Raw genomic sequence first — 328875 nt, 5'->3', positions numbered from 1 at the left:
GTGGTCAACGCGTGGATGGCCAGCCCGGGCCACCGCGCCAACATCCTCAACTGCAAGGCGATCGCGGTCGGCGTCGGCGTCGCTTACGCGTCCAACGGCCTGCCGTACTTCACCCAGAACTTCGGTTACTGAGTTCCCGCACCACGCGGCGATACGACAGCAGGGCCTCACCCTCACCGGTGAGGCCCTCGGTCGTTTCCAGCCACGGACCGACGGCCTCGGGCGTGCCGCGCAGAAAGACCCGCGCCACCGCGGCCAACCGGCTCACAAGCAGGTCCCTGTCCGGCTTGCCGACCGGTCCGCCGACGACGAGCAAACCGATGTCGTGCACGCCGGCCAGCGCCTCCGATGACACCGTCCCCACCCGCACCTCGGCCACCTCGCCCAGCTGATGAGTGGCGAGCGCGGCCCGGGTCCGCTCCACCCGGGACGCGTCCGGATCGAGAGAGACCAGCCGGCCGCCGGATTCCTCGACCGCGTACGCCATCCAGACCGTGGCAGCGCCGGCGCCGAGCTCCAGCACCAGGCGCGGGCGCCGGGTGCGGATCAGGTGCAACACGTCGAGCAGCTCGGCGGCCCCGCCCGAGGGGGGCATCGGCGCCCGCGGCGTGATCTGCTGGAAGAGCTGGACCGTGGCCTCGACCTGGCGGGTCTGCGCGCCCATCCGGTCGGCCAGTTCCTCGTGCCGGTCCCCCGAGTGCAGCAGCAACTCCTCCAGCGCGGAGAGCAGGCGGCGCTGGGTGTGGTCGAGCACCGTGCGCGCGTCGGTCTGCTGCCGCCGTTGCAGGCGCTGCAACCCGGAGAGCCGCCGAGCCAGCAGCAACAGCCCGGCGAAGAGAATCGTGAAGAAGACGGCGAGCAGCGTCAGCGCCAAGCCGACGTTCCCGGTGAGCGCGGCGGCGGCCACCGCCACACACAGCACACAGGCCCCGGACGCAGACACGACCTGACGGCGGGTCAGGCTCCGCAACCGGCGCATTGAATCTCCTCCAGCTTCTGCTCCCCGATCAGGAGAAACGCGGGCGGCGTCAGCCGGTTACGCCCGGGCAGAAGGCCACGCCGGCGCGTTGGCGGGACGCGATCTCGAGTGATTCGTCGAAGCGGCGCACCGAGAAGGGCGAGCCGGCGTGCAGCTTCACGAATTCGGCGCGCAGTTCGCAGCGCCGGGCGGCGCCGCCTGCGCCCGGATCGAAGTCGGCCATCTCGACGGCGATCCGGTCAGCGAGCCGGGCCGCCGGGTTGGTCATGGCGATGTCGCGCTGGCGCTTGTTGACCGCCGCCGACACGGACGCGGCAGCCGCGCAAAGCACGATCGCCGCGACGAGAACGCCTGTTGCCGAACGAGTTCGGACGAGGTGGATCAGAGCCACCAGCAGCAGGGCCCCTGCCGTCGTGGTCACCGCGGAGTCGCGCCAGCCGTAACCCCACCGCTCCGAGGCCACGAGCTGCTGCACATCGGCGTTGAGCGACCCCATCCCCGCCCCCAGCAGCACCAACGTCCCTGCCGTCACCGCCAGCGCCGACGCCGCCCGCCGCCCCACCTGCGACAACCGCGGCAGGTCCCGAACGGCCAGCCACGCCAGCCACCCGATGATCAACACAGCGGCGATCAGCACGAGGCCACCCAGCCACGATCCACGGGGAGACGCCGCACGCCACATCAGCGGCGGCAGCCAGGCGATGGCACGGACCGGAAAGGCCTCCAACGTCGCCGCCCCGAACTGGACGTCCGAGCCCCGGTAGCAGTTCCCGGTCGCGCAATACCGCTGAATCACCACTCGCACGGCCAGGAAGACCGGCAAGAATCCGACCCACAGCAAGCCGACAGCCTGCGCCGGCGCCCCGGTGAACAACCGTCCAGGGCGCAACACGAGCACCAGCCATCCCCGCGCCGTCACGGCCACGGTGGCGAGCGGCAGAGTCAGATACGCGATCTCGTTGAACGCGGCCAACGCCGCCCCACCGACCAACAAGAGCGGCATCATCCACAGCCGCAGCGGCTTCTCGGGATCGACCCGGCACAACGCCGCGGTCACCCCGAGCACGAGGGCGGCCGACGCCAGATACAGACCGCCGAAGAGCACGATCGGACTGGATCCCCCGGCGGCCACGAATCCGGCCGCCACCGCGAACGGCACCACAGCGGCCACAGTGGACGGAACCCGGCGGAACAGCCGCCCCCGGGCCACGACGCTCTCGGCCAGGAGCACGGCGACCACGCACAACACCAGCGCCGACACGAACGAGACGAGCCGCAGACCGACGTTCACCGGCAGGCCGAGCACCTCACTCAGCGCGTACGCGGCCGTGTCGAGGGCCTTCTCCAGCATCCGGCCGAGGAGGCGGAAGTTGCCGAGGCGCAGATAGCCGGGCAGCGAGTCGACCGTGTGCGGCACGATCCGCAGCGGGTCGTCGCGGAAGAGGCCGCCGTGCCAGTAGAGGTTGAAGCGGTGGTCGCGGCTCGGCGCCAGCGCGACCAGCGGCGCGAGCACCGGCAGCGGCACCAGCACGGCCCGGGTCAGCGCGCGCCGCCAGAGCGTTCCGACCGGCGGCCCCTCGACGACGAAGCGCATCCCGGCACGCGGGGCGGCGGGGGCATCGATCGTCGAGGCGCTCATGCCGAGGCCAACGACCCCACCCTTCGATCGGTGACGAGCAGGCGGGCGAGGGTGGGCGGGTCGCGGGGGTCGATCACGACGGCGTGGGCGGCCCGATGGTCGCGGCACAACTGGGCCACACGGTCGGCCAGCAGCGCCTCCCAGTCCGAGTCGGGCTCGTGCCGCGACCAGGTGGCCGGGTCGGGCAGATACTCGAGCACGACGCCCGGCACCTGCAGGTGGCGCAGCGACGGCTGGTCGGTCACCACCACCGGCAGATGGTCGGCCTCGACGAGCACGCGCTGGCGCAGTGCCCGGATCAACCCGTGGGCCCCGGCCCGCGACAGCCCCACCGCCACGTAGATCCGGGCCGGTGGCGGGGCTGCCTGGGCTCGGGCGGGCGGGGCCGGCGACCGCCGCAGATGCCGGGCCATGGCCGGGGCGCTCCGCACCGGGTCGCGAGCCAGGTCGACCAGGGCCCGGCCGAGCCGGTAGGAGCGGCTGCGCCGCAGGGCCAGCACGATCTCGCGGTTGCGGTCCCGGTCGCGTACGGCCGCGTCGCGCTCGTCCTCGACGCAGCGCAACCGCCCGGTCAGCGTGGCCACCTCCCAACGGGCGACCGCCAGGTCGGCCGCGTCCGGTTCATCGAGCACTTCCGGCCTCCACTTCGGATCGTCGCTGACAGTGCCCGGCCAGCCAGGCTGCGGCGTCGGCGGCGCCGTTGCCGAACGCCACCTCGGCGCAGCGACGGCTGAGCGCCTCCCGGGCCGCCGGGTCGGCCAGCCGTTCGAGCGCGGCGGCGGCCGCTTCGTCGTCGGTGGCGCAGATCGCCACCCCGGCCGCCGCCGCGAAGCGGGCCCGGGTCAGCTCGTCGTCGGCGCCGTCCGGATCGGGGACGAAGACCGTCGGCACCCGGGCGCCGAGCAGCTCGTGGAAGCTCGTGTAGCCGGCCCGCGAGACGGCGAGCGCCACCACGCCCAGGTCACCCGGCCCGGCCTCGACCACGGTGAACCCGGGCAGGGTGGCCTCGACGCCGCGGCAGAGCAGGGTCGGGCGCGACGGGCGGCGGGGGCGCGGGGCGGGCAGTTCGGTGATCGGGTCGACCGTGGTCACGCCGGCCCGGGCCGCGGTGGTCCAGCCCTCGTCCCCGGCCGCGGCGAACTCGCCCGGTTCCAGGATGCCGTCGAACAGCGAGCCACGGGCCGCCCATTGGCCGCCGGTGCCCCGCCGCCACATCGCCGGGCGCAGCCACAGCCAGCGCGGGCCGGAGTGCTCGGCGACGGCGGCGGCGATGCCGTCGTGCGGCACCCCGCCGACGAGGACGGCGCGCGGACCGTAAAGGCGGATCAGGTGCCGCAGACGGTCGCGCACGAAGCCGGTCCAGCGGTCGTCGGCCACGCCCAGCTCGGCCGCGGCGGGCAGGTATTCGGTGAGCAGCCCGGCGGCGTGGGCGGCCGGCAGCCCGTCCGAACCGGCGACCACCACGGCTTCGAGGTCACCGGGCAGGTGGCGGGCGATGGCCCGGAAGCGGGCGATGTCGTCGCCGATCAGCAGCACGTGCCGAGTCGGCCGGGTCACAGCAATGCGCGGCGCCGGAAGAAGGCCGCGCGTGAGCACGCCCAGCGAGGCCAGCCGCGCGATGTGGGAGCCGATCTCGTGCCAGTCGGTTCCGTGCAGCGGCGCGCCGGGCAGCCGTTCGCGCACCCCGGCGTTGGCCGGAGCCCACACCACGTCCGGGCCGAACTGCCGCTCGATGCGCTCCCGAACCTCGGCGAAGTCGGCCGGCGGCTCGTCGAGCACGACGATGGTGTGCGCGGCCCGCACCGGCGGCGCGTCGGCCACGGCCTCGGGGCGGCGGATCAGCAGCACTCTCGCGGCGAGTCCGGTGTCGTCGTCGTGGGCCAGGTCGGCCCGGCCGTCGCGCAGGCAGGCGACGATCCGGCGGTCGAAGGGACGGGCGTGCGCCCGGCCCGGCTCCGGCACGTGGATCAGCACCGTGGTCAGCCCGGCCGCCGCCTGCGCCTCGACCTCGGCGACCAGGCCGGCCGCGCTGCCGCCGGTGTGCCGCAGGTCGGACAGGATGGCGACGTCGTACACGGGAGGGACAACGACCCTCCCAACCGGGCGATACGGACAATTCACCCGAGTCGTTGATCACCTCGGAATTGCTCTCACCGAGGGGGACCATGCGCGACACCGGACCTCACCCGCTCGCCGCCGCGGCTCTGGCGGCCCGGTCGACCGCGGCCCGGGAGCCGCTCGCCCGGGCGGGCGACGACCCGTGGACCGTGGGCGAACTGGCCCGCGTGATCGCGCTGCAGAACCTGCGGCCGGAGGATCGGGGTGAGGCGCTGACCCTGCTCGGCGGGCTGCGCGAGCGCGGGCAGATCGCCGGGGTCCATCAGGGACTGCACTGCCAGCTGGCGTACGCCGCCGGTGACCCGGACACGGCCGAGGCGCTGATGGCCGAGTACCGGGACGTGCCCGAGCCGGTCCGGGCCGCCCTGGCCGTCGACCTCGGCCACGCGAGCCTGGCCACCCTGCTGCCGGCGCCGAAGGTGCAGGTGGCCGACGGGCCGGGCAGGCGGTTCGACCGGATCACCACCGGGCCGGTGCAGCGCCGGGGCCACGAGCGCCGGATCACCTCGATCGTCACCACCTGGCAGCCCGGCCCGGAACTGCTCACCGCGGTGCGGTCGCTGACCCGCCAGACCTGGACCAACCACGAGATCCTGGTCGTCGACGACGGCTCCTCCACCGAGTTCGGGCCGGCGCTGCGGGCGGCGGCCGGCCTCGACCCCCGGGTGCGGGTGATCCGCATGGTCGCTCCCGGCGGCCCGTTCGTCGCCCGCAACGCCGGCCTGGACGCGGCGACCGGGGACTTCGTGACCTTCCAGGACGCGGCCGGCTGGTCCCATCCACTCCGGTTGGAACGCCAGGTGGCGCCGCTGCTGGCCGACGAGCGGCTCTTCTCGACGACGTCCGCCGCCCTGGCCGTCACGCCCGGCCTCGTGGTGACCCGGCCCGGTCTGAGCACCCTGGGCGAGCCGAACCCCTGGTCCCTGATGGTGCGACGGGCGGTCGCGCTGAGCCGGGTCGGTCACTTCGATCCCGTACGGGCGGGCGCCGACCTCGAGTACGCCGAGCGCGCCCACGCGGTGCTCGGCCCGGCCGCCACGATGCCGGTCAACGGCCTGCCGCTGGCCCTGACCCGGCCCGCCCCGGACGACATCGGCGCCCTGCGGTCGTACATCTCGGCGTTCCGCCGCTGGCACACGCACGTCCGTGAGGGCCGTGAGCCGGCCATCCGCCCGCGAGCCTTCGCCGTCCCCCGCCGGCTCCGCGGCGAGACCGGGGCCCGGGCCTACGACGTGGTGCTGGCCGGCGACTGGACCACCGCCGGCGGCGCCGGCCGGGCCGGGATCGGGCAGTTGCGAGCCCTGGCCGCCCGCCGTCAGCGCGCGGCCCTGCTGCACCTGGACTCGCCGGCCAACCTGCGCGAGGGCCCCCGCGACCTCGACCCGGCCGTCCAGGATCTGATCAACAACGGGGAGCTGACCGAGGTCGGGCTGGCCGACGACGCCCGGGCCCGGCTGGTGGTGGCCCGCTCGGCCCAGGTGCTGCAGTACGCCCCCGACCGGCCCAGCGGCATCCGGGCGCAGCGCGTGCTGATCGAGGACGCGGTCGCCGTGCCGGCCGCCGCCGCCGCGGCCAAGCGCCTGTTCGGCCAGTGGCCGGTCTGGACCCCGGCCGGCCCGGACGGCCGCCGGCTGCTCTCCGCCGACACGAGCGTCACCGTGGCCCGGCTCGACCTGCCCAGCACGCTCGACGCCGCGCAGTGGCGGCTCGACCGGCGCGGACCGCGGGCCGACCGGCCGGTGGTGGGCCGGCACTGCCGCGGCGGCCCGGCCGAGTGGCGCCGGTTGCGCGACGAGGTGCCCGAGACCGCTCGCCTGGACGTCCGGCTGCTCGATGCGGCCGGCAGCGCAGACCGCTCGTTCGGGCGCTTCGGCCCGCCGCGCAGCTGGCTGGTCTACGGCCCGGGCGACGTCAGCCTGCGCTCGTTCCTCGGACAGATCGACTTCTACCTGCACCTGCCGCCCGACGACGAACCCGCCGACCCGGAGCCCGACCTGCTCACCGCCCTGGCCGCGGGCTGTGTGGCCGTGCTGCCCTACCGCTACGCGGCCACCTTCGGCGACGCCGCGGTCTACTGCACGCCCGAGGAGGTGCCGGAGACCGTACGCCTGCTGCACGCCAACCGCCGGGCCCTGCGTGACCAGTCGGACCGCGGCGCCGCGTACGTCCGCCGGCACCACACCCACGCCCTGTACGCCGAACGGGTCGCCCACCTCGCCCATCCCACCGCCGCGACCGCCGCCTCGGAACCGAACTGAAGGCCACCCATTCGGTGACCAATTGGCACCGCACGAATCGTCAACCCGCCCCCGGCGCGACCGATTCGTAAGGGCACAAGACACACAGACAGACTCGGAGCGGCCCCCGCCGCTCCGTAAGCGGGACGCTTCATCTCCCCCACCCCGCGAACCGCTGCCCCGTCGTCCCCCGCGACGGGGCAGCGGTCTTTCTACACCTTGGACGAGGCGGCCGCGGCCTGCGGATGGGTCAATGCTGTCCAGCGGCCCGGCAGGCGGCGCCGGACGGTCAGGCCGAAACCGCCGCCCTGGCGGGGCGCGACCCGGGCCGGCTCGTCGTCGACCACCACGGCTGCGGCCGGGGCCAGGCGGCGGCCCAGCACGTGCAGGGCCGGGGCCAGCGGGTCGGGCGCGGCCGGCGTCAGCGACCCGTCCACCACCAGCAGGTCGATGTCGGTCAGACCGTCCAGGGCGTCCACGTCGTACCAGTCGGCCGTCCGGCCGTCGACCGACAGCTCGGCCAGCGGCACGTGCCGCACCTCGACCGCGGCCAGCCCGTGCTCGGCCACCCGCGTACGCACCCGGGCGGCCCGGCTCTCGTCGTGTTCCACGGCGACCAGCCGCCCACCGCCGGCGCCCACCGCGTATCCCAGCCAGACCGTCGACGGCCCGCACCCCAGCGCCACCGTCAGCCCGGGACGGCGCTCGCGCGCTATGTGCACCAGCCCCAGCAGGTCGGTCGGGTGCAGAACGCCACCGGCCGGCATCGGCGCCCGCGGGCTGACCGCGCGGAAGAGCTGGAACATCGCCTCGATCTCGCGGCTCTGCTCGTGCAGCAGCACCTCGGCGCCGCGCGCGGTGAGGCGCTCGGTCCGCGCCAGCGCCTCCATCAGCTCCAGGTGGCGGTCGCCGGCGGCCAGCCGTTCCTTCTCGACCGCCGCGATCACCCGCCGCTGCAACTGATCGACCGTGCCGCGCAGTTCGCGCACGGCGTCCTGGGTCGAGCGGCTGAACCGGACCAGGCGCCGCGACAGGTGGATCACGCCCGCCGGCACGGCCACCAGCAGCGACGCGAGCAGGCAGGTGGCCACGGAGGACAGCCCGATCACCGACGAGACGGCGACCCCCACGGCCACCGCCAACCCGATCGCCAGGCCGGCCAGCTGACGGCGGGACGCGCCGCGCAGCCGCCGGACGACGGTGCGGGCGATCCTCAGAAGCCTGGTCATGCGCACACCGATCTCAACGCCGGGCCGACCCGGCCCGTTACGGGATCGTCAGCAACGCCGGCAGCATCCCCATGATTCGCAGCACGAACCGGGCCGGGTCGTGCGCCGCCGCGACCGCCTCCCGCGCCCGCCGGCTCTGCCCGGCGAACAGCGCCGGGTCGGCCCGGTAACGCGCGATCAGCGCGGACGCCTCGCTCCGGGTGCAGTAGACGGCAGCGTCGCCGTAGAACGGCCGGTAGCGCGGCGGCATCACCACGACGCACCCCATCGCCGCCGCCTCGAGCGCCGGGCGCGAATACCATTCGGCCGACTCCCGCGGCGGGAAGTGGAGATAGAAGTCGAGCTGGTGCAGGAACGGCCGCGGCCCCAGATCGGCGGCCTGGTAGGCGAGCCAGGCCGGTCCGATCGCGACGGGGGACGAGCCGGCCGGGCGATCGGGCAGCCGCACCCGGACGTCGGCCTCGGGCAGCCGCCGGCACACGGCCAGGCTGTCGGCCACGTCCGGGGGCCAGTTCGCCGCGTCGCACAGGTCGGTGCCCACGATGGCTGTGCCGGCCTTGCGGTCGGCGACCCAGCCGGCGGTCGTGAGGGTGACCGGCAGGTCGTCCGGGTCCAGGTTCTCCACCGTACGCAGGGAGGCCCGCACCCCGGCGTCGCCGGGAACCCACACCGGCTCCGCCCCGAACAGCCGCCGCACCGCCGCCGCACACGCCGTCGGCTCGTAGCGGTGGTCGCTGCCGTCGGACCGGACGGGCGCGCGGTCGGCCACGACGACGGCGCGGGTGGCCCGCACGCGGCTCGACAGCCCTCCGGTGAACTGCACGACCGCTGCCTGCCGCACCACCAGCAGCGCCGCCTCGACCGGATCGTCCAGCCCGACCCGGTCCACCGCACCGCTGTTGACCAGGTCCTGCACCACGCCGGCGAACGGCACCCGGCGCACTTCCAGAGCCCGGTACGAGTCGAGTTGCAGCACCGCGACCCGCAGTCCGGCCGAGCTCAGCGCCCGCAACTCGTCCACCGCCGTGCGCTGCGTGCTCTCCAGGAACCGCCAGTCGGCCACCATCACCACGTCGTAGGCCCGGTCCGGGGCAGCGCCGAGCAGGTGGCCGGGCGCCGGGAAGGGCCGGTCGGCCCCGTCCGCGGGCCGGTAGGCGCCGGCCTGCCGGGCCGCGATCACCTGGTGGTGCCGCTGATAAGCCGACATGTAGGCGGTCCGGGCCGGGTGCATCCAGTGCGCCCGGATCTCGGCCCGCGACAGCGAACCGGCCGACAGCCGGATCAGCGCGAGCGGCGGCGAGTCGAGGTGCCGGACCCGCCCGGTTCCGAACGCGGCCTGGATCCGTCCGATGTACTCGGAGTCGGCCGCCTTGCGCAGCCGGTCGAAGTAGCCGACCGTCCGCAGCACCGTGCTGCGCCGCAGGAGCAGCGACGACGGGTTGAACCGGCTGCTGCGCACTCCGGGCCGGGTGCACAGCAGCTGGTCGGTGACGGCCAGCCCGTCGGACGTGGTGGCCACCAGCCGCCGGTCGTCGATCAGCGGCCGCACCTGGGACTCGATGCGGCGCGGGTGGGACCAGTCGTCGGAGTCCTGGAACGTCGCGAACTCGCCGCCCGCCGCGTCCAGACCCGCGTTGCGGGCGGCGTAGGTGCCCACGTTGACGGGCAGCCGGATCAGCTTGATCCGGTCGCCGAGCGCCACCGCCTCGCGCAGCACCGGCTCGAACTCCGGCGGCGAGGCATCGTCCACGATGATCACCTCGGTGTTGGCCCAGCTCTGCGCGAGGATCGAGCGCACCGCGGTGAGCAGCCCCCGGTCCGGGCGGTAGGCGGTCACGATCACCGAGACCCGGTGCGAGTCGTCCACCCGCTCGGGCGCCTCGGCGGTCAGCCGGTCGAACGGCGCCCCGTCGCCCTCGGTCACGTCCAGTCCGGGCACCAGCGCCCGCACGGCGGTCCGCCAGGGGCCGGCCGGCCGCGGACCGGTGAAGGGGTTGAGCAGATCGGCGCGCAGCCCGGCGCGGACGGCCTCGCCGATCCGCAGGTAGCGGCGCATCAGCTTCCGGGCCCGGGCCGGGCCCTCGACGGCCAGCGCGAGTTGTGCGTGCAGGGCCTGGTTGGCCGGTGACAGCGCCCGGGCCCCGCAGGCCCGCCGGGTGAGTTCGAAGAGCGCGAGCGCGTCGTCCGGCTCCTCCTGCAACGCAAGGGTGTGTGCCAGCGCGGCGACCAGCCCGGGGTCGATCCGGCGGCGCCGGCTTCGCAGCCACCGCCGGTCCCCGGAGCGGGCCGCCTCGAGCAGGCCGTCGAGGGTGCCGTGCTCGCCGAGAGCGGCCCGCGCCAGCAGCGCGCGGGCATCGGACGAGCGGGTGCGGGCGGCGGTGGCGGTCAACGCGAGGCGGAAGCGGGACCCGGCCGCCGCGACATGATCATCCAGCAGGCCGGAGGAAGGGGCGGGCATGCCCCGGTCAACGGGCCCGCGGGCCCGGCGGTGACGTCGATCTTCAGACCGCGGCCAGCACGGCGGCCGCCACCCGATCCCGTTCGTCGGCCTGGGCCCACGACCCGACCAGGTAGAACGCGTCCACGACGTCGCCGCCCAGGGTCGAGATGCGGGCCGCGCGCACCTCGGCGCCGGCCTCGTCGAGCGCGGTCGCCACCCGGTAGAGCAGGCCCGGCGAGTCGGCCGCCCGCAGTTCGAGGACGGCTGCGTCGGTCGCCACGTCGCGCTGCCACATGACCCGCGGCGAGGCGGTGCCGCCGCGCGCGCTCATCGCCCGGGCCCGTACGCGCTGGGTCACCGAGACGTCCCCGGCGGCCACCCGTCGCAGATCGGCAGCCAGCGCCACCGGGTCGTAGGGGGTGCCGTAGCGCGGCTGGGTGAAGAACTCGACGATGGCGCGTCCGTCCACCGTGCTCGCGTTCGCGCCCACCACGTCGAGACGATGCATGGCCAGGCAGGCGGCGACGGCGCCGAGCAGGCCCCGGCGGTCGGCCGCGGCCACGGCCAGCCGGTCGCCGTCCAGGTGCACGGCGGGCAGGCCACCCTCGAGCAGCTCGGGGTCGGGGGCCGGCGGCTCGGGCAGCTCACCCGTGTCGAGCGCGGTGTGCACGCGGCTGACCAGCTCGCTCATGAGCCGGCCCTTCCAATCCGACCAGGCGGCCGGGCCGGTGGCATGCGAGTCGGCGCGGGCCAGGGCGTGCAGCAGGTCGAGGGTGGTGCTGTCGCCGACCTCCCCGGCCACGCTCGAGATGGTCATCGGGTCGCTCAGGTCGCGCCGGGTGGCGACGTCGGGCAGCAGCAGGTGCAGCCGCACCATCTTCTCGATGGTGGCCACGTCGGCCGGGGGCAGGCCGATCCGGGTGGCGATGGCGGCGGCGATCGGGGCGCCGACCACGCTGTGGTCGCCGGGCAGGCCCTTGCCCACGTCGTGCAGGAAGGCGCCGATCAGCAGCAGGTCGGGCCGCTCGACCTCGCGGGCGTAGGCGGTGGCCTCGTACGCCGCCTGCACCAGGTGGCGGTCGAGCGTGAACCGGTGGATGGGGTGGTGCTGGGGCAGGCTGCGCATCCGGGCCCACTCCGGCAGCCAGGCGTCGATCAGCCCGTACCGGTCGCAGGTCTCCCACGTCGGCAGCAGGCCGGCGCCCGAACCGAGCAGCGATACCAGCGCGGCCCGAGCGGCCGGCGGCCACGGGTTGGGCAGCGGCGGGCTGAACGAGGCCAGCCACTCGCTGGTGGCGCGGGCGATCGGAAGCTGCACGACGGCGGCCGCGGCGGCGACCCGCAGCGACAGGCTGGGGTCCGGGACGGGACCGATGGCCGTGCGGGCGAGCACAAGTTCGCCGTCCTGTTCGACGACATCGCGGGCGACCGGGCGGCGGGACGGCGTACCGGCCGGCACACCCCGGCGTCGGCCGTTGCGCAGCCGGTCGGCGGCCCGCCAGGCGTCGTCGAGAGCGTGGGCCACCGTACGGGCGTCGCCCGCGACCCGGCGCAGCAGCGCGTCGCCGTCGTCGAGGTCGAGCAGTTCGGCCACCGCCGCGCGTTCCTGCGCCACGAGCCGGTCGATCCGGCGCCCGACGGCCAGGTGCAGCGCGTCGCGGGTGTCGAGCTGCCGCAGGTTGGCCGCGCGCACCGCCGGGCGCATCGTGTCGGCCACCCCGGCCCGGCCGATGGCGCGCAGCAGGGTCACGTCGCGCAGCCCGCCGGCCGCCTCCTTGAGGTCGCCCTCGAGCAGAAAGGCCAGCTCGCCGTTGGCCGCCCAGCGGGCCGAGGTCAGTTCTCTGAGCTGGGGCAGCAGCCGCACCGCGGTGCGCCGCCACTGGTCGGCCGCCGCCGCCACGAGCTCGCCGGTCAGGGCCGCGTCGCCGGCCACGTGGCGGGCGTCGAGCAGGCCGAGGGAGACCTTGACGTCGTCGTGCGCGACCGACAGCGCCTCCGGCAGCGTGCGCACGGAGTGGTCGAGGCCGAGCCGGGCGTCCCAGATCGGGTACCAGAGGGCGGCGGCGATCCGGTCGATGCCGGCCGCGCCGTTGTGCAGCAGCACGAGGTCGAGATCGCTGTACGGCGCGCACTCCCGCCGGCCCAGGCCGCCCACCGCCACCAGGCTGACGCCGGGGACGTGGCGGGGAAACATCTCCCGCAACCACACGTCGAGCGCCGCTGCCCGTTCCTGCCGGGCGGCGGCGCCGATGTGCTCGCGGAGCTTGTCCAGCGAACCGCCGACCGGCACCTGGGGTGGGGCCGGCGGTTCGCTGGGCATGCGTGTCATCCGATTCAGATCAGAGCGCGTCGAGGCCGCGCTCGCCGGTACGGACCCGGATGACGTCGTCGACCGACGTGACCCAGACCTTGCCGTCTCCGATCTTGCCGGTCTTGGCGGCCGTGACGACGGCGTCGACGATCTTGTCGACGTCGATCTCGTCGGTGACCACCTCGACCTTGATCTTCGGCAGGAACTCCACCGTGTACTCGGCGCCCCGGTACACCTCGGTGTGGCCCTTCTGCCGCCCGTAGCCCTGTACCTCGCTCACGGTCAGGCCGCTGACGCCGAGGGCGTGCAGAGCCTCCTTCACCGCGTCGAGCTGGTACGGCTTGATGACCGCGGTCACCAGCTTCATGCTCAGTCCTTCCATCGGTGCAGTCATGGAGCTATCTAACCGGCGACTTTCTGGCTGACGTCGGCCTTACCGTCAGCGTCCACCGCGGCGCCGGGCTTGAGGCCGGCCATGGCGAACCCGCCACCGCCGCCGGAACCGCCGGCCGGGGTGATGTCATAGCCCGACTCACCGTGGTCGGCGATGTCGATGCCACCGACCTCGGACTCCTCGCTGACCCGGCCGAGCTTGACGGCCTTGAGGATCAGCGCGAGCACCAGGGCGATCACGAACGAGTAGACCGTGACGGCCAGGCTGCCGACGAACTGGCGGCCCAGCTGGGTCGCGCCGCCGCCGTAGAACAGGCCCTCGGAGGCGCCGAGCACGTCGGTGATCGCGCCGTTGACGTCGGTGGTGGCGAAGAGGCCGATGAACAGCGAGCCGATCCAGCCGCCGACGAAGTGCACGCCGACGACGTCGAGCGAGTCGTCGTAGCCGAATCTGTACTTCAGGCCCACGGCCAGGGCGCAGACCACACCGGCGATGAGGCCGAGCAGCACGGCCGGCAGCGGGGCGATGAAGCCACAGGCCGGGGTGATCGCGACCAGACCGGCGATGGCGCCGGAGGAGCCGCCGACCAGGGTGGGCTTGCGGTCCCGGATCCACTCGACCACGAGCCAGCCGACGACCGCGGCCGCGGTGGCGAGCTGGGTGTTGACGAAGGCGACCGCGGTGGTGCTGTCGACGGTCAGCTCGGAGCCGGCGTTGAAGCCGAACCAGCCGAACCACAGGATGCCGGCGCCGAGGGCGACGAACGGCACGTTGTGCGGGCGCATGTTCTCGCGCGGCCAGCCGATGCGCTTGCCGAGCACCAGGGCCAGGGCCAGGGCCGCGGCGCCGGCGTTGATGTGCACCGCCGTGCCACCGGCGAAGTCGAGCGCCTTGACCTGCGCGCCGATCCAGCCACCGCCCCAGACCCAGTGGGCCACGGGCACGTAGACGAGCGTGAACCAGCCGAACGCGAAGAGGATCCAGCCGCCGAACTTGAAGCGGTCGGAGACAGCACCGCTGATCAGCGCCACCGTGATGATGGCGAACATCATCTGGAAGGCCATGAAGACGTACGTGGGGATGCCGGTCTCGCCCCACATGTCACCGACCCAGCTGGTGCTGGTTCCGGCGTAACCCCAGTTGCCGATGATGTTGTTGAGGCCCTCGGAGCCGTTCGCGCTGAACGCGAGCGAGAACCCGTAGAGGGCCCAGAGGATGGAGATGAGGCCGATGGCCGAGAAGCTCATCAGCATCATGTTCAGTACGCCCTTGGACCGGTTGAGGCCACCGTAGAACAGCGCCAGACCCGGAGTCATGAGCAAAACGAGCGCAGACGACAGGAGCAACCAGGCGGTATTGCCGGTGTCGATCTCCACGCTGCCTCCTCTCGGAATGAAGGTGTCTCACAAACAGCCAAGGGCGGCGTCGCCGGTCGGCCGGTTTCGTGACGAGAGACTTCCGGTCCGAGGTTTCACGCACGGTCTACGCGCGATTTCCAGCGCGTGACGGACTGTTTCGTACGTGTGAAGAAAACCTCACAGACACGCTCATGAAACGGGATGAACTGGGATAACCGGCGCAACGATCTCGCGGCCAATTGTCAACAGCCGATCACCGAAGCGCGTATTCGAGGGTGTGTCGCTCGTAATCGAGCAGCCGCAGATCACGCATCGGGCGGCGCAGGTGGCCCTTGTGCACGATGCGGACGAAGGCCGGATCGCCGGCCGCCGCCATGCGCCGGATGCCCTCGACGTGGTCGACGATGCGCTTGCGGATCGTGCGCACCAGGCGGTGCCGATCGCGCGGGATCAGGCCGTAGGCGTCGGCGAACAGCCGCAGGCGGCGCGGCCGGTTCGGCCTCTTCCAGCCCAGGGTGTACGAGTCACGGTCGCTGAACAGCGGCACCCAGGTCCACGCGGCGTAGGCCACGTCGTAGATGCGCGCGCCCGGCGAGGCCAGATCGAAGTCGATCAGCGCCAGCGTGCCGTCGGGCCGCCAGACCACGTTGTGCGGCGCGGCGTCGTGGTGGCAGATCACCTCGGTGTCGGGCGGCGGCGGGCCGAACGAGCGCCACACCGCGCCCGGCGGGGGCACGAAACCGTACTGGGCGTCGTGGAACATCCGCAGCATGGTGGCCACCGTGACCAGGGCCTCCTCGGTCACCCAGTGCGGGGCCAGCGGATACTCGCCGCACTCGCCGTCGAGGTAGGAGAGGACCTCGCGGCCCTTCTCGTCCATGCCCAGGGCGTGCGGCGAGCCGGTGAAGCCCACCCGCTCCAGGTGGTTGAGCAGACTGTGCACAGCCGGCGTCCACGGCCCGGCGTTGCGCCGCACGGTGTCGCCGACCTTGGAGACGGTGCTGACGTTGCCGCCGTGCAGCGGGATTTCCCGCTCCTGCGTCACCAGCACCCCTCCCCCCGCTGAGACCCCTGTTCGAACGAGACTACGCGGCGCTGCCAAGCAGCGCCTCGACGAAGGCGGCCGGCTCGAACGGCGCCAGGTCGTCCGGGCCCTCGCCCAGCCCCACCAGCTTGACGGGAATGCCCAGCTTGCGCTGTACAGCGATGACGATTCCCCCCTTGGCGGTGCCGTCGAGCTTGGTCAGCACCACACCGGTCACGTCCACCACCTCGGTGAACACCCGGGCCTGCTCGAGGCCGTTCTGGCCGGTGGTGGCGTCCAGGATGAGCAGCGTCTCGTCGACCGGCCCGTGCTTCTCGACCACCCGCTTGACCTTGCCCAGCTCGTCCATCAGGCCCACCTTGTTCTGCAGGCGGCCGGCCGTGTCGATGATCACGGTGTCGATGCCGGTGTCGACGCCTCGCTTGACCGCGTCGAACGCGACGCTGGCCGGGTCGCCGCCCTCGGGGCCGCGGACGGTCTCGGCGCCGACCCGCTCGCCCCAGGTCTGGATCTGGTCGGCGGCGGCGGCGCGGAAGGTGTCGGCCGCGCCGAAGAGGACCGTACGGCCGTCCGCGATCAGCACCCGGCCGATCTTCCCGCAGGTGGTGGTCTTGCCGGCGCCGTTCACGCCGACCACCAGCATCACCGCGGGCCGGCCGTCGTGCGGGGTCGTCTTCAGCGTGCGGTCGAAGTCGGGCTCGAGCGCGGCGACCAGCTCCTCGGCGAGCTGCTCGCGCACCTCGGCCACGGTGCGGGAGCCGAGGACGCGGACCCGCTCACGCAGCCGGGCGACGATCGCCTGTGTCGCCTCGACGCCGACGTCGGCGCTGATCAGGCTGTCCTCGATCTCCTCCCAGGCGTCCTCGTCGAGGTGGTCGCGGGAGAGCACGCTGAGCAGGCCCTTGCCGAAGACGTTCTGCGAGCGCGACAGCCGGGCCCGCAGGCGCACCAGCCGGCCGGCCGTGGGCTCGGGCTTGTCGAGGACCGGAGCCGCCGGCTCCTCGACGATCAGGGGCGGCAGGCCCTCGTCGGCCTCGGCCGGAACGACCAGGGGCGGCGTCTCGACCCCGGGCTCCGCCGCGGACGGCCGCTCCAGGGTCGCCGTGTCGCCACCGGTCGACGACGGCGGCAGCTCACGGCGGCGCATGCGCGGAACCACCAGGCCGATCGCGCCGGCCAGCAGGACGACGAGCAGGATGACTGCGGCGACGACGTATTCCATAGCCGAAATCCTGACAGATGCCTGCTCCGGACGTGGCGTCGGCCGTGGACTGGCGACTTGCACCACCGTGACGGAGGATGGAGCGCCCCTCAGACGAGAAAGCGTGGAGGCTCTCCCATGCGCCCGACCCCTGCCCCCTCCCGGTGACCGCTCAGCTGCTCATCGGCCCGCTCCTGCGACGGGTCGACGGCGATCGCGCCACGATCTGGGTCGAGACCTCCGAGCCGGCCTACGTGCACGTCGAGGCCGAGGGCGGGGGCGCGGGCTCGGCGCCCACCTTCACGGCGTACGGGCATCACTACGCCCTCGTCGTGGTCGAGGGCCTGCGGCTGGGCGCCTCGAGCGCCTACAAGGTGCTGCTCGACGACCGTCTGGCCTGGCCGAGCACCGAATCGCCCTATCCGCCGCCGGCGATACACACCCGCCCGGCCGCGGACGCCGGGACGCCCGTACGCATGATCTTCGGCTCCTGCCGTGAGGCGACCCCGAGCGCGACCACGCGCAGGCTGCCGCCGGACGCCCTCGACGCCTACGCCCGGCGGCTGATGGCCGACCCGCAGGACCCCGAGGTGCGACCCGACGTGATCGTGCTGCTGGGCGACCAGGTCTACGCCGACAACACCTCGGCCAAGGTGCGCCGCTTCCTGCGCCGCCGCCGCGCCGCCGGCCACGACGGCCCGGACGACCAGGTGGTGACGTTCGAGGAGTACACGAAGCTCTACCTGGAGTCGTGGCGCGACCCCGAGGTGCGCTGGCTGTTCGCCACCGTGCCGACCGCCATGATCTTCGACGACCACGAGATGATCGACGACTGGAACACCTCCGAGTCGTGGCGGCGGGACATGAACACCCAGAGCTGGTGGGAGGAACGCATCACCGGCGGCCTGGCGTCGTACTGGGTCTATCAGCACCTGGGCAACATGGGCCCGGACGAACTGGCCACCGACCCGCTGTTCCAGAAGGTCACCACGGTCGACGACGCCACCGACCTGCTGCACGAGTTCGGCCGCACGGTCGACACGGCCGAGGCGACCTACCAGTGGAGCTACGCGCTCGACATCGGCCGCACCCGCCTGGTGATGCTCGACAACCGATGCAGCCGCGTGCTGACCCCCGACCGCCGCGAGATGCTGCCCGCCGCCGAGTGGAACTGGTTCGTCGACCAGGCCCACGGCGACTACGACCACCTGGTCGTCGGCAGTTCCCTGCCGTGGCTGATGCCGCCCGCCATCCACTACCTCGAGGCGTGGAACGAGCGCACCGCCGCCTCCCGCCGCCCGTGGGTGGCCCAGGCGGCCGAGAAGCTGCGCCGCGCGGTCGACCTGGAACACTGGGCCGCGTTCGGCCGCTCGTTCAACGCCCTGGGCGAGCTGTTCCGCCGCCTCGGCGAGGGTGGCACCGGCTCCCCCGGCCACCGGGTCGGCGCGGGCGGCGCCTACGCGGCCCCCGCCTCGATCAGCGTCCTTTCCGGGGACGTCCACCACTCGTACGTGGCCGAGGCCGACTTCGGCACCGACATGGCCACTCCCGTCATGCAGCTGACCTGCTCGCCGGTCCACAACCAGGTGCCCGCGTTCATGCGGCCCCTGATGCGCTTCAGCTGGTCCCGCGCGGCCGCCCGCGGCGTACAGGCAGTCGCCCGCTCGGCCGGTGTCCGCCGTCCCGCCTGGAGCTGGAAACGCCTGGCCGGCCCCTATTTCGGCAACGCCATCAGCACCCTGGTCCTCGACGGCCGCCGGGCCACCGCCCGCGTCGAGGGCACCGACAAGGACGGCAACCTGTTCGAGGTGGCCGTGGTCCCCTACCCCCAGGACGGCGCCTGAGACGTCAATCGGCCAGGGTGGACGGGCCCATGTCGACGAAGTACCAGCTGGTGCCGGGCTCGACCGTCATCGCCGGACTGCTGCCGGGGCGGAGGTCCCAGGTCAGCCAACGGTTCGACGCGACGCCGACGATGCCGTACGAGTCGTCGGGGCCGAGCCGGAGGTAGAAGCGCTGGTTCGCGTTCGCCGGGCCGCAGCGGGCCACACCGAGCGCGCCGTCGCCCTGGACCGCGAGGCACCGTGAGCCGCCCTTCTCGTCCAGCCGAATGATCCACTGCTCCGAGCCGCGCAGGTCGGGGCCGACGTCCGCGACCGTGAACCGGCTCCCCTCGCCCGAGGCGGGCACGGCGAATCGCCCGTCGGCGCCCAGCACCATTCCGGGCTGGTCCGGTGTGGTCCTCGGCGCCAGAAGGTAGGCACGCTGACGGGCCACGCCGGTCATGTTCTTCGTCAGGCCCCGCGCCCCGAACGACAAGGAGGGCGAGGGCGAAGGCGTGGTCGCTCCGGGGAGCGGCGCCGGGCGGGCCCGGTCGGGCTGGGCGACCGCGATGCCGACGCCGAGCACCACGACAGCCACCGCGCCGGCCGCCGCAGCGGTGGCATACCGCCGGCGACGTCGGCGGTCCGAGCGCAGACGCACGCTCGCGGCCGGATCGAGGCGGCCGGTGCGGGCCGCGTGCCCGGCCAGGGCGGCGAGCCCCTCGTCGAGGTCAGGCATCGCGCACCTCCAGGGAGTCGGAGAGATGGCCGGCCATCGCGCGGCGGCCCCGGGACAGCCACGCCTTCACCGTGCCCGAGGGGGCGCCGACCTCGGCCGCGATCTCGTCGACGGTCAGCCCGACCAGGTGGTGCAGGACGATGACCCGCCGGTGGTCGGCCGGGATCTGCCGCAGCGCGTGCACCAGCGCCACGTGGTCGGGGCTGAGCCCGTCGACCTCGGTCTCCGGGGCGTCGCGGCGGTGGGCCCGCAGCCGGTTGACGGCCTTACGCCAACTGCTCACCGCGTGCCGCGACGCGACCCGCCGCACCCACGCCTCGGGGCTGGCGCAGACGCGCACCGACGACCACCGGTCCCACGCCTTCAGATACGCCTCGGCCACGGCGTCCTCCGCCTCCGACCGATTGCCCGTCATGGCGTACACATGACCGAGCACGCGCCGGGACGACGCCGCGTAGAAGGCGTCGAACTCCTCGACGTCCCGCATCGATGGCCCCCTTCGTCGAGGGGATGACGCCCAGCCCGCCGAGCCGGTTGCAGCTACTCAAATATTCAGTGCCTTGCGCAGGTAGTCGAGGTGCTGGGGGCCGGACCAGCGGTAGGCCGACAGGCCGGCGGCGCGGGCTCCGCGTACGACGCGGTCGTCGTCGTCGATGAACAGCACCAGTTTCGGGGGGAAACCGATCAGGTCGCAGGCCTTCGCGAAGAACTCGGGGGCCGGCTTGTGGGCCTTGATCTCCCACGAGCTGATCACCACGTCGACCTCGCCGGCCAGGCCCAGGGTCTCGAGGTCACCGCGCAGACGGTCGGTCGCGTTCGTGGCCAGGCCCACCTTGCGCCCGGCGGCGCGGACCTCGCGGACGAACGCCAGCACCTCGGGGTCGGGCTCGCCGCGGTAGGTCTGCCACTGGGCGACCGCGGCCCGCGCGGCCTCGATGTCCAGCGGGAGGCGGGAGGCGACCAGTTCCATCCACTCGGCGTCGGTGATCTCGCCCGCCATCGCCGGGCGGTAGATGTCCCATGACATCGCCGTCTCCAGCAGGGCGGCCGGCTTCAGGTCGTTCTCGACCTCGACGGCGATCATCGGGGCCGGGTCCCAGCGGCGCAGCACGCCGTCCAGGTCGATGAGCAGGGCCTGGGCGCGGTCGCGCGTCATGCTGGTCAATCCTCCGGATCGTGCTTCAATCGCTGGCTGATCACCTGGGTGACACCGGCGCGCATGGTGACGCCGTAGAGGGCGTCGGCGACCTCCATGGTGCGCTTCTGGTGCGTGATGATCAAAAGCTGGCTTTTCTCCCGCAGCTGCGCGAAGAGCGTAATCAACCGGCCCAGGTTGACGTCGTCGAGGGCGGCCTCGACCTCGTCCATGATGTAGAACGGCGAGGGGCGGGCCCGGAAGATGGCGCACAGCATGGCCACCGCGGTCAGCGAGCGCTCACCACCCGAGAGCAGCGACAGCCGCTTGATCTTCTTGCCCGGCGGCCGCGCCTCGACCTCGACCCCGGTGGTCAGCATGTCCTCCGGGTCGGTCAGCACCAGCCGGCCCTCGCCGCCCGGGAACAGCACCTGGAAGACGAGCTCGAACTCGCGTGCCGTGTCCTCGAACGCCGAGGCGAACACCTCGAGGATTCGGTCGTCCACGTCCTTGACCACGGTCAACAGGTCCTTGCGGGTGGCCTTGAGGTCTTCCAGCTGGTCGGAGAGGAACTTGAAACGCTCCTCGAGCGCGGCGAACTCCTCCAGCGCGAGCGGGTTGACCTTGCCCAGCAGGGCCAGGTCGCGTTCCGCCTTGTTGGCCCGCTTCTCCTGGGTCGGCCGGTGGAACGCCACCGGCTCGGGCACCGGCTTGCCGTCCTTCTCGGCCAGCGCCACCTCGGCCTGCGTGGGCGGCACCGGTTGCTCGGGCCCGTACTCGGTGATCAGCGTGTCGACGTCGAGCGAGAAGTCCTCGGCCGCCTTGGCCTCGAGCTGCTCGATGCGCATCCGCTGCTCGGCCCGGGCCACCTCGTCCCGGTGCACCTCGTTGGTGAGCCGCTCCAGCTCGCTGACCAGGCGCTTCGCGCCCGCGCGGACCTCTTGCAGCTCGGCTTCGCGCAGCGTACGAGCCTGGGCCAGTTCGTCGCGGACCTCGACCGCCCCCGCCAGCGACACCCGCACGCGGGCCAGCGCGGCGGCGGCGCCCAGGGCGACCGCCCGGGCGATCTCGGCGCCCCGGGCCCGCGCCTCACGACGGGCGGCGGCCCTTTCCCGGGCCTGCCGTTCGGCGTTGGCCTGTCGCAGCAGCGAGTCGGCCCGCCCGGCGATCGAGGCGACCCGTTCCTCGGCCGTGCGGACGGCGAGCCGGACCTCCATCTCGTTCTGCCGGGCCTGCGGCACGAGCGCGGCCAGCGTGTCCCGCTCCTCGGTGGACGGTTCCTCGTCGATCGGGGTGGCCTCGGCCAGGCGCAACCGCTCCTCGAGCTCGGCCACCCGCATCAGGTCGGCCTCCCGGGCTGATTCCGCCTTCTGCCGCGCGGCGCCCAGGCGTTCGGTCTCGGCCTTGGCCGACCGGGCGGCCGCGCCCAGCTCGGCCAGGCGGCGGGCGGCCGCGTTGCGCTCGCCCTCGGCGGCCCGCTTGGCGCCGGCCGCGACGTTCACGGCTTCCTTGTGCCGGGCCACCTCGGCCCGGGCCTGGGCCAGCTGTTCCTTGAGCTCGCCGATCGACTGCTCGGCGGTGGTGCGGCGCGCCTTGGCCTCGTCGACCGCGGCCTGCACCTCGATGTAGCTCGTGGCCTTGCCCGAGCCACCCGCGGCGGCGTACGCGCCCAGCACGTCCCCGTCCGGGGTGACCGCGCGCAGCTCCGCGTTCGTCCCGACCAGCGCCACGGCCGCCGCGTGATCCGGCACGAGCACGACGTCCCGCAGCGCCCGGTTGAGCGCCGGGCGCACGTCGTCGGGGCAGCCGATCACGTCGGGCGCCCACACGGCGCCCTCGGGCAGGGCAGGGCGCAGCGCGTCCAGCGACCCCTGCATGCCCGGGCCGGCCGGCGAGGCCACGACCAGCGCGGCCCGCCCGGCATCGGCGATCTTCAGCGTGCGCATCGCCTCGACGGCCTCGTCCACCCCGGACAGCGCGACCGCGTCGGCCAGCGAACCCAGCGCCGCGGCCAGGGCCGCCTCGTGCCCGGGCTGGACGGTGAGCATCGAGGCCAGGCTGCCCAGCAGTCCGGGCACCTCGCCCGCCCGGGCCAGCAGCGCCCCGGCGCCGTCCTTGCGCTTGAGGCCGAGCGCGAGCGCCTCCTCGCGGGCCTTCCAGCTGGCGGCGTCCTTCTCGGCAGCGCGCTCGGCGTCCGACAGCTCCTTGACGACCGCGGCCGCCCGGTCGTGCGCCTCGACGGCCTCGGCGTGCCGCTCGTCGAGTTCGGCGTTGCCCCGGTCCGCCTCGGACGACTCGGCCGCGACGGCGTCCACCTCGGCCTGCGCCGCCTCGGCGCGCATCATCGCGTCGGTGTGGGCGGCGGCCAGGCGCTCGATCTCGTCGGTGGCGCCCTCGGTGCGGGCCCGGGCCGCGTTGACGTTGCCGGTCAGCTTGGCCAGGCCCTCACGGCGGTCGGCGATCGCTTTCGCCGCCGTACGCAGGGCGCCCTCGGCCGCGGCGAGCTGACGCTCCAGCTCCTGGCGGTGCTCGATCGCCTCGGCCAGGCGCATCTGGTCGTCGGTGAGCGCCTCGCGGAGCTCGTCCTCCTGCTCGCGCACCCGTTCCGACTCGGCCACCAGCTGGTCGGGGTCGCGGCCGGGCCGCTCCTCGTCAGGAGTGGCCGCCAGGTGCCGCAGCCGCTCGGTGGCCAGCTGCTCGGTCGACCGGAAGCGCTCCTGCAGGGCGGACAGCTTGTACCAGGTGTCCTGGGCGGCCTGGAGCAGCGGAGCGTCCTCGGCGTGGGCCAGCTCGAGGTCGGCCAGGTGCCGCTGGACCTCACGGTTCTCGTCCTCGACCTGGCCACGGCGGTCCCGCATGGCCGATTCGTCGGCGATTTCCTTGTCCAGGGTCGTACGCAGCGTGTGCAGGTCGTCGGCGAGCAGCCGCAGCCGGGCGTCGCGCAGGTCGGCCTGGATGCCGGCCGCGCGCCGGGCCACCTCGGCCTGCTTGCCGAGCGGCTTGAGCTGGCGCCGCAGCTCGGCCGTGAGGTCGGTCAGCCGGTTGAGGTTGACCTGCATCGCGTCCAGCTTGCGGATCGCCTTTTCTTTCCGCTTGCGATGCTTCAGTACGCCCGCCGCCTCCTCGATGAAGGCGCGGCGGTCCTCCGGCTTGGCGTGCAGCATCGCGTCGAGCCGTCCCTGGCCCACGATGATGTGCATCTCGCGGCCGATGCCGGAGTCGCTCAGCAGCTCCTGGATGTCGAGCAGCCGGCACGCGTTCCCGTTGATCTCGTACTCACTGGCGCCGTCCCGGAACATGCGGCGGGTGATCGACACCTCGGTGTACTCGATCGGCAGGGCGCCGTCGTTGTTGTCGATCGTGAGCGTCACCTCGGCCCGGCCCAGCGGCGCCCGCCCGGACGTGCCGGCGAAGATGACGTCCTCCATCTTGCCGCCGCGCAGCGCCTTGGCGCCCTGCTCGCCGAGAACCCAGGCGATGGCGTCGACGACGTTGGACTTGCCGGAGCCGTTGGGGCCCACCACACAGGTGATGCCCGGCTCCAGCCGCAGCGTCGTAGCGGAGGCGAAGGACTTGAAGCCCTTGACCGTCAGGCTCTTGAGGTGCACGGATCTCCGGGGGTCGGTCGTCTTCTGCTTCGGCGCAGACTACCCCCGGCATGCGCCGGCGGCCGTAATCGCCGCTCCGCGTGGCCCCGAAACCGGACAAAAAGATGCGCGCCGCCACGGAGTGGAGGCGCGCGATTTCGGGGTGCGTCTTTGGTTCAAGGGGGATGTCAGTGGCCGCCGGTGAAGCGGGGCGGCCGGATGGAACTCAGGTCAGCGCGGGCTCGGTCAGCCGCGCGAAATCGTCTGCCTCGGCGGCGGCCGCCGCCAGACGATCATTTTCCGCCCGCAGGCGGGTGACCTCGAACTCCAGGGACTGCACCCTGGAACGCAGACGGGTGACCTCGTCGAGCAGACGCCGATCGGGCGCCGCACCTACGTGGCCAAAGAGGGCCTTCGCCATGGTGACTCCTTGAGAAGCACTGCTTCTTCTTTATGGAAAGCGTTGACGGAGAGGCCGACCAACGCGCGCTCAGCAGCACCACAGAGCTGTGCTCAAGGGCACGCTTGGGCACAGAATCATGCACCCTAGGAAAGTAAACTCAAGGTGCTGATTGCTCGAACCCAACTGGAACCGGGCACGAGTAGGCGCGACTGGCGACTCCTCCATAGTCCGCCGATACCCAGTTTCCGTCAAGCGCTGCGGAGGCGTCCAGTCGTAGCGAAGCAGTGAATCATGCCACCCTCAGGGCCGTCAGCAGGCCAAACAGCCTCTTGACAGCGGGCCCGAGCGGTAGCCGGGGCCGACCGGAGATCACCAAGACCGGCCGAAGTTGGCATGCCCGACCGGATCACCACCCTTCCGGCGGGCGACACCTGACCCACCCTTCATGGGAGGGGGAGGCGGTGGCGACCCTAACCCCGCAAGCAAGATCCACCCCGACTTGTCCACAGGCACACCCTCCCCAGCACTGACCGAGCAGCAGCACAGGATCTGCATTTAACGGACAAATAGGGTGGCAAATCGGGTAAATGTCGCGTAAATCTGTCGCCTACCCGACACGCTCCCCTGCCTGTGGGGCGCTGTTTCGTTGCCCCCATCGTGAATCCGACCCCGCCGCGAGAGCGCATCTGCATGCTGACCGGCGGCGGGTACCCGTACCGGCGGGACGCCCTCAGCGGATGGTGCCGCACCCTCGTCGAGGGGCTGCGCCGTTTCCGCTTCGAGCTGCTCACCGTCACCGATCGGGAACCGCCGTCGGCCCCCGCCTACCCGCTGCCGCTCAACGTCGGCTCGTCGCGCGCCGTCGCCATCGGCGGCCGGGACGTGGCCAAGAACGACCGGAGCGAGAGCCGCAACGAACGCAACGAACGCCGCCGCACCGAGGCTGAGCTGGGCAAAGAGGCCGCCGGGCTGATCTGCCGAGGGCTCGTCGGCGGGATGGACGACGCCGAGCAGACCTTCGCCGACGGGCTGCGGCGGGTGGCCGGGCATCCGCCGGTGCTGTCCTCGCTGCCGCTGGCCGACGCGTTGCTCGAGGCCTGGCGTACGGGCGACTCCCTGCCCCGGCTGAGCATGCGCGACGCTCGCACCGCGGCCACCCTGCTGCGGCACGCGCTCGGCGCGGTAGCGGTCGACGTGCCCGAGGCCGACCTCGTGCACTGCATCGGCGGCACCACTCCGCTGCTCACGGCCCTGGGCGGGCGCTGGCGGCAGGGCGTGCCGCTGCTGCTCACCGAGGCCCGGGCGCCCGTGGCCCGGCACAAGCCGCACGAGGAGCGGCTCTCGCCGGCCGTGCGGACGGTGCTGCGGCGGTTCCGGGGCTCGGTCGCCCGCACCGGGTACGCCGAGGCCGGACTGATCGCGCCGCTCAGCGCCTACCACCACGGCTGGGCGCTGCGGCACGGCGCCCAGGCGGACAAGCTCGTGCAGGTGCCGGCCGGGGTCGACCCGTCCGAGTATCCGGGCGCGGCCGAGGCCGGACCGGAGCCGGCCGTGGTCTGGGCCGGCAGCGGTGGGCCCGACAGCGGGCTGTCCGCGCTGCTCGCCTCGTTCGAGCAGGTCGTCGCCGCGCTGCCCGGCACAGTGCTGCACCTGGTCGGGGTGACGGCGGCCCACGAGGACCACTGCGCCGAGCAGATCGAGCGCACCGGGCTGGGCCGGGCCGTACGCCTGCATCCGCTGCCGGCCGACCCGAGCGACCGGTACACCCGGGGTCACGTGGTGGCCCATGTGCCCGGCCCGGCCGATCCGCCCTACCGGCTGGTCGAGGCGATGATGTCCGGTCGCGCAGTGGTCGGGGTCGACGTGGGCCCGGCCGCCGAGACGCTCGGGGACGCCGGCGTGCTGGTGCAGGCGGACGACCCGGCCGAGCTGGCAATCGCCGTGGTCGATCTGCTGCGGGCGCCGAGCCGCCGCCGGGCACTGGGCGAGGCCGCGCGGCAGCGGGCCCTCAACCACTTCACCACCGACCGGGTGGTCCGGGTCTACGGCGAGCTCTACACCGATCTCGCGGCGCCACCCCCGCCGCCCTCGTTCGAGCTGGCGCTGGCCGTCCCCGCCCCGCGGGCCGAGCCGCCGGTCACCGTGCGCTGGCTGATCAGCGAAAGGCAGGACGGATGACGATCACGCCCGGACGGACGCGCACGGCTTCCCGGCGCACGCGTCGTCGCGGCCCCGCTGTTCCCCGGCACAGCCTGCCGCCCGCGGTGATCACCGCCGAACCGGCGTACACCCCGGCGCCGCCGCCCCGGGAACCGGCCGAACAGGCGCCGCCCACCCGCTCGCACCGGGCCCCGGCCCGCCGCTCCTACCTGCGCGCCGCGTTCGTGCGCTGCGCCCTCTACCTGGGCCCGCTCAGCGTCGCCGCAGCCGCCGCGGAACCACTGGCCGAGGTTCCCTGGCCGGTGCCGCTGGCCACCCTGTTGCTGGGCTGGGCCGCCGCGCAGGCCCTGACCTGCACCGGCGTCTCGGTCGCGCGCCGATCCGGCCCGGCCGCCGCCGCACGCCTGGTCGGGGGCGGCTTCGCGGCCGTGGCCGGGCTGTGGTGCGCGCTGGTCTGGATCGCGCCGGACACGCTGGTCGGCCCCTACCGTGGGCTGGCCCTGGTCGTCGGGCTGGGCGGCCTGGGCACGCTCGCCACGGTCACCGCCGCCCTGGTGACGCGGGCCGAGGCGGCCATCGTCGTGTGGAGTCTGCCCTGCTGGCTGCTGGCCGCGTCGGCGCTGGCCGAGCCGTTGATCGGCCGGACCGCGGAGGTCGGCCTGCTGCTCCCGGCGGCCATCGTGGTGGCCCTGGTGCGCGCGTTCCAACCTGTCCTGTTGCCGGGCATCAGCGGGCGCCGGCCCCGGCTCAGCCCGGCCGAGCTGCGCCGCGGCGGCGGCTACCTGGTGATCGGCGCGTCCCAGGCGGTGCTGGTGGGACTGGTCTGGCAGGCCGGTCCCTCCGGCTCGACGGCGCCGTTCTGGCTGCCGCTGCTGCTGGCCGTGCCGATCCTGGAAGCGCTGATCGGCTGGCACACCGGCCAGGTCGAGGCCGGGCTGGACTCGGCCGAGAACGGCGCCGACTACCGCCGGCACGTCCGCAGCGTCACCTTGATCACGATCGCGGGGCTGCTGCCGCCGTTCGCCGTGGGCGTCGCGCTGGCGCTGGCCGCGTACCAGCTGCCGGCGGCCACCTCCGCGGCGGTGGTGCTGGGGCTGGCCGGCGGCACCCTGCTCGGCGGGGTCTTCGCCATCACCTACCTGCTGGCCGCGCGTTCCCGTACGGGAATCGCCGCCACTCTGGCCGCCGCGCCCCCGCTGGTCACCCTGGTCCTGCCGCTGCTCCCGCTGCCCTCCTCCGGCCCCCTGCCGGACGCCGTCGCCGTGCTCGCCGCCACCCACCTGGCCGGCCTGCTCGTCGTGGCCCTGACCGCCCAGCCCGCACCGACCGCTGACGACCCCCGGAGAACATCGTGAAGACACTGTTCCCCCCGTACGCCCACCCGTCGCCCGAGCTGCCGCTGGACGGCGACACCTGGATCGTCCGTGAACTGCCCGGTGATCGACGCTCCCTGCACCAGTCGCTGGGCCGCATCGACCTCGACTGGGGCAGCCGCTCGCTGGCCGACGTGCTGGCCGATGTGGACGCCTGGCGCGCCGACGGCGCCGAGGGCCTGTTCCTCGACCGGGCGCCGGCCGGGTCGGGCGGGGTCGGCCCGGTCGCGCTGACCGTGCGGCTGGCGGCCCGCCGCGGCCTGCACCGGGTCGTGCTCAACCCGGGCGTGCCCACCCATCCGCTCTATCGCGACCTGGGCGTCCGCATCTGCACGTTCGAGGGGCCGTGGTCGGCCTATCAGAGCTGGGACGGCGACGGGTCGAAGCCGGGCGACGGCCACATCGTCCACGGCGTGCCGTCGGCGCTGCTCACCGCCGCGCGCCGGTTGATGGGCCGGCGCGGGGCGGGCTTCGGCCTGGCCACCGACGCCAGCCCGTACGTCAGTGCCGGATCGCTCGCGGGCGGGGCTGGCAGCGGGGACAGCTGAACGAGGAGCGGTTCATGAACTGCTCGCGACGGATCGGCGTGCCGCACCGGTGGCACGGCTGGCCCTCCCGCCCGTACGCGTTGAGGGAGCGGTCGAAGTAGCCGCTCTCCCCGTTCACGTTGACGTAGAGCTCGTCGAAGCTGGTGCCGCCGGCCACGATGGCCTCGCCGAGCACGTCCCGGATGTGCGCGAGCAGACGTCGTACGGCGGGCCGGGTCAGCTGATCCGTGAGCCGGGCGCCGTGCAGCTGCGCCCGCCAGAGCGCCTCGTCGGCGTAGATGTTGCCCACGCCGGAGATCAGCGTCTGGTCGAGCACGGCCCGCTTGATCTCGGTGTGCTTGCCCCGCAGCCGGGCGACGAACGCCTCGTCGTCGAAGAGCGGGTCCATCGGGTCACGGGCGATGTGCGCGATCTCGTCGGGCAGTTCGGCGCCACCTTCCGAGACGGACAGTCCGCCGAAGGTGCGCTGGTCGACGAAGCGCAGCTCGGGGCCGCCGTCGGTGAACGTGAACCGGATGCGCAGATGTTTCTCGTCCTCGGCGTCGGACGGCTGCATGAGCAACTGGCCGCTCATGCCCAGGTGGCCGATGATCGCGTCCCCCGAGTCGAGCGGGAACCAGAGGTACTTGCCGCGGCGGGACACGTCGGTGATGGTCCGGCCGGCCAGCAGGGCGATGAAGTGCGCGTCGCCGGTCAGGTGGCGGCGGATCGCGCGGGGGTGGCGCACCTCGACGGTCCTGATCGTGCGGCCGGCCACCCACTTGGCCAAGCCCTGGCGCACGGTCTCGACCTCGGGCAGCTCGGGCACTGCGACTCCTTCTCACTCACAAGGTGTAGGGCCAGACGGTGACGAGATAGGCGCCGTACCACAGACCGAACAGGGCCCACGCCACAATCGATGCCACGGCGACGCGCGGGCGGGCCCGGGCGGCGGCCACCGCGGCCGGCAACAGCGTCAACAGTACGGGGACCAGCAGCCGAGGCTTCGAGTGGTAGAACCCGGCCTGGCCGTAGACGAGCACCATCGCGATCACGCCGTAGACGGCGAGCGGCAGCCACGGCCGCTGGGCCAGCGCGACCCCGGCCGCGGCCAGAGCGGCCAGCAGGATGAGGGCGACGCTGACCGGCACCCAGCCGTCGCCCGTGCTCAGCGTCGAGGCCACGAAGGACACCGTGCTCGACCCGTAGTCGAAGGCGGTGCCCCAGCCCGCGGCCTGGATGCGGAACCACGCCGCCGGGTCGCCGACCCGCCAGCCCACCCAGGCGAGGAAGAGCGGCACCCCGGCCAGCGCGACGACCGCGGCCGTGATCGGCTGCCACGCCTTCGCGCGGGACTCGCGAACCGCCATCAGGGCGGCCACGGCCAGGGCGACGGCCGCGGCGGCGCCGGTCGGACGGGTCAACGCGGTGAGCAGCCCCAGCAGTCCGGCCGCCCACCACACGCGCCGGTGCGCGACGACCAGCATTCCGGCCACAAGGGCGAGAAAGATCCCCTCGGAGTACGCCATGGAGAAGACGATCGAGACGGGCGCGCTGAAGCAGATGGCGACCAGCGCCCACCCGGTCCGCTTGTTGTGCAGCGAGGTGCCAAGCAGGTGCACCGCGACCGCGGCGCCGATCGACGCCAGCCAGCTGACCACCAGCGCGGCCGTGTGCGCCTCGAAGCCGAGCCCCGCCACGAGCCGGATGAGCATCGGGTAGACCGGGAAGAAGGCCAGCTCGTTGCCCTGCAGCACGCCCGCTTCGTACGTGTAGCCGTGCGGATAGCCGTCGACGGCGACCCGCAGGAACCAGCCCGCGTCCCAGACCAGCAGGCGCTGCCGGATCCCGACCGGGTCGTCGTCGGCGGCGTCCAACCAGCCCAGGATGATGAGCTGCGCGATCCGGGTCAGCGCGAAGATGCCGACCGCGAGGCCGACCCCGCGCCAGGCGCCCGCCAGATCCCAGAGCCGGGGGCGCTGGGTCTGTTCGGCGTCCTGTTCCACGGTGCGGCTCACTGGCCGTTGTCGTCCTCGGACTTGTCCAGCAGGCTGCCGTCGGGTTCGCTGGTGCGCTCGGTCAGGATGCGCCAGGCGGCCGCGGCGGCCCGCTGCTCGGCCTGCTTCTTGCTGCGCCCCTCGGAACCGCCGTAGCGCTCGCCGGCCACCACCACCCAGGCCGTGAACGTCTTGGCGTGGTCGGGGCCGGAGTCCTCGATCACATAGTCGGGCACGCCGAGGCCGAGGGCCGCGGTGAGCTCCTGCAGGCTGGTCTTCCAGTCGAGCGCGGCCCCGCGGCCGGCCGACTCGGCCATCAGCGGGTCGAACAGCCGGTGGATCACCTCGGCCGCCACGTCCAGGCCGTGCTCCAGATAGATCGCGCCCAGCAGCGCCTCGAGCGTGTCGGCCAGGATGCTCGCCTTGTCGCGCCCGCCGGTCGTCTCCTCGCCCTTGCCCAGCAGCAGGTACCGGCCGAGTCCTTCCGGCCCGAGGCCACGGGCCACGTCGGCCAGCGCGTGCATGTTGACCACGCTGGCCCGCAGCTTGGCCAGCTGGCCCTCGGGCAGGTCGGGGTGGTTGTGGAAGAGCGCCGACGTGATCACGACGCCGAGCACGGAGTCGCCCAGGAACTCGAGGCGCTCGTTGGTCGGCAGGCCGCCGTTCTCGTACGCGTAGGAACGGTGGGTGAGGGCGCGCTCCAGCAGGTCGGGCTCGACGGGGACGCCGAAGGACTCCTCCAGCGGCAGGGTCGACGGCCGGCGACGCTTGTCACTCATGGAACACCTCATTGTGTTTCGATCATCTCGGCCATCGCCGCGATCGCGGCTCGGCGGTGAAGCTGGGCGGCGAAAGCGATGCCGGCGGCGAGATCCGGGCCGGAGGCGGCGCCGTGACAGACGACCACGGTGCCCCGGACGCCGAGCAGCAGCGCGGCGCGGGGCGGGCTGTCGCCGTCGGGCGGGCGCCCGTGGTGGTGGGGTGGGCCCAGTTCGGCGTACGCCGTCTCGAGCCCCTTGAGCAGCACGTTGCCGGTGAAACCGTCGGTTACGACCACGTCGGCGACCGTGCCGGTGACCACGTCGTTGCCCTCGACGAGACCGATGTAGCGCCCGCCGCCGGGCAGCTCGAGGCCGGCCAGCAGGGCGGGAAGGGCGCGGCGCAGGCGGTCGCCCTTGCCGCGCTCGGTGCCGATGGTCAGCAGCCCGACGCGGGGCTCGGACACCCCGTGGACCACCGATGCGTACGCGGAACCGAGCCGGGCGTGCATGACGACCGTCTCTTCGTCGGGATCGACGGAGGAACCCACGTCGAGCAGCACCAGCCGGCCGGCGGCGGTGGGCAGGACGGCGGCCAGCGGCGGGCGGCGCACGCCGGGACGGCGGCCCAGGCCGAGCGCGGCCGAGGTCACGGTGGCACCGGTGTTGCCGGCCGAGAGGACAGCGTCGGCGGTGCCTTGGGCGACGGCGAGCACGGCCGACCGCACTCCGGACTCGACCCAGCTCTCCACACGATCGCCGGGAGCTATGGGCAGCGTGCTGATCCGGGCGCGATCGCCCGGCGGCAGGGCGCCAAGAACCTCGCCGGCAGCTTCGAGCGGGCCGACGAGAAGCAGGTGTAGGGCCGGATCGGCCTGACAAGCGAGCAGAGCGCCGTCAACCACGACGGCGGGAGCGTGGTCCCCGCCGAGGAGGTCGACGGCGATCCGCGCGGTGCCCGGCTCCCCGACAGTCAGCTGTCCGGAAGCCGCGGCACCGATCGGTCGCCGTAGCTCAGGCGCGACCCGCCCGGAATTCGGGCGCGTCACTTAAGCGCGGCTCAGACCTCGAGGACCTGACGGCCGTTGTAGGTGCCACAGACCGAGCAGGCGGTGTGCGGCAGCTTCGGCGACTTGCACTGGGGGCAGGCCACGGTCTGGACCGCGGTCGCCTTCCAGTTCGCCCGGCGGGACCGGGTGTTGCTGCGCGACATCTTGCGCTTGGGGACGGCCACGGTACCTACTCCTCAGAATCTTGCTGCGGCGAAGCCGTCTTGGACGGCTCAGTCGAAATGGTGCGCAAAGCGGCCCAGCGGGCGTCCACGGCCTCGTGGCTGTGATCGGCCGGAAGGTCGTCGAAGTGCACCCCGCACTCGGGGCACAGACCGGGACAGTCCGGCCGGCACAGCGGGTTGGTCGGCAGCATCAGCACTACCGCGTCCCGCAACGCCGGTTCCAGGTCGAGCAGGTCGCCCTGCATCCGGCCCACCTCGTCCTCGTCCGTCGTCTCCTCGGTGGTGCTGTCCGCGTAGGCGAACAGCTCCGCGATCTTGACGACGAAGGACTCGTTGATCTCGTTGAGGCAGCGGCCGCACTCGCCGGTGAGCGAGCCGCGGACGTTGCCGCTGACATAGACCCCTTCGGAGACCGACGTGAGCGTCAGATCGAGCTCGACGTCCGACCCCTCGGGGACCGAGACCAGCTCCAGACCGAGGTCCTTCGGTGCCGGGATCACCCTTTTCAGGGCACGCGTCGCGCCAGGCTGCCGTGGAAGTTTCGTCGTGTCGACGACGAGCGGCTGCCTGGGGTCCAGGTGTGACTGTGGTGACTTGGGCATCGTTATTCCTCAGCCATGGGTAGGCCGACAGGAAAGGTTACCTGAGCTGCCGCCGTACCGTCGAATCAGGGGTTCTCGCACCCCTCTAGAACGGCAGAGGGCGCTCCGCGTCTTCCCCTTGGAAGGTCCCGATCTCGCGCAGCGCGTGCATTTTGTCACGGCCGCGCTCTATCGACGCCAGGGCCCGGGTCAGGAACTGCTCGAAGTTGGCGAGCGCGGTGTCGACGTAGTCGTCGACCTCGTCGCGCAGGCGCTGGGCCTCGGTGCGGGCCTCGGCCACGATCCGGGCGCCCTCGTGCTCGGACGAGACCGTGATCTCGTTGACCGAGACCAGCCGGGCGTGTTCCGTCTCACCCTCGCTGATGATCCGGTCGGCCTCGCGGCGACCGGCCTCGATGATGCGGTCGCGCTCGTCGAGCACGGCGGCCGCCTTGCGCAGCTCGGACGGGAGCTCGGCGCGCAGGTCCTCGAGGCGCTCGATCATCTCGTTCCGGTCGTACATGAAATTGGTCCGTGACATGGGCACGGAGCGCGATTCCTGCACGAGCTCGATGATCTCGTCGATGCGGTCGAGCGGATCCACCGGTACTCACTCCTCCATCCAGCCGCCCCGCCCGCAACCCTGAACCGGACTGAAGGCGTTCCGACACGCCACTCAGCGTGGTGCGATCACGTTACTGCGTCACCGCCGTCGCCGCGCCGTTCCGGCACCGGCGCGTCGATCCGCCCCGGCGCCGTCAGTTCTGCTTGAGACGGGTCAGCAGGCGCTCGCCGACGAAGTCCGGAACGTACGCCGAGGCGTCGCCGCCCCACTTCACGACGTCCTTGACGAGGCTCGACGAGAGGAAAGAGTAGAGCGGGTTGGTCGGCATGAAGAGCGTCTCCACGCCGGACAACCCGATGTTCATCTGCGCCATCTGCAACTCGTAGTCGAAGTCGCTGACCGCCCGGAGGCCCTTGATCACCACGGCCGCGCCCTGGGACCGGCAGAAATCGACGAGCAGGCCGTGGAACGAGGCGACCCGGACGTTCTCGTACGAGGCGGTGGCCTCGCCGAGCATCTCGATCCGCTCCTCGATCGTGAAGAGGCCCGTCTTCGACTGGTTGATCAGCACCCCGATGATCACCTCGTCGAACAGCCGGCTGGCCCGGCCGACGATGTCGAGGTGGCCGTTGGTGACCGGGTCGAAGGAGCCGGGACACACCGCTCGTCTCATGATCGGCGACCGTACCAAAGCGTGGTCTCCCCGTAACGCCGACTGCGGTCGGCAGTGATGCCGTCCACCCAGGTCACCGCGCCCCCACGGGTGGCCCGCTCGAGCACCACCACGGCGTCCGGGGCCAGCCACCCGAAGTCGATCAGAGATTGCTGCACGTCGATGAGGTCGCGGTCACTCACCTCGTACGGCGGATCGGCGAACACGACGTCGTACGGCCCCCCGTCGGGCGGGCCGGCGACGACCTGGGCGACCTTGCCCGTGACCAGCCGAGCGGCGCTGCCGACGCGCAGCGTCACGATGTTGTCGCGGATCGTGCGCGCAGCCCGGGCGTCCCCCTCGACCAGAAGGGCATGCGCGGCCCCGCGCGAGAGTGCCTCCAGCCCGACCGCTCCGGAACCGGCGTAAAAGTCGGCGAACCGGGCGTCGGTCAGGTCGATCATGGAGTCGAGGGCGCTGAAGAACGCCTCACGGACGCGATCCGTGGTGGGCCGGGTCAGCGCACCGGCCGGAGCGGACAGTCGGCGGCCGCCGTGCGCGCCCGCGATGATCCTGGTCATGAGCGCTCGCGCGGCTCTGCGGTGAACACGACTCGAAGCTACTTCACCACTTACCGAACGCACCGAAAGAGTGAACAAATCCGCAGCCGGTGCACACGGAGAGCGTCGATACGTGAGCGATCCGTCGATGCAAAATCACGGATGCGCATCAACACCTTTAAGCGGCTCTGAGGGATTTCCCAGATTTCCATAAGTCGCTATGGTCAGGCGCTGTTGCCGACATTCCACCGATTGTCGGCCGCGACGTGGGGAGGCGTCGCCGCAGGCCATCGCCCCTTTACCGCCGGCGATCGGCCCGCCCGCCTCCTTGCGCCGTACCCCTGATTTCCCCAGACAGGAGTAGGCGTGAACCTGCTGAAGTCCAAGCTGCGGCGTGCGACTGCCGTAGCCGCGGGAACGCTCATCGGCCTCGCCGGTGTCGCGTTCTTCGCCTCGCCCGCCAGTGCGCACCACAGCACCGTCAAGGGCACCGCCACGTGTGACACCGCCACCGGTGAATGGGTTGTCGACTGGTCGGTCGATGCCACCTCCGAGGGCCACGCCAAGGCCTTCCGCTTCGTGCGCGTCGAGTCCACCCCCGAGGGTCACCCGGTCGACGGCATCGCCCACACCCCGGACGACGCCGACCCGGCCTTCCCCTACAAGGACGAAGAGACGCTCAAGGGCAGCCAGCGGGTTCCGGGCGACGCCGAGTCGGCCTCGCTCACCGTCCAGGCCAAGTGGGACAACGAGTACACCGAGTGGGAGCCGCAGACCGGCACGGTCGAGTTCGACGGCGTCTGCTCGAAGGACGCCCCGAAGCCGGACGCCAAGCTCGTCTCCAACTGTGACGGCGTGACGGTCACCCTGTCGAACGGCGCCGAGGCCAAGGCCGACGCGAAGTTCACGATCGAGGGCTCCGAGGGCTTCAAGAAGGACGTGACGGTCGCGGCCGGCGGCGAGCCGGCGACGGTCGAGGTTCCGGCCAAGAACGCCAAGAAGATCGTCGTCACCGAGGCCAACAGCGACAAGCCGGTGGCCGAGGGCGAGTGGAAGCAGCCCGAGGACTGCAAGGAGGACAACGCCTCCCGCTACTTCGAGGCCACCTGTGACGAGCTGATCTTCACGATCGACAACACCAAGGGCGACGAGACGATCACCGCCACCTTCACCCCGAACAAGGGCGAGCCCAAGTCGCTGACCGTCAAGGCGGGCGACAAGGGTTCGGTCGCCTTCAAGGGCGAGAAGGGCTTGAAGGTCGTCCCGTCCGAGAACGGCGAGTCCGGCGAGGCGATCGACTGGGATGCCCAGAAGCCCGAGGACTGCGACGCCACCCCGACGCCGACTCCGACCGAGTCGTCCCCGGGTGAGGGTGGCGGCCTGCCCGTCACCGGTCCGGTCGCCGGCAGCATCGCCGGTGGCGCGGCCATCCTGCTGGTCGCCGGGGCCGTGCTCTTCATCCTGGCCCGTCGCCGCAAGGTGAAGTTCACCGCCTGACAGCAAGCATGAGAAGGGCGCGCCGACCGAGGTCGGCGCGCCCTTTCTTGTGTGCCCGGAATGCAGCTTGCCCGGAGTGCGGTGTGCCGGGGATGCGGCCGATCAGAGCTCCGGCTGCGCTCCGAGCTGCGGCGGCTCGAAGGCGCCGTCCGGCCCGGGGCGGTATTCCTCGACCGCGACCACCGCGTCGAGCGGCAGGGCCGCGTACAGATGCGGGAAGGGGCTGCCGTCGGCGGCCGGCGGGTCGCCCTGCTCCCAGGTGATCGGGACGGGGAGGCGGGACTCGTCGATCACCAGCAGCAGCAGGTCGTCGCGGCCGCGGAACAGCGCGGTGGCGGGAATGTGGACCTGTTGCTCGGTGGAGCAGTGGATGAAGCCCTGGGTGGCCAGGGTGTCGCCCTCGTAGACGCCCGCCGTCTGCGCCGACTCCCAGGCGGCGCGCGGCACGATGTGCAGGATCATCACTGCTCCCCTCAGCCCGGACGGCCTCCGCCGCACGGTGTAGTCAACGGCCGGCCGGTGGCGTCGGTGCCGCCAACCGGCCTCACCCCTTCTCGAGGTATTCGGCCCGGTCCTCGTCGACCAGCGCGGCCACCGAGGCCGCCAGCGCCGGGTATTTCGTCAGGTCGGGGTCGTCACCGACCAGCTCGGAGGCTTCGGCGCGGGCCTCCGTGATCAGTTTCGCGTCGCTGATCAGTGACAGCAGGCGCAGGTGGGAGTGCTTGCCGGACTGGGAGGCGCCCAGCACGTCGCCCTCGCGGCGTTGTTCCAGGTCGATCTCGCTGAGCTTGAAGCCGTCGGTGGTGGAGGCCACGGCGGCGAGGCGCTCACGGGCCGCGGTGCCCTCGACCGACTCGGTGACCAGCAGGCAGATGCCGGCCGCGGAGCCCCGGCCGACCCGGCCCCGCAGCTGGTGCAGCTGGGAGACGCCGAACCGGTCGGCGTCCATGATGACCATGACTGTGGAGTTGGGCACGTCGACGCCGACCTCGATCACCGTGGTCGCCACCAGCACGTCGAGGTCGCCCGCGGCGAACTTGCGCATCACCGCGTCCTTCTCGTCGGCCGGCAGCCTGCCGTGCAGCACCCCGATGCGCAGGCCGTGCAGCGGACCCTCCTCGAGGATCGGCGCGACCTCGAGCACGGCCAGGGGCGGACGGCGGGCCGGCTCGTTGTCGCCGGGCGGCTCTTCCTCGTCGCCCTCGGCCGTGCCGATGCGCGGGCAGACCACGTACGCCTGATGGCCCGCCTGGACCTCTTCGCGCAACCGGCGCCAGGCGCGGTCGAGGAAGGCCGGCTTCTCGGGCGGCACGACGTGCGACGCGATCGGCGAGCGGCCCCGCGGGAGCTGCGACAGCACGGAAGTCTCGAGGTCGCCGTAGACGGTCATGGCGACCGTACGGGGAATCGGGGTGGCCGTCATGACCAGCACGTGCGGCGGTTTGGCGGCCTTGGCGCGCAGGGCGTCCCGCTGCTCGACGCCGAACCGGTGCTGCTCGTCGACGACCACCAGGCCCAGGTCGTGGAAGTCGACCCCCTCGTAGAGCAGGGCGTGCGTGCCGATCACGATGCCGGCCGTGCCGTCGGCCACCTTGGCCAGCGCGGCGCGGCGGGCGGCGGCGCCGAGCGAGCCGGTGATCAGGGTGAGCTGGGTGCCCGCGGGGTCGCCGTCGATCTCGCCGGCCCGGCCCAGGGCGCCCAGCTGCGCGCCGATGCTGCGGTAGTGCTGGGTGGCCAGCACCTCGGTCGGCGCGAGCAGGGCGGCCTGGCCACCGGAGTCGACGACCTGGAGCATCGCGCGCACCGAGACGAGGGTCTTGCCCGAGCCGACCTCGCCCTGCAGCAGCCGGTGCATGGGGTGGGGACGGGCCAGGTCGGCCGCGATCTCCTCGCCCACCGCGGCCTGGCCCTCGGTCAGCTCGTACGGAAGGCTCGCGTCGAACTTGGCCAGGATGCCGCCCTCGATGCGCGGGCGGGCGCGGCCGGGCGCGGCGGCGGCCCGGGCCCGGCGCTGCACCAGGGTGAGCTGGACGGCGAAGGCTTCATCCCACTTGAGGCGGTATTTCGCGGCGTACAGGGCCTCTTTGGAACTCGGTCGGTGGATCTCGCGGAGGGCGTTGCCGATGGACCCCAGGTTGCGTTTCGCCCGCACGGTGGCCGGCAGCGGGTCGGCGGGCGGCTCGAACGTCTCGAGCAGGGTGCGGACGCAGCGGGCGATGACCCAGGTGGGCACGGCCTGGGCCGCCGGATAGACCGGGATCAGGGCGCCCGCGAACTCCTCGATCTCTTCGGCCGCCTCGTCGTGCGTGGCGTCGGCGGCGAGCAGTTGGTATGCCGGGCTGACCAGCTGGCGCTTGCCGCGAAAGTCGGAGACCTTGCCCGCGAACAGCCCCCAGCGGCCCCGCTTGAGTTCGCGCTCGCGCCACGCCTGACCGAAGAAGGTGCAGGTGAGGGTGGCGCCGGACTCGTCGCCGATGGTCAGTTCGAGGATGTTGCCGCGGCGCTGGCGCATCGGCTTGACCGCCACCGACTGGATCTGGGCGAGCACGGTGGCCTGCTCGCCGATCTGCAGCCCGTGGATGGCGGTCTCTTCGCCGCGCTCGTCGTAGCGGCGCGGGAAGTGATAGATCAGGTCGCCCGCGGTGTGCAGGTCGAGGTGGGTGGCCAGCGCCTTGGCGTCGTTCTTCTTCAGCACCTGCTCGAGCGGGGTGTCGGTGGTGGTTCTCGTGTCGCTCATTCCACTCCAACCAGCAGGTGGTAGCGGGGTTGCCCGCCCGTGTAGCACTGCAGTTCGGCGAAGGGCCAGACGCGTCCGGCGTGCGCCCGCAGAGTCCCCTCGAGCGCGGCCGGGGCGTCGGCCCCGAGGACGAGGGTGACCAGCTCACCGCCGCCGCCCAGCATCCGGTCGAGCAGGCGGGCGCTGACCTCGGCCAGGTCGTCGCCGATGACGTGCACCTCGCCGTCGACCAGGCCGAGCAGGTCGCCCGCCCGGCACGGACCGGCGACGGTCAGGGAGTCGCGCCGGGCGGTGCAGACCTCGCCGTACCGGCAGGCGCCGGCCGCCTCGGCCATGGCGATGACGTCGTCGGCGAAGGGCCGCCGGGGATCACGGACGGCCAGCGCGGCCAGCGCCTGCACCGGGGAGCGGGTGGGGACGACGCTGACCCGCAGACCGGCCGCCTCGGCCTCGCGCGCGGCGGAGAGTGCGACGGCCTGAGTGTTGGCGTCGTTGGGCAGGAGCACGACGCAGCGGGCCCGGGAGGCCTGGACGGCGGCCAGCATCTCGCGCGTCGACGGGTTGCGGCCGACGACGGTGGCCCCCTCGGCCTCGAAGAGCGCGGTCAGACCGTCGCCCGCGGCCACCACGACGGCGGCGCGCTCGGCCGCCTCACCGAGGGTGTGGGCGTGCTGGTGCTCGTCGAGCGGGGTGACCGTGATGCCGTGGGGCCGCCCGGCCCGGACGCCGGCCTCGATGGCGGGCCCGATGCCGGCCGCGGGCACGTGGACGTGCACGTTCCAGGTGGCGATGCCCGGGTCACCGGAGCCGACCACCACGAGCGAGTCGCCGAGAGCCCCCAGCTCGAGCCGGAGCCCGTCGACCGCCGCCGCCTCGGCGTCGAGCAGATATTGCACCTCGTAGCCCCACGAGCCCTCACGCCGGGCATCTCCACGCCCGTCTGCGTCGGCGACACCGCCCCCGTATGCGTGAGATGCGCCGTGCCTGTCATCGACGATGGCTGCGGGCGGCAGCGGCGGCTCGTTACCACGCTCTTGGCCGGCGGACGTGGACGAAGAGCGGGTGGCCGGCGACAGCGCCTCTACCAGGGCCTCGAGCAGGACGACCAGGCCGCGGCCGCCAGCATCGACCACGCCGGCCCGGGCCAGGGCGGGAAGCTGCTGGGGGGTGCGGGCCAGCGCCTCAGCCGCGGCCCGGGCGGCGGCGCGGGCCACGGCGAGCAGGTCGTCGGACTTGAGGCGGGACGCGGCGTCGGCGGCCGCCGCGGCCACGGTGAGCACCGTGCCCTCGACCGGACGGGCGACGGCGGCGTAGGCGGCCTCGGAGGCGGACCGCAGCGCCCGGGCCAGCCCGGCGCCGCGGACGGCAGCGCCGCCGGCGCCGCGGACGGCAGCGCCGGCGGCGACGCTGTCGGCCATGCCGCGCAGGATCTGCGAGACGATCACGCCGGAGTTGCCCCGCGCGCCCAGCAGCGCGCCCCGGGCCATGCGGCGCAGGGCGCCGCCCGGGGCCGCCGCCTCGGGCGTGGCCGGTTCGAGCGCCTCCAGCGCCTCTTGGGCCGAGGTGAGGGTGAGCACCAGGTTGGTGCCCGTGTCGCCGTCGGGCACGGGATAGACGTTCAGCTCGTCGATCTCGCGCTGGTGGGCCCGCAGCGCCCTCAGGCCGCCGCCGCACCAGCGGCGGACGGCTGCGGCGTCCAGCGTCTCGAGCACGCCAAAATCGTACTGACCACCACTGACAACTTCTCGTCGCGACCGTCCGTGCCTGTGGACAACTCGGCCCGCTGGGCCCGCCGAGGCGTACGGTCGGGCCCGCCCCCTGGTCGGGCGGGGTGGGTTGGTTGGGGGCGATTCGCTGTTCGGGGCAGGCATCGGGTAACCTTGCCGGGTTGCCTGCGCGGCGGTGTTCGCTGGGCGCCCTCAAGTTCTCTTTTTCGACTCAGGAGTTACCCGTGGCTAGCGTGTGCGACGTCTGTGGCAAGGGACCGGGCTTCGGCCACAACGTGTCCCACTCGCACCGGCGGACCAACCGCCGCTGGAACCCGAACATCCAGTCGGTGCGCACCCCCGCCGGTGGTGGCACGACCAAGAAGCTCAAGGTGTGCACCTCGTGCATCAAGGCCGGCAAGGTCGTCCGCGCCTGATCCAGTCTTGCGATGAACCCCTCGGCCCGCGTGGGCCGAGGGGTTATTCGTCTTTCTACAGCTTCTTCGCGTACGAGAGCACGCCGTCCTGGCCTCGGTAATACCCGAAATCCTCGATGCGCTCGTAGCCGGCCGACTCGTAGAGGGCGATCGCCTCGGGCTGCCGGTCGCCGGTCTCCAGGATCACGCGGCGGCAGCCGGCCACGCGGGCCGACGCCTCGATCGCCGCGAGCATGCGGCGGCCGAGGCCACGGCCGCGGGCTGACCTGGCGGTGAACATGCGCTTGAGCTCGGCGTCGTCACCGTGGCGGCGCCAGGCGGCACAGGCCACCAGGCGCTCACCGTCGTCGGCCACGTAGAACGCGCCGTTGGGCGGGGCGAAATCCTCGTCGGCGATGGGTGTGTCGTCGCCGGAGCCCCCGTACCGCTCGGAGAGCTCGGCGATCACGTCGACGAGCAGCGCCCGGACGGACGGCTCGGTGTAGTCGGCCTGCCTGATCTTGATTTCGTGCACAACGGGCCAGCGTAATCAGCGGAAGTGGTCCCAGCCCAGCGGGCCGCTCCACGGTTTGCGGTCGACGGTGATGCCGGTGCCCTCGTGCACCACGCCGATCGCCTGCCAGCCGGGCGGAAGCTCGGCGCCGGGCGGGAACGTCGCGGCCAGGGCGTGATCGTCGCCACCACCCAGGATCCACTGCAACGGGTCGACGCCGAGCGCGGTCGCGGCGTCGAGCATCTGGCCCGAGACCTCGAACGACTCGGTGCGCACGTCGACCCCGACCACGCTGGCCCGGGCGATGTGGCCGAGGTCCTGGAGCAGGCCGTCGGAGACGTCGATCATCGAGGTGGCGCCGGCCCGGGCCGCGGCCGGGCCCGCCGCGTACGGCACGTCGGGACGCCGGTAGGCCTCGACCAGGGCTTTCGGCGTACGGAATCCCCGCGAGAGCACCGTGTAGCCCGCCGCCGCGTAGCCGATCCGACCGGCCAGCGCGATGACGTCGCCGGGCTGGGCCCCGCTGCGCAGCACGGGCGCCTGCCCGCCCAGGTCGCCCAGGGCGGTCACCGCGATGGTCAGCGTCGGGCTGGACGACGTATCCCCGCCCACCACCGCCGCACCGACCTTGGCGGCCTCGTCGGAGAGCCCACCGGCCAACTCCTCGGCCCAGCTCACCTCGAGATCCGTGGGCGCGCACAAACCGACCAACAGGGCTGTCGGCACCGCTCCCATGGCCGCTATGTCGGCCAGATTGGCGGCGGCCGCCCGGTGGCCCACGTCGGCCCCGGAGGACCAGTCGCGGCGGAAATGACGGCCCTCGACCAGGACATCGGTGGAGGCCACGATCCGTCCGTCGGGGGCGGCGACGATGGCGCTGTCGTCGCCGGGACCGAGCAGTGTCGTCGGACCGTTCTCGAGCCGGGCGACTACCCGGGCGATGAGCCCGAACTCCCCGGCCTCGGCGATGCTCACTTGAGTGGCCTTTCGTTCCTGATGCGGCCCGCTGTCGCGCGGATCCTTACGGTAGTTTTCACGTTCGGGTTACGGCGGAGGCGGAATGGAGTCGGAGCGTGGTACAGGCATACATCCTGATCCAGACCGAGGTCGGAAGGGCCCATGACGTGGCCGCCGCGATCGGCAAAATTCCTGGTGTCGTGCGCGTCGACGCGGTCACCGGCCCGTACGACGTGGTGGTTCTGGCCGAGGCGCACACGGTTGACGACCTCGGCGGCCTCATTGTGAGCAAAGTCCAGTACGTACCCGGCATCATGCGAACCCTTACCTGCTCCGTGGTAAACCTCTGACCATGGTCGACGTGGAGACTCCCCCGGCGAAATCGAAGAAAACGGACCCGGCGACGCGGGGTGCGGCCCTGTGGGCCACGGTGATCGCCGTTCCCGTCGCCGTGCTCGTCGGCCTGGTGGCCTTCTGGCAGATCACGCCGCAGGACGGCGGGACGGCCGCGGCGCCGTCCGCCTCGGCGCCGGTCGCGGTGCCGTCCACCCCGGTGAAGCTGGCCGCACCCGAGCTCGACGCCCGTACGACCCAGGTCTGCCTGGCCGTGACCTCCCAGCTGCCCACCGAGCTCCGGGGCCTGCCCGGCCGCAAGGTGACCGCCGGCCCCGAGCAGAACGCGGCCTGGGGTGAGCCGCCGGTCACCCTGCAGTGCGGGGTGACCCAGCCGACCATGTGCGAGCGGGTCGACGGCGGCCATGCCGGCTGCGTGCCGCTCGACGCGACGATGCTCGCGATGGACGGGGTCTGCTGGTGGGCCGAGGACGGCCCGGCCACCGACGTCTTCACCACGATGGACCGTGAGGTCGCCGTGCAGGTGAGCGTGCCCGGCAGCTACAACCAGACCGGCCAGTGGGCCAACGAGTTCTCCGAGCCGGTGGTGAAGACGGTCAAGTCGACGACCAAGGGCGTGCCCAGCGGCTGCAAGGGCTAGTGCAGGCCGGATCCGCGGCGCAGGGCGGTGCGGATCAGCCGGTCGACGACCTTGGGGTATTCGAGGCCGGTGGCCGCCCACATCAGCGGGAACATCGACGTCGGCGTCATGCCGGGCATCGTGTTGATCTCGTTGAGGTAGACCTGGTGGTCGGCCGTGACGAAGAAGTCGACCCGGGCCAGGCCGGCGCAGTCGAGGGCGGTGAAGGTGCGGCGGGCGTACTCCTGCACCTGGCGGGTCACCTCGGCCGGCAGGTCGGCCGGGATGTCGTACCGGCCGCCGTCGATGTACTTGGTCTCGAAGTCGTACCAGTCGGCGTCGCCGACGTGGATCTCGGCCAGCAGGGACGCCTCGGGGGCGCCGCCGGCCTCACTCTCGAGCACGCCGCACTCGATCTCGCGGCCCACGATCGCGGCCTCGACGAGCACCTTGGGGTCGATCTCGCGGGCGACGGCGACGGCCTTGTCGAGCTCGGCCCAGTCGGTGACCTTGGTGATGCCGTGCGAGGAGCCGGCCCGGGCCGGCTTCACGAAAACCGGCAGGCCCAAGCGCTCCTTGTCTCCCTCGCTGAGGGAGACACCGGCGCGCAGAACCGCGTACGGGCCGACCGGGATGCCCTCGGCCAGCGCGAGCTTCTTGGTGAATTCCTTGTCCATGGCCGCGGCCGAGGCGAAGACGTTGGCGCCCACGTAGGGCAGGCCGGCCATCTCGAGCATGCCCTGGATGGTGCCGTCCTCGCCGTACGCGCCGTGCAGCACCGGGAAGACCACGTCGACGCCGGCCAGCGACGAGATGCCGTCGGTGGGCTCGCGCACGATGAGCTCGGTGGCTGTCGGGTCGGCCGCCAGCACGACCGCGCTGCCGCTGGCCGCGGTGATCTCGGGCAGCGTCCGGTCGGCGATGGCGAACGTGGACGGGTCGTCACCGGCGACCACCCAGCGGCCCGCACGGGTGATGCCGACCGGGAGCACCTCGTACTGGTCCGGGTCGAGCGCGCGCAGGATGCTGCCGGCGCTCACGCACGAGATCCCGTGTTCGCTGCTGCGACCGCCGAAGACGATCGCGACACGGGTTTTCCGAGGGGTCGTCACTTTCTTTGGGCCTCTCGCTAGCGGGCATGCCGGGGGGAACCCTACTCTGCGTTAGCCACTCGCGGGATCACCCGGCCTCGGGGCCGGGACAGGGGAACGGGCAGTTCATGAGAGCAGCACTCCACGTGATCGCCGGGCCGGGGCCCGGGCAACTCGCGACCATCGCGCACCCGCGCGCTGACGCCTGGCCGGTCGAACAACTCGGCGCGCTCGCCCGCGCCGGGGTGAACGTCGTCGTCTCGGCCCTGACCACCACCGAACAGCACCGGCTGGGCTTCGGCGACACCGCGTCGGCGGCCGCGGCGTACGGGCTGGAGTTCCTGTCGTTCCCGGTGCCGGACGGCGGCGTCCCGCGCGACGAGGCCGTCCAGGTCGTCGCGCTGGCGACGAAGCTGGCCGGCCAGGTGCGCTCCGGCCGCTTCGTCGTGACCCAGTGCTTCGGCGGCATCGGCCGCTCGACGCTGCTGGCCTGCACGACGCTGGTGCTGCTGGGCATCGCCCCCGGCGAGGCGCTGAGCCGGGTGACCGGCGGCACCGAGATGCCGATCACCCAGGACTGGCTGTACGACTTCGCGGCCTCGCATCCGTCGCGGCGTACGGCCTGATCGCCGCTACGTCGCCGATCGCTTGACGGCGACGTCGCGGAGCAGCCGGTGCGTCGCGACACAGCCCAGCACGACCGCGACAGCGACCACGGTCAGCGCGACCGCGTAGGGAAGCCGGGCGGTCAGCTGACCGGAGTCGTCGACCTCGATCAGCCCGTTGCCGGCCAGCCCCGGTAGCGAGCCGGGCGCGATCAACAGCACGCCGATCCACGGCCGGAACCGGTAGAACCCGGCCGTGATCAGGATGCCTGACGTGACGAAGCCCGCCGTGGCCGGCAGCAGATGGAAGTACTCGGCCGCTGCCTCGCCGAACCGGAAAACGGGGTAGCTCTCGGCCCGGTGGCCGGCCAGGCCGAGGACGACGCTCTCGACGGCGTGCCCGACGACGACCACGGCCGGGAACACGACCGTGACGCCCAGGGCGAACAGGGCCATCCCGCGCAGGAACTCGTGCCGGGTCATCCCGTTGGCCATGAAGATCCGGAAGAACATGCTGACCAGCAGGATGCCGGCGACCAGCGGCCAGTAGAGGGCGGCCGCGCCCGCGACGACCAACCAGAAGCTGAACCGCACCGGGCCCGCGGCCGAGATCGCGGCCACCGCGACCACCTCGACCGCGACCAGGATGGCGGCGAACCAGAGGATCATCGGCCGCCAGAGCCGGAGCAGGGACGTGACGACACTCATCGGGAAGCCTCCAGCCGCTGCGAGGTGAGGTGCACGAACAGGTCCTGGAGCCCGAGCGGTCCGAACGTCAGGCCCGCCTGTTCGCCCCGGGCGATCTCGCCGGGCTCGAGCCGGCCGTCCAGGGTCAGGGCGCGTACGCCGCCGAGGCTCTGCTCCCCCAGCACCGTGTGCCCGGCGGCGAAGGCGGTGACCCGCTCGGCCGGTCCGGTGACGGTGACCCCGCGCCCGCGCAGCGCGTCGGTCTCGTCGTGCAGCAGGATCCGGCCGCGGTCGATGATGACGACGCGCTCGAAGAGATCGGCCACCTCCTCGATGAGGTGGGTGGAGAGGATGACCGTGCGCGGGTGGGACAGGTAGTCGGCCAGGAGCTCACGGTAGAACAGGGTGCGGGCCACCGCGTCCATGCCCAGATAGGACTCGTCGAGGATGGTCAGCGGCGCCCGCGCGGCCAGCCCGAGCACCACCCCGACAACCGAGCGCTGGCCCCGGGAAAGGGCCGAGACGCGCTTGCGGCTGTCGAGCTCGAAGATGTCGAGCAGCTTGAGCGCGTACTCCGCGTCCCAGGTCGGCCGCAGCCAGCCCGCGACGTCGAGCGCCGTGCGCACCCGGTCCGAGTCGTTCAGGTCGAGCGTGTCGCGGACGAACACCGTGCTCCGCATGACCCGCGGATTCTCGAACGCCTCGACCCCGTCGACCAGAACCGTGCCCCGGTTCGGGCGCCGGTAGGAGGCCAGCGCGCTGAGCAAGCTGGTCTTGCCCGACCCGTTGCGCCCCAGCAACCCGTAGATCTTGCCGGTCGGCAGCGTGAGATGCACGTCGTCGACGGCCACGGTGTCGCCGTAGCGGATGGTCACACCCCGCATCTCGATCATCGCCGGCTCCCCAGGTAGTGCGTGATCTCGTCGATGCTGATGCCGACCCGATCCGCCTCGTCGAGCACCGGCTCGAGCGCCTCGGCGAAGAAGCGTTCCCGCCGGGCCGCGCGCAGCTTGCCGGGTGCGTCCGGGCTGACGAACATGCCGATCCCCCGCTTCTTGTAGAGAACCCCCTCGTCGACCAGCTGGGCGAAGCCCTTGGCCGCGGTGGCCGGGTTGATGCGATAGAAGGCCGCGTACTGGTTGGTGGACATGACCTGCTCGTCCTCCCGGAGGGAACCACTGAGGATGTCGTTCTTGATGCCGTCGGCGATCTGCAGGTAGATCGGGCTGCGGTCGTTGAACACGCGACCCTCCCTACGTTGGTTCATTACTCATGTAATGAACCATAGAAGCGTGGAAGATCGAAATCAATACGTACGCGGCGTGGATCAGCACCCGCCTATCGAGCGGGCTTCGCGCCGTCCTCGGTCGCGGCCGAGCCCGGCCGCCGGCTCATGAGATCGGTCGCCGACCTGCAAAATGCGGAATCCAAGCCTGCAAGTCCGACCTGGCCGGCATCAGAGCGCTGCGCGCCCGGCTCGGTGAGCGGCTCGCCGCGGCTGTGGTGTTGTACACCGGGGCGTTGGCATTTCGATCCGACGACGGCACGTCGGTGCTCCCCTTGGACGCACTCTGGTCCAAGACGTCCTGACCGACTTCAGGCGGCGAAGGTCTGGGGCAGGGTGCCGTTGTCCCAGAGGGTGTCGAGGTGGTCGAGGAAGCCGACCAGGCTGCGCTCCAGTTCGCGGCGCTCGGTGGACGGCAGAGCGGCCAGCGGGTCGCTGAAGACGAGCCCCTCGGGGTGCTTGGCCCGGGTGCCGACGAACTTGCGGCACGACGAGCACCAGACGTAGCTCACGAGGGTGGGGCGGCGGGCGTTCTCGGGCGCGGTGACATAAGCGCGGAGACTCTTGTCCCCGCACGAGGGGCACTCGCGCTCCCCCGGGGCGGCGAAGAAGCTCTCGCCCTGGGTCATGGCGGCTACCTGGTCACCGGAGAAGCTGTCCCAACTCACCCGGGCACGGTATCCCGTCCGCCCCCGGCCAGTGGATCACCGGGGGCCGTGGCGGGTCAGGCCTCGTCGAGGGCGGCGGTCAGGTCGGCCAGCAGGTCGACCGTGTCCTCGATGCCGCACGACAGGCGGATGAAGCCGGCGGGCGTGTCGTCGCCCCACTGAGCGCGGCGGTCGGCTGTGGTGTGGACGCCGCCGAACGACGTGGCCGCGAAGACCAGCTCGGCTGCCGTCAGGAAGCGGGCCACCCGCTGCGCGTCGCCCAGGTCGAACGAGACCACGCCGGGGATGCGCCGCATCTGGCGGGACGCCACGGCGTACGACGGGTCGGAGTTCAGACCCGGCCAGCGCACCCCGGTCACGTCGGCCCGGCCACTCAGCAGGGCCGCCACCGCCGCCGCGTTCTGGCTCTGGCGGGCCAGGCGCAGGTCGAGCGTGGCGATCGAGCGGTGGGCCAGCCACGCGTCGAAGGCGCCGGGAACCGCGCCGGTGTGCTTGCGCCACGTCTCGACCTTGTCGAACAGCGCCGGGTCGTTGGTGGCGACGTAGCCCAGGAGCACGTCGGAATGGCCGGTCAGCGCCTTCGTGCCGGACGCGACGACCACGTCGGCTCCGAGCGCCAGCGGGTTCTGGCCGAGCGGCGTGGCGGTGGTGTTGTCGACGGCCACCAGCGCGCCGGTGGCGTGCGCGGCCGCGGCGACCTCGGCGATGTCGCAGACGTCGAGGCCGGGGTTGGCCGGGGTCTCCAGCAACACCAGGCGTACGCCGGCGAAGTCGGGGAACGGACCGGCGGTCGGCGCCAGCACCGTCGTCACACCCAGGTCGCGAAGGGTGCTCTCGGCGAAGCTGCGGACCGTGAAGTAGCCGTCGGAGGGCAGGACCACCGTGTCGCCGCTGCGGAGCACAGAGAGCAGCAGAGCGGTGATCGCCGCCTGACCGCTGGCGAACGTCAGCGTCCGGCCGCCCTCGAGCTGGCCGATCGCCGACTCGAGCAGGCGCCGGGTCGGGTTGTCGGGCCGCCCGTAGCCGTTGTCGCCGACCTGCCCCTGCTCCGGGTCGAGGTGGTAGGGCGCGGCGAAGACCGGGCCGGGCAGGAACGGGTCGCCCGCCTCGGCCTCGGGCAGTCCCGCGTGCACAACCCTGGTTCCGTCGCTGTAGCTCAGCTCGCTCACTCCGGCTTCATCTCCCGACCCATCAGCAGTTTCACCGCGACCCGCGGGTCCACACCCTCGTGGCACACCCGCTCGACCTGCTCGGTGATCGGCATCTCGACCCCGTGCGCGCGGGCCAGGTCGCGGATCGCCAGGCAGCTCTTGACGCCCTCGGCCGTCTGCCGGGCGGCCGCCTGCGCCTGCTCCAGAGTCTTGCCCAGGCCCAGTTGCTCGCCGAAGGTGCGGTTGCGTGACAGTGGCGACGAACACGTCGCCACCAGGTCGCCCAGCCCGGCCAGGCCGGCGAAGGTGAGCGGGTCGGCGCCCAGCGCCACCCCCAGCCGGGCCGTCTCGGCCAGGCCGCGGGTGATCAGCGACGCCTTGGTGTTGTCGCCCAGCTTCATCGCCGCCGCCATGCCGTAGGCCAGGGCGATCACGTTCTTGACGGCCCCGCCCAGCTCGCAGCCGACCACGTCCTCGCTCGTGTAGGGACGCATGTAGGGCAGCGCGATCGCGTGCTGCACGGCCCGGCACCGGTCGGCGTCGGCGCCGGCCACCACCGTGGCGGCCGGCTGCTCGGCGGCGATCTCGGGCGCCAGGTTGGGCCCGGAGACGACCACCACCCGGGACGCGTCGACCCGGGCCGTCTCGACGATGACCTGGCTCATCCGTTTGGTCGTGCCGAGCTCGATGCCCTTCATCAGCGAGACGATCGTCGAGTCGGCTTCGAACGCGCTTGCCCACTCGGCGAGGTTGCCGCGCAGCGTCTGCGACGGCACGGCGATCGCCACTATTCCGGCGCCGGACACGGCCTCGGCCAGGTCGCCGGTGGCGGTGATGCGCTCGGGCAGCTTGAGCCCGGGCAGCGCGCTCTCGTTGAGGTGGTGGTCGCGGATCGAGGTGACGACCGCCTCGCGGCGGGCCCACATGGTGACGTCGGCGCCGGCCTCGGCCAGCATCTTGGCGAAGGCCGTGCCCCAGGCGCCGGCCCCGATCACCGCGGCCCGGCTCATCCGGCGTCACCGGCGCTGGGCGCCTGGCGGCGCGGGCGGTCGTAGAGGGCGGCCGGCGGCTGCTCGCCGCGCAGCTCGCCGACGAGCAGGCTGATGTCGTGCATGATCGCGTCGGTCATCTGCTCGAGCACCTGCCGGGTCGGGGTCGTGCCGTGCCACCGGCTCAGGTCGACCGGCGGACCGGCGGTCACCGTGACCGGCGTACGCCGGAATCGCAGTTTGCTGGTGCGGGGATCGAAGATGCGCTCGGCCCCCCAGTTGGCCACCGGGACCACCGGCGCGCCGGTGACCAGGGCCAGCCGGGCCGCGCCGGTCTTGCCCCGCATCGGCCACAGGTCGGGCTCGCGGGTGGTCGTGCCCTCGGGATAGATCACCACGACGCCGCCCTGCTGGAGCGCGTCGACCAGCACGTCGAGGGACTTCACGGCCTCGACACTGCCGCGTTCCACCGGGATCTGCTGGACCTTGCGGAGAAAGCCGCCGAGCAACGGCACCTTCCACAGACTGGCCTTGCCCAGGAAACGGGGCCACCGGCCGGCGCTGAAGATGTAGTAGCCGACGATGACCGGATCGAAATGCGACACATGGTTCGGGGCGATGATCACGCCGCCGGACCGCGGGATGTGTTCCGTGCCGAGCCAGGTCCGGCTGGTCCAGACCTTGAGCACAGGAATCACCAGTGCCGCCGCGAAACTCCGCCAGAATCCGAGCCTGCGGTGTGCCACGGCTCCTCCTGCCCTGCTCGGGCAACGGTTCCCCGTCGCCCTGGTCGTCGTGCCTGCGTCGAAATCATGCCTGCTCGAAGCCTGCGGTACCAGGTAGGGGTCCTTACCGGCCCGCTGGCACACTGGTGACGATGACTACGGGCGACTGGGTGGCGGTCATGCCGGTGAAGCGGCTGACGGCCGCGAAGAGCCGGCTGCGCGGCGCCGTGCCCGCCGCCCGGCACGGCGATCTCGCGCTGGCCATGGTGCGCGACACGGCGGCCGCCGTCCTGGCCGCTCCGGCCGTGGCCGAGCTGCTGGTGGTGACCGACGACCCGGTGACGGCCGCGGCCGTCACCGCCCTGGGCGCCCGCGTCGTGCCCGACCGACCGGCCGCCGGGCTCAACGAGGCCATGCGTTACGGCGCCGACGAAATCGCCGGGCTCGGCGCCCACCGCGCCGTGCTGGCCGGCGATCTGCCCGCGCTGCGCTCCGCAGAGCTCGACGCGGCGCTGGCTGCCGCCCGGCCCGGCCGCGCGTTCGTGGCCGACGCCGCCGGCAGCGGGACGGTCCTGCTGGCAGTGCCGCCCGGCGAGCCGCTCGACCCGCGGTTCGGCGTCGGTTCGGCGGCCGCCCACGCCGGCTCGGGCGCGCGCCCGCTCGGGGGCGACTGGCCCGGCCTGCGGCAGGACGTCGACACCCCGGGCGACCTGCGCACCGTCCTCGGCCTGGGCGCCGGCGAGCACACCTGTGCCCTGCTGCGTGACGTGGGACTCAAGGTGGCCTGCGTCTCCGCCGCCTGACCGGTAGCGTCAAGGCCATGCAGGGCACCGTCGCGACCTTCGACCCCACCTCCCGCAGCGGCACTCTGCTGCTCGACGACGGCACTGAGCTGGCTTTCGACGCGCCCGCCTTCGACGCCTCCGGGCTGCGGAAACTGCGTCTGGGACAGCGGGTCGCCATCGAGGCCGGGGCGGACGGCCACGTCCGCCAGGTGAGAATTCCCGGGGTCGACTGAAACGGTGCAGCTGTGTCCGTTTCACGTTCCGGCGAAACCGGCGATGATGGTGCGATGCACACCTCGCCCCGGACCCCCACCAGCCGCCGGCGTGGCCCGGACGGCCGCTTCCTTCCCCGCACGGCCAAGACCGAAACGGCAGATCCGGCGCCCGTGTGCGAGACCGCGGACGCCGATCCGACAATGACGGAGCGAGTGGTGACCACCAGTATCGAGCCCGACGACCTGACCGAGCGCGGCAGCCCCGAGCTGCCCGAGCTGCCGGAGGACAGGTTCCTCAACCGGGAGCTCTCCTGGCTCGACTTCAACGCCCGGGTGCTGGCGCTGGCCGAGGACCCGGAGACCCCGCTGCTCGAACGGGCCAAGTTCCTGGCCATCTTCGCCAGCAACCTCGACGAGTTCTACATGGTGCGGGTCGCGGGCCTGAAGCGCCGGCTCAAGGCCGGTCTGCCGATGCGCGGTGGCGACCGCTCCTCGTTGCGCAACCAGCTCGACACGATCTCGCAGCGCACGGCCGACCTGGTGACCCGGCAGGCGGCCTGCTTCGGCGACGAGGTGCGTCCCAAGCTGTCGGCCGAGGGCATCGAGGTGGTCGCCTGGGCCGAGCTGGACGCCCCCGAGCGGGAACGCCAGCGCACGTACTTCCGCGAGCAGGTGTTCCCCGTGCTGACGCCGCTCGCGGTCGACCCGGCGCACCCGTTCCCGTACATCTCGAACCGGTCGCTGAACCTCGCGGTCGTGCTGCGGGATCCTGACGGCAGCGGGAACGAGCTGTTCGCCCGCATAAAGGTTCCGAACAACGTGCCGCGCTTCGTGACGGTGCAGAACGACAGCCGGGCCGTGCGTTTCCTGCCCGTCGAGGAGCTCATCGCCGTCCACCTCGACCAGCTCTTCCCGGGCATGCAACTGCAGGAATGGCACCTGTTCCGGGTCACCCGCAACGCCGAGCTCGAGGTCGACGAGGACCGCGACGAGGATCTGCTGCAGGCGCTCGAGCGCGAGCTGGCCCAGCGCCGCTTCGGCCCGCCGGTGCGCCTCGAGGTCGCCGCCTCGATCAGCGACCACGTGCTCGACCTGCTGGTCCGCGAGCTCGACGTGGTCAGCTCGGACGTGCAGCGGGTGCCCGGCCTGCTCGACCTCTCGTCCCTGTGGCAGGTCTTCGGGGAGTGCGACCGCGACGATCTGAAGGACCGTCCTTTCGTGCCGTCGACGCATCCCCAGCTGGCCGACGGCGAGGTGCCGCGGAGCGTCTTCAACCGGCTGCGCGAGAGCGACATCCTGGTCCACCACCCCTACCACTCGTTCTCGACGAGCGTTCAGCGCTTCATCGAGCAGGCCGCAGCCGACCCCAACGTGCTGGCCATCAAGCAGACCCTCTACCGCACCTCGGGTGACTCGCCGATAGTGGACGCGCTGGTCGACGCGGCCGCCGCCGGCAAGCAGGTGGTGGTGCTGGTCGAGGTGAAGGCACGCTTCGACGAGGTGGCCAACATCGCCTGGGCCCGCACGCTCGAGCGGGCCGGCTGCCATGTCGTCTACGGCCTGGTGGGGCTCAAGACCCACTGCAAGACCGCATTGGTCGTACGCCAGGAAGGCCACCAGATCCGGCGGTACTGCCACATCGGCACCGGCAACTACCACCCGAAGACCGCGCGGCTCTACGAGGACTTCGGCATGCTGACCGCCGACCCCGAGGTCGGCGCCGACGTCACCGACCTGTTCAACGTGCTCACCGGCTACAGCCGCCAGCGGTCGTACCGCCGCCTGCTGGTGGCGCCGCACGGCGTCCGCTCCGGCCTGATCGAGCGGATCGAGGAGCAGGCCCGCATCGCCCGCGCGGGCGGCGAGGCGCTGGTGCAGATCAAGGTGAACTCGCTCGTCGACGAGGAGACCATCGACGCGCTCTACCGGGCCTCGCAGGACGGCGTGCGGTCCGATCTGATCATCCGTGGCATGTGCGCGCTGCGGCCCGGCGTCCCCGGCCTGTCCGACAACATCCGGGTCCGCTCGATCGTCGGCCGCTTCCTGGAGCACTCGCGCGTGTTCCGGTTCGGCGCCGGCGACGACGCCGAATACTGGATCGGCTCGGCCGACATGATGCACCGCAACCTCGACCGCCGGGTCGAGGCGCTGGTGCGGGTCACCCTGCCGACCGCCCGCGAAGAGCTGCGCTACGTGCTCGACCTGTCGATGAGCGACACCACCGAGGGCTTCGACCTGGCCGGCGACGGCACCTGGCACCGGCACCCGGCCAGCCCCACCGACCCGCACGTCCACCTGCAGGAGGCGTTGCTGCGCCGGGTCATCGGCAAGGCGGTCAAGTGAACGAGGCGACCGCGGTCCGCGCCGCCGGCGGCGTTCTCGTGCGCGACGGCCGGGTCTGTCTCGTGCATCGCCCCCGCTACGACGACTGGGCGCTGCCCAAGGGCAAGCTCGACAACGACGAGCCGCCGATCCTCGGCGCCGCTCGCGAGGTGCTGGAAGAGACCGGCCAGACGGCCCGGGTCCGGGCCGCCCTGCCGGTGGTTTCCTACACGCTGCCCGACGGCCGCCCCAAGACGGTCGACTACTGGCTGATGGAGACGGTGGGTGACGGCGGCCCGGTGCAGGACACCGACGAGGTCGACGAGGTCGCGTGGCTGCCGTTCGACGAGGCCGCGACCCGGCTCACCTACGCCGACGAGCGGGCCGTGCTCGAGCACGCCGCCGCCCTGCCTCCGATCACGTCGGTGCTCGTGCTGGTGCGGCACGCGCACGCCGGCGAGCGCAAGAAGTGGTCGGGCAACGACGCCCTGCGCCCGATCGACGCCCAGGGTCAGGCCGAAGCCGAGCGGTTCGCCGCGATCTGCGGCCCGATCGGTCCGGAAAGGCTGATCACGGCGACGCCGTTGCGGTGCAAGCAGACCCTGGAGCCGGTGTCGGCCGCGCACGGCGGTCTGCCGATCGTCGTCGACGGCGCGTTCGCCGAACCGGCCGACGCCGACGAGGCGCCGGCCAAGGCCAAGCTGGCCGCGCAGCGCCTGCTCGATGTGCGTTCCGGCGGCCGCACGGTGATCTGCAGCCAGGGCAAGATAATCCCGCACCTGCTGGCCACCCTGCTCGACGAGGCCGACAGCGAGCCCTACAAGACCGCCAAGGGCGATGCCTGGCTGCTCACCTGGACCGGCGACCGCCTGCTCGAACCGGCTCGGCTCTAGCCCGTACCGGGTCGGCGCGCCAGAAGCCGATCAGGTCGCCGGTCAGCCACCGGGCGCGCCACAACTCGTCCTCGCGCGGCTCCCAGTCGCGCAGGGGCAGCAGCGAGACCCGCCAGCCGAGCACACAGACCAGATACCAGTTGTAGAGCGGGATCAGGCCCAGCCACGCGTCACGGGGCCGGTACGAGGCCCACGGAGCCAGCACGCGCACGACGAGCGCGGCCCAGGCCCCCGTGACGAGCCAGTCCAGCAGCCCCGAGCCGGTGTACCGCTCGGCCAGTCCGCCGAGCGTCCAGCCCGGCACCACGGCGGCCGTGAACACCAGCGCGGCGATGAGCGACCGGCCGAACAGTCCCCGCGGCGACACATCACGCCCCATGCCCGCAGACGGTAGGCGCGCTGCCGTTCCCCCGACCCGGACACACGAAAGGCGTCCACCGTTCGGGTGGACGCCTTTTCGCGCGGAACTAGCGGGTCTTGCGGGCCGTGCCCGTGGCGCGGGCGCGAGCCGGAGTCGCCGCGGTGGCCGCGGTCGTGGTCTTGCGAGCGGTCGTCTTCTTGGCGGCCGCCGTCTTGGTCGCCGGAGCGGCCTTGGTGGCGGCGGTCTTGGTGGCGGCCGTCTTCTTGGCTGCCGTCGCCTTGGTGGCGGTGCTCTTGGCCGGAGCAGCCTTGGTCGCGGCCGTCTTCTTCGCCGCCGCCGTCTTGGTCGCCGGAGCGGCCTTGGCGGCAGTGGTCTTGGTGGCGGCCGTCTTCTTGGCTGCCGTCGCCTTGGTGGCGGTGCTCTTGGCCGGAGCAGCCTTGGTCGCGGCCGTCTTCTTCGCCGCCGCCGTCTTGGTCGCCGGAGCGGCCTTCGTGGCGGTGGCCTTGGTGGCGGTGGCCTTGGTGGCCGTCGCCTTGGTGGCGGTGCTCTTGGCCGGGGCGGCAGCCTTGGTCGTGGCCGCCTTCCGGGCCGTCGTCGCCTTGGTGGCGGCAGTTGCCTTGGTGGCCGCGGCCGTAGCCGTGGTCTTGGTGGCCGTGGCCTTCTTGGCCGGGGTGGCGGCCTTGGCCACCTTGCCGCTGGCGACCATCTCGCGGAAGGCCGTGCCGGGCTTGAAGGCCGGCACAGACGTTTTCTTCACTTTCACCGGCTCGCCTGTGCGCGGATTACGAGCCGTCCGCGCATTGCGTGCCCGCTTCTCGAAGACGCCGAAGCCGGTGATGGCAACCCGGTCGCCCTTGGTGACTGCGTTCTCCACCTCGCTGATGACCGCTTCAAGAGCGGCCGTAGCCGTCTTGCGGTCACCCAGTCGGGCTGCGAGCGCCTCGATGAGCTCGGCCTTGTTCACGATTTTCCTCCCGAACGTGAGAACTGAGGCTCGTAGGGGTCTACTCCGTCGTTTCGAGCCTCACTGGCCCAATGCGAGCCATTCTGCGCGCACCGTATGCCCTCTGACCAGCGGACACAAACATTCGTGTCAAAAAACCCCTTGTGTTGCAACGAATTCGCCCCCACCGGGGAACCGATGGGGGCGAAAAAGCGTGTTCCGACTAGGGTTTTCGCCTCAGGCGACGACCGGCTTGAAGGACGGACGAGATTTTTCGTACTCCGTGATGGCGCTCTCATGGCGCAGCGTCAGTCCGATGTCGTCGAGGCCCTCCATGAGGCGCCACCGGCTGAAATCGTCGATCGGGAACGACCAGGAAGCGTCGTCGGCGATGACCCGGCGTCCCTCGAGGTCCACCGTGATCTGCTTTTCGGGCTCGCTTTCGGCCAGATCCCAGAGCGCCTCGACGGCCTTCTGGTCGAGCTGGACCGGCAGCAGCCCCTCCTTGAGGGCGTTGCCCCGGAAGATATCGCCGAAGCGGGCCGCGATGACCACCTTGAAACCCCAGTCGCGCAGCGCCCAGACGGCGTGCTGGCGCGACGATCCGGTGCCGAAATTGGGCCCGGCGACCAGGATTGTGGAGCCCGCGTGGGCCGGGTTGTGGAGCACGAATCCGGGATCCTCGCGCCACGCGCTGAACAGACCGTCCTCGAATCCGGTGCGGGTGACCCGCTTCAGATAGACGGCCGGAATGATCTGATCGGTGTCCACATCAGAACGGCGCAGCGGCATGACTTTGCCGCTGTGGGTGACGAACTTGTCCATCTCTCGTCCCTCTCTCAGAGGTCGGCCGGGGCGGCGAGCTTGCCCACCACGGCGGTGGCCGCGGCGACCTGGGGCGAGACCAGGTGCGTACGCCCGCCCTTGCCCTGCCGGCCCTCGAAGTTGCGGTTGGAGGTCGAGGCAGCGCGCTGACCAGGGCTGAGAGTGTCGGGGTTCATGCCCAGACACATGGAACAGCCCGCGAAACGCCACTCGGCGCCCGCCTCGGTGAAGACCTTGTCGAGTCCCTCGGCCTCGGCCGCCTCGCGCACCTTGTACGACCCCGGGACGATCATCATGCGGACGTCGTCGTGCACCTTGTGGCCGCGCAGCACGTCGGCCGCGGCCCGCAGGTCCTCCAGGCGCCCGTTGGTGCACGAGCCCACGAAGACCACGTCGACCGGAACCTCCTTGAACGGGGTGCCGGGCTCGAGGGCCATGTAGTCGAGCGCACGACGGGCGGCGCTGCGGTCGGTCTCCTCGATGAACTCGTCGGGGTCGGGCACCACGCTGTCGAGCGGCGCGCCCTGACCCGGGTTGGTGCCCCAGGTGATGAACGGGCTGATCGACGCGGCGTCGAGGATGATCTCGGTGTCGTACTCGGCGCCCTCGTCGGTGACGAGCGTCTTCCAGTACGCCACGGCGGCGTCCCAGTCCGCGCCCTTGGGCGCGTGCTCGCGGCCCTCGAGGTAGGCGAACGTGGTCTCGTCGGGCGCGATCATGCCGGCCTTGGCGCCCCACTCGATGCTCATGTTGCAGATGGTCATCCGGCCCTCCATGGAGAGCTTGCGGATGGCCTCGCCGCGGTACTCCACGATGTGGCCGTTGCCGCCGCCGGTGCCGGTCTGCGTGATGAGCGCCAGGATCAGGTCTTTGGCGCTGATGCCGGGGCGCAGCTCGCCCACCACGGTGACCGCCATCGTCTTCGGCTTCGACTGCGGCAGCGTCTGGGTCGCCAGCACGTGTTCGACCTCGCTGGTGCCGATGCCGAAGGCGAGCGCACCGAACGCGCCGTGGGTCGCGGTGTGCGAGTCGCCGCAGACGATCGTCATGCCGGGCTGGGTGAGCCCCAGCTGCGGGCCGATCACGTGCACGATGCCCTGATTGACGTCGCCCAGCGGGCGGATCTGGACACCGAACTCCGCGCAGTTCTTCCGCAGGGTCTCGATCTGCGTCCGCGAGGTCGTGTCGGCGATCGTGAAGAGCTCGCCGCGCTTGGTGTTGAAGGCCGGGTCGGCGTAGCCGGTCGGCGTGTTGTGATCCTCGGTCGCGAGCGTGAGATCCGTGCGGCGCACCGGGCGCCCGGCCAGGCGCAGACCGTCGAAGGCCTGCGGACTGGTCACCTCGTGCAGCAGGTGCAGGTCGATGTAGAGCAGATCAGGCTCACCCTCGGCAGCACGCACGACGTGGTCGTCCCAGACCTTTTCGGCCAGGGTCCTCGGAGTGACTCCCACCATCTGGACATCCTAAATTCTGGGAGGTATGTTTCGGCTTGTGGGACACAGTATGAGCGGTGTCGGCGTTCTCGACAAGGCGGTCGTCATCTTGGCGGCCTGTGTCGACGGCGCCAGCCTGGCCGAACTCGTCGACCGTACGAAGCTGCCACGGGCGACCGCACATCGCCTGGCCCAGGCCTTGGAGATCCACCGGATGCTGGTGCGCGACACCCAGGGCCGCTGGCGCCCGGGGCCCCGCCTGGGCGAGCTGGCCAACGCCGCGCCGGACGTGCTGCTGACCGCGGCCGAACCCCTGCTTTCCGCATTGCGGGACGCGACCGGGGAAAGCGCCCAGCTCTATCTGCGCCGGGCCGACGAGCGCATCTGCGTGGCCGCGGCCGAGCGCGCGAGCGGTCTGCGCGACACCGTCCCGGTCGGTTCGGTCCTGCCGATGGTGGCCGGCTCGGCCGCCCAGATCCTGCTCGCCTGGGAACCGCCCGAGGCTGTCATGCCGCTGCTCCCGCGCTGCAAGTTCACCGGCCGCACGTTGGCCGAGGTGCGCCGCCGCGGCTGGGCCCAGAGCGTGGCCGAACGCGAGCCCGGTGTGGCCAGTGTCTCCGCCCCCATCCGCGACCGCACGGGCCGGGTCATCGCCTCCATCTCGATAAGCGGACCGATAGAGCGTCTCGGCCGGCGCCCGGGTGAGCGCCACGCGATGGCCGTGGTGCGCGCGGGGCAGCGTCTCTCCGGCCTCTGAGGCGTGGTCCCGCCTTTCCGCGGGCATTCGCGTACGCGAGCCGGCTCTTCGCTTTGCGGGGGCGGCATCTGTGCACTCGGGACGGCTCTTCGCGCACGTCGATCGGCCCTCTGTGCACACGGATCGGCCCTGGGTGCACGCCGGGCTCCGACCTGATGACCGGCCGTTCCGGCGCCGATAGGGTCGCCTCGTGCGGTTGTTCGGTCGGGAGAGCGAATGCGCCACGCTCGACGCCATGCTGGCGGCGGCGCGACGCGGTCGCAGCGCGAGCCTGGTGCTGCGGGGCGAGGCCGGTGCCGGCAAGACCGCCCTTCTGACGTACGCCGTGAACGCCGCACCGGACGTGCTGCGCCTCAGCGGCATCGAGTCGGAGGCCACGTTCCCGTTCGCGGCGCTGCACCGGTTGCTCATTCCGCTGTTGTCGCAACGAGATCGGCTGCCGGAGCGGCAACGCGCGGCCCTCGAGGTCGCCTGCGGGCTGGCCGACGGCTCCCCACCGGATCTCTATCTGGTCAGTCTGGCCGCCCTGACCCTGCTCGCCGACGCGCCCCGGCTCTGCGTGGTCGACGACGCCCAGTGGCTCGATCAGGAATCGTTGCGATCACTGGCCTTCGTGGCCCGGCGGCTGCACGCCGAGGGCGTCGTGCTGCTGTTCGGCCTGCGCGGCGCCGAACATCCCGGCCTGACCGGCATTCCGGCCCTCGACGTGGCCGGGCTCGGGCGCGAGGCCGGTGTGGCGCTGCTCGGCGAGGTCGTCGACGGCCGGCTCGACCGGCTGGTGGCCACCTCGATCGTCGACGCCACCGGCGGCAATCCGCTGGCGCTGACCGATCTCGGCCGCGAGCTGACCGCCGACCAGCTCACCGGCGGCACACCACTGCCCGAGCCGATGCCGATCGGCGCCCGGCTCGAGGCCACCTACCTCGCCCGGGTGCTCAACTATCCCGCCGCCACCCGCACGTGGTTGCTGCTGGCCGCGGCCGAGCCCAGCGGTGACCCGGTTCGCCTGGCAACCGCCGGAGCCGCCCTGGGTGTGGGCGCCGACGACGCCGGACCGGCTGAGACGGACCGGCTCGTCTCGTGCGGGCAGCAGGTCGCATTCCGCCACCCGCTCGTGCGTTCCGCCGTCTACAACGGCGCCTCCGCCACTGAACGCCGCAGGGTGCACCGCGCACTGGCCGCCGCGACCACCGAACCCCACGACGCCGATCAGCGGGCCTGGCACCTGGCGGCCGCGGCGACCGGGCCCGACGAGGAGACCGCGGCCGAGCTGGCCCGCGTCGCCAACCAGGCCGGCGCCCGCGGGGGTCATGCCGCCCGCGCCTCGTTCCTGGTGCGCGCGGCCGAACTGACCGACTCCCCCGCCGCCCGTTCCGGATGGCTGCTGGCGGCGGCCGGTGCGGCGTTGCAGGCCGGATCGCCGGTGCGGACGCTGGCTCTGCTCGACTCGGCCGACGACGTTCTGCTGGGCCCGGCCGGCCGGGGCGAGGCCTTGCTGATCCGGGCGGTGGCCGCGGTGAGCACCGGCGACCCCGAGGCGACCCGGCGGGCGTCCGCGATGTGCCTGGCCGCGGCCGAGTCGTTCGGCGGCGAGGCGCCCGACCGGGCCCGAGCGGCCGTGCTGCAGGCGGCGGAACACTCCATCTCGGTCGAGTCGTCGCTGCACGGCACGACCCAGCGCGAGATCGCCCGGTCCGCCCGCGCGCTACCCGGCATCGACCATCCCGCAGGCGAGCTCACGGCCCCGGCTGATCTGCTGCTGGCCGCGTACGCGAATTTCTTCGACGGCGGCTACCCGGAGGCCGGGCCGCATCTGCGGCGCGCGGCCGAGGCGATGGCCGGCGCGGGCGACGCCGAGGTGCTGCGCCACGTCGTGCTGGGGGTCACTTTCTGCACGCTCGTCTGGGACGACGTCAACCGCCAGACGATTCTGCGGCGGGCCGAGGCGCACGCGCGGGCCACCGGCGCGCTGCAGATGCTCGACCTCGTCGTCTTCCTGGCCGCGATGACCGAGACGTCGTTCGGCCGGCTCGCCGAGGCCGACCGCTACGAGGCGACCGGCCGGCGGATCCGGGAGTCCATCGGATCGACCACCGACCAGGAACAGATCTGGCGGCATCCGGAACTGCTGGCCTGGCGGGCCGGCGACGGCGTCCACGAGGCCCTGCAGGCGAGTCTGCCCGCGGCCGAGGCGATCGGTCTGGGCGCGATGGTCTCCATCGTGCGGCAGAGCCTCGCTTTGATGGCGGTCGGCCGCGGCGACTACGCAGCCGGAGTGGCTCAGCTGAGCCACCTGGTCGAGCTCGGCACCCCCGGCCTGTACGCCCGGGTGCTGCCCGATCTGGTCGAGTGCGCCCTGCGGGCCGGCGACCGCCGGACAGCCAAGCTGGCGTACGGCGACCTCGCCGAGGCCGTGCGGCACAGCGGGACGCCGTGGGCGCAAGGTTTGCTGGCCCGCTCGCGCGCGTTGCTGGCCGCCGGGGAATCGGCTGAGCCGCACTATCGGGAGGCGGTCGAACTGCTGTCGGGCACGCTCGCGGTGGGCGATCTGGCGCGGGCCCGTCTGCTGTACGGCGAGTGGCTGCGCCGCCGCCGGCGCCGGGGCGACGCCCGCGACCAACTCGCCATGGCACTGCGGTTGTTCGAGGCGGAACGGGCCGAGGCGTTCGCCGGAAGGGCCCGTCGTGAGCTCGCCGCCCTCGGCGGAAGCGTCCGGACCTTCGTACAGGAGAACGAAACGGCCTTGACCCCGCAGGAGGCCGCCGTGGCCCGCCTGGCCCGAGCCGGCGGGACCAACGCGGAGATCGCCGCGCATCTGTACCTGAGTGCCAGCACCGTGGATTACCACCTGCGCAAGATTTATCGGAAGCTCGGGGTGCGTTCGCGGCGGCAGCTACGGACCGGTCCGCACGACTGACTACGCGTCACACGGGATTCGCGGATGGGTGCGCTCCCACCACGATCGGCTCATGGCCTTCGTGAGAACCGCCGACGGCGCGGACATCTTCTACAAGGACTGGGGTGCCGGCCGGCCGGTCGTGCTCAGTCACGGATGGCCGCTCAACGCCGACAGCTGGGAGGCGCAACAGCTCTCCCTCGCGAGCCACGGATACCGTGCGATCGCCCACGACCGCCGCGGGCACGGCCGCTCCACACAGACGTGGCACGGCAACGAGATGGACACGTACGCCGATGATCTGGCCACGCTGATCGGCGCGCTCGATCTGTGGCGGATCACGCTGATCGGCTTCTCGACCGGCGGCGGCGAGGTGGCCCGTTACGTGGGGCGGCACGGCACCTCGCGGGTGGCCCAGGTGGTGCTGGTGTCGGCGGTGCCGCCGTTCATGCTGCGGACGCGGGACAACCCGGGCGGGCTTCCGGTCGAGATCTTCGACAGCCTGCGCGCGGGCTCGCTGGCCGACCGTTCCCAGCAATACCAGGACCTGGCCGACGGCCCGTTCTTCGGCAACAACCGGCCGGGGGCCGACGTGTCGTCCGGCATCCGCCACGCCTTCTGGCTGCAGGGGCTGCAGGCGGGGCACCGCAACGCGTACGAGTGCATCGCCGCCTTCTCGGGCACCGACTTCCGCGCCGACCTGGACGCGATCGACGTGCCCGCACTGGTCATCCACGGCGACGACGACCAGGTGGTGCCGTTCGCTGTGGGCGGGCAGGCGTCCGCCGCCCGCCTCAAGTACGCCCGCCTGACCGTCTATCCCGGTGCGCCGCACGGCATCACCGACACCCATCGAGAACAACTCACCGCCGATCTGCTGGCCTTTCTGAAGGAGTACGACGCATGAAGCCCATCGTCCTGGTCCACGGTTTCTGGGTGACCCCGCGCAGCTGGGAGAACTGGAAGGCGCACTACGAGGCCAAGGGTCACTACGTGATCGCGCCCGGCTACCCCGGTTTCGAGGTCGAGGTGGAGGCGCTCAACGCCGACCCGACGCCGGTGGTGAACGTGACCGTGCCGCAGATCATCGCCCACTACGAAGAGGCCATCCGCGCGCTGCCCGAGCCGCCGATCATCATCGGGCACTCGGCCGGGGGCGCCTTCACCCAGATCCTGCTCGACCACGGCTTCGGTTCGGCCGGCGTAGCACTGAACTCGGCGCCCACCGAAGGCGTACGGGTGGTGCCGCTGTCCCAGCTGAAGTCGACGTTCCCGGTACTCAAGAGCCCGGCCAACCGGCACAAGGCGATCCCGCTGACCTTCGAGGAATGGAAGTACGCCTTCACCAACACGTTCACCGACGAGGAGGCGCGGGCGCTGTACGAGCGCTACGCGATCCCGGCCAGCGGCGGCATCCTCTGGGGTGGCGTGCTCGCCAACTTCCAGCCCGGCCACCAGGACACGTGGGTCGACTACAACAACGACAACCGGGCGCCGCTGCTGTTCGTCTCGGGCTCGGAAGACCACATCATGCCGCCGGCCATCCAGGAGTCGAACGCCAAGCACTACAAGTCCAACACGATCACCGAACGGCGCGAGTACGAGGGGTACGCCCACCTGCTGCCGGCCCAGAAGGGCTGGGAACAGATCGCCGACGAGGTCCTCGAATGGGCTCTGGCCCACGCGAAATGACGAAGCTGACCATCACCCACATCGGCGGGCCGACCACGCTGCTGGAACTGGGCGGCGTGCGGCTGCTGGTCGATCCGACCTTCGACGCCCCCGGCCGGCGCTACTCGTTCGGCTGGGGCACGTCGTCGCGCAAGACCGCCGGCCCGGCCGTGCCGCCCGAGTCGCTGGGCCGGATCGACGGCGTGCTCCTGACCCACGACCAGCACGCCGACAACCTGGACGACGCCGGCCGGGCGCTGCTGCCGACCGTGCCGGATGTGGTGACCACCCCGGCCGGCGCTAAACGGCTGGGCGTCACCGGTCTGGCCCCGTGGCAGACCACCACCATCGGCGACGTCGAGATCACCGCCACCCCGTCGCGCCACGGACCGGCCTGGAGCGTGCCGATCGTCGGCCCGACAACGGGTTTCGCCCTCCGGACGCCCGGCTCCTCATCGGTGGTCTGGATCTCGGGAGACACCGTCGTCTTCCCCGGCATGCTGGAGGTGGCCGACCGCTTCACCGTGGACACCGCCATCCTGCACCTCGGCAAGGTTCAATTCGGCCTGACCGGCCCGGCCCACTTCACCATGACCGGCCGCGACGCCGCGACGCTGGTCGACCGGATCAAGCCCCGCGCCGTCGTCCCCGTGCACTACGAGGGCTGGTCGCACTTCCACGAGGGCCGCACGCAGATCGAGGCGGCCTTCCCACCGGACAGCCTGACGTGGCTGAAACCCGGCGTCGCGACAACCGTGTGAACCGTGCGGCGGTCAACCAGGCCGCCGCACGGCAGGGCCGCGATTCGCACCCGCCGGCGAATCGGTTTCGTTCTGAGGTGAAAAATCCGCCGCCGCGTAGCGATAGCTTGGTCAAGGTGAGCGACATCTCCGTGCGGCGCGTCAACTACGGCTACTTCATCCGGCCCGCCGAAGAAACCGGCACCGGGACGCCCCGGGTCGAGCCGACTCTGGGCTATGTCGTCACACACCCCACCGCCGGCGTGATCCTGGTCGACACCGGCATGGGCGGCAACGCCGAGGTAGACGCCTGGTATCAGCCCACCCGAATCCCCCTGGCCGCCGCCCTCAAGTCCGCCGGCACAGACATGACCGAAGTCAGGGCAGTGATGAACTGCCACCTGCACTTCGACCACTGCGGCGGAAACCCCGAACTGGCCGGTGTCCCCATCTTCGCCCAACGATCCGAACTGGCCCTGGCCCGCGCCCCCGAAAGCCACACACTGCCCGAATTGGTCGATCACCCCGGAGCCCAGATCGAAGAACTGACCGGCGAAGCCGAAATAGCCCCCGACGTCTTCATCGTCCCCACCCCCGGCCACACCGCAGGCCACCAGTCCCTGGTGGCCCGCCGCCACGACGGCACAGTCATCGTGGCCGGCCAGAGCCACGACAACGCAACCCTCTTCACCAGCGACGTCCTCGGCCACCACGCCGGCGTCGGCGAACAGCCACCCTGGCTCAACCGCCTGCTGGCACTGGACCCGAAGCAGATCCTGTTCGCCCACGACAACGCCGTCTGGACCCCTTCGTAGCCGACCCGGCGTGACTCTCAAGAGCCAGGCTCTGGTCCAGTTGCGCCCCCTGCTGTTCAGTGCGCATCCCGGCATCCGCGCGGGCGTTGGTCAGCCTTCTGAGCGACGAACTCGGCTGGCGCGAGATAAACCTGGCGATCAACGGCATGGGCTACGTCCACCGTCGAGGACCTCGATGCCTGTCGGCGAGTACTCGACGGCAACGACGATCTGCTCTGTGACGATGGAATCCATCCCAACGACGACCATCGCGCTCTCGCCGACGCGATCCTCCCGGCCTGCCGAACGCTTCAATTGCCGACACGTTGAACGACATGCTCTCGAAGGCCAGTGGATGGACACTCGATCGCCAAGTTGACCTCGCCAGCGCAGACAGACAGCTAGCTCAGCGCGATATCTGGCTTTCACGGACGTGCGGCGCAGCGGGACCGGCTCGACCATCCGCCCCGGCTTGGTCTTGAGATGGCGGCTCGTTCGTAAGCTGCCGCCGCGGCGACAACCATGCTCGGCGCAGAAGTCCGGCTCGATCATCAGGCGTCGCATCCGCCGTCAGGCGACGGCTCGACGCAGGGAGTACCGGCTGGCCCACAGGCTCGCTGATAGACACTCAGCCAGTACCCGAAGGCGAGCCACCCCCAGCGCTTCGCGCGGCACTACTCAAACCCCGAAGTGATGTCTCAAGGCATCGAAAACCGAACCCGCGGTTCAGGGATTCTTTGTTTTCCGGGTGGTCGGCCGGTGGGCCGGTAGCGCTTGGTGGGGTCGAGGGTGAATTCGCGGAGGAGTTCTGCGGTGGCGGCGGCGATGATCCGGATGTTGAGGTCGTGGATCAGGATCAGGACGTGGGTTCCGGTGTGGGTTCGTCCGACGCCGGTGGAGTAGAGCTGCCCGCTGTAGCGCAGGGTGATCTTTCCGGCTTTGTCGATGCGATCGTGGCGGAGCCGTTCGTGGGTTGGCCTGCTGGGTTGCTGGCCGGGGCCGGCTTTCGGGCGGGCCTGGTAGGCGGTGGCCGGAGTGGCATGTTGGGGCAGTGAGCGGTGCGGGGCGGCGGTGGTTGTACTCGTCGACGAACGCGTCGATGGGGGTCTGCAGGCAGGTGGTGTCGCTGGGCTGGACGGGTTGGGCCCGCAGCCACTTTTTCAGGGTTTGCTGGAAGCGCTCGACTTTGCCGCAGGTGGTGGGGTGGTTCGGGCACGACCAGGTTCTGGGCGGTCAGGTGCCGGGCGATCGTGGCCCGCGAGACGGTGACGTGGTGGGTGTGCTGCAGGTGCCAGCAGATCGTGTCCGGGCCGGCGTCCAAGCCCTGCTCGGCCAGGGTTTTGCGGACCGCCACGATCAGCTGGCCGGTCGCGGGCCGACCGCGGTCGGTGAGCGGTTCGGCCGTCGGGACCGTAGCTCGAACCCCGATGCCGAAGGCGAGCCACCGGGCCCGAAGGGCCTTCCACCCCCACCACCCACCCCCACCACCCACCCCCACCACCCACCACCGCAGGCACCGTAACGTGGGGTCTGGGGGCTCGGCCCCCAGGGGAAATGCGGAATGACCCTGTCTGCGCTTTCTGCAGACAGGGTCACCCAGAATGTAGCCCCGAAGGGATTCGAACCCTCGCTACCGCCTTGAGAGGGCGGCGTCCTAGGCCGCTAGACGACGGGGCCAGGACTTGCTTTGTGCTCCCGCTCTCGCGTTTGCGACGGGCTGAACTCTATCAGAGGTCCAGCACCGCCCCTCCGGCAGGAGTGGTAGCGCTGGGGTACCAGGACTCGAACCTAGACTAGCTGAACCAGAATCAGCCGGGCTGCCAATTACCCCATACCCCATTGGCCCGGTTTCCCGTGCCGAGAGAAAACCTTACCTGACGCCAGGGGGCCAACCAAATCGGGTTACCTCATCGGAAGAGGTCAGCGTTGGCGCGGGCCCACTGTTCGTACGTCGTGGCTGGTCGGGCCAGCAGGTCGGCGACCGTGGTGACGGCGGGCTGGGGGTGCTGGGCGAGCAGGGCCACGCCTTCTACGTACCACTCGGCGTACTCACCCATGGCGGGACGCAGCTGTTCGACGGCCTCGTCGTGGCTGAGTTCGATGTAGCGCAGTTCACGGCCGAGCGCCCGCCCGATGGCTTCGACCTTCTGGCGGCGGGTCAGGGATTCGGGGCCGGTGAGGTAGTACGACTTTCCCTCGTGACCGGCCTCGACGATGACCTTGGCGGCGACGGCGGCGATATCCTCCTGGGCGATGGCCGCGTTGGCCGAGTTCGCGTAGCCGTCGCGCACTTCGTCGCCGGCGCGGATCTGGGCGGCCCACAGGGTGGAGTTGGCCATGAACTCGCCCGGTTCGAGGTGGGTGTACGGCACGCCGGAGGCTTCGACGCCGTCTTCGATCTGTTGCCAGTGGTCGCCCTTGGCGCCGGCCAGGTCGACGATGCGGCCGACGCCGGCGGCTGCGGCCAGGCGGCAGGCTTCGAAGACCGTCGGGATGTGCGGCGCGAGGTACATCACGTCGACGCCGGCCAGCGCCGGCCGTAGCGACTCGGGGCGGCCGACGAAGCCTTGCACCACTTCGACGCCGGGCGGCAGCGCGGCCTTCGCCGGGTCGACTGTGAGAGCGCGCACATCGGTGGCGCCGAGCGCCAGTAACTCGTCGACAACCATCCGGCCCACGTTGCCGGTGGCCCCGGTAACCAAGATCTTCATTTTCGTACTCCCAACCCGTCCGACCACCCCGCCCGCCGCCCCTGACCGGACTGAAGGCTGCATTCCTAGTTCCCGTAGGGTATACGGAATCATGGAGGAATTCAGCCCTCGGATCCTGCCGCTGCTCTGGCGGCGTTCGGTCCCGGCCCGCAAGGCGGTCGGCCGCCCGCCTCGGCTCACCATCGACCTGGTGGTGTCCACGGCGATTCGGATAGCCGACGCCGAGGGGCTCGAGGCGGCGTCGATGGCACGTGTCGCGGCCGAGCTCTCGGTGGCCACGATGAGCCTCTACACGTACGTGCCGTCCCGGCCCGAGCTGGCCGACCTCATGGTCGACGAGGTGTTCTGGGCCCGCGACCTGCGCGGCGAGGGCACCTTCCGGGAGCGGGTGCGGCACTACGCCGAGCGCACGTTCGCCATGTACCGGGCGCATCCGTGGCTGGCCGAGGTGTCGCGGGCGCGGCCACCGCTCGGGCCGGGCATGCTCGCCGAGCAGGAGTACGTGCTGGCGGCAGTGGCCACGCTCGGACTGCCGCTGCGTCAGCTGAACCCGGCGGCCACGGCGATCTCGGCCTGGGTCACCTCGGCCGCCCGGCACGAGGCGGAGAGCGCCCTGTTACGCCGTACGACCGGTCTCAGCACCGACGAGTGGTGGCTTCAGCGCGGCGAGCTGTGGGAGAGCTGGTTCGACGTCGAGGCTCATCCGACGATGACCGCGATCTGGAACGGCGGCGCCTTCGACCGGGGCGCCGACGAACAGGCCCAGGACGCGTACGAGTACGGCCTGGGCCTGCTGCTCGAAGGGATCGAGCGGTCAGCCGAGCACGATGGAACCGAGCGGTCGGCCGAGCTCGAAGGGATCGAGCGGTCAGCCGAGCACGAAGAAACCGAGCCGGCGGCCGAGCTCGAAGGGATCGAGCGGTCAGTCGAGGGAGACGACCGGGTTCCGTAGCTCGCCGATGCCCTGGATGCTCACCGAGACCGTGTCACCCGACGTGATCTCGCTGACCCCGGCCGGCGTGCCGGTCAGGATGATGTCGCCCGGCAGCAGCGTCATGACGTGCGACACGTACGACACCAGGGTCGGGACGTCGAAGACCATGTCCTTGGTACGGCCGATCTGCCGCACCTCCATGTCGTCGGGGTTGCGGCCGACCTCGCAGCGGATCTCGAGGTCGCTCACGTCGAGGCCGGTGACGATCCACGGACCGATCGGGCAGAACGAGTCGAAGCCCTTGGCGCGCGTCCACTGCGGGTCGCTGCGCTGCAGGTCACGGGCCGTGACGTCGTTGCCGATGGTGTAGCCGAAGATCGCCTTCTCGGCGCCGGCCCGGTCGACGCGGCGGGCGCCGGTGGCGCCGATCACCACGGCCAGCTCGGCCTCTTCCTCGACCTGCTTCGACTGCGGGGGCAGGCGGATCGCGTCGTTGGGCCCGATCACCGAGGTGGAGGGCTTGATGAAGATCAGCGGCTCCTTGGGCACCTCGTTGCCGAGTTCGGCCGCGTGGTCGGCGTAGTTGCGGCCGACCCCGATGACCTTGCTGGAGAAGATCGGGGCGAGCAGCCGGACGTCGGCGAGCGCCCAGCGCTGGCCGGTGAACCGGACCTCTTCGAACGGCAGCGAACCGATCTCGGCGACGGTCAGGCCCGACGCGTCACCCTCGACGACACCGAAGGACACCCCTCCGGCATGAACAAAACGGGCGAATCGCACGGTTGATCCCCTCTTCGCGGCTGGCGGCTCTCGAGAAGAAATCTACGCCGGACGCCCGGCGTGCGGGCCGAGCCGTCACCAGGCTCACGCCGAGCCGGACGAGCCGTTCGACGAGGGCGCCGCAGCGCCGAGCCGGGGGAACGGGTCGAGCGAGAAGATGACCTCGACCGGGACCTCGAAGTAGCGGCTCAGCCGCAGGGCGAGGTGCAGGCTGGGGCTGAACTCGCCGCGCTCCAGATAGCCCACCGTCTGGTAGTGCACCCCGAGAGCGTCGGCGAGTTGCCGCCGGGTGATGCCTCGTTCCGCGCGCAGCATGGCGATGCGGTTGAAGGTGATCTCACTGCCCACTAGCGGACCATACTGTTCATCGCCCGCTCGCGCCGCGCGGCCACCGCCGAACCGGACTCGCGCCGGGCCATCCGCCGCAGCAGGACCGGCGCCAGCAGCAAGCCGGCGACCGCCCACCCGGCCAGTACGCCGAACGTCTCGAAATGGCGCCAGGATTCACCCAGCTCGACCGCGGCGACCGCGTCCGGCAGAAGCACCGACCGCATGCCCAGCCCCAGCCAATAGATCGGGAAGACCTGCGCGATGCCTTGGAGCCAGCCCGGCAGTGCGGTGATCGGATAGAAGATTCCGGAGATCGCGACCAGCCCGAAGATCGGCAGCATGATCAGACCGAAGCTGCGCGGATTGTCGAGCAGGGACCCCAGCGCGGCGCCGATCGGCACGGTCGCCACGACCGCGAACGGCAGCAGCCAGAGCAGGGTCAGAATCCCGCCGGCATCGACCTGCAGCCCGTCGACCAGGAACAAGCCCGGCACGAGCACGACCAGCACGGAGGCCAGCGTCATGCCCCCGGTGGAGACCACCTTGCCGATCAGGTAGCCGTTCATGCCGTGCGGCGTCGCTTTGGCCCGCAGCAGAGTGCCGTCCTCGCGGTCGACAATCAGGTATTGAGCGATGGTGATCAGGCCGCCGAAGGCCAGCAGCATGCCGATCGAGCTGGGCAGAGTGCTCGCGCCGAGCGAGAAGTCGGTGCCCGGCAGCTTGGCGTCGCCCATGAAGTACAGCGTGATGAGCAGCCCGAACGACGGGAAGAAGTAGCCCCACAGATCTTGGGCGTTGGTCAGGGTGTGGCGGAACTCGATGAAGCCGCGCTCGGCGCCGACCCGGAGCGTCTCGATCATTTCTGGACCCCCTCGAAGTCGTGGACCAGCCGCATGTACGTGTCTTCGAGGCTGTTGCGCCGCACCTCGAGATCGGCGACGTCATCGCCGTACTGCAGAAGCAGTTCGCGGACGAACGGGGTGGGATTCGCGGCGGAGTGCACGAACCGCCGGCCGTCGCGGGTCCAGCGGATCTCGCTCTCGCCGGCCACCCGCCGCGACAACTCGTCGGCCGAGCCGTCGGCGATGATGCGGCCACCGGACAGGATGAGGATGCGGTCGGCCAGCTTCTCGGCCTCGTCGAGGTCGTGGGTGGTGAGCAGCACGGTGGTGTCGTCCACATCGGTGAGCCGGTGCACCAGGTCGTGGAACTCGCGCCGGGCCTCGGGGTCGAAGCCGACCGTCGGCTCGTCGAGGAAGAGCAGCTCGGGCCGGCCGACGATGCCGATCGCCACGTCGAGCCGGCGGCGCTGGCCACCGGAGAGCCGGCTGACCCGGTTGCCGGCGGCAGCGGTGAGGCCGACCACGTCGAGCAGATCGTCGACCGGCCACGGCCGGGGCCTGGCCTCGGCGGAGTATCGCCGGTAGTAGGCGCCGAGGTGGCCGAGCAGCTCGCGGACCCGCCACTTGCCATGGTCGCGCCAGGACTGGAGCACCACGCCGACCCGGGCCCGCCAGGCCTCGCCGGCGCCGGCCGGGTCGGCGCCCAGCACGCTCACCTCGCCCGAGGACCGTACGCGGAAGCCCTCGAGAATCTCGATCGTGGTCGTCTTGCCCGCGCCGTTGGGCCCGAGCAGCGCCAGCACCTCGCCCCGGCGCGCGGCGAAACTGACACCGGTCAGGACGTCTTTCGCCCCGTACCGCATCCGCAGGTCGCGGACATCGATGACTCGCTCGCCGGGTGGCACCTGCGTGCCGGCCGCGAGCGCCCCCGCCAAAGTCGTTCCTCCCATGGGGAGCAAGCTATCAAGCAATGTAGTAGGTGTACTACATACTTAAGTATGTATTCGGCACGCGGGCATGATGAGGAGCGGGACGCCACTCTCATTCGCGCTGAACGGTGATCGTGTTGATCGCTTCGGCTGGATACGCTGGGGCCCATGGGGATCAAGCAGGTGAGGGCGCTCACCACGACGCTGCCCTCGGTCACCTGGATTCCTCTGGCCCGGGCGCACGCCGAGCGGGCCGACGAGATGACCGCGGGCCACCGCGCCCGGCGGGCCACCGGCGAGAAGCACGCCATCGAGGATTTCCTGTACGACTACTACGGCACCCGGCCCTCGGTGCTGCGCCGCTGGCACCCCGGTGTCGGCGCCGGCCTCGCGCCCGCCCCCGACGGGCTGGCCGAGCACTCGGCGTGGAAGTTCTACATGACCTATCCCGACGGTGTGGTCGCGCTCGACCAGGACGCCTACCTCCACGCCCGCGGCGAGAGCGTGCGCTACATCCACGGCCTGCTCACCGCGACGGCGTCGCGCCCGGTCTTCTCGGGCTGCTTCGGCCTGCACGAGTGGGCCATGGTCTACCGCGACCCCGACCACCGCCATCCGCTGCCGCTGCGCCTCGGCCTGGCCGAGACCGACCGGGTGGTCGAGCAGCACCCGATCCGCTGCACCCACTTCGACGCGTTCCGCTTCTTCACTCCCGAGGCGGTCGGGCTCAACCGGCTCCAGCCCACCCGGGCCACCCAGGTCGACCTCGACCAGCCGGGCTGCCTGCACGCGGCGATGGATGTCCACAAGTGGGCGACGAAGCTGGGCGCCGCCGTGCCGGGCGCCCTGGCCCTCGACTGCTTCGCCCTGGCCATCGACATCCGGCTGCTCGACATGCAGGCCAGCCCGTACGACCTGAGCTCCTACGGCCATCCCCCGGTCAAGATCGAAACCCCCGAGGGCAAGGCCGAGTACGTGGCCCGGCAGCGCGAGTTCGCCCGCCGGGCGGCCGGTCTGCGGGCCCGCCTGATCCGCGTATGCGAAGAGCTGCTGGGCCCCGAGAACGCCGCTCGCAACCGCGAGGCCGTGGCCCCCTTCAACCACCGCTGACGAAGTCGAGCACCAGCCGCGCGGTCACCACCGGCGCGTCCAGGTGCACGTCGTGCCCGGCGCCGGGCACCACGACCTGCCGGGCCGCGGCCATGCGGCTCACCTCCTCGGCCGGCACGCTGCCGTGCTCGCCGAGAATCAGGAGCGTGGGGACGGTGAGGCTGTGCCACTCGGGCCAGCGCGCCGTTGCCGCGACACCGGAGATCGCCGCCTTCATCACGTCGGGGTCGAAGCGCGGCCGCAGCCCGTCCGGGCCCCGTTCGAAGTCGGCGATCCAGGCCTCGGTGACGGCCCGCTTTCCCAGGAAGGCGCGAGCCTCGTCCGCGTCTGCGAACGGCACCGGCCACGAGGCGAAGAAGGCCCGCAGCTTCTCGGGGTAGTCGTCGGTCGAGCCGCCCACGCCGCCCTCGATCATCACCAGCCCGCGCACCCGGTCCGGGGCCGCGGCGGCCGCGAGCATCGCGGTGTGCGCGCCCATGGATTGCCCGACCAGCCACGCCGGCTCGTCCAGCAGGGCAAGGACGTCGGAGACGTACGCCTGGCGCGAGACGTCCACCGGGTGGCGGGGCTGGAAGCCGTGGCCGCGCTGGTCGGGCGCGACGACCCGGTGCCCGGCGTCGGCCAGGGCCCCGGCCAGCGGCGCCATCTCGGCCGCGCTGCCGGCCAGGCCGTGCAGGATCACCACCAGCGGACCGGCGCCGCCGCTGAGCACGGTGGGGCTGGTGCGGACGAGGGTGGCCACGGTCAGTCCCCCGGATCCGAGCGGCGGTTCCGTTTGGTCTCGCCCCGGCGCTTCTTCTCGGCTATCCGCCGTTCCACCGAGCCCCTCGACGGCCGCGTGGCCCGGCGTACGCGTGGGGGCGCCGCAATCGCGGAGGCCACCAGCCCGGCCAGGCGGGCGGCCGCGGCCTCCCGGTTGCGCAGTTGGGAGCGGTGCTCGGAGGCGGTGACGGTCAGCACGCCGTTGACCAGGCGGTGGCCCAGGCGGTCGACCGCCCGCTCCTTGAGCGCGGTCGGCAGCGTGGGGGAACCGGTCAGGTCCCAGGACAGCTCGACCCGGGAATCGGTGGTGTTCACCCCCTGGCCACCGGGGCCGCTGGAGCGGGAGAAACGCCACGCCACCTCGGCCGCCGGGATGGTGAGCCGATCATTGACCCGGATGTCCTCCAACACGCCGCCCATCCTGGCACGCCCGCAAGGCACTATGGGTGGGTGACGTCACCCAGCGCGCCGGTCGTCGCGACCGGCTATCCGTGGCCCATCGAAACCACGCGCCTCGACAACGGCCTCCGGGTCGTGGTCAGTGAGGACACGACCGCCCCGGTGGTCTGCGTCAATCTCTGGTACGACGTCGGCTCGCGCCACGAACCCGCCGGGCAGACCGGCTTCGCCCACCTCTTCGAGCATCTGATGTTCGAGGGCTCCCAGCACGTGGCCAAGACCGAGCACATGCGGCTCGTGCAGGGCAACGGCGGCTCACTCAACGCGACCACCAACCCCGACCGCACCAACTACTTCGAGACCATGCCGGCCGAACATCTGGAGCTGGCCCTGTGGCTCGAGGCCGACCGGATGGGCGGCCTGGTGCCGGCGCTCACCCAGGAGACGCTCGACAACCAGCGCGAAGTGGTGAAGAACGAGCGGCGTCAGCGATACGAGAACGTGCCCTACGGCGACGCCTGGCTGCGCCTGCTGGCCCTGCTCTATCCCGAGGGCCACCCCTACCACCACGCCACCATCGGCTCGATGGAAGACCTGAACGCCGCCTCCCTCGACACGTTCAAGGCCTTCCACCAGCAGTACTACGCGCCGAACAACGCCGTGCTGACCGTCGCCGGCGACGCGTCACCGGCCGAGGTGTTCGCGCTCGCCGAGAAATACTTCGGCCTGCTCGAGCCGGTGGCCTCGATCCCGCCCGCGCCCAGCCCTCATCTGCCCGGCCCGGCCACCTCGCCCGCCCGCGAGACGGTCACCGCGGCCGTCCCGGCGCCCCGGCTCTATCTGGCCCACCGCACCCACCAGTTCGGCACCGCCGGCTACGACGCGATCACCGTACTCGCCGCGGTGCTCGGCGACGGGCGGGGCAGCCGGCTCTACCAGCGGCTGGCCGACGGCGCCCGGATCGCCCAGCCCGACTACATCGGCTCGTACGGCGTCGATCTGGCCCACGCGCCGGCCCCGCTGATCATCACGGCGACGGCCAAGGACGGTGTCTCGGTCGAGACCCTGGAAGAGGGGCTGTCCGAGGTCATCGGCAGCCTCGTCACCGAACCGGTCACGCCGGAAGAGCTGTCCCGGGCCAAGGCGCTGCTGACCACCGCGTGGTGGCGGCAGGTGTCCACCGTGGGCGGCCGAGCCGACACGCTCAGCCGCTACGCCACCCAGTTCGGCGACGCTGCCTCCGCCGGCTACCGCCTGCCCCAGTGGCTCGCGGTCACCGCCGACGACGTCACCGAAGCCGCTGCGTACGCGCTCCAGCCCGAGTCCCGGGTGACGCTGACCTACCTGCCCGAGGCCGCCGAGACCGAGTCGAACGGGGAATCCGCATGACGCTCATCGCCACCCGCCCCGATCCGGGCCAGGCCCGCCCCTACACGTTCCCCGACCTGCAGCGGGTCACCGTGGCCGGCGGCACCGTCATCGGCGCCCACCTGCCCGGCCAGGCGCTGGCCAGCGCCATGCTGCTGCTCGACGCCGGCGCTGCCCGCGAGTCGGCCGGCCGCGAGGGCACGGCCACCGTGCTGGCCAAGTCGCTGGAGGAGGGCACGGCCGAGCGCGACTCGGCCGCGTACGCCATCGCCCTCGAGAGCCTCGGCGCCGAGTTCTCGCCGGGCGTCGACTGGGACACGTTCCGGGTCGGCGTCTCGGCGCCCGTCCCGCAACTGCTCGACGCCGTCCGGCTGGCCGCCGAGGCGGTGCGCACACCCCGGCTCGACCCGGCCGACGTCAACCGGGTGCGTGACGACGAGGTGACCGCGCTGCGCATGGACTGGGCCCAGCCCGGCCCGCGAGCCGACGCCGCCCTGCGGGCCGACCTGTTCGGCGCGGCCGAGCGCTTCGGCCGCCCGATGCACGGCGACCCGGCCTCGGTGGCCGCCGTCGAGGTCGGCGACGTGCTCGCCTTCCACCAGGCCTGGCTGCGCCGGCCGGGCGTGCTGCTGGTCGCGGGCGACCTCGCCACCCTCGACCTCGAGGCGCTGGGCGAGGCCGCCTTCGCCGGCACCGGGGGCGAGCCGCTGGCCCCCGAGCCGCCGCTGGGGGTCCCGGTGCGGGCGGAACGCCGGATCATCCTGGTCGACCGGCCCGGCTCGGTGCAGTCGACGCTGCGCATCGGTCACCGCGCGCCCGAGCGGGCCACACCCGACTTCGTGGCCATGACGCTGGCCGCGACGGTGCTCGGCGGCGCCTTCACGTCCCGCCTCAACCATCTGATCCGCGAGGTCAAGGGCTACTCGTACGGCATCCGGGGCGCGTACGCGATGAGCCGCCGCTTCGGCCGGTTCGAGGTGGCCGCGGGCGTGCAGACCGCCGTGACGGTGCCCGCGATCGTCGACACGCTCGGCGAGATCGCCCGCACCGAGCAGACCGGCGTCACCGAGGACGAGCTGGCGGTCGCCCGATCGTGGCGGGCCGGTCAGCTCTCGGTCGAGATGCAGACGCCGGGCTCGATCGTGGGCGCGCTGAGCACGCTGGTCGTGCACGGCCTGCCCGACGACTACTACGCGACGCTGCGCCGGCAATACCTGGAGACCACGCTGGCCGAGGTGTCCGCCGCGGCCCGCGCCCACCTGCGGCCGAACGGGCTGACCCTGGTCATCGAGGGCGACGCCGCGGTCATCCGCGACGAGCTGGTGGCGGCCGACCTGGGTGAAGTGGTCGACTCGGAGATCTGAATCACGGCGATCTTCACAGAGAGCGGCAAGGTGGGACCGATAGCTTTGCCGCCATGACGATCACCACGACGCCGTCCGAGGTCCGGCCGGGCCGGCGGGTGAGGCGCACCGCGCTTCTTCTGCTGCTGACCCTGCCGGGCCTCGCGTGGGCGGCGGTCCGGCTGCTGGGCTGGGAACAGGGCCCGCTGGTGCAGCTGATGGCCTTCACCCCGTACGCGGCGGTGTGGTCGCTCGTGCCCCTACTGGCCGCCCTGGTGAGCCGCAAGTGGCTGGTCGCGGCCCTCGCGGCCGTGGCCGGCGTGATGTTCGCCGCCGCCGTGCTGCCCCGGGCCTTACCCGACCGCGACATGGGGCCGGTGACGGGCGTTCCGGTGACCGTCATGACCGTCAACATGTTCATCGGCGCGGCCGACCCGGCGGCGGTGGTGCGGCTGGTGCGCGAGAACGACGTCGCGATCCTGGCCGTGCAGGAGTTCACGCCCGAGTCGGCGGCCGGGTTGCGGGCGGCCGGCATCGACGCGCTGCTCCCCCATCACGCGCTGGCCGACGAGATCGCCACCACCGGGTCGGGGCTCTACTCCCGGTTCCCGATGACGGGTCAGGCGTCGCGGCGCGGCGACGGCGGCGGCCTCCAGGACGGCAACCTGCAGGCGTACGCGACGATCCAGGCGCCCGGGGCGGGCCCGGTCTTCGTCGAGTCGGCCCACCCGCTGGCGCCGTACACGCTGCGGGCCGAGGACGCCTGGCGCGGTGACCTCGAGTCGATGCCCCGCCCCGATCAGGGCGGCGTGCCCCGGATGCTGCTCGGCGACTTCAACTCCACCCTCGATCACCAGCCGCTGCGCGAGCTGATCGGGCACGGCTACCGCGACGCCGCCGCGGCGACCGGCAAGGGCCTGACCGGCACCTGGGGTCCGTACGCAGGCCTGCCGATCCCGCCCGTGACGCTCGACCACGTGCTGGTCGACAAGCGCATCGGCGTACGGGACAGCGAGGTGCACAGCGTGGCCGGCAGCGACCACCGGGCCGTTGTCGCGACAGTCACGCTTCCGTCCGCGTCATAGTGGGAATGGCGTGGGGTCGCTAGCCTCGCCGCCATGACGATCATCAGCGCGCCGAGCGCCGGTCGCGAGGACGGCCGCCCCCGACGACGACGAAAGGCCGCGCTGACTGTGCTGTTCTGGCTGTTCATCCTGCCGTTCCTGGTCTGGGCGGCGATCCGCCTCGGTGGCTGGGAACGGGGCCTGCTGGTCCAGTTGTTCGCTTTCACGCCGTACGTCGCGGCGGCCGCCTGGGCGCCGGCGATCCTGGCCCTGGCCACCCGCCGGTGGACCGTGGGCGCGGTGGCCGTGGTGGTCGCCATCCTGCTGGCCTCGGCTGTGCTGCCCCGCGCGATCCCGAGCCGCGACCAGGGCCCGGAACTCGGCGTGCAGCTCAACGTCATGACCTCGAACATGCTGTTCGGGGGCGCCGACGCGGCCGTCATCGTCAAGCTGGTCAGCGAGCACGACATCGACGTGCTGGCCGTGCAGGAGTTCACGACCGAGGGCAAAGAGGCGCTGGCCCAGGCCGGGCTGGGCGCGTTGCTGCCGTACTCGTCCCTCGCCGACGAGCCGAAGGCCGACGGCTCCGGGCTCTACTCGCGCCACCCGATCACGTCGCCCGGGGCGGAGCGCAACGGCGGCGGCTTCATGCAGGCGTACGCGACCGTCGAGGTGCCCGGGGCCGGGCCGGTCGTCGTGGAATCGGCGCACCCGCTGGCCCCGTACGCCCGCTCGGTGCTGCGCCAGTGGCGCAAGGATCTGCTGGCCGAGCCGCGCGCCGACCAGGGCGGGACGCCACGCATCCTGCTCGGCGACTTCAACGCCACGCTCGACCACGCACCGATGCGCGAGCTGATCTCGCGCGGCTACCGCGACGCCGCCGACGCGACCGGCAAGGGCCTGATCGGCACCTGGGGTCCGTACGACGGCGACGCGATCCCGCCCGTGACGATCGACCACGTGCTGGTGGACGAGCGGATCGGCGTACGGGAGGTCAGCGTGCACCCGATCCCCCGCAGCGACCACCGCGCGATCATCGCCGGCCTGACCGTCCCGGCCGCCGGATGACGGTCACCACTCGCCTGCTGACCGTCGGCGATGCGGCCGAGATGGCCGGGCAGCTGCGGGCCAACCGCGAATTCCTGGCCCCCTGGGAACCCGACCGCTCCGACGAGTACTTCACCGAGGCGGGCCAGCGGCGCGTGCTGACCGACCTGCTGCGGCACCACGAAGCCGGCTCCGCGTTGCCGCACGCGATCGTCGAGGGCGGCCGCATCCTCGGCCGGATAGCGCTCACGAACATCGCCCGCGGACCGTTTCTGTCGGCCTCGCTCGGCTACTGGGTGGCCCAAGAGGCGAACGGGCGGGGCGTGGCCACCGCGGCGGTCGCCCGGATCGTGGATCTGGCGTTCGGCGAGCTCGGCCTGCACCGGGTCGAGGCGGGCACGCTCGTCCACAACACGGGCTCCCAGCGGGTCCTCGAGAACAACAAGTTCCACCGGTACGGTCTGGCGCCGCGCTACCTGTGGATAGCCGGCGCCTGGCGCGACCACGTGCTCTTCCAGCGCCTCGCCGACGACTGAACCGCCCCCGGTTAAATCGGATGCCGGTACGAGCAGGGCGGCCTACCCTTGCATTCCATGAGCTTCAGTCAGCTGTGCACGACGACGCCGGGCCTTCCCGGCGTGCGTTCGCGCTGACCTGACCACAGCGCAGAAACGGCCCCGGGCGGGATGCCCGGGGCCGTTCCGTGTGCCCGGACGTCTCGTCCCCATTTTCAGGGAGACTCCGATGCACATCGACCACCGCAAACTCGGGCGCGAGCTCGACCTCTTCGACTCCGACCCGCTGATCGGGGCCGGGCTGCCGTTCTGGCTGCCCGGCGGCGCCGCGGCCCGGCACGCGGTCGAGTCCTACCTCCACGATCTCGAGCGCCGCCACGGGTATCAGCACGTGTATTCGCCGGCGCTCGGCAAACGGCAGCTCTTCGAGTTGTCGGGACACTGGCGCAATTTCGCCGAGGACATGTTCCCGCCGATGCCGATGGGCGGGGACGAACTGGTGCTGCGGCCCAGCATCTGCCCGCACCACGCGCTCATCTACAAGTCGCGCGGGCGCTCGTACCGCGAGCTGCCGTTGCGCCTGGCCGAGCTGGGGCCGATGTTCCGCTCCGAGCGGTCGGGGGTGCTCGGCGGCTTGTCGCGGGTGCGGGCCATCCAGCTCAACGACGCCCACATCTTCTGCGCCGAGTCGCAGGCCGGCGCGGAGGTCGCCGAGGTGCTGCGGCTCATGCGGGAAGCGCATCGGGCGCTCGGCATCGAACCCTCGTCCTACCAGCTCTCGCTACGGGGCGAGGGGCAGAAGTACGGCGGGTCCGACGAGAGCTGGCAGAAGGCGGAGCGACTGCTGCGCGAGGCCCTGGACGGCTTCGAGTTTGTCGAGGCGCCGGGCGAAGCAGCCTTCTACGGGCCCAAGATCGATGTACAGATGGCCGATCCGGCCGGACGCGAGTGGACCCTGGCCACCATCCAGATCGACTACCACCAGCCGGCCGCGTTCGAGCTGGAGTACGCCGACGCGTCCGGCGGCCGGTCGCGCCCGGTGATGATCCACCGCAGCCTGGCCGGGTCGATGGAGCGGTTGTTCGCGCATCTGATCGAGGTGCACGAGGGCGCCTTCCCGCTCTGGTACGCCCCGGTGCAGCTCGCCGTGCTGCCGGTCTCGGAGTCGCAGGACGGGGCGGCGGACGCGCTGGCACGGGCCGCGATCGAGGCCGGGCTCCGGATCGAGGTGCTGCGCGAGGGCTCGATCGGCGCCCGCATCCGGTCGGCCGCCGAGCGCCGGATTCCGTACGCCGGAATGATCGGCCGCCGCGAGGCGCCGGACGGTCTGGTCGCCCTGCGGCATCGCGACGGCCGCCGGCTGGAGCCGATGCCGGTCGCCGTGGCCGTCGCGATGCTCAGCGACGAGGCGAAACCCTAGCGTCGACCTCGATCTCGATGCGCATCCGTGGGTCGGCCAGGCCGCACACCATCATGGTGGCGGCCGGGCGGACCTCGCCGAAGGCCCGGCGCAGCACGGGCCAGCACGGCTCGAAGTCGGCGCGGTCGGGCAGCAGGTAACGCACCCGCACGACGTCGGCCAGGGTGCAGCCGGCCTCGTGCAGGGCCGCCTCGATGTTGCGCAGGCACTGCTCGGCCTGCTCGACCACGCCCTCGGGGATGGTCATCGCCGAGTAGTCGAAGCCGGTGGTGCCGGAGACGTACACCTGGTCTCCGGCCACCACCGCCCGGGCGTACCCGATCTGGTCCTCGAAGGTGGAGCCGCTGAAGATCCGGGTCACGCTGTGCCGTCCAGGTCGTGGCCTTCTGGCCCTACGTCCGCTCCGCTCGCTCCGGTGCAGTCGGTCACTCCGCGAGGCCGTAGGTCAGCGCGTCGACCAGGGCTACCCAGCTGGCCTCGACGATGTTCTCGTGCACGCCGACCGTGGTCCAGTCGCGCTCGCCGTCGCCGGTCTCGAGCAGCACGCGGGTGATCGCGTTGGTGCCGTGGCTGCCTTCGAGGATGCGCACCTTGAAGTCGGTCAGCTCGAAGTTCTTCAGCTGCGGGTAGTGCTGGGTCAGGGCGGTGCGCAGGGCCTCGTCGAGCGCGTTGACCGGCCCGTTGCCCTCGGCCGTGGCGATGACCCTCTCCCCGCGTACGCGGACCTTGACCGTCGCCTCGGAGACGACCGCGCCGTCCTCACGGTGCTCGACCTGCACGCGGTACGACTCGAGGCTGAACGGGCGGGCCAGCTTGCCGTCGAGCAGCTGGTCCCGCACCAGCAGCTCGAACGAGGCGTCGGCGGCCTCGAACGACCAGCCGTCGGCCTCCAGGTCCTTGACCCGCTGGGTGACCGTGCTGAGCGTGTCCGGATGGCCGGCCAGGTCGATCCCGAGCTCGCGGCTCTTGAGCTCGATGCTGGCCCGGCCGGCCATCTCGGTCACCAGGATCCGCATGTCGTTGCCTACCACCGACGGGTCGACGTGGTTGTAGAGCAGCGGATCCACCTTGATCGCGCTCGCGTGCAACCCCGCCTTGTGGGCGAAGGCAGCGGCCCCGACGTAGGCCTGGTGGGTGTCGGGGGCGATGTTGGCGATCTCGGCGAGCGCGGTCGACACCCGCGTCGCCTTCTCCAGGCAGCCCTCCGGTAGGAGAGGCAGCCCGAGCTTGAGTTGCAGGTTGCTGACGACGGCGAACAGGTCGGCGTTGCCGGGCCGCTCGCCGTAGCCGTTGGCGGTGCACTGGAAGTGTTTGACCCCCGCCTCGACGGCGGCGATCGTGTTGGCCACGGCGCACGAGGTGTCGTTCTGGCAGTGGATGCCGAGCTGGTCGGCGGGGACGCCGGTGCGCTCGACGACCTCGTTGACCGCCTTCGTGATCATCGAGGGGAGCATGCCGCCGTTGGTGTCGCACATGACCACCCGCTCGGCGCCGGCGTCGATCGCGGTCTTGACCACCGAGGCCGTGTACGCGGGGTCGTAGCGGAACCCGTCGAAGAAGTGCTCGCAGTCGACGAAGGCCCGGCGGCCGTTGGCGACCAGGTGCCGCACGGTGTCGCGGACCATGGCCAGGTTCTCGTCGCCGGTGGTGCGCAGCGCCCGCTCGACGTGCCGGATGTCGCTCTTGGCGACCACGCAGACGACCGGCGTCCCGGCGTCGAGCAGGGCCTGCACCTGCGGGTCGGTGGCTACGTCGACGCCGGCCTTGCGGGTGGCGCCGAACGCGACCAGCACCGCGTTCTTCAGGTCGAGCTCGGTGCGGGCCCGCGCGAAGAACTCGGTGTCCTTGGGCATCGCGCCGGGCCACCCGCCCTCGATGAAGCCCACGCCGAACTCGTCCAGCAGCTTCGCGACCGCCAGCTTGTCGGCGACCGAGTAGCTGATCCCCTCCCGCTGCCCGCCGTCGCGAAGCGTGGTGTCGAAGACCTGGTACTCCATGGCGCGTCCCTTCAAGAAGTTTTGACCCAACAAAAAGACCCCCCGCGGATGCGGGAGGTCTGCGCGTCGGCGTGGAGTCAGCCGGCGCGCTAGGTGCGAATAATCAGCACGGAGTGGGTCACGTTCCGAAGTGTGCCACGCGCTCGGCGGTTTGAGACCAGGAATCCACTAGCTGGGATGCGATCCCCCGATCGGGGTGCCCGCCGGGAAAGATCACGTCACAGCGGAAATCGACCCGGACGGTTACGTTGGCTGCGTGGCTGTCGAACAACATCCCCGGAATCTCGGTTTCTCGGCTACCTACAACTTCCGTGACGTCGGCGGCTACAGCGGCCTCGACGGCCGCACGGTCCGCTGGCGGCGGGTCTTCCGCGCCGACGCGCTGCACCGGCTGGGCGAGGCTGACGCATCCGCTTTCCGGGCCCTGGGCGTGCGCACGGTGATCGACCTGCGCCGTCCGCATGAGATCGAGAAGTACGGGCGGGTGGCCGAGCATTACGGCCTCGACTACCGCAACCTCGTGCTGAATCACGTCGACTGGGAGGAGGTCGGCCACTCCGACGACGTGGTGCACGAGCGCTGGCTGGCCGACCGCTACCTCAACTTCGCCGAGGACGGCCGGGCGGCGATCCTGGCCTCGCTGCGCATCATCGCCGACCCCGATCAGGCGCCGGTCATCGTGCACTGCATGGCCGGCAAGGACCGCACGGGCACGGTCTGCGCCCTGACGCTGGCCCTGCTCGGGGTGTCCGACCAGGACATCGCGGCCGACTACGCCCTGACCACCAACGCCATGGCCCCGCTGACCGCCCACCTGCTCGAGAAGCACCCGTCGGCCGTGCTGGGCAAGCAGCACATGTGGGACTCCCCGCCCGCCGCCATGCTGACGTTCCTCGACGACCTGCGCGCCCGGCACGGCTCGATCGACGATTACGCCCGCGAGATCGGCCTCACCGACGCCGAGATCGCCACGATGCGGGGTCACCTGCTGGAGTGACCCCAGTCGGCCATCCGTCAGCCGGTTCCGGGTGGGCCCATGCAGACTGCATGCTGGAGCTCATGCAGATGCTGATCGGGATTGCTGAGGGCGGGGCCGACGCGGAGCGGCTCGACTACCTGATCCACGGCGTCCGCTCGGAGCTGTTGCAGCTCGAGGTGGACGCCGTGGAACCGGTACGGGCCGGTGTGCCGCCGCCCGGCTCGGCGGCGGTCGACGTGGCCGCCATGGGCGCGCTCCTGGTGTCGCTCGGCGGGTCGGCCGAGTCGCTGACCCAGATGATGACCGCGCTGCGCTCGTGGGTGGGTCGCACCCCGGCGGCGCGCATGATCGAGATGACCGTGGGCGACCGCACCTTGCGGCTCTCGGACGCGTCGCTCGCCCAGCAGGACAGGATGATCGACGAGTTCGTGACGGCCATCCGCGAGGGTTAGAGCACGCGGTGAACCCAGCCGAACGGGTCGTCGGCGCGGCCACGCTGGATGTCGACCAACTGCTTGCGCAGCTCGGCCGTGACCTCGCCGGTGCCGCCGTCGGCGATGACGAACTCGTCGGCGGCGCTCCTGACCTTGCCGATCGGGGTGATGACGGCCGCGGTGCCGCAGGCGAAAGCCTCGCGGATGCGGCCGGACGCGGACCCGGTGCGCCACTCGTCGAGGCTCACCGGACGCTCTTCGACCTTGCGGCCGGCCCGCTCGGCCAGCTTGATCACCGAGTCGCGGGTGATGCCGGGCAGGATCGTGCCGGTCAGCGGCGGTGTCACCAGGCTGCCGTCGTCGAGCACGAAGAACACGTTCATGCCGCCGAGTTCGTCGATGTACTTGCGCTCGATCGCGTCGAGGTAGACGACCTGGTCGCAGCCGTTCTCGATCGCCTCGGCCTGCGCCGACAGACCGGCCGCGTAGTTGCCGCCGCACTTGGCCGCGCCGGTGCCGCCGGGTGCGGCCCGCGTGTAGTCGGGGGTGACCCACACCGAGACCGGCTTGACGCCGCCCGAGAAGTACGGCCCGACCGGGGACGCGATGACCAGGTAGAGGTATTCCATCGAGGGCCGCACGCCCAGGAAGACCTCGCTCGCGTACGCGAAGGGACGCAGGTAGAGGCTGCCCTCGTCGCTCGTCGGGAGCCAGGACCGGTCGATCTCGATGATCTCGTGCAGCGACTGCAGGAACATCTCGACCGGCAACGGCGGCATGGCCATCCGCTGCGCCGACTGGGCGAACCGGGCCGCGTTGGCGTCCGGGCGGAACATCGCGACGCCGCCGTCGGGCAGCGTGTAGGCCTTCAGACCCTCGAAGATCTCTTGCGCGTAGTGCAGCACGGCCGACGCCGGGTCCATCGGGATCGGCGCACGTGCCTCGACGCGAGGCTCGTACCAGCCCTTACCGTCGGCGTACCGGATCGTGACCATGTGGTCGGTGAAGATGCGGCCGAAGCCGGGGTTGGCCAGCAGAGCTGCGCGCTCCGCGTCGCCCACGGGTGCCGGGTTCGGACGGATCTCGAACTCGAGGTTGTCACCACCGCTCATGACAAGTGGACCTGCTTTCTGACAAGACGAATGAGGGCATGCGGAAGCACCCGTAGTGCTTCATGAACTTACCCGAACGGTCGTTCAATCCCCAGACCGAACCGGGTGGAGGGCCCGTGTCGACGTGGGGCCGGGCTGCGCCGCAGCCCGTCTCTCACTTCGACGACGACCCTGACGGCCCCCGACGCTGTTGTTTACAGCGCGGCGGCGATGCGGTCGCCGACTTCGGCGGTACGCAGCGGCGCGCCCGTCGTGCGGGACGCGACCTCGGCCGCGACCGCCTCGGATACTCGGCGGGCCTCGTCGTGGTGGCCCAGGTGCTCGAGCAGCAGCGAAGCGGAAAGGATGGCGGCCGCCGGGTCGGCGATGCCCTGACCGGCGATGTCGGGCGCGGAGCCGTGCACCGGCTCGAACGTCGACGGGTATTTGCGCTCCGGGTTGACGGAGCCGCTGGCCGCCATGCCGATGCCGCCGGTAACGGCAGCGGCGATGTCGGTGAGGATGTCACCGAAGAGGTTGTCGGTCACGACCACGTCGTACCGCTGGGGGTTGCTGACCATGAACATGCTGGCCGCGTCGATGTGCTGGTATTCCGTCGTGACCTCGGGGAACTCGGCCGCGACGGCGGCGAACGTGCGCGCCCACAGGCCGCCGGCCTTGGTCAGCACGTTCGTCTTGTGCACCATCGTCAGATGACGGCGGTCGCGGCGCTGGGCCCGGGCGAACGCGTCGCGGATGACCCGCTCGACGCCGTGCCGGGTGTTCAGGCTCTCTTCCGTCGCGATCTCGGCGGGGGTGTCCTTGTGCAGGACGCCGCCGGCGCCGACGTAGAGACCCTCGACGCCCTCGCGCACCACGACCATGTCGATCTCGCCGGGCTTGACGCCGGCGAGCGGGCTGGTGGTGCCGGGCCAGAGCTTCGAGGGGCGCAGGTTCACGTACTGGTCGAAGTCGAACCGCAGCTTGAGCAGCAGCCCCCGCTCGAGGACGCCCGGCGGAACGCTGGGGTCGCCGATGGCGCCGAGCAGGATGGCGTCGTGGCGGGCCAGTTCGTCCTGAATGGCCTGGGGCAGCACCTCGCCGGTGCGGTTGTAGAAGCGGGCGCCGAGGTCGTAGTCGTTGAACTCGGAATCCGGGAGGACTGCCTCGATCACCTTTTGAGCCTGCGCGGTCACCTCGGTACCGATGCCGTCGCCGGCCACCACCGCGATACGCGCCACGCCCACGTCAAGCTCCTCAAGTCAGATCCGACGGAACGACACTAGCGCTTCGGTCCCGATCTTCGGTACAGCGGTCCCACCTAGTGAACGTTAAGTTCGGCGGCCGCGGCTTGGTTGACGCGAACAGCCCCCGGGACCGCGGCAAACGGTCACGGGGGCTGTTGCGACGAAGACGCGTGGCTCGGTCCCGCCGGAATACTTCGCCCGCCCGGACGAAGGCAGACTCGTCACCCGAAGAAGAGCCCACCGGCTGTCCGCGCGGCGGGGACAACGCTAGCGATGCGGACTAAAGACGCGCAAGACACATCCCCCGCGTGTCGGCGCGGATGTTCCGGCTCACATGGCACCATGCGCCGGTGAGTTTCGACCTCGTGGTGTGGGCCATGGACAAGACGGACCGGCCGGACACCGTGCGGGCCGCCAACGCGCGGTGCGCCCGCGGTGAGCACCCGCAGCGCCCGGCCGATCCGCGCGTCGTCGCCTTCTATGACGCCCTGACCAGCGACTATCCCGACCGTGGCCCGCGCGCCACGGCCCCCGGCTCGCCCTGGGCGCACGCCCCGCTGCACGCCGCGGCCGACCACATCCAGATGCGGCTCGACGAGAACTGCCCGGACGAGGTGCTCGAGACGATCGAGCGGCTGGCCGGCGAGCTCAACCTCGACCTGCTCGACCTGCAGGACGGAACGGTGTACCCGCCGCCCGTCAAGGCCCGCTGATCCGCAGGTCGGCGACGCTGCCTCTACCGATCTGCCTGCCGACGATCAAGGCCCGCTGATCCGCAGGTCGGCGACGCTGCCTCTTTCGGCGCCGATCGCGGCGGCAGCGGTCGAGAGCAGGTCGGCGCCGATCGAGGAGTCGACGGTGAGGGTCATCAGCGCCTCGCCACCGGCCTCGCGCCGGGCCACCTGCATGGCGGCGATGTTGACACCGGCCTCGCCCAGCACGGTGCCGATGGCGCCGACGACGCCCGGCCGGTCGCTGTAGCGGAAGAACAGCAGCACCCCGTCGGCGTTGAGATCGAGGTCGAAGTCGTCGAGGCCGGTCAGCTTGGCCGTCTCGCGGGCGCCGTGCACGGCCACCGTGCCGGCCACGCTCACCGACCGGCCGTCGGGCAGAGCCCCGCGCACGGTCACCAGGTTGTGGTGCTCGATCGGCTCGTCGCTGACCACCAGGTCGACCTCGACCCCGCGGTCGGCCGCCAGCTGAGGGGCGTTGACGTACGTGACCCGCTCGTCGACCACCGAGGCGAAGAGCCCCTTGGTGGTGGCCAGCCGCAGCACACCGACGTCGTGCGAGACGATCTCGCCGCGCACCTCGACCGCGACGTTCGCCGCCACGTGCCCGGCCACCGCGGTGAACACCTTGCCCAGCTTCTCGGCCAGCGTCAGCAGCGGTCGCACGTCCTCGTCGACCACGCCGCCGGCCTGCACGTTGACCGCGTCCGGCACGAACTCGCCGTCGAGCGCCAGCTTGACGCTGCGGGCCACCGAGAGACCCGCCTTGTCCTGCGCCTCGGCTGTGGACGCGCCGAGATGCGGGGTCACCACGACGTTGTCGAAGTCGAACAGCGGCGACTGGGTCATCGGCTCGGTGACGTACACGTCGAGCCCGGCGCCGGCCACCCGTCCCTCGCGCAGGGCCACGGCCAGCGCCGCCTCGTCGATCAGTCCGCCACGAGCCGCGTTGACGATGCGCACACCGGGCCGGACCAGCCCCAGCTCCTTCTCGCCGATCAGGCCCACCGTCTCGGGCGTACGCGGAAGGTGAACCGAGATGAAGTCGGATTCCCGCAGCAGCTCCTCCAGGCCCACCAGGCGTACGCCCAGCTGAGCCGCCCGCGCGGGCTGCACGTACGGGTCGTACGCGATCAGCCGGGTGCCGAAGGCGGCCATGCGCTGGGCGAACAGCACGCCGATGCGGCCCAGCCCGACCACGCCGACCGTCTTGCCCTGCACCTCGACGCCGACGAAGCGCGAGCGCTGCCACCGGCCGCCCTTGAGCGACGCCGAGGCCGTCGCCGTGTGCCGGGCCACCGCCAGCAGCAACGCGATCGCCTGCTCGGCGGCCGACACGATGTTGCTGGTCGGCGCGTTGACCACCAGGACACCGCGGGCGGTCGCGGCGGCGATGTCGACGTTGTCGAGACCCACGCCGGCCCGGGCCACCACCCGCAGGCCCGACCCGGCCGTCAGCACCTCGGCGTCGACCAGGGTGGCGCTGCGCACGATCAGCGCGTCGGCCTCGGCCACCTGGGCCAGCAGCGCCGGGCGGTCGGTGCCGTCGACCTGGCGGACGTCGTAGTCGCCGGCGAGAACGTCGATGGCGGAAGGGGCGAGCTCCTCGGCGATCAGGACGACAGACGGCACGCGGCACCCTCCCGGGATCGCTAGGGATCGATGCGATCGTATGCGTCCCCGGGGTCGGCGTCACTCCCTCAGCGAGTCGGGATCGTCGCCCGGTCGATGGGTGGCGCCGGCGGCTGACCGGCCAGCGCGAGCCCGTCGGGCTGCCGGAAGCTGAGCGCCTCGGCGTCGAGCGCGTCGTACAGCAGGTCGAGGTCGAGCGTGCCGACCGGCGGATAGACCCGTTCGCGCGGCGGCTCCTGGCCCACCTCGAGCGCGCCCTGCTGCACCATGAACTCGACGATCGCCTGCCGCACCGCGGGCAGCGTCACCGGCGAGTGGTAGAGGACGTTGAGGGCCTGCATCCGCATGCCCTGCACGTGTTCCTCACCCTTGTTGTCGTGGAAGTGCGGGTTGCGGGTCTCGATCTGCAGCACCGGCACCGAGCTGGCCATCACCTCGGGGTCGGTGCTTTCGAGGACGCCGCCGAACTGCTCGAACAGGTCCATGTACTCGTACGGCTCGACCGCGAACCCGCCGGCCAGGCGCAGCTTGAGGCCCAGGTCGAGGGTCATCGCGTGCTCGCCGGCGTTGCCGGTGGCGATCACCTCGGTGCCGAAGTCGGAGTACTCGGCCAGGAAGCGGTTGAGCCACTCGTTGGTGATCTGCGAGCTGCGGCCCTTGCGGCTGAAGAAGAGCCGGTTGTCACGCAGCTTGGGCTTCGAGTGCCACGAGATGCGGACCATGGAGTACGGCGAGCCGGCCAGGTGCAGCCCGGCCGCGTAGACCTTGCAGTATTCGTGGACGGAGCCGGGCACGTAGTTGTCGGCGTCCACGTAGCCGATGTAGCGACGGCCGGTCATCGCGGCCAGCGCCATGCCGATCAGCATGGCCTCGCCCTTGCCGCTGCGGACCAGGCCGGCGTCGTCGATCAGGTCGGGCATGCCGGCCGCCTTGAACGCGGCCGCGACACCGGGGTCCTTCTGATGCACGGTGATCGCGGAACGCCCGGCCAGCCGGCAGAACTGCTCGACGGTCTGCGCCTCGATCTCGTAGCGGTCGACCGGATTGCGGTCGCTGTTCGACACCAGCACGATGAGGCAGTCGTGCGGAATCCCCGAAAGAACGCCCTCGATGACGGTCCGTGTCTCATTCATACACGGAACGACAATGACCATTTGCGATTCGATGTCATGCAGCGCCTCGGCCGGCACGACCCGGCTGCCGGCCCCGGCGGACAGGCCGGAGTCCAGCTCGATCACCCGCTGAAGTTCATGAATCCGAACCGCACCGAAGCGCTCGCTCCGGAAGGAATCAGCCAGTCGCATCTCGCGAAGATACCTGCCGGACGCCAGTGGCAAGCACCCGAACAGCGCACAATTCCATTTCGGAAACGCCCCAGGTAAATGGCACGTAACGCCAATGTTTCCGAATAGCACTCGGCCCGCTTTTCCCGCCGTGGAAGCCGGGGAAAGCGGGCCGGGAGAAAATCACGCAGTTTCGGTGATCGGGCGGTCGACCCAGCTCATCATGTCGCGCAGCTTGCGGCCGGTGACCTCGATCGGGTGCTGGGCGCCCTGCTCGCGGTACTTGGCCAGCAGCGGGCCGCCGTTGTCGTCGTCCTCGATCAGCTGGCGGGTGAACTCGCCGGACTGGATGTCGGCCAGGATCCGCTTCATCTCGGCCTTGGTCTCGGCGTTGATGACCCGCGGGCCGCTGACGTAGTCACCGAACTCGGCGGTGTCCGACACGCTGTAGCGCATGCGGGAGATGCCGCCCTCGTACATCAGGTCGACGATCAGCTTGAGCTCGTGGAGGCACTCGAAGTACGCGATCTCGGGGGCGTAGCCCGCCTCGGTGAGCACCTCGAAACCGGTCTGCACGAGCGCCGCGGTGCCGCCGCAGAGCACGGCCTGCTCGCCGAACAGGTCGGTCTCGGTCTCCTCCTTGAAGGTGGTCTTGATGACGCCGGCCCGGGCGCCACCGATCGCCTTCGCGTACGAGAGGGCGAGCGCGAGGCCCTCGCCGGTCGGGTCCTGCTCGACGGCGACCAGACACGGGACGCCCTTGCCGTCCACGTACTGACGGCGCACGAGGTGACCCGGGCCCTTCGGGGCCACCATGGCCACGGTCACGTCGGCCGGCGGCTTGATGAGCTCGAACCGGATGTTGAGGCCGTGGCCGAAGAAGAGGGCCTTGCCCGCCGTCAGGTTGGGCGCGATCGACTCGTTGTAGATCTTGCGCTGGGCGGTGTCCGGCGCCAGCAGCATGATCACGTCGGCCCAGGCCGACGCCTCGGCCGGGGTCTTGACCTCGAGGCCCTGCTCCTCGGCCTTGGCCCGGCTCTTCGAGCCCTCCTTCAGGCCCACGACCACCTCGACGCCCGAGTCACGCAGCGACAGCGAGTGCGCGTGACCCTGGCTGCCGTACCCGATCACGGCGACCTTCTTGCCCTGGATGATGCTCAGGTCGGCGTCGTCGTCGTAGAAAACTTCCGCGGTCATTACGTACCTTTCTCAGGCGTTCTCAGGCGGCGCGAAGCGCCGGGCCGGTCGTGATGGAGCGAGAACCGCGGCCGATGGCCACGAGGCCCGACTGGACCATCTCTTTGATGCCGTACGGCTCGAGGTCGCGCAGCAACGCGTCAAGCTTGTCGGGGTTACCCGTCGCCTCGATCGTGAGGGTGTCCGGAGCGACGTCGATCACCTTCGCCCGGAACAGCTCGACCGTCTCGAGGACCTGGCTGCGCTGCGCACGATCGGCACGCACCTTGACCAGCAGGAGCTCGCGCTGAACCGACTGCTGCGGGTCCAGCTCGACGATCTTCAGGACGTTCACCAGCTTGTTGAGCTGCTTGGTCACCTGCTCCAGGGGTGAGGAGTCGGCGTTGACCACGATCGTGATGCGGGAGACGTCCGGGTTCTCCGTCTCGCCCACCGCCAGCGAGTCGATGTTGAAGCCGCGCCGGGAGAACAAACCACTCACGCGAGCGAGCACACTCGGCTTGTTCTCGACCAGCACCGACAGCGTGTGCTTGTTCACTGCGCCTCCATTGTCATGTCCTTCTGGCCCTCGCGTGCCAGGCCGTTGTCTGGTGCAGCTAGCTGCAGCTCGGTGCAGGCGGCCATGACTAGAGGTCATCCTCTTCGAATTCGGGACGCACGTCCCGGGCGAACATGATCTCGTCGTTGCTCGTGCCGGCGGCGACCATGGGCCACACCATGGCGTCCTTGCCGACCGTGAAGTCGATGACCACCGGGGTGTCGTTGATCTCCATGGCCTGCTTGATGATCTTGTCGACGTCGTCCTTCGACTCGCACCGCAGGCCGACGCAGCCGAGCGCCTCGGCGAGCTTCACGAAGTCGGGGATGCGGTGCTTGTGCGTGCCCAGCTCGGTGTTGGAGTAGCGGCCCTGATAGAACAGGGTCTGCCACTGCCGCACCATGCCCAGATTGCCGTTGTTGATGATGGCGATCTTGACCGGGATGCCCTCCAGGGCGCAGGTCGCCAGCTCCTGGTTGGTCATCTGGAAGCAGCCGTCGCCGTCGATCGCCCACACCGCGGTGTCGGGCCGGCCCACCTTGGCGCCCATCGCGGCCGGGACGGCGTAGCCCATGGTGCCGGCGCCGCCCGAGTTGAGCCACGTGCCCGGCTTCTCGTACTTGATGAACTGCGAGGCCCACATCTGGTGCTGACCCACGCCGGCGCAGTAGATGGCGTCCGGGCCGACCAGCTCGCCGATCCGCTCGATCACGTACTGCGGGGCCAGGCTGCCGTCGGTCGGCTCCTCGTAGCCCAGCGGGTAGCGCTCGCGCAGCTCGTTGAGCGTGGCCCACCACGGCTCGTACTGCCCGATGCCCTCGGCCGAGGCGGACACGGCGGCGATCAGCTCGTCGATCACGTGCCGGGCGTCGCCCACGATCGGGACGTCGGCGTGCCGGTTCTTGCCGATCTCGGCCGGGTCGATGTCGGCGTGCACGACCTTGGCGTCCGGCGCGAACGAGTCGAGCTGACCGGTGACCCGGTCGTCGAAGCGCGCGCCCAGCGTGATCAACAGGTCGGACTTCTGCAGCGCGTAGACCGCCGGGACGGTGCCGTGCATGCCGGGCATGCCCAGGTGCTGCGGGTGCGAGTCGGGGAACGCGCCCAGCGCCATCAGCGTGGTGACGACCGGGATGCCGGTCGTCTCGGCCAGCTTGCGCAGCCCGTCGGTGGCGCCGGCCTTGAGGACGCCGCCGCCGACGTAGAGCACCGGGCGCTTGGCCGCGGCGATCAGGCGGGCCGCCTCGCGGATCTGCTTGCCGTGCGGGTGCAGGGTCGGCCGGTAGCCGGGCAGGTCGAGAACGGGCGGCCACGAGAAGGTGGTCGGCGCCTGCTGCACGTCCTTCGGGATGTCGACCAGGACCGGGCCGGGCCGGCCGGTGGAGGCCAGGTGGAACGCCTCGGCGAGCACCCGGGGCAGTTCCTCGGGCGTCTGCACCAGGAAGTTGTGCTTGGTGATCGGGAGCGTGATGCCCTGGATGTCCGCCTCCTGGAAGGCGTCCGTGCCGATCGCCGGCCGGGAGACCTGGCCGGTGATGGCGACGATCGGCACCGAGTCCATGTAGGCGTCGGCGATCGCGGTGACCAGGTTGGTCGCGCCCGGCCCGCTGGTCGCGATGCAGACGCCGACCTTGCCGGTGGCCTGCGCGTAGCCGGTGGCGGCGTGGCCGGCGCCCTGCTCGTGCCGGACCAGGATGTGGCGCACCTTCGAATCGAACAGCGGGTCGTACGCCGGCAGGATCGTGCCGCCGGGGATGCCGAACGCGACCTCGACACCGAGCGCCTCGAGCGACCGCACGAGCGCGCCGGCGCCCGTGGTGGGGACCGGAGAGACTACGGCCGGGGCCTGGGCAGCGGCCGCGACAGTGGCCGGGTTGGCTCGGTGGGCGAGGGTCTCGGGAGTGGGTCTCGTCATGGCACTTCATACCTTTTCGGGTTGGGCGATGCCGGTACTTGAGCAACAAAAAAGGCCCTCGTGCCGGAAGCACGGGACCTGGCGCACTCTGCCTTCAACGAGCCTGGCCGGCTCAGGAGGACTGGAGTGCGCTCACATAAGTACTCGGGACGCGAAGCACATGCTGCCCACCTTGCCGCATCTCACGCGGTGAGTCAACTGATCCCACATTTTGATCACTGGCCTCCCTCGACGGTGGGAGCGACGAAGCCCGGATCGCTCGGCAGCAGGGCCCTGAGCTGGCGCATGCCCGGTCCCAGCATGACCACCTGGCTGCGCGGAGCGGCGTCGGCGGGCGGCGCCGAGCGCGGCGCCTGCACCGGGCGGGTGGTGTTCGGCCGCAGGGTGCGCAGCTGCGCCTCGAGGTGCTCGGCGGGCACGCCCCAGCCGAACAACGAGCCCTGGCCCAGCCGGCAGCCGGCCTCCTCGACCACGGCCCGCTGGGCCGGGGTGCCGATGCCCTCGGCCAGCACCTCGAGCCCGAGCCGGTGGCCCAGCCGCACCACCACGTCGACCAGCGGCGCGGCCGTGCCCGTACGGGACTCGGGCTCGGCCACCAGGGCGTGGTCGATCTTGAGGATGTCGACCGGGAGCGTGCGCAGCTGGCCGAGCGACGAATAGCCCGCGCCGAAGTCGTCGAGCGCGATGCGGACACCGGTCGCCCGCAGCTCGGCGAGGCGGCTGATCAGCTCTTCCATGTCGGTGGCGACGGCGTGCTCGGTCACCTCGAGCACCAGCCGCTGCGGCGGGACGCCGTGCCGGTCCAGCACGTCGGCCACCTGGCCCGCGTAGTCGGTGGAGTGCAGCTCCTTGGGCGACAGGTTGACCGAGACCCAGACGTCGTGCCCCCGCGACAGCCACTCGGCGAGCTGGATGCAGGCCTGTTCGAGCACCCAGGCGCCGATCCGGTTGATCAGCCCGGACTCCTCGGCGACCGGAATGAACTCGTCGGGCCGTACCGCCCCCAGCGTGGGATGGGTCCAGCGCAGCAGCGCCTCGGCGCCGACCGGACGCATCGAGGGCAGCGCCACCACCGGCTGGAAGACCAGGCGCAGCTGCTCGCGGTCGATCGCGTGCCGCAGCTCGGCCTCGAGCGTGCCCCGGCGACGCAGCAGCTCGTCGTACCGCTGCTGGTAACGCTCGACCCTGTTCTTGCCGCGCAGCTTCGCGTAGCGCAGCGCGAGGTCGGCGTCGCGGATGATGTCGCCGGTGTCCGCCGGGTCGGGGCCGGTGTTGGCCACGCCCAGGCTGGCCGACAGAAACATGGAACCGCCGTCGACCTCGTACGGCTCGCCCAGCACGGCCAGCAGCCGGTGCGCGGTGAGCATCGCCTCGTCGGCCGTGCCGCGCATGAGGATCGCGAACTCGTCGCCGCCCAGCCGCGCGGCGACGTCACCCTCGAGCAGGTTGCGCCGCAGCCGCTCGCCCACCTCTTTGAGCACCGCGTCGCCCACGTCGTGGCCGCGCATGTCGTTGACCGTCTTGAAGCCGTCGAGGTCGATGCCGACGAGCACCCGCGACTCGGCGCTCTCGCGCAGCGCCCGCTGCAGGCCGCGGCGGTTGGCCAGGCCGGTCAGCGGGTCGGTGTGGGCCAGCTCGCGGAAGTGCGCCTCACGGGAGCGCAGCTCGAGCGTGTAGCGCCGCACGTCGCGCAGGGCCAGATACTGGCGGCCGACCAGGGCGAGGCCTTCGACGGCGGCGCCCAGGAAGCCGTACAGCTCAAAGCTGCCGCCCCGGGCGAGGTGATAGCCGAGCGCGGTGACCATGGCGACCATCGGGACGATGGCGTAGCCGGTGCCGCGGTCGGTGACGTCGCCCACGACCGTCACCGGGCGGTCGGCCACCTTCACCGCCCGCGCGACGACGAACAGGCCGGTCGGCAGCAGCAGCGCCCCGGTCAGGATCGTGCCGTCGCTGTCCTGGCAGATGCCACCGGCCAGGGCGACGGCGGCCGCCGAGACGAGGGTCACCCCGCCGGCGACCCGGACCGTGGTCAGGCGGGGCCGGTGAGCGTGCAGTGCCAGCACGATGGTGAGGCCGAGCGAGATCACGGCCAGGCCGGTCGGGATCAGCATGGAGGGGCAGGCCACCGGCGTCGCGTCGCCCAGGACGCGGGTGGGCTCGGCGATCAGCACCCAGCCCACGAACCAGATCGCCGCGGCGATGACCAGCCCGTCGAGCAGGTGACGCAGCGCCGCCCCGGGGTTCTCGGCCGCGCCCGGCAGCATGGCCGTGCCGATAAGCAGGATGAGGACGCCGATGGCGGTGCCGGCCGCGACCGCCGTGCCCAGCGCCATGCGCGGCGGCTCGGCCGTGGTGATCAGCACACTCAGCATGCCGGCCAGGGCAGCCCCGGTGGCGATCGCGCCGCCGGCCGCGAGCACGAGGTGGGCCCGGCGGGCGGCGCCGGTGTGACGACGGCCGGAATTTCCCAGCAGAGCGACCGCCGGGACCGCGACCAGAAGGCTCGCGAGCCCGGCCAGCTCCATGCCGGACGGTGACTGCACGGGAACACTCTGCCCGATGGCGATCTATTTAACGAGCCCTACGGCATTCCGATCCGGCCACCGGCGAAACGGGGCCGAAGAGGGACCCCGTCCCGGCCTGTGGACGGAATTGGCGGTCCTTACCGTCGGCGGTGGCACACTGAGGGGATGCCTGACCTGCGTTCCCGGACCTCGACCCACGGTCGGACCATGGCCGGCGCGCGTGCCTTGTGGCGCGCCACCGGGATGACCGACGACGACTTCGGCAAGCCCATCGTGGCGATTGCCAACAGCTATACCCAGTTCGTACCGGGTCACGTGCACCTCAAGGACATGGGTGGCCTGGTCGCCGAGTCGATCGCCCAGGCCGGCGGCGTCGGACGCGAGTTCAACACGATCGCGGTCGACGACGGCATCGCGATGGGCCACGGCGGCATGCTCTATTCGCTGCCCAGCCGCGAGCTGATCGCCGACGCGGTCGAATACATGGTGAACGCGCACTGCGCCGACGCCCTGGTCTGCATCTCGAACTGCGACAAGATCACTCCCGGCATGCTGATCGCCGCCCTGCGGCTCAACATCCCGACGGTCTTCGTCTCGGGCGGCCCCATGGAGGCCGGCAAGACGGTCGCCATCGAGGGCATCGTGCACGAGAAGCTCGACCTGGTCGACGCGATGAGCGCCTCGGCCAACGAGAAGGTGACCGACGCCCAGCTCGACACGATCGAGCGCTCGGCCTGCCCGACCTGCGGCTCCTGCTCGGGCATGTTCACCGCCAACTCGATGAACTGCCTGACCGAGGCGATCGGGCTGGCCCTGCCGGGCAACGGCTCGACGCTGGCCACGCACGCGTCCCGCAAGGCCCTGTTCGAGAAGGCCGGCGAGCTGATCGTCGGCATCGCCAAGCAGTACTACGAGAACGACGACGAGTCGGTGCTGCCGCGCAGCATTGCCGGCCGCGACGCGTTCGAGAACGCGGTCGCGCTCGACGTGGCGATGGGCGGCTCCACCAACACCGTGCTGCACCTGCTGGCGGCCGCGCGCGAGGCCGAGCTCGACTTCAGCGTGTCCGACATCGACGCGATCTCCCGCCGGGTGCCGTGTTTGTCGAAGGTTGCCCCGAACAGCCCGAAATACCACATGGAGGACGTGCACCGCGCCGGTGGCATCCCGGCACTGCTGGGCGAGCTCCACCGGGGCGGCGCGCTCAAGACGAACGTCCGCTCCGTGCACTCGCCCGACCTCGAGTCGTGGCTGAGTGAGTGGGACATCCGCGGCGGTTCACCGTCCGCGGCGGCCCTCGAGCTGTTCCACGCGGCCCCCGGTGGCGTGCGCACCACCCAGCCGTTCTCCACCGAGAACCGCTGGGCGACGCTCGACACCGACGGCGAGAAGGGGTGCATCCGCTCGGTCGACCACGCTTACACGGTCGACGGCGGGCTGGCGATCCTCTTCGGCAACCTGGCTCCGGACGGCTGCGTGGTCAAGACGGCCGGCGTCGACGAGTCGATCTGGAAGTTCACCGGCCCGGCCCGCGTCTTCGAGTCGCAGGACGCGGCGGTCGACGGCATCCTCGGCAAAGAGGTGGTCGAGGGCGACGTCGTGGTCATCCGCTACGAGGGACCGCGCGGCGGCCCCGGCATGCAGGAGATGCTCTACCCGACGAGCTTCCTCAAGGGCCGCGGGCTCGGCAAGGCGTGCGCGCTGATCACCGACGGGCGATTCTCGGGCGGCACCAGCGGGCTCTCGATCGGCCACGTCTCGCCCGAGGCGGCCTCGGGTGGCCTGATCGCGCTGGTCCAGACGGGCGACGAGATCACCATCGACATCCCGGGCCGCAGCATCACGCTCAACGTCAGCGACGAGGAGCTGGCCCAGCGCCGGCACGAGGAGGAGCGGCGGGCCAAGCCGTTCACCCCGGTCGACCGGCAGCGCCCGGTGTCGGCGGCCCTGCGCGCGTACGCGTCGATGGCCACCAGCGCCAGCGACGGCGCCTACCGCCGGGTGCCCGAGTAGTCCCCGAACCGTTCATCCGTCATGAGGCCGCGCACCCGCTGGGTGCGCGGCCTCCGTCGTTCCGGTCCGGACGGCAACTTCGGGCAGGGATGCGTCGTTGGTCGATAAGTGAACGACCCTCGACCGGGCCGGCGCCCCGGGCCGACCTTGACGCCGATCCCGCCCGGCTGTTCGACACCGGGCCCAGCCTCGAACGGACGCCCAAGATGGACACTGCCCAGCTGACCGACGAGCCCGCCACCGCCCTCGGCGAGGCCGTCGTCCGCGGCCGCATCGACGGGCCCGGCGGCCTGCCACTGCCCGGGGCGACGCTGACGATAACCGACTTCGGCGGGCAGCAACTGGCCCGCGCCGTGACCGGCGACGACGGCTCCTACCGCATGGTGCTGCACGCCGGCGGCTCGTTCCTGCTGATCTGTGCGGCCGACCGCCACCAGCCGGCCGCGGCCGTGATCAACGTGGCCGCCGGCGAGATCCGGCGGGTGCTGTCGCTGGCCGGCGCCGGCCAGATCACCGGCCGGGTGACCGACCGGGCCGGCCGCGGCCTGCCCGGCGCGACGCTGACCCTGACCGACCCGCGCGGCGAGGTCGTGGCGACCACCACCGCCGGCCCCGACGGCCGCTATCAGCTGCCCGGCCTGGACGGCCCCGAATACATGCTGACCGCCACCGCGGACCACGCCCGCCCGGCGTCCCGCACGGTCTCCCCCAACGAGCCCGGCCCGGTCGACCTGGCCCTGGCCGTGGGCGGCACGGTCACCGGCAACGTGCGGGCCGCGGGGTCGGGTCATCCCATCCCCGAGGCGTCGGTGGTGGCGGTGGACCGCACGGGCCGCGTGGCCGGCGCCGCCACCACCGACCACGATGGACGGTACGAGCTGCGCGACCTGCCACCCGGCGTCTACACGGTCGCCGCCAGCGGTCACGCCCCGGTGGCGACCCGGGTCGAGCTGACCGGCGACCACGCCGACCACGACATCACGCTGGGCGCCCCGGCTGCCGCCTCCGCCCTACGCTGACCGGCATGGCTGAGGAGATTACGTTCAAGCGGGTGGTACCGATCGTCCCGGTGAAGGACCTGGACGCGGCCCTGGCCCGCTACCGGATGCTCGGGTTCACGGCGCAGGCCTGGGAAGGGCCGCAGCGGTACGGCTTCGTCGACCGCGGCGACGTGTCGATCCACCTCACCGAGTGGGACGAGCACGACCCGGCCCGCACGGCATCCTCCGTCTACCTGTACGTGTCCGACGCCGATGCCGTGCATGCCGAATGGGCCGGCGCCGAAGGCCGGCTCAGCCCACCACGCGACACCCCCTGGGGCTTGCGCGAATTCACTTACGTGGATCCAGACGGCACCCTGCACCGGGTGGGATCGCCGCTGAGATCTTGATGCCGCCGCCGCCCATCCCTAGCCCCCTCCCACCCGGGGTCTGACCCTACGTCGTTCTCACCCGAAACCGATTCCGTCATCCACAGGCGCCGACGGGGCGAAACGGAGTCGTCCACAACGAAAGCGCGGCCCGTCATCACACGGGCCGCGCTTCGGGGCTGGGCGTCAGTGCGCGGGGATGTCGTTGACGCAGCGGAGGACCGGGCGGGTAGTCAGGGCCTTCGCGTCCAGCGGCTCGTCGGAGCGCACGGCGAACGTGACCGAATCGCCGGGGAGAACTGTGACGGCTGCGCGGTCCGGTTCGGCGGTCGGGGCGAGGCGGTCGGGAAACAGGGTCAGTGAGCGCAGCAACGTCTTCGCGTGGACGGTGACTCGGTGGACGCCGCCGTCGCTCGTGACCTCGGTGGTGTAGTCGGGCGCCGGCCACGGGATGTCCTTGTCGAGCGCCCAGAACCAGGTCACGCCAGTGTCGGTGGTCAGAAACTCCGTGCCGGGGTCGCCGGGGGTGGACAGCTCGGTGGGCAGGGTCAGGGTGGCGTTCTCACCGGGGGCCACCGTCGCGGTGAGGTCGGCCGCGGCCAGGATTCGGCCGGTCAGGTCGCGGCGGGTCACGGTGGTCGAGACGGCCCATTCCGTACGGCTGTCGTTGGCCACGATCAGGGCCGGAGTTCCCTGCGGCGGCACCACCGAGCCGGGCTCGATGTCGGTGAGCGGGCCGCCGGCTTCCACCGCGGCACCCGTACGGGGCTGGAAGGTCAGCAACCGGTCGGCGTACGCATCCCGCATCGCGTACCAGAGGAGTTTCTTCCGCCCGTCGCCGTCGACAGCCGCCCACGAGGTGACCGGCCAGCAGTCGTTGAGCTGCCACATGATCGTGCCCTGGCACAGGGGGCGCAGCGAGCGGAAGTGCTCGATGCCGAACGCCACCGCCCGGGCCTGGTTGAGCTGGGTCAGGAAGTGCCAGTCGTCGAAGTCGCGCGGGACGGGCAGATGGTTGGTCAGACCCCGCTCGAGTTTCTGGTCGCCGCCGATGGCCTTCTGATGGTGGGCCATGCCGGGCGAGTCCGGGGCCAGGTGCTCGTCCGAGATGGAGCGGCGCAGGGTCGAGAACGTGGGCGGGGCCTGGAAGCCGAACTCGGAGACGAAGCGCGGGCGGTAGGCGGCGTACTTCGTGTAGTCGTCGGTGTTCCAGACGTCCCAGATATGGGTCGTGCCGTAGACCGGGTCGTTCGGGTAGCGCTCGGGCGTGCCCGAATACGGGCTGCCGGGCCAGTACGGCCGGGTCGGGTCGAGCTCGGCGACGACGCGGGGCAGCAGGTCGTAGTAGAAGCCGGAACCCCATGTGCGGCCGTTCAGCTCGGGCTTCCAGCCCCAGTCCTCGTACCCCCAGAGGTTTTCGTTGTTGCCGGTCCACACGACCAGGCTGGGATGCGAGGCCAGGCGGACGACGTTCTCGCGGGCCTCCGCCTCGATCTCGGAGCGGAACGGCTCCTCCTCGGGGTAGGCGGCACAGGCGAAAAGGAAGTCCTGGCCGACCAGGAAGCCCATCTCGTCGGCGAGGTCGTAGAAGTCGAACGACTCGTACCGGCCGCCGCCCCAGACGCGCAGGTAGTTGACGTTGGCGTCGGCAGCCTGGCGGAAACGGGCGGCCAGGCGCTCGCGGGTGACCCGGTCGGCGAAGACGTCGTCGGGGATCCAGTTGATGCCCCGGACGAAGACCGGCACGTCGTTGACGATCACCGTCCAGCCGTCGTCGGCGGTGTCGACGCGGACGCTCCGGAATCCGATCTTGCGGGTCCAGGTGTCCAGCACCGTGCCGTCGGCCGCGGCCAGCGTCACGCCGAGGTCGTAGCGGGCCTGCTCGCCGAAGCCGCGCGGCCACCACCGGTCGGGGTCGTCGACGGTGACGATGAGCAGGGCTTCGATGCCGTCGACGGTGGCCTGCGCACGCCGGCCGGCCACCTCGGCGGTGATGACGACCGGCTCGTCGGCCGCGCGGTCGAGACGTACGCGCAGCTCGACCCGGCCGGTGCCCTTGTTCACGGTCACCTGCGGGCGGACCTCGGCCAGCCGGGCCACCGACCACGTCTCGAGGCCGATGGGCTGCCAGATACCGGCCGTGACCAGGGTCGGGCCCCAGTCCCAGCCGAAGTTGCAGGCCTGCTTGCGAATGAAGTTGAACGGCTCGCCGTACGCGTTGGGACGGTGGCCCAGTCGTTGCTGCTGCCCCTCGGCGTACGCGTAGGCGCTCTTGAACTTGACCTTGAGCTCGTTGGCGCCGTCGCGCAGCAGCGGGCCGACGTCGAAGCGGTAACCGCGGTGCATGTTGGCCGTCTCGCCGACGAGCGAGCCGTTCAGTTCGATCTCGGCGATGGTGTCGAGGCCGGCGCAGACGAGGTCGGTGCGCCGGCCCGGCGTGGCGGTGAAGGTGGTCTCGTAGTGCCAGTCGGTCCGGCCGATCCAGGCGAGCTTGGTCTCGTTCTCATCCAGATACGGGTCGTCGATGCGACCGGCCCGGAGCAGGTCGGTGTGCACGCTGCCGGGCACGATGGCCGGGAGGCCGCTGACGTCGGCACCCGAGACGGTCCAGCCCTCGTGGAGCGGTTGGTACGAGCTCACTGTTCTCCTTCTTCGCCACGCCGGTCCCCGGTCAGGACTTGACGGCGCCTTCCATGATCCCCCGGACGATCTGCCGTCCGCCGATCAACAACAGCACGATCAGTGGAACGGTCGCCATGAAAGCCCCGGCCAGCACCCGGCGGTAGATCACATAGTTGCCGCTGGCCAGGTCGGAGAGGGCGACCATCGAGGTCGGGAAGTCGGTGCCGTTCAGCTGGATCAGCGGCCACTGAAAGTCGTTCCAGGCCATCACGAAGGTCAGTAGACCCAGCACGGCCAGGGCGGGCCGGATCGCCGGCAGGACGATGTTCCAGTAGACGCGCAGAGTCAGCGCGCCGTCGATGCGGGCCGACTCGACCAGCTCGTCCGGCACCGCGTGCGAGATGAACTGCCGCATGTAGAAGACGCCGAACGCGCTGACCAGCCCGGGAGCGATGACCGCGAGCAGGGTGCCGTTCCAGCCCAGCTTGCCCATCACGATGTAGAGCGCGACGATGCCGAGCTGGTTGGGCACGGTCAGGGTCAGGATGACCACGACCATCAGCGCGTTGCGGCCCTTGAAGCGCAGCTTGGCGAACGCGAATCCGGCCAGCGAGCAGAAGAACAGCGTCGCCGCGGTGATGACACCGGAGACGAGCACGCTGTTGATCAGGGACGCCGCGAAGTACACCTCGTTGAGGGTGAAGACCTCCTGGGCGTTGATCAGGAACTGCGCGCCCGGGATCAGGGCGGGCGGCGAGGCGGCGACCGCCTCGTCGGTGCTCGTCGAGATGACGAACATCCAGTACACGGGGAAGGCCGAGAAGAGCAGGACGAGCGAGAGGCCCAGGTACGTCACCCAGGTGCCGCGCGTGTCCTGCGGGGCCCGGTTCGCGTATGTGGTCATCGGCCACCTCCGATGCGCCGGGTCAGGGCGAAGTTGATCCCGGCCACGACCAGGATGATCAGGAACAGGGCCCACGACATCGACGCGGCGTACCCGAGGTCGAGGTCCTTCCAGCCGACCTTGTAGATCAGCTGCGCGATGGTCTGGAACTGACCGTCGGAGCCGCCGCTGGCCGACTGCGGGTTCTCGTCGAACATCATCGGCTCGTTGAACAGTTGCAGCCCCCCGATGGTCGACAGAATCACGGTGAACACCACGACCGGCTGGATCATGGGCACGGTGATCTGCCACAACTGCCGCCACGGGCCGGCGCCGTCGACTGCTGCCGCCTCGTACACGTCCTTGGGAATCGACTGCATCGCCGACAGGTAGAGCAGGGCGTTGTAGCCGATCCACTTCCAGTTGACCATCGTCGCGATGGCGATCCAGGCGCTCCACTTCTGCGCCCGCCAGTCGAGCGGGGTCTCCTGCCCGAAGCCGACCAGCGACAGGAACCAGTTGGCGAGTCCGTTGTCGCGGGCGAAGAAGATCGCGAAGACCAGGGTCGAGGCGACGACCGGGGTCAGGTACGGCAGCAGGATGCCGATCCGCCAGAACGTGGTGCCCCGCAGCCTGCGGTTGAGCAGGTTCGCGATGATCAGCGCGGCCAGCAGCTGCGGCACCGAGGACAGGATGAAGATGCCGAACGTGTTGCCCAGGGCGTTCCAGAAGTCCTCGTCGGTGAGCAGCCGCTCGAAGTTGGCAAAGCCCGCCCACCCGGTCAGCGTCGGGTCGTCGAGCCGCCAGTTCCGCAGCGCGACGACGCCGTTGAAGATCAGCGGGAAGATGCCGAAGATCGCGAAGAGGATGAAGAAGGGCGAGATGAAGACGTACGGGATCGTCTTGGTGTCGAACCGGTAGAGCCAGTGCTTGGTCTTGCCCGGGCCCGGCGGCGGGACCTGCCGATGCGAAGCCGGGCGGAGCTCGGTGAGGGACACGGCCACTCCTAAAGGGAGGCGGGGCGGCCCACGAACCGCCCCGCCATCGAATGGGTCAGGCCTTACCGGTCTTCGCGACCTTCTCGGCCTGCTTGACCGCCTCGGCCCAGGCCGCGTCCGACTTGAGGCCGCCCTGCTGCACGCGGGTGATCACGTTCTCCACGGCCACCCGGGTCGGGCCGTTCTTCTTGCCCAGGTACTGCGGCTTGAGGCTCTCCGCGGTGGCGGCGAAGATCTGACCGGTGGGCGCGTCGCTCATGAACTCCTTCTTGTAGTCGAGCACCGCCGGGTCCTTGTACAGGGCGGGCTGCGACGGAAGGTTGCCGACGGTCTTGAAGACCTCGATCTGCTGCTCCGGCTGGACCATCCACTTCACGAACTCGGCCGCGGCGTCGACGTTCTTGCCCTGCGAGGGGATGGTCCACCAGGAACCGCCCCAGTTGCCGCCGCCGCCCGGGATCGCGGCGATGTCCCACTTGCCCTTCTGGTCGGGCGCGGTCTCCTGGATGTGGCCGAGCATCCACGCCGGGCAGGCCAGCACGGCGAACTGGTCCTTCTTGAAGCCCTGGTTCCAGTTGGGCTGGAAGCTGGCCAGGTTGGCCGAGATACCGGCGTCGATCGCCTTCATGCTCACGTCGAAGGCGACCTTCGGGCCGCCGTTCATCTGCAGCTGCTCCTGCTCGTCGTAGAAGCCGACGGGCTGCTGGGCCAGCACCGGGTTGAACATGTTGGTGCCGGAGTCGATGAACTTCTTGCCGGTCTTGGCGGTGTACTGCTTGCCGACGTTGATGAAGTCGTCCCAGTTCGTCCACAGCTTCGAGACGGCATCGCGGTCCTTGGGCAGGCCGGCCTTCTCGAACAGGTCGCTGCGGTAGCACATGGCCAGGCCACCGACGTCGGTGCCGAGGCCGATCTGCTTGCCGTCGGCCGACATGGACGCCTTCCACTTCCAGTCCAGGTACTTCGACTCGAAGTCGGCGCCGCCCTTGTCGAGCAGGTTGACGAACTTGTCGGCCTGGTTGCGGAACTGGACGATGAAGCCCTCGTCGACCGCCGAGATGTCCGGGGCGCCCGAGCCGGCTACCAGCTTCTTCTGCAGGTCCTCGTGCTGGGCGTTGAACTCGCCCGTGTTCAGCACGATCTTGATGTTCGGGTGGTCCTTCTCGTACTTGGCCTTGAGCGCGTCCAGGCCCATGTCGCCCCAGAAGTTGACCTTGAGCGTGATCTGCTCACCGGCCGCGCCGTTGCTCGTGTCTTCCTTGCCCTCGAGGCTCTGCCCACTGCAGCCCGCGATCAGAAGGGTCGCCGCCATACCGGCGACAGCCGCCCGCACAGTCCGTCTCATTACGCGCCTCCACGGCGGAGAAAATTTACTGAACCGGATAAGTTGTGGAGACGCTATGACGGAGGTCCATGACTGTCAATACCGTGTTACGAGGTTGATCTGGCAGCGTTGTCAGTACTCTTTAAGCGGGATGAATCGGTCTTTATGGGTCATCACTGTTTACAAAGTCCGGTGTGTCCGCTGACACTTAACCGATCAATCCGAGCCGCCGCCGTTCGTTCATCTCGGCCTAGATCCGCGTGAGAGCGCTCTACCGATTCCAGCGCCGGTAAACTCCGCCGGTAGGCTCGGCGGGAACAGAGGAGACCGAGTGAAGCGGCCCACGATCGCCGATATCGCACGGCGGGCGGGTGTGTCGAAGGGCGCGGTGTCGTACGCGCTCAACGGCCAGCCCGGCGTCTCCGAGGCGACCCGGCAACGCATCGTGGCCATCGCCCAGGAGATCGGCTTCAATCCGAACAGCGCCGCCCGGGCACTGTCCGGCGCCAGCGCGCGCGCCGTCGGCCTCACCCTGTGCCGCCCGGCGCGGATCCTCAGCATCGAGCCGTTCTTCATGGGCCTGATCAGCGGCTTCGAGGCCGAACTGGCCGCCCGCTCGTACGCCCTCACCCTGCAGGTCGTGGCCACCCCCGAGCAGGAGGTCGAGGTCTACCGCCGCTGGTGGGGCGAGCGCCGCATCGACGGCGTGATCGTCACCGACCTGCGCGAGAACGATGTCCGCATCCCCGTGCTGCAACAGCTCCAGCTGCCGGCCGTGGTCATCGGTGGCCCCGGCGACACCGGCAAGATCGCCCAGGTCTGGTCGGACGACGCCGGCGCGATCACCGAAGCCGTGCGCTACCTGGTGGCGCTCGGCCACCGCCGGATAGCCCGGGTCGGCGGCCTGCCCGACCTGCTGCACACCCGCACCCGGACCCGGGCGTTCGAAGAGGTCTGCACCTCACTGGGCCTCAACGAGGCGGTCACGATGCCGTCGGACTACACCGGCGAAGAGGGCGGCCGGGCCACCCGCCGCCTGCTGATCGGCGCCGACCGGCCCACCGCGGTCATCTACGACAACGACGTGATGGCCGTGGCCGGGCTCGCCGTGGCGCAGGAGATGGGCTTGTCCGTGCCGGGCGACCTGTCCATTGTGGCCTGGGACGACTCCCCACTGTGCAGCCTGGTCCACCCGCCGCTGACCGCCCTGTCGCGGGACATCGCCGAGTACGGCGCCCACGCCGCCCGCGAGCTGCTGGCCGCCATCGACGGCAAGCAGGTCAGCAACGTCGAGGCCGGCACGGCCCACCTCACCCCGAGGGGCAGCACAGCCCCACCGCGCTAGCGCCTAGCTGCGGTGCGTCTCCAGGTAGGCCTCGATGCGCTCGGCCGGGGCCGGGTGGCCCAGCACGAAACCCTGCCCGTACAGACAGCCGGCCTTGGCCGCGCGCTCACACTGCTCGCGGGTCTCGAGCCCCTTGGCCACGATCTCGAGACCCAGGCGCCGGCCCAGGCTGACCACGACGTCGATCACCGCCGGGCCGGTGCCGGGGCCGGTCGCGGGCGTCGTGCTCGACAACGACGCGTGCAGCTTGAGCATGTCGACCGGCAGGCGGCGCAGGTGGGACAGCGAGGCCTGGCCCGCGCCGAAGTCGTCGAGCGCCGCCCGTACGCCGAGTTTGCGCAGCCCGGCCAGGGAGGCCACGACCGCGGGCACGTCCTCGGCGATCCACGCCTCGGCCACCTCGACCACCAGGCGTTCGGGGGCCACGCCGTGCCGCCGGAGGGTGGAAGCCACCCGGTCGGGGAAGCGGGCGGTCAGCAGCTCGCGCGGCGAGACGTTGACCGACAGCCAGAAGCCGTTGTCGCTGCCCGTCCAGGCCGACAGATGCTTGCAGGCCGCGTCGAGCACCCATTCGTCGAGCTCGGCCGAGATGCCCACGGCCCGGGCGATCGGCAGCAGCTCGTTGGGCAGGATCGTGCCGAGCTGCGGATGCCGCCAGCGCAGCAGCGCCTCGACCCCCACCGGCTGGTCGTCACGCAGATCGATCACGGGTTGGAAGACCAGGTCGAGCTCGCCCCGGTCGGCCGCGCCCAGCAGCTCACGCTCGAGATCCATGCGGCGGTTGAGCTGCATCTCGACGTCGGGGTCGTACCACTCGACCCGGTCGATGCCGAGCTGGCGGGCCCGCCGCCGGGCCAGGTCGGCGTGGCGCAGCACCTCGTCGGAATCCTCGCCGCCGGCCAGTTCGGCCAGGCCGATGCTGGTGTGCAGCTCGACGATCGAGCCCGGCAGCTGCAACGGCTCGGCCACCGCGGCCGCGATGCGGCTGGCCAGCGCGTAGGCCAGCACGGCGCCGTCGGTGGTGAGCACGGCGAACTCGTCGCCGCCGAGCCGGGCCGGCAGGTCGTCCCCGCTGAGCAGGCCGCGCAGGCGGCGGCCGACCTCGATCAGCACCGCGTCGCCGGTCTCGCGGCCCCGGCTGTCGTTGATCTCGGCCAGACCGTGCAGGTCGATCACCAGCAGGGTGCCCGGCTGACCGGCGCGGCGGCGGTGGGCCAGCAGCTCGCGCATCAGCGCCCGCCGGTTGGCCAGGCCGGTCAGCTGGTCGGTGGACGACAGCTTGTGCAGCGTCCGCTCCAGGTGCCGGCGCTCGCCGATGTCGCGCACGTGCACCACCAGCGCCGCCACCTCGGGCACGGAACGCTGGTCGGCGATGGTCGACTCGGTCTCCCGCCACATCTCGGCGCCGTCGCGCAGCCGGGCCGCGACCAGCGCGGGTGGCCCGTCGGCGCCCTCCCCGGCGAGCACCGCGGCGATCACCTCACGCGCGCCCTCGACGTCGTCGGGGTGGATCAGCTCGATGAAGCCGCGGCCCACCACCTCGTCGTCGTCGAGCCCGAACAGGCGGGACGCGGCCGGGGACTGCCAGGTGATCCGCAGATCGCGGTCGAGCACCAGGGTGAGGTCGGTGGCTCCGGCGACCAAAGAACGGAAATGAGCCTCGGCGGTCTGCAACTGGCCCGCGTAACGCCGGATGTCGTGCACTACGAGCAGCTCGCGCATCGCCAGCACGGCCACCATCGCGATGCCCAGGATGATGCTGGTGGGGTCGAACGTCCGCACCATGATCAGGTGCCAGATCGCGGCCAGCACGCCCACCCCGGCCGGCACGGCGAGCAGCGGATAGCTGGCCAGGTATTGGTCGGGGTTGCGGGGCTCGGGCGGCACCGCGGGCAGGTCGCGCCGGGTGCCGCCCTCGACGGTCAGGGCCAGGCCGGCGACGATGGGCAGGCCGGCGAGAGCCAGGACGGCCCCGCTCGTGCCGACGGCGATCGTGCCGAGCCCGCTCAGCACCAGGATCGCCCCGATGCCGCAGTGGACCGCGGGCCGGCGCCTGGGCCGGCCGCGGAGGATCGCCACCAGCACGATGGCGGCGCCGGTAGCGCCGACCGCGACCACCGACACGGCGCTCGGGCGGGCCACGTCGGCCGGGGTGAGCAGATAGGCGGCGAAGGCGAGGCTGACACCCAGACCGAGGCCGTCGAAGGCGCGCCGGGAATGCACCACCCACCCCGTGGCGGAGCTGGACAGCAGCAGTGTGCCGGTCGCGTACAGGGCCGCGGCCAGGCCCAACGCGACGGTCACCCACACGCCCACCGCCGGCGGCGAGAACAGCGTGAACAGCACGGCTACGACCGAGGCGAGCGCGCCCAGGCCCACGAAGCCGGCCCCGCGGCACGCCACGAAGGACTGGTCGGCGTGGTGGATCGAGAGGGCGGCCCGTACCAGGTGGAAAGTGGCCCACAGGCCGCAGCCGCCGACGCCGGCAGCCAGCGCGAGCGGGGCCGGGAGCAGGCCGGCGGAGCCCGTCAGCAGCACGAGGGCCGCGGCCAGGGGTACGCCCAACGACATCGCCCGGCGTCGGGGCCGGGCGGTGTGCGTGCGCGTGGGGGGCGGCGCTGGCACGTCGACGGATCCTCCCGGATTCTCGTCGGATCAGGGATGGTGCGGGGTCTGCTCCGGACAACGAGCGTCCCTCGAACAGGTTACGGCCGCGTGTTACGCCCGCGCACCTCCGCAGCGTCGGCTATGGACGCCGAACAGTCAACGGGAGCCGCCGGCCACCGAGGGCAGGACCTGGATCTCGGAACCCGGTGCGACCGGCGTCTCGAGGGCGGCCTGCTCACCGTCCACAAAGATGTTCACGTAGCGGCGGAGGGCGCCACGCTCGTCGCGGATGCGGCGGGACAGCAGCGGCCAGCGCTCGCCGACCTCGGCCAGCACCGCACTGAGCGTGCCCGCCGCGGCGACCTCGAGCCGGGACGCGCCGCCGGCCTCGGCCCGCAGCACGCCCGGCACCAGAAGCACCGGCATCAGACCGCCACCGCCCGCACCGAGAGCACGTCGGGCAGGTGGGTCACCACGGTCGACCAGGTCTCGCCCTCGTCGTTGGTGGCGAAGACCTCGCCGGCCCGGGTGCCGAAGTAGACGCCGGCCGGGTCGAGGCTGTCGGCGCACATCGCATCGCGCAGCACGACCGGGTAGTAGGGGCCATCGGGCAGGCCCTCATGCTGTGGTTCCCACTTCTCGCCGGCGTCGGTCGAGCGGTAGACCCGGCAGCGCAGCCCGGTGGGGTGGCGCTCGCTGTCGGCGATGAGCGGGAAGTTCCACAGTGTGCCGGGGCGGTGCGGGTGGGCCACGATCGGGAACCCGAAGTCGGAGGGCAGCGTGCCGGCGATCGACTGCCAACTGTCGCCACCGTCGGTGGAGCGGTAGACGCCGTGGTGGTTCTGCGCGTAGAGCTGCTCGGGGTCGCCGGCGTCGCGGGCCACGCGGTGGACACACTGGCCGAACTCGGGCCACGGGTCGGGGAAGAAGTACGCCTTGATGCCCTGATTGGCCGGCGACCAGCTCTCGCCGCCGTCGCCGGAGCGGTAGACCCCGCCGGTCGACATGGCCACCAGTAGACGGGACGGGTCGCCGGGGTGGGGCAGGATCGTGTGGATCGCCTGACCGCCGAACCCGGCGCCCCACTGCGGGCGGTGCGGATGTTCCCACAACGCGCGGACCAGCTCGAACGAGCGGCCACCGTCGGCCGAGCGGAACAGCGCGGAGGGCTGGGTGCCCGCGTAGACCACACCCGGCTCGGCGGCGCTGCCGGGGACGATCTGCCAGACCCGCTCGACCGCGGCCCCCGCGTCTTCGGGGAAGGCGATGGGGGCGGACTCGGGCTCGTGCCAGGTGGCGCCGAGGTCGTCGCTGACCGCGACGCTCGGGCCGAAGTGGGAATTGTCGACCGCGGCCAGCAGGCGGGGGCGGGGGCCGCGAAGATCCACGCCGATCGTGTAGACCGCCGTGCCGGGGAAAAGAGCCGGGCCGACCTGCCAGGCCCGGCGGTCGTCGTCGCCGGTGGCCAGGAACAGGCCCTTCTGCGTGCCGATCGCAAGAAGCACTGTCATGGCCACGAGTATGCGCGCCGGGTCCGACAGAAACGCCGCACAGCGTGGGTGGGAGGATGAGGACGTGCGTTCGAAGCCCCTGCTCCGCGTCCGCAAGACCGGCGCCCTGATGGTTGCCGCCGTCCTCGCGTTCGTCAGCGGTGTTCCGCTCGCCGGCGTCTCCTGGGCGTGGTCCCTGATCCTGCTGGTCCCGGTGGCCTTCTTCGTCTGGGCCTGGCGCGCCGGCACCGACGTCTACGCCGACCGGCTGCGCGTCCGCGCCCTGTTCGGCAACACCACGGTGCCGTGGGAACGGATCACCGAGCTGGCGCCCGACCCCAGTGGCCAGATCTCCGCCCTGCTCGACAACGGCAACGTCATTCGCCTCACCGCCGTCACCACCGACAACCTGTCGAGGGTGCTGGCTGCGGGCGGGCAGGAAGTCGGCCACTCCGACTGACTTCCCAGGCGGCCTCGCTACCCTGGGGTGCGTCGAGTCTCGAGGAGGTCGAGTGATCGTGCGTTCCCGCCGGGCCCGCGGCGCCACGTTGGCGCTCGCCGCCACGCTGGGGCTCGCCACGGCGTGCAGCTTCGGCCCGCCCGATCCCGATCAGCAGGGCGCCCCGCCCAACCTGCCCACCCCTTCGGCCGAGGAATCGGCCGGCGCCGGCGCCGAGGAGCCGGGCGGCGGCAGCCAGGAGGTCGCGACAACCGTCCTGGCCAAGGATCTGGACGTGCCGTGGGGCATGGCCTTCCTGCCCGACGGGTCGGGGCTGGTCACCGAGCGCGACACCGGCCGCATCCTCAAGGTCGGCCCCGAGTCGGATGCCAACGGGCTCACCGTCACCCAGGTCCACCGGCTGACCGAGGTGAAGCCCGCGGGCGACGGCGGCCTGCTCGGCATCGCCGTCTCGCCCAAGTACAAGACCGACAAGCTGGTGTACGTCTATTACTCCACCGCGACGGACAACCGCGTCGGCAAGCTGACCCTGGGTGGCAAGGTCCAGCCGATCCTCACCGGCATCCCGCGCTCCCGCGACTTCAACGGCGGCGCGCTGGCCTTCGGTCCCGACGGTTTCCTCTACGCGGGCACGGGCGACGGCACCGCCACCGGCGCCCAGGCGCAGAACCCGAAGAGCCTGGGCGGCAAGATCCTGCGGATGACCGTGGCCGGCAAGCCCGCCCCCGGCAACCCCGTCAAGACCAGCCTCGTCTGGAGCTCCGGCCACCGCAACGTCCAGGGGATCGCCTGGGACAAGACCAAGCGCATGTACGCGAGCGAGAGCGGTCAGCGCCGGTCGGGCGAGCTCAACGTGATCGCCAAGGGCAAGAACTACGGCTGGCCCCGAGCCGACGGCGCGGGCAGCGACACCAAGCTGACCAACCCGGTGTTCAGCTGGCCGGTCGCCGAATCCGGCTGCTCCGGCGTCGCCGCGCTCGAACAGACGGTGGCCAACGCGTGCCTGCTCGGCAAGCGGGTCTACCTGCTCACGATCACCGAGAACGGCACGGTGCTGGGCACACCGCAGTCGGTGCTGACCGGCGAGTACGGGCGGCTGCGGGGCCTGGTGACGGCGCCCGACGGCTCGCTCTGGGCCGGCACCTCGAACCAGGAGGACGACGGCGACCCCGGCCCCGAAGACGACCGGATCATTCGGCTGGTCTTCTCGGACGGTGGCGCCGGCCGCAGCTGAGGTGGGCCACGGTGGGAGGGCACACAGTTTGACGCGCGACAGGGCGGGGCAGGTGAGGCGGCGATGACCTCGATTACCTCGACGGCCGGCCGCTGGTGGGGTGCCGTCCGCCGCAGCCGGTGGACGCGGCGGTCCCTCGTCGGCGCGATGGTCGCCCTGGTCAGCGTGACCGGCGCAGTGATCGGCACGATGCTCTTCGCGCACGCCGACGTCGCCGTCGGCCCGTTCCGCGCCGAGATGTCGATCAGCCCGTCGATCCTCGGCGGTACCGAGGTCGACCTGCCGCCGCTGGGCTCGCTGCACCTCGACAGCCACGACGGCCCGATCCACCTCAAGGTCAACCTGGCCGCGCTCGACCAGAACCGCACCGAGGCGCTGATCGACGACCCCGCGGCGATCAGCTCGGCCGGCGAGAACGCGGTCGACGACGTCCGCGACGGCGTGATCCGGCTCGGGGTGCGCACCCTCGGCATCGCGGTGCTCAGCGCCCTGGTGCTGAGCGCGCTGATCTTCCGGAACGTGCGCCGGGTCGCCGTGGCCGGCGTGACCGCCCTGGTGGTGACCGGCGGCAGCCTCGGCCTGGCGGCCGGCACCCTGCGGCCCGACTCGATCGCCGAGCCGCGCTACGAGGGTCTGCTGGTCAACGCGCCGGCCGTGGTCGGTGACGCGCGCCGGATCGCCGACAACTACGGGCGCTACTCCGAGCAGCTGCAGCAGATCGTCAGCAACGTGAGCCGGCTGTACACGACGGTGTCGACGCTTCCGGTGTACGAGCCGGAGGCGAACACCACGCGCATCCTGCACGTCTCCGACCTGCATCTGAGCCCGCAGGCGTACGGTCTGATCCGCACCGTGGTGCAGACGTTCGAGATCGACGCCGTGATCGACACCGGCGACCTGGTCGACTGGGGCAGCACCGCCGAGACCGGCTACGCCTCGTCGATCCCGTCGGTCGGTGTCCCGTACATCTGGGTCCGCGGCAACCATGACTCGGCCTCGATCCAGACCGCCGTGGCCCGCCAGCGCAACGCCGTCGTGCTCGACAACGAGATCACCACAGTCGACGGCTTGACCATCGCGGGCATCGGCGACCCCGAGTTCACGCCCGACAAGAGCGAGACCCCGGCGGCCGCCGACGCCGACGACCCCTCGCAGTCCCCGCTGCTGCGCGCCGGCGGCCAGCTGGCCGACACAATCCGCGCCTCCGGCAAGCCGGTCGACATCGCCCTGGTCCACGACCCGGCGATGGCCCCGCCGCTGTCGGGCGTGGTGCCGCTGGTGCTGGCCGGCCACAAACACCAGCGCGAGGTGAGTCTGCTGCCCGAGCCGGCGCCCGCTCCCTCGGCCTCCCCGTCGCCTGCGCCCTCGGGCGACGGCGCCCAGGCGCCCCTGGCGACCAGGCTCATGGTCGAGGGCTCCACCGGCGGCGCCGGGCTGCGTGGGCTCGAGAAGGAGGAGCCGACGCCGTTGAGCCTGTCGGTCCTCTATTTCGACGAGAACAGGCAGCTCAAGGCGTACGACGACATCCAGCTGGGCGGCACCGGCCAGTCCAACGTCGAGATGCAGCGCAACGTCGTCGGCGCCGAGCCCGAGGCCACGCCGACCCCGTCCACTTCGGCCTCGCCGGGCTGATCGCTGTGAGCGGCCCGGCCCGACGAGGGCCGGGCCGGACGATCGGGTCAGGCAGCGCCGAGGCGTTCCAGAATCAGCTCGCGGACCGTCTTGGCGTCGGCCTGGCCGCGGGTGGTCTTCATGACCGCGCCGACCAGGGCGCCGGCCGCGGCGACCTTGCCGTCGCGAACCTTGGCCGCGATGTCGGGGTTGGCGGCGATCGCCTCGTCGACCGCGGCGGTCAGCGCGCCGGTGTCGGAGACGACCCCGAGGCCACGGGCGCTCATGACCGCGGCCGGGTCACCCTCGCCCGCGACGACGCCCTCGAGCACCTGGCGGGCCAGCTTGTCGTTGAGCTTGCCCTCGTCGACCAGCTTCTGCAGGGCGGCGACCTGGGCCGGCGTGGCGCCGACGGCGGACAGCTCGACCCCGGTCTCGTTGGCTCGGCGGGCCAGCTCACCCATCCACCACTTGCGCGCGCCCGCGGGCGAGGCGCCGGCCGCGATCGTCTCTTCGATCAGCTCGACGGCGCCGGCGTTGGCCACCGACTGCATGTCGGTCGCGCTGATGCCCCACTGCTCGGCCAGCCGGGCCCGCTTGACGCTCGGCCGTTCGGGCAGCGCGGCCTTGAGCTCGGCCACCCAGGCCGCGTCGGGCGCGATCGGCACCAGGTCGGGCTCGGGGAAGTAGCGATAGTCGGTCGCCGTCTCTTTGGAGCGGCCGGGGCGGGTGTCGCCGGTCGTCTCCTGGAAGTGGCGGGTCTCCTGGAAGATGCGGACACCGTCGTCGAGCAGGCCGGACTGCCGGATGATCTCGGAACGGACGGCGCGCTCGACCGAGCGCAGCGAGTTCACGTTCTTGGTCTCGGTGCGGGTGCCCCACTCCTCGCCCGGCTTGTTGAGCGAGGTGTTGACGTCGCAGCGCAGCGAGCCCTGTTCCATCCGCACGTCGGAGACGCCCAGCGAGCGGATGATGTCGCGCAGCTCGGCCACATAGGCCTTGGCGACCTCGGGCGCCAGCGCGCCGATGCCGGGAACCGGCTTGGTGACGATCTCGACCAGGGGGATGCCGGCGCGGTTGTAGTCGACCAGCGACTCGGTGGCGCCGTGGATGCGGCCGGTCGCGCCGCCGACGTGCAGGGACTTGCCGGTGTCTTCCTCGAGGTGCACGCGCTCGATGCCGATCCGGTATTCCTTGCCGTCGACCTCGACGTCGACGTAGCCCTCGACGCAGAGCGGCTCGTCGTACTGCGAGGTCTGGAAGTTCTTCGGCATGTCGGGGTAGAAGTAGTTCTTCCGCGCCATGCGGCACCACGAGGCGATGTCGCAGTTGAGGGCGAGGCCGATGCGGATCGTCGCCTCGATCGCGGCCCGGTTGGCCACCGGCAGCGCGCCCGGCAGGCCCAGGCAGACGGGGCAGACCTGGGTGTTCGGCTCGGCGCCGAACTCGGTGCGGCAGCCGCAGAACATCTTGGTGGCCGTGCCCAGCTCGACGTGGGTCTCGAGGCCGATGACCGGCTCGTAACGCGCGACGGCGTCGTCGTATGCGGGCAGCGCGGTGGTGGTCATGGCTCCAGAATAGTGGGCCCGACCGACAGAATTTCGGTGACCCACAGCCGCTCGCAGTTATCCACAGCCGCCCCCACAGCTGAAGATCATTTCGGTACGGTCCCCGCCATGCAACGCGCTCCCCTCGCCGTCGTCGCCATCGTGGCGGCCACCCTCATCGCCGGCTGCGACGACGACGCAACCACCATCACCTCCTCCACGCCCCCGTCCGGCGCCGCTTCCGCGCCCGCCGCGGTCGACTACGCCATCTGGCAGGCCGGCACCTCCAAGCCGACCGCCGACAAGCTCTACCCCCAGCACGGCACGGCAGCCCTCGACGTCCTGCACTACGACCTGAAGCTCGAGTGGCAGCCGCCGAAGAAGCGCCTCACCGGCACGGCGACGCTCCGGATCCGCCCCACCGCCGACGCGGCCGAGCTCAAGCTCGACTTCAAGCCGTACCAGCTCGACAAGGTCACCGTCGACGGCGCCGTCACATCGGCGACGGTCCGGAAAGAGAAGCTGGTCGTCCCGGCCGCTGTCAGCAAAGACAAGCCGATCACGCTGGTCGTGGCCTATCACGGCAAGCCGGCGACCACGCCCATCCCCTCGCACCGCTCCGACGTCGAGCCGCTCGGCCTCACCATCACCAAAGAGGGCGGCCTGTGGACGATGCAGGAGCCGTGGGGCGCCTTCACCTGGTACCCGGCGAACGACCAGCCGTCCGACAAGGCCCTGTACGACATCGCGGTGACCGTGCCGGCCGGTTGGTCCGGCATCGCGGCCGGCTCGCTCGTCACCCGGCAGGGCAACACGTTCCGCTACCGCAGCACCGACCCCATGGCCACCTACCTGCAGACCCTCGCCGTCGGCAAATACAGGAAGGTCAGCGCCAAGGGCCCGCGCGGCATCCCGCTCACCTACTGGTACCGCCCCGGTAAGGACGAGAAGTTCCTGCCCTCGCTGAAGAAGTCGCCGGCCTTCGTCAGCTTCCTCGAGAAGCGATTCGGTCCCTACCCGTTCCCCACCGGCGGCGCCGTCATGGTCGATTCGGAATCGGCCATGGAGACCCAGCAGATGATCACCATGGGCGGCAAGAAGAAGAAGTTCGACCGGGAGCTCTTCGAGGAAGACCTGCTGCACGAGTACGCACACCACTGGTTCGGCGACTCGGTCACCCCGTCGACCTGGACCGACCTGTGGCTCAACGAGGGCTGGGCGACCTACGTGCAGTTCCTCTACTCGCAGTCGGTGCTCGAATACAGCGACAAGGAGCTCGAGGATTATCTGCGCCGGGCCGACGCCGACCTGCGCAAGCGGCTCGGGCCGCCCGGCAAGCCACGGGCAGCCAACTTCGCCGAGAGCAACGTCTACCTCTGCCCGGCCGCCATGCTCAAGGAACTGAACGACGCCCTCGGCGACGAGAAGTTCTTCGCGCTGGGCCGGGCCTGGGTGCAGACGCAGAAGAACACCCAGCAGAACCGGGCGTCCTTCACCGCCTTCGTCAACAAGCAGACCGGCCGCGACTTCACCAAGCTGATCAACAGCTGGCTGGACTCGAAGTCCACGCCGCGGCCGGCATAGGGCCTGCTAGAGGGCCGGCGGCGTGAGGGTCCCGACCGCGGACTCGAGCGCCGCCGCCACCCGGTACATCCGGTCGTCGGCCAGCGTCGGCGCCATCACCTGGAAGCCGACCGGCAACCCCTCGGAAAGCCCGCACGGCACCGAGATCGCCGGACCGCCGTACAGGTTGGTCGGGATCGTGAAGAGGTCGGCCAGATACATCTGGTAGGGATCCGAGGTGCGCGACCCGAACGGGAACGCCACGAACGGCGTGGTCGGCGAGACCAGCACGTCGACCCGCTCGAAGGCCGACTCGAAGTCCCGCGTGATCAGCGTGCGGACCTTCTGCGCCTGGCCGTAGTAGGCGTCGTAGTAGCCGCTGGAGAGCGCGTACGTGCCCAGGATGATGCGCCGCTTCACCTCGGGGCCGAAGCCGGCCTCACGCGTCAGCGACATGACCTCTTCCAGCGAGCGGTTGCCGTCGTCGCCGACCCGCAGGCCGTAACGCACGCCGTCGAACCGGGCCAGGTTGGAGGAGGCCTCGCTGGGCGCGATCAGGTAGTAGGCCGGAAGCGCGTACTGGAAGTGCGGGCACGACACCTCGACGATCTCGGCGCCCAGCTTGACCAGCGCCTCGAGCGACTCGTGGAACGCGCTCAGCACGCCCGGCTCGGACCCGTCGCCCGCGAACTCCTTGACCACGCCCAGCTTGACGCCGCTCAGGTCGCCGGTGGCGCCGCGACGGGCCGCGCCGACCACGTCGGGAACCGGCTGGGGGATGGACGTGGAGTCGCGCGGGTCGTGGCCGGCGATCACCGAGTGCAGCAGAGCCGCGTCCTCGACGTTGCGGGCGCACGGGCCGGGCGTGTCGAGCGACGACGAGAACGCGATCAGGCCGTAGCGCGAGGTGCCGCCGTACGTCGGCTTGGCACCGACCGTGCCGGTGACCGCGCCCGGCTGACGGATCGAGCCGCCGGTGTCGGTGCCGATCGCCAGCGGCGCCTCGTAGGCGGCGATGGCCGCGGCGCTGCCGCCACCCGAGCCGCCCGGGATGCGGCCGAGGTCCCACGGGTTGTTGGTGGCCCCGTAGGCGGAGTATTCGGTGGACGAACCCATCGCGAACTCGTCCATGTTGGTCTTGCCGAGCATCACCGTGCCGGCCGCGCGCAGCCGCTCGACGAGCGTCGCGTCGTACGGCGGGCGCCAGCCCTCCAGGATCTTGGAGGCGGCGGTCGTCGGCACACCCTTGGTGGCGATCACGTCTTTCACGGCCACCGGCACGCCGGCCAGCGGGCCCTTGACGTCGCCGGCGTCGACCGCGGCCGCGGCCGCGAGCGCACCCTCGCGGTCGACGTGCAGGAAGGCGTGCACCCGCTCGTCGACGGCGTCGATCCGGTCGAGGTGGGCCTGGGCGACCTCGACGGCCGAGGCCTCTTTGCCGGCGATGGCCTTGGCGAGCTGAGCCGCCGACATCTTCGTCAGGTCAGACACGGCGTCAGGCCTCCTCTTCCAGGATGCGCGGCACGCGGAAACGGCCCTCGAACGCGTCCGGGGCGCCGGAGAGCGCTTCGTCCTGCGTGAGGCACGGGACCGGCACGTCGTCGCGGTACACGTTGGTCAGCGGCACGGAGTGCGAGGTGGGCGGGATGTTGTCGGCAGCCACCTCGCCGACCCGGGCCACGGACTGCAGGATCACGTCGAGCTGCCCCGCGAACCGGTCCAGTTCCTCCTCGGTCACGGCGAGCCGCGACAGGCGCGCGAGATGCGCGACCTCTTCGCGGGAGATGGCGGCCATCCTGCCCTACTTTCTCGATACGTCTTGATACGGCGCTGACCGGACGAGTCTATTTCGCCCCCGACCGGAGCCCACCGCCGGGACAGGGTGTCATGCGATCAAAAGATCAAAAGATGATGTCGTAGCGGGGTGGGGGGTCCGGACCGCAACTCCCGTCGAGGGCCCGGGCGGGGCGAGCAGGGCGCAGAGCGCCCAGAACGCTCCCCCCGCCCGGGCGACCTGCGGAAGTGGTTACGCCCCGAATCGGAAAGCCGGCGCCCGTCACTCCCCCGGCGACCACTCGAATGGGGGAATTCGGAGTTATTGAGCGACTGTGGGCTTATGCCGATTTGATAACGGCAAAGTTGTTTTGTCGCGAATTGCCCGTGTGGATCTATCGTGGGAACGGTCGGTTGATCGAGGCCCTGGTGGAGGTCGTATGGACGCCGCACGCCCCCGCACTGCCGCGGCGAGCGATCGCGTCCCCGATCCGATGCAGGGTCTGCCCGACGATGCCGAGTTTCCGGCGCCGAACGGGTACGCGGAACGAGCCACGGCACCGAGCCGTCCGGCGGTCCGGGCGGGGCGCCGCCGGCGGGCCCTTCTGGTCACGGCGATCGCGGTGGGGGTGGCCGACGCGCTGTTGTGGGTCTTCCAGCGCGACGCCTTCGCCGAGCTTCCCAGCGCGTACTGGCTGATGGGTTTTCTGGCTGTCGTCGTGGACGCCCGGCCCTATGTGGTGACCAACCGGCGGGCCAGCTCGGTGATCCTGCCGTCCATCTGCTTCACCTTCGCCATCGCCCTGGCCTGGGGTTACGGGCCGGCCCTGGCCGTGCAACTGGTCGCTGTCGCCGTGGCCGGCGTGCGCATGCGGCACTCGGCTCAGCGCACTCTCCACCTGGCCGTGCAGCACGCGGTGGCGCTCGGTGCGGCCTCGCTGGTGATCGCGCTCGTCTCACTGCGCATCGGGCCCGGGCCGGACTGGGGGGACGCGCTGCTCACGGTGGCGGCGGCCGCCGCCTGGATCGTCGCCCGCTACGGGCTGGCCGCGATCGTCGCGCGCTCCATGGCCGACCGGCCGGGACCCCGGTTGCGACGTCTCCAGCGATTGCGGCGGCTGCGGCGGGCCGGGGTCGAGGTGCTCGCCACGGGCGCGTTGCTGCTGCTCGGACCCGTGGTGCTCGCGACCGCGCAGGTCGGGCTGGCGTTCGTGCCGCTGGTGCTGCTCGCGCTGCACGCCGTGCACCGCATGGTCCGATCGACCGGCGAGTTCGAGCGCGCCGCCCGGGTGGACGCCCTCACCGGCCTGCCGAACCGGCGCGCCCTGCACGCGGCCGTGCTGTCCCAGGCCAAGGGCCGGCGGCTGGCGCTGCTGGTGCTGGACCTCGACCGGTTCCGTACGGTCAACGACGCCCTCGGCCACGGCGCCGGGGACCGCCTGCTCGGCGAGGTCGCGCACCGCCTGGCCGACGTGGTGCCGGCCCACGACCTGGTCGTGCGGCTCGGCGGCGACGAGTTCGCCGTGCTCGCCACCCGGGTCGACGGCCCGCCCGCCGCCCGCCGCATCGCCGAGCACCTGGCCGAGGCGTTGAACAGCCCGTTCGCCCTCGACGGCGTGCCCGTGGACGTCTCCGCCTCGATCGGCATCGCCCTGCAGCGCGACCCCGGCGGCGACGGCGCGACCCTGCTACGCGAGGCCGAGTCCGCCATGTACGAGGCCAAGCAGCGCGGCGACCAGGTCGCCCTGCACAGCCCCGAGGCGTCCCACCACACGCCCGACCGCCTGACCCTGCTGGCCGACCTGCGGCACGCCCTGCGCAAGGACTCGCCCGACGACGGGATCACGCTCTTCTACCAGCCGCAGATCGCGATCGCGACCGGCGAGGTGGTCGGCGTGGAGGCGCTGCTGCGCTGGCGGCACCCCGAGCGGGGCCTGGTCGGCCCCGAGGAACTGATCCGCGTGGCCGAGCCGACCCCGGTGATGCGCCTGCTCACCGGCCGCGTGCTGCACGAGGTGGTCGCCCAGCTGGCCGCGTGGCGCGACGCCGGGCGGCCCCTGCGCGCCGCCGTCAACGTGAGCGTGCGCGACCTGCACGCCGGCGACATCGCCGACCGGGTCGACAGCCTCCTGCACGAGTACGAGGTGCCCCCCGACCTGCTGCAGCTCGAAATCACCGAGAGCGCCCTGATGGCCGACCCGCACCGCGTCCTGAGCACGATCACCCGCCTCGACCGCATGGGCATAGCCATCTCGCTGGACGACTTCGGCACCGGCTACTCGTCCCTGCAACACCTGCGCCGCCTGCCCCTGGCCGAGGTGAAGATCGACCGCTCGTTCGTCCTGGGCATGGCCACCGACCGCGGCGACGCCGCCATCGTCCGCTCGGTGATCGACCTCGCCGAGGCCCTGGGCCTGCGCGCCGTGGCCGAAGGCGTGGAAGACGAACGAACCTGGCGCCTGCTGGCCGACGCAGGCTGCCACGCGGCCCAGGGCTGGTTCCACGCCCGCCCCATGCCCGCCCCCGACCTGGCCGACTGGCTGAGCCGCTACCGCCCCGTCCGCCCCACCGTCGCCCTGCAGACCCGAGGCCACTAAGGGCCCGTTCCCCTGGTAGCACGCCGTTCCGCCGTTGCCGGCGTTCCCAAGCGACCGGCCGCTCCGTGGTGACCGGCCGCTCCGTGGTGACCGGCCGCTCCCCGGTGGCCAGCCGCTCCCAAATAGCCAGCCTCCGTGGTGACCGGTCAGTCTGCGGCGGGTGCGAACTCGGCTACCTCGCGGGCAGCGTCGGGGCCGTCGGCCAGCAGGACAGCGAAGCCCTCCTCGTTGAGGACGGGGACCTTCAGGGCCAATGCCTTGTCGTACTTGCTGCCGGGGTTGTCGCCGACCACCACGAAGGCCGTCTTCTTGGAGACGGAGCCGCTCACCTTGCCGCCGCGGGACGTCACGGCCTCGGTGGCCTGGTCGCGGGAGTGGGTGGAGAGCGTGCCAGTGACCACGAGGGTCAGGCCCTCGAGCGGGCGGGGACCCTCGTCGACGCGCTCGTCGGCCATCTTGACCCCGGACTCACGCCACTTGCGAACGATGTCGCGGTGCCAATCGACGGCGAACCACTCACGCAGGCTCGCCGCGATCGTCGGGCCGACACCCTCCACGGTGGACAGAACGTCGGCCACGGCCTTCGGCTTCTTTGCTGCCGCCGCCTCGTCTTCCGCAGACTCGGCACCGGCCGCATCGGCATTGGAGGAACCGGCCGCATCCGCCGGAGCGGCGTCAGCTGAAGCGGCATCGGTCGACGCGGCAGCCGCCAAGGCGACATCAGTCGACGCGGCACCGGTCGACGCGACATCAGTCGAATCGGCATCGGTCGACGCGGCTGCGCCGGCTGGGGCTGTACCCGCTTCGGCTGGGCTGGTCGAGTTTGCGGCTGAGGCAGCGGCCGCGGAGGACGCGGCCAGGACGTCGGCGGCGGTGGAGGCCACCGAGCTGTCGAGGGCGGCGGCCGAGACCGCGGCAGCCTCTTCGGCGCTGCCGGGTGGGGCGGCGACGATGGCCTCGATGGCATCCATGGAGCCGAACTGACGGGCCAGCGCCTGGGCGGCGGTGGGGCCGACGTGCCGGATCGACAGGGCGACCAGCACGCGCCACAGGGGCCGGTCTTTGACGCGCTCCAGATTTTCCAGGAGCTTGACGGCGTTGGAGCCCAGGCTGCCGTCCTGGTTGACGAAGAACGGGGACTGGCGCAGCTGGTCTTCGGTAAGGGAGAACAGGTCGCCCTCGTCGCTGATCACGCCCGAGTCGAGCAGGGCCTGGGCCGCCTTGTAGCCCAGCACCTCGATGTCGAACGCACCCCGCCCGGCCAGGTGGAAGACCCGCTCGCGCAACTGCGCGGGGCACGACCGCGTGTTGGGGCAGCGGATGTCGATGTCGCTCTCTTTGGCCGGCGCCAGCGTGGTGCCGCAGGCGGGGCACTGCGTCGGCATGACGAAGGGGTGCGCGTCGGCCGGGCGCAGGTCGATCACCGGGCCGAGCACCTCGGGGATCACGTCGCCCGCCTTGCGCAGCACGATGGTGTCGCCGATCCAGACGCCCTTGCGCTCGACCTCGCGCGCGTTGTGCAGCGTGGCCAGCGCGACCGTCGAGCCGGCCACCTTGACCGGCTCGAGCACGGCGAACGGCGTGACCCGGCCCGTGCGGCCGACGTTCACGTCGATGTCGAGAAGCTTGGTGGTGACCTCTTCGGGCGGGTATTTGTAGGCGATCGCCCAGCGCGGCGCCCGCGACGTGGAGCCCAGCCGGCCCTGGATGGCCACCGAATCAATCTTGACAACGACGCCGTCGATCTCGTGCTCGACGTCGTGGCGGTGCTCGCCGTAGTAGGCGATGTAGTCGCGCACGCCGGCGATGTCGTCGACCAACTTCCACCGGGAGCTGGTGGGCAGGCCCCACGCTTTCAGTGCCTCGTAGGCGTGCGACTGCGACGTGGGGGTGAAGCCCTTGCGGGCGCCGATGCCGTGCACGACCATGCGCAGACCCCGCGAGGCAGTGATGCGCGGGTCTTTCTGCCGCAGGCTGCCGGCTGCCGCGTTGCGCGGGTTGGCGAACGGGGCCTTGCCCTGCTCGACCAGCGACGCGTTGAGGTCGGCGAACGCGGACACCGGGAAGTAGATCTCGCCGCGCACCTCGAGCAACTCGGGCACGTCGTCGCCGCTCAGGCGTTCGGGGATCTCGCGAATCGTGCGGACGTTGGGCGTCACGTCCTCACCCGTGCGGCCGTCGCCCCGGGTGGCGCCGCGGACGAGACGACCGTTCTCGTACGTCAGGTTGATGGCGAGACCGTCGACCTTGAGCTCGCAGATGAACTCGACCGGGCCGCCCGCGTCGCGCAGCGCGCGCTCGACCCAGGCGCCCAGCTCTTCGTCGTCGAAGACGTTGTCGAGCGAGAGCATGCGCTCGGCGTGCTCGACCGGAGTGAACTGGGTGGAGAAGGAGCCGCCGACATTCTGCGTCGGGGACTCGGGCGTGCGCAGCGCCGGAAACTGCTGCTCGAGCGACTCGAGCTCGCGCAACAGCTTGTCGAATTCGGCGTCGGAGATCGTGGGTGAATCGAGCACGTAGTAGCGGTATTGGTGGCCGCGCAGCTCGTCACTCAGCTCGGCGTGGCGGGTGCTCGCCTCGGGCGTCGGGTCTTGGCCGGCCGCGGCCACCTGCTCAGGGGTGGGCTCGGCGGGAACGGACTCAGCCTTGTTGGACACCAGAACCTCCGTGCTCGAGAACTGGGAGAAACGGTAGTCGCCACCTCTGACATTTTCCGTGCTGGCGCGCCTGCGTGACCCGTCGTCCACAGTTCGGAGTTATCCACAGGGTCGGTCGCGAGAATCGGCGGATCTTGCCAAACTGATGGCAGTGGCGGGGGCCCCCTGGGAGGGCGGGCCCTGTGTTGGGGCGGGCCCTGTGTTCGAGGCCGGGCCCTGTGTTCGAGGCGGATCCGCGTTCGCGGCGGATCCTGCGCTCGCGGCGGGTCAGACCTCGGCGAGCCGGCGGGCCGCCTCGCGGCACGCGGTCAGGGCGGCGCGGGCATACGCCGGGGATGCGCCGGCCAGGCCGCAAGCCGGGGTGATGACCACCTGCCGGGGCAGCTGGGCCGGGGGGAACGCGAGCCGCTTCCACAGCGTCGCGACGCGGTCGGCCACCATCTTGCCGTCGATCCTTCCGGCCGCCGGCGGCATCGTCGGCGCGGCGCCGGCGAAGAGCCCGAGCCCCGCCTCGATCGCCTCGCCCAGCGGGTCGAGGTCTTTCACCAGGGACAGGTCGAGGGCGACAGCGGCCGCGCCGGCGTCCCGGAAAGCCTGCAACGGAACGTCGGGAGCGCAGCAGTGCGCGATGACCGGCACGCCCACTGCCTCGGTCACCACCCGCAGGGCTTTCGCCGCGTCGGGTGAGGGCACCGCGCGGTAGGCGCTCAGGCCGCTCTCGGTCGGCACGCGACCGGCCAGCACGGCCGGCAGCGACGGCTCGTCGAGCTGCAGCAGCACCTCGGCCCGCGGGAGCCGCTTGCGCACGTCGTCGATGTGCCGCTTCAGCCCCTCGGCGAGCGAGTCGGTGAGGTCGCGGACGGCGCCCGCGTCACGCAGCAGCCGCCCGCCGATCGGGCGGTCGATGCTCGCGGCGAGCGTCCACGGCCCGGCCGACTGCACCTTGAGCGGGCCGGTGTATCTCTCGCCCTGCTCGGTGAGCTGGTCGAGGTCGCGTTCCAGCAGGTCGGCCGTGCGCCGCTGGTCTCGGCCGGGGCGGGGCGCGATCTGCCACTGCCCGGCGTAGAGCTGCACCGGCAGCTCGACCAGGAAGCCGGCGCTGCGGCCGATGATGTCGGCCCCGGGTCCGCGGGCGGGCAGTTCGGCCAGGTGCGGCAGCTCGGGCAGCTCGCCGAAGACGACGCGCTGGGCCTCGGCGATGTCGGTGCCCGGGAGCGACCCGACACCGGTGGCCGAGCCCGCGGCCCACGGGAAGTCAGGCATGCGCGGTCAGCAGGGGCGCCGAAGCGGTGATCGTCGCCGAGCCGAGCACGACGTCGCCCTCGTCGGAGCGCTGGTAGGCCACGATCGCCTGCCCGGCCGCGACGCCCCGGGCGGGTGACGCCAGGCGGGCGGTCAGGGTGTCGTCCTCGACGGTCACCGTGGCCGGGTAGACCTCGCCGTGAGCCCGCAGCTGCACCTCGCATTCCACCGGGGTGGACGTGCCGTGCCAGATCACCTTGGACGCGGTGACGACCCCGACCTCGAGATCCTCGCGCGGGCCGACGGTGACCGTGTTGGTCACCGGGGTGATCGACAGCACGTAGCGCGGGCGGCCGTCGGCGGCGGGCACGCGCAGGTCGAGACCCTTGCGCTGGCCGATCGTGTAGCCGTAGGCGCCGTTGTGGCTGCCCAGCCGCTCGCCGGTGCGGCCGTCGACGATGTCGCCCGGGGCGTCGCCCAGCTGCCGCTGGAGGAAGCCCTTGGTGTCGCCGTCGGCGATGAAGCAGATGTCATGGGAGTCGGGCTTGTCGGCCACGGCCAGCCCACGGGCGGCTGCTTCCTCGCGCACCTGGGCCTTGGTGGAGTCGCCGAGCGGGAAGACGGCCCGGTCGAGCTGGCCCTGGGTGAGCACGGCCAGCACGTACGACTGGTCTTTGCCCTCGTCGACGCTGCGGCGCAGCCGGCCCTCGCCGTCGAGGCGGGCGTGGTGGCCGGTGACGACGGCGTCGAAACCGAGCGCGACCGCGCGGTCGAGCACCGCCTCGAACTTGATCTTTTCGTTGCAGCGCAGGCACGGGTTGGGGGTGCGGCCGGCCGCGTACTCGGCGACGAAGTCGTCGACGACGTTCGCGTGGAACTGGTCGGCCATGTCCCACACGTAGAACGGGATGCCGATCACGTCGGCGGCGCGGCGGGCGTCGCGGGAATCTTCCAGCGTGCAGCAGCCGCGCGCTCCCGTGCGATAGGTCTGGGGGTTACGCGCCAGCGCCAGATGCACCCCGGTGACGTCGTGGCCGGCGTCGTGGGCGCGCGCGGCGGCGACGGCGGAATCGACGCCGCCCGACATTGCCGCAAGAACTCGCATGGGACCAAGCCTAACGGGGAGTTTTCCAGGCGGTGGCCCGGCGGGCGCGCTCGACCGCGCCGGGCAGCGCGGCCAGCAGTTCGTCGATGTCGGCGGAGGTGCTGGTGTGCCCGAGGGTGAAGCGCAGCGACGAGCGGGCGCGGTCCTCGTCGGCGCCCATGGCGAGCAGCACGTGGCTGGGCTGCGCCACGCCGGCCGAGCAGGCCGACCCGGTCGAGCAGCAGACGCCGGACGCGTCGAGGAGCAGCAGCAACGCGTCGCCCTCGCAGCCGGGGAAGCTGAAGTGGGCGTTTCCGGGCAGCCGGTCGTCCGGGGCGCCGTTGAGGATGGCGTCGGGAACCGCGGCCCGCACCCTGTCGACGAGCTCGTCGCGCAGGGCTCCGACCCGCAACGCGTACGCGGCCTGGCTCTTGACCGTCGCCTCGACCGCCGTGGCGAAGGCCGCCACCCCGGCCGTGTCGAGCGTCCCCGAGCGCACGTCGCGTTCCTGGCCGCCGCCGTGCAGCAGCGGGGTGCAGTTCACGTCGCGGCCGAGCAGCAGCGCACCCACCCCGGCCGGGCCGCCGACCTTGTGCCCGGTGACGGTCATGGCGGCGGCGCCACTGGTCGCGAAGTCGACCGGCACCTGGCCCAGCGCCTGCACCGCGTCGGTGTGGAAGGGGATGCCCGCCTGGGCGGCGAGGCGTGCCAGCTCGGCCACCGGTTGCACGGTGCCGACCTCGTTGTTGGCCCACTGCACGCTGATGACGGCGATCTCTTCCCCGTACGCCTCGATCAGCTCGGCCAGCGCGGCCGGGTCGACCCGGCCCGTGCCGTCGACCGGCAGCCAGCTCAGCTGGGCGCCCTCGTGGGCGCCGAGCCAGTCGGCGCTGTCCATCACGGCGTGGTGCTCGACCGCGGAGGCGACCACCCGGCTGCGGTTGAGCGAGCCGGCCCGCCGGGCCCAGAAGATGCCCTTGAGCGCGAGATTGTCGCTCTCGGTGCCGCCGCTGGTGAAGATCACCTCGGACGGCCGGGCGCCGAGGGCGGCCGCGATGCGCTCGCGCGACTCCTCGACCAGGCGCCGGGCATGCCGCCCGGCCGCGTGCAGGGACGACGGGTTACCGACCTCGCGGGCCGCTGCCACATATGCCGCCAGCGCCTCGTCGAGCATCGGCGTGGTCGCAGCGTGATCCAAGTAGGCCATCAGGGTCCAAGCTTATGCCTCGCCCCGCGACACAGAACGGCCCGGCGCTCGGCGCCGGGCCGTCTGGTGACGGGGATTACTTGCGCTTGCGGATCTCGTCGGCCGCCTGGGGCACGACCTTGAACAGGTCGCCGACCACGCCGTAGTCGGCGAGCTCGAAAATGGGCGCCTCGGCGTCCTTGTTGACGGCGACGATCGTCTTCGAGGTCTGCATGCCGGCCCGGTGCTGGATCGCGCCGGAGATGCCCAGAGCCACGTACAGCTGCGGGGAAACGGTCTTGCCGGTCTGACCCACCTGGAACTGGTGCGGGTAGTAGCCCGAGTCGACCGCGGCCCTGGACGCGCCGACGGCGCCGCCGAGCAGGTCGGCCAGCTCCTCGACCAGCTTGAAGTTGTCGGCGTTGCCCACGCCACGGCCGCCGGAGACGACGATCGAGGCCTCGGTGAGCTCGGGGCGCGAGCCCTTCTGCTCGACCACGCGCTCGACGACCTTGGTCAGCTTGTCGCTGTCGCTGACCGTGACGTCCAGCGACGAAACGGCGGCGTCGGCCGGCGCGGGCGACGGCGTGACCGAGTTGGGGCGGATCGTCACGATCGGCAGGCCGCGCGTGACCTTCGACTTCACGATGCCCGAGCCGGCGAAGACGACCTGGGTCGCGGTGCCGTCGGCGGCCACCTCGACCGCGTCGGTCAGCAGCCCGTTGTCGAGCTTGACGGCCAGTCGGCCGGCGATCTCCTTGCCCTCCTGGGTGGAGGCCAGCAGGACGGCGGCGGGCTGCTTCTCGCGTACGAGGCCGGCCAGCACGGCCGCCTTCGGGGCGACCAGGTAACCCTCGACGTCGTCACCGGACGCGACGTAGACCTTGGCCGCGCCGTACTCGCCGAGCTTGGCCGTGTCGGCCTCGCCGAACACGACCGCCGAGACCTCGCCGAGCCCGCGCGCGATGGTCAGCATCTCGAGCGTGACCTTCTTGATGCCGTTCTCGACGACAACCAGAACTTCAGCCATGATTCCCTCTCCCCCGGGCTCAGACGAACTTCTCGGTGGCGAGGTACGTGACCAGCTGCGTGCCGCCGTCGCCCTCGTCAGTGACCTTGGCGCCGGCCGAACGCGGCGGGCGCTTGGAGAACTCGACCACGGCGCTGGTGGCCCCGGCCGTGCCCACCTCGTCGCCGGCGATGCCCAGGTCGGCCAGCGAGAGCGCCTGCACCGGCTTCTTCTTGGCGGCCATGATGCCCTTGAAGGACGGGTAGCGGGGCTCGTTGATCGTGTCCCACACGCTGACCACGGCCGGGGTGGCCGCCGTGACGACCTCGTAGCCCTCGTCGGTCTGGCGCTCGGCGGTCAGCTGCGTGCCGTCCACCGTGAGCTTGCGGGCGCCGGTCAGCGCCGCGATGCCGAGCCGCTCGGCCAGCATGTGGGGCATGACCTGCACGCGGCCGTCGGTCGACTCGGCGCCGCAGAGCACCAGGTCGGCGTTGAGCGTGCCGAGGGCCGCGGCCAGCACCTTGGAGGTGGCGACGGCGCACGAGCCGTGCAGCGCGTCGTCGGAGATGTGCACGGCCTTGTCGGGGCCCATCGACAACGCCTTGCGGATGGACTCGGTCGCACCGGCCGGCCCCATCGTGAGGACGGTGACCTCGCCGCCGTGCGCCTCCTTGATCTTCAACGCCTCTTCGATGGCGTACTCGTCCATCTCGTTGATGACGTTGTTGGCCGAGGCACGCTCGACCGTGTTGTCCGAAGGGCTCAGGGTGCGCTCGGCACCGGAGTCGGGCACCTGCTTGACCAGTACGACGATGTTCATCGCGCTCCTACGACCTCCTGTTGTGAACGCACCAATGCGGCCGGACGCCTCCCGACAGGTTACCCGTCGGTAGCTTAGGCGTGTCGGCCACCCAGAGTGACTCACCTCACCCGATCCGTCCGCCCGCTGGCTACAGTCGGTACCGGGAGGTGTACGAAATGTCCGGCCGAATCACTCCGGTGGCCGACGGATTGCTTCCGTCCGCCTCACATCGTCTACCACGCGGCCCCGTGCCCGTGCTGAACACCCATGGCCGGGTGAGCTCCGATTCGCCCTACTGCCGGTGCGGCCGGCCCCGCGAGGCCTGCGTGAGTGACCAAGTCCGCATGCTGTGGATGCACCTTCTCGACCTGGAAGGTCAATAATCCCTTACGTGTTCGGTGCCCTGCGGCAATGGATCGATCCCGAGAAGACCCCCACGGTCGGCCGCGCCCCCGACTACCGCTTCTCGCTGGCCAACGAGCGCACCTTCCTGGCCTGGATCCGCACCGGCCTGGCGCTGATCGCGGGCGGGCTCGGCGTCGCCCAGTTCCTGCCGCCGCTGCCCATCCCGTACCTGCGCGAGATCATGGCCGTCGTCCTGCTCGTGCTGGGCGGCCTGGTCGCGTTGCGCGCGGTCGACCACTGGGCCCGCACCGAACGGGCCATGCGCCTCGGCCAGGAACTGCCCGGCTCCCGGTTCCCAGCCGTCCTGGCCGTGGTGGTCGCGCTCGGCGCAGCCGCCGTAGTGGTCGCGGTGATCATCCAGGCCGCGGAGTGAGCGATCACCCAGGCGGCGAAGCGAGCGCGGAGTGGACGCCCGACCACGGCGCGTCCGCCGAGCGCACCCGCTTCGCCTGGCGGCGCACCGCGCTGTCGGCCGCGGTCGTCGGCCTGCTCGCCGCCCGTCCGGCTTTTCACCCCGACGCCGGTGTTCCGCAGTGGACCACGGCAGCGCTCAGCGGGCTCGGCTGGTCGGCCCTGGTGGCGATCGCCTACCGCCGGGCGCGGGCCCTGCGGCAGCACCCGCCCCACCCGGGACGGCGGACAATCCCGGCGTACGCGTTGATCACCGTGGCCCTCGCCGCGGTCGCCGGTCTGGTTGTCATGCTCTGATCGTCGCCGGATCGGCCGACGCGCGTCATCATTGCCACATGGTCCGGTTGTTCATCCTTCTCGCTGCCGTGCAGCTGGTGCTCTTCGTGCTGGCGCTGATCAGCTGTCTGTCGGCCGCCCGCGTCCGCAACGCGCCGCGTCTGGTGTGGGTGCTGGTGATCCTTCTCATCCCCTTGCTCGGCCCCCTCGCCTACTTCCTCTGGGGTCGCCCGCTGCCCGCGCCCGAAGAGGGCACGGTGCCGCGCCGGCGCCGCGCTCCCTCCGCGCCGGACGACGACCCCGACTTCCTGCGCTCGGTCGACACCGAGCAGTCCCGTCGTGAGCGTGAGGCGCTCGCCGAGTGGGAGAAGGAACTGAAGAACGAGGAGCCCGACAAGCCCCAGGGCTCGGCCTAGGCGAGGTTGGACGAGCGGGGGTAGGCGTCGCCGGGGTCGGTCAGCACGTTGACCAGGTAGGGCACCCCGGCGCTGAAGGCACGCTCGAGGGCGGGGCCGATCTCGGCCGCCTTCTCGACGGTCTCCCCCGCGCCGCCGAGCGCCTTGACGACGTCGTCGTAGCGGAGCCCCGGCTGCAGGTCGGCCGCGACGTCGTAGCCGTACATGGCCTGCATGGGGTGTTTCTCGAGCCCCCAGATGCCGTTGTTGCCGACCACCATGACGACCGGGAGTCCCTGCCGGACCAGCGACTCCGCGTCCATCAGCGAGAAGCCGGCGGCCCCGTCCCCCATGAGCACGCAGATCTGGCGGTCGGGATAGGTCACCCGGGCGCCCATCGCGTAGCCCATGCCGGTGCCGAGACATCCGTACGGCCCCGGGTCGAGCCAGGTGCCGGGCTGGGACGGCTCGAGATAACGGCCCGCGTACGAGACGAAGTCACCGCCGTCGCCGATGGTCACGGCGTCGGCCGCGAGGACCTTGCGCAGCTCGCCGTAGATGCGGGCCGGCTTGATGAGGTCGGTCTCGGCCGCCATCGCCTCGGCGTCGCGCGCCTTGCCCGCGTCCTCGGCCGTCCGCAACCCCTCGATCCATTCGGCGTGGTCGGCCCGGTCGCCGGCGTGGTCGGCGATCGCCGCGAGGATGCGCCGCAGGTCACCCGCGGGCGACACGGCCGTCTCGACGTGCGTCGCGCGCTGGCTGGGGGCATCCACGATGTGCACCACCTGCGCCGCCCCGAACTCGCCGAAGCCGAGCCGGAAGTCGAGCGGGGTGCCGATCACGCAGACCACGTCGGCCTCGTTGAGGGCGGGGCGGCGGGCCTTGGCGAAGGCGAGCGGGTGCGACGGCGGGAGCGCGCCGCGGCCCATGCCGTTGGTGAAGACCGGCACCTGCAACGCCTCGGCGGCGGCCCGCAGTTCGGCGATCGCGTCGCCGCCCCAGACGTCGGAGCCCGCGATGATCACCGGACGGGCGGCCGCGGCGAGCAGCGTGGCCGCGCGGGACACCTCGTCGGGGTCGGCCTCGAGCACCGGGACGGCCGGCGCTCCGGGCGCGGCGGCCTCGCCGGTCGAGAAGACGATCTCGAGCGGCAGATCGAGGAAGGCCGGACCCCGGTGGGCGGTCAGCGCGGCGGTCAGGGCGGCCCGCACCTCGCCGGGGATGCTGTCGGTGTCGGTCACCGTGCCCGCGTACTTGGTGATCGGGGCGACCAGGGGCACGTGGTCGAACTCCTGCAGGCTGCCCGACCCCCAGCGGAAGGCGGGCGCCCGGCCGCCGAGCACCAGCACCGGCGAGGCGTTGAAGAACGCGCTGGTCAGGCCGGAGATGCCGTTGGTCACGCCCGGGCCGGCCGTGAGCACCGCGAGGCCGGGGCGCCGCTGGAGCTTGGCGACAGCCTCGGCCGCGAAGACGGCGGTCTGCTCGTGGCGCACGTCGTAGATCGGGAAGCCGGTCTTGTGCGCGGCGTCGTAGAGCGGGAACACGTGCCCGCCCGACAGGGTGAACATCTCGTTCACACCGAACGCCCGGGCCGCGGCCAGCGCCAGTTCGCCGCCGTGACCCTCGATCACCTCTGCCATGCCGTGCTCCCCTCGCGCCGTTGCCGGTTCCCCGGGCACGCTACCCGGCACGGCCGTAAAGATGAACGACCCTCAGATTCCGAGCAGGTCGCCCAGATCGCTGATCAGGTTCTCGATGTCGGTCCGGATCGGGTAGCCGTTGCCGTAGCCGTACGCGATCACCAGCGCGGCCACCGGCACAGCGATCATGACCAGGATGCTGAGCAGGATCTGGACGAAGCGCAGAAAGCCGCCGGTGCGCTTGCGTTGACGGCGGACGGCCTGCTCCACCCGGGCCGGCGGCCGGGCGTGGAAGGTCGGCGGCGACGACGCTGGGCGCGGCGTGACGGGCCGGGACGTGATCGGACGCGACGTGACCGGGCGGGAGGTGACCGGGCCGGGCGATGCCGGGGCGGCCGGCGGGTGAAAGACCGGCTTGGGGGTGGGCACGGTGGCGTGCGGGTCGGGCACCCAGCTGCTGTGGTCGGCGTCCGGCCACGGGTCGACCGGCGGCTGCAGGCCGGTGGTGCCCGGCACCCGGACGGACGCGGCGGGGACCCGTACGGTGGCCGACTCGGCCCGCCCGGTCGAGACCAGCCGCAGCTCGGAGGTCGGGCCCGGCGCCGACGCCCCGGTCGCCAGCATCGCCGCCTCGGCCAGGATGCTGCCCTCGGCCACCACCAGCTCCGGCTGCTCGATCACCACCGGCGCCTCGCCCAGCTCACGGTGCAGCAGCGTGGCCACCAGCGGGATCCGGCTCGCCCCGCCGACCAGGAAGACGCCGGCCAGGCGCCCGTCGGGCAGGTCGGCCCAGTCGAGCAGGCCCTTGGTGACCCGGACGGTCTGTTCCAGCACCGGCCGGGCCAGCTTCTCGAGCTCGTCGCGGGTGAGGTGCACCTCGGTGTCGAGCAGCGGCACCACGAACTCGGCCGACTGGGCGCGGGACAGGCGCTCCTTGGCGATCCGCACCTCTTCCCACAGCTGGCGCTGGGCCCGGCGTTCCTGGGCCGTGGACGGCTCGAGCAGCCGCTGCCACTCGCTGGTGCGCAGGTGTTCGACGATCGCCGCGTCCACGTCGAGGCCGCCGATGTCGTCGCGGCCGTCGACCGCCATGACCTCGAAGCCGGAGGCGGTGCGGGCCACCACGCTGGCGTCGAACGTGCCGGCCCCGAAGTCGTGGACCACCACGACCGAGCCGATCGGCACGTCGCGGCCCAGCACCTCGGCGAAGTAGGTGGCCGCGGCGACCGGCTCGACGACCAGCCGGGCGCCGGTCAGCCCGGCCCGGGCGGCGGCGTCCGCCAGCAGTGAGCGGCGCGTCGAACCCCAGGTCGCGGGGCAGGTCAGGGTGACGTCGGGGGTGACCGGGCCGACCGCGCGGTGCCATTCCTCGGCCACCCGGGCCAGCACGGCAGCGATCAGCTCGACGACCGGGAACTCCTGCTCGCCCAGCAGCACGAGGCCGTCGTCGATGCGGCGCTTGGGGTTGGGCTCGAAGCGCACCGGGTCGATGCGGGCGCTGTGCACCGCGTCGCGGCCGACCACCAGCGTGCCGTCGGCCTCGGCGAAGACGGCCGAGGGCAGCAGCGGCGATCCGTCGACCAGGATCGGGCGCGCGCGGCCGTCGGGCCAGCGCGCCACCGCGACGGTGTTCGAGGTGCCGAAGTCCACTCCCAGCGCGTGCTTCGGCTCACCTTGGTCGATGGCCATTCCCTGAGTCTAGGGGGTCGTGGTCGTTACACGATCTTCCAGCGCGGGCCGTGTCCCCACTCCCGCAGGCAGCGCACGAGCGCACCGTCGGCGGTTCGCCCATAAGCACCCGCGGGACGGCATTCGTCCCCCACCCGGACCGGCCGCTGCACCCGGCCGGGCGAGATGCTGGGGGCCGGCGTGGTGCGGGTCGCGGTCGGCGACGGAGTGGCCGCCGGCGCGGTGGTGGACGGCGCGGTGGTCGCGGGCGGTTCGGGCGGCACGAGTTCCGGCGGCTCGGGCGCGATGCTGATCGGCGACGGCTTACGGGTCGCGGGCGGTGTGGTGGCGGGGCGTTCGGGAGCGGCCGACGAAGCAGCCTTACGCGGAGCGGACCGCGTGGTCGTGGTGGTGACGGGGGCGGGCTGGCGGGCCTGGGTGGTCGGGGCGATCACCGCCCGCGCTGAGGGTGGCGCCCGATCGACCGGCGGAGGCGCCGCCATCTGGTCGACCACCGAGCCGGGCGGCCCGGACGGCGCGGAGTGTGATCGGCCGAGGGTCAGCCAGCCGATCAGCGCGCACAACAACGCCTGGCCGACCACCAGCGCCACGGCCATGCGCACAGTGCGCCGCACTGTGCGCGTGACCGGAACCGGTTCCACCCGTCGGACTTTATGGCAAGCGATCGATGTGGTCGAGGGCTAACGCCCCGTAAATGTGGGCTTACGCTTCTCCACAAACGCCGTGGTGCCCTCGATCCGGTCGGCGGTGGCGAACAGACCGGCGAACAGCTGCGACTCGAGCGCGAGGCCGGACGCCAGATCGGTGTTCAGCCCGCCGTCGACGGCCAGTTTGGCCGCCCGCAGGGCCAGGGACGGACCGGTCACGTACGGCCGGACCAGCGCCCGCGCCGTTTCGAACACCTCGGCCGCGGGCGCCACCCGGTCGGCCAGGCCGATGCGCAGCGCCTCCTCGGCGTCGACCATGCGGCCCGAGAAGATCAGATCCTTGGCCCGGGCCGGACCGATCAGCCGGGCGAGCCGCTGGGTGCCGCCCGCGCCGGGGATGATGCCCAGCTTGATCTCGGGCTGCCCGAGCTTGGCGTCGGCCGCCACGACCCGCCAGTCGCAGGCCAGCGCGAGTTCGCAGCCACCACCCAGGGCGTAGCCCGTGATCGCCGCGACGACCGGCTTGGGGATGCGGGCCACGGCGTCGAACGCGCTGGAGAGCGCGGCCGCCCGAACCGCCATCTCGGGGTAGCCGACCTGGGTGAACTCGGTGATGTCGGCACCGGCCGCGAAGACCTTCTCGCCGCCGTACACGATGACGGCCTTGACCTGCTCGTCCTCGGTGGCGGCATGTGCGGCCGCCCGCAGCTCCTCCTGCAACTGGGTATTGAGCGCGTTCATCGGCGGCCGATCCAGCCGGATCGTGCCGATGCCGTCGGTTGTCTCGAGCGTCACGAACTCGCCCACGCAGGCCTCCTGAGTGTTGGTTCAGGTCAGCCTACGACGGGTAAAAAGAAGGGTGTGACCACGTACTACCGCGACCCGGACGTGTGGGTCACCTCGGCCGGCGTCCGCGTCAACGGCCGCGAGCTGCGCCTGAGCGAGTTGCTTCAGGTGTGGCACACGCGCGGCCGGCGCTCATGGGGCACCATCGCCGGCCGGGGCGCGGTCGGCTTCGCCATCCTCACCCCCCTTGTGGTCGGGCTGCTCGCGGTGGCGGTCGCCCTGGTCATCGACGCCTCCACCAGCACCACGATCGCCCTGATCGGCGGCGGCGTGCTGATCGGCTTCGGCGTTGTGCCGCTGGCTGACGTGCTGCTCGAGCGGGTCGACCGGTCCTACGACCGCGGCAGCCGGGTGCGAGAGATCTGGGCCCGTACGCCCACCGGCGACCTGCTGCTGCTGAGCACCCCCGACGCGGCCCGGTTCGGCCGCATCTACCGAGCCCTGCAGCGCGCCCTGGAACCGGCTACCCGCCGGTAATGTCGTTCCGATGAAGAAGGACGCCGCCGCCCTGGCCGGAATGCTCGCCACCATGGGGGTGCTGCATTTCGCCGTGCCCCGCCCGTTCGACTCGATCGTGCCGCGCTCGCTGCCCGGCCGGCGCCGCACCTGGACCTATCTGAGCGGCGCAGCCGAGCTGGCGTGTGCCGCCGCCATCGCGCACCCCCGCACCCGCCGCGCCGGCGCTCTGGCCGCGGCCGGGCTCTTCGTCGGCGTCTTCCCGGCGAACGTCCAGATGGCAGTGGACTCGCGCGACGCCTCACCGGTGCGGCGCGCGATCGCCTACGGACGGCTGCCGTTCCAGGTGCCGCTCGTGCTCTGGGCCCGTCGCGTGGCCCGCTGACCCGCCGGACTTCCCGGAACCACCGCCGGACCGGTCAAATTTCGGTGAGTATCGAAACATCATGAGAACGACCATCACCCAGGGCCCCACCGGGGTCGAGCGCACCTTCGGCGCCGACGAGATCATCGTCACCAAGACGGACCCGCGCGGCATCCTCACGTACGCGAATGAGGTCTTCCTGCGCACCTCGGCGCTCACCGAACAGGAGGCGATCGGGCAGCCGCACAACATCATCCGGCACCCCGACATGCCCCGCGCCGTCTTCAAGCTGCTCTGGGACACGCTGGGGCGGCGGGAGGAGATCTTCGCCTACGTGGTGAACATGGCTGCCGACGGCGCCCACTACTGGGTGTACGCGCACGTCACGCCGTCGTTCTCGGCCGACGGCAGGCTGGTCGGTTACCACTCCAACCGGCGGTTGCCCGAACCGTCCGTGGTGGCCGAGGTCCGCCGGCTGTACGACCGCATCCGCTCGGCCGAACAGCAGCACACCTCCAAGCCCGCCGCGGTCGAGGCCGGTTGGCAGGCGCTCCAGGCCGAACTCGGGGGCCGCACGTATGACGAGTTCATCTGGGCCCTCACCAGCGGGACGCGCTGATGACCGACGCCGTCCTGGCCACCATCGCCGAGGTCTGCCGCCGGGCCACCGCCGGCGACCTCGAGGCCCGCCTGCCCGCGATCGGCGACACCGACGAGGCGATCGCCGCCCGCACCGCGCTCAACAGCCTGCTCGACATGAGCGACGCCTTCGTGCGCGAGGCCGGCGCCGCCTCGGCCGCTGCCGCCGAGGGACGGTTCCACCGGCGCATCCTGACCCGCGGCCTGTCCGGCGCGTTCCGGTCGGCGGCCGAGCAGATCTCGGCGTCGATCGTGGCCATGAGCCAGACCGCGGCCCGGGTCGCCGAGGCGGCCCAGGCCCGGGTCGCGCTGGCCGACGAGCTGGAGTCGGCCGTGCTGACCGTCTCGGAGCAGGTCGCCACGGCGGCCACCGAGATGGGCGCGTCCACCAACAGCCTGGCCGACTTCGCCCGTGAGGCGGTCACCGAGGCCGAGCGCGGTCTGGCCACGGTGACGTCGCTGCGGACCGCGTCCGACCAGATCCGGACGGCGGTGGACCTGATCAACCAGGTGGCCAAGCAGACCCGGCTGCTCGCGCTGAACGCGACCATCGAGGCGGCCCGGGCGGGCGACGCCGGGCGCGGCTTCAGCGTGGTCGCGGGCGAGGTGAAGACCCTGGCCGCGGAGACCAGCTCGTCCAGCGACGAGATCATGGGGCAGGTCAACACGGTGCAGGAGGTGGCCGCGGACGCGGTGGCCGTGCTCGAGACGGTCACCAACAGCATCCGGGAGATGAGCGGGCTGGTGAACGGCATCGCGGCCGCCGTCGACGGTGGCAGCGCGCACGGCATGACCGGGCTCTCCCAGCTCGCCGAGGTGCTGCGGTCCGAGGTCAACCGGTTCGTCAGCACGGCCCGCCAGAGCTAACCGGTCCGGTAGACCTCGTCGATCTCGTCGCGGGTCGGCAGCGCGTTGGACGCGCCGACCCGGCGTACGCAGGCCGCCCCGGCCGCATTGGCCCAGCGCACCGCCTCGACCAGGTCACGGCCCTCACCCCAGGCCACGGCGAGCGCCCCGGTGAACGCGTCGCCGGCTGCGGTGGTGTCGGTGACTTCGACTCCGAAGGCGGGCACCGTCTCGTCGCGACCCTCGCGATCGGCGTAGCGCGAACCGCTGCCGCCCAGCGTGAGCACGACCCGCGGCACCATCGAGAGCAGCTTGGGCACGTCGATCGAATCACCGCCGGCCACCATGAGCGCCTCGACCTCGTTGACCACCAGCAGGTCGATGTCGGCCAGCAGCTCGTCGGGCAGCTCGCGGGCGGGCGCCGCGTTGAGGATCATGCGGGTGCCGCCGGAGCGGGCCGCGCGGGCCGCCGCCACCACCGTCTCGACCGGGATCTCCTGCTGGCAGAGCAGCACGTCACCGGCGGCGATCGCGGCCTGTTCGGCCTCGGTCAGCCCGACGAACGTGTTGTTGGCGCCCGGCGCGACGAGGATCGAGTTCTCGCCGTCGCGGTCGACCATGATGACCGCCACGCCGGACGGACCGTAGCTGGTGCGGACGTGCTGCATGTCGACGCCGGCCCCGTTGAGCCGGGCGTTCAGGTTGACCCCGAACGCGTCTGAGCCGATCGCCCCCAGGAAGACGGTGTGACCGCCGGCCCGGGCCGCGGCGATCGCCTGGTTGGCGCCCTTGCCGCCGGCCATCATCACGAACTCGTCGCCGAGCACGGTCTCACCCGGACGGGGCAGGCGCGGCGCCAGGCCGACCAGGTCCATGTTGGCGCTGCCGGCGACCACGATGCGCGGCGCCACGGCTCAGGCCGCCCGGGCCGCGTAGCGATCGCCGAATCGGTCGACGACCAGCGGCAGGCCGAACGTCTTACTCAGGTTCTCGGCCGTCATGACCTCACCCAGCAGGCCGGCCGCGACGATCGTGCCCTCGCGCAGCAGCAGGCCGTGGGTGAAGCCGGGCGGGATCTCCTCGACGTGGTGGGTGACCAGCACCATGGCCGGCGAGTCGGGGTCGAGGGCCAGCTCGGTGAGCCGGGCGATCAGATCCTCCCGGCCGCCCAGGTCGAGCCCGGCGCCGGGCTCGTCGAGCAGCATCAGCTCGGGGTCGGTCATCAGCGCCCGGGCGATCAGCGTGCGCTTGCGCTCGCCCTCGCTCAGCGTGGTGAAGTCGCGTTCGGCCAGCGGACCCATGCCGAGCTGGTCGAGCAGCTGCCGCGCGCGGGACTCGTCGAGCGGGTCGTACGACTCGCGCCAGCGGCCCACCACCGACCACGCGGCGGTGACCACGACGTCGAGCACGCGCTCGCCCGCCGGCACCCGCTCGGCGAACTGGCCGGTAGCCAGCCCGATGCGGGTGCGCAGCTCGTTGATGTCGGTGCGGCCGAGGCGCTCGCCGAGCACCCAGGCCGTGCCGCGCGACGGGTGCAGCCGGCCCGCGGCCAGGTTGAGCAGGGTGGTCTTGCCGGCGCCGTTGGGGCCCAGCACCACCCAGCGTTCGTCCAGCTCGACCTGCCAGGACAGGTTGCGGACCAGATGGCTTCCGCTCCGGATCACGCTGACCTTGTCAAAGGCGATCACGGTGTCTTCGTCGGGCTGAGTCACGGCAGGCTGTGGCACGCGTCCATCCAACCACGCAGCCCTGCGTGATCTCAGCCGGTGGTCGACCCGAACACCTCATCGCGTACCGCGTCCAGCGCGGTGTGCAACGCGCCGTGCAGCACCGGCTCGGCCTCGACCCCGGTGATCACCACCTTGGGATTGACCAGCGTGATCGTGGCGACCTCGTTCTCGACCCGGGCCGCCAACGCCGGACCGCCGGCCTGGGACACCTCGCCGGCCAGCACAACGAGCGGCGGGTCGAGCACCACACAGGTGGCGGCCACGCCGAGGGCCAGCCGGGCGGCCAACTCGTCGAGCACCGGCTCGCCGGCCGGGCCCGCAGCGACGGCGTCCCGCACGACATCGGCTCCCTCGATGCCGCGGAAGCCGTACTTCTTGCCGATCGCCTTGACCGCGTCGGCGCCCGCGATGCTCTGGAAGGCGCCCCGCACACCACCCTTGCTCGCCTTGCGCGCCAGGTGCCGCGGCACCTCAGCCCCGGCCACGGGCAGGTAGCCGATCTCGCCGGCCGCGCCGGTGTGGCCCTGGTGCAGGCGGCCGTCGATGACACTGGCCAGACCGACGCCGCGGCCGATCCAGATCAGCGCGAAGTCCTTCACCCCGGCGGCGGCGCCGGTGCTCGACTCGGCCACGGCGGCCAGGTTGACGTCGTTGCCGAAGACCACCGGGGTGTGCAGATCGCGGCGCAGGTCGTCGAGCAGGCCGCGGTGCCAGCGGGGCAGGTCCCAGGCGAACGAGATCTCGCCGCTCTCGGGGTCGACCAGGCCGGGGGTGCCGAGCACGACCCGGCGGACCGAGCTCATGTCCGTGCCGGCGTCGGTGGCCGCCTGGACCACGGCGTTGTGCACCACGCCGACCGGGTCGTCGGTGTCTTTCGTGGACTGCTCGACGCGACCGATGATGGAACCGGTGATGTCGGCACAGGCCGCGACCACCCGATCGGGGCCGACGTCGACGCCGATCACGTGAGCGCTGCCCGGCGTCACCGCGTACAACTGGGCATTGGGACCGCGACCGCCCGCCTGCTCGCCCACCCGGCGCACCAGACCCCGCTGCTCCAGCCGCTCCACCAGCTGGGACGCGGTGACCTTGCTCAGCCCGGTCATCTCGCCGAGCTGGGCCCGGGTCAGCGGACCGCGGTTGAGCAGCAGTTCCAGCGCCGCGCGGTCGTTGAGCGCGCGCAGCAGCCGGGGTGTGCCCGGAAGGCGGGTGGAGGCCATGGCAGGATCCCCTAGGATAAATTTAGGATTGTTTCCTATTAGTTTGGCGGCGCCCGTCACGGCGACCGGCACCGAGCGATCATGGCAGCTCGCAGGGTGTGCAGACCAGACTTACGTCATCGGAAGGACACCATGGCGATCGACCCCGGACTCCGCCGGCTCGCGCTCGGCACCCTGCTGGCCGCGTTCCCCGGCGACACCGCCCCCGAGTGGGCGGTGACCCTGCTGGCCGAAGGCCTGGCCGGTCACACGCTGTTCGGCACCAACGTGACCGACCCGGCGCAGGTGGCCCGCCTCACCGCCCGGCTGCGCGAGGGGCGCGACGACGCCCTGATCGCCATCGACGAGGAGGGCGGGGACGTCACCCGGCTCGCCCATCGCACGGGCAGCCCGTACCCGGGGAACGCCGCCCTCGGCGCGGTGGACGACGAGAACCTCACCCGCGCGGTGTACGCGGCGATCGGCGCCGACCTCGTCGCGGCCGGGATCAACCTCGACCTCGCCCCGACGGTCGACGTCAACACGGCCGACGACAACCCGATCATCGGCACACGGTCGTTCGGCGCCGACCCCCTGCTGGTGGCCCGGCACGCCCGCGCCGCCGTCGAGGGCCTGCAGTCGACCGGCGTGGCCGCGTGCGCCAAGCACTTCCCCGGGCACGGCGCGACCGTCTCCGACTCCCACCTCTCGCTGCCCACGGTGGACGTGCCGCTCGAGGTGCTGCGCGAACGCGACCTGCCGCCGTTCGCCGCGGTGACCGCCTCGGCCCGGGCCGTCATGTCGGCCCACATCCGCGTGCCTGCCCTGACCGGCGACGACCCGGCGGCCTTCAGCCGCGCCGCGCTCCAGGGCCTGCTGCGCGACGAGCTGGGCTTCCGCGGCGCGATCATCACCGACGCGCTGGAGATGGCCGGCGCCGCAGCCTCGGCCGGCGGGATTCCGCAGGCTGCCGTCCGGGCCCTGACGGCCGGGGCCGACCTGCTCTGCATCGGCGCGAAGGTCGACGCCGCGCTGGTCGAGGCGGTTGCGGGCGCCATCGTCACCGGCGTCCCCGCCGCCCGGCTGGAGGAGGCGGTCTCCCGTACGGCCGAACTGGCCTCGTGGACGGCGAAGCACCGCACACTGCTGAGCTACGACGACGACCTGGGATTGGCCGCCGCCCGCCGGGCCGTCCGGATCGAGGGCTCATTGGACGAGCTGGCGTCACCGCTGGTGGTGCAACTCGTCTCGGGCTACTCGATCGCCGAGGGCCGCGTGCCGTGGGGCCTGGCGCCGCACCTGAACGGAACCGAGCAGGTCGAGATCGTCGCCGCCGACGCTTCGGCTTCAGATCTGACCGCCCGCGCGGGGACCCGGCCCATCGTCATCGTCGGCCGGCACACGCACCGCAAGCCGGAGACGCGGGCGCTGGTCGAGCAGCTGGCCGCGGCGCACGCGGTCGGAGTGGTCGAGATGGGATGGCCGTCTTCGTGGCGGCCGGCGCGGGTACGGGCGTTCGTGACCACACACGGCGCCAGCCGGGCCAACGGTCGCGCCGCCGCCGAAGCCCTCGGCCTCGCCCACGCGTAGAGGAAGCCACCGCGTTGTCGCGGTGGCTTCCTCGTCACATCACTTGAACATGTTCAAGTACCGGGCTTACGCTGAGCCAGCAATAGTTGAACGTGTTCGAGAAGGGCGGTCCGATGGACCCGAAGGTGTGGATGTACCTGGTGTACCTGGTCGTCAGCGTCGGGCTCACCGTCTGGGTGGCGACGACGCTCTCGCGCAACGGGCTGGTCTTCCTGACCGAGGTCTTCGCCGACGACAAGCTGGCCCGCGCGATCAACCAGCTGCTGGTGATGGGCTTCTACCTGCTGAACCTCGGCTACGTGACGGTCACCATGCGGTCGAGCCAGTCGATCACGGACACCAGCCAGGCGCTGGAGACCCTGTCCAGCAAGGTCGGGCTGGTGCTGCTCGTCCTGGGCGTTCTGCACTTCCTGAACGTCTTCTTCCTCGGCCGCTACCGGCGGGGACGCCTGCGCCAGCAGCAGCCTGTGCCGCCGCTGCCACCGGCCGGTCGTCTGCCGTTCCACCCGCAGAACCCGCCGCCCCCGGCACGGGCATGACCGAGAACCAGGGCCCGGCCGTACGAGGGGGCGGCCGGGCCCTCCCCGCCAGTGTCACGCCGATCCTGCGCTTCACGGTGCTCTACGACGCGGGCTGCCCGATCTGCCGGGCGGCTCGCCGGTGGTTGTCGGGGCGGGCTCAACTCGTACCGCTGGAGTTCGTGCCCGCGGGATCGCCGGAGGCCCGGCAGCGGTTTCCCGGGCTCGACCACGAGGCGACGCTGCGGGACGTGACCGTGATCGGGGACGACGGATCGGTCTACGTGGGCGACGGGGCGTGGGTGGCCTGCCTGTGGGCGCTCGCCGATTACCGCGGGACGGCGGAGCGGATGAGTTCGCCGGCGCTGCTGCCGACGGCCAGGCGGTTCGTCGCGGCGGCGTCGGCGGTCCGGGAGCGTACGCGGTCGGGTGGGTTTGGCGACGGCGCGACCGGGGCGGAGTACTACGGTGACGGGTGTGACGACCGCTGCCGCTGATCCCGTCGAGCCGGAGAAACCCCGTCGGGCTCGCGGCGAGCAGACGCGGCAGCTGATTCTGGAGACGGCCCTCCGCCTGTTCCGGGAGCGGGGATACACCGAGACGACCATGCGGGCCATCGCGAAGGAGGCGGGGGTCGCGGTCGGGAACGCGTACTACTACTTCGACTCGAAGGAACACCTGATCCAGGGGTTCTACGACCGCAACCAGGCGGCCCACCGGGTGGCCGCCGAGCAGGTGCTGGCCGACGAGAAGGAGCTCGCGCCCCGGCTACGCGGAGTGCTGCATGCCGGAATCGACGTCAACGCGCCCTACCACTCGTTCGCGGCCACGTTCTTCAAGTCGGCCGCCGAGCCGTCGTCGCCGCTCAGCCCGTTCTCGCGCGAGTCGTCGCCGGCCCGCGAGGCCGCCATCGCGATCTTCCGCGAGGTGGTGGACGGGTCGACGGCCAAGCTCGACCCCGAGCTGCGCAAGGAACTGCCCGAGCTGCTGTGGCTCGGGTGGATGGGGGTCATTCTCTTCTGGGTGTACGACAAGTCGCCCGGCCAGCGGCGCACGAGGCGCCTGATCGACGGGGCCGTGCCGCTGATCGACCGGCTGGTGTCACTGTCGAGGCTGCGGGTGCTGCGACCGGCGCTACGCCAGGTGCTTGCGCTGATCGAGTCGGTCCGCCGCGACGATTGATCACCGTCGGTAGCGCTTGGTCAACTTCACGGTGAGTAATCGGGCACCATGTTTTATGCCTCGGTGTCCAGAAAAAGCCGGATCTGTCGCCCATATTGGGCTGTCCGAACGGCCATTTCGTTCACCGGAATCTTCCCGGGCCCACCCGCCGGCACGTAGCGTCATGTTCGCAGGTGGGTCTGGGGACGTCGCGAATCGACTCGGCCTTCGGGACCAGTTCGAGTCCTCGCGACGCAGACAGTGAGCCGGGCGCGGCACTGGGATTTCGGGAGCAATCCGCCGCGACCGGCTCACGCTGCGTTCCTGCCCCCTTGAGCCGCCCACCCCGTCGGCTCAGCGCGGAACGCCGCCCGCATTGCCCGCGCCCCGCGCATGCGCCCACCTTGTCCGCGCCGCCGCGCCCCGGCGATCAGGCCGGGCGGAAGCCTCGGAGGCGCAGGCTGTTAAGCACGACGAACACCGAGCTGAAGGCCATGGCTCCGCCGGCGATCATGGGATTGAGCAGGCCCGCGGCGGCCAACGGAAGACCCGCGACGTTGTACGCGAAGGCCCAGAACAGGTTCCCCCGGATGATTCCGAGGGTTCGCCGGGACAGCCGGACCGCGTCCACCGCGGCCGTCAGATCCCCCCGCACGAGCGTGAGGTCCGAGGCCTGGATGGCCACGTCGGAGCCCGCGCCCATGGCCAGCCCGAGGTCGGCCTGAGCCAGCGCTGCCGCGTCGTTCACGCCGTCGCCAACCATCGCCACCGACCGCCCCCGCGCCTGCAACTGCTTGACCACGTCGACCTTGCCCGCCGGCAGCACTCCCGCCTCGACCTCGGTGATCCCGACCTCGGCCGCCACCCGCGCCGCCACCGCCGCCGAATCACCCGTGACCAGCATCGGCGTGAGCCCCAGCCGGCGCAGCCCGGCTACGGCGGCCGCGCTGGTCGGGCGCACGGTGTCGGCCAGCGCGATCCACCCCAGCGGCTTTCCGTCGGCGCTCACCGCGACCCACGTGGCCGCGTCGTCCGCACCCTCCGGCACACCCGCGGCCACGGCGATCCGCCGCCCCTCGACAGTTCCGTGCACCCCGACACCGGCCGTGGCCTGAAAATCGGAGACAGCCGGCAGCACCCGCCGCCCATCGCCCGAAGCCTCCGGAGCCGCGACCACGGTCCGGCCAACTCCCGCCTCCGGCGCCGCGAGGGCGGCCGGGCCGGCTTCGGCTACCGGCGCCGCCAGCACGGCCCGAGCGGCATCGGCTTCCGGCGCCGCCAGCGCGGCCCGAGCGGCATCGGCTTCCGGCGCCGCCAGCGCGGCCCGAGCGGCTTTGGCTTCCGGCGCCGCCAGCGCGGCCCGAGCGGCTTCGGTGATGGCCCGGCCGATCGGGTGTTCCGAGGCGGCCTCGACGGCTCCGGCCAGGCGCAGCAGGTCGGCTCCCGAGGTGTCCGCATCGGCGGGCACGAGCGACGACACGGACATCCGGCCGGTGGTGACCGTGCCGGTCTTGTCGAGCACGACCGTGTCGACCTTGCGCGTGGACTCCAGCGCCTGGACGCCCCGGATCAGGATTCCCATCTGGGCGCCCCGGCCGGTGCCGGCCAGCAGGGCGGTCGGGGTGGCCAGGCCCAGGGCGCAGGGGCAGGCGATGATCAACACGGCGACCGCGGCCGTGAAGGCGGTCGTCGCCCCCTGGCCGGCGCCGAGCCAGAAGCCGAGCGTCCCGATCGCCAGCCCGATGACCACCGGCACGAAGACGCCGGAGATGCGGTCGGCCAGGCGCTGCACGACGGCCTTGCCGTTCTGCGCCTCCTCGACCAGCCGGGCCATCTGCGCCAGCTGCGTGTCGGCGCCGACGCGCGTGGCCCGCACGACCAGCCGTCCGCCGGCGTTCATCGTGGCGCCGGTGACGGGATCGCCCGGCCGCACCTCGACCGGCGCCGACTCGCCGGTCAGCAGGCTGACGTCCAGGGCCGACGCCCCTTCCACGACCACACCGTCGGTGGCGACCTTCTCCCCCGGCCGTACGAGAAAAAGCGCACCCGGCGCGAGCTCGGCGGCCGGGACGACCCGCTCGGAGCCGTTCTCGACCACCGTGACGTGCTTGGCCCCCAGGTCGAGGAGCGCGCGCAGGGCGTCCCCGGCGTGCCGCTTGGCGCTTGCCTCCAGATAGCGCCCGGCCAGCAGGAACGTCGTCACGCCGGCGGCCGCCTCGAGATAGATGGCGTCGCCCTCGCGGGCGGTCAGCGAGAACGGGTGCGACATGCCCGGCATGCCCGCGTCGCCGAGGAACAGCGCCCACAACGACCAGCCGAACGCGGCCAGCGTGCCCATCGAGACGAGCGTGTCCATGGTGGCCGCGCCGTGCCGCAGATTGACGAACGCCGACCGGTGGAAGGTCCACCCGCCGTAGACGACAACCGGCGCCGCCAGCGTCAGCGACAACCACTGCCAGTAGTCGAACTGCCAGGCCGGGACCATCGCCAGCACGATGACCGGCACGCTGAGGACCGCCGAGATCAGCAGCCGATCACGAAGCGCGTCCCTCTTGTCGGCGGAGGCCGGCTCGGGTGACGGGGCGGGCTCGGCCGCGGTGTACCCGGTCTTCTCCACGACGGCGATGAGGTCGGCGGCGCTGAGCACGGCCGGCACGGTGGCGCGGGCTTTCTCGGTGGCGTAGTTCACCGTCGCGGTGACGCCGTCCATCCGGTTCAGCTTCTTCTCGATGCGATTGGCGCACGCGGCGCACGTCATCCCACCGATCTCGAGCTCGATCACCCGCTCCATGCCACTACCCTATACCCCTTGGGGGTACCACCCGCGGCAACGGGCGCGGCAACCGGGTGCTGATCGCCGCACCGAGTCGGTGCTCGGGGTGGAGCCGCCCGCGGACGGCCCCACCCTCTCGTCAGGCCGCTGAGGTTTTCACCAGCGTGCGGATCTGGCGGAGCAGGACCGACAGGGCGGCCAGCTCGGCCGGGGTGTCGGCCACGCTGCCCATCGCGTTGGCGGCACGAGCGATCGATGCCGCGTTGACGCGTTCCCATTCGGAGACGCGCTCGTCGGCCGAGGCGTCGGACGGGGTCGATTGGAGCACCTCGGCCGTCAGGGCGGCCAAAGCCGCGTACAGGTCGTAACGCAACGCCATGCGGGCCAGGGTCTGCCAGCGGTCGCCGCGCGGCAGGCGGGAGATGTGCGACAGCAGCTGGTCGATGTGGAAGCGCTCGGACAGGCTGAAGTAGACGTTCGCCACCTCGAGCGGCGCCTTGCCGGTCAGCGCGCCCGTCTCCAGGATGTCGAGCAGGCCGAAGCCGTAGTTGCACCACGTCACCCGCTCGGCCAGCTCCATCGGCACACCCCGGTCGACCATGGTGGCGATGTGCTCGTCCATCGACCGGCGCTCGGTGCCGAGCAGCACCGACGGCAGCTGCGGCAGCAGGGACTGCACGCCCTCGCGCAGCTTGCCGACCTCGGCGGCCACGTCGATCGGTGAGCGCCGGGTGCTCACCAGCCAGCGCACCGCCCGGTCGAGCAGCCGGCGCGATTCGAGGAAGACCAGGGTCTGGGCCTCGGTCGGCACGCGGTTGTCGAGGCCCTCGGCCGCGGCCCAGATGTCGGCCAGCCCGTACGCCTCGCGGATCACCGTGAAGGCCCGGATCACGTCGGCCGCCGACGCGCCGCTCTCTTCCATCGCGCGGAAGACGAACGACGTGCCACCCCGGTTGACCACCTCGTTGACCAGTGCCGTCGTGATGATCTCGCGGCGCAGCCGGTGGCCGGTCATGCGGCCCGCACACCGCTCGCGCAGCGGCGTCGGGAAGTAGCGGGACAACACGTCGTTGGTCCACGCCTCGTCCACGATCTCGTCGGCCAGCACCTCGCGTTCGAGACTGATCTTGACGTACGCCAGCAGGACCGCGAACTCCGGTGCGGTGAGCCCGTCGCCCGTCTCGTGGCGGGCGGCCAGTTCCGCGTCGGTCGGCAGCGCCTCCAGCTCGCGGTTGAGCCGGCCGCTCGCCTCCAGCTCGTTGAGCATCCGCCGGTGCACCGGCAGCAGCGAGTGGGCCTGGGCCCGGGCGTTGCCCAGCGCCGTGGCCTGCTCGTAGTTGTCGCGCAGGACGAGCGTGGCCACCTCGTCGGTCATCGCGGCCAGCAGCTGGTCGCGTTCCGGCCGGGTCATCTCGCCGTCGGCGACCGCGCCGCCGAGCAGGATCTTGATGTTGACCTCGTGGTCGGAGCAGTCCACACCGGCCGAGTTGTCGATGAAGTCGGTGAACACCCGCCCACCGGCCCGCGCGAACTCGATGCGCCCGCGCTGGGTGAGCCCGAGGTTGCCGCCCTCGCCCACCACCCGTACGCGCAGATCACGGCCGTTGATCCGGATCGTGTCGTTCGTCTTGTCGCCGACCTCGGCGTGGGTCTCGGTCGCGGCCTTGACGTAGGTGCCGATGCCGCCGTTGAACAGCAGGTCGACCGGCGCCCGCAGGATCGCCCGCATCAGCTCGGCCGGGCTGATCGTGGTGGCCTCGCCCAGGTCGAGCGCCGCGCGCACCTCGGGCGAGACCGGGATCGACTTCGCCGTACGCGGGTAGATGCCCCCGCCCGGGCTGATCAGCGACCGGTCGTAGTCGTCCCACGACGAGCGCGGCAGGTCGAACAGACGCTTCCGCTCGGCGAACGACTCGGCCGCCGACGGGTTGGGATCGAGGAAGATGTGCCGGTGGTCGAACGCGCCGACCAGGCGGATGTGTGACGAGAGCAGCATCCCGTTGCCGAACACGTCGCCCGACATGTCACCCACACCGACCACAGTGAACTCTTCGGTCTGGGTGTCCAGGCCCAGGTCGCGGAAGTGCTTCTTGACCGATTCCCACGCGCCGCGGGCGGTGATGCCCATTTTCTTGTGGTCGTAGCCGGCCGAGCCGCCGCTGGCGAACGCGTCACCGAGCCAGAAGTCCTTCGCCACCGAGATCTCGTTGGCGATGTCGCTGAACGTCGCCGTGCCCTTGTCGGCCGCGACTACCAGATAGGGGTCGTCGCCGTCGTGGCGCACCACGTCGCGCGGCGGCACGATCTTGCCGCTGAGGATGTTGTCGGTGACGTCGAGCAGGGCCGTGATGAAGCGCTTGTAGCACTCCACGGCCTCGTCGCGGTCGCCCGGCTTCTGCTTCAGCACGAAGCCGCCCTTGGCGCCGACCGGCACGATCACCGCGTTCTTGACCTCCTGCGCCTTGACCAGGCCGAGCACCTCGGTGCGGAAATCCTCGCGCCGGTCGGACCAGCGCAGACCGCCCCGGGCGACCGCGCCGAAGCGCAGGTGCACGCCCTCGAACCGGGGCGAGTAGACGAAGATCTCGTACTTCGGCCGCGGCTGCGGCAGGTCGGGGATCGCCTGCGGGTCGAGCTTGAAGGCCACGTACGACTTGGGCCGCCCGTCGGCCCCGCGCTGGAAGAAGCTGGTGCGCAGGGTCGCCTGGATCAGGGTCAGGTACGAGCGCAGGATCCTGTCCTGGTCGAGGCTCTCGACGTCGTCGAGCAGCCGGGTGACGCGCTCGACCAGTTCCTCGGCGAGCCGCCCGCGTTCCGCCTCGCCGGCCTCGAGCCGCGGCGAGAACCGCGTCTCGAACAGGGTCACCAGGAGCCGCGCGATCTCGGGGTAGGCGATGAACGTCGATTCGAGATACCGCTGCGAGAACACCGACCCGGCCTGGCGCTGATATTTCGCGTACGCCCGCAGCACCACGACCTGACGCCAGGTGAGCCCGGCCCGCAGCACGAGCTCGTTGAAACCGTCGACCTCGGCCTCGCCCCGCCAGGCGGCCGCGAACGCGTTCTCGACCTGCGGACGCACCTCGGCCAGCTCGCGGTGTGATTCCGGCGGCTGCAAACCGAAGTCGTAGAGGTAGATCTGGCCGTCGCTGCGGCGGATCTCGTACGGCCGCTCGTCGACCACCTGGACACCCAGCGAGTGCAGCACGGGCAGTACCGCCGACAGCAGCATCGGCTCGCCGTAGCGGTAGACCTTGAACCGGACGTCGTGGTCGTCGGGCTCGGGCGCGCCGTCATGGCCGAGCCGGCGCTTGCGGTAGAGGTGCATCTCGAGCTGCCCCTCCTCCTCGAGGAGCTCGAGCTTGGCCAGGTCCTGCATCCCCTCGTACGGGGTGTGGCCGTCCTTGTAGCTCTCGGGGTACGCCGCCGAGTAGCGGGCGAACAGGTCACGCGCCGACTCCTCGCCCAGCTTGCGCTCGAGCACCAGCTGGAAGTCGTCGTCCCACATGCGGGTGGCGTCGGCCAGCATCTCGGCCAGCGCGTTCGGGTCGACCTGGCCGGGCGGGTCGGCCGGATCCGTACGCACGATGAAGTGCACCCGCGCCAGCATCCGCTCGGTGACCCGGGTCGTGTAGTCGACGCCGACGCCGTTCAGCTCGCGCAGCAGGATCTCTTGCATGCGCAGCCGGTTGCCGGTGGTGAAGCGGTCGCGCGGCAGGTAGATCAGGCACGAGATGAACCGGCCGTAGCCGTCGCGGCGCAGGAACAGGCGCAGCTGACGGCGCCCGGCCATCCGCAGGACGCCGATCACCGCCTCGTACAGGTCATCGGTCTTGATCTGGAACAGCTCGTCACGCGGATAGGTCTCGAGGATCTGCAGTAGATCCTTGCCGGAGTGGCCGCGGGGCGACAGACCGGACCGGTCGAGCACCTCGCGCACCTTGCGCCGGACCACCGGCAGCTCGCGCACGCTGGTGCGGTAGGCCGACGAGCTGAACAGGCCCAGGAACCGGCGCTCGCCGATCACCTCGCCGGCGTCGTCGAACACCTTGACGCCGATGTAGTCCAGATAGGCCGACCGGTGCACGGTGGCCCGCGAGTTGGCCTTCGTGATGACCAGCAGCCGCTTCTCGAGTGCGCGCTGGAAGGCCTCGTCGGTCATCGTGGCCAGCTTGCGGGGCTTGCTGTCGCCCCGCAGAATTCCCAGACCGGTTCCGGGTACGCCGGTGAGCACGTCCCCCTCGAGGCGGTACTCCCGATAGCCCAGGAACGTGAAGTGGTCGTGCGCGAGCCACTTGAGCAGCTCGATCGAGTCCGTCACGTCCTTGTCGGGCACCGGCAGCCCGCGCTCGGATCCACGGTGGGCGGCCAGCTCGTCGGCGATCACCAGCGCCCGCTGGCGCATGCGCGGCCAGTCCTCGACCGCGTCACGCACGTCGGTCAGCACCCGGCGCACCTCGTTGAGCAGCTGCTCCCGCGCCTCGGCGTTGCGGATCGGGTCGATCTCGATCCGGATCCAGCTCTCGACCAGATCGCCGTCGATCGCGTCGTCGGGCTCGACGTCGGCGGCGAGCTCGGCCAGCGCGCCCAGCGGTTCCCGGCGCACCACGATCAACGGGTGTACCAGCAGGTGGACCTGCTGCTGGTGGGCGGAGAGCAGGGAGATCACCGAGTCGACCAGGAACGGCATGTCGTCGGTGACGATCTGCAGGATGCTGTGGCACTGCGACCCGGTCGGCGCCGTGATCGCGAGCTTCAGCTCCCCCGGCAGACGGGTCGCGGCCAGTTCACGGTGGCTGATCGCGGCGTCGTGCATCTCCTGCGGGGTCAGGCCCACGAGTTCCTCGTCGGGCGCGAACCGCCAGAAACGCCCGACCAGCTGGGCGGTGCCGTGGTCGTCGCCGGCCACCTCGACGGCCTGGGAGATCAGCCGTTCCCCGTTGGGGAGCGTCTCGTCGAGCTCACCCTCCTCGGCGCTGGCGCCGAGACGGCCGGTCAGGGCCAGGCCGGGCCCGGCGATGAGATCCTGGTCAGCATCGGATTCGGATGCTGCCTCGTCGGCGACAGCCATGGCTCTGGTGCTCCCCTCACCCACGACACTGTGGGTTCGAACGTGTCGAGGACAGCCTAGAACGCCGCATGACGCACTAGGACAGGCGCGGTCCGAACGATCCGTTGGGCGGCAGATCCGACCTGACCCGGCGGGTTCGGGTCAGCGGAACGTGCATTCGTTCACTACCGTCACCTACGATCCGCCCGTACCCGGCGAAAGGGGTTCCCATGCACCGCGGTCCGTACCGGTCCGTGCTCCGCGCAACCGCGGCAGCCGCCACATTGGCGCTGATGACCGGCGTTCTCGCGGCGTGTTCGGGCGACGGCCCCGACGGCACGCTCGACGACTTCCTGGCCGGCTGGCGCGGCGGCGACCTGAGCAAGGTCGGCTTCGTCGGCGCCGACGGTGGCAAGATCGCCGCCCCCGAGGTGCTCGAACAGATCAGGACCGTCTCGGGCGACCTCGCCAAGCAGCCGCTCACCGTCACCGCCGAGGGCGAGCCCAAGACCACCGGCGACGACGCGACCAGCGCCGTCAAGGTCGACTGGACGCTGCCGGGCGACGTGAAGTGGTCGTACTCGAGCACCGTCCGGCTGACCAAGCGCAACACCGACGGGTGGCGGGTCGTCTGGGAGCCGGCGATCCTGCACAGCGAGCTCGACAGCGGCGACAAGCTGGGCCTGAAGCGGTTGTCGGCGCCCCGGGCCAGCATCCTCGACGCCGCCGGAAAACCCATCGTCACCCCGCGCACGGTCATCACCGTCGGCGTCGAGCCGCAGAAGGTCACCGACCTGGCCAAGCTGCGCGCCGGCCTGGCCGCCCAGTTCAAGAAGATCGGCGTCACGGTCGACACCGCCAATCTTGCCGACCGCATCAAGAACGCCCAGCCGACCTCCTTCCTCGAGCTGATCACGCTGCGCGAACCCGACTACAACAAGATCCGCCCCGGGTTGCAGGCGCTCGACGGCACGGTCTTCAACAAGCAGCAGCGCCCGCTCGCGCCGTCCCGCTCGTTCGCCCGGGCACTGCTCGGCACCGTCGACGAGGCGACCGCCGAAGACCTCGAGAAGAACCCGCAGACACTCGTCCAGGGCGACACCGTCGGGCACGGCGGCCTCCAGCAGAAGTACGACGCCGCGCTGCGCGGCACGGCCGGGGTCTCGGTCGTCAACGGGGAGGCCGAGCTGTTCAGCGCCAAGCCGGTGCCCGGGAAGGCGGTCAAGACCACCCTGGACGTCAAGACGCAGCTCGCCGCCGACCAGGCGCTCACGATCCAGAAGCAGGCCAGCTCGCTGGTGGCCGTCAAGGTCAGCGACGGCTCGGTGCTCGCGGTGGCCAACGGCCCCGACGGCGGCACGGTCAACACCGCCCTCACCGGCCAGGTGGCGCCCGGCTCGACCTGGAAGGCGGTCTCGGCGTACGGCATCCTGCAGAAGAAGGTGGCAACGGCCGACACCACGGTCGCCTGCCCCAAGACAGCCGCGGTGGCCGGCCGCCAGTTCAAGAACTCGCACGACGAGGCGCTCGGCTCGGTCCCCTTCCACGTCGACTTCGCCCAGTCGTGCAACACCGCGTTCGTCGGCCTGGCCCCCAAGCTGGGCGCCGACGGCCTGCGCGCCGCCTCCGAGGCGCTGGGCATCGGCGGCAAGTGGGACCTGGGCGTCGAGGCGTTCAGCGGCAAGCTCTCCCCCGCCGACACCCCCACCGAACTGGCCGCGGCCACCTTCGGCCAGGGCGCGACGGCGGTCAGCCCGCTGGCCATGGCCGGCGCGACCGCAGCGATCGCCCGGGGCCAGTTCAAGCAGCCCCGCCTGGTGCTCGACCCGGCCCCCGCCGCCCCCGCCGCTGACGGCCAGAAGCTCGACGCGGCTGCGGTGACCGCCCTCCGCAAAATGATGCGCGAGGTGGTCACAGCCGGCACCGGCACCGCCCTGCGCGACGCCCCCGGCGGCGCGGTACACGGCAAGACCGGCACCGCCGAGTTCAGCGAGGGCACCGAGGAGACGCACTCGTGGTTCATCGGCTACCAGGGCGACGTCGCCTTCGCCGTCATGATCCAGAAGGGTGGCGCAGGCTCCGAGGCGGCGGTGCCCGTGGTTGAACGCTTCCTGCAGAACCTGGCCAAGAACTGACCGACCCCGGCTGAGCGCGCACCGCAGACCGACCGACGTCCGCCTGGCCGGCCGGCCGGCCAGGCGATGTCGGTAGGCGGAACGCTCCCTGCACGAACCGACCGACGTCCGCCCGGTCCGGCGAAGTCGGTAGTGGAACGCTTTGGGCACGAGCCGACCGTCCGCCTGATCCGGCGAAATCCGCCTGGTCAGACGATGTCGGCCGGTTCGTCGGAGCCGAGCTCGAAAGCGGGCCGCTGGACCGGGAGCGAGAAGCTGTCGCGCTCTTCCGGGGCTCGGGGCCGCAGCATGCCGGGCCGGGTCGCGGGCAGCGGCTCGGAGTCGAGCAGCGGGGCCTGACCGAGCGGGCGCGCCACCCGACGGTTGACGTCGGCGCCGGATGGCTCTTCGTCGGAACTCGCGGTGGTCTCGTCCGCCTCTACCGGCGAATCCGGAGCTTCGAGGTCGGCTTCGTCGCTTGGCGTGGCATTCGGGATTTCGTCGCCGACCGGCGCGAGCTGCTCGTCCTCGGCATGGTCTTGCGCGAGGTCCGCGTCACTCCGCCGGAACTGCTCGCCCTCGGCGTCAAGCTGCGCGGGTTCCGGATCGTCGGGGTCAGCGTGGGCGGACTCCACGCCGTCGAAGTCGGCCCGCCCGGTCTCCTCGTAGTCACCGCTGGTCCGGGAATGGTCTTCGTCTCCGTCGCGGGCCTGCGCGAACTTGTCGTCCTCGTCGTCGGCCTCCCAGCGCGCGTCCGTTCCTCCAGCCTGCTCGGCGAGGAGGTCTCCGCCAGGCTGCTCGGCAGAGAGGTCTCCGCCAGGCTGCTCGGCGGGGAGGTCGTCCCCCTCCTGGACGCCTAGGAGCGTGGTGGCGGGGATGGCGACCTCTTCGGGGGCCTCGGGAAGGCCGTCCGACATGCCGGCTGCGGCGAGGGACACGCTTCCGGCCGTCCCGGCGGCACGTCGGCGCTCCCATTCGCGTTCGTGGGCTTCGCGGCCGGTGGCGTCCTCGTCGTCGGCTACGACGGAGAGCGGGCGGGCTTTCGGCTCCGGGCGGTTGAGACCGGTCGGAGGGCCGGAACGCCTCAAGCCCGCGGCAAGCCCGGCACGATCGAGCCCCGGAGTCAGCCCGGCCCGGTCCAAGCCACCCAGCCCGAAGTGACCGGAACCAGCCGACTCGGTGTGGTCCGACTCACCCGGCCCAGCGTCTTCCAGCTCAGCGGACTCAGAGCGCTCCACCCCACCGGAGCGATCCGGACCGTCCGATGTCGAGGTGTCCGGCCCATCAGGTTCGGAACGGTCCATCCCGCCGGGCGCGGAGCGATCCAGACCGCCCAGCTCAGAACGGTTCAGGTCAGCCGGTTCGGCGTCCCCGGGCTCGTCCAGGGCCGAGCGATTGAAGCCCTCGGTCGCAGATCCACTCCGACCACTCGACTCAGCACCTCGCAAGCCACCCGGCTCAGCACCGCGCAAACCGCCCGGCTCGGGACGGTTCAAGCCGGCCGCCCGCTCCGGTCGCTTGAAGCCGGCCGTCAGGTCCAGGCTGTTCAGGCGATCCGCCAGCCGCGGCCGGTTGAGGCCGCCGACAGACTCCCGCCGGGAATCCTCGGCGGGCTCCCGCTCGTCTTCGGGCACAGTCCGATCGTCGGCGGTGTCCTCCGGACGCTCTTCGACCCCGCTGGAGGCGAGATCGGAAGCGAAATCGGAGCCGGGGCCGGAAGCCGGATCCGGGCCCTCTTCGGCCGGAGCGGCGGCGGCGAAGCGGGCCGGGAAGCCCAGCACCGCGGCCGGAGCCGATGCTCCCTCGGGGCGGTTGAGGTCGGCCCGGGCGGCGATCAGGTCGGGGCGCGGGGTCACCGTGTGGGCGGCGGCCAGGCCGGCCGTCACAGCGGTGACGATCTCTTCCGCGTAGGCGCCGTCGGGGTCGTAGTCGGGGTCGAAGACGGTGATCTCGACGCCGAGGCAGTGCGGGCTCTCGACCAGGCCGGCCAGCAGGATCTCGAGCTCGGGGAAGGCGATGCCGCCCGGGGACGGGGCGTCGACGGCCGGCATCACGGCGGGGTCGAGCACGTCCACGTCGACGTGCACCCAGTAGCCCGCGCAGTCGACCAGCTGGTCGCGGGCCCACTGGGCGCTGCGCGCGGCGCCCTCGGCCCTCAGGGCCGGCACCGGGCGGGTGACGATGCCCGCGGCCTGCAGGTCAAGGCGGTATTCGTCCTGGGCCCGGATGCCCATGACCACGACGTCGATGTCCCGGAAGTAGGGCCGGCGACCCTCGATGGCGGCGAGGTCGGCCTGGCCCCGGCCGGTCACCAATGCCAGATCCTCACCGGCGGCCGCGCCCACATAGGAGGCGTTGCCGGGGTGGCGGAAGTCGGAGTGGCCGTCGACGAAGACCAGGCCGATGCGGCCGCCCACCGCCTCGCCCAGGCGGTGCATGGCCAGGCCGGAGCCGAGCACGATCGAGCAGTCGCCGCCGAGCACGACCGGGAACTCGCCCGCGTCGAGGATGGCGCCGATGCGGTCGGCCAGCGCCCGCGAGTAGGCCGCGATCTGCGAAGCCATGGCCACGCCGTCGCCCGGCCGCCAGTCCCCGGCGTCGTAGCGGGGCGGGGTCAGGCAGCCGGCGTCGCGGGCGTTGAGCTTGGTCAGCAGCCCGTGGTCGCGCAGGGCCCCGGGCGCCTTGGCGCACCCCGGCACCGACGTCACGGTCGGCGGGCGCAGACCGAGATTGGACGGTGCGTCGAGGACGGCTATGCGGCGCACGGGGCGGCTCCCTGGCTAGAAGAGGGCGCTGGCCAGGGCGCGTCGGGCTCCGGCCACCGCGGGATCGTCGGGGCCGGCCACGCTGAACAGCGAGAGCAGGTGCTTGCGGACAGCCTCACGGTCGTCGCCCGAGGTGCGCTTGACCAGGGCCACGAGCCGGGCGTACGCCTTCTCGGCCTCGCCGCTGAGCACCTCGATGTCGGCGGCGAGCCGCTGGGCGTCGAGGTCGTCGGGCGCGGCGTCGGCCTTGGCCACCGCGGTGGCCGGGTCGGCGCCGGTGATGCGACGGTAGAGCTCGACCTGGGCCAGGCCGGACTCGGCGGCGGCGTCGGTCGGGTGCTCGGCCAGGATCTTGCGGTAGGCCGCCTCGGCCTCGTCGAGGTCGCCGACCATCAGCGCGTCGTCGGCCGCGTCGAGGCGGGGGTCGGCCGGTTCCTCGACCGAGACGCCGCCGGCCTTGAGCACCGCGTCGATGTACTGCTTGACCTGATTCTCGGGCAGCACGCCGCTGAAGCCCTGCACCGGACGGCCGCCGACCAGCGCGGCCACCATCGGGATGCCCTGCACCTGGAACACCTGCGCCAGGCCCGGGTTCTGGTCCACGTCGATCTTGCCGAGGACCCAGGAGCCGCCACCGGCCTGCGCGAGCCGTTCCAGGATGGGCGACAGCTGCTTGCACGGCTCGCACCAGTCGGCCCAGAAGTCCAGGACGATCGGAGTGCTCAGCGAGCGCTCGAGCACGGTCTGGAAGTTGGCCTCGGTGACGTCGATGATCGTCTCGGGGGCGATGCCGCCGGGCAGACCGCCGGGGATGGGGCCGGACGGGCCGTCGTCGGCCCTGCTGGGGACGTCGGCCGCCGGGGACTGAGCCGGGGCCGGGGCACGCAGCGCGCTGAGATCGACCGCGCCGCGGGTGAAGATCGACGGAGTGGTCCGTGGGTCGCTCATGGTTACCTAGTCTCGCACGCTGACGAGGCGCTCCGCCGCGCCGCGGTGCAGCTGATATCGGACGTCACAGGAGCATGTTCCGATGATCCTCGACGGCGGCCCGCGGATAAGCAAGACCCGGCCGCCGACCTGCGGGAAACGGGCCCATTCATCCCATTAGAACCGGGCGGGCTCGCGATAGATCCCCCACTCGTCCTTGAGCGCGTCGCAGATCTCGCCCAGCGTCGCCTCGGCGCGGGCGGCGTCGAGCATGGCGGGAATCATGTTGTCGCCGGAGCGGGCGGCCTCGATCATGCGGTCGAGAGCGGCCTTCACGCGTACGGGATCCCGCCCGCTCCGCCGCGTGCCGAGCGCCCGGTTCTGTTCGATCTCGACCTCGTGCGACACCCGCATGATCTCGAGCTCCTTGGCCACCGTGCCGGTGTGGGCGTTGACGCCGACGGTGCGCTTCTCGCCCTTCTCGACAGCCTGCTGGTAGACGAACGCCGCCTCGGCGATGTGGGCGGTGAACCACCCGTCCTCGATGCCGCGCAGGATGCCCGCGGTAATGGTGCCGTCCTCGCCCAGCTCCCGGATGCGGGCGAAGATCTCCTCCGCCTCGGCCTCGATGCGGTCGGTCAGCTCCTCCAGGTACCACGACCCGCCGAGCGGGTCGGCCACATTGATCACGCCGGTCTCCTCCATCAGCACCTGCTGCGTGCGCAGGGCGATCTCCGCCGACTCGTCGGTGGGCAGGGCCAGTGTCTCGTCGAGCGCGTTGGTGTGCAGCGAGTTGGTGCCGCCCAGCACGGCGGCGAGCGCCTCCACCGCCGTACGCACCACGTTGTTGACCGGCTGCTGCGCGGTCAGCGAGACCCCGGCCGTCTGCGTGTGGAACTTCAGCCACAGCGCCTTCTCACTGGTCGCGCCGTAGTCGTCGCGCAGGTGGCGGGCCCAGATGCGGCGGGCCGCCCGGAACTTGGCGATCTCTTCGAAGAAGTCGATGTGGGCGTCGAAGAAGAAGCTGAGCCCGGGCGCGAACTGGTTGACGTCGAGCCCCCGGGACAGGCCCAGCTCGACGTAGCCGAACCCGTCGGCCAGCGTGTACGCCAGCTCCTGAGCGGCAGTCGAGCCGGCCTCCCGGATGTGATAGCCGCTGACCGACAATGGCTTGTAGCGCGGGATCTCGCGGGCGCAATATTCCATCAGGTCGCCGATCAGGCGCAGGTGCGGCTCGGGCTGGAAGAGCCATTCCTTCTGCGCGATGTATTCCTTGAAGATGTCGGTCTGCAGCGTGCCGTCGAGCTTGTGCAGGTCGGCCCCCTGCCGCTCGGCCGCCACCAGGTACATGCAGAAGATCGGCACGGCCGGCCCCGAGATGGTCATGCTGGTGGTGGTCCGCTCGAGGTCGATGCCGTCGAAGAGCACGTCCATGTCGGCCGCCGAGTCGATCGCGACGCCGCAGTGCCCGACCTCGCCGGCCGACTGCGGGTCGTCGGAGTCGCGCCCCATCAGGGTCGGCATGTCGAACGCGACGCTCAGCCCGCCCCCGCCCGCGGCCAGGATCATCTTGTAACGCTCGTTGGTCTGCCGCGCGTTGCCGAAGCCGGCGAACTGCCGGATCGTCCACGTGCGCCCCCGATAGCCGGTCGGGTAGAGGCCCCGGGTGTACGGGAACTCGCCCGGCCAGCCGATGCGGTCGAACCCCGGATAGCCGGCCCCGGCGGGTGGGCCGTAGACCGGCTCGACCGTCGCGCCGGAGAGGGTCGTGAAGTCGGCGTCCCGCTTGCGCGCGGCGTCGTAGCGCCGCTGCCAGCGCTCCCGTCCGGCGGCGATGTCGGCTGCGTCCATGCCCGACATCCTATGGGCATTCCTGAACGATCGCTAAGGTCAAAGTTCGCCGAACCGCTGCAGCGTCTCCTGGATCATCCGGAGGTCCCAGGTCAGCGCGCCGGAGTCGAGGTCGGCCGTCACCGAGCGCAGCCACGAGATCTCCGCCGTCAGCATGGCCACGCGGTATTCGTCCTCGATCAGGAACAGCCGCGGCATACCCGGCGGGGCCTGGTCGCGGATGGCCGCGACCTTGGCCGTCAGCACCTCGGCGCGGCGGCCGAGCAGCTCGCGCACCTCGCCCGGCGGCATCACGGCCAGGAAGGCCAGCGCGGCCGGGAACTCGGGGAACTCGCGGGCCGGCGTCGGCAGCGCGCTCGCGAGCCAGCGCTTCATGGTCGCCGCGCCCTCGTCGGTGATCTCGTACACCGTGCGCTCGGGCCGGCCGGCCTCGCGGGCAGTGCTCGCCCGGCGGGCCAAGCCGTCGCGCTCCAGGCGGTCGAGCGCCTGGTAGACGCTGTTGCGCTGGGCCACGTTGACCAGCTGGTCCTGGCCTCTCTCCTTGATCATCTGCTGCATCCGGTACGGGTGCATGGGCGCCTCCATGAGCAGCGCCAGCAGCAGCATGCCCAGCGTCGAGCGCCGCGGTTCGGAGGTTGCCACCGAGCAAGCCTAAGGGGTTGACCCATCATAGTCATGAGATGGATAGTCATTGCATGACTAAGCCCATCGCTCTGATCGCCGGCGGCGGCATCGCCGGCGCCGTCGCCGCCTTGGCCCTGCACAAAGCCGGCTGGGCGCCCCGCATCTTCGAGGCGCGCTCTCCCGGCGCCGATGAGCAGGGCGCCTGGCTCACCGTGGCCGTCAACGGCCTGTCCGCCCTGCGCGCCCTCGACCTCGACCCGGCCGTCGTCACCGCGACCGGCTTCCCGACCCCGGCGTTGACCATGCTCAACGGCGCCGGCCGCCGGCTGGCCGTGCTGCCCCTGGGCGGCCCGGCTGCGGACGGCACGACGACCACCACGATCAAGCGGGCCGACCTCTATGCGGCACTGCGCTCGGCGGCCACCGAGCGGGGCATCCCGATCGAGTACGGCAGGGGCCTGCGCGACTTCACCGAGGGGCCGGGCGGGGTGACGGTCACGTTCGCCGACGGGTCGGGCGCCGAGGGTGAGCTGCTGGTCGGGGCGGACGGGATCCGATCGCGTACGCGGGAACTGCTCGACCCCAGCGGGCCGGCCCCGCAATACCTGGGCCTGCTGAACGCGGGCGGCTTCACCGACGGGCCGGTCGCGGCGGCCGCCGGGCAGGAGCCGGGCATGGTTCACATGGCGTTCGGCAGGCGGGCGTTCTTCGGCTGGGCCACGGCGCCCGACGGCTCGGTGTGGTGGTTCGCCAACCCGCCGCGCAAGCAGCCGGTGCGGCCGGGCGAGTTCACCCCGGAGTCGTGGCGCGCCTTCCTGATCGGCCTGTTCGCCGACGACGCCACCCCGGCCGCTGCCATCATCCGGGCCACCCCCGACGTGCTAGGCCCGTGGAACACCGACGACCTGCGGCGCGTACCGGTCTGGCGCACCCGGCGGGCGGTGCTGATCGGCGACGCTGCCCACGCGGTCGCCCCCTCGGCCGGCCAGGGCGCCTCCATGGCCTTCGAGGACGCCGTCACGCTCGGGCTCTGCCTGGACGGCCGCACCGACCCGGCCGACGGGCTGGCCGCCTACGAGCAGCGCCGGCGCCGCCGGGTCGAGCGGATCGTCGCGGTCGGCCGGCGCAACGGCAGCGGCAAGACGGCCGGACCGGTCGGGGCCGCGATCCGCGATGCCGTGTTCCCGCTGTTCATGAAGTTGGCTTATCGCAAGGGCGACCCCCAGGCCTGGATCCTCGACCACCGCGTGGCTTGAGAGTTTTTCGGTCACTTTCCGTAGCAATCGGCGGACGGCCGATACCGCCGTTCACCCGGTCGGCAACCGCTCAGCAACGCCCTAAGCTGGGAACACGTCATCGTCACGAAGGGAGGGGACCATGATCGACCCCGTCACGTTCCCCCGTGTGGGCGGCACCACCGCCACCTATCTTCACCCTCTGTTGCAGTCGACGGTGCTGCAGTCGACGGTCCTCGCGTCGGCGGCGAAGCCGGCCGAGGCCGCCCCGGTCGCCACCCAGGTGAACACGCCCGCGGTGACCGCGGTGGCCGCGGTGCAGCCGACCGCCGCCTACGCCGAGAGCCTGGCCCGTGACGCTGCCACCGCGGTGCGCACGGCCACGATGACCGCCAAGACGACCCGCACCGGCACGCCGGCGGCCGAGGCCGACCCGTTCGACCAGCTGGTCCGTCAGGCCGTGATCGACCGCACCTCGTCCCAGGTCGGCATGCTGCTGACCCGGGCCGCGGCCGAGCGCCGGGTCGCGCTGACCTCGGGCCTGCCGGCGGCGCGCCTCGCCCAGATCGACACCACCACGTCGCGTCTCTACCACGCTCTGGACGTGCTGGTTTAGGCCTCAGAGGCCCTTGATCAGCTCGTCGGCGGCCGCGTAGGGGTCGAGTTGCCCCGTCGCGACCGCCGTCGCGAGCGTGCTCAGCGCCGTGCCCTCGCGCAGGTCGCCGATGCGGGCGCGCAGCGTGCCCAGAGCGATCGCCTCGATCTCGACCGCGGCCCGGCGCTCGCGGCTCGCCTGCAGCGCGCCGCCCGTCTCCATCCAGGCCCGGTGCTTGCCGATCGCGGCCACGATGTCGTCGATGCCCTCGCCCTGGACGGCCGTCGCCCGCACCACCAGGGGCCGCCAGTCGCCCGGGGCGCGCTCGCCGAGGCCGAGCATGCCCTGGATGTCGCGGTAGGTGGCGTCGGCGCCGGGGCGGTCGGCCTTGTTGATGACGAAGACGTCGGCCACCTCGAGCACGCCGGCCTTGACCGCCTGGATGGCGTCGCCCATGCCCGGCGCGAGCAGCACCAGCGTCGTGTCGGCGAGCGAGGCGATCTCGACCTCGGCCTGGCCGACCCCGACCGTCTCGACCAGGATCACCTCGCAGCCGGCGCCCTCCAGAACGCGTACGGCCTGGGGTGTCGCCGCCGAGAGGCCGCCCAGCTGCCCACGGCTGGACATCGAGCGGATGTAGACGCCGGGATCGGTGGTGTGGTCCTGCATCCGGATGCGGTCGCCCAGGATCGCGCCGCCGGTGAACGGGCTGGACGGGTCGACCGCGAGCACCCCGACCCGGACGCCGGTCGCGCGCAGGGCCCGCACCAGCTCGTTGGTGGTGGTCGACTTGCCCACCCCGGGCGCGCCGGTGAGACCGACGACCTGAGCTCGGCCCGCGTACGGAGCCAGGGCCGCGGCCACCTCGGGCAGCGCCGGATCGCCGTTCTCGACCAGGGTGATCAGCCGCGCCACCGAGCGCGCGTCGCCGTCGCGCGCCTTCGCGACCAGCGCGCCGACGTCGTGCCGGGGCCTCACGCCGAAGGCGCCTTGATGATCAGCGCGTCACCCTGCCCGCCGCCGCCGCACAGACCGGCCGCGCCGTAGACGCCGCCGCGACGCTGCAGCTCCAGAGCCAGGGTCAGCACCAGCCGGGCGCCGGACATGCCGATCGGGTGACCCAGCGCGATCGCCCCGCCGTTGACGTTGACGATGTCCTCGTCGACCTTGAGCTCGCGCATGGACTGCAGCACCACCTGGGCGAACGCCTCGTTCATCTCGATCAGGTCGAGGTCGGTGACGCTCAGGCCCTTCTTGTCGAGCGCGTGCCGGATGGCGTTGGCCGGCTGCGACTGCAACGAGTTGTCGGGCCCGGCCACGTTCCCGTGCGCGACGATCTCGGCCAGCCAGCTCAGTCCGAGCTCCTCGGCCTTTTCCTTGCTCATGACCACGACCGCGGCCGCGCCGTCCGAGATCGGCGACGAGCTGCCGGCGGTGATCGTGCCGTCGGGCGTGAACGCCGGCCGCAGCTTGGACAGCGACTCGGCCGTCGCGTCGGGCCGCACGCCCTCGTCGGTGTCGACCACCGGGTCGTCGGCCCGCTGACCGGCCCGGACCGGAACGATCTCTTCGGCGAAGCGGCCCTCGCGCTGCGCGGCGGCCGCCCGGCGGTGGCTGAGCGCGGCGAACGCGTCCTGCTCGGCCCGGGTGATGCCGAGGTCGGCCCCGCTGCGCTCGGTGGACTCGCCCATCGAGGTGCCGTCCCAGGGGTCGATCAGGCCGTCGTACGCCGTGTGGTCGCGCACCAGCACGTCGCCGAACTTGATGCCCTGACGCTGGGTCATCAGCAGGTGGGGCGCGTTGGTCATCGACTCCATGCCGCCCGCGACGACGATGTCGAACTCGCCGGCCCGGATCAGCTGGTCGGCCAGCGCGATGGCGTCGAGGCCGGAGAGGCAGACCTTGTTGACGGTGAGGGCCGGGGTGGTCATCGGGATGCCGGCCGCGACGGCCGCCTGCCGGGCCGTGATCTGGCCGCCGCCGGCCTGCAGCACCTGGCCCATGATGACGTACTGCACCTGATCGGGCCGCACGCCGCCGCGCTCCAGGGCCGCCTCGATCGCGTAGCCGCCGAGCGTCGTGGCCGGCAGGTTCTTGAGATTGCCGAGCAAGCGGCCCATGGGGGTGCGGGCGCCGCTCACGATCACCGAGCTGACCACGGTCTTCGCTTCCGATCTGCCGAGGCGGACAAAGGGGGGACCCCTCGCTGGCCTTAACGGCCGTTTAGGCAAGACTAATAGGATGACCGAGCTTCCACCTAGTGCCACTTCCCCCGAGAATCTCACATCCGGCGAGGTAGGGCTGTTGCGCGTCGATCATGTCGGCATCGCGGTGGCCGACCTCGACGCGGCGATGGCCTTCTATGCCGACACCTTCGGCCTGCGGTGCGTGCACGAGGAGACGAACGAGGAGCAAGGCGTACGGGAAGCGATGCTGGCGGTCGGCGACGACGCCGGCCCCCGCCTGCAGCTGCTCGCCCCGGCGCGGCCCGACTCGGCGATCGCCAAGTTCCTCGACCGCAGCGGCCCCGGCCTGCAGCAGCTGGCCTACACCGTGGCCGATGTGGAGGCTGCGTCGGCCGCACTGCGCGCTCGTGGTCTGCGCCTGCTGTACGACACCCCGCGCCGGGGCACCGCCGGGTCGCGGATCAACTTCGTGCACCCGAAGGACGCCGGGGGTGTTCTGGTGGAGTTGGTGGAGCCTGCCGGGGTTCGTACGCCTAAAGGGTGAATCATCCTGACGTGGGGGCGGCGTCCTGGCAGGATCTCGGGACAGAGCGGGCCGCGTCGCCGGTCCTCGCTCGACGGTGCTCCGGTAACCCCTGGATACAGCAGGTGACGACGGGCCGAACCGGGCCCGCCGCCCGGGCGGAGTGCTCCGGCCGAACGGGGGACCTGTGGGTCGCGGGCCTGCTCAAAGCTGATCTACGTGTCTTTTCCGATGCACGTCCGGTCTTGCGTGGCTCGTGCGTCTTCGCCAGGATGGCCCAATGCCCCAGCAGCAGGATCAGAATTTGGCGTTCTTCGACACCGCGAACTCTCAGCACGACTTCACCGTGGTGCTCCGCGGGTACGACCGCGGGCAGGTGGACGCCCACCTGGGCCGCATCGTCGCCGCGCTCAACCAGTCCGAGCAGGCCCGTGGCGAGGCCGAGCAACGGATGAACGACGCCCAGCGCCGGCTGCGCCAGGCCGAGCAGCGGCTGAACGCGGTCGAACAGAAGCTGGCCGACAGCAACAAACTGCTGGAGGAGAACAACCGGCCGACGCTCTCCGGGCTGGGCACCCGGGTCGAGCAGATCCTGCGGCTGGCCGAGGAACAGGCCAACGACCACCGGAGCGAGGCGAAGCGAGAGTCCGAGGGCATCCTCTCCGCCGCCCGCCTCGAGGCCCGTGAGATCACCGACAAGGCGCGGGCCGAGGCCGCCGCGATGAAGGCCACCGCCGAGCGCGAGGCCGGCCAGGTGCGCACCCACGCCGAGCGTGAGGCGGCCGAGGCCCGGGTGCAGGCCCGCCGCGAGGCCGACACGCTGCGCTCCGACGCCGACCGCGAGACCAAGCAGCTGCGCACGGTCACCTCGCACGAGGTCGCCGAGCTCAAGTCGACGGTCGAGCGCGAGGTCGCGTCGCTGCGGGCGACCGCCGAGCGCGAGATCACCCAGCAGCGGGCCAAGGCCTCCCGCGAGGCCGAGGAGAAGCGCGCCGAGGCGACCAAGTTGCTGACCGACGCCCGCGACAAGCGCGACAAAGACCTGCAGGCCCTCGCGCTCGAGATCGCCGAACGCCGCGAGAAGGCCGAGCGCGAGGAATCGCAGCGCCACGCCGCTCAGGTCAACGCCACCCAGAAGATGGTGGCCGAGGCCGAGGAACGGGCCCGCGCCGCCGAGGACCGCTCCAAGGAGATCTCGCAGCGCGCCGAGCAGCGCCGCATCGAGTCGGAGCGCAACGCCGCCGAGACCACCGAGAAGGCCCGCGCCCTGGCCGAGAAGACCATCAGCGAGGCCCGGGCCGAAGCGCAGCGCCAGCTCAGCGAGGCCCGCACCGAGGCCGAGCTCACCACCCAGGCCGCCCGCCGCGAGGTCGAAGACCTGACCCGCCAGAAGGACGCGGTCACCAACCAGCTCGGCCAGATGCTCTCCGGCCTCTCCGGCCTGGTGCCGGGCGTCGGGCCGGCCAAGGCGGCCGAGGCGGTGGCCAAGGCGGCCGAGGCCACGCCCGCCCCGCGCGGTCCCGAGGGCCCCAAGCCGGCCGAGACCGACAACAAGCAGGTGCCGGCGAAGACGAATTCCTGAACCGCGAGCCGGAGCGCCGGCGGTTGCCACCTTCTTTCGGGTGCGCGACCGTGAGTGGCGCCCGGGTCGCCGGACATCGATGCGGGCCGTATCGGAGTTTCTCCGATACGGCCTCACTCGTTTCGGGCATAGCCCGATGTGGGCAAGTCGGGGTCAGACAAATCACAACTAGGCGCATATGCCGCTCGGTGGGTGTGTATCCCCCCGAGGCCGGGCGATGCGTATGTGAGGATGGACAGCATGTCGCACGGCGGGGAAATTCTTGGTCTGGGCGGAGACGCAGCAACCGAACCCAGCTTCGACATCGCCCTCCGGGGCTATGAGAAGAAGCAGGTCGAGCGGTACGTCACGCGGGCCGAGAACGAGATCGCCGCACTGGCGGCCGAGCGCGAGCAGGCGTACTCGCAGATGCAGGCCATGAACGCCCAGATCGAGCGCCTCCAGCAAGAGGTCGTGCAGGTCCGCAAGCAGAACGGCCTGGGCGCCGAGGTCTCGTTCCGCCACCTGGGCCCCCGGGTCGAGCAGATCCTCGCGCTGGCCGAGGAACAGGCCGAGGCGATCAAGGCGTCCGCCACCGACGACATCGCGGGCCGCCTGGCCGAGGCCGAGCGGGTGCGGGCCGAGGCCGAGGCCCACGCCCACAACGGCATCCGCGACTTCGAGATCGCGCTGGCCGCCCGCCGCGCCGAGGAGGAGCGGGCCGACGCGGCCAAGCGCGCCGCCTCCGAGAAGGCGCTGGCCGCGGCCCGCCAGTCGGCCGAACAGATGCGCGCCGAGGCCGAGAACACGCTGGCCCGGGCCCGCGCCGACGCCCAGCACCTCACCGACCAGACCGCGCAGCAGGCCATGCGGGCCCGCGCCGAGGCCGACGGCTACGTGAAGTCGACCCGCATGCAGGCCGATCAAGAGATCAAGGCGCTGCGCGACAAGACCCAGCAAGAGATCAACAGCCAGCGCGCCGCGGCCGACCGCGCCCACGCCGAGCAGAGCGCCGCCATCGAGCGCGACCTCGCCCAGAAGCGCCAGGCCGCGGCCCAGGAACTGGCCCAGATGCGCGCCGGCGTCGAAAAACAGTGCGCCGATCTGCGCAGCGAGGCCGACCGGTACGCCGAAGAGGTGCTGCGCCGCTCCGAGGAACAGGCCACCGCAGCCCGCAACGAGATCGCCGGCCAGCAGGAGAAGATCGCCGAGGCCGGCCGCGAGCTCGAGGCGGCCCGCGCCAAGGTCGCCGAGGCCGAGCGCGACCTGGCCGCCGCTCAGGGCCGTGCCCGCGCCGGCGCCGCGGAGGCCGAGCAGGTCGAGAAGCGCCTCGCCGCGACCCGCAAGGAGCTCGAGACCGCGCAGTCCCGGGTGGCCGAGGCCACCCGGGACGGCGAGGCCGCCGAACGGCGCGCCGCCGAGGTCCGCCGTCAGGTGCAGAGAGAGGCGAAGCGGGTGGCCGAACTGGCCGCGGCCGCGGTCATGGCCGCCGCCGCCTCGCCCGACGACGAGCCGCTGGCCGACGACGAGGCCGACACCGCCGGCACGGGCGGAGCCCACGCGGCCGACAAGCCGACCGGCCAGCACGCCGCCGCCCCGGGCAAGGTCAGCGCGTCCGCCAAGGTGACCGTCCCGCCCGCCTCCCGCGTGGGTGCCGAAGCGGAATAGAGCACGCGTGCGATAACGTCGCCGCCGAGACTGTGCGGCCGGCGTGGAAACCACCGGCACCCACCCTTGTGGAGGAACCGGTGGCGAACGACGAAGAACTGCCGGTGGAGGCGCCGGAACCGGACGACGACACGCTCGACGGGCCCGCCGAAGACCACCTCCGGGGGCGCTTCGGCCGTCCCGGGCCGCCGCTCGACCGCCGCAACCCGTTCCTGCTCGGCCTGCTCGGCGGGCTGGGCATCATCCTGGCGTACGCGATCTTCCTGGGTCTGCGCAACGCGGGATCGATCCTGGTCCTGATCTTCATCGCGCTCTTCCTGGCGATCGGGCTCAACCCGGCCGTCGTCCGGCTGCGCAGCTGGGGCCTTCCGCGCGGACTGGCCGTGGCGATCGTCGCGCTGGCCGTCGTCGGCCTGCTCGCGGGCGGCATCATCGCGCTGGTCCCCCCTCTGATCAGCCAGACCACCGAGCTGATCCAGAACGTGCCCGGCTACATACGGAGCCTGCAGCGCAGCGAGACGGTCAACGAACTGGTCCAGCGGTACGACATCGTCAACCGGGTGAGCAGCGCGCTCAACGCGGGCACGGTCGGCAACGCCGTCGGCGGTGTGGTCGGCGTGGGCCGCATGCTGGCCGGCACGGTCTTCAACCTGCTCGCCGTGCTGGTGCTGACGATCTATTTCATGGCCTCGTTCGACCGCATCCGCGAGACCGGCTACTCGCTCGTGCCGGCCTCGCGTCGGGTGCGGGTGCGGCTGCTCACCGACGAGATCCTGACCAAGGTCGGCGCGTACATGGTCGGGGCGATCTCGATCGCCGTGCTCGCCGGGGCCAGCACCTGGCTCCTGGCCGTGATCCTCGGCCTGGCCTACCCGTTCGCGCTGGCCGTGGTCGTCGCCGTCACCGACCTGATCCCGCAGATCGGCGCCACGCTGGGCGCGATCGTCGTCAGCCTGGTCGGCTTCGCCTCGTCGCTGACCGACGGCATCGTCTGTGCCATCTTCTTTGTCCTCTACCAGCAGATCGAGAACTACCTGATCTATCCGAACGTGATGCGCCGCTCGGTGAAGGTCAGCGACGTCGCGGCCGTGGTCGCCGCCCTGCTCGGCGTCGCGCTCTTCGGCGTCATCGGCGCGCTGGTGGCGATCCCGATGGTGGCCGCCGTCCAGCTGATCATGCGCGAGGTGATCGTGCCCAGCCAGGAAGCCCGTTAGTTCCGGTCCGGCATCGGCACATTGCTGAAGGCCGAGGTCGTGCGGTCGGCGTACGCGTTCATGTCGCCCGTTTCCATCGGACCGTCCCACGTGCGCGGCAGCGGAACCGGGACCGACGGCGCGACCCGGCGGACGATCTCGTCCAGGACGGTTTCGGCGTCGCCGACCCACAGATGCTTGCCCCCGTCCACCGGCAGCACCTCGCATTGCGGCACGGCGGCGAACCGCTCCTTGGCCTCGGCCGGGCGCAGATAGTCGTCGAACTCGGGCACGATCGCGGTCAGCGGCTTGCCCTCGGCGGCCCAGGCGGCCAGGTGTTCCGGCTGCGAGAAGCGCAGCGGCGGCGAGAGCAGGATCGCGCCGGCCACGGCCGGGTCGAGCCCGTGCATCAGCGTGAGGTCGGTGCCGAACGACCAGCCGACCAGCCAGATGTTGGGCAGGTCGGCGAACTCGGCGTACTCGATCGCGGCGGCCACGTCGTACTTCTCGTCGACGCCCTTCGAGAACGAGCCCTCGCTGGTGCCGCGCACGCTCGACGTGCCGCGGGTGTTGAAGCGCAGCACGGCCAGGCCAGCCAGGGCGGGCAGCCGCCACGCCGCCTTGCGGAAGACGTGGCTGTCCATCATGCCGCCGTGGGTGGGCAGCGGATGCAGGCAGACCAGGGTGGCGACGGGCTCGCGGTCGAGCGGGCGGGCCAGTTCGCCGACGAGGGTGAGTCCGTCAGCGGTCTGCAACTCGATGTCCTCGCGGTGAGCCGGGAGGATCGAGTTGGCGCGAATGGGTTGGCTCATGGTCGAAGATCCTTCATCCGTAGCGCGGGGCGTTGCGCGAGCGCTCCACATTTGGGCCGCGCCGGTCGCGGGCCTTCCAGCAACCGGTGTGCCAGTGCCGCCGGTCGGTCTCGTCGCCCCGCCCGTCAGCCGGCCACGCCACCACATGCGCCACGCCGGGGCGGATCTCGTGCATGCAGCCCGGGCACCGGTACGTCTTGACGGCGGCCCCGCCGAAGATCGACCGCACCATCCACTCGCCGTCCTGCCACTGCTGACGGCCCTCGATGCCCTTGCGGACCCGTTCGTCGGTCAGGTCGCGCAGCGGCTCGACACCGGCGTCACGACGACGGGGGTGGTTGCGGCGAGGACTCACATTCACCAGCGTACGGGTGAGCTCGATCACCAGCCCGCCGGAGCCGGAGACGCGGAATCAATGGGTGACTCGCCGGTAACAAGTGAATTAGGCTCGCATCCATGACCGCTACCCGAGTGCCCGGCCAGCCGGTGGTCGAAGACGGCGTGCTGATCTCCACCAATCCCGCCTCGGGCGCGGAGGCCGGCCGTGTGCCGGTCGCCGACACCGAGGCCGTGAACGAGACCGTGCGCCGCGCCCACGAGGCCGCCCTGTGGTGGCAGGCACTCGGCTACGACGGCCGCCGCGAGCGGCTGCTGCGCTGGCGCTCGCTGATCGTCCGCCGGATCGAGGAGCTGGCCCGGCTGACCAGCCTCGAGACCGGCAAACCGGACGCCGACGCCGTCGTCGAGGCCACCGCCGCGGTGGAACACCTCGACTGGGCCGCCCGCAACGCCAAGCGCGTGCTCGGCCCGCGCCGGATGCGCACCCGCCTGCTGGTCGCCGAGCACTCCGGTCACTTGGAATACCAGCCGTTCGGGGTGATCGGCGTGATCGGCCCCTGGAACTACCCGATCCTCACCCCGGTCGGCCCGATCAGCGGGGCGCTCGCCGCCGGCAACGCCGTCGTCTTCAAGCCGAGCGAATACACCCCGATCGTCGGCCAGTGGCTGGTCGACACGTTCGCCGAGGTCGTGCCCGAGCAGCCGGTGCTGCAGGCGGTGCACGGGCTCGGTGACACCGGTGCGGCACTGTGCCGCTCGGGGGTGGGCAAGATCGCGTTCACCGGCTCGACCGCCACCGCCAAGAAGGTGCTGGCCGCGTGCGCGGAAAATCTGGTGCCCGCCGTGATCGAGGCCGGCGGCAAGGACGCGCTGATCGTGGACGCCGACGCCGACATCCCGGCCGCGGCCGAGGCCGCGGTCTGGGGCTCGATGACCAACGCCGGGCAGACCTGCATCGGCATCGAGCGGGTCTACGCGGTGGCCCCGGTCTACGACGCGTTCGTCAGCGCCGTCGTCGAGAAGGCGGCCAAGCTGCGTACGGGCGAGGAGATCGGCCCGATCACGATGCCCCGCCAGCTCGACATCATCCGCGACCACATCGACGACGCGCTGGCCAAGGGCGGCCGGGCGGTGCTCGGCGGGCCGGACGCGGTCCAGCCCCCGTACGTCTCCCCCACCGTCCTTGTCGATGTGCCCGCCGACTCCCGCGAGATCCGGGACGAGACGTTCGGCCCGACGCTCACGATCACCAAGGTGGCCGACGTCGACGAGGCCGTCGACAAGGCCAACGACACCGCGTACGGGCTGGGTGGCGCCGTCTTCGGCAAGAGGAACGCGCTGAAGATCGCCCGCCGGCTGCGCTCGGGCATGGTCGCCGTCAACTCGACGCTGTCCTTCGTCGGCATGGGCAACCTGCCGTTCGGGGGCGTCGGCGAGTCGGGCTTCGGCCGCATACACGGCGAGGACGGGCTGCGCGAGTTCGCCCGGGCCAAGTCGATCACCGTACGCCGGGCGCCCTCCGCCCTGCCTGCGATGACCTTCGAGCGCACGCCGGCCCAGGTCGCCAACATCGTCAAGGCGCTGCGGATTCTGTACGGCCGGAAGTAACTGCTAGCGTCCGTGAAGTGGTGGATCATCCCGCGGTCGAGGTCGACGGCCTGCATGTCGGTTACGGCTCCACGCCCGTGCTGGTGGGCGTCACCCTGACCGTCCCGGCCGGCCGGGGCGTCTGCGTCACGGGCGAGAACGGCATCGGCAAGTCGACCCTGCTGCGCTGCGTCAGCGGCCTCCAGCAGCCCGACGAGGGCGCCATCCACGTCTTCGGCGGCGACCCCGGCGCCACCCCCGAGTTCTGGCGGGCGGTGGTGACCACGGTCGAACCGCCCACCTGGTATCCCGGCCTGACCGCTCGCGAGCACGCCGAACTGGTGTGCCGGGCCCACGGCCAGGACCCTTCGTCGGCGGGCGTGGACGAGGCGCTCGAGCGTTTCGGCCTGGCCACCCACGCCGACGCCATCCCGCCGTCGCTGTCGTCCGGCCAGAAGCAGCGGCTGGTCCTCGCCATCGCCCTGCTGCGCCCGAGCTCCCTGCTGATCCTGGACGAGCCCGAACAGCGCCTCGACCGCGAGGGCCGGGCCGACGTGGCCGGCCTGCTCGCCGACTACGTGGCCGGCGGCGGCTCCCTGCTCATGGCCAGCCACGACGACGCCTTCGCGGAAGCATCCGGAGCGGCCATCACCACCATGGAGTCGCTCAGCGCGGTCACGCCATGACCGCCGTCCCGCTGGCGCCCGTCCGCCGCTGGATCAGCCGCACCCAGTCCTCCCACCGCGAACGCGGCGCCACACTGAGCAGCCTGTACATCGGCGCGTTGTCCATCGCGATCATCGGCGGGATGTTCCACCGCCAGGTCGCCGAGGTCTTCTGGCCGCCCGCCCCCGACGCCTCGGCCCTGGCCGCGGGGTCGCTGGTGGCCGTCATCTACGGGTTGCTCTACCTCGCGCTACGCCGATTCGGCCCCCTCGCACTGAGCCGCCCGGCCGCGTCGTGGCTGCTCCCGGCCCCCGTCAGCCGCCGCCGGCTGCTGCTGCCGTCGCTGCGCATCACCGGCATCGTGGCCGCGGCGATCGGCGCCACAGCCGCGCTGGCGATCGCCGGCCACGCCGCGCCGCGCGCCGAGGCCGCCGACGAGGTCGCGCTGCTGGTCGGCGGCGGAGCGCTCATCGGCCTCGCCCTGGTGCTGATCGCTACAGCCGCACAGGCCGGCGGACGGTGGGGCGAGGCGCTGGACCGGGTGGTCGGCCTGGTGTTCGCGGCCGGGCTGGCCGGTCTGGTCGCCTCCACGACGCTCGACGACGCCGGGTCGATCAGCAGCTGGCCCTCGGTCACGACGCTGGGGCTGGTCGTGGGGGTGGCCGCCGTCGTGGTCCTGGCCGCGCTGGCAGTGGTGATCCGCGGTCTGGCCGCCACGCCCAGCGACCGGATCCTGGAGGCCTCCCGCACAGCCGGGACGCTGTTCGACACCGCCTTCGGCATCGAACCCTCGTTCCTCACCGACATGATCGAACGCCGGTACTGGGCCCGCCGTCACCTTCGCTCGACGAGCCTGTTCCCGCGCCTCCCCGTTCTCGTGGCTCAGGACGTCCTGCTGACCCTGCGCCGCCGCAGCCGTCTGTTGTGGCTGCTGCTCGGCGCCGCCTTGCCCGTGCTGCTCAGCAGCGCCCCCGGTTGGGTGCTCGGCGCCGCTGTCCTGGTCGGTTGCCTGGTTGCCGGGACGACCGCCACCGGCAACGTCAAGACCGACGCCGGCAACCCCGTGCTGCTCAGGCTCCTCGGTCTGTCCTCCCGCCAAGCCGTCCTCCAGCGCCTATGGGTGCCCGGAGTCCTGGCTGCCCTGTGGGCCGCCTTGGCGCTGACGCTGCTGGACGTGCTGGGTGACCTGTCGTCCGGGCCGTGGTGGGCCCTTGGTTTGGTCCTCGGGCCCATGGGGGCGGCCGCCGCGGTGCACCGGGCCCGGGTCGGGTTCGTGCGCAATGAGTTGTTGCCGCTGGATACGCCTATGGGCACGCTCTCGACCGGACCGCTCGTCAACGCCGTCATGGGGCCGGACATGCTGCTCCTCGGAATCCCGGCGTGGATCGCCATCGGCCAAGGCCGCCTCGACTGGAGCACGGTGCTGATCCAGGCGGTGATCGCTGGTGCCGGGGCGCGGTTCTATCTCGTGGGCACTACCGGGGATGACCGTACTGAGCTCTCGCATTAATGGGTTTGAAGACCTTGGGGCTCTGCCCCAAACCCCGGCCATCGCTGGAGAGCAACTCTGGCGATGGTTGCGGTGGGTGGGCTTGAGAAAGCAAACCCGAACAACCACGCGAAGCGGCCCTGTTCCGGTTACTGACCAAGGCCGAAGAACACCCACATAAACTTCAGGCGGCCGCCCCAACTGCAAGCGGCCGCGCGACCAAGCCGCGCCCCCATCAGCAGGCGCTCCACCCCAACCACCGCTTCACCCCCCGACCCCCATTGGGGGGTCGATATGGCGAGTTAAGGGCGCGCGGGGTCTACCCGGACGCGTTGGCGCGGGCCGCAGCGACCGGCCGCTCGCGCTCGGCTCCCCCTCGCGCCGACGACGCCGCATTCAGGCTGCGCAAGAAAGCCACCCTTAAAACAGAGTGAGCTCATCCTTCTTCATCCCACGAAGCTTGTCGTAATCAACAACCACACACCGAATCCCCCGATCCCCAGCAAGCACCCGAGCCTGCGGCTTGATCTCCTGAGCGGCAAAAACCCCCTGAACAGGAGCAAGAAGCGGATCACGGTTCATCAATTCGAGGTACCGGGTCAACTGCTCGACCCCGTCAATCTCCCCCCGGCGCTTGATCTCGACAGCCACAGAACCACCCTTGGCGTCCTTGAGCAGCAGGTCAACCGGCCCGATAGCAGTCATGAATTCACGGCGAACAAGGGTATGACCCTCGCCGAACGTCTCCGGGTGCGCGGCCAGCAGTTCTTGAAGATGCGCCTCGACCCCGTCCTTGACCAGACCGGGATCAACACCCAACTCGTACGAAGTGTCCTGAAACACCTCTTCCAGAGTGATCCTCAATTCCTCGCCGGCCTTGTTCACCACTTTCCAGACGCCCGGGGACTCCTGCAGTTTGCAGGGTGGGCTCATCCAGTTCAGGGGCTTGTAGGCACGGTCGTCGGCGTGGATGGAGACCGAGCCGTCGGCCTTGACCATCACGAGGCGGACTGCCGTGGGCAGGTGGGCGGACAACCGTCCGACGTAGTCGACGGAGCACTTCGCGATGACCAGGCGCACCGGACGACAGTACCGTCACGGTCGGCGTTCGCGGCAAGCGGCGTTCGCGGGGGTTTGTCATTCTGGGGTTGTGCTCGAAGCGCTCACCGGAACTGGCCTGGCCGCATCGGCGGGTCTCAACGCCTATATTCCTCTGCTGACCATGGGCCTGCTGGCCCGTTACACCGACACGATCGATCTGCCCACGGGGTGGAGCTGGCTGTCCAACGGCTGGACGTTGCTGATCCTCGCCCTGTTGCTGGCCATCGAGGTCGTGGCGGACAAGGTGCCGGTGGTCGACCACGTGAACGACGTGGTGCAGACCGTGGTGCGGCCGACCGCGGGTGGTCTGGCGTTCGGGGCGGGGTCGTCGTCCGAGACGGTGACGGTCAGCGACCCGGGCTCGTTCTTCTCCTCGCACCAATGGGTTCCGATCGCGGCCGGCGTCGTGATCGCTCTCGTCGTGCACGGGGTGAAGGCCGCGTCACGGCCGGTGGTGAACACCACAACGGCGGGATTCGGCGCTCCGGTCGCCAGCACGGTGGAAGACATCGGCAGTGTTTTGATGTCCGTCCTGGCCATCCTGTTGCCGGTATTGGTCCTGGTCGGACTGGTTCTTCTGGTGTTCGCAGGTGTCTGGGTGGTTCGCCGGCGGCGGCGCCGGCGGGCCCTGTCGGGTTCCGGCGCACGGCAACTGTTTGGTTGACTCTCCGAGTGCCCGCGCTCGCTGTTCCCGCCTTCGCCCTGACGTGGTGGGCCGCCTGCTATCTGATCGGCCGTGATCCGGCGCGGCCGGCGGCGCTGCGGGCGGCGGCCGCGCTTCTGGCGTACGCCGTGGGAGTGGCACTGTGGACTGTCGATCCGGACAGCACCGCCACCCAGGTGTTGCTGTGCGTTCCGGCCCTGCTCTGGGCGGGCGCGGCAGTGGCGCTGCTGCCGGCCTCGGTGCCGGAGCGGCGGCAGATCGACCTGGGCTGGATGCTGCTCGGCAGCCTGTTCCTGGTGATGGCGATCCTGCTCCCGCCGGTGGGGCGGCTGGTCGTGCTGGCCCCGCTGATGGGCGGGCTGTTCCTGCTCCGGCGGTTCCGCGACCAGGTCCGCCCGCCGATGCTGACCGCGGCGCTGGCCGTCGCGGCTTCGCTGTACGGGCTGGCCCTGGCCGCGTTGCTGCTGCCGGTCGAGCTGGGCTCGTCGGGGCTGGTGGTCGCCGCGATCGGGCTCGACCTGCTGATCCTCGGGTTCCTGGTCGCCGTGTCGGATGCGTTCGAGGTGGGCGAGCGGCTGCGGCCCGACCTGATCCGGTCGGCGACGGCGGCGGTCATCGCGACCGTGCTGGTGGGCGGGCCGGTGGCAGTCACGATGCTCGCGGCCGGCGACGAGCCGGTGCTGACGTACCTCCAGTTCGCTGTGCTGGCCGTGGTGATGACCGTGACGGGGCTGAGCGGGGCGGTGCTGCGCGGGCTCGACCTGCTCGCCTTCCGCAGTGACGACCGGCTGCGCCGGAACCGTTCGGCCTTGTTGCAGCTGGCCGAGGCGTTGCCCCGGCATCAGTCGCACCGCCGGCTGCAGGCCACCGACGAGGCGGATTTCCTGCGGTACGCGCGGCAGGCGCTCGACAACTACGGCAACCTGGGCCGGTTGATGCGGAGCCCGCTCACCGACCTGCCGGCGGTCGACCGGCGGTTGACCGGGCGGGCGCTCGACCAGCCGCTCGAACGGGCTACGGAGCTGCGGGCGGTGTTGCGGGCCAGCGTCGACAGTCTGCGCCCGGCCGGTCCGTTCGAGACCGGCGACGACTGGCGGCATTACAACGCGCTGCACTTCTGTGCTGTGCTGGGGCTCAATCCGTACGCCCGGAAGATGCGCACGGACGGCCTCGAGCTCGAGGCCCGGCAGGCGGTCGACTGGATGCGCCGTTACGTGCCGCGTGGCACGTTGCGGCGGTGGCACAACGAGGCCGCCGACCTGGTGGCGGCCCGGCTGTGGGCGGAACTGACCAGCCCCGACGCCCGTGGGGTGGCCCGGCCGCGAGGTAACCGGACCGCGCCGACACGCAGCACATAATCCGGCGATAAGCTGCCAAATCGGTAAAATCCCCCATCATGCGCTACGGGGGGTCGGGTGGTTAGCCACCGCAACGAGCTGGTCGCCGCAGTCCGGCAGGAGCTGGCCGAGGCGCGTGGGGCGGCCCGGGCCGTGCTGGCCGAGGCGGAGTCGGCACGCGGCGAGGCTCTGAACCGGCGACGGCTCGTCCGGGACGCTTACTCGACCTGCCTCAACCAGCTCGCCGAGGCCCGCGACGCCGCCCGGCGCGACATCCAGCGCCGCTTCCAGTTCGAGTCGTCCCGGCTCGCCGGCAACGTGCGGCACCTGGCCGCACTGAGCGCGAGCGGGGCGGCCGGCCTGCCGTGGCGGATGTGGTCGCCGACCGAGCCCGAGCCCGGCACCCGTCCCGGCCTGCTGCGGATCGGCACGCTGACGCTCGACGACACCGCGGCCCTGCCGGCGCTGATCCCGTTCCTCGACGCGGCCCACCTGAACTTCTCGGGGCCGGTCGCCGAGACCGACGCGGTGATCACCGGTCTGCTGCTGCGCGCGCTCGGCACCACCCGGCCGGGAGACGTGCAGCTCACCGTCTACGACCCCGAGCACCTGGGCGGCACGCTGGCCTCGTTCGCCCCGCTCGGCATCTCGTTCGTCGGGCCGGGCAGCCTGGGCGCGACGCTCGACGAGCTGGTCGAGCACATCTGCCGGGTCAACGAGTCGGTGCTGGCGGGCGAGCACCGGTCACTGGCCGACCTGACCGCGGCCACGGCCGGGCCGCGGGCCGAGCCGTGGCGGGTGATCGTGCTGCTGGCCGACGCGGCCACCGCCGACGAGCTGACCAACGGTCAGCGCGCCCAGCTCGACCGGATCGTGCGCACCGGTGTCGCGTGCGGCGTCCATCTCGTCGTACGCGGGCTGGACCTGACCGAGCATCCCAGCGTGCGCCGGCTGACCGTGGGCGACCAGCGGGCCACCTGCGACCTCACCGGCGACCTGGAGATCCGCCTCGACCCACCGCCGCCGGCCGAACGGGTGACCGCCTTCTGCCGGGGCGCCGCCGAGCGACTGCGGGCCGGACCGCCCCCGGCCCGGCTGTCCGATCTGGAGCCGCGCGAGTTCTGGGCCGAGTCCTCCGCCCACGGTCTGGTCGCGCCGATCGGTGACAGCACCGACGGCACGCTGATCCAGGTGCCGCTGGGTGACGATCCGCCGCACGCGCTGATCGGCGGGCCGTCCGGGTCGGGCAAGACCAACCTGATCTACGCCTGGCTGGCCGGGCTGGCCACCCGCTACGGCCCCGAGGAGCTCGCGCTCTACCTGCTCGATTTCAAGGAGGGCGTCTCGTTCGCGCGCTTCGTGCCGGGCCCGCGCGACCCGGGCTGGCTGCCTCAGGTGCGGCTGGCCGGCATCAACGTGAACGGTGACCGCGAGTTCGGCCTGGCCATGCTGCGCCACCTCGGCGAGGAGCTGCGGACGCGGGCCCAGGCGGCCAAGCGGGTGGACGCGTCCAAACTGGCCGAACTGCGGGCCGAGGACCCGGCCGGGCACTGGCCGCGCATCGTCGCCGTGATCGACGAGTTCCAGGTGCTGCTGTCCGGCCGCGACGCGGTCGCCGACGAGGCCGTCGCGCTGCTCGAGGACCTGGCCCGCCGCGGCCGCTCGCAGGGCATCCACCTGATCCTGGCCTCGCAGGACGTCTCCGGCATCGAGGCGCTGTGGGGACGCTCCGGCCTGATCGGACAGTTCACCCTGCGGATCGCCCTGCCCAAGGCCCGCCGCATCCTGGCCGACGACAACCTGGCCGCCGCGGTCATCCCCCGCTTCCACGCGGTGGTGAACACCCAGTCGGGGACGTCCGGGGCCAACCAGATCGTACGGCTCCCCGACGCGGGCGACCGTCTCGTCTGGCGCAGCCTGCAACGACGCCTGTGGCGCGATCGGCCGGACGGGTGCGAGGAGCCCCGCCTCTTCGACGGCGACGCGGTGCCGCTGCTGCCGGAGACCTGCCGCCCGGCCGGCCCGGTGCCCGACGCGGCCAGCCCGGTCGGCTCGTCGCCGGGCGCGGTGCTGGGCGAGCGGATCGATGTGGCCGCCCGGCCGGCCCGGCTGCGGCTGGGACGGATGCCGGGGCGCAACCTGGCCGTGCTCGGCACCCGCACCGACGAGGCCTGCGACGTGCTCGCGGCGGCGGCGTTGTCGCTGGCCGCGCAGGGTCCGGCCCACTTCAGCATCGTCTGCCTGGACCCGGACGCGTCCCGCCCGGCGGCCCGGCTGATGGCCGAGCTGCCCTCGGCCGACTGGTGCGACGCGCCCCCGGCCCTGGAGGAAAGTTCGATCCCGCACTACGTGATCGGCTACGCGCTCGACGCCACGTCCGACGTCTCGCTCCGGACGCTGCTGGCCGAGGGGCCGGAGCGACGTACGCACGTGCTGGGCTGGTGGCGCTCGGTGAACCGGCTGCGCGACTCGCTGGGCGGCGTCGGCGCCCGCCTCGATCCGATCGGGGCCTGGGTGGCCCTCGACGTGCAGGGCGCCGACCTCGCGCCGTTGTATCCCCAGCCCGGCGGTCCGGCCTGGTATCCGCGCAGCCGGCGGGCGCTGTTCTTCGACCGCTCGGTGCACCGCACCCCGGAAGTCATCGTCCCGTACGAGGTGAACAGTGACCACACGTGACCGTCAGCCCATCGGCCGCGACTACCAGCTGATGGTCAGCGCGCTGGCCGAGGCCACGCGCCGCCGCGACGCCGCCCTGAGCAACGCCGAGCAGGCCTACCAGGAGAACGCCGCGCAGGCCGGCGGCGAGCTGGCCCGGGCCGAGAGCGACGCGTTGTCGGCCGACCAGTGGGCCGGGGCCGCGGCGGCGCAGGTGCTCGATGTGGACCGGGAGGCAGCCCGGCTGTGGGACCAGTTGCGGCGGGCCCGCGGTCTGCGCGTACGTGCGCTGGGCGAACTGCCCGAGCCGGTGCCGGTCGAGTCGTTGCCGCGGGCCGCGCTGCCCAGAGCGCCCGAGTCGATGGACCCGCCGACCGTTCGCCAGTCGCCCCGCGCGCTGCTGGCCAAGGCGGCCGAGCGGATCGACTACACGATCCGGCCGGCCGGCCGGCGTTCGTTGCCGCGGTGGGCCCTGCCGTTGCTGCCGATCCTGGGAGCCGTGGTGGCGGCCCTGGCCGGCCTGGTCGGCTCGGGCCTGGTCTCGTTCGGCAGCACCGGGGTGCCGGGCGGCGCGGTGATCCGCGGGCTGGGCTGGCTGGCTTTCCTGGTGGCGCCCTCGGCCGGGGTGCCGGTGGCGGCCCTGTTCGCCCATCGGCGGTTGCAGGCCCGCCTCGACATCGGCGGCATCGGCCTGACGCTGCTGGGCGGCATGATCGCGGCCACCCTGATGTCCCTGGCCTTCGCTTCGACCCACTGAGATGCTCAGGCGTACGGCGTCCTGGGTCCGCATCAGACGCGAGATGTGTGAGGGATACCACCGGCCGCCACCGGCCGGGGTGGCTATGCCGTCGGCGTTCAGCCGGGCACAGATGTCGGCCAGCCGGGCGCCGGCGACGCGCTCGGTCACCACGCGGGCCAGGACGTCGTCGGAGCAGCGGCGCGGCCGGCCGAGCCGCACACCCTGGCGCCGCAGGGTGGCCAGCGCCTCGACCGTGCGCTCGCCGATCAGGCGACGCCGCAGTTCCTCGGCGCGGTTCATCGGGCGTTCCGCAGGAACCGCAACAGCTGGCGCAGGACGCCGGCCGCGTGCCGCCGCCGTTCGGGGTTGGGATGGAAGAGCGTGACGGCCAGGGTCAGCCCGACGTACAGAACGAACGCGCCGAGCAGACAGGCGATCATGACGGCGGCCCCGCCCACGGCCGGGCTGATGGATTCGAGAAGGGTGAACACGGCGGCTACCTCCGGTCGTGCGGGGGCCGCTCCGTACGGCCCCAGGATCCCGAGTGCCGTAGCAAGGCAGCCCCACGGTTCGAGGCCAACATTCCCCCGGGCGCAAGGCCCTGGATCGTGCGGCCCCTTCGGGGGGTCTGCGTCTACTACGGCACCCGGTTGCCGCCGGGTGCCGAACCAAGTTCGTCTCTTGTCCCTGAACGGTAAACCCGCGGCTCCACTTTCCGGTAAAGGGTCGCCCGGAGGTGGAGCGCGGTCGCTACGGTCGTACGCGTGGAACGCGACGGCCTACTCTGACAGGCTTGATCCCGGTCACCGGCGGGTAAACCGGCGTGATCCCTGAGCTGAGGAGTTGGTCGCCGCCATGGGCGGATATGGCTGGCAGATTGTTCTCGTCATCGTGCTGGTGCTGCTGAACGCGGCGTTCTCGGGCAGCGAGATGGCCCTCATCTCGCTGCGCGACAGTCAGCTCCAGCGGCTCGAGCGGCAGTCGCGCACCGGACGCACGCTGGCGAAACTGGCCCGCGACCCGAACCGGTTCCTGGCCACCATCCAGATCGGGATCACGCTGGCCGGCTTCCTGGCCTCCGCCTCGGCCGCGGTCTCGCTGGCCAAGCCGCTGACCGGTCCGCTCAGTTTCCTCGGCGACGCCGCCAACGCGGTGTCGATCGTGCTCGTCACCATCGTGCTGACCTTTTTCACGCTGGTCGTCGGCGAGCTCGCCCCCAAGCGTGTCGCGATGCAGCGGGCCGAGGGCTGGGCGATGGTGGTGGCCCGCCCGCTCGACATGCTGGCGGCGCTGTCCCGGCCGGCGGTCTGGCTGCTCGGCAAGTCGACCGACATGATCGTCCGCGTCACCGGCAACGATCCCGACGCCGGCCGCGAGGAGGTGACCACCGAGGAGATCCGCGACCTGGTCACCCAGCAGCAGGAGTTCACCCCCGAGCAGCGCACCATCATCAGCGGCGCGTTCGAGATCGCCGACCGGATCCTGCGCGAGATCCTCGTACCGCGAAGGGACGTTCTGGTCGTTCCGGCCGACGCGCCGTCGCACGAGGCGCTCAGTCAGCTGATCGCCGGCGGGCACTCGCGGGCGCCGGTCACCGGGCCGATGGGCCTGGACGACGTGCTCGGCGTGGTGCACCTGCGCGACCTGGTGGACGCCGAAGGTCCCGTAAGCGGTCACATGTTCGCCCCGCTGTTCCTGCCCGAGACGCTCAAGGTGTCGGACGCGATGCGCCAGATGCGCGTCCAGCGTCAGCAGCTGGCCCTGGTGGTCGACGAGCGCGGCGCGATCGACGGCATCATCACCATGGAGGACCTGGTCGAGGAGATCGTCGGCGAGATCTACGACGAGACCGACCGCGACGTGCAGTCCGTGGTGCACGAGACGGACGGGGCGATGCTGCTGCCCGGCACCTTCCCGATCCACGACCTGCCCGACATCGGCGTCGACGTCGAGCGCCTCGACGAGGGCGATTACACGACGGTCGCCGGCCTCGTGCTGGCCCACCTCGGGCACATCCCGACCGAGCCGGGCGAGGTGGTCGAGATCGACGGGCACTCGGCCGAGGTCGCCGAGGTCACCGGCCGCGCGATCACCAAGGTGCGGCTGCGGGTGGCCTCACGCGACCTCGAGGAGCAGGAGCAGGCGTCCTAGCTGGTGCCGTTGTAGGCGACCGAGAGGATCGCGTGCGCGACCAGCACGGCCTGGTCCATCGAGTCGTACGGGCCGACGCGCAGCTCGACGGTGTGGGTGCCGAAGACCGCCCGCACCGTCCAGCTGTTCGGATGCCGGTCGTCCTCCCGGCTGTGGTTGACCACGACCTGGGTGGCCGACCGCACGCTGATGGCCGACCACCTGTCCTCCGTCGTGCCCCAGGCCCGGAACCAGCCCGGAGCGACAGCCAGGGCGGCCTTGCTCGCCTCGGCCAGCGCCCACTGCATGTCCTCCGGCGCTGCCATGCCCGTTTTATTCACATCAGGCATGATAGGCCAGGTCAGTACGAGTAGAAGCCCTTGCCGCTCTTCCGGCCGAGGTCGCCGGCCTGAACCATGCGCTGGAGCAGCTCGGGCGGGAAGAACTTCTCGTCGGCGGTGTCGCGGTAGATGTTGGTCGCCGCGTTCAGCATGACGTCGAGGCCGGTCAGGTCGACCGTGGCCAGCGGGCCCATCGAGTGCCCGAAGCCCAGCTTCATCACCGTGTCGAGGTCGGCTGGGCTGACCACGCCCGACTCGACCAGCTTGACCGCCTCGACCAGGATCGCCGAGAACAGCCGGTTGGAGACGAAGCCGGCGACGTCGCGCTTGACCTCGACACAGGTCTTGCCGACCTCTTCGGCGTAGGCGCGGGCCGCGGCCAGCGTCTCGTCGGAGGTCTGGTAGCCGCGGACCAGCTCGACCAGCTTCATCATCGGCACCGGCGAGAAGAAGTGGATGCCGACGACCGACTCAGGCCGCGCGGTCACCGTGGCGATCTGGGTGATCGGGATGGCCGAGGTGTTGGTGCCGAGCACGGCGTCGGCCTTGCAGATCTTGTCGAGGGTGCGGAAGACCTCGTGCTTGGCCTCCACCTTCTCGTAGATCGCCTCGACCACCACGTCGGCGTCGGTGGCCGCGTCGAGGTCGGTGGTGGGAGTGATCCGGGCGAGGGTCGCCTCGGCCTCCTCCTCGGTGATCCTGCCCTTGGCCGCGAACCGGCTCAGCGAGTCGCGGATCGCCGCCATGCCGCGGCCGGTCGCCGCGTCGTCCACGTCGCGCATGGTGACCTGCCAGCCGGCCTGGGCCGAGACCTGCGCGATGCCGGAACCCATCAGTCCGGAGCCGATGACCGCCAAACGACCCGCCATGAAAGTGCACTCCTCTGTGACGCCGGAAACAACAAGCTCACCCTAGCGGGGCTACTGAACGGAAACTCAGGCCAGGGGTGGCCCCTCTATCGGGGCAATTCCGCCGAAAAACGCCCGCTTCCGGTGCGAGACTGTGCCCATGGCGCCAGAGAACGGCTGGTACCTCATCGGGCCGCTGATCGCCGTCGGCCTGGTCGGGTTCCTCGGAGTGATCTTCTGGCGGATGGGCCTGCAATGGACCTCGGCCCGGGACGGCGAATCAGCCCCGGACGGGCTGGCCATCTTCGGTGAGCGCGAGCCCGACTACGGACTGCTCCGCCCGGCCGCCATCGCCGCCGACTCCGAGGTCGCCGACGAGATACGCCGGCGGCTCGGCGACGCCGGGATCAGAGCAACCCAGACGCGCGACCGGGACGGGCGCACGGTCGTGCTGGTCTTCGCCGACCAGGTCGAGGAAGCGCGGCGGCTCGTGCTCTGAGGCACTTCGAGCCCCGTTTCAGAAGTCGAACGTCGGCTCCGGCACGTCGGCCCGCTCGACCTCGACGCCCAGCTTGGCCAGATCGTTGACGAAGTCGGGGTAGCCGCGGTCGATGTGGTGCACCTCGCCGACCTCGGTGACACCCTCGGCGCACAGACCGGCGATGACCAGCCCGGCCCCGGCCCGGATGTCGGTGGCCCGTACCGGCGCCCCGGACAGCCTGTCGCGCCCGTTCACGACCGCGTGGTGGCCGTCGGTGCGGATGTCGGCGCCCAGGCGCACCATCTCGTTCACGAACATGAAGCGGCCGTCGAAGATGTTCTCGGTCACGAGCGAGGAGCCCTCGGCCACCGAGGCCAGGCCCAGCGCCATCGGCAGCAGGTCGGTCGCGAACCCCGGGTAGGGCAGGGTCACCACGTCGACCGCCTTGGGACGCTCGGACATGCGTACGCGGAACTGGTTGTCGCCCGGCTCGACCGTGGCCCCCGCCGTGACCAGTTTGTCGAGCGCGAGGTCGAGGAACTCGGGCCGCACACCGTTCACCATGACGTCGCCGCGGGTCATCGCGGCCGCGAAGGCCCAGGTGCCGCCGACGATCCGGTCGCCGATGGTGCGGTGCCGCACCGGCTGCAACGACTCGACGCCCTCGATGGTCAGGGTCGACGTGCCGGCGCCGTCGATCCGCGCGCCCATCGCCGTCAGCATCTCGCAGATGTCGACGATCTCGGGCTCGCGGGCCGCGTTGTCGATCTCGGTGACGCCCTTGGCCAGCACGGCCGCCATCAGCAGGTTCTCGGTGGCGCCGACACTCGGGAAGTCCAGCCAGATCTTGCTGCCGCGCAGGCCGCCGGGCGCCGAGGCGATGACAAAACCGTGCTCGCCGGAGATCTGCGCGCCCATCCGGGCCAGACCGGAGACGTGCATGTCGAGTCCCCGCGAGCCGATCATGTCGCCGCCGGGGAGGGCGACCCGGACGTAGCCCGTCCGCGCGAGGAGCGGACCCAGCACGCAGATCGATGCCCGCAGGCGCCGGACCAGGTCGTAGTCGGCCTCGCTGCCCGGCTCGGCGGGCACGTCGATGGTCGCCTGACCGCCCTCGAGCGTCACCTGACAGCCCAGCCGGCGCAGCACCTCAGCCATGATCGCAATGTCGGTGATGCGCGGAACGTTCTCGACCACACTGCGGCCCGGCGCGAGCAGGGCCACCGCCATCAGCTTGAGCGCCGAGTTCTTCGCACCGCCGACAGTGACCTCACCGGTCAGCGGCGTGCCGCCCTTCACCCTGATCACATCCACGCGGGCCATGGTATGGGCCGCCCGCACGGGCGCGCTCCGTCGGGGTCGGTATGACGGCCGGCCCGACAGGCGAGGCCGGGCGGGGATCCCTATTAGGCTCGGCTGATGGCCGTTCACCTGACCCGCATATACACCCGTGCCGGCGACGCCGGGCAGACCCGCCTGGGCAACAACGAGGTCGCCGACAAGACCGATCCGCGCATCGTCGCGTACGCCGACACCGACGAGTGCAACGCCGCGCTGGGGGTGGCTCTGGCCCTCGGCGACCTGCCGCCCGACCTCCGCACGGTGCTGACGGCCATCCAGAACGATCTGTTCGACGTCGGGGCCGACCTGTGCAACCCCGAGACCGAGGACCCGCCGTACCCGCCGCTGCGGATCACCGAGGAGTACGTGACCCGCCTCGAGGGCTGGTGCGACGAGTTCAACGAGAAGCTGCCCGCCCTCGACAGCTTCATCCTGCCGGGTGGTACCGCCGGCGCCGCGCTGCTGCACGTGGCCCGCACGGTGGCGCGCCGGGCCGAACGGTCGACGTGGACGCTGCTGCGGGCCGACCCGTCGCGGACGAGCGACCTGCCCGCGAAATATCTGAACCGCCTGTCCGACCTGCTGTTCATCCTGTCCCGGACGGCCAACCCGGGCGGCGACGTGAAGTGGGTGCCGGGCGGCGGCGCGGCCTGATGCTGCACCACGTCGAGCTGTGGGTGCCGGATCTCGCCGGGGCGACCGGCCCGTGGGGCTGGCTGCTCGGCGAGCTGGGCTGGCAGCCGTACCAGGAGTGGCCGGGCGGCCGGTCCTGGCTGTGCGACCGCGTCTACCTGGTGCTGGAGCAGTCGCCCGCCCTCTCGAGCGACGTGCACGACCGGCTCGCGCCCGGGCTCAACCACCTGGCGTTCAACGCGGGCAGCCGGGCCGAGGTCGACCGTCTGACCGCCGCTGCGGCCGGCCACGGCTGGGCGCTGCTGTTCCCCGATCGTCATCCCCGCGCGGGCGGCCCGGAGTCGTACGCCGCCTATCTGGAAGACGCCTGGGGCTTCGAGGTCGAGCTGCAGAGCGGGAAACCCGGATGAGATGACGGATCCGCGCCGGGGCGGTCGGCCGACCGCCCCGGCGCCGTCCGGCGCACTCCGGTCAGGCCGTGAGGGTGCCGTCGATGACGGTGACCGCCTGGCCGGTGAGGTGGGTGCGGTCGCCGTGCAGAGAGACCCGGACGTAGCCGCCGCGGGCCGACGCCTGGTAGCCGACCAGGTCGGTGCGGCCGCCCAGCTTGGCCGACCAGAACGGCGCCAGCGCGGTGTGGGCGCTGCCGGTGACGGGGTCTTCCCCGACACCGGCGGCGGCGCCGAAGAAGCGGGAGACGAAGTCGTAGTCGGCGGCCGGGTCGTCGGCCCGGGCCGTCACGATCACGCCGCGCCGCTCGTAGCCGGCCAGGGTGGCCAGGTCGGGGGTGAGCCGGCGCACCGCGGCCTCGTCGTACAGCTCGAGCAGCAAGTCGTCGGTGTTCGGGCCGGTGTGGTGGACCGAGACGGGCGTGGCGCCCAGCACGTCGAGCAGCTCGGGGTCGGCGGCCACGGGGGCCAGCGGCGCGGTCGGGAAGTCAAGCGTGAACCAGCCCTTGTCGACAGCGGTGGCGGTCAGCACACCGCTGCGGGTGGCGAACCGCACGGTGCCGTCGATCGCCAGCACATGGGCGGTGGCCAGCGTGGCGTGGCCGCACAGCGCCACCTCGACGGCGGGAGTGAACCAGCGAAGCGCGTAGTCGGCCTCGCCGGCTGGGTCGAGCGGGTGGACGAAGGCGGTCTCGGAGAGGTTGACCTCGGCCGCGACCGCGGCCATCCACTGCTCGTCGGGGAAGTCGGGCTGGTCGAGCACCACGACACCGGCGGAGTTGCCCGCGAACGGGCGGTCGGTGAAGGCGTCGACGATTCGGATGCGCATGGCTCGACGCTAGAAGAGCGAGGCCGGGGCAACGAGAGCCAATCTGCGGAGCGCGGCCGTCACTGCTCTATCGGGTCGGGGCGGATGGCCGGGCGGGGCGCGACGCTGCCGGGCTGGCCGGGCGGGGCCGCCTCGAGCCAGGAGAGAAAGCCGGTCACCGTGGACTCGGCCATCGCGATCTCGATCTCGTCGAGGGTGGTGGACAGGCGCAGGATCACCCAGTGGCCGGGCATCGTGAGCCGTTCGGGACCCTCGGGAAGCCGCCGGCCCTCGACCACGGTCGACGAGCGGTCGAGCGTGCGCTTGGGACGGACGGCGTAGCTGAACATGCGGTGGATGCGCAGCGTGCTCCCGGCGAACTGGCCGATCGCCGTGGACCAGCCGCGGCCCGGCACGAGCTCGCTGATGCGGATCTGGAGGCGAATGGTTCCGCCGCCGGCCATGAGCAGCCGGCGGCGGAAGAAAACCAGGAACAGGAGCGCGAGCAGCGCGACGACGCAGATTCCGAAGACTTCCAGAACCCGCATCGCCGGAGTCAGCGGGACTCGGGGGTGGCGGGCGTGGCGCTCTCGGCGAGGACGGTCACACCGTCGGCGTCGATCGAGAGGAAGCCGCCCGATACGTCGTACGTGAGCTGTTCGCCGCCGGCGAGCTTGACCCGCACCTGCGACGGCTCCTTGAGCAGGCCCAGGAGCGGCGAGTGACCCGGCAGCACACCGATCTCACCCTCGGTGGTGCGCGCGACGAGCATCTCGGCCTCACCGGACCAGACGCGTTCCTCGACGGCGACGACCTTGACGGGCAGCTGGTTGGCCACGCTGTCTCCCTGTTCAGGCTGCTTCAACTATTGGGTGAAGTCTAAACGGCCCTCGTGGCCGCCGTGGTAACGGGGTGTCGACTACCACATGTGATCAGCTGTTGGTGCTGATGTATTCGGGATTCCGGAAGATGAAGTTGCGGACCTGATCCTGCCGGACGGCGGCGAAGAAGTCCTTCGCGGTCGAGTCCAGTTCCTCGCCCCGGTAGCGCCCGTTGTCGATGATCGAGCTGCCGGGCAGCTTGATCAGGGTCATGTCGTCGGAGCGGACGTTCTTCAGCGCGAACCCCCAGTCGACCACCGAGTGGCCGTTGCCGTCGAAGATCAGCGCCTTGCCCGCCGCCTTGAGCACCTTGTCGAGCTTGGCCGGGTTGGTGACCACGTTCTTGCTCAGCGCCTGCTTGGCCATGGCCTTGATGAACTGCTGCTGGTGCCGCTGGCGGTCGTAGTCGCCCCGGGGCAGGCCGTAGCGCTGCCGCACGTAGTCGAGGGCCTGCCACGCCTGGAGGTGGTAGGTGCCCTTCTTGTATTCCGCCTGGGGGCCGTAGTACGGGTGCGCGCAGGAGTTGTCGGCGCAGCGGGACAGGCGCGGGCGGGGCTTGCCGTTGGGCTGGAGGTGCTCCGACTTGACGTTCTGGTCGATCGTCATGGTGACGCCGCCCATGGCCTCGACGATCGCCTTGAAGCCGTTGAAGTTGATGATCGCGCCGGCGTCGAAGGTCGGGATGCCGGTGAGCTGACCGACCGTCTTGGCGAGCAGGTCGAAACCCTGCACCACGTCGTGCTTGCCGTTGCCGACCGCACTGCCGTACCCCATGGCGGCGTTGATCTTGGAGCGGCCGCCCTTGAAGCCGGTCTTGGCGAAGGGCGGGATGTCGACCACCAGGTCGCGCGGGATGGAGAACAGGTACGCCTGCTTCATGTCGGCCGGGATGTGGGCCACGATGATCGAGTCCGACAGCGGGGTCTGCTCGTCGCTGCGCGGGTCGATGCCGACCAGCAGGATGTTGAGCGGGCCCTTGATGGCGGAGACCTTCTGCTCGCTGCCGGCGGCGGCCGCGTCGCCGAACAGGTCTTTCGTCTCGACCGCGCCGGCGTAGCGCGACACCAGCACCTGCTGGGCGACCAGGGCGCCACCGGCCACGACCATGAGCACGCACCCGAAGATGGCGCAGAGCCGAGCCCACAGGGGCGTCCGCTTCGAAGACTTCGTCACGTGCTCCCCTTCGATCACGACCGATGGTCAAGAGTAACCAGTGCCGTCGGTCCTCGCGCGCTACAACCACCACAAATCGGACATGGTTACGGCCGGAAACGCCGGAGCCGCGCCGACTGTGACAGTCGGCGCGGCTCCGGTGACGCAGAGGCTGAATCAGCCCTTCATGAGCTCGTGCGCGTTCTTCTCGAGGTCCTCGAGGCCACCGCACATGAAGAAGGCCTGCTCGGGGAAGTTGTCGTACTCGCCCTCGCTGATCTTCTTGAACGCCTCGATGGTCTCCTTCAGCGGGACCGTCGAGCCGGGAACGCCGGTGAACTGCTCGGCGGCGTACGTGTTCTGGGAGAGGAAACGCTCGATGCGGCGAGCCCGCTGCACCGTGACCTTGTCCTCTTCCGAGAGCTCGTCCATGCCGAGGATGGCGATGATGTCCTGCAGGTCCTTGTACTTCTGCAGGATGCGCTGCACCTCACGGGCGACCGCGTAGTGCTCGGCGCCGACGTATTCCGGCGCGAGGATCCGCGAGCTGGAGGCCAGCGGGTCCACGGCGGGGTAGATGCCCTTGTCCGAGATCGACCGCTCGAGGTTCGTGGTCGCGTCCAGGTGAGCGAACGTGGTGGCCGGCGCCGGGTCGGTGTAGTCGTCGGCGGGCACGTAGATCGCCTGCAGCGAGGTGATCGCCTTGCCGCGGACCGACGTGATCCGCTCCTGCAGCTGGCCCATCTCGTCGGCCAGGGTGGGCTGGTAACCCACGGCGGACGGCATGCGGCCGAGCAGCGTCGACACCTCGGAGCCGGCCTGGGTGAACCGGAAGATGTTGTCGATGAAGAGCAGCACCTCCTGGTTCTGGACGTCCCGGAAGTACTCCGCCATGGTCAGCGCGGTCAGCGCGACGCGCAGCCGGGTGCCCGGCGGCTCGTCCATCTGGCCGAAGACGAGGGCGGTCTTGTCGAGAACGCCACCCTCCTCCATCTCGAGGATGAGGTCGTTGCCCTCGCGGGTGCGCTCACCCACGCCGGCGAACACCGAGGTGCCGCCGAAGTTACGGGCAACGCGGATGATCATCTCCTGGATGAGCACCGTCTTGCCCACGCCCGCGCCGCCGAACAGGCCGATCTTGCCACCACGCACGTACGGCGCGAGCAGGTCGAGCACCTTGATGCCGGTCTCCAGCATCTCGGTCTTGGGCTCGAGGTCGGCGAACGCCGGCGGCTTGCGGTGGATCGACCAGCGCTCCTGGATGTCCAGGGTCGACGGGTCGGCGTTGAGCACCTCGCCGAGGGCGTTGAAAACGTGGCCCTTGGTCACGTCGCCGACGGGCACCGAGATGCCCGCGCCGGTGTCGGTGACCTCGGCGCCGCGCACCAGGCCGTCGGTCGGCTGCATCGAGATGGCGCGGACGATGTTGTCACCCAGGTGCTGGGCGACCTCCAGCGTCAGCGTCTTGGTGCCGCCCGAGAGGGTCACCGAGACGTGCAGCGCGTTGTAGATGTCGGGCATGGCGTCCCGCGGGAACTCGGCGTCGACGACCGGGCCGATGACCCGGACGACGCGGCCGGTGCCGGTCTCCGTCTTGGTGGGCTCAGCTACAGCAGTCATCACATATCACTTCCTGCCGAGGACAGCGCTTCGACGCCGCCGACGATCTCACTGATTTCCTGGGTGATCGCGGCCTGCCGCGCGGAGTTCATCTCCCGCGTGTACCGCTTGAGCAGGTCGTTCGCGTTGTCCGACGCGCTCTTCATCGCCCGTCGCCGGGAGGCCGACTCGCTGGCCGCCGAGTCCAGCAACGCCGCGTAGATCCGCGTGTTGAGGTATTTCGGCAGCAGCGCGTTCAGCAGCTCGTCGGCGTCCGGCTCGAACTCGTAGGCCGGGCGCAGACCGGGCTCGGCCTCGCGCTCCTCGACGTGCATCGGGGCCAGGAAGTGCGCCTCGGCGCTCTGCGTCATCAGCGACTTGAACTGCGTGCTGACGATGTGCAGCTCGTCGACGCCCTGGATGCCGTCCGGGCCGTAGTGCGCATCGGTGTCGTCCGCGCCGGCGACGAACGCCTCCAGCAACGCGTCACCGATGGTCTTCGCGTCGGAGAACGACGGCCGCTCGGAGAAGCCGGTCCAGCTGGCCTCGATCGGCCGGTTGCGGAACCGGTAGTAGCCCACGCCCTTGCGGCCGACCACGTACAGCACCGTTTCCTTGCCGTCCGCCTTGAGCCGGGCGATCAGCTGCTCGGCCGTCCGGATGGCGTTGGCGTTGTAGGCGCCGGCCAGGCCGCGGTCGCTGGTGACCAGCAGGACACCCGCCCGCCGGACCCGCTCGCGCGGGACCAGCAGGGGGTTGTCGACCGAGGCGTTCGAGGCGAGCGCGGTCAGGACCTGGGTAATTGCTTCCGAGTACGGCTTGGAAGCGGTGACCCGTTCCTGAGCCTTGGCGATCCGGCTGGTCGCGACCAGCTCCTGAGCCTTGGCGATCTTCGCGGTCGACTTGACGGTGCGGATGCGCCGCCGGAGTGCCTGTACCTGACCGGCCATGACTACTGCTCTTCAGCCGGACGGCGGACCTCGCGGGTCACCGTCTCATGGGTCTCGCGGCCCTCGGCGAGCGCCTCGACCTCAGGGTCGTTCGCCCGGACGCCGGTGTTGCCCTGCTTGAAGAGCTCCTTGAACTCCACCACGCCGGACTTCAGGCTCTCCACGTTGTCGTCCGTGAGCACGTTGGACGACTCGATGGAGGTGTAGAGGTCGCTGCGGTGACGCCGGATCCACTCCAGCAGCTCGCCCTCGAAGCGGCGCACGTCGCCGACCGGGATGTCGTCGAGCTGGCCGGTGGTGCCCGCCCAGATCACGATGACCTGGTCGACCACCGAGTAGGGCGAGTACTGCGGCTGCTTGAGCAGCTCGACCAGCCGGACGCCCTTCTCCAGCTGCGCCCGCGACGCGCGGTCCAGGTCGGAGGCGAAGGCCGAGAAGGCCTCCAGCTCACGGAACTGGGCAAGGTCGAGGCGGAGGCGGCCGGAGACCGAGCGCATCGCCTTGACCTGCGCCGAGCCACCGACCCGCGACACCGAGGTGCCGACGTTGATGGCAGGGCGGACACCCGAGGCGAACAGGTCGGACTCGAGGAAGATCTGCCCGTCGGTGATCGAGATGACGTTCGTCGGGATGTAGGCCGAGATGTCGTTGGCCTTCGTCTCGATGATCGGCAGACCGGTCATCGAGCCGCCACCGAGCTCGTTGGAGAGCTTGGCGCAGCGCTCGAGCAGACGCGAGTGCAGGTAGAAGACGTCACCGGGGTACGCCTCACGACCCGGCGGGCGGCGCAGCAGCAGCGACACCGCTCGGTAGGCCTCGGCCTGCTTGGTCAGGTCGTCGAAGACGATGAGGACGTGCTTGCCGTTGTACATCCAGTGCTGTCCGATGGACGAGCCGGTGTACGGGGCGATGTACTTGAAGCCGGCCGGGTCGGACGCCGGCGAGGCGACGATCGTCGTGTACTGCAGAGCGCCCTCGGCCTCGAGCGTGCCGCGGATGCTGGCGATCGTCGACGCCTTCTGGCCGATGGCGACGTAGATGCAGCGAACCTGCTTCTCCGGGTCGCCGGATTCCCAGTTGGCCCGCTGGTTGATGATCGTGTCGAGCGCGACCGTGGTCTTGCCGGTCTTGCGGTCACCGATGATCAGCTGGCGCTGTCCGCGCCCGATCGGCGTCATGGCGTCGATCGCCTTGATGCCGGTCTGCAGCGGCTGCTTCACCGGCTGCCGCGCCATGACGTTCGGCGCCTGCAGCTCGAGCTCGCGGAAGCCCTCGTTGGCGATCTCGCCACGGTCGTCGATCGGGTTGCCCAGCGCGTCGACGACGCGACCGAGGAAGGCGTCGCCGACCGGGACCGAGAGGACGCGGCCGGTCCGCTTGACCTTCTGGCCCTCTTCGATGCCGGTGAAGTCGCCCAGGACCACGGCGCCGATCTCGCGGACGTCGAGGTTCAGGGCGAGGCCCAGCGTGCCGTCCTCGAATTCGAGCAGTTCGTTGGTCATCGTCGAGGGCAGGCCCTCGACGTGCGCGATGCCGTCGCCCGCATCGGAGACGATGCCGACCTCCTCGCGGGAGACCTCGGGCGTGTAGGACGAGACGTAGCGCTCTAGCGCCCCCCGGATCTCGTCCGAGGAGATGGTCAGCTCGGCCATCCTCTGCCTTCTCTGTCTAGCTCGGGACGTTCCCGCCACCGAGGGGGTCTGCTCGACCCGGCGGTGTGACCCGCCGATCGAGAGGAAAGAACTATTTAGCGAACGCCTGCTTGGCCGCGTTCAGCCGGCGCAGGATCGTGCCGTCGTAGAGGTCGGAGCCGACCTGGACACTGACCCCGCCGATGATCGAGGGATTGACGTTGACCTTCAGCGAGACCTGCCGGCCGTACATGGTGGCCAGCTTGCCGGCCAGGGCCTGCTCCTCCGCCTCGCTGAGCGGCTTGGCAACCGTCACGTACGCCACCTCGCGGTCGCGTTTCGCGGCGGTCCACTCCACCAGGCGAGTCAGCGAGGACTCGAACCCACGGCCGCCGAGGCCCGCGATGGCCACCTCGATGAGCCGCCCACTGACGAGCTGAGCCTTGCCTTTCAGCAGGTCGTTCACCAGTCTAACGCGACGATCGATCGGCGCGCCTGGATCGCTCAGCGTGACCGCCAGCTCCGGCGTGCCGGAGACGATCTGCCCGAAACGGAAGAGCTCGTCCTCGACCTCGGCCAGCTTGCCGTCCCGCTCCGCCGAGTCCAGCAGCGCGTCGACGCCGAGCCGCTCCGTGGCGTCCAGCAGTTCGCTGGGCCGGGAGAAGCGGCCCGCCACCAGCGTGGCGAGCGCGTCCGCAGTGACCTGCGTGACCTTCCCGGAGAGCAGGGACCGGAACAGTTCGCCCCGGTCGGCGCCGCTGCGGGAAGGGTCGGTCAGCGCACGGCGCAGCCTGGGCTGCGCCCGGAGCAGCGCGGCCACCGACAGGATCTCGTCGGCGACCGTGGCGACCTGCGCGGCCGTGGCCGTGCCGGTCGCCCCGCTGAGCTTCTCGGAAGCCGCGGCGAAGGACTGCTGGCTGACGCTCGACGCCATCAGCGCCGCCCGCCCGCCGAGCCGGCCGGGCCGAGCTCGTTGATGAAGCGCTCCACAGTGCCCCGGCTGCGAGCCTCGTCGGCGAGAGCCTCGCCCACGATCTTGCTGGCCAGGTCCACCGCCAGCGTGCCGACCTCGGCACGCAGCTCACGCACGATGCTCTCGCGCTGTGCGGCGAGCTGCTCCTGGCCGGCGCCGATGATGCGGTCCGACTCCTCGCGGGCCTTGGCCAGGATGTCCTGGCGAATGCCTTCGGAGTCGGCCCGGGCCTCGTCGCGGATGCGCGCGGCCTCGGTGCGAGCCTCGGCCAGCTGGGCCTTGTACTGCTCCAGGAGCTGGTTGGCCTCGGCCTGAGCAGCCTCGGCGCGCTTGATGCCACCCTCGATCGCATCCACCCGCGCCGCGAAGGTCTTCTCCATCATGGGGAAGACGAACTTCATCAGCACGAAGCAGAGGATCGAGAAGGCGATCAGGCCGAGGACGACCTCCTGCCAGAGCGGGATGATCGGGTTGTGCTCCGCGGCGCCCTCTTCGGCGGCGACGGTCAGAATCTCGGTGATCATGGACACCTCCTAACGAGGCTGCACGTCAGACAGAGCCGGCCCAGATGAAGCCGAAGGCGATACCCAGCAGGGCGAGCGCCTCGATAACGGCGAAGCCGATCCAGACGTACGGCAGGGTCAGGCGGGAAGACTCCGGCTGACGAGCGGTCGACTGGATGTAGGCCGAGAAGACCAGACCAACACCGATGCCGGGGCCGATGGCGGCGAGGCCGTAACCGATGGCAGCGGTGCTGCCGACAACTTCGGCGAGAAGCATTTCAGGATCCTCCTGGTATCTCGCGTGACGTTCACGCGGGACGACAAACGGGGTGATGCGTGGTGGTGCGGGGAACAGCTCAGTGCTCGTCGGCGAGCGCGCCCTGGACGTAGCTCGCGGTCAGCACCGTGAAGACGTAGGCCTGGAGGCAGATGACCAGGAACTCCAGGAAGGTCAGCGCGATGGTCATCACCCAGGAGACGAGCGAGAACGGCGCGAACCAGAGGTTGGCGTTCAGCATCGCGAAGCCGCCCAGCGTGAACACCAGCAACAGCATGTGGCCGGCGAACATGTTGGCGAACAGACGAACGGCGAGCGAGAACGGCCGCACCAGGAACGTCGAGAAGAACTCGATCGGGATGAGCAGCGGCAGGATGAACCACGGCGCCGGCGGGATCAGCGCGTGCTTGAAGTACTTCAAGCCGCCGTGGTGCTTCATGCCGATGTAGATGAACATCACGTAGCTGATGACCGCGAGGATGGCCGGGAAGGCGATGTGCGAATTCGGCGAGATCTGCGCGAACGGCACGATGGCCCAGAAGTTCATCAGCAGGATGAAGACGAACAGCGTGGTGAGGTAAGGCGCGAAATTGACGCCGCGCTTGCCGAGCATGTCGACCGCGATGTTGTTGCGCACGAAGCCGTAGATGCTTTCGGCCAGCCACTGCTTCTTGGTCGGCACCAGCTGCGGCTTCCGGTACGTGACCAGGAAGAAGATGATGATCGCCGCCACCGAGACCCACATCAGAGCCGTGATCTTGGTGAACCAGTAGCTGTCGTGCGCGCCCCACGGCACGATGCTGGGCAGATAGAAGTCCTCGACGCTCGGGGGGAATGGAACTTCCGAGGCGAGGACCAACGACTGACCGATCACCGTAGCCCTTTCCTGTCAGGCGCCGAGACGGCGCACGATGAGGTAGACACCGCCGCCGACACCGACGACCGCGCCGATACCGGCGAAGATGCCCGTCGTGCCGACCCAGTGATCAACCAGCCAACCGATCGCTCCCCACACCAACATGCCCGAAATGAGGTAAGCGACCGCAGTCATACCCATGCCCGTGTCGGGTGGGGGCTGGTCGTCGCTACCGCTGGGTTTCCTGGGAGGTTCTTGACCGGTCATGACGGCCCGAACGATATCAGCAGGAAAGACGAGGCTAAGCGGGACCCCCCGCACAACCGAAGCTGTCCAGGCGTCAGGGGTCTCGCAACTGGAAGGACACGGTACTCCCCCTTCGCCATAACCCAACAAGCCATAAGCGTTCACGTCACCGTTTCGTGGTCAACAAACCACGAATGGTGCACTGACGAGGCGAAACGGCTGCTGGACGATCAGTTCGGGCGACTCACTTTGTGGAACCACCAGGCCTGGACCGCCGTCCAGACCACGACGCCCGCGACGATTCCCCATCCGAGCGCGTCCTTACCCGGCCAATCGGTCGAGACCCCGAATGCCAGGACGACGCCGAGCGCGCCGTATTTGAGCACGTAGGTGAACAAAGCCAGCGGCATCAACAGAGCGGGCCGCACCGTATCGGCCCACGCAATGACGAGCGTCGACATCGTAAAGCTGACCGTCACGATAAGCACGCCGGCAGCACCGCCGAGCGCCGCGGGCGCACCGCCGGTGAGGAAACCGGCCGACGCGGCACAGAGCAGCAACGCGAACGACACCGCGCTCAGGAACGGCAGGTGAGCCACCCGCCACCGCGGATCGGCAGGCAGCGGCGGCAGGTCGGGCAGGGGACGGTTGTCCTCGTCCTCCCTGGCCACCTGATCGCGCTGGAACTCCAGCGCCCGCCGACGTTCCAGCTCGAACTCGTCGATCTCCGTGGTCATGCCATCACCTCCTGCCGCCCGTACGCCGGGAACCGTCGCACCAGGCCGGCCACCTCGTCCGCGGCGTCGGCCAGGCGGGCCGCCCCGGCCGTCGTGTCCGGATCGCTGCGCACGGCGGCGCCGATGAGACCGGCGATCTGCCGCATCTCGCCCTCGCGCATGCCCTGGGTGGTCACGCTGGGCGACCCGGCCCGGATGCCCGAGGTCACCGCGGGTCGCTCCGGATCGTACGGGATGGCGTTCTTGTTGAGAGTGATGCGGGCCAGCTCGCACCGCGCCTCGGCCGCGCGGCCGGTCACCCCGACCGCGCGCAGGTCGGCCAGGGCGAGGTGGGTGTCGGTGCCACCGGACACCGGCCGCAGACCCTCGGCGGCGAGCCCCGCCACCAGTGCCTGGGCGTTACGCACGACCTGATGGGCATAGGTGCGGAATGCGGGCTGGGCGGCCTCCCGCAGGGCCACCGCCTTGGCCGCGATCACGTGCATCATCGGCCCGCCCTGGCTGAACGGGAAGACGGCCTTGTCGATGCGCTGGGCCAGCTCGGCCCGGCACAGGATCATGCCGCCCCGCGGGCCGCGCAGCACCTTGTGGGTGGTGCAGGTGACCACGTCGGCGTGCGGCACCGGGGACGGGATCGCCCCGCCCGCCACCAGGCCCAGGAAGTGTGCGGCGTCGACCATCAGGTAGGCGCCGACCTCGTCGGCGATCTGGCGGAAGGCGGCGAAGTCGATCAGGCGGGGGTACGCCGTGGCCCCGCAGATGATCACCTTGGGCCGGTGGGCCCGGGCCAGGTCGCGGACCTCGTCGTAGTCGATCTGCTCGGTGTCGGCGGTGACCCGGTAGCCGATGGGGTGGAACCACTTGCCGCTGAAGTTGGCCCGGCTGCCGTGGGTCAGGTGCCCACCGTGCGACAGCTCCATGGCCAGCACCGGATCGCCGGGCTCGGCCAGGGCGGCGTACGCGGCCAGATTGGCCGCCGCCCCGGAGTGCGGCTGGACGTTGACGTGCTCGGCGCCGAACAGCTCGCGGGCCCGCTCCACGGCCAGTCGCTCGGCGTGGTCGGCCTCGCCGCAGCCGCCGTAGTACCGCTCGCCCGGGTAGCCCTCGGCGTACTTGTTGGCCAGGGTCGAGCCGAGCGCGGCCAGCACGGCGGTAGAGGTGAAGTTCTCGCCGGCGATGAGCTGGAGCCCGCTCCGCTGACGTTCCACCTCGGCCAGCAGGACGTGGGCGATCTCCGGATCGCCGCGCTCGAGCGCGGCGAAATCCGGTCCCCAGAAGGTTCCCACGTGCCCTCCCCGAGTAGGCAACGTCGCCGGATCCGAGCATATGGCTTAACCAGGCCCTTCCGAGGGCACAGTCTGCGTTTATGCGGTGCTTGGTGACCGGTGCGACCGGATACATAGGCGGGCGGCTCGCGCCCCGCCTGCTCGAGGCCGGCCACGAGGTGCGGTGTCTGACCCGTGGCGTGGGGCGGCTGCGCGACGTCCCCTGGGCGTCCCGGGTCGAGGTGGCCGAGGGCGACCTGAATCAGGCCGAGACGCTCACGGCGGCCCTGGAGGGCATCGACGTGGCGTACTTCCTGGTCCATTCGCTGGGCCGGAAGGATTTCGAGACGCTGGACCGGCAGGCGGCCGAGAACTTCGCCACGGCGGCCAAGGCGGCCGGGGTCTCGAGGATCGTCTATCTCGGCGGACCCGAGCCGCCGGCTGAGGAACGCCCCTCACCACATCTGCGGTCACGGGCCGAGGTGGCTCGGATCCTGCTGGCCAGCGGGGTGCCGACGGCCGTGCTGCGGGCGCCCGTGATCATCGGCTCCGGGTCGGCGTCGTTCGAGATGCTGCGCTATCTGACCGAGCGCCTGCCGGTCATGGTCACCCCGCGCTGGGTGAGCAACCGGATCCAGCCGATCGCCGTCCGCGACGTCCTGCGCTACCTGATCGCCGCGGCCGACCTGCCGCCCGAGGTCAACCGCGGCTTCGACGTGGGTGGGCGCGATGTTCTCACGTACGCCCAGATGATGCAGGGGTACGCCCATGTGGCCGGGCTGCGGAAGCGGGTGATCGTGCCGCTGCGCCCGCTGAGCCCGTGGCTGTCGGCCCACTGGGTCGGCCTGGTCACCCCGGTGCCCAACGCGATCGCCCGGCCGCTGGTGGCGAGCCTGATCCACGAGGCGGTGGCGCACGAGGACGACATCCGGCGGTACTCCCCCGACGAGCCGCTCGGCTTCGAGCAGGCGGTCCGGGTCGCGCTCGGCAAGATCCGTGACGCCAACGTCGAGACCCGGTGGTCGAACGCGGCCGGCGGGGACGCCGCCGCCGAGCCGCTGCCGTCGGACCCCGAATGGTCGGGCGGCAGCATCTACGTCGACGAGCGCACCCGCGAGGTGAAGGCCCCGGTGGAGGCGCTGTGGCGGGTCATCGAGGGCGTCGGCGGCGACAACGGCTGGTACTCGTTCCCGCTGGCCTGGTCGGTCCGCGGCTGGCTGGACCGGCTGGTCGGCGGCGTCGGGCTGCGCCGCGGCCGGCGCGACCGCGACCACCTGCGGGTGGGTGAGGCGCTGGACTGGTGGCGGGTCGAGGAGATCGAGCCGGGGAAGGTGCTGCGGCTGCGGGCCGAGATGCGCGTGCCGGGACGGGCCTGGCTCGAGATGTCCGCCTCGCCGGACGGCAACGGCGGCAGCGTCTACCGGCAGCGGGCCATCTTCCTGCCGCGAGGGCTGGCCGGTCACGCGTACTGGGCCTCGGTCGTGCCCTTCCACGGCTTCATCTTCAGCGGGATGGCCCGCAACATCGCGCGGGGCGCCGAGACCCGTCCGACCGGCTCGGGAACGACCGAGGGACTTCCCGTCACTTAGCGGCGGCCCGCCCGAGGCGGTCGCGCACGGCCAGCCAGTCCTCGCTCCGCGGCGGCTCCTGCACCAGGATCGTCGTCACCCCCGCGTCGTCCAGGCGGTGCAGGGCCGCGTAGAGGTCGGCTGCGTACTCGCGGGGGTCGGCGGAGAGGATCTCGGCTCCCTCGACGCCGGCCGTCTCGTACGTGAGGACGCCGACGGACTCGTCCCGGTCGGCCGCCCGCACATCCTCGACCAGCGTCAGCGTGGCCCGGGGCGCGTAGTGACGGCGGCTCATGCCGGGCGACGGGCGGGCGTCACCGTCGGACGGCCCGTCGTCGGGCAGAGTGACCGGCCCGGCCACGTCCCGCAGCTCGCGCAGCGGGATAGCGCCCGGCCGCAGCAGCCTCGGCCGGCCGCCGGTCACGTCGATCACGGTTGACTCGATGCCCCAGGACGCCGGGCCCCCGTCGAGCACCAGCGGCACGTCGGGCAGGCTGCGCAGCACGTGCTCGGCCGTGGTCGGCGAGATGCCCTCGGAACGGTTGGCGCTGGGCGCGGCCAACGCGAGCCCGGATTCTTCCAGGAGCCGCAGGGCCACCTCGTGGTCCGGGATGCGGACGGCGATCGTGTTGTTGCTCGCGCCCACCCCGGCGAGGTGGCGGGCCCGCGGCAGCACCAGCGTGAGCGGGCCGGGCCAGAACTGCGCGGCCAGCTCGTTGGCCTCTACCGGCCACGACTCGGCCAGCTCGCGGGCGGCCTCGACGTTCGCCACGTGCACGATCAGCGGGTTCCAGGACGGCCGGTTCTTGAGCCGGTAGATCTCGCCGACCGCCTTCTCGGAGAAGGCGTTCGCACCCAGGCCGTACACGGTCTCGGTGGGGAAGGCGACCACCGATTCGGCCCGCAGCACCTCGACCGCCCGCCGATAGCCCTCGGCGTCGGGCCGGACGATCGTCACGGCAGCAGCAGCACGGCGAACGGGACCGTGGTGTCCTCGATCTCGTCGCCGATGCGCTGGAACGTCGCGTCGCCCCGGCCCCACGGGTCGTCGAGGTCGTCGCCCGGTCGTGGGCCGTCGTCGCCGCGCAGCACCTTGACGGCCTCGACGATGGCCACGCCGCGGGCGTGCACCGCGTCGGGCTTCGGCTCGGCCGGGGGCAGCGCGCTCGCGTCGATCGAGCCCAGCAGCCGCCCGAACTCGCCGGTGACGAACGTGCGCCCGGCCGCATCGGGGCGCAGGGCGACTACGTAGTCGTACTGGTCGGCGGTGGCCGTGAGAATGAGGTCGGCCTCGTCGATGAAGTCGCCGCGCAGCTTGCGGGCCGCGAAGCCGTTGTCGGCGCCGCCGCGGGCCAGCACCTGACGGGCGGCGGGGGGATTCATCTCCTCCCCCTCGTGCCAGCCGCCGGTGCCGGCGCTGACGCTGCGCACCAGCTGATCGCCCTGCTCGCCGACGCGGTCGCGAACCGCGCGGGCCAGCAGGCGCTCGGCCATCGGCGACCGGCAGATGTTGCCCATACAGATGTGCAGGACGGTGAAGGGCGCCACCTCAGGCCTCCGGCGCCAGCAGCTCGGGCACGACGTCGCGCAGCTTCTCGATGGGGATCGCGCCCGCCCGCAGCACCTGCGGCGCCTCGCCGCTGACGTCGACGATGGTGCTCGGCGCCGGGTCGTGCGCCTCGCCCGCCTCGAGATAGACGCGGACCGCGTACTCGAGCTGCTCGCGGGCGGCCTCGGCGGTGCCCGGCGCGGGCTGGCCGGTCTTGTTGGCCGTGGTGACCGCCATCGGGCCGACCGCGCGCAGCACCTCGAGCGCGACCGGGTGCAGCGGCATGCGGACGGCGATGCGGCCGCCGGTCTCGCCCAGGTCCCACTGGAGGCTGGGCGAATGCTCCACGTAGAGGGTCAGCGCGCCCGGCCAGAACGCGTCGGCCAGCTCGCGGGCGGCCTTGGGCAGCGAGTAGACCAGACCGTCGAGAGTGTGGCGGGAGCCGACCAGCACGGGCGGCGGGACGAAGTTGGTGACGCTTCGCGCATGGTGCAGCGCGGTGATCGCATGCGGGGTGAACGCGTCGGCGCCCACGCCGTACACCGTGTCGGTCGGCATGACGACCAGCTCACCGCTCTTGACCGCTTCGACGGCGGCGGCGATGCCGCGATCCCTGTCCGCGGTGGTACGGCAGTCATAGAGCATCACACCGTGCAGTCTGCCATGCGATCGAGCGCATCGATCAGGTGCGCCGGGCCGTCGCGTAGCGCGGCCGCCCGGCCAGGTCGTCGTGGGCGGTCACCGCGGTGAACCGGCCGTCGGCCCGCAGTAGTTCCGGAACCGCCTCGCCGTGCACGTCGTCGTGCTCGATGCCGACCACGCCACCCGGTCTGAGCAGGGCCGCGGCCAGCGCGATGACCGGCCGGACGACCTCCAGCCCGTCGGGCCCGCCGAAGACCGCCGCGGCCGGATCGTGCTCGGCCACCTCGGGCGGCACGGCGGTGCCGTCGGGAACGTAGGGCGGATTGCACAGCAGCACGTCCACCCGGCCGCGCAGGCCGGCGAGCAGGCCGGGGTCCGTCACGTCGCCCGGCAGCACCTCGACGGCCGGGTACGGCTCGGCGTTCCGGCGCAGCCAGGCGAGCGCGGCCGGGGAACGTTCGACCGCGACGACCCGGCCCGGGTCTGCCTCGTCGGCCACCGCGAGCGCGATCGCCCCGGAGCCGCTGCACAGGTCGACCACGGTCGCGCCGGGCCGGGTGTGCTCGATCCCCCAACCGGCGAGAAGCTCCGTCTCGGGTCGTGGGACGAAGACGCCGTCGCCGACCTGAAGTTCGAGATGCCGGAAGGCGGCCGTGCCGAGCAGGTGCTGGAGCGGGATCCGCTTCACCCGCTCGGCCACCAGGGCCGTGAACCGGCTCAGCTCCTCGGGGCGCAACGAGTCCACGAGCAACAACCGCCCACGTGGAATGCCCAGCACATGCGCGGCGAGCAACTCGGCATCGACCCGCGGCGATGCGACTCCGGCCGCGGCGAGATCGGCCACGGCGCTCGCCAGCGCCCGGCTCAGCGGCGTCCGCTCCCAAGATCGGGAGATGTTTTCCAAGTCCGGCACGGCATAATCATCTCCACGTCACGTGCGACGCCGACCGGCCGGGTCGGCGACCTGACGCGCGGCACCGGTGGGAGGCGCCTGGTGAGTTGGTTGGACCGACTCGCGGAGAACGTCGACGAGCTGCGCCGGGCCGGCGGGCTCCAGCAGAACGGCCGGTCGGCCGAGGCGCTGCCCATCCTCGACGGTGTGCTGGCCGCCGCGACCGACCCCACCACCCGGGCCTACGCGCTGGTCCAGCGCTTCGGGGCCCTCATCAACCTGGGCCGCATAGCCGATTTCGCGGCCGCGATGACCACTGCGGAAAATGCCGTCCGCGAGATCCCCGACCCCTACCTGCGCGGTCAGATGCACGCGTTCGCGGCGCTCGGCGCCCACCTCGAGCGCAATTTGGACCGTGGCGTGACCCACCTGGTGCAGGCCTCCCGCGCGCTCGCGGCGGTGCGGGAGAACGACTCCGAGACCGCCTGGGGCTGGCACGACCTGGCCATGGCGTACTCCTATCTCGGCTTTCACGGGCATGCGCTGACCGCGATCGAGCAGGCCCGGCAGGTCGGCGTCGCGGTCGGGCTCGCGCCCGAGATCTTCGCGGCGCCCGGCATCCGGCTGCGCAACGCGGTCTCGCTCGACCACCAGGGCGACACCGACGGCTGCCTGCGGGTGCTGCGCGACATCGAGGCCGAGCTGACCCGCTACGTGTCGATCGGCGCCGACCAGTTACGTCCCGGCAGCCGCGCCGCCTACGGCTACTCGCTGGCCCGCCGGGCCGCCCTGGGGGAAGAGACCGGCGCCGACGCGGCCAAGTGGCTCACCGGCGGCGGCGACAGCATCCGCACCCGCGACCTGCGCCACCTCGGGAACGTCTGCCTCACGCTGGCCACCGGCCGGCCCGGGCCCGCGCTGTCCATGCTCGACTCGGTGCCGGTCTCGGCCGAGATCCTGGGCGCCGCCGAGCCGGCCCGGTTGCGCAGCATCTGCCACGCGGCCGCGGGTGACCATGCCGCCGCGCACGCCGCCGACCGCTACGCGTTCCGCCTCGCCGCCCAGCGCATCGACCGGCTGCGCGACGGTTACCTCGACGGCGTCGCGGCCCGGCTCGACGCGCAGGAGACGCAGCGCGACGGCGGCCGCTACGGCGACGAGACCCTCACCGACCCGCTGACCGGTCTGCCCAATCGCCGTCAGCTCGAACGTTACGTGGCCACCATGCTGGCCCGGGGTGAGCGGGCGGCGATCGGCGTCTGCGACCTGGTCGGTTTCACCGAGGTCAACGCCCGGCACGGCCGGCACTGCGGCGACCTGGTGCTCCAGCGCATAGCCGGGGTGCTGAGCCGGGTGATGCGCCGGGGCGACTTCGTGGCCCGGTTCGCGGGCGACGAGTTCGTGGTGGTGCTGCCGGGGGCGGGCACGACCCAGGCGGCCGAGGTCTCGCGCCGCATCGCCGCCGCCGCCAACGCCGAGAACTGGCAGATTTTGGTGCCGGGCACGCCGATAAGCCTGGCTGCGGGCTGGTCCGAGGTGGGCGCCAACGGGCGTACGCTGAGTGCGGCCCTCGCCGCCGCGGCGGCGAACAGGCTGCCCAGCCGGCCCCTCAGCGAAATGACCTGACCGTTGCCATGAGCACCATCGAGCTCGGTGAACTGCCCACGGCCGACGACGACCGCGGGGCGCCCACCGGCTCGGCCCGGATCGACGGCCGGCTCGTCCGCCAGGTCGCTCTCGCCGTGGCCGTGGTGCTGTGTGCGGTGTGTCTGACCGGTTCCGAGGTGCCCCGGGCGCACGGTCTGCGTCCGGTGTGGAGTGTGCCGATCGGCGAGGCCCAGGGCACGGCGCTGAGCCGCGACACTCTCTTCGTCTACCGCACCGCCAATTCCACCACCACCATCGCCGCTCACGAGCTGGCCACCGGCGCGGTTCGCTGGCAGCGCACGATCAACGGCGCGATCGGCTACGTGCAGCCCGCCGACGCGGCCGGCATGCTGCTCATCCCCACCGAGGGCCAGCTGGTCAAACTGCCGTCGGCCAACGACGGGTCGGCCTTCCAGGCCGAGGTGCACGGTGCGACGATCGCCCTGTCGGTGGCCACCGGCGAAGTGCTGTGGCGCACCACCGGTGAGCCGTACACAGTGGCCGGCGACACCGCTCTGATGACGGAGTTCAGCACGGGAGCGGTCCTGCGGAGGCTGCGGCTGATCCGGCTCGGCGACAGCTCCACGGTCTGGAGCCGCGACACCACGGGCGTCCGCAGTTACCTCTCGCTGCCGATGAACGACCGGCCCGACAAGGTCGTCACGGCCACCGACGTCGGTCAGATCAAGATCTACTCGTATGCCTCGGGCGCGCTGCTCAGCTCGGCGACGATCCCCTGGGTCGCCTCGCGCCCGGAGGAGGGCTTCTTCAACGACCTCACCGGCACCGCCGACGTCCTGGTGGTCAACCGGTCGCAGTCGCAGCAGTTCGACATGACCGTCTACCGCACCGACACGATGGCCGAGCTGTGGCGGACCTCGCAAACCGACGGGTACGCGTTCGAGTGCGGCACCGCGCTCTGCCTCAGTCAGGGCGAGGCGGTGGTGGCCTACGACCCGGCCACCGGCGCCCGGCGCTGGCGGCTGGACAACGTCGTCACCGCCTGGCAGCTCAGTGCCGACCGGGTGGTCACCGGCGCGGGCTCCGACACCGGGCCGATCCAACTCGTCGACTCCGGCACCGGGAAGGTGGTCGGCGAGCCGGTCGAGGGCAGCCTGGCCTCCGACGAGACGGCCGGCGACGGATCAGGCCGTTCGGTTTTCGTCCTGCGCCCGACGACGTCGCCGGAGGGTCGCACCGCGGTCACCCGATGGGACCTCGACACCGGCCGGCAGTGGCTGTTGGGCTCGATCGCGCCCGTGGCCGGGCCGCCGTGCTCGGTGCGGCCCGGCTATCTGGCCTGCGACCGGGGCGACAGCTTCGAGGTCATCGCAGTCGGGTGACTCAGGGACGGCGGCCGATCTCGGACCCGCCGGCCAGGCGGGCCGCCCGGTCGGCCTCGGCCAGCGCGTCCAGCACGGCGTCGAGTTCGCCGCCGAGCACCAGGTCGAGGTTGTAGGCGGTGTAGCCGATGCGGTGGTCGGTGATCCGGTTCTGCGGGAAGTTGTACGTGCGGATCCGCTCCGAGCGGTCGACCGTGCGCACCTGGGCCTTGCGCGAGTCGGAGGCCGCCGCGTCCGCCTCCTCCTGAGCGATTGCCAGCAGCCGGGAGCGCAGGATGCGCATCGCCGACTCCTTGTTCTGCAGCTGGCTCTTCTCGTTCTGGCAGCTCACCACGGTGCCGGTGGGCAGGTGCGTGATGCGCACGGCCGAGTCGGTCGTGTTGACCGACTGGCCGCCCGGCCCGGACGAGCGGAAAACGTCGATCCGCAGGTCGTTCGGCGCGATCTCGACCTCGACGTCCTCGGCCTCGGGCAGCACCAGCACGCCCGCCGCCGAGGTGTGGATGCGGCCCTGCGACTCGGTGACCGGGACGCGCTGCACCCGGTGCACGCCGCCCTCCCACTTCATGCGGGACCAGACGCCGTGACCCCCTTCGGGCATGCCCTTGGTGCGTACGCCGACCGAGATGTCCTTGACCCCGCCGAGGTCCGACTCCTGCGAGTCGATCACCTCGACCACCCAGCCGTGGCGTTCCGCGTAGCGGGTGTACATGCGCAGCAGGTCGCCGGCGAACAGCGCGGACTCCTGGCCGCCCTCCCCCGCCTTGATCTCGATGATCACGTCCTTGGCGTCGCTGGGGTCGCGCGGGATCAGCATCTCGCCCAGCTTCTCCTCCAGCGGCGGCAGCGCGGCCGCGACCGCCTCGACCTCGGAAGCGAAGGCCGGGTCCTCGGCCGCCAGCTCCCGGGCCGCGGCCAGGTCGGCGCGCGCCGCCTCGAGCTCGGCGTGGGCGGCGTAGATCGGGGCCAGCTCGGCGAAACGGCGGCCGACCCGGCGCACGAGGGCCTGGTCCGAGTGGATGGACGGGTCCTCCATCCGCTTCTCCAGCGCGGCGTACTCGTCGAGAAGGGTGCTCAGACGATCGTTGCTCACGGGTCTCTCCCTCAGGAATTCCTGCTGACATGCGAACGGCGCCCGCCCCCGGATGGGGTGCGGGCGCCGTTGAAGCAGTTACTTCTTCTTCGCGGCGTTGATCTTGGCGTACTTCGCCTGGAACTTCGCGACCCGGCCCGCGGTGTCGAGGACGCGCTGCTTGCCGGTGTAGAACGGGTGGCAGGCGCTGCAGGTCTCGACGCGGATCTCGCCGCCCTTGGCGGTGCTGCGGGTGGTGAAGGTGCTGCCGCAGGAGCAGATGACCTCGGTGGTCGTGTACTCCGGGTGAATGCCGCTCTTCATGTCTTCTCGGTCCCTCTCGAAAAATGGTCGCCGGGTCGCTGATCGCGGGAACCGGAACCTTCTGGCCGATGTACCAGTCTGCCATGCCGCCGCGTCCAGGCGAAATCGGCGTGACCTGCGGTGTCAACGCCTGTCCCGGACCGGGCATTCCCGTCCGTTTTGCCGGGTTCCCGCACGCTCGAAGGTCCGGTTAATCTCTGCTCCCGGGGGCGCGCAGGTACCAGCGGCGCCTCGCGGGCCGTACTCTTCCGCTACCCCTCCCGTACGCCGAGACCGGAGACCCCGAAGCGGTGAAGTACCCCCGCACCCACCACCTGCCCGACTCGCCCGGCGCCGCGGGCGACGATCTGGTGCAGTCCGATCTGTCGTGGTTGGACGGCGAGCTGGTGGTGACCGAGAAACTCGACGGCGGCAACCTCACCTTCACCCGGGACGCGATCTACGGACGCTCCCCCGGCGAGGACGAGCAACCGTGGGACCGCCCGGCCAAGGCGCTCTGGGCCATGACGTCGCACCGGATCCCGGACGACTGGCGGGTCTGCGGCGAGTCGATGTGGGCCCGCCGCGGCATCGCCTATGCCGACCTGCCCGGCGTCTTCATCGTCTTCGGCATCTGGGACGAGACCGATACGTTGCTGGGCTGGGACGACACGGTCGACTGGGCCCGGCGGCTGGAGCTGCCGGTGGTGCCGGTGCTTTACCGCGGCGGCAGCATCTCCGAGGCCCGGGCGGCGTGGGCGGCCTGCCGCAGTCCGCGACATTCCGAGGGGTACGTCGTCCGCGCGGCCGGCCGCATCCCGGCCGCCGAGTTCGCGGTCAAGGTGCTGGCGTGGGTCCACTCCGACCGGACGCGCGTCCCGGACGGCGCCGACTTCGCCGTCAATGAGTTCGCCTGACCGGGCAGCCCTCACGGGCCAGGACCGACGCCTGTTCGTCGAGGTAGAACGCGGGCCGCAGGTCCATCTCGTCGTAGTAGCGGTGAAAGACCGGGGTGATCCCGCCCGACATGGGCGGCACGATCCACGTCCAGTCCGCGGGCACCCGCCGGCCGGCCTTCTCCTCGTTGCTCAGATGCTTCAGGAAGCGCTGCGACTCGGTGTGGTGGTCGCTCATCCTGATCCCGGCCTTCTCGAACGAGTGCAGCACGGCCACGTTGAGCTCGAGCAGCGCCCGGTCCCGCCACAGCGTCGACTCCCTGCTCGTGTCGAGGCCGAGGCGGGCGGCCACCACCGGCAGCATGTCGTACCGGTCGGTGTCGGCCAGGTTGCGCGCGCCGATCTCGGTGCCGAGATACCAGCCGTTGAACGGGGCCAGCGGGTAGTGCACGCCGCCGATGGTGAGGCGCATGTTCGAGATGGCCGGGACCGCGTGCCACCGCAGGCCGAGCTCGTCGAACCAGGTGTGCTCGGGATGCGTCAGCGGAACCTCGCGGATGGCCCGATCGGGCAGCTCGTAGAGGCGTACGCCCTCGGCCGGGGTTTCGATCGCGAGCGGCAGCACGTCGAAGTGGTCGCCCTTGCCGCGCCACCCGTAGCCCTGCATCGCGGCAGTGAACTGTTCCTGCCGGGAATCGCCCCGGGGACAGCCGTCCGCGCCGCGGTAGCCCGCGTACCGGATCAGCTGCTCGTTCCAGACCCGGGCGTACGGCTGACCCGGCTGGGCCGCGGCGAAGACACTGATCACCGGCCGGATCTGACCGTCGCCGGCCGTCTGCAGGTGGTTCACCAGCAGAGAGAAGATCTCGTCGGCGGTGCGGGCCCGGCGCCGGTCGAGGACGACGAGGCTGCGCCAGTAGAGGCGGCCGATGCACCGGCTCGCGTTGCGCCAGGCCAGTTTGGCGCCGTAGGCAAGCTCCTCGGTGGTGTGCACGTAGGTGCCGGTGGCGGCGATCTGTGCCCGGACGATCGCGAGCCTCGGTTCGACCGGCCCGAGCCGCTGGTTCTCGGTGTAGCACTGCCGCAGGAAGTCCTCGGCCTCACCCGGATCGGCCGGCGCGGACGGATCCCACGGTTCGGCCGGTTGGTCCCGGTAACCAGGCACTGTCATCGAGCCTCCCAAACGGTCTTACCAATCGGCTCTTCTTCCGGGGAATGGGAGATTCGCACGGCTCTGACCGGTATCGCACACACAGTTTGTGCGACAAAAAGGCGCGGCCCCTCCGTCCGGAGAGGCCGCGCCTGGTGTTCGGGACTTACTACTCGCCCGGGGTGGACTTCGCGATCTGCATCAGGAACTCCACGTTCGTCCGGGTCTGCTTGAGCCGGTCGAGCAGCAGGTCGAGCGCCGCACCGGAGTCGAGCGAGTGCAGCACCTTGCGCAGCTTGTGGATGATCGCCAGCTCTTCCTTGCCGAGCAGGATCTCCTCCTTGCGCGTGCCGGAGGGGTCGATGTCGATGGCCGGGAAGACCCGCTTGTCGGCGATCTTGCGGTCGAGCTTGAGCTCGGCGTTACCCGTGCCCTTGAACTCTTCGAAGATCACCGTGTCCATCATCGAGCCGGTCTCGACCAGCGCGGTCGCGAGAATGGTGAGCGAGCCACCGTTCTCGATGTTGCGCGCCGCACCCAGGAACCGCTTCGGCGGATAGAGCGCCGTCGAATCGATACCACCCGACATGATGCGCCCGGACGCCGGCGCGGCCAGGTTGTACGACCGGCCGAGCCGCGTCACCGAGTCGAGCAGGACGACCACGTCGTGGCCGAGCTCGACCAGGCGCTTGGCTCGCTCGATCGCCAGCTCGGCGACCGTGGTGTGGTCCTGCGGCGGCCGGTCGAACGTGGCCGCGACGACCTCGCCCTTGACCGAGCGCTGCATGTCGGTGACCTCTTCGGGCCGCTCGTCGACCAGCACGACCATCAGGTGGCACTCGGGGTTGTTGTGGGTGATCGCGTTGGCGATCGCCTGCAGCACCATCGTCTTACCGGCCTTCGGCGGCGAGACGATGAGCGCCCGCTGGCCCTTGCCGATCGGCATGACCAGGTCGATGACGCGGGTGGTCAGGATGTGCGGCTCGGTCTCGAGACGCAGCCTTTCCTGCGGGTAGAGCGGGGTGAGCTTGTAGAACTCCGGACGACGCCGGGCCTCCTCGGGCTCCATCCCGTTGATGGTGTCGAGCCGGACCAGCGGGTTGTACTTGTCGCGGCGCTGGTCGCCACTGCTGCCCTCGCGCGGAGTGGCCCGCACGGCGCCGGTGACCGCGTCGCCGCGGCGCAGCCCGTGCTTCTTGACCTGCGACATCGACACGTACACGTCGTTCGGGCCGGACAGGTAGCCGGTCGTGCGGACGAACGCGTAGTTGTCGAGGACATCGAGGATGCCGGCCACGGGGACGAGCACGTCGTCCTCGTTGACGTGCGGCTCGCGGCCGCCGTCACGCTGACCGCCACTCTCGTTGCCGTCGCGGTCGCGACCCCGGCGACGGTCGCGGAAGCGGCTGCGGCGGCTGCGACGGCCGCCCTCGCCGTCGCTGTCGTCGTCGTCATCGCGGTTCGGCTCGTTACGGCCCTGGTCGTTGCGACCCTGGTCGTTCCGGTTGTCGTTGCGCGGACGGTCGTCCCGCTGGCGGTCGTTGCGCTGGCGGTCGTTGCGGTCGCGGTTGCGCTCGCCGCGTTCCGGACGCTCGGTGCGCTCGGTCGTCTCGGCCTCGACGGCCGGTGCGGCCGTCTCCCGCGGTTCGCGGACCTCGCGCGGCTCACGGACCTCGCGCGGCTCACGGCCCTCCCGCGGCTCACGGTCGCGGTCGCGACCCCGGCTGCGGCGGCTGCCACCCTCGGCGGCCACAGCCGGAATTTCGGCTGCCTCCGGCTGCGGGGCGACACTCTGCGGCGCCGACTCGATCGGCCCGGTGGGTGTGTCGGACGGCGCGGCTGCCGGCGGCTCGACCTTGGCCGGCGCGGCCACGGGAGCCGTGGCGACGACCGGCGCCGGAGCGGCGGTCTCGGCCGCGGCGGGAGCCGGAGCCTGTTTGGCGGCCTGGCTGCTGCGCGGACGCGGCGCGCTCTCGGCGGGAGCCCCGCCGCTCTGACGCTCGGTGATCGCGGTGATCAGCTCACCCTTGCGCATCCGGGCGGTGCCGGAGATGCCGAGGGACGCGGCGAGACTTTGCAGCTCGGGCAGCAGCATCGCGGACAACCCGGTGCCGCCTCGACGGCGCTTCGTGGCAGTCGCGGTGGTGCCGGCGCCGGCGTCAGCGACGTCAGAAACACCCGACGTCACGTCGGTGGTGTCGCTCAATGGATTCCTTCCGTCGAAAAAAGCCCGAGACGCCCGGTTCTGCAGCCTGATGGCCGGGTGTCGCGGTACCCGCCTCGCATGAGCAATGCGGGAGTTTGGTGCGGCACGGCAGCTCGACGGTGTCCCTGCTCGTCAAAGGTTGACGAGTAGGTCTCGGCGAGTGCAGCGACCTTCTCGGTTGCTGCTCGGCGTGTGCCTTTGGAGAGGTGAGACGGCCAGAAGGCCATAAGAGTCTCGGGGGTGCGCGCCGAACCGCAGAGATCGCTTCGCGGCTGTGTGCTTGGTCTTGAGCGTAGTCAACTCGTGCGACCTGCGGCAACAGGGCCCCGCTAGGCGAGTTCCACCATACTCCCTTTGACAAGAGCTCCGGCGCCATCCACGCCCAACGACTCGGCGCGCCATTCTGTTCCCGGGTGGAAATCGGCCGGGACCTCGGTCAACGCGAGCACCGACGGGCCGGCCCCGCTGACCACGGCGGCCACACCGACCGAGCGCAGCGACGCGACCAGCGACGCCGTGCCCGGCATCGCATCGGCCCGGTAGCCCTGGTGCAGCCGGTCCTCGGTGGCCGCCAGCAACAGGCCGGGATCGCTGGTCAGCGCATGGGTGAGCAGGGCCGCGCGACCCGCGTTGAAGGACGCGTCGGCGTGCGGCACACCGGAAGGCAGGGCCGCGCGCGCCGACGACGTGTAGCCGCGCTCAGCCGGAATGAAGACTGTCGGATGCACGCCCTTCGCGGGCGTGAGGCTCACCGCACGGGCCCCGGCGCCTTCGTTCCAGGCGATGGTGAATCCGCCGAGCAGACAGGGCGCGACGTTGTCGGGGTGCCCCTCGAGCCGGGCGGCGATGCGCAGCGCGTCGTCGTCGCCGAGATCACTTTTGACCAGGCCGCGGGCCAACTGCACGCCGCCGACGATCGCAGCCGAGGACGAGCCGAGGCCGCGCGCCTGGGGAATGCGGTTGACACATTCCACGGCCAGACCGGCCGGGCGACCGCCGATCTCGTCGAAGGTGGCCAGCATCGCCCGCAGCACCAGGTGGGACTCGTCGCCGGGCAACTCGCCGGCGCCCTCACCGCTGACCGTCACCGTGAAGCCACCCGGGGTGATGCGGGCCGTGAGGTCGTCGTAGAGCGTCAGCGCGAGGCCCAGGGCGTCGAAACCAGGACCGAGGTTGGCGCTGGTGGCCGGCGTGCGCACGGACACCGGTTCGGTGGCGAAGATCAGGGCCATCGCATCATGCTAGGGCTTGATCACTGTCGCGGAGTTGCCGCACCCGGACGACCGGCTCCGGTCATTCAGCCCCGACCGCTGAGGGCTCGCCGGGCGCGAGCCGGCGGGTCGCGATCCGCCAGACGACCGCGTACGTCAGGGTCACCGCTCCGCAGCCGGCCAGAATGATCCACTCGTCGACGATGTCGACCACCGCCGTCGCGCCCAGCTGGCTGATCGCGATGGCCAGCGTGGCCAGCATGAGGTCGGTCGAGAAGACCCGCCCGCGCAGCCGGTCCGGCACCTCGCCCTGCAGCGCGTAGTTCGACAGCACCCAATTGGCCCCGCCCGCGAGGTGGGCCACGAAGACGAGCACCAGCACCAGCGGGAACCACGACGCCACGGCCACGCCCAGATAGCCGAGGCCGTACAACGCCATCGAGAGGGCCAGCCCCGGGAAAAGCCAGGAACGGCGGCGGATCACCGGTCCCAGGACGAAGGGGCCGGCCAGTGCGCCCGCCCCGCGTACCGCGAAGAGAAGGCCGGCCCCGAGCACGCCGGCGCCGTGCAGGCCGGCGATCAGCGGGAAGACGGTGAGCACGCCGTTGCCGAGCCCGGCCGCCATCTTGACGGTCACCAGGGCGCGGATGCGGGGATTGGCTCGCAGATAGCCGAACGACTCGCGCAACGCGTGCCAGGTGCGGGGCGCGGGCGTGCCGGCTTCGCGACCGGCCTGCAGCGGGCGCCGGATAGTCGTGGTCAGCCCGGCCCCGAGCAGCAGCAGCGTGGCGGTGACTCCGAAGCAGACGTACGGGCCGAAAACCGCACCCACCACGCCGCCCAGCGAGGCGCCGACGATCGTCATCGTGCCCCAGGCCGAACCCGAGACGGTGTTCGCCGCGGCGAGGTCCGGCGGGTCGACGACGTTGGGCAGCGCGGCCGAGGCGGCCGGTGAATAGAAGGCCTTCGCCACGGCCATCGCCCCGATCGCCACCAGAGCCAGGGGCGCGGTCGCGGCTGACCGTACCGTGAAGAGCAGCAACACCGCGGCGAAGGCGGCGATGTTGGCGATGATCAGAATTTTGCGCCGGTCGAACCGGTCGGCCACCGTGCCGGTGTAGGGCAGCAGCAGCGCGTTGATGCCGGTGTCGGCGGCCAGCACCAGGCCGCCCCAGACGCCGCTGCCGGTGAGCTCGGGCAGAAGCACGAGCAGGGGGATCATCACAAACCAGTCGGCGCCGAAGACGACCAGCTCGGCCGCGAAGAGCCGCCGGAAGTCACGGTTGCCGGTAACGACCGAGAACGCTGTTGCCACGTACAGGCACGTTACTGCCCGGCCCCGGGCGACCGGTGGCGGCCGGTCGCCCGGGGGCTTGCCCCTACTCCTGGGCCGGCTTCGGGCCCTTCGGCATCTTCAGCACCTCGAACTGGTCGGTGTAGCCGCGCAGGGCGCCGCTGGGCTGCGGCTCGGGCTGCGGCTCCGCATCGTCGACGACCTCGTCCGGCGCGTCCGGCGGAGGAGTCACACCCTGCTTGGCCAGGCGCTTGCGGCGGCGCTTCTCCTTGCTGTTCTCGACCATGGTGTAGAGCGTCGGCACCAGCACCAGGGTGAGCAGCGTCGAGCTGATCAGACCGCCGATGACCACAATGGCCAGTGGCTGCGAGATGAAGCCGCCCTCGCCGGTGAGGCCCAGCGCCATCGGGATCAGCGCGAAGATGGTCGCGATGGCGGTCATCAGGATCGGCCGCAGACGGTGCCGGCCACCCTCGATCACCGCTTCCTGCACGCCCATGCCGGCCGCCCGGTAGTGGTTGATGAGGTCCATGAGCACGATGGCGTTCGTCACCACAATGCCTACCAACATCAGCACACCGATCAGGGCCGGCACACCCAGCGGGGTCCCGGTGATCAGCAGCAGGCCGATCGCGCCGGTCGCCGCGAACGGGATGGAGACCAGCAGGATCACCGGCTGGATGAGGCTGCGGAACGTCGCCACCATGATGATGAAGACGATCGCGATGGCCGCCAGCACGGCCAGGCCCAGCTGCTGGAACGCCTCGGCCTGGTCGGCGCTGGCGCCGCCGATGGTGGCCGTGGCGCCGGCCGCCAGGGTCAGCCCGTCCAGCCTCTTCTGCAGGTCGCGGGTGGCCGCGCCCAGGTCGGAACCGGTGTTGGTGCCGGTGACGGTGACCGTGCGGTCGCCGTCGACCCGGGTGACCTCCTCGGGACCGTTGACCTCCTTGACGTCGGCCACGGTGCTCAGCGGCACCGGGCCGCGGGCAGTGGTGAGCGGCAGGGCCCGCAGCGCCGCCGGGTCGGCCGGCGCGGTGCCGAACGAGATCACCACGTCCTGGCTGGCGCCGTCGACCGTGATCCGCCCGGCCGGAGCCGCCCGGAACGCGCCCGCGACGGTCTGCGCGATGGTGGCCTCGGTCAACCCGGCCCGGGCTGCGGCCTCGCGCTTCACGACCACGTCGAGGCGGGGGACGCTGGCCGCCAGCGAGCTGCTGACCTCGGCCAGGCCGGTGTCGGTCATCGCCTTCTGCACCTGCTCCGACGCGTTGGTCAGAGCCTCCGCGTCGGCTGCCTTGACCTGCACCGAGAGCTCGTTGCCGCCGCCGAGCCCGGAGGAGTCGGCGCCGATGCTGACCTCGCCGATGCCGTTCATCGCGGCGAATTTTTCGCGCAGCTCGTCGGTGATCTTCACGGCGTCGGCGTCCTCGTCGAGGCCCACGTTGAAGCTGGCGCTGCTGGCGCCACCGCCGCCGACGAACGGGTTGAAGTCGCCGCCGCTGCCCAGCGACACCTGGTAGGTCTTGACCCCTTCGGTGTCGGCCAGCACGCCCTCGACCTGCTTGGCCGCGGCGTCGGTGGCCTGGAGGTTGGTGCCGACCGGCAGCTCCTGGGTGATGCTCAGCGAGTCCTGACCCGACTGGTCGAGGAAGTTGGTCTCGAGCCGGGTCGAGAGGCCGAGCGTGCCGATCAGCACGGCCAGGCCGATGGCGAGCGTGGTCCAGCGCCGCTTGGTCGCGAATCGGATCACCGGCAGGTAGCCGCGCTGCAGCGGGTTGCGCCGCTCCTTCTCCTCGGCGGCCCGGCGGATCGCCTCGGTGTCGGCGTCGGCCGGCGGCGGCTTGAGGAACCAGTACGCCAGCACGGGCACCACGGTCAGGGCCACGAACAGCGACGCCAGCAGGGCCACGGTGACGGTGATGGCGAAGGACGAGAAGATCTGGCCGACGAAGCCGCCGACCAGGGCGATCGGCGCGAACACGGCGACGGTGGTGAGGGTCGAGGCGGTGACCGCGCCCGACACCTCCTTGACGGCCGAGATGATCGCGTGGACCTTCGGTTCGCCGTACTCCAGATGTCGCTTGATGTTCTCCAGGACGACGATCGAGTCGTCCACCACCCGGCCGACCGCGATGGTCAGCGCGCCCAGGGTGAGCAGGTTGAGGGTGTAGTCGCCGATCCACAGCGCGATCAACGCGATCAGCACCGAGAGCGGGATCGACACGGCCGTGACCAGCGTCGAGCGGATCGACAGCAGGAAGACCAGAATCACGATCACGGCCATCACCAGGCCCAGCAGGCCCTCGGTGGTGAGGCTCTCGATCGAGCGCTCGACGAACGGCGCCTGGTCGACCACGACGGTCAGCTTCGCTCCGGACGCCGTCTCGAGGTCGGCCAGCTGGTCCCGTACGGCGTGGGAGATGTCGACGGGGTTGCCGTCGGGCCGTGCGGTGACCGCGATGCCGAGGCTGTTGACGCCGTCGGTGCGCGTGTACGAAGTCGCGGCGGGCAGCTTGCTCTCGACCGTAGCGACCGAGCCGAGCCGCACCGGGCCCCGGGCGCCGGTGAGATAGATCTGCTTGAGCTGGTCGATCGAGGTGAGCGAGCTGCCCACCTGCACGGTCAGCGACCGGCTGCCCTCGTTGACCGCGCCGGCCGGCACCGAGACGCCGTTCTGCTGGAGCACGGTGGTCAGCGCCTGCGGATTGACACCGGCCGCGGCGAGCTTGGGCAGGTCCGGCGTGATCACCACCTGCGCCGCGCGGGCGCCGGTGATCTGGGTGTCGCGCACGCCGTCGATCGCGTTGAGCTCGGGTACGACCGTGTCGTTGAGCTTGTCGAGCAGCGCGCTCTCGTCACCCCCGCCCGACGCCGCGAGCACGATGGCCGGGATGTCGTCCGTGCCGCCGGCGAAGATCGTCGGCGTGACGTCGTCCGGCAGCTGCGGCTGCACCCGGTTGACCGCGGTGGTGAGCTGGTTGACGGCGGCGTCGATGTCGGTGCCGAAGACGAAGGCGACGGTCACCGTGGCGATGCCCTCGCGGGTCGTCGACGTGACGCTGTCGATGCCGTCGAGGCCCTTGGCCGCGTCCTCGAGCGGTTCGGTGATCTGGTCCTGAATGACCTCCGGGCCGGCGCCCGGCAGGGTCGCGGTCACGAAGGCCGCGGGGAACTCGATCGACGGGAACAGCTGCTGCTTGAGAGATGGGATGGCGAACAGCCCGAAGCCGGCGATCACGACGGCGATCAGGGCGACGAGACTTCGGTTGGCCAGGCTCAGCCGGGTCAGGAAGGACATGGTGGCTCCCCCGGTAAAAGTTCGTCCAGCATTAATAGTTTGCCCGACACGAACAAATGGTTTTCCGCCGGGGCGCGCTGGTACCGTCCGTCATGAGATGGACTCAGTCCGGCCATCGGCGCGTAAAGAAGAGGGGCCCGCGGCGTTGGCCGACAAACAACAGCTCATCGCGGACATTATGGGCGCGCAGCAGCGGCTGCAGCAGGTGATCGCGGAGGACCGGACGGATCCGCTCTTCTCCTCACACCTGACGCTTTCCCAGCTCAGAATCCTCATACTGCTGGCGCGCCACGGCTCTGTCTCGGGCAGTGAGCTGGCCGGCATGGTCGGGATCGGCGCGGCCGCGCTGACCGGCATGATCGACCGGCTCGTGGTGCAGGATCTGGTCGCCCGCGCGGAGGACCCGCACGACCGGCGGGTACGCCGGATCGCGCTGACACGAGCGGGTAAGGACCTCATCGCGAGCATCTTCAATGCCGGCGAGGAGAAGATGCGTACGCTCCTCAGCCGTCTCTCAGCCGAGGAGCTGGAGGTCGTCGCTCAGGCGACGGCGCTGATCCTGAAGGCGGCCGACTCAGGCGAGGCCTAGCTCCCGCGCGGCGATCAGCACGTCGTTCTGGATCGTGGTCGGCGAGGGCGCGGTCGAGATCGCCCACTCCGGGTCCTTCAGGCCGTGGCCGGTCACCGTGCAGACCACGGTCGCCCCGGCCGGGATCCGGCCCTCGGCCGCCTGCTGCAGCAGGCCCGCCACGCTGGCCGCGCTGCCCAGTTCGACGAAGACGCCCACCTCGCGGGCGAGCAACCGGTAGGCCGTGAGGATCTCGCGGTCGGTGACGGCGTTGATCAGGCCGCCGGACGAGTCCCGGGCGTCCAGCGCCTTGGTCCAGCTGGCCGGGTTGCCGATGCGGATGGCGGTGGCGATCGTCGACGGCTCCTCGACCACCTTGCCGGTGACGATGGGCGCGGCGCCGGAGGCCTGGAAGCCGAACATGCGGGGCAGGCGGGAACTGTTGCCCGCCTCCTTGTCCTCCTGGTAACCCATCCAGTACGCCGAGATGTTGCCGGCGTTGCCGACCGGCAGGCAGTGGATGTCGGGGGCGTCGCCCAGCGCCTCGACGATCTCGAAGGCCGCCGTCTTCTGCCCGTGCAGGCGGAAGATGTTGACCGAGTTGACCAGCGAGACCGGGAAGTCCTGCGACAGCTTCGAGGCGAGCGCGAGGCAGTCGTCGAAGTTGCCGTTGACCTGCAGCAGCTTGGCCCCGTGCACCAGTGCCTGGGCCAGCTTGCCGAGCGCGATCTTGCCCTGCGGCACGAGGACCGCGCAGGTGATGCCGGCCCGGGCCGCGTAGGCCGCGGCCGAGGCGCTGGTGTTGCCGGTGGACGCGCAGATGATGGCCTTCGCGCCCTCCTCGACCGCCTTGGACACGGCCATGGTCATGCCGCGGTCCTTGAACGAGCCGGTCGGGTTGGCCCCCTCGACCTTCAGGTAGACGTCGGCCCCCGTACGCGAGGACAGCGCCGGCGCCGGCACGAGCGGCGTGTTGCCCTCGTGCAGCGTGACCACCGGGGTCTTGTCGGTGACCGGCAGACGGTCCCGATACGCCTCGATGAGTCCCCGATACATGGCTGCGCTCCTCTACGTTTTACGAACTCGGCCCAGCGTGCCGCAGAACTCCGAATCTTGAGACCGGATGTCCATCAATTGGGACTTCAGGCGCCGCCCTCGACCCGCAGCACGCTGGCGATGGACCGGACGATGTCGAGCCGGCCCAGATCTTCGACCGTGGCGGCCAGGTTCGCGTCGGGCGCGCCGTGGGTGACGATCACCAGCTTGGCGTCCTCGGCCCGGCCCGACTGACGGACCGTCGCGATCGACACCTCGTGCTGGGCGAACACCCCGGCCACGGCGGCCAGGACACCCGGGCGCTCGGCCACGTCGAGGCTGATGTGGTAGCGCGTCATGGCCGCGCCGATCGGCCGGATCGGCAGGTGGGCGTAGTTGCTCTCGCTCGGCGCGCGGGTGCCCGCGAGCCGGTTGCGGGCCGCCGCCACGATGTCGCCCAGCACCGCGCTCGCGGTCGGCATGCCGCCCGCGCCCCGGCCGTAGAACATCAGCTGCCCGGCCGCGTCGGCCTCGATGAAGACGGCGTTGAAGGCGTCGCCCACGCCGGCCAGCGGGTGGCTCCGCGGGATCATCGCCGGGTGCACCCGTACGCTGACCGATTCCTGCCCCGACTCGTCGGGCCCGCGCTCGGCGATGCACAGCAGCTTGATCGTGCAGCCCATCTCTTTCGCGCTGGCCATGTCGCCGGCGGTCACCCCGGTCATGCCCTCACGGAAGACGTCGGCCGCGGTGACCCGGCTGTGGAAGGCGAGCGAGGCGAGGATGGCCGCCTTGGCCGCGGCGTCGAAGCCCTCGACGTCGGCCGTCGGGTCGGCCTCGGCGTACCCCAGTTCGCCTGCCTCGTCGAGCGCCTCGCTGAAGCCGGCCCCGGTGGCGTCCATCGACGACAGGATGAAGTTGGTCGTGCCGTTCACGATGCCGGTGACCCGGGTGACCCGGTCGCCGTGCAGCGACTCGCGCAACGGGCGCAGCAGCGGGATCGCCCCGGCCACGGACGCCTCGTAGTAGAGGTCGGCGCCGCCCTCGGCGGCCGCGTCGTGCAGCGCCGCGCCGTCCTCGGCCAGCAGCGCCTTGTTCGCCGTGACCACGCTCTTGCCCGCGCGCAGCGCCTCGACCAGCCAGGTGCGGGCCGGCTCGATGCCACCCACCACCTCGATCACCACGTCGACGTCGTCCCGCTTGACCAGGCCGAGCGCGTCGGTGGTGAACAGACCCGGGTCGATCGGCAGGTCACCGCGTTCCCGGCCGAGGCGGCGCACCGCAATGCCGGCGACCTCGAGCGGGGCGCCGATCCGCGCGGTCAGGTCTTCGGCCTGACGGTGCAGCAGGCGTACGACTTCCGACCCGACAGTTCCGCAGCCGAGCAGGGCCAGGCGGATGGGTTTACTCACGCTCATCCAACATCCAATGCGAGCAGGTCGTCCTCGGTCTCCCGCCGCACGATCACGCGCGAGGCGCCGTCGCGCACCGCCACCACGGGCGGCCGAGGGACGTGGTTGTAGTTGCTGGCCATGCTCCGGCAGTAGGCGCCGGTGCCGGGCACGGCGAGAAGATCTCCGGGCTGCACGTCGGCGGGCAGGAATTCATCCTTCACGACGATGTCCCCGGATTCACAATGCTTTCCCACCACGCGGGCCAGGATCGGCTCGGCGACGCTCGCCCGGCCGGCGATCGTCGCCGAGTAGGAGGCGTCGTAGAGCGCCGTACGGATGTTGTCGCTCATGCCACCGTCGACGCTCACATAGGTGCGGATGCCGTCGACGTCCTTGACCGTGCCGATCTCGTAGAGCGTCAGGACCGACGGCCCGACGATCGCCCGGCCCGGCTCGATCGAGAGCTTCGGCTTGCGCAGCGACGCGAGCTCACATTCCGACTCGACGATCTTGTTGATGCGCTTGGCCAGGTCACCGGCGCTGCTCGGGTCGTCCTGCGTGGTGTACGCGATGCCGAAACCGCCACCCAGGTCGAGGTCGGGCAGCTCGACGCCGCGCGCGTCGCGGATCTGCGCCTGCAGCTCCAGCACGCGGCGGGCAGCGACCTCGAAGCCGTTGGTGTCGAAGATCTGCGAGCCGATGTGCGAGTGCAGGCCGCGCAGCTCGAGGACGTCCTCGTCGAGGATCTTGATGGCCGCCTGGTAGGCCGCGCCGCCGGCCAGCGAGAAGCCGAACTTCTGGTCCTCGTGGGCGGTCGCGATGAACTCGTGGGTGTGCGCCTCGACCCCGACCGTCACCCGGACGAGAACTTGCGGCCTCTGTTGTTTCTCAGTGGCCAGGGCGGTGAGCCGGTCGATCTCCTGGAACGAGTCGACGATGATCCGGCCCACCCCGGCGTCGAGCGCCCGGGTGAGCTCGCGTACCGACTTGTTGTTGCCGTGGAACCCCATGCGCTCGGGCGGGAAGCCGGCCGCCAGCGCCACCGCCAGTTCGCCGCCCGAGCAGACGTCCAGGAACAGACCCTCCTCGTCGATGACCCGGACCACGGCCTTGCAGAGGAACGACTTGCCCGCGTAGAAGACGTCGGCCTCGGCGAACGCCGACGCGAAGTCGCGGCAGCGGGACCGCAGGTCGTCCTCGTCGAGCAGGTAGGCCGGAGTGCCGTGCTGCTCGGCCAGGGCGGCGACGCTCACCCCGCCGATCTCGAGGTGGCCGGCCTCGGCGCGGATCACCGTGCGCGGCCAGAGCTGCGGCACGAGTGCGTTCACGTCGTGGGGGGTGCGCAACCAGGCCGGTCCCCGCTGTCCGAGGTCGCCGTGCAGCGCCCCGGCCTCATGAGCTCGCATCCCTACATCCTTTCGGGCGCCGAGACGCCGAGCAGGCCCAAACCGTTGGCGATCACCGTACGGGTGGCGTCGTTCAGCCAGAGACGGGCGCGGTGGACGTCCGTGATGGGCTCGTCGCCCATCGGCAGCACCCGGCAGTTGTCGTAGAAGCGGTGGAAGTTGGCCGCCACGTCCTCCTCCAGGTAGCGCGCGACATGGTGCGGCTCGCGCAGCGCAGCCGAGCGAGCCACCACCGCCGGGAACTCGCCCAGCGCCTTGAGCAGGTCGTTCTCCTTCTCGTGGCTGAGCAGTTCGGGGTGGAAATCGCCGGGCTCGCCCCGGGTCAGCCCCACTTCGGCGGCGTTGCGGGCCACGCCGGCGGTGCGGGCCGCGACGTACTGCACGTAATAGACCTTGTTGTCCTTGGTGGCCCGGGTCCACTCGTCGATGTCGATGTCGATGGGCGAGTCGGACGAGTAACGGGCCAGGGCGTACCGGGTGGCGTCGACCCCGATGGCGTCGACGAAGTCCTCCAGGGTGATGACCGTTCCGGCCCGCTTGCTCATCCGCATCGGCTCGCCGTCGCGCACCAGGTTGACCAGCTGGCCGATCAGGATCTCGAGGTTGGTGGCCGGGTCGTCGCCGAAGCAGGCCGCCATCGCCTTCATCCGGCCGATGTAGCCGTGGTGGTCGGCGCCCAACATGATCACGACCCGGTCGAAGCCGCGCTTGCGCTTGTCGAGGTAGTAGGCGCAGTCGGCGGCGAAGTACGTCCAGTCGCCGTCGGACTTGCGGAGCACCCTGTCCTTGTCGTCGCCGAACTCGGTCGTGCGCAACCAGGTCGCGCCGTCGGCCTCGTAGATGTGGCCCTGCTCGCGCAGCCGGTCGAGGGCCTCCTGCAGCTCGCCCCGATCGTGCAGGTCCTTCTCGTTGAAGTAGGTGTCGAACTCGACGCCGAACTCGGTCAGCGACTGCTTGATCTCGGCGAACATCAGCTCGACACCGACCCGCCGGAACGTCTCGAGCGCCACGGGCTCGCCCAGCTTCAGCACATCGGGCGCCTCGGCGACCACGGCCGTGGCGATCTCGGCGATGTACGCGCCGCCGTAGCCGTCCTCGGGAGCGGGCTCGCCCTTGGCGCTGGCGTAGAGCGACCGGGCGAACCGGTCGATCTGGGAGCCTGCGTCATTGAAGTAATACTCCGTGCCGACCGTCGCGCCGGACGCCCGCAGCAGCCGGGACAGCGCGTCACCGACCGCCGCCCACCGGACGCCGCCGACATGCACCGGGCCGGTCGGATTGGCCGAGACGAACTCGAGGTTGATCCGCTCGCCGGTCAGGGTGGCGGTGTGCCCGTACGCCGGGCCGGCCAGCACGATGTCGCGCGCCAGCACGCCCGCGGCGGCCGCGTCGAGCCGGATGTTGAGGAAGCCCGGCCCGGCGATCTCGACCGATTTGATGCCCGGCTGCCGCCCCAGCTCCTCGGCCAGGGCGGCGGCCAGCTCACGCGGCGGCACGCCGGCCTTCTTACCCAGCTGCAGCGCCAGCGTGGACGCGTAGTCACCGTGCTCGGGGCTGCGGGGTCGCTCGACCGTCGTCGTCGCGGGCAGCGCCGAGAGGTCGAGGCCGCGGGTCTCGAACACGGCACGAGCAGCTGAGAGAACGGTGGCAGCAAGCTTGGCGGGAGTCACTCAACCATGCTATCGGGGGTAGACTTCGACGCTCGGCGGCCACCCGAGCCCCGCCATCCTTCTCCCCAAGAATCGACGAGGCACGATGAGCATGAGCGCGCCGGGTCCCGAACGGGTCCCGCAGTCCGTCAAGGTCGACAAGACCTCCGGCCAGGGTAAGCCCCCTGCCAAGGCCGCCGCCGCCAAGAAGGCGACCGCAGGCCGAGGCCCCGCCGGCAAGGGCCCGGCGGGCAAAGGCAGCGGCAAGGGCCGCAAGCCGGTCACGCCGGTCAAGGTCGCCGGCAACCGCAACTGGGGCCCCATCGCGGTGGCGGGCGTGGTCGTGCTGATCGCCGTCGGCATCATCGGCTACGGCGTCTTCGCCGCCGTCCAGGGCTCCCGCGGCTGGGAGGACAAGGTCGCCGAGATCGCCGGCGTCACCAACTACCGCGAGCAGAAGAACGCCGCGATCGACGCCCGCGACCACAAAGAGGGCCCGCAGACGTACGTGACGAGCCCGCCCGTCGGCGGCGCCCACAACAGCGCGTGGCAGAACTGCATGGGCGACGTCTACGACAAGCCGATCGCCAACGAGCACGCGGTGCACAGCCTCGAGCACGGCGCGGTCTGGGTGACGTACAAGGAAGGCCTGCCGGCCGACCAGATCGAAGTGCTCCAGAAGAAGGTCCAGGGCAAGGAATACACGTTCATGTCGCCCTACGCGGGCCTCGACAAGAACGTCTCCGTCCAGGTCTGGGGCTACCAGCTCAAGGTCGACGACGTCAACGACAGCCGCATCGACCAGTTCATCCAGGACACCCGCCTGGTCGCCAGCATGGAGCCCGGCGCCGCCTGCTCCAGCGGCAACACCACCACCGGCCCGCTCCAGGCCGCGCCCAACGGCGCCGCCACGGGCAACTGATGCCGGTCTCCACCGACTCGGGAGCGGCGGCCTCGGTCGCCGCTCCCGGCGGTCCACCCGGCGCCGCGCCGCGCACACAGCCCTGGATCGCCATCGCGACCCTGATCCTCGGCCTCGCCCTCGGCGTGGCCGCCGGCCTGGTGATCCCCCGCTTCACCCACCCCGGCACCGACTCGGTCGAAGCCGGCTTCCTGCGCGACATGTCGACCCACCACGCCCAGGCCGTCGAGATGTCGATGACCGCCCACGCGAACTCGTCGAACCCGCGCATCGTCACCCTCGCCGGTGACATCGCCCTGACCCAGCACGGCCAGATCGGCTACATGCAGGCCTGGCTGCGCGACTGGGATCTCAGCCCCACCGGCACCGAGGCCCCCATGGCCTGGATGCCGAACTCCGCGGGCTCGGTGGTCAACGGCCTGATGCCCGGCATGGCCACCCCCGAGCAGCTCGACAGCCTGCGCAAGGCCACCGGAAACGCCCTCGACATCCAGTTCCTGACCCTGATGCGAGCCCACCACCTGGGCGGCATCCACATGGCGCAGGAGGCGATCGAGCTCTCCGACGACGAGAACATCGACTGGCTGGCCCAGACGATGGTCGCCGGCCAGCAGGGGGAACTCGCCCTGATCGACAGCCTGCTGAAAGACCTCCAGCCGGCGTGAGTGCCCGCCCCGATACCGGTTGGCGGGCTCTCTCCGGTGCCTGCTAGGCTCTGAAACCACTGAGCCCCCGTAGCTCAGGGGATAGAGCGTCGCCCTCCGGAGGCGAAAGCGCAGGTTCGAATCCTGCCGGGGGCACCCATATTCACCAGGTAGCAGGGCCATCGACCAGCAGAAATGCGGTTACTGGCACTCTGTGGCCGTCCGGCCGAATCTAGCCGTCGTCGACTGTCAACGACCAATCTTGCCGAACCGGTGCCGAAGTTCCGTAGGGCGACTATTGCTGGACCGGGTCCATCAGCAGGGCCAACACTCGGTGAAGTCACTCACGTCGTCATACGAGTCTGCCACGCAGGTCGTGAGACCCGAAAGGCCGACCGGGCCGATGCTGTTCAAACCGTCTGCACGTCTTCAAGGCGCCGAACGAGCCTCTCACTGCGCCGACGAGGGCGCGTCGCGACCCCCACCCCGGCAGCCAGGCGGGGCTAGCCACCGAATGTCTGCTGGCTGGCTGTGAAGGCCGGACGAGTGGGCCGCCGAGACGACGAACGGGGCCCAGGGGAAGAGAAGCGCGGCAAGCGTGCCCCAGGCCATGCGTAGTTGCGGTTACGGCGTCTCCGACGGGGATGCTCCGGGCGCCCAAGCCGTCGTCCGCTCGTTGGTATGCGTGTGGCTGCGCGCCCCGGCGGGCCATCCGCCGCCCCACGACCGGAGCAAGCCGATAGATCCCCCGCGACCGTCAGTGGGCTTCAGTGCATTTGTCAAGGTCGCGTTGATGCGTTCCGTGGTCCCACCCTGCCCTGATCATGTACGGCGGTGAGCAGGGTGCGCACCTGCATCGGATTGGCGACCTTGCGCCGGTCGATGCCGCCGGAAGCTGTCCTGGGAGGCGTCCATTTCATCGCCGGCCATGGGTTAGCCGACAACGCTTTGATCTCGACCCCGTGTTCGAGCATGCCCGTGAAGATGGCGGTTCCATTCTCATGCCACAAACCATTGGTGACGACAGCCATACGATCTACAAAACAAAGACATCTTCAACACCCGGTACACTTGTCACCCAGCAGCTAGTCGCTCAGCAACTATCCATCGACTACTACCGTTCAACCCAGGGAAAGGCCTACGGGGTACGGAGAGGGTCATGGCCGCCGAGAGAACTACTCACCCGGGCAAGATCCGGCCGGCTCAACCTGGCAGGGAGCTGCGCGGGTCTGGCGAAGCAGTGATGACCGGAATCGGAAGGTGACGTGGTGCGTAATCCTGTGAGGGAGTTACAGCTTGTCGTCGGCAAGCTTGCTCTGCTCCTGACCTTCGCCTACCTGCTGACTCTGCTAGCTGCGATGATCGGTGTTGCCACCGGCAACACGCTTCCCATCCTGGGCTACGCGTTCCTGCTGCTGCCGGGGGTCGCCTTTTACATCTCCGCGCGTGATGCGATCAAGCTCCACCGCGCCGATGACCCGGAGCAAGCAAAGACACTGTTGCGCACCTGCGCCCTATACGGGGTGATCGGTTTGGCCCTGCTCATCGCCACTGGCGTCATCCTGAATTCCATGGGGGACTGATGAGCTTCCGCGTCGAACCCGAAGCGGTCCGCCAGTACGGCGCCGATCTCGCCGCGGTACGTCAAGCCGCAAACGCTGCCAGGAGCTACGTGAACAAGCACGGTCTGCTCAGCGCCCACGAGAAGGGTCTGATCGGAACCGTCATGCCGTCGCATGACAACTTCGTCGATGCCCTCAACCGGATGCTCGGCCACCTGGGCGACCTGCTCGACACCTCCGACACGGCCCTTAAACAACTGGCCGCGACGTATGAGACCGCCGACGAAGCCTCCGCCGCGAAGGTCGACGCCTCGTACCCGGCTGCGCCACGGCCGCCGGTGTCCAGGGACTGACCAGCCCACGGGGGAAACGACATGGACGACCCAACGAGGTTCCTCCTGGAGCCGGCCAAGCCTGACGACAGCATCAGCCAGGGCTTTGTCAACCCAATCGACCTCTTCAACTACGTCAGCCCGTCAGCCTGGTTGAACGCTGCCATCGAGAAGCTCACCGGCGTCGACGTGTTCGGCTGGATGACCGACTGGCTCAGCGGCGACTGGGAGAGGCTCTGGAAGTTCGGCGACGCCATGGCCAACCTCGCCCAGTGCATGCAGCAGATGGGCATCAACATCCAGACTGGCATGCTGCGACTCGACGCCTCTTGGGACGGCAACGCCAGCGACGCGGCCTACAAATACTTCTCCGACCTCGCCGCCGCCACCAGCGGCCAGCAGTTCGCCATTGCCAAGACCCAGGACAGCTACCACAAGGCCGCCCAAGGGGCGTGGCAGCTATCGAACCAGCTCGGCAACCTCCTCCAGGCGCTGGCCGACAAGGCCATCTTGGCCGGCATCGCCGCAGCCGCCGGGACCGCCCTCATCGAGACCGGCATCGGGGCGGTAGCGGGGTACGGCGCTGCTGCCCTGATAGTGCTGGACATGCTCCAACTGATCAACGACGCCTCGGTTCTCATCAACACCGCAGGCACGGTCATCCTCGGCCTGTTCGGCGCCGTCATGGACGCCGCCTACCAAGGCGGGGACCTCAACGCGGTCCCCCTGCCTGCCACCGCCTACACCGGCCCCGGAAACTGACATGACCGACGACAACTTGAACCGCGACCTCGAGCAGATGGCCGGCAACCCCGCCACGGCTCGAGCCATCAAAAGCGCCCTCGACCGGCTCAAGAACGGCGCCGCCGGATCCGACCTCGCCGAGATGGCCCGAGACCTCCTCGACGGCCGCATCCAACTGCGAGATCTCGGCAAAAGCTCGGCGTACGCCGAGCCCCTCACCGAAGCCGTCGGAGGCTTCCAGCAATGGCAGGCAGCCCTGACCGACGAGGAACGACGGGAGCAGCTAGAGACGGCACGCGAGCAGCTTGGCTTGTCCAGCGAGCCGAACAGTTCTGGGACTGCTTGATCCCCCGGCAACCAGCACGGTAGATCGAGCTAAGGTACTTCCGCGGTTGACCGACTTAGGATTGACATCTGGACGATCTGCACTATCACCCCGAGGCAGCGAATGGCTTAGGCTGTCGACCAACTGCTGCCTCATTAAGGGCGTTGGAGATCTTGGACATATCTGCGGTGATAGCCAATCGGCACTGGGCAGCACAGGCCCAGACCTACTTCTGGCGAAGGAGTTCACTGCGCTGGCAAGCGACTCGAACCCTTCAAGCCGTGCAGCGCGAGGCGGGCATAAAGACTAGGCAGTACAAACTTTTTTCAAAGTCATGGGAAGCATTGTCACTTCCTTACTTCCTTCCACTATTTATCCCCCTTATTGTCCTCGCAATCGCTACCGCAGAGACTCGCACATCCTGGTTTTCGAGAGGCCACACCGGCCTCAAAGTATTCCAAAGCAGTGGAGACGCTAGAAATATTCTCGGACTACTCTGGCAAGTTGAGGGGTCTATCCTCGCGCTTGTAACAGCGGTAGTGCTGTTCGCATTTGAGGGCCTAACAAGGTCCCGACCTGGAATACCGATCTGGGAATACGCCGGCCGCTCGGGCATGGCTCAGTATCTGATGCTTGGCGGCGCCGGACTGGCATCCATTCCTGTAGTCCTCCTGTGGTCTTCGGATAAGCCACCCGCTACAGCTACCCACTTGGTTGCCGCCGTCTCCGTAATGGGCATTGCAGCAGTGCCATTCCTCGTCTCCCGAGCCATGAAGATTGTTGATGCAGGGTGGTTGCGGACACAGAGGTTGAGCGAAGTTCGGCGAACAGTGGATGGCTTAGTTCGCGAAGAAGCTATCGAACGCATCGCACTAAATCGCCTTCACGAGGTTTCGAAAACTCACTCAATCGAAGTTCGAACCGTATTCCATGGCGACGTCGGCATAACCCTCGAAAAAGCCGTAGGAGCCGGATCAATTTTCGACATCAACCTTACCCGGCTGTTGTCTAAATCTCGTTCCGCCGAAAGTCTCCGGGTGCTTGCCACCATAGGAGATCGCGTCAACGCCGATACGCCATTACTAGCTGGAAAGATCTCGCGATCCACGGGTCGGCAACGAACGATATTCGCACTAACCCCCAGAAGGCGGGACGATCGTCTGGCAAATCTGCTTGCTCAGATAAAGGAGGAAGGCCTCGAGGCCGTAAGGTCCGAGTCAAGCTCGGGTGTAACGGCGGTAGCCGATACGTATACGGAACTTTGGCTAGCCCTCCCACGGGCGTGGGCGGCTTACGGACAACGTTTAGCGGGAGACTTCCTCAATCAATTTCGGTTTTTCACACTGACTCCAATGGACGCTCTGCGAAAAGATCTATGGGCGCTGCTCGACGTCTCGATCGAGAAAGGACTGCGTGATCATTCAACGTCTCTACTCGGAGTTTCTTACCAGGTAGGCAGCGAAGCAATCGAGCTGGACGCTCCTGACGTCCTAAACGGCGCAGTAGGCCTTGCTAGGTCCGCGCTGCGCTTTCCGAGGGAGGGGCGCGCTGAACTTGCTGAGCTGGTCAATTCACTCGCCTGCAGATATCAGCTTGAGCTATGTCGGTTCAGCGCTATCCCGCGCCTCCAAGATTCTGGCCGCACTGTCCAAGAACGCCGGCAGGCAAGCGATGCGACGAAAGTTCTGTTCAAAAGCATCACTGAGTCACTTAGGTGGTTGCTTGAAAATGGGCAAGTGAAGCTTTTCGAGGAGATTGATCGCGAGTTCATGCAGCTGTTGCGATACTGGAGGCCCGAGTCAGACGACATACTTGCGCGTCAGATCTTAAAACACCCGGATCTTCAGCAGTCATCAGGCATGACAGAAGCGCAGGCACGTCAAGCAATCGAAGTAAACGAGATGCGGGAAGAGTTGATCAGCCTAAGGGCGACATTGAGAATGTCCTTACTGGGGTGGGGACTGCATATCTCACTCCAACAGCCCCTGGGCGATGAGGTCCAGCGCGTCCTAGTGAACCTCGCACGGTCACTCAATGACCTAAATCTCGTTCAAACCGCCGTCGAACTCGCATTCGAGAGAGATAAGGGTCCGCTTTCGGATTGGGTGATGTCCGCCCTGCCCTCTGGTGAGGCCCATTTCATTGACGACGAAGGTCCACTCCTGCGAGCGATCGCGTTACTCCTCTTCACGAATGGCAGCCCTAGCCGCATTCCGCCGTCCGGATGGATGACTCAAGCGAGAATAGACCGCGTCAAATATCTGGTCGAAGAGTTGGCAACCCAGTCATTACTGGAACAGATTGGGCTCGATGCAAACTCGGCCCAGTCATCTGCATCTGCAATCCTCCAGGAATTAGATGAAGCCCGACGTCGACAAGTCGACTTGGAGCGAGAATCGCTTATTGCACAGGCCTTAGACCCTGCAAAGGTTGATGAATTCCGCGCCTTTGTGATAGAAGCCTGGAAGGAAACTCGACTTGTGCCGTCGCTTTTGGAACTGTGCGACACACCCATAACGCCAATCGACTTGGAGTCGCTACAGGGTAAGCGACTTGGCTTCCCCCCAAAACTCGAGCCCAAAGGTCTTTTTGTCAATCCAACCAATTTCGTGGGCCTAGACCATCACGCTAGGGAGTACGGTCGGGGTTTGGCCTTCGGTGAGCTTGAGGCCTTGATTAAAGCGATTGAAAAGAACTCGCCCAAACTGACAGGCAAGGGCCCAATTTCCTCTAGACTTGAACAGACCCTGCAGAAACTCAAGGACGATGGTTACAGTCCGTCATTAATCGTGCTTCCCTCTGATCATCAAGTATTATCGAAGCTAGGGCTTCCCCCACGCTGGCAGCGGGAACACGAAGGGGGCAAAATTAACGATTTTTTCGTGGGCGAGATCCTCGGCATCCCGGCTATTGGCTGGCGCACCACTGAAAGCGACCGACTATACGCAATTGACGTCTCGCATTTCGCAGAAATTGGGGAGGTATTGGACGAGAACGGAAACCCCGCATTGCCCACCTGCGATATTCGGCGTATGGATCTATCTTCGGCTGAAAAGACCATCCGGCATTGGAATCGCGGGCGCAACACTCCCCCAGCGAATCAAATGACTGTTGATGATATTCAGGCTAGTGTACGGGTTGATGTTCAACGGCCATTCAGGATCCGCGTCCTCGATTCGAAGGCGGCTAGATCGGTGTGGATACCGCCCACTGCGAGGCGCAAGCGGACCGCACAATCAGGACCAGCGCCGGACTGATGGGAACATGACGTCCAATCACCGTCTACCTGTCTACCCGCAGGAGCGGGCTACCGCCGCGTCAAGACGGTCTTTGAGATCGGCAAGCCGGGTCGCCGGGGCGGGGGACCGAACGGGCGGAGTATCTACAGTCCGAACAGCTACCCCGTCGGAGTCGACTCTCGCCTCGCGTATGTCCTTGCCGAATACGTACCGAGAGAGAGGGCTTGCTCTGATCCGACACGACGTTGTCCCAGTTCAGGGACTCAACCCGTTAGTCTTCAGCGTCGCCCTCCGGAGGCGAAAGCGCAGGTTCGAATCCTGCCGGGGGGCACCGATCGACACCAGCACTTTCAGGCCGCTGACCCGCATTAGCGGGCCAGCGGCCTTACTTGTACGTCCAGCCGTGACCAGCCCTCTACGACCGTCCGCGGCAGACGCGCGGCCAGGTTCACGGCCGCGGTCCGGCCGAGCCTCCCGAGACAGTCTGGGGCGCCACCGGCCAGACCGATTGCGTCTTCGACCCCTCCGCCGCATGGTGACATTCTCGTCGTCGAGGCACTTCGTGTGAATCCGCAACAGAATCTCGATCGACCGGCCGGCTTTCAGCAACCTGGTTCGACGGCACTCCCCCGAGACAACGCTCTGTGCCAGCTGCCGGTTCTTACGGTTGCCATCTGCCAACTACCTGACCGATGCGGCGAAACTCAGTGGAAGGCGTCCCTGGTAGGTAATGTCATGTTGTTGGCGTAGGCGGGCGATACCTGCACCCTGTTCCCGTCCTCTACGGTTTTCCCGAAGCAGACCGAGAACGAACGCGGGGCGACCGACGAGCTCGAGCATGACCATGAACCGTGCCATACGTTCGAGTTGGTTCTCCACAAATCCAACATGGCGTCGGCGGAGAAGTAGGTTGAGCGGCGGTTCTGGACGATCACCGCCCCCTGTACCGCGTTCCCGGACCCCCTGACCGCGCAGACCTGGGCGATGACATCGGTGGCGATTGATCGAGAATCGTTGGCGCACCGCCACGAGGATGTGCCGGTGCTGGTCGGATTGTCACTGCCGTACGCGCGCCACGAGCCGGGAGCCGCCGAAGCCGGACTGGCCGTCACCAGGGGTAGTCCGAGAGCAACGATGCTCGTGGCCGCCACCCAGACGGCGAGATTCTTGAAAGTCATTCAGAGTCCTTTGCTATGACGGTCGCCGTCGCGGCGCGAACGTGAACGCTTTTTCCGCATTGCGATGCGCGCTCCTTTCAGGAGTGGCGGTGAACCGTCGATCATCGACTGCCGATCGGTAAGCATCAGGGCCGGCGCGCTGAAGCGGCGTCCACGTGTGCATCGACCCATCCCCGTCGAGGATCGCGGTCCCCTGCCATCGGCAAGGGCGTTACCGAGCCTGACGCCTGTGCGCTCAGCAAGAAAGTGGCCCGAACGCCATCTATCGCGGGTTTCGTGCCAATATACGATGGTGAATGTTTTCAGCCGTGTTGTCGCCTACGCACCGCCCGGTGTGACAGGCCTCGGCCTCGGCGTGGTGACCGGAGTCTTCGCCGCGAACGGCGTCTTCGACCTCCGTCCCGGTCTGCCGGTCTTCGATCTCACGATCTGCGCGCGCCGCTCCGGGATCCTGCACACCGACAGCGGCGTGCCCCTGCAGATCGAGCGCGGCTTGGACGCATTCGCCGGCGCCGAGCTGATCATGGTGTTGCCGGGCACCGGGTTCCGCCACGACCAGGACGACGACCTGTTGGACGCGCTGCGGGCCGCCCACCGGCGCGGGGCGATCGTGGCCGGCCACTGTGTGGGGTCGTTTCTGCTGGCCGCCGCCGGCCTCCTCGATGGATTGGAGGCAACCACTCACTGGCAGTACGCCGGCGAGATGGCCGCCACCTACCCAGAGGTCACGGTGCGCCGCGACGCGCTGTACATAGACCATGGCCAGGTCTCCACCGGGGCCGGCGCCACCGCTGGGTTCGACCTCAGCCTGCACCTGCTGCGGACGCACCACGGCGCTACAGTCGCCAACCGCATCGCCCGAAACCTGGTGACACCGCCGCATCGAGCCGGCGGGCAGGCACAATATCTTGACACCCCAGCAACCTCCGGCAGCGGGGACGACCGGATCGACGAGGTGCTGAGCTGGGCTCGACAGAATCTTCACCGGCGCCTTTCGGTGGACGAGCTCGCCACCCGGGCAATGACCAGCCGCCGTACGTTCCTGCGCCGGTTCCGACGGGCAACCGGGGCGTCACCGCACGCCTGGCTGACCACTCAGCGCCTGTACCAGGCCGAGGAGCTCCTCGAGACCACCGAGCTATCCGTCGAGCACATCGCCCATCGCGTCGGCTACACCAGCGCCGCCGCCCTGCGCGACCAGTTCGTCCAGCGTCGAGGCGTGCCGCCGCGCGACTATCGACAAACGTTCCGTGCGACTCGGTGAAGCATGCTGCGACGCCGGTGGGGAATGCTCAGACGGTGGGCTCGAGTGCGCGGCTCTGCAGACTCGCAGGCGCCAGGCGAAAGCCAGCGGTCTGACCTCGTTCGTGAGCTGCGACAAACGGCGGGCTTCGGCGTAGAGACGCCCACCGGCTGACAACCCGCCGGCGAGGTTGCCGGCCACACCGCCGCCACAGCAGACACCTCAGTGAGCATCGGGTCGAAAATGAGCTTCGGGTCGAACCGGCTGCGGCGGCGGGAGATTGCCGGCTGCTGTCAGGAGGGCCTCGGCGGTAGGGGTTCGGGTGTTGAGCAGGGAACGTCCCTGGCGGTGGGTTGTCACCAGGCCGGCTGCTCGCAGAGTGGTCAAGTGCTGGGAGACGCCGCCGGGGGTTATGCCCGTTCGGTGGGACAGGTCCGTTGTGGAGAGTGGGGCGGCCAGCTCCATCAGCATCCGGGCCCGGCTGCGGCCGATGAGGGCCGTCAGGGCGTCGGGGACGGTGGGTGGGGGCTCCCACACCGTGGCTGCGGCGCGCGCGGGGTAGGCCAGCTGCGGGACGGGGCCGGCGGAGACGCTCAGGACTGTGGGCCAGACGAAGACCGAGGGGATCAGAATCAGGCCGGAGCCGGTGGGGACGTCGGCGGCCGCACAGTGGGGCTGGTTGATGTGCAGGGTGCCGTTGTGCCAGGTGACCTGGGGATGCAGGTCGGCCAGGACGCCTGCGGTGCCCTCCTCGGCCAGGCGGCGGGCGCGGTGATGGACCTCGGCGTCCAGCAACGCTTTCATTCTCGGCCAGGTGGGTGCCACCGCGGTGTGCCAGAACGCCTCGATCTCGCCGGACAGGCGGGACAGGCCGGCGCTCGGGTCAGCGTAGAGGCCGGCCACGGGGACGGGCATCAGGTCCAGGTGGGCGCGGACCACCTCGGGTGGGGTGGCGCGCAGGGTCGCCAGTTCCGTGGGCAGGTCGGCGGCCAGGCCGGTGGGCGGTGGGGTCAGGAAGTCGGGGGTGTAGCCGCCGGGCGGTGCCACCAAGGCGGCGAGCAGGCTGTCGGCCGGCAGGTGCGCCCGGTCGGCCCAGTCGCGGTAGAGCGCGGGCACGCCGGGTGCGCGCAGGATGCGTACGGCGGCCAGCACCTCCCACAGGCACGAGACCGCGAAGCGGATGCGGGTGGCGGCGGGGGCCGACAGGGCGATCGAGACCATGGGGCGGCTCCGTGGATTCAGCTGTGGCTCAAACCCTACGGATTCCGGGCCGCCGGGCGAAGACTGGTCGCGTGGACAACATCTTTCGCTCACTGCACGTTCCGGGGAAGCCGCTCGTGCTGGTCAACGCCTGGGACGCGGCCAGCGCCCGGATCGCGGAACAGGCCGGCTCGAAGGCGGTCGCTACGACCAGTGCCGGTGTCGCCTGGAGCCTGGGCGCGCCGGACGGGGATGCGCTGGGGCGGGACGACGCGGTCGCGCTGGTGCGGCGGGTTGTGGGCGCGGTATCGGTGCCGGTGACGGCCGACATCGAGTCGGGCTTCGGAAAAGCACCGGATGATGTGGCGGAAACCGTACGAGCCGTGGTCGCGGCCGGGGCGACCGGCGTCAACATCGAGGACGGTGACCGGGACGCCGACGAGCAGTGCGCCCGGCTGACCGCGGCCCGGGCCGCCGGTGGCACGAGCCTGTTCATCAACGCGCGGCTCGACGCCTACCTGCGAGGCCGGGGCGACGTGGCCGAGGTGATGAGCCGGGCCGAGGCCTTCGTCGAAGCGGGGGCCGACGGCATCTTCGTCCCGGGGGTGGTCGATCCCGCCGTCATCCGCGAACTGGTGCGGATTCCGGCGCCGCTGAACGTCCTGATCGGATCGTCGGCCGGCCCGAGCGTCGCCGAGCTGGCGGCGCTGGGCGTGGCCCGGGTGAGCCTGGGCTCGGTGGTCGCCCAGGCGGCGTACGCGATGGTCCGGCGCGCCACCCAGGAGGCGCTGACCTCGGGCACATACGCCGCCGTGGCGGACGCGCTGGACTACGGCTGGATGAACGACCTCATGACTCGGCGTAGCGCGTAGGCGGGAACGGGTTGTCCGCGCTGAGCGGGGTGGTCTCCCCTTCCGCCTCCTGACGGGCGGTGACACTTTCGATGTCCTGCTCGTCGTTGTCGGCCTGCGGGTCGAACGGCACCGGGTCGTCGGTGGCGGCGGGGACGTCGCCCGGGTTGTAGTCGGTGACCCCGGCGTCGGCCCGCTCCTCGTCGGCGCGGCGAGCCAGCTCGTCGTCGTCGAGGTGTGCGGGGGCGCCGCCGTGGAACCGGCGGTCGCGCTGACCCTCGGCCGCCTCGGTGTTCACATCTTCGCTAGCCATTTCGCTTCCCCTTCCCTCCGGGCTCGTGCCCGAGCCTGTCCTACCCCAGCCCTTGGTGGCGGTAACCGAAGCGTGCCCTGGATCGCAGCGACACACCAGGGACCGACACGCAGCGTGCCGACTTGCCGTGCGGAGCGTTACACCGTAGGCATTCTTGGGTAGGCGTCCCGCCCCCGCGGCCGCGAAGGGGAACCCATGGCACTCACAGCAAAGCCGGAACGGTTCGACGTGCGGACCCGCGATCGCAACGTCGCCGCCGAAGCCATCACCCGCCTGGCCCGGCACCGGGCCCGTGTGTCGTTCGACGACCCGGACGCGGTTGATCTGCGTTTCCACGAAAGCCTGTACGGCGATATCGACAGCTCGCTGATCCGGTTCGGCGGGGTGCGTTACCGGGCCGAGGCCGAGCCCATGCAGTCCCTGCTGTCCGGCTTCATCGCCGAGGGCGGCGCCTGTCTCGAGAGGCGCGGCGAGACCGTGTCGTTGACGCGCATGCAGGGCATGCTCTTCCCGCCCGGCACGCCGATCACCGGCGAGTACGACGATGCTGTGGTCGTCCTCCTCCGGCTGCCCGTCGAGGTCGCCGCGGACCTGGCCGAGGCCGCAACCGGTCTCCCGGCCGAGAGGCTGGAGTTCACCGGGATGACGCCGGTGTCGGAAAGCGCGCGCCGGCAGTGGGTGCAGACCACCGACTTCGTGTGGCGACAGTTGAGCACGCCCGGGGCCGAGCCGCCGCCGTTGGTGACGAGCCAGCTGCTGCGGCTGGTGGCCGCCACAGCGATCTCGGTGTTCCCCAACACGTCCATGATCGGAAACTTCGGCCCGGACAGCGGTCAGGTCGGCCCGGGCGTGCTGCGGCGGGCCACCGCGTTCATCGAGGAGCATCCCGCGAGCCCGCTGACCGTCCGCGAGATCGCGGACGCGGCCGGGGTCGGCATCCGTGCGTTGCAGAGCGCGTTCCGCCGCCACCTCGAGGTCACCCCGATGGCGTACCTGCGACGCGTACGCCTGGAACGCGTGCACCGCGAGCTGCGGGCCGGCGGCGTCACCGTGCAGGAGTCGGCCCGGCGCTGGGGTTTCGCCAACCTGGGCCGGTTCGCCGCCGAATACCGCGCCGAGTACGGCGAGGCCCCGAGCCGGACCCTGCGCGGCTGACCACCGGGCGTCAACCGTCAGAGGGGCAGCACCACGGGGGTCGGCGTCTCTCCCACGCACGTGACGGCCATCCGGTATTTCGCCTTGGCCCCGGTGAACAGGATCCGGGCGGTGATGGCCGGGCCGGCCTCGATGAACTGCGCCGTGAAGCCGTCGGCCGGCTCCGGCCCGGTCAGCGTGGCCTTGCCCTGGGCGCAGGTGGCCCGGACGGCCCCGCCGGGCGATTCGAGCCGCTTGCCCACAGGCGGCGCCACCGCCGACGGTGACAACGACGGCTCACCCGACGTGCTCGGCGAGGGCGGCCTGCTCACGTTGGGCGAACCCGGCTGCGCCGCGGAGGGTGCGCGTGACGGCACCGGCCCGCTGCCCACGATCACGCCGCGACCGGGCTCGCCGGTGACCGCGGGGGCAGCGCCGGCCGGCCCGCTCGCGCCCGCAGTTGGCCGGACCGGCGCGCTGACCGTGGTGGTGGGCACGACCGGGAGGACCGGGGCGCCCGCGTTCTGCTGCTGCTTCTCGGTCTCGGAGCCGGCGACGACGAGCCAGATCACCAGCCCGGCCGCGGCCACGACGGCGACGGCCCCGCCCGCCAGCAGCTGTTTCCGGCTGACGGCGGGCCCACCGGCCGGACCCGTTTCGAACCGCCGGCGTGAGCCGCGCGCCGGCCGGTCGAGCGCGGTGGCCGGCCAGACCGAGTTGTGCGGCCGCTCGAACCGGGACGACTCGCCCAGGTTGCCTCGCGTGGCCGGGGCGCCGGCCACGATCGGACGGTCGTTGGGTCGCGCCACGACGGTGGGCTGGGCCCGGTAGCGCGGCGCCTCGGCGGGCGGTGCGGGCCGTGGCACACGGACCGAGGTGGGTTCGTCGTCCTCGCGTACGACATCGGCCGCCGCCGCCTCGGCCGCGTCACCCAGCGTGGCCGCCACCTCGGTCGCGGTCGGTCGCGTGGCGGGATCCTTTCGCAGGCAGCAGTCGACCAGCTCGGCGACCGCGGCCGGCACGCCCGGCAGCTGCGGCAGTGGCACCGGCTCGACGTACACGTGGGCCTCGAGCATCTGGGTCGTGCTTTCGACACTCCACGGTGACTCGTGGGCGAGCAGCCGGTAGAGCAGCACACCGAGCGCGTAGATGTCGGAGGCCGGCTCGACCGCGTCGCCGGTGAGACGCTCGGGGGCCAGGTAGGCGGGGGTGCCGACCAGCCTGTCCTCCGGAGCGGCGGGCCCCACCGCGGCCGCGATGCCGAAGTCGACCACCTTCACACCGGTCGGCGTGACCATGATGTTGGCCATCTTGATGTCGCGGTGGGCCAGGCCGTGCTCGTGGGCCGCGGCCAGCGCCGCCGCGACCTCGCCGCAGATGCGGAAGATCGTGCGCGGCGGCAGCGGCCCGGACGACACCCGCTGCTGGAGCGTCGGCCCGTTGACCAGCTCCATCACCACGTACGGAAGATGGTCGGCCTCGCCGTAGTCGTAGACCTGCGCGATGTTGGGATGCGACAGGGTCGCCGCCGAGCGGGCCTCGTCGCGGATGCGGGCGCGTGACTGCGGGTCGCCGGCGAACCGGCCGGCCAGCACCTTGACCGCGACCGGGCGACCCAGCACCTCGTCGCGGGCGCGCCACACCACGGCCATGCCACCCCTGCCGAGTTCGCTCAGCAATGTGTAGCGGCCGCCGAGAGCCTGCCGAACCTCCACCGTGGCAGTCTGCCCTTCCGGCCGGAAAATCGCACATCCGAGTAAGGCTCGAATAGCGCTCGCTTTCGCATTACGCCTATGGTTTCCGGGCCCCGCATTAATTGATCAAGGAGCGTCATGGCGAACTCGATCCGGCAGCGAATCGCGGATGCCACGCTCGGCCGCCTGGTGCGGCAGAGCCCGGCGGCGAACGACTACGTGACGGCGGCGGTGCGAACGCCGATGCGCGACGGCGTGGTGCTGCGGGGCGACCACTTCGCGCCGGTCACCGCCCGGCCCCGGGGGACCGTTCTGATCCGTACGCCGTACGGCCGCGGCTTTCCCTCGTCGGCGCTGAACGGCCGCCTGTTCGCGGCGCGCGGCTACCACGTGATCATCCAGAGTGTGCGCGGCACGTTCGGCTCGGGCGGCCGCTTCGAGCCGATGGCCCAGGAGGCCGCGGACGGCCAGGACACGGTCGCCTGGCTGCGGGAACAGCCGTGGTTCGACGGCCGGCTGGCCACCCTGGGCGCGTCGTACCTGGGCTGGAACCAGTGGGCGCTCCTGCAGGATCCGCCGCCGGAACTGCGGGCAGCCGTCGTCTATGTCGCTCCCCACGACTTCCGCGAGGCCGTCTTCGGCACCGGCGCGTTCACCGTCGGCGACTTCCTGGGCTGGAGCGACATGATCGCCCATCAGGAGGACGGCGGACTGCTCCGCCGGGGGGCCAGCGGCATCTCGGCGTCGCGGCGGCTCCGGCCCGCGCTGCAGGGGTTGCCGTTGCCGGACGCGGCCGACCCGGTGCTGCGCGGCCGTGCGCCCTGGTACCGCGAGTGGCTCTCCCACCCCGACGGCGACGATCCCTGGTGGCAGCCGTACCGGGCGGGCGGCGCGCTGAGCAAGGTCGAGACGCCGGTGCTGCTGATCGGCGGATGGCAGGACCTCTTCCTCGAGCAAACCCTTCAGCAGTACGAGGCCCTGCGCGCCCGCGACGTCGAGGTGGGCCTGACCGTCGGCCCGTGGACCCATCTCCACCTGGGTCTGCAGGGCGCCGCGACGGTGGCCCGCGAGAGCCTGGCCTGGCTCGACCAGCACCTGGCCGAGGGCCCGCGGGCCCGCCGCTCCGCGGTGCACGTCTTCCGCACCGGCGAGCGCCGCTGGCACGGACTGACCTCCTGGCCACCCGCGTCGGCCCCGGCCGTCTTCCAACTGCACGCCGACGGCACGCTGACCCTGTCGGCCACTCCCCCGCCCGTGGCCGGCGAGCCGGCAACTCCCCCGGCTGTCGTGCCCCCGCTCGAGTCGCCGGCGGGCGAGACCCTGAGCTTCCGCTACGACCCGGCCGACCCGACGCCGACCGTAGGCGGGCGTACGCTCACCGGCTCGATGGGCGTGAAGGACAACCGCCGGCTGGAGGCCCGCCCCGACGTCCTCACCTTCACGACCGACCCGCTGCCGACCGCCGTCGACGTCAACGGCTCGCCCACGCTCGAACTGGCCGTGGCCGTCGACCCGGCCCACGCGGACGTGTTCGCCCGGCTCTGCGACGTCGACCAGCGCGGCCGCTCCCGGAACTTCGCCGACTGCATGCTGCGGCTCGATCCGGCTGTGCCTGCAGGCGAGGTGCAGCGCCTGTCGCTCGTACTCGACCCGTGCTTCCACCGCCTCGCGGCCGGGCACCGCCTGCGCCTACAGGTGTCGGGTGGCTCGTTCCCCCGGTTCGCCCGCAATCTCGGCACGCCGGGCGCCCCGGCCGAGGCCCACACGTTGTGGCCGCAGGACCACACCGTCCACTGCGCACAATCGCGCCTGACCGTCCCGGTCGCCGCGACCGAATGATCATTTGTCGCGCGGATGTTTCATCCACCATTCGGTGAATTGGCGCGCCTGACCCGAATTGTCGAGCCGGAGCACCCACAAATTGCTGTAGGTGTCGTCCGGATAATGCGTCGTCGCCTCGATGATCGCGAGGTCCTCGGTGACCAGCACCGGGTGCCACTCGAAGGTCGTGGTGCCCGGATCATCCTTGATCTTCAACCATTGTGCGACGATCGCGTCCCGGCCGAGCCACGGTTTCGCGTACGGCTCGGTGAAATAGGCGGCGTCGGAGGCGAAGAGGCCGGCGATGTGCCGCGGATCGTTGGACTCCCACGCCTTGCGGTAGTTGGCGACCCACGCCGTCACCGCGTCGAGACTGGTCATCGAGCCTCCCCTGGCCGCTCCCGCCCCGTTCCGTAGGCCAGCTTACTGAACTCGGGCAGCGCGCCGTTCCACAGCAGATCGCTGACCTGGCTGAGCACAATGAAGATCAAATCTTCCCGCGGGTCGGTGAACCAGTCGGTGCCGTACCCGCCGGCCCAGCCGTAGCGACCGGGGCCGCCCACCTCGTCGTCGCGCACCGTCACGGCGAGCCCGTAGCCCCAGCCCTGGCCGTCGAGGAAGAAGCCGCCGCCGGCGATCTGCTCGTCGGTGAGGTGGTTGGTGGTCATCGCGGCCACGGACTTCTCGGAAAGCAGCCGGGTGCCGCCGTGGACGCCGCCGTCGAGCAGCAGGCGGGCGAAGGCCAGATAGTCGTCGGCCGTCGACAGCAGGCCGGCCGACCCGTTCGGGAACGCCGGCGGGGCGCTCCACACCTCGAGCGGCTCGATCTCGGAACGGCTCAACCGGCCGGTCGCGCTGTCGGTCTGGTAGTGGACCGGCAGCCCGGCGACCCGGTCGGCGGGCTGCCAGAAGCCGGTGTCACGCATGCCGAGGGGTGCGAACAGCCGCTCCTGCAGCAGCTCGCCGAGGGGCCGACCGGAGGCCCGGGCCAGCAGCACGCCGAGCACCTGGGTGCCGGCGTTGTACATCCACTGCTCCCCCGGCTGGTGGATCAGCGGCAGCGACCCGAAACGCCGGATCCACTCGTCGGGGCCGAGCCCGGTGCGCGGCTCGGGTTCGGCCAGCCGCAGGTCGAGATCGCGCCAGGCCTGCACGATCGGGTACGGCGGGTCGAACTCGCCCTCGGGGTCGACCACGATGCCGAAGCCGAGCGTGAAGGTCAGCAGATCCTCCACGGTGACCGGGCGCTCGGGCGGGACCGTGGCCTCGAGCGGGGCGTCCGGGCGGACCAGCACCTGCTGGCCGGCCAGCTCGGGCAGGAACCGGGCGACCGGCTCCTCCAGGTCCAGCACGTCGTCCTCGGCCAGCATCATCGTGACGGCGGCCAGCACGGGCTTGGTCATCGAGGTGATGCGGAACAGCGTGTCGCGGCGCATCGGCACATCGCCGCCGAACTCGGTGACGCCGGCCGTCTCGACCCACACGTCGTCGCCGCGGGCCACCAGGGCCACGAGTCCGGGAAAATCGCCGCGCTCGACCCGCGCGGCCATGGCTTTCTGGAGTTGACTCGGCATGGGTCCCACCCTGCCAGGTCGTTAGGGTCCTGGCATGGATCACAACTGGCGGCGCCTGCCGGCGCCGGCCCGGCCGATCGCGGCCGCGGCCACCACGGCCGTGGTCGCGGCCCAGGCCCGTGACGGCGAGGCCTTCGAGTCCGCGGCGGCCGCGCTGGCCACGCTCGACGCGGCCCAGACCGGTCTCATCCTCGGCACAGCCACCCGCCTGCTGCTCGAGCGGGCTCACCCCGACGGTCTCGACAGCGACGCCGTCCGTGAGGTGCTGGCGCAATGCGTACGCTCGGCCGCCCCCTGGCATCCGGCGACCGACCCCATGGTCGTCCTCTACCTGCTGGCCGCCGCCCTCGGGGTGCTGGACGACGAGACCGAGCCGCCCAAGGCCGACGAGCTGACCCGCCACGCCGCGCTGCTGCTGGCCCATCTGCTCGGCGTCCGCCCGCCGCACGAGATCCTCACCGCGGCTCTCGCCGAGATCGAGCACACCCAGCTGAACGACTGATCGTTGATCCTCCGCGAGAGATTCCGGCAAAAGGGAGGAAGCGGGCATGGCGACGTCGACGGATCCGGGGCTGCTGCTGCGCCCGATGCTGCATGTGGACGACCTGGCCGCGTCCATCGCGTTCTACCGCCACCTGGGCGGCGAGATCATCCACGGCGGCGAGGACACCGACTGGGTGCTCATGCAGCTCGGCACGACCCAGATCGGCCTGCTCACCCGGCCGCCCGACCGCGACCGCGGCGAGGACAAGGTCGAGCTGACGTTCGACGCGTCGATGCCGCTGGCCGAGCTCGAGTCCCAGTTGCACCGGGCCGGCGTCCCGGTCGACGAGGTCGGCACCGACCGGGACTACGGCGAGCAGCTTCACGTCCGCACGCCCGAGGGCCTGCTCCTGAAGATCAGCAGTCGCCAGGCCGCCTGACTCGGCCCTGCGGCACCATTGACGCATGGCGTCGGTCGCGATCTTCCACTCCCTCTACGGGTTGCGGCCGTCGGTGCTCAGCGCGGCCGAGCGGTTGCGTGCGGCCGGCCACACCGTCGTGACCCCCGATCTGTACGGGCTACCGCCGGCGGATTCGTTCGAGCAGGCGGCCGCGCTGGCCGACAAGGTGGGCTGGCCCGAGATCGTCGGCCGGGCCCGGGCCACGCTCCGGGACATGCCACCGCGCACCGTTCTGGTCGGGTTCTCCATGGGTACGGGCGTGGCCGCCGAGTTGCTGGCCGAGCGCCCGCACACCGCGGGCCTGCTGCTGCTCTCCGGCGCCGCGATCACCGCCGCCCGGATCCCGCCCGGCCTGCGCGCTCAACTGCACGTGGCCGACCCCGACCCCGAGTTCGTGCCGGCCCCCGCCATCACCGGCTGGGCCGACGCCATGGATGCGGCGGGCGCGATTTTCGAGGTCTACCGCTATCCAGCCGTGGGCCATCTGTGGATGGACGAGGACCTGCCCGACCACGACCACCTGGCCACCGACCTGTTGTGGTCGCGCTGCACCGAATTCCTGCGCCTCTCCTGATCGCGCCCCCCTGTGGACAACTCCGTCCTCCACCCTTGACAACCGCGTAGCGTCGCGCCACGTCCCGGGGTGGGAGGGGAGGCGGTGGCACCCCGGGTTACGCGCGTCACTTGCAGTCGGTAAAAGTTTGCAGCCGCTGCAATTTTGACGCTAGCCTGCCCGTGTGGCCGAAACCGGAGCCGCGACGCCGACTCGTCGCGATCGCAAGAAGCAGCAGACGCGCGCGGCCCTGATGGCGGCGACCCTGCGCCTGGTCGACGAGCGCGGCCTCGAGCACGTCACGGTCGAGGACATCAGCGAGGCAGCCGACGTCTCGCCCCGCACGTTCTTCAACTACTTCGCCACCAAGGACGACGCGCTGCTCGGTGGGCCGCTGCCGCACGGGCCGTCGATGCACGACCGCCTGCTGGCGGTGCCGGCCGGGGTGCCGCTGGTGCCGGCGATCCTCCAGGCCATGAGCGCGGACATCGCCGAGATCCAGGGCGAACGCGACCTCTGGCTGACCCGGCTCCGGGTGATCAAGAGCAACCCGTCGCTGCTGCCGCTGCTGGTCGCCCGGGGCGAGTGCGCCGAGGAAGAAACCGTCGTGGCCGTTGCCGCCCGGACCGGGCTGTCCACCGACGACCTGTTCCCGCAACTCGCCGCCACCCTGACCGGCGCCGCCTTCCGCACCGCCATGATGCGGTGGGCCACCACCGGCGACAACCTGTACGACCTGGTCCGGGAGACCTTCGAGGTTCTCGAGAAGGGCCTGGCGCCTACTCACGAGGAAGTCACGAGATGACACTCACCAGTCCGCCCGATCGACCGGATCCGGCTCTCCGCGCGGAAGCCACCGTGGCCGAGGACGCCGTCACGCTCGGCGGCGTGCCGATCACCGCGGAAGCGGCCGACAGGGCCGCCGCGGCCGACGGGATCTCCGGCGGCCGGATGTCGCGCGGCGAGGTCGTCCAGGCGCTGTCCGGCCTCATGCTCGGCATGTTCGTCGCGATCCTGGCCTCGACCGTCGTCTCCAACGCGCTGCCGCGGATCATCGCCGACCTCGACGGCAGCCAGTCCGTCTACACCTGGATCGTCACCACCGAACTGCTGGCGATGACGGCCACCGTGCCGCTCTGGGGCAAGCTGGCCGACCTGTACAACAAGAAGCTGCTGATCCAGATCTCGCTGCTGCTGTTCGTGGCCGGCTCGTTGATCGCCGGCTTCACGCCCGACGTCGGCGTGCTGATCGTCAGCCGCGTGGTGCAGGGCATCGGCGCGGGCGGCATGACCGCGCTGGCCACCATCGTGCTCGCGGCCATCATCCCGCCGCGCGAGATGGGCCGCTACTCCGGCATGTTCGGTGCGGTCTTCGGCGTCGCGACCATCGCCGGCCCGCTGATCGGCGGCGTCATGGTGGACACGTCGTGGCTGGGCTGGCGCTGGTGCTTCTTCATCGGCGTGCCCTTCTCGATCGCGGCGATCGCGCTGCTGCAGAAGACCCTCCACCTTCCTTCCGTACGACGCCCCGGCGTGAAGATCGACTGGCTGGGCGCCTTCCTCATCACGGCCGGTGTCAGCACCCTGCTGATCTGGTCGACCCTGGCCGGGCAGCACTTCGACTGGGCGTCCGGCGCGACCGCGGCGTTCGTCGCCGGCGGTGTCGTGCTGCTGGCGCTGGCGGTGTGGGTCGAGTCCCGCGCCGAGGAGCCGATCATCCCGCTCGGCATCTTCCGCAACCGCACCGTGACCCTGACGATCATCGCCAGCGTGCTGGTCGGCGTGGCCATGTTCGGCGGCACGGTGTTCCTGTCGCAGTACTTCCAAGTCGCGCTCGGTAAGTCCCCGACGGTCGCCGGCCTCATGAGCCTGCCGATGATTTTCGGTCTGCTGGTGTCCTCGGTCGTTGCCGGAGCACTTATCACGAAGACCGGCAAGTGGAAGATCTACCTGGTCGCCGGGGCCATCATCATGACGATCGGCATGCTGCTGCTGAGCACGATCGGCGCGACCACCAGCGTCCTGGTCATCTCGGCGCACATGGCGGTGCTGGGCATCGGCGTCGGCATGCTGATGCAGAACCTGGTGCTGGCCGCGCAGAACGACGTGCCCGCGGCGGAGCTGGGCGCCGCCACCTCGACGCTGACGTTCTTCCGCAGCATGGGTGGCGCGATCGGCGTCAGCGCCCTGGGCGCCGTCCTGGCCAGCAAGGTGACCTCGGGCTTCGCCGAGAGGTTGGGCGGCGCGGCAGCGGCCGGCGGCGGCGCCGAGGTGCCTGACGTGAGCGCGCTGCCCCCGCAGGTGCTCGAAATCGTGAAGGACATCTACGGCACGGCGACGGCGGAGCTGTTCCTGATCGGCGCTCCGATCGCCGCGCTGACGGTCGTCGCCGTCCTGTTCATCAAGGAGAAGCCGCTGTCGAACCTGAGCGGCGACGAGCGGCGCGCGCAGGAGGAGGCGGCAGCGACGGGAATCCCGTTGCACTGAGATACCGCGGGCACCGATCGACCGCAGGCACGCCGGGCCGCTCCCTCGGGGGGCGGCCCGGTTGCGGGGTCAGGACGGGCGCAGGCCCACCGATGTGCGCGGCGAGGGCGGCTCGGCGCAGCCCAGCAGCCCTACCAGGCCGGACACCCAGAGCTGGCGATAGACCGTGGGGCTGGGGTGGCTCACCACGAGCTTGATGCCGCTGGCGGCGGCCGTGTGGAAGCAGGCCACCAGGATGCCGATGCCGATGCTGTCGATCAGCATGACCCGCTGCAGATCGAGGCAGATCTTGCCCGGCGTGGAGCTGGTCAGCACGTCGTTGACGGCGTCCCGCATCACGTGGGCGTTGTCGAGATCGATCTCACCGCTGGGTGCGATCTCGACGGTGCCATCAGCCAGCTGGCGCGTGGTGATCGGCAGATACACGGCTGCCCTCTTCCTGGCATCGAGCGGGCCGACGCCGACTTCCGCGTGAAGGACGCTCCGCCGGCCGGTAATGACCTGGATGGCGTCGGACGCCTCGCCCGGGCGCCGCTCTCCGACCGCGTTCTACAACAATCCGCTGGTCTGCAAGTTACGCCACGTAGGCGCGGAACGCCAGAGTAGTTCATATGGCCTGAATGTGCTGGAACGGTCAGAGCGTGGCGGCAACGTTGACGATCGACGTCCCGAAGTCGAATACTCACCGTATGCGACGGGACTCACTTCGGCATGGTTGACGTCACTCCGAGGTCGGCCCAATTGCTCTCCGATATGCCGGAGATAGCCCACTTCAGCGGGGTGGATATCGATGAAGCGCGCTCTGTGCTAAATCGTTTCTACTACCCGGTGGCGGTGGGAACGCCGGAGAACAAGGCTGACTTTCAGCTCGGCGTCGGAGTGATCCAACTCGGACCTCTTACGGTCGGACAATTAAGCTTCGCCAGCGCCGTGACGCTGCTCGTGGCCGAATTGGACGCTTATCACGTCACCATGCCCACGGTCGGCCGCCTGCACGCCCGGCACGCCGGCCACGAGGTCGTCGCCGACCCGCCGACGGGAGTCATCTTCGGCCCCGGCAGTCCGGTCTATACGTCCCGGGAGGCCAACTCGGCCGAGGTCGCGGTGAAGGTCGAGCGCAAGGCCCTGGAAGAGGAATTGTCGGGACTGCTGGGATACCCGATCGAGGGACCTCTGCTCCTTCCACCGGAGGTCGACCTCTCCACCGGCCCGGGATACAGCTGGAGCCGGCTGGTCCGGCTGCTCTGCGAGGAACTACCCCGCGAGGGCAGCCTCTTCTTCGAGCCGCTGATCGCCGAGCAGCTACGCAGCACGGTGCTCAGCGGCCTGCTGCTGAGCGTCCCTCACCGCTACCGCGAGGAGCTGACCGGCCCGATCACCGCCGGCCCACCCCGAGCCATCCGCCGGGTGGTCGACGCCATCCAGGCCGAACCCGAGCGTCCGTTCACGGTGACCGAACTGGCCCGCGTGGCGAACATGAGCGTCCGGTCCCTGCAGGAGGGCTTCCGCCGGCATGTGGGCACCGCCCCCATGACGTACCTGCAGCGTGTGCGCTTGGGCCGGGCGCACGAGGACCTGCGGCGGGCCGACCCCGTTCGGCTGACGGTCGCGGCCGTCGCTCACCGGTGGGGCTTCGCCCATCTGGGCCGGTTCGCCTCGGCCTACCGCAGCCAGTTCGGCGAGTCGCCGTCGGAAACCCTGCGGTCACCCCGCTGAGATACCGGAACCGGCGGAACGGAAATTCACTCGCCCGGGTCGCTGCGGCGAGGCTGCGGGACCTCGTTGGCGGCCGGGCGGACCGGAGCCAGGCCGAACAGGTGGCCGCGCGGGGGAACCCACTCGCGCCACGGGCCCAACCGCATCGGGACCGCGGCCAGCTCGCCGTCACCGGCCCCGCGCTGGTTGCGCAGATAAGCCAGCACGCGCGCGGCGGCCAGGCCGCCGTCTTCGGCCAGGCCCAGCAGAAGGCGGCGGGTCTCGTCGGACGCGAGGTCGGCCGAGGTCAGGCCCGGCTCGCTTTCGACGGGGCGGCGCAGCAGCGCGGCCAGGCCGGCCAGGGCCTGCAGCACGTCACAGGCGTCCCGTTCGGCATCGGACAGGCTGGTCACGACCGTCCTCCCCGGCTCTCGGTCATGCGTTTCCCCCTCACCACGCCGCTCCGCGGAGGCTCGGGCGCAGTCACCGCCGGACCTCGCGAACGGACGTCAGAGCGAAAATGTATTCGGCCCGCTACTCAGCGTCCATCCGTAACGCGCAGGTCCTGTCCAGTTAGCGCTCAGTTTGGCCGGTGGAGGCCAACATCGTCCCTTTGGGTGCTCCGCGTCCGGAGCGCCGAGTGCGGGATGCCTGCCACACAATGGGTCAGAAGAGACGAGGGTGGGGTAGAAGATCTGTCAGCCGATGTGGGGAGGACACCATGAGCGACGAGATTCGTCAGCCTCTGGAGGAAACACCCGAAGTCGCCGACGCCATCGAGGACGATGTCGCGGTCGACGCGTTCATCACGGGCGGCGGCGCCGACCGCGACACCCCGGAGTTCCTGCAACCGGGCGAGGAACCGGTCGTGCGGACAGGCGCCGACCAGCCCTGGGACCCCGAGGACCTGGCCGTCGCCGAGGGCCGGGACCCGACCCCGGCCAACATCGAGCGCGCCCGCGAGGAACTCGAACGCGATGGCGCTGCCGCCATCGAACGCACCGTTCCCTGAGCAACGGACGGACGCTACGAGACCGTCACGCTGATCGTGTGCCACCCCGTGGCTCCGCTGGGGAACGGGGTGGCCCTCGACTGCGTCTGCACGGCCCCGGTGCGATCCGTGGCTCGTACGGCGATGGAATGCGGCCCGGCGACGGCCGGCCACGAGTACCGCCACTGCACCCACGTGTCCACCGACGGCGCCGGCAGCAGTTCGGCCTGCGCCCATGGTCCGTCGTCGATCCGCACCTCGACCGCCGCGATCCCCCGCCGCTGCGCCCACGCCACCCCGGCCACGGTGACCGTGCCCGCGGTAAGCCGCGCGAACGGCCGGGGCCGGTCGACCCGTGACCCGGTCTTGACGGGGGCCTCGGCCGCCCAGCCGCGCGAGACCCAGTACGGGTCGAACTGGTCGAAGGTGGTCAGTTCGAGCGAACTCAGCCACTTGCACGAACCCGCGTAGCCGTACACCCCCGGGGTCAGCATGCGCACCGGGAAACCGTGTTCGAGCGGCAGCGGCTCGCCGTTCATGCCGACCGCGAGCATCGCGTCGCGCCCGTCCAGCAGAGTCGCCACCGGCGTGCCGATCGTCATGCCCTCGACCGAACGCGCCACGAGCTGTTCGGCGCCGGATTTCACGCCGAGCGAGCGCAGCAGCGGAGCCAGCGGCACGCCGAGCCACCGAGCCGTCCCCATGTACGGCCCACCCACTTCATTGGAGACGCAGGTCATGGTCACCGGCCGCTCGATCAGCGGCCGGGCGAGCAGATCCGCGAACGATAGCCGCAGCTCCCGGTCGACCATGCCGTGCACGCGCAGCGACCAGCCGTCGAGGTCGATCCGGGGCACGGTCAGCGCGGTGTCCACCCGGTAGAAGTCCTTGTTCGGCGTGAGCAGCCCGGCGTCCACGGATGGTCCGGTGTCGGCCGCAGCCGGCAGGCGCACCGATTCCCGAGCCCGGGCCCGCGCTCCCCCGACCGATCGGCGCACTGCCACCGCTCCGCCCGAGGCCACCACGGCTCCACCGGCGACCAGGGCGGCCGCCCGCAGGAACCGCCGGCGATCCACCCGGACGCCGGAAGTCCGATCACCACCCCGCAGCAGCCACCACAGCGCCAGCCCGGCCAGCGCCGCTCCGACCAGGGAGGGCACCACGTCGTAGGGCTCGGCAGCCGGCCGCGACAACGCCGCACCCGCACCGGCCAGGCCGAGCACCGCCGGACCGGCCACGACGAAGAGCCGCCGCCGACGGCCCGCGATCCCGGCCACCGCGGCCAGGGCCGCCACCACCAGCCCGATGACCGTGAGCAGCACCGGCTTGTCGGACGTCCCGAGCTCGCGTACGGCGAACTCCTTCACCGCCGTCGGCGTCGCGTCGATGACCGCGCCGCCGACCGCGATCAGCGGCCCGGCCGCCGGCCGGGTGGCGGCGGCCAGCACCTCGGCCGTCGCCACCCCGAATCCCGCGGCCACCAGTCCGGCCGCCGCCCCCGCCAGGGCTCGCATCAGCTCTTCGGCATCAGGACGGAGTCGATGATGTAGACGGTCGCGTTGGCCGTCTGCACGTTGCCGCAGACCACCGACGCGGCCCCGTTCACCTTGAAGTCCTCGCCGCTGCCGCTGACCGTCAGGTCGTCGCCCTGGAGGGTCTTGTGCGCGCCGGCCAGCGACTCGGGCGCGAGCTTCCCGGGCACCACGTGGTAGGTCAGGATGCTGGTCAGCGTCTTCTTGTCGGCCAGCACCTTGTCCAGGTCGGCCTTGGGAATCTTGCCGAACGCGTCGTTGGTGGGCGCGAAGACGGTGATCCCCTCGGCCGAGTTGAGCGAGTCGACCAGGCCGGCCTTCTTGACCGCGGTCACCAGCGTCGAGAGCAGCGGGTTGCCCGAGGCCGCGGTGGCCACCGGCACCTGAGCCATGGCCTGGAAGCTGCCCGGGTTCGACGCGTCAGCCGGCACGGCCGAACAGCCGGCGCCGAAGGTGGTCATCATGTCGGCCGGCGCCGAGCTTTCCGGTGCGCTGCTGGCCATCGTGGTCGGGGCCGCGGCCGTGCCCTCGCCGTCGGTGGAGGAATCACTGCCGCAGGCGGTCAGCGAGATCGAGAAGAGGGTCGCCGCCGCGAGCGCGGTGAACTTCATTGCACGCATGATTCGTCCCTAACTTTGGATTTTGTACCTTCACTCCGGATTCGGGACGAACCATGCGGCGGATTGGTCGGACTTCAAACGAGTTTGACGTCGGCCACCATCGGCAGTGTCGGCGTCGGCGATCCCTTCGGCGGTTCGAGCGTGACACCGACGTCGGTCGCGCCCGGCAGACCCTCGAGCACCACGACGTCGGCCGCCTGGCCCTCGTTCAGTACCGCGGCCGGCACCGGGGCGCCGCCGGGCCGGATGGTCCACAGTTGATAGACGCGGCCGGTCGGCGCGGCCTCGGCCGCCAGGATCACCACGCCCGCGTCGTGCAGGCGCGAGGTGGCCACCGTGACGCGGCCACCGGTCGACACGTCCTGCTTCTTCAGCACCACGTCGGGCGCGGCCAGGATCGTCCGGATACGGGCCTCGTTGGCCCGCGCCGCCTCGGCGACCCGCTGCTCCTCGCGTACGCGCTGATCCTGAACCACATAAACGGCCGAGCCCGCGCCGACCGCCGCCACCACCGCGGCCGCCGCGGCCGTGAAGCGCCGCCAGCGCGAAGCCGTGCGAGCCGGGGGCGCACCCTCGACGACCGGCGGAAGCTGACGGGTGCGACCGACCTCGGACAGGACGTTCTCGCGGAGCCAGGGCGGCGGCACGGACCAGGTGTTGTCGGCCAGCCGCGCGGCCGTCTCGCTCAGCTCGGTCACCTCGGACCGGCACGATTCGCACTCGCGCAGGTGGCGCTCGAACGAGGCGCGTTCGATGTCGTCCACCGCGTCGAGCACGTAGGCGCCGACCAGGCTGTGGATCTCTGTGGTCACGCCGAGGCCCCCGTTCCCATGCAGTCGCGCAGGCGGATCAGCCCGTCGCGCATCCGCGTCTTCACCGTCGGCAGGGGTGTGCCGAGCAGTTCGGCCACCCGCGGATAGGAATGACCCTGGTAGTAGGCCAACGTCACGGCCTGCCTCTGCAGTTCAGTCAGATCGTCGAGACAGCGGCGCACCTGCTGGCGTTCGAGCCGGCCCGAGACCTCGTCGGCCACCGCGTCGTACGGCGTGTCGACCGACGCCACGCCGACCCGTATGGTCCGCTCGCTGGCCGCCTGCTCGGAACGAACCCGGTCGACGGCCCGCCGGTGGGCGATCGTGAAGATCCAGGACGTGGCCGAGCCGCGCGCCGGATCGAAGCGGGCCGCCATCCGCCACACCTCGACCAGCGCCTCCTGGGTCACCTCCTCGGCCTGCGCCGGATCGCGCAGCACCCGCCGGATCAACCCGTACACACGGGGCGCGACCAGGTCGTACAGCCGGCCGAAGGCCTTCTCGTCGCCGCGCGCAACTTCCCGCAGCAGATCGCCCGCGTCCGCTGGGGGCGGCCCCACCCCGGGAACCGCCGCCAGGTGCTCCGGGCGACGGCCGACACCGCGCTCCGCCATGGAATCCGCCTTTCGCCGTTGCAGCCATTCAAACCCCCATTCGGCACAGCGGGGCGCCTGGACGGGTCGCGCCGCGGAAAATCTCCTTACAACCTCGATCGGGAAGTCCCCGTCTATTGGTGGACGAGAGGACGGGAGCGGGGATGAACGACGAAACGGACGCGGGGTACCTCGAGTACGTGTCCGGCCGGATACCGGCGTTACGGCGCCTTGCCTTTCTGCTGGGCGGCGACGAACACCAGGCCGACGACCTGGTGCAAGAGACGATCACCAAGCTGTACGCGAAGTGGCCGCGCGTGGCGAAGGTCGAGAACGTCGACGCCTACGTGCACACGATGCTCGTCCGCGCGTTCCTGGACGAGAAGCGCCGCGGGTGGTGGCGGGTGAGCCTGCGCGGCGCCCCACCCGAGAGACCGGCCCCGCCACCGGCGTCGTCCGACGAGAAAACCGTGCTGCGGGCTGCCCTCAAGCGGATCCCGGCCCGGCAGCAGGCGGTGCTGGTGCTGCGCTTCCTGTGTGACCGCTCGGTGGCCGACGTAGCGCAGTTGCTCGGCTGCTCGGAAGGCACCGTCAAGAGCCAGACCTCCCACGGGCTCAACGCCCTGCGGCGGATCCTGGGTGACCGCGTGGGAGGTGCGCTGTGAACAACGAAGAATACGGATCCCGGCTGCTGCACCCGCTGCGCGGCGAACCGGCCGGACCGCCCGCAATCGACGTGGTCCGAGCCATGCGCGAAGGCCGCCGGATGCGCCGCCGCCGCTGGTGGACCAGCGGCTCGGCCCTGGCCGCCCTGCTCGCCGCCGGGCTGACCGGTGGCTTGCTGGCGGCGAACCGGGAGCCGGAGCCGAGCCCGATCCGGCCCACCGCCTGCACGGCCGCCGCCCTGCCGATCGGGGAGCACCAGAACGTCGAGGTGACCGGGGCCGACCCGACCGGCGCCTGGGTCGTCGGCACCACCCTTCAGGTGGGCCGGTCCGCCCCGACCTCGATCCTGGTGTGGCACAACGGCGAGCTGGTGACCGATGTGAAGCCGACCGGGCTGCGCAAGGGCAGCGCGGGCGTCTGGATGACCGACGTCAACGCCTCCGGTGTCGCGGTTGGCGGCAACTTCGACGGCTACCCCGACCCGTACGTCATCGAAGGGGGAAAGATCCGGAAACTGGCCGGCGGTCTCGGCGAGGCCGATGCGATCAATGACGCGGGGGTGATCGTCGGCAAGGCCGGCCCACCCAATAAGGAACGGCCGGTGCGATGGGCCTCGCCCGACGCCGATCCGGTGCCGCTCCCGCTGCCTGAGGACCCCAGTTCCGCCGACTCGAGGATCACCGAGATCACACCGGACGGCACTGTCATCGGGACGATCGGCGGGAAGGCGTACCTGTGGCGACCCGACGGCACCCACGGGTACCTCGAGACGCCGGCGGTCGAGGGCAGACGGGTCAACGGCTTCGAGCCGTTGGCCCTGCGGGAAGGCTGGCTCTACGGCGGTCTCTACACGGCCGCGCCCGACTCGAAATCCCCTGCGCGGCCACCGCACGGCAAGGCTGCGGTCTATCGGTACGAGCTGGCGACCGGCGCTTGGCAGAAGGTCACCGACGATCCGGAACAGGCGCAGGTCGCCGGCGCCGGCCCCGGCTGGGACAACACCATGCAGGCCGAGCCGAGAGTTTTCGTCGGCCTGTCGGTGCTCGACCTGCCGACCCACGCGCCTCTCGTACCGGCATCGGCATCGGCACCGGCACCGGCCGGCCTGCCCCCCGGCGGCACCCAGGTCAATTTCCTCAGCGACGACGCCCGGGTCGCGGCGGGCACGACGATGGACTTCAGGAACGGCAAACTCAGCGAGCAGAGGTCCGTGCCGGTCATCTGGCGCTGTCGATAACCACCGTACGACCCGAGGTGACCGCCTCCTGCGCGGCGACCAGCACGGCGGTCACCTCGGCGCCGAAGCGCACATCGAGCTCGACGGCCGGGCCACCGGCGGCCGCGGCGATCAGCTGGTCGATCGCCCGGCTCAGGGCCTCGGTCGGCGACCAGGGCGCGTCGGGCACCGGGCGCACGCCGGCCTCGCCCGCGAACTGGGCGTACTCGCGCTCGGCGGCCGGCGGCGCGTCGACCGAGAGGGTGAGGTTGCTGATCGTGCCGCTCGCGTGCCGCAGTAGCAGGTGGGTCATGTCGCGCGGGCCGGCCATGCCCGCCACCTCGGTCACCGGGCCCAGCACCGGCAGCACCAGCGCCAGCGCGTGCGGGCCGACGTCCCACAGGCCGCCGCTCTCTTTGCGCCAGGCCGACGCGCCGAACGGGTTGTCCTCGGTGAAGATCGAGCCGAGATGGTCGACTCGGGCCTCGGTCCAGCCGCCGGTGGCCGCCGCGTCGGCCACGAAGTCGGCGATCTGCGGGAACAACCGGCGGGTGAAGAACACCACAGAGGCGAGATTCCGCTCGGTCACCGCGGCCACAATCTCGGCCGCGGCCTCGTTGGTGAACGCGACCGGCTTGTCGAGCAGCAGGTGCTTGCCCTGGCGGGCGGCCTTCAGCGCGAGCGGGGCCTGCACGTCGGGCGGCAGAGCGACGGCGATCGCGTCCACGGCGGCGAGCAGTTCGTCCTGATCGGCGTACGCCCGCACGTTGTATTCGCCGGCGAGTTCGGCGGCCTTGTCGGGATTGCGGCCCCAGACTCCCACGAACTCGGCGTCGGGATGGGCCGCCAGGGCCGGGGCGTGAGCCAGGTGCGCCCAGGGTCCGGTGCCGAAAAGTCCAAAGCGCATGTGAGTCGCCTGCCTCTCTTCCAGTTGAGCCGCAAGCTACCAGGGCGAGATCCATCAGTACGCTGTGGCGGGTGAACGGTCCTCTGTCGGTGGCGACCATCATCGCCGCCCTGGTGCTCGCCGCCTGGTACCTGCTGCGATCAGCCCTCAACCGCGCGCCGAGCCGCTACGACCTGCTGGGCGCGGCCGCCCTCACCGCACTGGTGTCGGTCCTGCTGATCACGGCTGTCTTCGGCCTGTTCGACGGCTCGCGGCCGAGCGACACCGTGACCTTCATCGGCTACCTGATCACCACCATCGCCTTCACGCCGGTCGCCGCCTACCTGGCCCGGCTCGAGCCGACCCGGTGGGGCAGCCTCATCCTCGGCGTCGCCTGTCTGGTGATCCCCGTTCTGGTGCTGCGCCTGCAGCAGATTGCGTCGGTGACCGGTGCCTGAAGCCTCGACCCGTCCCCGCGACGCCGCGCTCGGCTCCGGCCTCGGCCGGGTGCTGCTGCTGGTGTACGGCGTCTTCGCGCTCTCGGCCAGTGCCCGTGCGCTGGTGCAGATCACCACGAAGTTCGGCGAGGCGCCGCTCGCCTACCTGCTCTCGGCCTTCGCCGGCCTGGTCTACCTCTCGGCCACCGTGGGCCTGGCCATCGGCGGCGTCCGCGGTCGCTTGATCGCTTTGGTCAGCTGCTCGATCGAGCTGCTCGGGGTGCTCGTGGTGGGCATCCTGACCACGGCCGACGCCGGCGACTTCCCCGACGACACGGTGTGGTCGCACTTCGGCAGCGGCTACGGCTACGTGCCGCTGGTGCTGCCCTTCATCGGCCTGTGGTGGATCTGGCGCCACCGCCCGCAGCCCGGAGACCCGGTCTCGGTCTAGCCGTCGGCCTCGATGGTGTGCGGCACGAAGAAGCTCATGTCGTTGGTGACCAGGCCCTTGGTGCCGAGTCCCTCGCGGATGCCCATGCCGGCCGGCTCGCCGTCGATCAGCCAGGAGCCGATCACCGGGTGGACCGTGCCCTCGAGCCCCTCGAAGGACGGCAGCTCGCACAGCTCCTGCACGACGAAGCGGCCGTCCGACCCGTACTCGGACGGGTTCTCGGTGATCGTCCGGCCGTCGCGCACGAGCGTCACCGAGCCGCCTTCGCGGCCCCAGATCGGCTTCTTGGCGTAGCTGGTCAGCGAGGCCGCCTTGGAGGACTCGGCGAAGTAGGCCGGGAGCAGATATTTGCTGCGCTCGGGATTGTCGCCGAAGAGCATCCACAGCACCGGCAGCAGCGCCTTGTTGCCGAGCAGGGCGGCCTTGTAGGGCGGCTCTATCCAGACCGTGCCGTGCTTGGTGGGGTCGGCCATGTTGCGGAAGAAGGCCTTGCCGCCCTCCTCCGTCCAGAACCATTCCCACGGGTAGAGCATGAGGATGATGTCGATCGGCTCGGCTGCGTTCTCCTTGCCGGGGCCGGGCACGAAGACCACGCGGTCACCGGCGACGTCCCAGCCGATCTGGCTCATCGCGATCAGCTCGACCGGGTAGCCCGCCTCCTCGGCCGTCGCCATCAGATAGGCGACGTTCATGCGGTCCTCGCCCGAGGTCTCCGAGGTCTCGTACGCAAAGAAGATCTTGGGCTTCTCGGGGAGCCACGTGCGGGCCTCGCGGAGCTTGCCGATGTTGCGGCGCCACGCACCGGGATCGCCCGGCTCGCCGGGGGCGGCGGGCCAGCCGACCAGCCGGTCGTGGATCGAGTTCCACTGACGCCACGGGTGCTTGGTCAGGTTGGTCTGGTCGACCCAGTGCCACTGAATGACCGCGCTCTCGACCAGCGAGGTGGGCGTCTGCGCGTTGAACTCGAGCAGCTTGGGCGTGCTACCGGCGCCGTTGTACCACAGGTCGAAGCGGCCGTAGACGCTCGGCGAGTAGTCCGGCGTCTCCATCGGCAGCCGCATCTCGGGGTCTTTGTCGTAGTGCGTCCACGTCTCGGCGTCGCCGTCGAACCACGTGCGGATGATCTGCTCGTGAGCGAACTCGGGGATGCCGATGCGAGCCAGATAGCAGCTCGACGGGTTGCACACCGACGCGAAGTAGCCGTCCTTGCGGCCCTGCACCGTATGGCGCGGGCACTGCTTCACCATCCAGTCGCCGGCCTCGAGGCACATCTCGAACAGCGCCGCGGTGGCCGTCTCGAGCTCCTCGATCTCGGCCGCGGTGAAGTCGTAGTACGGGCCCTCCTGCCAGTACGAGACCATCGTGCCGTCGGGCAGTTCGGTGTCGTTGTAGGTCAGGCCGAGGCTGAAGTTGGTGAGCTTCCAGCCGTCGCGGATCGGACCGTGGGGAACTCGGCGCACGCTCAGCCGCCCGAGCTCTTGCTGGAACCGCGGGCGGCGCCGCCCTTACCGACCACGCTGGTCTTCACCGTGCCGTTACCGATCTTGCCGGAGGCCGGCAGCCCGAACGACTGCCGCGCCGCCCGGTCGTTGTAGGCGAACTTGTTGCCCCCGGCCGGCAGCACGCTGCCGACCGGGTAGCCCGGCCGATAGGCCGCCGAGTACCAGATGAAGAAGGGCAGGAAGCCGACACCGGATCCACCGTTGTTGTTGGTGTCGTCGCAGTTGTCCTCGTCGACAACGGTGCCGTTCGCGTCGGCGCAGTAGAAGCCGGCGTCCTGGTAGTCGTCGTCGTTGTCGCACGCGGCCACGCCGCCCGCCGCGAGGAGCAAGAACGTGCTGGTCAGCGACACGCTGCGCGAGCTCATGCGTCGGTTCTTCATCATCTATTTGTAGCGCCTTTCAGCAACCGCCGGCTACGCGCGGGGCCCTCCGGCAACATAGATGACCTGTCCCGAGACGAAACCGGCACCCTCGCTGACGAGGAAGGATACGGTGTTCGCGACGTCCTCGGGGCGACCCGCCCGGCCGACGGGAATCTGAGCCACCGCAGCCTTCTCGAACTGGGCGAAATCGACCCCGACCCGGGCTGCCGTCGCAGCTGTCATGTCGGTGACGATGAAACCCGGGGCCACCGCGTTGGCCGTGACGCCGTACCGGCCCAGCTCGATCGCGAGGGTCTTGGTGAAACCCTGCAGACCGGCCTTCGCCGCGGCGTAGTTGGCCTGGCCGCGGTTGCCGAGCGCCGAAGTGCTCGACAGGCTGACGATACGGCCCCAACCGGCGTCGACCATGTGTTTCTGCACGGCCCGGCTGAACAGGAACGCGCCGCGCAGGTGGACCGCCATCACGGTCTCCCAGTCGTCGTCGGTCATCTTGAAGAGCAGGTTGTCGCGCAGGACGCCGGCGTTGTTGACCAGCACGGTCGGCGCGCCCAGCTCGGCCGTGACCCGGTCGACGGCGGAGTTGACCTGGATCGGGTCGGAGACGTCGGCCCCGACCGCCAGGGCCGTCCCACCCGCGTCGTGGATGGCCGTCACCGTATTGGCGCAGGCGCCCTCGTCGAGGTCGACGACCGCGACGGCCATGCCGTCGGCGGCGAGCTTGCGCGCGGTGGCCTCACCGATGCCCCGGGCGGCTCCGGTGACGATGGCAACGCGGGTGGGAGCGGACTGTGACACTATCGGCCTCCATCAATCATTTTGCACTCGGAGTGCACTTTAACCCGCGATCACGCCGTACGCCGTAGGCGAATCCACCGGTATCCGTAGCCGGCAACCTCAACCTTGTCCCATTTGCCCAGCTCCGGGTATTCCTGGTCGGCCAGGACGTCGTTGGGCTGTTCCGCCTCGTCGGCCAGCGAGCTGAGGTCGAGGGTCGCCGCCTCGGTACCTAGGTTGTGCACGAAGACCATCGTGCCGGTCGCACCGTCGGCACGGTGGACCAACACACTGGTCGGCGCCGGAATATCGATGTGCGTGCAGCTCCCGCTGCCCACCTCGGGGGCTTCCCGCAGCGTCCGGATCATGCGCTCGAACCAGGAGAGCAGCGACTGGGGGTTGTGGCGCTGGACGGTCACGTTGACCTTCTCCCAGCCGAAGTCGCCACCCGAGATCACCGGCCGCACCAGGTCACCCGTCTTGGCGGCCGAGAAGCCGCCGTTGGGCAGCTGCGACCACTGCATGCCGGTGCGGATCGCGTGCCGCCCCTCCTGCGTCAGGTCCTCACCCATGCCGATCTCTTCGCCGTAGCGCAGGACGGGCGTGCCGCGCAGGCTGAACTGCAGGGCGTAGGCGAGCTCGATGTGCCGCCGGTCGTTGTTCAGCATGGGGGCCAACCGCCGCCGGATGCCCCGGCCGTAAAGCTGCATCTCGGGCTCGGGCCCGAATTTGGCGAACACCTCGGCCCGCTGCTCGGCGGTGAGCCGGGACAGGTCGATCTCGTCGTGGTTGCGCAGGAAGGTGGCCCACTGGCCACCCTGGGGCAGCTTCGGGGTGTCGCGCAGGCCGTCGATGATCGGCTCGGCGTCCTCCCGAGCCAGGGCCAGGATCAGCCGGGTGTTCAGCATGAAGTCGAACAGCATGTGGATGCGGTTGTTGGAGCCACCGCCGTCGCCGAAGAACTTGGAGAGCTCGTCGGGTTCGACATTCGCCTCGGCCAGCAGCACCGCGTCACCCTTGCGCCACTGCACCCACTGCCGCAGGTCGGAGAGGAATTCGAGATCCTTGGCCGCGTTGGGCTCCCCGGGCTGGGTCTCCTCGATGATGAACGGCACCGCATCCATGCGGAAGCCGGCCACCCCGAGCTGGAGCCAGAAGGCGCAGATCTTCTTGATCTCTTCGCGCACGGCCGGGTTGGTGATGTTGAGATCGGGCTGGAACTTGTAGAACCGGTGGTAATACCAGAGCTTCGCGGTGCGGTCGTAGGTCCAGGTCTCGTCCTGCTCGCCGGGGAAGACCATGCCCTGCTTGCGGTCGGCCGGCTCGGTCTCGGACCAGACATACCAGTCGCGGTACGGCGAGTCGGGCGACGACCGGGCCGACTGGAACCACGGGTGCTTGTCGGAGGTGTGGTTGACGACCAGGTCGATGATCACCTTGATGCCGAGGTTGCCCGCCTCATGCAGCAGCTCGGCGAAGTCACCGAGGTTCCCGAAGCGCGGATCGACGTTGTAGAAGTCGGTCACGTCGTAACCGTCGTCGCGGTCGGGCGACGGGTGGATCGGGTTCAGCCACAGACAGGTGACCCCGAGCCGGGCCAGATAGTCGAGCCGGCCGATCATTCCCCGGATGTCACCGCACCCGTCCCCGTCGGAGTCGGCGAAGGTGTCGATATCGGCGCAATAGACAACGGCTTTCTGATACCACCGGTCAGTCATGCCTCTCTACTTCACCCTGACCCCGACGGGCCAAACCGCCGATCAGCGCCCGGGCGCGGCCGTCACCCGGCCGCGGCGGTCGAGAACGGACGCGCCCACGAAGGCCACCACCGGCACCACGACCAGCACCGCCCACTGCAGCGGGCTGATCATTCGCGTGGACTCGGGGTGGCCCATGTTGTAGACGATGAACTCGGCGAAACCGAATTCGACCAGCGGCACTGTCGCGATCACCGGAGCGATCCAGCACAGAAGCCGGGCGCGCAGACGAGGTTCCTGCCGGAAGATCGCCACCGCCGCCAGCGCCACCGCGACCAGAACGAGCATCCATCGCAGCTCGTAGGGGCCGGATGAACCGGACTGCTCAAGCCTGCCCTGCAGCACCAGGACCACTCCGGCGGCCGCAACCCATTGCCAGCCCCTCGGCCGGACGGGGCCCCGATCGGCGACCAGGCCGGCGATCAGCACCAGGACCGCGGAGACGATCAGCCAGTAGGCGTACAACACCGTGGCCGGAGTCTCCACGTAGGAACCGGCCGGAGTCAGGACCTCGCCGGCCAGCCCGGCCGCGGCGCCGGCCGCACCGAGCAGGCGCCACCCGAGCAGGGCGGCCACCAGCGCGACACCCCAGGCCACGAACCGCACCGAGCTGGTCACCGGGAGGTTCTGCCAGCCGACCTGGTCGAAGTGGTTGACCGTGGCGAGCAACCCGCCGACGAAACGGCGCGACGCGACGGCGAACAGCAGCATCGCCCCGAAGATCTGCACCAGCCGGGCCGCCCGGCCCTCGCCGATCCACAGGCCGCGCAGGTGGGCGGCGACCGCGCCGCGGGCGACGTCGAGCACCTGGGCGGGCCCGGGGCGCGGGTCGGCCATGAGGACGCCGAGCATCTCGTCGCCGTATTCCTGGCGGAAGTCGCGCGGGTAGAGCGCGAGAAGGCGGCGGTAGCGGATCTCGGTCACGCGGTGGCTCCCCCGAAGTCGGCGCGGCGGGCCCGCAGGCGCCCTTCCGCGATGGTGGCCTGCTCGCGCAGGCGGGCGGTCTCGGCTGCCAGGCTCTGCTCGCCGGCCGCGGTGAGCCGGTAGTAGCGCCGCAGGCGGGACTGGACGATCTCTTCCCGGTCGACCTCGATCAGGCCCTCGCCGCGCAGGCGGTCGAGCGCGGCATAGAGCGTGCCGGCCCGCAGGCGAACCCGGCCGCCGGTCATCTGCTCGACGTCTTCGGTCACGGCATAGCCGTGCCGGGACTCGCCGGCCAGAGCCGTGAGGATGAGGAAAGTCGGCTCGTTCACGACCGGAACTATATACCGACCGTCGGTATATACCAATACCCGTCGCCCGCTTCAGGTTCGTTTCAGGTGCGGCGGGTATGAACAAGCGGTGGCTGAAGCGGGTCTGAGTCAGCAAGGTGGCCTGACGGGGTGGGTGGCGTCCGTCATCGAGTCGTGGGGCGAGGTGGGCGTCGGCCTACTTGTCGCGCTGGAAAATCTCGTCCCACCGATCCCGAGCGAGATCGTGCTGTCTCTGGGCGGCTATCTGGCGAGCGAGGGCCGGGTCAACCTGACACTGGTCTTCGTGGCGGCCACGCTCGGCTCGGTGGGTGGCGCGCTGCTGCTCTACTGGCTCGGCTATGCCCTGGGCGAGGAAAGGCTGCGCCGCTGGCTCGACCGGATCCCGCTGGTCGATGCCGACGATCTGAGCAAGGCCGACCGATGGTTCGAGAAGCACGAGAAGGCGGCCGTCCTATTCGGACGCTGCGCGCCGGTCGTCCGCAGCCTGGTCTCGATCCCGGCCGGCGCCAACCACATGAACCTCGGTCAGTTCGTGCTCTTCACCGCGATCGGCAGCGGCGTCTGGAACGCCATCTTCGTCGGCGGCGGCTATCTGCTGGGCTCCCGCTACCAGGATCTCGAGACCTACAGCCAGTACTTCGACTACGCGATCTGGGCCTTCTTCATCGTCACGATCGCGAGCTGGGTCACCAAGAAGGTGCGCAAAAGGCGACGCGCGGCCGCTGGACGGAGCGGCCGCGCGTCAGGTGAGCGATAGCTGTTCTAGAACCCGGCGCTGATCCTCGTGAAGGCCCAATCGGCCTGCGCGATGCCGGAGCAGTTCGAGACCACGCCGCCACCGGCGCAGCCGCGGTCCCGGTTGACCGCCCAGAAGGTGAAGCGCGACAGGCCCTTGCTCTTGGCGTAGTCGCGGATCCGGGTCCACGTGTCGGTGCTGGTGAGCTCCTGCTGGTCGGAGAGCCCGTTCATGCCCGAGATGCCGATGTGCGAGTACGCCTGGGCGTCGGTGTAGCCGAACGTGGTCTTCAGCAGGTTCTTCAGGCCCTCGGTGGCACCCACGGTCGAGCCGTACATGTCGGCGCCGCCACCGAAGTCGAACGGCATCTGGGTGAAGATGTCGATGTTCGCGTTCAACGCCTTGGCCTGCTGCACCAGCCGCGTGCCGTAGAAGTTCGGGCCGGTCGGCGAGGTGCCGAAGGTCAGGATCGTCTTCACCGACGGGTTCTTCTGCTTGACGATCTTCAGCGCGTTCAGGACCCGGTCCTGCACGACGGTGTTCTCGAACTCGTCGGAGTTCTCGATGTCGATGTCGATCGACGTGAGCTGGAAGGCGTCGATGATCTTCTGGTACGCGCCGGCCAGCGCCTCGGGCGTCGAGCAGTTGGGGCCGAGCTTGTTGCCGCTCCACCCGCCGACCGACGGGACGATGTCCATGCCGGCCGCCCGCGCCTGGGCGATGTAGCTGGCGTGCACGCCGCCGGTCAGCCCGGTCTCGCCGTCCCAGGCGGGATTGCAGCCGTTGCTGGCGAGCACGAACGCGATGGTGAAGGCCTTGACGCCGGTCCCGGCGACCGTGGACGGCGCCGGCGGGTTGCCCCAGCCCGGGTAGACGTACGGCGCGGACACCATCTTGGTGCCGTTCGACGGCGGCGGCGTGGTCGGCCCGGCCGGGGGCGTGGTGGGCGGCGTCGTCGGCGGCGTGGTGCCGCCGCAGACGCCGTTGTCGATCCAGACGTCCCACTGTCCGCTGTGGGTGGCCGGCGAGTCGTTCTGGCTCCACCACTTGGCGGTGTAGTTGTGGCCGTTCTGCGAGGCGCTGTTGTCCTTGACGTAGACGGCGCTCGAGCTCCAGGCCGGGGCGCACGCGGCAGCCGCGCTCGAGGTCGCCATCGGCAGTACCGCGGCGGCCGTGCCGGCCACGGCGACCGCGCCGAGGACGAGCAACTTCCTGCTCAGTTTCACGGGGGATGTCTCCAAGAAAGGGGGGTCGGTCAGGGGAGGGTGGCGAGGTGGGGCTTGACGGTGTTGGCGAAGCCGTTGCCGTTGGTGACGTCCCAGTTGATCGACCAGGTCATCGCGCCCCGGATGCCCGGGTAGGTGGCCGGCGGCCGGAACGAGCCGCAGTTGGTGGCCTTGGCGAGACAGTCGAGCGCGTTGTTGACGACGGTCGGGGCGACGTAGCCACCGCCGGCGGCTCGGGTGCTCGCGGGCAGGCCGAGCGCGACCTGGTCGGGGCGCAGGCCGCCCTGGGTCTGGATGCAGGCCAGCGCGGTCAGGAAATTCACCGTGCCCTGGCTGTAGGCGGCGTTGTTGTCGCAGCCGAGCATCGAGCCGGAGTTGTAGAACTGGGTGAACACCACGGTCAGGATGTCCTTGATGCTCAGCGCCAGCGCGAAGTAGGACGACTGCGGCGACTGCATGTCGATCGTCTGCGGCGCCATCGTGATGAGCAGGCTCGCTCCCACCTTGGCCCGCAGGCTGCGCAGCGCCTGCGCCATGTAGGTCGGGTTCAGCCCGTTCTCGAGGTCGATGTCGACGCCGTCGAAGCCGTACGTGGTGATCAGCCGGTGCACCGAGTCGGCGAACGCCGTGGCGGCCGCGGCGCTGTTGACAGCGACCGTGCCCTTCTCACCGCCGACCGAGATGACGACCTTCTTGCCGCGCGCGTGCAGGGTGGCGATGTCGGCCTTGAACTGCGCGTCGGTGTACCCGCCGACCGCCGCGGCCAGGCCCGGGTCGAGGTTGAAGGTGACCGCGCCCTGGGTGCTGGTGGCGTCCGCGAAGGCGACCGCGATGAGGTCGTAGTTGTTCGGGACGGCGGCGAGCTTGAGCGGGGCGGCCCCGTTGTCGAAGTTCTGCCAGTAGCCGGTGAGGAAGTGCTTCGGCAGCTGGCCGTTCGACGGCGGAGTGGTCGGCGGCGTCGTGGGCGGAGTGGTCGGCGGCGTCGTGGGCGGAGTTGTCGGCGGGGTGGTGGGCGGCATGGTGGGTGGCGTCGTCGGAGGGGTGGTCGGCGTCGTCGTGCCGCACGCGCCGTCGTTCTTCCAGACGTCCCACTGTCCACTGTGGGTAGCCGGTGACTCGTTCTGGGTCCACCACTTGGCGCTGTAGTTGACGCCGTTCTGCGACGCGGTGTTGCCGCCCACGTAGACCTGCGACGCGCTCCACGCCGGCGCGCAGGCCGCGGCGGCCGACGCCGTGCTGGTGAAGTAGGTCGCCGCGCCACCGGCGACGAGAGCCGTGACGGTCGCCAGGATTACCGATCTGGATCGCCTCATGGCCATCCCCTCCACCCGAACCCAATGAGATGTATCAATCATTAGGACTGTTAACAGTAAAAGTCCAGGGGGCCGGACCTTAAACATCCTTAAAAGGTCTGACCCCGCGCAGACGGGCACCGCCATCGACAGCCCTGGATACCGAGGGCCCGGCCGGGAGGGGACAGTTTCTGTGGAACAACTACCGGGTAAATGCCGCCCATGGACAACTCGGACTCGATCGTCATTGACCCCGAACTGGCCGAGAGAGCCGAGTCGGACGATCTGCACACGCTGGGCGTCGAGGAGGAGTACCTCCTGGTGGACGCCGTCGAGCCGCGGGCGGTCGAAGCAGTCGAAGAGGTCTTCGACCAGCTGCCGGCCGAAACGCGCGACTCCGTGCAGCACGAGTTCATGCGCAGTCAGATCGAGGTGGCCAGCCCGCCCCAGCTCGAGCTCGACGCGCTCGCCAAAGCACTGCGTGAGCTGCGCGCCACGGTGGCCGACGCAGCCGAGGCAGCCGGGGCGCGACTGCTGGCGATCGGCACCGGCCCGGCCATCGGCGGGCAAATCCGGGTTGTCGACAACCCGCGCTACCACCGCATGCGGGAGCGCTTCGGCGACCTCTCCCCCGGCGCCGGCATGTGCGGCACCCACGTGCACGTCAGCATCCCCGACGACGAGACCGGCGTGCAGGTACTCAACCATCTGCGTCCGTGGCTGCCGATCTTCCAGGCCGCCACGGTCAACTCGCCGCTGTTCAAGGGCCGGGACACCAGCTACGCGAGCTGGCGCTTCATGCTCTGGGAGCGCTGGCCCACGGTGGGCCCCGCGCCCTACCTGCGCTCGTTCCAGGACTACGAGACGATGATCGCCGACCTCGAGGCGAGCGGCGCCATGCTCGACGAGGGCATGCTCTACTGGTACGCCCGGCTGTCCGCGCGCTACCCCACGGTCGAGATCCGCATGGGCGACGTCATGCCCACCACCGACGACGCGGTGCTGCTCGCCGCCCTGGCCCGGGCGCTGGTCGCCACCCTCGTGAAAGAAGTGCGCGCGGGCGTGCCCGCGCCCGACGTGCCGCATCCGCTGCTGATGGCCGCGCACTGGCGGGCCGCGCATGACGGCCTCGAAGGCCTGAACATCGACATGGCTACCCGGGAGCCGCGGCCGGCCTGGAAACTGATGCGCCAGCTCTTCGACTACGTGCGCCCCGAACTCGAACGCCACGGCGACCTCGAGACGGCCACCACGCTGATGGGGCGGCTGCGCACGCACGGCACCGGCGCCGCCCGCCAGCGGGCGATCCTGGCCCAGGGCGGCTCGGTGGCCGACGTCGTCGACCGGTTCGCCCGGCTCACCCGCGGGGAGCGGCCGGAAAAGTAGGCTGGCGGCGTGAAACTCGTCGTCATCGGCGGGGACGCCGCCGGAATGTCGGCCGCCTCTCAGGCCCGCAAGCGCCTGGGCCGCAGCGACCTGTCCATTGTCGTGTTCGAGCGGGGGCACTACACCTCGTACTCGGCCTGCGGCATCCCGTACTGGATCGGCGGCGCCGTCGACGACGCCGGGAAACTCGTTGCCCGCACGCCCGACGAGCACCGCCGCGCCGGCATCGACGTGCGGCTGCGGCACGAGGTTGCCGGCATCGATCTCGACCGGCGCGAGGTGCTCGTCCACGACCTCGACGGCGGCGGCGAGGTGCGGGAGCCCTTCGACCACCTGATGTACGCCGCCGGCGCGACGCCCTTCACGCCCGAGTGGGCACGGGCGGGCGGCGAGGGCGTTTTCGGCGTGCAGACGCTCGGCGACGGCGAGGCCATCCACGCCTGGCTCGACCGGGAACCGCAGCCGCGACGGGCCGTGGTCATCGGCGGCGGCTACATCGGCGTCGAGATGGCCGAGGCGATGGTGCTGCGCGGGCTGACCGTCACGCTGCTCGAGAAGTCGCCGCAGCCGATGGGGAAGACCGTCGACCCCGACATGGGCGCGCTGGTGCAGAAGGCGATCCGCGGCCTCGGCATCGAGGTCGTCACCGACACGCGCGTCGAGGGCCTGCAGACCGAGGACGGCCGGGTGCGGGCGGTGGTCACGCCGGGCGGCGTGCTGCCGGCCGACGTCGTGGTGCTGGGTCTGGGCGTACGCCCGAACACCGCGCTGGCCCGGGAGGCCGGCCTTCCGCTGGGCCCGACCGAGGGCGTACGCACCGATCTGCGCATGCGGGTCGAGGGGCTCGAGGGCGTCTGGGCCGCCGGCGACTGTGTCGAGACCCGCCACCTGCTCACCGGCGGGCCCGTGCACGTGCCGCTGGGCACCCACGCCAACAAGCAAGGCCGGGTGGCCGGCATCAACATCGGCGGCGGGTACGCGACCTTCCCCGGTGTCATCGGAACGGCGGTCACCAAGGTCTGCGACCTCGAGGTGGCCCGCACCGGCCTGACGTCGAAGGAGGCCCGGGCGGCCGGCTACTCCTTCGTCACGGCCACCATCGACTCGACCAGCCGGGCCGGCTATTACCCCGGCGCCGAACTGATGACGGTCAAGCTGATCGCCGAGCGCCGCACCGGCCTGCTGCTCGGCGCGCAGATCGTCGGCCGGGCGGAGGCGGCGAAGCGGATCGATGCCCTCGCCGTCGCCACCTGGAACCGGATGACGGTCGAGGAGATGACGGCGCTCGACCTCAGCTACGCGCCGCCCTTCGCGCCGGTGTGGGACCCGGTGCTGATCGCTGCCCGAAAGGCCACCGAGGCGGTACACGCCAGCCTTTGACCGTATTTGTGGTTCGAGGGTTACGGAGCGCTGCCAGCAGTTATCGCTCTGGGTAGCACGACGACCACCGATATGGTCTCGCGCATGATCATGGGGCACGGTAGGCATGCAGCATGTCGCCGCAAACGCCCCGGATTCCGACGCAGGGTCACGCTTCGGCGCAGCCCTCCTCCGGGCGGCACCGGCGACCCGAATCCCTGGCCGACGTCAGTGTCCGGAGCGGACCCCGCGTCGCCCTCACCACGCTCGCCGACGTGCCTTCCGCTCCCCGCGCCGCGCGCCACTCGCGCCCGGTCCGCGGCGGCCGGCACGCTGCCGTGCGCCCACCGGCCGGCCGGCCGCCGACCACCGGCAGCCACCGCGCCCCCGGCACCCTGCCCATCGAGAACTGGCTGCTCATGGGCCGCACCCGGCAGGGCGCCCTGCTCGCCTCGCTGGTCGCGATCGGCGTGCTGCTGCTGGCCATGCCGGCCGAACAACGCCGCGACAGCTTCGACGCGGTGAACGCGGCCGCCCAGGCGGTGGCCGGCGTCCAGACCGAGAAGAAGACCCCGCGCCCGGTCGCCCCGCCGCCGGCCGAGGAGTCGAGCGACGAGAAAGACTCCGCACCGGTCGAGGAGGACGCTCCCGAGAAGGCCGAGCCCAAGCCGAGCGCGCCCGCGAAGTCCCCGGCGGCCCCCAAGCAGGAAGCGACCGAAGCCGCCGGGCAGAAGAAGGAAGAGCCCACGGCTGGTCCGGGCCGGTCGCTGCGCACCACCGGCAGCGAGGTCGTCGCGCTCACCTTCGACGACGGCCCCGACCCGGTGCAGACGCCCCGGATCCTCGCCCTGCTCGACAAGTACCAGGTCAAGGCCACGTTCTGCCTGGTCGGCGTGCAGGTCCAGCGGCACCCCGGCATCGTCCGCGAGATCGCCGCCGCCGGACACACGCTCTGCAACCACACGTGGGACCACAGCCTGACAATCGGTAAGGACAAGCCGGCCCAGATCAAGGCCGACCTCGACCGGACGAACGCCGCGATCCAGGCGGCCGTGCCGGGCGCGCCGATCCCGTTCTTCCGCGCCCCTGGCGGCAACTTCACCGACCGTCTGGTCGACGTGGCCGGCACCGGCGGCATGACGTCGATCTACTGGGAGGTCGACCCGCGCGACTGGGAACACCCCGAGAAAGAGACCGAGGCCCAGCACGTAGCGCGGGTCGTCGGCAGCGTGCGCGAGCAGGTGAGGCCCGGCGCCATCGTGCTGTCACACGACTTCAACCAGCCCGCCACCATCGCCGCGTACGAAAAGCTTCTGCCCTATCTGTCCGAGAACTTCAAGCTGGGCATCCCCGAGACCGACCCGGCCGGCCCGCCCGCGAGCGCGCCGCCGCCGCCCTCAGCCGAGGCGCCCGCTATCCCGGCTGACAGCTAGGACACCAGTAGAGGTTGCGCCCGGCCAACGGCCCGCGCGCCACCGCGGTGCCGCATACCAGGCAGGGCTGCCCCGGCCGGCGGTAGACATAGACCTCGCCGCCGTGCCGGTCGACCCGCGGCGCCCGCTGCATGGCCTCCGGCGTGTGCCGGGTGTGCACGGTGTCGATCCGCCCCCGCACCACGCCCTCTTTCATGAGCGCGCGCAGGTCGGTCCAGATCTCGTCCCAGCACTCGGGGCTGATCGCCCGCCCCGGCGTGGTCGGCGCCAGCCCCGCCCGGAACAAGACCTCGTTGGCATAGATCAGCCCGCAGCCGGCGACGATCGACTGGTCGAGCAGCAGCGCGAAGACCGCCTTGGCGCTGGCCCGCACCCGCTCCCCCGCCGCCCGGGAGTCGGCATCGTCCCGCAGCGGGTCGGCGCCCAGCCGATCCCGCAACATCTGAGCCTGCGCCGGATCGAACACCTCGCAGGCGGTGGGCCCCCGCAGTTCGAGCCAGTGCGAATCCCCGACGATGCGCATGCGCACCTGCCCCACCGGCTCGGGCACCGGCGACGGCCCGTCGGCGAACTTCCCGTACAGCCCGAGATGCACGTGCACGCTGAGGTCACCCTCATAGTGGTGCAACAAGTGCTTCCCGTACGCCTCGGTGTCGACCAGCCGCCGCCCGTCAATTTCCGCGGCGCCGCCCGCGAACCGCCCCTGCGGGCTGCTGACCCGGAGCCGCTCCCCCGCGAAGAGCTCGCGATGCCGCCCCGCCAGCCGATGAATGGTGTGTCCCTCTGGCACGGTCGCCAACGGTACCCATAGCGCCTGGTTCGTGCGATACGCCGCTGCCGAACGTCCTGATCATCTTGCCGAAGAACGCGGTTGCTCTCCGTCCAGCCGCAGAAGTGACTTGGTCACCTCCACCTCCGTGAACCCCGTCCGCTCCGCGATACCGCGCCCCCTTCGGGCGTGCCCGGCGATCTCAGCATCGGCCAGCCCTCCGCACGCCATCCGGCGCCACGGGCTATTTACAAATAAACTTAACAGTATTCATACTTGGCTATGCGCCGATCGATGATCTTCGCCCTGGCCGCGGTGCTTGCGGCTGGTGGCGGCACTGTGTACCTCGCTTCCAGCGCCAGCGCAGCCGCCGCCTGCGCGCCGGCGTGGAGCTCGAGCGCCGTCTACGTCAAGGACAACAGCGCCTCGCAGAACGGCCACAACTACACGGCCAAGTGGTGGACGCAGAACGAGTCGCCGTCCACCCACAGCGGGCAGTGGGACGTCTGGATCGACAACGGGGTCTGCGGCGGCACCACGCCTCCGACGACGCCGCCCCCGACCACCACCCCGCCCGCCACGACGCCGCCGCCGACCACTCCGCCGGCAACCACTCCGCCGCCGACCACGACACCCCCGCCGGCGACGAACCTGCCGAAGCGCGCGCTGATCGGCTACCTGCACGCCAGCTTCGCCAACGGCTCCGGCTACCTGCGCATGGCCGACGTGCCGAACAACTGGGACATCATCAACCTGGCGTTCGGCGAGCCGACCACGGCCACCTCGGGTGACATCCGGTTCAGCCTCTGCCCGGCCGCCGAGTGCCCGGGGGTCGAGACCGAGGCCCAGTTCATCGCGGCCATCCGGGCCAAGCGCACCGCCGGCAAGAAGGTGCTGCTGTCGATCGGCGGCCAGAACGGCCAGGTGCAGCTGACCACGACCGCCGCGCGCGACAAGTTCGTCAGCTCGGTCAGCACGATCATCGACAGGTACGGCCTGGACGGCGTCGACGTCGACTTCGAGGGCCACTCGCTGTCGCTGAACACGGGCGACACCGACTTCAAGAACCCGACCACGCCGGTCATCGTCAACCTGATCTCGGCGCTGCGGAGTCTCAAGGCCCGGTACGGCGCGAACTTCGTGCTCACGATGGCTCCCGAGACGTTCTTCGTGCAGCTCGGCTACCAGTACTACGGCTCGGGCCCGTGGGGCGGCCAGGACCCGCGCGCCGGTTCGTACCTGCCGGTGATCCACGCGCTGCGCAACGACCTCACGGTGCTGCACGTCCAGGACTACAACTCGGGCTCCATCATGGGCCTGGACAACCAGTACCACTCGATGGGCGGGGCGGACTTCCACATCGCCATGACGGACATGCTGCTGGCCGGCTTCCCGGTGGCGGGCAACACCGCGAACGTGTTCCCGGCGCTGCGCGAGGACCAGGTCGCGTTCGGCGCCCCGTCATCCGTGAGCGCCGGCAACGGTTACGTCGCGCCGGCGGCGGTGCAGCAGGCGGTGGGCTGCCTGGTGCGGGGCACGAACTGCGGCTCGTACACCCCGCGCAGCGGCACGAACCCGGACTTCCGCGGGCTGATGACGTGGTCGATCAACTGGGACAAGTTCTACAACTACGAATTCCAGAACCAGAACGGGGTGTACCTGAAGTCGCTGTCGTAATGATCAGAAGCGACAGGATCAAGAGCGAGATGTCGTAGCGGGGTGGTGGGTGCGGATCGCTGCTCCCGCCGAGGGCCCGGGTGGGACGAGCAGGGCGCTGGCGCGCCCAGAACGCTCGCCCCACCCGGGCGGCCTGCGTGAGCGGTTGCGCTCAAAACCAGAACGGCGCTTCATGGATGGCTCGGGCCGACGGCGACCGGGGTGGCCTCGGGCGCCACGACCGGGGAAGGTTGTTCGCGGCCGGGCAGGACGAACGACAGCAGGACGGCCACGGCTGTGAAGCCGACGGTCCACCAGAAGGCGGTGCCGAAGCTGGTTGTGGCCAGGATGACGGCGAGCAGGGCGACCCCCGCCGATCCGCCGATCTGCTGGGCGATGCGGGTCACGATGCTGGCGTGCGGCACCTGCTCGCGTTCGAGCCCCTGGAACGCGACGGTCATCAGCGGAATCATGACCAGGCCGAGCCCGAGCCCGCGAACGAACAGCGCCACCATCAGGGTCCAGAGCGCCGTGCCGGGGCCGGCGAAGGCGAACGGCACGGTGGCCGCGCCGACCAGCACGAAGCCGAGGATCGACACCCGGCGCACGCTGATCCGGTCGAGCAGGCGGGCGGCGACGCTGCGGCTCAGCAGTGAGCCGACACCCTGCGGGATGAGCAGCAGGCCGGCGCCGAGCGCGTCCGTTCCGCGCACTTCCTGCCAGTAGAGCGGCAGCAACAACATCGCGCCGTAGAGCGAGGCGCCGGAGAGGAACATCAGGGCGGTCGCCGCCCAGGTCGGACGCGAGCGCAGCACGTCCAGGTCGACCAGCGCCTCGCCTGGCCTGCGCAACGCCCGGAGCACGAACACGAGCAGCAGCAACGCGCCGCCGATCATCGGAACGAGCACGTCGGCACGGGCGAAGCCGCCGCCACCGGACACATTCGACAGTCCCCACAGCAGCGCGACCAGCGCCGGTGACAGCAGCGCCAGGCCCACGGCGTCGAGGCGGATCCGGCGTCCGGGCTCGTCGGCCGGGATCAGGCGCCAGGCGAGCAGCAGCCCGGTCAGGCAGAGCGGCACGTTGACCAGGAACAGCCAGCGCCAGTCGCCGGCGCCGAGGATCAGGCCGCCGATCACCGGTCCGAGGATGGGGCCGACCGCGGCCGGCAACGCGACGACCGACATCAGCCGCACGCGGTCGGCGGGCCGGGCGGCCTGCATGACCATGGTCGTCATGAGCGGCATCATCAGGCCGCCGCCGGCGCCCTGCACCACGCGGAACGCGATGAGGCTCGAAGCGTTCCAGGCGAGGGCGCAGAGCACCGAGCCCATCAGGAAGACCGTGAGCGCCACGAGCCAGAGCCGTTTGGTCCCGAGGCGGCTCTGCAGCCAGCCCACAACCGGGATCACGACGCCGAGCGCGAGCAGGTACGCCGTACTGACCCATTGGATCGTGGCGACGCCGGCGTGCAGGTCGCCGGCGAGTTCGTGCAGCGCCACGCTGACGATCGTCGAGTCGAGGACGACCGTGATGCCGCCCACGAGCACCGCGATCGAGGTGCGGACGGCAGAGCGTTCCAGGGGCATCGGAACCGCCTTAAGATGCAAGCGTGTATCTAACGTTGGCCACGGTAGGCCGACGGCGATAAGATACGCAAGTGCATCTTGAAAAGACCCGGCGGCGCGGGGCAGAGCTGGAGGACGCGATCCTCGATGCCGCGTGGGAGGTGCTGATCCGGCAGGGCTACCCCGGTTTCACGTACGAGGCGATCGCCGCCCGCGCCGGCACCAGCCGCCCCGTCCTCTACCGTCGCTGGCCGCAGCGCGACGACCTACTGCTGGCCACCCTCACGAAGTTCTTGTGGTCGCAGCCGATCGAGCTGCCCGACACCGGCGCCCTGCGCGACGACGCGATCGGCTCCCTGCGCAACGCCGACTCGGCCCGCGCGCACGTTCTCACGCTGGTCAGCGTCCAGCTCATGGAGTACTTCCGCGACAGCGGCAGCAGCCTGAGCGAGCTGCGCGACAAGATCCGTGACCCGAGCCGGCCGACCAGCATGGAGACAATCGTCGCCCGGGCCGTCGAGCGTGGCGAGGTGCCCGACCGGGCCCGCCCGGCGCGGGTCGTCAGCCTGCCGTTCGACCTGCTGCAGCACGAGATGCTCATGACGATGCGCCCGGTGCCGGACGAGGTGATCACCGGGATCGTCGACGACATCTGGCTGCCTCTGCTGACCCGGCCGTGACGGCCGGGGCGCCGGTGATGACACGATGAAGCCATGGTCAATAGCCCGGTCGCGTTCGTGCTCGGCGGTGGCGGCGTGCTCGGCGCCGTCGAGGTGGGCATGCTGCGCGCCCTGTTCCGCGCCGGGTTCCGGCCGGACGTGGTGGTCGGCACCTCGATCGGCGCGGTGAACGGCGCCCTCGTGGCGTCCGATCCGAACGAGGCTGTCACCGATCGGCTCGTACGGCTGTGGACCTCGCCCGAGGCGGCCACCGTCTACGGCGATTCGATCGGGCGGCAGTTGCGCCGCTTCGCCGCCCGCACCCACCTGCACTCGCCGCTGCCGCTGCGCCGGCTGCTCGAGAGCGAACTGGGTGAGGCCTCGACCTTCGCCGACCTGAAGGTTCCGTTCCACTGCTGCGCGGCCAGCATCGAGCGGGCGGCCGAGCACTGGTTCGACAGCGGTCCGCTGGTCGACGCCGTGCTGGCCTCGTCGGCCGTGCCCGGCCTGCTGCCGCCGATGGAGATCGCCGGCGAGCACTTCGTGGACGGCGGGATCGTCAACTCGATCCCGATCGGCGAGGCGGTGCGGATCGGCGCCAAGCTGATCTTCGTCCTTCAGGTGGGCCGGGTGGAGCGTCCGCTCGCCGTTCCCCGCCGGCCGTGGGAGGTGGCCCAGGTGGCCTTCGAGATCGCCCGGCGGCATCGCTTCGCCCGCGAGCTTGCGGCCCTGCCCGACGATGTACGGGTGCACGTCCTTCCCACCGGCGGCGGCGAGGGCCGCGACGACAGCCCCTGGGCCTACCGCGACATGGCTGCGGTGGGCCGTCGTATCAGCCGCGCCTACACCGCCTCCCGTCGCTACCTGGCCGCCAACGTCCCGCCGCAGCCCGGGCCGGACGTGCCCTGATGCCGCTGCCGCCGATCTGGGTCCGCCGCCTGGTCATCGCCCCCGCCGTCGTGGTGCTGGCCGCCGCGCTGCTCACCACGTTGCCGATCTGGCTGGTGCTGGCCCTGCTGGCCTCGCCGATGGTCCCCGGCCACCTGCGGGTGCCCCGGCTCGTGCTGCTGGCCGTCCTGTATCTGCTCTGGGACGCGACGGCGCTGGTCGTGCTCGCAGCGCTGTGGGTCGCGTCCGGCTTCGGCTTCAAGATTCGCAGCCCCTTCTTCCAGCGCGCGCACTACGTGGTGACCGGCCGCTTCCTGGCGCTGCTGTTCTGGATCGCGAAGTGGGCCCTGCACCTGACCGTCGACGTGGTCGGCACCGACCCCGACACGGCGCTGCCGGGCCGGCCCGAGATCGTGGTGAGCCGGCACGCCGGGCCGGGTGACTCGTTCGTCCTGATCCACGCGCTGACCAACTGGTTCCAGCGCGAGCCGCGGATCGTCCTCAAGGCCACGCTGCAATGGGACCCGGCCGTCGACGTGCTGCTCAACCGGCTGCCGAACAGGTTCATCTCGCCCGGTCGCGCCGGCACGACGACCCTCGAGCAGCAGATCGGCGAGACGGCCACCGGCCTCGACGACAACGACGCCTTCGTGATCTTTCCCGAGGGCGGGAACTTCACGCCGCGCCGCCGCACCAGCGCTATCGCCCGGCTCAAGGCGCGCGGTCTGGCCGACGCCGCCGAGCGTGCCGAAAATCTGCGGCACCTGCTGCCACCCAAGCCGGCCGGGCTGTTCGCGGCGATCGACGCGGCGCCCGACGCCGGCGTCGTCTTCGTGGCCCACACCGGGCTCGACCGGATGGTGACCGTCGCCGACGTCTGGCAGGAGCTGCCGATGGACAAGCGGCTCGTCATGAAGTTCTGGAGCGTCCCGCCCGAGGAGATCCCCGCCGGCGAGGAGGAGCGGGTCGCCTGGCTGTACGACTGGTGGGCCCGGATCGACTCGTGGATCGAGGAGCACCACCCCGCGTTCCGCCCGTTGAGCACCGACTGGACCGCGCGCAGATCGGCGGCGGACGTCTGAGACGCCCGCCGCCGAGGATCGCTGGGGAACTGGGGATCAGCTGCCGAGAGAGTTGTAGAGGCTGTCGGGCGCCTCGGTCACCTCGGCGGCAGCCGGCTTGGTGACGCTCACCGGAGCGCCGTAGTCGCTGTAGACCACCTTCAGGGGCTGCGCGGCCTGACCGTTGACGGCCGGGATCTCGATGGTCAGCTCGGACAGCCGGCCCTGGTCGTCGGTGGTCGCCGTGAACGGCACCTTTTCGGCCTGCGCGCCCGACTCGTCGATGGTGACCTGCGAGACGCCGGCCAGGCCGACGGCCTTGGTCAGGTCGAGCGTCCCGGCGTACGCGTTGGCGCCGGTCGACCGTACGTCAGTGGCCGAACTCAGCAGTTTCGACGTGTTCACCGGGTCGAGCTGACCGGGGCGCAGGCCCACGTTGGCCCCCTCGGGCAGGCGCGCGACGTCGACGTGGGTCCACGTGCCGGCCTTGGTGAAACCGGGCACCTGGAGGTAAAGGTCCTGACCGGCCAGCAGGGTCTTGATGCTGAGTTCGGCGTTGGGCCCGGTCGCCTTGAGATCGGCCTCGCCCACACCCTGCGCCGGGTCGACCGCGCCGGTCAGCTTGAAGCCGGACCCCGACGTGGCGGTCATCTTGAAGCTGGTCGTGCCGAGCTGCGAGGTCGCCTTCGTGAGCGCCTCGACCGCCGCCGGGTCGGCCGCACCCACCGAAGCCGATGCCGACCCCGTGGCCGGAGCCGACGCCGGCGCCGAGGCCGAGCCGGACGGAGAAGTGGAGTCGCAGCCGGCCAGCGCCAGCGCGGCTGTCGCCATCGTCGCGATTCCCAGCCCCGCGAGCCGTGGTGTCCGCATGTCCGTCCCTTCAGCCCGGCCGGCCCGTCGATGGGCCGGCTCTGTGACCCCCGTCAATTCCCGATGGCCGGGAAAGGCAAACGGACACGACGGACAACCGGACCGTCACGGAGGGGTGTGATGACCGCCTCCGCAGCGCACACGGCATGATTGCCGTTGCACAGACACCCGCCGACCGTCCGGGAGGACCCGTGAGATTCGAGGTCAGCAAGGTCCTCGACGCCATCGAGGTGCGCCTCACCACCGATCCGGCGCTCGCCCGCGCAGTGGTCGACCTGTCGGAGATCGTGCGTTACGCCGACCTCGACGGCGGCCGCCCGGCCAGCTCGGTGCGCCTCGGTCTCGTCGTCGACGCCCTCGGCAAGCGACTCTCGGAAGAGAACGTGCCGGTCTTCGTGGTGGCCCCGCGCGGCCTGCTCTCGGACACCGACCTCACCTCGAACGAGCGCATGGTCATCCGCCGCTGGGCCGACGACGGCAAGGTCGAGGTCGTGCCCCAGCTCGACGACCGCGTCTTCGAGGTGGCCGAGCTGCTCGGGCTGCCGGTGCTCACCCGCACCCGCGGCAACAGCGAGCGGCACCCCTGGGTCGACGAGCCCGGCCGCCTGCTGGCCGCGGTCGCCGGCGAGGGCGGCAGTACGGTGCTGATGGCCCGCGTCGGCCGGGGCGAGCCCCCGAAGGCGGCCGAGCGTTCCCCGCTGGGTGAGCGCCTGCTGGCCCGGGTCTGGAGCTGCCCCGAGCCCAACTGCACGAGCTTCGGCTCCGGCGGCGACCCGGACAGCCCGTTCGCCGACATGCGCACCTACACCAGCCCGGTCTCCCAGCCGCCGCCGTCGCTGCGCGGCGGCGTGCCCACCTGTCCCCGGCACGGAGCCCAGCTGCGGGACGCCGGCCCGCGGGCGGCGGTCGAGGTTCTCTCTGTCCGCATCGACGGCGTCGTCCGCCGCCGGTTCGTGGTCTCGACCGACGAGCCGGTCGTGGTCGGCCGGGCCCCCGAGGGCGGCCGGGGCGTCATGCTCGGCCAGTGGCTGACCGACGACGCCCGCAAGTGGATCAGCCGCGGGCACGTGCAGTTCACCCTGCGCACCGACGGCAACCTGACGGTGCAGGACATCAGCACCAACGGCAGCGGTGTGCGCCCCGGCGGCACGGTCAACGACGACGAGCGGGTCGCCCTGCACCGTCAGGAGAGCCGCACCCTGGCACCCGAGGACGTGGTCGAGCTCTACGCCGGCGTCCAGGTGGGCCGGTCCAAGATGTGGGCCACCGGCGGCGTCGTCCAACCCGAATCGGTGATGGCCGAGGCGCCGACGATGGCCCTCCGGAAGTTCGAACGCAGTTAGCGAAGTATGGCCGCCAGCTGGTCGACGGCGTGGTCGATCTCGTCCGCGGTCACGACCAGCGGGGGCGCCAGGCGGATCGTCGAGCCGTGCGTGTCCTTGGCGAGCACGCCGCGCTCGGCGAGCCGCTCGCACGCCTGACGGCCGGTCAGCAGCCGGGGGTCGATGTCGACGCCGGCCCACAGTCCACGCCCGCGCACCGCGACCACACCGTGGCCGATCAGCGCGTTCAGCCGGGCGTGCAGGTGCTCGCCCAGCTCGGCCGAGCGCCGCTGGAACTCGCCGGTGGCCAGCAGGCGCACCACCTCGCCGCCGACCGCGCAGGCCAGCGGGTTGCCGCCGAACGTCGAGCCGTGCTCGCCCGGCTTGAGGACACCCAGCACGTCACGGTTGGCGGCCACGGCCGAGACCGGCACGATGCCGCCGCCCAGCGCCTTGCCCAGCACGTACATGTCGGGGACGACACCCTCGTGCTCGATGGCGAACGTGCGGCCGGTGCGGCCCAGACCCGACTGGATCTCGTCGGCCACCAGCAGCACGTTGTGCTCGTCGCAGAGCGCCCGCACCGCGGCGAAGTAGCCGGCCGGGGGCACGAGCACGCCGGCCTCACCCTGGATCGGCTCCATCAGCACGGCGACCGTGTTGGGGGTGACCGCCTCGCGCAGCGCGGCCTCATCGCCGTACGGAACGATGGTGAAACCCGGGGTGTACGGGCCGAAGTCGGCCTTCGCGTCGGGATCGGTCGAGAAGCTGACGATCGTGGTCGTGCGCCCGTGGAAGTTGTCGGCGGCCACGATGATCTCGGCCTGACCGTCCGGCACGCCCTTGACCTGATAGCCCCACTTGCGGGCGACCTTGATCGCGGTCTCCACGGCTTCGGCGCCGGTGTTCATCGGCAGCACGAGCTCCTTGCCGCAGAGCTCGGCCAGTGAGCGGCAGAACTCGGCGAACTGGTCGTGCACGAACGCCCGGCTGGTCAGCGTGATCCGGTCGAGCTGCGCGTGCGCGGCGGCGATCAGCCCGGGGTGCCGGTGCCCGAAGTTCAGCGCCGAGTAGCCGGCCAGGAAGTCCAGGTAGCGGCGGCCGTCGACGTCGGTGACCCAGGCGCCCTCGCCCTCGGTGATCACGACGGGCAGCGGGTGGTAGTTGTGGGCGGTGTAGCGCTCGGCCTCGGCCAGTTCGGCCGGGGTCCGGTTCTCGACGGTCGTCACGATCGCACCTCCAGCGTGCAGCACTTGGGTCCGCCGCCGGCCTTGCGCAGCTCGGAGACGTCGACCCCGACGGTCTGGTAGCCCGCGGCCCGCAGTTCGGCGGCCAGGTGGGTGGCCTGAACCGGCAGGACCACCGTACGGCCGTCGCTGACCGCGTTGAGGCCGAGCACCGCGGCGTCCTGCTCGTCGGCGATCACCGCGTGCGGGTAGAGCTGCTTGAGCACGGCCTGGGAGCCGGGCGAGAAGGCGGCCGGCAGGTACGCCACGTTGGTGTCGTCGAGCACGCAGAGCGCGGTGTCGAGGTGGTACAGGGACGGGTCGACCAGCTGCAGCGTGATCACCGGGCGGCGCAGCACCTCCTGCGTCTCGGCGTGCGAGGCGTGCGCCGTGCGGAAGCCGGTGCCGGCCAGCAGCACGTCGCCGGCGAGCAGGATGTCGCCCTCGCCCTCGTTGGTGTGCTTCGGCTCGGTCACCTCGAAGCCGTGCTCGCGGAACCAGGCCGCGTACGCCGGGGCCTCGTCGGCCCGCTCGGCGTCGCGGAACTGCACGGCCAGCACACGACCGTCGACCACCGTGGCGCCGTTCGCGGAGAAGACCATGTCGGGCAGCCCCGGCAGCGGCTCGATCAGCTCGACGGTGTGACCCAGGTCGAGGTACGTCTGCCGCAGGTTCTCCCACTGCTCGACGGCGAGCGCGTTGTCGTAGGGCGCCGTGGGATCCATCCACGGATTGATGCGGTAGGTCACCGCGAAGTGGGTGGGCCGGCACATGAGGTAGCGGCGCGGCGAAGCCGTGGTCGTCATGGCTGAAACGCTAGGCGGGCGGCACCGTCACAGGCCTCAGTTCAACCCTGCAAGCTGCTTTCGATCATTGCGTGCTCGGGGCTCTCGGCGGAGATTCGTTGCAAACGCACCTCGCGGGTGGCCTGAACCAGGCCACCCGCGAGATCAAGTGTTGCCGGCGCACCGCCGGGCGTTTCCGGGGCGGGACTGATCGGTGTCAGTCCCGGTTCCGATCCTTGCTTCCGGCGCATCGCCGTCGGCGAATGTCAGATACCCGTCAGAAGCGGTCGATAAACCGTGCGTCGAGCCACTCGCGAACCGTGTTCACCGGCTGGGTGTCGGTGCCCAGCCAGCTCAGCGCACCGGTCAGCGCGAGCACGCCGAGCACGATCGCGCCCAGCGAGAGGATCATGCCGAGCAGGGCGTCGGTCTTGCCGGCCACATGACGCTTGCCCGTGGCGTGGATGCCGCTGAGCGACAGCACCAGGGCCAGACCGGCGACGCCGAGGCCGTAACCCATCAGGGGGCCGGAGAGCACGAGCAGCACGGAGGCCACCGCGAGGATCAGGCCGAGGGTGGCGAGCAGGCTGGCCCGCGGCTTGGGACCGGCGGCGACCGGGTGGTCGACGGCGGCCGAACCGGTCGGGCGGGCCGTCGGGCCGCCCGTAGTCGTGGCCGGCGCCGGGCGGGCCGTCGTTGTGGCGGCCGGAGGCGGGGGCGGCGTGTCGGTGCGGCTCGCGTGCTTCGGCGCGGGCGGCAGGTCGGTCAGCGTGTCGGGCTCGTCGCGACGGGCGCGCACCGGGCTCGGAGCGGGACGCACCTCGGTGGTGTTGTCCTCGTGCGGCCGGGTGACCGTGCCGGTCGCGGCCGGTCGCTCGGGCGTCTCCGTGGTATCGCTCGTGGACTGGCGGGAGAACGTCGGGAGCCTCACGTCAGCACCTCCTTGGCAGATTCGGGGATGCCCTCGTGTTACCCCGAACCGCCGAAAACGACACAACGGCCGTGCGGCACCCGCCGCACGGCCGTTGTCGCAGCTGCTCAGACCAGCGAGGTCGTGTTCGTGACCTGGTTGGCCTTGCTGATCACGTGGTCGACCAGACCGTAGTCCCGGGCCTGCTCGGCGGTGAACCAGCGGTCACGGTCGGAGTCGGCCTCGATCTCTTCGGGCGTGTGGCCCGAGTGGAAGGCGATCCGCTCGTTCATCACGTTCTTGATGTGCAACATGCTCTCGGCCTGGATGGCGATGTCGGCCGCGGTGCCGCCGATGCCGCCGGAGAGCTGGTGCATCATGATCCGCGCGTGCGGCAGCGCGTACCGCTTGCCGGGCGTGCCCGCGCAGAGCAGGAACTGCCCCATGGAGGCGGCCATGCCCATCGCGATCGTCGCCACGTCGTTCTTGATGTACTGCATCGTGTCGTACACCGCCATGCCGGCGCTGATCGAGCCGCCGGGCGAGTTGATGTAGAGCGCGATGTCCCTCTCACTGTCGGCCGAGGCGAGCAGCAGCATCTGGGCGCAGATGCGGTTGGTCACCTCGTCGTTGACCTCACTGCCGAGAAAGATGATCCGCTCCCGGAGCAGCCGCTCGAACACCTGGTCATCGAAGGATGCGCCGCCGCCCCGCATCGTCAACTCGTCAACACTCATGACAACACCCTCTCGCATCCGCCGCGGGACCTGTCACCCGACCGGCCGTTCGACGTACCCCAGTCTCCCCAGCCCGGCCCCGACCTCCCAGCGATTCCCCTGTAGGCGAATCCGCTGACGGCGGAACTGGGCCCTGTCCCGCTCCCGACAGGTGGTATCCCGGGTCATCAAGGCCCACCCGTGCCAGCCAGGACATTCTCCTTCCCACCCCCCGACAGCCCAAGCGACGCCGCGCCGTAGTCCTGATCGCGTCCGCCCTGACCACCCTCTTCATGTCCGCCTGCGCCGGGACCACCCTGGGCGACCCGCCCGCCCCCGCGTCGGCGTCCGAGCCGCCGCAGCCGTTCCCCGGATCCCCGCGGCGCCCGCACCCAAGTTCCGAGACCGAGCCCCGAAGAAGCCCCCACCCTCGGCGCCCGCCCTGCCCGGACGAAGTACGCCTACGTCCGGACGGCCACGGACAACCGGGTGACCTTCGACCTGGTCGAGTTCTACGAGGGCAAGGCAGCCGCCCAGGCCTGCCGTGAGGACGGCATAGTCACCCAGGAGTGCGTCTGGTGCGCCGAGTACTACATCCGCAACAACAACCCCGGCTGCGCCGACTGGGCGCCGACGCGGGGTAGTGGCGCTCCGGGATGGGCTGCCTCCCCTGTAGCGCATTAGTCCGTAAAGCGGTTGGAGTTCAGCGCCGCGTTCGCATCCGGGCGTTGGAGCGGGGCGAGGTTCCAGGCAAGGTCACCTCCTCTCTGACCTACCTGGGCCACCGCCGAGTAGTGAGCTTGCGGACCGGATGCTTGGGGAGCAGGTCGATAAGGTGCATAGCGTGGGCATCTCGTACGAACCGGTCCGGACGGGAGACGCGGCCGAGTTCGCGGCGTTCCTGGCGAGCGAGCCCTGGCCGTTTCACTCCGGAGGCGTGGTCGATGTGGCCGACGTTGCCCGGCGGGTGGCGGCCGGGGCGTACTTCGACGATGCCGTCCGTACGCATTGGATCGTCGTGGACGGGCGGCGGTGCGGGTTCGTCCGGGCGTTCGATCTGGACGACGGGACGCCGCTCTTCGACCTTCGGCTGGCCGCCGGCTGCCGGGGGCGAGGCCTCGGGCGGGCCGCCGTCGGCTGGCTCGTCGGGGATCTCTTCGGGTTGCTACCCGAGATCAACCGCATCGAGGGCACCACCCGCAACGACAACCTGGCCATGCGCGCGGTGTTCCGGGCCTGCGGCTTCGTCAAGGAGGCGCACTACCGCGAGGCCTGGCCCGGCAGTGACGGCCGGCTGCACGACACCATCGGGTACGGGATCCTGCGGCGGGACTGGCTGAGCCAGAGCATCACGCCGGTCGACTGGGCGGGGTGAGGTCAGCTGTCGCCGGGCAGGAACTCGGCGCGGTCGAGGAAGCCGTCGCCGTTGTCGTCGAACATGCGCTTCTCGAAGACGCCGTCGCGATCCTTGTCGTAGTCGGCGAAGTCGACCCGGTTGTCGAGGTCGACGTCGGCGCCGACGAAGTCGACCTCGCCGTCGCCGTCCACGTCGGCCAGGATGTCTACGCCGCCGTCGGGGCGCCCCAGATAGGTGGCGTCGTCGTCGGTGCCGTCGCCGTCGGCGTCCACCCGGTTGTCGTAGCCCTCGGGCGGGGCCAGTTCGACTGCGGCCTGGGCGATCGTGGCGCCGACCGTGATGTCGGGCAGGCCGTCGAGGTCGGGGCGGTCACCGAAACCGGTCTGCACGTCGCCGGTCACATCGTCGGTGACGTCCTCGGCCGTGCGGCCGGCGACCATGCCGGCCACCGAGCCGAATTCCGACCACACACCCAGGTTGTTCTCGCCGTCGTGTCGAACCATGCACTGACGGTACGGTGCTCAGTCCAGTTCCGGCATCGCCACTGCGTGTGGTCGTGGCCGGCAGGTGCCGCACTGCACCGCGTCGTCGACCACCAGCGCCTCCGCCCGTCGCCTCGTCTCGGACCGGCTGACCTGCAGCAGATAGGGGCCGAACCGGGCGTGTTCGGCGCAGACACCGCGGCCGCAGAAGCGGCAGCTCGCCCGGGCCGACTCGGCGCAGAACCAGCAGAGCATCGAACCTCCTGACGTCGAGGGGGCGCCGCGACAGCGCCCCACCCACGTCAGTCGTCGTCGGTCGGGCTCGCCTCCGGGTTGCTCGGAGTCTCCGTCTCCTCCGGCGGTGGGGGCGTCGTGGGCGGCGGCGTGGTGGCGGGGGGCCTGGTGGTGGGGGCAGTCGTCGCCGGCGGGCGCGTCGTCGGCGCCGTGGTGGGCCGGGTGGTGGCGGGCGGCGGGGTGGTCGCCGGCCGGGTGAACGTGCGGGTCGGCTCGGCCGTCGGCTCGTCATCGTCGTTCGGATCAGCGGTCTGTGACGGTGTGACTACCGTATCGCTTGTCGGGGGCGTCGTGCTCGGGGCGATCGACGGATTGATCGATGCCGGATCGGACGGTAAGGGCTCGAAGCTCTCCTCCGGTTCGGGGCTGCTCGAGGCGGGCGCTTCGACCGGCACGCCGTCGGCGCACGCGAGCTGACCGCCGGTGGCCGCGCTGGGCGTGCCGTCGACCTGGACCGTGCCGCGCGAGACGGTGAGCGCTGCCGGCTCCACCGAGTACCAGGCGGCGCCGCTGTTGGTGACCTGGCCGCCGCTACGGTCGACGGTCAGCGTCAGCGGCTTGTAGGCGCCGCTGGTGCTGCCCGTGCCGGCGAGCACCCGTCCGGACTGGAGCGAGATGGTGGCCTTGGGACTCTGATCGCGGCCACCGCCGGTGGCGAGGGTGCCGACGCCGATCCGGGTGTTCGCGCACAGCAGCGTCGTCGCGCCGCCCGGGAAGGTCAGCGTGGCCGTGGCCCGGGACGAGACCTCGATCGTCTCGCCCTGGTCGAGGTAGCGCCGCGCACCGCCGTCGAGGTTCTGCGGCGAGCCGTCGAGGGTGGCCGTGACCAGGCCCTCGTCGACCGAGAGGAGCACCCGGTCGGCCGGCATCTCGGCCCAGGCCGGGCCGGGGCGGAACGACAGGCCGGTGAGGAAGAGCGCCGTGGTCAGCACCACGACCGTGAGCCAGACGAGGCCGCGCTCGAAGCGCTTGTCGGCTTCGGGGTTGCCACTGCCGTCGGGCGGGCCGGGCGGCAGGTTGAGCGGCGGGTACGAGCCGCCGCCGGGCGATCCCGGCCGCAGCGCACCCTTCGCTGTCACGACCGGCATGGGCGAGCCGGGGCGGTGGGTGGCGCCGACCAGCGGCGGCAGGTCGGAGGCGTCGGGCACGACCCACAGCCGTACGGGCGTGATGGTCTGCGCGACCATGCCGGGGCTGCCGTCGCCGACCGGGCCGACCAGCGTTCCCCGGCGCAGCTCGACGCCGTCGGGCAGCGCGATCACGCCGGACTCGACGACCACGGCGTGGGTGGGGCCGGGCAGGATGACCGGCGCACCGGGGTCGAGGTCGACCGGATGGGCCGAGGCGATCAGGGCGAGCCGCTGGTCGGCCGCGAGACCGGCCAGAGCGGGGGTGTCGGCGAAGAGCGCCTCGGCCTCGACCCGGTCGTGCGGCGGCGGGCCGGGCAGCGGCCCGACCACGGTGGCCACGGTCGCGGTGGGAATCGACAGCAGCGTCGTGCCGGCGGTGTGCCAGTCGAGCTGGGTGGACCGGCCCGTGATCGCGTTGACCAGGCCGACGACGCCGCCGGGGCCGACGTGGTGGCGGATCGTGCCGGGCGGGTCGCCGGGCCGGCGCGCCTCGAGGGCGCCCTCGACGACGACGAAGACGGCCTGCTGAGCGCCGCCGGCGTTGACGATCTGGCGACCGGTCGGCGGGTGCACCCAGCGCGCCCGGGAAGCCAGGCCCTGCAGCGCCGGTTCGGGCAGGCCACCCAGTTCCGAGGCGCGGAGCGCGGCCAGGCGGCGCGGGCTGTCGGCCTCGCGGTCGTTCTCGGCCCGGCGCAGCCGCGAGGTTGCCCACCACCGGGTCAACCGGCCGAGCAGGAAGTACACCACCGGAGCGGCCAGGCCGAGCACGATGACGAGCAGCAGCAAGACGCCGAGCGGGCCGTCGTGCCACAGGCCGGTGGCCAGGCCCGAGAGCCTGTCCTCCCAGAGGCGGACGGCCACGTTGAGGGCGACGGCGACCCAGCAGACGGCCAGGAAGCCGTAGAGGGCGATCAGCCGGCCCTCGCGGTCCAGCGTGCCCCAGTGGGGCGGGCGGCCCCGCAGCCGGCCACTGATCCAGGCCAGCGCCCGGTTGCGCACCTGCGGCACCTCGAGCCAGTTCATCAGCAGGTACTGCCCGTCGAGCGGCAGCAGCGGGCTGAGGTGGACGAAGGCGCTCAGGTAGCAGAGGAAGGCCAGCTTGAAGGCCAGGTCGGCCGCCGCGGGCAGGGCCAGGCCGGCCAGTTGGGCCAGACCGCCGAGGAACAGCGCGCTCAGCGGCCCGGCCGCCGAGACCAGAATGCGGGCGCGGCGTCCGGCCATCCAGACGTCGCTGGTGTCGACGAAGAGCGAGGGCAGTCCGAACCAGACGAGGAAACCGGCGGCCGGCACCTCGCGTCCGGAGTGTTTGGCCGCCATGGCCCGGGCCCACTCGCGCACGCCGACCACGACCAGGTTGAGCAGCACGAGGGTGAGGGCGCCGGCCACGTACGAGTCGCCGGTGAGGAACAGCGAGCGGCTCCCCCGCGACCAGGTCGCCACGAACAGGCCGAAGCCGGCCACGGCGAGCACGGCGGTGACGATGGCGGCAGCCTTGTTGAAGAACAGCCGGCCACCGGCCCGGTAGAGCGCGGTCACCAGGCCGTCGACGTTGACCAGGAGCATGCGGCGGCCGCGGGCGGCGGCCAGCAGCGAGTTGCCGACACGTTCCTGCAACGGGCGGCGGGCCAGCTCCTCCAGCGGGCGGAAGGCGTCCATCGGCAGCTCGTCGAGCATGCGGTTGCCGGCCAGGTCAGCGACCACGCGGCGCACCTGGTCGGGGGCGAGACGGCCGGCGATGCGTGCGAACTCGGCCACCAGCCGGGCCACCGTGTGCTCGCCGTCCATGAGCAGGGCGAGTTCCCACTCCTCGGGGGTGAGCCGCAGGTAGCTGGCGCGTTCGCCGTCGTCGGGCGAGCGCAGCATGACGTAGTCGCCGCCACGGGCGTCGATGAGCTGCACGTACTCGACCCCGGCGCGCAGGACGGGCCGCGCGCTCGTCGGATTGAGCCGGTCGACGACCGCGCCCCAGAGCCCGGGATCCGCCGGGCCGGACGGTTCACCCGGGGCGCGACCAGCCAGCGCCTCCCAGACATTCATCCGGGTCTCGACGTACGTCAACTGGTGCCTCTCAGTGCCGGGGGGAGCGCCGATGCGAATGGCAGATTAGGCGCTCGGGAAGCTGGATGGCGAGTCCCCCGCAGTGATTTGCCCCGTTTTGTTGGTTGTTTGGAGAATGACGCCGGACAAACGTACGGCGGGTGGCGCGACAACCCCCTTGTCGCACCACCCGCCGCAGCGGAGGGAAAAGCTCTACTTGGCCTCGGTCAGGGTCACCGTGATCTGCTTCTTCTCGCCGTCACGGGTGTAGTCGAGGGTCATCTTCTGGCCGACCGTGCCCGACTGGACCGCCGCCACCAGGTCGTCGGAGTCGCCGATGGTCTTGCCGTCGGCCGAGGTGATCACGTCGCCCTGCTGCAGGCCGGCCGAGGCAGCCGCGCTGCCGGGGGTGACGCTGCTGACCAGCGCGCCGCCGTTCTCGGCCGGGGTCACGCTGACGCCCAGCGCAGGGTGGCTGACCTTCTTGCCGGCCATCAGGTCGTTGGCCACCTGCTTGGCCTTGTCGCTCGGGATGGCGAAGCCCAGGCCGATGTTGCCGGTGCTGCCCGACGTGGCGATGGCCGAGTTGATGCCGATGACCTCGCCGTTCGTGTTGACCAGGGCGCCACCGGAGTTGCCGGGGTTGATCGGCGCGTCCGTCTGCAGCAGGCCCGACATCGTGGTGGACGAGCCCTGTTGCTGCTGCTGGTTGTTGCCGAACGGGCTCTGCTGCTCGCCCTCGCCGCTGGACTGGATGGTGCGGTCCTTCGCGCTGATGATGCCGGCGGTGACCGAACCCTCGAGGCCGAGCGGGCTGCCGATCGCCAGCACCGTGTCGCCGACCTGCATCTTGGCGCTGCTGCCGAACGTGGCCGCCTTGAGGTCGGACAGGCCGGAGGTCTTGACGACGGCCAGGTCGGTGCGCGGGTCGGTGCCGACGATGGAGGCCTCCGCCTTCTTGCCGTCCGCGAAGATCACGGTGACCTTGTCGCCCTGGGCGGTGGCCACCACGTGATTGTTGGTGACGACGTACCCGTCGGTCGAGATGACGACGCCGGAACCCTCACCGTTGCCGGTGGTGATCGAGACGACGCTGTCTTGCACGGCCGAGGCGATCTGGGCCAGCGACGAGCGGTCGACCACACGGGTGACCGACGAGTTGCCCGTCTGCACCGACGGGGACGTGCCGTCGTCGTCGAACGCCAGCGCCGTGGCGGCGCCGACACCACCCGCGCCCAGCGCGATCAGCACCGCTGCGGCGCCGGCCACGAAGATCTTGCGTCCGCGCCCGTTGCCCCGGGGCTGCTGCTGGTCGACGGGGGCGGCCCAGATCGGCTGTCCCTCGGAGCCGGAAGGCCAGGCCTGACCCTCGACGCCGGGGAGCGTCTGGGTATGCGTCCCCCCGGGAGCGGACCAGGCGGCGCCGGTGGCATAGCCGGGCTGCTGGCCGTAGGGCTGCTGATGGAAGCCGGGGTGCGGCTGCTGCTGGCCGTAGCCGGGCTGCTGATAGCCGGCGTGCTGCTGCCAGTGGGACTGCTGCCACTGGGGCGCGCCCGTCTGCGGGGCTGCGGACTGCGGGGCTGCGGACTGCGGAACTGCGGACTGCGGAACGCCGGACTGGGGGGCGTTCGGCACCGGCGGCCCCCAGTGAGGAGCCTGCGGCGGGGCGGGCTGCGGGGCCTGCGGGACTGCCGGCTGGGCGGCGGTCGGCTCCTCAGACTGTCCCCGCTGCGGGCTGCTGCTCTCGGATGAGGCGTCCGCGGGTCGCGGGTCGGTCTCGTTCTCGTTCATGTCCACCACCTTGCCCCGTCCGGCTCGTACCGACCTGTGCTAGCCCTGGATGTTTTCTGAAAACCCTTTGTCGGGATTTAGCGTAGGCAAAGTGACCCGGAACGTGGCTCCCTGCCCCGGTTCGCTGATCACCTCGACGGTTCCTTGGTGCGACCTGACAATGGCCGCCACGATGGCCAGCCCCAGGCCGGTGCCGGTGGCAGCGCGGTCGGTGTGCCGGGTGCGGGCCTCGTCGGCGCGGTAGAACCGCTCGAAGACGTGCGCCCGCTGCTTCTCGCTGAGGCCGGGCCCGGTGTCGGACACCTCGACCACCGCCCGGTCGCCGGGCTCGGCGTACAGCCGCAGGGTGACCGTCGCATCGGGCGGGGTGTGCACCAGCGCGTTGGTCATGAGGTTGCCGATCACCTGGCGCAGCCGGGCGTCGTCGCCCCGGGCCACGAGCCGGTCGGGCTGGTCGCGCACCTCGAGTTCGATCGTGCGCTCGGGCGCCATGGCCTCGGCCGCCTGCACCGCGTCGAGGGCGAGCACGGGCAGCTCGACCGGGCCCAGGTTGAGCGGGCGTTCGCGGTCGAGCCGGGCCAGCAACAGCAGATCTTCGACGAGCAGGCCCATGCGGGCGGCCTCGTCCTCGATGCGGCGCACCAGGCGGGCGACGTCCTCGGGGTCGGTGACGGCGCCCTGGCGGTAGAGCTCGGCGAAGCCGCGGATGGTCGTCAGCGGCGTCCGCAGCTCGTGCGAGGCGTCCGCCACGAACTGCCGCATCTTGCCCTCGGAGCGCACCGCCCGGGCCTCGGAGAGCTGGGCCGCGTCGGCCGCCTCGACCGCGGCCGACTCGGCCTCGCGAGCGGCCGACTCGCTCTGGGCACGCGCGCTGAATGCCGCCTCGATCTGGGCCAGCATGGCGTTGAGCGCCTTGGCCAGGCGGCCCAGTTCAGTCCTGGGCTCGCCGTCGTGCGCCTCGGGGTCGGGGACACGCTGGGTGAGGTCGCCGGCCGCGATGGCCGCCGCCGTACGTTCGATCTGCAGCAGCGGGACCAGGCTCTGACGCACGATGGCGGCCCCGATCGAGGCCAGCGCGATCAGCACGCCGACGCCGACGAGCAGGTCGACCCAGACCATCTGGTTGACCGCCAGGCCGATCACCGAGAGCTTCTCGGCGACCTGGATGACCTGGGTGTTCTCGTCGACCACGACCACGACGCGCCAGTGCACCTTGCCGCTGGGCGAACGCACGGTGTAGGGCTCGCCCAGCACGGCGTTGACCTCGTCGAGGCCCTTGACCAGCGGCGGCAGGTCTTCCGGCTTGAGGCTGCTGTCGCCCACCACCGGCTGGTCGGAGCGGACACCCCAGACCGAGGAGGTGGAGACGTAGAAGTCGCCCGGCACCGGGATCTTCGAGCCGTAGCGCGCCTTGGCGATCGTCTCGGCGTAGATGCTCAGCGAGGTGTCGAGCCGGTCGAGCAGATAGTTGTGCAGCGCGTACGTGCTGGCCGCGCTGATGGCGGTGAGCGCCGCGAACACCAGGACCAGGACCGACGCCACCAGCTTGATGCGCAGCGAGACCTTGCGCAGGCTGGGTTGGGGCGGGATCGAGTTGCGAACCCGCTCGGTGAGCGTCGAGGTCACGGCCGGCTCAGACCGCCGGTTTGCGCAACACGTAGCCGACCCCGCGGAGGGTGTGGATCAGACGCGGCTGGACATTGTCGACCTTGCGGCGAAGGTACGAGATGTAGGACTCGACGATGTTGTCGTCGCCGCGGAAGTCGTACTTCCACACGTGGTCGAGGATCTGCGCCTTGGAGAGCACCCGGTTGGCGTTGAGCATGAGGTAGCGCAGCAGCTTGAACTCGGTCGGCGAGAGCTGGACGCGCTGGCCCGCGCGGTAGACCTCGTGCGTCTCCTCGTCGAGTTCGAGATCGGCGAAGACCAGGCGGGACGGCTCTTCGTCGCCCTGCGTCGTGCGGCGCAGCACCGCCCGGATGCGGGCGGTGAGCTCCTCGAGGCTGAACGGCTTGGTGACGTAGTCGTCGCCACCCAGGGTCAGGCCCCGGATCTTGTCGTCGGTGCCGTCGCGGGCGGTCAGGAAGACCACGGGGGTGCGCTGGCCGCCCTCGCGCATGAGCCGGATGACCTCGAAACCGTCGAGGTCGGGCAGCATCACGTCGAGGACGACGAGGTCGGGAGTGGTGTTCTTCGCGGCGCTGACCGCCGCGCTGCCGCTCGTCGCGGTGCTCACGTCGAAGCCGGCGAAGCGGAGACTGGCGGAGAGCAGCTCGAGGATGTTCGCGTCGTCCTCGACGACGAGCAGTTTCGCCTCGCTCTGCTTGGGCTGGGTCTGAGCGGCCATGGAACCCATTGTTTATCAGCGCGCTGTCCCTTGCCTGCACGCTGCCTGAAAGTTTTCTGTAAGACCGTCGGCAGAGCCTTCAGTCGGGTCAAGGGCGGCGGGCGGGGTGGTTGGACGGGCGTCAGGCGGCCAGGCGGTAGCCGGCGACCCCCATCGAGGCCTGGGCGGCGCGGGCGAGCAGCCGCCGGTCGGCGCCGGGCTCGGGACGCAGCGCGGGCGCGGTCACCAGGGTCACCTTCAGCGACCGTAGCGCGGCCACCCGGCGGACCGAATCGACCAGTGTGTCGTCGCCGATGAAGGCGGCCGCGGTCGAGTCGTAGCGGATGGAGGCCGGCACCACGGGAGCGCCCGCGTCCACGGCGGCCTGGAACAACGCCGGACGGAAGCGGCCCTGGCTCGTACCGCAGAAGGTCGTGCCCTCGGGGAAGGCCGCGACCGTGCGGCCCGAACGCAGCGCCGCGGCCACCTCGGCGACCGTCGCGGGCAGCGCCTTCGGCCGCGAGCGGTCGATGAAGATGGCGCCGGACAGACCGGCCAGCGACCCGATGCCCGGCCACGCGCCGACCTCGCCCTTGGCCACCAGGCGCACCGGCGAGACCGCCGTCAGCACGAGAATGTCGAGCCAGGACACGTGGTTGGCCACCAGCAGGCTGCCCGGCTTCAGTGCCGGGCCGCGGCGCACGAGCCGGACGCCCAGGACCGCCAGCATCGCGCGGGCCACGCCGCGCAAAACCAGACCGCGCAGCAGAGGCGCCAGCAGTAGTCCCCCGACGAGCACCACCGCCAGCAGAATCATGCGCAGGGTGGCGACCCCCGGGAAGGCGTGCCGGCCGGCCGCGTCCCGGCAGTGCGGGCCGCATCCCGAGACCGGCTGCCAGAGCGCGGCGATCATCGGGTGGCGCCCAGGAAGTGGCGGCGGTACCGCGGGTCCAGCCGGTCCATCGAGAACAGCACGTAGAAGTCGGCGCAGTTGAAGTCGGGGTCGTAGGCGGGCTCCCCGCAGATCCAGCTGCCCAGCCGCAGATAGCCCTTGAGCAGCGCCGGAGGCTGGGTCCGGGGGTCGCCCACGAGTTCGGTGGTGGCCAGCCAGGAGCGGCGCGGCGTGACCCGCAGGGCGGGTGGGGCCAGGTGCTTGGCCTGCACCCGGGCCCAGACGCCGGCCGCGGTCACGCCGCCGTCGTCCAGCGGCACCGAGGCGCAGCCACCGAGCCAGCGCAGGTTGTTCAGGTGCATGTAGCGGGCGATGCCGGCCCACATCAGGTTGATCACCGAGCCGCTGCGGTGGTCGGGGTGCACGCAGGAGCGCCCGGTCTCCACCAGCTGGTCGCGCAGCGGGCGCAGCGGGCTCAGGTCGAACTCGCCGTCGCCGTAGCGCCGGCCGGCCCGCTCGGCGGCCTTGGGGGGAAGCATCCGGTAGGTGCCGACCACGGCGCCGGTCGCGTCGTCGCGCACGAGCAGGTGGTCGCAGAAGTCGTCGAAGTCGTCGGCGTCGCGTCCGTCGGGGGTGGCGCCGGGCAGCGTGGCGCCGAGTTCACCGGCGAAGACCTCGTGGCGCAGCCGTTGCGCGGCGGCGACCTGACTCTGGTCCTCGGCGATGAGCAGGGAGTAGCCGCTGGTCCCGGTGGGGGCGGCGGCAGTCAGCAGAACAGCCATGTGTTGTGTGTAAGGGCGACAGCTGCCGATGGAATGTCGCGCCAGGAGGCGATTCATGGCCGTGAAATGAACGGTTGTGCGAGCCTTCGACACATGCGGATCGAGAGACGTTTCAACGGGCCACCGGCGACCGGCAACGGCGGGTGGTCGGCCGGGGCTTTCGCCGTCGCCGCGGGGGCCGGGGTGGGTGGGCCGGCCTTCGAGGTCACCCTGCGCGTGCCACCCCCGCTGGAGACCGAACTGACCTTCGCCGACGGCTCGGTGCACGACGGCGAGACGCTGGTGGCGACGGTTACGGAAGCGGCGGGGCCGATTTCGTACGCTGACCCGGTGGCGCTGCCGGAGGCGGAGCGGGCGGCCGAGGGGTTCGCCGGCTTCACCCAGCACCCGTTTCCCACCTGCTACGTGTGCGGCCCGGAACGGCCGGACGGGCTGCGCATCTTTCCCGGTCCGCTGCCGGACGGGCGTACCGCCGCGCCCTGGACCGTCCCGGCCGCTGCGGACCTCCCGGTGGTCTGGGCCGCGCTCGACTGTCCCGGAGGCTGGACGGCGATCCAGAACGGCCGCACGTACGTGCTCGGCCGCATCGCGGTGACCGCCGAGGCCCGGCCCGAACCGGGGTCGACCTGCGTGGTCGTCGGCGAGGCGACCGAGTTCTCGGGGCGCAAGGCGATGGTGCTCTCGGCGATCTTCGGGCCGGACGGATCGCGGCTCGCCGCGGCCCGGGCCACGTGGATCGCCACGACCTAGTAGGTTGTGCCCTTCACCGAAACGGGGGAGGAGCTGCGTCGATGAGCGCGCCCGGGACCGACGAGATCGTGGTCGATCACCTGACCAAGCAGTACAAGAAGCTGCGAGCCGTGGACGACCTCTCGTTCAAGGTCCGGTCCGGCCGGGTCACCGGCTTCCTCGGGCCCAACGGCGCGGGCAAGACGACCACGCTGCGGATGCTGCTCGGTCTGGTCACGCCGACCGCCGGCACGGCCACCTTCGGCAGTCAGAAATACATCGACCTGCCCGACCCCGTGCGCGAGGTCGGCGCGGTGCTCGAGGCGTCCAGCGCCCACCGCGGCCGCACCGGCCGCAACCACCTGCGCATGATCTGCCGCGCCGCGGGCCTGCCCGACTCCCGGGCCGACGAGGCGCTCGAGATGGTCGGCCTGACCCCGGCCGCCAACCGCAAGTTCAAGGGCTATTCGCTGGGCATGCGGCAGCGGCTGGGTATCGCCGCCGCGATGCTGGGCGACCCCAAGGTGCTGATCCTCGACGAGCCGGCCAACGGCCTCGACCCCGAGGGCATCCGCTGGATGCGTGACCTGCTCAAGGCGCTCGCCTCCCAGGGCCGCACGGTGCTGGTCTCGAGCCACCTGCTGGGCGAGATGCAGCTCCTGGCGGACGACGTGGTGATCGTCGCGGCCGGCAAGCTGATCCGCCAAGGCCCGGTCGACGAGGTGCTGGGCGACCTCAGCGGCGGCGTGCAGGTGCGGGTGCGGACCCCGCAGGCCGCGGAGCTGACCGCCGCGCTGGCCGAGCTCGACGCGACAGTGACGCCGGGGGCCGACGGCAGCCTGGTCGTGCACGGCGTCGAGGCGGCCGCCATCGGCCACGCCGCCTTCACGGCGCGGGTCGAACTGCACGAGCTGTCCACCGAACGCGGCGACCTCGAACAGGTCTTCCTGCAGCTCACGGCCGGAAAGGCGGGCATCCGATGAGCCTCGTCAACGCCGAACTGTTCAAGATCCGCACCACCGCGCTGTGGTGGATCATGGCCATCGTCCTGGTTCCCCTGTACGCGGTGACCCTGCTGATCAACTGGGCGAACTCCAACGTCACGGCCGTACCGGACGACGCCGGGGTCACCGACACCCAGTCGGCCCAGATCGAGGCCGCGCTCCAACCGATCAACGTGGCCACCAACCTCTACACGACCGGCCAGTTCTTCGGCATCCTGATCGTGCTGTTGCTCTCGGCCATCATCGTGACCAGCGAGTTCTTCCACCTCACGGCGACCACGACGTTCCTCACCACACCTCGCCGCGAGGCGGTCATCCTGGCCAAGTTCGGTGCCGCGATCATCATCGGCGTGCTCGTCTGGCTCGTGACGACGGTGCTCAACCTGATCTTCGTGCCGCTGATCATGAACAACCTCGACCTCGGCAGCCAGATCGGCGAGCCCGCGGTGTGGCGCGCGATCGGGCTCAACCTGCTGGCCTTCGTGCTCTGGGGCATCCTCGGGGTGGGCGCGGGCGTGCTGATCCGCAGCCAGATCGCGGCCACGCTGATCCTGGCCATCACCTACGTGGTCGGCACCGCGGTCGTCAGCCTGATCTTCCTGCTGCTGAGCCAGTACGTGGCCGAGTGGATCAACAACCTGCAGGTGCTCGTGCCGACCAGCGCGTCCCAGCTCATGATCTCGGGCACCGACCTACCCGGCTCGCCCCCGCGCTGGGTCGGGGCCGTGGTGCTGATCGGCTACGCCGTCGTGACCGGATTCCTCGGTACCTGGCTGACCAAGCGGCGGGACATCAGCTGATCGGCGCACGTCCGCCCACTCCACCTGCCGCCCAGGGGCCCGACCGAAGACTCGCTACATGGCCTCTCTCACACACGGCGTAGCCTTGACGGGAGTCTTTCCCGTCCCATGTGACGCCGATCAAAAGGTGAAAGAGGCGAACACGGAAGTGTCGACCCAGCAGACTTCGCACGAGAACCCACTCGCGGATTTCGGTCCCAACGAGTGGATCGTCGACGAGATGTACCAGCGTTACCTGGCCGACCCCACCAGCGTCGACCCGGCCTGGCACGACTTCTTCGCCGATTACAAGCCCGCGATGGCCACGGGTTCGATCGTGACGCCCGACGAGGCGAAGGCCGCCACCGCGACCGCCTCGGCGGCCCGGGCCGGCACAGATGCCCCGGCGGCGTCCACGGTCGCACCCGTCAAGCCGACGGTTCCCGCTGCGAAACCAGCTGCTCCGCCCGCCACCAAGTCCGAGCCGGCGGCGACCAAGCCGGCCCCGGCCGCCAAGCCCGCCGCGTCGGGCAGCAACGGCAAGGCTCCCGAGGGCGCCAAGGTCACCACGCTGCGCGGCGTCGCTGCCCGCATCGTGCAGAACATGGACGCCTCGCTCGAGGTGCCGACGGCCACCTCGGTGCGGGCGGTCCCGGCCAAGCTCATGGTCGACAACCGCATCGTGATCAACAACCACCTCGCCCGCGGGCGGGGTGGCAAGGTCAGCTTCACCCACCTGATCGGCTGGGCGCTGGTCCGCGCGGTCGTGCAGCACCGCGAGATGAACAACTCGTTCGCCGAGGTGGACGGCAAGCCGACACTGGTACAGCCCGAGCACATCAACCTCGGCATCGCCATCGACCTCGCCAAGAAGGACGGCTCGCGCGCGCTCGTCGTGCCGTCGATCAAGAACTGCGAGACGATGGACTTCCGCAAGTTCTGGCAGGCGTACGAGGACGTGGTCCGCCGTGCCCGCCGCAACGAGCTGACCATGGACGACTACAACGGCACCACGATCTCGCTCACCAACCCGGGCGGCATCGGCACGGTGCACTCCATCCCGCGCCTCATGGCCGGTCAGAGCGCGATCATCGGGGTCGGCGCGATGGAATATCCCGCCCCCTACGCCGGCATGAGCGACGAGACCCTGTCCGAGCACGGCATCAGCAAGGTCACCACGCTGACCAGCACCTACGACCACCGGGTCATCCAGGGCGCGCAGTCCGGCGAGTTCCTCAAGGCGATGCACGAGTTCCTGCTCGGCGAGCACGACTTCTACGACGAGATCTTCACGTCGCTGCGCATCCCGTACGAGCCGGTCCGGTGGGTGCGCGACGTCGCCCGCACCAGCGAGGGCCAGATCGACAAGGCGGCCCGGGTCGTCGAGCTGATCCACGCCTACCGCGTGCGCGGCCACCTGATGGCCGACACCGACCCGCTCGAGTTCGAGATCCGCCGCCACCCCGACCTCGACGTGCTGCAGCACGGCCTCACGCTGTGGGACCTCGACCGCACGTTCCCGGTCGGCGGCTTCGCCGGCAAGCAGCGGATGAAGCTGCGCGAGGTGCTGGGCGTCCTGCGCGACACGTACTGCCGCCGCGTCGGCATCGAGTACATGCACATCCAGGGCCCCGAGGAGCGGCGCTGGATCCAGGACCGCATCGAGATCAAGTACACGAAGCCGGACTCGGACGAGCAGAAGCACATCCTCAACCGGCTGAACGCCGCCGAGGCCTTCGAGACGTTCCTGCAGACCAAATTCGTCGGCCAGAAGCGGTTCTCGCTCGAGGGCGGCGAGTCGCTGATCCCGCTGCTCGACGCCGTGCTCGAGTCGTCGGCCGAGGCCGGGCTGGACGAGATGGTCATCGGCATGGCCCACCGCGGCCGGCTCAACGTGCTCGCGAACATCGTCGCCAAGCCGTACGAAAAGATCTTCTACGAGTTCGAGGGTCAGATGGACCCGAAGTCGGCCCACGGCTCCGGCGACGTCAAGTACCACCTGGGCCAGACCGGCAAGTACACGACGCCCGACGGCGAGCACGCGACCACGGTCAGCGTGGTCGCCAACCCGTCCCACCTCGAGGCCGTCGACCCCGTGCTCGAGGGCATCGTCCGCGCCAAGCAGGACAGGCTCGATCTGGGCCTTCACGGCTACACGGTGCTCCCGGTGCTGGTGCACGGCGACGCCGCGTTCGCCGGTCAGGGCGTGGTCGCCGAGACGCTCAACCTCTCGCAGCTGCGCGGCTACCGCACCGGCGGCACGGTCCACGTGATCGTCAACAACCAGGTCGGCTTCACCACCGCCCCCGAATACAGCCGCTCGTCGATGTACTCGACCGACGTGGCCCGCATGATCCAGGCGCCGATCTTCCACGTGAACGGCGACGACCCCGAGGCCGTCGTGCGGGTCGCGAAGCTGGCCTTCGAGTACCGCCAGGCGTTCAACAAGGACGTCGTGATCGACATGGTCTGCTACCGCCGCCGCGGTCACAACGAGGGCGACGACCCGTCGATGACCAACCCCCGGATGTACGAGATCATCGACCAGAAGCGCTCGGTGCGGAAGCTCTACACCGAGGAGCTGATCGGCCGGGGTGACATCACCGTGGACGACGCCCAGGAACAGCTGCGCGACTACCAGTCCCAGCTCGAGCAGGTCTTCAAGGCCACCCGCGACTCGGCCGGCACGCCGCCGCGTCCGCGAGTCATCTCCGAGGAGCCCGAGCCCGAGGTCGAGACCAAGGTCGACGCGGCCGCGGTGCACGCGGTCGGCCAGGCCCACGTCGAGCTGCCCGAGGGCTTCACCCCGCACAAGCGGGTGCAGCAGCTGCTCGAACGCCGGGCCAAGATGTCCCGCGACGGCGGCATCGACTGGGGCTTCGGCGAGCTGGTGGCCTTCGGCTCGCTGCTCCAGCAGGGCGTCACCGTCCGGCTCGCCGGTCAGGACTCGCGCCGGGGCACCTTCGTCTCCCGGCACGCCTCGGTCGTCGACGCCAAGACGGGTAAGGACTTCCTCCCGCTGTCGACGCTGGCCACCGGCACGGCCCGCTTCTTCGTCCACGACTCGCTGCTCAGCGAGTACGCGGCCATGGGCTTCGAGTACGGCTACTCGGTCGAGAACCCCGAGGCGCTCGTGCTGTGGGAGGCGCAGTTCGGCGACTTCGTCAACGGCGCCCAGACGGTGGTGGACGAGTTCGTGTCGTCCGGCGAGGTGAAGTGGGGCCAGCAGTCCTCGCTGGTGCTGCTGCTCCCGCACGGCCAGGAGGGCCAGGGTCCTGACCACTCCTCCGGCCGCCCCGAGCGCTTCCTGCAGCTGTGCGCGCAGGACAACATGCGGGTGGCCAACCCGACCACCCCGGCCAACTACTTCCACCTGCTGCGCCGCCAGGCCCTGTCGGCCAAGCGCAAGCCGCTGGTCGTCTTCTCGCCGAAGTCGCTGCTGCGCCACAAGCTGGCGGTGTCGTCGGTGGCCGACTTCACCGAGGGCACGTTCCAGCCGGTGATCGGCGATGCGGGCATCAAGGGCACGCCGCTCGAGGCGGGCAACGTCAAGCGGGTCCTGCTCTGCTCGGGCAAGGTCTACTACGACCTGTTCCAGGCCCGCGCCGAGCGGGGCATCACCGACACCGCGATCGTGCGGATGGAGCAGATCTACCCGCTCCCGGTGAACGAGCTCAAGGCGATCCTGGCCCAGTTCCCCAACGCCGAGGACTTCGTCTGGGTGCAGGAGGAGCCGGCCAACCAGGGCGCCTGGTCGTTCGTCGCGCTCAACCTGCTCGAGCACCTCGAGGGTGTCCGGCTGCGGCGCATCTCGCGTCCGGCCGCGGCCGCCCCGGCGGTGGGCTCGGCCAAGATGCACGAGGCCGAGCAGGCCGCTCTGATCGAGGCCGCGCTGCCGCGTCCGTAATCTCGCGGGAAGGGGGCGCTCCGCTGCGGCGGGGCGCCCCCTTTTACTATCCGGTCATGTACTTCACCGACCGTGGCATCGAGGAACTCGTCGACCGGCGTGGCGAGGAAACCGTGACGCTGGAGTGGCTGGGCGCCCAGCTGCGGACCTTCGTCGACCAGAACCCCGAGTTCGAGACGCCGATCGAACGCTTCGCGACGTGGCTCGCCCGCGACGACGAGGACGATGAGGAGTAGAGCCGACGGGTCACGCCCGATCCGGCGGGTCGAGCTGGACGCCGGCGCCGAGATCGACCGCTCGGCCTGGTGGGCCCGCATTCCCGCCGTACGGGCGGTGCTCGAGCACGGCCTGAACATCCCGGCCGGGGTGACGTTCCTGGTCGGCGAGAACGGGTCGGGCAAGTCAACCCTGGTCGAGGCGCTGGCGGCGGCCCACGGGCTGAACCCGGAGGGCGGCTCACGCGGGGCGATGCACTCCACCCGGGTCACCGAGTCGCCGCTGGGCTCGGCCTTGCGGGTGATCCGCACGCCCGGGCGGCGGGCCGACGCGTACTTCCTGCGCGCCGAGACCACGCACGGCCTCTACACCTATCTGGAGAGCCTGCCCGGCGACAATCCCGACCAGGGCTTGCACGAGCAGAGCCACGGTGAGGGATTCCTCGAACTTCTGGAGCGCAAGTTCCGCCGGTACGGGTTCTATCTGATGGACGAGCCCGAGGCGCCGCTGTCCTTCACCTCCACGCTGGGGCTGCTCAGCCGCCTGGACGACCTGCGCGCCGACGGGTCACAGGTAGTCGTGGCCACACACTCGCCGCTGCTCACCGCCCTGCCCGGCGCCACGATCCTCGAGCTGGGCGCGCACGGCATCCGCCGCGCGGAATGGGCCGGCCTCGACATCGTGGCGAACTGGCGCAGCTTCCTCGACTCCCCACAGACTTTCCTGCGCCACCTCGGCGTCTGATCCTCGCTCCTGGGGTCAGCGCAACCACTTACGCACGTCGCCCGGGCGGGTCGAGCGTTCCGGCGCGCCAGCGCCTGCTCGGCCCGCCCGGGCCCTCGGCGTGAGCGACGGTCTGCAACCCACCACCCCGCTACGACATCGGGCCGTTGATCTTGATTTTTTCGCCGGCGGGGCTTCCGTCATCCACAGTTGGGACTTTCGGCCCGGTAGCGGCATCGGGCGGCGGGTAGGTTGAAGCCGTGGCACGAAGCGTCTATGTGGCTGGTCTGGGCCCGGGGGTCGGCAAGGGCACGGTTGCGCTCGGGCTGGTCGAACTGCTGTCGCGCCAGGTCGCGCGGATCGGGGTGTTCCGGCCGCTGGTCTCCGGCGACGGCGACGATTCGCTGCTCACGCTGCTGACCAAGCGTTATCCGGTGGTCGCGCCCTATGCGGAGTCGTACGGCGTCACCATGGCCGAGGCGAGCGCGCTGGTCGCCGACGGCAAGTGGGAAGAGCTGATCTCCCGGATCGTCGAGCGCTACCGCGAGGTCGAGCGTCAGGCCGGGTCCGTGGTGGTGATCGGCAGCGACTTCGCGGCCGGCGGGGCCAAGGAGCGCGATGAGATACCGCGCGAGCTGGGCTTCAACGCCCGCCTGGCCACCGAGTTCGGCAGTGTCGTGGTGCCCGTGATCAGTGGCGAGGGCCGCGGGGCGGAATCGCTGGCGGCCGCCGCCCGCAGCGCCTACCACTCGCTCGTCGACCTCGACGCCACCGTGGTCGCCGTGATCGCCAACCGGGTCTCCGGGGGCTCGGCGCCCGACGCCGGTCTGCCGGTGCCGATGTGGTCGATCCCCTCCGTTGCCGCCGTCGCCGCGCCCACCGTGGCCGAGGTGGCCGAGGCGCTGGACGCCACGGTCGTGTCCGGCGGCGAGGGCGCGCTCGACCGCGACGTGCTCGACTACGTCGTCGGCGCGGCCCACGTGCCGACCGTGCTCGACCACCTGACCGACGGCGCGCTGATGATCACCCCGGGCGACCGCGCCGACCTGCTGCTCGCCGCGAGCGCCGCGCACGCGGCGGGCAACGTGACCCTGTCCGGCCTGGTGCTGACACTGGGCGAACCGCCCGACCCGCGGGTCGTCCGGGTGATCGAGCGCCTCAACACCGGCCTGGCGATGCTGGTCGTCGACACGGACAGCTATCACACGATCGCGGCCGCCTCGCACATCCAGGCGCGCCTCGGCACGGGCACGCCGCGCAAGGTCGAGGCCGCGCTGGGCGCCTTCGAGGAGCATGTCGACACCGCCGAACTGGCCCGGGTGCTCGACGTCGCCCGCTCCAGCCGGGTCACGCCGCTGATGTTCGAGAACGACCTGATCGACCGCGCCCGCGCCGAGCGCCGCCACCTGGTGCTGCCCGAGGGCGCCGACGAGCGCATCCTGCGGGCCACCGAGACCCTGCTGCGACGGGGCGTCGCCGACCTCACGCTGCTCGGCGACCCCGGCGAGATCGCCCGCCGGGCCCGCGAGCTGGGCGTCGAGATCGGGGCCGCGCGACTGGTCGACCCGGCTGCCAGCGAGTTGCGCGACGGCTTCGCCGAGCGGTACGCCGAGCTGCGCAAGAAGCGGGGCGTCTCGCTCGATCTGGCCTACGACGTGGTCCGCGACGTCAACTACTTCGGCACGCTGATGGTGGCCCAGGGGCTGGCCGACGGCATGGTCTCGGGGGCCAACCACACGACGGCGGCCACCATCCGGCCCGCCTTCGAGATCATCAAGACGGTGCCGGGCGTGTCGGTGGCGTCCAGTGTGTTCTTCATGCTGCTGGCCGACCGGGTGCTGGTCTACGGCGACTGCGCGGTCAACCCCGACCCCGACGCGGCCCAGCTGGCCGACATCGCGCTCTCGTCGGCGCTCACCGCCGCGGCCTTCGGCATCGAGCCGCGGGTGGCGATGCTCTCCTACTCGACCGGCAGCTCCGGCGCGGGGGCCGACGTCGAGAAGGTCGCCGCCGCCACCGCGCTCGTCCGCGAGCGGCGACCCGACCTGCCGGTCGAGGGCCCGATCCAGTACGACGCGGCCGTCGATCCCGCAGTGGCGGCGACCAAGCTGCCCGGCAGCGACGTGGCCGGTCAGGCGACAGTCCTGATCTTCCCCGACCTCAACACGGGCAACAACACCTACAAGGCGGTCCAGCGGTCGGCCGGCGCGGTCGCCGTGGGCCCGGTCATGCAGGGTCTGCGGCGACCGGTCAACGACCTGTCCCGCGGGGCCACGGTGAAGGACATCGTGAACACAGTGGCGATCACGGCGATTCAGGCGGCGGCGCGATGAGCCGGGTGCTCGTGCTCAACAGCGGCTCGTCGTCGGTGAAGTACCGGCTCTTCGACGGCGCCTCGACCGTCGCCAAGGGCCTGGTCGAGCGCATCGGCGAGAGCGGCGGCGAGGTGCCCGACCACCGGGCCGCCCTGCAGGGGATCATGGACGAGACCGACCTGACCGGCCTGGCCGCGGTCGGCCACCGGGTGGTGCACGGCGGCCCCGACTTCACCGGGCCCACCGTCATCGACGACCAGGTCGTCGCCCAGGTCGAGGCGCTGGTGCCCCTGGCCCCGCTGCACAACCCGGCCGCGCTGACCGGCATCGAGGTGGCCCGCAAGCTGCTGCCCGACGTGCCCCAGGTGGCCGTCTTCGACACGGCGTTCCACGCCACGATCCCGCCCGAGGGTGTCACCTGGGCCATCTCCCGCGAGCTGGCCGAGCGCTGGCAGATCCGGCGCTACGGTTTCCACGGCACGTCCCACGCGTACGTCTCCCGCCGCACCGCCCACGTGCTGGGCCGCGACCCGGCGTCGACCAACGTGATCACCCTGCACCTGGGCAACGGCGCCAGCGCGTGCGCGGTCGATGGCGGGCGCAGCGTGGCCACCTCGATGGGCATGTCGCCGCTGCCCGGCCTGGTGATGGGCACCCGCAGCGGCGACATCGACCCGACGGTGATCTTCCACCTGCACCGGGTGGCCGGCCTGCCGCTGGACGAGATCGAGACCTCGCTGACCCGGCACGCCGGCCTGCTCGGGCTGAGCGGGGCGAACGACCTGCGTACGGTGCTCGAGCGCCGCGCCGCGGGCGACGCCGACGCCACGCTGGCGTTCGACGTCTACTGCCGCCGCATCCGCGAATACGTCGGCTCGTACCTGGCCGTGCTGGGCCGGGTCGACGCGATCACCTTCACGGCGGGCGTCGGCGAGAACGCGCCCGCGGTGCGGGCCGCCGCGCTGGCCGGACTGGAGCCGCTGGGCATCGAGATCGACCCGGACAGAAACGAGCGCCGGGAAGAGGTCATCTCTCCGCCCGGCGCTCGCATTCCCGTCTGTGTGATCCCCACCGACGAGGAATTGGAGATCGCCGACCAGTCCCGGACGGCGTTGTCTCTCCCCCGCTGACTCAGAGAGCCAGCCAGGCGATCAGGGCGACCAGGACGACGGCGACCACGACACCGCCGATGATCAGCGGGGTCTTCGAGGCCGTCGCCGGCTCCTGCGGGGTGCTGTGAGTGAAGGCCCGGAACGCTTCGGTGTTGCCGCTCGGGTCGACGCTGTTGTCAGACATGGCCAAGACCATAGCGAAACGATGCCCGCCCAGCCGCCCCGGCCGAGCCTCTTAGCAGGACAAACACGATGCGTACGGCGATTTCACCCGATCGTGGGAGGGTCAGAGTCAGCCGCCCTTCGTCCCCGCGCCACCTCGTCCACGACCGATGATCGCGACGAATCGCTACCGGTCGCCCTTTCGGTGGATCGTGATTAGTTGATCTTCCAGGTACGGTTCGCGCGGTCGTCGGTTCGCTGCCATCCGCGGGGAGAAGATCAGTGCGTACGAGGAAGTTGCCGGTGGTCATTCTGGCCGCCGGTGTGGCCGTGGCGGTGGGCGTCACCATCCCGGCCCTGGCCGATTCGAGTCAGGCTCTGCCGATCAAGTCGGTGGGCGATGTCGTCGTGGACGGCGTGCATCAGCGCGTTTTCGTCAGCGACCCGGTCGGCGGCAAGGTCGTCTCCGCCACGTACGACGGCAAGGTCATCGCCACTTCCGAGATGAAGAGGCCCGGCGCGCTCGCGCTCTCCACCGACTCGAAGAAGCTGTACGCCGTGTCCGACCCCGACGACGGCGGTGCTACCGAAGTCGCACAGGTCGTCGCCCTCGACCCCAGCACGATGGCCGGGACCGACGTCCATTACACGGGCGTCATCGGCACCCCGGACCTGGCCGTGGTCGCCGGCAAGCTCTGGTTCGCCCGCGAGGACGGTTTCGGCGCGATCGATCCCGCGGTTCCCGCATCGAGTGCCGAGGTGAAGCCGGTCGACGGCGGCATCGGCCGCCAGCCCCGGCTCGCCTTTTCCGCCGCGGCCCCGAACCTGTTGGCGGTCGCGTCGTCGACGGGTCTCACGACTTACGACGTCTCCGGCGAGACGGTCAGGTCGATCGCGACCGTAGCGACCACCGGCGAGATTGCCGACATCAAGTTCTCCCCCGACGGCGAGACCATCGCCACCGTGGCACTGGGCGAATCCGCCGTCACGCTGCGGAACATCGCGAACCTGGCCACGAAGAAGACCCTGGCCATCGAGGCGAATGCGCGGGCCGTCGACATCGCGCTCGACGGTACGGTCGCCGGGGGCAGCGCGGCCGCCGGCCGGCCCGATCTGCACATCTTCTCGGCGAGCGGCGTCAAGGTCCGGCCCTACGACCTGCCCGCCTCCGATGAGCTGCAGCCCCGCACGGTCGCCTGGGAACCGAACGGCTCCCGGCTCTTCGCGGTTTCGAAGAGCACCGACGGCGCGTATACGCTGCGGACTTTCACCGAACCGCGCAAGACGATGCCCACGCTCGCCGTGACCGGCCCGGCGACAGCGCCCCGGGCCAAGCTGCTGACTCTCACCGGCACGTTGAAGTCGACTGTGCCGCTGCACACCGGCACGCCGGTGGCGGTCACCCGGCTCGACCTGACCAAGCCGGCCGGCACCGTCCTGATGACCCGCAAGATCGACGCCGGCGGCAAGTTCACGATCACCGACACTCCGTCGACCGGCGGCGCGGTCACCTATCGGCTGACCTATCGCGGCGGCCCCAACCACGCGGCCGTCACCTTGAACAAGGTGGTCCAGGTGTCCCGCGTCATGCCGGTGCTGACCCTGAACCAGCACAACAAGATCTTCAACCAGGGCGTCACGGGCACGTTCACCGCACACCTCGGCTCGACGTACACGGGACGTACGGTCGAGATCTGGGCCGACCCGTACGGCACCGACCAGGCCCCGCGCCTGCTCAAGCGAGGCACGGTGAACAGTAAGGGCGACCTGTCGGCGAGCGTGCGCCTGACCCGCAACACCAGCGTGACGGCCAAGTTCCCGGGCGACGCCCGCTACGCGACCCGGATCGTCAAATCGGTGGCGCTGGTCAGGGTGAACCTCTCGCTCACCCAGTCCAACGCCTACCGCACAGCCAAGATCGATGGCCTCAACTACCTGCACTACCGCATCAAGACGCCGGCGATGTTCTTCACCAGCCTGACCCCGTCGCCCAACCGGAGGGCGTCCCTCGAGATCCAGACCTACACGAGCGGCGCTTGGCGCTACTTCGACTCCACGCTGGTCCCGGCGGGCAACGCCACCAACATCTTCGACGGCTCCGACGACATCGGCCGCAAACTCCGGATCCGTGCCCGCTACGACCCGCCGTCCCGCTCCGGCGACGCCTTCAACTACCCGGCTGCCACCCCCTACATGTACTTCATTTTCACCCGATAGACCGCGACGGCATGCCTGCTGCTGGGCGTCCGCCGTACTTTCCGAGGACGTGCCCCGGCTGCCGCACATCGGCAGCTGGGGCGCCGCCGACCGGCACCCGCCGTCCCTGGCGACAGATGCCCGCAGTCGTTGGCCGCGGCTGCCACATGCCAGCAGCCGATCCACCGTCCGGGCGGAACGCACGCTGCCGGCCTGTGCCGCCGCGCAAAGGCCGAAGCACAATGGGTCGGGTGCGTCGCCCTCTCCTCATCCCTGTTCTCGCCGTTGTGGCGTTGTCGGCCTCGCTCGCCGCCTGCACGAGCGAGCCGACGCCCGCCCCGACGGCGACGCTGCGGCCCACGGCAACCGTGCCCGCCGCGCCACCATCCGCCGCTGCTCCACCCGCCGCTGCTTCCAGCTCGGGCGCCGCGCGGCTTCCGGGCGCTGCGCCTTCGCAGGCATTCGCCGTGGAAACCCGCACACTCCGCCTGCAGCGAGGCGCCGACCGCCTCCTGCCCACCACGGTGTGGCAGCCGACGGGCGACGGCTCGTTCCCTCTGATCCTGTTCAGCCACGGCCTCGGCGGACGACCATCCGACTACCGCGAACTGCTGACCAGTTGGGCCCGTGCCGGTTTTGTCGTCGCCGCGCCGGCCTACCCGCACACCTCGGCCTCGGCCACCGACTTCAACGTGCTCGACGTGATCAACCAACCCGCCGACGCCAGCTACGTGATCACCCGCACCTTGGCCGAACTGGGCGTCACCATCGACAAGACTCGGATCGCCGCCGCCGGTCATTCCGCGGGCGGAGTGACCACGATCGGCCTCTTCAGCGGCACCCGCGACGAGCGGCTCCGCGCCGGCGTGGTCCTGGCCGGTCGGCAGATCCTGCCTCAGCCGTTCATCGGCCCCGAGGCACCCCTGCTCTTCGTGCACGGCCGCCAGGACAACACAGTCGAGTACTCCGACGGCCAGGCCGCCTACAGCGCCGTCCAGTGGCCCAAGGCCTTCTTGTCGGTCACCAACGGCGGCCACATCGCCTCCGGCCGCTCCCTGGACGTGATCGCCACCACCAGCACCGACTTCTGGCGCTGGGCCCTCTACGGCGACCAGGCCGCCCGTAACCGCCTGAAGCCCGACGCCACCCGCGGCGGACTGGCCACCCTGCAGGACAACCTCGGCTGACCCGCCCCAGCCGGGCCACCACGCGTGACGGCCTTGGCCGGCCCAGCCGGGCCGCCCGCGTGCGTCGGCGTCGCAGCCGGGGCCCGCTCACCGAGTCAGTGCAGGAAGTCGATCGCCACCTTGCCGAAGATCTCGCCCGACTCGAGGCGTGCGAAGGCGTCGGCGATGGCGCTGAAGCCGTAGGTGGAGTCGATGACCGGGCGCACGTCCTTCTCGACCAGGAAGTCGAGCAGGGCGGCCAGCTCGGGGACGGTGCCCATCGAGCTGCCGAGCACGTCGAGCCGCATCGCGAACAGGCGGCGCAGGTCGACGGTGGCGAGGTGGCCGCCGGTCGCGCCGCACACCACGATGCGGGCGCCCGGGGCGCTGCACTTCATCGAGTGGTCGAAGGTGGGCGCGCCCACCGACTCGATGACGACATCCACCCGCTCGGGGAGCCGGACCCCCGGCTCGACCGCCGTCGCGCCCAGTTCGGCGATCCGCTCCCGCTTGCCCGGGTCGCGGCTGGTGGCGTAAACCCGCTTGCCCATCGCGACCGCGAGCGCGACCGCGGCCGTGGCCACCCCGCCGCCGGCCCCTTGCACCAGCACCGACGAGGCGTACTCGACCCGGCCGCGCGTGGTCAGCATGTGGAAGGCGGTCAGCCAGGCCGTGGGCAGGCAGGCCGCGTCGAGGAACGAGAGGCCGGCCGGCTTCGGAATGAGATTTTCCGGCGGTACGGACACCCGCTCGGCCAGCGTGCCGGGAAACCGCTCGGACAGCAGCGACAACCCGCGCGGGTCGGTCTCGTCGGCCACCACGGGGTAGACGACGACTTCGTTACCGTCCTGGTCGACACCGGCGGCGTCGCAGCCGAGCACCATCGGCAACCGGTCGGCGCGCAGTCCCACGCCGCGCAGCGACCAGATGTCGTGCTGGTTGAGCGAACCGGCCCGCACGTCGACCGTCACCCAGCCCTCGGGCGGCGTGGTCTCGGGCAGGTCGGCCACGCGCAAGGCGGAGCGGGGATCGGTCATGTCAGCTGCTATGGCGTAGGCGGCGCGCATAGCCACAGACCATAGTGGCCACTGACGATCACCCGCCGGTTTTCCACAATCGCGCGTTGTCCACAGGCCATCGACACGATCAAGCGCCGCTGCGCGAAAATGACCAGCGGGGGCTCCCCCAGGGAGGGTGGGCTCCGTTTGGGCCAGCTCTGCTTGGGCCAGCCGGACACAGACCGGCCCGGTTGCGCGATGCACCCCGGGCCGGTCGAGCAAGCAGATTTAGCTGGGCAGCGCCGCCGAGCGCTGGGCCGGGGCGACCGGCGCCGAGCGGCGGGCCACTCCGTCGGCCTCGGCTGCGGCGGCCACCGCGGCGGCGACGGCCGGGGCGACGCGCGGGTCGAGGGGCGACGGCACGATCGCGTCGGGGGTCAGCTCGTCCGAGACCACGTCGGCGATCGCGTCGGCCGCGGCCACCTTCATGCGCTCGGTGATCGTGGTCGCCCGGACGTCGAGGGCCCCGCGGAAGATGCCGGGGAAGGCCAGCACGTTGTTGATCTGGTTGGGGAAGTCGCTGCGGCCGGTGGCCACGATCGCCGCGTACTTGTGGGCGATCGAGGGGTGCACCTCGGGGGTCGGGTTGGCCATCGCGAAGATGATGCCGCCGGGGGCCATGCCGGCCACCGCGCTCTCGTCGATCTGGCCGCCGGACACGCCGACCAGCACGTCGGCGCCGATCAGGGCCTCCGCGACTCCCCCCGTACGACCGGAGAAGTTGGTCGTCGCCGCCAGTTCCGCCTTGGTCGGGGTGAGGTCGCCCCGGCCGGCGTGGATGATGCCGCGCGAGTCGCAGACGATGACGTTGGCGCCGTCGACCCCGGCCGCGACGAGCATCTGGGTGATCGCGACACCGGCCGCGCCGGCCCCGCTGATGACCACGCGCAGGTCGCCCAGTCGGCGGCCGAGCAGCTTGGCCGCGTTGCGCAGGGCGGCCAGGGTGACCACCGCGGTGCCGTGCTGGTCGTCGTGGAAGACGGGGATGTCGAGTTCGGCGTCGAGCCGGCGCTCGATCTCGAAGCAGCGCGGGGCGCTGATGTCCTCGAGGTTGATGCCGCCGAACGACGGCGCCATCGCCTTGACCGCGGCGACGATGCCCTCGACGTCCTGGGTGTTAAGGCAGATCGGGATGGAGTCGACGCCGCCGAACTGCTTGAACAGGATCGACTTGCCCTCCATGACCGGCATGGCGGCCTTGGGACCGATGTTGCCCAGCCCGAGCACGGCCGAACCGTCGGTGACCACGGCGACGGTGTTGGCCGTCCACGTGTAGTCGGAGTAGAGCGACTCGTCGTCGGCGATGGCCTCGCAGACCCGGGCGACACCCGGGGTGTAGGCCAGGGAGAGGTGGTCGCGGCTGGCCAGCGGCACGGTCAGGCTGATCTCCATCTTGCCGCGTTTGTGCAGGTCGAAGACGGGATCGGCGGCCAGGGCGGGATCGAGCTCGAAACTGAAGTAGGACATGCGGGGGCTCCAACCGGCATCGGGACGTGGGGTCGGCGAGGCGGTCGCGACGGCGAGTAGGGCGCCGGACCGGAACGCGATGCGGGGATCACCCGGGAAACAGCAACCGCGAAGCGCGAGTGTGCGCCGCGGTGCTGCGACCCTAACCTAGCCGACCGAGCCGCGGGTAGTAGCGGAATAACACCGGGCCGATGACATCCGCCACCCCGTACGCGCGGCTGTCGTCCTCGATCAGCTGGTTGTCGCCCTGTAGCCACCACCCGCCGTCCTGGGGCCTTACCGTGCGCTTCACAACCAGCAGGTCGGGCCGCGTACGGAACCGGGCGACCACCACGTCCCCCGCGCGCACCCGGCCGCCCCGGCGCACCAGCAGGGCGTCGCCGTCGCGCAGGGTCGGCACCATGGACGGCCCTCGGACGACTACTGCAAACAGTGGTAGTTGCCATCTCACGGCATCAGTCCTCCGTCGCTTTACCGCAGGGTTGTAAGGGGTAGTGTCAACCACGGATCATCGCAAACTCGTATGGAGGAGTCCTGATGCGACTTCCGCGTTTCCTCACGCCTACCACCGTGGTCAGCGCCCACTGCGACCTGCCTTGCGGCGTCTACGACCCGGCGCAGGCCCGGATCGAGGCCGAGTCGGTCAAGGCCATTCAGGAGAAGTACCAGGCGAACACCGACCCTGAGTTCCGCACTCGCGCCATCATCATCAAGGAGCAGCGGGCCGAGCTGGTCAAGCACCACCTGTGGGTGCTGTGGACCGACTACTTCAAGCCCCCGCACTTCGAGAAGTACCCCAACCTGCACCAGCTGTTCAACGAGGCCACCAAGCTGGCCGGCGCCGCGGGCGCCAAGGGTTCGCTCGACCCGGCCGTCGGCGACCAGCTCCTCGGCAAGATCGAGGAGATCTCGAAGATCTTCTGGGAGACCAAGCAGGCCTGAGCAGGAACCAAGCACGGCCGGTACGCCCACCGGGCGTACCGGCCGTGTCTGTTCAGCGACTAAAGTCTCCCGCGGCAGGAGGAGGAACGGTGACTCAGGTGACGGACAGACATCCGGACCCGGCTATCGGCGACGACGTCGTGATGCTGACCGTGCCCGCCGACGGCGGCTATCTGGGGGTCCTCCGCACGGCGACGGCCGGTCTGGCGGCGCGGCTGCACTTCGCCCTCGACGAGATCGAAGACCTGCGTATCGCGGTCGACGAGGCCTGCGCGATGCTGCTGGCGATCGCGACCCGCGGCGCCGAGCTCGACTGCCGGTTCGCGGTGACCGAGGACGCTCTGACCGTCGAGGTCACCGTGACGACCGTACGGGGCGCGAAGTTGCCGGCCGAGTCGTCCTTCGCGTGGAAGGTGCTGACGGCCCTCACCACCTCGGCCGCGGCCGAGGCCACCGGGCAGCGCGCCACGATCCGCCTCGTGACCAGGCGCACCGGGGCCTAGAACCGCCTCAGTGCAACACCGCGGCGATGTAGTCGAGATGCTGCGCCGCGGCCCGGGTCGCCGACTCCGCGTCCCGCATGATCAGGCAGTCCAGGATCAGCCGGTGGTCGGCGTCGATCTGGCGCCAGTAGCCGGGCGGCAGGTTCTCGATGATGTCCTCGCCGAAACTCGCGTGGTAGAGCGGGCGCACCACCAGCTCGAAGAGCGGGTTCATCGTCGCCTTGGCCACAGCCGTGTGGAAGGCGGCGTGCGCGGCGAGCATCGTCTCGAGGTCGTCGACCGCGGGGTTGAAGAACGCGCCGCGCACCTCGGCCAGGTGCTCGTCGTCGCGGCGCACCGCGGCCAGGCCGGCCGCCGGCACCTCGAGCGCGCGGCGCAACTCGACCAGGTCGGTCAGACCCACGCCGGCCGAGTTCGACAGCAGCGTGAAACCCGTGGTGAGATCGTCAGCAAGCTGTTCGGCGTCGGGGTGGGCGACGAAGCTGCCCCCGGTGACGCCGCGGGTCGTGACGATCAGGTGCTGGCTGGCCAGCAGGCGCAAGGCCTCGCGCACGGTGCTGCGGCTGACGCCGGTTTTCACGCACAGCTCAGGCTCCGGCGGCAGACGCTCGCCGGGCTGAAGCCGTCCTGAGGTGATGTCCGCCCGTAACTCGTCGGCCAGCAGCTGGTACGCGGGCGGGCGCACCGTTGATCCGGTCACACCCTCAGGGTAGGCCCTGGTCCGCCGAATCAGGGCAATTAATCGATGCCTAACGCTCTCGTGCTGGGCGGGAGCACGATCAGCAGGCCCACGAGCACACCGAGCGCCATCAGCACGAGGCCCAGCCAGGACGGGCCGACCTGGAGCAGGAACCCACCGGCGGCGATGGTGAAGAGCTGCACGACGATGGCGGGGCCGCGGGCACCGCGCTGCCGACGGCCGAGGGCGCGCGCGACGAAGAAGACGGCCGCCACGCCGAGGGCAGCGAAGACGGTCAACGCCACGGCCATCCCGACGTTGACCGACGGCCTCGTCAGATCGAGGACGATGAGGTAAATCGTGAGGCCGGCCAGCGCGGCGCACTCCAGGTAGAGCAGTCGCACCGCCCACACCAGCGTCGAGGGCTTGTCAACGACTGACTTCTCACCGGTCACTCGTGCACCATACCGACAGTGTTTCGGGCGCCTCTTGGGTATTGTGCCGCGCATGCGAGCGTTACTGCTGGTCAACCCCAAGGCTACGACCACCAGCGAGCGCAGCCGAGACGTCCTGGTCAGGGCCCTGCGCAGCGCGGTCGAGCTGTCGGTGGAATACACGACCCGCCGCGGCCACGCGGCCACGCTGGCCCGCGCCGCGGCCGAGAGCGGGGTCGACGTGGTCGTCACCCTGGGCGGCGACGGCACGGTCAACGAGGCGGTGAACGGCCTGATGACCGCCGAGGCCGTGCTGAGCGGGCTGACCGGCCCCCGCTCCCAGGTGCTGCCGGCGCTCGCCGTGGTCCCCGGTGGATCGACCAACGTCTTCGCCCGCGCGCTGGGGCTGCCGCGCGACTGGGTCGAGGGCGTCAGCGTGATCCTCGAGGGTCTGCGCGACGGGCGGCACCGGGTGATCGGCCTGGGCCGCGCCGACGACCGCTACTTCACCTTCGCCGCCGGCATGGGCCTGGACGCGGCCGTGGTGCGCCGGGTCGAGCAGGCCCGCCTGCGGGGCCGCACCTCCACGCCGGGTCTCTACTTCCGCTCGATCGCCGGCCAGATCCTCGCCGGGGAGGACCGCAAGGCGCCGCCGTTGTCGATCGAGCGCCCCGGCGAGCCGGCCGAACCCGATCTGGGCACCGTCATCATTCAGAACACCGCTCCCTGGACCTATGTCGGCGACCGGGCGATCAATCCGAACCCGGGCGCGTCGTTCGACCGCGGCCTCGATGTGATGGCCCAGCGCGGCCTGGCCATCGGCGGCACCACGCGCACGCTGGCCCAGTTGGCGATGCGCAAGGGCGACCCACACGGCAAGCATGTGCTGCATCTGCACGACCAGGACGAGTTCACCGTCGTCGCTTCCCGGCCGCAGCCGTTCCAGCTGGACGGCGACTATCTGGGCGAGCGCCAGAAGGTGCACTTTGTGTCCGTTCCCGAAGCGCTACGTGTGATCTGCTGATCGACGGGTAGTCAACCTCACGATCCGTTACAGAAAGACGGTCAAAAGGTCGGCATCGGGGCGGAGACCGTACTACATTGATAGGAGCGTTGGTCAACCGGCTCTGGCGCATGCCTCAGAACCGGACATAGAGGGCGTGAGGCAGCTCACCCGGCCGGAGAAACTTCGGGCGCTACCCTTGACATCGCACGAGTTCGTGAAAGCATTCACAAGCGATAAGAAGTAACCGGTTGCTGGTTGCGCGCGTTTCTTATCCAGAAGCGCCGAGCAGCACCAGTAACACAAAAGCTTGCTACGCACGGCGAGCAGACGGGCACTCAGACGTCAGCCGCCATCGCGCACGCATAGGTAAAGCAGTAACGCGATTCATTACCCCAGCCAGAAACAAGGAGTGTTGCCGCCATGGACTGGCGTCACGATGCGATCTGCCGCGACGAGGACCCGGAGCTGTTCTTCCCGATCGGGACGTCCGGCCCCGCGCTCCTGCAGGTCGAGCAGGCCAAGGCCGTGTGCCGGCGGTGTCCCGTGACTTCGGACTGCCTTACCTGGGCACTCGAATCGGGACAGGACGCCGGCGTCTGGGGCGGGATGAGCGAAGACGAGCGGCGCGCAGTGAAGCGTCGCGGCGGCCTCCGGGTCGGCGCTCCTACCGCCTGAATCAATCCCCTCACAGCATTTGCGCCCCGGGCCGATCGGCACCGGGGCGTCTTGCTGTTTCCGCCCGATTACTGAGCGCGCCGAATCCTGAGAGCTTCCCGAGAGGTTCGCCGAACGCGCTAATGCGATCACGTTGGGTTTCATCGAGAATCCACGAAATGATCTCGAAATTGCGAGCCGCGACGAATGGTCCACATTCCCCTCACGGTCGGTCAGGCCTCTGCGGAGCGCGCCGGGCGCACGACGGTTGGTAACGGTGCGTCGCCAAACCCCACATCCGTACGCCGGGTGGGGGGAAACACGGTTCAGGCGGCAGCAGACAACGAGCGACCGGTCGCCGCCAGCACGCGGGACGCCACGAGCCGGACGAGTTCCGGGGCGTCGCCGAGCGGCTCGGCCGCGCAGACCGCGCCGGCCTCCCGGGCGGAGCGCACGGCCAGGTCGTACAGGAAGCCCGGAGCCAGGAAATAGGCGGCCAGACCGACCCTGGAAGCGCCCGAGGCCCGCAGGTGCCGCACAGCCGCCCCAGGGTCCGGCGGGGAGGCCGAGGCATAGGCGGCGATGCACGGGACGCTCAGGCGGGCACTGAGAGCGTCCGCGGCCCACATGATCGTTTCCCGGGCGGCCGCGTCCCGTGTGCCGGCCGCCGCCAGCACGACCGCGTCCAGCTCGGCGGCGGGCAGGCGGCGCAGCACTCCGTCGATCAGCGACTCGGACGGGCCCAGGACGTCGGCCAGCGTCACGTCGACCGGCAGCGAGGCCGCGTCGTCGAGGACCGCCGGGACGTCGACCTTGCCGTGATAGGCCGCCGTCAGCAGCAGCGGCACCAGCACCGCCCGGCGCCCCGGCAGGCCGGCCAGCACGTCGAGCGGGCGCGGGCCGGCATGGTCGAGGTACGACGCGTGCACGTCCCACGAGGGATGAGCACGGCGGACGGCCCGGGCCAGCGCCTCCGTGGCGGCCGCGGCCCGCGGGTCACGGCTGCCGTGAGCGACCAGGACGACGGCCGGGGCCGGAGCGAGGCGGGACCCCGGCGCCACCGGCGCTAGACGTGAAGGCCGCATTCGGTCTTCTCGAACATGGCCCAACGGCCCGCCCGCGGGTCCTCGCCCGCCTTCGTGCGCCGGGTGCACGGCCAGCAGCCGATCGAGCCGTACCCCTTCTTGAACAGCTCGTTGACCGGCACGTTCCACCGGGCGATGTAGCGGTCGACGTCGGCCTGGGTCCAGGCCGCGATCGGGTTGACCTTGACCTTGCCCTTCTTCGGGTCGAACGCCACCACCGGCGTGTTGGCCCGGGTCGGCGACTCGTCACGGCGCAGGCCGGTGGCCCACGAGTCGTAGTCGCTCAGCGCGCGCTCGAGCGGCTCGACCTTGCGCAGGAAGCAGCATTCGTCGGGGCTGCGGGCGAACAGCCGCGGCCCGTACTCGCCGTCCTGCTGGCCGACCGTCCGGCGGGGACGGATCGAGCGGACGTTCACGTCCATGGTGGCGGCCACGATGTCGCGCACCTTGAGCGTCTCGGGGAAGTGCAGACCGGTGTCGAGGAAGACCACGTCGACGCCCGGCGAGACCCGGGAGAAGAGGTGCGCGACCACCGCGTCGGCCATCGAGCTGGTGACGCAGAACCGGTCGCCGAAGGTGTCGGTCGCCCACTTGGCGATCACCTCGGCCGGGGCGCCCTCCAGCTCACGGCCGGCCTTGCGGGCCAGCGCCTCGAGGTCGTCGCGGGAACGGCGGGTCGGATCCTGGGTCACCGCGGCCGCGCCGCCGAGGTTGACCAGGTTGAGAGAAGTTGCGGCCACGACTGTCATCGGTTTACTCCCTTGGAAAGCAGCCCCATGAACTTGACCGTGAAAACGCGGGCGCAGGAGTGGCACTCCCACGCGCCGTGCGACGCCTCGTTGGGGAACAGGTCCTCTTCGCCGCAGTACGGGCAGTACAGCGGGGCGGACCGGGCGTCACTCATTTGAGGAGTTCCTCGTCGGCGCGCACGACCCAGTCGGCGAACGTCTCGTCCTTCGACGTGCGTCCGTCCAGGTAGTGGCGGGCCAGCTTCTCGACGTACGCGGGAAGCTCTTCCGCCGTGGCCTTGAGCCCGCGCAGCTTGCGCCCGAAGCCGGACGTCTGGCCCTGGGCCATGCCGAGCCCGCCGCCCAGGTGTACCTGGAAGCCCTCGACCTGCTCGCCGTGCGCGTTCATCACCAGCTGACCCTTGAGGCCGATGTCGGCGACCTGGGTGCGGGCGCAGGCGTTGGGGCAGCCGTTGATGTGGATCGAGATCTCGGCGTCGAAGTCCTTGAGCCGCTCCTCGAGCCGGGCCACCAGCTCCTCGCCGCGGGCCTTGGTCTCGACGATCGCGAGCTTGCAGTACTCGATGCCGGTGCAGGCCATCGTGCCGCGCCGCCAGGCCGACGGCCGGGCCTCGAGGCCGATCGCGCGCATCCCGGCGATCAACGGCTCGACCTGCTCGTCGGCCACGTCAAGGACCAGAAGCTTCTGGTACGCGGTGAGACGCACCCGGTCGGAGCCGTGCGCCTCGACCAGGTCGGCGAGCTTGCCCAGCTGGACACCGGAGGACCGGCCCACCACCGGCGCCGCGCCGACGTAGTTGCGGCCGTCGATCTGCTTGTGCACACCGATGTGGTCGATCGGCTTGGCCGGCAGGTCGGGCGCCGGGCCGTCGATCAGCGCGCGCTCCAGGTACTCCTTCTCGAGCACCTCGCGGAACTTGGCGACACCCCAGTCGGCGAGCAGGAACTTCAGCCGGGCCCGGTTGCGCAGCCGGCGGTAGCCGTAGTCGCGGAAGATCCCGACCACGCCCTCCCAGACGTCCGGGATGTCGTCGATCGGCACCCAGACGCCCAGCCGCTCGGCGAGCCGCGGATTGGTGGAGAGGCCGCCGCCGATCCAGAGGTCGAAGCCGGGGCCGTGCTGCGGGTGGTTGACGCCGACGAACGAGATGTCGTTGGTCTCGTACGGACCGTCGGCCAGCCAGGAGATCTGCGACTTGAACTTGCGCGGCAGGTTCGAGTAGCGCGGGTCGCCGATGTAGCGCTTGATGATCTCGTCGATCGCCGGCGTCCCGTCGAGCACCTCGTCGACCGACACCCCGGCCACCGGCGAGCCGAGCACGACACGCGGGCAGTCGCCGCAGGCCTCGGTGGTCTCCAGGCCCACGGCCTCGAGGCGGCGCCAGATCTCGGGCATGTCCTCGATGCGGATCCAGTGCAGCTGGATGTTCTGCCGGTCGGTGATGTCGGCCGAGTCGCGACCGAATTCCTGGGAGATCTGCGCGATCGTGCGCAGCTGGGCCACGCTCAGGGCACCGCCGTCGATGCGGACGCGCAGCATGAAGTACTCGTCCTCGAGCTCGTGCGGCTCGAGCACCGCCGTACGACCGCCGTCGATCCCGGCCTTGCGCTGGGTGTAGAGCCCCCACCAGCGGAACCGGCCACGCAGGTCCTGCGGGTCGATCGAGGCGAAGCCGGTGCGGGCGTAGATGTTCTCGATGCGGTCGCGGACGTTGAGCGGGTTGTCGTCCTTCTTGATCCGCTCGTTGGGGTTCAGCGGCTCGCGGTGTCCGAGCGCCCACTGGCCCTCGCCGCGCGCCTTGCGGGGGCGAGCGGTCGGCGTAGCGGGGGTGCTGCTGGGCGCCATGTCGGCGGTCCTCCGGGAATCGTGGGCGCGTTCAGACGCTCACGGCTCTTTCTCCGGAATGCTGGGAGGCTCGCGACATCAGTGTCAGGAGTGGCCGGCGCGTCTCGCGCGCCCGAAAAATAATTCGGACGGCGTCAGGAAGCCGGACACATCGCGCTGCGGACACGGCCGTAATCAACGTGGCGGCGAGCCACGAAGCGGCGGTCCAGAGCAGCGGTCATGTGGGCAAGCCTCTCACGCCGCGGCCTTCTGGGCCAGGCTGGTCCAGATTCCGGGAGTGTGGTACGTAGCACCCCGCAAACGCCGCGTTAACAATTCAGCGCTTTCCCAGGGGCACCACGAGCACCGCCTCGGTGCCGCCGCCGGCCCGCTTGCGCAGTTCGATGCTGCCGCGGAGCTCGCCGGTGGCCAGCGCCCGCACGATCTGCAGGCCGAGCCGGTGGGTGTCGTCGGCCCGGAAGTCGTCGGGCAGGCCCTGCCCGTTGTCGGCCACCGTGACGTGCAACTGCTTGCGGAACCGGTGGGCCGAGACCACCACCTCGCCGAACTCCCCGGACGGGGGCGGAGCCGGGTCGTCGTCGTCCTCGGGGGCCGGGAAGCCGTGCTCGACCGCGTTGATCAGCAGCTCGTTCAGCACCATGACCAGCGAGGTGGCGATCTCGGCGGGCAGCACGCCGAACGTGCCCTCGCGCCGCATCCGGACCGGGATGCTGGTCGCCGCGACCTCGGTGGCGGCGGTGGCCACCCGGTCGACGATGCTGTCGAAGTCGACCGCCTCGTCGCTCGACATCGACAGGGTCTCGTGCACCAGCGCGATCGACGCGACCCGGCGCACCGATTCCTGCAGGGCCAGCTTGGCCTCGGGCGCGTCGACCCGGCGGGCCTGCAGGCGCAGCAGCGCGGCCACGGTCTGCAGGTTGTTCTTGACCCGGTGGTGGATCTCGCGGATCGTCGCGTCCTTGGTCATCAGCGCGCGGTCGCGGCGGCGCACCTCGGTCACGTCGCGCACCAGCACCAACGCGCCGATCGGCACCCCGGCCGGCAGCAGCGGCAGCGCCCGGATCAGCACGGTCGCGCCGCGGGCCTCCATCTCCTGCCGGGGCGGGGACTCGCCGCGCAGGGCCGAGAGGATGCGCTCGGACGCGTCGTTGCCCTCCAGCGGATCGGCGGCGAGCCGGCTGGTGAGCGCCGACAGCTCCTCGCCGACCAGGTGGGCGTTGAAGCCGAGCCGCCGGTAGGCCGACTGCGCGTTCGGGCTGGCGTACGTGACCTTGCCGCCCGCGTCGAGCCGGACCAGGCCGTCGCCGACCCGCGGGGCCGAGGTGGTCTCGCCCGGGTGCCGGGGCGGTGGGAACGTGCCGTCGGAGACCATCTGGGCCAGGTCGTCGGCGGTGGTCAGATAGTTGAGCTCGAGCTGGCTCGGGGTCCGCGCGGTGGACAGGTTGGTGTCGCGGCCGATCACGGCGATGACCTCGCTGAAGCCCTCTTCGTGGTCGTCGGGGTCACGCAGGCGTACGGGGATGGCCTCGTGCCGCGCCGGGGTGTCGCCGTACCAGACCGGGTCGCCCTCGCGCCAGATCCGCTCCTGGGCGAAGGCGATGTCGAGGTGGGCCACCTCCGGACCGCCCGCGATCTTGCCGACCTGGTCGTCCTGGTAGGCCGTCGGGGCGGTCGTCGGGCGCACCTGGGCGACGCACAGGTACTCGCGCGGCTGCCCGTCCTCCCGCTTCACCGGCACCCACATCAGCAGGTCGGCGAAGGAGAGGTCGGACAGCAGCTGCCAGTCCCCGGCCAGCCGGTGCAGGTGGTCGATGTCGGCCGGCTTGAGACCGGTGTGCTCCTCGGCCAGATCACGCAACGTTGACACGGCCCAAGCGTGCCACGCCGGTGTTACTGATCCGCGAAGGCGGCCGGGCCGCACTGCGGGAAAGGCGTCAGAGAGTGCTCGTGACCTTCTTGAGCCCTCGCGGCGCGTCCGGATCCTCGCCGCGGGCCAGCGCCAGGGAGAGCGCCAGCTTCTGCAACGGCAGGATGTCGAGCAGCGCGCTGTACCGCTCGTCGGTCACCGCCGGCACGGAGAGGCGGCCCGCGGCGCCCGGCACGTCGGTCGCGCCGATCGTCACCACGTCGGCCCGCCGCTCGCCGAGCCGGGTCACCACGTCGCGCATCGACTGCCCGCCCGGGCCGTCGCCCACGACGGCCAGCACCGGCACGTCGGGGTCGGTCATGGCCAGCGGGCCGTGCAGCAGGTCGGCGCCCGAGAATGCGAGCGCCGGCAGGTACGACGTCTCCATGAGCTTCAGCGCGGCCTCGCGGGCGGTCGGATAGGCGTACCCCCGCCCGGTCGTGACCATGCGGGAGGCGAACCGGTAGCGCTGGGCCAGATCGTCGGCCGTCCGGTCGGCCAGCGCGTCCTCGGCCAGCTGGGGCAGCTTGTCGAGGGCGGCGCGCTCCTCGGCCGGCAGCGCGCCGTCGCCGGCGCGGATGCCCTCGACCAGCAGCAGAAGGGCGAGAAGTTCCGCGGTGTACGTCTTGGTGGCCGCGACCGCCCGCTCATGACCGGCCGCCACGTCGATCGACAGCTCGGCCGCCCGGGCCAGCGGCGATTCCGGGTTGTTGGTGACCGCGAGGGTCAGGCCGCCGGTCTCGCGGGCCACCTGCAGCACGCCGGTCAGGTCGGGCGAGCCGCCGCTCTGGCTGACTCCGACGACCAGCGAGCCGGTGAAGTCGGGACGGGCCCCGAAGAGCGTGATCGCGCTCGGCGAGGCGCTGGCCACCGGCAGGCCCAGCCGGATCTCGCTCAGGTAGGCCCCGTAGAGCGCGGCGTGGTCGGAGGTGCCCCGGGCCACGAAGACGACGTTGCGCGGCCGCCGGCGGGCCACCTCGGCGGCCACCTCGGCGATGAGGCCGGTGTGCTCGGTGTCGAGCAGCCGGGCGAATCCACCCGGTTGTTCCGCGATGTCCGCGGCCGTCCCCTGGCCTCGCTGTGTCACGGGTTCCTCCCCTGGAGAGCATCTGCACGCGCGATTGCTGCGCAGTCTTGCAAGATTTAGCTTACAGAGTCAACGTTTCGAGCACTAATGCGCAACAGATCGCCCTGCTGACATATACCTTTCTTTCCCCTACTGTCTTGCATCGTGGAATTACGCCGCGCCGCCGACCGCGCTCTCGAACAGGCGAGATCGGCCCTGGCGACAGACGAGCCGGAAAAGGCCGCCGATCATCTGGCCGGCGCGCTCGCCCACGCCCCCACCCTGCCCGAAGTGCACGAGGTTCTCGGCCGTCTCGCCGCACGTCCCGGCGGCGGTCTCGATCTGTTCCGCGCCGGCCCGCACACGTCGCCGGGCAAGCTGGCCGCCCGCGCCCACCTGCTCGCCGCGGCCGGCCGCCCCGAGGACGGTCTGCCCCTGCTCGCCGCGGCCAGCGGCCAGGCCCCCGCCGCCGACTGGGCCGGGGTGCCCTGGGTGGCCGAGCCCGCCCTCGGCGTCCGCATCGAGCCCGGCCTGCTCGCCCAGGTGCTCATGCGGCTCTGCACCCGGGTCGCCGAGCCCGCCCCGCCCACCCTGCGCCCCTACCTGTCCGTCGTCCGGCACGCGCTGGCCGCCCATCCCGAGCACGCGATGCTGCTCGGCGCCGGCTCCGCGCTGGCCCGCCGCGTCGGCGAGCACGAGCTGGCCGTCGACTGGGCCTCCCGCGGCGCTCGGGTCCGCCCGTCCAAGCTCGGCGAGATCTGGCTCGGGTACGCCTACCGCAGCTCCGGAAAGCTGCCCGAGGCGCTCGCGGCCCTGCGCCGCGCGGTCGCGCACGACCCCGACGACCTCTCGGTGTACGCCGACATCGCCGGCACCCTCGCCGACAACGACCGCCTCGAGGACGCCTTGAGCTGGGTCGACCGCGCCCTCGAACGCGACCCCGAGTACGACTGCGCCGTGCACACCGCGCACCGGCTGCGCCACCGGGCCGACGGCGACCTCATGCATCTGGTCCGGCTGGCCGACTACATCCGCGACCACCCCGACGAGTCGCACGAGCACACCGACCTGGCCGACTGCTGCCGCGACATGTCCTGGCTGAGCGGCGCCCCCGCAACCGCGCCTCTGCCCCGTGGCGCCGCGCCGGTGCCCGACGAGCCCTCGGCCGAGTCGGTCCGCCGCCTGCGCCATGTCGCCGCACTCTCGTGGGCGCACCCGCCGGCCGCCTACGACGCGGCCGTCCCGCTGATCCTGGTGTCCCCGGCCGAGCTGATGGCGCTGCTGGCCCACCCGCCGGCCGACGTGGCCGCACCCGAGATCTGGGCCTGCCTGGGCCTGCTGCACCACCGCTCCGAGGAGGCCTGGCTCGACTCGGAACGGCGGCGAATGCTGCTGGAGCTGGCCGACGGCGGCCTCGACCGGGTGACCGAGGCGGCGCTGTTCGCCCTGATCGTGGCGGCCTGGGTCGACCCCTCGGCACGGGCCGACGTGGCCGGGGTGGTCACCACCCGGCTCACCGAGGTGGCGTCCCGGCCCGGGGCACGGTCGTTCGCCGAACTGGCGCTGGCCGCCCCGAGCCTCGATGAGTCCACGCGTCAGCTCGCGACGGCGATGACGCGGACTCCGGCTGCCGTGCCGCGCCAGCGCGGGCGCAGCCGGCTGCTGCTGCGCTGGCGCCGCGGCTGAGCCGTCAGGCCTGGATGATGGCGATCAGGTCGCCCTCCTGGACGACGTCGCCCTCGTGCACGGCCAGCTCGGCCACCGTGCCCTCGTTCTCGGCGACGACCGGGATCTCCATCTTCATCGACTCGAGGATCACCAGGGTGTCCCCCTCGGCGACGGTATCGCCGGTGGAGGCGACGACCTTCCACACGTTGGCCACCATCTCGGCCCGGATCTCGTCGGCCATCGATGAAACCTCCCTTGACGTCGCTGTCGGTCGCCGTCATCAAACCACGGATTCCCCTCGGGTGAGTCCGGCGCGCGCGGAAGCGCCGACTACCATCGGCGCGGGAATACAGCACGAACAAGGAGTCACCGATGGCGAAGAAGGCCCGTAAGAAGAAGGCTCGCAAGAAGAGCAGCGCGAACCACGGCAAGCGTCCCAACAGCTGACACGCAAGAAGGGCCCCGCGCTGCGGGGCCCTTCTTGTTGTGCCGACTTACGGGAGGAACTCCCGGGTTTCGACCTGCACCTCGAGCTGGTCGAGCTTGACGCGCAGCCGCTCGCGCAGCTCGCGCGGCGCCTTCTCGTCACCGCAGCAGCGGGACACCAGCGCCTTCACCTCGTGCTCGATGCCGTACTCGCGCAGGCACCCGTCGCAGTCGTCCAGATGCTTCTGGATCAGCGACCGGCGGTCCTCACTGCACTCCAGGTCGAGATAGAGGTAGACCTCGCTGATCACGATGCCGCAGTCGGTCTCGTGATCCTCACCGTTCAGCCCGCTCATGACGCGTCACGCCTCCTGCGGTTCCGAAGCGGTCCGGGTGATGCCCCGGTCGACGGCGTACTGCTCCAGGGTCTTGCGCAGGTTGCGCCGGCCGCGGTGCAGACGGGACATGACGGTGCCGATCGGCGTGCTCATGATGTCGGCGATCTCCTTGTACGAGAAACCCTCGACATCAGCGAGGTAGACGGCCAGCCGGAAGTCCTCGGGCAGGGCCTGCAGGGCTTCCTTGATGTCACTGTCGGGCAGCCGGTCGAGCGCCTCGGTCTCGGCCGACCGCAGGCCGGCGGACGTGTGCGACTCGGACGCGGCGAGCTGCCAGTCGGTGATCTCCTCGGTGGGAGCCTGCACCGGCTGACGCTGCTTGCGCCGATACGAGTTGATATAGGTGTTCGTGAGAATGCGGTACAGCCACGCCTTGAGGTTGGTGCCTTCCTCGAACTGGTGGAAAGCGGAGAACGCCTTCAAGTACGTCTCCTGCACCAGGTCCTCGGCGTCGGCCGGGTTACGCGTCATCCGCAGGCCAGCCGCGTACAGCTGGTCCACAAAAGGCAACGCGTCCCGCTCGAAGCGCGCTCGGCGCTCCTCGGTCCGTTCTGTCTGGGCCACCCTGAGCTCTCCCCTCGACCGCCCCGCCGAGGATACGGGTAGTGCCCCTTCTGCGGCCTGGAAAACCGCCGGTGTGCTGACACTCACCGATGGCGTGACGGTCTGCTCGGCTGCGGGCCACTCGGGGGAACTCAAAAGGTTCCGCACCCGATCGACCTCCCGGCCGCCGCGCTCCAGGAACTCTGTTCCGGCTCGCACCTGTCAAACCCCTTCCGACGTTCCAGCTCCGGGGCTGCAACCGTTCCAGCTCCCGGGGGCTACAACCACGGAGGCGCAACTTGCATTCCTTCAGCGAGCCCACCCGTGCGCATGCATCCAGGCCACTGCCAGTTCCGCGGTGCCCTTGACGTCTTTTCGCAGGTCATGGGTGGCTCCCGGCCGCACCAGCACCTCGACGGACCCGGCACTGACGGGCACCCCGAAGGCATCCCGGTCCCCGTTCAGCACGAGCGTGGGCACGTCCGAAGGCAACTCGCTCGCGCGGCTGCGCTCGGGCTTGCCCGGCGGGTGCAACGGAAAGGCCAGCGCGAGAACGCCGGCGGCCCCGAGTCCGGATGCTGTCCGGCAGGCCACCCGCGCGCCGCTCGACCGCCCACCCACGATCAACGGCTCGTCGCGTACGCCGAGAGCCCGCACCACGGCGATCCAGGCCTCATCGAGATGCCCCGCCGGCGCCGGCGCCCGCCGCCCGGCCACCCGATAGGGCTGGGTGACCAGCACCACCTGGACGCCGCTCGCCACCGCCGCGTCGTGCACAGCCGTCAGGTCGGGCGCGTCGACTCCGCCGCCGGCGCCGTGCCCCAGCACGAGGACGCTCGCCACCGCACCCGAGGGCCGGGTCATCCGGACCCGGGCCGGCCCGCGCGGGGTGTCCATCTCAAGCTCTTCCACACGGTCATGAAACCAGCCCGCGCGGCCACCCGGCGCATTTCGCAGCTGTGCCGAGCGCGCACAGAGAAGATCGGCGTGTGCGCCCGGCAACGACCGCCTACGCCGGATTCATCAGCTCGACCGATGCGCTCCGCGACGCTGCGGAGGACGGTCGACCGATCAGCGGCTGACCGGCGTGAGACTGAGCAACCGGCGGTCTTCCTCGTCGGTGTCGTCGTCGATCGTCTCGCCGCCCGGGCCGACGCGTTCGCGCCAGGCCACGAGCATCGCCCGGCGTTCGCGCGGCGTCGTGCCGCCCCAGACGCCGTGGCAGTCGCCCACCTGCAACGCCCAGGCCAGGCACGGCCCTTGCACCGTGCAGGTGCCGCAGAGCGAGACAGCACTTTCGGACGGTTCGTTCGGCGCCGGGAAGAACGTCTCCGGATCGACCGTGCGGCATGCGCCGCGGGTCCGCCAAGCCTCGTCCGTGCGCCGCTCCTCGATGGCCTCGAGCAACCGTGGATCACGTCGCGCGATGGCTACCTCATGTGGACGCGGCATACGAGCCCGTGTCATCAGCCCACCTCCCCCGTGGGACCGGTACTGCATGTGGCCGACCGGCTCGCACCGTACGAACCAGCACCACTCCGGCGCAGTTTTGTATCGCAGGGTAGGAGATCAGAACAAGGGGCTTATCTATCTTGAAACAAAGTTGCCAATGAGAAATGCGGACAACTGTGGGCAAACGCAAATGTTGATCATGCGTCACTCAGCCAATTGACAGCAAACGCCCGCCGCTCCCGGGCACCCCAGCCGCAAGCCACGAACCGCCGGAGCCGGCGCCCTCGTCCGGTCCACAATCACCCGGCGCGCCCACAGCAGGCGCGTGGAAACTAGCAGAGCGCTCATCGCCCCGCTGCCCCGGTCGGCAGGCGTCCGGAAGGCTGGGCCCGGACGGTCAGAAAAGGGTTGCGGAGGCCGGCGCCGGGCCGGGCGGCGGGGGCGGCTCGAGCAGGTGCGGGCCGTTGTTGCGGACGTTGCCGACGTCGGGGCGAACCGGCCGCACCTCGATGGCGTCCAGCTCGGCCGGCGTGAGCGGCCGCAGCAGGCCGTCCGGATCGCCGCCACCGGCCAGCCACTCGGGCCAGCGGTCACGGGGCAGGATCAGCGGCATGCGGTCGTGCACCCGGGCCAGGCCACCGAGCGCCGCCGTCGTCAGCACGCTGCAGGTCAGCACGCTGTCGGGCCCCCACGACGACCAGAGGCCGGCGAACGCCAGCGGTGACCCGTCGGCCGGTGTCATGTAGTACGCCTGACGCTGCTTGCCGTCGCGGACCCATTCGAACCAGCCGTCGGCCGGCACCAGACAGCGGCGACGGGCGAACGACGGAGCGAAGGCGGGCGACGTGGCCACCGTCTCGGAGCGGGCGTTGATCATGCGAGCGCCGGCGCGCAGGTCTTTGGCCCAGGGCGGCACCAGGCCCCAGCGGGCGGAGTCGAGCACCCGGGCCTCGCGGCTCCGGGATTCCCGCACCACCGGCACCGGGTCGGTGGGCGCCACGTTCCAGCTCGGGCCCAGCTGTTCGAGCACGCTCACCGCCTCGAACAGGTCTTCGAGATCGGCCTCGGTCCTGGTCGTCGCGTACCGCCCGCACATGTCCCCGAACGGTACACGCGTCCCGGGGTGCGGGAACGCTCCGCGAGATTGCCGGTCGGCCCCGGCACAATGGCCCACGTGACTGCACAACCCCGCCCCTGGCCGGCCCCGCCCGCGTCCGGCCCGGTCAGCGCGAGCGTCCGGCTGCCGGGCTCCAAGTCGATGACGGCCCGCGCCCTGGTGCTGGCCGCGCTGGCGTCCGGCCCGTCGGTGATCGAGCGGCCCTTGCGCGCCCGCGACACCGAGCTGATGGCGGCCGGTCTGCGCGCGCTCGGCGTGCGGCTCGACACGGGCGACGACGAGCGCTGGCTGGTCGAGCCGGGGCCGCTGCGCGGTCCGGCCCGGGTCGACGTGGGCCTGGCCGGCACGATCATGCGGTTCCTGCCCCCGGCGGCGGCGCTGGCCGACGGCCCGGTCGAGTTCGACGGCGACCCGCACGCGCGCAACCGGCCGCTGCGCCCGATCGTCGAGGCGCTGCGCTCGCTGGGTGTGTCGATCGACGCGTCCGCGATCGGCGGGCTGCCGCTGACCGTGCACGGCGCCGGCCTGGTCGAGGGGGGCGAGGCGGTCATCGACGCGTCCGCGTCCAGCCAGTTCGTCTCGGGGCTGCTGCTGTCGGCGCCGCGCTTCACCAAGGGCCTGGTGCTGCGTCACGAGGGGCCGCCGGTGCCGTCCGCGCCCCACCTGCGCATGACCACCCACATGCTGCGCGCCGCGGGCGCGGTGGTCGACGAGTCCGTGCCCGACGTCTGGGCGGTCGAGCCGGGCGAGACCTCCGGCCGTACGTGGGTGATCGAGCCCGACCTCTCCGGCGCCGCGCCGTTCTTCGCCGCCGCCATGGTCACCGGCGGCGCCGTCACGCTCAGCGGCTGGCCGGCCGAGAGCTGGCAGCCCGTGGGCCGGCTGACCGAGCTGCTCACCGCGCTCGGCGCCGAGGTCACCCGATCGGCCGACGGGCTCACCGTGCGCGGCACGGGCCGGCTGCACGGCGTCACGGCCGACCTGTCCGAGGTCAGCGAGCTCACCCCGGTCGTCGCCGCCCTGGCCGCGCTGGCCGACGGCCCGTCCGAGCTGCGCCGGGTCGAGCACATCCGCGGGCACGAGACCGACCGCATCACCGCCCTGGCCACCGAGCTGGGCAAGGTCGGCGCCGAGGTCACCGAATTCTCCGACGGGCTGCGCATCGTGCCGCGGCCGCTGCACGGGGCCGAGTTCGAGACGTACGCCGACCACCGGATGGCTCACGCGGCCGCGGTTGTCGGCCTCGCCGTACCGGGCATCTCCCTCACCGACGTAGCGTGTACGTCGAAGACGTTGCCCGAGTTCCCCGAACTCTGGGCGGAACTCGTGGCGAGGAGCTAGATCTGCCGGCACGCAAGCGGGAGTACGACGAGGACGACGTCCGGGTGCGGCCCGGTCGTTCGTCGCGCCCGCGCACCCGCACCCGCCCCAGGCACGACGACGCCGTCGACGCCCTGGTGATCACGGTCGACCGGGGGCGGTACGGCTGCGTACGCGAGGACGCCCCGCCCGACAGCCCGATCATCACCGCCATGCGGGCCCGCGAGCTCGGCCGCAAGTCGGTCGTGGTGGG

Annotated in this window: 304 protein-coding genes, 3 tRNA genes and 3 pseudogenes (1 of these 310 cut by a window edge); 127 read left to right on the top strand and 183 right to left on the bottom strand. The window is 71.0% G+C overall.

The window, feature by feature from the left end; translation table 11 throughout:
• Positions 1–15 precede the first annotated feature (15 nt).
• Positions 16–132: a CAP domain-containing protein gene (locus KXC43_RS11705; RefSeq protein WP_308129050.1), complete on the top strand. Its 117-nt coding sequence runs from the start codon at positions 16–18 to the stop codon at positions 130–132.
• On the opposite strand, the gene KXC43_RS11700 is transcribed toward KXC43_RS11705, so the two are convergent.
• Genes KXC43_RS11700 through KXC43_RS52660 form a run of 4 tightly spaced genes read right to left on the bottom strand, consistent with a single transcriptional unit; the run spans position 110 to position 4694 of the window.
• A complete protein-coding gene (locus KXC43_RS11700) occupies positions 110–979 on the bottom strand; it encodes a class I SAM-dependent methyltransferase (RefSeq protein WP_255643833.1) in 870 nt (289 codons plus the stop codon). The two genes, KXC43_RS11705 and KXC43_RS11700, sit on opposite strands and share 23 nt — an antisense overlap.
• Positions 980–1028: 49 nt before the next feature.
• Entirely contained in the window at positions 1029–2618 is a 1590-nt protein-coding gene (locus tag KXC43_RS11695; protein ID WP_221375995.1) for a hypothetical protein, read from the bottom strand.
• Positions 2615–3250 (bottom strand): hypothetical protein, encoded by a 636-nt coding sequence (locus tag KXC43_RS11690; protein WP_221375994.1) that lies wholly within the window; start codon positions 3248–3250, stop codon positions 2615–2617. The genes KXC43_RS11695 and KXC43_RS11690 overlap by 4 nt, the downstream gene beginning before the upstream one ends.
• Positions 3240–4694 carry a glycosyltransferase gene (locus tag KXC43_RS52660; protein WP_221375993.1) on the bottom strand — a complete coding sequence of 485 codons (1455 nt, stop codon included), beginning with the start codon at positions 4692–4694 and terminating at the stop codon, positions 3240–3242. Before KXC43_RS52660 ends, KXC43_RS11690 begins: the two co-directional genes overlap by 11 nt.
• An 89-nt stretch (positions 4695–4783) precedes the next feature.
• Between KXC43_RS52660 and KXC43_RS11680 the strand changes: the two genes are divergently transcribed.
• Positions 4784–6994 carry a glycosyltransferase family 2 protein gene (locus KXC43_RS11680; RefSeq protein ID WP_221375992.1) on the top strand — a complete coding sequence of 737 codons (2211 nt, stop codon included), beginning with the start codon at positions 4784–4786 and terminating at the stop codon, positions 6992–6994.
• Positions 6995–7185: 191 nt separating this feature from the next.
• Here KXC43_RS11680 and KXC43_RS11675 read toward each other — a convergent pair whose 3' ends face one another.
• From KXC43_RS11675 to ftsY, 7 genes are all read right to left on the bottom strand, one after another.
• Positions 7186–8202, bottom strand: a complete 1017-nt coding sequence (locus KXC43_RS11675) for a class I SAM-dependent methyltransferase (protein WP_221375991.1) — start codon at positions 8200–8202, stop codon at positions 7186–7188.
• A gap of 37 nt (positions 8203–8239) precedes the next feature.
• Positions 8240–10660: a glycosyltransferase gene (locus KXC43_RS11670; RefSeq protein ID WP_221375990.1), complete on the bottom strand. Its 2421-nt coding sequence runs from the start codon at positions 10658–10660 to the stop codon at positions 8240–8242.
• Between the two features lie 43 nt (positions 10661–10703).
• Positions 10704–12971: a [protein-PII] uridylyltransferase gene (locus KXC43_RS11665; protein ID WP_221375989.1), complete on the bottom strand. Its 2268-nt coding sequence runs from the start codon at positions 12969–12971 to the stop codon at positions 10704–10706.
• 10 nt (positions 12972–12981) lie between these two features.
• Positions 12982–13320, bottom strand: coding sequence for a P-II family nitrogen regulator (locus tag KXC43_RS11660; RefSeq protein WP_221376040.1), 339 nt, complete (start codon positions 13318–13320; stop codon positions 12982–12984).
• 35 nt (positions 13321–13355) lie between these two features.
• On the bottom strand, positions 13356–14723 hold the full coding sequence (locus KXC43_RS11655) for an ammonium transporter (RefSeq protein ID WP_308129045.1): 1368 nt from the start codon (positions 14721–14723) through the stop codon (positions 13356–13358).
• Between the two features lie 235 nt (positions 14724–14958).
• Positions 14959–15750 carry a phosphotransferase gene (locus tag KXC43_RS11650; RefSeq protein ID WP_221375988.1) on the bottom strand — a complete coding sequence of 264 codons (792 nt, stop codon included), beginning with the start codon at positions 15748–15750 and terminating at the stop codon, positions 14959–14961.
• A gap of 40 nt (positions 15751–15790) precedes the next feature.
• Complete coding sequence (gene ftsY, locus KXC43_RS11645; protein ID WP_221375987.1) at positions 15791–16972, bottom strand: signal recognition particle-docking protein FtsY; 1182 nt, start codon at positions 16970–16972, stop codon at positions 15791–15793.
• Between the two features lie 143 nt (positions 16973–17115).
• Between ftsY and KXC43_RS11640 the strand changes: the two genes are divergently transcribed.
• Entirely contained in the window at positions 17116–18795 is a 1680-nt protein-coding gene (locus tag KXC43_RS11640; protein ID WP_308129044.1) for an alkaline phosphatase D family protein, read from the top strand.
• A gap of 4 nt (positions 18796–18799) precedes the next feature.
• Here the strand turns inward: KXC43_RS11640 and KXC43_RS11635 are convergent, their stop codons facing one another.
• From KXC43_RS11635 to KXC43_RS11615, 5 genes are all read right to left on the bottom strand, one after another.
• Entirely contained in the window at positions 18800–19513 is a 714-nt protein-coding gene (locus KXC43_RS11635) for a ricin-type beta-trefoil lectin domain protein (protein WP_221375985.1), read from the bottom strand.
• Positions 19506–20000, bottom strand: coding sequence for an RNA polymerase sigma factor (locus KXC43_RS11630; RefSeq protein ID WP_221375984.1), 495 nt, complete (start codon positions 19998–20000; stop codon positions 19506–19508). Before KXC43_RS11630 ends, KXC43_RS11635 begins: the two co-directional genes overlap by 8 nt.
• 57 nt (positions 20001–20057) lie before the next feature.
• Positions 20058–20669 (bottom strand): HAD family hydrolase, encoded by a 612-nt coding sequence (locus tag KXC43_RS11625; RefSeq protein WP_221375983.1) that lies wholly within the window; start codon positions 20667–20669, stop codon positions 20058–20060.
• Between the two features lie 5 nt (positions 20670–20674).
• The gene (smc, locus tag KXC43_RS11620) at positions 20675–24256 is read right to left on the bottom strand and encodes a chromosome segregation protein SMC (protein WP_221375982.1); all 3582 of its coding nucleotides are present in this window, start codon (positions 24254–24256) and stop codon (positions 20675–20677) included.
• 205 nt (positions 24257–24461) lie between these two features.
• Positions 24462–24656: a hypothetical protein gene (locus tag KXC43_RS11615; protein WP_097318386.1), complete on the bottom strand. Its 195-nt coding sequence runs from the start codon at positions 24654–24656 to the stop codon at positions 24462–24464.
• Between the two features lie 639 nt (positions 24657–25295).
• Between KXC43_RS11615 and KXC43_RS11610 the strand changes: the two genes are divergently transcribed.
• The 3 genes from KXC43_RS11610 to KXC43_RS11600 are packed head-to-tail and all read left to right on the top strand — an operon-like array spanning position 25296 to position 28719.
• A complete protein-coding gene (locus tag KXC43_RS11610) occupies positions 25296–26816 on the top strand; it encodes a DUF3492 domain-containing protein (RefSeq protein ID WP_221375981.1) in 1521 nt (506 codons plus the stop codon).
• Positions 26813–28153 carry a hypothetical protein gene (locus KXC43_RS11605; protein ID WP_255643832.1) on the top strand — a complete coding sequence of 447 codons (1341 nt, stop codon included), beginning with the start codon at positions 26813–26815 and terminating at the stop codon, positions 28151–28153. The genes KXC43_RS11610 and KXC43_RS11605 overlap by 4 nt, the downstream gene beginning before the upstream one ends.
• A complete protein-coding gene (locus KXC43_RS11600; protein WP_221375980.1) occupies positions 28150–28719 on the top strand; it encodes a spherulation-specific family 4 protein in 570 nt (189 codons plus the stop codon). The genes KXC43_RS11605 and KXC43_RS11600 overlap by 4 nt, the downstream gene beginning before the upstream one ends.
• Here the strand turns inward: KXC43_RS11600 and mutM are convergent.
• From mutM to rsmD, 9 genes are all read right to left on the bottom strand, one after another.
• Positions 28673–29527: a bifunctional DNA-formamidopyrimidine glycosylase/DNA-(apurinic or apyrimidinic site) lyase gene (gene mutM, locus KXC43_RS11595; protein WP_221375979.1), complete on the bottom strand. Its 855-nt coding sequence runs from the start codon at positions 29525–29527 to the stop codon at positions 28673–28675. The genes KXC43_RS11600 and mutM overlap by 47 nt on opposite strands.
• A gap of 16 nt (positions 29528–29543) precedes the next feature.
• Positions 29544–30716, bottom strand: a complete 1173-nt coding sequence (locus KXC43_RS11590; protein ID WP_221375978.1) for a glycosyltransferase family protein — start codon at positions 30714–30716, stop codon at positions 29544–29546.
• Positions 30713–31474 (bottom strand): ribonuclease III, encoded by a 762-nt coding sequence (rnc, locus tag KXC43_RS11585; protein ID WP_221375977.1) that lies wholly within the window; start codon positions 31472–31474, stop codon positions 30713–30715. Before rnc ends, KXC43_RS11590 begins: the two co-directional genes overlap by 4 nt.
• A gap of 8 nt (positions 31475–31482) precedes the next feature.
• The gene (locus KXC43_RS11580; protein ID WP_308129049.1) at positions 31483–32454 is read right to left on the bottom strand and encodes a phosphate acyltransferase PlsX; all 972 of its coding nucleotides are present in this window, start codon (positions 32452–32454) and stop codon (positions 31483–31485) included.
• A 59-nt stretch (positions 32455–32513) separates the two neighbouring features.
• Positions 32514–32687: a 50S ribosomal protein L32 gene (gene rpmF / locus KXC43_RS11575; RefSeq protein WP_221375975.1), complete on the bottom strand. Its 174-nt coding sequence runs from the start codon at positions 32685–32687 to the stop codon at positions 32514–32516.
• 5 nt (positions 32688–32692) lie between these two features.
• Positions 32693–33289, bottom strand: coding sequence for a YceD family protein (locus KXC43_RS11570; protein ID WP_221375974.1), 597 nt, complete (start codon positions 33287–33289; stop codon positions 32693–32695).
• 85 nt (positions 33290–33374) lie between these two features.
• Positions 33375–33872, bottom strand: a complete 498-nt coding sequence (locus KXC43_RS11565) for an SPFH domain-containing protein (RefSeq protein WP_221375973.1) — start codon at positions 33870–33872, stop codon at positions 33375–33377.
• Between the two features lie 154 nt (positions 33873–34026).
• Complete coding sequence (gene coaD / locus KXC43_RS11560; protein ID WP_221375972.1) at positions 34027–34506, bottom strand: pantetheine-phosphate adenylyltransferase; 480 nt, start codon at positions 34504–34506, stop codon at positions 34027–34029.
• Positions 34503–35066 (bottom strand): 16S rRNA (guanine(966)-N(2))-methyltransferase RsmD, encoded by a 564-nt coding sequence (gene rsmD / locus KXC43_RS11555; protein WP_221375971.1) that lies wholly within the window; start codon positions 35064–35066, stop codon positions 34503–34505. Before rsmD ends, coaD begins: the two co-directional genes overlap by 4 nt.
• A 345-nt stretch (positions 35067–35411) precedes the next feature.
• Here rsmD and KXC43_RS11550 point away from each other — a divergent pair, with 345 nt between their 5' ends.
• Entirely contained in the window at positions 35412–36542 is a 1131-nt protein-coding gene (locus KXC43_RS11550) for a cell wall anchor protein (protein WP_221375970.1), read from the top strand.
• A gap of 102 nt (positions 36543–36644) precedes the next feature.
• On the opposite strand, the gene KXC43_RS11545 is transcribed toward KXC43_RS11550, so the two are convergent.
• The 3 genes from KXC43_RS11545 to KXC43_RS11535 form a co-directional block, all read right to left on the bottom strand.
• A complete protein-coding gene (locus KXC43_RS11545) occupies positions 36645–37004 on the bottom strand; it encodes a DUF952 domain-containing protein (protein WP_221375969.1) in 360 nt (119 codons plus the stop codon).
• A gap of 82 nt (positions 37005–37086) precedes the next feature.
• Positions 37087–39279 (bottom strand): ATP-dependent DNA helicase RecG, encoded by a 2193-nt coding sequence (gene recG, locus KXC43_RS11540; RefSeq protein ID WP_221375968.1) that lies wholly within the window; start codon positions 39277–39279, stop codon positions 37087–37089.
• Positions 39276–40991 (bottom strand): DAK2 domain-containing protein, encoded by a 1716-nt coding sequence (locus tag KXC43_RS11535; RefSeq protein ID WP_221375967.1) that lies wholly within the window; start codon positions 40989–40991, stop codon positions 39276–39278. The genes recG and KXC43_RS11535 overlap by 4 nt, the downstream gene beginning before the upstream one ends.
• Positions 40992–41230: 239 nt before the next feature.
• Between KXC43_RS11535 and rpmB the strand changes: the two genes are divergently transcribed.
• Positions 41231–41422 (top strand): 50S ribosomal protein L28, encoded by a 192-nt coding sequence (gene rpmB / locus KXC43_RS11530; protein WP_026207002.1) that lies wholly within the window; start codon positions 41231–41233, stop codon positions 41420–41422.
• A gap of 55 nt (positions 41423–41477) precedes the next feature.
• Here the strand turns inward: rpmB and KXC43_RS11525 are convergent, their stop codons facing one another.
• Together KXC43_RS11525 and KXC43_RS11520 are read right to left on the bottom strand one after the other, a co-directional pair.
• Positions 41478–41936 (bottom strand): GNAT family N-acetyltransferase, encoded by a 459-nt coding sequence (locus tag KXC43_RS11525; RefSeq protein ID WP_221375966.1) that lies wholly within the window; start codon positions 41934–41936, stop codon positions 41478–41480.
• 15 nt (positions 41937–41951) lie between these two features.
• Positions 41952–42893: pseudogene (locus KXC43_RS11520) on the bottom strand (thiamine-phosphate kinase); the annotation flags it as partial.
• A gap of 95 nt (positions 42894–42988) precedes the next feature.
• Here KXC43_RS11520 and KXC43_RS11515 point away from each other — a divergent pair.
• Positions 42989–43222, top strand: coding sequence for an Lrp/AsnC ligand binding domain-containing protein (locus tag KXC43_RS11515; protein WP_133874791.1), 234 nt, complete (start codon positions 42989–42991; stop codon positions 43220–43222).
• A 2-nt stretch (positions 43223–43224) separates the two neighbouring features.
• Positions 43225–43866 carry a DUF3515 family protein gene (locus KXC43_RS11510; protein ID WP_221375964.1) on the top strand — a complete coding sequence of 214 codons (642 nt, stop codon included), beginning with the start codon at positions 43225–43227 and terminating at the stop codon, positions 43864–43866.
• On the opposite strand, the gene KXC43_RS11505 is transcribed toward KXC43_RS11510, so the two are convergent.
• Positions 43863–44957 carry a D-alanine--D-alanine ligase family protein gene (locus KXC43_RS11505; RefSeq protein ID WP_221375963.1) on the bottom strand — a complete coding sequence of 365 codons (1095 nt, stop codon included), beginning with the start codon at positions 44955–44957 and terminating at the stop codon, positions 43863–43865. The two genes, KXC43_RS11510 and KXC43_RS11505, sit on opposite strands and share 4 nt — an antisense overlap.
• Positions 44958–45064: 107 nt before the next feature.
• Between KXC43_RS11505 and KXC43_RS11500 the strand changes: the two genes are divergently transcribed.
• A complete protein-coding gene (locus tag KXC43_RS11500) occupies positions 45065–45562 on the top strand; it encodes a protein-tyrosine phosphatase family protein (RefSeq protein ID WP_221375962.1) in 498 nt (165 codons plus the stop codon).
• A 6-nt stretch (positions 45563–45568) separates the two neighbouring features.
• Here the strand turns inward: KXC43_RS11500 and KXC43_RS11495 are convergent, their stop codons facing one another.
• The 7 genes from KXC43_RS11495 to KXC43_RS11465 all read right to left on the bottom strand — a co-directional run bounded on the left by KXC43_RS11495 (position 45569) and on the right by KXC43_RS11465 (position 51067).
• On the bottom strand, positions 45569–46249 hold the full coding sequence (locus KXC43_RS11495) for a hypothetical protein (RefSeq protein ID WP_221375961.1): 681 nt from the start codon (positions 46247–46249) through the stop codon (positions 45569–45571).
• The gene (locus tag KXC43_RS11490) at positions 46246–47121 is read right to left on the bottom strand and encodes an ATP-binding cassette domain-containing protein (RefSeq protein ID WP_221375960.1); all 876 of its coding nucleotides are present in this window, start codon (positions 47119–47121) and stop codon (positions 46246–46248) included. Before KXC43_RS11490 ends, KXC43_RS11495 begins: the two co-directional genes overlap by 4 nt.
• Positions 47118–47471 (bottom strand): GntR family transcriptional regulator, encoded by a 354-nt coding sequence (locus KXC43_RS11485; protein ID WP_221375959.1) that lies wholly within the window; start codon positions 47469–47471, stop codon positions 47118–47120. The genes KXC43_RS11490 and KXC43_RS11485 overlap by 4 nt, the downstream gene beginning before the upstream one ends.
• 353 nt (positions 47472–47824) lie before the next feature.
• Positions 47825–48181, bottom strand: coding sequence for a hypothetical protein (locus KXC43_RS11480; RefSeq protein ID WP_308129043.1), 357 nt, complete (start codon positions 48179–48181; stop codon positions 47825–47827).
• 56 nt (positions 48182–48237) lie between these two features.
• The gene (locus KXC43_RS11475; RefSeq protein WP_255643917.1) at positions 48238–49341 is read right to left on the bottom strand and encodes a cystathionine gamma-lyase; all 1104 of its coding nucleotides are present in this window, start codon (positions 49339–49341) and stop codon (positions 48238–48240) included.
• A gap of 5 nt (positions 49342–49346) precedes the next feature.
• Positions 49347–50342, bottom strand: a complete 996-nt coding sequence (locus tag KXC43_RS11470) for an NAD(P)H-dependent glycerol-3-phosphate dehydrogenase (protein WP_221375957.1) — start codon at positions 50340–50342, stop codon at positions 49347–49349.
• The gene (locus KXC43_RS11465; RefSeq protein ID WP_221375956.1) at positions 50339–51067 is read right to left on the bottom strand and encodes a lysophospholipid acyltransferase family protein; all 729 of its coding nucleotides are present in this window, start codon (positions 51065–51067) and stop codon (positions 50339–50341) included. Before KXC43_RS11465 ends, KXC43_RS11470 begins: the two co-directional genes overlap by 4 nt.
• Before the next feature lie 131 nt (positions 51068–51198).
• Here KXC43_RS11465 and cofC point away from each other — a divergent pair, with 131 nt between their 5' ends.
• The 4 genes from cofC to KXC43_RS11450 all read left to right on the top strand — a co-directional run bounded on the left by cofC (position 51199) and on the right by KXC43_RS11450 (position 55261).
• Positions 51199–51849, top strand: a complete 651-nt coding sequence (cofC, locus tag KXC43_RS11460; RefSeq protein WP_255643830.1) for a 2-phospho-L-lactate guanylyltransferase — start codon at positions 51199–51201, stop codon at positions 51847–51849.
• Between the two features lie 17 nt (positions 51850–51866).
• Positions 51867–52064 carry a cold-shock protein gene (locus KXC43_RS50705; protein WP_255643829.1) on the top strand — a complete coding sequence of 66 codons (198 nt, stop codon included), beginning with the start codon at positions 51867–51869 and terminating at the stop codon, positions 52062–52064.
• 183 nt (positions 52065–52247) lie between these two features.
• Complete coding sequence (locus tag KXC43_RS11455; RefSeq protein ID WP_438870877.1) at positions 52248–54389, top strand: RNA degradosome polyphosphate kinase; 2142 nt, start codon at positions 52248–52250, stop codon at positions 54387–54389.
• Complete coding sequence (locus KXC43_RS11450) at positions 54386–55261, top strand: NUDIX hydrolase (protein WP_221375954.1); 876 nt, start codon at positions 54386–54388, stop codon at positions 55259–55261. The genes KXC43_RS11455 and KXC43_RS11450 overlap by 4 nt, the downstream gene beginning before the upstream one ends.
• Here the strand turns inward: KXC43_RS11450 and KXC43_RS11445 are convergent.
• The 4 genes from KXC43_RS11445 to leuC form a co-directional block, all read right to left on the bottom strand.
• Positions 55218–55640, bottom strand: a complete 423-nt coding sequence (locus KXC43_RS11445; RefSeq protein ID WP_221375953.1) for a hypothetical protein — start codon at positions 55638–55640, stop codon at positions 55218–55220. The genes KXC43_RS11450 and KXC43_RS11445 overlap by 44 nt on opposite strands.
• Positions 55641–55728: 88 nt before the next feature.
• Positions 55729–56586, bottom strand: a complete 858-nt coding sequence (locus KXC43_RS11440; RefSeq protein ID WP_221375952.1) for an HU family DNA-binding protein — start codon at positions 56584–56586, stop codon at positions 55729–55731.
• A 216-nt stretch (positions 56587–56802) separates the two neighbouring features.
• Entirely contained in the window at positions 56803–57390 is a 588-nt protein-coding gene (gene leuD / locus KXC43_RS11435; protein WP_221375951.1) for a 3-isopropylmalate dehydratase small subunit, read from the bottom strand.
• A gap of 14 nt (positions 57391–57404) precedes the next feature.
• Positions 57405–58844: a 3-isopropylmalate dehydratase large subunit gene (gene leuC / locus KXC43_RS11430; protein ID WP_221375950.1), complete on the bottom strand. Its 1440-nt coding sequence runs from the start codon at positions 58842–58844 to the stop codon at positions 57405–57407.
• Between the two features lie 49 nt (positions 58845–58893).
• On the opposite strand from leuC, the gene KXC43_RS11425 reads away from it, so the two are divergent.
• The 6 genes from KXC43_RS11425 (at position 58894) to KXC43_RS11400 (ending at position 65702) form a co-directional block, all read left to right on the top strand.
• Positions 58894–59580, top strand: a complete 687-nt coding sequence (locus KXC43_RS11425; protein ID WP_023561932.1) for an IclR family transcriptional regulator — start codon at positions 58894–58896, stop codon at positions 59578–59580.
• Positions 59581–59770: 190 nt separating this feature from the next.
• Positions 59771–62497: a helix-turn-helix transcriptional regulator gene (locus tag KXC43_RS11420; protein ID WP_308129042.1), complete on the top strand. Its 2727-nt coding sequence runs from the start codon at positions 59771–59773 to the stop codon at positions 62495–62497.
• Positions 62406–63383: an alpha/beta fold hydrolase gene (locus KXC43_RS11415; protein WP_438870873.1), complete on the top strand. Its 978-nt coding sequence runs from the start codon at positions 62406–62408 to the stop codon at positions 63381–63383. Before KXC43_RS11420 ends, KXC43_RS11415 begins: the two co-directional genes overlap by 92 nt.
• Positions 63380–64168, top strand: a complete 789-nt coding sequence (locus KXC43_RS11410; protein WP_221375948.1) for an alpha/beta hydrolase — start codon at positions 63380–63382, stop codon at positions 64166–64168. Before KXC43_RS11415 ends, KXC43_RS11410 begins: the two co-directional genes overlap by 4 nt.
• Positions 64165–64908, top strand: a complete 744-nt coding sequence (locus tag KXC43_RS11405) for an MBL fold metallo-hydrolase (protein WP_221375947.1) — start codon at positions 64165–64167, stop codon at positions 64906–64908. Before KXC43_RS11410 ends, KXC43_RS11405 begins: the two co-directional genes overlap by 4 nt.
• Positions 64875–65702, top strand: coding sequence for an MBL fold metallo-hydrolase (locus KXC43_RS11400; RefSeq protein WP_308129041.1), 828 nt, complete (start codon positions 64875–64877; stop codon positions 65700–65702). The genes KXC43_RS11405 and KXC43_RS11400 overlap by 34 nt, the downstream gene beginning before the upstream one ends.
• A 705-nt stretch (positions 65703–66407) precedes the next feature.
• Here KXC43_RS11400 and KXC43_RS53215 read toward each other — a convergent pair.
• The 4 genes and pseudogenes from KXC43_RS53215 to KXC43_RS11380 form a co-directional block, all read right to left on the bottom strand.
• A pseudogene (locus tag KXC43_RS53215) lies at positions 66408–66881 on the bottom strand (integrase core domain-containing protein); the annotation flags it as partial.
• A gap of 404 nt (positions 66882–67285) precedes the next feature.
• A tRNA-Glu gene (locus tag KXC43_RS11390) sits at positions 67286–67358 on the bottom strand.
• Positions 67359–67448: 90 nt separating this feature from the next.
• Positions 67449–67520, bottom strand: a tRNA-Gln gene (locus KXC43_RS11385).
• Between the two features lie 68 nt (positions 67521–67588).
• Complete coding sequence (locus tag KXC43_RS11380; protein WP_221375946.1) at positions 67589–68392, bottom strand: NAD(P)H-binding protein; 804 nt, start codon at positions 68390–68392, stop codon at positions 67589–67591.
• A gap of 91 nt (positions 68393–68483) precedes the next feature.
• Here KXC43_RS11380 and KXC43_RS11375 point away from each other — a divergent pair, with 91 nt between their 5' ends.
• On the top strand, positions 68484–69344 hold the full coding sequence (locus KXC43_RS11375; protein WP_221375945.1) for a TetR/AcrR family transcriptional regulator: 861 nt from the start codon (positions 68484–68486) through the stop codon (positions 69342–69344).
• Here the strand turns inward: KXC43_RS11375 and KXC43_RS11370 are convergent.
• The 4 genes from KXC43_RS11370 to KXC43_RS11355 form a co-directional block, all read right to left on the bottom strand.
• Positions 69315–70106 carry a fumarylacetoacetate hydrolase family protein gene (locus KXC43_RS11370; protein ID WP_221375944.1) on the bottom strand — a complete coding sequence of 264 codons (792 nt, stop codon included), beginning with the start codon at positions 70104–70106 and terminating at the stop codon, positions 69315–69317. The two genes, KXC43_RS11375 and KXC43_RS11370, sit on opposite strands and share 30 nt — an antisense overlap.
• 84 nt (positions 70107–70190) lie before the next feature.
• On the bottom strand, positions 70191–70421 hold the full coding sequence (locus KXC43_RS11365; protein WP_221376034.1) for a helix-turn-helix transcriptional regulator: 231 nt from the start codon (positions 70419–70421) through the stop codon (positions 70191–70193).
• Between the two features lie 32 nt (positions 70422–70453).
• The gene (locus KXC43_RS11360; RefSeq protein ID WP_221375943.1) at positions 70454–71296 is read right to left on the bottom strand and encodes an ABC transporter permease; all 843 of its coding nucleotides are present in this window, start codon (positions 71294–71296) and stop codon (positions 70454–70456) included.
• A complete protein-coding gene (locus KXC43_RS11355) occupies positions 71293–72141 on the bottom strand; it encodes an ABC transporter ATP-binding protein (RefSeq protein WP_255643912.1) in 849 nt (282 codons plus the stop codon). The genes KXC43_RS11360 and KXC43_RS11355 overlap by 4 nt, the downstream gene beginning before the upstream one ends.
• A gap of 234 nt (positions 72142–72375) precedes the next feature.
• Here KXC43_RS11355 and KXC43_RS11350 point away from each other — a divergent pair, with 234 nt between their 5' ends.
• Positions 72376–73317 carry a 3-methyladenine DNA glycosylase gene (locus KXC43_RS11350; RefSeq protein ID WP_221375941.1) on the top strand — a complete coding sequence of 314 codons (942 nt, stop codon included), beginning with the start codon at positions 72376–72378 and terminating at the stop codon, positions 73315–73317.
• Here KXC43_RS11350 and KXC43_RS11345 read toward each other — a convergent pair.
• Together KXC43_RS11345 and arfB are read right to left on the bottom strand one after the other, a co-directional pair.
• On the bottom strand, positions 73304–74065 hold the full coding sequence (locus tag KXC43_RS11345) for an alpha/beta fold hydrolase (protein ID WP_438870876.1): 762 nt from the start codon (positions 74063–74065) through the stop codon (positions 73304–73306). The genes KXC43_RS11350 and KXC43_RS11345 overlap by 14 nt on opposite strands.
• Positions 74062–74490: an alternative ribosome rescue aminoacyl-tRNA hydrolase ArfB gene (gene arfB / locus KXC43_RS11340; protein WP_438870872.1), complete on the bottom strand. Its 429-nt coding sequence runs from the start codon at positions 74488–74490 to the stop codon at positions 74062–74064. The genes KXC43_RS11345 and arfB overlap by 4 nt, the downstream gene beginning before the upstream one ends.
• 39 nt (positions 74491–74529) lie before the next feature.
• Here arfB and KXC43_RS11335 point away from each other — a divergent pair, with 39 nt between their 5' ends.
• The 6 genes from KXC43_RS11335 (at position 74530) to thrS (ending at position 81235) form a co-directional block, all read left to right on the top strand.
• Positions 74530–75867 carry a M16 family metallopeptidase gene (locus tag KXC43_RS11335; protein WP_221375939.1) on the top strand — a complete coding sequence of 446 codons (1338 nt, stop codon included), beginning with the start codon at positions 74530–74532 and terminating at the stop codon, positions 75865–75867.
• Positions 75864–77210, top strand: coding sequence for a M16 family metallopeptidase (locus KXC43_RS11330; RefSeq protein WP_221375938.1), 1347 nt, complete (start codon positions 75864–75866; stop codon positions 77208–77210). The genes KXC43_RS11335 and KXC43_RS11330 overlap by 4 nt, the downstream gene beginning before the upstream one ends.
• A gap of 53 nt (positions 77211–77263) precedes the next feature.
• The gene (locus tag KXC43_RS11325) at positions 77264–78274 is read left to right on the top strand and encodes an endonuclease/exonuclease/phosphatase family protein (protein ID WP_221375937.1); all 1011 of its coding nucleotides are present in this window, start codon (positions 77264–77266) and stop codon (positions 78272–78274) included.
• Between the two features lie 33 nt (positions 78275–78307).
• The gene (locus KXC43_RS11320; protein ID WP_221375936.1) at positions 78308–79321 is read left to right on the top strand and encodes an endonuclease/exonuclease/phosphatase family protein; all 1014 of its coding nucleotides are present in this window, start codon (positions 78308–78310) and stop codon (positions 79319–79321) included.
• A complete protein-coding gene (locus KXC43_RS11315; RefSeq protein ID WP_221375935.1) occupies positions 79318–79836 on the top strand; it encodes a GNAT family N-acetyltransferase in 519 nt (172 codons plus the stop codon). Before KXC43_RS11320 ends, KXC43_RS11315 begins: the two co-directional genes overlap by 4 nt.
• Before the next feature lie 208 nt (positions 79837–80044).
• Positions 80045–81235 carry a threonine--tRNA ligase gene (thrS, locus tag KXC43_RS11310; protein WP_221375934.1) on the top strand — a complete coding sequence of 397 codons (1191 nt, stop codon included), beginning with the start codon at positions 80045–80047 and terminating at the stop codon, positions 81233–81235.
• On the opposite strand, the gene KXC43_RS11305 is transcribed toward thrS, so the two are convergent.
• Positions 81213–81596 carry a RidA family protein gene (locus KXC43_RS11305; RefSeq protein ID WP_221375933.1) on the bottom strand — a complete coding sequence of 128 codons (384 nt, stop codon included), beginning with the start codon at positions 81594–81596 and terminating at the stop codon, positions 81213–81215. The genes thrS and KXC43_RS11305 overlap by 23 nt on opposite strands.
• Positions 81597–81660: 64 nt before the next feature.
• Complete coding sequence (gene cimA / locus KXC43_RS11300; RefSeq protein ID WP_221375932.1) at positions 81661–83232, bottom strand: citramalate synthase; 1572 nt, start codon at positions 83230–83232, stop codon at positions 81661–81663.
• 256 nt (positions 83233–83488) lie between these two features.
• Between cimA and KXC43_RS11295 the strand changes: the two genes are divergently transcribed.
• Both KXC43_RS11295 and KXC43_RS11290 read left to right on the top strand, forming a co-directional pair.
• Positions 83489–84229 (top strand): tyrosine-protein phosphatase, encoded by a 741-nt coding sequence (locus KXC43_RS11295; RefSeq protein WP_221375931.1) that lies wholly within the window; start codon positions 83489–83491, stop codon positions 84227–84229.
• Positions 84230–84291: 62 nt separating this feature from the next.
• Positions 84292–84663, top strand: a complete 372-nt coding sequence (locus KXC43_RS11290) for a hypothetical protein (RefSeq protein ID WP_221375930.1) — start codon at positions 84292–84294, stop codon at positions 84661–84663.
• Here the strand turns inward: KXC43_RS11290 and KXC43_RS11285 are convergent.
• The gene (locus KXC43_RS11285; protein WP_221375929.1) at positions 84660–85757 is read right to left on the bottom strand and encodes a branched-chain amino acid aminotransferase; all 1098 of its coding nucleotides are present in this window, start codon (positions 85755–85757) and stop codon (positions 84660–84662) included. The two genes, KXC43_RS11290 and KXC43_RS11285, sit on opposite strands and share 4 nt — an antisense overlap.
• A gap of 194 nt (positions 85758–85951) precedes the next feature.
• The gene (locus KXC43_RS11280) at positions 85952–86977 is read right to left on the bottom strand and encodes a 3-isopropylmalate dehydrogenase (RefSeq protein WP_221376032.1); all 1026 of its coding nucleotides are present in this window, start codon (positions 86975–86977) and stop codon (positions 85952–85954) included.
• Between the two features lie 356 nt (positions 86978–87333).
• Here KXC43_RS11280 and KXC43_RS11275 point away from each other — a divergent pair, with 356 nt between their 5' ends.
• Positions 87334–87696 carry a hypothetical protein gene (locus tag KXC43_RS11275; protein ID WP_221375928.1) on the top strand — a complete coding sequence of 121 codons (363 nt, stop codon included), beginning with the start codon at positions 87334–87336 and terminating at the stop codon, positions 87694–87696.
• Between the two features lie 45 nt (positions 87697–87741).
• Here the strand turns inward: KXC43_RS11275 and serA are convergent, their stop codons facing one another.
• The 6 genes from serA to KXC43_RS11245 form a co-directional block, all read right to left on the bottom strand.
• Positions 87742–89346, bottom strand: a complete 1605-nt coding sequence (gene serA / locus KXC43_RS11270; protein ID WP_221375927.1) for a phosphoglycerate dehydrogenase — start codon at positions 89344–89346, stop codon at positions 87742–87744.
• A 68-nt stretch (positions 89347–89414) separates the two neighbouring features.
• On the bottom strand, positions 89415–90650 hold the full coding sequence (gene mpgS, locus KXC43_RS11265; protein ID WP_221375926.1) for a mannosyl-3-phosphoglycerate synthase: 1236 nt from the start codon (positions 90648–90650) through the stop codon (positions 89415–89417).
• Between the two features lie 162 nt (positions 90651–90812).
• The gene (gene ilvC / locus KXC43_RS11260; RefSeq protein WP_221375925.1) at positions 90813–91826 is read right to left on the bottom strand and encodes a ketol-acid reductoisomerase; all 1014 of its coding nucleotides are present in this window, start codon (positions 91824–91826) and stop codon (positions 90813–90815) included.
• 22 nt (positions 91827–91848) lie between these two features.
• Positions 91849–92364: an acetolactate synthase small subunit gene (ilvN, locus tag KXC43_RS11255; RefSeq protein ID WP_221375924.1), complete on the bottom strand. Its 516-nt coding sequence runs from the start codon at positions 92362–92364 to the stop codon at positions 91849–91851.
• An 88-nt stretch (positions 92365–92452) separates the two neighbouring features.
• Positions 92453–94279 carry an acetolactate synthase large subunit gene (locus tag KXC43_RS11250; protein ID WP_221375923.1) on the bottom strand — a complete coding sequence of 609 codons (1827 nt, stop codon included), beginning with the start codon at positions 94277–94279 and terminating at the stop codon, positions 92453–92455.
• A 215-nt stretch (positions 94280–94494) separates the two neighbouring features.
• A complete protein-coding gene (locus KXC43_RS11245) occupies positions 94495–96825 on the bottom strand; it encodes a putative bifunctional diguanylate cyclase/phosphodiesterase (protein ID WP_308129039.1) in 2331 nt (776 codons plus the stop codon).
• 147 nt (positions 96826–96972) lie between these two features.
• Here KXC43_RS11245 and ilvD point away from each other — a divergent pair, with 147 nt between their 5' ends.
• From ilvD to KXC43_RS11230, 3 genes are all read left to right on the top strand, one after another.
• Complete coding sequence (gene ilvD / locus KXC43_RS11240) at positions 96973–98820, top strand: dihydroxy-acid dehydratase (RefSeq protein ID WP_221375922.1); 1848 nt, start codon at positions 96973–96975, stop codon at positions 98818–98820.
• A gap of 206 nt (positions 98821–99026) precedes the next feature.
• Positions 99027–99839: an MSCRAMM family protein gene (locus KXC43_RS11235; RefSeq protein WP_255643828.1), complete on the top strand. Its 813-nt coding sequence runs from the start codon at positions 99027–99029 to the stop codon at positions 99837–99839.
• Between the two features lie 5 nt (positions 99840–99844).
• On the top strand, positions 99845–100210 hold the full coding sequence (locus KXC43_RS11230) for a bleomycin resistance protein (protein ID WP_221375920.1): 366 nt from the start codon (positions 99845–99847) through the stop codon (positions 100208–100210).
• A gap of 165 nt (positions 100211–100375) precedes the next feature.
• On the opposite strand, the gene KXC43_RS11225 is transcribed toward KXC43_RS11230, so the two are convergent.
• The 4 genes from KXC43_RS11225 to KXC43_RS11210 are packed head-to-tail and all read right to left on the bottom strand — an operon-like array spanning position 100376 to position 106037.
• Positions 100376–102829 (bottom strand): glycoside hydrolase family 2 protein, encoded by a 2454-nt coding sequence (locus tag KXC43_RS11225; RefSeq protein ID WP_221375919.1) that lies wholly within the window; start codon positions 102827–102829, stop codon positions 100376–100378.
• Between the two features lie 31 nt (positions 102830–102860).
• Complete coding sequence (locus KXC43_RS11220; RefSeq protein ID WP_221375918.1) at positions 102861–103715, bottom strand: carbohydrate ABC transporter permease; 855 nt, start codon at positions 103713–103715, stop codon at positions 102861–102863.
• A complete protein-coding gene (locus KXC43_RS11215; protein WP_221375917.1) occupies positions 103712–104692 on the bottom strand; it encodes a carbohydrate ABC transporter permease in 981 nt (326 codons plus the stop codon). Before KXC43_RS11215 ends, KXC43_RS11220 begins: the two co-directional genes overlap by 4 nt.
• A 55-nt stretch (positions 104693–104747) precedes the next feature.
• Positions 104748–106037 carry an ABC transporter substrate-binding protein gene (locus KXC43_RS11210; protein WP_221375916.1) on the bottom strand — a complete coding sequence of 430 codons (1290 nt, stop codon included), beginning with the start codon at positions 106035–106037 and terminating at the stop codon, positions 104748–104750.
• Between the two features lie 310 nt (positions 106038–106347).
• Here KXC43_RS11210 and KXC43_RS11205 point away from each other — a divergent pair, with 310 nt between their 5' ends.
• Positions 106348–107361: a LacI family DNA-binding transcriptional regulator gene (locus tag KXC43_RS11205; protein ID WP_221375915.1), complete on the top strand. Its 1014-nt coding sequence runs from the start codon at positions 106348–106350 to the stop codon at positions 107359–107361.
• 3 nt (positions 107362–107364) lie between these two features.
• Here the strand turns inward: KXC43_RS11205 and KXC43_RS11200 are convergent, their stop codons facing one another.
• The 3 genes from KXC43_RS11200 to KXC43_RS11190 all read right to left on the bottom strand — a co-directional run bounded on the left by KXC43_RS11200 (position 107365) and on the right by KXC43_RS11190 (position 111479).
• Positions 107365–109986: a putative bifunctional diguanylate cyclase/phosphodiesterase gene (locus KXC43_RS11200; RefSeq protein ID WP_308129038.1), complete on the bottom strand. Its 2622-nt coding sequence runs from the start codon at positions 109984–109986 to the stop codon at positions 107365–107367.
• 138 nt (positions 109987–110124) lie between these two features.
• The gene (locus tag KXC43_RS11195) at positions 110125–110394 is read right to left on the bottom strand and encodes a MoaD/ThiS family protein (RefSeq protein ID WP_221375914.1); all 270 of its coding nucleotides are present in this window, start codon (positions 110392–110394) and stop codon (positions 110125–110127) included.
• Positions 110394–111479, bottom strand: a complete 1086-nt coding sequence (locus tag KXC43_RS11190) for a WD40/YVTN/BNR-like repeat-containing protein (protein ID WP_221375913.1) — start codon at positions 111477–111479, stop codon at positions 110394–110396. Before KXC43_RS11190 ends, KXC43_RS11195 begins: the two co-directional genes overlap by 1 nt.
• Before the next feature lie 64 nt (positions 111480–111543).
• On the opposite strand from KXC43_RS11190, the gene KXC43_RS11185 reads away from it, so the two are divergent.
• The 3 genes from KXC43_RS11185 to KXC43_RS11175 all read left to right on the top strand — a co-directional run bounded on the left by KXC43_RS11185 (position 111544) and on the right by KXC43_RS11175 (position 114784).
• Positions 111544–111918: a PH domain-containing protein gene (locus KXC43_RS11185; protein WP_221375912.1), complete on the top strand. Its 375-nt coding sequence runs from the start codon at positions 111544–111546 to the stop codon at positions 111916–111918.
• A gap of 52 nt (positions 111919–111970) precedes the next feature.
• The gene (locus KXC43_RS11180; protein ID WP_308129037.1) at positions 111971–113152 is read left to right on the top strand and encodes a PQQ-dependent sugar dehydrogenase; all 1182 of its coding nucleotides are present in this window, start codon (positions 111971–111973) and stop codon (positions 113150–113152) included.
• Positions 113153–113215: 63 nt separating this feature from the next.
• Entirely contained in the window at positions 113216–114784 is a 1569-nt protein-coding gene (locus KXC43_RS11175; RefSeq protein ID WP_221375911.1) for a metallophosphoesterase family protein, read from the top strand.
• Positions 114785–114831: 47 nt separating this feature from the next.
• On the opposite strand, the gene gatB is transcribed toward KXC43_RS11175, so the two are convergent.
• Positions 114832–116331: an Asp-tRNA(Asn)/Glu-tRNA(Gln) amidotransferase subunit GatB gene (gatB, locus tag KXC43_RS11170; protein WP_221375910.1), complete on the bottom strand. Its 1500-nt coding sequence runs from the start codon at positions 116329–116331 to the stop codon at positions 114832–114834.
• 108 nt (positions 116332–116439) lie between these two features.
• Here gatB and KXC43_RS11165 point away from each other — a divergent pair, with 108 nt between their 5' ends.
• Positions 116440–117894, top strand: coding sequence for a M1 family metallopeptidase (locus tag KXC43_RS11165; RefSeq protein ID WP_221375909.1), 1455 nt, complete (start codon positions 116440–116442; stop codon positions 117892–117894).
• Positions 117895–117900: 6 nt separating this feature from the next.
• Here KXC43_RS11165 and gatA read toward each other — a convergent pair whose 3' ends face one another.
• Together gatA and gatC are read right to left on the bottom strand one after the other, a co-directional pair.
• Positions 117901–119364, bottom strand: coding sequence for an Asp-tRNA(Asn)/Glu-tRNA(Gln) amidotransferase subunit GatA (gatA, locus tag KXC43_RS11160; protein WP_221375908.1), 1464 nt, complete (start codon positions 119362–119364; stop codon positions 117901–117903).
• 4 nt (positions 119365–119368) lie between these two features.
• Complete coding sequence (gene gatC / locus KXC43_RS11155) at positions 119369–119668, bottom strand: Asp-tRNA(Asn)/Glu-tRNA(Gln) amidotransferase subunit GatC (RefSeq protein ID WP_221375907.1); 300 nt, start codon at positions 119666–119668, stop codon at positions 119369–119371.
• Positions 119669–120086: 418 nt separating this feature from the next.
• On the opposite strand from gatC, the gene KXC43_RS11150 reads away from it, so the two are divergent.
• The gene (locus tag KXC43_RS11150; RefSeq protein ID WP_438870871.1) at positions 120087–122243 is read left to right on the top strand and encodes a putative bifunctional diguanylate cyclase/phosphodiesterase; all 2157 of its coding nucleotides are present in this window, start codon (positions 120087–120089) and stop codon (positions 122241–122243) included.
• 146 nt (positions 122244–122389) lie between these two features.
• Here the strand turns inward: KXC43_RS11150 and ligA are convergent, their stop codons facing one another.
• The 6 genes from ligA to KXC43_RS11120 all read right to left on the bottom strand — a co-directional run bounded on the left by ligA (position 122390) and on the right by KXC43_RS11120 (position 130241).
• Positions 122390–124900 carry an NAD-dependent DNA ligase LigA gene (gene ligA, locus KXC43_RS11145; protein ID WP_308129036.1) on the bottom strand — a complete coding sequence of 837 codons (2511 nt, stop codon included), beginning with the start codon at positions 124898–124900 and terminating at the stop codon, positions 122390–122392.
• A 267-nt stretch (positions 124901–125167) separates the two neighbouring features.
• Complete coding sequence (locus KXC43_RS11140; RefSeq protein ID WP_221375906.1) at positions 125168–126163, bottom strand: methionine synthase; 996 nt, start codon at positions 126161–126163, stop codon at positions 125168–125170.
• Entirely contained in the window at positions 126156–127247 is a 1092-nt protein-coding gene (gene mnmA, locus KXC43_RS11135) for a tRNA 2-thiouridine(34) synthase MnmA (RefSeq protein WP_221375905.1), read from the bottom strand. The genes KXC43_RS11140 and mnmA overlap by 8 nt, the downstream gene beginning before the upstream one ends.
• Positions 127248–127257: 10 nt before the next feature.
• Positions 127258–128433, bottom strand: a complete 1176-nt coding sequence (locus KXC43_RS11130) for a cysteine desulfurase family protein (protein WP_221375904.1) — start codon at positions 128431–128433, stop codon at positions 127258–127260.
• 76 nt (positions 128434–128509) lie between these two features.
• Positions 128510–129442 carry an electron transfer flavoprotein subunit alpha/FixB family protein gene (locus tag KXC43_RS11125; protein ID WP_221375903.1) on the bottom strand — a complete coding sequence of 311 codons (933 nt, stop codon included), beginning with the start codon at positions 129440–129442 and terminating at the stop codon, positions 128510–128512.
• A gap of 19 nt (positions 129443–129461) precedes the next feature.
• Positions 129462–130241: an electron transfer flavoprotein subunit beta/FixA family protein gene (locus tag KXC43_RS11120; RefSeq protein ID WP_221375902.1), complete on the bottom strand. Its 780-nt coding sequence runs from the start codon at positions 130239–130241 to the stop codon at positions 129462–129464.
• A gap of 373 nt (positions 130242–130614) precedes the next feature.
• On the opposite strand from KXC43_RS11120, the gene KXC43_RS11115 reads away from it, so the two are divergent.
• From KXC43_RS11115 to KXC43_RS11105, 3 genes are read left to right on the top strand one after another with little or no spacing between them, the layout of a single operon-like run.
• Positions 130615–131001 carry a YidH family protein gene (locus tag KXC43_RS11115; protein ID WP_221375901.1) on the top strand — a complete coding sequence of 129 codons (387 nt, stop codon included), beginning with the start codon at positions 130615–130617 and terminating at the stop codon, positions 130999–131001.
• Positions 130998–131336, top strand: a complete 339-nt coding sequence (locus KXC43_RS11110; RefSeq protein WP_221375900.1) for a DUF202 domain-containing protein — start codon at positions 130998–131000, stop codon at positions 131334–131336. The genes KXC43_RS11115 and KXC43_RS11110 overlap by 4 nt, the downstream gene beginning before the upstream one ends.
• A 38-nt stretch (positions 131337–131374) precedes the next feature.
• Positions 131375–131731, top strand: a complete 357-nt coding sequence (locus KXC43_RS11105; protein ID WP_221375899.1) for a PLDc N-terminal domain-containing protein — start codon at positions 131375–131377, stop codon at positions 131729–131731.
• On the opposite strand, the gene KXC43_RS11100 is transcribed toward KXC43_RS11105, so the two are convergent.
• The 4 genes from KXC43_RS11100 to KXC43_RS11085 form a co-directional block, all read right to left on the bottom strand.
• Positions 131728–133350, bottom strand: coding sequence for an acetolactate synthase (locus tag KXC43_RS11100; RefSeq protein ID WP_221375898.1), 1623 nt, complete (start codon positions 133348–133350; stop codon positions 131728–131730). The genes KXC43_RS11105 and KXC43_RS11100 overlap by 4 nt on opposite strands.
• A gap of 72 nt (positions 133351–133422) precedes the next feature.
• A complete protein-coding gene (locus KXC43_RS11095) occupies positions 133423–135039 on the bottom strand; it encodes an Hsp70 family protein (protein WP_221375897.1) in 1617 nt (538 codons plus the stop codon).
• Positions 135040–135065: 26 nt separating this feature from the next.
• Positions 135066–135680, bottom strand: a complete 615-nt coding sequence (locus KXC43_RS11090) for a hypothetical protein (protein WP_221375896.1) — start codon at positions 135678–135680, stop codon at positions 135066–135068.
• A 39-nt stretch (positions 135681–135719) separates the two neighbouring features.
• Entirely contained in the window at positions 135720–136493 is a 774-nt protein-coding gene (locus tag KXC43_RS11085; protein WP_221375895.1) for an enoyl-CoA hydratase/isomerase family protein, read from the bottom strand.
• A gap of 54 nt (positions 136494–136547) precedes the next feature.
• Between KXC43_RS11085 and KXC43_RS11080 the strand changes: the two genes are divergently transcribed.
• From KXC43_RS11080 to KXC43_RS11065, 4 genes are all read left to right on the top strand, one after another.
• Positions 136548–137009, top strand: a complete 462-nt coding sequence (locus tag KXC43_RS11080) for a DUF6232 family protein (RefSeq protein WP_221375894.1) — start codon at positions 136548–136550, stop codon at positions 137007–137009.
• Between the two features lie 10 nt (positions 137010–137019).
• Positions 137020–137373, top strand: coding sequence for a DoxX family protein (locus tag KXC43_RS11075; RefSeq protein ID WP_221375893.1), 354 nt, complete (start codon positions 137020–137022; stop codon positions 137371–137373).
• Positions 137374–137434: 61 nt separating this feature from the next.
• A complete protein-coding gene (locus tag KXC43_RS11070; RefSeq protein WP_221375892.1) occupies positions 137435–137971 on the top strand; it encodes a PAS domain-containing protein in 537 nt (178 codons plus the stop codon).
• A complete protein-coding gene (locus tag KXC43_RS11065; protein WP_221375891.1) occupies positions 137971–138858 on the top strand; it encodes a methyl-accepting chemotaxis protein in 888 nt (295 codons plus the stop codon). Before KXC43_RS11070 ends, KXC43_RS11065 begins: the two co-directional genes overlap by 1 nt.
• On the opposite strand, the gene KXC43_RS11060 is transcribed toward KXC43_RS11065, so the two are convergent.
• From KXC43_RS11060 to KXC43_RS11050, 3 genes are read right to left on the bottom strand one after another with little or no spacing between them, the layout of a single operon-like run.
• On the bottom strand, positions 138855–139748 hold the full coding sequence (locus tag KXC43_RS11060; protein WP_221375890.1) for a ribokinase: 894 nt from the start codon (positions 139746–139748) through the stop codon (positions 138855–138857). The two genes, KXC43_RS11065 and KXC43_RS11060, sit on opposite strands and share 4 nt — an antisense overlap.
• Before the next feature lie 3 nt (positions 139749–139751).
• Positions 139752–140600 (bottom strand): ABC transporter ATP-binding protein, encoded by an 849-nt coding sequence (locus KXC43_RS11055; RefSeq protein ID WP_221376027.1) that lies wholly within the window; start codon positions 140598–140600, stop codon positions 139752–139754.
• Complete coding sequence (locus KXC43_RS11050) at positions 140597–141787, bottom strand: ROK family transcriptional regulator (protein WP_221375889.1); 1191 nt, start codon at positions 141785–141787, stop codon at positions 140597–140599. The genes KXC43_RS11055 and KXC43_RS11050 overlap by 4 nt, the downstream gene beginning before the upstream one ends.
• 132 nt (positions 141788–141919) lie before the next feature.
• Here KXC43_RS11050 and KXC43_RS11045 point away from each other — a divergent pair, with 132 nt between their 5' ends.
• The 4 genes from KXC43_RS11045 to KXC43_RS11030 all read left to right on the top strand — a co-directional run bounded on the left by KXC43_RS11045 (position 141920) and on the right by KXC43_RS11030 (position 145056).
• Positions 141920–143356 carry a glycoside hydrolase family 3 protein gene (locus KXC43_RS11045; RefSeq protein WP_221375888.1) on the top strand — a complete coding sequence of 479 codons (1437 nt, stop codon included), beginning with the start codon at positions 141920–141922 and terminating at the stop codon, positions 143354–143356.
• Positions 143357–143469: 113 nt separating this feature from the next.
• On the top strand, positions 143470–143895 hold the full coding sequence (locus tag KXC43_RS11040) for a hypothetical protein (RefSeq protein ID WP_221375887.1): 426 nt from the start codon (positions 143470–143472) through the stop codon (positions 143893–143895).
• Positions 143892–144371 carry a thiol-disulfide oxidoreductase DCC family protein gene (locus KXC43_RS11035; RefSeq protein ID WP_221375886.1) on the top strand — a complete coding sequence of 160 codons (480 nt, stop codon included), beginning with the start codon at positions 143892–143894 and terminating at the stop codon, positions 144369–144371. Before KXC43_RS11040 ends, KXC43_RS11035 begins: the two co-directional genes overlap by 4 nt.
• Positions 144352–145056 (top strand): TetR/AcrR family transcriptional regulator, encoded by a 705-nt coding sequence (locus KXC43_RS11030; RefSeq protein ID WP_221375885.1) that lies wholly within the window; start codon positions 144352–144354, stop codon positions 145054–145056. Before KXC43_RS11035 ends, KXC43_RS11030 begins: the two co-directional genes overlap by 20 nt.
• A 409-nt stretch (positions 145057–145465) precedes the next feature.
• Here KXC43_RS11030 and KXC43_RS11025 read toward each other — a convergent pair whose 3' ends face one another.
• Together KXC43_RS11025 and KXC43_RS11020 are read right to left on the bottom strand one after the other, a co-directional pair.
• Positions 145466–147826 (bottom strand): heavy metal translocating P-type ATPase, encoded by a 2361-nt coding sequence (locus tag KXC43_RS11025; RefSeq protein ID WP_221375884.1) that lies wholly within the window; start codon positions 147824–147826, stop codon positions 145466–145468.
• A gap of 121 nt (positions 147827–147947) precedes the next feature.
• Positions 147948–152879 carry an NAD-glutamate dehydrogenase gene (locus KXC43_RS11020; protein WP_221375883.1) on the bottom strand — a complete coding sequence of 1644 codons (4932 nt, stop codon included), beginning with the start codon at positions 152877–152879 and terminating at the stop codon, positions 147948–147950.
• Between the two features lie 272 nt (positions 152880–153151).
• Here KXC43_RS11020 and KXC43_RS11015 point away from each other — a divergent pair, with 272 nt between their 5' ends.
• Positions 153152–154993: a penicillin-binding transpeptidase domain-containing protein gene (locus KXC43_RS11015; RefSeq protein ID WP_255643826.1), complete on the top strand. Its 1842-nt coding sequence runs from the start codon at positions 153152–153154 to the stop codon at positions 154991–154993.
• Positions 154994–156537: 1544 nt separating this feature from the next.
• On the opposite strand, the pseudogene KXC43_RS11010 reads toward KXC43_RS11015, so the two are convergent.
• From KXC43_RS11010 to KXC43_RS10995, 4 genes and pseudogenes are all read right to left on the bottom strand, one after another.
• Positions 156538–157737, bottom strand: a pseudogene (locus KXC43_RS11010) (arginase family protein); the annotation flags it as partial.
• 15 nt (positions 157738–157752) lie between these two features.
• On the bottom strand, positions 157753–158685 hold the full coding sequence (locus KXC43_RS11005) for a tetratricopeptide repeat protein (protein ID WP_221375881.1): 933 nt from the start codon (positions 158683–158685) through the stop codon (positions 157753–157755).
• Between the two features lie 156 nt (positions 158686–158841).
• Positions 158842–160515 carry a coenzyme B12-dependent isobutyryl-CoA mutase large subunit gene (gene icmA, locus KXC43_RS11000; RefSeq protein ID WP_221375880.1) on the bottom strand — a complete coding sequence of 558 codons (1674 nt, stop codon included), beginning with the start codon at positions 160513–160515 and terminating at the stop codon, positions 158842–158844.
• Between the two features lie 39 nt (positions 160516–160554).
• The gene (locus KXC43_RS10995) at positions 160555–161157 is read right to left on the bottom strand and encodes a PadR family transcriptional regulator (RefSeq protein ID WP_308129035.1); all 603 of its coding nucleotides are present in this window, start codon (positions 161155–161157) and stop codon (positions 160555–160557) included.
• A gap of 53 nt (positions 161158–161210) precedes the next feature.
• Here KXC43_RS10995 and KXC43_RS10990 point away from each other — a divergent pair, with 53 nt between their 5' ends.
• On the top strand, positions 161211–162395 hold the full coding sequence (locus KXC43_RS10990; protein ID WP_221375879.1) for an FAD-dependent oxidoreductase: 1185 nt from the start codon (positions 161211–161213) through the stop codon (positions 162393–162395).
• Positions 162396–162516: 121 nt separating this feature from the next.
• Positions 162517–162990 carry a hypothetical protein gene (locus KXC43_RS10985; RefSeq protein WP_221375878.1) on the top strand — a complete coding sequence of 158 codons (474 nt, stop codon included), beginning with the start codon at positions 162517–162519 and terminating at the stop codon, positions 162988–162990.
• A gap of 3 nt (positions 162991–162993) precedes the next feature.
• Here KXC43_RS10985 and meaB read toward each other — a convergent pair whose 3' ends face one another.
• A complete protein-coding gene (gene meaB / locus KXC43_RS10980) occupies positions 162994–163947 on the bottom strand; it encodes a methylmalonyl Co-A mutase-associated GTPase MeaB (RefSeq protein ID WP_221375877.1) in 954 nt (317 codons plus the stop codon).
• On the bottom strand, positions 163944–165128 hold the full coding sequence (locus KXC43_RS10975; RefSeq protein ID WP_221375876.1) for an acetyl-CoA C-acetyltransferase: 1185 nt from the start codon (positions 165126–165128) through the stop codon (positions 163944–163946). The genes meaB and KXC43_RS10975 overlap by 4 nt, the downstream gene beginning before the upstream one ends.
• Before the next feature lie 82 nt (positions 165129–165210).
• On the opposite strand from KXC43_RS10975, the gene mce reads away from it, so the two are divergent.
• The 4 genes from mce (at position 165211) to KXC43_RS10955 (ending at position 170121) form a co-directional block, all read left to right on the top strand.
• Positions 165211–165699, top strand: coding sequence for a methylmalonyl-CoA epimerase (gene mce / locus KXC43_RS10970; RefSeq protein ID WP_221375875.1), 489 nt, complete (start codon positions 165211–165213; stop codon positions 165697–165699).
• A gap of 259 nt (positions 165700–165958) precedes the next feature.
• A complete protein-coding gene (locus KXC43_RS10965) occupies positions 165959–167260 on the top strand; it encodes a DivIVA domain-containing protein (protein WP_221375874.1) in 1302 nt (433 codons plus the stop codon).
• A 240-nt stretch (positions 167261–167500) separates the two neighbouring features.
• Positions 167501–168907: a coiled-coil domain-containing protein gene (locus tag KXC43_RS10960; protein ID WP_221375873.1), complete on the top strand. Its 1407-nt coding sequence runs from the start codon at positions 167501–167503 to the stop codon at positions 168905–168907.
• Between the two features lie 32 nt (positions 168908–168939).
• Complete coding sequence (locus KXC43_RS10955) at positions 168940–170121, top strand: AI-2E family transporter (protein ID WP_438870870.1); 1182 nt, start codon at positions 168940–168942, stop codon at positions 170119–170121.
• Here KXC43_RS10955 and KXC43_RS10950 read toward each other — a convergent pair.
• The gene (locus KXC43_RS10950; RefSeq protein WP_221375872.1) at positions 170118–170912 is read right to left on the bottom strand and encodes an alpha/beta hydrolase; all 795 of its coding nucleotides are present in this window, start codon (positions 170910–170912) and stop codon (positions 170118–170120) included. The genes KXC43_RS10955 and KXC43_RS10950 overlap by 4 nt on opposite strands.
• A gap of 13 nt (positions 170913–170925) precedes the next feature.
• Positions 170926–171267 (bottom strand): Rv1322 family protein, encoded by a 342-nt coding sequence (locus tag KXC43_RS10945; RefSeq protein ID WP_498370561.1) that lies wholly within the window; start codon positions 171265–171267, stop codon positions 170926–170928.
• Positions 171268–171368: 101 nt separating this feature from the next.
• Between KXC43_RS10945 and KXC43_RS10940 the strand changes: the two genes are divergently transcribed.
• From KXC43_RS10940 to KXC43_RS10930, 3 genes are read left to right on the top strand one after another with little or no spacing between them, the layout of a single operon-like run.
• On the top strand, positions 171369–172859 hold the full coding sequence (locus KXC43_RS10940) for an aldehyde dehydrogenase family protein (RefSeq protein ID WP_221375871.1): 1491 nt from the start codon (positions 171369–171371) through the stop codon (positions 172857–172859).
• 17 nt (positions 172860–172876) lie between these two features.
• Positions 172877–173524: an ABC transporter ATP-binding protein gene (locus tag KXC43_RS10935; protein WP_221375870.1), complete on the top strand. Its 648-nt coding sequence runs from the start codon at positions 172877–172879 to the stop codon at positions 173522–173524.
• Positions 173521–175014 (top strand): DUF6297 family protein, encoded by a 1494-nt coding sequence (locus KXC43_RS10930; protein ID WP_221375869.1) that lies wholly within the window; start codon positions 173521–173523, stop codon positions 175012–175014. Before KXC43_RS10935 ends, KXC43_RS10930 begins: the two co-directional genes overlap by 4 nt.
• A gap of 399 nt (positions 175015–175413) precedes the next feature.
• Here the strand turns inward: KXC43_RS10930 and nucS are convergent, their stop codons facing one another.
• Positions 175414–176073, bottom strand: coding sequence for an endonuclease NucS (gene nucS / locus KXC43_RS10925; protein WP_221375868.1), 660 nt, complete (start codon positions 176071–176073; stop codon positions 175414–175416).
• Positions 176074–176143: 70 nt separating this feature from the next.
• On the opposite strand from nucS, the gene KXC43_RS10920 reads away from it, so the two are divergent.
• Genes KXC43_RS10920 through KXC43_RS10905 form a run of 4 tightly spaced genes read left to right on the top strand, consistent with a single transcriptional unit; the run spans position 176144 to position 181507 of the window.
• Positions 176144–176758, top strand: a complete 615-nt coding sequence (locus tag KXC43_RS10920; RefSeq protein ID WP_221375867.1) for a DUF4126 domain-containing protein — start codon at positions 176144–176146, stop codon at positions 176756–176758.
• Between the two features lie 8 nt (positions 176759–176766).
• A complete protein-coding gene (locus tag KXC43_RS10915; RefSeq protein ID WP_221375866.1) occupies positions 176767–178116 on the top strand; it encodes a hypothetical protein in 1350 nt (449 codons plus the stop codon).
• A gap of 57 nt (positions 178117–178173) precedes the next feature.
• Positions 178174–180771, top strand: coding sequence for an FtsK/SpoIIIE domain-containing protein (locus tag KXC43_RS10910; RefSeq protein WP_221375865.1), 2598 nt, complete (start codon positions 178174–178176; stop codon positions 180769–180771).
• On the top strand, positions 180758–181507 hold the full coding sequence (locus KXC43_RS10905; protein ID WP_221375864.1) for a hypothetical protein: 750 nt from the start codon (positions 180758–180760) through the stop codon (positions 181505–181507). Before KXC43_RS10910 ends, KXC43_RS10905 begins: the two co-directional genes overlap by 14 nt.
• Before the next feature lie 278 nt (positions 181508–181785).
• On the opposite strand, the gene KXC43_RS10900 is transcribed toward KXC43_RS10905, so the two are convergent.
• Positions 181786–181980 carry a hypothetical protein gene (locus KXC43_RS10900; RefSeq protein WP_221375863.1) on the bottom strand — a complete coding sequence of 65 codons (195 nt, stop codon included), beginning with the start codon at positions 181978–181980 and terminating at the stop codon, positions 181786–181788.
• Positions 181981–182344: 364 nt separating this feature from the next.
• Here KXC43_RS10900 and KXC43_RS10895 point away from each other — a divergent pair, with 364 nt between their 5' ends.
• Complete coding sequence (locus KXC43_RS10895) at positions 182345–183640, top strand: hemolysin family protein (protein WP_221375862.1); 1296 nt, start codon at positions 182345–182347, stop codon at positions 183638–183640.
• On the opposite strand, the gene KXC43_RS10890 is transcribed toward KXC43_RS10895, so the two are convergent.
• Positions 183637–183945, bottom strand: a complete 309-nt coding sequence (locus tag KXC43_RS10890) for a hypothetical protein (protein WP_221375861.1) — start codon at positions 183943–183945, stop codon at positions 183637–183639. The genes KXC43_RS10895 and KXC43_RS10890 overlap by 4 nt on opposite strands.
• Before the next feature lie 35 nt (positions 183946–183980).
• Positions 183981–184829: a 3-hydroxyacyl-CoA dehydrogenase family protein gene (locus KXC43_RS10885; protein ID WP_221375860.1), complete on the bottom strand. Its 849-nt coding sequence runs from the start codon at positions 184827–184829 to the stop codon at positions 183981–183983.
• Between the two features lie 139 nt (positions 184830–184968).
• On the opposite strand from KXC43_RS10885, the gene KXC43_RS10880 reads away from it, so the two are divergent.
• Positions 184969–185307, top strand: a complete 339-nt coding sequence (locus KXC43_RS10880) for a hypothetical protein (RefSeq protein ID WP_221375859.1) — start codon at positions 184969–184971, stop codon at positions 185305–185307.
• Positions 185308–185325: 18 nt separating this feature from the next.
• Here the strand turns inward: KXC43_RS10880 and murA are convergent, their stop codons facing one another.
• Positions 185326–186612, bottom strand: a complete 1287-nt coding sequence (gene murA / locus KXC43_RS10875) for a UDP-N-acetylglucosamine 1-carboxyvinyltransferase (protein WP_221376023.1) — start codon at positions 186610–186612, stop codon at positions 185326–185328.
• A gap of 96 nt (positions 186613–186708) precedes the next feature.
• On the opposite strand from murA, the gene KXC43_RS10870 reads away from it, so the two are divergent.
• On the top strand, positions 186709–187284 hold the full coding sequence (locus KXC43_RS10870) for a cob(I)yrinic acid a,c-diamide adenosyltransferase (protein ID WP_221375858.1): 576 nt from the start codon (positions 186709–186711) through the stop codon (positions 187282–187284).
• Complete coding sequence (locus tag KXC43_RS10865) at positions 187284–187673, top strand: VOC family protein (protein WP_221375857.1); 390 nt, start codon at positions 187284–187286, stop codon at positions 187671–187673. Before KXC43_RS10870 ends, KXC43_RS10865 begins: the two co-directional genes overlap by 1 nt.
• Positions 187674–187734: 61 nt before the next feature.
• Here KXC43_RS10865 and KXC43_RS10860 read toward each other — a convergent pair whose 3' ends face one another.
• From KXC43_RS10860 to glyA, 14 genes are all read right to left on the bottom strand, one after another.
• Entirely contained in the window at positions 187735–188541 is an 807-nt protein-coding gene (locus KXC43_RS10860) for a PhzF family phenazine biosynthesis protein (protein ID WP_221375856.1), read from the bottom strand.
• A gap of 59 nt (positions 188542–188600) precedes the next feature.
• Positions 188601–189068 (bottom strand): DUF2550 domain-containing protein, encoded by a 468-nt coding sequence (locus tag KXC43_RS10855; protein ID WP_221375855.1) that lies wholly within the window; start codon positions 189066–189068, stop codon positions 188601–188603.
• 8 nt (positions 189069–189076) lie between these two features.
• Positions 189077–189358, bottom strand: a complete 282-nt coding sequence (locus KXC43_RS10850) for a F0F1 ATP synthase subunit epsilon (RefSeq protein WP_221375854.1) — start codon at positions 189356–189358, stop codon at positions 189077–189079.
• Positions 189359–189452: 94 nt separating this feature from the next.
• Complete coding sequence (locus tag KXC43_RS10845; protein WP_438870869.1) at positions 189453–190574, bottom strand: LCP family protein; 1122 nt, start codon at positions 190572–190574, stop codon at positions 189453–189455.
• Positions 190575–190730: 156 nt separating this feature from the next.
• On the bottom strand, positions 190731–192173 hold the full coding sequence (atpD, locus tag KXC43_RS10840; RefSeq protein ID WP_255643823.1) for a F0F1 ATP synthase subunit beta: 1443 nt from the start codon (positions 192171–192173) through the stop codon (positions 190731–190733).
• Positions 192173–193102: a F0F1 ATP synthase subunit gamma gene (locus KXC43_RS10835; protein ID WP_221375852.1), complete on the bottom strand. Its 930-nt coding sequence runs from the start codon at positions 193100–193102 to the stop codon at positions 192173–192175. The genes atpD and KXC43_RS10835 overlap by 1 nt, the downstream gene beginning before the upstream one ends.
• 2 nt (positions 193103–193104) lie before the next feature.
• A complete protein-coding gene (gene atpA, locus KXC43_RS10830) occupies positions 193105–194754 on the bottom strand; it encodes a F0F1 ATP synthase subunit alpha (RefSeq protein WP_221375851.1) in 1650 nt (549 codons plus the stop codon).
• Positions 194755–194845: 91 nt separating this feature from the next.
• Positions 194846–195667 carry a F0F1 ATP synthase subunit delta gene (locus KXC43_RS10825; protein ID WP_221375850.1) on the bottom strand — a complete coding sequence of 274 codons (822 nt, stop codon included), beginning with the start codon at positions 195665–195667 and terminating at the stop codon, positions 194846–194848.
• Positions 195667–196218 (bottom strand): F0F1 ATP synthase subunit B, encoded by a 552-nt coding sequence (locus KXC43_RS10820; RefSeq protein ID WP_221376021.1) that lies wholly within the window; start codon positions 196216–196218, stop codon positions 195667–195669. The genes KXC43_RS10825 and KXC43_RS10820 overlap by 1 nt, the downstream gene beginning before the upstream one ends.
• A 37-nt stretch (positions 196219–196255) precedes the next feature.
• The gene (locus KXC43_RS10815) at positions 196256–196486 is read right to left on the bottom strand and encodes an ATP synthase F0 subunit C (RefSeq protein ID WP_221375849.1); all 231 of its coding nucleotides are present in this window, start codon (positions 196484–196486) and stop codon (positions 196256–196258) included.
• A gap of 79 nt (positions 196487–196565) precedes the next feature.
• Positions 196566–197360 (bottom strand): F0F1 ATP synthase subunit A, encoded by a 795-nt coding sequence (atpB, locus tag KXC43_RS10810; RefSeq protein WP_221375848.1) that lies wholly within the window; start codon positions 197358–197360, stop codon positions 196566–196568.
• Positions 197361–197375: 15 nt separating this feature from the next.
• Positions 197376–197609: an AtpZ/AtpI family protein gene (locus tag KXC43_RS10805; RefSeq protein ID WP_221375847.1), complete on the bottom strand. Its 234-nt coding sequence runs from the start codon at positions 197607–197609 to the stop codon at positions 197376–197378.
• 209 nt (positions 197610–197818) lie between these two features.
• On the bottom strand, positions 197819–198325 hold the full coding sequence (locus tag KXC43_RS10800; protein ID WP_255643821.1) for a hypothetical protein: 507 nt from the start codon (positions 198323–198325) through the stop codon (positions 197819–197821).
• A complete protein-coding gene (gene glyA / locus KXC43_RS10795; protein ID WP_221375846.1) occupies positions 198322–199611 on the bottom strand; it encodes a serine hydroxymethyltransferase in 1290 nt (429 codons plus the stop codon). The genes KXC43_RS10800 and glyA overlap by 4 nt, the downstream gene beginning before the upstream one ends.
• 80 nt (positions 199612–199691) lie before the next feature.
• Between glyA and KXC43_RS10790 the strand changes: the two genes are divergently transcribed.
• Complete coding sequence (locus tag KXC43_RS10790; protein WP_221375845.1) at positions 199692–201179, top strand: SDR family oxidoreductase; 1488 nt, start codon at positions 199692–199694, stop codon at positions 201177–201179.
• Here KXC43_RS10790 and KXC43_RS52655 read toward each other — a convergent pair.
• From KXC43_RS52655 to prmC, 4 genes are read right to left on the bottom strand one after another with little or no spacing between them, the layout of a single operon-like run.
• The gene (locus tag KXC43_RS52655) at positions 201172–202116 is read right to left on the bottom strand and encodes an L-threonylcarbamoyladenylate synthase (RefSeq protein ID WP_221375844.1); all 945 of its coding nucleotides are present in this window, start codon (positions 202114–202116) and stop codon (positions 201172–201174) included. The two genes, KXC43_RS10790 and KXC43_RS52655, sit on opposite strands and share 8 nt — an antisense overlap.
• The gene (locus KXC43_RS10780) at positions 202113–202706 is read right to left on the bottom strand and encodes an arsenate reductase/protein-tyrosine-phosphatase family protein (protein ID WP_221375843.1); all 594 of its coding nucleotides are present in this window, start codon (positions 202704–202706) and stop codon (positions 202113–202115) included. Before KXC43_RS10780 ends, KXC43_RS52655 begins: the two co-directional genes overlap by 4 nt.
• A gap of 1 nt (position 202707) precedes the next feature.
• Positions 202708–203352 carry an L-threonylcarbamoyladenylate synthase gene (locus KXC43_RS10775; RefSeq protein ID WP_221376019.1) on the bottom strand — a complete coding sequence of 215 codons (645 nt, stop codon included), beginning with the start codon at positions 203350–203352 and terminating at the stop codon, positions 202708–202710.
• 37 nt (positions 203353–203389) lie between these two features.
• The gene (prmC, locus tag KXC43_RS10770; protein WP_221376018.1) at positions 203390–204205 is read right to left on the bottom strand and encodes a peptide chain release factor N(5)-glutamine methyltransferase; all 816 of its coding nucleotides are present in this window, start codon (positions 204203–204205) and stop codon (positions 203390–203392) included.
• Between the two features lie 138 nt (positions 204206–204343).
• Between prmC and KXC43_RS10765 the strand changes: the two genes are divergently transcribed.
• Together KXC43_RS10765 and KXC43_RS10760 are read left to right on the top strand one after the other, a co-directional pair.
• Entirely contained in the window at positions 204344–205867 is a 1524-nt protein-coding gene (locus KXC43_RS10765; protein ID WP_221375842.1) for a GGDEF domain-containing protein, read from the top strand.
• An 8-nt stretch (positions 205868–205875) separates the two neighbouring features.
• Positions 205876–207231 carry an outer membrane protein assembly factor BamB family protein gene (locus KXC43_RS10760; protein ID WP_221375841.1) on the top strand — a complete coding sequence of 452 codons (1356 nt, stop codon included), beginning with the start codon at positions 205876–205878 and terminating at the stop codon, positions 207229–207231.
• A gap of 1 nt (position 207232) precedes the next feature.
• Here KXC43_RS10760 and prfA read toward each other — a convergent pair whose 3' ends face one another.
• Together prfA and rpmE are read right to left on the bottom strand one after the other, a co-directional pair.
• Entirely contained in the window at positions 207233–208324 is a 1092-nt protein-coding gene (gene prfA / locus KXC43_RS10755) for a peptide chain release factor 1 (protein ID WP_221375840.1), read from the bottom strand.
• A 78-nt stretch (positions 208325–208402) separates the two neighbouring features.
• A complete protein-coding gene (gene rpmE, locus KXC43_RS10750; RefSeq protein WP_221375839.1) occupies positions 208403–208627 on the bottom strand; it encodes a 50S ribosomal protein L31 in 225 nt (74 codons plus the stop codon).
• Between the two features lie 290 nt (positions 208628–208917).
• Between rpmE and KXC43_RS10745 the strand changes: the two genes are divergently transcribed.
• Positions 208918–209523, top strand: coding sequence for an RNA ligase family protein (locus KXC43_RS10745; protein ID WP_221375838.1), 606 nt, complete (start codon positions 208918–208920; stop codon positions 209521–209523).
• Here KXC43_RS10745 and KXC43_RS10740 read toward each other — a convergent pair.
• From KXC43_RS10740 to KXC43_RS10720, 5 genes are all read right to left on the bottom strand, one after another.
• Complete coding sequence (locus tag KXC43_RS10740; RefSeq protein ID WP_221375837.1) at positions 209507–210673, bottom strand: nitric oxide synthase oxygenase; 1167 nt, start codon at positions 210671–210673, stop codon at positions 209507–209509. The genes KXC43_RS10745 and KXC43_RS10740 overlap by 17 nt on opposite strands.
• Before the next feature lie 148 nt (positions 210674–210821).
• Positions 210822–212858, bottom strand: coding sequence for a transcription termination factor Rho (gene rho, locus KXC43_RS10735; RefSeq protein WP_221375836.1), 2037 nt, complete (start codon positions 212856–212858; stop codon positions 210822–210824).
• A gap of 329 nt (positions 212859–213187) precedes the next feature.
• The gene (gene thrB / locus KXC43_RS10730) at positions 213188–214090 is read right to left on the bottom strand and encodes a homoserine kinase (protein WP_221375835.1); all 903 of its coding nucleotides are present in this window, start codon (positions 214088–214090) and stop codon (positions 213188–213190) included.
• A gap of 61 nt (positions 214091–214151) precedes the next feature.
• Positions 214152–215384 (bottom strand): MFS transporter, encoded by a 1233-nt coding sequence (locus tag KXC43_RS10725; RefSeq protein ID WP_221375834.1) that lies wholly within the window; start codon positions 215382–215384, stop codon positions 214152–214154.
• A 64-nt stretch (positions 215385–215448) separates the two neighbouring features.
• Positions 215449–218661, bottom strand: coding sequence for an efflux RND transporter permease subunit (locus KXC43_RS10720; protein WP_221375833.1), 3213 nt, complete (start codon positions 218659–218661; stop codon positions 215449–215451).
• 97 nt (positions 218662–218758) lie between these two features.
• On the opposite strand from KXC43_RS10720, the gene KXC43_RS10715 reads away from it, so the two are divergent.
• Positions 218759–219250 (top strand): MarR family winged helix-turn-helix transcriptional regulator, encoded by a 492-nt coding sequence (locus tag KXC43_RS10715; RefSeq protein WP_221375832.1) that lies wholly within the window; start codon positions 218759–218761, stop codon positions 219248–219250.
• On the opposite strand, the gene thrC is transcribed toward KXC43_RS10715, so the two are convergent.
• The 4 genes from thrC to argS all read right to left on the bottom strand — a co-directional run bounded on the left by thrC (position 219236) and on the right by argS (position 224734).
• Positions 219236–220285 (bottom strand): threonine synthase, encoded by a 1050-nt coding sequence (gene thrC / locus KXC43_RS10710; protein ID WP_221375831.1) that lies wholly within the window; start codon positions 220283–220285, stop codon positions 219236–219238. The two genes, KXC43_RS10715 and thrC, sit on opposite strands and share 15 nt — an antisense overlap.
• Positions 220286–220371: 86 nt before the next feature.
• Positions 220372–221682 (bottom strand): homoserine dehydrogenase, encoded by a 1311-nt coding sequence (locus KXC43_RS10705; protein WP_221375830.1) that lies wholly within the window; start codon positions 221680–221682, stop codon positions 220372–220374.
• Positions 221679–223064 carry a diaminopimelate decarboxylase gene (gene lysA / locus KXC43_RS10700; RefSeq protein WP_221375829.1) on the bottom strand — a complete coding sequence of 462 codons (1386 nt, stop codon included), beginning with the start codon at positions 223062–223064 and terminating at the stop codon, positions 221679–221681. The genes KXC43_RS10705 and lysA overlap by 4 nt, the downstream gene beginning before the upstream one ends.
• 2 nt (positions 223065–223066) lie before the next feature.
• Positions 223067–224734, bottom strand: a complete 1668-nt coding sequence (gene argS / locus KXC43_RS10695) for an arginine--tRNA ligase (RefSeq protein ID WP_221375828.1) — start codon at positions 224732–224734, stop codon at positions 223067–223069.
• Positions 224735–224819: 85 nt separating this feature from the next.
• On the opposite strand from argS, the gene KXC43_RS10690 reads away from it, so the two are divergent.
• The 3 genes from KXC43_RS10690 (at position 224820) to KXC43_RS10680 (ending at position 226435) form a co-directional block, all read left to right on the top strand.
• Complete coding sequence (locus KXC43_RS10690) at positions 224820–225635, top strand: thioredoxin-like domain-containing protein (protein ID WP_221375827.1); 816 nt, start codon at positions 224820–224822, stop codon at positions 225633–225635.
• Positions 225635–226300 carry a DUF305 domain-containing protein gene (locus KXC43_RS10685; RefSeq protein ID WP_221375826.1) on the top strand — a complete coding sequence of 222 codons (666 nt, stop codon included), beginning with the start codon at positions 225635–225637 and terminating at the stop codon, positions 226298–226300. The genes KXC43_RS10690 and KXC43_RS10685 overlap by 1 nt, the downstream gene beginning before the upstream one ends.
• 63 nt (positions 226301–226363) lie before the next feature.
• Positions 226364–226435: transfer RNA gene (locus tag KXC43_RS10680), tRNA-Arg, on the top strand.
• A gap of 623 nt (positions 226436–227058) precedes the next feature.
• On the opposite strand, the gene KXC43_RS10675 is transcribed toward KXC43_RS10680, so the two are convergent.
• A complete protein-coding gene (locus KXC43_RS10675; protein WP_221375825.1) occupies positions 227059–227310 on the bottom strand; it encodes a hypothetical protein in 252 nt (83 codons plus the stop codon).
• 237 nt (positions 227311–227547) lie between these two features.
• Between KXC43_RS10675 and KXC43_RS10670 the strand changes: the two genes are divergently transcribed.
• The 5 genes from KXC43_RS10670 (at position 227548) to KXC43_RS10650 (ending at position 232499) form a co-directional block, all read left to right on the top strand.
• Positions 227548–227862: a hypothetical protein gene (locus KXC43_RS10670; RefSeq protein WP_221375824.1), complete on the top strand. Its 315-nt coding sequence runs from the start codon at positions 227548–227550 to the stop codon at positions 227860–227862.
• Complete coding sequence (locus KXC43_RS10665; RefSeq protein WP_221375823.1) at positions 227862–228194, top strand: hypothetical protein; 333 nt, start codon at positions 227862–227864, stop codon at positions 228192–228194. Before KXC43_RS10670 ends, KXC43_RS10665 begins: the two co-directional genes overlap by 1 nt.
• Before the next feature lie 21 nt (positions 228195–228215).
• Positions 228216–228935 (top strand): hypothetical protein, encoded by a 720-nt coding sequence (locus KXC43_RS10660; RefSeq protein ID WP_221375822.1) that lies wholly within the window; start codon positions 228216–228218, stop codon positions 228933–228935.
• Between the two features lies 1 nt (position 228936).
• A complete protein-coding gene (locus KXC43_RS10655) occupies positions 228937–229263 on the top strand; it encodes a hypothetical protein (protein ID WP_221375821.1) in 327 nt (108 codons plus the stop codon).
• 593 nt (positions 229264–229856) lie between these two features.
• Positions 229857–232499: a hypothetical protein gene (locus KXC43_RS10650; RefSeq protein ID WP_221375820.1), complete on the top strand. Its 2643-nt coding sequence runs from the start codon at positions 229857–229859 to the stop codon at positions 232497–232499.
• Between the two features lie 686 nt (positions 232500–233185).
• Here KXC43_RS10650 and KXC43_RS10645 read toward each other — a convergent pair.
• The gene (locus KXC43_RS10645) at positions 233186–233659 is read right to left on the bottom strand and encodes a hypothetical protein (RefSeq protein ID WP_221375819.1); all 474 of its coding nucleotides are present in this window, start codon (positions 233657–233659) and stop codon (positions 233186–233188) included.
• Positions 233660–233948: 289 nt separating this feature from the next.
• Here KXC43_RS10645 and KXC43_RS10640 point away from each other — a divergent pair, with 289 nt between their 5' ends.
• Positions 233949–234923, top strand: coding sequence for a GlxA family transcriptional regulator (locus KXC43_RS10640; protein WP_221375818.1), 975 nt, complete (start codon positions 233949–233951; stop codon positions 234921–234923).
• A 201-nt stretch (positions 234924–235124) separates the two neighbouring features.
• Here the strand turns inward: KXC43_RS10640 and KXC43_RS10635 are convergent, their stop codons facing one another.
• Complete coding sequence (locus KXC43_RS10635; protein WP_221375817.1) at positions 235125–236123, bottom strand: ArsR/SmtB family transcription factor; 999 nt, start codon at positions 236121–236123, stop codon at positions 235125–235127.
• 71 nt (positions 236124–236194) lie between these two features.
• On the opposite strand from KXC43_RS10635, the gene KXC43_RS10630 reads away from it, so the two are divergent.
• Positions 236195–236974, top strand: coding sequence for an isocitrate lyase/PEP mutase family protein (locus KXC43_RS10630; protein ID WP_221375816.1), 780 nt, complete (start codon positions 236195–236197; stop codon positions 236972–236974).
• On the opposite strand, the gene KXC43_RS10625 is transcribed toward KXC43_RS10630, so the two are convergent.
• Positions 236952–237266 carry a hypothetical protein gene (locus KXC43_RS10625; protein ID WP_221375815.1) on the bottom strand — a complete coding sequence of 105 codons (315 nt, stop codon included), beginning with the start codon at positions 237264–237266 and terminating at the stop codon, positions 236952–236954. The two genes, KXC43_RS10630 and KXC43_RS10625, sit on opposite strands and share 23 nt — an antisense overlap.
• A 195-nt stretch (positions 237267–237461) precedes the next feature.
• Here KXC43_RS10625 and KXC43_RS10620 point away from each other — a divergent pair, with 195 nt between their 5' ends.
• Positions 237462–238421 carry an AraC family transcriptional regulator gene (locus KXC43_RS10620; RefSeq protein WP_221375814.1) on the top strand — a complete coding sequence of 320 codons (960 nt, stop codon included), beginning with the start codon at positions 237462–237464 and terminating at the stop codon, positions 238419–238421.
• Positions 238422–238438: 17 nt separating this feature from the next.
• Here the strand turns inward: KXC43_RS10620 and KXC43_RS10615 are convergent, their stop codons facing one another.
• On the bottom strand, positions 238439–240115 hold the full coding sequence (locus tag KXC43_RS10615; protein ID WP_221375813.1) for a serine/threonine-protein kinase: 1677 nt from the start codon (positions 240113–240115) through the stop codon (positions 238439–238441).
• Between the two features lie 117 nt (positions 240116–240232).
• Here KXC43_RS10615 and KXC43_RS10610 point away from each other — a divergent pair, with 117 nt between their 5' ends.
• Positions 240233–241933 carry a CocE/NonD family hydrolase gene (locus KXC43_RS10610; RefSeq protein WP_221375812.1) on the top strand — a complete coding sequence of 567 codons (1701 nt, stop codon included), beginning with the start codon at positions 240233–240235 and terminating at the stop codon, positions 241931–241933.
• Here the strand turns inward: KXC43_RS10610 and KXC43_RS10605 are convergent, their stop codons facing one another.
• Complete coding sequence (locus KXC43_RS10605) at positions 241934–242296, bottom strand: YybH family protein (protein ID WP_221375811.1); 363 nt, start codon at positions 242294–242296, stop codon at positions 241934–241936.
• Positions 242293–243489, bottom strand: a complete 1197-nt coding sequence (locus KXC43_RS10600) for a serine hydrolase domain-containing protein (RefSeq protein ID WP_221375810.1) — start codon at positions 243487–243489, stop codon at positions 242293–242295. Before KXC43_RS10600 ends, KXC43_RS10605 begins: the two co-directional genes overlap by 4 nt.
• Before the next feature lie 34 nt (positions 243490–243523).
• Between KXC43_RS10600 and KXC43_RS10595 the strand changes: the two genes are divergently transcribed.
• The 5 genes from KXC43_RS10595 (at position 243524) to KXC43_RS10575 (ending at position 247473) form a co-directional block, all read left to right on the top strand.
• Positions 243524–243991, top strand: coding sequence for a hypothetical protein (locus KXC43_RS10595; RefSeq protein WP_221375809.1), 468 nt, complete (start codon positions 243524–243526; stop codon positions 243989–243991).
• Positions 243992–244037: 46 nt separating this feature from the next.
• On the top strand, positions 244038–244412 hold the full coding sequence (locus tag KXC43_RS10590; protein ID WP_221375808.1) for a VOC family protein: 375 nt from the start codon (positions 244038–244040) through the stop codon (positions 244410–244412).
• A 25-nt stretch (positions 244413–244437) separates the two neighbouring features.
• Entirely contained in the window at positions 244438–245007 is a 570-nt protein-coding gene (locus tag KXC43_RS10585) for a dienelactone hydrolase family protein (protein WP_221375807.1), read from the top strand.
• 163 nt (positions 245008–245170) lie between these two features.
• A complete protein-coding gene (locus KXC43_RS10580; protein WP_308129034.1) occupies positions 245171–245791 on the top strand; it encodes a TetR/AcrR family transcriptional regulator in 621 nt (206 codons plus the stop codon).
• Positions 245788–247473 (top strand): MDR family MFS transporter, encoded by a 1686-nt coding sequence (locus KXC43_RS10575; RefSeq protein WP_255643819.1) that lies wholly within the window; start codon positions 245788–245790, stop codon positions 247471–247473. The genes KXC43_RS10580 and KXC43_RS10575 overlap by 4 nt, the downstream gene beginning before the upstream one ends.
• A 69-nt stretch (positions 247474–247542) precedes the next feature.
• Here KXC43_RS10575 and KXC43_RS10570 read toward each other — a convergent pair whose 3' ends face one another.
• A complete protein-coding gene (locus KXC43_RS10570; protein ID WP_127497678.1) occupies positions 247543–247899 on the bottom strand; it encodes an STAS domain-containing protein in 357 nt (118 codons plus the stop codon).
• A 285-nt stretch (positions 247900–248184) separates the two neighbouring features.
• Between KXC43_RS10570 and KXC43_RS10565 the strand changes: the two genes are divergently transcribed.
• Positions 248185–249189, top strand: coding sequence for an AraC family transcriptional regulator (locus KXC43_RS10565; protein WP_221375806.1), 1005 nt, complete (start codon positions 248185–248187; stop codon positions 249187–249189).
• 26 nt (positions 249190–249215) lie between these two features.
• Here the strand turns inward: KXC43_RS10565 and KXC43_RS10560 are convergent, their stop codons facing one another.
• A complete protein-coding gene (locus KXC43_RS10560) occupies positions 249216–249581 on the bottom strand; it encodes a hypothetical protein (protein WP_308129033.1) in 366 nt (121 codons plus the stop codon).
• Between the two features lie 308 nt (positions 249582–249889).
• On the opposite strand from KXC43_RS10560, the gene KXC43_RS10555 reads away from it, so the two are divergent.
• Positions 249890–250180 carry a hypothetical protein gene (locus tag KXC43_RS10555; protein ID WP_221375805.1) on the top strand — a complete coding sequence of 97 codons (291 nt, stop codon included), beginning with the start codon at positions 249890–249892 and terminating at the stop codon, positions 250178–250180.
• A gap of 14 nt (positions 250181–250194) precedes the next feature.
• On the opposite strand, the gene KXC43_RS10550 is transcribed toward KXC43_RS10555, so the two are convergent.
• From KXC43_RS10550 to KXC43_RS10535, 4 genes are all read right to left on the bottom strand, one after another.
• Positions 250195–251673, bottom strand: coding sequence for a molybdopterin-dependent oxidoreductase (locus KXC43_RS10550; protein ID WP_221375804.1), 1479 nt, complete (start codon positions 251671–251673; stop codon positions 250195–250197).
• The gene (locus tag KXC43_RS10545; RefSeq protein WP_221375803.1) at positions 251673–252311 is read right to left on the bottom strand and encodes a fasciclin domain-containing protein; all 639 of its coding nucleotides are present in this window, start codon (positions 252309–252311) and stop codon (positions 251673–251675) included. The genes KXC43_RS10550 and KXC43_RS10545 overlap by 1 nt, the downstream gene beginning before the upstream one ends.
• A 74-nt stretch (positions 252312–252385) precedes the next feature.
• Positions 252386–253123, bottom strand: a complete 738-nt coding sequence (locus KXC43_RS10540) for an anti-sigma factor (protein ID WP_221375802.1) — start codon at positions 253121–253123, stop codon at positions 252386–252388.
• Complete coding sequence (locus tag KXC43_RS10535; protein WP_221375801.1) at positions 253120–253737, bottom strand: sigma-70 family RNA polymerase sigma factor; 618 nt, start codon at positions 253735–253737, stop codon at positions 253120–253122. Before KXC43_RS10535 ends, KXC43_RS10540 begins: the two co-directional genes overlap by 4 nt.
• Before the next feature lie 143 nt (positions 253738–253880).
• Between KXC43_RS10535 and KXC43_RS10530 the strand changes: the two genes are divergently transcribed.
• Positions 253881–254381 (top strand): SigE family RNA polymerase sigma factor, encoded by a 501-nt coding sequence (locus tag KXC43_RS10530; RefSeq protein WP_221375800.1) that lies wholly within the window; start codon positions 253881–253883, stop codon positions 254379–254381.
• Positions 254378–255619, top strand: coding sequence for a hypothetical protein (locus KXC43_RS10525; RefSeq protein ID WP_221375799.1), 1242 nt, complete (start codon positions 254378–254380; stop codon positions 255617–255619). The genes KXC43_RS10530 and KXC43_RS10525 overlap by 4 nt, the downstream gene beginning before the upstream one ends.
• Here KXC43_RS10525 and KXC43_RS10520 read toward each other — a convergent pair.
• On the bottom strand, positions 255600–256505 hold the full coding sequence (locus tag KXC43_RS10520; protein WP_221375798.1) for a Gfo/Idh/MocA family protein: 906 nt from the start codon (positions 256503–256505) through the stop codon (positions 255600–255602). The genes KXC43_RS10525 and KXC43_RS10520 overlap by 20 nt on opposite strands.
• A 71-nt stretch (positions 256506–256576) precedes the next feature.
• Here KXC43_RS10520 and KXC43_RS10515 point away from each other — a divergent pair, with 71 nt between their 5' ends.
• Positions 256577–256942, top strand: coding sequence for a hypothetical protein (locus KXC43_RS10515; RefSeq protein WP_221375797.1), 366 nt, complete (start codon positions 256577–256579; stop codon positions 256940–256942).
• Complete coding sequence (locus KXC43_RS10510) at positions 256935–257372, top strand: hypothetical protein (RefSeq protein WP_221375796.1); 438 nt, start codon at positions 256935–256937, stop codon at positions 257370–257372. The genes KXC43_RS10515 and KXC43_RS10510 overlap by 8 nt, the downstream gene beginning before the upstream one ends.
• On the opposite strand, the gene KXC43_RS10505 is transcribed toward KXC43_RS10510, so the two are convergent.
• The 6 genes from KXC43_RS10505 to KXC43_RS10480 are packed head-to-tail and all read right to left on the bottom strand — an operon-like array spanning position 257369 to position 263041.
• Positions 257369–258832: a glutathionylspermidine synthase family protein gene (locus KXC43_RS10505; protein ID WP_221375795.1), complete on the bottom strand. Its 1464-nt coding sequence runs from the start codon at positions 258830–258832 to the stop codon at positions 257369–257371. The genes KXC43_RS10510 and KXC43_RS10505 overlap by 4 nt on opposite strands.
• A gap of 2 nt (positions 258833–258834) precedes the next feature.
• Positions 258835–259239, bottom strand: coding sequence for a hypothetical protein (locus KXC43_RS10500; protein ID WP_221375794.1), 405 nt, complete (start codon positions 259237–259239; stop codon positions 258835–258837).
• Between the two features lie 48 nt (positions 259240–259287).
• Complete coding sequence (gene fabG / locus KXC43_RS10495; protein WP_221375793.1) at positions 259288–260052, bottom strand: 3-oxoacyl-ACP reductase FabG; 765 nt, start codon at positions 260050–260052, stop codon at positions 259288–259290.
• Between the two features lie 50 nt (positions 260053–260102).
• Entirely contained in the window at positions 260103–261749 is a 1647-nt protein-coding gene (locus KXC43_RS10490) for an alpha-amylase family protein (RefSeq protein WP_221375792.1), read from the bottom strand.
• A 42-nt stretch (positions 261750–261791) separates the two neighbouring features.
• Positions 261792–262712 (bottom strand): hypothetical protein, encoded by a 921-nt coding sequence (locus KXC43_RS10485; RefSeq protein ID WP_221375791.1) that lies wholly within the window; start codon positions 262710–262712, stop codon positions 261792–261794.
• Entirely contained in the window at positions 262709–263041 is a 333-nt protein-coding gene (locus KXC43_RS10480; RefSeq protein WP_221375790.1) for a PadR family transcriptional regulator, read from the bottom strand. The genes KXC43_RS10485 and KXC43_RS10480 overlap by 4 nt, the downstream gene beginning before the upstream one ends.
• 88 nt (positions 263042–263129) lie before the next feature.
• Here KXC43_RS10480 and KXC43_RS10475 point away from each other — a divergent pair, with 88 nt between their 5' ends.
• Positions 263130–263798 (top strand): DedA family protein, encoded by a 669-nt coding sequence (locus KXC43_RS10475; protein WP_308129032.1) that lies wholly within the window; start codon positions 263130–263132, stop codon positions 263796–263798.
• A gap of 5 nt (positions 263799–263803) precedes the next feature.
• On the opposite strand, the gene KXC43_RS10470 is transcribed toward KXC43_RS10475, so the two are convergent.
• Positions 263804–265003, bottom strand: a complete 1200-nt coding sequence (locus tag KXC43_RS10470; protein ID WP_221375788.1) for a chitinase — start codon at positions 265001–265003, stop codon at positions 263804–263806.
• A 29-nt stretch (positions 265004–265032) separates the two neighbouring features.
• The gene (locus KXC43_RS10465; RefSeq protein ID WP_221375787.1) at positions 265033–266316 is read right to left on the bottom strand and encodes a chitinase; all 1284 of its coding nucleotides are present in this window, start codon (positions 266314–266316) and stop codon (positions 265033–265035) included.
• Positions 266317–266517: 201 nt separating this feature from the next.
• Here KXC43_RS10465 and KXC43_RS10460 point away from each other — a divergent pair, with 201 nt between their 5' ends.
• From KXC43_RS10460 to KXC43_RS10450, 3 genes are all read left to right on the top strand, one after another.
• Positions 266518–267681, top strand: a complete 1164-nt coding sequence (locus tag KXC43_RS10460) for a carboxylate-amine ligase (protein WP_221375786.1) — start codon at positions 266518–266520, stop codon at positions 267679–267681.
• Between the two features lie 9 nt (positions 267682–267690).
• Complete coding sequence (locus tag KXC43_RS10455) at positions 267691–269061, top strand: FAD-dependent oxidoreductase (RefSeq protein ID WP_221375785.1); 1371 nt, start codon at positions 267691–267693, stop codon at positions 269059–269061.
• 254 nt (positions 269062–269315) lie between these two features.
• Positions 269316–270473 (top strand): polysaccharide deacetylase family protein, encoded by a 1158-nt coding sequence (locus tag KXC43_RS10450; protein ID WP_308129031.1) that lies wholly within the window; start codon positions 269316–269318, stop codon positions 270471–270473.
• Here KXC43_RS10450 and KXC43_RS10445 read toward each other — a convergent pair.
• Positions 270454–271263 (bottom strand): Fpg/Nei family DNA glycosylase, encoded by an 810-nt coding sequence (locus tag KXC43_RS10445; RefSeq protein WP_221375784.1) that lies wholly within the window; start codon positions 271261–271263, stop codon positions 270454–270456. The genes KXC43_RS10450 and KXC43_RS10445 overlap by 20 nt on opposite strands.
• A gap of 261 nt (positions 271264–271524) precedes the next feature.
• Between KXC43_RS10445 and KXC43_RS10440 the strand changes: the two genes are divergently transcribed.
• A complete protein-coding gene (locus KXC43_RS10440) occupies positions 271525–272919 on the top strand; it encodes a chitinase (RefSeq protein ID WP_221376013.1) in 1395 nt (464 codons plus the stop codon).
• A 170-nt stretch (positions 272920–273089) separates the two neighbouring features.
• Here KXC43_RS10440 and KXC43_RS10435 read toward each other — a convergent pair whose 3' ends face one another.
• Complete coding sequence (locus KXC43_RS10435) at positions 273090–274487, bottom strand: DHA2 family efflux MFS transporter permease subunit (RefSeq protein ID WP_221375783.1); 1398 nt, start codon at positions 274485–274487, stop codon at positions 273090–273092.
• Positions 274488–274558: 71 nt separating this feature from the next.
• Here KXC43_RS10435 and KXC43_RS10430 point away from each other — a divergent pair, with 71 nt between their 5' ends.
• The 3 genes from KXC43_RS10430 to KXC43_RS10420 are packed head-to-tail and all read left to right on the top strand — an operon-like array spanning position 274559 to position 277095.
• Positions 274559–275146: a TetR/AcrR family transcriptional regulator gene (locus tag KXC43_RS10430; RefSeq protein WP_221375782.1), complete on the top strand. Its 588-nt coding sequence runs from the start codon at positions 274559–274561 to the stop codon at positions 275144–275146.
• Between the two features lie 33 nt (positions 275147–275179).
• Complete coding sequence (locus KXC43_RS10425) at positions 275180–276034, top strand: patatin-like phospholipase family protein (protein WP_221375781.1); 855 nt, start codon at positions 275180–275182, stop codon at positions 276032–276034.
• Entirely contained in the window at positions 276034–277095 is a 1062-nt protein-coding gene (locus KXC43_RS10420) for a 1-acyl-sn-glycerol-3-phosphate acyltransferase (protein ID WP_221375780.1), read from the top strand. The genes KXC43_RS10425 and KXC43_RS10420 overlap by 1 nt, the downstream gene beginning before the upstream one ends.
• A gap of 36 nt (positions 277096–277131) precedes the next feature.
• On the opposite strand, the gene KXC43_RS10415 is transcribed toward KXC43_RS10420, so the two are convergent.
• Positions 277132–277944 carry a hypothetical protein gene (locus KXC43_RS10415; protein WP_221375779.1) on the bottom strand — a complete coding sequence of 271 codons (813 nt, stop codon included), beginning with the start codon at positions 277942–277944 and terminating at the stop codon, positions 277132–277134.
• 191 nt (positions 277945–278135) lie between these two features.
• Between KXC43_RS10415 and KXC43_RS10410 the strand changes: the two genes are divergently transcribed.
• Positions 278136–279287, top strand: coding sequence for an FHA domain-containing protein (locus KXC43_RS10410; protein ID WP_221375778.1), 1152 nt, complete (start codon positions 278136–278138; stop codon positions 279285–279287).
• Here KXC43_RS10410 and rocD read toward each other — a convergent pair.
• The 4 genes from rocD to KXC43_RS10390 form a co-directional block, all read right to left on the bottom strand.
• Entirely contained in the window at positions 279284–280495 is a 1212-nt protein-coding gene (gene rocD, locus KXC43_RS10405; protein ID WP_221375777.1) for an ornithine--oxo-acid transaminase, read from the bottom strand. The two genes, KXC43_RS10410 and rocD, sit on opposite strands and share 4 nt — an antisense overlap.
• Positions 280492–281298, bottom strand: a complete 807-nt coding sequence (ddaH, locus tag KXC43_RS10400; protein ID WP_221375776.1) for a dimethylargininase — start codon at positions 281296–281298, stop codon at positions 280492–280494. Before ddaH ends, rocD begins: the two co-directional genes overlap by 4 nt.
• A 256-nt stretch (positions 281299–281554) precedes the next feature.
• Complete coding sequence (locus KXC43_RS10395; protein ID WP_221375775.1) at positions 281555–282208, bottom strand: hypothetical protein; 654 nt, start codon at positions 282206–282208, stop codon at positions 281555–281557.
• A gap of 107 nt (positions 282209–282315) precedes the next feature.
• Positions 282316–282924 (bottom strand): ATP-dependent Clp protease proteolytic subunit, encoded by a 609-nt coding sequence (locus KXC43_RS10390; protein ID WP_221375774.1) that lies wholly within the window; start codon positions 282922–282924, stop codon positions 282316–282318.
• Between the two features lie 468 nt (positions 282925–283392).
• Here KXC43_RS10390 and KXC43_RS10385 point away from each other — a divergent pair, with 468 nt between their 5' ends.
• Together KXC43_RS10385 and KXC43_RS10380 are read left to right on the top strand one after the other, a co-directional pair.
• Positions 283393–283587, top strand: coding sequence for a hypothetical protein (locus KXC43_RS10385; RefSeq protein ID WP_221375773.1), 195 nt, complete (start codon positions 283393–283395; stop codon positions 283585–283587).
• A gap of 160 nt (positions 283588–283747) precedes the next feature.
• Positions 283748–284278, top strand: coding sequence for a GNAT family N-acetyltransferase (locus KXC43_RS10380; protein ID WP_308129030.1), 531 nt, complete (start codon positions 283748–283750; stop codon positions 284276–284278).
• A 2-nt stretch (positions 284279–284280) separates the two neighbouring features.
• On the opposite strand, the gene KXC43_RS10375 is transcribed toward KXC43_RS10380, so the two are convergent.
• The 8 genes from KXC43_RS10375 to KXC43_RS10340 form a co-directional block, all read right to left on the bottom strand.
• A complete protein-coding gene (locus tag KXC43_RS10375; protein ID WP_221375771.1) occupies positions 284281–284763 on the bottom strand; it encodes a hypothetical protein in 483 nt (160 codons plus the stop codon).
• An 18-nt stretch (positions 284764–284781) separates the two neighbouring features.
• On the bottom strand, positions 284782–284997 hold the full coding sequence (locus KXC43_RS10370; RefSeq protein ID WP_184955172.1) for a hypothetical protein: 216 nt from the start codon (positions 284995–284997) through the stop codon (positions 284782–284784).
• A gap of 47 nt (positions 284998–285044) precedes the next feature.
• Positions 285045–288224: a cyclic nucleotide-binding protein gene (locus KXC43_RS10365; RefSeq protein ID WP_221375770.1), complete on the bottom strand. Its 3180-nt coding sequence runs from the start codon at positions 288222–288224 to the stop codon at positions 285045–285047.
• 192 nt (positions 288225–288416) lie between these two features.
• A complete protein-coding gene (locus KXC43_RS10360) occupies positions 288417–289994 on the bottom strand; it encodes a S1C family serine protease (RefSeq protein ID WP_221375769.1) in 1578 nt (525 codons plus the stop codon).
• Between the two features lie 39 nt (positions 289995–290033).
• Entirely contained in the window at positions 290034–291620 is a 1587-nt protein-coding gene (locus tag KXC43_RS10355) for a sensor histidine kinase (RefSeq protein ID WP_221375768.1), read from the bottom strand.
• A 7-nt stretch (positions 291621–291627) separates the two neighbouring features.
• Entirely contained in the window at positions 291628–292341 is a 714-nt protein-coding gene (locus KXC43_RS10350; RefSeq protein ID WP_221375767.1) for a response regulator transcription factor, read from the bottom strand.
• 121 nt (positions 292342–292462) lie between these two features.
• On the bottom strand, positions 292463–293233 hold the full coding sequence (locus KXC43_RS10345; RefSeq protein ID WP_221375766.1) for a lysophospholipid acyltransferase family protein: 771 nt from the start codon (positions 293231–293233) through the stop codon (positions 292463–292465).
• A complete protein-coding gene (locus KXC43_RS10340; protein WP_221375765.1) occupies positions 293230–293994 on the bottom strand; it encodes a GNAT family N-acetyltransferase in 765 nt (254 codons plus the stop codon). Before KXC43_RS10340 ends, KXC43_RS10345 begins: the two co-directional genes overlap by 4 nt.
• 93 nt (positions 293995–294087) lie before the next feature.
• Here KXC43_RS10340 and KXC43_RS10335 point away from each other — a divergent pair, with 93 nt between their 5' ends.
• From KXC43_RS10335 to KXC43_RS10300, 8 genes are all read left to right on the top strand, one after another.
• On the top strand, positions 294088–294744 hold the full coding sequence (locus KXC43_RS10335; RefSeq protein ID WP_221375764.1) for a hypothetical protein: 657 nt from the start codon (positions 294088–294090) through the stop codon (positions 294742–294744).
• A gap of 41 nt (positions 294745–294785) precedes the next feature.
• Entirely contained in the window at positions 294786–295706 is a 921-nt protein-coding gene (locus KXC43_RS10330; RefSeq protein WP_221375763.1) for an ABC transporter ATP-binding protein, read from the top strand.
• The gene (locus KXC43_RS10325; protein WP_221375762.1) at positions 295703–296527 is read left to right on the top strand and encodes an ABC transporter permease subunit; all 825 of its coding nucleotides are present in this window, start codon (positions 295703–295705) and stop codon (positions 296525–296527) included. The genes KXC43_RS10330 and KXC43_RS10325 overlap by 4 nt, the downstream gene beginning before the upstream one ends.
• Before the next feature lie 58 nt (positions 296528–296585).
• A complete protein-coding gene (locus KXC43_RS10320; RefSeq protein WP_438870868.1) occupies positions 296586–300413 on the top strand; it encodes a multifunctional oxoglutarate decarboxylase/oxoglutarate dehydrogenase thiamine pyrophosphate-binding subunit/dihydrolipoyllysine-residue succinyltransferase subunit in 3828 nt (1275 codons plus the stop codon).
• A 56-nt stretch (positions 300414–300469) separates the two neighbouring features.
• A complete protein-coding gene (locus KXC43_RS10315; protein WP_221375761.1) occupies positions 300470–300649 on the top strand; it encodes a DUF6104 family protein in 180 nt (59 codons plus the stop codon).
• The gene (locus KXC43_RS10310; RefSeq protein WP_221375760.1) at positions 300639–301373 is read left to right on the top strand and encodes an AAA family ATPase; all 735 of its coding nucleotides are present in this window, start codon (positions 300639–300641) and stop codon (positions 301371–301373) included. The genes KXC43_RS10315 and KXC43_RS10310 overlap by 11 nt, the downstream gene beginning before the upstream one ends.
• Before the next feature lie 239 nt (positions 301374–301612).
• On the top strand, positions 301613–303685 hold the full coding sequence (gene pta / locus KXC43_RS10305; protein WP_221375759.1) for a phosphate acetyltransferase: 2073 nt from the start codon (positions 301613–301615) through the stop codon (positions 303683–303685).
• Positions 303682–304797, top strand: a complete 1116-nt coding sequence (locus KXC43_RS10300) for an acetate/propionate family kinase (protein WP_221375758.1) — start codon at positions 303682–303684, stop codon at positions 304795–304797. Before pta ends, KXC43_RS10300 begins: the two co-directional genes overlap by 4 nt.
• Position 304798: 1 nt before the next feature.
• Here KXC43_RS10300 and KXC43_RS10295 read toward each other — a convergent pair whose 3' ends face one another.
• Entirely contained in the window at positions 304799–304963 is a 165-nt protein-coding gene (locus KXC43_RS10295) for a hypothetical protein (protein WP_221375757.1), read from the bottom strand.
• A 260-nt stretch (positions 304964–305223) separates the two neighbouring features.
• On the opposite strand from KXC43_RS10295, the gene KXC43_RS10290 reads away from it, so the two are divergent.
• Together KXC43_RS10290 and KXC43_RS10285 are read left to right on the top strand one after the other, a co-directional pair.
• The gene (locus tag KXC43_RS10290; protein ID WP_221375756.1) at positions 305224–307158 is read left to right on the top strand and encodes a WD40 repeat domain-containing protein; all 1935 of its coding nucleotides are present in this window, start codon (positions 305224–305226) and stop codon (positions 307156–307158) included.
• Between the two features lie 230 nt (positions 307159–307388).
• Positions 307389–308324 (top strand): alpha/beta hydrolase family protein, encoded by a 936-nt coding sequence (locus KXC43_RS10285; protein ID WP_438870867.1) that lies wholly within the window; start codon positions 307389–307391, stop codon positions 308322–308324.
• Positions 308325–308419: 95 nt separating this feature from the next.
• On the opposite strand, the gene KXC43_RS10280 is transcribed toward KXC43_RS10285, so the two are convergent.
• The 3 genes from KXC43_RS10280 to KXC43_RS10270 all read right to left on the bottom strand — a co-directional run bounded on the left by KXC43_RS10280 (position 308420) and on the right by KXC43_RS10270 (position 311279).
• The gene (locus KXC43_RS10280; RefSeq protein WP_221375754.1) at positions 308420–309370 is read right to left on the bottom strand and encodes a zinc-binding dehydrogenase; all 951 of its coding nucleotides are present in this window, start codon (positions 309368–309370) and stop codon (positions 308420–308422) included.
• Positions 309371–309589: 219 nt separating this feature from the next.
• Positions 309590–310828, bottom strand: a complete 1239-nt coding sequence (locus tag KXC43_RS10275; protein ID WP_221375753.1) for an NAD(P)-dependent malic enzyme — start codon at positions 310826–310828, stop codon at positions 309590–309592.
• A gap of 142 nt (positions 310829–310970) precedes the next feature.
• Entirely contained in the window at positions 310971–311279 is a 309-nt protein-coding gene (locus KXC43_RS10270) for a S26 family signal peptidase (protein ID WP_221375752.1), read from the bottom strand.
• Between the two features lie 86 nt (positions 311280–311365).
• Between KXC43_RS10270 and sodN the strand changes: the two genes are divergently transcribed.
• Both sodN and KXC43_RS10260 read left to right on the top strand, forming a co-directional pair.
• Entirely contained in the window at positions 311366–311770 is a 405-nt protein-coding gene (sodN, locus tag KXC43_RS10265; RefSeq protein WP_221375751.1) for a superoxide dismutase, Ni, read from the top strand.
• Between the two features lie 143 nt (positions 311771–311913).
• Positions 311914–312273, top strand: coding sequence for a trypco2 family protein (locus KXC43_RS10260; RefSeq protein ID WP_221376011.1), 360 nt, complete (start codon positions 311914–311916; stop codon positions 312271–312273).
• A 7-nt stretch (positions 312274–312280) separates the two neighbouring features.
• Here KXC43_RS10260 and KXC43_RS10255 read toward each other — a convergent pair whose 3' ends face one another.
• Together KXC43_RS10255 and KXC43_RS10250 are read right to left on the bottom strand one after the other, a co-directional pair.
• Entirely contained in the window at positions 312281–312973 is a 693-nt protein-coding gene (locus KXC43_RS10255) for a FadR/GntR family transcriptional regulator (protein WP_221375750.1), read from the bottom strand.
• 38 nt (positions 312974–313011) lie between these two features.
• A complete protein-coding gene (locus tag KXC43_RS10250) occupies positions 313012–313407 on the bottom strand; it encodes a hypothetical protein (RefSeq protein ID WP_308129029.1) in 396 nt (131 codons plus the stop codon).
• A 52-nt stretch (positions 313408–313459) separates the two neighbouring features.
• Between KXC43_RS10250 and KXC43_RS10245 the strand changes: the two genes are divergently transcribed.
• Positions 313460–314410: a diacylglycerol/lipid kinase family protein gene (locus KXC43_RS10245; RefSeq protein WP_221375749.1), complete on the top strand. Its 951-nt coding sequence runs from the start codon at positions 313460–313462 to the stop codon at positions 314408–314410.
• 402 nt (positions 314411–314812) lie between these two features.
• Positions 314813–315067 (top strand): WhiB family transcriptional regulator, encoded by a 255-nt coding sequence (locus KXC43_RS10240; RefSeq protein ID WP_221375748.1) that lies wholly within the window; start codon positions 314813–314815, stop codon positions 315065–315067.
• 305 nt (positions 315068–315372) lie between these two features.
• Here the strand turns inward: KXC43_RS10240 and KXC43_RS10235 are convergent, their stop codons facing one another.
• The 5 genes from KXC43_RS10235 to KXC43_RS10215 form a co-directional block, all read right to left on the bottom strand.
• Positions 315373–316131, bottom strand: coding sequence for a sirohydrochlorin chelatase (locus KXC43_RS10235; RefSeq protein WP_221375747.1), 759 nt, complete (start codon positions 316129–316131; stop codon positions 315373–315375).
• The gene (locus KXC43_RS10230; protein WP_221375746.1) at positions 316113–316880 is read right to left on the bottom strand and encodes a phosphoadenylyl-sulfate reductase; all 768 of its coding nucleotides are present in this window, start codon (positions 316878–316880) and stop codon (positions 316113–316115) included. The genes KXC43_RS10235 and KXC43_RS10230 overlap by 19 nt, the downstream gene beginning before the upstream one ends.
• A gap of 151 nt (positions 316881–317031) precedes the next feature.
• Positions 317032–318726, bottom strand: a complete 1695-nt coding sequence (locus KXC43_RS10225) for a nitrite/sulfite reductase (protein WP_221375745.1) — start codon at positions 318724–318726, stop codon at positions 317032–317034.
• Positions 318727–319042: 316 nt separating this feature from the next.
• Entirely contained in the window at positions 319043–320593 is a 1551-nt protein-coding gene (locus KXC43_RS10220) for a sensor histidine kinase (protein WP_221375744.1), read from the bottom strand.
• Positions 320594–320660: 67 nt separating this feature from the next.
• Positions 320661–321719 (bottom strand): SIS domain-containing protein, encoded by a 1059-nt coding sequence (locus tag KXC43_RS10215; protein ID WP_221375743.1) that lies wholly within the window; start codon positions 321717–321719, stop codon positions 320661–320663.
• 144 nt (positions 321720–321863) lie between these two features.
• On the opposite strand from KXC43_RS10215, the gene KXC43_RS10210 reads away from it, so the two are divergent.
• Positions 321864–323384 (top strand): tetratricopeptide repeat protein, encoded by a 1521-nt coding sequence (locus KXC43_RS10210; RefSeq protein ID WP_438870865.1) that lies wholly within the window; start codon positions 321864–321866, stop codon positions 323382–323384.
• A 4-nt stretch (positions 323385–323388) separates the two neighbouring features.
• Here KXC43_RS10210 and KXC43_RS10205 read toward each other — a convergent pair whose 3' ends face one another.
• Positions 323389–323607, bottom strand: coding sequence for a biotin/lipoyl-binding carrier protein (locus KXC43_RS10205; protein WP_221375742.1), 219 nt, complete (start codon positions 323605–323607; stop codon positions 323389–323391).
• 131 nt (positions 323608–323738) lie between these two features.
• Here KXC43_RS10205 and KXC43_RS53540 point away from each other — a divergent pair, with 131 nt between their 5' ends.
• Positions 323739–323813, top strand: a complete 75-nt coding sequence (locus tag KXC43_RS53540; RefSeq protein WP_369752275.1) for a 50S ribosomal protein bL37 — start codon at positions 323739–323741, stop codon at positions 323811–323813.
• 47 nt (positions 323814–323860) lie between these two features.
• On the opposite strand, the gene rsrA is transcribed toward KXC43_RS53540, so the two are convergent.
• The 5 genes from rsrA to KXC43_RS10180 all read right to left on the bottom strand — a co-directional run bounded on the left by rsrA (position 323861) and on the right by KXC43_RS10180 (position 327281).
• Positions 323861–324148 carry a mycothiol system anti-sigma-R factor gene (gene rsrA / locus KXC43_RS10200; protein ID WP_221375741.1) on the bottom strand — a complete coding sequence of 96 codons (288 nt, stop codon included), beginning with the start codon at positions 324146–324148 and terminating at the stop codon, positions 323861–323863.
• A gap of 6 nt (positions 324149–324154) precedes the next feature.
• Entirely contained in the window at positions 324155–324952 is a 798-nt protein-coding gene (locus KXC43_RS10195; RefSeq protein WP_221375740.1) for a sigma-70 family RNA polymerase sigma factor, read from the bottom strand.
• Positions 324953–325042: 90 nt separating this feature from the next.
• On the bottom strand, positions 325043–325630 hold the full coding sequence (locus tag KXC43_RS10190; RefSeq protein WP_221376008.1) for an alpha/beta hydrolase family protein: 588 nt from the start codon (positions 325628–325630) through the stop codon (positions 325043–325045).
• A gap of 174 nt (positions 325631–325804) precedes the next feature.
• A complete protein-coding gene (locus tag KXC43_RS10185; protein WP_221375739.1) occupies positions 325805–326200 on the bottom strand; it encodes a WhiB family transcriptional regulator in 396 nt (131 codons plus the stop codon).
• Positions 326201–326582: 382 nt separating this feature from the next.
• Positions 326583–327281 carry an SOS response-associated peptidase gene (locus KXC43_RS10180; protein WP_221375738.1) on the bottom strand — a complete coding sequence of 233 codons (699 nt, stop codon included), beginning with the start codon at positions 327279–327281 and terminating at the stop codon, positions 326583–326585.
• 69 nt (positions 327282–327350) lie between these two features.
• On the opposite strand from KXC43_RS10180, the gene aroA reads away from it, so the two are divergent.
• The gene (aroA, locus tag KXC43_RS10175) at positions 327351–328643 is read left to right on the top strand and encodes a 3-phosphoshikimate 1-carboxyvinyltransferase (protein WP_221375737.1); all 1293 of its coding nucleotides are present in this window, start codon (positions 327351–327353) and stop codon (positions 328641–328643) included.
• Positions 328644–328645: 2 nt separating this feature from the next.
• Positions 328646–328875 carry the 5' end (the start) of a ribosome small subunit-dependent GTPase A gene (gene rsgA / locus KXC43_RS10170; RefSeq protein ID WP_221376007.1) on the top strand. Its footprint extends 850 nt past the window's final position, so only the first 230 of its 1080 coding nucleotides appear in the window; it begins with the start codon at positions 328646–328648; its stop codon lies off the right edge, out of view.

It is taken from the genome of Paractinoplanes polyasparticus (assembly GCF_019710575.1).
GTDB lineage: Bacteria > Actinomycetota > Actinomycetes > Mycobacteriales > Micromonosporaceae > Actinoplanes > Actinoplanes polyasparticus.
The sequence above is the reverse complement of the archived record's forward strand: the minus strand, read 5'-3'. Positions and strand labels throughout refer to the sequence as shown.

Excerpts from the sequence above, each read along its gene's own strand:
- KXC43_RS11705 (WP_308129050.1), top strand. The coding sequence starts at position 16 with ATGGCCAGCCCGGGCCACCGCGCCAACATCCTCAACTGCAAGGCGATC.
- KXC43_RS11700 (WP_255643833.1), bottom strand. The coding sequence starts at position 979 with ATGCGCCGGTTGCGGAGCCTGACCCGCCGTCAGGTCGTGTCTGCGTCC.
- KXC43_RS11695 (WP_221375995.1), bottom strand. The coding sequence starts at position 2,618 with ATGAGCGCCTCGACGATCGATGCCCCCGCCGCCCCGCGTGCCGGGATG.
- KXC43_RS11680 (WP_221375992.1), top strand. The coding sequence starts at position 4,784 with ATGCGCGACACCGGACCTCACCCGCTCGCCGCCGCGGCTCTGGCGGCC.
- KXC43_RS11675 (WP_221375991.1), bottom strand. The coding sequence starts at position 8,202 with ATGACCAGGCTTCTGAGGATCGCCCGCACCGTCGTCCGGCGGCTGCGC.
- KXC43_RS11670 (WP_221375990.1), bottom strand. The coding sequence starts at position 10,660 with ATGCCCGCCCCTTCCTCCGGCCTGCTGGATGATCATGTCGCGGCGGCC.
- KXC43_RS11665 (WP_221375989.1), bottom strand. The coding sequence starts at position 12,971 with ATGACACGCATGCCCAGCGAACCGCCGGCCCCACCCCAGGTGCCGGTC.
- KXC43_RS11660 (WP_221376040.1), bottom strand. The coding sequence starts at position 13,320 with ATGAAGCTGGTGACCGCGGTCATCAAGCCGTACCAGCTCGACGCGGTG.
- ftsY (WP_221375987.1), bottom strand. The coding sequence starts at position 16,972 with ATGGAATACGTCGTCGCCGCAGTCATCCTGCTCGTCGTCCTGCTGGCC.
- KXC43_RS11635 (WP_221375985.1), bottom strand. The coding sequence starts at position 19,513 with ATGCCTGACCTCGACGAGGGGCTCGCCGCCCTGGCCGGGCACGCGGCC.
- KXC43_RS11630 (WP_221375984.1), bottom strand. The coding sequence starts at position 20,000 with ATGCGGGACGTCGAGGAGTTCGACGCCTTCTACGCGGCGTCGTCCCGG.
- KXC43_RS11625 (WP_221375983.1), bottom strand. The coding sequence starts at position 20,669 with ATGACGCGCGACCGCGCCCAGGCCCTGCTCATCGACCTGGACGGCGTG.
- KXC43_RS11615 (WP_097318386.1), bottom strand. The coding sequence starts at position 24,656 with ATGGCGAAGGCCCTCTTTGGCCACGTAGGTGCGGCGCCCGATCGGCGT.
- KXC43_RS11605 (WP_255643832.1), top strand. The coding sequence starts at position 26,813 with ATGACGATCACGCCCGGACGGACGCGCACGGCTTCCCGGCGCACGCGT.
- rnc (WP_221375977.1), bottom strand. The coding sequence starts at position 31,474 with ATGAGTGACAAGCGTCGCCGGCCGTCGACCCTGCCGCTGGAGGAGTCC.
- KXC43_RS11570 (WP_221375974.1), bottom strand. The coding sequence starts at position 33,289 with ATGCCCAAGTCACCACAGTCACACCTGGACCCCAGGCAGCCGCTCGTC.
- coaD (WP_221375972.1), bottom strand. The coding sequence starts at position 34,506 with ATGAGACGAGCGGTGTGTCCCGGCTCCTTCGACCCGGTCACCAACGGC.
- rsmD (WP_221375971.1), bottom strand. The coding sequence starts at position 35,066 with ATGACCAGGATCATCGCGGGCGCGCACGGCGGCCGCCGACTGTCCGCT.
- KXC43_RS11545 (WP_221375969.1), bottom strand. The coding sequence starts at position 37,004 with ATGATCCTGCACATCGTGCCGCGCGCCGCCTGGGAGTCGGCGCAGACG.
- recG (WP_221375968.1), bottom strand. The coding sequence starts at position 39,279 with ATGAGCGACACGAGAACCACCACCGACACCCCGCTCGAGCAGGTGCTG.
- KXC43_RS11510 (WP_221375964.1), top strand. The coding sequence starts at position 43,225 with ATGGTCGACGTGGAGACTCCCCCGGCGAAATCGAAGAAAACGGACCCG.
- KXC43_RS11500 (WP_221375962.1), top strand. The coding sequence starts at position 45,065 with ATGAGAGCAGCACTCCACGTGATCGCCGGGCCGGGGCCCGGGCAACTC.
- KXC43_RS11495 (WP_221375961.1), bottom strand. The coding sequence starts at position 46,249 with ATGAGTGTCGTCACGTCCCTGCTCCGGCTCTGGCGGCCGATGATCCTC.
- KXC43_RS11490 (WP_221375960.1), bottom strand. The coding sequence starts at position 47,121 with ATGATCGAGATGCGGGGTGTGACCATCCGCTACGGCGACACCGTGGCC.
- KXC43_RS11470 (WP_221375957.1), bottom strand. The coding sequence starts at position 50,342 with ATGAGCCGGGCCGCGGTGATCGGGGCCGGCGCCTGGGGCACGGCCTTC.
- cofC (WP_255643830.1), top strand. The coding sequence starts at position 51,199 with ATGACTACGGGCGACTGGGTGGCGGTCATGCCGGTGAAGCGGCTGACG.
- KXC43_RS50705 (WP_255643829.1), top strand. The coding sequence starts at position 51,867 with ATGCAGGGCACCGTCGCGACCTTCGACCCCACCTCCCGCAGCGGCACT.
- KXC43_RS11455 (WP_438870877.1), top strand. The coding sequence starts at position 52,248 with ATGACGGAGCGAGTGGTGACCACCAGTATCGAGCCCGACGACCTGACC.
- KXC43_RS11445 (WP_221375953.1), bottom strand. The coding sequence starts at position 55,640 with ATGGGGCGTGATGTGTCGCCGCGGGGACTGTTCGGCCGGTCGCTCATC.
- leuD (WP_221375951.1), bottom strand. The coding sequence starts at position 57,390 with ATGGACAAGTTCGTCACCCACAGCGGCAAAGTCATGCCGCTGCGCCGT.
- leuC (WP_221375950.1), bottom strand. The coding sequence starts at position 58,844 with ATGGTGGGAGTCACTCCGAGGACCCTGGCCGAAAAGGTCTGGGACGAC.
- KXC43_RS11425 (WP_023561932.1), top strand. The coding sequence starts at position 58,894 with ATGAGCGGTGTCGGCGTTCTCGACAAGGCGGTCGTCATCTTGGCGGCC.
- KXC43_RS11410 (WP_221375948.1), top strand. The coding sequence starts at position 63,380 with ATGAAGCCCATCGTCCTGGTCCACGGTTTCTGGGTGACCCCGCGCAGC.
- KXC43_RS11405 (WP_221375947.1), top strand. The coding sequence starts at position 64,165 with ATGACGAAGCTGACCATCACCCACATCGGCGGGCCGACCACGCTGCTG.
- KXC43_RS11380 (WP_221375946.1), bottom strand. The coding sequence starts at position 68,392 with ATGAAGATCTTGGTTACCGGGGCCACCGGCAACGTGGGCCGGATGGTT.
- KXC43_RS11375 (WP_221375945.1), top strand. The coding sequence starts at position 68,484 with ATGGAGGAATTCAGCCCTCGGATCCTGCCGCTGCTCTGGCGGCGTTCG.
- KXC43_RS11365 (WP_221376034.1), bottom strand. The coding sequence starts at position 70,421 with ATGCTGCGCGCGGAACGAGGCATCACCCGGCGGCAACTCGCCGACGCT.
- KXC43_RS11360 (WP_221375943.1), bottom strand. The coding sequence starts at position 71,296 with ATGATCGAGACGCTCCGGGTCGGCGCCGAGCGCGGCTTCATCGAGTTC.
- KXC43_RS11355 (WP_255643912.1), bottom strand. The coding sequence starts at position 72,141 with ATGCGGTACGGGGCGAAAGACGTCCTGACCGGTGTCAGTTTCGCCGCG.
- KXC43_RS11350 (WP_221375941.1), top strand. The coding sequence starts at position 72,376 with ATGGGGATCAAGCAGGTGAGGGCGCTCACCACGACGCTGCCCTCGGTC.
- KXC43_RS11330 (WP_221375938.1), top strand. The coding sequence starts at position 75,864 with ATGACGCTCATCGCCACCCGCCCCGATCCGGGCCAGGCCCGCCCCTAC.
- KXC43_RS11325 (WP_221375937.1), top strand. The coding sequence starts at position 77,264 with ATGACGATCACCACGACGCCGTCCGAGGTCCGGCCGGGCCGGCGGGTG.
- KXC43_RS11320 (WP_221375936.1), top strand. The coding sequence starts at position 78,308 with ATGACGATCATCAGCGCGCCGAGCGCCGGTCGCGAGGACGGCCGCCCC.
- KXC43_RS11315 (WP_221375935.1), top strand. The coding sequence starts at position 79,318 with ATGACGGTCACCACTCGCCTGCTGACCGTCGGCGATGCGGCCGAGATG.
- thrS (WP_221375934.1), top strand. The coding sequence starts at position 80,045 with ATGCACATCGACCACCGCAAACTCGGGCGCGAGCTCGACCTCTTCGAC.
- cimA (WP_221375932.1), bottom strand. The coding sequence starts at position 83,232 with ATGGAGTACCAGGTCTTCGACACCACGCTTCGCGACGGCGGGCAGCGG.
- KXC43_RS11290 (WP_221375930.1), top strand. The coding sequence starts at position 84,292 with ATGCAGATGCTGATCGGGATTGCTGAGGGCGGGGCCGACGCGGAGCGG.
- KXC43_RS11285 (WP_221375929.1), bottom strand. The coding sequence starts at position 85,757 with ATGAGCGGTGGTGACAACCTCGAGTTCGAGATCCGTCCGAACCCGGCA.
- mpgS (WP_221375926.1), bottom strand. The coding sequence starts at position 90,650 with ATGCGACTGGCTGATTCCTTCCGGAGCGAGCGCTTCGGTGCGGTTCGG.
- ilvC (WP_221375925.1), bottom strand. The coding sequence starts at position 91,826 with ATGACCGCGGAAGTTTTCTACGACGACGACGCCGACCTGAGCATCATC.
- KXC43_RS11250 (WP_221375923.1), bottom strand. The coding sequence starts at position 94,279 with ATGACGAGACCCACTCCCGAGACCCTCGCCCACCGAGCCAACCCGGCC.
- ilvD (WP_221375922.1), top strand. The coding sequence starts at position 96,973 with ATGCCTGACCTGCGTTCCCGGACCTCGACCCACGGTCGGACCATGGCC.
- KXC43_RS11235 (WP_255643828.1), top strand. The coding sequence starts at position 99,027 with ATGGACACTGCCCAGCTGACCGACGAGCCCGCCACCGCCCTCGGCGAG.
- KXC43_RS11230 (WP_221375920.1), top strand. The coding sequence starts at position 99,845 with ATGGCTGAGGAGATTACGTTCAAGCGGGTGGTACCGATCGTCCCGGTG.
- KXC43_RS11220 (WP_221375918.1), bottom strand. The coding sequence starts at position 103,715 with ATGACCACATACGCGAACCGGGCCCCGCAGGACACGCGCGGCACCTGG.
- KXC43_RS11210 (WP_221375916.1), bottom strand. The coding sequence starts at position 106,037 with ATGAGACGGACTGTGCGGGCGGCTGTCGCCGGTATGGCGGCGACCCTT.
- KXC43_RS11195 (WP_221375914.1), bottom strand. The coding sequence starts at position 110,394 with ATGCCGGTGCTTCTGGTGCCGGGCGTGCTGCGGGCCGAGGCCGGCGGC.
- KXC43_RS11190 (WP_221375913.1), bottom strand. The coding sequence starts at position 111,479 with ATGACAGTGCTTCTTGCGATCGGCACGCAGAAGGGCCTGTTCCTGGCC.
- KXC43_RS11175 (WP_221375911.1), top strand. The coding sequence starts at position 113,216 with ATGACCTCGATTACCTCGACGGCCGGCCGCTGGTGGGGTGCCGTCCGC.
- gatB (WP_221375910.1), bottom strand. The coding sequence starts at position 116,331 with ATGACCACCACCGCGCTGCCCGCATACGACGACGCCGTCGCGCGTTAC.
- KXC43_RS11165 (WP_221375909.1), top strand. The coding sequence starts at position 116,440 with ATGCAACGCGCTCCCCTCGCCGTCGTCGCCATCGTGGCGGCCACCCTC.
- gatC (WP_221375907.1), bottom strand. The coding sequence starts at position 119,668 with ATGGCCGCCATCTCCCGCGAAGAGGTCGCGCATCTCGCGCGCCTGTCG.
- KXC43_RS11150 (WP_438870871.1), top strand. The coding sequence starts at position 120,087 with ATGGACGCCGCACGCCCCCGCACTGCCGCGGCGAGCGATCGCGTCCCC.
- KXC43_RS11140 (WP_221375906.1), bottom strand. The coding sequence starts at position 126,163 with ATGCCTGACTTCCCGTGGGCCGCGGGCTCGGCCACCGGTGTCGGGTCG.
- mnmA (WP_221375905.1), bottom strand. The coding sequence starts at position 127,247 with ATGCGAGTTCTTGCGGCAATGTCGGGCGGCGTCGATTCCGCCGTCGCC.
- KXC43_RS11130 (WP_221375904.1), bottom strand. The coding sequence starts at position 128,433 with ATGGCCTACTTGGATCACGCTGCGACCACGCCGATGCTCGACGAGGCG.
- KXC43_RS11125 (WP_221375903.1), bottom strand. The coding sequence starts at position 129,442 with ATGGCTGAAGTTCTGGTTGTCGTCGAGAACGGCATCAAGAAGGTCACG.
- KXC43_RS11120 (WP_221375902.1), bottom strand. The coding sequence starts at position 130,241 with ATGAACATCGTCGTACTGGTCAAGCAGGTGCCCGACTCCGGTGCCGAG.
- KXC43_RS11105 (WP_221375899.1), top strand. The coding sequence starts at position 131,375 with ATGGTCCGGTTGTTCATCCTTCTCGCTGCCGTGCAGCTGGTGCTCTTC.
- KXC43_RS11100 (WP_221375898.1), bottom strand. The coding sequence starts at position 133,350 with ATGGCAGAGGTGATCGAGGGTCACGGCGGCGAACTGGCGCTGGCCGCG.
- KXC43_RS11095 (WP_221375897.1), bottom strand. The coding sequence starts at position 135,039 with ATGGCCATCGACCAAGGTGAGCCGAAGCACGCGCTGGGAGTGGACTTC.
- KXC43_RS11075 (WP_221375893.1), top strand. The coding sequence starts at position 137,020 with ATGAAGAAGGACGCCGCCGCCCTGGCCGGAATGCTCGCCACCATGGGG.
- KXC43_RS11070 (WP_221375892.1), top strand. The coding sequence starts at position 137,435 with ATGAGAACGACCATCACCCAGGGCCCCACCGGGGTCGAGCGCACCTTC.
- KXC43_RS11065 (WP_221375891.1), top strand. The coding sequence starts at position 137,971 with ATGACCGACGCCGTCCTGGCCACCATCGCCGAGGTCTGCCGCCGGGCC.
- KXC43_RS11050 (WP_221375889.1), bottom strand. The coding sequence starts at position 141,787 with ATGGCCTCCACCCGCCTTCCGGGCACACCCCGGCTGCTGCGCGCGCTC.
- KXC43_RS11045 (WP_221375888.1), top strand. The coding sequence starts at position 141,920 with ATGGCGATCGACCCCGGACTCCGCCGGCTCGCGCTCGGCACCCTGCTG.
- KXC43_RS11040 (WP_221375887.1), top strand. The coding sequence starts at position 143,470 with ATGGACCCGAAGGTGTGGATGTACCTGGTGTACCTGGTCGTCAGCGTC.
- KXC43_RS11035 (WP_221375886.1), top strand. The coding sequence starts at position 143,892 with ATGACCGAGAACCAGGGCCCGGCCGTACGAGGGGGCGGCCGGGCCCTC.
- KXC43_RS11025 (WP_221375884.1), bottom strand. The coding sequence starts at position 147,826 with ATGGAGCGGGTGATCGAGCTCGAGATCGGTGGGATGACGTGCGCCGCG.
- KXC43_RS11020 (WP_221375883.1), bottom strand. The coding sequence starts at position 152,879 with ATGGCTGTCGCCGACGAGGCAGCATCCGAATCCGATGCTGACCAGGAT.
- KXC43_RS11015 (WP_255643826.1), top strand. The coding sequence starts at position 153,152 with ATGACCGGCGTTCTCGCGGCGTGTTCGGGCGACGGCCCCGACGGCACG.
- KXC43_RS11005 (WP_221375881.1), bottom strand. The coding sequence starts at position 158,685 with ATGAGCGACCCACGGACCACTCCGTCGATCTTCACCCGCGGCGCGGTC.
- icmA (WP_221375880.1), bottom strand. The coding sequence starts at position 160,515 with ATGGACGCAGCCGACATCGCCGCCGGACGGGAGCGCTGGCAGCGGCGC.
- KXC43_RS10990 (WP_221375879.1), top strand. The coding sequence starts at position 161,211 with ATGACTAAGCCCATCGCTCTGATCGCCGGCGGCGGCATCGCCGGCGCC.
- KXC43_RS10985 (WP_221375878.1), top strand. The coding sequence starts at position 162,517 with ATGATCGACCCCGTCACGTTCCCCCGTGTGGGCGGCACCACCGCCACC.
- mce (WP_221375875.1), top strand. The coding sequence starts at position 165,211 with ATGACCGAGCTTCCACCTAGTGCCACTTCCCCCGAGAATCTCACATCC.
- KXC43_RS10965 (WP_221375874.1), top strand. The coding sequence starts at position 165,959 with ATGCCCCAGCAGCAGGATCAGAATTTGGCGTTCTTCGACACCGCGAAC.
- KXC43_RS10960 (WP_221375873.1), top strand. The coding sequence starts at position 167,501 with ATGTCGCACGGCGGGGAAATTCTTGGTCTGGGCGGAGACGCAGCAACC.
- KXC43_RS10950 (WP_221375872.1), bottom strand. The coding sequence starts at position 170,912 with ATGAGCCAACCCATTCGCGCCAACTCGATCCTCCCGGCTCACCGCGAG.
- KXC43_RS10940 (WP_221375871.1), top strand. The coding sequence starts at position 171,369 with ATGACCGCTACCCGAGTGCCCGGCCAGCCGGTGGTCGAAGACGGCGTG.
- KXC43_RS10930 (WP_221375869.1), top strand. The coding sequence starts at position 173,521 with ATGACCGCCGTCCCGCTGGCGCCCGTCCGCCGCTGGATCAGCCGCACC.
- KXC43_RS10895 (WP_221375862.1), top strand. The coding sequence starts at position 182,345 with ATGGGCGGATATGGCTGGCAGATTGTTCTCGTCATCGTGCTGGTGCTG.
- KXC43_RS10890 (WP_221375861.1), bottom strand. The coding sequence starts at position 183,945 with ATGGCAGCGCCGGAGGACATGCAGTGGGCGCTGGCCGAGGCGAGCAAG.
- KXC43_RS10885 (WP_221375860.1), bottom strand. The coding sequence starts at position 184,829 with ATGGCGGGTCGTTTGGCGGTCATCGGCTCCGGACTGATGGGTTCCGGC.
- KXC43_RS10880 (WP_221375859.1), top strand. The coding sequence starts at position 184,969 with ATGGCGCCAGAGAACGGCTGGTACCTCATCGGGCCGCTGATCGCCGTC.
- murA (WP_221376023.1), bottom strand. The coding sequence starts at position 186,612 with ATGGCCCGCGTGGATGTGATCAGGGTGAAGGGCGGCACGCCGCTGACC.
- KXC43_RS10870 (WP_221375858.1), top strand. The coding sequence starts at position 186,709 with ATGGCCGTTCACCTGACCCGCATATACACCCGTGCCGGCGACGCCGGG.
- KXC43_RS10865 (WP_221375857.1), top strand. The coding sequence starts at position 187,284 with ATGCTGCACCACGTCGAGCTGTGGGTGCCGGATCTCGCCGGGGCGACC.
- KXC43_RS10860 (WP_221375856.1), bottom strand. The coding sequence starts at position 188,541 with ATGCGCATCCGAATCGTCGACGCCTTCACCGACCGCCCGTTCGCGGGC.
- KXC43_RS10855 (WP_221375855.1), bottom strand. The coding sequence starts at position 189,068 with ATGCGGGTTCTGGAAGTCTTCGGAATCTGCGTCGTCGCGCTGCTCGCG.
- atpD (WP_255643823.1), bottom strand. The coding sequence starts at position 192,173 with ATGACTGCTGTAGCTGAGCCCACCAAGACGGAGACCGGCACCGGCCGC.
- KXC43_RS10835 (WP_221375852.1), bottom strand. The coding sequence starts at position 193,102 with ATGGCCGGTCAGGTACAGGCACTCCGGCGGCGCATCCGCACCGTCAAG.
- atpA (WP_221375851.1), bottom strand. The coding sequence starts at position 194,754 with ATGGCCGAGCTGACCATCTCCTCGGACGAGATCCGGGGGGCGCTAGAG.
- KXC43_RS10825 (WP_221375850.1), bottom strand. The coding sequence starts at position 195,667 with ATGGCGTCGAGCGTCAGCCAGCAGTCCTTCGCCGCGGCTTCCGAGAAG.
- KXC43_RS10815 (WP_221375849.1), bottom strand. The coding sequence starts at position 196,486 with ATGCTTCTCGCCGAAGTTGTCGGCAGCACCGCTGCCATCGGTTACGGC.
- KXC43_RS10805 (WP_221375847.1), bottom strand. The coding sequence starts at position 197,609 with ATGACCGGTCAAGAACCTCCCAGGAAACCCAGCGGTAGCGACGACCAG.
- KXC43_RS10800 (WP_255643821.1), bottom strand. The coding sequence starts at position 198,325 with ATGACCACGGAGATCGACGAGTTCGAGCTGGAACGTCGGCGGGCGCTG.
- KXC43_RS10790 (WP_221375845.1), top strand. The coding sequence starts at position 199,692 with ATGCGGTGCTTGGTGACCGGTGCGACCGGATACATAGGCGGGCGGCTC.
- KXC43_RS10775 (WP_221376019.1), bottom strand. The coding sequence starts at position 203,352 with ATGCTCTATGACTGCCGTACCACCGCGGACAGGGATCGCGGCATCGCC.
- KXC43_RS10760 (WP_221375841.1), top strand. The coding sequence starts at position 205,876 with ATGAGCACCATCGAGCTCGGTGAACTGCCCACGGCCGACGACGACCGC.
- rpmE (WP_221375839.1), bottom strand. The coding sequence starts at position 208,627 with ATGAAGAGCGGCATTCACCCGGAGTACACGACCACCGAGGTCATCTGC.
- KXC43_RS10740 (WP_221375837.1), bottom strand. The coding sequence starts at position 210,673 with ATGACAGTGCCTGGTTACCGGGACCAACCGGCCGAACCGTGGGATCCG.
- thrB (WP_221375835.1), bottom strand. The coding sequence starts at position 214,090 with ATGGCCCTGATCTTCGCCACCGAACCGGTGTCCGTGCGCACGCCGGCC.
- KXC43_RS10720 (WP_221375833.1), bottom strand. The coding sequence starts at position 218,661 with ATGTCCTTCCTGACCCGGCTGAGCCTGGCCAACCGAAGTCTCGTCGCC.
- KXC43_RS10715 (WP_221375832.1), top strand. The coding sequence starts at position 218,759 with ATGGACTCAGTCCGGCCATCGGCGCGTAAAGAAGAGGGGCCCGCGGCG.
- thrC (WP_221375831.1), bottom strand. The coding sequence starts at position 220,285 with ATGTATCGGGGACTCATCGAGGCGTATCGGGACCGTCTGCCGGTCACC.
- KXC43_RS10705 (WP_221375830.1), bottom strand. The coding sequence starts at position 221,682 with ATGAGCGTGAGTAAACCCATCCGCCTGGCCCTGCTCGGCTGCGGAACT.
- lysA (WP_221375829.1), bottom strand. The coding sequence starts at position 223,064 with ATGCGAGCTCATGAGGCCGGGGCGCTGCACGGCGACCTCGGACAGCGG.
- KXC43_RS10690 (WP_221375827.1), top strand. The coding sequence starts at position 224,820 with ATGAGCATGAGCGCGCCGGGTCCCGAACGGGTCCCGCAGTCCGTCAAG.
- KXC43_RS10685 (WP_221375826.1), top strand. The coding sequence starts at position 225,635 with ATGCCGGTCTCCACCGACTCGGGAGCGGCGGCCTCGGTCGCCGCTCCC.
- KXC43_RS10675 (WP_221375825.1), bottom strand. The coding sequence starts at position 227,310 with ATGGCTGTCGTCACCAATGGTTTGTGGCATGAGAATGGAACCGCCATC.
- KXC43_RS10665 (WP_221375823.1), top strand. The coding sequence starts at position 227,862 with ATGAGCTTCCGCGTCGAACCCGAAGCGGTCCGCCAGTACGGCGCCGAT.
- KXC43_RS10660 (WP_221375822.1), top strand. The coding sequence starts at position 228,216 with ATGGACGACCCAACGAGGTTCCTCCTGGAGCCGGCCAAGCCTGACGAC.
- KXC43_RS10655 (WP_221375821.1), top strand. The coding sequence starts at position 228,937 with ATGACCGACGACAACTTGAACCGCGACCTCGAGCAGATGGCCGGCAAC.
- KXC43_RS10650 (WP_221375820.1), top strand. The coding sequence starts at position 229,857 with ATGGCTCAGTATCTGATGCTTGGCGGCGCCGGACTGGCATCCATTCCT.
- KXC43_RS10645 (WP_221375819.1), bottom strand. The coding sequence starts at position 233,659 with ATGACTTTCAAGAATCTCGCCGTCTGGGTGGCGGCCACGAGCATCGTT.
- KXC43_RS10640 (WP_221375818.1), top strand. The coding sequence starts at position 233,949 with ATGGTGAATGTTTTCAGCCGTGTTGTCGCCTACGCACCGCCCGGTGTG.
- KXC43_RS10635 (WP_221375817.1), bottom strand. The coding sequence starts at position 236,123 with ATGGTCTCGATCGCCCTGTCGGCCCCCGCCGCCACCCGCATCCGCTTC.
- KXC43_RS10625 (WP_221375815.1), bottom strand. The coding sequence starts at position 237,266 with ATGGCTAGCGAAGATGTGAACACCGAGGCGGCCGAGGGTCAGCGCGAC.
- KXC43_RS10620 (WP_221375814.1), top strand. The coding sequence starts at position 237,462 with ATGGCACTCACAGCAAAGCCGGAACGGTTCGACGTGCGGACCCGCGAT.
- KXC43_RS10610 (WP_221375812.1), top strand. The coding sequence starts at position 240,233 with ATGGCGAACTCGATCCGGCAGCGAATCGCGGATGCCACGCTCGGCCGC.
- KXC43_RS10605 (WP_221375811.1), bottom strand. The coding sequence starts at position 242,296 with ATGACCAGTCTCGACGCGGTGACGGCGTGGGTCGCCAACTACCGCAAG.
- KXC43_RS10600 (WP_221375810.1), bottom strand. The coding sequence starts at position 243,489 with ATGCCGAGTCAACTCCAGAAAGCCATGGCCGCGCGGGTCGAGCGCGGC.
- KXC43_RS10595 (WP_221375809.1), top strand. The coding sequence starts at position 243,524 with ATGGATCACAACTGGCGGCGCCTGCCGGCGCCGGCCCGGCCGATCGCG.
- KXC43_RS10590 (WP_221375808.1), top strand. The coding sequence starts at position 244,038 with ATGGCGACGTCGACGGATCCGGGGCTGCTGCTGCGCCCGATGCTGCAT.
- KXC43_RS10585 (WP_221375807.1), top strand. The coding sequence starts at position 244,438 with ATGGCGTCGGTCGCGATCTTCCACTCCCTCTACGGGTTGCGGCCGTCG.
- KXC43_RS10575 (WP_255643819.1), top strand. The coding sequence starts at position 245,788 with ATGACACTCACCAGTCCGCCCGATCGACCGGATCCGGCTCTCCGCGCG.
- KXC43_RS10565 (WP_221375806.1), top strand. The coding sequence starts at position 248,185 with ATGGTTGACGTCACTCCGAGGTCGGCCCAATTGCTCTCCGATATGCCG.
- KXC43_RS10555 (WP_221375805.1), top strand. The coding sequence starts at position 249,890 with ATGAGCGACGAGATTCGTCAGCCTCTGGAGGAAACACCCGAAGTCGCC.
- KXC43_RS10550 (WP_221375804.1), bottom strand. The coding sequence starts at position 251,673 with ATGCGAGCCCTGGCGGGGGCGGCGGCCGGACTGGTGGCCGCGGGATTC.
- KXC43_RS10545 (WP_221375803.1), bottom strand. The coding sequence starts at position 252,311 with ATGCGTGCAATGAAGTTCACCGCGCTCGCGGCGGCGACCCTCTTCTCG.
- KXC43_RS10535 (WP_221375801.1), bottom strand. The coding sequence starts at position 253,737 with ATGGCGGAGCGCGGTGTCGGCCGTCGCCCGGAGCACCTGGCGGCGGTT.
- KXC43_RS10530 (WP_221375800.1), top strand. The coding sequence starts at position 253,881 with ATGAACGACGAAACGGACGCGGGGTACCTCGAGTACGTGTCCGGCCGG.
- KXC43_RS10520 (WP_221375798.1), bottom strand. The coding sequence starts at position 256,505 with ATGCGCTTTGGACTTTTCGGCACCGGACCCTGGGCGCACCTGGCTCAC.
- KXC43_RS10500 (WP_221375794.1), bottom strand. The coding sequence starts at position 259,239 with ATGAGCTCGCGCAGCGTGTCGCTGACCAGCACGTTCTTGCTCCTCGCG.
- KXC43_RS10490 (WP_221375792.1), bottom strand. The coding sequence starts at position 261,749 with ATGACTGACCGGTGGTATCAGAAAGCCGTTGTCTATTGCGCCGATATC.
- KXC43_RS10465 (WP_221375787.1), bottom strand. The coding sequence starts at position 266,316 with ATGAGGCGATCCAGATCGGTAATCCTGGCGACCGTCACGGCTCTCGTC.
- KXC43_RS10460 (WP_221375786.1), top strand. The coding sequence starts at position 266,518 with ATGGACAACTCGGACTCGATCGTCATTGACCCCGAACTGGCCGAGAGA.
- KXC43_RS10440 (WP_221376013.1), top strand. The coding sequence starts at position 271,525 with ATGCGCCGATCGATGATCTTCGCCCTGGCCGCGGTGCTTGCGGCTGGT.
- KXC43_RS10435 (WP_221375783.1), bottom strand. The coding sequence starts at position 274,487 with ATGCCCCTGGAACGCTCTGCCGTCCGCACCTCGATCGCGGTGCTCGTG.
- KXC43_RS10425 (WP_221375781.1), top strand. The coding sequence starts at position 275,180 with ATGGTCAATAGCCCGGTCGCGTTCGTGCTCGGCGGTGGCGGCGTGCTC.
- KXC43_RS10420 (WP_221375780.1), top strand. The coding sequence starts at position 276,034 with ATGCCGCTGCCGCCGATCTGGGTCCGCCGCCTGGTCATCGCCCCCGCC.
- KXC43_RS10415 (WP_221375779.1), bottom strand. The coding sequence starts at position 277,944 with ATGCGGACACCACGGCTCGCGGGGCTGGGAATCGCGACGATGGCGACA.
- ddaH (WP_221375776.1), bottom strand. The coding sequence starts at position 281,298 with ATGACGACCACGGCTTCGCCGCGCCGCTACCTCATGTGCCGGCCCACC.
- KXC43_RS10390 (WP_221375774.1), bottom strand. The coding sequence starts at position 282,924 with ATGAGTGTTGACGAGTTGACGATGCGGGGCGGCGGCGCATCCTTCGAT.
- KXC43_RS10375 (WP_221375771.1), bottom strand. The coding sequence starts at position 284,763 with ATGGTTCGACACGACGGCGAGAACAACCTGGGTGTGTGGTCGGAATTC.
- KXC43_RS10370 (WP_184955172.1), bottom strand. The coding sequence starts at position 284,997 with ATGCTCTGCTGGTTCTGCGCCGAGTCGGCCCGGGCGAGCTGCCGCTTC.
- KXC43_RS10360 (WP_221375769.1), bottom strand. The coding sequence starts at position 289,994 with ATGAACGAGAACGAGACCGACCCGCGACCCGCGGACGCCTCATCCGAG.
- KXC43_RS10350 (WP_221375767.1), bottom strand. The coding sequence starts at position 292,341 with ATGGCCGCTCAGACCCAGCCCAAGCAGAGCGAGGCGAAACTGCTCGTC.
- KXC43_RS10345 (WP_221375766.1), bottom strand. The coding sequence starts at position 293,233 with ATGATCGCCGCGCTCTGGCAGCCGGTCTCGGGATGCGGCCCGCACTGC.
- KXC43_RS10340 (WP_221375765.1), bottom strand. The coding sequence starts at position 293,994 with ATGGCTGTTCTGCTGACTGCCGCCGCCCCCACCGGGACCAGCGGCTAC.
- KXC43_RS10335 (WP_221375764.1), top strand. The coding sequence starts at position 294,088 with ATGCGGATCGAGAGACGTTTCAACGGGCCACCGGCGACCGGCAACGGC.
- KXC43_RS10330 (WP_221375763.1), top strand. The coding sequence starts at position 294,786 with ATGAGCGCGCCCGGGACCGACGAGATCGTGGTCGATCACCTGACCAAG.
- KXC43_RS10325 (WP_221375762.1), top strand. The coding sequence starts at position 295,703 with ATGAGCCTCGTCAACGCCGAACTGTTCAAGATCCGCACCACCGCGCTG.
- KXC43_RS10320 (WP_438870868.1), top strand. The coding sequence starts at position 296,586 with ATGGCCTCTCTCACACACGGCGTAGCCTTGACGGGAGTCTTTCCCGTC.
- KXC43_RS10315 (WP_221375761.1), top strand. The coding sequence starts at position 300,470 with ATGTACTTCACCGACCGTGGCATCGAGGAACTCGTCGACCGGCGTGGC.
- KXC43_RS10310 (WP_221375760.1), top strand. The coding sequence starts at position 300,639 with ATGAGGAGTAGAGCCGACGGGTCACGCCCGATCCGGCGGGTCGAGCTG.
- KXC43_RS10300 (WP_221375758.1), top strand. The coding sequence starts at position 303,682 with ATGAGCCGGGTGCTCGTGCTCAACAGCGGCTCGTCGTCGGTGAAGTAC.
- KXC43_RS10295 (WP_221375757.1), bottom strand. The coding sequence starts at position 304,963 with ATGTCTGACAACAGCGTCGACCCGAGCGGCAACACCGAAGCGTTCCGG.
- KXC43_RS10280 (WP_221375754.1), bottom strand. The coding sequence starts at position 309,370 with ATGCGCGCCGCCTACGCCATAGCAGCTGACATGACCGATCCCCGCTCC.
- KXC43_RS10275 (WP_221375753.1), bottom strand. The coding sequence starts at position 310,828 with ATGTCCTACTTCAGTTTCGAGCTCGATCCCGCCCTGGCCGCCGATCCC.
- sodN (WP_221375751.1), top strand. The coding sequence starts at position 311,366 with ATGCGACTTCCGCGTTTCCTCACGCCTACCACCGTGGTCAGCGCCCAC.
- KXC43_RS10260 (WP_221376011.1), top strand. The coding sequence starts at position 311,914 with ATGCTGACCGTGCCCGCCGACGGCGGCTATCTGGGGGTCCTCCGCACG.
- KXC43_RS10245 (WP_221375749.1), top strand. The coding sequence starts at position 313,460 with ATGCGAGCGTTACTGCTGGTCAACCCCAAGGCTACGACCACCAGCGAG.
- KXC43_RS10240 (WP_221375748.1), top strand. The coding sequence starts at position 314,813 with ATGGACTGGCGTCACGATGCGATCTGCCGCGACGAGGACCCGGAGCTG.
- KXC43_RS10235 (WP_221375747.1), bottom strand. The coding sequence starts at position 316,131 with ATGCGGCCTTCACGTCTAGCGCCGGTGGCGCCGGGGTCCCGCCTCGCT.
- KXC43_RS10230 (WP_221375746.1), bottom strand. The coding sequence starts at position 316,880 with ATGACAGTCGTGGCCGCAACTTCTCTCAACCTGGTCAACCTCGGCGGC.
- KXC43_RS10225 (WP_221375745.1), bottom strand. The coding sequence starts at position 318,726 with ATGGCGCCCAGCAGCACCCCCGCTACGCCGACCGCTCGCCCCCGCAAG.
- KXC43_RS10205 (WP_221375742.1), bottom strand. The coding sequence starts at position 323,607 with ATGGCCGACGAGATCCGGGCCGAGATGGTGGCCAACGTGTGGAAGGTC.
- rsrA (WP_221375741.1), bottom strand. The coding sequence starts at position 324,148 with ATGAGCGGGCTGAACGGTGAGGATCACGAGACCGACTGCGGCATCGTG.
- KXC43_RS10190 (WP_221376008.1), bottom strand. The coding sequence starts at position 325,630 with ATGGACACCCCGCGCGGGCCGGCCCGGGTCCGGATGACCCGGCCCTCG.
- KXC43_RS10185 (WP_221375739.1), bottom strand. The coding sequence starts at position 326,200 with ATGACACGGGCTCGTATGCCGCGTCCACATGAGGTAGCCATCGCGCGA.
- KXC43_RS10180 (WP_221375738.1), bottom strand. The coding sequence starts at position 327,281 with ATGTGCGGGCGGTACGCGACGACCAGGACCGAGGCCGATCTCGAAGAC.
- aroA (WP_221375737.1), top strand. The coding sequence starts at position 327,351 with ATGGCCCACGTGACTGCACAACCCCGCCCCTGGCCGGCCCCGCCCGCG.